Here is a 330143-nt window from a genome sequence, read left to right on the forward strand (position 1 = left end):
CAGCTCACTTCGAGGAAAAAACCCTTATATATCAAGCCTTTTTCTCAATAGTTTACCTTTTCTTCCGCAATGACATCCCGAAAACGTATGACTTGGCTCATTTGAAACAACCGCAGGAAGCCATTAAAGACCTGAAGCTGTTCCGCCTGTCATGGGTCATCTTAGGCGTGCTGTTAGCAGGCTACCTCTTCAGTGAAGCTTTCGGCATCCCAGTCTCAATCGTTGCAGGTGTTGCGGCTCTGATCTTCTTGCTCGCAGCTCGCCAAAGCCAAGCCATCGAGACGATGCGCATTGTAAAAGATGCTCCCTGGACGGTCGTGATCTTCTCGATTGGCATGTACGTTGTGGTTTACGGACTCCGCAACGTGGGTCTAACAGATCTTCTGGCAGTGGTTGTTCAAGCTGCTGCTGACCGCGGATTGTTCGCCGCCACGATCGGAATGGGATTCTTGTCCGCAGCTTTGTCTTCCATCATGAACAATATGCCGACCGTGATGATCAATGCTTTAGCGATCGATGGGATCACCACGACTGGCATCATCAAAGAAACTTTGATTTATGCGAATGTCATCGGGTCCGACTTAGGGCCGAAGATCACCCCGATCGGCTCACTCGCAACCTTGTTGTGGCTGCACGTCTTGTCCCGCAAAGGTGTTGTGATCACCTGGGGGCAATATTTCCGAACTGGTATTGTGTTGACCATTCCGACGCTCTTCATCACGCTCATCGGTTTATACTTCTGGTTGACTCTCATTCAGTAAAGGTAGGGGATCATATGTCAACTTCTAAGAAAACCATCTATTTTCTTTGTACGGGGAACTCTTGCCGCAGCCAGATTGCAGAAGGTTTTGGAAAGAAATATCTGGGTGACAGATACGAGGTTCGCAGCGCAGGCATCGAGGCACATGGTCTGAACCCGAATGCTGTCAAAACGATGGCAGAGAAAGGGATCGATATCTCGAACCAGACTTCGGACACCATCGATCCAGAAGTAGTCAAACGATCAGCTTTCCTGATCACTCTTTGCGGCGATGCCAGTGATAAGTGCCCGATCACGCCTCCGAATGTGACCCGGTTCCATTGGGGCTTTGACGATCCAGCCAAGGCAACAGGAACGGAAGCAGAAAAATGGGCCGTCTTCCAACGCGTACGTGACGAGATTGAGGAACGCATCATCCGATTTGCTAAACATGGTGAATAACGATAGGAAAAGGCCCTCGCCATGAGGACCTTTTTTGATCTTATGAATCAGTGTTGAGCAATTTCTCCATCGCCACGACATCTACAAACTTGCCTTCGAGTACTCCTTGGTTATGAAATACTCCCACCTCACGAAAGCCAGCCTTGCGATAAAGACCTTGGCCAAGACCATTGAAAGGGAAGGTGAAAAGAACGAGTTTATGAAATTCGTTTTCTTGAGCTGTCTGCTCAAGTTCCTGTAACAGCTTTTGTCCGATTCCACGACCACGATGTTCCCGATCGATATATACAGAGAGATCACCAACTCCTCTGTATGCGGTACGGCTATTGTATGGGTTTACTGACGCCCACCCAACAACTATACCTTTCACCTCGGCAACTAGAACAAAGTAACGTCCTTGCCTAGTTTCAAACCAGGATTCCATGTACGCTAAATCCTTCGGTTGGATTTCCAGAGTCGCGATACGATCTTCGATTCCTTGGTTATAGATTACAAGGATTGATTTCAAGTCGGTTACTCGGGCTTTGCGAATGAGTATCAAAGTGGCCACCTCAATCATGGAAGTATAAATTTTCAACTTAATTTTATACAGAGCTATCAAATTTGCTCAATGCTTTCGCTTCTTACAAGCTGTTATTTCACCAAACAGTTCGCCCCGTTATTCGCAAGCAATGATGTTCAGCACTTTGCTCATCTCGATCCGATCCACTCCTTCTGCTGTCTGCAGAAAGAGCCCACCGTTTCTCGTCGAAGGCACGCCGATCAGCACTCGGTCTTCCAGCGGGTGAAACAGGGAGACAGCGACTGGCAGCTGATATTCTAAAGCTTCTTGCAGCACATACTCCATCTCGCTCCAAGCGTCTTCAGACACGACCGGCATCTTTCTTCTCCTCGCCGCCACCGCCTCGCGCTTCATCACCTCCCGATGCTCGGGCAGCACCAACCGCATCGCTTCAAAAATGTTGCCATCCACAATTCGCATCCGAAATCCCCCTTTACATGTAGTGACCGCCGATTTTCTTGCTCCGCTCAAGCAGTTGCCCCGCCTGTTTCAAGCTGGCCGCGCGCATGATGCTCGTTTCGCCAAACTTCGTCTTGATCTCATCTACCGTGCGGGTCAACTCCCTCTGCTTCGTCAGATCTTCAAACAGATCTAACTGCAGCGTGTTCGAGTGGCGCAGCAGTTCGAGCGAGACGGTGACCGCCCGCACCCCGCTCTTATCCCACCAGCGGTCGAAAAGCCACATCAGGTGGGGATATAAATCTTTCGGTTGATCGGTGAGCGCGGTCAGCGTCTTCGCTTTGGAGAAGCCGCCTTTCAGCTTTTCATAGGTGAGGCAGAGCCCGATCCGCCGCCCTTTCTGCCCTTGATCTCTCGTGCGACGACACACTTCATCCAAAAGCTCGCGGATCACGACTGCCACCTCGTCGCGCTTGTAAAAATCTCGCGGCAGTGTCGTCCGGTGCGAGATCCCCTTGTGCGGCGCGTCGTACGAATCAGGGTTGATCAGCGAGTGATCCTGTCCGTGGCTCCAGCGATGAATCACGATCCCCCACACGCCAAACTTGTGCTGCAAATCATAGAGCGGAATCTGCGCGACATCCCCGATCGTCCTCGCCCCAAAGAAATCATGGAGCACCTGCGCCCGCTTCTTCAGCCCCCACATCTCGAAAACGGAGAGCGGGTGCAGTTTTGTCTCGATGTCCTCTTCTGTCCACCAGACAACGCCAGAAGGGTCTTTTTTGGCCAGCTTGTTCGTCATTTTGGCCAGCCACTTGTTCGGGGCAAGGCCGATGCGACACCTGATCCGAAACAGATCCCAGATCGTCCCTTTCAGCTCTTGTGCCGCAGCCACTGGGTCGGTGAACAGTTGGGAAGGATAAGGAAAAGCAAAAAACGCCTCATCGACCGAAAACTGTTCATAGAGCGGAAACATGTCTTGCACCACCTGTTGGATGCGGGCGCTCGTTTCCAAATACAGTTGCATCCGCGGTTTGACCACGACCAAGCGGTTGGCGATCCCGAGCGCCTCGCCAAGGCGCATCGCATTTTCGACCCCTTGCGCTTTTGCTGTCGGCGTCGCCGCCAGAATGATCCCCGACCTCCGCTCCGGGTCTCCTGCCACGACGAGCGGTGGATCGCTCAAGCTGTCTTGCTCCCTCCGGTGGCACGCATATTCGGGACGCGCGGCCACTTCACAAGAAGCGTAAAAACTTTGCATGTCGATCAGGCCATAGATCAGCTTCATTGCCGCTCAGCTCCCAGATGGTAGCACCCCAGAATGCCCTGTTGCTCCGCATCGAGCATCGGTCGCATGAAGTACACTTTGCGCCGATACTCGTTCTCTGTAAACAGGACAAAAATATCGTGATCTCGCTCTTCTCGTTCCAACAGAAGCAAGTTCCTTTCGCGAAGTTCACTTCTCAAGTTTTTCGTTTCGTCCCGTAGCTGCTCTTCTAACTTCTCGAGGAGAATCACCTTGTGAATCAGAGTGATCGAGCACATCTTTCTCCACCACCTCGAACATATGTTCTGTATTCTTTAAAGTATACTCGAACACTCAAGCGTTATGCAAAGCAAAAATGTACCATATCGACAGATATGGTACAGTGGAATTTATATATGATCAGTTCCATATTTAACATCACTTTAAGCGACCTTTGACCCGAAGCTGTTGGAAATCCACGCCCTGCACATTTTCATGACGCTGATCATCATGGAAGAGAAACACGCCGAGCAGATAGCAACCGGCCATCGCCAGCAGCGCCACACCGTCCACCCATTGGCCATAGAAGCCGACCAAGTTCATCGGATGTGAGAACATCGACAGCCAACCGGAAAAAAAGAGGAGCAGATGGGTGTCCCAGGCGGCGCCGTTCCCCCATTTGTACAAGAGGAACAGAGCGGCCGGGCCGTGGACGAAGCTCATGTACAGGAGCGCATCCGCAAGCGGTCGATCGTGGGAAAAAAAGCGCGCTTGATAGTAGCCGACCATCCCCATCGAAAGCGCCAAGGCGGTGCCGAGCACGATCGTGGACACGTCGAGCACGACCATCGCCAAAGCGGAGGTGCCGAGGAACGTCCAGATCAGAAAGGGCACCAGCAAGATCTTTATTAAGATAAACAGGATGATCACAACCTGAGCGGTCACCGTGTGATAAAACAGTTTCAGATTTCTCACGCGAAAGCCCCCTTGCGTGGCACTTGTTCACCTTCATTCTATTCGGCGCTTGGCCACAAAAGACGTACAATCTTTGCGCGCTGCTGCTGATCATCGAGAAATCGCTTTCAAACAAAAAAAGACCTGCTCCCGAACTGGAGCAGGCAAACTATGATAGGAGTGGAGAGAAACCAGAACTAAAGCTTCTTGGCAACATCATACTCGACCCCATAGAGGTTGTCAAGCAATTATCTGATATTTTGCACTAGTTCGGCAAAACCAGGAAACGACACGTCGACCGACTCCCAGTCGCAAATGGTCACCGGGCTGTCTGCCGCGAGTGCCGCGACCGCCATCGCCATCGCGATGCGGTGGTCATGGTGCGTCTGCACCACCGCGCCGCCTCGCAGCTTGGTGCGACCGACGATGCGAAGGCCATCCTCCAGCTCTTCCACCTGCGCGCCAAACTTGCGCAGTTCGGCGGCGGTGGTGGCGATACGGTTGGACTCTTTGACCTTCAGTTCCTTCGCATCGCGAATCTCCGTCACGCCTTCCGCCTGCGTGGCGGCCACGGCGAGCACTGGAATCTCATCGATCAGGCGAGGGATCAGCGTGCCGCACACGGTGATCCCTCGCAATGCTCCCGCTTGCACGCGGAGATCGGCGATCGGTTCGCCGCCCGAGAGGCGCTCGTTCGACAGCTCGATGTTCGCCCCCATCTCGCGCAACACCTCCAAGATGCCGGCGCGCGTCGGGTTGATGCCCACACCGCGCAGCGTCAGATCGGAGCCTGGCAAGATCGCAGCGGCGACCAGCAGAAAAGCGGCCGACGAGAGATCGCCTGGCACTTCGATCTCGGTCGCAACGAGCGATGAGCCGCCGCGGACGGCGGTGTAGCCATCCTCTTCGACAACCGGAACGCCAAAAGCTCGCAACATCCGCTCCGTGTGGTCACGAGACTGCTCCGGCTCTTTGACGCCTGTCGTGCCGTCCGCAAACAGGCCAGCCAAAAGGATCGCCGACTTGACTTGCGCGCTGCCGACCGGTGAAACGTATTTCATGCCTTGCAGCCCGCCACCGCGCACCGACAGCGGAGCGAGCTTGCCGCCCGCTCTGCCATCGATCTTTGCGCCCATCTCCTGAAGCGGGTTGGTGACACGCCCCATCGGGCGACGTCTGATCGATTCATCTCCCGTCAGCGTGCTGTGAAAAGGCTGACCTGCCAAAATGCCGAGGATCAGGCGTGCGGTCGTGCCCGAATTGCCGACATCGAGCACATCGTCAGGCTCGCGCAACCCGTGCAATCCAACTCCGTTCACCCGCAGCTCTGTCGCCGATACCTGCTCCACCTGTACGCCCATCTTGCGAAAACAATCGATCGTGCTCAAACAGTCCGCGCCTGGCAAAAAGCCGCGCACAGAAGTCACGCCCTCTGCCAACGCCCCAAACATCACCGCCCGGTGCGAGATCGACTTATCCCCCGGAATTGTCACGGCGCCTCGCACTCGCTCCGCCGGTTGAATCACCATATCCATCGTCTGTTGCCTCCTCTGTCCTTCCTGTCGAAAAACGAAACAACTTTTGAAAGGCGCTCCATCTCAGCTCGATCTTTCAGCTCATCTCTGCTCAAAAGCGGCAACGTTTCTTCATCTCTTATCTTACCATTCCTATCGGTTGCTCACCATCGATCGTCGTTCTTTTTTGAATCGTTGATCGTCAAAAAGCGAGCCCGTCCTTTTCCGCCCAAACAGCGGCGACCTGCACGAGCGTGCCGCTCTGTTCCACCTCACACGTGGAGCTGAACACCTGCAGATCTTCCTGCAACGCGCACAGATGCAGTTCGCTGTACAATGACGCAGCTTGCGAGATGCGATTGCGAGTGTGCACTTGTAACATTTTCGTCATACCTACTTTCTCCCGATTCAAGCTGACCTGTTCCAATTGGTATATGCTTGAAATGAGAGAGGGGCTGATTTCATGCACATAGAATTGTCTCAAAATTGGAACTTAGATGACATCTTCTCCGGCGGCAAGGACTCAAAAGAGCTTGCCGAAGAACTTGCCAGCCTGCATGACCTGCTGTCCGAGACGGTCGTTGTCTATCAAGATTCGACTCAGCTGAAAGCATTGATTATAAGCTTGCAGGAGCTGGGCAGTCGATTGACCGAGTGTGACATGTTTGTGTACTGCCTGTCCTATGAGCACCGTGGGGATGCCCAGGTGCAGGCACTGCAAGGCAAAGTCGCCAAATTGCGTGCCTTGCATCAGGCGCTGATGATCCGATTGGAGCAGCAATTGGCTTTGGTGCCGCAGCGCGAATGGGAAGATCTGTTGCTCGATGGGGAGCTCACTTCGATCGGGCTTTATTTGGATGAGCGCCGCGAGCGGGTAAACGTGCGCTTGAGCGGAGAACAGGAACTGCTGGTCAACGAGCTGTCGGCCGACGGGTATCACGCGTGGGCGGGCTTGTATCGCGCGCTGCAAAATCGACTTCGCGTGCCGTTCGAGCTGGACGGTGAGCAGCAGGAACTGTCGACAGGCCAGATCTGGGGGATGCTCAGCCATAAAGACCGCGATGTGCGCATGCGCATGTTAAATGCGCTGGAAGAGAAGCTGAAAGGAGAAGAAGAGCTGTTCGCAGCAGCGCTCAACCACCTGGCCGGTTTCCGCCTCGCGCTGTACGGCAGACGAGGCTGGGACTCGGTGCTGCAGGAGCCGCTCTTTCACAACCGGCTCTCGCAAGCGACGCTCGATGCGATGTTCAAAGCGGTGGAGCAAAATCGCCATCGCCTGACGCCCTTTTTGCAGCGCAAGGGGGAGTTGCTCGGCTTGGAGGATCTGATCATGCCAGACAGCGGCGCCCCGTTTTCTGCCGCAACGTCAGACATTCCGTTCGATCAGGCTGCCGCGTTGATCGTCGAGCAGTTCGGCGCCTTCTCGCCGCAGATGGCCGATTTTGCGAAAGCCTGTTTTCAAAGCGGGTGGGTAGAAGCGGAAAGCAGACCGGATAAAGGCGCAGGCGGCTTTTGCACCCCGTTTTTCCGCCGCCGCCAGTCGCGCGTGTACATGAACTATCGCGGGCGAGCGTCAGACATGCTCGTGCTCGCACATGAGCTAGGTCACGGCTACCACAACGACGTGCTGAACGGGCTGCCCGCTTTTGCCCAGGACTATCCGATGTCGCTGGCGGAGACGGCGTCCACCTTTGCCGAGCTGATCGTGATGGATGCGGCGATCGAACGAGCGGAGTCACAGGAGATTCAAGCTGCGATGTTAGCCGACAAGCTCGGACGAGGGATCATGTTGGTGCTCGGCGTGTACGGCGCGTATCGATTTGAGCGCACTTTTTATGAAGAGCGGAAAAAGGGCATCGTGCAGGCAGCCCGGCTGTCGGAGCTGATGGTCGAGTCGCAGCGCCACGCGCATGACGGGGTGTACGACCGCTATCATCCCTACCAATGGATTTTGCAGCCCCACTTCTATATGACAGACAACCCGTTTTACAATTTCCCCTACACGTTTGGCTATCTGTTTTCGATGGGGCTTTATGCGCAGGCGAAAAAGACGGGCGCGAGCGATTTTGACCAAAAGTATCGGCAGTTGCTCCGCGATACGGGCAGCATGACGGCCGAACGAGTCGCACAGACACATCTTGGCGTCGACTTGACACAGACAGAATTTTGGCAAGCGGCGATCGAACTGATGGTAGCAGATGTGGAGCGATTTTTGCGACTTACGAAGTAGTAAAAGGTCAGCCAGCCCTGCTGGTTGACCTTTTACGCGCTTCCCGCTCATCATCGCCCGATCCGCTTCAAGAACGCAAGCGCATTCCCCCCTGTTGGGCTGGCAAGGATCGAACCGCTCATCTACGCAGTCGGTGATCAGAGTGGCCTCCGCTTGCATGAGTTCATTTCAATACTTGCTTGCCAAGCTGACGATTTCGTTCACCTGTCCGGTTCGATCAACGCAATTTCAGCTTACCCGAGTGCAGGAGGTTGACGTCTACCTCGATCGGTCCGAGCATATCTTCTCTCACTTTGCTCTTCACTTGATGAAACGTGCGCTTCCATAGCTCATTTTGTTGGTGATACACATACCCTTCCCAACCCAGCACATCAATCCCTCGCTGGAGACCGTTCGTGAAGGTGGCGCGCACCTCTTCTGCTATTTTGCGATCCACCAGCGACTTCAAAGGAGTTTCCGAAATGTGATCCGCTTTCTCTCCCACGTAGATCCTTGCCTTGATTCGGTAGTGCAAGACCGGCTTGCCTCCCTGATCAGAAACGTGCGTGCGGACCGTGAGCTTCTCCACCGAGAGCACCGCCAGCACCTTCCCTTTTTCGTCGCGGATCAGCAAGGGCGAGCGCACCGTTTCGTTCGTCGTCCAGCGATATCCCTCGATTTCCTTGTCGGTCAGCACCCCGACGTATTTGGTCTGATGTATGGCGAGCGCTCCTTTGATCTCAAGAAGCGGATGCGCCTTCTTCCCTTCTTTCCAAGAGCTGCGATTGATCGTGAGCATTGGCACGAGCAGCGTATCGGCTGGGCTCCAATACCGCATGACAAAATCCTTCATCGTGATCGGTGGAATTTTGGAATGCTGCTGATAGATATCCATCGGTTCATGAAGAAGCGAGAGCAGCGGAGAGAGATTAAACAGAGGAGTCGCAGTCAGCAGTTCCTGCAGGTCCGCTTTCGTACCGTACACCCACGGCGTATAGCGAAACTCCCGAAAGCGATTCACCGAATCGAGCAAAGAGGTCACGCCTTGCCTAAATGCTCTTTCTGACAGCACGATCACCGTCGTGTGGCTGAGCGACAAACGCTCCTGCGCGCTATCGTATAGCTCGTTCATCGCCAGATCCACCGTGGCGCCATCCCCTTTTCCGATCCAGACCGGCATCTCTTGCTGTGGCTTTCCCGACTCCTGTTTGGCAACCGTTGAAAAATCTAACAACTGCGCATAAACCCTGTACGTTCCCTGCTCATAATCCACGCCGAGCGCCGTCACATAATGAATATCCTGTACCACCTTCTGATCCCAGCAGCCCGTCATCTGCAGCGAGAGCAGGATCACCAGCAGCAGACGCAAGACTGCTGCCCTCATCCTTTGTTGCCTCCTTTACGCTGTTGCTCCGAAACGAAGGCGGGATGGTCTTTCGCATAGCGGCGAGGCTTCTTTAACGCAGCGGAGATCAGCTGTTTCGGTTGGAGCGGCGCAAACGGCGATAAATACGGGACACCGTAGGAATGCAAGCAACAGAGATAGAGAATGATGCCAAAAACTGCAATAAAAAAGCCGAAGAACCCGACAAACGCCGCAAAGCCCATGACGATGAATCGCAACAGAGTGACCGTCCCGTTCAGCGATGGATTGACCAAAGTAAACGTGGCAACCGCTGAGAGAGCCGAGATGACGAGCATGCTCGGCGAGGTCAGACCTGCGCGAATCGCCGCATCGCCGACGATCAATCCACCGACGACAGCCACCGTTTGACCGATCACCGAAGGCAACCGCATCCCTGCCTCACGAAACAACTCAAACATCAACTGCATGAAAAATGCCTCAAACACAGTGGACATTGGCAACCCAAGCCTGGAGAGAGTTACCGTTGCGAGCATGGGCATCGGCAATTGTTCAGGATGATATGCAGCTAGCGCGATCCAAAAGCCTGGCACAAAGATTGACATCGCAAGCCCGACATATCGCAAAAAGCGCCCTAGTGCGGCAATGAAATACGGATTGTACTCATCCTCTGGCGATTTCAATTGCAGCGCCAGCGTTGCCGGCGCGATGACACCGCTCGGCACTCCATCCATCATCACGATAAAACGGCCATTGGCGAGACAAAACATGGCATAGTCAGGACGCGTTGTCGTTTCCACCAACGGGAACCACGACTCAGAATAACCGCCCAACGCCTCTTCCAAGAATCCGATCGAGCTCACATCGGTCCGAATCGCGATGAGCCTCTTGCGCGCTTCCTCGATGATTTCCGGCTTGGCAAGGTTTTTCATGTACAGCAAAGCGACCTCCGTTTGCGAGAGATCGCCGATCGTCATCTTTTCACAGCACAGCTTGTTGGTGCGCAATCGCTTGCGAACCAGTGCAACATTGGTGGTCAGGTCCTCTGTGAACCCGTCTTTCGCTCCCTTGATCGTCACTTCCATGTTCGACTCTTCAGGTTGACGCTTCGGTGGGTTAGAAATGTCCAGCGCATAGAGCGCACCATCGTCACAGATCAAAAGCTGGCCGGCAAACACTCGTTTGATCGCTTGCTCCGCCCTGTCATCCCCATTTAACAAAATGAGGTTCAGCGCCTGAAAATGATGCTCGATGCGCGGCAGAACGAACTCGTGCAGCTGTTGGCTGTCCAGCAGCCCGGTGCAATAGAGGAGGAGAACACTTCGCTCTCCCGTCGGAAAGCGAACGGATACCACATCATCACAATCTTTGAATATGTTGAGCAACATGGTCTCATGATCTCTCACGCTCATTCGCTCCTTCGATCTTTCTCGGAAGAAATGTCAGTCCACAAACAACCAGCGATGCTACGCCCAGCGTCGTAACCACGATTGGAAAATAGAAGGTAGCCAGCCCTTCAAAAAACCGGATGTCGCTCAGTGGAATCAGGGCACAGACGATCAGCAGGACGGTGACTCCAAGCAACCAATAGGTTCGGAGCTTCTGGCGGCGGACACCTAGCAGCTCGATCGTCAGAAAATTGAGGAGCGAGATGCGGATGAACGAGCCGGACAACCACTGATAGATAGACATGAAGTCGAGATGTTCCACCTGTTTCCCAACGCGGACGAGGCGCCATTGCTCATAGGCGGGATAGCGCTGTCTAGTCGCTTCGGTCGGGCCAAACTCGGAGATCGCCCCCATCAGCGGACCGAGCGTCAAAATCAAAAAGACAAGAATCAGCAAGAGCAGGTGCATCCATTTGATTTTCGTTTGAACATGATGCTGGAACAGGTTGAGCAAGAAAAGTTCGATGAATCCGCCGATCACAAACGGAATCCCCCGCCATACCGGTCCAAAGCCATTTTCGAGGATCGGCGTCACCATGCCATAGTGTTTGTTGGGAAGATTGGCCGTCATGACGAACAGCCCCAAGAGGATGACCAGCGGAGCGATAATACCTGCCGAGAACGCGATCGCCTGAATGCCGATTCGAGAAGCCCAGAAACACAGACCTGCGAGCATGATCACAACGACAAGCGGAGGGGTGAAAGGAAGATAGGACGTCACAGTCCAAGTCACCGTATCTTTAACTGTGACCGCATTGATGGCGAACAGGCAGATCACAAGCGGAATGGTGATCAGATAGCTCACCGTCCGACCATACCGCTTCCTCAACCAATCGGGCAGCATCTGTTGGTCGGTTCGTCGCGCGATCAGATAGACCACCGGACTCCATAGAAGGATGATGCCGGTCCCCCCCAGCACGCTCAGCCACGAATCACGGCCGCTCTCGCTCAGCAGGACCGGGATCAAGATCACATGGTTCAGCAACCCCACCATCAGGATCATCATCAACGAAACGTTGAGCATCCTAAGTCCTTTTACCTGTTGTTCCAAGTCTGTATGACCTCCGTCATGAGGATTACGCATTCATATTTTTCCCAGACATTCCATATCGATGCGCGTGTGCCGTCGACATTCGCAAAAGCCCCGTCGTGACCCGCCGACCAGTTCCCAAAACTTCGTACAAATTGAAAAGTCCCACCATTCGCGAAATCATGTGTCCTGTTTTTTGCCCTCCATTTTTGCCAATAGAAAAAGCACCCGAGTTGGGTGCTCTTGAATGACAACATCTCTTAGCAGTCGCTGTAGGTTGCTTTCCAGTAAGTAGAATGCACAGTGAAATATTGCAGTCGCAGGGTTCCGCCACCATATGGCATCGTGTTCGGGACGTAATCCCACTCATCAAAATAAAGTGTGTATGTTTTGGTCGTGCATTCGGTTGAAATACTTTTCCCTGTTACATCCGTTTGCGCAGGAGTAGCAGCAGCAGTTGAGACCATAAAGCAAGTTGCCGAGAGTGCGGTTGCAAGAGCAAGTGCGACCTTCTTTTTCATTTTCAAAACCTCCAGTTCATTTATATGTTCAAATATATCTTATCAATAAATATGTTACTGTGTTTTCTTACTCTTTCATGATGGCAAAGAATAGGCTCATTTTTACATGGTTCTGCAGTCTAAACGCCTGACTCTTATTCATTTATGAATATCTGCCCTGATCATCGAGCTACATAATCACAATCGTATTGCACACCTTCACGCACGTTGATTCAAAACTATATATAATATAATAAAAATCATTACAGGAGGTATTGAGGTGAAAAAACTGGTCACAGGTGCTGTGGCGGTCGCACTCGCTTCAGTAACACTCGCCACATCATCGGCAGGTGCAGTGTCGATGACAGATGTATCTCCTCAATCACCACCTCAGAATTTCTGCGAAGAATCGCTCCTTTACTTTGAGTCCAGTCCGCCCTATTCGGTTGAGTATGCGGATAAGACTTGGATACTGGTTCCAGACCGCGCTCCCGAATTTGGCTACTGGCTCTATCGAGACGCTGCCTGCTATTAGAAATATCTGAAACGATCCACCTTGTTTCGTTCGAAGAAGCTAAAAGTCGAGAATTTTAGGAATATAAAACAAAAGACCGCCTGCCTCGATCCTCACGATCAGCAAGCGGTCTTTTCATCATGTGTTGCTTCTGGTATCAAACCCTAGTAGCAAACGGAGGACTGCTGGTCGCGAGGCAGCCGACAGAAGCACCTCACCGATCACCACGTCCGTTGGCAAAATGCCAGGGCCGTTTCTTCAACCATCGCCGCTTTTACCCATCGTCCCCCTAACCGTCGATTCCCTATGTGCTCTGCTTATGCGGATACAGAGGTGCTTTCAAGGAGGCTGCAAACTCGATCAACTCTCGCTTCCGCTCCTCGACGCCCACCGCATCGCCCGCTGCCAACGCATCGGCGATGGCAGCCGACCGTTGGACGATCGCAGAGCCTACGACCACGCCGTCTGCAAATTGACCGATGGTAGCAGCCTGCTCCGGCTTGCCCACGCCAAAGCCGACCACGACGGGCAGAGACGTCTGCGCCTGCACGCTGGCCACAAATTCGGCCAATCCATCGCTCAGCGACTCGCGGACACCGGTGACACCAAGCGCGGCGACACAATAGATAAAACCTTGTCCTGCCGCCGCGATCTTGGTGATTCGCTCCTGAGAGGTGGTCGAGACGAGCGGAATGAGATCGACGCCTGTCGCGCGGCCACAAGCGAGCGCCTCTTCACTTTCCTCCAAGGGCAGGTCTGGGATGATCACCCCGTTTGCGCCCGCCTCTTTCGCCGCTTGGAAAAACGAGCTGACACCCCACTGGAAGACCGGGTTGGCGTAGGTGAAGAGGACGAGCGAAGCGCCTACCTTCGGACGCACGCGGCGCACCAGTTCGAACACATCGGGCATGCGCGTGCCGTTGCGCAACGCGCGGAGTGAGCCCGCCTGAATCGTCGGGCCGTCTGCCAACGGATCGCTATACGGAACCCCGATCTCGATGATGTCCGCCCCTGCTCGGTCGAGTTCGACGATCAGCTCTTCGGTGATCGCAATGCTCGGGTCACCCGCTGTCAGAAACGGAATGAACGCTTTTTCCCCCGTCTGTTTCAATCGAGAAAACGTGTCGGCGATGCGCGTCATGCTTCAATCCCTCCTAACATCTGCGCCACCTGTTGCACATCTTTATCCCCGCGCCCGGAGAGCGAGATGACGAGCAGATGGTCGCTTGGCAACTGCGGCGCCAGTTTGATCGCCTGAGCGATCGCATGGGAAGATTCGAGCGCTGGAATGATGCCTTCGACGCGAGACAGCAGTTGAAACGCGTCGAGCGCCTCTTGATCGGTGATCGGCAGGTAGGTCGCACGCCCCGTGTCGGCGAGATGCGCATGTTCTGGCCCGATGCCCGGATAATCAAGACCGGCGGAGATCGAGTGTGCCGGTTGAACTTGGCCATACTCATCTTGCAACAGGTAGGTCAGCGAGCCGTGAATGATGCCGGCGCGCCCTTTGGTGATCGTCGCCGCATGCCGGTCGGTGTCCACGCCTTCACCAGCCGCCTCCACGCCGATCAAGCGCACGCTCTCCTCCTGCAAAAACGGATAAAAGATCCCCATCGCGTTTGAACCCCCGCCGACACAAGCGATGATCGTATCGGGCAGACGCCCTTCTTCCGCCAGGATCTGCTCGCGAACCTCATCGCCGATAATGCGCTGAAAGTCGCGCACCATCATCGGATAGGGATGGGGACCGACCACCGAGCCGATGATATAAAACGTGTCTTCCACATGTTCGACCCAGTGGCGAATCGCTTCGTTGGTCGCATCTTTCAGCGTGCGGGTGCCCGACTTGGCCGGGATCACCTCCGCCCCCAGCAACCGCATGCGAAACACATTGAGCTTTTGCCGCTCCATATCCTCTTCGCCCATGAACACGGTGCAGGCGAGTCCGAGCAGGGCGGAGACGGTCGCCGTCGCCACGCCGTGCTGACCTGCTCCGGTCTCGGCGATCACCCGCTTTTTCCCCGTCTTCTTCGCGAGCAGCCCATGCGCGAGGCAGTTGTTGATCTTGTGCGCACCCGTGTGGTTAAGATCTTCCCGCTTCAGGTAGATCTTCGCTCCGCCGAGATGTTGGGTCAGATTTTCCGCATAGTAAAGCGATGTTGGGCGACCCGAATACTTGTGCAGATAGGAGCTCAACTCGCGCTTGAAGTCAGGATCGTTTTTGTAGTGAGAAAAATCGCGCTCCAACTGCTGCAAAGCGTTCATCAGCGTCTCTGGAACGAACTTCCCACCAAACTTGCCAAACCGTCCTCTGATGTCTGGATTGATCGAAGTCATCGTTGTTCCCTCACTCTCTGTACAAAAGATGCGATCTTTTCTGGGTCTTTGACACCGACCGTCTCCACGCCGGATGACACGTCAACTCCGTCCGGGCGATACGTTTGAATCAGTTCCAAAACGTTGTCCGTGTGCAACCCACCTGCCACAAACAGCGGAGTCGCTTCTGCGTAGGAGCGCAACCGCGGAATCTCTTCCCAAGCGAACGAACGTCCGCTTCCGCCCCGCTCATTGTCGAGCAGGAGCGCGTCGATCTTGCCGACATAGGCGCCAAGCGCTTCGTCCCGCTCGTCACCACAGACGCTCCAAGACTTCCAGACGGCAAGCCCCGTCGTCGCTTGCAACTGCTGGCAAAACTCCGGGGTCTGATCCCCGTGCAGCTGCAAGACGTTCAATCCGGCCACCTCGGCGATCCGCCTGATCTCGTCTGCCGTCTCGTCGACAAACACGCCGACTCGTTGCGCAGCGGCTGGTAAGCCCGCCGCCAGCTCGCTCGCCAGCTCTGGCGTCACCTGCCGCTTGCTCGGCGCAAAGACGAAGCCGACATATCGGACAGCCAAGCGGCTCAATTGGTCGATCGTCTCATGCAACTGCACCCCGCACACTTTCACCTCGATCATCTGCTCACCTCGCTCGGCGCCCGCCCGAGCAGCCGGTCGACCGCAGGTGCGATCTGCGGGTCGCGCATCAGCGTTTCGCCGACGAGGATCGCCGCCGCCCCTGCCGACTTGACTTGCAACACATCCTCATAGGTGACGATGCCGCTCTCGCTGACGAGCAGCGTGCCTGCGGGCACCTGTGCAGCCAAGCGAGCGGTCGTGCCGAGGTCGACCGAAAAGTCGCGCAGATCGCGATTGTTGATGCCGATCAATGTAGCGCCTGCCGTAAGCGCTCGCCCAAGCTCCGCCTCATCGTGCACTTCGGTCAGCACATCGAGATCGAGCGACCGCGCCAAGTCCAAATATTCCCGCATCTGGTCGGTCGAAAGGATCGCAGCGATCAGCAGGATGCAATCGGCGCCGAGCAGACGCGCTTCGTAAATCTGCTTCTCATCGATGAGAAAGTCTTTGCGCAACAAGGGCAGCTCCACCGTTTCCCGCACCGAACGCAGGTAGTCAGCATGACCTTGAAAAAATTGTTTGTCGGTCAGCACAGACAGGCAGCTCGCGCCCGACTTTGCATAGAGGGAAGCGATTTTTGCTGGGTCGAAGTCGGCGCGGATGATCCCTTTGGAGGGGGACGCTTTTTTGACTTCTGCGATCAGCGCGATCGGGGAGTCGGCGCTGCGAAGCGCTTTTTCAAAACCTCGCGTCTCCGGCAGTGCTGCGATCTCCGCTTCGGCTTTCGTTCGGGAAAACGAACGCGCCAATTCGGCCACTTCTTCCCGCTTCACAGCGACGATCTTGTCGAGAATCATCTACGCCAACTCCCTTTCTGCACCCATGCTTTTTGACGCTTGCACCAGCAGGTGCAACCGATCGAGCGCCCGACCGCTGTCGATCGCTTCCTGCGCCAGCTGCACACCTTGCTCGATCGAATGGGCCATGCCTGCCACATAGAGCGTCGCTGCCGCATTCAGCACCGCGATATCGCGGGCGCCTCCCCGCTTCCCCTGCAAAATCTGCAACAAGATCGCGGCGTTCTCCTGCGCGTCACCGCCGCGAATCTCCTCGATCGAGCAGCGTGCCAAGCCGACCTCTTCCGGCGTCAGCGCAAACACGCGCACCACCTTGCCCTGCCGAACCTCGGCGATCTTGCTCGCGCCGGTGACGGTGATCTCGTCGAGCCCATCCTCACCATGCACGACCAAAGCGTGCTCTGCGCCGAGGTCAGCCAGCGCATAGGCCATCTTCTCCACAAGGTCTGCGCCAAACGTTCCGATCACCTGTCGCTTCGTTCCTGCCGGGTTGGTCAGCGGGCCGAGCACGTTGAACACCGTGCGAAATCCGAGCTCTCGGCGCGGGCCGATCGCATGTTTCATCGCCGGATGGTACAGCTGCGCGAACAGAAAGACCAACCCCACCTGCTCCAAACAAGCGGCCGCCTGCTCCGGCAGCAGGTCGATGCTGACGCCGAGCGCCTGCAAAACGTCGGCGCTCCCCGAGCGGGAGGAAACGGATCGATTGCCATGCTTGGCGATCTTCACCCCTGCTGCTGACGCAATAAACGATGCGGTGGTCGAGATGTTAAACGTTTCCGCACCGTCCCCGCCTGTGCCGCACGTATCGACCAGCCCGGTCAAGCCGGATGGAACGGGCGTCACAAACGAGCGCATCGCCGCAGCAAAACCGGTGATCTCCTCGACCGTCTCACCGCGCATGCGCAGCGCGGTCAAGAGCGCTGCGATCTGTGAGCCGGTCGCCTCTCCCGCCATGATCTGCCGCATCGTCGTCTCTGCCAACTCCCTATCTAACGTGTTGCCTCCGATCACCGTTTGAAGTGCACGTTTGATCATCTACACTCACTCCTCTCAAGCTCATCTCTGCTCATCTTGTTGCTGCCGATTGAACTGCTGTGTGAAACATCAAAAAGGCCAGAGCACAAACGCTCTGACCGTAAAGGGCAAGGAAAAATACGAAGATGGATACACCCATCCCGTACATATGAACTCCTCTCCACTCGGCTCGCCTGTGCTCCACCTAACTCTGCTCACTGACACACTACTTCGTTCAATCGCTCACATTCACTCGTCTGGAACCACTCGGTTCCCAACCTGCTCACTCTGTCTCAAACGCTTCTACTCAAAACTGGCTCTTACTTAACTATTTAACATAATACATCGCCCGATGGATGACCGTCAACCCTTTTGCTCAGCTTTGCTTCAGATCGGGCCGCAACCCGACCGCATCGCGCAAGTAGATATGGCGGATCTCCTCTTGCCGCATCTCGGTGTTGACATGCAGCAGCAACCGAATGCACTTGGGCAAAGAGCCTGGCACGGGCACCTCCAGCGCACACATCAGCGGGATGACCTCCCACCCCGCCATCGCGCGAACAGCCTGCGCGGGAAATGTGGCGTCCAGATCGGGTGTCACCGTAATAAAGCAGGAGGCGATCTGCTCCACCGTCAGACCGTTTTCCTTCATGATCGCAAGCAGCAATTCTCGGGTCGCCAGATGTATGCTTTCCGTCTCGTTGTGTTCGACCGTGATGGCTCCGCGAATTCCGCGCACGATCAGCCTCATGCCTCAGCTCTCCCTTCTGTCTTCAATCACGTCGCGCACCAGTTTCTCCGGCACATCCTTGACGATCTCCACCTTGCCGATCGCACGCATTAGCACAAACGTCAGCGTGCCACCTGTCGCTTTCTTATCCCTTTTGATCGAACTGAGCAGCTCGTCCGCATCCAGATCGCGCGGAATCTGTGTCGGCAGTCCGGCAGCTTTCACCACCGAGGCGATCGCTTCTGCCGCATCTGGCGTGCAGAGCCCCATCTTCACCGACAGCTCAGCCGCGCAGATCATGCCGATCGCGATCGCCTCCCCGTGGCGCAGTCGCCCATATCCGGCAAGGCTTTCCACCGCATGTCCGATCGTATGCCCGAAGTTTAAGATCGCCCGCACCCCGTGCTCGCGCTCGTCAGCAGACACCACCTCCGCTTTGATGCGGCAGGAGCGCGCGAGCAGTTCGGCCATCACCTGCGGATCGTTTGCCAAGATCTGCTCCGTGCGAGCCTCGATCCACGCGAACAGCTCCGCATCGCGGATGATGCCATGCTTGATCGCCTCCGCATATCCGGAGCGCATCTCGCGCAGCGGGAGCGTCGAAAGCGCGTCGATATCATAGATCACCGCGAGCGGCTGATGAAAGGCGCCGATGATGTTCTTCGCGGAGGACAGGTTGACAGCAACTTTGCCCCCGACTGCGCTATCATGTGCAAGCAGCGTGGTCGGCAACTGCACAAACGGGATGCCGCGCATGTAGGTCGCCGCCAGAAAGCCGGCAAAATCGCCGACCACACCTCCGCCGAGCGCAAGCACGACCGAGCGGCGATCGAGCCCTGCTTCATAGGCGAATTCGAACGCCCTCTCTGCCAGCTCCAACCGCTTCGACGCCTCTCCAGCTGGGATGACGAACAGTTCCGCCTCATAGCCGGCCGCCTGCAAAGAAGCGAGCAGCGGGGTCAGATGCCCGGCCGCTCGTACCTGCTCATCTGTCACGATCAGATGACGAGAGGAGCGGTTCACGCTGAGCTCAAGCAAAAGTTGACCCGTCTGTCCCAACAACCCTGTGCCGATCAAAATCTCATATCGGCTGTGTCCCGTATCGACTCGCTCCCGTATCATCGCTCACCGATCGCCTGGAGGTAGCTTTTGTAGTTGCGCTCGATCTCTTCGATCGAGTCGCCGCCGAACTTTTCCAAGAACGATTGTCCGATCGTCCACGCGACCATCGCTTCCCCGACGACAGCAGCAGCGGGAACCGCGCAGACGTCGGAGCGCTCGATCGTCGCACGATACGGCTCTTTCGTGCGCATATCGACCGATTCGAGCGGCTTGTAAAGCGTGGGGATCGGCTTCATCGCCGCCCGCACGACCACAGGCTGCCCGTTGGTCACACCGCCTTCGAGCCCTCCCGCATGGTTGGTGCGACGCTGATAAGCGCCCTGGCTGTATCCGATCTCGTCATGGACGTGCGATCCAGGGGTGCGCGCCGCATCGAAACCGATGCCGATCTCCACCCCTTTGATCGCTTGAATGCTCATCAGCGCCTGTGCGAGCCGCCCGTCCAGCTTGCGGTCAGGGTGTGAATAGGAGCCGAGCCCGATCGGCGCTCCGGTGACGATGATCTCAAAGACCCCGCCGAGCGTATCTCCTGCCGCTTTCGCCGCGTCGATCTGCTCGATGATTCGCTTTTCCACCTCAGGATCGGCGACGCGCACCTCTGAGCGCTCCGCACGCTCGGCGATCTCGGCGATCGTGCCCTCAAACTTTTCCACCCGCACCGAGCCCAGCTCGACCACATGTCCATACACTTCGATTCCGAAGTGGCGAAGCAGCAGGCGGGCGACCGATCCGACGGCGACCATCGTCGCCGTGTTGCGCGCGCTCGCCCGCTCCAAAACGTTGCGAATATCTTCTTGATTGTATTTTAAAGCGCCTGCGAGGTCAGCATGCCCAGGTCGCGGCTTGGTGATCTCCACGACACTGCTCGGCGCCTGACCTGTGATCGCCATCTTCTCCGACCAGTTGCGCCAGTCTTTGTTCTGAATCGTCATTGCGACGGGCGTTCCCATCGTCTTATCAAAGCGCACACCGCTCAAGATCTCAACTCGATCTGACTCGATCTTCATCCGTCCCCCGCGTCCATATCCCTGCTGGCGGCGCCACAGCTGATGATTGATAAACTCAAGATCGAGTGGCAGATTGCTCGGCAACCCTTCGATGATCGCCGTCAATGCAGGTCCGTGCGATTCCCCGGCCGTCAGATACCTCAACATGCTAAAAAACTCCTCTCTGTTCTCAGCTCCATAAGTTGATCCAAACGCTTGCAAAAATGCGAAAGTCAGCAACATTATACCAAGAGAAAGCGCCCTTGCACAGGGCAAAGAGCGCATGTTCGATCTCAGGTGATCCAGTCTCGACTGCTGGTGATGTCGGTGATCCACCCGACTTTGCCGCTGGGGAATTTGATCTGTTGGCGCAATTCGGGGGCGTTGCCAAAATTCATCAAAATGCCTTCGATCACATGGGGGCCAGTCGTCTTGACGGTGGACAGCTTGATGTTTTCAGGGTCGTCACCCCAATGCATCTCCATAAAATCGGATCGCTTGGATGACTTCTCATAGTTTCCCAGAGCGGTCTGCAAGTATTCCTGGATGAACCAACCGTTTGGAGCGCTGGCGATCACATTGTTGTTAAAGGAGTGGTTGGGGTCGCTCTCGATTCGCGAGATGAGCGCTTGGATCAATTGCGCCTGGTTCTGCCTGCTTGGGTTCTGCACCCCCTGCACTTCGCGCTCCACCACCGTATCGTCGATCAACGGCCCGATTCGCGGCATCTCCCGAATCGTGTACAGGTCGTCCAATGGAGATACGGCTTCCAGATCGACATCGAGATAGACCCCGCCGAGTTGTTCTAAGATCGACAAGCGCCCGAGGTCGGAAGCGGCCCCGTAGTTGGTCCAACCAAGCCTCGTCTCCCAGTTGTACCATTTCTGCACTTCGACAGGCATCCCCGATGTGATGTCTAACACTTTAACCCCTGTTTTTCTGAGTGCCGCAATGTCTCGAAACGCCTCTTGAATGCGCTCGTTGGCTCGCTTGGTGATCGATTCGAGCAACTTTTGCTCATCCGTTTTGAGGAACCGAGCATATCCACCCCGCTGCTTGATCTTCTCGTCCATGAGCGCATACAACATGTTCATGCTGTAATCGCTCACAGGCTGATACCCGATCAAAGGATCCTCTTCACCTTTTGTCCGCTTGTAAGCATCTGACCAACCGCTTTGCGGCGCAACCGCATGCTCGATCGTGCCAGTTTGCTGCCGATCTCGCTCTCTCACGAGCTCCGGCTGCATGCCTTCCTTGGGAAGAATATTTAATTGAACCAGCTCTTTTTTGAAGCTTCTGATCGTATTGGATGTCAATAAACTCGGATCGATCCAGACGATCGTCTTCCAGCCATTCCCCGAATTGAGCCCATGCCACTGGTTGATTTTGTTCATTCTCGACTCCCCGATCGGCCCGCCCAACCAGACGAAATGAATCAGCTTCGGCACTTCGCTTCTCGGAACTTCTGTCCGCGAAACACCCTCTTGAGCTTCTGCCTCCTCATCGCTCACCTCTGCCCGTTCCTGTTCAGATTTTCGAAAGGCGTCCAACGCTTCAACCAAAGAGGCAATCTGTTTGCCCTTCGGATCTTCCGCTACCGTTTCCCGCATCTCCGCTTCCTCGACCATCTCCTCGACCAGATGGTCGAGGTTGGCAAATCGACGGTTTTGAAAATCAAAGCGAGTCAACACCTGATCGATGCTCACGCCCAGTTGAGCAGATCTGCTGTCGAGCAGCTTGAGCAGCAGACTGTGCTTCCTGACTTCTATTGCCAGATCGGACAAGGTATCGCGTGAATATTCTTTGTCCTCATCCTCGATTCGAATCGAGCGCTGAACAACTTCTGCCGAACGGGACGCCACCTGAGGGCCCGCCTGCTGTCTCAGCCCTGACAGCATTCGGGTCGTCGCCCGATTGCCGTACACTTGCTGCATCTGGAGCAGTTCGCGTGCGGAAAAAGAGCCGGCACCGCTTCGCATCCGCTGCAGCGGTTCTGCCCGTCCCTGTTCGCTCGTTTGTGCGGTCTTTGATTTTTCTTGACCTCCCGATTCGTTTGTTTGAGGTGCGGGTTGCTTCCACATTTGCATCGCAATTTCCCTCGCCTTCATCGTCAAATCGAGCTCAATCCCTCCTGAACTGTGTGCGACGCTGCGTTCAGGTATTCAGCAATACGCTATCCCGCTATGCTTCACGCTCAAGAAGAAGCGCAGACGATCATACAGTCCATAGAGGTATTTTACTATGAATGATTTGTTGGATAAATAAAATCCAAGAAATTTCATTCTTTGTGATTTTTACTTACCAACATCAAAAAAGTCCCGGTGTTGCCACCGGGACGTAAAACTGCTTGCAAGGTAAGTAGGATTGACGGCTGTCTTACAGCGCTGACGAGCAGAGTGGCACTTGTACGATTTTCTCTACGAAAGGCGGAGCTTGTCAAAATCCGCCCTAAAGCGATCTTTTCTTGATGGAACATCCCGCTCACACGTATCGGTTGCGCCCAGCGCCCAGACCAATCACCGCCAGCAGCGCCCCGCTGACCACCAGCGTCAGCAGCGGAAGCCACCAGGAATGCGTCAGATCGAACAGCGTGCCGATCAGAATCGGACCGATCGCAGCGAGCAGATAGCCGATCGACTGCGCCATCCCCGACAATTCGGCCGCTTGTCGCACGTTTGCGGCGCGCATCACGATCAGGGTGAGCGCCAAGCTGATCCCTGCTCCTTGTCCAGTTCCGAGCAGCACCAGCCACAGATAGATCCAATCGTTCGTCTCGTCAAGAAGCAGTCCGGTGAATCCGAACACGAAGAGCACCCCGACGATCATCGCCAACGCTCGCTGATTGGCGAATCGAGCAGCGAGCATCGGCGTGAGGATCGTCGCCGGCAAGCTGATAAACTGTACGATCGAAAGCATCCAACCGGCTGCCGATACGCTCATTCCGTTGTTTTGCAAAATCTCTGGCAGCCAAGCTACGGAGCAGTAGAAGGCGAATGATTGCAACCCCATGAACAGGGTGACTTGCCAAGCCAAAGGCGAACGCCACAGCTGCCCGCCAGACGATTGCGCCTGCTGCTGACCGACTGCTCTGCTTGCAGAGCGCAGTTGGGGTAGCCAGACGATCACCGCGAGGATTGCCAAAGCGCTCCAAGTCGCCAGCGCACCTTGCCAACTCAGGTTCAGCCCCTGCGTCAGCGGGATGCTGACGCCCGAAGCGATCGCAGCGCTGATCGACAGAGCGGTAGAATACACGCTGGTCATCATCCCGACCTTCTTGGGAAACTTCTCCTTGATCAGCCCAGGCAGGAGAACGTTGCCGATCGCAATCCCCAGCCCGAGCAAAATGGTTCCTCCATAAAGAGCGATTGACGAGCCTGTCGACCGCCAGAACAGCCCAGCGATCAGAATGATCAACCCGGCAAACAGCGACCGCTCATTGCCAAAGCGAGCACCTAAGCGCGGAGCCAGCGGAGAAAAGAGTGCAAACGCGAGCAGCGGTAGAGTTGTCAGCAGGCCCGCCATGCCGTTCGATAAGCCCATGTCTGCTTTGATCGAGCCGATCAGCGGTCCGACCGCTGTAAGCGCCGGGCGCAAGTTGGCGGCGATCAGAACAATCCCCGCGATGAGCAGCATGATGCGAAGCTTGTTGTATTGGGATTCTGTATGTGCTGTCATGATGTGATTCTCCTATCTCTCCTGTCGAACCCATGCGTCCTGCGAAGCTTGCACCAGCTTGCTCGCCGCCTCTTCAGCGGCGATCGCATCTTGAGCTGCGATCGCATCCACCAGCGCATGATGAGCAGCTCGATGATTTTCTGCCCACTCCGCATCGCCGACCGTGCTGCTGATCGACATCCGCAAGGATTCGGACATATGCTTGTACAGATCGATCAACACGCTGTTATGAGTTGCGGTTGCGATCATGATGTGAAACTCAAAGTCGGCCTCCACGAAAGAGTCGGTGTGCTGATCTTCCCTGTCTCTTTCGGCCAGACAGGAGCGAATGGCACGAAGATCTTCTTCCGTTCGCCGCATCGCTGCCAATCGAGCGATCTCACGCTCCAGACAGTGCCGAGCTTCCAGCGTTTCTGCTACGGTCGAACGCTCCAGACGACGAAGCATCGCCGCTTCGAACTGATTGGCACGGCGAACATAGGTGCCATCCCCTTGTCTTGCTTCGAGCATTCCGGTGTGAATCAAAGCTTGTACCGCTTCCCGAATCGTATTGCGACTCACGCCCAGCTGATTCACCAACTCCGGCTCGGCAGGGATTCGCGCCCCGATCTGCCATTTGCCCGTCTCGATAAATGATTCGAGCTGTTCAACGACCTGCTTTACCAGCGAAGATCGCACAGCGCGTTGTAGCGTCATCTTAACTCCTCCAAACATCGGATGATTGGACTACTTAGCACTCTATCACAGGAATCGTGTCTACACAAGTGCTTTTCCCTTGCCAATCGAATCTGATTCTGCTCGATTTGCTGAAGAACATAGTGTCACCCCTTTACTGTGCTCATAAAAATGACGTTAACATGACGTTCTACTCACGCGAATGACTTTCTTTCCAAACAAAAAACCCCCGTTCTTCAGAACGGGGGGTCGATCGGTTGTGCTCACCGAGTGGGACTGAGCAGACAGCTCGCCAATCGGGCGTGACAGCAATTAGAGAGAATAGGATTGCAACGCTTTGACAGCGAGGTCGATCGTCGCGTTCACATCGCGCAGATCGATCATCTCCGACCCAGTCACCGCATAGCGTACCGGAATCGAAAGACCGCCTGACGGAATGCCCGCTTCGATGCGCAGGAGTGCGCCGATATCGGACGGGCTGCTCGGGTTGACTTCCAACTGGTAGGGAACTCCGGCCGCTTCCGCCTGTTCGATCAGAAAATGTTTGATTCTTGGCGGTACGATCGAATTGCTGTCCATAATTTTGACAGACGTCCCTTTGCCAAGCTCGATCATCTGCGCGTGATCCGTATTGACGCTGTCGATCACCAGCGCAAAGTCTGGCTTGAGCGAATAGCCAGCCGTCTGCACACCGCGCGACCCAACGCCATGCTGTACGGAGAAGATGACCGAAACGTCATGCTCCGACGTGCCCAGCTTCTTCAGCACTTCGACAGCCGCCGCACAGCCTGCGCGGTTGTCGAGCGCTTTGCCGACCAGACGGTTTTCTGCCAGCTCAAAGGAGCTTTGCGAGATGACGCAAGAGTCTCCTACTTTGACGCGCGCTTCCGCTTCCACCTTCGTCTCCACGCCGAGATCGATGAACAGGTTCATCGTCGTCACATCGCTCGCATCTTTCGCTTCGGTGCCGACAACGCCAACCGTGCCGTTCGGAAACATCACGCGCTGTCCGACAAAGAACGCCGGTTCGATCGGCCCGATGCCGCCGACGCGCAAACGTCCACCCTCTTCGATGTGCACGATCATCAGACCTTGCTCATCCATATGGGCGACCAGTGCGAGATGCTTCTTGTCCTGCCCGTTGCCTTTTTTGGTCGCGATCAGGTTGCCGACCACATCTTCGCGCACCTCGTCCGCATAGTCTGCCACCGCTTCTTTGAGCAGCGCGCGCACCAAATCTTCATTGCCGGACGGGCCACAAGCTTCAGCCAGTCGAACGATCAAATCTTTCATGCCCGAAATCCTCCTTGTTCAACCCGGCGGAGAAACTGTTCCACCAGCGCGATTGTCTGTTCGTAATCATCAAGGCTAATCAGCTGCGAAGGCGCGTGAATGTAGCGGGTAGCCACCGAGATGACGCCCGACAACACCCCTTCTTTCGTCAGATGAATTCGCCCTGCATCGTTGCCGCCCGCCACCGTCTTGCGAATCTGGTACGGGATGCCGCTCTCATCCGCAACCTGGATCATCTCCTGTAAAAATTTGCGGTTGTGAATCGATCCGCTATCCATGATCGACAGAGCGGGTCCGCCGCCACAGATCGTCGCCTGACCATGTCCAGGCGATCCGGGCGACTCTGAGGAGATCGTGCCTTCCAGCACCAAGGCCACATCCGGATTGATCCGGTAGGCTGCCGGACCTGCGCCGCGCAGACCTATCTCTTCTTGCACGGTGAACGCGTACACCACCGGGATGTCAAACTTCTTCTTGATCGTCTCGACCATCACCGCACAGCCGACGCGGTCGTCGAACGACTTCGATTTGGCGCGACGGTATCCGATCTCTTCGTACTTCGTCGCAAATACTGCCACATCGCCCGGCTGCACATAGCGAAGCGCCTCTTCGCGGGTGGAAGCTCCGATGTCGATGCGCAACGATTCCAGACCGACCGGCTTGGTGCGCTCTCCCGGCGCTTGGTGGTGCGGCGGCTTCGAGCCGATCACGCCAGGAATCTTGTTCGCTCCGATCACCACCGGTTTCGACAGGAGCACTCGATCGTCGATTCCCCCGATGTGGCGAAACTTGATCAGGCCGTTGGCATCGATCTGGGTGATGAACAAACTCACCTCGTCCATATGTGCGCAGAGCATCACTTTTGGCCCCGGACGAGTGCCGTCCACTTCGGCGAAGAGGTTGCCCATCGCGTCTGTGTACACGCGATCCGCATGATCTTTGATCTCTTCGTAGATCACCTGACGAATTTCATCCTCATACCCGGACGGGCCCATCGCTTCGGTCAGTCTTTTAAGTAGCAACTCAATCCCTCCACATACTGAGCGTCAATTCCGGCAATGAAGTGGGCGAGCAGCTTCCCGACATTTTCGATGTCCGAGTAGCAGACCGTCTCCACCGAAGTGTGCATGTAGCGAAGCGGAATCGAGACGAGCCCTGTCGGCACGCTTGCCCGCTGCACCTGCATCACCCATGCGTCCGTGCCGGTGTCATCTTCCAAAAATTCGAACGAATGCGCCATCTCCAAGCGCTTTGCCGTCTCTTCCAAGCCTTTGGTGATCTTGCGATGAATGTTGGGGCCGACGCCGATCGCAGGCCCTGAGCCGAGCGGAAACGAAGCGTCAGACGGAGAGCCTGGCATGTCGCCAAACGTCACGTCGATCGCGATGCCCAGATCGGGCTGCACCCCATAGGTCGCCTGGCCCGCACCGCCGCGCCCGCGCTCCTCCTGCACGGAGCCGACCACGTAGACATCGACATTGTGCTCCAGCTTTTGCAGCTCGGCCAAGCATTCGAGCACCGAGGCGACGCTCGCCCGGTTGTCGAGCGATTTCCCAGCGATGCGATCATATTGCAGCTCGATCGGCTCGCGGCGGATCGTCACCGGATCTCCGATGCGCACCTTCTCCCGCACCATCTCCTCCGGCATGGCGATGTCGATGAACAGCTCTTCGAGCGGCCATGCTTTCCCCCGGTCTTCCTTCGACGTCAGATGCGGCGGTCGCGAGCCGACGATGCCCACATAATCGCCATCTTTCGTATGTACCAACACTTCTTGCGCCACCTGCGTGCGCGGGTCGACACCGCCGAGCCTCGTCACGCGCAGAAAGCCCTGCGGCTCAATCTTGGTGACCATCAGGCCGATCTCATCCATATGAGCAGCCAGCAGGACGCTCGGGCGAGGAGCTGTTCCCTTGCCGGCGACCTTGGCGATCAGGTTGCCCGCCTGATCGATCCGGATGTCGTCAGTGAAGTGGGTGAGCGCTTCCCGCAACTGAGCTGCGATGCGATCCTCATATCCAGGAACCCCCCACTCGGCCATCAGACCTTTCATCGTTTCACGGATGTTGAACTGATTCAAGATTTCATCCCCTTTTTTTCAAACTCCAACATCGAGTCACAGCACACGATCATGAAAAAAAGAACGGTCAAGACACGCCTGTCTGCCGTTCAGGTACGCTATTCACAACCGCCCTATCGCTTCTGCTCCTTCGAACGCAGCGGAGCGATCAACAGGAGCGAAAGGCGGGAACTGCGAGCAAACAAATACTCGCCGATCAGCGCAGACAGCACGGTCGAGACCATGCTGATCTCGACGACTGACGCCTCTGCCCAAACTCGCTCCAGAAAGGTCAATGTCAAGAACAACCCTACGGCCATCCCCGCCGCCATTGCACAGGTATAGCCAGCGAGAAAAAGCCATGCCTGTTTAAACAGACGGGCGCGCATCTGCAATCGAACTCCCCACGTGTACAGCAAGTACACCACAGCTGCGATCAACAAGAACTTCAGCACGATGCGCTCATCCTTTCATTGCCTCATTTGGCAGTGACGACTTGACTTATCTTCATTCTATCAATCACAGAATAGAAGGTCAAATTGCGTAAAAGGCGCTCCGTTTGCGCATACTAGCTCAAACGCACAGATAAGGGAAGTGTTTTCCATGAAAATGACGATTTCAGAAGCGATCAACTATTTGGAAGCGAAAGGGTTTCTGGTCAAAGGGTACGGAATGCCAGAATCTGAGTTGACCGATGCTCGCACCGCTTCCGAACAGTATCGCGTTCTCCAAGGCGATTTTGACACCGGAATGATCCTCCCGCGCCAACTGGTCGAAGTTGCGCAACGGATCAAGGGTATTTAATGTAGGACTTCCATTTTTTATCCGTTCCGCTACAATAAAGATAGTGTTGATACTGGGTAGCAGGAGGAATCGGAACGTGTCCCGCATTTCATTTGTACCGGGGGTTGCAGGCTCGCCTTTCCAAAAGACGATCGCGCAGAACAAAGCGGTGAACGCCGGATTTAAGCAACTGTCCGGAGCGAACTTTTTCTCGCTCGATCCGGAGTTGTTTGAGCTGGTTCGCCTCCGCGTGGCTGCGAACAACGGATGTGAATACTGAAGCCGTTCGCGCGATGCTGCTCTGGATGAGCAGAAAAGACAGGTGGCGATCTTAGCAGAACAGACGGCCAATTTCAGCCCGCGAGAACAGGTGGCGCTCGCCTATGTCGACCAGATGATGGCCTATCACGGCGTCATCCCCGATGAGCTGATGAGCCAAGTCAAAGCGCATTTCAGCGAGGATGAACTGGTCGCCCTGACCTTTCACATCGGCCTGATGAATGCGGCCAACTGGTTTGTGATCGCGATGGAATTGGAACAAGAGTAGCATCCGACCGCTCCGTCGATCTGGCGAGCGGTCTTTTCTTGCAAAACTTTTTTCAAAAAATCTCGTCTTTTTTGTAAGATTGTTTCCGTCCCTGGCATCTGTATGGTGAGGCTGAAAAAGGAAGGTGTCACACGTGGTAGAACATGAGGATCGCGAGCTGGTAGAACGGGCTCGCAGCGGAGATCAAGAGGCGTTCGGTGAGCTGGTGCGCCGCCATCGCGCCAAAGCGTTTGGCCTGGCGCGTTCGCTTGCACACGACCCGCATCTGGCGGACGATATCGTGCAAGACGCATTGGTGCGCGCCTTTTTGCATCTGGGGACGCTGCTCGACGGCGAGCGGTTTCTCCCGTGGCTCCAGACGATCGTTCGCAATCAGGCGCATATGAAATTGCGCCGCGGCGGGCCCTTTGGCAAAGAACGGCCGTTCTCCGCCTATGAAGCAGCATCCGATCTGGGAGCAAACACAAATTGGGGGGATCTCGACAGCATCTTGCACCACCTCGCAAAGAACGCGGCCGCAACTCGACTTGGCGATCCGCTGGAACGCGTGATGCGCTGTGAGACGCTCGATTTGATTCGAACTCTCTTGCTCTGTCTAAAACCGCGAGAACGGGAGATCTTCGAGCTGCACTTCTTTCGGCAACTGTCTCCCGCTGAGATCGCGAGCCTGTATGCGACGACCACCAATGTGATCTACACTTCCTTGCACCGCTCGAAGCAGAAGCTGCAAAAAGAGCACCTGCGTGCCAGCCTCGCACTGCTGGTGAAAACTCGAAGGGGGCACTCGAAGATGAGCAAACGAATTTTGGAAAAACCGAAGATGTACCACTATGAAGGCACTTACAACTCCGCCGTGCTGGCGATTCACAGCGCGCTCGCCTATACAGAAAAACAGGAGCTCTCCCTCGCCGAAGTGATGGCGCTCTCCACCCATGCGTTCCGCATCAATGTGAGCGACACGATCGATCCGAGCGGCCCTACCGCCTTCGATTGGAAGACCGTCTTTAGCAAAGGGCTGAACAACCTCGGCTTTCAGGCCAAGTGCGTCGGCGGCCCTACCGGTCGGGGGCCGACCGCGGAGGACACGGTGCAAGCGATCGAGCTTGTCCACGACTCGATCGACCGCGGCATCCCGCTGATCGCGTGGAACGTGGAGACGCCTGAGTTTGGGCTGATCTACGGCTATGATGATGAGAAAAAAGTGTTGCACATCTTCGATGCGGCAGCCCCTGGGAAGGAGCTCTCCTACGAAAAGCTCGGACATGGCTCCTATCCAGAACTGTTCGTGTTGGCGATCGGAGAGCGCACCGAAAGGACGCACCGCAGTGCAGACATCATCCACTTCATGCCGCAGACGGCCGAACAGGCGACCAACTATCGCCAAGCGCTCCGCCAAACGCTTGCGCTCGTCTTGAGCCACGCGCATGGCGAAGAATCGACGTTTGCCAACATGACCGGCGGGCTGGCCGCGTATGACGTGCTGATCAACGCGCTGCGCACTGGCACGGTGCACCAGTTTGGCGGCGGCTACAACATCACGGTGATCTCCGATGCCCGCAAATTTGCCGCCGAGTTTTTGATCAAGCTGAGCCGTCCGTTTCACCACTGCCTGCGGCCGAACATGGAGGAATTCCAACTGCAGCGCCTCGCCGCTCGCGCTGCTGTGCACTATGCGCAAGTGTCTGCCGCTTGGATCGGCTTGAGCCAGCTCTTTCCCTTCCCTCAGGGTGGCAACCCGACCGACCCGGCAGCGGTCGCGGAGGCGATCGCTCTGCTGCAGGAAGCGAAAGAGGCGGAAAAGAATGGAATCACCGTGCTCGAACAACTATATGGCTTGCTTGACAACATCAAAACCGAGGTGGAAGCGTAACGCTTAGAACCGGCAAGCCGACTTGACCTACGTGGCCTGATGCGAAGCGATCGTCGCTTCCTCCCGCCTCGACAGCATGGTCACCCACGAGGTCGCCGCACACCGGTACGCGGTGTTCACCCATCGCAACAAGCTGAACACCTTGGGCAGCACGTATGACCACATCTACAAGTCGTGGCTCCCGACGAGCGAACACGAGCGCGACTTTGCCGCTCCCTACCTCGAATTTTATGGCGAGCGGTTCGCGGTAGACAAAGCGGATTCGGAGCTGGAGATCTGGTTGCCGATCAAGTGACAAAAAGGCTCTCTCAAATCAATGAGGGAGCCTTTTTGTGTTCGTTGCGGTTCTGATCGCCCATCCGATCGGTTCCAATTGCACTTCCGCAACCAGCTTCGAGTACGCCCGCCAGCTCAACTTTCCTGATCGGCCCTCCCTCATTGGCTGCCTGAAGCGAGCTTGTACAGGTCAGCTTCCACAAGCGCACAAAAAAAGACTCCCGCTAAGGGAGTCTGCTTCGAAAATCTGTACGAGTAAATCAATCCCATCTGAACTTCTTGATTCCGATAAACGTACCGACGAGGAAGATTCCGAGCAGCACGAGAGTTGGCGTGATCGCCGCTTCGGTGAACAGCTTCCCCACCCAGCCCAGTTGCAGCAGATCTTTGACATAGGTCATCGGGATGAAATTCGAGATCGTCTGCATCACCTGCGGCATTTTGTCGAGCGGCATGGTCGATCCGGAGAGGAACATCATCGGATACATCGCCACCATCGAGATCGCCATCGCCGTCTGCATGCGCTTGGCGATGCTCGCGATCAGAAAGCCCATCGCGAAGAAGGAGAGCGAGCAGAGGATCATCGACAGGATAAACTCGAAGACCGAGCTGGTAAGAGTGGCATCAAACATGTACTTGGCGATCAGAATGATCTCCAGCGTGCCGACCAGAATGCAGAAGAAGCCTTTGGCGATGATCGAAGTGAACACGTAGGAAGATTTGAGCGGAGTTCCGCGCAGTCGTTTGTAGATGCCTTTCTCCCTGTCGATCACCACCTGCAGACCGATCGTGAAAAAGCCGGTGGTAAACATGACGATCGAGATCATGCCAGGAATGTACGTATCGATATAGTTGTATCCATTGTAGGTGTCATCGCCAAACATCGTGCCGAAGAAGATGAAGCTCACGGCTGGCAACAGGAAGGTGAAGAAGACGAAGAGAATCTCGCGGAAGAACAGCTTGATCTCCATCTTCGTGTGGGTGAGCATCGCAGAAAAATTCATCAGGCCAACGCTCCTTTCGTCGCCGCAGCGATCTCCACATAGACGTCATCCATCGTGCCCTGTCCGCTTGGCAGCAGCTTGATCAGATTGCTCGGCGTATCGCAGGCGACAAGTTCACCCGCGCGGATGACCGCCACGCGGTCGCAATACTTGCTCGCTTCCTCCATGTAGTGCGTGGAGAGCAGAATCGTTTTCCCCTCGCCTTTCAGCTTGAGGATGATCTCCCACAGATCGTGTCGCGCCTTCGGGTCAAGCCCAGTCGTCGGCTCATCCAAAAAGATGATCTCCGGGTCGTTGATCAGAGCGAGAGCAAGCGCGGTGCGCTGCTGCCAACCGCCCGATAGCTTTTTGACATACTGCTTCAGATATGGCTCTAAGCCGAGCAGGCGGATGATCTCTTGCGGGTCGCGCGTCTTTTTGTAGTAGGATTGGAACAGGTTGATCGCTTCGCTGACTCTGATGCGGTCATAGAGCGAAGTCTTCTGCAGTTGAATCCCGATCTTTTCCTTCAACTCCATCGGTTGCTTCTTCACATCATAGCCGAGCACCGTCACAGATCCTGACGTCGGCTCGTTAAGTCCCATCATCATCTCAAGCATCGTCGTCTTGCCAGCGCCGTTCGCGCCGATGATGCCGAGAATCTCACCCTTGTATACGTTCAACGAGATCCCACGCACAGCTTGTACCGTACCATAGGTCTTTTTGGTGTCTCGCAGTTCGATCACCGTTTGTCCCATCATGTTGTTACCTCCTTACTGATCTGCTTCAAATGCTGACTCCCGCACACTTCGCATCGCGGCTGCTTGACCAGCGGATGCAACGACGCATCGAATGTCCGCATGTCCAGATGCAACTGCCGATTGAGGGTCAGGCTGGATTCTGTCTCGATGCGTTGGGGCATGTTACCAACTGCGTTCGGGATGTCAGATGCGAGCATCCCAGCCGCGATGTCAGCAAATGTCGGCGAGATGGCAAGGGCTACCTGCGCTTCGCTTTGGACGAGGTGTTCCAAGTAGCGATCATAGGTGATCGGATTGACCAACCTGCTCCGGCGATCTGCTTCCAAACAGTGATAGCAGCCGGTCGAACCTGGCAGGAAAGTCGGCCCGACATAGACGTTCCACCCGTCGATCACGATCATCGACCAAGCGATTCCACGCTCGATTGCCGCGCGGTTCACCGCCTCATACAAAGCCGGAGCAAACACATCCTCTGCCACCAGCACCATCGTCCGGCCTTCCATCAGACGGTGTAACCCTTCGCGATCAGGCCAGTGAAAGCGATGTCCGGAAGCTCGATCTGCCCCCGCCATCCGCTGCAAGCTGTCTGCCAGCGCCTCCCCGCGAATCGCATCGTGCGCAGCGTACGCATAGGCCATCGACTGCTGGCGATCATCCGCAGTGACCGTTCGACCATCGGCGACCGCCACATGACCGACGCCAAGTTGGATCAGACCGGTGGCCAGTCGGCTGCCGATCGTCCCCGCACCCAGCACGAGGATGTTCGCCGCGCTGAGCTCCGCGCGATAAAAATGACGAGCGGTGTTGCGCGTGCCCATCAGCTCGGGCAGCCACCGCTCGGCTGCTGAGCGATCGTCTGGGATCGGGGTCGGTGATTCCACCAAAAACCCTCGCCGCAACGCCGCTACTATTTTTAAGCAATCCTCGCGTCGCTCGGGTGGAACGGCTGTCATCATCTCCTGCATCGTGCGCGTGCCATCCAATTGACCGAACACTTCCTGCATCCAAGTCTCTCCGTCATGTGCGGAGATGCGCGCGAGACTTTCGCCCCAGTGAACATGTCGCACTTGCAGTTCATGCGCTTCAGGGAAACTGAAAAAATAACCTTCTCGAATCCTAAAATAGGAATTCAACAGCAATGTCAGAAAACCCTCTTTATCCATTTACTCCCCTCCTGCTCGACCGATCGGGATCATGTACAGAGCTGCTCGATCCACGCCGTCCAGTTTCAAGAGCTCATTGGCCCGGTCGTCATAAAATCCGGCCAGCGTTACGCCTGTCATGCCGAGCGCTGTGGATACAAGCATGATGTTCTGCGCAGCATGACCCGCTTCCAGCAGTGTCAGCCGATACGAGCGCAGCCCGTATTTGTCAGACTGATGCCGAAAATCTGCGGCGAGAAAGAAATGTACGGCCGCCCGGCTGTAATCCTGCTTGATAAACCCAGGGTTGCCATTCGGGTCGGTCGACGCGGTCATGCTGGCGATCTGCTCGACGAAGTCACCCGTCTCGTGCAAGTAGAGTCGATTGAGATAGGGACAGAACCGATACAGCCCCCGCTCCATCCCGCGCACTTGGTGCACATAGAGGAAGAACTGCACCGGATAGAGCGCCCCGCCGGACGGATAGCTGCGCAGGCGCAGCTGAATCTCTTTCGTCCCGTCTGCCACCGTCTTCACAGCGTTGGTGCCCAAGGCGTATTTGAGCAGCACAATCAGCTCAGCTCGGTCGATCGGCTCGGCGAACTCCCACGAGCTTCTGCGGCGTAGCAGAACATCGCCCATCGCCTCGGTTAGCGGTGGCAGCTCTTCAAAGCGTGGAAGGTCGAAATAATCGTCTGTCGCTTCCTCCATCACATCGGGCACCGAATATTTTTCTAACGGGAGCTGAAACGACATCAGGTCGGGATCGAACTTGCTGTTCGCATGATAGACTTCCGCCAGATGAAACGGGTTCATCTTCCCGCTCCGCTTGCTTTCGAAGCGTTCCTGCACAGACGAGGTACGCCGCGAAGCGGCCAGCCAGCGCCTCTCCATCAGCGCACCTCCTCTTTCCGATCGACCTGATCGGCAGCCATCAGCCGCAGCATACAGCTCAGATAGTGCTCGTAGGACATCAGCACACCAAGCCGATTGTTGGTCATGTGGATCTGCGACACTGCAATCGAAGCGATCGCATAGCGACGGCGGCGCTCCGAATCGACCGGATCATCATCGTATGGACAGACCAGCTCCCCGCGCAACGCGATCTCTTCCAAGCGCGCGAACGCCCTTTTGAGCTGATCGACCCACTGGCGATAAAACAGAAACTCTTGATCGGAGTTGACAAATTCGACCAGCGTGCGGAAGCGCGGCTTCCAAACATCGCGCTGCCGCTCATACAGCTCCCCGATCTTGACACGCTGAGCTTCTGGCTGATCGACGAACGTCTGCCAGCTGTACATGTAACGCTCGAAAAACATCCCGACATCCTCGACCCGAACGCCGAGACAGAGCGCCGTCAGCAACATCAGATCCATCGCGATGTTCATTCGCTTCTGGTACTCGCCTCGCGTCGCCCGCAACACCTGTTCGACCAGATCGCTCGAACTGTTGAACAGATCCTCGCTGACCTCCATCGCCGCAGAACCGCCATATCGCTTAAACTCCGGCTCGTAGGGCAGGCGGACGATGCTTCCACTTCCGTACCACGGCAGGCTGTCGCGGTCGACAGCTTCACCGTCAAACTTGTGGTTGGCATAATACGCTGTGGCGCTCATCTCCGCCTGCGGCGGATTCGCTTCAATAAAGGCGACCGCCTGCTCGCGGATGTAAGCTTCCACCTGTTCGGAAGGCTGCAAGAAGCGGATGCGGATGTGCGGCCCCCCTTCCCAATAGCGCAGGAAGAACCACTCCCGACAATGCCCCTCCGCCTGCAGCTTGCGCACCGCCGGAAACAGGCAGTCGAGCAGCAGATCGTCCTGTTTTTCAAAATGGTGATAAAAGATATGAAAGCCGGCCCACTCGCGCTCCGTCTCCCCGATCATGCTGACTCCTCCCTTCTACAATCCCATGTCAAATTCCAAATATGGCGTATGGTTCTCTCCCATCACCAACTGATAGGCGAGCATCTTGGTCGTTTCTGACAGGCCGAGCATCGCTTCCGCTTCCGCATCGCGATAGCTTTTCAACGGGCGGGCAAACCAGCCGTGTGCAGCGGCGAGCAGACAGAGGTAGTGAGTGATCCGCCCGACTTTCATCTGCGAGATCTGAAACCCGCGATTGCCATGCCGCCGCAGTGCCCGCTCTGCATCGACGGTGAAGTAAAAGGCGACCGGCAGCGAGCGGAAGTTGATAAACTTCCCGTCCACCACGCTGGCACGCTCGATCAACCGCCCTGCCTCTGCCTGCACCGCCAACGGGCAAAGCGCTGGACGAGACAGGTCAAACTGATAGATGCCAGACTGCAACCCGGTCACGCGATGGGCGACCAGATACACGCCGACTTCGGAAGCGAGCTCGCTCACATCTGGATGGGCGGCCAGCTCCCGCAACAGCCCTGCCAGTTCAGCAAACTGAATCGGTCGTCCCGTAGCGGCTAAGCCGATGCTGTCATTGCCGGAGTTGCGGCTTTTGATCGCATCTACCAGGTCGGGCATCCGCCCGTGCTGCGCAGAGCATGTCAGCTCTGTGCAGGGGTCAGCCGAATGCTCATGCGCCGCTACCGAATCGAAAGCTTCCTCTTCTGTCAGCAACAGCTCTTCGCGATGGTGGAGGCGTGAAGCTTCCATCATGCTCATAAGTTCGGCGCATTGGCCGATCTCCTGTTCAAAGCGTGTCGAGACGGCCGACCGTGTCCCGATCTCCTGCGGCGCGACCCGCTCCGTCTCGACAGCTGGAGCCGCTTTCCCCTGCGGCCAAAGGACGACCACAGCGAGGGGAGCTTGCGCGTTTCCGTTCATCCTGAGCAGCTCGATCAGCTGTCGGTCGAGAAACCGCTCATGAACGGTGGTCGCATACCCCAAACGGCTGGCCAGCACGTTGAGCTGAGCGATCGCATGACCTGCTTCCAGCGTGGCAAGGTTGTACGCAAAGTCAGCATACAGGCGCGCGATGCGCCAGCAGTCTGCCCCGAGCACCAGCGCGCCTTCCGCACCGTCGAGGGACAGACCGAGCGCATCCTCCAGCGCGTCCCAGACAGGTCCCTCCTGCCGACGCTCAAGCGCATGCAGCAACGGATCGTAGCGATATGCGCCCTCCTCGCCAAGCCAGCTGCGATCTGCTGACAGAACGAACAGCTCGGTCGAATACAGGCAGCGCGCCGAAGGGGCTCCCCGATGAAAGGGGCGAACGCTTCCATATTCATAGCGAATCAGCCCTAAGGTCAGGTGCAGCAGCGTGGTCAGCTTGACCAAGGGGGAAAGGTGTTCCCCCGACCGCTCTTGATACAGGGGCTCAGCTGGGCCGAGCGAGCGCAGCGGTTGCATGCTGAGCGGAAGTCTGCCCAGATGAGGTGATGCAGTAAGAAATGATTCTGGTTCTGTGCGCAGCTTGAGCTCTTGAACCGCTTGATAGCGCAGATAGCTCGTCTGGAGCCAAAACGACCGTCCGATCGAAAGGTTGCGATTGCTCATCCTCAGCCCGCCTTATGGAAACGGATGCGGATCGAGATTGATCGCTTCCGGCGCGATCGGCTCTTTGCGATAGCCCATCGTGACCGGGGCCTGCTGGACGCGCTCCATGACGATGCGCCGATGCTGGTGCCCAAACGACATGGTCAGCATCCCCTGCACGATCACCTTGACTGCGTAGATGCCCAGCTTTTCCAGTTCGGGCGGTGTTTCGTCGACGATCAGGATGTCCTGGTGGTGATCGAGCAAGCGGTTCATCAGCTCGGTCAACTCCTCGGAGAGATCGTGCGGCGGCGTCTGCTGGTACCAGTTCGCATACACGTCGCGCACGCTCTTCACCGGTCGATCTTCGGCGAACAAAAAGTCGTAGCGCGGCAATGTGTCCGGGTGCGAGTAGAGCAGCACATGGTCTTCCATCGTCTGCACCAGCGTCGGGTCTTTGACCATCTCATCCGCCTGCTCACGCTTCGGCGGCATCGAGATCTCATAAATCGGCATCGACGTCACCACCTCGACCAGCGCGCCCATGATCGCTTTCTCCGGGTCGGCGTGCGCGCCGGCAGCCGTATAGGTTTTCACGCCCGCATCTTCTGCCGGGTTGATCAGAGTCGCCCAAATGCTCGGAATGCCGCTTTCCATCGTCGTGTCGAACAGATGCAGTTGATACCCCATCGCTTCGACCCGATCTTTGACGAGCAGAATGTTTTTGTCCTGCACGCCTTCCAGATCGAGCTCTGTCAGCTGCAGGCGGTTGTACCAAGCGACGAGAAACGCATCGCGCTCGATCACTTCCATCAGGCCATAGTAGATCGCCTCTTCCAATGACCCGCCCATCGCACAGCCGTTCGACGTCTCATAGACAAATCGATTGACCGGCGGCTGGTCTGGCATCGTCTGGCTCAAGCGATAGTAGACCATCTGCTCGGGGATCAGCACCGGTTTTTGCTGGCGCCACGAGTAGGACCAGACCCACCCGACCTGCAGATCATCATCATAGGCGTGATAGCGGAAGCCTGGCTCCTGGCGCTGCTCAGGTTCATGAATGCCCAGCTCCGGTGGATGTACCGCATGTTCGCGGAACTCCCGATAGGAGCCATAGTGCACGGTGCGCCGTCCGCGGGGAATCATGCCCGCATAGCGCTCCAGCGCTTCTAAGATCGAGGTGAATTCCGAATCGTTAAAGGTGACAGTGCGCCCGAAGCCGATCTCCGTGTGGATCTCCGTCTCTAACGGCAGCTCTGCCCCGGTGATCGGAATGAACTTCGAATAGGTCTCACGGTACAGATGATGGACAAGCCCCATCCGCCAATCGTAAAACTCGTTCCGCAAGTTCTCCCGCTTCAATTTGGCGTTCGGCAGGCGGTAGGTGCGAGGATCTGGCTTTACGCGCGGCTTGAAGCGCACCTCTGCCAACTCCGGTCTGTCGTCTGGCACGGTCGAACATTCTGAGCACTGCGGGTGCGGCAGGAAGCGGTGCATCTGCCCTTTTAGGCTGCCGTCATACCCGGCGTACATCGACTGTTGGAAGCGGAGTGCACCTCCGTTTGCGAACGACTGCAACTCCTCGGCGATCAGCTCGGCGATCAGGTCGAGGAAGGGGACGGTCCAGAGCTTCGGTGCGCTCCGGTAAGACTCGCTCATCTGCGCAGTGCTGACCGCCTTCCAGATCGGCTTGTTCGGATGCACGTTCTTCATGCGGATCTCCGCGCACCGCAGACAGCCAGGCTGCTCAGCGAACGACCAGGGGCCGAGATGCCCGCGGTCCGCATAGAGGAAGGAGCGAAGATAAGGAACTCCCTGCGACCTCGTCGCTCGCTGAATGTTCAATTCCTCATCCGGATCGCGGCGATCTGACAGGCTCAAAACTGCGCTCGGCTTGATGAGCGACAGATCGAGCGACTGGGAATTCTCCATGCGCACTAGGTCGAAATCTGATTGCAAACGCTCCGCGACCCAGTCTGCAAACACACCGCTCCCGACGATCCAGATCTGAAGTTTGCTCATCGCTTCTCCACCTCCTCCAATCTGACCTTTCCGATCAGCACGCCCATTTCGAATGGCGCCGCATCGAGCAGCCAGGGGATCGGCACGACGCGCATCCCCTGCGCGAGCAGTTGCTCTTGCACTTCGCTGTTCCACGCCTGCCAAGAGAGGGGCTCCGCTGCTGGCAAGCGCTCAGCCTGTTCGATCCGCTCAGGTAGCAGCGTCGGTTCGGCCGTTGCTGCTGCCTGCAGCTCCGGATGATTCTCCTGCAGCTGACATGCGCTCAGCGCTTGTAACAGTGCCATTTTGAGCGCTTCCTGCCAAGTGCGACCAAATCCCGACCCGATCCATTGTCGATCACACCAGACGCGAACCTGATGCGCCGAGCGAACCCCGAGATCGACAGCAAACAGACGCACCTGCAACCCGTAGCGCAGGGTCAACATCTTCAGATAGGTCTGTTCGAGACTCGCGCCCAATCGGTCGGCAGCTAGTTCCTGCAGCTGTTCCCCCCCGCGGCGCGCTCTTTCTGCCAGCGCCTGGAGCAGGCCTCGACCCTGCCACTCGTGCACATCGCGACCGTGGCTCCAAGCGGCATCCGCCGGCAATACTTCACCAGTCTGTTGCTCGTCGACCAATCGCGCATAGGCTGCCAGCGCTTCACGCGCCGCCATCTCCATCGCCTCATCGATCTGCTCGCCGCAGGTGACCACCGCCAGCGAATGCCCGTCTACCAGTCCCGGCAACCGCACGATCGCCTGCGCATGAGCAAACGGGATCTGCCAGAGATCTCCCGGATGCAGCACCTGCAGGACGCCGAGGCGCTCATCCTTGACCACCTCTAGCTCGCCCAAAAATTCGCGCAGCGGAGTCGCCGCTTGTACCTGAAGAAAGCGCTCCAGATTTTGCGCTTGCGTTCCTTGCTCCGATCGATTGCGCGGCGAGGGCCAGAGGCGGTGATGCTTCGCTTCCAATTGACGCGGGTCGATCAGCGCGACCTGATCGCGCAGGTTCCCCTCAAGACCTGCGATCGCTTGAAACGCTTCCAAAGCGGCGGTGTTGCCGATCATCAGAGAGAAGATCGGCGAATCTGCCTCCGCCGATGTTTCGGAAGTCGGGATGAAGCGGTCGAGCAGGCACTCGAAGCTCGATGTCGCCCGCTCGTCGAGCAGCGGCCCGACCACCCCGGTGCCGATCAGCTGCGTGCCGATCAAGGCTGGCAAGCTGAGCTCGCTGCAAGCGGAGGTCAACTGTTGCAGGAACGCCTCTTCGAACGAATCGCTGACATGCACGGTGAAAGGTGCCGATTCTGTCTGACCGCGCAGCCACGCACACTCGCTGCCACGCGCCACCCAGGTCACTTCGAACGATTCATCCCGCTCTTTCCATCCTGCCAAGATGCGCTTCAGCTCCTCATCGTCCGTCTCGACGATCGCCGGCGCCCTAAGCCCCATCTTGACCAGCGAGCGAACGAGCGCCCGGAAGCTCAGACCCGCTCCGGAGAGCAGCACCTGCCGCTCACGAAAGCGGCGGAACCGCTCGCGCCCGTCGTTCGATTGATCCTCCAGATAAAGGAGCGTCTGACGGTACAGCGCCAGTTCCTGTTCGCTGATCGGTACCTCACAGTCGGCGCTCGCATCGACGACCACGCCGCGCCGCACCAGCTCGTGCACCAGCGTCCGCACAAAATTCGCCTGTGCCTCTGGCAGCGGTGCGACCAGCTCATCCAGCGTTCGCTCACCGGTCAGATAGGGAAGCACCTGCTCGACCCACTGGTAGATCGTGGAACCTTTGATCACAAACTCGTTGGTCCATGTGCGAAAATAGACCCCGTCCTCGGTGGCCGCATAATGCACATGCGGTTTACATTTTGGCTTCATCTCGATCAGGTGCTCCTTCCTCTTCCGATTTTCCGAACTGTGCGACAAGCTCCTGCCAAGTGATCCCCTTCACGCGCTCAACCGCGCCGCAGAGCAGATAGCAGAGCAGGTGCTTATAGTTTGGATTGATGCCAAACAAAGGCAGATAGGTATAAAAGACGTTGATCAGCATGCGATAGGTGGCAAATTCGGGCGATTGGAAAAAGCTCTCGTTGCCCTGCTTGTTGAACAGCGTCTTGTGAAACTCGCTCATGCCCGACTCCGGGTCATCCATCTTCCAGCGATCGACCGCTTCTTGCCCGATCCGCTCGGCGATGTCTTTGTAATGGTCGGTGCTTGCGGTCAACTTGCCCTCCACCGCCTGCTGGTAGCACTCCTGAAACAGGCTGCGCAACGCTTCCGACCAGATGCGCAGCGGCCGTTCCTCACCGATGTAGACGCCGCTTGCGTCCATCTTGTCCAACACTTCGTGAAGCGTCTCCTCGACGACGCCGCCCAGCTGTTCCTCCTGCTGTTTGTAGGCGTTCAGCAGCTGTCCGCTCTTGTCCATCTGTTGAAGAAACCCTTCCACATGCGAACGGTAGGACAGGTGTCCGCGCACGATTCCGTGGTTGGGAAACTGCTCGGCGACCGCCGCCATCATCTTGATCATCCACAGGTAGCGCTTCAGTGTATTGCCGCGGGAATCTTCCATGATGTCGAGCACCGCATCGAGCGCACGCACCCAGAAGTTCTCGATCGCCGTCATCACATTGACACCGTTCACCACTTCTGAGCGAGGCACATACGGCAGCTCAGACAGGGAGTTGTCTGGCATCAGCGGCTCATACGGTCCCGGCTCCAGCTCCCAAGCGCCCAATGTTTGGCTCTGCTTGATGTACTGGGCCGGATCGAGTTCACGGCGCGAAGGATGCTGTTCCAAATAAGGGGTCAGCGCCTCGCGCACATAGGGCAGGATCGAGCCTTGAAACAGATCATCTTCCGCTTGTATGTGTAGCGCCACATGGGGCCCCAACTTCCAATGGCGGCGCAGATGCATGCGCTCCACACCGAATTTCTCGCGCAGTTCACAGATCACTGGACGAATGGCATCCAAGATCAACGCTTCTTTTTGATCTTCGTAGTAGAACACATGAATCGATTTCCACACGGCTCTCAACCCCTTCCGCCCAGCTTGGCGAGCTCGACTGTCAATTCTGATACATAAGTGCGTCCCCGCTCGCGGAAAAACATCCCATCCGCATCGGGCAGCATCTCTTCGATCTTCATACCCAGCGTGGTATCTGCGATGATCTTGCCGAACAGACGCACCAAGAGCGGGCTCTCAAAATCGATATATTGCGGTTTAAAATTGGTAAAATCGATGTTCGCCTGCTCCGAATCTCCCGACTCGAACATTTGGGCAAACGGATTTTCCGCATCTGTCATCGGCATGAAGCGAACGAAAACGCGGCTGGGCAAACCGAGCTCCATGCGCCACTTGTGCACACGGGTGAAAAATTCGCATTCGCTCTCCTTCTTCTCCCGCTCGATCAATTGGCTGCGCGGCACCATCCACTTCCGGCGGGAAACCACGACCTGTCCGTGCCGGATGCGCGGATAGACGCGAACTTCTCGCTGCCGCACTTCATCTGTCAGCGTGTGCTCATAGAAAGAGTGAAAGTTGAGCGGAAGCAGCGAGTTGGTGAACAGGTTGGTGACCATCCGCACCAGACCTGGCAGCATCAGCGGAATCAGCGTGCCGAGGAAGGCGGGCTGAACCGTTCCGACCTCCGGATGATGGAGCACCACGCGGTCGGTGTCCTTCTCATAGACCCAGGACAGATCCTGAAAGCGCACTTGCTGCGGCGCCTGTTCATCAGCCCAAGTCTTTGGCAGATCGGCAAACACCAGCTCATGCGTAGCGAGCGGTTCCCGCAGATTGGCATTAAACCCGTAGACGCCAGATATCTCGGCAAACGCGCCTGTGCCCGCAAACACCGAATTCAGGTACGCGCGCAGCTCCTGCACAAGATCCCCCTCCGCATATTCGAGGAAGCGGGTGAAAAAGGTGAGGAAGCCGTGATAAGCCTGGTTGAGCACCAACAGGTTGCGCCCGTCCGCTCGCTTCTCAAGCTGAACAAAAAAGTCATGGGACATCGGCCGGTTCATGATGCTGGTCGGAATGCGGGAAGTGAACGATTCGATATCCGCTTCGGTCAGCGCCACTTCCTCCTCCCCTGCCAACAGCCGCTCGGTGATCATGCGGCCAAACTCAACTTTTAACTCATTCAGAACGCGAACGCTTTCCACCTCGTTGGCAATCCCTAAGTCGGCATGCAGTTCCTCCGGCACCATCGCGCGGAAAAATTCCTGATTGACAGCCACGAGCGGCTGGATCAGTTCGGTCGCGCGCGCGCAGACCCCCTCTTCGCCGTACGTTTCGCGAAACACCTGCGCCAGTTTTGATTGCAAGCGATACTTCACATCGAACAGCGGCGAAAGCTGTTGCAAGCGGGCGAGATCCTGCGCCATCAGCTCCCACTCGTCAGCAGGCAGACGGGTCGGCTCGGGCAAGACAGCATCTTCATACAACAGCATCGCGAAACGCGTGCCATCCGGCTCCAGTCCGACCTCCGCATAGAGCTCCTCAAACAGCGAGGTCATGCGCGTCAGCAGATCCTTTCGCTCCTCCACACTCGCCGACTCAAACGCTGTGATCGCCGCTTGCACCTGATCGAGGCGCTTCGCGACGCTGGCTGCGATCGCGACAGGCCAGCTGGCAAGCCAGGCTTGCAGTGCGGCGAGCAGATCGGGAGTTTGGTCGGGAATCTCCGCCGTCGGTTCGAGAATCTGCAGATCGATCAGCTGGCCGAGAAACTTTTCGATCGCCTCGCGCTGGCCGAAGCCGCCCAACTCCTGCAACAGATCCTGATAGGAGAGCATCGCTCCCGGCGCCGACTGCACTTTTTCCAAGACCGTCCGAATCGAAGGATTATAATGAAGCGAGACGTGCGCCTCCGACGTGCGGAACACGCGCGGCCTGCGCTTCGGATTGTCAGTTCTGCGCATCATGCGAAACTGCCCGTTGCTCACCACCGAGGAACGATTGGCCCGGTAGGTGAGCAACGGACGAATCTCGGAGCGTTTCAGCAGTCCGTCGAAGAGGCGAAGCACAAACGTGTGGTTGATGCGCAATCTGCTTTGATAATGTTGCACAGACGCCAGTTGCAGATCGCCCGCTTGCCCCCACTCGCCCTGCCCGACCAGCGTAAACGAACTGAACGGCGAAGTTTTCGCTCCTGTGCGCGTCAACACAGTGCACAGCGCATACTCGACTTTGCGCAGGCGGGCGGTGTGCTCATCGACAGGCGTCTCGATATACTTTTTGATCTTCGTATACAGCTCTTGGCTGGTCTGCACCACACCGTTGAGAAAGTTTGTGTCTTGCGCCAACTCCTGCACCTGGATGCGGCTTTGACGCAACTCAGTCTCATAGCGTGCCTGCGCTTCCTGTTCCAATTCGCGAATCGACAGGTAGACAGACTCCCAAGCTAGCATCTCGACGATCAGATCGTTCGGGATATGTCGGTCAAACTCAGCTGGGCGTTTTTTCGGAAAACGCCCGTTGAACATGTCGCGTTTATATTTGATCAATTGGTTGCGCACCGCATCATCGACCAGATTGGGCACTTCCGCCTCGATGCGATTGACGAGCGGCTGCGTATGATCGCTCAACCAATTGGTTTGTTCCGTGATTTGATAGAGGCAATCCATAGTCTCTGGAGCTTGCCACTCAAGCAAACTTTGAAACGAGATGCCAGCGACACGCAGCATAAACCCTGGTGCGAGCTTCGTTTCGACTCCCGCACGGCTCGATACGGTGTCAGTTGTCATTTCATTCATCCGAGGTGCCTCCTTCGCTTGTAACTTTTGATCCAACCCTGATAAAGAGGGGAATGATTTCGAAAAATATGTATAATAATAAGAGTGTCATATGCAAAGTGCTCGGAGCTGATGGTATAAAGATTGGTTGACGCTGTGACAGCAACGCCAACCAATCGAATAAGGCATAAATGATTTAGCAGCTTCCGCAGCAGGAGCTGGAACCGCAAGTGGAGCAGCCAGAGCTGGAGGAAGAACCGGACGATGCAGCTGTCTCCGGCAGAGCCATCGCATCATTCAGATCCATAACTTCCAGACCCGTCACTTCGAGCGCTTTGATTTCCATCTGATTCACCTCCTTCCAATCCCCGTTCAGACAGACTGTCCGCTCATTAGCAGCTTCCGCAGCAGGAGCTGGAACCGCAAGTGGAGCAGCCGGAGCTGGAGGAAGAACCGGACGATGCAGCCGTTTCCGGCAGAGCCATCGCGTCGTTCAGATCCATCACTTCCAGACCTGTTACTTCGAGTGCTTTGATTTCCATTTGTTTCACCTCCTTTCAAATCCCCTTTCAGTCAGACTGTCCGCCCATTAGCAGCTTCCGCAGCAGGAGCTGGAGCCGCAAGTGGAGCAGCCGGAGCTGGAGGAAGAACCGGACGATGCAGCTGTCTCCGGCAGAGCCATCGCATCGTTCAGATCCATCACTTCCAGACCTGTTACTTCGAGTGCTTTGATTTCCATTTGTTTCACCTCCTTTCAAATCCCTTCTTCAGCGAACGATCCACTCATTCGCAACAAAAATAATCGGAATAGTCTGTTTATTATCGGCAGAATTTGTAAATGACTCACTCTGTCTGCTATGCAATCTGCTTCAATTCAAATTCATATCTGCATTATCGTAATGTAATTTACCTGACAATTGAATTCTATCACAATAAATATCTGTGTTCAAGGAAAATTATGATTATTTCCGCATATTTAAAACAGATTGGAATTATTATGATTACTGGCTTTTTATATCCCCCCCCCTCTGCTTGTGTACGCCCTTTCACCCATCGCATCCGGAAAGGAGCGAACCATCCCTTCCCATCTCGTCGAAATAAAAAAGAGACTCTCTAAACAGAGAGTCTCCCGTAAATCGTTCAGATTAGCGACCGACGATCGCAAAGTATTCATCGATGCCGCTGGCGAGTTCCTCCGCGAACTTCGACTGATAGGTCTCATCCTTCATCTTGGCCAGATCGGTCAGATTGGTCAGAAAACCGATCTCGATCAGCACGGCAGGAACTGTATTTTTCCGCAGCACATAGAAGTCGCTGTCCTTCACCCCGCGGTCGGCAGTGCTCATCGCTTGGAGCGTATGCTTGTGCAGCACGCTTGCCAACTGTTTGCTCTGCTCTGGAAACGGATTTACGCTGCCATCATACTTATTGGTCGAATTGTAGTACGATTCTGTTCCGTTCGTGTTGGCGTTCGAAAAGGAGTTGGCGTGTAACGACACATACAGATGCGCTTGGCTTTTCTTTGAAAAATCTACCCTTGCCTGCAGCTCTTTGACCGTGTCTGTCGCATACGGATCGACCGCCACATCGGTCTCGCGCACCATCACCACGTTGTAGCCATGCTTGAGCAGTTCATCTCTCGTCTTCAATCCGTACGCGAGCGTCAGCACCTTCTCTTGCGTGCCATCTGCCGCGATCGCTCCAGGGTCTGACCCACCATGCCCTGGGTCGAGCACGAGCGTCTTCACCCGATAGTTGTCCCAGACCCACTGGTTGTCAGCGATTTGGCGCACCGAAGAATGATCCCACAGCTTCGCATAGACCAAAGCATCTTGGAAGGTGCGGAACTCGCGCAAGAGTTTATCATACTGGTAGACGCGATACTTCGGATAATTGTCCCAAACCCACGAATTGTTCGCGACGGAGCGAACGGACGAGTGGTCCCACAGCTTCGCATATTCTACAGCGCTCTGTTGTGTCTCATATTCGCGCAACATGCGGTCATATTGATACACTCTATATTTCGGATAGTTGTCCCAGACCCAAACATTTCCTGCGATGCGGACGATCGATGCGTGATCCCACAGCTTTGCATATGCGTACGCCTGCTCATAGCCGGTGATCGTCTTCAGATAGCGACCTGACTGAAAAACATTGTATTGATTGGCAGTGTTCGTCTCAGCCGCTGCGACCGATACTGTCCCCCAGACGAGAAGTCCCGCCAAAAGAAGGCTCATGCTGTTTTTCATGGTAGTTCTTCCTCCAGATAACATTTTTCGCATAAACCTTTTTCGACACCGACCGACATCTCCCTGTTTGTCGAGGCGAAAAAGATGCATACTCATGCAAAATAGTTCGAATTGCTTAGCTGCATGTCTGCACTGGCTAGAAAGGTATCTCTGTGCGAGAGACTGTCCTATGCAAGTGATGATGGATCAGGATCTGCTTAACTCGTTGCGACTACCGCCTCGCAGAATGCAAGATTCCGAAATTTAACTATTATCTGTATACTAATACTGTACAGAACTGCACCGACGAGGAGCGATACAAGTGATTGACCCACAAGAAACGCTTGGCCAACGAATCCGCCGCCTGCGCCGTGCAAAAGGAATGACTCAGAACGAGCTGGCTGACGGCTTTGTGACCATCTCGATGATCAGTCAGGTCGAGTCGGGAAAAAACACTCCTTCGGTCGAATTGGTACAGCACATCGCGAAGAAATTGCAAGTTCCCTTGCATGCTCTGATGCGAAATGAAATCGAACAGATGGAGACCGCATGGAAGCACCAGTTGGCCAAAGTGTATCTGCTGACCAAAGAGGCGGCCGAAGCGGAGCCTCTGCTGCTCGACCTGCTCGAATTAGCAGACCTATCCCACGCTCAACAGGTTGAGCTCAACATCGATCTTGCGGAGAGCTACTACCTGCAGCAGAAGTATGATGAAGTTCTGCGCTTGCTGATGCCCATCGTGCAAGAGTTAGAAGCGCTCATCTATGAGGATGCCCGCCTGCTCGCATTGTCTCACTTGACCATCGGCAATGCGTATTACCAAAAGCAAAGCTATTCGAACGCAGGGTATCACTACCGGAGGGCATATGACCTCACGTTGAGATTTCCGGTGTTTGATCAACTCGCGGCAAGAATCGCCTATCACACGGGCATCACCTTGCAGCTTCAAGGAAATCATCAAGAAGCAGAATTCTATCTGCTAAAAGCGAATGACTTTTTTTCGCGAACCGATCATCTATATGGAGTCGCCGCTACGATGATGGCGCAAGCGATCACCTATAAAAACATACAGAAGTATCATCTCGCCTCCGAATCGCTCTCGACCGCCTACCGTATTTTTCAGGCGCTGAACCTTCAACTCGAATCGGCTAACGTCTTGCTGACAAAAGCTGCAAATATCACGGTGAACGAAGATCCGCAACTTGCGATCAACGAGCTTCAGGATTGTATCACCGCTTTTCAGGAAAACGGTCAAAAGAAAGATCTTGTAATCGCCTACTCCAAGTTGGCAGATGCACAACTTCGACTGCAACACTATCAGGATGCTCGCACGTCGCTCGATCGAGCTTCGTCACTGATCGCGGAGGACAGTTTGACCAATTCGTTAGAGTCTGCAGAATGCTACCACGTATTTGCCCGTTACTACTTTGCGAACCGAGAGTATCAGCTGGCGATCAACTATGCGCTGAAATCCTCCGAGTTCTTCGGTTCAGTCGGAATGACTTCAGACCAAGTGCTCTCGATTCAAATCGCCTATGATTCCTACCATCAGCTCGAAATGCTCGAACAAGACCAAGAAGAAACACACGAGGAGCGTTTGAAGTGAAAGATTGCTCGCAAGAAACCCTCGGTCTGCGAATCCGCCGCCTTCGCCTCGAAAAAGGGATGACGCAAGGCGAATTGGCAGACAGGTTTGTCACCATCTCGATGATCAGCCAAGTCGAATCGGGAAAGAGCATCCCCTCTGTCGAGCTCATCCAGCATCTTGCGCAGCGGTTGCAGATTTCAATGCATGAATTGATGAGCGACAAAGTCGATCAGATGGAGAGCTCGTGGCAGCATCAGTTGGCAAAAGCGTATCTGCTTGCACAGCTCGCAGCAGAAGCTGAAACAATCTTCAATCGCCTGCTGGCGAGCGAAGATCGATCACAAGCGCAACAGATCGAACTGATGATCGATCTGGCAGAGAGCCTCTACCTACAGAAGAAGAACGATCAGGCGTTACAACTGCTCCGACCTTTGCTCGCAAAGTTGGAGCAGGTCAGATATGAGGTGCAGATGTTACGGCGCATCCACTATGTGATGGGGAACGTTTTTTATCAAATTCAAAAGCTGCAGCACGCCTACTATCATTATCGAAGAGCGTACGATCTGTCTTTGAGCTACCCAAACTTTGACGAACTCGCTGCGAGAATTTCCTATCAGATCGGGATCACGTTACAGCTGCAGGATGATCACCCGGAAGCTGCCCGTTATCTGGAACGAGCCTATCAGTTCTACAGCTGCACCGATAATTGGTTTCTGCTCGCCTCTGTCCTGTTTGCGCAAGGTGTGGCTCACAAAGGATTGCAGGAGCATCAGCAGGCGAGAGATCTGATGATCCAGGCGTTAAACTTGTTTCAGGCGGCCGATCAGGTTGAGCAGGCGTATCTTGTGCGACGTACGATCGCGTTCGCCATCACCACGCAGGAGAGTCCGCATTCGGCCATTCAAGAGTTGCTGGCGTGCCTCCGCTTTGCTCAGCAGAACGACTTGCATTCGTTTTCAGCGGGCGTTTTTGCGGAAATCGCGGAAATACAGATACAGGAAGGCAACCTTGCAGACGCTCGATCCTCACTCGCTTCTGCGCAGCAGATCATCTGGGAAAACGACTTGCTCAGCACTCAGGAAGCTGCCAAATGCTACAAGATCGATGCACAGCTCCAACTGCTGGTGCAAAACTACTCGGCTGCGCTTGAAAACGCTTCAAAATCTTTAAACATCTTCACGACAAACGGTTCCCAAGCTGAACGAGTCGAATCCTTGCAGATCGCTCACAAAGCGTTTCAAGAACAATTTGATCGCCCAGAAGCGGACGCAGGAGCAATTGAATAACGGCAGTCTGTTCGCTCAAACAGAACAAAAAATCCCCAGGCGCCAAAACGTCCGGGGATTTCTCTTGCCTATCTAGCGATTGCCGTTACGCAGAGCAGGCGACGATCTTTTTCATGATCGTCTGATGCGCCGCTTCGTCGAACAGAAAGAAGTGCCCACCTTCAAACATCAGCACTTCACACGCGCCATCGGTCAGCTCTTGCCACGCGTTCATTCCCTGCTCGCTCAACATCTCATCCTGCCAACCGCCAAAGGCGGTGATCGGGCAGTCCAACTTTACTCCCTCCGCATACTGATAGGTTTCACACACTTCAAAATCTGCGCGAATCGTCGGGAGCACCAGGCGCATCAGCTCTTCGTTCTCCAAGATCTCATTTGACGTTCCGCCCATCTCTTTCAAGCTGTTGAGCAGGTCAGGATCTGACTGCTGGTGATAGGGGTTGTCAACCGTATAGGTGTGCGCGCCTGGAAATCCGGACACGAAGAGGTGTTTCGGCTCAAGGTTGTGCTTGCTTTTCAGATGGCGCGAGAGTTCGAAGCTCACGATCGCGCCCATGCTATGTCCGAAAAAGAGAAACGGCTTGTCGGTGAGATGTGGAAGCATCTCTGCGGTCACCGCCTCCAACAGCGGTGTGAGCGAGCGAAATGGCGGCTCGAACAGCCGCCCTTCCCGCCCGGGCAATTGAATCGCCACAACTTCGATCGAATCGGGCAGGTCTTTGCCAAAGCGATTGAACGCCGATCCGCCACCGCCAGAATAGTGAAAGCAGAACAGGCGCTGCTTCGCCTGCGGTTTGGAGACCGGACAGTGCAGCCATTTTGAAGATTGTAAGGTCGAAGTCATGATCGGTTGCTCTCCTTTAGCACGAGATAAGAACTTCATCGCGAGTCAACAGCGTGACTGTGCTCGGCAGTTCAGATTGGTCAGTACAGATCGCAAAGCGGTACGCTTCATCCACCTCATAGCGGCGAAAGTTCCACTGTGGTTGCGCAACGCCATGTTCGTCTTTGAGCAGGATGCGCCCAGCTTTCAAACTTTCGATATCAAAGCCAAACGAGGTCAGCGGTGTGGACAACCCGGTGCCGATCGCTTTGATGTACGCTTCTTTCAGCGTCCACAGCACATAGAAAAAGGCGTTTTGCTCTTTCCCTTCCAGACTGTACAGCTCATCGCGCTCCTCTGGACAGTAGCAATGTTTTGACACTTCCATGTCGATCTCTCGCAAGCCCTCGACATCGACGCCGAGCAGCCCCTGCTCCGCAATGCCGCCAAACACCCAGTCTCCTGAGTGCGACACATTATAATCGCCCTGCCACTGTGTAAATCCGTGCAGATAGGGCCGACCGAAGCTGGTGCGCTCGATCTGCAGATCGTGTGCACTCACCTGCAGATGTTCGGACAGCATCTTGCGAGCGAGCTTGGCTGCGAGCAGGCCGCTTTGACGATCTTCCCAGCGACGATAGCGCAGGATCCGATCTTGGTCGAACGAAGGCAATGATTGAAGGGACCGTTTCAGTTGGTCGTCGCTCAACTGGGGGCCGCGGTGCACAGCAAAAAGTTGGATCTTCGTCATATGTTGAACTCCCCATTTTCTTAATCTATATTTATTTTCATTTTAGCACAATTTTCTGTAGATGTGGAAAAAAGAGCCTGGCTGAGTTTCAACCAGACTCCTCTCCTTTAACCCCGCTTGCGAGATCCGACTCGTTCCAACCGTTTGACTTCTGGGACCGCTTCTCTTGCGGACGCTTCGATCAGCTCGGCCAGCTCCGCGACGGTCGCTTTTTCAAACAGCGCTCGCAGCGAGAGCGTCACTTCGAACTCCGCTTGAACCTGCGTGACCAGCTGAGTGGCCAGCAACGAGTGTCCGCCGATCTCGAAGAAGTTGTCATGTACGGAGACTTCCTTTGTCCGCAACAGCTTCGCCCAGAGTGCCGCCACCCGTTTTTCGGTCGGCGTGCGCGGCTCCACATGCTCGATCGACCTCGCGTCCACCTCCGGTGCTGGTAGTGCGCGGCGATCAATTTTTCCGTTGGGCGAAAGCGGAAACTGATCGAGCTGCAGATAGTGGGTCGGCACCATGTGAGCAGGAAGTCTCGCTTTGAGATAGTGGCGAAGCTCTGCTGCCGCAACTTCCTCCCCGATGTAGTAAGCGACCAGCTCTTCCCGCCAGACGGTCAGCACCGACTGGAACAGGAGCGGATGCTCGTTCAAGACAGCCTCGATCTCCCCGAGCTCGATCCGATAGCCGCGCAGTTTGATCTGATGATCGATCCGGCCGATGTACTGCACGTTACCATCTGGCAGCCAGCGCGCCAGATCTCCCGTCTTGTACAGGCGCTCGCCCGCCACAAACGGGTTGGGCATGAAGCGCTCTTCCGTCAAATCTGGCCGGTTGTAATAGCCCCGGCCGATCCCCGTTCCACCGATATACAGCTCGCCTGCGAGTCCGACCGGCTGCAGATTCATCTTGGCGTCGAGGATGTACATCCGCGTGTTCGCAATCGGACGGCCGATCGGCACGGTGCTGTACAGGCGCGGGTCATACTCCCCAGCTCGGGCTTCAAACGAGGAGGAGTCGATCGTCGTCTCCGTGATCCCATAGCAGTTGGCAATGCGAACGCGATCGCCAAAGCGGTCGAGCAAGGTCACATAGTCGTTGCTGGCAAACGCATCCGCGCCGACCAGCAGGAGTTTCAGATGGTCGAGCGGCCAGCGATTTTGCCAGATCAGCTCCATCAGGGGGACGATCAGGCCCGGTGTCGCGTCGAGCACGGTGATCTGTTCATCCTGCATCAGGCGGTACAGCGCCTGCAGGTCCAAGCGGATGTCTGACGGAACGATCACCAGCGCCCCGCCTGTCAACAGGGAGCGCATCAGATCGCCGACGAACACATCGAAGGAGAGCGACACGTACTGCAAGCTGCGCACGACATGCTGATCCAGATCGAATTCGGACCGCCAGATCTCGCTTACTTGATGCAGCGTATCGTGCTGGATCATCACGCCTTTGGGAACGCCGGTAGTGCCCGACGTGAAGATGATGTACGCCAAGTTGTGCGGCTGCACCGAACTGGACAGATTCGCAGTCGGTTCCAACTCGATTTGGCGCTTGGTCGCTTCCTCAAGCCGAATCACTCTCGTTTCGGTCGCCAGCTCAAGCTCCTGATCGGTCAGCAGCAAGGGCGGATTGCAGACGCTGAGCATCGTCGCGATCCGATCGGGTGGATAGGTCGGATCGATCGGCACATAGGCGCCACCCGCCTTCAACACGCCAAGCACCGCGACGACCATCTCGGGCGAGCGTTCGAGGCAGAGGGCGACCAGCGTCTCCGGCACGACGCCCTGTCTTTGCAGGTAATGAGCCAATCGATTCGCTCGCTCGTTCAGCTCGCGGTAGGTCAATCGCTGCTCGCCGCAGACGATCGCCTCCGCCTCTGGCGTAGCGGCAACCTGCTCTTCGAAGCGATGATGCAAGCAGATGATCGGTTCGCTCGCCCGCTCGATCTGCGTCCATTCGCCGAGCAGTTGCTGCTCCTCCCTGTCTGTCAGCATGCGGAGCGCATGAAGATCAGCATCAGGCTGTTGCACGATGCTGTCCAACAGGGTGCGGAAATGGTCGGCCAAGCGCGCGATCGTAGCCGGTGCAAACAGGTCGGTGCTGTACTCGATCGTTCCGGTCAAGCTGTCTCCCGCTTCGACCAGGGCGAGCGTCAGGTCAAATTTGGCCGTTCCGCTGTCGAGCACCTCTGGGGTCAGCGTCAGGCCTTCTACAGCAAGCGATCCGCTCGGCGCGTTTTGCAAGGTGAAGAGCACCTGAAAGAGCGGTGAAAAGCTCATCTGCCGCTTCGGCTGTAACTCTTCGACCAGCTTTTCAAACGGTACATCCTGATGCGCGTACGCATCTAGCGCCGTCTGCCGGACGCGGGCGAGCAGTTCGCGGAAGGTTGGTTCTCCCGACAGATCGGTGCGCAGGACGAGCGTGTTGACAAAGAAGCCAATCAATCGCTCGATCTCCTCTCTGCCCCGCCCTGCGATCGGCGAGCCGACGAGGAGGTCCGCTTGACCTGTGTAGCGGAAGAGCAACGTTTTGAAAGCGGCGAGCATGGTCATAAACAGAGTGGCGCCTTCCTGTTGACTCAGCAGATTGAGCTTTTCGGTCAGCCCTTTGTCGAGGGCAAACGTCAGGCTGTTTCCGCGATCTGACTGCACCGCTGGGCGCGGATAGTCGGTCGGCAATTCCAGAACGGGCAGTTCACCGCCGAGCTGTTGCTTCCAATAGTCAAGTTGGTGTTGCAAGACATCCCCTTGCAACCAGTTGCGCTGCCAAACCGAATAGTCAGCATACTGAATGGGCAACTCCTGCAAAAACGGCGCTTTCCCCGCCGCATACTCTCCGTAGAGGGTGACCATCTCCTCCACGAAGATCCCCATCGACCACTCGTCGGTGACGATATGGTGCATCGTCAGCAAGAGCAGATGATCTTCCGCAGCTGCTCGAAGCAGTTTGGCTCGAACGAGCGGGCCTGACGAAAGGTCGAACGGCGCTTGCGCCTCTTCTTCAGCGATTCTGCGCGCCTCCGCATCTGATGTCACCGCTACCACCGGCAGGTCGAGCTCCACAGCGGGTGCGATGATCTGCATCGGCTGTCCTCCCCTGTTCGCAAAGCTGGTGCGCAGCGACTCGTGGCGCGAGATCACCTCTTGGAAGCTCCGCAGCAACGCCGATTCGTTCAGCTTACCTCGCAAGCGGAGCGCCGAAGCGAGATGGTAGGTCGCAGCTCCCGGCTGAAGCTGGTCGAGAAACCACATCCGCTCTTGCGCAAAAGAGAGTGGCAGGTGTTCCTCTCTCGGCGCAGGCAGAATGGGCGTCGGCAAGTGGGAAGGCGTCTCCCCGCCTTCGATCAACCGGGCCAGCTCGGCGACGCTGGGGGCTTCGAACAGGCTTCTCAGCGGCAAATCCACAGCGAATCGGCTGTTGACGCGGGACATCACTCTCGTCGCCAAGAGCGAGTGTCCCCCTAGGTCGAAGAAGCTGTCGTGAACCCCTACCTGATCCAAGTGGAAGACCTCCCGGAAAACATCGGCCAACTCCGCCTCTACCGCTGTGCGCGGTGCTACTTTCGCTCGTTTCACCTTTGGCAGCGCCGCAACAGGTGGGAGGTGCAACGAGCGCTTTGCCGAAAACTCCGCCACCTCCGCATCGTCAAACGGATGTACGTGCTCGATCTTTTCGTCGGGCGATTCGACAACATGCGCAAGCAGGGTCTGGAAATGCTCCGCCATGCGGACGATCGTCCGCTCATCAAACAGGTCGGTGTTGTATTCGATCTGTCCCATCAGACCATCTGGACTGTCCGCCATGATCAGCTGCAGATCGAACTGTGCGGATCGTTTCTCCACGCCGACGCGGGTGATGGTGACGCCTGCCGCCTCGATCGACATTCCAGGCAGCTGCAGACCGGTCATCGGCGTGTTTTGGAGCACGAACATCGTTTGAAAGAGCGGCGTATAGCTTAGGTCTCGCTTCGGTGCCAGCTTCTCGACCAGCTTTTCGAACGGCACGTCCTGATGGGCATACGCGTCGAGGGCGGTCTGGCGAACTTGCTGCAAGAGCTCGCGATATGTCATCTCCGGCGTGACCGATGTGCGCAAGACGAGCGTGTTGACAAAAAATCCGATCAACGCTTCCAGCTCTTTCTTCTGGCGGTTGGCGATCGGGGAGCCGACGATGATGTCAGACTGTCCCGAGTACAGGTGCAGCAACGACTTGTATCCGGCGAGCAGCGTCATGTACAGCGTGGTGCCTTCCTGTTGCGCGAGCCGATGCACCTGCTCCGAAAGCGCTTTGGGCAAATGCAACGTATGGCGACTTCCCCTGTGCGTTTGGATGGCTGGCCGCGGACGATCGGTCGGCAGTTGGAGGACGGGCAGATCGCCTCGCAGCTTGTCCTGCCAATAGGAGAGCTGTGCTTGGATGCTCTCTCCGGCCAGCCAGTCGCGCTGCCAGAGCGCATAGTCGGAAAACTGGATCGACATCTCCGCGAGCGGCGAAGCTTCGTCGTGCGAATAAGCTTCGTACAGCGCTTGCAGTTCGAGGAAGAACACCCCCATCGACCAAGCGTCGGTGATGATATGGTGAAAAGCTGGCGCGACGAGATGATCTTGCTCCCCCATCTTGACCACCTTAAAGCGCATCAGCGGCGCATGTGTCAGATCGAACGGCGTGTTGGTGACCGCTTCGGCGATCCGCTCTGCCTGCGCTTCCCGCTCAGCTTGCGGCAGATCGGAAAGATCGATCACCTCCATGTTGAACGAGAAAGTCTCTGTCGGCTGTACCACCTGAATCGCTTGACCGTCCCGATCGGCAAAGGCGGTGCGCAAAATGTCGTGGCGGCAGCAGATCTCACGGAGCGCCGAAGAGAGCGCTTCGAGATCGATCGCACCTGTGACGCGCACGATCTCCGGCACATTGTGTGCCGCGTTGCCCGGCTCCAACAGTTCGAGGAACCAGAGGCGTTCCTGCGAGTAGGAGGCGATCCGCTCGCGCTCGCGAGAGCTTTGCCGGATCGGCGCAACCTGTTCGATCGAAGCGCTGTCCGTTCGACTTGCTAACAACTGCGCCATCTCGCGCACCGTCGGACCGTTGAACACATCTCGCAACGAAAGGGTCAGCTGCAGATCGGAAATGACGCGAGAAACGAGCTGGGTCGCCAGCAGCGAATGACCGCCCCGTGCAAAAAAGTGATCGTGGACGCCCACTTTTTCCACGCCCAGAACATCGCTCCAGATCGCCGTCAGCGCCCATTCGAGCGGAGTGGACGGCGGTACGTAAGACTGCGCAGCGGCGCGCGGTGCGCCCTCCGGTTCGGGCAGCGCTTTTCGATCCACTTTTCCATTTGGAGTGAGCGGCATGCTCTCCAGCAAGACATAGCTTGTCGGCACCATATAGTCGGGCAGACTGCCGCGCAGTTCGCTGCGCAGAGCGGCTGCGTCTGGCAACTCTCCACTTTCTGTCACCAGATAGGCGACCAGCGCGTTGTCGCGCACGACGACGACCGCCTCCCTGATCTCCGGTCGTTCCGCGAGATGCGTTTCGATCTCCCCGAGCTCGATGCGATGACCCCGCACCTTCACCTGGTGGTCGAGCCGGCCGAGGAATTTGACCGCTCCATCCGGCAGGTAGCAGGCCAAATCGCCCGTCTTGTAGAGGCGACCGGCACCGAACGGGTTAGCGATAAATCGCTCGGCGGTCAGCTCCGGTCTGTTCAGATAGCCGCGGGTGACCCCAAGACCTCCGATGTGCAGCTCTCCTGCCACCCCGACGGGCACCGGCTGCAGATTGTCATCCAAGATGAAGAGCTGATAGTTGGCGATCGGGCGGCCGAGCGGAATCGCGTTCAATCGATCGACATCGACCACCTCATAGCTGGTCGCCCAGACGGTCGCCTCGGTCGGACCGTACATGTTGAACAGGCGGGCTGACGTCCGCTCTTTCAATTGGCGGGCCAGCGCGAGGGGCAACGCTTCGCCGCCGAGGAGAATTTTTTGCAACCCTTCCAGCGCGGATGTGCCTGTCGGATGTAGCGTCAGCATGCTCATCAGCGACGGGGTGCATTGAAGCATCGTCGCGCCGTGTCTGACCAGCTGATTGCGGAGGGAGTGCTCGCTTTGCGAGATGCCCGCTTCGCTCACCTCTCGATCGGAGAGCAAGACCACCTTCGCCCCTCGCGTCAACGTCCAGAACAGCTCCAAGACAGAGATGTCAAAACCGATCGAGGTCACTGCCAGCATCGCATCTGCCGCCTTGCATCCGATCGCTTCATCCATTCCGGTGAAAAAGCGGACCGCGTTTCGGTGCTCGACCATCACACCTTTCGGCTTCCCCGTCGAGCCGGACGTGTAGATGATGTAGGCGAGATGCTCAGGCCGCGCTTGGCTGACCGGATTGGGCACCTGACCGCTCGACTCCTCTTGGCGCAGGATGAGGATGTCTGCGCGATGTGGAGGCAGCTGTTGATGCAGGTGCGCATTGGTTAAAATCGCTTTCGGCTGCGCGTCTTCGATCATATAGGCGATCCGCTCGTGCGGATAACTGGGGTCGAGCGGCAGATAGCCACCACCCGCTTTCAGTGTAGCGAGCAGCGCGACGATCATCTCCACCGATCGATCCATGTAGATCCCGACAAGATCGTCCGGCTCCACACCGCGTGCTTGCAGTTGAGCGGCAAGCCGATTGGCGAGATTGTTCAGCTCGCGGAACGTGCAGATCCGATCTTCAAAGACGACCGCGACCTCGTCCGGCGTGCGCTCGACCTGCTGTTCAAAAGCTTGATGGATGCAGATGTCCGCTCGATCGGGCACCTGCGTATCGTTCCAGTCGTGCAACAGCGTCTGTCGCTCAGCGGTCGAGAGCAGCGGCAGAGCTGACAACAACAGGTCTGGGTCGGCGGCGATCCCTGCGAGCAGGGTGAGAAAATGGGTGATCATCCGCGCGGCGGTGCTCCGGTCGAACAGATCGAGGTTGTACTCCCACTCCCCGATCAATCCTGCTTCCGTCTCGCGCATCGACAGGGTGATCTCATATTTTGCAGTTCCAGCATCCAACACGTGCGAGGTGAGGGTAAGCCCCTGCATCGTCAATGCCAACGGGGCATTTTGCATGATGAACATCGCTTGGAAAAAAGGAGAGTGCGCCATGTTGCGATCAGGTTGCAACTCATCGACCAACTTTTCAAACGGCATGTCTTGGTGAGCAAACGCGTCAAGCGTCGTCTGACGCACTTGCTGCAACAGCTGACGGAACGTCAGCTTGCTCTCCACGCGGCTGCGCAGCACCAGCGTGTTGATAAAAACGCCGATCAACCCTTCTACTTCGCGACGGTTGCGGTTGGCGATCGGTGAGCCGACCAGCAGATCGCTCTGTCCAGAATAGCGGGCGAGCAACGTCTTGAAAGCGGCGAGCAGTGTCATGAACAGCGTGGTTCCCGCCTCTTCGCCCAACCGTTTGATCGACTCGGTCAAGCTTTTCGGTACGAGAAAGCGTTCTGTCGCGCCGCGAAACGTCTGCTCGCTCGGTCGCGGTCGATCGGTGGGCAGCGCCAGCGGTTCGATCGAACCGCCGAGCTGCTCTTTCCAGTAGCGCAGATGCTGATCGAGCTGCGCTTGTTGCGCAGGCTCCTTTTGCCAGTGCGCAAAGTCTGCATACTGGATAGGCAGCGGGGAAAGCTCCGATCGCCCACCTGTGGAAAAAGCGGCGTAGAGCGTTGCGATCTCGCGGATCAGCACGCCGAGCGACCAACCGTCCGCGATGATGTGGTGCATGATCAACACCAGTTCGTGCTGGTCGTCCGCTTTGCGAATGGCGGTGGCTCGCAGCAGCGGGCCTGCGCTCAGATCGAACGGAAGCTGAGCAAAGGCGACGGCGATGCGCGTCGCTTCGGTCTGCCGCTCGGCCGGTGCGAGGTGACAAATGTCTTCCAGCTGAATCTCGATGGCAAGTTCGGGGGCGATTTCGACATGCGGTCGCCCACCGATCGTGTGAAACGTGGTGCGCAATGTTTCATGACGGGCGATCACTTCGTTGATGCTCCTGGTCAGAACATCCAGATCGAGCCTCCCGTTCATCTCCACTGCGACAGGAATGTTGTAGGTGGCGCCGCCTGGCGTGAGCTGTTCCATGACCCAGATGCGCTCTTGAGCAAATGATAGCAACTGTTGATCGTCCGGACGGAGTGGAATCACACTGTCTTTCTGAACGGCCTGCGCAGTCGTCAAACCACCTTTACCTTTTAAGCGTTTTTCCAGCAGCGCCAACTGCGCTGGGGTTAGATGAGCTCTTTTGTCCATCAGGCACCTCCATGAATGTAACGAGTTCTGTATGCGATCTCGCTTTCGCAGAACGAAAGCGAGTTGAACGATTTCTGAAAAATTTAATAATTAATTGTCATTGTACTACCTTCTATCTTCTCTTCTTGCTCAAATTGTCCTTCACTTGATTTGATCAATTCTCGCTTCGCAAAAAAGCCTGTTCGAGCAGAGATTCCACTCGAACAGGCTTTTTAATTTTTGTTATCTGTCTGTGATCGCATCTGCGACCGATTGCACATGCGGCTGCTGCAACATGTTGTAATGGTTCGCTTGCATCTGGATCACCTGCACTTCACCTGTGATCAGTTGCTTCCACCCATGATCTGGTGCGCCCGCCGCGTCGGAGCGGAAGAGCAACAGATCTCCACCGTAGGCGATCGGGCGGTAGGTCGTATAGGCGTCGATGTTCGCTTTAAAGACTTCCCACAATCGCTTCAAGCTGTCGAGCTCGATCGGGAAGGGCAGCTGCTGTTGCAACAGTTGAAGGGCATGATCCTCCCCCTTGATCGCCTCTTGCGGCTGCTTAAGCTCAGCGCCGCCCATCAGGTCGCCCGCAAAGGTGGCCAGCAGGGTCAGCTCGTCCGCTTGCAGCTGATAGGTCGGCAGCGGAGCGAGCGAGTCGAAGAGGGCGAGCAGCTCGATCTGTTCCCCCTGCGCCTGCAGTTGATGCGCCATCTCGAAGGCGATCGTACCCCCGAGCGACCAGGCGGCGATTCGATAAGGGCCCTGTGGTCTGACGGTGCGAATCGCCTCGATGTAGGCGGCTGCCAGCTCCTCGATGCGAGTCAGCGGTTGCTCCCCCGCTTCCAGACCGCAAGCTTGGAGGCCGTATACAGGATGCGCAGTCCCGAGACTTTCGGAAAGCGCCGTGTAGCAGAAGACGCTTCCGCCCACCGGGTGCACGCAGAAGAGCGGCGCTCGATCGCCATCCGGTTGAATCGGAATCAGCGGGTACCAGCTCTGCGTGCTCGCTCGGCGCAACGCACCTGCCAAATGCTCGATGGTGCCGCCTTCAAACAGCGTGGCGAGCGGAAGCGCTTGCTCGAACACACTTGAGATCTTCGTCATCAAGCGCACGGCGAGCAGCGAGTGCCCACCGAGTGTGAAAAAGTTATCGCGCACTCCGATATTGGTAACGCCGAGCAGCTCCTCCCAGATTTTGACCAGCTCCACCTCCAGCGAGTCGCGCGGCGCGATGTGCGTCTCCTCCGCTTCGATGCGCATCCCTACAGGAGAAGGCAGCGCACGGCGGTCGAGCTTGCGGTTCGCATTGAGCGGCATCGCCTCAAGAAAGAGAAAGAGGGAGGGCAGCATGTAGTCGGGCAGTTTGTCTTGCAGGTACCCGCGCAGCTCATCGGTCGTCGGCGCGGGCTCCGCGCGCGCGACCAGGTAGGCGACCAACCGCTTGTCACCAGCTGAAAACTCGTGCGGGACGACAGCCGCTTCCAGCACATCTTGGTGTTGGCGCAGCACGCTTTCGATCTCACCCGGCTCGATCCGATAGCCCCTGATCTTCACCTGATGATCGAGGCGACCGAGATACTCCAGATTGCCGTCCGCTCGCAAGCGCACGCGGTCGCCCGTTTTGTAATATCGCTTTCCCTCCTGCACCAAAAATCGTTCGGCGGTCAGCTCCGGACGGTTCAAGTAGCCATCCGCTAGGCACAGCCCACCGATGCACAGCTCCCCTGGGATGCCGAGCGGAACCGACCTGTTGTTCGCATCGACGATCCGGAGTGCTGCTCCATCGATCGGACGGCCGATCGGAGGGAGATTGTCCGCCTCGTGCGCAGGTAGTCGGTAGGAAGTGACGACATGCGATTCGGTCGGCCCGTAATGGTTGTACAGCGTGCAGTCGGTCAATCGGTCGAGCAGGCGACAGATCGGCCGCGTCAGTTGCAGCTGATCGCCCGCCGTGTAGATTTCGCGCAGAGCAAGATCGAGCTTGGGCAACCCTTCGGCCGCTTCGGCAAGCTGTTGAAACGCGACATATGGCAAAAACAGGCGCTCCACCTTCCACTCTGCCAAATAGGGGAGCAAGCGCATCGGATCGCGGCGCACCTCCTCCGGCACGAGGACGAGCGTGCCGCCTGAGCAGAGCGTGGAGAAAATCTCCTGCACCGATACATCAAACGTGATCGTCGCATATTGCAAGGTTCGCTGTTCGGCTGCAAACTTGGCGTCCTGCAACTGCCATTCGATCAGGTTGCAAATGGCGCGGTGGGGCATGACCACCCCTTTGGGCTGCCCCGTCGTGCCAGACGTGTACAGCACGTAGATCGGATCGGCCAGCAGATCGTCCCCGTCAGATGCGCTTCGCTTGCCTGCATCTGAAAAGAGATAGATCGACACATCGCCATGACGCATCACGCTTTCCGCTCGCTTGACCTGATCGATCTGCCCATCTGGGGAAGCGATCAGCGCACAAACGCCCGCATCATTGATCATATACTGCTGACGCTCTACAGGGTGGGCCGGATCGATCGGCACATACCCTGCTCCCGTCTGCAAGATCGCCAGGATGCTGGTGATCAGCTCAGGTGAGCGGCCTAGGCGAACGCTGACCAGATCGCCCCGTCCGATCCCCAGACTGCGCAGCCGTTCGGCGAGCGCTGTGGCGTTTTCTAGCAGGGTTGCGTAGGAGACCTGATGATCCCCGATCTGCACAGCTGCTGCGTTTGGCGTTCGGCTCGCCTGTTCTGCGAACAGCTGATGAACGCACCGCTCTCCTGCGCTTTCAGGCGATCTGCCAACGCAAAACGCGTCGAGCGCTCGCCGCTCCTCACTGTCGATCAGGTTTAACTCCGACACCTTTTGCCGCGGGTTGTCGGTCAGGCTGATCAACAGCTCACGATAATGAACGAGCATCTGGGCGACGGTCGCCTCTGCGAACAGATCGGTGCTGTAATCGAGCATGCAAGTCAAGCTCCCATTCGTATCCCCTACTGCCATCGACAGGTCGAACATCGCCGTCTCCACTTCAACAGGCAAGGGAAGCCACGTCAACTCCGGCAGTTTCATCTGCGCAAACAGTTCGGGCAGGTAGCGGAACAGCGCCTGAAAGAGCGGAGTCTGGCTCATGTTTCGCTCGACCTGCAGCTCTTCGACCAACCGTTCGAACGGAATGTCTTGGTTGGCAAACGCGTCGAGCGATACTTTTCGCACCTGCTGCAACAGCTGTTGGAACGTCTGCTCCTCTTGAAAGCGAACGCGCAGGGAGAGCGAGTTGATAAACAGCCCGATCAGTCCCTCAAGCTCGCCTCTGCTCCTCCCGGCGATCGGAGTGCCGATCGAGATGTCGTCCTGCCCCGTGTATCGATGCAGCAACACATGAAAGGCAGCGGTGAGCAGCATGAAGAGCGTGACGCCTTCCGCCTCGCACAGCGCGTGCAACTTGGCGGTCAGCTCGTCGGCGAGCGGCAGTCGCACCTGCGCTCCTCGCGACGAAAGCTTGGGCGGGCGCAGTCTGTCTGTCGCCAACTGCAAGGTTGCCGGCCGATCTCCTAACTGCTCTTTCCAATAGGTCAGCTGTTTGGCCATCAAGCTCTCTCGATCGAGCAACCACTTAGCATAATCTGCATACTGAATCGGCAGCTCCGGAAGCGGTGATCCTTTCCCTTGATAGAACGCTTCGTACAAGGCGGTCACCTCTTGCAGGAGCACGCCGAGCGACCAACCGTCTGCCACGATGTGATGCAAGGTGAGCAACATGATGTGCGCTTCCTCCGACAGTCGCAACAGCTTCACTCTGATCAGCGGGCCTTTTTCGAGGTCAAACTTCGCCTGTACCTCTTGGCGAGCATACGAGCGCCACGCTTCCTCTTCGATGTCGATCGGTCGGATCATCAGCTTCGACTCTTTGGCGATCGCTTGGTAGGGAATGCCGCCTTCCGAATGAAAGGTGGTGCGCAGCGCCTCATGTCTGCGAATGATCTCGTTTAAGCTGAGCTCCAGCACATCGTAGCGGAGGCGACCTTCCATGCGAATGATCGAAGGAACGTTATAGACGGGGTTGCCCGGCTGCAAGCGATCGAGAAACCACAGGCGGGACTGGGCGAACGACAGCTCCGCCCGCTCTGCCGGCTCACGTTTGGCGATGGTCGCGCTCGCCGGCGCTTTCGCTTCGCCGCGCAAACGCTTTTCAAGCAGTGCCCGCTTTTCGGCAGACAGGTTGGAACGTCGTTGCGTCAAGTCTGTGTTGCGGCTCATACGGTCACCTACCTCATGATTGATGAAAGCAACCCCTTGCGCATCAAGCAAGGGGCTGCAGATAAGATCAGAGACTGATCTTCACCTCGGCGAGATGTTGCTTCAATATCTCGCTCAGGTCGTTCACGTTCGGTTCTTTGATCAAAGTAAAATGGTTTCCGCCGATGCGATGGACGATCAGCTCGCCCACCAGCTGACGCCACCCGTACTCGTCCGACTCGGCGTTTTCCGCTTGAATCAGCAGCACGCGCTCGTCCGTCTGATCCGGCAGGTAGCGAGTAAAAGCTCGATAGTTGTTGCGAAAGACGTTGAACAGGCGGGTGAGCTCCTCGTAGCTGAGCTCAGGCGGCAAAACTTGATGCTCCCGCGACAGTTCCAGCAGAGCGGGAAGGCTCATCGCTGTGCTGAACGCTTCGTCCTCCGCCACCCGCTCCAACTCCAGACCGTGCTGTCCGGCGAGATCGCGAGCGAAGGAGAGCAGCAATTCTGTCTCCTCCATCTCGCGCTGGTACTCGGGCAGCGGCGCGCGCGTGTCGATCAGCGCGAGCAGTTCCACCTGCTCCCCGATCGTGCGCAGCTGACGCGCCATCTCAAAGGCGATGGTGCCGCCGAGCGACCAGCCGCCCAAGCGATAGGGACCTTCCGGCTGAACGGTGCGGATGGCGTCGAGATAGGCGATCGCCATCTCTTCGATCGTGTCGATCGGCTCGCGATCGTCGTCAAGCCCTGGCGACTGCAGCCCATAGATCGGCTGCTCGACGCCCAGCTCCCGAGCCAGATCGAGATAGCTGAACACACTGCCGCCAACCGGATGGACGAGGAAGAGCGGACGCACCGCCCCAGCTGCCAGATCGGGCTGAATGGTCACCAGCGGCGTGGCAGGAGACGCCTGCCCGCCTTGGCGCAGAAGTGCTGCCAGGCTTTCGATCGTGCCCTGTTGGAACAGCGCCGATAAGGGCAACTTCTGCCCGAGGCGCTTTTCGATCTGTGCGATCATCCGCACCGCGAGGAGCGAATGTCCACCGAGCGAGAAGAAATTGTCGGTGACGCTGATCCTCGACGCGCCGAGCAGTTCGCTCCAGATGTGGGCGAGTTCCAACTCATAGCGATCTTGCGGTGCGACGAAGACGGCGCTTCGATCATAGCGCAACTCGCGGGCGGCGAGAGCGCGACGATCCAGCTTGCCATTCGGCGTGAGCGGCAGCGCCTCCAACACCTCGAAGGAAGCAGGAACCATGTAGTCGGGCAGGCTCTGCCTGAGAAATGCGCTCAGCTCTGCCGCGGTCAAGCTTCCTGTTGCTTCTTCGGTCAGGAAGGCGGCCAAGCGCTTCTCGCCCGCATCTTGACGGAGGAGTACCGCCACCTCGCGCACGGCAGGATGTTTCGACAGCGCCGCTTCGATCTCCCCGATCTCCACGCGGAACCCGCGCAGTTTCACCTGCGAGTCGATGCGGCCGACAAATTCGAGCTCCCCGCTGACCAGCCAGCGCACAGCATCGCCGGTGCGGTACAGCGTTCCCGCACCGAATGGGTTGGGAACAAACAGCTGTTCGGTCAACTCCGGTCGGTTCAGGTAGCCGAGCGCCACCCCATCACCGCCGGTGTACAGCTCGCCGACCACGCCGATCGGTACAGGCTGCATCTGTGCATCGAGCACATAGACGGACGTGTTGGCAAGCGGACGACCGATCGGCACCGTGTGTCCGACTTCGCTCGGATCGGTCATCACATGACAGGTGGTAAACGTCGTGTTTTCGGTCGGGCCATAGCCGTTGATCAAGCAGCCATCAAGATGTTCCAGCGCTTTTCGCACGTGCGCCGCAGACAGGACATCTCCCCCTGCCAGCAGTTGACGCACGCCGCGCAGCATCTCCGGATGGTGCTCGACCATGCTGTGGAACAGTCCGGCCGTCAGCCACAGCGTGGTCACCCCTCGCTGTTGGATCACCTCGCCCAACCGATCGAGCGACGCCTGTTCGGGTGGGAAGATCACCAGTTTGCCCCCGTTTAAGAGCGGTGCCCAGATCTCCAGCGTCGCCGCATCGAAGGCGATCGGCGCAAACTGCAGAAACACATCGCGGTCGGTAAATTGCGCATAGTTGGTACCGCACACCAGGCGCACGATGCCGCGATGCAGCACTTGAACGCCTTTGGGCAGCCCGGTCGAGCCGGACGTGTACATGATGTAGGCCAGGCTCTCCGCACTTGTCGCTTGCATCAGATTCTCCGCGCGCTCCGCTTCGAGCGTCCGATCGTCAACCAGCACGACTTCCGCCCGATGATCTGGCAGTCGACCTGCCAGATCGCTCTCGGTGAGCAACCATTCGATCTGCGAGTCCTCCAGCATGTGGAGCAGACGATCTTCCGGGTAGCTCGTATCGAGCGGGACGTACACCCCACCCGCTTTGAGAGTGGCGAGCATGGCGATGATCATGCCCATCGAACGCTCAAGGCTGATGCCGACCGTCTGTCCTGGCAGCAACCCGCGCGTTTGCAGGCGTCGCGCCAGACGATTGGCCGATTCGTTCAGCTGGCGATAGGTCATCTCTCGCTTGTCAAAGATCAGGGCGACCGTATCGGGCGCACGCATCACCTGTTGTTCGAACAGCTGATGCACAGCAGACTCGCGCGGGTAGTCTGACTGCGTTTTATTCCACTCGACCAGCAGTTGGTTCGCTTCGGCTGCCGAAAGCATCGGCAGTCGGCCGATCGGCCGAGTCTGATCGTCCGCGATCGCCTCCAGCAAGCGGACGAAATGGCCGCTCATCCGCTCGATGGTGGACGCTTCCCACAGATCGGCATTGTACTCGAAGTGCGCGCTCAACCCCGACTCCGTCTCGACCATCATCAGGGTCAGGTCAAACTTGGCGGTGTTGTTTTCCAGCGGCACTCCCTCAAGCTTCAGCCCTGGCACCTCAACACCTGCTCCCGGAGTGTTTTGCAGGACGAACATCGCCTGAAACAGCGGAGAGCGACCCAAGTTGCGATCCGGCTGAAGTTCGGCGACCAGCATCTCAAACGGCACATCCTGATGGGCGAACGCGTCGAGCGTCGTCCGTTTCACCTGCTGCAACAGTTCGGCGAAGCTGTGATCGCCAGACAGCGCGGTGCGCAAGACGAGCGTGTTGACAAAGAAGCCGATCAGATGTTCCACCTCTTTGCGATTGCGACCTGCGATCGGAGAGCCGATCAGAATGTCTTCCTGCCCGGTGTAGCGGAACAGCAGCGTTTGGAACGCGGTGAGCAAGGTCATGTACAGCGTTGCGCTCTCCTGTTGGCTGAGATCGCGAAGCTTTTGTGACAGCAGCTCAGACAGCTGGAACGACCACTTCGCCCCCTGTGCAGGCTTCCCGACCTGGCGAGGGCGATCGGTCGGCAATTCCAAGATCGAAAGCTCGCCGCCGAGCTGCTCTTTCCAATAGTCGAGTTGCTGCTGCATCAGCTCTTGGTGGAAATGCTGCCGCTGCCAGCGAGAGAACCCAGCATATTGCAGCGGGAGTGGAGCGAGCGGCGATGGTTCCCCTTTTTCAAATGCGGCGTACAGCGTCACCAGCTCGTTCAGGAAGACGCTCATCGACCAGCCGTCGGAGATGATGTGGTGCATCAGCAAGAGCAGCAGATGCTCCGCTTCGCCCACCTGATACACCGCCACCCGAAACAGCGGTCCGCTCGCCAGATCGAACGGGCGCTCCACCTCTAAACTTGCGGCGCGCAACGCATGCGCTTTTGGCTCCGCTTCCGCTCGCAGATCGACCACCGACAGATCGAGCAGCAGCTCCTCCTGCACCACCTGCATCGGCTCCCCTTCTTTGGACGGGAAGCTGGTGCGCAACGACTCGTGGCGGCGAACCATCTCGCCTAAGCTTTGCGCCAACACGTCCACGTTGAGCAGACCGGTCAAGCGCATCAGGGTCGAGATGTTGTAGGCGGCAGATCCTGGCTCCAACTGATCGATAAACCACAGGCGCTGTTGAGCGAACGACAGTGGCGTATCTCCCGTTTCGTCGAACACCATCTCGATCAGCTCTGCCGCATCTGATCCGCTCAGCAGATCTGCTTCCAGACGATCGGCGAGCGATTGGATGGTCGGAGCTTCGAACAGCGTTCGCAGCGGCAGTTCGACGCGGAACGTCTCGCGCACGCGGGAGGCGAGCTGTGTGGCGAGCAGCGAATGCCCGCCGATTTCAAAAAAGTTCTCGTCGCGACCGATCTGCTCACGGCCGAGCAGCCCAGTCCAGAGTTCGGCCAGCAGGAGCTCCGTGCTCGTCTGCGGCGGGAGGTACTCGCGATGCGGGAGGAGTCCTTGCTCCGGCTCAGGAAGCGCTCGGCGATCCACCTTGCCGCTGGACGTCAGCGGCAGCGCGTCGAGCTCGATGAAGTAGGCTGGCAGCATATAGTCGGGCAGCGACCCTTTCAGCCGACCGCGCAGTTCCTCAGCTGACACAGTTGCTGGCTCCACCGCGACGTAGTAGGCGACCAGGCGCTTCGTCCCGAGCTTGTCGGTGTGCGGCACGACCACCGCCTCCTGCACCTGTTCGTGCAGGCTGAGCGCCGCTTCGATCTCGCCGAGCTCGATGCGGAAGCCGCGCAGCTTGACCTGATGATCGATCCGACCGAGGTACTCGATGTTACCGTCGGCGAGCCAGCGCACCAAGTCGCCCGATCGATAGAGCCGGGCCGTCCGATCGCTGGTGAAAGGATGCGCGACGAAGCTCTCCTCCGTCAGCTCAGGTCGATTGTGGTAGCCGCGGGCAAGCCCCTGACCGCCGATATACAGCTCGCCAGCCACGCCGATCGGAACAGGCTGTTTGAACGAATCGAGCACATAGACCTGACAGTTGCCGATCGGTCGACCGATATCTGGCAGGCGGGACAGGTTCGGGTTGATCGAAAGCGTCGCCTCGATCGATGCTTCTGTCGGTCCGTAGGCGTTGATAAAGGTGCGCCCATCTGCCGACCATCGCTCCGCAACCTCGGTGGAGCAAGCTTCTCCGGCGGAGAGGATGGTGTGCAGCGTAGGGAGATTCTGCTCCGGCAAGAGCGTCAACACGGCGGGCGTCAGGATCACATCGGTCACGCGATGCTGACGAATCAGTTCCGCAAGCCCTGCTCCTGGCAGCAACTGCTCTTGGCTGGCCAACACCAAGCTTCCCCCGGCGATCAGCGGCGTGAAGATCTCCATCACCGAGGCGTCGAACGACAGCGAGGCGAACTGAAGCATCCGGCTGTCTGTGTCGATCTGGAAGATTCCCACCTGGTAGCAGATCGTGTTGCAGACACCTCGATGCGGCACCAGCACCCCTTTCGGTCTGCCGGTCGAGCCTGATGTATAGATCACATAGGCGAGATTCTCCGTCTCCACCTCTGCGTTCAGGTTGTCGGCACTCTCTTTTGCGATCTGTAAGCGCTCCTCATCCACCGCCAGCACGGTCGAACGATGCTCCGGCAGCGAAGCGAGATGCTTCTGCAACGTCAGCAGCACCTCCGCCCCCGCATCGCCCAGCATATAGGCGAGTCGCTCTGACGGAGCGGCAGGGTCGAGCGGAACATAGGCGCCGCCCGCTTTGAGCACAGCCATGATCCCGATGATCATCTCCATCGAGCGCTCCATCACGATGCCTACACGTTGCTCGCGTTCCACACCGATTCGCTGTAAGATGCGCGCCAGTTGGTTCGCCTTCTCGTTCAGCACGCGATAGGTCAGCTCCTGCTCGCCGAAGATCAGCGCCGTCTGGTCTGGCGTTCGCTCCACCTGCGCTTCAAACAGTCGATGCAGGCAAGCATCGTTTGGCAGAGCGACTTCCGTTTGATTCCACTCGACGAGCAATGTCTGCTCTTCTGCGGGCGACATCAGCGGCAGCTGACCGATCAATGCGCTCGGGTCGGCTGTGATCGCTTCGAGCAGGTTGGAGAAGTGTGTCGCCATCCGCTCGATCGTGCTCGCTTCAAACAGGTCGGTGCGGTATTCGAGAACGCCGCCGATGCCCGATTCCCCTTCCATCATCATCAAGGTCAGGTCGAACTTGGCAGACGTGCGCGACACGTCGACCGACGTCAGCGTCACATCCTGCAGCGCAAATTCGGAAGTCGGTGCATTCTGGAGCAAAAAGGTCACTTGGCACAGCGGGCTTCTGCTCATGTCCCGCTCGATTCCCAGCTGATCGATCAGCATCTCAAACGGCAGATCCTGATGGGCAAAACCGCCGAGCGCCGTCTCCTTCACCCGTTGCAGCAGTTCGCGGAAGCTCGGATTGCCAGACAGATCGGTGCGCAGAGCGAGCGTGTTGACAAAAAATCCGATCAACGGCTCGATCTCCGCCCGATTGCGCCCGGCGATCGGTGCGCCGAGCACAAGATCATCCTGTCCGCTGTAGCGCGACAACAGTGTTGAAAAGGCGGCGAGCAACGTCATGTACAGCGTCACCCCTTCCGCTTGAGAGAGGGTGTTCAACCGCTCGCTGAGCGCTTCGCTCAGCACAAACTTGACCGAGTCGCCGCGGAACGTCTGCTGGGCGGGTCGCGGACGATCGGTCGGCAGCTGCAGGACGGGGATCTCACCTGCAAATCGCTCTTTCCAGTAGCTCAGCAGCTGTTCGAGCCGCTCCCCTTGCAGCTGTTCGCGCTGCCAGACAGAGTAGTCCGCATATTGGATGGCAAGCTCGGGCAGCGGCGATGCTTCCCCGCGCTCAAAAGCAGCGCAAAGGGTCATCAGCTCGCGGGTGAACACGCCCATCGACCAGCCGTCGGAGATGATATGGTGCATCGTGAACAGGAAGAGATGCTCCTGCTCGCTCACCTTGACCAGCTTGGTACGCAACAGCGCGTCCTCGGTCAGATCGAACGGCATGTTGATTTCCGCTTCGATCAGCTCCGCGATCTTCGACGATCGATCCGCATCGGATAACAACATCAGGTCGATCACCGGCAAAGCGTGAACTCGCTCCGCCTGGATCACCTGCACCGCCTGCCCGTTCACCGTCTGGAAATTGGTGCGCAGCGATTCGTGGCGGCGGACGATCTCTTGCAGCGTGCGCTGCAACAATGCTGCATCGAACAGCCCTTCGATTCGCATCACGAGCGGGATGTTGTACGCGACGCTCAGCGGGTCGAGCTGGTCGAGGAACCAAAGTCGCTGCTGCGCGAAGGACAACGGCAGCTGACCCGCTCGATCGACAGGTCGGATCGCCGTCGTCCGATTGAGAGTTCCGGCGTCTCGCTCCACGCACTCTGCAAGCGCAGCGACGGTCGGACGCTCAAACAGCAGGCGAAGCGGCAGCTCCCGTTGCAGTCGCTGGCGAATGCGCGAGATCAGCTGTGTCGCCATCAGCGAATGACCGCCTCGCGAGAAGAAATTGTCGTGCACGCCGACTCGCTCTACGCCGAGCACCTCAGCGAACAGGCCGGCGATCAGCGATTCGATCTCGGTGCGAGGCTCCACATAGGTGGCGGTCGATCCGCTTCCCCGCTCCGGTTTCGGCAGCGCTTTGCGATCGACTTTTCCGTTGGCCAAGCGCGGCAGGGAGTCGAGGAACTGGTAAGAGGTCGGCACCATCGCCGCAAGCAAGCGCTGCTCCAGATAGGAGCGCAACTCTTCTGCGCTCGCCTCTACCCCCTGTTTGCACACGACATAGGCGGCGAGCGCCGTCTGACCGCGCTCATCCTTCCAGTCGATCACCGCACACGCATCGACCGCATCGTGGCCGAGCAGGGTCGAGGACACTTCGTGCAGTTGAATCCTTACGCCCCGCACCTTCACCTGATCGTCCATCCGCCCCAAGATCTCCAAGCTGCCGTCTGGCAGATAGCGCCCTTTGTCGCCAGTCAGGTACAACAGGTCGGAGCTGTCGTGCGGGCGGTGCGGATTTTGCACAAACTTTTTCTGCTCCTGCGGCGCATTGATGTAGCCGAGCGAGCGATATGGGGTGCGCAGAACGATCTCCCCCTGCTCGCCGATTCCGCAGACCGCAAACGATTCGTTCAAAACGAGCGCCTGCGTCTGCGGGAAGGGAACCCCCGCAGGTTGAATCCCAGCTGCCGGCACCTTCGGCACGATGTAATAGCATTTGACCATCGTCGTCTCGGTTGGGCCGTACAGGTTGATGATCTCGCCCATCTTCGGGAACGCAGTGCGCAGACGGTTCACCAACACATCGCTCAAAGGCTCGCCGGCGAGGAACAGATAGCGCAACGAAGGAAGGCTGATGCTGGACGGCGGTTCGCTCGCCCACGCTTGCGCCACAGATGGAACGGTGTGCAACAGCGTGATTCGCTCCCGCTCAAGCCACGGTAAGATCACATCGCCGCCGAGATCGTCTGTTACCTCTGGCAAGCAGAGGGTCGCTCCGCTCGTCAGCGGCAGAAACACATCGCGCAGTACGGCGTCAAACGACAGGTGAATCAGCTGCGCCACGCGGTCGTCCGGGCCGATCTGGAACGTATCTCGCTGCCAGGCGAGGAAGTGGTTCAACCCTTTGTGACAGCCCAAAACTCCTTTTGGCACACCTGTCGTCCCCGATGTGAAGAACAGGTAGGCCGGGTCATCCGGCTGAAGTTCAGGCAGCTCGACCGTCAGATCTGCGACCCGATCTTCTGCGATACCGCGCTCCGGATCGATCCGAATGATGTCAAACGCACCGAACATCACCTGCCATTCGGCGCTCATCTGCTCATCGCTCACGTACAGCAGATGCGTCGCTTTCGATTGCTCGACCATCACCTGCTGACGGCTGAGCGGCAGGTGCAGATCTATCGGCACCAGAACGCCCCCGCTCTTCAGCACGCCGAGCATGGCGGTGACGAAGCCGAAATTGCGCGTGCCGACCACCGCGACCGACGATTTGCTCGTCACGCCGCTTGCGACCAGCGCCCGCGCCAACTCTTCCGCTCGCCGTTGCAAGCTTGCGTACGACCACTGGCGCTCACCTTGCGAGACGGCCGCCCGCTCTGGCGAGCGATGCGCCCAATCGGCGACGAGCTCTGCGACTGGCGGATAGACCAGCTCGACGATCTCCGCCTGCGGATCGGGCAGCAGCTCGCTTCCGGCTGCTGTGATCAGCGAGAACCGTTTCAGCTCGCGATCAGGATCTTCCACCACCTGCTCCAGCAGGAGGCAGAACTGCTCCATGAACAGCTCCATCCGCTCGTTCGTGAAGCGTCCCGCCTGGTAGACGAGGCTCAAGCGGAACTGTTCCTCGTTTTCCGAGATGTACAGCGTCATCAAAAATTTGGACGCCGGATCTTCGTTTGCTGTGAGCGGTGCGAGGACGAGGTTGGGCAGGGTCAGCTCCGCATCTGGCGTATTCACAAAATTGACCATCACATCGAAGATCGGGTTGCGGTGCAGATCGCGCTCCGGCTGAATCTCTTCGACGATCTTCTCAAACGGCACCTCTTGATGCGCATACGCCTCCAACGTCGTCTCGCGCACGCGATCCAACAGATCGCGGAAGCTGCTCGCCTCTGCGAGATCGGTGCGCAGCGCCAGCGTGTTCAGCAGGATGCCGATCAGCCCTTCTGTCTCCACCAAGTTACGCCCGGCGACCGGCGTGCCGACGATCAGATCCTCTTGCCCGCTCAGGCGGCTGAGCAATGTCTTAAAGGCGGCGAGCAGCGTCATAAACGGAGTCGTGCCTGCCTGCTGACCCAGCTGTTTCAAACTGCGGGTCAAGCCCTTGGAGAGTACGACCGTCCGCTTGCCGCTCCGTCCATCCTGCTCTGCCGTTACAAGATCGGTCGGCAGCTCAAGCACCGGAAGCTCGCCTGCGAGCTTCGCTTTCCAATATCCGATCTGCTCCTCTAGCGTCTCGCCCTGCATCCAGTTGCGCTGCCAGATCGCATAGTCGGCAAACTGAACTGGCAGCTCCTTGAGCGGCGAGGGCTGGCCTTGCGCGAAGGCGTGGTACAGCGCGGCAAACTCTTCGACGAGCACGCTCGTCGACCATCCGTCGGAGATGATGTGGTGCATGTTGAGCAGCAGGGCATGCTGCTCATCGCCAAGCTTGACCAAAGTCGCGCGCAGCAGCGGGCCTCGCTGCAGGTCGAACGGCTCTCGCGCATCTTGAAGCACCAGCCGTCCCAACGTTTCTTCGCGATCTGCTTCCGCCGATAGATCGAGCAGATCCAAGTTGAAATCGAGCGCGGCGGCGATCACCTGCACCGCCTGCTCCTCCACCAGTTGGAAGGTGGTGCGCAAAGATTCATGGCGGCAGATGATCTCGTCAAAACTGCGCCGCACCGCCTCCACATCGAGCGAACCGTGCAACCGGAAGGCCATCGGGATGTTGTACGCATTGCTTCCCGGCGCGAGCTGATCGAGGAACCAAAGCCGCTGTTGCGCATACGAGAGCGGGATCAGCTCAGGGCGCTGCGCTTTGCGAAGCGGCGGCAGTCGCACTTCTGTCGCGCGCTGCTCATCGCCGCCCAGCAGTTTGGCAAGACCTGCGACCGTCGGGTGGTCAAACAGCGCTCGCAGTGGCAGCTCCGCTTGAAACACCTCCCGAATCCGCGAGATCAGCCGCGCTCCGAGCAGCGAGTGTCCGCCCAGCTCGAAGAAATGATCGAACGCGCCGACCTGTTCCACTTCGAGCAGCTCTGAAAACAGCTGGGCCAGCTTCTCTTCCACCTCTCCTCGCGGCGCCACATACTCGATCTCCAGATCGGGGCGGCCCTCCGGCTCTGGAAGCGAGCGCTCATCCAGCTTGCCGTTAGCGGTGAGCGGAAACGATTCGAGCACGACATACGCGCTCGGCTGCATGTAGTCGGGCAGGCGGTCGCGCACAAACTGACGCAGCTCTCCCAAGTCCACCGGCTGCGCAGGATCGAGCACGAGGTAGGCGACGAGGCGCTTCAAACCTGACACCGCATCTCGCACCAGCACGGCCGGTTTCACGACGGCCGGATGCTGTGCGAGCACCGCCTCGATCTCGCCAAGCTCGATGCGAAACCCGCGGATTTTGACTTGGTTGTCGATGCGACCTACATATTCGAGCGTACCATCGGCGAGCCATCGCACCGAGTCGCCCGTCTTGTACAGGCGCTCCCCCGCGACGAACGGACTGGCTACAAATTTCTCATCGGTCAGATCGTTCCGGTTTAAATATCCGAGCGCCAGCCCGACGCCGCCGACGTGCAGTTCTCCCGTCACCCCGATCGGCACCGGCTGCATCTGCTCATCGAGCACGTAGGCGGTCGTCTTGGCGATCGGGCGGCCGATCGGGACGATCGCCCCGATCTGATCGGCCGTCGTGAGCAACTGAGCGGTCGCGACGGTCGTCACCTCTGTCGGTCCGTAGAGGTTGAGCACCGGACAGCCCAGCTGTTCGAGTACCTGTCTGGCATGATGGGCAGACATCGCTTCACCGCCCGATCCGAGCAAGCGAAGACCGCGCAACCCTTCGAGGTACACGTCGACCATCTGTTGGAACAGACCAGCCGTCAGGAACAGCACCGTCACGCCGTGCGCCTGAATCGCCTGTCCGATCTCTTCTGCAGAAGCTTTAAAGGGTGGGAACACGACCAGCTTCGCGCCGTTCAGCAAAGCCCCCCAGATCTCCAGAGTTGACGCATCGAAGGAGATCGGCGCATATTGCAGCGCCACATCGTCAGACGAGTAGGGCAGTGCAGCTGTCGGTCCATAGACCAACCGCACGATCCCGCTGTGCGGAATCAAAACCCCTTTGGGCATGCCGGTCGAGCCTGATGTGTACATCACATACGCCAACGAATCCGGCGCATAGGCAGACGACAAGTTCTCACCGCTTTCCGCTGCGATCTCTTCGGTGAGCGCATCGATGCTCATCGTCTGCGCCGAGTGCGGCGGAAGTTTTTCCGCGAGGTGCGCCTGTGTGAGGATCACGCCGACCTGCGTGTCGTCGAGCATGTGGCGCAAGCGCTCAGCCGGATAGGTCACATCGATCGGCACATAGGCGCCACCCGCTTTCAGGATCGCCAGCACCCCGACGATCATCTCGATCGAGCGCTCCATCGCAAGCCCCACCAGCGACCCGTTCGTCACCCCTCTGTTTTGCAGGCAGCGAGCGACGCGGTTGGCTTGTTGGTTCAACTGTCCGTAGGACAGCGTCTGCTCGCCAAAGACGAGCGCGACCCGCTCGGGTGATGTTTCCGCCTGTCGCTCAAACAGCTGATGCACCGAAAGCTCAGGCAGCTCCACGTTCGTCCGATTCCACTCGTACAGCATCTGCTGCCGCTCGCGCTCGGTCAGCAGCGGCAACGAGCGCAACTTCGCCTCGGGACGTTCCACCACCAGTTCAAGCAGATGCACAAAATGGTCGACCATCCGCTGTGCGGTCGCCTGGTCAAACAGATCCGCATTGTAGGACAGCGTGCCGTACAGCTCGCTTTCCCCTTCGCCGATGTTCATCGTCAGGTCGAACTTCGCCTGCTCGCTCGAAAGCTCCACCTGCTGGAAAGTCATCCCTTCCACTTCCAAGCTGCCCAGCGGGGTGTTTTGCAGGGCGAACATCACTTGGAACAGCGGCGAGTGGCTCATGTTGCGCTCCGGCTGAAGCTCGGCCACCAGCATTTCAAACGGCATCTCCTGATGGGCGTACGCTTCCAGCGTCGTCCCCTTGACCTGCCGCAACAGGTCAGAAAAGCTCAGATCGCCCGACAGGTCGGTCCGCATGACCAGCGTGTTGACAAAAAAGCCGATCAGCGCTTCAAGCTGCGCGCGGTTGCGCCCGGCGATCGGCGTGCCGACCGAGATGTCGTCCTGCCCGCTGTAACGGCTGAGCAGGATGTTAAACGCGCTGAGCAACGTCATGTACAGTGTCGCCCCTTCGCGCCTGCCCAACTCGACCAACCTGTTTCTCATCTGATGATCGAGCATAAACGTGACGATGTCGCCGCGATGCGTCTGCACCGCGGGACGCGGACGATCGGTCGGCAGCTGTAAAACGCTGCGCTCCCCGCCGAGCTTTTGCTTCCAATAAGCTAACTGCTGCTCAAGCACTTCGCCTTGCAAGCGTTCGCGCTGCCAGTACGCATAGTCCGCATATTGGATCGACAGCTCCGGAAGCGGAGAGGGCTGCCCTTTGGAAAACGCATCGTACAGAACCCCGAACTCGCTGATAAACACGCCCATCGACCAGCCGTCGGAGATGATGTGATGCATCGTCAGCAAGAGCACATGATCTTCCGCCCCCGCCTTCAGCAGCTGCAGACGCACCAGCGGCCCTTTCGCCAAGTCAAAAGCGTGCGCCTGCTCCGCTTCGGCCAAGCGGTAGATCTCCGCCTCCACATCGGCAAAGCCGCGCAGATCGAGCAGCGGGAGCGGGCGGAACTCCGGCTCTTCGATCACTTGCATCGGCTCGCCGTCGATCTCTTTAAACACGGTGCGCAGCGATTCATGGCGACAGATCATCTCATGAAAAGCTTGTTCAAGCGCCCGCACATCCAGCTTGCCGATCATCCTCACTGTCGTCGGAATGTTGTACAGCGAAGTGCCAGGGTCCATCTGATCGACCAGCCACAACCGCTGCTGCGCAAAAGAAAGCGGCATCTGGACGACCTCATCCAGCTCATCTGCTCCCTCCGCTTGGTCGGGAAGCTTTCGCCACGCTTCCTCGTCCATCTGCACACAGTCGCTCAACTTCTCCGCCAATTCGGCGACGGTCGGCGCCGCGAACAGGGTGGCCACCGGCACTTCCACCTTCAACTCGGCCATGATCAGCGACAGCAGACGGGTCGCCAACAGCGAATGACCGCCCAGCTCGAAAAAGTTGTCCTCTACGCCCACCTGTGGCAAGTTGAGCACTTTAGCATACAGTTCGGCCAGCGCTTGCTCAAGCGGCGTTCTCGGTGGCAGATACTCCGCTTGCAGTCCTGCACGATCTCCTTCCGGTGTCGGCAGCGCTTTGCGATCGACCTTGCGCGACGCATTGAGCGGCAGTTGGTCGAGGAACATCAAGTAGGAAGGCAACATATACCCAGGCAAAACGTCGGAGAGGTAGCTGCGCAGCCCTTCTTTCGTGACTTCCATCCCCTGGCGGAAGACCACATAGGCGACCAAGCTCTTTTCCCCTGGCACGACTTCCCGGGCGAGCACAGCCGCCGCTTGCACATGCGGATGTTGGAGAAGCGCGCTTTCCACTTCGCCAAGCTCGACGCGAAAGCCGCGAATTTTCACCTGATCGTCGACGCGGCCTAAAAACTCGACCTCTCCCGTTGCCGACCAGCGAACCAGGTCGCCCGTCCTGTACAGACGACCGAAGCGATGCGTGACAAACCGCTCGCGAGTCAGCTCCTCACGCCCAGCGTACCCGCGCGCAACGCTCAACCCGCCGATGTACAGTTCGCCCGGCACGCCGATCAGCTGGAGACTCCCTTTTTGATCCAAGATGAACAGCTCCGCATTGTGGATCGGACGGCCGATCGGCGGAAAGCTCAGATCTCCGGTCACCTCATGTGCGCTCACCACGTGCGTTTCGGTCGGGCCGTACTGATTGAACAGCTGGCAGCCCGCCCCGTGGCCGATCAGATGGGAGATCGCAGGTGTCAACTGCAGCTGATCGCCCGCTGTGTAGATCTCGCGCAGCGCGAGCGTTTCCTCTTCCAGCGCTCGAAACGATTCGGCGATCTGTTGAAGCGCGACAGATGGCAAGAACATCCGCTCGACTCGCTGCTCCCGCAAAAAGCGCACAAGTCGCAGCGCATCTTGGCGCACCTCCTCGGCGAGCAACACGAGCGTACCGCCCGAGCACAATGCGCTGAACAGCTCTTGGAAAAACACGTCGAACGTTGCGGCCGCATACTGCAGCGTGCGCTGTTCTGGCAAAAAGCGGCCATCTCCAAGCTGCCAACCGATCAGGTTGGCGAGCGGCAGGTGGTGCATCAAGACCCCTTTCGGCACGCCTGTCGTTCCCGATGTGTACAGAAGATACGCTTCCGCTTCCAGCGATGCTTCATCACCTGCGCTGCGCACAGCAGACGCTGTCGGCTCTCCTTCGAGGAAGAGCACCGTCAAGCCTTGATGCGGGAGCTGGTCGAGCGACGACCTTTGCGTCACCAAAACGGAGATGCCCGCATCTGCCAGCACGAAGGACAGCCGCTCCTGCGGATGCGTTTTGTCGAGCGGGACGCAGCATCCACCCGCTTTGAGCACGGCGAGGATGGCGACGATCAGCTCCGGCGAGCGCTCCAAGCACAGGCCGACGCGCGATCCGCTGCTCACACCGCTCTGCACAAGTTCGGCCGCCCAACGATCGGCCAACCGATCGAGCTGACGGTAGGAAAGCGTCTGCCCATCGCCGAGCACAGCCAGCGCATCTGGCGTGTGAAGCGCCTGTCGTTCGAACAGCTGGTGTACGCACAGCTCTTCCAGCGCCACCTGTTGACCGCTTCCCCAAGCGAGCAACTTTGCGACATCCGCATCTGTCAGCAGATCGATCTCGCTCACCTTCTGCTCCGCATTATGCACCACTTGCTCGATCAACCGTTCCCAATTGTGCAGCAGTCTGCGAACCGTTTGCTCCTCAAACAGATCGGTGCTGTATTCAAGTGTGCAGAGGATCCCGTCCTCCCACTCTTCCGCATCGAGGAGCAGATCGAATTTTGCCGTCTTGCTCTCGATCGGGAGCACCGACAGCTGAGCGCCTGGCAGCTCGGCCGTCCGCTTCGGCGTGTTTTGCAGTACAAACATCGTCTGAAAGATCGGGGAGTGGCTCAGATTGCGCGCGACGCGCAGCTCCTCGACCAGCCTTTCAAACGGAACATCCTGATGCGCATAGGCGTCGAGCGCCGTCTTGCGCGCGCGGGCGAGCAGTTCGCGGAACGTCGGATCGCCCGACAGGTCGGCACGCATCGCCAGCGTGTTGGTGAAAAAGCCGATCAGCCCTTCCACCTCAGCCTGGGCACGCCCTGCGATCGGGGAGCCGATGATGAAGTCCTCCTGCCCTGAATGGCGGAAGAGCAACGCTTGGAAAGTTGCCAACAGCGTCATGTACAGCGTCGCTCCATCGCGTTTCCCCAGCTTTTTCAGCCCGTTGGTCAGCTCTTTGGACAGCCTGAAATCGATGCCGGCACCGCGGTAGGATTGCACGACAGGCCGCGGGCGGTCGGCTGCAAGCTGCAGAACGGGCAGCTCGCCTGCGAGCTGCTTTTTCCAATAGCCGACCTGCTCGTCCAGCACTTCCCCTTGCAACCAGTACCGCTGCCATTCTGCATAATCGAAATATTGCACAGGCAGCGCGGGCAAGGTGGACGCCTCCCCGCGCACAAACAGTTCATACAGCGTGGAGAGCTCCTCGATAAACACGCCGAGCGACCAACCGTCGGAGATGATATGATGCATGACCACCACCAGCAGATGTTCCACTGCAGTGAGCTTGAGCAAGCCGGTGCGGAGCAGCAGATCTTGTGACAGATCGAACGCGCGCTCCACCTCCGCCTGCACCAATCCGCGGGCGGTTCGCTCCCGCACCTCATCGGGCAGATGCGTCAGATCGAGCAGCGGCATCGCCAGATAGGGTTGCTCAGCGATCACCTGCATCGGTTCGCCGTCGACGGTGACAAACGTGGTGCTGAGCGCTTTGTGGCGCTTGACGATCTCGCGGAAGCTCTTCGCCAGCGCCTCCAGCTGAAGATCGCCAGCAAAGCGAACGGCCGTCGAGATGTGATACGCCGACTTTTCGGTCATCAGGCGATCGAGAAACCACAACCGCTGCTGGCTGAAGGAGAGCTGGTAGGGACTTGTTCGCTTGGTCGGCAGGATCGGTGGCATTGTCCGCGCCCCCCGCTTCAAGCGGCCGATCTGCGGTTGCGCCGTCTCTTCGCGCTTCGCTTGCTGTTCGCTTTCGATCAGCGAAGCGAGCCCTTCCACCGTCGAGGCGGAGACGAACAGTTCGCGCATTGGCAGCTCTACCCCGAGCTCCGTCCGAATTTTGGTCAGCAGCCGCGTGGCCAGCAGCGAATGTCCGCCCAAGTCAAAAAAGTCGTCCAGCAGGCCGACTTGCGATACATCGAGCAGCTCTGAAAAGAGCGCTGCCACCCGCTCCTCGATCGGTGTGCGCGGTGCGACATACTCGCTTCTCACCTCGGCGAACAGCTCATCGGGAGCTGGGAGTGCGCGGCGGTCCACTTTTCCGTTCGCGGTGAGCGGCAGCGCGTCGAGCAGGACGAACGTCTGAGGCACCATATACTCTGGCAGACGCTCTTGCAAAAACGCCCGCACTTCCTGCCTGATCGCATCCGCTTCCGCCTCGCCGCTCTGCACAGCGTAGGCGACCAAACGCTTCTCGCCGCGCGCATCCTGATGCAAGATCACCGCCGCTTCGCGAATCGCTTCGTGCTCCTGCAAGGTCGCTTCGATCTCACCCAGCTCGATGCGGAACCCGCGCAGCTTCACCTGATTGTCAATCCGTCCTAAAAACTCCAGATTGCCGTCATTGCGCCAACGCGCCAAGTCGCCCGTCTTGTACAGATAGGCATCCGGATCGCTTGCAAACGGGTCTTCCACAAATCGTTCCACCGTCAGTTCGGGCAGGTTCCAATAGCCGAGCGCCAGCCCATCGCCACCTGTGCACAGCTCGCCCGGAACGCCGGGCGGAAGCGGTTGCATCCGCTCATCCAACACATAGACGGTCGTGTTGGCGACCGGAACTCCGATCGGCACCCCCGCTTCGATGTCGGCGATGCTTTTGACCTCATAGGTGGTCGTAAACGTTGTGTTTTCGGTCGGGCCATACACGTTGATCAGGCGACAGGTCAACCCTGCTAACACTTTCTTCGCATGCGCCACCGACATCACATCACCGCCGGTCAGCAGTTGGCGCAGTCCGCGCAGCGCTTCCAGATTGCTGTCGATCATCTGGTTGAACAGACCGCTGGTCAGAAGCAGAGTGGTCACCCCTCGCTCCACCACCACGCGACCCAGCTCTTCGAGCGAGGCCTGGTAAGGAGGGAACATGACCAATCTGCCCCCGCTGAGCAGAGCGCCCCAAATCTCAAATGTTGAACCATCAAACGCGACGGGCGCATATTGCAAAAACACTTCCCGCTCGGTCAGATCCGCATAGTTGACCCCTTTGATCAGGCGCACGATGCCGCGGTGCAACACGCAGACGCCCTTCGGTTTGCCGGTGGAGCCGGACGTGTACATCATGTAGGCGATCGCGTCGCTCGTCACCAGCTCCTCAAGATCGCTCGCAGCAGAAGCGGCCAACTCCGCAGCTGCCAGATCGACAGCCAGCACATTGCCCGTTCGCAGGGTCAATCTGTCCTGCAGGTGGGCTTGCGTGAGCAAGACTGCCGCTTGCGAATCATCCAGCATGTAGCCGAGGCGTTCCACCGGATAGCTCACGTCGAGCGGCACATAAGCAGCACCCGCTTTGAGCACAGCTAAAAACGACACGATCAGCTCGATCGACCGCTCCATGTACACGCCGACAAACTGCCCTGTCGCCCCCATCGCCACCAGTTTTCGGGCCAATCGGTTCGCCTGTTCATTCAATTCGCGGTAGGTCAGGCTGATCTCAGCAAATTCGAGCGCCACCGCATCTGGCGTCCGCTTGGCCTGCGCTTCGAACACCCGGTGCACCGCATCTTGCCGTGGGTATTCGCTCGTCGTATCATTCCACGCCACCATCATCTGCACGCGCTCATGTTCATCGAGCAGGCGCAGCTCTCCCACCCGTTCGTTCGGACGGCTGACGATCGATTCCAGCAGATTGACAAAATGTCGCATCATTCGCTCGATCGTCTCCCGCTCAAACAGGTCGGTGCTGTATTCAAACTGAAGCGACAGCGCCTCGGCGCGCTCGACGAAGGCGACGGTCAGGTCGAACATCGCCGCATTCGATCTGCGATCCAGCGGCTGCCAAGCTAATTCTGCGCGATGAAACTCCGTATCTAACACCCCGCGCACTGCGAACATCACCTGAAACAGCGGCGACTGCGAAACGTTGCGCTCCACCTGCAGCTCTTCGACCAGCTTCTCAAACGGCAGATCCTGATTGGCAAACGCGTCCAGGCAGGTTTTGCGCACCTGTTGCAACACGTCGCAGAATCCTGGATCGCCGAGAAGATCGGCCCGCATCGTCAGCGTGTTCACGAACAGGCCGATCAGCCCTTCGATCTCGCCGCGGTTGCGTCCGGCCACCGGAGTCCCGACGCGGATGTCCGTCTCGCCCGTATAGCGGTGTAAAAACACCTGAAAAGCGGTGAGCAACGCCATAAAAAGCGTCACGCCCTCCTGTTCGCAGAGCGCGCGGATCTTGGTGACCAGCTCTTGCGAAAGGTAGAGCGAGCAAATCGATCCCTGAAAGGTCGGCTGAGCAGGACGCGGCTTATCGATCGGCAGCTCCAGCGGTTTCACCTGTTCGCCGAGCTGTCCCTTCCAATAGTCCAACTGCTTGGCCATCACCCCTTGCATCTGTTCACGCTGCCAAAGCGAGTAATCCGCATATTGCACCGGCAGCTCAGGCAGCGGTGAGCGCTCACCCGCTGCAAACGATTCGTACAGCGCCGCGATCTCACCGACCGTCACGCCGAGCGACCATCCGTCCGCCACGAGGTGATGGAAGGTCAACAGCACCCGATATTCCTGTTCGCGCAGCTTTAGCGCGCGGGCGCGCAACAAAGGGCCTTGCTTCAGATCGAACGCAAGTCCTGCCTCCTCTGCTGTCAGCCGGTCCGCTTCCGCTTCCCGCGCCGCCTCCTGCAGATCGGTCAGATCATGAACCACAAAAGGCACTTCCACCGCGTCTTTTACGATCTGGCAAGGCTCATCGTTCACCGTCGCAAACGTCGTGCGGAGCACTTCGTGGCGACAGATCAATTCATTTAAACTTTTCTCTAACGCTTCAAGATCTAATGGTCCTTCAATGCGCAGGACATTCGGGATGTTGTACACCGCCGTCCCCGGAAAAAATTGCTCAAGGAACCACATTCTCTCCTGAGCGAATGACATGGGGATCGGACCTGCTCCTGATCGCTTTGGAATCCCTGCAAAAGACTCTTTTGCCAGCTCCCCGCGAATTCGCTTGGCGAGCAGCGCACGCCTATCTGCGGAGAGGTCCGATCTTCTAAACTGATCCATCGTATCGTAACACCTCCAGTGAAGAGACGAGCAATAAGTATAAAATATTTGATTCCTAAGTGACAATTACGACATGTAGCTCGTACATCCCTCTATCAAACTTGAATATATTAAATCAAAATGTAAATGAAAAGGCTTACTTGGAAACTACTTCAGCTAGAGGAAAAAACTACAGTCGGAGAACCTCCACGAGAACGACACAAAAGCTTTAGAAACCACGTACATATAGATAGCGGTTCTTGTTGGCGGGCTCGAGCAAAAAAAATGACGAGCAGGGTATTTTCCTCTCGTTTCCCGCCAACAATATACCTCTACTTCCTTCTTGTGATGAGCACATGACCTGTGGCGCGGGTCGTGTGCTTTTCTTTTTTTACGAGGTGTCATTCACCCTTTTGGCAACTGCTGATCGATGCTTCGATCGCGAGCTGCATGATGATCGATTCAAAATGTGCTATACTTCAGAATTAATCGATTTTTGGAGGGGTTCACTTGGACAAAAAACGAGTCTTCACCGGATCGCCTTGGGAGCCGGCCGTCGGCTACTGTCGAGCGATCCGCATCGGCAATCGCATCGAAGTGGCTGGCACGACCGCGATGAAGGACGGGGAAGTGGTCGGCGTCGGAAATGCGTACGAGCAGACAAAATTTATCCTGCAAACGATCGAACAGGCACTCCATCAGTTGAATGCTGACCTCTCCGCTGTGGTGAGAACCAGAATGTTTGTCACCGATATTTCGCAATGGGAGGAGATCGGAAAAGCGCACGGTGAATTTTTTCGCGACATTCAACCGGTTGCGACGATGGTGGAAGTGAAAACGTTGATCGATCCGCAGCTGTTGGTCGAAATCGAAGTGGAAGCGATCGCCGATTGATCACTGCCATCCGCCTGACAAAACCCCCATTTGCTCAAATGGGGGTTTTGTCAGGTTTAGAGCTTGAATGCGCCGATCTTTCCTTCTGGGTGCTCTGCGACCTGCTCGACCAGATGCAGCCAACCGTCCGCCATCCGCTGCACCGTTTCAGGCAGAAACAGGTCAGGGCTGTACTCCAAAAAGCATTCCAGACCCCATTCCCGCTCGACCAGCCCGATCGTCAGGTCATATTTGACAGTCCCCGCATCGAGCAGATCATATTGAATGGAGAGCCCTGGTAGCTCAAGCGGCGCCTCATCCTGTTCCACATAGACAAACATCGCTTGAAACAGCGCGTTGCGGCTGGGATCGCGCGGCAGGTCAAACGCTTCTGCGAGCAGCCGAAACGGCAGTTCCTGATGAGCGAACGCTTCCAGTGAGGTCTTGCGCACCCTCGCCAGCAGTTCGCGAAAACTGATCTCGCTCGGCACACTGGTTCGAAGCACTGCGCTCGTCATAAAATAGCCGATCACGCCTTGCATCTCTTGGCGACTTCGATTGGCGATCGGCGTTCCGACGATGATGTCCGCCTGACCGCTCAGCCGATGCAAAAGCGCTTTGTAGACGGCGAGCAACACCATAAAATCGGTCGCCCCTTCCCGCTTTCCCAACGCCCGGAGTCGCTCCAACTGTTGGCTGGGAAGGTCGAAAAACACTCGCGCACCCTCGCGAGGCGGCGTCCGCCTCCGCGGAAAGTCTGTCGGCAGGTGCAACGCGCATTCGGCTCCAGCCAGCTTCCCCCGCCAATACTCCATCGAGCGCTCCAAAACGGCCCCCGTCAAATACCCCCGCTGCCATTCTGCATAATCTGCGTACTGCAGAGGTGGCTCGATCAACTGCGCTTGCCCGCCAGTTACCAGCGCACGATAATGTGTCGACAGCTCAGCAAACGCGATCGAGAATGACACCCGATCGGTCACCAGATGGTGCACCGTCAGCACCAGTCGGTGCTCCTCATCGTTCAATCGAATCAATCGAACGCGCAACAGCGGCCCTTTCACCAGATCGAAGGGACGCTTTACTTCCGCTTCGATCTCCTTTTGTGCGACCGCTTCGCGCTCGCGCTTCGGAACTGACCTGAGATCGGTCAACCCCATCTTCAATTCGAAGCTTCCGAGCACCACCTGCACAACGCATCCCTCGCGCTCCTGAAACACGGTGCGCCACGCTTCATGGCGGCTGACGATCGCTCCGATCGCCTGCTCCATCGCCACAGCATCGAGCCTTCCTGTCAGCCGAATCGCTCCATAGACATTAAAAGTTGGCAGAAGCGGCTCCCGCTGATGCAACTGCCACATCCGCTCCTGATCGTAGGACAGCCGACTGTGTTCTCGGTGCCCGCGGCGAGGGATCGCCTCCTCCCGCCGCTTTTCTTCGAGCGTCCTGCTTTGTTGCATCAGCGTCTGCTCAAACAATGCTCGCTGCTCTGGCGACAGCGCAGCCAGCCTTTCTTGCACGCTTTTCATCCTTGCTCCCCCATCCCCAATATGCGGTCCTGCAACAAACTCGATGATCATCCTGTCGACCGACTTAACCCGGTCGCTTCCACCCGCGATCGAACAGCCGCTCTGTTGAACCTGTTGAACGGCTGCATCTCCCAGTTCCCCCACTGAGCACTCTGTCTTGCATCGCGCTCGCAAACGGCGATCTCACCGCCAGTTCATCGAGCGCACCATCGTCACCATCGCCCGCACAGAGCGAAAACGTTCGGTACCCTGCCGAAATCGTGTTCGCTCTATCCGTTGGTCAATTTGGCTTGAATCTCTTCTGCTGACAGCGCTTCGATCTCTTGGAGCATTCGCTCCAGCTCTTCAAGCTCCGTTTGCCCCATCTGTTGCTCGACGATGCGGTTGGACAGCGCTTCTACGGTCGGCGACTCGAACAGAACGCTCATCGGCACCTCAAGACGAAACGCGCTCCGCAGCCGTGCCACCAGCTGTGCGCCGAGCAGCGAATTGCCGCCGAGCTCAAAAAAATGATCCTGCACCGAAACTCGCTCCAGGCCAAACAGCTCCTGCCACAATTCGGCTACCGTCCGCTCCACCGCATTGCGCGGCGAGAGGAAGGGGCGCGATCGCTCGACCTGTCCCCCGCTCTCTTTGGTGATCGTCTCCAAATAGACGGACGTGTGGAAAAAGGACAGCGCCTCCAGGGCCGACTGAAAATCTTGCGTCGACACGATCACTTGCGAAATCCCGCTCCCCAAAATGCGCTCAAACGACTCGCATCCCTCCGCTGCCGTCAAACCGTAACGCAGCTGCAACTCCTGCAGATGCGCTTGCAGCTGAGGGTGGATCATCGTCTGCGCCGCCTGCCACGCATCGAACTGCCAACCGCTCCAACTGATGACGAATGAATTGGTTTCACTGCGCACAAAGGCGTCCAAAAAGGCGTTGCCCGCCGCATTGTCCACCTGCCCAAATCCGCCCGTAAAGGAGATCGTGCGCGAAAAGAGGGCAAAAAAGTCGAGCGGACGATCTGCGAACAGCTTTTGTAAGACGCGGGTGCCGACAAGCTTCGGCCGCAAGACGCGCTCCACCATCTCCCGCGTCTTCCATTGAATCAAGCCGGAGCCGATCACATCTTCCGCATGGATCACGCCGTGAACCTCTCCCAAACGGGCGCGCACCTCTGTCAGCACGTCGCTCATCTGTTGCTCATCGGCCACATCGGCGTGAAAGAACAGATGCTCCCCCTCGATCTGCGGACGCTCCGCTTCTGGCGGTGCGATCAGGACGAGCTTTGCCTGCACGCTGTCAGCCAAGTATTGCGCAAACGCTCTGCCCACTTCCTGTCCGGCACCGGTGAGCAGATAGACGCCGTTTTGACGCAGGCGCATCGTTTGCCCGCGCCCGGTCAGGCGAGCTTTTTCAAACGAGGGGACATAGCGGTATTTCCCGCGATAGGCGACGATCGGCTCGCTGGCAGCCGGCGCCGTACACTCTTCGATCAGCTGTTCGATCTGGCGCTCCTCCCCCTCCTTGAGCAGCAGATCGATCGACCGGCAGATCAGGTGCGGATATTCTTGGGGAATGACTTTGATCGGACCGAGCAGAGTCGCCCGCTCCGGCACGACCACCTCGTCATCTGTCACATCTTGCAGCGATGCGGTCACCGCAAACAGGCGACAGGTCTGTCCCGGTTTCAGCTCACCGAGCGTTTGCGCAACAGACAGTAGCGAATACAATCCTAAATCCTGTAGATCGCCGCCCGTCTCCTCCCCGGTCAAACTCCACAGCTGAACGATGTGTGAAGGATCGACGCGACGCAACAGTTGATCATAATCTGCCCGTAGCTGCGGGTTCAGTGTAAAATGACCGTCCCCGATCTCCGCAAATTGAGCGCCGGGCGAAACGGTGTATGCGGTAGCTCCGCGTGCCCGCAATCGCTGAACCAGCCGTTCGCCCAGACCCCGCGAATCGAGGAACACCAACCATTCGGTCGCCGTTTCCACCTCCAAGATCGGCGCCGACCGCTTCCAGGCGGGCAGATAAAACCAATCGCTCAGATCGGGAAGCTTGCTTTCGGTGCGAAACGGTTTTTTCGCAGCTGTCTGCAGATGGAACCGCCTTCGCTCAAACGGATAGGTCGGCAGCGCCACGCGCCGTCTGCTTTCCCCCGCGTACATGCTCGGCGCATGCAGCTTCACTCCTTGCAGCAACAACTGCCCAGCTGTGTGCAGCAAAAAGGCGACATCAGATCCTGCTTCCTCCCGATGTCGCGTCGAAGCGTAGACCGGTCTTCCCGCCCCTTTGAGCAACGCGCTTAACGACCGTCCCGGGCCGACCTCCAAAAAGAGGCAGTCAGGTTGTTTGAGCACTTCCGCAACGTTCAGATCGAACCTTACCGTCTCGCGCAAATGTCGCACATAGTAGCGAGGATCGACCGCTTCCTCCGCTGTGATCCACGTCCCGGACAGGTTGGACAGGTAGGGCTGTTGCGGCGCGCGCAACGTCACCTTGGCGACCGCTTCTGCAAACGGTGCGAGCATCGGCTCCATCATCGCCGAATGGAAGGCGTGCGAAGTCGCGAGGCGGCGCGAGCTGATCCCAGCGTCCACCAAAAAAGCTTCCAGCTTTTCCACCGCAGCGAGCGTCCCGGCGACCACCGTCGAAGCTGGGCCGTTAACGCTTGCGATCGCTAGGCGCTCTCGCTGAGCAGACTCTTGTACATCGGACCACAGCTCAGCGAGCAGCCGCTCAACCTCGTCCGCACCGAGCGCGACCGCAAGCATCGCACCAGGCGGCATCCCCTGCATCAATCGCCCGCGCAAGACGACCAGTTCGAGCGCATCTTCGAGCGACATCACGCCTGCGAGCACCGCCGCCACATACTCGCCGATGCTGTGTCCGATCATCGCGTCTGGCCGCACCCCCCAGGCTGCCCACAGCTTGGTCAGCGCATAGGAAAAGGCGAACAGCGCGGGCTGCGCATATTCGGTCTGCTCGATCGACCGCTCCGAAAAAATGGAGCGCAGATCAGCACCTAGAGATGGCGCGATCAACTGCGCCAACGAATCGATCTCCTGACGAAACGCGGGAATGCGCGCATACAATTCCCGCCCCATGTCCACATATTGCGCTCCCTGCCCGGAGAAGAGAAACACGACGAACGGGGGCGCACTCTCCTCGACCGCCGACCGGTGCGTCTGCTCGCGAAGTTTGGCCACCGCATCTTCCACGTTTTCACAGACGACTGCCAGACGGTGTGGATGCAGCGTTCGTCCCACCTGCAGCGTATAGGCGACATCTGACAGATTGATCGCTTTGCGCTCCGCCAGATAGTCGGCCAATTGCTCAGCAGCTGCTGACAAGGCTGTCTCCGTCTTGGCGGACAACACCAACAAGTTCTGTTCGTTCATCCGATCAGAAGGCTCCTGCTGCGGTGCTTCCTCCAAGATCAGATGAGCGTTCGTCCCCCCCAGGCCAAAAGAGCTCACGCCCGCCCGACGCGCCGGCACCCCGTCCCACGCTCGCAGGCTCGTGTTCAAATAGAACGGGGAGCTCGCAAAATCGATCTGCGGGTTGGGCTCAGCAACGTGGAGCGTCGGCGGCAAAGCACGGTGCTGCAAGGAGAGCACCGTCTTGATCAACCCGGCCACACCGGCAGCCGCATCGAGATGACCGATGTTCGTCTTGACCGATCCGATCGCGCAGTATCCAGTTTGCTCAGCGCCAAAAGCGCGAAACGCTTGCGTCAGCGCTGCCAGCTCGATCGGATCGCCGAGCGGCGTTCCCGTCCCGTGCGCTTCCACATAGGAGATCGTCTCCGCCTCCACGCCTGACACAGCCAGCGCCTCCTGGATCACCGCCGCCTGCCGCTCCACGCTCGGCGCCGTGTAGCCGACCTTCTGCGAGCCATCGTTGTTGATCGCCGATCCGCGGATGACCGCATAGATGCGATCCCCGTCGGCAAGCGCTTCATCCAGCCGCTTGAGCAACACGACCCCTGCCCCGTTGCCGACAACCGTCCCCTGTCCGCTGGCGTCAAAGGCACGACAGCTTCCGTCGGGGGACAAGATCCCACCTTCCTGATAGAGATAGCCCGTCGTCTGCGGCTCTTTGATCGCCACGCCGCCGGCCAGCGCCATGTCGCACTCGTATGTCAACAGGCTCTGGCATGCCAGATGAACAGCAACCAGAGAGGTCGAACAGGCGGTCTGCACCGTAAGCGCTGGCCCGCGGAGGTTGAGCTTGTAGGCGACGCGAGTCGCCAGATGATCCGGGTCGTTTCCGATCAGCGCCTGATAGTTGCCGACCGTCTCCACCCGCTCTGGATTGGCGTACAGGTGGTTGATATAGGTGTTCCTGCCTGCGCCGCCAAACACCCCCACATCGCTCGGGTAAGTTTTCGGATCGTATCCCGCATCTTCGAACGCTTGGTGCGCACACTCCAGAAACAGTCGGTGTTGCGGATCGGTCACTTCCGCCTCTGCAGCGACCATATCGAAAAACGCCGCGTCAAACAGATCGGCATCCTCCACCACCGCACCGCGCTTGACATAGGAAGGATCGCACAAAAGCGCCGGGTCCACACCCGCCGCTTTTAGCTCCTCCTCAGTCAGGGAACGGATCGATTCCGCTCCCTGACACAATGCCTGCCAAAACTCATCAAGATCTTTCGCGCCGGGAAACCGTCCCGCCATCCCGATGATCGCAATTCCTTGTAAAGACTCTCTTGCTGTCAACGTCACTTCCTCCTGTCTTTTCGGAACTGTTTCTGTTTGCTCAGCGCCTCCTTCTTGCGGCTTGCCTTGTCGCGCAGCTGCTCGACTTGAATCTGCGGCTTCGCCTCCTCATCTCCTCCTTGCAAATAGCCTGACAGCGCCTCGATCGTCGGGTGTTTGAACATCTCGACGATCGAAAACGTGCGGACGAGCTTCACCTGAATCTGATCGTGCGCCTTGGCCAGGGACAATGAGTGGCCGCCGAGGTCAAAAAAGTTGTCATAGATGCCCACCTGCTCGATGCCGAGCGCCTCTTGCCAGACGGCTGCCAGCGTCCGCTGCAACTCATTTTTCGGCGCAGCATACTGGGTTGCCACATCCCGACGGCCGCTCTCCGGAGCTGGCAGCGCCCGTCTGTCCACCTTGCCGTTTCCGGTGAGCGGGAACGACTCTAACCGCACAAACGCCGACGGGATCATATACTCGGGCAGGCGACCTTGCAGATGTGCCCGCAGATCACCGCCTGTCAGCTCCGTCTCGCCAACTGCATAGGCGACAAGTCGCTTTTCGCCCGGCTCGTCCTCGCGGGCCAAGACGAGCGCTTGACGAACAGCCGGATGAGCTTCCAGCGCTGCCTCGATCTCTCCGAGCTCGATGCGGAAGCCGCGCACCTTCACCTGATGGTCGATCCGACCCAGATAGTGCAGCTGTCCATCGCGCATGCGCCGCGCCAGGTCGCCCGATCTGTACAGCCGACCCGAACCGAACGGATTCTCGACAAATCGTTCTGCGGTCAGCTCCTCGCGGTTCAGATAGCCTCGCGCCAAACCTGCACCGCCCACATACATCTCGCCCGGCACGCCGATCGGCACCGGTTGTTGCTGCTCGTCGAGCAGATAGACCTGCAGATCGGGAATCGGGATGCCGATCACGCTTCCTGTCGCCGAGCGCACATCTTCGATCGACAAAGAGCGATAGGTGACGTGGACGGTCGTCTCGGTGATTCCGTACATGTTGATCAGCTTCGGTCGCTCGTCCCCGTGTCGCTCATACCAGGGCAGCAAGCTCTGCAGGTCGAGCGCCTCGCCGCCGAAGATCACATAGCGCAGGGCCAAGTCTTGGGCGACGCCTCGCTTCTCCTCCGCAGTGATCAGCTGTCTGAACGCGGACGGCGTTTGGTTGAGCACCGTCACCCGCTCGCTGATCAGCAGCTCGTAAAATGATTGCGGATCGCGGCTCACCCCATAGGGGACGATGACCAGTTTGCCACCGTACAGGAGCGCACCCCAGATCTCCCAGACCGAAAAGTCGAACGCGTAGGAGTGGAAGAGCGTCCAGACATCCGCTTCCGAAAAGCCAAACCAGTGCTCGGTCGCATCCATCAGGCGCACGACGTTGCGATGTGGAATCAAGACCCCTTTTGGATTCCCCGTCGATCCGGACGTATAGATCACATAGGCGAGGCTGTCTGCCGCAATGCTTGCGGGGAGGTTTTCGGCGCTCTCCAACGCGATCTCGCTCCAGTCGCGATCGAGCGCGATCACCTTCGTCTGATGCTCGGGCAAGGTGGAGAGATACATTTCCTGCGTGAGCAAAACATGCGCCTTCGCATCTTCCAACACATAGGCGATCCGCTCAGCCGGATAGGTCGGATCGAGCGGTACATAGGCGCCGCCCGCCTTGAGAATGCCGAGCAGACCGACGATCGTCTCCAGCGACCGATCGACGCACAGCGCCACCTTCACTTCTTCACCGACGCCATGCTTTTGCAGATGGTGCGCCAATCGGTTGGCGCGCTGATTGAGCTCCGCATAGGTCAGCATCTGCTCCTCAAACACGACCGCCACCCGATGCGGCGTTCGTTCCACCTGCTGTTCAAAGCGCTGATGCAAGCTGAGCTCTGAGCGGTGCTCGGCAACGAGATCGTTCCAGCCGAACAGCACCTGCTCACGCTCGGCCGGAGTCAAAAGCGGCAGCTCGGCGACGGAGCGATCCGGCTCAGCAGTCAGCCCGCCGAGCAGCACTTCCAGATGGCCTGCCATCCGCTCGATCGTGTCAGCATCGAACAGGTCGCAGTTATATTCAAAAGAGGCGAACAGTTTTCCGTCATGCTCAGCCATCGTCAGCGTCAGATCGAACTGCGCGACCTGCTGTTCGAGCGGATAGCCTGCAAAGGAGAGCGCACCGTCCATGCTGACTTTCGCTTCGTGGACGGCCAGCGCGTTCAATCCCGCTTCGTCCAAGTGTGATCGCTGCAACACGAACATCGCCTGGAACAGCGGCGGATAGCTCAGATCGCGCTTCGGTGCCAATTTTTCAACCAGCAGCGGCAGCGGATACTCCTGATGATCGAGCGCGTTCAGCACAGTCCCCCTCATCTGGTGCAAAAATTGGGCAAAGGTAGGTCTGTCTGCCAAATCTCCCCGCATGACCACCGGATTGACAAAATAGCCGACCGTCTCCGCATGTTTTGCGCTGCTTCTCCCCGCTGTCGGCGAGCCGACCAGAATGTCGTCCTGTCCTGTATAGCGATGTAAGAGCACTTGATACGCGGCGAGCAGCGTCGTGTAGATCGTAGCCCCGTTGGAAAGCGCCAGATCTTTTAACCGATCGGTCAGCTCGGTCGGAATGACAAAGCTGTGCGCCGCCCCGCGATAGGTCTGGACGGGCGGTCGCGGACGATCGGTCGGCAAGTTCAGCACTGGGAGTGTACCTCCCAACTGTTTTTTCCAATAGTCGAACAGCGCCGCTCCCTTCGCCCCGGCCAGCAGGTCTGCCTGACGCGCCGCATGCTCGCGATAGCTTAGATCAGATGATGCGACCTCGATCCGCTCTCCGCTCAAGATCTGCGCATACAGGCTGCGCAACTGTTGTACCATCACGGCGAGCGACCAGAAATCCACGATGATGTGGTGCATCGACAAGAGCAGCAGGTGCTCCTGCTCGGATCGCTTCAGCAGATAGACGCGCATCAGCGAATCCTCTTTCAGATCGAAGGGGCGATGTGCATAGCTGGTCAAACGCTCCTTCAGCTCCGCTTCGCTCAGCGCAGAAGCGTCTTCCACCACAAAGTACAACACATGGTTTTCCTGCGCCTTTTGCGCCAGTTCACCATCCTGCAGGACAAAGTTCGTCCGCAGTTGCGGATGCTTGCTCAACAGAACTTCGAAAGCGCGCTTTAAGGCTGCCACATCCAGCTTGCCCGGGATGCGCACCGCGCGCGAGATGTTGTAGGCGGACGATTCTGGCGCCAACCGCTGCATAAACCACATCGCCTTTTGCCCATAGGAGAGCTCGGCTGACGACGCCGCCAGTTCGGCAGACGGCCGATCGACCGTCGTGGCCGAAGCGCCCGCCTCCTCCGCGCTTTCGATCTGGGCGAGCACTTCGGCCGCAAGCTCCGCGAGGCTTGGACCGTCGAGCAATCTTGTGAGTGGAAGCTCGACGCCGAAGCTCGCTTCCACCTCATGCTTCAACTCGACCGCCATCAGCGAATCGAGACCGACCGCGTTGAGCGATCGCTCGATCGACAGCTGTGCAGATGAGACTTTTAACACCCGCGACGCCTGTTCGAGCAGGTGAGCTGCGAGCACCGCTTGGCGCTCACCTGCCGCCTTGCTGAGCAGATCCTCACGCGTGAGAGCGTTGCTGTCCGCCGAGCTGATCGCCGCTCCCTCCTGCACACCGTCGATCTCGCTTTGCAGCAGAACGTCCAGCCCTCCGTGCAAGTATCGCTCTTTGCAGAGATGGCGCTGGATTTTGCCAGACGATGTCTTGGGGATGCTCGCCGGTTTGATCAGCACCACCGCATGCACCTGCAGCTCATGATGCTTCGCCACCGCCTGCCGGATCGCCTCGCTCACCTCAACCAGATTCGACTTGCGATGCGCCCGCTCGATCTCCTGCACGATGACGAGCCGCTCTTCTCCGTCGATGTCGACCGCCACCGCAGCCCCAACTCCTGCCGCGACAGCCGGATGACACTCGCCGACCGTAAACTCGATGTCTTGCGGGTAGTGGTTGCGACCGCGGATGATGATCAGATCCTTCAGACGCCCCGTCACATAGAGCTCCCCGTCCTTGACGAAGCCAAGGTCGCCGGTGCGCAGAAACGGACCTGCACCCTCCCCGTCGAGATAGGCGCCAAACGTCTCCTGCGTCTGCTCCGGACGATTCCAGTACCCTTTGGCCACGCTCGGCCCAGACACCCAGATCTCGCCCACCTCATCATCCGCACAGGAGGTCGTCGTCACAGGATTGACGATGGCGATCTGTTGCTGGCACAGCGCAACACGCCCGCTGCTGACCAGCGTTCGGGTCGTATCCTGCTCTTGGTCGATCGCGATCACCCGGTTCTGTTCGAGCGCCTCCCCGTCAAACTTGGAGATGATCGGCAGCTCCTGCTTGAGACCGCCGACGACGAACAGCGTTCCTTCCGCCAGCCCATAGCAAGGATAGAACGCCTCTTTGCGAAATCCGACTCCCGCAAAATAGTTGGCAAACCGCTCCAACGTCTCATGCCGAACCGGTTCTGCTCCGGTAAACGCGTTCTCCCAGCTGCTGAGATCGAGCGTCTCCCGCTGCTCTTCCGTGATCTTTTGCACGCACAGCTCATAGGCGAAGTTCGGCCCGCCGCCCAGAGTCGCCCCTTTGCGGGAGATCGCCTCCAACCAGCGCAGCGGTTTCGTGATAAAGGAGACGGGAGCCATCAGCGACATGTGATAGCCACCATAGAGCGGCTGCAAAATACCGCCGATCAGCCCCATGTCATGATAAGGCGGCAACCAGACCACACCTTCAGACCGATCGTCGATGCCAAACCGCTCATGGATCAAGGAAAGATTGTGCAACAGATTGCGGTGGGACAGCATCACGCCTTTCGGAGCGGAAGTCGATCCGGACGTGTATTGCAAGAAGGCGAGCGACTCTTGGTCGATCGCCGGCTCGACCCACAAGTTCGAGCGATATGCTGGGATGTCATCGGTGACCACCCATGCCAAGCTCTGCAAGCCTGGCGTATCTGAAAACCGCTTTTCAATGCCAAGCAGGATCGCCGATGAGGTCAGCGCAAACTTTGCTTGTGCATCGCTCGCGACCGCCTGCAGACGATCCAAGTTACCATTCTGACGAGGTGGATAGGCGGGAACCGCCTGCACGCCTCCATATAGACAGCCAAAAAAGGCGATCAAATATTCGATTCCAGGTTGGTACAACAGCAGCGCTCGTTCCCCAGTCGCCCCCATCTCTTGCAGGGTTGCGCCCAGCGCACGCGCTTTGCGATCCAACTCCTGATAGGTGAGCGCAAGTTCCGCACCATCCTCAAGCATAAACGTATAAGCTGACCGCTCCGGTTGCTCAAAAGCCCGTAGTCGTAACAAATCTACAAGTGTGTGAATCATCGTCGATGTATCTGTCATCGTCTCGGTCCCTCCGCCCTAGCACTCAATCTATAACCTAATCTACAAATTTAATAATTCAACTTCTGTAACTCAACACCTTCTTCTCACTGAGCAATTGAAGGCGTTACCGACTGTTCGATCGATCGAATCGGCAAAAGCGGTCGGCCGAACAAAAAAAGTGACCTGCGCTCAGCCGTTTCAATCCGGCTGGCGCAAAGTCACTCTCCTAGACGATCGTTCAAATGCTCGATTACTTTTTGCGCTTCTTATCCAACAGCTTGGAGATTGTCGAACTCTCCTCCTGCTGAGGCGGCTGCTTAGGAGCGGTCTGCTTGGCGGCTGGTGCGCTCGGTTGCGTCTGGTGAGGCGGTGCGCTGTGCTGGGACTTGCGCTCCGTCGCAGATTCTGCCTTTCGCTTCAGCCCTTGCATCGAACTGCTCTGCGCGCTCTGCTGCTCGCGCCTTTTCACGACCTGTTCCCCCTTGATCTTCCGCCTCGCCTCGCGCCAAGCTTGCAGGCGAGCGGTCGAGAGGCTCAGACGGCGAAGCGCCACATCGAGCGGCCAGAGGCAGGCGGCGAGCAGCAGCAACCAATAGGAGAGATCGCGCGCTTGCCATCTGGGCGGCAGGTCGTCCTTCCATACTTCTGCAGGATCGCTCAGCACTCGACCCCCGCCCGCCTCGGCGATCGCCGCCAAGATCTCCTGTCCGTTTTTCGGGAGGTCGTACTCAGGCGAATAGGAGACGGAGATCCCGGAGGATGCTGCCTGCTGAACATTTCCTTCCCGCTCCTCGACGACAGACAGCAGATAGGTGCCAGGGCGGTCGGCGCGAAATTGGCCCACATACTCTCCCGGCGCTTTTAACAGCAGGGGAATCTCCTGTTTCGTCGCATCCGAGTAGACCACTTCCCCCTTGAGCACGCCGCCCTCTGCCAGCTGTTTTTTCAACCGGACAGACAGTTCGCCCTGCCCGCCTGAGATGGCGGCGCGCATGTCGAACGCGTCTGTACGGTACTGGGGCAACAGCCAGGTCATCAGCTGGTTCCAAAAGGCGCTCGATCCGTCCCATCCAGACCATTCGTTCGACCAGACCCCTTTGGCGTCAGATGTCCACGCGACTGCGCGACCCAGCCCGTACTGCCAGCGCGCGAGCACCGGCTCGCCCTTCAGGTTGGCGAGCACCACATCGGCCGTCTCCTTTTCGGTCGTGGCGATGTGCGCGTTGATCTGTGGCAACCCTTTAGCAAACAGCGGAGCCAGCTCTTTCGCCCGCCCGATCTGCGGCGTGAACGGATTGTCTTCGATGTACGTCTTTCCTGCCAGCGCCGTCTCCTTGGAGAAGATCATCGGCACGCTGTTGCTGTCGACCGCCGAGTAGAAGCGGCCTTTCGCCTTTTCAGCAAGCCCTTCCAGCAGCTTCTGATCCGCATCCTGACCGACGGCGACAGTCGACATCGTGATCCCTTTTTCTTTCATTTTGGCGGTCAACCCGTCATAATCGCCCTCCGGCGATTGACCGTCGGTAAGCAGGATGATGTGCTTGCGCTTCGTCTCGATCTCCTGCAGCTTGTTAAACGCCTCTTCCACTGCCGGATAGATCGAGGTGCCACCCTCCGCTCCGATTCCGGAGATCTTGTCTTGCAACGCCTTCGGATTATCCACCTTGGTCGGCTCCACCACCCACCAGTTGGTCGAGTCGAAAGCGAGCACCCCGAGCGTATCCTTCGCCTTCAGCATGGCTGTTGAGCGGCGGGCCGCTTCTTTTGCCAACTCGATCTTGTCGGGCGCCATCGACCCTGAGCGGTCGATGACCAACATCAGGCCCAGCGAGGGGATCTCCTGCTGGTTGCGCAGATCCATGTAGACAGGCAGCGCTTTTTCGATCGGCGTATCAAAATAACCGCCGAGGCCGAAAGAGTCCTCTCCTCCCGTCATCATCAGCCCGACGCCAAAATCGCGAACGGCGCTCTCGATCTGCTTTTGCACCGACTCGGCCAGGTCGACTCCCGACACGTTGGCCAGGACGATCACCGAGTAGCGTCGCAGATCTTCCAGCGTTTTCGGCATGGTCTGTGCGGTCGCCGTCTGATAGGGAAACTGCCCGGCGCGCAGCGCTTCGATCAGCCACTTGGCATCGCCTTGCGCTCCTTCCACGATCAGCGCGGCCGACTTGCCCAGCACATCGCCATATGCGTACGCGGTGTTGTTCACCGCTTCCGTATCCGCATCAGGCAAGATCTCCACCCGATAGCGATGAAAGCCCGGTTCGGTCGCCTTCAGGGGGATCGACAGTCGATTCTCCCCTTTTTGCACTTGCATCTGCGTCTTGGCGATCGGCCGATTGTCTTCGAACACTTGCAGAGTCGCCCCGGTGAGGACGGTGCTCTCCACGACTGCAGTGAGCGCAAACGACTCCCCTTCATAGAGCGTGGCAGGCACGGTGGCGTTCTTCACCAACACCTCTGTGCCCACATCGCGCGCAAGGTGAGCAACATCGACTTGGATGCCGCGCTCCTTGAGATATCGGGCTTCGCGAACGCCATCGCCCAAATTTTGCTCCCCGTCGGAGAGCAGGACGACGCGCGGCTTGTAACCGCTGTCGACCAGACCCTGCGCCAATCGAAGCCCTGCGGCGAGGTCGGTAAAGTTCTTGTTTTTTACCCCGCCAATTTCGAGCGCTGTGTTCGAGTCGAGGCTGAGCGGATATTCGACCGCCGGTCGCTCCCCGGTGCCGAGGATCGCAAACGCATCCTGCTCCGCTTTCGATCGGATCGCCTCTTGCATAAAGGAGACCGCACTTTTCGGCGACGTGACGCTCTTCGACTCATCGACGACAAAGATCACTTCCTGCTGATCGACCGGTGCTTTGAGCATCAACCCAGCCACCGAGAGGATCAGCAGCAGAAATATCAGCGAGCGCAAGGTGGCGACCGATCGTTTGCGCAGACCGATCAATCGCCGCTCTGTGCGATACCACCAGCCGATCGCAACTGCTGCCGGAAGCAGCAACAACAACCACCAAGGGTGCATCAGATCAAATCCCACGCTTGTACACCCCCCATTCCACAAACAGCAGAAGCAGCGCGAACATCGCCAGGTAGCGCCAGATCTCAAACATCCCGCTCGCCGCCCGCTCGGCAGTGCCCTGCTCGTCACCACCGCTCGTCGGCAGCGCCACCTGTTGCACATCGAGCTTCGATTCAGATACCGGCAAGGTCACCGCCAGCAGCTTTTCCTCTTCGCTCGCCTTTCCGGCAAAGCGGTACAAACCGGGCGCTTGCGGTCTGAACCCCTGCTCGATCATCTCTTTCCCCACTTCCAACTTGTTTCCGGTCGGGTCGGTGATCATCCACCCCTGCTCTCTGATCGGTGGCAGCAGAGCAACGCGCTCTCCAGCTGTCACCTGACCGAGCGAAGCACCCGCAGTTGGCATCAGGTACTCCTTTAACTGCTTGATCATGATCGGAAAGGCGGGGAGCAACGGCAGATCTGACTGGTGCAGGTCGAACGACAGCACCGCCACGCGCCTGCCTTCATTCTCGCCTGCCAACAGCATCGGCGAATCTCCGCTCTTGGCGATCGTCTGCAGCCAAGCGGGCGCCTTGATCTCGCGCACCGCTTTCAGATGCGCCTGACCCAAGTCGAGATGCTGAAGCAGCGGTGAGTCTGGCTGAACCGCCTGAAACTTGCCCGCTTCGAGCAGATCTCCCGCCTGCAGCACGCCCTCGCCCTGTGGAGGGTTGACGAGCAGCACCGCACCGGCAGGCCATCGCTTGGGCATGACTCCATCGTAAACGTACAGCGAAGCGTCTTCAGGAGGCGTGTCCGCATCCGTCCCCCGCTCGACCGTCACGCCGCCGATGCCCAGCGCTTTTTCCAAAAACACATTGCCCGCCGTCGTCAGCCAGACCTTTTTCGCTTGGCTGACCTGGGGCAGCACGACCGCCGAATCATCGATCGCCAATGCGTCCGTCCCTTGCAACCTGACGCGATAGTGCGGCTGTGCTGGCAGATGCGACCAAGTGAGCGTCGCCTGCCCGCCCGCCGCCACCTGCACCTGTTTGGCGTCGAGCGGCTCTCCCGACGCATCGAGAACCTCCACGTCGAGCGTGGCCGCCTCCGCGCCATCGTTTCTCACCGTCGCCACCAGTTGCCCCTGCGTGCCGGTCACCTGCCCGGCCGCATGGTAGATGCCGAAGTTTTGGCCTGCCGTCTGCGCTTCCAGCTTCGGCTTGCGGCCAAACGTGGGAAACAGCGCAGGATCGATTCCCCAATTGCCATCCGAAAAAATTCGCACATCGCTCTCCGGCTCTTGGACGGAGAGCGCAGCGGCGAGCGACAGCGCGCCTTCGTAGTCCGCCTTGCCATACTCTTGCACCGCCTGCAACAGCGCTTGCTCAAGCTCCCCCTGATCGCTGCTGGAGACGAGCACGCGCGGCTCCTGTCCCATCGCGATCAGCGTCATCCGCTGCTGCACCGACTTCTGCTGGATCAGCTCTCCCACCTGTCGCTTGCTCGCTTCCAGCCGGGTGTCCGACTCTCCTTTTGCTGCCATCGACGGGGAGAGATCGAGCACGACGATCGTGTGATCGGCGACCGGCCCCTGCCCGAACAGCGCCGGGCGCGCCAACGCGAGCGCCAGGAGCAGCGCGAGCAGAAGCTGCAGCAGCAAGAGCAGATTGCGCCGCAGCTTCTGCCACGGACGATGGGCCTCCATCTCCCGCAGCACCTGCCCCCAGAGGAGCGTGCTCGGCACCGTCACCTGCTCATACGTCCGCTTCAGCAGATAGAGGATCAGGATCGCCGGGAGCGCGGCGAGAAAGGACAGCATCCAAGGTGCGATCCAACTCATCGTCCGATCACCCCCGTCCGCAACAGCTGGCCAAACATCACCTCTTCTAACCTCTCCTCCGCCCGCACCAACAGGTGATGCATTCCGCGCCGACGGCAGAATTCGCCCAGCTGTTGCGCATAGGTCGCCACCGCTTCCCTGTACTGCTTCAGGACGTAAGGAGACACCGCTACATCGAGCCCTTTTCCGCTCTCGCTGTCGACCAGATGCAAGTCACCCGCGTAGGCAGGATCGATCTCCTCAGCCGAAAGAATCTGCACGACGACCACCGAATGTCCCGCTCCTTGCAACCGCTTTAACGCTTCCTCATACCCATCGCCGAACAGAAAATCGGACAGGATGACCACTAGACCCGATTCGGTCGGCATCCCTGAGCGCAAAAGCCAGCTGAGCGACCCTTCGGTGCCTGACCCGAGCGCTTGCGCCTGTTGCAAGGTGGAGAACAGGCGGTTGGCAGACTGCTTACTCATCAGCCTGTTTGATCTGCTGAGCATGCGATCTGCAAACAGGAGCGCCTCCACGCGATCCGCTTCGGCGAGCGCCAGATAGCCGAGCGCCGCCGCAACCTGCTGTGCCTGTTGCAGCTTGCCATTGAAATCCATCGAGCGCGAAGCATCGATCATCAGATAGAGCAGCACATCGCGCTCGTCAAAAAACGTTTTTAAAAAGAGCCGCCCCAGCCGCGCATAGGCCCGCCAATCGAGATGGCGCAGGTCGTCGCCTGGCAGATAAGGGCGATATTCGGCAAACTCCACCGATGAGCCGAGTTGCTTCGAACGCCTCGCCCCACCCCGGTGGCTGGGCATATTCCGCACCTGCAAGCGCAGCCGCTCCAGGCGGGCGAGAAACGCAGGCGTCAGAAACGGATCGCTCATAAGCCCACTCTCGACAACAGCAGTTCGATCAACCGTTCCACCGTGTACTGATCGGCTGCCGCTTCATAGTTCATCCCGATCCGGTGGCGCAGGGCGGGGATCGCCACCTCGCGAATATCTTCGCTCGACACGTTTAAGCGCCCATGCAAGAACGCCCGCGCCTTCGCGACCTTTACGATCGCCTGAGCAGCGCGAGGGCCAGCTCCATATCGCACATAGCGGCGAACCTCCTCTGGCGCACCGTCCTGATCGGGTTGGGAGAGGAAGATCAGCTCCACCACCTGGTTGATCAGCTCCGGCGTGATCAGCATCTCCCGCACCGTCTCCTGCACGCGCAAGATCTCATCGCCGCCGATGATCGAGGCGAGCGACTCCTTGCCCGCACCGGTGGTCAGCTGAACGATCTGCTGCAGTTCGTCACGGGTGGGAAAGGGCACATGTATCTTTAACAAAAAGCGGTCGAGCTGCGCTTCGGGCAACGGATAGGTGCCTTCTAGCTCAAGCGGGTTTTGCGTGGCGAGGACGAAAAATGGCTGTGGCAGCTGGCGGGTCTTGCCCCCGACGGTGACCGCCGCCTCCTGCATCGCTTCCAACAGAGCGGATTGCGTCTTCGGCGTCGCTCGGTTGATCTCATCGGCGAGGACGAGGTTGCCGTGGATCGGACCGTGCTGAAAGACGAACTTCATGCCCTCGCCCGGCTCTTCGCGCAGGATCTCCGTCCCGACGATGTCGGCTGGCATCAGGTCTGGTGTGAACTGAATCCTCGAATATTTCATCTCCATCACATCTGCCATCGTCCGCACCAGCAACGTCTTGCCCAGCCCTGGCACACCTTCAAGCAGCGCATGTCCCCCTGCGAGGATACAGTACAGCACCTGCTCGACCACAACTTCCTGTCCGATCACCTTTCGGGCGATCCCGGCTCGGACCTCGTTCATCAGATCCCGATAGGTTTGCAACTGCTCAATCATGCTTTCGATAACCTCCTACGGAGCGATCTCCGAAAAATAATCGCGCACCAGTTCCTGTTCGCTGAGCGGCAAGGAACTGCGATCAACGCTCTCTCGCGCATAGTCCGCATATTCGCGGTATACCTCCTGGTAAGGGCGGACGACACCTGGCGTCACCTGACCGCTGCCGGAGACCATCTCACCTTGTCCCTGATGCTTGGGGCCGCTTGCATCGCTTCCCTGCTCGCCTACACCGAACTGGCCGGCAGGGACCATGATCGACTCGCGACCTCCCGCACCGGTGCCCCATCCCGAACCACCAGCACCTGCGCCATTTCCGCCTTGCCCACTGCCGCTTCCGTTTCCATTACCGTTTCCATTACCGTTTCCATTACCGTTTCCATTACCGTTTCCATTACCGTTTCCATTTCCGTTACCATTTCCGTTACCATTTCCGTTGCCATTCCCGCTTCCATTACCGTTACTATTTCCGTTGCCCGAGCTGTTTCCGCTCTGCCCGTCTGAGGAGGGATCGCCGGAAGAATCGTCAGGTTGCCCCGTGTTTCCCGCGTCGGCGTAAACGCCGCCCGGTGTCCCTCCCGCTTGGGCGAGCGATGCTCCGAGCTGCTGCAGACCGGCAGTCTGCGTGGAGGTCGAACCGTTCAACAGGTTGCCGAGCGACGCGACCATGTTTTGCATCTGTTGCACGTTCCCCTGCTGCATCTGCTGCGCTGCCGACTGCAGCGCCTGTTTCAATTGCTGGCTGGACGCTTGCCCAGCAGCGCTGGCCAGCGCATTAGCCAACTGGCTGCGCTGTTCGTCTGTCAGGTTGGCGAGCTGCTCCTTCATCTCCTCAAGCGCCTTTTGCACCGCCTGCTGATCGCCATTCTTCATCGCTTCGGCCAGCTTTTTTGACGCTTCCGCCTGTGCGAGCGCATCTGAAACTTTCGCCAGATCCTTTTGTCTGGCTGCGATCTCATCCTCGATCGACTTGACCTTCAGCTGCGCCTTTGCCAGAGCGCGCTCAAGATCCTCTTTTGTCTGCGCCTCTTTCAACTCTTCGAGCAGCTTCTGCTCCGCCTCTTTTAGCTTGGCGAGATCCGCTTCGCTCAGCTGCGCCTTCTTCGCTTCTTCGAGCGCTTTCTTCACTTCATCCGCAGCTTTTTCCGCCTCATCTTGCACCTGCTTGCGCTCGATGGCGATCCGATTTTGCGGATTGTCCCACACGGTGAGCGCGACGGCGAACAGGGCGAAGGCGCACAGCGCGATCGTCGCTTTGCGCGGCACATCGTACCTGACCATCTGCGGAGTTTGCTCGCGCAGTGTGAGCAGCATGCTCACCGCTTCTCGGCGCTGTAGCTCGGCGACAGCAGACGTCTCCTCTGCGAAGTGCAGCGCCGTGCTCACCCGATCCTGCAGCTTGTAGCGATCGACCACCCGCGCCGCCTGCTGGATGGAGGGCGGCTTCAGCCAGCTGTAGACCGCGCCGGCCAGCAGGCCGAGCAGGACCAAGCTGCCCGCCCACAGCTCGTTATGCAGGATAGGAACGAAACGGGCGATCAGGAGCAGCAAACATGCTGCTCCTAGACCGCCGAATAAACCAAAGCCTGCCTGATAGATCGTTTGCCGAATCCACAACCGACGGCGCACCGGATGAAGTCCGGTGATCAGTTCGCGCGGAATCATGGGCTGACCTCCTGTTGCTGTTCTGTTGTTTGCTGCTCACTTCTGCGACGCTTGACCGGCGTCAACAACCGGACGCTGAGCCACATCAACAGGGTGGAGCTGGACAGATAGACCAGTGAGAAATAGAGCCACGGAGGCATGATCAGCGGGTTGCTCGACGCGCCGAACATATAGCCGTCCGGCTCGAAGATCTGCCACACGTTGTAGACCGGATTGAGCGCCATGATGTACATCAAGCTCGGTCGTTGAGCGTACACACCGGTCAACGCGTTCATAAACATGTTGATCATCTCCCCCAGCACTGCTGTTCCGCCGAGCAGGAAGAGCATGACCATATAGGAGACGACGACCGCAATGCCCGTCCGCTTAAACCAGGTCGAACAGAACAGCCCGATCATGCCGAAGGAGATGATCACGACCAAGTAAAAGGCGAACATGGCGAGCAGTTTGATCGGCGCCACGCCCCCGTGCAGGAGGACGATCGCGTAGAGCGGCAGCGTGGAGAACAGGACGAGCCAGATAAATGCCATCGACGAGATCAGCTTGGATAGCAGAATCTTAAATGGTGACAGATGCGTGGTCAGCAAGATGTTTAATGTCTGGCGCTCCCGCTCTCCAGAGATCGCACCTGCCGTCAGCCCTGGCGCGACAAACGCGAGCAAGATCAGCTGAATAATCGCCACGGCGAGAAAGATATATTTGTTCTCGCCCGGACGAACGACAGACGAGATGTTGTTGACGAAGATAAACGCCATCGTCAAGCCGCCGAGAATCGCCAGATACAGACAGATCAGCACCACCGTCTTCGGCGTTCTCATCCGCGACCGAAACTCGCGGAGCAAGATCGGATTTGTCACAAATTCGAGCGACATCAACTTTTGGATCATGATCCCACCCCTTTCGTCACCGTCAGGAACACCTCTTCCAAATTCCCCGCCTCTTCCGCATAGGACAGCACCGGATAGCCGCCGCTGACCAAGGAGGCGAGCAGCGTGACCTGACCGTTATCATCGCCCGTATAGGTGACCAACAGCGCATTTCCTTCGATGTCAACATTGGTGACGAGCTCCGACTGCTCAAGCAGGTATCCGGCCTCTTCGATGCGATCCAAGAGGCGGATGCGCAGCACGCGGTGACCGGCAACCTGCGCAGCGATCTGATCGACCGGTGCGAGCGCGATCATCTTTCCTTGCTCGATGATGCCGATCGTATCGCACATCTCCGCAAGCTCTGGCAGGATGTGCGAGGAGATCAGGATCGTCTTTCCCATCCCCCGCAGCGCCTTCAAAATCTCTTTCATCTCGATCCGCGCCCGCGGGTCGAGGCCGGACGCCGGTTCATCCAAGATCAATACTTCTGGATCGTGGATCAGACAGCGAGCAAGGCCGAGCCGCTGCTTCATCCCGCGGGAAAGCGTATCGACAAAAGCGTCCGCCTTGCCGGAGAGGTTGACCAACTCCAACAGGTCTTTGATCAGCGCGGATCGATTTTCCTTGGGCACCTTATAGGCTCCCGCGTAAAATTCCAAATACTCCACCGCGGTCAAGCTGTCGTACACGCCAAAGAAGTCGGGCATGTAGCCGATCAGCTGGCGAACTTTGGCAGGTTCCTCGACCACATCATATCCACCGACATACGCGTGTCCTGCTGTCGGTTCAAGCAAGGTGGCCAACACGGACATCGTCGTCGATTTCCCCGCACCGTTTGGACCGACAAAGCCGAAACAAGATCCCTTCTCGATGTGCATGCTCAGATCATCGACCGCTTTGTAATTGCCATATCGTTTCGTGAGACCGACTGTGCGGATCATTGCGACACCTTTCCTTCCATGCCCATGCTCGGTAACTGCGAGAGCCCGCCAGGCTGCCACGAAGTGCTGCCAAGCTTCAGCAACAGCTTGCCTTCAGGAGAGAGGTATTTCTGCAAGGCAGCACCTGAAAGCTCTTTTTGCTGTTCTGCACTCGGCTGTTCCCAAACTTTCGTTTGCCAGTTGTAATATTGCTTGTCAAACAGAGCGAATGCCCTGTTGTCCAGATCGATCTGCGCCTTCGTCACCTGCACGTTGGCAGTTCGCTTCAGATCGTATTCTAAGAGGATGCTTCCCGCCTCCAGCACCACTTCATAAGGATTGATGCCAACTTTGCCCTCCGTCCCGGAGATTCTCGGCTGAACCGTACCGAGTGGCCAGTTCAACTGTCCGCCTCTCGGTTGCAAAGCGAACGATTGTTTGATGAGATTGTAGGTCGTTTCACGCGGCTCTTTCCCGTCAACCACAAACAGATCAAGTGGCGTTGAAGAAAATCCAAACAGCGTCACTTGTCCTTCCCCCGTCTCAGTCGGGTACAAGATCGCTTCCATAAGGGCGCCGCGCCGCTCCTCTTCCAGGTCGGGACCAAATGGGCCATATTGGCGAGGGAAGATTTGATTTCGCAAATTCTGCATCATCGGCATTCCGATCGAAGGAGCCGAGTACTGATAGGTGACCTCGATGTTCTTGCTCTCGCCAGCCGGCAGATCATCGATCATGAACGGCTGTGTTCCGATCAGCAAAAACGCCTGCTCAAGATCCATCTTCGATCGGTTGACCAGCGTTCCGGTCAGCTTGCCATCCGCATCAATCGTCAGATCTGCTTCGATCTGACCGAGCCCATTGATCGTCGCCGTCAACTCCGCCTCCCGGGAGGAGAAAAATTCAACATTTTGATAGAGGAGCGCCTGCTGCCCGACATCCTGCTGCATCTGGGCGCGGGCGTTCGCAGAAGCACCATAACTGCGCTTTGAATCGAACGGTGCGATGCGCGAGCCGTCGATCTTCAGATCGACCTTGTAGTCGCCGCCGTTCGGCATGACAAACGAGGCGATCGAGTTCAGCTCTGCCGAATCCTCGCTGTTCACGTTGATCACTCCGAGCGACTGGGTGATCGGCCCTGTCCCCCGCTCAAGCGACCCCAGTCCATAGATCCCGACAGCAAACGCGAGCGAGGTGAGCGGGATCAATCCCCACGCCCATTCGCTCTTCCGCTTGCGCCGCAAGATCAGGTAGAGGAGCGGGCCTGCGATCAGCACATAGCCGGTAAACGTGAGCGCCATCCCTTTTAGCGATGGCACCAAATCTGGAAATGAGGAGGCGAGGTTGGCCAGCTGCTGCAATTGATAGTAGCCGTTATCGCCCCTTTCGATCGATCCGTTCATCTCGCGCTGTGCAAGAACGTTCACCCACAGCTCGTCGTTTCCCGACCACGAAGCGAGCGGTTCCACGCTGAGGTCATAAGCTGCATAAAACACCCTGCCCGCGCCTACCTGCTGCCAGGCGAGCAGCGGCATATCTCCCGCTTTGGCGATCGAATTCGCCCCTGCCTTCAAGGAGCCTGTCGTCACGGTGAGCACGCTTTCGGTCGGCTTCTGACCGGACACCTTTTCCAGATCGGACAGATCGCTCACCTCACCGATGCCCGACACGGTGACCGGCGAGAGATCGGCAAACAGCCCCGCTCCGCCCGCAAACTGCGCACCGCCGGAGAGCAGCAGGTTGCCGCCGCTTTGCACCCATGACTTGATCGCTTCGATCTGCTCGGCGCTGAGCTTTTCTTTCGGTGCATGGTTGATCGCCAGCACGTCGAGCGATTTCAGCAGATCTGATTTCTCCGGCAGATTGGTGCCGTCCAACTGGCGAACGAGCACTTTCTCACCGATGCCAGGCCCTGCCGTCTTGGTAAAAAAGTTCAGATCGGCCTCCTTCGCCGAGATCGCACCGATCAGCAGCGCGTCGCGAATCGGCGTGGTCGCCTGCGGGCTGATCGTCGTCTCCACGCGGCCGCTCTCATCGAGCAAGCGCACATCGAGCTCTTGATTCAGGTAGTCGGCTGGCACTTCGATCAGCACCTGTTTGGTCGTTCCTTTTGGCAGCACAACCTGCTTCGTATATGATCCATAATAGCTAGACATTTGGTGATTGTTGTTGTTTTTTTCTGAAATCTCTACGTTTCCTTTAAAGTCGGAGCCGTTGTTTTCCAGCGTCACTTGGACGAGCGTCCATGTCTGTGCCTTGAACGATCCTTCAAAGCCGACAGAAACGCCCATCTTCACCTGATCTGCTGCCGATGCGACAGATGCTCCGCCACCGATCAGGCACACTGCTGTCAGCGCCGCAACTGCCAAGCGCCACCTGCGATTCCCTTTTCTCATCTCATACCTCGCATATTTTACAAGATTTAGAATTTATTTTGAGGGTACCACGCTTTGCTATAGATGGCAAACGAAAAATGTCATCCGCTCCAGAGCAGATGACATTTAGGCGATCTCCAAAAGTTTATTTTTCATCGCGACGAGCGCGAGCATCAAAAACAACAGCGAGGCGGTAAGAAAAATATAGTGCGGCTCCACATACTCGCCGCTCAGTCCGCCGAGCAACAGCCCGATCGGAGCAGAAACTTTCGCCAGCATCGACGTCGTGCCCGCCACCCTGCCCAGCAGGTGGTTGGGCGTCACCTCCTGGCGGATCGTATGCGTGTGGATGTTGGAGAAGGTCAGCGCTGCACCGAGGATGAACAGACCGCCGGCCAGCATCAGCCAGTGCGCCGAGAAGAACAGCACCGCCTGTCCGATCGAGGCGACGAGCACCGATCCGACCAACAATTTCCCGCGCCGTCCCCACTTCATGCTCGGCTTGGCGAGGAACGTTGAGCAGAGGCTGCCGAGCGCAGACGCGGATAACACCATGCCGAGCGAGCCCGTTTCCAGCTTCAGCACGTCGAGCGCGTAGAACACGATCACCGCTCCGGCGAACGTCGTCACAAAATTGACGCCGAGGACGAGCAGCGTGATCGTGAACAGCTCCCGCGTCAACAGCAGCTGTTGCCACCCTTCGCGAATCTCCTCGCGAATCGTCGTCTTGCGCCCGTCGGCAGGCTTCGGCCGTTCCACCTGCGGCAATCGCATCAGGCTGGTGAACAGGAAGAGCATCGTAAAGCCTGCGACGGTGATCAGCAGTCCATATCGATAGTTCATCATCAAGAGCATCGCACCTGCGACGGTCGGCCCGATCGCGTTGATCATCGTGTTCAGAAAGTTGATCGTCGCGTTGGCCGATACGAATTGCTCGCGCTCCATCAGCAAGGGGATGATGCTGTTATAGGAATTTTGAAACACATAGCCGAACGTCGTCAGCCAAAAGCCGAGCAGATACAGCACCCAGACTTCTTTCACCCCCGATGACAAAAAGGCGAACAGCAGCATCAGGATCGCAATCTGTAGGCCGACCGCCCCGAGCATCAGCCGCTTGCGATCAAAGCGATCGACGATCACCCCGACCAGCATGCCGAACAGCACGTAGGGCAACATGTTCATCACCGCCATCGAGCTCATCGCGAGCGTCGAGTGCGAGAGGTCGTAGATCATCAGCGGCAGCCCGAGCGTGTAGATGTGAAAGGTAAGCCCGGAGAAGCAGGTTCCGATCCACAGATATAAAAATTGACGGTTGCGCCACAGCGGTTTTGGCTTGTCTGCCGCCGCGTGGGTGAGCGGCATGTTCATCCCGCTCACGCCTCGCTCCCCGTCGCACAGTGTTCGGCGATCGCGCGGTCCAGCTCAATCAGCTCTTCTCTCGTCTCCAGCCCGAAACAGCTTGCCACAAACCAGCCGACCGGCGTGCGAACGACCATCTTCCCCTTGAGACGAATCCAGCGGTAAGCACCAGGATCGCCGCTCGGCACCGGAATCAGGTGGGCGAGGATACGAAACTTATAGCGGGCGAGCACCGGGAAGAACTTCTCCGAAAAGCGCACCAGCTTCAACCGCTTGCGTCTGACCGTCCAGTTGGTAAATTTGTTGCGGTACAGGTTGAGCACTTGCAACAGGAGCGCTGTGAAGACACCATCCTGATCCACATTGTACGGAATGTAATGGTAGAAGTGCTTCCGCAAACGCTCATGTTTGGCAAACAATCTATTGGAGAAACCCTCAAGCATAAACTCGGGGATGTTCGCTTTCTGACCTGAGACCTGCTCGTAGTATTGAATCAATTGATAAAATTCCATGTCCAAATGATGGCGTTTCAGACGTGCGTGCAATTTGTGATAATCAAGTTCGGGTTGGGCCAGCAGAAGATGAAGATCGACCGCATCGCGAAGGCGAATCAGCTTGTTGCCCACCGACTCCCCGGTGAGGATCAAGATCATATCTTCTGGCGACGGGACCGGAACATCGACACCGTTGATGTCGATCAGCCGCGATTCCCCCCAGAAATCTCCGCTCAGCCAGCTCACCTCACCCATGACAAACGAGCCGACGCTCACTTCCAATTCGATCATGCAGTTGTCCAGCTGTTTGAAAAACCCGCCGACCCCGACCACCTCATCGTTTAAGATGCCGAAAGACGGCGTCATCTGGTAGTCAAACCCAAGCTCCATCACCAGCGAGATCAGCTTCCAAAACTCATCCAGGTCTGGCACCACCAGGTCGTAGTCGCCCATCTGCCGTGGACAGCCTTCCGGATAAAGGGTTTTCACCGCGTTTCCCTTGATGTAGATAAAGCGAATGCCGTTCTCTGACAGCGCTTTTACCACATCTGTAAACGCTTCATCCTGAAGCGTGCGCGTGCGCATCCGCTCGGTGTACTCCTCGTGCAGCCCCATCGATTCTTCCAACTGCAAGATCGGCACCATCATCTTGTTTTCATCTGCGATCGGTTTGACCGCTTCTTGCACTTCCTCAAACGCTCGGATCAAGCTCGGATCTTTCTTATCGGGGCTCAGCGCCAGACGATACAAAAAAGGAAGCAACTGTTGCACCTTGTCTCACTCCTTTAGCCGCTCAAAATCAGGAGAAAGGAGAGGAATCGTTCCTCTCCTTTCGATGGATCAAAAAAGCATTACTTGCGGATGTCGACAAACTCTACTTGCGGCAGAACGAGCTCTTTGCGGATGTCAACGAACGGAACAGTTTCCGAGTGCAGGTTGCGTTGCATGTCATTCACCTCCTATAAAAGTATCGAAGCGATTCACCCGCATTATTTCTTGCGGATATCAACGTACTCAACCGGATGCAGTACGAACCCTTTGCGGAGGTCAACGTACGGTACAGTTTCCATAACGATGTTGCGTTCCATGTGTATTCACCTCCTTCACAGTGATAAAAAGAAGTTGTCTGTCCGCGTTACTTCTTGCGGATGTCGACATACTCAACCGGATGCAGCACAAAACCTTTGCGGATGTCGATGAACTGAACCGGCTCTTGGTAGTAGTTGCGTTCCATCGTACACACCTCCTCTCCCATTTGGTTCTTAGCTCCGAACTATTTGCGGATATCGACGAAGTCCGGGCGTTCCATCACGAGGCCACGAACATCGATAAATTCAACCGGCTCTACGCTGCGGTTACGGGTCATTGCTTTCACCTCCTCTCAAGCGGGATCACAAAGCGCCATTACTTCTTGCGAATGTCGATGAAGCTCGGCACTTCCATCACGATCTTGCGAATGTCAATAAAATCGACAGGCTCGACTTTGCGATTGCGGATCATGTTCGGGCACCTCCCCTCTTCAGAGACAGTCGTAACCAAAACTCTTACTGTTCGCGAACGTCAATGAACGGCAACGGACGTACTACGTAGCTTTTTTCCATCGTTCGCACCTCCTCTTAGATCCAGATGGAACGGAAATGAAACGGTTTTACTAGCTTGAAAAAGTTTTCCGTTTACTCTATTATATAAATAATCAGAAAATAATCAAGATAAGTGGATAAGTTTTTTTAGTAGGGTTGATTGATGAATTATCCACTTGTAAACTATGATTACAGATGAAATTTCTTGAAAGGTGGGAACAGAAATGAATCCTAGAAAAAGATTGCGCACGATGATTGAGCAGCCTGATCACATCATTCAAGCGGTGGGGGCACACAACGCATTGGGCGCCAAGCTGGTGGAACAAAACGGTTTTGATGCGGTGTGGGCGAGCGGTTTTGAAATCTCGACCGCCCATGCAAAACCGGATGCCAACATTTTAACTATGTTTGAATTTCTTGAAGCGGCTCGGCAGATGGCCGATGCTACTCATCTGCCGATCATCGCAGACTGCGACACCGGCTTTGGGAATGTGAACAACGTCATTCGCATGGTGCGCGATTATGAAAAGGCTGGCATCGCAGCCGTCTGCATTGAAGATAAAGTGTTTCCGAAGATGAACTCTTTCATCCCAGGCTATCAGTCGCTCGCTCCGAAGGACGAGTTTGCCGCCAAGATTCGTGCGGCGAAAGACACGCAGCACGATCCTGATTTTGTGGTCATCGCTCGCGTCGAATCGCTGATTGCCGGACATGGTATGGAAGAGACATTGGCGCGCGCGTCCGCCTATGAAGAGGCAGGTGCCGACCTGATCCTCATCCATTCGAAGCAAAAAGACCCGCGTGAAATATTCGAATTTTGCCGCCATTGGAACTCGAACACGCCGCTGGTGATCGTTCCGACCACCTATCCGAGCATCACGCTCCCGGAGATGGTCGAACACAACATCAAAGTGGTGATCTATGCGAATCAAGCGCTGCGGGCAGCTGTCAAAGCGATGAACCACGTGCTGTCCCTGCTCAAATCTTCCGGTTCCCTGCTCGCCATTCAGGATGATTTGAGCCCGATGGATCAACTGTTTGAAATTCAAGGCATGAAAGAGATGATTCAACAGGAGGAGCGGTATCGCAAGCAAGAGGTGAGATAGCGGTCTGCAGTGCGCAGTTCGCGCCGCTGAAAATCAGTTCTGCGGTTTGACGATCAGGCTGACCGCAATCGATCGCGATCCGAAAGGAGTGTTGAAGCATGAACCCGTTTTTGGTGATTGAAGGTGTGGATGGAACGGGCAAAAGCACCGTCTGCGCAGCACTGGAGCAAGATCAAGGGGCTGCTTTTTATAAAGGAATGTCTCCCGAATGGCGAGATTTCAGAGATTTTGTCGATGAGGATGCGGATGACTTCAGCCGCTTGCTCTACTATTTTGCATCGGTCACCTATACGTCAGGAAAGGTCAAGCAGTCACAGGAGACGCTGCCCGTCATCTGTCATCGCTATTTTGCCACCTACTTAGCGATCTTTTCGCTGAATACAAAAACCCCGCTTTCCCAGCTGAAAGAAGCTTTTGCTCCGGTTCGTGCGCGCATGGTCACACCAGATCTGACCATCCTGCTGACAGCAGACCACGAAGAGCTAAAACGGCGCCTGCTCGCTCGGGTGCATGAGCTGAAAGCGACCGACATGCGCGTCGTCAACTCGGTCGAATACACGCTCAACTTTGAGCTCGCCCTGCGCGAAGTGCTAAGTTGGGATGGGGAGTATGCGGTGCTCAACACCACGGGCAAAACGCCGGATGAGGTCATCGCCGAGGCGCGTCAACTCTGCGAACAACACATTCAGAACTGGAAACCGGTCTCTCACGAGGTGCGCTGATCGTTCGATACCGCTCGATCAGCGCAGCGTCGAACAGTCACTGCCGAGTGTAACCCCCGTGTTGCCAACAACAAAAGAGAGCGAGCGCATCTGTCCAGATGCGCTCGCTCTCTTTTCCTTCTCCTTCGATCGGTGATCAGCAGTTACACTTTCAGATGCAGAAAATTCAGTTCTATATCGAATAAATATCAAACATGTTACTCTTGATCAAATCGTTTTATATGAGTAATTATTGTGATATGATTAGATGGTAATTTCCCACCCTCATTCAGAGAGGAGATGTTGCAAGTGGAAAATTTGACACGCCAACTTGACCAAATGCCGTACGATTATCAACCATCTCTCCAAGAGGTCATTCAGGATGAATCGATCTCCCGTCTGCAAAGCGTCATCGAAGGGCGCACCGGCTTTGATCTGCCTGCAGGCACGACACGACTCGTATTGCACATGTTTCCAGAAAGCGCGTTTGTTGACCCGAAGGAGTATGACATCCATCCATTGGCACCCCTTTCCTCACCCGAGTGCATCACCGAGAATGATATCTACAGCATCACCTCCTACATCAAGATTCCACACACGCGAAACACGCTCTCTTATACCCAGTTCTTTCAAGATGGCTTTCTTGAGGCTGTCGATTGTTCCCCTCTATCCGATTCACAATTCGTCCAGCAGATCGTTCAATATCTGGAGGCGTTCCAAGCGATTGGCATTGACCTCCCCGTTCATATACGTCTTTATCACATCGATGAGCACAACCAAGCATTCCAACTCGCTCCACTCCTCACCACCAGCGAAGAAAACACCAGAGAGCGGTTGGAACAACTGCTCGCATCGAAACAGAAAGAGCCTCTCGATTGAGAGGCTCTTTGCTTTTGCTAGACTTCAAGCGTTCCTTTCCAGTCATACTCCAAGCCGGTTCTAAAGTTTTCATCGCAAACATAGAAGTACAGCTGCGCAATTTTGTCTGCCGGATTTTGACGAATGACCTCTAAGAACGCTTCGCGCGCATCGTAAAAGCGACCTTGCTGATACTTGATGATCGCCGATTCGAACAATTCCTTCGTCTTTTGCTTCAAGCGGCACTGCTCTTCACCGTCCGCCTCAAAGATATCGTAGAGCTCGATCGGCTCGGTCATCTTCTCCTTGATCAGGAGCAAGCCGAGGCTGCGCGCTCGATACTTGTCGCGATCTTCGATCATCACCCAGACGCGCGCGGGCAAGAGGATGGTCGCACCCAGCTTGTCCGAAATCTCCTCAAACACCATCGTCACCTGCACGCTGTCTGAGATCACGCTGACCTCCAGGCGCTCCTCCGCCCCGATGATGCCGAGCATCAACGGACCGTGTTGAATGCCGATGCCCACCTCGATGCGCGCCTTTCCCCGCTCGATGCGACGAACGTTGTACGACTCGATCGATCGCTTCATCTCCACCGCCGCCTGCACAGCCTCGCTCGGGCTGTCGGGGAACACCGCCAAGATCCCATGATCCATATACTTGCTCACATTGCCGTTGTTGTGGTCGACGACCGGTGAGATCACATGGAGAAAGCGGTTGATAAAGTTGAAGTTGTCCTCCGTCTTGTCCTTCATGTCCTCCATAAACTGATGGAAATCGCGAATGTTGACGACGAGGATGCTCATCTCCAGCTCCACCTGATCGCCCAGCTCAACATGGCGAATGTCAGGTTTGCCCAAGTAGTCCAAAAACTTTTCCGGAACAAAATGTCGATAGCCATCGCGGAATTCGCGCAGCTCGATCACTTTTCGCTCCACTTGGGTCGACATGTCGTTGAAGCTGTGTCCCAGCGCCGCCACCTCGTCTTGCGAGTTGACTGCGACACGAGTCCCCCAGCGCCCTTTGGCGATCTGATTGGCGCTGTTGCTCAAGTTGCGGATCGAGGTGAGCAAGATGATCGTCACCGTCAGCACGACGAGCAGGATCAGAACCGCAAACACGGTCAATTTTTGCAGCGTGCCATACCAGTAGCTATCCATGCGCAGTTCGAAGCCATGCATGTTGAACCCCGCTTCATAGACGCCGATCACCTTCGACTTGTCCGCGTTGAACAGCGGTCCGAGCGCGAAGAGCCAAGTCCCGTTTTCATCTTCCGATTGGCAGGTCAGGTACTCTTGATGCTCCAGCGCTCTGTTGTAATCAAAATCGGCGCCGATCTTCCGCAATTGTCCAGTGGATGGGTCGCTGACCATACAGGCGGAGATCGCCGTGTCATCGACCGCCACTTCGAACGAATCGAACATGCGGAGATCGTTGTCATCTTCCACCACTTCGTACAGCCGGCCATCTTTGTATTTATACACCATCATGTAGAACTTGCCATAATGATCGCGGAAGTTCAGTTTCGCCTTGATCGCTTGATAGGCTTCGCTCATATAGTCCTGCGGCGAATTGATGCGGATCAGCTGCTCCGGGTCGACCAGATTTTGACCATCGTGCGCCACATAGATCAGTGAACGCCTGACCTCGTCCTCGATGTCTGCTCGAAAATCCTTTTGAACCAGATAGGAGAGCAGAAGCATCGACAGCGAGATCAACGGAATCATGATGAACAGTTGCTTATAGATCAGCGAGCGGGGCATGATGTCGACATAGAGAATCTTCAGGATGAAAAGCAGCAGGAGCGCCGCCACAGCTGCGCCGATCCAGACCAAATACTGACGAAACTTGGTGCTGCTCGAATAGCTCAACGGGACGAATTCTTTCGTTGGCGTGTAGAGCACCGCATGTTGATCGATCGTCACCAGCAAGTTCCCGCTCTCCGTCACGCCTAAGCTCTTGATCGGGAATTCGGGTCGCTCCTCCTCGTCATTGAGCTGCTGAGCGAGTGCGGAGGCAACCTCTTTCTGCGTAAACACCGTCTCGACCTTTGCAGGATCGAGCAGGGAGAAGCGCTTCACACTCTCGCCGTATTGATCGAGGAAATAGACGTCCGTCCCCAGCAGCTTCACATCTTCCGCATACGTTCCGATCTGCCCTGTTCGATTCTGCGGATACAACCGTTCTGACGCTCGATAGATCTCACCCTTTTTCGTGGTGTAGATCAACTCTTTCGATTTGACACCGACAATATCTGAGACGGTCGTATCAAGCGGGAGATGCGCGCTGGTCACCTTGCTGAAGCGATTGAACTCCGGGTCCCATTCATTCAGGTCGAGCTCAGCTTCAGACTCTTGTGTGATCAGAAACAGCTTACCCGCCTTGTACTGCAAAGCGAGGATCGTGCCACCGCGCAGCGAGGAGCGCTCCGTCACCGAGTACGGACGAGAGAAGCCGACCCAGTCCGAATCGAGCTCACCATCCGCATCGTATCGAACGATCGCCTCATGCTTGAGTGTCAGGGCGTTGATGTCCATCACCCGCACCACAGCGTACAAGCCCCCGTCTTCAGCGGGCAACACCTGATCAAACGTGACAAACGACAAGTTCTCGTCTGTCATCGCCACCTCTTTCGTGTTCAGGCTGGCAAACTCGGAGACGGGCGGCGCTTCGATCTTATACTTGAGCGTGCCGTCCAGACCCAATTTGACAATCGACTGCTTTGCTTCGCTGATGATGTAAAAATTGTCATTCGCGTCTGATGTGATTCGATATGCATTTTTTATCGGAACCAACGAGTCGAACGATGGTTTCGCGAGATACAGCGAGTTTTGATAGGTTACGAACCCGATCGTCGAGATCAAGAGCAACAGGATGAGGAGCCGGATAAGATTTCGTCTCATCGGCTGATACCCCCTTTGATCTCAACCGTCTGGGTCGGGCCATCCCAAGCGACGTCAAGCCCGAGCGCTTCCATGACAAATCGCAGCGGCACGACGGTGCGACCGGCGATGAGACGAGGCGGGGTATCGAGCTTCACTTCACGCCCGTCGACCAGCGCCGTCTTCGCTCCGATCTTGCAGTAGACGGTCGTCCCCTCTTTGGTGATCGTGACGCTCTGCTCCTCTTGGTTCCATTTGACTGCCGAACCGAACGACTCGGAGATCGGCCGGATGTGAATCAGAGTGCGATCCTCCAGGATGAGCGGCGGCATCATAAACTTGATGTCCACCCGCTTGGCGATCAGATGATCGACCGGAAGCACCGTCGCTTTCGGCTGCTCGCTCTGAATCTGTTTTTGCAAGCTCTGCAGCAGCTCAAGCTCTTCAGGCGTATATTTTTGCTTTTCGATCTGCTGGATGCGCTGGATCGCCTCCTTGTGCAGCTCCTGAAGCGAGGCGCTTTTCACTCCGCCCGTCTCCAACTGCACTTCCTTCTGCTTCTGCTCCGCTCGCTCTTTCTCTACAAACAGCTTTTCTTTCTGCGCGCCGAGCAGTTTGCCCTCAAGCACCGTCAACTCCTGATTCAACAAGACCGCCTCTTCTGACGTCGCCCGTTTTAGTTTGTCGATCAGCTTCAGCTTCGCCTCCTCGATCTGGAAGATCAGATCGACGAGCGCTTGCTCCTCAGCAGTAAGCTCCGCCTCCGCCTGCACCAGGGGGATCAACAGCTGATCTGCCAGCTCTGCCGCACCTTTCGCTTTCGCCGCTGCGATCTCCGCTTTGATGCGGGCGACCTGCGCGTGAAGCGCTGTGACACGCCCCTCTTTCCTCGCGGTCTGAATTTCTTGGACACGGGCAGCCATCGTGTTGAGCTTGGCGAGCAACAGGGCGGCCAGCTCTTTTTGCGCAAGTTTCTCCGCGCTTTGAAACCCGACCTCGATCAGCTTGCTCTCCGCTTGCAGCTGTTTCTTTTCCTCAGCCAACGATGCTTCCTTCACCTCGGCGATCTTGCCCTTCAGCGTTTCGATCTCCTCCGCGCTGCTCGCCTCCCGCAGGCGCTTTTCCAGCGCTGTGACCTGAAGCGTGAGCAATGCATGCTGAAACAGCTTGGTGGTCTTGTCCACCTCGTCGAGCTTTTCCAACAGCTCTTTTGCTCGCTTGCTCTGCGATGTGTTGATCGCCTCGTTTAGATCTTGCGCCAGCTGCATGCTACCTGCGATCGCCTTCTCCAGTTCGGTCGCAAGGACAGCCTTTTTAAAGGCGAGCAGATCATCCTCCGCTTTCTGCCGCTGCGCCAACAGCTTTTTCACAGCTGCCAGATCGCCGCTGTTTTTCGCCGCCTGCAATTCGGCTTCCACCTGTGCCAGATCTGCCTCCAGCTTTTTCTGCAGATCCGCTTGCGCACCTTTGACCGCGCTTTCCAACAGCTTTTCCGGGTTGGCGAGCTTATCGAGCTCTTCGGCCGCCCCGTCGCTATCGCCAGCTTTTAGCGCTTGAAGAAAATCGACCTGCGCTTTTAAGGAGGCCGCCTTGATCGAGAGCTGCAGGGCGAGCGTGTCATCCTTCGCTTCGACCGCCTTCTTGTTGTCCTCCTCCGCTTTGCTCTGCAACTCCTTGAGCTCGGCGATCTGCCTGTCCAGCTCAACTGGTGTTTCCAACCATTCGATCTTCTGTTTGCCCGACTCCATCCGCACCCAGATCGTCACCTTCAGCTTGTCGATCTCCGCATTGGTGACCGGCGATCCGCTCGGGTTGAGGATCGCCGAGAGATCAAACCCGTTTTTGATGTTGAACCAAGTTCCAGCGGCAAATTCGGACTTGTAAAACATGCCCTGGTCCGACTGGTCGCTGCTCGACTTGGCTGCATCGAGCACAGGCTTTGTCAGCGCCTCTTTCTGAATCAGATACGTACCGATCAAAAGATGTCCACTCGCCACTTTGGACGCTGTCGGTCGCTCTGCTGCTGTCGCTTTCGGCGCGGCGAACAACCCTGAGCTGCACAGTGAAAGGGCGAGCAACAAAGCGACAAACTTACTGCTTCGTTTCTTCGTCATGGCGATTCTCCTTTATTTCTTGATCAACGTTCCGCTTGGAGCATACCCCTCCAAGAGCGCTTCTTCTCCCTTTGTATCGCCTTTGTAGAACACGATGTACAGGTCGCTGATGTCGCTGAAGACGATGTTTAAATGCAACACCTCTCCTTTGATCGGCATGCGCTCTCCGATCTGCTTGCCAGACTTTTTGGAGTGAAGCGAATAGTGCGTCACTTCACTTCCCTCTTTTAGATCGACGAGCGAAAGCTTGCTGGTCATCCCTTCTGCAGCTGGTGTCAGTTTCCAGCCTCCGAGCGAGCGATCATCGCGGGGCGGTTGGATCAGCGGATCCAACCCGCTGTCTACCTGATATGGAAGGATGCCGTTTCGGGTGACGACGCCGCCAGACGTATCCAAGTTCAACTTCGACAGCGTCATTCGATAGGCGAGGTAGGTGGCGGTCACCACTTCGCCCGCCTGCGCTTCTAACGCTTTGATCGCATCGAGCTCCTCCTGCTTGAGCAGTCCGAAGCGATGCTTCTGTTCCGCATCTTTGGTGGCGACGCGCGCCTTATCTTGCGCTTTCATCGCTTGGATGTGCGTCTCTTCCGCCTGTTTGACCGCAAGATAGGTCGTTTTGATCTTGGCGGCGAGCTTCTGCCGCGCATCGTTCTCTTTTAAGCGCGCTTTGTCAGATTCGAGCATCGCGATCGGCAAAGAGTTCTGAATGTCTTCAAAGTAGCGCAAGCCCTCATACTCTCCTTGCAGCTCTTTTTTCGGCACCTGTTTCAGAAACGGGAGCGAAAAGACGAGAATCCACGTTTTGCCGCGCCACTTCTGTTCGATGCTCTCGGCCAACTCGTTGTATTTGATCATAAAGGAGGCGTAATCAGGTTCCTTGGTCGGGGAATAGGTCGATTCGAGGATTTGCATCGCTTCTTGTCCAAACTTGTTGGTGTACAGTTGGCGAACGAGGCTGACTTTCGATTCGGCCAGTCGGCGCGCCTCCGTCTCCTTCCACAGCTCAAGATCTTCTCGCTCGGCAAGGGCGATCAGCTGCCAGAGCGAGCTTTGGTTGAGCAGCGCATATTGGCGCGGCACGTCAAACGAAAACGGGCCATCCAGATCGAGGCTGACCTTCAGTCCGAGTTCGTTGCGGCTGCTCTTAAAGGCGAGCTCTGCCACCATCAGCCCAGAGCGCGCCACCTCCGCCTCCGCTTTGGCCGCCTCGACATCCTCCCGCTTGGCATACCCGTAGAGCGCCTTGTTCGACAGATCAACCGCTTTTGCTTCCGCCTTCTTCAACGTCATCTGCGCCTTTTGGACAGACAGCTGTGCTTGATATGCGTTTATGTAAAGCTGCTCGATCTCCAGGGCGAGCGACCGCTTTTTGTTTTCGATCTCGCGCTCTGCCTTTTTCACTTCAAACTGCGCGAGCGGAATCTTCGTTCCGAGGTCGATGTCGCGGCTTAAACTGTGTTCTTTCGCATGTTTGCTCGCATCTTTCTCCGCCTGGCTGTTTACCGCTTGATACGCTTGAATCAACTCATATTGCTTTTTTTGCAGGTTGCTCGTGACATCCTTCAGCTCGGGGCTCGTTTTGATCCCGCGTTCCACCAGCTCTTGGATCGACAGCGATGGCGCTGCATAGACGACCGCTGTGGGCTGGATGACAGGCAGAGCGCTCTGCACGGTCAGCATACAAACGGTGAGAAAAGAAACTGCAGCAGTTTTCCGTCCTAGGTTTAAAATTTGAAGGCCCCCTCCCACAATATGAACTACAATTTCAATCTTACTACATACCGCTATCATTTCGCATCTAAATTTACAACAATAAAGAGATAATTTATGGTACATTTAGAGGAGGAATTGAAAAGGGGAGACTGCGATGGGGTTTGTGGTATGCGGAGGAGCACAGATGCAGTGTAGCTTTGGCGCCTCGCCGAGCGCGCTGATGGTGCTTCCGATCAATAAAGTGTTGACTTCAATGCCGATTGCAAACATCATGGACAACAAACCGATGGTTAACGTTCTGCCGTTTGGCATGTGCAAATCGCTGGCCAATCCGACCGTCGCGGCGGCGACCGCCGCCAACAAAGGAGTGCTGACGCAGATGCCCTGCATCCCGGTGACCACCGCACCGTGGGCGCCAGGCAGTCCGACGGTGCAGGTGGCGAACATGCCGGCCTTAAATAACAGTTCTAAGCTGATGTGCAACTGGGGTGGCGTGATTTCGATCACCCAGCCTGGCCAACAGACGATACAGGTGCCCTGATGAAAATGCTGTTACAATTATCCAATCAGATCATCAAGCCGGTGGTGACGCCATTCATCGCCAAAGTGCAAAAATGGATCGCTGCGATCCGCGATCTGCCCAAAGCGGCCCAAGCCAAGTTTGAAGCGACGCTTCAATCGAAAGAGAAGTCGCTGAAGGACTACGTCCGCTTCGGCAGCCTCTATGTGTCGAAACGGCTGATCTTGATCATCCTCCTCCTGACTATCGCCTTGTCCATTCTGGCTTACTATTTCCTCTGTGTGAATCCACCAGCCTTCTTGCGCGAGCTGCTCGGGCGCAACGTGTTTGTCGAGAACTCCAAGGAAGTGGACGCCTACTCTGGCTACGGCAAGGTGGTCGACGAACATGGCGTTCTGCTCTACGAAGGGGATTTGCAAAAGGGCAAGTATTCGGGCAATGGCATCATCTACAACGGTGCGGGCAACATTCTGTACAAAGGTGAGATGAAAGACGGCAAGATGCACGGGAGCGGCGAAAAGTACAACGGAATGGGACAGCTGTTGTACAAGGGCAGCTTTGTGGACAACGTGTACGAAGGCGAAGGCAAAACCTACTATTCAAACGGCGCCATTCGCTACTCGGGCGCCTTTAAACAAGGCAAGATGACCGGAGATGGCACGCTGTACTACCAATCGGGCAAGCTGATGTACAAAGGTCTGTTCGTCGAAGATAAGTATGCGGGCAAAGGCACCGAATACTTCATGACCGGAAAAGTCAAATATGATGGCCTCTTCCTCAACCACCAGTACGATGGCGAGGGAAAACTATTTGAGGAGAGCGGCAACAAAGTATATGAAGGCATGTTTTCGTCCGGCCGCTATCAGGGAGCTGGGAAACTGTACGCGCTGTCGGGCAAACTGCTCTACGACGGCAATTTTAAAGAGGGGCTCTACAGCGGCGAGGGCAAAGAGTTCTACAGCAACGGACTTGTCAAATATGCAGGTCAGTTTGCGGCTGGCAAGTATCAGGGCGAAGGCAAGCTGACGGCGGAGAAGGGCAAGCCGATCTATGTCGGCGCCTTTGTCGCAGGCAAGTATGACGGCGCTGGGGAACTGTTCAATGCGGACGGCGTCTTGCGCTACAAAGGTCAGTTTCAGTCAGGACGGGAGCATGGGCTTGGTGAGCGATACAACCCAAAAGGTTTCATCGTATTCAAAGGGCCGTTTCAGTACGGTCATCCGTTCTATCCCGGGTTCCTCGGCCTCGCACCGCAGAAGGTGGAAGAGCTGCTGGGCAAGCCGACAGATGTCCGCATCTCCGAGCAAGGCGTCAAGGCGCTGGAGCTCGTCTATGCGGGAGAGAGCATGCTGTTTCGGGCGGAGCTCGACCCGACCAACCTCGATCCCGACCCGGAAAAGCAGAAAGAGGCGAAAGTCACCTCGGTGCAACTATGGGGAGCGGAGCAGTTGGCCGAGCTGCAGCAGATGCTGGATGAAATGAAGAAAGCTGCCAAAGATGCAGCTTCCGATCCAAGTGGCACCTCTGGCCAATCGGGCGGCAAGACGGGCGATGCGCCCAAGGATGATGAGCCTGCCCCCCCACCGCTTAAAGTGGTGCGCGAGTCTGGCAATGTGACGCTCTATCAGATCGGCGACTATTGGTACTACTGCTCGTATAACGGCTCAACGATCGCGCGCGCAGAGATCACCTACGCGCTGTAGCTCGAAAAGCGATCAAAACGCCACGCAGAGCTAACCGAATGCTCTGCCCAATCCAAAAAATAAACCCCAAAAACCATGTTGTCCACGGTTTTTGGGGTTTTTCATTTCGATCGCTGCCGCTCATTCTTCTTCGAGCTTCAGGCTGGCCGCTTGCCTGCCGCGCAGGTCAGCTTCCTGTTCGAGAGAAGGATCGTCATTGACAGCAAGCCCGTTGATCGAGCTGGTCGGCTGTACGCGACCCTGTCGCTGTTGGACGACATGTGCGAGCTCATGGCCGAGCAGCTCTTGACCAGATTGGCTGTGCGGTTCGAACTTCCCTTGGGCAAAGTGGATGTCGTTGCCCTGCGCGTAGGCGAGCGCACCCACATCGGAAGCGCGGCTGCCCTCATGGATCTTCACATCGGAAAAATCGGCCTGAAACGCTTGCTCCATCTTCATCTGCACATCTTCCGGCATCCTGTTTGCGCCGGCGCTCTGCATTTGCATGGGAGCGGAGCGCTTCATCTGCAACTCCTCTTCCTCCGGCATCCGCTGAGCAGGGTCCTGCTTCAACTGCAGCTCCTCTTCCTCTTCGAGCGGGGACCTCTGCGCCGCTTTTCGCTGAATCTGACCGCTCAAGTAGCGGGTCGTCGCTTGGTTGCCAAAAGAGCGTTGCATCTGCAGCAACGTGTTTTGCATCGGCGTTCCAGAGGTTGCTCGCGCGTTGTTTTTCTGCTGACTGACAGAGGTGGAATTCGCATTGCCCTTCGCCTTTCCTTGCATCTGTCTTGCCAAGGTCAACCCCTCCTATACGTCATCTTCTTCTGAAGAAGCAGCTTCTGAGCGGAACGGCCGAGCGGAGGCGGCGCTTCCTTCCGGAGCTTGGATCGCCCACCAGCGGATGCACACTTTGCTCATCTCAGTCGCCCCGTAGATCTTCAAGCCGATCCGAAAGGTGCCCTTTTTCGGGTAGACGAGCACGCCCACCGAATGCTTGGGCAGATAGGATTCATAATCGCTATCGAAAAACACGTCCTGATCTCCGTAGTAGACCACATCCCCTTGGTTTAGCAGCGAATCGCACTCCTCGACACCAACTTGAACCAATACATCGCCCGTACCAAGTCCATGCTCGATCTCTTCCGAGTAGAAGATGCGCTCCCCCTTGGAAAACGGGTTGATGCCGGTGCGATGCCCACCGGAGAGCATCAGCTCCGTCGAGCCGACCGCCGTCTTGAAAGGAGCGTTTTTCCCCGCGGCGTTTTTGCTCCCCGACGCCCGCTTTCCTTCCGGCAGACCAAGCTTGAAGTAAAACTCCTGCTTGATCGGGTCATACTGCACATCAAACTTCGGCTGTTCATCGGCGGGCAGCTTCTCAGCCTCCGCCTGCACGCGAAAGTGTGGATGCGCGGATAGCTGATGTTCGACGCTTGCCGCCTGCTGATCGAGACCGAGATTGGTCAACAGCGAGTGGTTGTAGATATGATCGCCAAACGGCACCGTCTCGATATGGTCGATCATAAATGCGGCGCCCGCCTGCTGAAGATAGATCTTTGCCAGGTACAGGCAGGAGTCAGAATCTGCCTCCAGCGCCTTGTCGAGCGAGCGAGCGTAATACTCTTCCAAGATGCGATCGCGGAAGCTGCTCGCCCCGATCTCGATGTTTTGAATGCTCGGCAGGTTGGCTAACACCTGCTCGTTGCCGATCTCGATCTTCGAGTTGTCGCGCAGGATGGCGACCGTCGCATCATGGCTTGCCGAATCATGCGCCCGCAGTTGATAGGTAAACTCAAAGCGCGTCTCTTTCGCTCCCTGTGGAATCTCGCAGGTGACCTTGTTGCCCGCCAGCGGATCACACCCTGCGGTCATCAGTTCAAACTCCAACAGCAGCCGCTGTGTCTGCAACGCTCGCTCGACGATGACCTTCGCTTCGAACACCCCACCCGCCTGCACATAGCGCGGGACTTCATGCAAGATGTGCACGCCACCGCCTTGGAACAGTTCGGACGTCGTGAACGCCAAGTTGTGATGTTCAAACTTGGAAAGGCCGGGCGCCTCTTCGCGAACGAACACTTTGTACCCTTCGAACATGCGGTTGTACTCGTTCACCTCGTCCTTTCGCACAGACGTGTTGGCGATCGAATGCACCGGCTCTTTGCCCTTCTCGTCATAGGCGATGCAGAGGTAGATCTGCTTGGTGTATTCGCCGTTGTTGACAAAGCCCGGCACGACGGAAAGATTGTAGGTCATCGGATCGGAGACGACGATCTCGCGGCCGAGGTGGTCAAGACCTACCCCCGCCTGTAGCGAGAACGACCGCTCATCCACCTTGACAACCTGCAGTCCAGCGACGACGCCGGTGCCGAACAGCAGGCGGTTGAGCAGGCGCCGCTTGTCATTAAAATAGGTCTGCTCCGATTCAAAATCACGAACGGTGAGCAGTTTGCCATAAAAGTAGCGGTTGCGTTCAAATGGAAAAAATCGTGATTTTTGCATATCCAAACTCCTTTTTCTCCCGATTTATTCTAAATTGGAATCGAGTTCCAAGCGTGTATGCAGACCGATCCTGTTGTCGCGATCGATGTCGATCAGCACCGTGTTGTTCGGCATCGAAGCCTGATCATCGAGCACGAGCAACCTCGGCTCGGACAAGAACGTGTTGATGCCGAGATAAGAGTGCGTGCCGAGGTAGATGCGCGGTTCCAGCACGACCAACTGCGCTTCTGAGAAGGCTGGCTTTTCTTCGTCGATGATCTTTTGCAAGATTTTCCGCTCTTCATCACTCTTGACCACATGTGGTTTGATCAGCACGCAGAATCGATAGGGGTCGAGGCCGTACAGCTGTTCCATGTAATCTTTGATATCCGCTTTTTCCAGCAGATACTTGTATTGAAAATATTCGATGATATACGGCTTCTCCCCCGTAAAGATCTCGATCATCTCCTGAATCCCCGCCCGAGTCCCGCGCTTTTTGTACAGTTCGGTGCTCTGCTTCATCAGCCTGCGCACTTGATCGCTGCTCCAGCGGTCGTCGACAGAGATTCCCACCCAGGTCGCCAGCCAGCGCAAAAGATCGCCTGACGACGAATCGACATCAAAAAATCGGGACATGTGATCGATCGTCTCTTCCATCTCTTCGAAAAAAGTGCCGTACAGCGAAAGATAGCGCTCTAAAAAGTCACGGCTCACAGGATCTTGCTGATACACGCTCGGCAGGTAGTTCAGATAGGAGTTGCGCGGGAAGTACACCCGCAGTTTACGCAGCAGTGGTGAGAGGCGATCATTGCCCCTCCACTCGATCTTAAGCCAGATGTAGCGCCCCTTCGCCTGCAGCAGCGCGTCTTGTGGATTGACCAGCGGACGGGAAAAGACCCGATCGAGCTGCACAAGCTTGGTTTCCAGCGAGATCTCTCGGTCCTGCAGGTACTGGTCGAGTTGAATGCGCTGCCCGTCGAGCATCAGCTCTTTCTGATCTGCCGAGAAGTAGGAAATGCGCAATTGCGTCTCATCGGGAAGCTCTCGCTCGACGGTGATCTTGTGCCAGACCGTCTCCGCTTCTGTGCTGTCAAACGCTTGCGTGAAGTAGATTCCCTTCAGCGCGCCCTGACCATCCCCCAGCGGCTTGGTGCGCAATTTCTGCTCCAAGACGGTGATCAGATTCTCCTCTTGGTTCCACACGTACATTTTGCTGGCATAGCCCACCAGCAGTTTTTTCGCCTGTCCCCGGTAGCCGAGCACCGCGTCCACATAGCGGCCATCCGCCTGATAATGGTGCACAAAGCGGTTGTCCTCCCAAGCTTGTTCGATCGAGTGGTCATCGCCGATATAGAGCGATCCGAACGGATCGACGCCGAGGCCGGACGGTGAACCGATCACCTTGACCGGGAGGGTCGCTTCATGGCCCCCGCTCTGCGCAAAGGTGAAGACCGCGCGCTCGGCCGTGTTCAGAATGTATAGCTTCCCACCCGAACCGACGGTGAAGAAGAGACTTTCTTGCAAGCTGAGCAGCGAAGTCTCCTGTTTGATCAGCAGCGAGCGGTGCTGGTACAACCGCTGCGGTCGACCTCCCGAATCGATCTTCAAAACGCCGTAATAGCTGTTTTCGGTGGCGTGCAGCCCGGTCGCTCGCTGAACAGGGTCGAACACGAACAGCACATACGCATCGCCGTGGCGATCGGTCGTGATCGCGAGCGGATGGACGGGGATGCCGCTGTACTCGTTGAGCCTCCAGACCGCCTGGCCAGTGTCCGGTGAGTAGGCGACCAGCCGGTTTTCGCCTTCCAGCTGGGAGACGAGCAAGTGGGTTCCGACCTCTGTCAGCTTCGCCCGTGCGGAAAATTGCCCATGACCGCCTGGCAAGATCAGATCCGCATAATGGTTTTCATAGTCGTATAGAAAAACGTTTGCCTGCCGATCGAGCAGATACAGCTTCTCATTCTCGCCGAGCGCGAAGTCTTCCAATTGCTGAAGCCCTTCGATCAGGTCCAGCCGCACCGTCTGATAGAAGCCAAAGCGCTCCGTCTGCTCGATCAGCACACCCTGCTCGGTGACGGTCAGGTTGTGCAAAGCTCCTTTTTTCCAATCCGCTTGGCGATTTAAGGAAAAAAAGGTCGTGTCATCATACAACGGGAATCACCTCCATTTCGCTCGCACCTCACACATCCGCCCGCGAGATCAGTTCGATCTGATGGCGACCGGAGTAGACCAATCCATGAGGCGGCAAGAGAATATCCCCTGAGGGGTCTTTTTGGACGCCGACCCCTTCTGCCTCAAACCAGAGCGTTTGGATGTATTCCACACCGGCCATCTGGTTGATGATGCCGTAGATGTCCCCTTTGTAGACGGGACGCCCGAACTCCCACCCTTTGGTCGGGTCGGAGTTGTCGAGCACATCGAGAAAGTGTTGCAGCGAATCATTGATTCGTGCGCCGAGATTTTTCGTGTCAGGATCGATGACGATCACCGCATGCACCGTGATCTTGACATACTCGGGAGGCACGACGTGCACCTCTGTCGTCAGCAGGCGGTGCTGGTCGAGATGATGTTGCACCGTGCTGAGAAATCCGGCGCTCGGCTTCGGTTTCTTATCTTCGCCGTACGGGACGACGACGACTGTGACCTCGCCGGGAGCTTTTTGCTGCGGATAGTCGCGCAAGCCGACCCGATAGAGCGGGATCGCCTTGGCGCGTGCGACGCGAAGCCCAGGGGTCGCCAGCGCGAGTTGCTCAAAATCATCGCTCGTCACGCCTCTGGTCGTCATCATCAGCTCGCGTCGCAAGCGATCTTTTGCTTCGTCCAGCGTTTCGCGCTCAGCGCCTCCGCGAGCAAAATCATGGTTGATCACCGTGAGCTTGCCGAACAGTTCCGGCCGCGCAAACGAGTTGATCAGCAGGCGCTGCACGTTGCCGCGCTCCCCCCCGCCCACTTGTAGGGCGAGCAACCTGATGTTGTCATCATCAGAGACGTCTGGAATCTGTCCGTTCTCGCTGTTTCCGAAGACGATCTCGCCAGTGCTCTGGTCGAACACATAGTGACGATCATCCGGCCCGGAACGTTCAAAATCGTCCACCTGTGTCCAGTCCTGCCAAAGCCATTCCGGAGCGTCGAGCAGCTTGATGCCAACTTGCAACTGCAACGACTTTGGCAGAACGGGCGTCTGGGCCAATTGGAAGCGCTGTCCGGGCAGACCGTTGCTTCGACCGATCCACATGTGCGCGGCAAAATCTTTCTCATAGGCGATCACGCGAATCGTCCCCTTGCCTTTCGGTGGAATGCGCCCATGTTCTCCATTGCCAAAGCGCAGGTAGAACACCTGCTGGTCTATATTGCGATAGAGGATACAGCTGCGGTCATCCGGCTTTCGTGCAGTCAGGTCATCGACCTCGTCCCAGATGCGCCAATCGCCTGTCGCCTCCTCTTGCACTTGGATTTCCACCTCGCCAAAATAGGGCAGATAGCCATCGATCACATGCTGTTGATCCATCTCGCCTGTGCCGTCGATCGACAGCACGGTGCTCTTCGTTTCGCGGTGTACTGCGCGCACCGTGTTCAACAATATTTTCTCAACTTTCGGCGGGATTTCGTATCCAGGCTCCTCCAGCACGGCACAGATCCAAAAGCGCGCTTTGTCATTTGCCGGATGGATGCGCATCGGGCTCATCAGATTGGGCACGGTGAAGGTGAGGCTCCCGCTCTTGGACAGATGCAGCGTGCTGTCGCGCTCGATCCGCAGCGGCAAGAGTCGCGGCGATCGATTTTCGCCAGCCTCGTCAGCGCCTGAGTAAAACCACGAGACCTTGGCGGGAGGAATCTGCCCCCCTTCGATCTCCTCGCTCGGGTTGGCCTGCACCTGATAATTTTCGAACAGATCGAACGTCAGCGTGATCTCTCGCTTCGCCGGAAGCTCGCGATCAAAGGCGAGAAAGAGGCGATTCCCCCGCTTGGCCCGCGCTCCAAACGCGTAGTAGCCGACATTGTTGTTCTCGTTGGCAACCGTGTGATCGGAGATCTCCGCTTTTGCGCTGACCAGCACGCGATCGATCTTTGCAGGCAAGAGCAAAAGCGGTTCGACCGTTTCGAACGGCTCATTCAAGCCGCGCAGTTTGCTGCCGCGGGGCAGCAGGTAGGGCACCTGCACATTTCCGAACGACACGTCGACTCGCGCATAGCTCGCCTGTTTGGGCACGACTCCTAACATGCGCAAAAATTTCAGTTCATTTTTTACGGTCACCCTGTTTAGATAATATTGTTGCATCTCGGTGAGATAGGAAAATAGCTCGACCATCGTGATGCCAGGGTCGTGCGCATTCTCATCGGTCCACTGCGGGCTCAGCTTCGGGATCATCTTGCGCGCAGAGTCGACGATCTCTTCAAATAGGCGGTCATCTAGGTTTGGCAACGGGAGCATAGGTTCACCACCTTTTTCCATCTGTTTTGTTGGTTAGTCAAGCAGTTCGACGCCGATCTGATGCTTGCCGTTGATCACGATGCCATGTTGAATCTGCATCGCTTCCTCAAACGTCAGTTCGGTGCGCTTTCTGTCCGCCAGCTTGTGCACGGTCAACGACAACTTCTTCACATGGTTGACGCCTGTGACCGCTTTGAGCAGGCCGTAGAAGACAGATGCGTGGATCTGTTGTCCGATCTCCCACCCTTTGCCGTCATAGTTGCCTTGATACGGATTGAGAAAGCTGCTCAAGCTCTGAACCGCTTCGAGCTCAGCGGGCACGACCTCATCCATCGACATGACGACCAGTTGAGCGAAGATCGAGATTTCCAAGTAGACCGGCTCGATGACCACGATGCGGCTGACCATCGCGATCGTGCTGGCTGAGCGCTCGACGAGGTACTCCTCCACCCGACGCTTCAGCTGCGGGAAGAACGGCCTGCCATTCTCACCACCGCTCGGGAGGATCGCCAGCGTCACACAGCCGTTTTCTCTTTCCAGGTTGGCGTTGTAACCGGGCAGGCACTTCACCTTGGCGATGTCGTGGTATGCCTGACGAGCCAACCATTCATAATCGAGCGCTGTGATCGCTCGATCGCGATGGCGCACCTTGTGCGGCCCCCGCTGCAGCGTCGTCTTCAGCGGCTCGATATCACTGCCCCCGCCAGCAGGAGTTGGGTTGAACACGCCGGCGATAAACGCGATCGTCTGCTGCAGAGATTTGATTTGCCCCGCTTCCACATTGCCGCGTCGGCCGACAATCTTTTTATAGTGCACCATCACCGGCTCAGGACCGCTTGCGGACAGCGCTCTGCCATGTACCCCATCGCCGAAGCGCAACACCCCGGTCGATCGATCGAGCACATAGTGACGATCTTCCGAGCCTGAATGATCAAACTGTTCCACCGGCTCGTATCTGATCCACAGTTGCAAGATCTGCCCACCGGAATCGCGCAAGATTTCGGTGCGCGTGCTGTCTGAGCTGAGCAGTGCGTCCAGTTCAAGCTCGCTGAGCTGGCCGGTCTCATCCACCCAGACCTCCTCCGAAAAGATCGGCGGCCCCTCCAGCACAAAGCGAACTTCGGTGTCGCTGACCTGCTCTTTCTTCGGCACTTCGCGGCGGATGCTCTGCTGTTGAATCGCCTTTGTCGTGTTCGGAAAGATGCCGGCGAGCAGCGGGCGCTTTCGTTCGGTCACCGCCTTGCGCTCGATCTGTTGGTCGCGCTGAAGCGCTCGGAGCCAGAACAGATCGCGGGTGAACAGCGAATGGCGAACAAAGTCGGACGGCCCGACAAATTGCACCGTGCCGCTGCGGGTGAAGCCGAGCGTCTCGTCGATCGTCTTGATCGGCTTCCACATCGGCCCAGCCGGACCTTGACACAAATACTCCCAATCGATCAGCGAGAGCTCCGAAGTCTGATCGGGGATGCCGAGCAGAGAGAAGTACAGCTGGATCGGCCCTTTGCGCGGCGCTTCGTCAAAGCCCAGATAGAAGGCGGGAAAGCGGCTGTCAATGCCCACAAAGGGGGCAAACAGCACGTTGCGCTCAGCGATCGCTAACGTCCGATCGAGCACTTCCATGTTGTTTTCGGTCAGACAGCGCTCAACTGGAAATCCTTGATTGGGAAAATAGCAGTATTGCAGGCGCAGATTGGCCAGCTTTGGCGTGAGATAGATCGGGTTGTTCGCATACAGGTTTTCCACCTGCAACACGCGAGCGCGAATCCAGCGCGCTTGATGTCCGTTGACCCACGTTTCAGACATATCGGCCGGACAGATGAACTGCATCACCATCTCCTTGCCCGCTTCGCTTATGCGGTAGAAGATCTCCTCATACTCTTGGTTGTGGAACAGCCGCACCCAGCTATTCCCGTTCCAATACTCCCAGATCACTTGCCGCACAGACGTTTCCAGCACTTTCGGCTTCTCAAAATCGCTTTCCTTCATGATCGGCTTCCAATCGATTTTCTGCTCGTCTTCTGGCAAGAGGCGATGGAGCACCGATTGGAGGTGAAACGTCATCGTGATCGTGCTTTCCTTCTTCGAGAACGCTTCCTGACTGCCGATATAGAACAGAGCGAACGGTGCGAAATATTCCCCAAACGGGTAGCAGTCGGCCGCATCCACCTGGATGTCATTGAAGAACAGCAGCTCAGGCTCAATCCCCCCTCGCCCTTCCACATCGAGATAGTTGGTCTTGGCGTGCAGGGAATCGATCAAAAACGGCGACTCCTGCGAGGTGACACGATCTAACATCTGCGGCTTGATCTTGCAGCGAATCCAGCGATTTTCCTGGCCTTGCAGCTCGCGGCGGGCGACCTCCCCCGCTCGGCTCTTGGTCAGCGCAAGGCGGTTGCCCTTCGCAGACACCGCATCGAACGGCTCCCAACCGCTCGGGCTCGAATAGGCCCATTCGAGGGTGTTCAGATCGGCGAGCCGCTCCCCATACGTCTGCTCCAGATAGCGCGCTTTCGAATGATAAAAATCCAGCTCGATCACCGCGGTCTCGCCGATCAAAAGCAGGTCTTGGTGCCCGAGATACAGACAGTGCGACTGAAGGTTTTCCCCCTGCTCGCAATCGAAGAGGACTGCTGGGCGCTCCCGTCTTGGTTCGATGCGGACGATGCGATCGAGGTCGCTCGACGTCAAAATCGTCTCCACGAGCTTGGAAGGGGTGACCAGCAGCGGGCTGGCCGTCTCAAACGGGATCGGTTCTCCACCATCAGATGCTTCGGCGAGCAGCTCGGTGCCAGCCGGAACCAACACCGAGTGCGGCGTTCCTTCGCTCATCGAAAATGTCACGTAGCCGCTAGCGGGGCTGGCTGGGAGTTGAGAAAGTCCGGTCAAGTTGAGAAAGGCGATCAAGTTTTTCATCGGGACGCGGTTTAACCGCTCCACATTCTGCAGGTACATGTCCGCAAAGATCGAGAACAAAGCGGCTCCCGCATCCGGGTCATTCGGGGAGAATCTCCACTCCGGCGTATAAAAGGGAACCATATCTTTCATCCGCTGTATCAGATCTTGTAGCGTGCGTTCATCGATGCGGGGTGGCAACATGCTCTCCCCTCCTTCCGCTTGTTCAACTATTTCGTCCCTTCATGCATGTAGAACGGATAGACCTGGTTGTACAGGTTGTTGGTCGTGCGCACCATGTAGGAGACGCTGATGCTCAGCTTGCCCATATCGATATCGTCCTCGGTGATCTTCACTTCCACCTCATGCACGCGAGGCTCCCATTGCATGATCGCCTCTTCCACCGCAGCCTCCATCAAGGAGAGCGTGGTCGTATCGGTCGTTTCGAACACGAAGTCGTGAATGCCGCAGCCGAAGTCGGGCCGCATCACCCGCTCCCCTTTGGCCGTCCAGACGATGATGCGAACCGCTTCGGCAATGTCGTCCTCGTACTCCGACATGACGATGCGCCCAGTGGTTTGATCGACTTCGACGGGGAACTTCCAGCCACGCCCGAGAAAGCTTTTTCCCATCAGTTCCACCCTCTCAGTTGATTTTGACCATCGTGCCTTTGATCGTCACCATCGCGCTCGACTCTAGCGTCAGGTTACCCGTCGCCTTCAGGCCCATCATCCCAGATGCTTCGAGGTTGACCTGTGCCGACTTGACCGAGATCGACTTGGCGCTCTCGATCTGGATCTCCCCTTGCGCAGTCAGCGTGATCGTCGCATTGGCACCGCCCGAACTTTTGATCGTGATCTTGCCGGAGTCTCCGCCGTTGATCACGATCGAGTTCTTCCCTTTTCCATCCGCGACGGTGAGCGTATCCGCTTTGTCATCGAGGATCACCTGGTGCGATTTTGACGTTTTGATCTCGATCTTGCCCTCTTTGTCAGTGTCGTCGAACGTGATCTCATGACCTGCGCGAGAGACGATGCGCCGCAGATTGTTTTTCTCCGCATCATATTTTGGCGGCTTGTCTTTCGGATTCCACAGCGCTCCGATCACGTACGGCTCCGCCATATCGCCGTTGTGAAAGGCGACCAGCACCTCGTCGTCCACCTCGGGGACAAAGACTGAACCGCGCTCTTTGCCAGCCATCATGCAGGCGACATATGCCCATTCGGTCACCTCTTCCCCCTCGCGGATCGGAATGGTCAACTTGACCCGCCCTAAGTTTTCCGGGTCTTTGTTGTCGGTGACGAGCGCGCGGACCACGCCGTGAATATAGTTACGCGATTCATGATTGGATGGTGCTTGTGCCCATGAGTTGATCATACTGCATTCCCCGCTACTTCAAATGTGGTGAGATAGCCCGACTTGTTCATTCGGTGCGTCACGCTCCGCAGATACATCGGCTGTGAGAAGCGCGCGCCCACCCCGGTCAGCTTCAGAAAGCGCCCCGCGATCAGCTCGGGCAGCCCGATCGATTCGCCGCTGCCTGAGATCAGTCGCATCGATGCTTCAAGCGCCTGTGCGTCGGCGATCGTCTGCAGTTCGCTCTGATCGGACAGGTTGGTATGCGTGTACTGAATCTTGTTCTGTGCGGCAAACTTGCCGAGCAGATCCTGTCCGGTCGAAGTGTTCGAATTGACCGGTTTGATCGGCTTCGATTCTGCTTGCAGCTTCTTTTTCTCCTTCGGATCATAGCCGGTGACGATAAACTTCTTGATCTGATGGTCGAGTTTCATCGATGTTTGAAACGAGCGCAAGTTCTTCCCGAAGACGAGCGTCATGATCGGCGTCGTTTTTTGGAACGGTTTGCGAAAATATACATCCTTGCCGAGCACAAAAAATTCGAAGTACGTCTCTTGCGCAAGCTTTTTGATCAGGGTGTAATCGTCCTGTCCTTGACGGTCGATCTTCAGCTTCACCTTGTTGGTCGATTCGATGTTCGATGTGGACAGCGCATATTTCTGCACGATCTCTTTGACCACGTCGCTGTTCATCTTCTGCTCCCACGAGTTGGCCGTCTTCTCGCCCTTGCCCTTCATCATCACATAGGAGTAATCCATGCCGGTGACAGTCATCGTCGGCGTCCCGTCCGCTGGATAATTGTAGGAGACGTTGGTGATGATGCCGTAGAACAGCGTTTCCAGCTTGTCGACATAGCCCATCTTGATTTCGACCGTGTTGCCGAGCGTGAAAATGTTCTGCCAATCGAATTCGCGCGAGACCCAGTTGTAGGCGTTGTTGATCGTAAAGGAGAAATTGTTCGCCTTCTCAACGCTTTGGGTGACCGAGACGGTGGTCACAGCCGCTCCTTGCTTGACGACATCCTGCCCACCGACGTCGATCAGGAAAGCAGGTGCAAAGAAGTTGCCATATTTTTGTTCGAGCTTATCAAATTCGTAGGTCTTGGTGTCCAGCTTGATCTTCGGTGGCATGCTTCATCACTCCAATCGCGGGATGGTCAAAGTGCGTCCAGCTTCGAGCTTTCTTGGATTGTCAATGCCGTTCGCCTTGGCGATCTCTCGCCACTTGCCAGGATCTTCGTACTCCTCGTTGGCGATCATCCACAGCTGATCCCCTTGGCGGAGCAGCTTCTGCTTGGTGCGATCTGCCGATTGGCGCGGGATTTGCTGATATTGCTCCTTGACCCCGTAGACCGCTTTAAAGGTCACGTTCAACGTCGCCCGCACCGGATTCCCCTTGTTGGAAAACATCGTGAACTTCTGGTTGAGCTTTTCGATGATGCCTTGAAATTTGAGCGAGCCCCAGACGAATTTGACCAGCGGCGGCGCATGCAGATCTTTGTCGACTTCCAGCAGTCCGGCGATCTTCTTGGTGTAGTCGCGCACGTCCGCATCTGCACTCTCCCCGTAACAGTCGAGAAAAAGCTCCATGCTGAGCGTGGGCGTCTGTCCGGACACAAACTGGGCGATCGGCATGGAAAGACCGGGGATGGTGTGCCAAGCGAACTGGTTGCCATGATCGAGCGAATAGTTGTTCGGGTTAAACAGCACTTTGATCTTCGTGCCCTTGTTCCCACCGTTTAGCACTTCGATGATCGCTTTGGTTGTCATGATGATCGGCCCTTCCTTTCCTGTGGATGCTCGCGCCTATAAGCCGCGAATGGAACGTTCAAATTCGATTTTCTTTTCGAGCTCCTGGTAGAGGTGATCGACGAGCGATTCCAAGTCGATGTTGGCGAGCAGGTTGCCCTGCTTTAGCTCTTGCTCTTCGAACGCTGGCTGCACCGGTTCTGACTGCTGAATCGCAGTTGTCACCTGCTCTGCGGACGGCGGTTTGCGATACTCGATGTTCGCCTGATCATCTGCGGTGAAGCTGTTCTGGCTCGTCCAGGTCGAACGATGCAGGGTGAACGGAAGTTCCTCCTCGTATCCGGTGAAGCTGTCGGCACGCTGAATCGCTCTGCGCTCGGCGTCCGCTCCGCCACGCGGTGCATCGATCGGCGAATCGCCGCTGAGGAAAGGGCGTACACCTTTTCCCGCCTGATCCGCATGCTGTCTTCTGATCAGCAAGGGCTCATAGGTGCGATCGGCCATTCCGTGCACGCTTCGCTCTGCGATCATGCGCTCAGGAGCATGACGATCAACACCGGCGCGCTTTTGCAACTGCCCGCTGTTTGTAAGATCAGCGCTGCGAATCGCGGAGGTCATATCGGTCATGAGCGTCATGCTCTTCACTCGGTGCAGGGAAGTCCGATCAGCACTGGCCAACTTCGTGATCCGATCGGTCCAGAGCGCGATCTCCTTCGCTTCCTGTCGACCCGCATGCTCAACAATCCCTAATGTAGACAGCCGATTGACCAAATCTGAGGCTCTGATCAGCCCCTGCTGAGCGCCGAAATGATCCGCATTTTGACGCTGAGGAGACCGATCTTGCAGAACGGATGTCCCCGCCGTCTGGCGCCTGCCGAATCGATCTGCGATCTGGATCATCGAACTGGACAGAAGCGCCTTGCTCCGCTCTCGCTCGCGAGACGCTCGATCCGCCGCGCCTCGCCTGTCCATCAGATCGCTCGACCGCTCAGCACGCCTCGCTTGAGGTAGGTCTGCTCGATTCACTGCGACGAGTTGGTCGCTCCAGTCTCCCGTTTGCAGAGCTTTTGTTGCTTGCAGTAGCCCTGCTCGATTTACTGCGACGAGCTTATCGTTCCAGTCGCCCACTTGCAGAGCTTTTGTCGCTTGCAGTAGCCCTGTTCGATTTACTGCGACGAGCTGGTTGCTCCAGTCTCCCGCTTGCAGAGCTTTCATCACTTGCTGAAGCCCTACTAGATTCACTGAGACGAGTTGGTCGCTCCAGTCTCCCGCTTGCAGAGCTTTCATCACTTGCTGAAGCCCTGCTCGATTCACTGAGACGAACTTGTCGCGCCAGTCTCCCGCTTGCAGAGTTTTCATCACTTGCTGTAGCACTGCTCGATTCACTGCGACGAGTTGGTCGCTCCAGTCTCCCGTTTGCAGAGCTTTCATCACTTGCTGAAGCCCTGCTCGATTCACTGAGACGAGTTGGTCGCTCCAGTCTCCCGCTTGCAGAGCTTTCATCGCTTGCTGAAGCCCTGCTCGATTCACTGAGACGAGTTGGTCGCTCCAGTCGCCCGTTTGCAGAGCTTTCATCGCTTGCTGAAGCCCTGCTCGATTCACAGCGGCGAACTTGTCGCTCCAGTCTCCCGATTGCCCGGCTTTTGTCGCTTGCAGTCGCCCTGCTCGATTCACAGCGACGAGTTGGTCGTTCCAGTCTCCCGATTGCAGAGCTTTCATCGCTTGCTGAAGCTCTGCTCGATCCACCTCGCCGACGATGGCCTGCCAATCGGTCAACAAGGTGGTGCTCGTCATCTGGCGAGATAGGAAATCGTTGATCTGCTCGGTGATCGCTGTCGACAGGTTGGTGCTTCGCAACAGCTTTTCTGCCCCGCCGGAGGCGGTGACAGCCGCATCGATCAGTTTGAAGGCTTCTGCTCGCTCTGGAGACATCGGCCGCTCAGCTTTCGAAGCGAGCGATCTTTCTGCCAGATGACGCAACTCGCTTTGGTTTGCCGATTGAACATCGGTTGCGAGTGTGATGGATGTGCGACGAAGCTCGTGGATCAGCTGGGTCACCCGCTCCACCTGCTCAGCGTTGAGCGCATGTAAGATCTCGGTCACGTCCTGAACCGTCTTGATCGATGTGGAGTTGATCAAGCGGGTCACCGTCGTGACATCAGCATCGCGCAACGCGCCGGTCAGCCTGTCGATCTGCTTTGCCTCGAAGCTGGCGAACACCGCGAGCAGCTTCGCCGCATTCCCGATCTGAGCGGGATCAAATCCTCTTAGGCGAGCAAAAGATTCGCTGGAGGAGGTGCGAAGGTCATAGATCAACTTCGTCGCCTCGATCAGCTCTTGAAACGAAACGGCAGGTGCTAACGCGGTGGGCTCGATTCTGCTGGAAGCAAACGGCCTCGCCGCATACATCCTGCTGATCTGTCGAGCTGCTGTCGCGATCTCCGCCGACCCGATCCGGCTTTCCGCATGAAACGCGTTCAGCCTTGCGATCGCAGACCTCGCGCCGATTCCATCGATCGCGTGCCGCGAGTCGGCTATATTTTCAACTTGCATCCAATCTGCTCTTCGCTCCTGATCGCTCATTTCCAGCAAGCGAAGGAGTTGAGAGCTTCGAGCGGTGTTCCGCTCGCTCAGCCGATCGATGATCTCGATCGATTTCATAAAATCTGTATAGGAAGATGTGGTGATCAGCTTCGTCACCTTTGCAACATCTGTTGATGACAGCGTGGAGATCAGGTTTACCGCTTGGTTCACCTGTCTGACCGATAAGTTGCTGATCAGTTTCGTGATGTCGTGCACATCTGTTGCGACCAGCTCGGCGATAAACTCACTCACCTGAGACAATTCTTTCATCGAAAGCAACTCGATCGAATCGGTTGCCTTGTTCCAGTCTGTATGCGTGAGCGTTTCGATCAGGTTCATCGCCTTGGTGACGTTCGTCGTTGTACATGTATGGATCAGCTTGGTCATCTCACTGACTTCTGCTGACTGAAGCGCTTCGATCAAGTGCGTCGCGCTTTTGATTTCACTTCGGTTCAGTTGGCTGATCAAATTGGCCGCATCCTCGATGTCGGCAGTTTGAATCGTTTCGATCAGCTTGGTCGCATTTGCAAGGCTCTGCGTGTCGAGCCTTTTGATCAGGTTCGAAACTTTCGATCTATCTGTCGCGATCAGTTTGTCGATCATCTCGACGGTGCTCGCAAACTCGGTCGATTGCAAGCTGTCAAACACAGTTGTGGTGCGGATCAAAGCGTCCGCGCCCAATTGTTCCAGCGCATCGGTCAGTCGACCGACTTGGGTCGCTCGCAATTCGGCGAGCAGCGCGGTGATGCGATGCACAGCAGTTGGTGAAAACTCCTGCAGCTGCTGAAGCACGTTCTTCGCATCGAGAATTCCCTCTATGGAAGGAGATGCGACCTGCTTGTCTGCAAAGACGATGTCGGCGCTCAAAAAATCTTCCGCCTGATCGGTTGCAACGAGCATGTTGACGACGTTCGTCACTTGATTCTGATCAACATCGGTTACTACATCGATCAGATTCGCAGTTGTGGTCAACTCGTTCGAAACGAGCATGTCGACCCAACTGCGCAGTTTGATCATGTCGGTCACAACCTGCGCACCTGACCACCCGCTGTGAGCTTGGTGATCCACGCGGCTGATCGCATCGATCCAGCCGCTCGCTCGGTTGAAGTCGACCGAACGGATCGTGTGCAGCAGTTCGCTCGTCCTCTGCAAGCCAGAACCTGATCGACCGTCTGCCAGTTGCGTGGCAGTGGAGAGGTCAACCTTGTCCAACGTTTGGGCAAGCGAGCGCAACTCGCCGATCTCAAGCGCTTGTGGCGCTTGTGGCGCTTGTGCAGAAAGCGTATGAAGCAATTGGGTAAGATGAGTGCGATCTATCGTTTTCAGCGTGGTGATCAGTCTGTCTAGGCCAGATAAATCTGCTGTGCGCAGTTCATCGATCAGGTGATGAGCTTCGCCGAGCGATGTCGTGCGCAGCTCAGAGATCAGTCGACTCAGCCGGACGAGGTCTGCCCGGTCAACCGATCGGACCAGTTGGCTCACCTTGACTACATCTGTCGTCTGAAGCGCCACCAGCAGTCGGTCGAGCGAAGTGCGATCCACCGCGGAGAGCTCTTTCAGCAACAGCTTGATGCTCGTATGATCATGCTCCTGCAACGAATGCACCAGCGAAGGGATTTCTGCCAGTTCGCTGCTGCTGACCTGTTGGATCACCCGTTTCAATCCGATCAATGGCGTCATGCTGTATCGATCGATCAACCGACCTACCTGCATGAGATTGTGCAGGCCAAACTCATCTGCCAGGTGACGCACGCGGATCAGATCAGCCTCTTCGATCTGTTCGAATTCAATCCGTTCGGGTTGACGGCGCACTGCTGTGCGATCAACCGCATCGAGGCCGCCAAGCGACCGTTCGAGTCGTTCAGCCTCCACAAAATCAAGATCAAATCCTGTCTGCAACCGACTGCGACGAAGCTCCTCCAGCACCTGCTGGTTGAGCATCAGGTGCAGATAGTGACGCTTGTCGACCAGTTTGCGAGACTGCGACGGTTGATGGCCGAGCAGATCGGTGATGGTGAGATGACTTGCCTGCCGTCTGTGCAGGCGAATCTGGTTGGTGAGATAGGTTGCAAAGGGACGAAGGTCGGTCAGATGTGGATGCTGCCGCTTCACCGCCTGCAAAACATCAAGAACTGGACGCTCCCACGCGAGACCTTGATCTGCCGCAGTGCGCAGATGCTGAAGCGTCGCTTCGCTTCGACTCGAACCGGTGTCTCGGCTCAAATCGATCTGTTCGACATGCTGCAGATGCGCATCGACAGCTGGTATCGCTTGCCGAGTGTCGCTCAGATGAGCAGGATTGGGCATGCCAAACGGAACTTGTGCCGCTCGACCTTGCAGCGATGTCTGTTGCAGCAGCGCTTGCAGCGTCCGCTTGACCTCGATCAGCCGTGAGCGGTGCTCCGCTCTGTCAACCATGCTGCGCGCAGATCGCCGATCCAGCGTCACCTGCCGCATCACTTCCTGTTTGAGCACACGAAATTGATTGATGATGTGCGTTTTGAGCGTGTGCAAGTGAATCGCACCGCTTCCAGGAAGCGCCCTGACCGCTTGGTTGGTCGCGCTGATCTGCCGCTCTACCTGTTCGATCTCCACGCGCAACTGAGCCGCAAGCTCTTTTAGCTCTTCGCGATCTCCGTCGCTCTCCAAAAGCTCCAGCTCGCGAAACACCAAGCGCAACAAGTCCAAATATTGATCGTGGGAAAAACCGTACTTGCCCAAGATAGATTGTGCAAAGCTAGAGGATAGCGAGCCGATCGGCCGGATATGCGGTTCAAACGGTGGAAGCACGTTCATCGCTGTCACTTTCCTTTAATAAACTTCAATCCCTGATGCACCAATTCGATCGTCTCGATCGCCAAGCTGCTCTGTGTCGCGTTCAGATCGGGTCCCGACCATTTGACCGGGTACGCATCGACGAATGTCCAGCGGCAAAGCTCATGATCCTTTTTGTCGTACATGATCACCGCACCGCTCTGTTTCTGAATCTTGCCATCCCTTGTATTCAGAAACCATTTCCACAGCTCATCACCGTTGCTCACGCCTCGCTTTAACACGAGCGGCGGATACTTGGCATGCTTCGGAAAACGGTAGGTAAATATATTGACGCCGCCTTCTTTGTACTCCTCATACTCAATCTCTGCCTGTAAACCGGTCACTTCGCTAAAACCGGCCACTTGGATCCCATCCAGTTCGACTTTGAACCGAAACCCGGCGACAACGTTACGCGGTTTGATCTGGGCCATCTGAAGTCACCTCTTCTGCCTCGACATTAGAAGATATCAAAAGGATTATCACTTGGCTTTTCCCCGTTTAAATTGCGGTTGATGCGCGAGATCTCGTCACACCACCTGCGTCGCTCCCGATGCTCCATCGACATGATCTCATCATGAGGCCAATGAAAATAATAGGCGATAAAACCGACTTCCTCATAGATCTTGTCGACAGGATATAAGGTTATGCTCCGCTCAGCTCCGGAAGAAAAGCCATTTCCACCTCAAACTCGTGATCGCATTTTGGGCAAGCTGTCTTCACCTGCACCCCATCTCCTTCGTTGATCTGACGGTAGAAGTCTTGCAGATAGGCCAGATCGGAGGTGAAAAACCGCTCGACGGTGCGCGTGTCGATCGCGCTCAGTTCACCGAGGCGCGAGATGACGCGAGAGAGCAGGATGATCGAAAGATAGCCGGGATTCGATTGAACGCGCGGATCGCGCATCGGCAAAATCTCGTCGGCAGCTGTTGCCAAGCGCATCACACCGCGCTTGTGGAGGTTTCCTTCCTCGTCCACATATCCTTTAGGAAGAATAAATTCGTATTCGGTCTTGAATGCCATCGTCGCTTCCCCCTCCATCATGTGGAAGAACAAGGAGATCGAACATCCCCTTGTTCCCCAAAATACTGATCGTTACAACAACAACTATTTGGTTCGCTTCATGCCTTCGTGCGCGATCTCCAGCGACTCGATCGCTACTTCTGATGCGGTCGCATTCAGATCTGGGCCGGAGTATTTCATCGGCCAGGCGTTGATGATCTGAAACGCCGCAGCATCAGCACCTTTTTCATCCATCACGGTGATCGTGATCGATTTGCGAACGATCTCGCCTTTTTCTATATATTGGAAAATCCAGTTGAACAGTTCCATGTTGTCGGTCATGCCGCGCTTGAGCGTGATGTTGCCATATTTGGACAGGCCAGGCAGTTTGCGCGGGGTGGTCACTTCAGTTCCTTCGCGGTACTCCACCACGTCGACAGATGCATCATAACCGGACACTTCGCTGAAGCCGGCCGAAACGATGCCATCATATTCCACTTTATATCGAAACTTGCGGTATGGGTCTTTACGGTCAGACATACCTCTACCCCTTTCTTACGAAATTAGTTATCGCTTGTTTTTTGCGTAAAGCGGAAGATGACAAACTCGGCCGGTTTGACTGGCGCGATGCCCACTTCACAGATCAGGCGACCGTTGTCGATATCATCCTGTGTCATCGTCGTGCGACCGATGTTGATGTAGAAGCCTTCTGCTGGGCTTGCACCTTGCAGTGCGCCAGAGCGCCACACTCCGGTCAAGAACACGTCGAGCGTGCGCTGAACGCGCGCCCAGAGCGGCTCGTCGTTCGGTTCAAAGACCACCCAGTTCGTGCCGCGCAAGACAGATTGCTCGACGAAGATGAACAGGCGACGCACGTTGATGTACTTCCACAGGCCGTTGCTGGAGAGCGTGCGTGCCCCCCAAACGCGAATGCCCTGTCCGGTGAAAGAGCGAATCAGGTTGACGCCGATCGGGTTGAGCGACGCTTGCTCCATGTTGTTGTACTGGCAGTACAGCCCGGTGCAGTTGCGCACCACTTCGTTGGCCGGCGCTTTGTGCACCCCGCGCGTGTTGTCGGAGCGGGAGATGATCCCGACGACCGAGCCTGATGGCGGGATGTAGTTGCTGCGCTTCTCCAGCGGATCGAACACTTGCAACCACGGACCGTACAGCGCAGCATACGAGCTGTCAAAATAGTTGCGGTGCTCCGCAACCTTATCGACGCGCGTCGTCTCTTTCGGCAGGTCGAGGATCGCAAAGCGGCTCTTTTGATTTTCACAGTGCGCGACGAGGTTCAGCTGGACGTTCGGATCTGTGACGCCAGGAACCGCCATGACCGCCACTTCGTCGTTGTCGACAAATGCGGCCACACCGGTGCGCTTGCCCGGACCGTTGTCGATGCCGTTAAAGTCGGACGCGACCATCGCGCGCGGGTTGCCGTCTGCGCCTTTCGCCAAGGTGATGTCGAAAGTGCTTCCATCATCAAGACGTCCGGAGATGATTTGAAACGGGGTGAGAACTTCCTCAGAAGCAACGCGTGTGCGGAACAGGTCGGTCACCTGAATCAGGTTCGATTTGCCCAGCACATTGACCACATAGTACGGGCTCTCGATGTTGAAGGAGAGGTTTTCGAACTTCTCCGCCTGATCGCCGTAGTACGCTTCGAGGGAGAACTCGCAAGTTTGGATCGTCTTTTTCGGGATCATGTCGGTGTCGACCACGTCGCCTTCCAGCGGTTCGGCCAAGGTGATCACATCATCTTTTGCGAAGACGATCCTGTTGTATTGCTTGTTGCCCTCCGCGTCAGCATAGACGATCACATCACCGGCAAAAAAGCCGTCTGCGCTCTTCAGTCGATATTTTGGTTCTTCGTCTTCGAGCACCTCGACGATCTTGGTCTTCGCCTTGTTGTTGCTGCTGATGATCACGCGGATCTGGTTGCCCCACGCGCCTTGGTTCTTCGCCTCGATTTGCAGCGGCAAAGTCTCCAGGTTCTCCTCAGTCGCGTTGGTCGCTGCCACCGCATCGGCCGGAACGACGCGCATCACGAAGCAGCGCCCTCCGCCATTTAAGAAAAAGTGTTCGACCGCATAAGCCAAGTAGCGGAAATCTCCGTATTGGTTTTCGGACAGGTAGCCTCCGTAGAGTCGACGAAAATCGTTGAAGCTGGTGACGAGCTGCGGCACTCCGACAGTCGGCCCGCGCTGTGCACAGCCGATAAATCCTGCCGTGCTGGTGCTGACGCCTTCCATCGGCACTGAGCCGCTGTCAAACTCTTCCACATAAACTCCAGGCGTTTTGTACTCTGGCATCGAAGCCCGGTTTCAAAAATACGGTTGAAGCCTGTGTATTTTTGAATCCGGTCCCTCCTCTCTGTTTGGATTTGATCTATAAGTCAACTTGAGAAATCGTCAAGTTTGACCGCACGAAGATTGAACAGTTTGCCCTCTTCCACGCTCACCTCCTTGCGGAATTCACGCTCACCATCAGCGATCGTCAACAGCACATCAAACCTCTGGCTCTTGCAGTTGCCAAACGCGATCGCAATTTCGCCGCGCGAATCGCTCTTCGTCTCCACACAGGGCAGCAGCGAGGTGCCGCGCGGGTGGGTCTCGGTGAGAGGTCGAGTCAGCTTACAGGTGCGGGAACCCTCGACAACCGCTGCGATCGAACAGCTCTCCTGCCCGAGCGCATAGCGTTCACCGACGCGCACCCGCCCGTTTAGGCGAGCCAAAGCGATCTCCGTCTCGCCCGCCGCCAGTTCAGCTGAAAGTTTCGCCTTCATGCAAGATTCAGAAAAAGCGATCGCTCGAACGCTCACATCGGGCCTCGTTTCCCCCCGCTCGTCCCGCAGCGAAGCGCGGATCAGCGTGGTCTCCTCCGGAAAGGGATAGCTTGGCTTCGGCGTTAAAGGAACGATCACCACCGGGTAGAGCGGGTCCAAGCTCTCAAGCGAAGCCTCGATCTGCACATCAAAATAATGCTCGCACTTCACCTGCGCCCAAAAGGAGCCACCGGTCAGGTGCTGAAAGACGAACATGCCGTTTTGCTTCTGCAGCGGCTGTTGCAACACGCCCTCAAGCTTTACAGCCAGCTTGCCGAGCGGGATGCCTGCGGTAAAGCTGTCGATCAGATGAAAGACCAGCAAGCGCTTTCCCTGTTCCATCACATGTCCTCGACCTTGTCGCTGCGCTCGACGATGCGCCCGATCGGCTTGTTCTTGCCCGAATCGATGTAGACGGGGCCAGCCATGAAGTTGAATGACAGCTTGTACGGCTGATTGGGGAACAGGGTGATCGCCGTGTGCAGGTTGATCGGCTCGCGCATGACGATCTTAAACTCTTCATTCGAATCGGAGAGCGCTCCCTGCAGCGCCGAACCTTTGAGCCAGGAATTGTCATGCAGAACCTGTAGAGCTCGTCCCATGATCCGCTGCTCATCGATCGCCCTCGTCTGCAGATCGGCGCTCGAATGAGCGGTGATCAGATAGTGCAGGTCGACCGCCATCGGCGGGTCCTGCACAGACGGACCGTTGTCGATCATATAGGACTGCTGCGCCATTCCGTTTTGCTCGATCTGGTAAAGAAACAGGGAGAGGACAAAATCCCCTTTGTCGGCCGGAGCGACCAACCCGATCATCTCCGGTTGCGGGATCGGGTCGGGTGTCATGTGCGTCCGCAACAGGTGGACGAGCGTTCTGCCAACATCTGCGATCACCGTAAAATCTGCCATGCTCTCGCTCCTATCCGCCTAAATAGTCTTGGAACTCGTCGAGCTCCTGCTTGAGCAGCAGTTTGCCCGTCTTGCCAAGTTCGTGCTTGATCGCCCGAATGATCTGCATCATTCCAACCGGACTTCCAGCTTCGACCGCCAAAAAGGCGGCCGACATCACGATATTTTTAATATTGCCGCCAGCAAATTGGAATTTGTCGGCGAGATATCTGAAATCGAGATCGTCTGCCAGCGGCGTCTCCTGCGGAAACATGCCTCGCCAGATCAGCTCCCGATAGTCAGCATCAGGAAATGGAAACTTGATCACATAATTGATCCGTCGCATAAACGCTTCATCCATGTTCTGCTGAAAGTTGGAAGCGAGAATCGTGATGCCCTCATACTCTTCCATCTTCTGCAGCAGATAGGCGGTCTCGACGTTCGCATATTTATCATGGGAATCTTTCACTTCGGATCGCTTGCCAAACAGGGCGTCCGCCTCATCGAAAAACAGGATCGCGCTGGAAAGCTGCGCTTCCGAAAAGATCTCCTGCAAGTTCTTTTCGGTCTCTCCGATATATTTGGAGATCACCTGCGACAGATCGATCTTATAGATTTCCAGATTGAGCTCTTTGGCGATCACTTCGGCCGACATCGTCTTCCCCGTGCCGGGAGGGCCGGCGAACAGCATCGACAAACCTTTCCCGTAGGACAGCTTGCGGTCAAAGCCCCACTCGCCAAAGACGACCGATCGATATTTCATCTGATTGCACGCGTTTCTCAAGTTGTCCTTTTGCTCGTTTGGCAGGATCAGCTGATCGAACGTATAGCGCGGGGTGATGCGCACCGCCTTCTTTTCCAGATTGTGTTGCACCTGGGCGTAGCAAGCTCGGTGCAGTGCGGTGAGATCGATCGGCGCCGCCACATCCGTCTGCCAGTGCGCATTGCTCTTCGCTGCTGCCATCGCATGCTCGATCTGGCCGATCGTAAAGCGGAACTTGCCCGCCACCGCCCACCAGTCGAGATCTTCGGCCACCTGATAAGCGTTGCTCAGCCGCTCCCAGACCTGTCTGCGCACAAGATCGTGCGGAACTTGCAGGGCGATTTCGATAAAGATGCGATTTTGGCGCAGCTCCGGTGCTTTCCACGGTCGCTCCGAAAGCAAAAAGGAGATCCCACGAAAGCGCTCTAGCGCCTCCCGAAGCCAGAAGATGTGCTTGCGAACAGCGGAGTCCTCCCCTTCCAGCAACAGGTGGACACCCGAAAAGCCGAGCGCTGCACGCTGAATCTTCGCTTCTCGCACGGCGCGCAACAGCACGTCTGGCAGCGATCGCCCTTCCTGCAACACTTGGCGCAGGTTGACCAGCAACCACCGTTTTCGCAGGTGCTGACACAGATGGCGAACTTGCAGCTTTTTGCCCGAGCCAGGGTTGCCGGTGATCAGGAAAAGCTGCTGCTGCTCCGCCAAGCTCGTGTCGACAAATCGCCGCAACTGCTCCTGCACCTCCGACTCCCAGACCAGCGGCTGTAACTCCACTTCTGGTTCGAAGCGCTCCACACAGCTCCCCAGCTCATCGTCACGATCTCCAAGATGGAGCAAAAAGCGACTGATGCGAGGGTCGAGGCGCATCTTTTTGGCCAACAGTGTCGAAGGAGAGCCTTCCTCTTCTGCGAGAAAAAAGTAGGTGGATAGCGTTCCGCTCGGTGAGAGGCGTTCGATGAGTTGCATCATCTCATGCGGGGTGGAGGTCAACAGCTTGAGCGCAAGGTCGACCGTCGGGCTCTTGCAGGTCACATCGTCCTGCAGATAGGCGTAAAGCTTTTCATACTTGCGATGCACCTCGACAGCGAGGCAGATCAGCAAGCACTGCTGATCGATCGGAGTCAGTTCAAACAGGTCTGCCAAATAGGAGAATGGTAAAAAGACACCATCTGCCATACTTTGTTCGACACGGGATGCGATCTGGCGCTCCAGACTGTACAGCGCGATCAGCGCGTCATCATCCCGCTCCTCATCTTGATATGTAAAAACAGGCTCCTCAAGCAACCGATACACTTCCTGTTCGGACACGACGAGCCCTTTAAATGGGTCCATCAGATCTTCTGCAGGTGCAGCGGCCGCCTGTTGCTGATCCAACAGCTGACCGATCTTTAGATCCAGCCATTGCAACAGATCGGCAAGGTGCTCAAGTCCGTTTTCATATCCCCTCTCGTGTGCCATTGTGCCCCCTTTTTAATGACAAAAAGCGACATAAATCTATTTCATCCTTATTTTATACCATTTCAAAATGTATATCTACCTAATTATGTGATGGTAAAAGAAAAAACTTTACAGAGCTATTAATCTGTTGCTTTCTTTTAGTAAATGGTTGAACGACTCAGATCCTTACAATGTCACCAGATGAAAAACGCTTGGAGAACAGGTTGTCCTCCAAGCGTCGATCACACCATTAAAGCCATCTCTCGTACTGCCTGCGAATCAGGTCGGGAAACAGTCTGGTCTTCTGCATGATAAACGGGCACATCAGGTTATACTTTTTGATCTTTTCATTGATCGGCAGAACTGCCGTTTCTAGGTCGATCGTCTTGCCACTGTCGATTTGGTCAAGAAGCTGTTTGATCTCGTCGCGAATTTTGTGTTGAAGTTCCAACCACGGTGGCAGGACTTTGGCGTTCTTTAAGATCGAATTCATCACGCCGTTCTCCCCTTGGTTCGTCTGCTCGATCACCAACGGCTTGCCTTTGTATTTGTTGTTGTCCAGACCGCCATTTTTCTGAAAATCGTCGAACGCCTCGTCGAGCCAACTGCTATATTGCATTTCCGAATAACGAGATTCCTCAGAATGTTCACGCACTTCAGCTGGTACAAATTTCGCTCCGTCTTTTGACATCTTCCCTTCCTCCTCTACGACCTGTCTCTACACCTCCAGTATATGTTAATTCCCGTTTGGAGTAGGGGCTTAACCGCGATCAAATTTGACACTTTCGCGTCATTTTTTCAGCAGCACCATCCACTCTTCGATTTCCAGCGATTTGACGCGCCCGCCTTCCGCCACCACACGAAACTGATCTTGCCAAGCTGCATCCCCCGCCAAGATAAACGCTTCCGTCTCCCGCATCTGCTCGTCTGTACAGGACATCCGCTCCATCCAAGGCAGGAAAGAAAACGACTTGCGCCGCACTCGACTGCGCACCTCGACAAAACCTGCCTGCTGGAACAGCGCCTGCCATTCCTCGATGCTCAAGCAGCGCACATGGCTTGGGTCGCGCAGTTTTTCAATCCGATTCCGCCAGGCGCTAAGCTTTGCATCTGTTGGCACGACATTGTCGATCATCAAAAGCTGGCCGCCTGGCACAAGCACTCTGGCTGCCTCTTCGACGAACGCCTGCGGATTGGGGAAGTGATGCGGTGCGATCCGGCAGGTGACCAGATCGAACGCGCCTTCCAAAAAGGGCAGCCGTTCCGCATCTCCGCGCACGAACAGCACATTCTCACACCCGGCTGCTCGCAGATGCGCAGAAGCAGCTCGGAGCATCTCCGCGGTCAAATCGGTTGCCACCACCTGTTGCACATGCGGGGATAGCGCTTTGCTCACATGTCCGCCACCTGTCGCGATGTCGAGTGCTCTGTCGCTCGCCTTTGGTTGAAGCCATTGAATCAACAGCTCCAGATCGTCCCCTTTTGCGTGTGATTCGCTCGCCACATAGTTGGCCGCATTCTTCCCAAATTGGCTTTGCACAGCCGCCTTTGCCTCATCTTCATGTTTCATCGCTCACACACCTCCTGTCCCTATTCTATCGCCGAACTGCTACCAGCAGATATTCTATTTTGATAAGTATTAATCGAAAATATCGATAACTAATCACGAAAAAGCTTCCTCTTGCGGAGCAGAACAGGAAATCGCGGCAGAGTCGTCTTTTTCAAGGCGACACGGCCGCGATTTGCTTGTCCTCATAGTTCGATCAAAGTTGCTGCGCTTCGAATCTCCGTTGCAAAATCGTCTGTCACCCACTCCTTCACATATCCGAGCGGATTGCAGACGATCTGCTTGCCGTTTCGCTCTTCTACACCGTGTCGCCAATGCTTGTGCCCAAAGATCACATATTCGATGTTCTCATATTGATCGAGCTGTTCGCCAAGCTTTGTCGACCCCATAAAAGGTCTGATCATGTTCCACACTTTGCCCATCGGATGTTCAGGTCGCTGTGAGAGCGGTGCATAGTCGACATAGGGAATAAAATGGTTTGCAAACACGATTCGCTTCCCTCGCAACTGTTCGAACTGCTTGCGCAGCTTGTCCAGCATCCTGTCGGTCAACTCTTCATCCTCCATGCCCCATCGCGCCATGACGCTGTCCTTCCAAATCATGCTCTTGTCCTTGACGATCTCCGCCCGCGTCTTCTGCGTCAGACCGAACGAATAGTCGTACCAGCCCATATCGCCAACCAGCACCCACTCATCTGTCAACGCCAGCGGCTTGTCGATCAGCGAGGATGGATGCGCTCGCAACCGCTCGTACTGCTGCCACGAATCGCCATCCTTGCTCGCCGCCCAGATCGAATGATTTCCCGGCACATAGGACAGCGGAACGCCAGATCGCTCTTGGATCTCCTCAATATATCGAATGCATCGCTCCGCCCCTCCTGCCATATCCCCCGCCACAATCACTCGATCTGGAGCGATTCGCTTGATGCAATCGGCGATCTCTCCTGTCAAATCCCTTTTTAGCTCAGCGCTGTTATAGTCCACATGCAAGTCAGAAAACGATAGGATCTTCAAATCGGTGCCTCCCAGACGTTCAAATATATTCATTCATTATATATTGCATTTTCCGTCAATTCCACTCAGCTTAAGTCCGTAGGGGAACAAGGCATTTTTCAACCTGCTCGTATCCTTTGTTTTCTTACTTTATCTGCGAGTGTGTTAGAAATCGTTTGGGCGGCAAAATTTCTGCCAGTCTCGGGGGACAGAGCGAGCGCTGCGGCAAGATGTCGGCGATACTTCTCATATCAATCGGCAAGCTTTTGGAGAGATTTGGGCAGCAAAAAGACCTCGATCATGAGAACGAGGTCTTTTTGCATCCTATTAATCTATATTCATCTACGAATAGTAGAAATCACGAAAACGCCCCACCGTTTCGAGCGGCCAGGCGTCGATCCAGCTCTTCTGTAGCTCTGCATTTTGAAGATGTTCGCCGATTTCGATTGTGCCGAGAAAGAGAGCCAGTCTCGCGGGGAGACCGACTCTCTTTCTGTTCACATCGCTATCTCGGCTCAAGCAGATAAGAAAATGGTTGCTCAAAAATGGCTACCACCCGCTCCCGTATCATCATGTCTCCCACCGCTTCGTCAGACAGACAGTGCTTGACGTCCCGCAACATGTTCTCATACAGTGCAGGCTCCATCCAGCGGTTGTTGTTCAACACATCAGCAATCTCTTCTGCGATCTCCAACAGCTCGGTCTGCGCAGAGCAGTTCTGACTTGGCAAGCCCTGCTGCAAAAAACCACGAGTCTCTGCGATTCGAAAAAGCAGCTCTCGAAAACGCCACCTTCGTTTGTTCTGTTCACGAAGCTCCCGGTTTGGCTCCGGTAGCTTTTCACAGGAAAAGAGCTGCGACGATGTCGACCAACTGTCCGAGTGAAGCGACTCTTCCAGCTTTGCCAAAGCGAACGTCTCAACGGGCAACAATTCAGCAACTTCGCGAAACGCGGGCAGGCGATTGCGCTCACACGCTTCTTTCCCCCAGCCGGCGTGTCCGTGCTGATTGTTGATCAGATCTGCATAGTGCGGGGCGATCAATTCCACCTCCCGATCTGACAGCTGATGGGCGGACAGAATCGCCTGTTTGATCCGATTCTCTGGGATCAAGAAGTCGTCTTCCCCAAATTGAATGTTGCGCTTCAGATACAGGGCGAGCGATTGCGGAGTCACTCCCTCCACATCACCGCGAAACACGCTCATCCGAAAGTCGGCCGCCTCCTGAAACACCGCTACCGTTCCGAAACCGTCATCGATCAGGTTCAAGTCCTCCTGCACCGCCATCAATTCCCCGAGCACCACATTTTCTAAACAGGTGATCGCAGCCTCCATATTCACAAATGCACTGCGGTCTTCATCTGGCGTTCCAATCACTCTCGCATACAGGTCGGAAAAGAGCAGCACGTGTGACATCTCGTGGAAATAATGGACGAACGGAAAGCGAATCACTTCACCCGCTTGGTGCCACCTGCCCATCTGATAGATGCGTCCATGTTCGGGGCGGAAGATCGTCGGTCGATCTGCCTTTAGGTCGATGACCAACTCCAAGCCAGCATTGTAACTGTGTACCCAAACGGCGCGATAGGTCGGAGAAAGCAGCAGTGCCAGCGAGTGATTGGTCACTTGCACCGGAATGTTGAAAAACTCTCCATTCACTTCAGGATGCAATGTCAAGTAAGTCATGCCGACAGACAGCGCTTGATACAGCTCAAACTCCCCTTCTTTAGCAGCATCGAGGCAATAGCGCTGCAGTGCTTCTAAAGTCTCGATCAACAAGTCCATCTCGCAAGGGTAATCGGACAAGAACCTTGCAAAACCCGCTTCAAACTCGTCCGGTTCCACATTCAAGAACACGTTAAGACCGTCTACCCACAAGTCTGAGCCGGGTCGCGACTCCAACCAGCCTTCCGATTCCACCGTGAGCGCGAGCAACTCCTCGTATCGCTTTCGCATCAGTGTATGATCCACTTTTGTGCTCACCCTTTCTCGTAAATATGACAAAGGCACCCGTGATGGGTGCCTTTCGATCTTGGCACTAACTTAGCAGTTACCGCTGTCACGAATGAATGGGTGAATCTTCCCTTTCATATCCACCACTTTTGCATTCTTGGACAGGTTTACCTTTTTGATCGTTTTCATTTGTTGGCACCTCCGAATGTTTGTAGTAGATGTAGTGAGAAAAATCCCCACGACATAATTTTATAATATTATAATAATTTTACTTTGTCAAATATAATAGAAGGTGATCATTTCCACCTGTTCGATAGTTTTCCATCAAAAAATCGGTTTGTTCCTCCTGACAAGCCGCGCCACACATCGACATTTTAGCGCTCTCACAGCAGGTGCTAAACTTCAGTCCGATAAACGGCTTCAATTGTTACTCATCTGTTTACAAAAATGTTACTCTATCGTATAATTAAATTGTTGCTTCGGCAACCCATTTTATCTCACAAGAGGAAGAGGAGCTTTCCCAGCAGATGCTGGTGGGCTCCTCTTCTTCATGGTCAATATTTCTTGCATCGCTCGATAACATGCCGCATGTGAGCAAGAAAACAGCAGAGCGACCCGATCTGGTCAGCGTTCGCCCTCCCGATCAGGTCGCTCTTTTTCAATCGAAGCGATCCGTATATTTCTCACGCACGTCCAAAATCTCATCGAGTCTTTCGAGAAAGAGGTCGACGAGCTGTGGATCAAAATGCTCGCCGCGCTCCTGCTGGAACAGTTGAACAATCTGTTCGATCTCCCACGCCTTTTTATAAGGGCGATCGCTGGCGAGCGCATCGAACACGTCTGCGATCGCCGTGATGCGACCGTAGAGATGGATCTGCTCACCTCGCAAACCGTGCGGATATCCCGTTCCGTTCCATTTTTCATGATGTTCGACCGCGATGATCGCAGCCGCTTTCAAGATCCGCCGCTTCGAGTTGTTCAGCAGGTTGTAGCCGATGATCGTGTGCGTTTTCATCTGTTCATATTCTTCGGCGGTCAGCTTGCCCGGCTTGTTCAAAATCGAGTCGGGGATCGCCACCTTGCCGATATCGTGCATCGGGGATGCCGTTTTGATCAGCTCGGCCTCTTCGTCAGTCAGTCCGTAGCGACGAGCGAGCAGATAGGAATACTCGGCCACTCGCTTGACATGATTCCCCGTCTCCTTCGACCTCGTCTCCCCCACTTCACCCATGACGAAGATGATTTCCTTTTGCGTTTCTTCGATCTCGTGAGCGAGCCAGGCAGACTCCAGCGATTTGCCAGAATAGTACGCGGCGAGCGTCAAGTGTTCCAGATCTTTTTGCGTAAACTTTCCTGCGGCCGTCATCTTGTTGATCGCCTGATACGCTCCGATCACGTTGCCCTCGTTGTCCCGAATCGGGATCACCAACAGCGACCGCGTGCGGTAACCTGTCTGCAGATCGACCTCCTGATTGAACCGCGCGTCCTGATAGGCGTCATCGATGATGATCGGCTGGCCGGTCCGAATCGTGTGTCCGACGATCCCCGAGTCGATCGGAATGCAGATCGGGCTCACATCGTGCGCCACCGATGTCCGCAGTTCCTTTCGCTCTTCGTCCAAGAGCCACAGGGTGCAGCGATCGGCAAGGATCATCTCACGCCCCATGTCGGCCATCAGCATCAAGATATGGTCAAGACGCTTTTCTGCCGTAATCTTCGCGATGTAGTCGAAGATGATCTTCAGCATCGTTTCGGAATTTAATTCTTCCCGCACCTTTGGAAGTAGCTCTTGCACGCTCGATCACACCTTATTTTTCACGTCTGCGGGGATCGCTCCCCCTCTCTAGTCTACCACAGAGAGGATCAACCTGAAAAGTTACACTTAAAAATCTCTTGATGATTCATTTAAATCGAACGATCAGACATACTTGTCGATCAGGAAGAGCGCCAGCAGGTGCATCACATTGTCAACCACAATGTACAGCCAAGCGGCAGGGCGCTCCAGGTTGATCCTGTTCACATACCAGTACACAAACCCGGTGCGATCGAGCAGATAATGCGACCCGAACACCAGAATCGCATGCGTCCAGTCCCACCAGCCGGTGCAGAGCAACACGCAGAACGTCCAGATCGCGCAGTGCAAGTTGCAGGCCAGCTCCCCTTTGAGCGTCTTTTCCTTTTTGTGATGCACCATCCAGTCGTTTTGCAGAAGGTAATCCCCGATCAGATGACCGACCAGCCATTCCATGCGCTAGCCCTCCGTCGCCATCGAGCGAAGTGCGAGATAGGTCCAGAGCGCAGCCAGCGAATCGAAGAGTCCCACGAAGATCGCGATCGTCGGAAAGGAGTCGGTCAGCACAAACAGGACGCAGAAGGCAAAGATGAGCGGGCGGGTGAACACCGACCACCACATGAAATCCCGCTGCTCTTTGCGGGCCGCCAGAAAATAGTAGACCGCCAGGAAAAAGGCCATCATGCCAGAGAAGCGGATGAAGACTGACGCATCCCCCGGCTCTCCGATTCCGATCAGCTCGATCACCGTGTTTGGAGCGATCAGACAACTCAAGCTGATGCACAACAGGTAGATTCCAAAAACGAACATGCTTTTTGCGGCGCTGGTCATGTTTTCGCTCCCTCGTTGGTCCAATATTCGTCATATCCATACTGCAAACAATGCAGGCATCGATCGACATACACCTGTGCGCATTCGTCGAGGGGATTCTCTTGCAGGCAAGCTTCGAAACACGCCTTGGCCGAGACGAAGTCCTGCTCTTGGTAATGACGGTACCCTTGCTCAAACAGCTCCTTCGTGCGCAGTTTTCCCGCTCGCACTTCTGGCAGGTCCGCATCGAACACTTCATAGACGGAGACCGCGACCGACTTTCCTTTCACCTTGACCCGGTCGATGATCCGGATCGAATATCGACCGGAATCTTGCAAGCGTGACAGCGTCTGCTCGCTGATCAACAACTGCACCCGATATCGCTTGGTCAGCCCTTCTACACGCGATGCGAGGTTGACCGCATCGGAGATGACGGTCGAATCCATCCGATTGTCGCCGCCAAGCGTGCCCAGCATCAGCTTGCCACTGTTGATGCCGATGCCGAGCCTGATCTGCTCTTGCCCATTTTTGGAGCGCTCCTCGTTGAGCAGACGAAGCCGCCCCAGCATGGACAGCGCTGCCTGCACCGCATCATCCGCCCCCTGATCGAACAAAGACATGATCGAGTCGCCAATATATTTGTCGACAAAACCGCGGTTGTCGGTGATCGCAGGCTCCATCCGGCTTAAAAACTCGTTGAGAAACTGGAAGTTCTCTTCTGGCGACATCCGCTCCGACAAGGTGGTAAACGAGCGAATGTCAGAAAACAGCACCGACATCTCCGTCTGCACATGATCGCCCAACCGCACATCGATGATGCTTTTCTTCTCCAAGAAGCGCAGGAATTGGTGAGGCACGAAGCGGCCATAAGCCCGATTCAGCTCCACCTGTTGGTTGTACAGCTTCGCATTGTCGATCGAGACGGCGATCTGCGAGGACAGCAAGCTCATCATTTCCAGCCGCGCTTCGGTAAACGCATGCGTGGTCAGGTTGTTTTCCAAGTAGAGAGCGCCGACGAGCTTGCCTTGATTCAGGATCGGCAGGCAGAGCACCGATTTCGGCTTTTTCTGCAAAATGTACGGATCTTTGGCGAAGATTCCTGCGGACGCCGCGTCGTGCAGCACGACAGCCTCGCGCATTCGCCGCACATATTGGATCACCGTCGGCGCCACACTCAGGCTGTTCCGATAGGGAATCGCTTGCAGGACACACACCTGATCGTCGACCGTCGTCTTCTCCGCCTCGATCAGCAGATCCCCCGCTTGCTCGATCAGGAGCACGCCCTTCTCTGCGCCCGCATTTTCGACGGCGATGTGGATCATCGTCGCCAGCAGTTTGTCCAGCACGATCTCACCGGAGATCGCACGCGCCGCCTTCATGACGGTGAGCAGGTCGATCTTCTCGCCAGAACTCGCTCCGGTCGTGCTGATGCCCGTTCCTGTCGCCGCCAGTTCAAGGCTTGCTTCGCTCTCTAAGCGCGTTGCCAACAGATAGGGATAGGTCTGTTCCAACTGCCTGACCTTGGCGACCGCCCCCCAGCGGAGATAGCCATAGACCGCTTCTGCCATGTACGTTTTGGCAACTTTGTGCTTAGCCAGTTTGAGATAGAACTTCGCCGCACACTCATTGGCGAGCGCCGCGTTGTTCGGGAAGCTGTGCTCATGCGCCGATTCGATCGCCCGGTCATAGAGCTGCATCGCTCTGTACTCGTTCCCGACCAGCCTCGCCATCTCCGCTTCGACCAGCAGGCGTTTGTGCTCGTTGTTCTGTGCTGCAAACTTCGCCCATTTCTTCAGCTTGTCTCTGTTTTTCTTCAGCTGCTTCCAATATGCTTTTTGCTCCTCCTTGGAGACAGCATGGTAGTTGGCAGCCAGCGCTAGCGAATAGTAAAAATAATGTTCCGGCACGTGCGGTTGCGACATCGAGGCGAGGATGATCGCTTCGCCTTCTCTCGCCATCTGCACAGCCAGGTCAGGTTGTTCATTCAGATAATAGAGCTTCGTTTTGACGAAATAATACCAGTTGAGGAAGTGCAATCGTTTGTCCCACTTCAATTGCTCAAGGTACTCTTCTTCTTGGAAATCATCATCCGACAGGTCGGTCAGCGAGGCTGTCTTCCCGAGCAAACATTGGACGAGCGCTTTTAAAATCAGATAGTTGATGCCGTGGTCGCGAACTTTGACCCGCTTGGCAAACTCCAGGTAGTTTCGCGCATCGCGCTCAATCTCCTGAAGCGGTTCACCGCAGAGGATCATGCAGTTGACCATCTGCATGACAGCGAAGAAAGATTGGATCAAGTCTCCCGAGTCGATCGACGTCTGATGCGTCATCCTGAACAGATCTGCACACTCGCGCAGATGGTCTTTCCAATGCTTGGCGAGCAGGGCGAACGAAAAGTCGCTCTTGTGCTTGACGTTCGCAAAATATTTGTCGTTGACCTGTGTCGCCAACCTGCCATATTGATAACCCGTTTCGATATCTCCGAGCACCGTGCCCAAGATGACCCCATACCCGCCGAAGGCGATGCTCGACGCGATCGAATTGCCGCGCTTGGCCGTCATGTTCAACACTTTCAAGTTGAGCAGAGAGAACTGCTGCGGGTTGATAAAATAAAAGGCGACCGCGATGTTAAAAATTTGCAACATCGCCTCTTCGTGGTACGGGTCCTCGACGAGCGGAAGTTCTAACAGCTCCTCCAGCTTGCGGTTGCGCAAGTTCCACTTCGCCTTCAGTGTCTCCCAGACGAACGTGCCAAGTCCCGCATCGTCTGACAGTTTGATCCCGAGCAGACGGATGCTCATCAGACCGAGCTTGATCGCTTCTTCGTACTCCCCGATGTTGATCAACAGGACCGTTTTGATGTTGTAGACGCGCACTTTTTCCAGCTTGGTCTTCGCTTTGGCGAGAATCAGGTCGAACAGCTTTTCTGCGAGCCGGAAATTACCGCAGAGGTACTCGACTTCGGAGCGCTCCAAATACAGCTGCATCGTCAGGTCATACTGCGCTTCCCAAGCGTCCTCGGCCAGCAGTTCGACCGCCTGGGTCAGATATTTCAAGGCGGGGTCGTAGGCGGTCGATGCTTTGGCGCGCAGTCCAGCGGTCAGGTTCAGACGAATGAGCTGCATCGTCTCCTCTGCCGACTCGATCAACTCCGCGCCAGCATTCAGGTGATTGACCATATCGAACAGGCGATCTTCAAACTCCAGATTGCCGGTGCGCGACAGCATCAAGCGGCCGATCTCCAAATGCACGCGGGTGCGATTCTCCTCGCTCAACAGCGCGTAGGCAGCTTGCTGCACTCTGTCGTGAAGGAATTTGAACGAGGCGTTCACATCATCTCGATCACTCTCTTCCCCGATGTTGTACAGCAGTTTGTAGTCAGCTCCGATCGGAACGAGAAATCCTTCCTGCAGCGCGGGCCAAAGCTCGTCTGCCACCTCGCTGATGCTCTGACCTACCGAGAGCGCCAACATCTGCAGATCGAAGCTGTTCCCGATACAGGCGGCAGTCTGCAACATCAGCTGCGTGTTTTCGTTCAGCCCTCTGATCTTTTGCACCATGAATTCGACCACGTTGTCGGTGATCTCCATGTTGGCGATGTTCGCCACCTTCCAATTCCATCGCCCTGCTGCCGCCTCCCACTGGATCAGCTGTTTCGCATGGAGCGCCTGCAGAAATTGATGCGTGAAAAAGGGATTGCCGTTCGTCTTTTGCAACAGGAGCTGGGCGAGGGAGGCGACGCGATCTGCGGAGCAGCTGAGCGTGTCTGCCAGCAATTCTTTCATCTGATACAGGTTGAGCGGTTGCAACCTGATCGGCAAAATCGGTCGCCGCTTCTGGCGCAAGCTCCCCACCATTCGCGTCAGCCGATGGGACTGGTCCACCTCATTGTCGCGGTACGCGCCGATGAACAGCAGGTGGCCGGTCACCATATCGCTCATCAAATATTCGATCAGCGTGAGCGAAGCAGGGTCTGCCCACTGCAGGTCATCAAGAAAGAGCACGACAGGGTGTTCCGGCTGGCAAAACACGTGAAGCAGCTTCTGCATCGTGAGCTGGAAGCGATTTTGCGTCTCTTCGTTGGGTAGCTTTTGCACGTCCGGCTGCTTGCCGATGATCAGCTCCAACTCGGGAATCACATCGGTGATCACCTGACCGTTTGGAGCGACTGCGAGCGAGATCTTTTCTCCCCAATTCAAAATGTCCTCTTCGCTCTGGGTCAACAGTTGGTTGATCAGGTCTTTCATCGAGCGAATGAACGCATGATAGGGGATGTGTCGCTTATACTGATCGAATTTCCCAGTGATGAAAAAACCGTTCTTTTGAACGACTGTCGAGTGGACTTCGTGCACGAAGAACGACTTCCCGATGCCGGGAAAGCCGGACACGAGCAGCAGTTCGCTCGCCCCCTGCACAACTCGCTGAAACGTCGCGTGCATCTGCGAGATGTCCTGCTCTCTGCCGTACAACTTCTCAGGAATCCGAAAGATCTCCGATTGATCGTGCTCCCCGAGCGGAAACTCCCCGATCGTGCCCTCTTCCTGCAAGTGCCGAAGACAAGCTTCTAAATCTGCCTTGATCCCGTAGGCGCTCTGGTAGCGCGCTTCCGCATTTTTGGCCAGACAGCGCATGATCAGATCGGAGATCACCTTCGGAATCTCTCGATTGCGAACATGCGGCGGCTGCGGTTGTTTGGCGATGTGACCATGGATCAGCTCGACCGGGTCTTGCGCCTGGAAGGGCGCCTGCCCGACCAGCATCTCATAGAAGGTGACGCCGAGCGAATAAAAGTCGGTTCGATAGTCGGTCACCCGATTCATGCGCCCCGTCTGCTCGGGGGACATGTAGGCCAGCGTGCCTTCGAGCAAGTTCGGATTGATCATCTCCGTCTTTTCACTGACCAACATCGAGGCGATCGAAAAATCGGTCAATTTCACAATGCCCTTTTCGGGTGAAACGATGATGTTGTGCGGCTTGATGTCTTTGTGGACGATCTGCTGTCGGTGAAGAAAGCTGAGCGTGTCTGCCAGCGAGATCGCAATCTGCAGAAACTCCAACAGGTCGATCCGCTTTTTTTGCAGATGATGGTAGAGCGACTCTCCGCCAAAATCCTCGACGATCATCACCACGCCGTTATCTCTCGGCTCTAGTGCGATCGGACGGACGATCCCCTCCCAATCGAGACTTTTGGCGATCTCAAACTCTCGCTTCCAGCGGTAGACGTCCTGCAAAGGGGGGTATTCTGTTTTCATCGCTTTTATGATGACGGTCTCCCCTGTTGATTCGCAGAGGCCGCGATAGATGACCGATTTGTTGCCCTCAGCGATCTGACCGAGGACACGGTAGCCGGCGATAGCAAACATAGCGGCTCATCCCTCTCTTTTTGACAAACTCAGAAGTTAAAAGATGCTGAGGACAGTCTTGCCGTCCCACGGCAACCCTTGATCGAAGCGCTCTTGGTCATGTTTTTGCCAGAGCGCGAAAAGCTTGTGCTCATACATCTTGAACAGCTTGCACGGCTCTGCGCTCGATTTCGCATCTGCGAGGATCGCATTGACAGCGCGCCGCGCCGCTTCGTTCGCACCTTCCATCGTCGCGAGGTCGGTCTTGGTGCGAACATAGTCGGAAGCGAGATAGAAGTTCGGAATACCGGTCGCCGCATCGGGTCGCTGTGTCCAAGTGCCCACCTTGTTGATCAACAGCGGCTCCAGGTTGATCTTATCCCGCGGATTGATAAAGCAGATGTTCGGATCGAGAAACCATTCCTGAATCATATCGTCGCGCAACAGTATCTCATCTCCGTGGTTGAGGCTCTTTTTCAGCTGTGCCCAGACCTCGTTTCTGATCTGCAGCTTGTCGCACTCCATCGCCGTCAAGCCGTTCAGCCCTGGCATATTCCAGTCGGAGATATCGACAGACAGGATGTCGACCACTTGGCCATCCCCATACTGCGACAGATCGAAGTCTGGCCAGAACTGCGCTTGTGAGACAGACGTCAGCGCCCATTCTGAATCCATGTAGAGCACATGTCCCTCGATGATCGGTGCCGGCTCGGTCAGAAAGAACTGAATGCCGGTCATCCAATCGACAGACAGGGCGAGCTGCTTCAGGTAGTAGAGGGATGGATCGAGCAGCAGCATCTCATCGGTGAGCAGGCTCGCCATCACTTCGACCGGCAGAGCGGAAATAAAATAGTCGCCCGTCACTTCGTACTCGACGCCATTTTCCAGAATCGTCGCGCCGCAGATGCGCCCATCTGCGCAGGAGATGCTCTTCACCTCCGCTTCGAGACGATAATCGACCCCTTGCTCGCGCAGATAGCGCAACCACGGATCGATCCAAACATCGTTGGTCGGACCATTTAAGACCCGATCGTTCTGCATGCCCGGCGTGATCATGTCGAGGAGCAATTCGGCTCCGACATTGCCGACCGTCTTGGTGCTCGCCTCGTGCGCTTTCGCCGCCACCAGGGTGCGAGTCAGCGCGGTAAACAGCTTTTTATAAGCGTCTGAGTGCTTTTCCGCTTCAATAAAATCCCACCACGGGATCTGCTCATACTCGTGCACTTTTCGATCATAGCAAGAGGTGACGATCTGCCAAAGCTTCGATGCGGCGACTTCCATCTCCTCGGCCGACAGATCGAGATCAGCTTTGAACATCGACTTGATCAGATCGGTCACATCGTCGAGCGAGTTGGGAAAGTTGGCGACAAACTCGGTCAACGGATAATGATAGCGCGCCAGCCCCATCCGCTCCGCATGTATGAGGTTGTCAAACACGGTCTTCTCTTCTCCATCCGGAGCTGTATAGGGAATGCGTTTCATCGTATCGGTCACATGCTGATAAAAACCGGGAAAAAAGCGGAACCCGTGCTCGCCGGGCAAATCTTTTCTACCCGCCTGACCTGTGTTCGGCACCGGAATGCTGCGCGCTTTCCCACCTGGGATATTTTTATATTCCAAGACTACAACATCGAATCCGCGTTCGATCAGTTCGTGCGCCGCGCTCATTCCGGCGACACCGCCACCCAAGATGACAACTTTTTCATTTGTTGATTGCTTCATAGAATGGAATGATCCCCCTTCGTACACTTATGGAAGAGTCCTAATTTCCCCATTCTATTTATATCATCTATCCGCTCGATTTTAAATAATAATTTTGTTGTCTTAAGTGGAAGGTTGTTAGAAGTTGTTGAAAGGTCGGTTCAAAACTCTTTTCGGTTTTAGCTTCACAGTGCCGTCTTGGAGGAAAACAGACCGCTGGCGCACGAGCGCATCATCGGCACATCGTATTAAATGAGGTCACAGCGAAGAAGAGGGGGGGAGAGCAAGTTGAATCTGCGGGTTCTTTGCGGAAATGACGTGACCAGGGTCGGATCGCTTGCGATGAACTTGGCATCCATCGCAACGACCGATCTTGCGCTCAGCCGACAAGTGCGACCTGCTTCTCGCTGTCGTCACTGCACTTTAGGCATCGCCTGTTTCTTCTGCACGCCAGCGCTGCAATTGATGCAACAAGACCTCCCGCTCATTTTTCGCGGGATCGCGCAGGACGAGCTGTGCCAACCGCTGAAGCCAGCGACCGAGCGCAGGGCCGGCGGGAATCCCTGCGCGGATCAGGTCTTGGCCGGTGACTGCAAGGTCTTGGAGATTCCAGAGCGGCTGTTGCTGACGATGATGATCGACTCGTTCGCTCCACGCCTGCAAGCGATTCGCGTCCTGTGAGACCGCGTGGATCAGACAGCGACGCCAGACCGCTCGATGTCCGTACTCGAAAAAGAGCTGTCTGAACTGAAGATCGCTCCAAGCGGCGGGCGAACCGGACGATTGCATGGAGATCTGTTCGTGCAACTCGCGCTTCAACGAGGACGACAGCTTGAGACCTTGCATGTTTTTCTCCATGCGCGGCTGATCGAGCCCGATGGCAGAATAGAGTAAGAACGTGCGCAGCGCGAGGTCAGCCGGAGCTCGCCCTGCCCAGTCGGCAGCCCGTTGCCAGAGCGTACGATCGGCCGGTGGGCGAAAGAAGATGTAGCGCAGCGTATCTGTCTGCAGCAGCAGACGAATTGCCAGATCTGGATGTGTGAGCAACATTTTGTGCCACTCCTCGCGAATGCGCTCGCGAGAGATCGCTTGCAGGCTGCTCGCTTCCTCGGCGATCGCCTGAAGCGTCCGCTCTTCAATCTCAAATCGGAGCTGAGCAGCAAAGCGGATCGCCCGCAAGATGCGCAGCGCATCTTCCTCAAATCGGCGGCGCGGATCGCCGACCGCCCTGATCCGCTGCTGCTCCAAGTCGCGCTGCCCGCCAAACGGATCGTGCAAGATGCCATCTCGCCCGAGCGCCATCGCGTTGATCGTCAAGTCGCGCCTCGCCAAATCTTCGACCAGCGAGCGCACGAACTGCACTTCGCTCGGCCTCCGCCCATCGGTGTACTCGCCATCCGTTCGAAACGTGGTCACCTCATATTGAAGGCTGCCGACCAGCACCGAGATCGTCCCATGTCGAATCCCGGTGGGCACCGTCTGCGCAAACAGACTCTGCACCTCCTCTGGACGAGCAGATGTGGTGATGTCATAATCGACGATCTGTCGAGCGAGCAGTCGATCGCGCACGCATCCGCCGACCAGATAGGCTTGATGACCTGCCGCTTCCAGCGTTTCGATCACTTGCCAAGCGCATTTTTCCGCCCGATCCATCCTGTCACCGCCCTTCCAAACTCCTGCAACGATCAGCAACCATCCGTTCGTCCACCAAGCATCGCGCCCAACAGATTCGCGCTCGCGTTGCTCAGTCGCTAGCGGTTGGTCGCTCGCCACGCAAAATCGCCGCGATCGAGCGCTTTGATCAACACCTCAGCAGTGCCCATGTTGGTGGCGACCGGAATGTCGTGGACATCGCAGAGCCTGAGCAAAGCCAAGATGTCCGGCTCATGCGGTTGCGCCATCAGCGGGTCGCGAAAGAAGATCACCAGATCCATGCGATCCTCGGCGATCATGGCGCCGATCTGCTGATCACCGCCGAGCGGACCGGACAAAAAGCGATGCACCTGAAGTCCGGTCGCCTCGTGGATGCGCATGCCGGTCGTGCCGGTGGCAAACAAGCTCGCTTTGGCGAAGATGTGCTGATAGGCGATCACAAAGTTGATCAACGTCTCTTTCTTGCGGTCATGTGCGATCAGCGCGATGTTCATCAGACGTCCCTCCGTCATTAGAAAAGCAGATTCTCCAGTCCGTAGACCATGCCTTCATATTTCATCACTTCTTTGCATGACATCACCACACCCGGCATGAACGATTCACGGTTGATCGAGTCGTGGCGAATCGTCAGCGTCTGCCCGAGCCCGCCGAAGATCACCTGCTGGTGGGCGACATAGCCGGGCAGTCGCACGCTGTGCACGCGCATCCCCTCATAATCGCCGCCGCGCGACCCTGCGATGCTCTCATGCTCGTCCGGGTGTCCTTGCCCCATTTTCTCCCGCTCTTTGGCGATCAATTCCAGCGTCTTGATCGCCGTGCCCGATGGAGCATCCAGCTTTTGATCGTGATGCATCTCAATGATCTCAACGTGTGGGAGAAAGCGGGCAGCTTCTGCCGCAAAGCGCATCATCAAGATCGCCCCGATCGCAAAGTTTGGCGCGATCACCCCGCCGATCCCCCGCTCTTTGCACGACTCGTCCCAAGCTGCAATCTCCTCTGGCGTCATTCCGGTCGTTCCGACCACCGGGCGCACGCCATATTGAATCGCCGTGTCGATGTTGCCTTTGATCACCGCCGGATTGGTAAAGTCGACCATGACGTCCGCCTTCGTCTCAAGCAGGGTCTTGTCGAGATCGTTGGAAAACTGCAAGCCCCCCGTCTCCACGCCGGTCACCTCCGCGACGAGCACACCGTTTAAGCTGCGATCGACTGCGCCGACCAGCTCAAGCTCCGGATCGTTTAACACCGCTTTTACCGTCTCTCGTCCCATGCGGCCTTTCGCACCGACGACCACCACGCGAATTCTATCTGCCATCTTTCGTTCCTCCTTGCATCCTCACTCTGCGTCGATCCGCGTCCAGCGGTTCGCATCTCGCGTATTGAACTTGTGAATGACCGCCTTGTGCGCCTCTTCCAAGTCGATGCCGAGCGAGTTTGCCAGGCAGGTGATCACAAACATCATGTCGCCGAGCTCAAGCGCGATCGAGCCTTCCGCTTCCTCTTGCTTCTTCGGCTTCTCACCGTGGCTATGGTTGACTTCCCGCGCCAACTCCCCGAGCTCCTCCGTCAGCCGCACGACGAGCGTCATCGGATGGAAATACCCCTCTTTAAATTGCGAGATATACTTGTCCACATCTTGTTGCATCTCTTTGATCGTCATATCTGCCATTCGCGCAGCCACCTCCATGCATCTTTTGTCTAGAGTACCATAACTTGCTGAACGAGACGAATTTTCAAGCGGGCGCGTCCATATGTATGGATAAGGGTAGTCCGTAATCTGTGAACGAAAAAGGAGATGAGGCTCTCAATGTCCACAGCGCCGAAGCGTTCGTTAACGACGATCTTGGCCACCGTGGTCGTCTTTCTCACCTTGTCCCTGGTCTTGTACCCGCAGGAAGGGTTTAAAGCCGGGGTAGACGGGTTGAAGCTTTTCTGGGACGTTGTATTCCCGTCCCTCTTGCCGTTTTTCATCCTCTCTGAACTGCTGCTCGGCATCGGGGTCGTACATGCGCTCGGCGTCTTGCTCGAACCGCTGATGCGCCCGCTGTTCTCCGTGCCAGGCGTCGGCGCTTTCGCCCTCTCGATGGGACTTGCCGCCGGGTATCCGATGGATGCGGTCATCACGTCCAAATTTCGCAAGAACAAGCTGTGCACCCGCATCGAAGGTGAACGAATGCTCGCTTTCACCAACACGGCCGATCCACTCTTTATGTTCGGAGCTGTCGCGGTGGGGATGTTCCATTCGCCACAGCTTGGGATGCTGCTGGCCATTGCCCATTACATATCGGCGTTTTTGGTCGGCCTGCTGTTCAAGTTTTATGGCGTTCGCACAGAGCGCCGCTTTCGGGAAGATGACATCGTCCAGGAGACCCGAGTAAAAGGCAACATCTTCAAGCGTGCATTTGGCGAGATGATGCGCGCTCGCGAAGAAGACGGCCGCTCCTTTGGCAAACTGCTCGGCGATTCGGTCAACGACTCGATGAAGACGCTGTTAATGATCCTTGGATTTATCATCTTCTTCGCCGTCCTGTTCAAAGTGCTGACCCTCTCCGGCATCGTTCCGTTCCTCGCACTTCCGATCGAGGCGCTGTTCCGCATGATCGGGCTCGATGTGAACCTTGTGCAATCGTTTGTCGCGGGGATCTTTGAGATCGATATCGGTTCGGCGATGGCGGCGCAGACTTCCGCTCCGCTGATCGAACAGGTGATCATCGTCTCCTTCATCATCGCTTGGTCGGGCCTCTCCGTGCACGCGCAGGTCGCCTCGGTGCTGACCGGCACAGATATTCGCATGACGCCGTACATGTTCGCCCGCCTCTTGCACGCCGTGCTGGCAGGCGCTTTCACCCTCATCTTCTATAACATGGGATGGGGTCAGTCGGCAACCGAAGTCTTTGCCCCGATGCTGCCGATGATGGCTGCTGTGGCAGACCCGAGCCAACAGCACTGGTTCCTCTCGCTGATCGTGCTGAAAAACTGGTTGCTCCTCTTTGGCGGCGTCGTGGTGCTCGCGCTTCTGTTTCACTTCTTCAAAATCGCTCGCTTCGTCGCTTGGAGCTCTCGTTCCAACAGGCGATGAAGGTTGCATAGCAAAACGGATCAGGACATTTCGTCCTAATCCGTTTTTGTTTGTGCTTTCAGCGCTTAAAATAACAACTCGCGAACCACCATAAACTGCTGAGTTGGATCAGTATCTTTATCCACATGAGATTGAATATTATAACCGTCGAACATAGCTATGATTGTTACAGCAAGTACAGAAATGGGAAGTTTAGGCCGAATAAGTTTTCTCGTTTCAAGATCAAGTAATAGCTGTTCAATCACTTGCCGCCAGTTAATATACATCTGGGTTAGTCCAGCCTGAACTTTTTCCGACCGATTACTGTTCGCGATAAATTCGATAAACATCGGTACCCAATATTGATCGAGTGCCATTTGAAAAATGTATTGAAAAATTTCGTAAAGCAATTGTTCTACATTTTGAGCTTCAACGGGATCTTCCCCCAAAAAGTGAGTGATTCTTTGATGCTGTTCAATCATTCTCTCTTCCATGATAAGAAGAAATATTTCTTCCTTGTTGCTAAAGTGGGAGTAATAGGCGCCTTTTGAATAACCGGCTGCTTGTGTGATATCGTTTACACTCGTTACTGCATATCCCTTCTGTGCGAACAACTCAAACGCAGCTTTCTTTAATTTTTCTATGGTTTGCGCGGTCTTGATTTCATGTTTTGTTACCATATTACTTCCCCCTTTCTTGCCACAGCCAACTATTTTGCAACTCTTTTTTTGACCTCATAAATTACGATACTGATCATTAAGAGCAAGATTAACACGAGTAGCCAAGCAGCATAAGAGTTCTCGAGTGCGTAGAGGATTTTCTCCCACTCACTTGCCTCCGGCTTAATATTCATATACGAGCTACCGTAGATCCCAACGATAAAAAAACAGATTGCTCCAGGAATTGCCATAAAGAGTAACAACAGTACTGAAGCTCTAGTTTTCAAACTAATCCCCCCAAATTGAGTTATTGAGAATTAGGCAAAGGAGTGCTAAAAAACGCTCCATTGCCTAATTCTATTATTACTGCCAAGTTCCAATAGTGTTGTATACGCGTGTAAAGTGCGTTGTGTCATTATACAAGGTTTGGGGTGTCACCATCCCACCAACCGAATTAATCGTGATCCCCGCTCCGTAGTAAAATGACTGCCATACAAACTTACTGCAGTACGTGAGGGTTTTGTCGTAAAGGTTTGCAGTGATGAAATAGTTAATCGTATGTCGATCCACTTCAGATTGAGCCCAGTTTGCAGCAGAAGTACCGCCAGACTTTGGACGAAGTACGGCGTAACGGCTTAATGAAGTCCAAGTCGACAAGTTTTTATTTTGCAAACCCCCATCCCCATTCGGCCATGCTTCTGCAGTTTTACCGTTATAGACAATTGCAGCATGACCATAGTTAAAGTCCTTCAGACGATTAATATCTGTTACAAGTACATCACCATTCAGGAAATTGAATGCTCCTCCCTCACCCGGGATTACTTCTTCTGCAGGACCCGCTGCCATAACACTCGATGCAAAAATACTAGTCATTGCTACTGTCATCATTACAGCCGTAAAAAGTTTCACCCAACAGCACCTCGTTTGCTTTTATAAATTCCAACCGGTCGGTATGTAAAATATACCTATACCTTTTACAATTGTCAACATATGTAATCCAAGAAAATATGTATATAGGTAATTGATATTTCACAGTATTACTAGACCTTCTATTATCACCCAGGAATTGTCGAATACTTTATGCCAATAGATTGTCGGGAAAACTTGCACGATCACAGGTTAACAAATAATCAGATCGATTTGATTTCCAAAATAACCCTCCTTTCACAGCCAATCCTTCAAAATAGCCATGTGAGAAAAAGTTGACGAAATACTTTCTCTTCACCATCAATAACCACATAACTGAATCCAACAAAAAAAGACCGCAATTAGCTATTTTGAGAGGCATTACGGTCCAAGTCATATAGCAGTTAAGATTGTTTTACTATTCTGCAAACGAAAGGTTTTTCGCCTGTCTTCGACCCGAGATTAAAACTTGAAGAAATAGTTCGTGAACAGCTGATCGAGCAGGATCAGACCGCCGAGCAACCAGACGTACCAAGCGAAGGCGCGCAACCCGCGGCGCACGATCAGCGCGACCATGTAGCGGATGGCAAAGAAGCCGGCGATCGCAGCTGCCAACATCCCTGCGACCTCGGCGATGCCGATCGTCGTGCCTGCAGCCATCGCATCAGACAGATCGAACACCACCGCCCCCAAGATGACGGGGATCGACATCAGGAACGAATATTTGGCGGCAAACTCGCGGTCCAGTCCACGAAACAGTGCGCCCATGATCGTGAGTCCGGAGCGCGAGAGTGCGGGCATGATCGCCACCCCTTGCAAAGTGCCGATCAGCAGTGCGTCCGCATAGCCCATCTCCCCCTCCCGTTTGAAACCCTGTCTCGCCGCGTCTGCCCACCAGATCACTGCGCCGGTGATCACAAACTCCGCGCCCAAAGTCGAGCCGGACGCAAACACCGCATCAAAATAATCTTTGAACAGAAAGCCGATCACCGCAGTTGGCAGCGCCCCCACCAGCAGCAAGCGTCCCATCTTGCCGAGCGGATTGCGCAAGATCTGTGCGATATCGCGCCAAAAGACGGCGAACACGGCGATCAGTGTGCCCAGATGCAACAGGATATCGAACGTCAAAGCTCCCTCTTCCAGATGCAACACTCGTTGAAACAAGACGAGATGACCTGAGCTTGAGATCGGCAAGAATTCGGTCACGCCTTGGATGATGCCAAGAAAGATCGCCTCCCATAACGTCAATTCACCTTTCCCTCCCCTTTTCTTGTCCTGTATATCACCTATGCTTGTACGATCGGTTGCATGAATCGACGTTTTAAATAATATGGTTGCTAGTAGGGGGGATAAGCTATGAATGGAACCGATCTTCGACTTTCACTACAGATCGCCTTCACCTACATCGGGACGGTCGTGGGCGCTGGATTCGCTTCCGGTCAGGAGATCTTGCAATTTTTCACCCTGCTCGGACCGATGGCCTACCCTGCCATCCTCCTGGCCGTCATCATGTTCGCATGGGTCGGCGTCCGGGTGCTCCTGCTCGGTCATAAACTGCGCGCCCGCTCGTATCGCGAGATGACCTTTTATCTGTTTGGCAGTCGGTTTGCGATGATCATCGACACGGCGATGATGGTCATGCTCTTTTTCGTCACTGTCGCCATGCTGGCCGGCGTGGGGGCGCTGTTCAAGGAGCAGTTGCAGCTGTCCTTTCAGGTCGGCGTGCTCTTGACGATGCTGCTGACCTTTCTGACGATCTTGCGCGGCATGAAAGGGATCATGGCTGCCAACACGATCATCGTGCCGGTGATGCTGTTCGTCGTGCTGACCATCTTTGTGCAGAGCTTTTTGCAAACTGAACATCCTCCACAGACGATCGCACCTGCTGACAATGCGAAGCAGTTCGCCTGGATCCTCTCCGCCATCACCTACGCAGCGCTCAACCTGGGACTTGCCGTCTCTGTGCTCGTGCCGCTCGGCGGCGAGATTCGAAGCAAGCGAGCGTTAAAGCTCGGAGGTCTGCTCGGTGCGCTCGGGCTCGGCGTGATGCTGCTCTGCTCCCAATACGCGATGTCGACCCGCATGCCGCTGATCGCCGAATATGAGGTGCCGATGGGCTTTTTGTCCTCAACGTTCTCACCGCTGATGCAAGGCGTGTTTGTAGCAGCGCTCTGGGGCGAGATCTACTCGACGCTGATCGCCAACGTCTTCGGCTTGAGCTCACAGCTGACCAGCCCACAAAACAAGATGCACGGCTCGCTGATCACCGTCGTGATCTTGACCGCCGCTTTCTTTGTCGCTCAGATCGGCTTTTCGACGATCGTCCATTATCTGTACCCGGTGTTTGGCTATGTCAGCTTCCTCCTGCTGCTCCTGCTGCTCTGGCCAAGGCGGGAAGCTGCCAAATGATCTGCTGGCAGCGGGCGCGACGATGCTGCTCCTTCGCCATTCCTTGCCAGTAGGAGAACAAACCAGAACAAAGACCCCGTGTTTCGACGGGGTCTTCAGGAGCAAGTGCATGTGGATGGAGCTGAGGGAACTGATGATCGAGCCGCAGTGCGACGCCAACGCTTCGTCGAACGCTCCACGCACAACGTCACGGTTGATAGGTCGTTTTCGTCTTAAAGTCGTCTCCATCTTGATAGCCTTCCGCATTGCTCACTTGCGCCTTCACTCGATTGACATGAGCTTTGCCGATCTGCACGAACAGCGGGGCGCTTGCCGCGTTGATTCTTCTGACCATCGCCGCTTCTCGGAACGGATTGCCTTCGTTGAGCGCTTGTACTTGGTCGAGCACATCCCCGTCCACCTTGTGACCCTTGTTCATTTTTACGAGGGGATGATCGAAAAACAGTTTGGCCATCCCACCTCTCGTGTCATCCGCCGCGACGAGCTTATAGAGCTCTTTGATCACCCCGCCGAGCAGGTCCTCGATCGCAAAAATTTGATCTTGAGACAGCGCGGATGATCCTTTCTTCTGTCCCACGATGTCGCGCAGATCGCCAAATGCTGTGAGATGATCCGCAACGACGGACGCCACATTCACATACAGCGTCTCACGCTCGCTGCGCTGCTGCTTTTTCAAAAGAGGAAGACCAATTTGGAAATAGTTGAATAGAATTTTGAATGGCTCTGCACACTCGACTGCAGAAACAAAATCTTGTTGAATAAGCTTTAAATCTTTCGAAGCTCGGAATTTTTGATTGATGATCGCCAGCTGGGTGATGCTGTACGCATTGTAGTCCTCAAGAGCTAAGTCCTTCCCTGCCGTCAGATCCCCCATCTCCTCTTCCAGAGGAGCATCTGCCGGCTTTTTATTCTGATTATATGCAGTGACGACAGAGGCATCATCGATGTTTTTGATCCCCTCCCGCATTCTCTTCACATTTGGCCAAGGGGCGGTCTCCCGATCGAATTTTCCATCGCCATGCGTCTCTCCGATAATATGTTTTTTATCTGGCAACATGCGAACCGCCTGTCCACCGTTGTAAGTGACAAGATCCGCTTGAGTGGAAATCCAATACTTCTCCTGAGAATTGGTCATCGCCTTCAACTTTGCGCTCGGAACAATTTGTAATCCGGAGAGATCCGCCTCCGAGTCGAATCGGGTTCCTGCGTCATCTTCAAATTTGCCTTGCGCTACAGCACTGCCAGTCGGCTGCAATTGCGACTGGAGAAACTGAAGTGTCGCACGGTTCCCCAACCGCTTTTGCATCTGCATGATCATGTTCGAGCTGTGGATGGTCGGTGATCGATTCGGTTGTCCGACCGAGTCCGCTTGTTGACTCGATCGAAGGAACTGCTTGGTCGGAAAGCGCATCATCGTATCCTCCCCGTTAATCATCTCTATCATTATTTCAAAACAACAAAACATGTCAATCGAACACCTTTACTATGTCGAAAGTTCCGACTGCACCGATATCGTTTACTCGCGCGTCAACATGAAAAAAGCTCACCGCTGAGCGATGAGCGTAACGGGAGCGCCTTCCCTTTCAGAACGGCAGATCCAAAACTGTAGACAGAATGTAATGGGAAATAGAAGAAAGTCTTGATACAATTGTATTTAGCAAATTGCCATGTTATTCTATATTGGCGTGTTGTCAAGGGAAGGCAGGTGCTTGGGGCATACATTATGATTAAAGAAACCGTCTTAGAGATTGTGACAACTTATGGATACTTCGGTCTCTTTCTCTCGCTGGTATTGGGCATCGTTGGCTTGCCGATCCCTGACGAGATCTTGATGACCTACTGCGGCTACCTAATCTCTCAAGGTATGATGAACTACACAATCACTCTACTGACCGCGATCTCAGGTAGCATCGTGGGGATTTCTACCTCCTACTGGCTTGGGCATCGCTTCGGTCTACCCCTTGTCGAAAAGTATGGCCGTCGCTTCGGCATCAACGAGAAGCGCCTCGATGTTGTCAACCGATGGTACAACCGCTTTGGCAAATTTGTTCTGGTCGTCGGATACTTTATTCCGGGCATCCGTCATGTGACCGCTTTTGCAGCCGGATTGTCGAAGATGCCCTTCAAATCGTTCGCCATCTATGCATACAGCGGCGGTGTGATCTGGTCGCTCACATTTATCACCCTGGGGAACATGCTGGGCGTACATTGGACGAAGGTGACCTCGCTCACTCACCAATTTGTATTCTGGATTGTCGGTGCCGCCGTCATCATCGCTCTCGTCTACGGAATTGTGTATTGGCGCAAGCGCCGCCGTAACAAACGTTGAGCCTACATATGCTGTAGACAGCCTTCCCCAGCGGGAAGGCTGTCTTTTTTTACCTATAGCAGATCGTGGATGCTCGCCACCAGATTGTTGAGCGCATGGAGCCAGATCGGTGCCCAAAGCGTGCCGGTGATCCGGTAGAGCATGCTAAACAGCACTCCCATGATGAAGATCGGCAAAAACAACACCGGATCGGCGTGAATCAGCGAAAAGAGCAAGGCCGATCCGACCACTCCGACCGAAGCGCCCCACCTGGCGGTCAGGACGGACTGCAGCACGCCGCGAAAGAGCAACTCCTCGCCAAGCGGCGCGATCACAGCGGTCGAAAGCAGCGGAAGCATCGACATCATCATCCCGAACGCCTTCGCATCGAGCAGCTCTTGTGAGATGTGTTTCTCACGATACGAATCGGTGTCGATCCCCACCCACTCGGAGAGCGAGTTGGTCAACAGCGACATCGTATAGACGAATACGAAAAACATCAGCACATAGCCGGCCATCTTCCAAGAGAGCATCGGCCGCTTGAGCCCGATCTCCGACAATCCCTTTCGAAAGTAGATCGGAATGACCAAGATGGCTGCAATCTGCATCGAGACGCCCCCGAGCGAGCTCGCGCCAGGCGACGTGCGAAACCATTCGGGAATCAGCGAAGATCCGCCGAAATAATAGAAAAACACGCCGCCAAAAAACAGCAGTCCGACCCACCCGAGCGAGACGAACAGGTCGCGCAATGTCAGCTTGCTTCGCCCCTGCTCGTCTCGCTTTCGAACCCGCTTCTTCGCCAGAAACCCACCGACAAAGGCGATCACCCCGAACAGAACAAACAGCAAGGCCAAGATCGACCAGACGGGCGCGATCTTTTCTGACTGCAGCACCAACTGCCATTTGCCATGTTCACCGCGGATGAATGTCATCGACGAGAGCGTGAGCAGGATGTCTTGGAAAAACGCCCAGATCAGCAAAATCGCTCCCGTCATCTGGACTTTTCGTGCAAAGTTTCGCTTCATCACTGCCCTCCTTGTTTTCCTATGATACGAAAATTACGTCTATTTCTTTTTTCCTTGTGGGATACTTGAGTGGTAGGTACACTAGATCATGTATGATCGCTTAGAATTGGATAGAAAGGCGGATTCGACATGCAACGTTATGCTCTTGAGTATTTCGGCATTCTTGTCGGTGCCTTCGTATTTACCTTTGGATTGAATAACTTTCTGATCGCAAATGGGCTCGCAGAAGGCGGCTTTGTCGGCATTTCGATCCTCGGCTATTATCTGTTTAACATCCCGGTCGGCTTTACGTTCCTCATCCTGAACATTCCGCTCTTTTTGATCGGCTGGAAGCGATTCGGTCGCGACTTTTTGCTCAAGACGATCTTCGGTGTCGTCTCGGTCTCGATGTTTGCAGAGCTGACCAAAGACCTGTTCTTGATGGGGGTGGAAGATAAAATTCTCGCCGCGCTCTATGGCGGCGTCTTCTCGGGGATCGGGCTTGGCATCATCTTCCGCTTTGGCGCTACGACCGGTGGAGCCGATATTATCGCGCGCTTAGCCAAACATTACTTCGGCCTGAGCATCGGTCGGACGCTGTTCTTGATCGACCTGTTGGTGATCACTGTGGTCGCCTTCATCATCGGCAAAGATGTGGCCATGTACTCGTTGATCGCCCTGTTCGTCTCGGCGCGCGTCATCGACATGGTCATCGAAGGGGTTTCCACTTCCCGCGCCATGTTCATCATCTCCGACCAGAGCACGCAGATCGCCGAGGAGATTCACAAGCAGTTGGAGCGGGGCACGACTCTCTTAAACGGGGTCGGCGGCTATACGGGCCGCGACAAGCAAGTGCTGTACGTTGTCGTTTCCCGCGAGGAGATCACCCGCGTTCACGATCTCTGCCGCATGATCGACCCGCAATCCTTTATCGTCGTCAACGACGTTCACGATGTGCTCGGCGAAGGGTTTAACCCGCTCAAACAGACGAAAAACTAGGAGTCCTGCGGATTCCTAGTTTTTCTTTTTGCGAAACATCCGCCAACCAAAAGCTGCGAGCAACAGAGCTCCTGCCGTTCCATACATCACCGGATCGAGCGTCAGATGCAGCACGGGCAGAAACGGCGCTTCCTCGGCGCTCTGGCGATTGGCTGTCACATGGCCAAGCGCAGCCTTGTACGAACCGAGCGCGTCGAGCACGCCCTGTTTGTCTGTCACCTGCTCCCCCGCAAGTTGTGACTCGACGAAGCGATGGGCGGAGAGCAGCGTGTTCAGATCGCTCGGATTCCCATGCACTTGCAGAGCCAGCCAGATCTGATCCCTTTCTTGGCGCAGCTTGGTCAGCGTCGCGCGCGCCGACTTTTGCTCCTGCTTGGCGACCGCTTCGATCAGCTTATCCAATTGGTTCTCCATCGAACGCGCAACGGGCAACCATGCTGGTGCGGTCGGATAGGCCAGCGAGTCGAAGGCGACCGTCAACCGATGCATCCTGTATTCGGCGACCGCTTGCTCCGGGCCTTTGACAGCTGCAAACATCTGCTTCAAGGCGAGCAGCTCGGTCGTGATCGCCTGCTGCCCTTCAATTCGCTGCACGATGTTGCGCGGATCGAGCCGCGTGTACATGTCAGACAATGCTTCAAGCGCAGGTAGCACTTTGGCTGGGTTTTCCCCTTGTTTGACCATATTCTCAACTTTGACGCTCTCTTGATAGAGGGTGATCGGGTTCACCAGTTCTGCAGCCTGCACGGGCGAGACGCGAAAGACGAGAAGAAAGAGGACGAACATCCAAGTCAAGCGCCTACACATAAAAATCGCCTCCCACCACATCTATATGGAGGGAGGCAAAAAATTAGACATGCTTGTTCCGGAGAATTTTCGGACGCAACACAGCGGTCAGCAGCAATGTAGCGATGCTCAAGATCGGGGTCCAGAACATCACATCTGCAAAAAAGCGATCGTCCTGCAGATAGGGATGGATGCGATACACATAGTCGACAAAATCATTGTACAACAGCCAGATCGCACCCACCCAAAGCAAGCGCCAGTCAAACTTGTAGGCGAAGTTATAGAGGATGACTTCCACTGCCATCGCGCCGTGCGACACCACCAGCATCCAATTTTGCGGTTCGATCGAGCCATCTGCTGCTCCATATGTAAAGATGACGCCACACGCCCAAATGCCATACTTGATGTTGGTCACCATCGCCAGCATTTCGAGCAGTGGGGACGAGCGCCCGATCAGCCAGAGCAGCACGACAAGGGTGAACAGGCTGGATGATGTCGGGCTGTCTGGCACAAAGAAAGTCCAATACCAAGGCGTAGCGGCCAATTGATCTGCATACCAATAGAATCCATAGATTGAGCCGAGCAGATTGCAGATGAAGAGCAACCACAAAAAGGGTCTGCTCATCAGCTGAGCTCGAACCGTTTGGAGCATAGGTCAGGTACCTCCTGAGCAAAAAGCCGACCCAGTTGCCCGGGTCGGCTTCGCCGTTATTTTTGCTTTTGCTTGGAAAGCCATGCTGCCACTTCTTTGATCTTCTCTTTGTCGGAGAGACCACCGCCCGGAGGCATGCCTGGTGGGAAGCCTTTGGTGATGACTTCTTCCAGTTGTGCGGCATCATACTTGTTACCAACGCCCAGCAGGTACGGACCTACCGCGCCTTTCATATCCTGACCGTGACAACCTGCGCAAGACTGCTTGAACACAGCTGCACCAGCATCGCCTTCATCGACGATCGCGGTGTCAGTCGGCATGTCCGACTTGTCGACCGGCTTCGGAGCGTTTGCCAGCGCATCTTCGTGCTGGACTTCTGCTTCATAAGTCATCCAGATCATCAACAGCAAGGTCAACACCATCGCGGTGGTTGCGACCGGACGCTTGAACGGATGACGAGCTTTGCTGTTGTCCAACCACGGCGCGAGGATCAACAGACCGGATGCGATACCAGGAATTACGACAGTACCCATCCAGACCATGTCGCCCGGGAAGTATTTCAGCAATTGGTACAGGAACAGGAAGTACCAGTCCGGCATCGGGATGAAGCCCGACGGGTTCGGATCGGCAACATCTGTCAGATGTACCGGGTTGAAGATGATCCAAAGGATAAAGGCGACCAAGAACAAAGAACCAACGATCCATTCTTTCAGAAGAAAGTTTGGAAAGAACGGTTCCGTTCCAAGCGGCTTCTTCTTATCTTTTTCTTTAAAGCGCGGCGTGCCAGGAATGCGGTCGCGAAAATGATCGTGAGCCATTCTTTTTAACCTCCTTCTCAGTTAACAGTTGAGCTGTACCCGCATCGGCCCTACAGAGGACCTGCGATGCCTGATTTGCGGATCATGATGAAGTGCAAGCCCAACAGCCCGAGAAGAGCAGCTGGCAGGAAGAAAACGTGAATTGCAAAGAAACGAGTCAGCGTCAGTGCGCCGAGGATGTCGCCGCCGATCAGCAAGGTCTTGATGTAAGGACCCACGAACGGAACGGTCTCTGCGATCTGTGCACCAACGGCGGTCGCCCAGTATGCTTTTTGGTCCCACGGCAACAGGTAGCCAGTAAAACCAAAGGCCATGACGACGAAGAAAATCAATACGCCGACAACCCAGTTCAGTTCGCGCGGTGCCTTATATGCACCGGTGAAGAACACGCGGAGCATGTGCAGGAACATCATGATGATGACCAATGAGGCTCCCCAGAAGTGCATGCCGCGAACGATGTTGCCAAGCAATACTTCATCCGTGATGTATTGTACGGAACGATAAGCGTTAACAATATCAGGAACATAGTACATAGCGAGGAACATACCGGACAGAATCTGAGTAACGATGATCAGGAACGTCAGACCGCCAAAGCAGTAGACGAACGCAGACATCTTGTTGGCCGGGTTGACGTGAGCCGGTACATCATGGTCTGCTACGTCACGCCAGATCGGGGTGATGTTCAGACGCTCGTCAATCCAGTCATATGTTTTCTTAAACATCTGTAAAACTCACCTACCTTCAACGTCAGTTACGCTTTGCGCTGATTGAGCTTAGAGCTCACCATGACTTTGCCGCCCTCAACTTTTACATCGAACAGGTCGAGCGGACGAGTCGGCGGTTTGGTCGGGTCTTGTACGCCGTGAATCGTATAGCGACCGCCATGGCATGGGCAGTGGAACCACCATTTGCCGTCTTTCGCCGGGATCGGGTTCCCGCTCGAATCGAGCTCACCAGCTACTTGGCAACCCAAGTGGGTGCAGACTGGAGACATCGCCAAGATCTTGCCTTGTTCGTCCTTGATCATCCACGCGGTGTACTTCGCGTTCTCTTCGACCCAGCCGTCTTTGCGATGAACCTTGAACTCGATCAGCGTCGGCAGATCCGATTTGATATCGCTTTCCTTTAAGCCGGAATCAACAAAAGTGCCGGCGCCGGTGCGAGTGAGCGGATCAAGGGTGAACGGAATCAGAGGCGCTGCAATCGTAGCTGCCATAAACGCGCCAGTGCCCCCCAATGCGTACGTGAGGAACTGACGGCGGGAGAGTCCTTCTTTCCCCTGGTTCTTTTGATCACTCATTGTTCTAACCTCCCTACCGTTGACAAAAAATCGTGCCAGTCATCTTGCTAGCATACCGAACCTTCTCAAATCTTATCTATCTGCTTGGAGGATAAGTTTGGTATGGGAAAATGACCCGTACTATCTTCGCTTCAATCTTACATTCTGGTCTATACAGTGTCAAGCAAGCATGTGCAACTTTTCTCAAGGCGTGAGCGCAGGGATTTTCGCTTATCTTTTCCTTTTCTTAGCGATGTCAAACACCATAATCCCCGTCTTGCTTAGCCTCTTGTAAATGTCTTGCTTTTCTGGCTGAGAATGCGGTCGCGAGCGAAGGTCACACTGGAGCGGGAAAGCTTCAAAAATGTCACAAAAAGTTACGAGTTCCTCGCCCACATTTTGGTAATCTCTTGGTGCAACCGATCTCCGATCAGCTGCAGCAGCCTCGCTCCCTTTTCCTCGGTCGCAGCTGCCGCATTCCCCGAGAATCCTTCCGGGTAGAGCGATTGACCCATCCCCTGGAAGCGAGCTCGCGTATCAACTTCGATCTCATGGTTCCCGGCCAGGGATAGATCGACCGTGTTCGGTGCGATCGCGAGCACCAGCGATGTCTCATCCTCACCGCCGTGGCCGACTCCGGGCGCGATCTCTTGGATCTCCTCGCGATAGTCCAGCCAATAGTTGCTGACCAGCACATCGAGCTTGAGCTCGGTCAAGCGCATCGCCACCTCTTGCAGTGCCGCGCTGTTGCCTCCGTGCCCGTTTAACAGCACCACATGCTTGAGGTCGAAGCGGGCGAACGAGGCGACGACCGCGTGGACATAATCGGCGAGGATTCGCCCCGGCACATCGATCGTGCCTGGGAAATCCTTAAGCACAGCGCAGTGGCCGTACGGGATGGCAGGCGCGGTCCAGATACGCCCGGACAGCTTGCCTTCCAGATAGTCGGCGATCTGCTGCGGGATCAGGACATCGGTGCCGAGCGGCGCGTGAGGGCCATGCGCTTCGATCGCGCCGATCGGAAGGATCAATGTATCGATGTAGGGCTTGTACGCTTCAAAATTTTTCATATGTACATCTGTAAGTCTCATGGAAACGACTCCCTCCTTTCCAGTATGGAATTCCCCTCCCCCTATTATGTACAAAAAAAAGAACTGAGCTCAAGTGCCCAGTTCCGACTCTTCGCGAAGTTTGTTTGACAATTCGACAAAAGCGTTCTTGTCACCGCGATCGAGCGCCGCATCGATCTGCTCCTTCAAGTTCCCCACCCGATACGATTTGATGGCGAAGTCGAGCACCATCTCCGCCTGCAGCGACACCAGAGCGTCGATCGTCTCTTTCGCATCGTCCAACGGGTTCTGCTCCAAGACGGACGCATACTCGGGGGAAGTGGTGCGGTCTTTGAAAAACAGACCGATATAGATTTCCTCGCTTCGGTTGTTGTGAATGTCAAGAAACGCCTTTTCCACATCGGAAGTCACGCGCTTATTCTTATAGAACTTAAAAGGCGTCATCTGCACGCACTTTGTCGAGATCAAGATCGTCTTCGGAAGGTTGCGGAAGTTATCAATGAAGTGAACGCGCTCAAGCATTTGATCGGACGAGGCAATGTATTGCAAGAGCCACTCTGCCTCACGGTTTTGCAGATCATACTTTTCGATAAACCATTTGATAAAGGTTTTCTTTTCAGCAATCGTTATGACTTCTCCCATCGCCGTTCCCTCCTTCACTGTGCTCTTCACAACCACCCCTGGAGGTCAGTCTAGTTCGAAATGTTGTGAATTTTCTCAATGTATTATATTCGGCAATCCGGAGATGTTTTCCTTTTTTCTGCAAAGAATTTGAACTTGTACGCGACCCCACTCTAGTTGTGAACAACTCCTATGCATCCATTCTATAGGTTTTCAGGATTGTCTGTGAAGGGGAAATTAGAGGAAACAAAAAGCGGACCTGTCAAGGCCCGCCCTCCTCACATCTCGCCGATCTGCGCAGCCCGACCCCATTGTTCGATCATGCGCTCCACATTGCCAGGCACCATACTGTCAGACTCTTCCCGCAGAAAATCGAGCACCGTCCGATCGGTCCAGCCGATCTCAAACGCGCGCTGCACGCTCTTCTGCGTGATCCTGTGCACGCGCATCACATCGATGCGAATCAGATCGGCAACCTCGTCCAGCTCCCAAGCGATCCGCTCATACGACTCCACCGGCACCAGCAGATCGAAGTTCGGTTGCACGATGATCGGCACTTTGCTCGCCTGTTCACCCGGCTCTGGCTCCTGCTCGACCACCATCGCCTCTTCGAGCAAAGCACCCCTGCCAAACGCGGTCAGCCGGATCACCTCCGTCCCGCACGCCAGCTGCCCGTAAGCGAGCAGTCCGAGGTGTACGAGCATCTGATAGATGCGCTTTTCCATGATCGCAGCTGCCCGCTCATAGTAGTAGTCGCGCACATACGGGGCGAGCAGTTCATTCATCGACGCCAGATGCACCCAGTCCGCTTTGGTCGTCTGGGCAATCGTTGCGATGCAGAGCTTGAGCTGCGGGATCGGACGCCTGTACAAGATCCTCCAGTAGCGAAAGAGATCTTCCGCTCGCGCCTGTTCGCTCTGCAGCGCCCACTCCTGCGCATTCGCTGTCAAGAGCAGCTCCCCCTCTGCCGTCTCCGCGATCAGCCGATGGGCGAAGCAATAGTCGTAGATCAGCGCGAAGCGATCCGGATAGTCGTGGAAGCGACGTCCATATCCGAAGCGCCACACCACTTTGCCGAGCGGTTCTTCGTTGATCTCAAAGAGCGAGAGCAGCTGCTGCAGCGTTCGCTTCATGATCGTTCCGTCTTTTGTGATCCGAATCGAATGCTTCCCCACAAAGTTGAGAAAGGCGATCAGGTCGCGCTGCAGCGCAAAGTTTTCATCGCGATAGACGATCGGTTCCTGATCGGCGATCTTCACCCTGCGCTTTAAAATTTGGGCGAGATAGTCGCACATCGTGCGCCGCAGATCGTCGGGGATGTAATAGAACTGCCGTCCTCCTTTTGAGTTCAGCAGGTAGATCCATCCATCAGCGAGCAGGCGCTGCATCCGCTCTTGACCGTCTTGCAGGCTGCCCGTTCGACAGATCATCGCCAACACATCTTCACGAGAGAACGTTTTGCGCCGATCGAGCATCAGATGAGAAACAGCTTCTCGGTACTCGCCCGCCTCCTGTCGGGAGAACGCCTCTTCGATAAATTTCCGGTTGTTAAAGTGCGCCATGATCTCTTGCATCAGCGAATTTTTGGAGCTCAAAGAGCAGTCTAAGCTATATCGTTTCGCAATCTTGCGCAGCGTGTCGATGCTGGATGAATTTAAGCACTCAGACAATCTCATCGATCTGATCCCCCATTTCTCACCATTTGGCAAGGCATATCTCTTCCGCATCGAGCAGTCGATAGGAATAGCCCTGCTCGGTCAAAAATAGCTGGCGGCGATCGGCCATCTCGCAGTCGACCGTCCCTCTGGTGACCACGGTGTAAAAGTGCGATTCGGAGCGGTCGCTGTTCGGTCGCAAGATCCTGCCGATGCGCTGCGCTTCCTCTTGACGGGAGCCAAACGTGCCGGAGATCTGAATCGCGACGTTCGCATCTGGTAGATCGAGCGCGACGTTCGCCACTTTTGAGACGATCAGCACAGAGGATTGCCCCTCGCGAAAACGTCGAAACTGCTCCTCGCGCGCTTCGAGCTTCGTCCTTCCGGTCACGACAGGAACGCCGAGCCTGGTGGCCAGATCGTGGAGCTGCTCCAAATACTGCCCGATGATCAACACGCGATCGCCTCGATGCTTTTGCAGCAAGCTGAGGATCACCTCAACTTTCGCTGGGTTGAGCGAGGCGAGGCGATATTTTTGCCGCTTGGCAGCCAGTTCGTATCGCGCTTGCCACTCGCCGGACATCTTCACCTGCACCTCATAACATCTGGCCTGTGCGAGATAGCCGTCCGCCTCCATCGCCTTCCAGGGCACTTCATATCGCTTCGGCCCGATCATCGCAAACACGTCGTGCTCCGCTCCATCCTCGCGCACTAAGGTCGCGGTCAGCCCGAGCCGCCTCGTGCTCTGAACATCGGCGGTCAGGCGAAAGATCGGAGCGGGCAGCAGATGGACTTCATCATAGATGATCAACCCCCAGCCGCAGCCGTTCAGCTGTGCGAAGTGCGGATGTTCTTCTCCTTTGCGATAGGTGAGCATCTGGTAGGTGGTGACCGTGATCGGACGAACGTCCTTCTTCTCTGCCGTGTACTCCCCGACTTGGTCAGGGCTTACGTTCGTCTTGTCGAGCAGTTCCCTGATCCACTGTCGAGCGGCCAACACGTTTGGCGTCAGCACCAGCGTGTTCGTTTGCAGCTTGGCGATCACGCCGATGCCGACCACCGTCTTGCCAGCACCGCAGGGTAGCACGATCACGCCGCTCCCCTCGCCGATCCCTCCGGCAGAAAACGATTCGATCGCCTCCTGCTGATAGCTCCGAAGCAAAAACGCATTTCCTGTGAGCGTTTTCTTTCGCAGCGCGATCGACAGCCGCTCGCCCTGCACATGCCCGATGCGATCGAGCACAGGGTATCCATAGCTTGCCAGCAGTCGCTTGACCGACCCGCGGGCGCTTTCTTTGATCTGGAGTTCGACCCGCCGCTTGCCGCTCAGGTGCGCCGCCATCCCGGGCAAGTGTCGAATCGCCGCCAACAGGTCGCGATCTCCCTGCAGGATGTGGCAGCCGTCCCCCGGAATCAGGATCAGCGACCCGTATTTGTTCATCTCCGCGAGCACCATCTGTTGCAAGGCGAGCGGGAGTGAATAGCGGCTGTGCTCATGCAAAACGGACAGCACCCCCTCGGGGGACTGCCCGACAGAGGCGGCCTGCCAAAGCGAGAGAGCGCCGATGCGGTAGGTATGAAAATGTTCTGGGCTTTTGACAAGGTCTGCAAAATGCAACAATTGATCTCGCACCTGCTGATAGCGCGGGTGTGCGACCTCTAAGAGAATCGTCCCATCCGATTGAACGATCAACGGTTTTCGGAGCGTCTCCGAGCTCGACATCGCTGTCATCCCCTTCCATCCTGCCTACAGTTTTTCCGTTTTGCCCACAAAAAAACCCCCGCATTCGGAGGCTCGCATCATCATCTCTGCTCACTTGACCACATAAAACCGAAAAGAATAAATTTTCTCAATTATTTGTCATCAATGGCTATACAGCAGAATTATTCTATCATATAATTTTGGTAGATTTAGACTTTGCACGGGGAGTGAAAATGTGAATGATCCAGTATCGCTTCGACATTGATGCCAATCGGATCTATGCGGAATATGCAGCAGGAGTTCTCTCCACTCATCACGCACACAGTCTGGAACGGTTGTTGCCGCTGACCAAGCCTAGCTTTACCGTCTTAGTCGATCTCTCAGAGCTCACTCCTGAACACTTGACCCATCTGGTCGAAGACCACCTGTTGATGGCGAAGCACGGAGTGAGGCGCTGTGCCTTCCTTGCCTCCGACTCTTGCACGCTCGGCATTTTGATGAAGAAACTGCGCAAGCGGGGCACCTATCAGATCGAGCGCGGCTATTTCACAAGAACTGATGATGCGCTGGCGTTTTTAATGGAAGAAAAAGTGGAGTGCGCCTTCTGAGCGCACTCCACTTCTTTCGAATACGAAGAACTTTCGATTAAAAGAACATTCGCCTGATCCGCTCGGCAAAATTGAGGACGTCGCGCTCTCCCTCGTTCGCCTTGTACCATTTGCGGATCGTTTCCAACAGCCAGGACGGAACTGTCATTCCCGGTTTATAGAGGTCGAGGTAGTAATCGTAATACGCTTTTTTCAGGGTTGTCCACCGCTTGCATTCGCCCATCTTTCGATAGTCGGACAGATCGACCAGATAGCCGCGACCTTCGTGGACGAGGACGTTTTTCACATGGATGTCGGCAGGATTCAGCCCGCAGCTCCGCGCATAGCGGATCGCCTCATCCACATCTATTATCACCTGCTCAGGAATGAAGATTCCTTGCAGCAAGCAGTCGTAGAGGTTGGTGCCCTCCCGATATTCGATGAGCAAATAGCGCTCGCCATGTCCAAAGTAGCGCGGAAAAAATGGTGAGTCCCCGAGCTGTTCATAGATGGCCGCTTCGTGGGCTGCAATCCCCGCGTGGCTGTCTGCAAACACTTTGACCGCAAGATCTGGCACGTCTTTCGGCTGAAAGACGGCAGCCGTGTTGCCGACTCCGATGCAGCGCCAATGGGCTGGATGCTCCCGCACCTCCACCGGATCGCGTGAATTCACCGAGCGCACGCGCACCGCATCCACAAGAGATTGCACATCTTTTATCAAGGGGACTCCCCTCCGTTTTGAGTAAGGTTACCCGCTCATTTGCGCCGCAGGATGCAGGGTACACCATAACCGATGCTGCCCGGTTTGGACATCCTCTCCATATACGCAGCCCCGCGCGCACAGACCGATGGGCATTTTAAACAAGTATCGACGGTGACGATCTGCATCTGCAAACGCTTCTGTGCCATCTCCACCGCTTTCTTCTTCGAGCCTTTTTTGCCTGCCATCGCTCATTCCCCCAGCGCGATCAAGTCGCAAATCTGGGATATTGTATGCGGGCATTCGCACAGGTGTCACGCGATGTTCTGAAGAGCGCTCACACCAGTTGCACAGATCTGTTTAACGGCCGACAACCTGTCCGATCTTCTCGCCCATCCGCACGCTCGCCTCGTTCTGGAGCTGATCGGACAGGACGACCTGGCCCGGTTCGAACAGCAGAATGATCGTCGAGCCGAACTCAAATCGAGCGACCTCCTCACCTTTTGCGTAGCGAGGGCCATCGGTCAGCTCTTTTTGCTCCAAGCGGCCGCCCTTGATGTTCGTGCCTGCCAGCTCGTCATATTCGACTTTGACCGAGCCGACGATCGTCGCCCCCACTTTGACCAGCGCGACCTCGCCAGCCTCGGTGTCAAAATAGGTGATCAGACGCTCGTTTTTCGCAAACAGCCCGTTGACTGCGCGCACGCCGAAAGGGTTGACCGGAAACAGGGTGCCCGGCACGTAGGTCGAGCCGTTCACCGCGCCGTCCAGCGGCATGTGGATGCGATGGTAATCGGTCGGCGAGAGATAGACGGTCAGGAACGTTCCACCCCGATAGCGCTCCGCGCGCTTTCGATCACCGCCGAGCAGCTCTTCGACCGTGAAAAACACACCTTTCGCCTGTACCAAGTTGCCATCCTCGATCGCTCCGAGCTGCGCAACTTTGCCATCGACCGGGGAGATGATGCTGCCTGCCGACCGATCGATCGGCCGCGCCTCTTCTTTGAGGCGTCTGATGAAGAACTCCACCAAACTCGGGTATTCTTCCCACCGCTTCTCCACCTCGTGCAGGTTGATGTTAAATTTGCGGATGTAATACGGAATAAAAAGCCGACTGAAGCCGCTGCCGGCAAATCGGCCCGCCAGACGGGATACGGTGTTTTTCGGAAGCAGGTTCATTAGGAACAGCTGTAGACGATCGCTCATTCAAGTCCTCCAAGGAAGCAGTAATATCGAAAAAAGTTCATTCCTCTATATTACTCATCAGAGGGGGGGTTCGTCAAAAGCTCAAGCGAAGGTCATCATGCCCTGTAAGATCTGCACCGCCGTCCCGCCGACGCGCACGGTGCGCGGGGAGTTGGGCTCGCCATCGACTTCCACGCTCAAAAAGCTCGGACGGCCGATCTCAAACCCTTGCTCGACCAGCAGCTGCAACCGTTCCCCTTTTGGCACCAGCACGCCGTGGCGCAGGAGGAAAGCGCCGAGCGCCCCGTTTGCAGTCCCGGTGGCCGGGTCTTCCGCGATGCCGACAGCAGGCGAAAAATCGCGCGTGTGCAGATGTGAGGATTCCTCGATCGTATCGAAGGAATAGCAGTGTGTCGAAGCGACGCCGATCGACCGGTTCTGGGCGGCGATCCGGCTCGTCTGCGGCTTCATTCGCTTGAACGCTTCCACCGTCTTGATCGGAACAAACAGATCCCATACGCCCGTATAGGCCAAGCCGATGGGCAGGTCGGAGTCGATATCCCCCTCTTCCAGTCCGATCATCTGCGCAGCCTCTCGCCTGGAGAGATCGCACTCGCGAAACTGCGGGGGAGCTTGCGTCATCAGCGCCCGAATCTGACCAGCCTCCGATCGGCTCAACATCACAGGCAACAGGCCGACGTTCGTCTCCTGCACCACCGTGAGGGGGAGGTCGGTGCCAAACCGATTTTCCATCCCGAGCGCGATGAACGTCGAGATGGTGGCGTGACCGCAGAGGTCGATCTCTTCAGACGGGGTAAAAAAGCGCACGCGCAGATCGGCGCCCGGCGTGTCGGTCGAACAGACAAACGCAGTTTCGGAACAGTTCATCTCGCGGGCGATCTTCTGCATCTGATCTGGAGTCAGCCCGTCCGCCTCTGGAACCACTCCGGCCGGATTGCCGCCAAACGGGATGTGTGTAAAAGCGTCCATCTGATAGATGCGAACCTGTGTCGTCATGAAAATGTTCCTCCATTGTTTTCGCTGAGATTCTATTCTGTAAAATTCGCTCTCCCGCCTGCGTTCCCCTTCCCATTCTTGGAAAAAGGAAACACCCCGTCAGCTGACAGGGTGTGCGGCAAGGTATTTGCAATAGGCGAGCAGACGGCGCAACGATTTGGCGCGAATCGTCGGCTCATCAAATTTCATCGGCTTGGCGTTCGCTTCAAAAAAGTAGAGACTGCCGTCGCTTGCGACGCCGATGTCCATCGACATCTCCCCCGTGTGACCTGCACCTGCGCTTTTTTGTTCGATCGTCGCGGCGATCGCCAGCGCCATCCGCCTCACGCTCTGCTCGATTCGACCAGCGCGAGCCTTGCCGAAGGCGGTGGATAACACCTGATCAGCATTCTCGATCTGTCCGCCGTTTGGAACGTGTGTGGTGATGCCGTCCGCATCGGCGATGCGCGCGCCGATGCCGGTAACGTCCCACATCCCCCGACCATCCTTTTGCAGCAGCAGTCGCAGATCGAACGGTCGCCCCCCGTAGGAAGCTAGGCGGACGCCCTGTTGAATCAGGCTGGGACGACCGCCGAGCGCTCGGTAGGAGAGCTCAGCCGCCTCATGGCGTGAGGATGCGCGAGCAGATGTACGAGCTCCCTTTTTTTGCATCGTCACCCGATACCCTTTTCCTTCGGTGCGAATCTGAACGATGCCCTCTCCCGCCTTCCCGTCGACCGGTTTGAGGTAGACGAGGTGCTGCTTTTTCAGCATCTGCGAGATCTGAGCTTCCTTTTGCAACAGTTCAGAAGCGGGCAGGTAGCGCGATGTCTCCCGCTCGCTCTCCAGCCACCTGTGAATTTCCGCCTTGTTATAGAAGCGCTCGTTAAACAGAGGAATCTCCCGTTTGGCCAGCCACTTTTTGACCTTGATCACCTCTGACCGTCGCTCCGCCTCCCGATCGGGAACGCGGTTATAGACCACATCTGGCAGGGGAAGCGTCGCTCGCCGCCACGGCGCCAGTCGATCACCCGTGTAGAGGAAGCAATCCATCTTCCTGCGCGACTGAAGCCCTGCAGGCGTGCTGACGACGACGGTGAGACCCAGACGATCACCCGCTCTGCAGATGTCGCGAAAATTGGCTCTGTTCCCGCGAAACGAATCGCTGTTCTTCTTGGCCGAAGTCAGGATGCAGATGATCGGTCGTCGCACTCGCTTCCCGACATCCTTCTCGCCGACAGCGGGCAGCAGTCTGTCATCGGTCGATCGTGAGCTCGCGTTTGCCTGAGCGAGCAGCGTGAGTTGCCCGCCGCTGTCAGCGCGCCTCCCGATAGGCGCGCCGCTTTTGCTGTCCATGCTCGCTCCCCCCTCTCGCCAGCGGAAACTTGACCAGCTGTGTCGCATATTCGAGCAGCAGTCGCGAGGACCGCTTACCCGACTCGATCAGATCGGGATGTCGAAAGATCGCACGACCCGGTTTGGCGTTCGTTTCGAACACCCAAACATGGCCCTCCCGATCCAATCCGACATCGAGGCCAAGCTCCCCGGTCTCCCCTTTCAACAACCCCTGGATCACATCGGCGACGAGGATGGAGACGTCGATCATTTTGGCGCGCATCTGCTCGGCACGCTCACCGTACCATCTGCGGAGCACTTTGTTGCCCGCCACCACTTTTCCGCCATTGTGGACGTGAGTGGTGATCGCCCCCACTCCGGCCACCTTCGCCCCGATCCCAGCCGCCTCCCACCGTCCGTCCGCATTTTTGTGCAGATGAACGCGAAAGTCTGTCTTGCGGCCTTGATACTCCATCAACCGAATTCCTTGTTGCATCATATAGGTGCTCTGTGGGTTTCCACGCTTTTTGACAAATTGATACACATCGTCCGCCGTCATGAAACGCCGGCTGACATGGCGTTTCTCCCGCTTGCAACGGACAAGATATCCTTGATGGCTTCGCTCAACCTGATAGATCCCGACCCCGAGACTGCCTCCTGTCGGCTTCAAAAACACCGAGCGATGAGCCTTGCAAAAGCGCTCCAGCGCGATCGGTGATCGCATGATATCTGTCGCCGGGACGTACTGCCTAGAGTGCTCGTTGCTCGCCAGCCAGCGGTACATCTCATTTTTGTTGAGAAAGCGCTCATTGAACAGCGGGACTTTTTTGCTCGCAAACAGCTGTTTGCATCTCTTCACATGGTGAAGCGTTTCTGCGCGGCGGTGTGGGACGCGATTGTACACAACTTCCGGCAGTGGGAAGGAGGCGAACGACCATGCTTCCTGCCCGGGTGCTCCACTCAAGGTCACACCTTTCACCATGCCGGAAGCAAAATTGACATCTGTGGCATTAAACACATAGCAGAGGACGTTCAACTCGCGGGAAGCGCGAATAAAATCGCCAAGCAGCGCAGTGCGGCCACCGATTGGCTTTTTCAGATCGCGCCTGACGCCGGTGGTCATGATGCCGATGATCGGGCCGATCCGAACTCCCTCGCCCTTTGAATAGACGACCTGGCCTGCCAATCCCTGCTGCTGCAAGTCGATCCTCCCGCCCGGCCAGTTCAAGCAGGCCGCGCGTTCGCTCTGTCCCCCTTGTTGCACCGTGGCGATTCCTTTTACCGAACCGCAGATGAGCGGTACGTTCGCACCAGCTCGCAACCCCCAGCCGTTCAGCAGCTTGCGGGATGCGGTGAGAATGAGGGAAGATCCGGGTTGTTTCACTCATACCCCTCCCCTTGGATCATGATTCTGTATTGTATGACCGGATAGACAACTGGGTTCCTCTCCTCAGCAGGCCTTGGGCCTTTGTCGCCGGCCGGTCGCGGATCGGCGGTCGACACCAGAAACACAAAGGCGGTCAGGCACCTCCTGAAGAGGTCACCTGACCGCCTGCTGATTCACGCGCCCGCGAATTCCGCTGTTCACCGAACGCTGAAGCACCGGTTGTTGCAAGTTCCAAGTCTGTCTAAAGTCGGACGATTCATCCCAATCGATCCCCTGCCGCACCATGCTCGGAATGATCATCAGCGAATTTTTGCATTGCGCGTAGGTCGAAGTCGCTTCGATCTGCTGCCAGACTCGCTCGAAGTAGGGAAGCAGTTCCGCCTTATTTCCGCTGTAGAATTGGCGCTGCATGCTCGGTTTGGAAAACAGATCGGCATCCAAGCTACGATGATGCATCACGACCAGATAGGAGAGGAACACCACCGCTTCGGCGATCTCCGGAGATACGAGCCACGAGCCTGGCGTACGGTATTCGAACCCACCGTGATCTTTAAAGCGGACATCGCCCAAAAAGCCATACTTCGGACGGCGTTTGGCGGCCGTTTGGCTCGCTTCGATCATCATGATCGGAAATCCGACATAATGATCTAACGCTTTGACGAGCCGTGAAGAGAAAGACAGGTCGGAGAAGTGAACGTGCCCACCGATCGGGAATCTTGGAAACGGCATGCTTCCGGCGACCCATTGCACATGTTTCGCCTTGATCAGCCCCGCCGCCTCTTCGAGCGTTCGCCTGATGTTTGTCATCAGCTCGCCCGGTGAGCGCGCTGGGTTCGGACGGATCTCGGCGAGAGGAAAGCGTTCGCCATCCAGATTCAAACTTCTGTCGTCACAGCCGACGATCCCCTTGCGCGGCAAATACTTCGAGGCGAGCACCATCTTCCCGCGCGGGGAACGCAGCATAAACTCCAAGTCGGTGCCGATCAGAAAGGGATGAGGGTTTCTTCCATGCAGATGAAATTCTCGCTCCTCCGCACGGTCGCGCGTGATGAACGCTTCGAGGGCATCTTCAAACAGGTCGAGGATGCGCCCCTGCAACCTCGGCGTCGCGGTGACATCGAGACAGATCGTGCGGTCTGCCGAGGTGATGCCGATCGAGACCATGCCGAAGTCAAGCCCCAGCGCATGGAGCGAACGCAGCGCCAAACGCACCGCCCGCTCCGCATACACGTCTTCATCAAACGGAACTTCCCTAAATTTGTTCTGCACATGTGAAACATGACCGTCAAGCCAGAGCGATTTGCTATCGGCACGAAACAGGCCGAGCGGATGCAGGTCGAAGATCGGGATTCGATAATAGCGCACAACTCTCACTCGCTTGCCAGAATCGAGCATCACCTCTCTGACAACGTCAGGTCGCTTTTCATGATTTGATGAAATCGCAGGCGAATAGACGCCGTTCTGCTTTAAAATTCGCAGCATTCTCGTTCGACCGATCGAGTTTTCAATCGCTTGCCGAGAATTGAGCGTCCAAGCGGCGACGCTGTCATCTCCCGCCAAACTCCCCCAGCGAATCATCACATCTTGACTGGCCACCGGGTTTACACTTTCTACGCCTATGCACTCTTTTACGCGCCTAAGCAAGCGTTTGGCGGAGACTTGCCCAGAATGCAACAGCACGTAACCCATCGCCATGTCTCCTTTCCGAATTTATCTATTGAGGGCTGTTTCGCAAAGGTACTTCGCATATTGAACGGGGCGCTGAAAAGCGAGCTGGGCAAGGTCGCGCCACTCCCCATCTTCTGTGTTCGGCTTTTTCCACGGCTTCGCATTCACTTCGATCACCCAGATCCTTCCCTCCTCATCCAATCCGAGGTCGAGGCCTAACTCTCCGACCGTTCCGATGCCCCCCTGTTCGATCGCCAACGGAATCGCCTCTGCTACCTCGCGCAGTTGTCGGATGATCTTGCGCACAAGAATTCCATCATACATGTCTTGCAGCAGTTGCTTTACCGCGAGCGCATCTCCTCCCGACGAGAGATTAGAGGTGATTTGCCCATGTTGGGCAATCCGGCAGAACATCTTGGTCCGCTGCCAACTGCCCGTTCCATCTTTTTGCAACAGGATGCGAATATCGAACGGACGCCCTTGCCAGTTTTTCAGCCGCAGCGTGCGTTGGATCATGTATGGGCCTTTCTTCAGGCGCACTTGAAACTTCTTCAGAAACACAGAAACAGAACCTGAATACTCTTGGCGCAGGCTGCCATCCTTTTTCTTGATCTGATAAAAAACTCTGCCATCCGGACGTCGTCGTGCCCGGATGATCCCGATTCCAAGCGAGCCATGCACCGGTTTCAGATAGACGTCCGAATACTGATAGAGAAACGGTGCAGACTGTTCGACCGACTCGAAGCGAATCGCATCTGGCATATATGCGGCGGTGCGCCGATCATTTTTCAACCACCGTTGAACTTGCCATTTGTCAAAATATCCAGGATTAAAATACCGGGAAGCGACCAGCCTCATCAACCGTTCGCGCGCCTGTGCTACCTCGCTTTTGTTGATGTAGGTGCGCGAGATGATCTGATCGTAGACCACGTCTGGTAACGGCAGGCGTTTGTTGGCCCATCTCGTCTCGTCCTCCAAGCGGTAGCCGAGCACCGTTTGACTCTCCCAGTCGATCCCCGCCACGGAGAACACATACCCGTACATCTGCAGAGAGTGAGCCGATTGGAGCAGATTGCGAAACACTTTTTGCTGTGATCCGCAGACCTGATCACCATCCGTCTTCAGATTCGCCAAGATGCCAAACAGGTAGCCGAATCCTATCTGCTCGCCATTTCTGTACAAGGAGAGCTGCTCTCCAACTGGCAGATGCAAGGCGTGGATCAAATCGGAGCTGACTCTGACGACGTCAGGCTCTGGTCGGTCAGAGCTGCGGAGCCTGACGGAAGCATTCTTTTGGCCGAAAGCGAGCGTATAGGAGCCTGGTGTGAGATTGAACTCTTTCATCTGGGCGCGCGGCAAGACGATCGTCCCGCCGTGCTTGAGAGAAGAGGGTTCGATTCGAATCGGTTTCGAACTCGCCATCCCCCGTCCCTCCTCTCATCAGAAATGCTGCACTTCCGCTGAACCGGCGGCCAACCTAGGTCGGTGGTGCGAACCCTGTCGTGTACTTAGCATATTCAAGGTTCCGCTGAAGTGACAATGCACGTACTTCCGAAGATGTTTGCTTGAGCATCTGCCGACCTGGGCGAGGATTGATTTCGATCATGTACACATCCCCTCGCTTCGTCACGCCAAAATCGATGCCGAGCTCTCCGATGCGACCCGCTTTCTCCTCGATCTGCCGAGCGATCAAAAGGCTCGCTTCATCGAGCTTGTCGAGCACCTGTCGCAGCGATTTCTCCTCGTCAAAACCGTTCTGTCGGAGCAAGTCGGGAGCGTGCACCGCTCTGCCCCCCGTGTGCAGGTTGGTCGTGATCGCATCGAAGTTGCCCACTCGCGCGACACGAGCGGTGATCTCCCAGCGATTCTGCCCATCCTTTTGAATCAGCCAGCGAAAATCGACCGGACCACCCCCGCGATCGGTGAGCAGCTCGATTCCCTGCTGGACGAGAAATGATCGCCTGCCGCAAAACCGCTTGCGCAAAAACGATCTCCATTTCTCACCAGACCGCTTCAGCTGATGCGTGAGTGTACGTTTGTGCTTGGTGTACTGAATGCGGACATGCTGAGCCTTTAGGCTGAGCCGGTAGATGCTGTAGCCTTGCGTGCCATAGCACGGCTTGACATAGACGATGCGATGGCGCGCGAGCAGTTCCTCGACATCTTCCGGACTTCTGACCAATCTCGTCTCCGGCAAAAAGCGTCTGGTCGCATCCTGTTGCATCAGCGTGCGATGCACCTCCCACTTGTGCCCAGTCGCCATGCTGAACGTGCCGCAGGGAACCCGCTGCCCGATCTGCCCTAGATCAAAGCGAATGCGCTCTCGCCAGCGCAGCGGCTTGCCCATGATCTTCGGCAGGATCAGATCGGGCAGCGGGCGTTTCGTCCGCACCCAGCTCTGCTTGCCCTCCTTGTCCTTGTATGCATAGCAGCGAGCGACGCCCGCCTTCCAATCGATTTCGCCGGGCAGAAAGACGTAGAGCGCGACGCCTTCAAGAGCTGCGATCTTCGTCATATCCTGCAGCAGCGACGTCATCTCGCCAAACAGATTGCCCGGCTCATCGGACGGCAGCGCATAGACGCCAACAAACGGACCGAAATGCAACTCTCCTTCCACCGCTCGAACCGATACGGCGCCGAGCGGCAACAGCAACGCTCTGCGCACCGCCACCGTCATCTGCACATCCTGTCTGCTCTGATAAGATACGCGGACGGTCACTCTGCGATTTCCCGCTCGCAGGACCATCTCTTCTCGCCCTTGCTCTTTGCGCAGATAGGCTTGCCACTTTTTCGGCAGGGTGACAATCAATTCGTCGCGCCCACGCCAGGCGGTGATCTCACAGGTTCCCAGTACGATGTCGCTCATCATGTCCTTTCCCCTTCCACGTGCCCTGCTCTCGGTGATATACAGTATGCGCCAGGCGGGAAGGGCGTTTCTGCAAAAAGAAAAGGCTGAGGGCAGCCCTCAGCCTTAATCTTCAAAATCATCATCATCTTCGAAGACCTCATCCTCGATGTCCTCGTCGTCCTTATCGTGCGGCTGATCGACGGTGAGCACCCACACTTTCGTCTCGCCGACAATCTCGGTCGCCAGCTCTTTTTCGACGCGCACCAAAATTTCATTTCCGCTGTCGACAACGGTCGCGTCAAGGCAGTTCGGCTGTTGCAGCACTTGTACGCTGACCTTGACATGGTCGCGGGAGCAGTATGGATCAAGCTCGCGAAGCGGAATCATCTCCGTATAGGTAACGGTGTCTTTCGCAACCGCCGTCTCACTGTTGCCGTGGTACGAATACCAGACGTTCACATCAAAACGACCGTGTACTTCCACAGCATCGCCGACCAATTCCGCTTCATAGGAGTGATTCATCACCCAGCAACCCCCGATGGTCGTCGGACGGTTCGCGGGATGAATCGTATAGGTGGTCTGCGAATACTTGCTTCCGGAGCCACAGACCGCATTGGTGATGATCTCCCGCGCTCGATAGTCTTTTTCTGTTCGTACCATCTAGTTACCTCCTCTTTCAGTTCAGGTGCTTGCAGGCCAACGGATGGCAAGACGTAGTGCTCATTCGATGCGGGAAAATTGCCATCAATTCTCATCGATCGCTCCTGCATACCTGCTGTTTGACATGGGGTCATCTGTCCCTATATCCTATGGAGCGGATAGGCGATGTGTGCAGGTAGAATCGCCCATCCTGACCAGACGTTTACCCTTCTACTTTAGTTGTATTCGCCCGCCTGAAAATCTTGACACTTGACAAAACTTGAGCCTGTTCGCTAGGGTTAGTGCAGAACTTTTGGCTCGAATTTTCGAGGCTTGTAGAGGAGGGTCATGATGACGATTCCTGTATATCTATTGACAGGCTTTCTCGGCAGTGGCAAGACCACCCTGCTGAAGACGCTCTTGCTCGCGGTGAAGGAAAAAGGAAACCGACCCGCGGTGCTGATGAACGAGTTTGGCAAGGCGAGCGTCGACACGCTGCTGATCCAAGGTGCAGCCGTGCCGACTGTCGATCTGATCGAAGGCTGTGTGTGCTGTACGGTGCGCGGGAGCTTGACAGCTGCGATGATGCAGCTGGTGCAGGAACACCGCCCCGATGTGATCTTTTTGGAAGCGACGGGCGTCGCCTTGCCGCTTGAGATCGTCGACAGCTTGCTCGACCCGCCGGTAAAGGATCATGTGCAGTTAAAAGGCATCTTTGCCTGCGTGGACGCGACGCGCTTCCCGCTGCAGCTCCCCCCTCCGTTTGAGCAGACCCCGCTGCAGCTCACGATGGTGCAACAGGTGCGGCATGCGGATGTCCTGCTGGTCACCAAAGCGGACCTGACGGCGCCAGACCGCCGCTTTGCGCTCGAAAGCGCTTTGCGTCAACACAATCAAAACGCACCGCTCGTTCGCGTGCTGCACGGAGAAGCGGATGCGGAGATGTTGCTCAGCGTTCGCGCGCATCATTTGAAGCGCGCCTTGCCAACTCGCTTGGTGCGAAAAAGCGCATCGCAAAAAGGGAAGCATGCGCTTCAAGCGCGTGAAAAGACCAGCTTTGGCGGGCTGCAGACGCTCCATTATGAGTTTAGGTCCAGCGTCGATGTGGAGCGTTTTTATCAGTTTTTATATCGGCTTCCCGAGAGCGTAGCGCGCGCAAAAGGCTTTTTCCGCGATGCGGAAAGCGGCCAGATGCAGCTGTTCCATTTCACCCCGCACGCGCCGATGATCGCCGCTGCGGATGGCGAGATGCCCGCGTTCGCCGTGCTGATCGGTGAGGAGTTGGCCGAGCAAGAACTGGTGAAGCAGCTTCAGGCGTGCGAAGTCAAAAAACCCCCGCAATCATGATCGATTGCGGGGGTTCTCTTTAGGAAAGGATCGACCAGACGAGGCGGTCATCAGGAGCAAGCCACTCGACGCGAGCGTTCAGGATGCTGTCCGTCTCAAGAAAATGTTGAAGGAAATCCTTGTGATAGTCGGGGATGTCAGCATTTGATCGATAGCTGGCAAGATCGACCCATGACGGGATAAGAATGTCCGGTTCATTCTGCTTTAGATCACCGCAGACATCGCGGGTGACAAAATAGAAGCAAACGGAGTGGTAACCCGGGCGATGACCGATAAAAGTGACCACCCCGCGCAGTTTGAGATCGCGAACTTCCAGACCGGTCTCTTCCCACATTTCGCGCGCGCAAGCATCTTCTAACGTCTCGCAGAGTTCGACATGACCGCCTGGCGGAATCAGCTTCTGGAACGTTGCTTGGTGCGGGTTGTTGATCTTTTTGATCAGCGCGACCCGATCGTCACGTATCGCGATGCAGGAGACTTGTACTTTTACGCTCAACGTCCGCCCTCCTCCGCTCTCTGATCGGCATCGATGATCGAACGGATAAAATCACAGGCGACAGTCGCGTATTCTTTCGTCGATGCAAATTCGGAGCGTTCAGGCACTCGTTCTGCCGACCGCTCGCGGATGAACTGCGTTTCGCGCAACAGCGGATGCCATCTAGGCTCTGCCGAACGGAGCGCATCGTGCAAGGCGGCCAGTTTGGAGATGACCTCCCGCTCTCTGAGCGTATAGGTGATCCGGCATAGCGTGAGCACAGCATCGGCCGTCTCCATCCGCATCAACCGTTCAGGCACCGCGTCCAGATCGAGCTGTTCCATCTCCCGTATCCGACGTGACCAGTAACCGTTCAGGTTGTACGACATCGTGGCAAGCAGATCTTCCTCTGTCACCTGAAAGGGAAGCGTAGCCGATTCTGGACCGGTTATGTTGATCGCGCGATGTTTCAACAGCCACCAGGTGACATTGTTGATGTCCCAATATCCAGCGCTGTGAAATACTCCCTCGTGCGCATAACAATAGGGGCGCATCTCCTCATTTTGACGACCTAGATCTGACAGACAGACGTACATGCCATCCATCTTCGCAGCGAGGTGATGCTGCGCATGTAAGCTGGTATGGAGCTCGGCAAGCTCCCCCCGTTCCTCCTCATTCAGCTCGCGGGTGAGAACGGTGAGAAAGTCGATGTCGCTGGTCTGCTCCTCATACGCACCGAGCGAGAGCGAGCCGATCAGGTAGATGCCGTGCACATCGTCTGCGAACGAAGTGCGAGCGAGCAGTTGCCCGTATGTGTCCAAAAGCGGTTGCAGGTTACTTGGGATTCGTTGCGTCATTTCAGGCTCCCCTCCAGTTTCAGCGTGCTTCAATTCTACCAAATGAAACGCAATTCAAGGCGCTTTCAAACTCCGCCGATTCGCTCCCCCTCTCGCCAACGAGTTGCATGAGCGCGCACGATGCGCAAAAACTCCCGGCGAGCAGGGGAAAGCCATCTGTTTTTATGGTAGATGATCTGAGTCGTCACGCGATCTTCCATCCCATTCCAAGCAAGGGCGGCGAGCTTTCCTTCGCCCAGCTCAGACTCCACGCTGATCAACGGTAAAAATGATATGCCCAAGCCGGCCATCACACAGTTTTTGATCGCTTCGATGTTCCAAAATTCGAGCGACGAAGCGGGGATCACCCCATGACGATGCAGGTGATGCTCAAACTGGGCTCGATAGCTGCAACCTGGTTCGGTGTGCAAGATCGATTCTGCTGCCAGATCTTCCGGCTCGACCCGCTTTTTTCTTGTCAGCAGATGATCTGACGGCGCGATCAATCGCATCGGCTCCTCGATCAGCTCCTCGCGGTGCAAATCGCTCACATCTTCTGCACGCTCCAACAGGAAGGCAAAATCGAGCTGGCCGTGTCTCACCTGTTGCCGCAGCTCGAAACAGAGACCGGGCCGCAAGGTGATCTTGACCTGCGGATAGAGCTTGCGGTACTCCCGCATGATCTGCGGCAGACGATAGGCGGCAAGCGACTCTGGCGCGCCCACGATCAGCGTCCCCTGCGGTTGCGCCTCCATCTGCACCGCCTCTTTCGCAGCATCATGCATGCGCACCATCTCCGCTGCAAAAGGCAACAGCCGCTCTCCCCCATCGGTCAACACGATCTTCTTCCCCAACCGATCGAACAATGGCGTCCCCAGCTCCTCCTCCAGCGTCTGAATCTGAACCGTCACGCTCGACTGTGCATACCCGAGCAATTCTGCCGCTTTGGTGAAGCCCCGAACTTCAGCCACCACCAAAAACGTCTTCAGCTGCCGCAGTTCCAAGAGGTTCCCTCCTTTCGAGGTGAATTGCCCTTTCATGTCCACGATTGTACACGATCTTCCCTCAACCATCCATCGCAAAATACGATCCACTCCATCAATTCCATTCATTTTACTGATTCCAGACCGATCTGTTACGCTCGATGCAAACAGCTGATAGGAAATGGAGTTTTGAAGATGGAGAAATCAAATCGTTTGCAGGCGACGATCAGACTCCCCCAAGCGGTCGCTTTGTATGTCGGAGCGGTGCTCGGTTCGGGCGTGCTGCTCGTACCTGGCTTGGCTGCTGAGATCGCAGGGCCTGCCTCTTTGCTCGCTTGGGGATTGATGACGTTGCTCGTCCTCCCGATGGGCCTTTCGATGGGCCTGCTCGCCGCAAAGTTTCCGAGCGCAGGCGGCGTTTCGCATTTTGTCAGCAAAGCGTTTGGCGACAGGGCGGGCGCGGTCATCGGTTGGTTTTTCTTGATGTCCGTACCGATCGGTGCGCCGATCGCCGCCCTCACAGGAGCAGGCTACCTCACCACCGCATTGGGCGTTGGCGAAGAGATTCGCCTGCTGATCGCCATCCTGATGTTGATCGCCGGACTCCTGACCAATCTGCTCGGCATGAAGGTAGCGGGCGGTGTGCAAGTCGGCGTGGTCGCGGCGATCATCTCCATCCTCCTGCTCGCCATCGCCGGAGCAGCTCCTAACGTTGAGGCGGAGCACTTTACACCGTTTCTCCCCAACGGGTGGATCAGCGTCGGGCAAGCGGCCGCCATCCTGTTCTGGTGCTTTATCGGCTGGGAAGCAGTGTCACACCTTTCGGAGGAGTTTGTCGATCCGGAGCGAGAAGCGATCAAAGGTGTGACGATCGCAGCGGTCATCGTCGGCATCTTGTATTTTCTAACGGCGCTCGCCACCGTCGGCACGCATGCCTACGGGGCGGCAGGCGTCTCCGAAGCGTCGCTCGTGTTGGTGATCGAACGGATCTTAGGTCGAAGCGGCGTCTATCTCGCCGGCTTTACCGGCGTGTTCATCTGCACGGCGACGATCATCGCCTATGTCGGGGCGATCTCCCGCCTCGCCTATTCGCTCGCCCAAAAAGGGGATGCCCCGAAAGCGCTCGGGATGCGGTCAAAGAAACACGGCACTCCGCTCGGAGGGCTGATCTTCCTCGCCCTTTGCTTTGTGCTGGTGCTGACTTTATACGCCACCAAGACCGTCTCGTTGCACACTCTGATCCAGTTTCCGAATGCGACGTTTATCCTGACCTATCTAGGCGGCTGTGCGGCAGGTATCCGTCTCCTGAAGGGCAACAGGTGGGGAGTTCGCCTCTCTTGGCTGAGCTTCCTCCTGACGGCGCTGGTCTTCCCGTTTGTCGGTTGGGCGGTGCTCTACCCGCTCTTGATCGTCGCCGTGCTCTGGCTGGTCGATGCACGAAAGTCGGCCAAGCAAAAACGAACGACCAGCTGAGCTCTGAGCTGACACACGCTACATGCACTCGATCGATCGCGAAGCTGCAACAGCATCTATAAACAAAACCGAGCGCGAGAAGATCTCTTCTCGCGCTCGGTTTTATTGTTCGCCTCAACCGACAGGATGTTTTTCTTTTCGCTCCAACATGCGCTCATAAGCGACAGCCAGACCGCTCTGCTCGTTCAACTCGATCACACCGCAGGTCTTCACTTCCGGGCAACCCACGTTTTGCATATAGCAAGGCATGTTCAGATCGCCAAACAGGAGCGGTGCCACTTTGATCAGTTGGTTCACCTCTTGGCGGCGGATCAGCCTGATCTCCTCTTGCGCGCGCAGGCACAATCGCTTCATCGAATGATGTCGCCACGCCCATGCGTTTCGCGTATCGGTGTAGGTCGTCGCGATGCCGACCGGCAACACGGAGCGAGCTTTCTCCCCTTCGAGGATCTGCTCATCGGTCAGCTTGCTGTAGAGCTCGATCGCCTTCTCGTGCACATACTGCCACTGTTTCAATTCCTCTTCTCGGCCGGCGAGCAGCAGCTCCTTCGGCGTATAGTAGACCAGACTTCCATCGTCCGCTCGACAATAGCGCAGGCTGCGCTCATCAAATGAAGCGTGTCGAGCACGCAGATCCTGCCGTGCCACAAAGATCGGCACCTTTTTCACAAAGGAGAATACATTGTGCTCCAAAACTGTATTGTGCCCCGAATCCCGACAGTGCTCCACCACGCGTGCCGCCACTTTCGAACCGGGCTTGTACAGATCGGTGTCATAGCATAAGCTCGCCACATTCGCAGCAAACCAATCGGCATCTTCTGTCCACTGCACCAAGACCGAAGCAAGCATCGGCAACGCCTTGGACAGTTTAAGCGCCGTTGGGTACTCAACCCCTTTATAAGCAAAACGTACCGTCACGTCGTTCTCCTCCCCGCATCTCCCAGAAGTCTAGTCGCTGACATTCAGTTTCACATGAGTCGACTCAGTTCCCTGATCTCGCTTTACCCGGATATGGGCGACCCAAGTTCCGGACATCGGAAACGCTCCCTCTCCTTTATACATGCCAGGTGCGTTTTCCTGCATCTTCACCTCATTGTCCCCATGATCCATCTCCTGCATCTCCAGATGAAGCGAGACGCTCGCCTTTTCAACCGGTTGTCCATTTTCAGTCAAGCTGACCTGAAAGGTGGTCGGTCGATCAGCTTGCGGGACTTCTGGCACCGTCTTCACCTCGACGGAAATTCCTGCTTTGACCGCCATCTGCCCACTGTCAGCACGTCCACATCCGTAAGCCGATCCGAGCAACAGGCAAAGAATCAAAATTCCTATTCGTAGTCGCATCGAAAAAACCTCTTTCATCTTAACAAAAAGATTCCACCTGAGAAACGCATTCCTCACTGGAATCCTTTACCATACTGAGCTACATTATTCGTCGATCAAGCTCTGCTTGTACGTTTCTCGCACAGGCCAAGCGGCAACTTCTCCCCGTTTGGAAAGGTGCGAAACCCAGTTCGAAACAGCTTTGCAGCCGTTGTCTCCTCAAGGTGATGGGCAAGTTGGCAAGATAAGCAGAAATACATGATGATGGTGCGCCCCCTTTTTCCGACAAAAAACGACATTATACATTATAGACGGATGGGCACCGAGGAAAGTTTCACCTCTGCTAAAATTATTTTTTGACGGGTACCCTACAAAACGAGTACAGACGAAAGGTGGGGTTCGATGACCAACCATAAGGACATCTTCCGAAACAAAGTCGACTTTGCCAACGAAGAGTTCGCCACCGAGCTGTACAAGCCCAAAGGGATTCCACGCCCACGGGAGTACAAGTCGCAAAAGGGTCAGTACAACAGACACGAGTTTACGCACAAAGCGCTGAAGCGCCAAATGCATGACAAGCTCGGCTGGGAGAACTAGCTGCCCGCTTGCCGCTTGATGAAAGACCCGCGCACCTGTCAGGGAGCGCGGGTCTTTTCCTCAGGCTCACACGATGTCGTAGACGTCCCCTTGTTTGGCGATCAGCACATCCCGACCAAACTCCGCTGCCGCCTCTTGCTGTAACAGAGAACGGTCATACTCAGGATAAAAATGGGTCAGGCACAGCTGTTTCACCCCGACGCGCTTGCCGATCTCCCCCACTTCTTTCGCCGTGAGATGTCCGATCTCCGCAGGGCCTTTATCCTGCTCCAACCAAGACGCTTCACAGAGAAAAAAGTCGGCCCCTGCTGCCAACTGCTCCAAGCTCGGGGAAGGGCCAGAATCGCCGGAGAAGACAAAGCGTTTGCCCGCATGCTCGGCCGACACTGCCAAACAGGGAATCGCATGATTCGTATCTGCGAACGTAAATTTCATTCCGCACAGTTCGAGCGTCGAATCTTTGCTGAGCGGTACAGCAGCTACATGTCCATCCAGCCCTACTTTTTCAAATTCGATCGCCGGGGCACCGTTCGCATACACGGTGATCGGCTCTTGGCGCAACCCCTGCAGACGATGAATCATCACCGCATACTGCAACACGTTCAGATCGCTGATATGGTCTGCATGATGATGCGTGATGATCACCGCATCAAGATCTGCTACGCGAATGTGCTTGGTCAACTCGGCCAGCACACCGCTTCCGCAGTCGATCAGCACATTTCCCTGATCGGTAGAGAGCAAAAAGCCGGTCGTCGCTCCACCTGGAGCAGGATATGGGCCCGTTTCGCCCAGGACACGCAATTTCATCGTTTACACCCCTTCACTTACTGTCAACGCATCTGCTGCGTTGATCGTACCAAGCTCGTCCGCCAAACGTTCCAATCGACCGACCGCTTGGAGGAGGTCGACCGCATCGATTTTGAGCATCTCCGTTCGATAGGTCCGCAGCTTGTGCTCGTACTTTGGATCATAATAGTTCTGCAACAATTGTGCGCAGAGCTGCTCGTACTGCTTCGCTTCGAGCAGCTCTTCAAACAGATCGCTCTGATCGCGAGACACTCGCCGCTTGATCGAGCTCAGCGCTTCCCGAAATTGTTCGATCATCTTGTCTTCATCGCCGAGCACATAGTCTTCCACCAAGCGAGCAACCCGCTCCTGAAGCGGAGCTTCGATCAGCACATGGTACCCGTTGCGCTTGTCCGCTTCCAGCCAATCGGGCAGCACCGCCCGACCGATGCGCTTGCTTTCCGCCTCCAGAAACACGGGGCGAGCGTGTTCGAGCGCTCGCAGTTCTTCCCAAAGCATCGCATCGAACGTCTTCTGGTTGTGCGCTTCCCCTAGCCCGATTCTGCCAAACACAGACCCGCGATGGTTGGCCATCCGCTCCAGATCGAGCACCTGATGCCCACTCTCTTTCAGCATCGCCAGCAACCTCGTCTTGCCTACGCCGGTGTTGCCATGCAAGACGATCACTCGACTCTTGATGCCCGCATATTCGCTTAGCTCGTTCATCACCAGCTGGCGATAGGCGCGATACCCACCTTTGAGCCGGACGATCGGATATTTTAACAAGGACATGAACGTGCATGCTGCGTAGCTTCTCATGCCGCCACGCCAACAGAAGATCACCAGCTCGCCGCGATCCATCAGCGCTTCCATCTGTTCGACGATCTGCGGAATTTTCGGAGAGACGGTCAACATGGCCAATCGCCTCGCCGCCGCAGGACTTTGTTGTTTGTACACCGTTCCGATCATCGCCCGCTCTTCGTCAGTAAAGAGCGGAACATTCACACTGCCCGGGATCGTTCCTTCATGAAATTCTTTTGGGGAGCGCACATCGATCAACACCCGCCCCGCCGCTTCATGGAGCCGATCTACTGATATCTCCTGAAATGCCATACCTGCTCTCCCATCACTTTCCTACATGTTCTGAATACGACTTCACAGGCTCACGGTCAGATTGTGGTGCCTGCCATCTCGGTTCTTCATGGACTTCCACAACTTCGACCTCATCACCGTTGTGCAGCCCGGCTGCGTTCGCCTCATCCGTATCAAGATGAAAATCGAGACGGTAGGAGCGGCTCACCCTGGCCACGACATGATTGAAGATCAGGCCTCGCTCACCCTGAGCCTGCAGATCAAGCTCATCTCCGTTATGAACTCCAAACTTTCTGGCGTCCTCCTCGGAAAAATGCACATGTCTTGCTGCGACGATCACGCCCTCTTGTAGTTCCAGATACCCTTTGGGGCCGATCAGCAGCAAACCTGTGCTGCCTTCGATGTGACCCGATTCGCGGACAGGCGGATCAACGCCAAGCTTCACCGCGTCTGTCTTCGAGATTTCAACTTGGGTGTGCGGACGCACCGGACCTAAGATTCGCACTCGCTCGATCGTGGCGCGCGGGCCCTTTAGGTCGACCGTCTCCTCGGCCGCATACTGACCGGGTTGGGACAGCTCTTTTTTCGGATGCAGGGTAGCCCCTTGACCAAAGAGCGTCTCCAGATCCGCTTGGCTCACATGAACATGTCGCGCCGAAACGCCTACGGGAATATTCATCCAGATCTCCCCCTCATTATAGCGAAGTCCAGTCTAGGCGACAATTTCAAACGTAGTCTGCCCCGTCCGTCCGCTTCACAATCAAAAAGGCCACCTGCAATCGCAGGTGACCTTGGTCGAACCGAGCAGCTTATGACCACCCTTTATAGGTGGCATGTTTTTGCAATGCCTCTACCACATCGTACGACACGTGTACCGATCCTAACTCACCGCGATGCTCCGCACCCGCTCCATGAAAATCGGAGCCGCCCGTCACCAACAGCCCGTGCTGGCTCGCCAGCTGTTCATAATGGTCGCGCTTCTCCAGCGGGTGGTCAGGATGATGCGCTTCCAGCCCGACCAATCCGAGCGGCACCAGCGTATCGAACAGATAGTCCTTGCCGACCAGCCCTGGGTGTGCGACAACTGGGCTGCCCCCAGCCTGCACGATCAGGCGCACCGCATCTTCCGGCGTCACTTTTAACCGCGGGACATAGCCGAGTTTTCCCGCACCTAAATACCGATCAAACGCTTCCGGAAGGTCTTGGACATACCCTTTGCGGATCAGAACGCGAGCGATATGCGGACGCCCGACCGCACCCTGCGCTTCGGCAAGCACTTCCTCTTTGGTGATTGCAATTCCGCCTTCTTGAAGGCGAGCGATCATCTTGTCGAGGCGATTCAGTCGATCCTCTCTCATTCGATCGGTCAGCGCGATCAATTCCTCATCGGTCGGATCATAATAATAGCCGAGCACATGCACTTCCTTTCCTTCGAACGTCGTGCTGAGCTCAATGCCTGGCACCACTTCAACGCCAAACTCCTTCCCGGCTGCGATCGCTTCCAGCAGACCATTTGTCGTATCATGATCGGTGATGGCGACAGCGCGTAGCCCATTTCTCTTGGCCAGCGCGACCAGTTCGCGCGGCGAGAACGTACCATCGCTTGCTGTTGTATGTGCATGAAGATCCGCTTTTTGCATGTCGATCTACTCCTTCAAGATACTGTCGATCACTCGCTTAAAGTTTCCGCCCATGATCTTCTTCATAACCGCTTCCCCATACGTTTTCAACAGGCGCTCCTGGAAGTTGGGGAGATCTCCACCGTGGCGCAAATCGGTCAGTGTGCGCTCAATGCCATCAAAATCAGAACCGATGCCGAGATGGTCTTCACCGCCCAGTTCGAGCACATGATCGACATGGCGCATCAGGTCGTCGATCGACACAGTGCCAACACCCACAAACATCGGCACAAAGGTGATGCCGACCAGACCGCCCGTCTTAAACAGAGCGCGCAGCTGATCATCTGTCAGGTTGCGCGGATGGTCGTGAATCTTTCTCGCGTTCGCATGTGAGGCGATCACCGGCGCTTGGGCGATCTCGATCAGGTCCCAAAAGCCTTTCTGACCGAGGTGAGCGACATCGACGATCATGCCCAGTCGATTCATCTCCCGCACCACTTCGCGCCCAAAGTCGGTCAGCCCGCGATCCACCCGTTCACCACAGCCGTCCGCGATGCAGTTGCCCTGATTCCACGTCATGCCCATCGCGCGCACTCCGAGCCGGTACATGGTGTGCAAGATTCTCAGATCGGACTGGATGCAATCGCCACCTTCGATCGATAACAGGCCCGATCGATATCCGGCAGCCATGTTTCGCTCCAGATCGCCTTTTTTCAAGACCGGTCGAATCTTTCCGCCGCCCACCACTTCCGCATTGAATTGTTCGATCATGCTCAGATGCATTTTCAGCTGTTCGGCTGGCGAATATTTCGGCTCAGCGAACAGCACAAAAAACTGCAGGTCGATGCCCGCTTGCACGATCCGGTCATAGTTCAGATGCAGGTTGCTCTTGTCTTCATAAAAACGCAACCCTTCCTTCTCCATACGATACAATATATCCGCATGACCATCGATGATTAACGTCTTCTCGTCGCTCATGTGCGTCATCCCCTTTTGCCTAGTGTAAGATGTGCTTCGCGTTCGAATATGAAAAAACCTGCTTATCGCGTAGATAAACAGGATGCAGATAAAGTTATGAGTAGCATATAAGTTCTCTCTTACCTCGGTTCGACAATCAGTTTGATTGCGGTTCGCTCTTCGCCATCAATGATGATATCAGTAAAAGCGGGGATGCAGATGAGGTCTACTCCGCTCGGTGCCACAAACCCCCGTGCAATCGCCACAGCCTTCACAGCCTGATTGAGTGCGCCCGCCCCGATCGCTTGAATCTCAGCATTGCCCCGCTCGCGAAGGACTCCTGCCAATGCTCCAGCTACAGAATTAGGGTTGGATTTTGCTGAAACTTTTAATACATCCACTTCAAGTACCTCCTTTAGAATGGATCGTTAGGTTAGGACACTTTATCTATATTCGCGCAGGGCAAAATAATTCCTTCTGAAAAACGTGAAATTTTCTCAAAATTCCACCATAGATCATTAAAGGAAGGTAGAAGTGTTGTTTTAATTTAATTTAAAAATCCATTTGTCTGCCACGGGCGATTTGGAGTGATCGAAATTCGTTCAATCGACACCGCGCGACCCCTACTGTCTGTTTCAATAAATACGCCATGCAGTTGTGCTTCTCCTTGCGGAACTTCAAATCGAGTCGGCATCTGCGACAAAAATTTCTGGATCACCCCGTCCTTGTGGAAACCGATGATCGAGTCGTATGGCCCACACATTCCCACGTCGGTCAAAAACGCTGTGCCGCCGGGGAGAATCCGCTCGTCTGCCGTCTGCACATGCGTGTGTGTGCCGATGACTGCCGACACCCGTCCGGACAGATAGGTCGCCAGCGCGACCTTCTCTGCTGTCGCCTCAGCGTGCATGTCGAGGAAGATATGAGCAGTCTGATCTCCGATCTCTGCCAAAATGCGATCTGCTGTGCGAAACGGATCATCATAATCGCCCATAAATGATCGCCCGAGCAAGTTGATGATCGCGATCTGTCCATCGCCCGCCCGACACAGCGTGTAGCCTTGACCAGGCGTCCCCTGCGGGTAGTTGGCCGGTCGGACGATCCGACGGTCTGTGCTGATCAACTGCATCGATTCCCTTTGGTCAAACGTGTGATTCCCCAGCGTGATGATGTCTACTTCCACGTCAAACAGCGATTCTGCCAGCCGTTCTGTGATCCCCCGCCCATTGGGCGCGATGTTTTCCCCGTTCGCAATCGTCAGGTCCGGTCGAAAATGGGTGATCAGTTTGGGCATCCACTGCTCCACCATCTGCTTGCCTGGATGACCGACAATATCTCCTAAAAACAAAATGCGCACAGCCTCTATCCTCCGATCTAGTTCAAACCAAGTTGACCGGTCGCAATGTCCCGTCCTACTTATTGTACACGAATACTTTCCCGCCATCACGATAGGCGATGATCGAATCTTCCTTTCGCAACGTTTCTTTCTCGCCTAAAATGCTGGCGATGATCTCCTCCTGTGCATCCAATTCTGCTTCCTGAAGCGGAAGCAGATCTTCGCCGACCATCCCACCATAATATTCTCTTACCAACTGCATATACAAGGAAAGCTCCGGCAGGTGCAGCGCTTCTACCTGCTGTTCATAGGTCAGAATCGTCACCCCGTCCAAAAACGAATGATCGATTTTCCCAAGCGTTGAGAATCCAGGATCCAGATCTCGACAGACAGCAAAATAGTCCGCGCAATATGCTGCGAACGTTCCACAGTTCTCCTTTGTCGATTCGCCTTTCAAAAGGACGGTCAGCGTGAGCATGCCGCTTTTCGAATTTAAACTGAGTGAGGAAAGCTCCGGATACCTGATCAGCATCGAGACCAACAAGTTCGTTCCTGGCGTTTCCTTCATTCGAAGCTTGGCCAAACGTATCAACACCTTCAATCTAAAATTCTACCTCAGTCCTATTCGCTTCCCTGCTACGATTTCCTTTAGGTAAATCTTGATCAAAAAAATAAAGTAGCCAAATGGCTACTTTATTTTGCGTATTCGACGGCTCGGGTCTCCCGGATGACCGTAACTTTGATTTGTCCAGGGTAATCGAGTTCATTCTCGATTCGTTTGGAAATCTCTCTTGCAACGCGTACCGATTCTGCGTCGTCAATCTGCTCAGGTTTGACAATGATCCGAACTTCACGTCCAGCCTGAATGGCATATGACTTTTCTACGCCGTCAAAAGACTCGGCGATCTCTTCCAATTTTTCAAGACGCTTGATGTAGATATCAAGCGTTTCACGACGCGCACCTGGACGTGCAGCAGACAATGCGTCAGCCGCTGCGACCAGCATCGAGATTGGCGAGGTAAACTCAATATCGCCATGATGCGCTCCAATTGCGTTGATCACAATCGGGTGTTCCTTGTACTTCTTCGCAAGTTCTACCCCGATTTCAACATGCGAGCCTTCCACCTCATGAGTGATCGCTTTGCCGATGTCATGGATCAAACCAGCTCGCTTCGCAAGTTGTACATCTAGCCCCAACTCTGCAGCCATCAGACCTGCGAGGTGGGAAACTTCAATCGAGTGTTTGAGAACGTTCTGACCGTAGCTTGTACGATACTTAAGACGGCCCAGAACTTTGATCAGATCGGGGTGAATTCCATGAACTCCCGTCTCGAAGGTCGCTTGCTCACCTTCTTCACGGATGCGCTCGTCGATCTCACGGCGAGCCTTTTCCACCATTTCCTCGATGCGGGCCGGGTGGATACGCCCGTCAGCAACCAACTTCTCTAATGCGACCCGTGCGATCTCTCGGCGTACTGGATCAAAACCGGAGAGAATGACAGCCTCTGGCGTGTCGTCGATGATCAGATCGATGCCTGTCAGCGTCTCCAGCGCACGGATGTTTCGGCCTTCCCGGCCGATGATGCGACCTTTCATCTCATCGTTCGGCAGTGCGACGACGGAGACGGTCGTTTCGGCGACATGGTCGGCAGCGCAACGCTGGATCGAGGTTGCGATGATTTCCTTCGCCTTCTTTTCAGCCTCTTCTTTCGCTTGCTGTTCAATCTCTTTCATCATGATTGCCGCTTCGTGACGGCACTCATTTTCCACATTGGTGAGGATCAATTGACGAGCATCTTCGCGGGTCAGACCAGAAATGCGCTCCAATTCTGCAACCTGTTCGCGAAGCAACGCTTCTGCTCGCTCTTTGGTCTCCTCGATCATACGTTCTTTATTCGATAAGACGTCCCCACGCTTTTCGATCGATTCTGTTTTGCGATCGAGCGTCTCCTCTTTTTGCAAAAGGCGGCGTTCGAGACGTTGAATCTCGTTACGGCGTTCACGGGTGTCCTTTTCAGCTTCGGAACGTAGCTTGTGTACTTCTTCTTTCGCCTCTAAAATTGCTTCCTTCTTCTTCGCCTCGGCTTCCTTCGCTGCAGTGTCCAGAATCTGTTCTGCACGCAATTCCGCAGCAGCTAACTTGCCCTCTGCGATGTTGCGGCGAATCAGATACCCTCCAACGAGACCTACGGCCAAGAAGATCACCGATAACAAGATCGGGAGTAAGGAATCCATGGTGGCGCCTCCTTGCTCAGTCAATATAGGATCTAAGCATGTCAGACGCAAACCCGGTATGCGAAGCTACTGTCAACTGAGACCGAATAAGCTGTTTATACGCAAGATTAATTCTATCCTCTGTGTCAATCATTGTCAAGATTGGCGAGGGATATGAAACGCTTTAGCGCTTCCTTGATCACAGTGGTGGTGAAGCCGCGCCGCGCCAGATATTGCGCCAGCTTTCTCCGCTCTTCGAATGAAATCTCAGCCGTATTTCGACCCCTTTTTTTCTGCAGCAGCCGCAGTGCGCCTTCCACTTCCAAGTCGTCATCGCAGATCTCCTCGATCGCTTCGGCGATCTGATCGGATGAGACCCCCTTCTGCTTCAGCTCCCAGCGCAGCATCATCTTGCCGCGCGGGCGACTCCGCATCCTGCTCTCGACCCACTGTCTGGCAAACTGATCGTCGTCCAGATATTTGTATTCGACCAGCCACTCCAAAGTCTGCCGCACCAACTCTGCGTCGAACAGCTCCTTGCCGGACAGATAGTCGTGCATCTCCTTTTGCGAGCGGTGCCGATAGGACAGATAGTTGACGGCGAGATCTTTCGCCTTGTAGAGCATCTCGTCCCGCCACATCGCCTGCAGCAGTTCGACCGTCACTTCCTGTCCCTTTTTCACGCGGTGCTGCAGCACCACTTCCCGACGCAATCCCATCAAAAATTGGTCGTCGACAAACAGGTTGAGACGATCTGGACTTGCCTTCTGCACAGAAAGGGCGGTCACATGACCGCCCCGAAATTCCGGTTGCCCTTGCTTTTTATCTTGCATCCAAATCGCCTTACAGTTCCAGATCGAGCAGATCGCCGTTCGCTTCCTGATCTGCGATCTCTTCTGCCGAAGCTTTGAACTCTTGAGCGACCGCTTTGCCCACTTGGTAGTGTTCGCGAATCTGCCCGTCGATCTTGTTGGCGATCTCAGGGTGGTCTTTCAAGAATTGCTTCGCATTCTCTCGACCTTGACCGAGGCGTTCGCCTTCGTAGGAGTACCAAGCGCCCGACTTGTTGACGATGTCGAGGTCTGTGCCCATGTCGACGAGCGTGCCCTCGCGGGAGATGCCCTCACCGAACATCAGATCGACCTCCGCTTGCTTGAACGGTGGCGCCACCTTGTTCTTGACCACCTTGATCTTGGTGCGGCTGCCGACCATGTCGTTGCCCTGCTTGAGCACTTCTGCGCGGCGCACTTCCAGACGCACCGTCGAGTAGAACTTGAGCGCCCGGCCGCCGGTGGTCGTCTCCGGATTGCCGAACATGACGCCGACCTTCTCACGAATCTGGTTGATGAAGATCGCGATCGTTTTCGACTTGTTGATCGCACCTGCGAGCTTGCGCAGCGCCTGCGACATCAATCTCGCCTGCAAACCGACATGAGAGTCACCCATCTCGCCTTCGATCTCAGCTTTCGGAACGAGCGCCGCGACCGAGTCGACGACGATGATGTCGACCGCACCGGAGCGCACGAGCGCCTCGGCGATCTCAAGCGCCTGCTCCCCCGTGTCCGGCTGAGCGATCAGCAGGTCGTCGATGTTGACACCGAGCTTTTGCGCGTAAACCGGATCGAGCGCATGCTCTGCGTCGATGAAAGCAGCTTGGCCGCCCATGCGTTGCACCTCTGCGACCGCATGCAGGGTGACGGTCGTCTTACCGGAGGACTCAGGGCCGTATACTTCGATGATTCGACCGCGCGGGAACCCGCCGACACCAAGTGCAATATCAACCGCCAAAGAGCCAGTAGAGACAGTTTCCACGTTGTAGCTGGAAGCTGCTTCCCCAAGTCGCATGACAGAACCTTTTCCGAACTGTTTCTCAATCTGGCGCAACGCCATATCCAAAGCAGCTTTACGATCGGTAGACAATGGTTACACTCCCCTTATTCTATTCCTCTCACAAATCTGATGATTCGTGGTTGATTCTCCAATCCCTGTTTTCATTGTACTGCATCTGCCGAGAAAAAGCAAACGTTTGTTCTCGTCGATTTCGAAAAAATCAGTCCCCGCTCGAACAGGGACTGATGAGTTCTGCTATCGTTTCACTCGCTCGCGCGGACGAGCCGGCTCAAGGTTGATTCGCGAGCCGTTCAACCGCGACTTGCGCAGCGCTTCAAAGACGAAAGGAGCAGACTCTTCCTGCACCTCGACGAACGTAAACTTCTCGAAGACGTCGATCTTGCCGATCGCCCCGCCTGGGATGCCCGCTTCTTCGGAGATCAGCTTGACCAGATCGCTCGGGCCGACCTTGGCGCTGCGACCGATGTTGATAAAGAAGCGCACCATGCCGGGCGCACCGCCCGTCTCGCCAAAGTTGTAATCGGCGTCCTGCGCCTCGAAGTCTTCCCCGCTCGCCAGCTTCAGCGCCGCAGCTGCCAGATCGAGCGGATCGAACTCATCGACCAGCCCTGAGAGGATCGCCCGATAGGAGGCCAGCTTCCCATCCTGAATCGTGCGCACCAAGCGATCGCGCCAGATCTCCGTCTGCCGCTCCGCCACGTCGGCGAGAGACGGCACCTCCTTGGAGACAAGCTTCGCCTTAGTCACCTTCTCGATCATCTTCAGCAGCTTGAACTCAGCAGGCGTGACCAGCGTGATCGCCAAGCCTCGCTTGCCTGCTCGTCCGGTGCGACCGATCCGATGCACATACGACTCCGGGTCTTGCGGGATGTCAAAGTTGATCACGTGCGTGACGTTTTCAACATCGATCCCCCTCGCTGCCACGTCTGTTGCGATCAGCAGTTGAATCTCCGTGTGTCTGAACTTGCGCATCACGCGATCGCGTTGCGCTTGCGACAGGTCGCCATGCAATCCATCGGCCAGATATCCCCGGCTGATCAGCGCGTCTGTCAGCTCATCCACCCCACGCTTGGTGCGGCAGAAGATGATGCCGAGCTCCACCTCTTCCGAATCGATGATGCGGGAGATGCTCTCAAGCTTCGTTCGCTCCAGCACCTTGTAATACACCTGCTCGATCAGCGGCACGGTCACCTCGCCGCGGTTGATCGTCACGTTCTCCGGCTCCTTCATGTAGCGCTTCGACAAGCTCTTGACCTCTGGCGGCATCGTCGCCGAGAAGAGCAGCGTCTGGCGATCGGCCGGCGTCGCCTTCAAGATCGCCTCGATGTCCTCGATAAAGCCCATGTCGAGCATCTCATCCGCCTCGTCGAGCACCAGCGTCTTCAGCTTGTCGAGCTTCAGCGTCCCCCGCCGCAGATGATCCAAGATCCGCCCTGGCGTGCCGATGACGATCTGCACGCCCTGCTGCAGCGCTCGAATCTGCGAGCCGATCGATTGCCCGCCGTAGATCGGCAGCGTGCGCGTGCGCTTGTACTTGGCGATCTTGCGGAGCTCGCCCGCCACCTGAATCGCCAGCTCCCGAGTCGGCGTCAAGATCAGCGCTTGCACATGCTTGCTAGCGCCCGCCATCTCAAGCAGCGGAATGCCGAACGCCGCCGTCTTGCCCGTTCCGGTCTGCGCTTGGCCGATCACGTCGCTTCCGGTGAGAACGACCGGAATGCATTGCGCTTGAATCGGAGATGGTTCTTCAAATCCCATGTCGCTGATCGCCTGTTGAATCTTTTTGTTCAGGTTCAGTTCAAGAAATGTTGTCATTTTCGTATGATCACCTTTCGTTCTGAAGACGTTGAATCAAGCTGTGCAGAGCCGTCTTGGCCGCTCGCAAGCGGATCTGCGTGCGATCCCCATGCTTCCAGCGGTGTTGATTGACCGTCGTCCCGTCCGGGCCTGCAACGGCGATGTAGACCAGACCGACCGGCTTCTCATCCGTGCCGCCACCCGGTCCTGCGATCCCCGTCACCGATATCGCCCAATCGGTTCCTGCCGCCTGGCGCGCTCCGTCCGCCATCTGTACAGCGCACTCGGCAGAGACCGCACCATGCGCGCTCAGCACCGCTTCTTCCACACCTAAGACACTCCGCTTCACGCTGTTGTGGTAGGTCACCAAACTGCCGTAAAAGAAATCGGAGCAACCTGACAGATCGGTGATCATCTTGCCGATCAAGCCGCCTGTGCAGCTTTCAGCAGCTGCGAGCGTCTGCCCCTGCGCGCGAAGCAGTTGGCCAACTTTTACTTCGAGCGACTCGTCATCGATGCCGTAGATGTACGGGCCGATGCGGTCGCGAATCGACTTCTCGATCGGCACGATCAACGCTTGCGCCTCCTGCTCGGAGGCGGCGCTCGCTGTCAGGCGAATCTTCACTTCCCCTTCCGATGCGTACGGCGCTACCGTCGGATTGCTCTGCGTGCGGATGATGTCAGCGATCCGCTCTTCCATCGCCGACTCGCCGATGCCAAACAGGCGTAAAAATCGCGAAGCGAAGACGACTTCATTCGCCCCCTGCAGTCGCTTTAAGATCGTCTGCACCTGCTCCTCATACATCGGGCGCATCTCTGTCGGCGGCCCGGGCAGCAGGAAGAGGTGTAACCCGTCATGCTCCAGATACATGCCAGGAGCGGTTCCTCGCGGGTTGTGCAGCACTGCTGCCCCCTCGATCACCATCGCCTGCTGCTTGTTGTTCTCCGGCATCTCAAGTCCACGATATGTATAAAAGCTTCGAATATATTCGACGATCTCGTCTGAAGTTCTCAAGCTTCTGCCAACAAACGAAGCGACCGCCTCTCGCGTCAGATCATCTTCTGTCGGACCCAGCCCACCGGTCAAAATCACCACGTTCGCTCCGCGGTCTTTCGCCGTTTGCAAAGCTGCCGTCGCTCGGTCGAAGTTGTCGCCGACCACCGTGTGGTGGTAGACGCCGACCCCGATCTCCGCCAGTCGTTGCGACAGATACTGAGCGTTGGTGTTGGCGATCTGCCCCATCAGCAGCTCGGTGCCGACCGCGAGTATCTCTGCTCTCATATCGTCTCAGTCCTTCCTCATGGAATTGACAAAGAAAACAAGTAGCCAAGGGAAAGATCCTCTCGGCTACCAGCAACACAACCTCATTCTTGAATCGCCTGCTTGTTTTTTACAAAGTAGTCGATACCCGACCAGACGGTGACGATGACCATCGCATAGACCATCCACTGATCAAAGGGGAAATCGAGCGTGGAGAAGGGAAAATTGTTGAGAATCAAGGCGACGATTGCGACGATCTGCAAGGTCGTCTTCCACTTTGCCAGCTTGGATGCTGCGATGACCGTGCCGTTCGCAGCGGCGACGAGGCGAAGGCCAGTCACCGCAAACTCGCGGGAGATGATGAGAATCGCCACCCATGCGTCCAGTCGAACCAGCTCGACCAGCGAGATCAGCACGGCAGACACGAGCAGCTTATCTGCCAAGGGATCGAGAAACTTTCCAAAATCGGTCACCATCTTGCGGCTGCGAGCGATGTAGCCGTCCAGCCCGTCGGTCACCGCCGCGATGATGAAGATCAGCGCGGCGATCAGGTCGGACCAGCTCGCCTGATGACCGAACAGCGTAAACTTTCCCAGATCAAGGCGTACCAAGAGGAAAAACATGACGATCGGTACTAATGAAATCCTGACTAATGTAATGCGGTTAGCCAGATTGAATTTCAATCAGACCGCCTCCCCCGAGAGGTCGAAATCATAAGCGTGAGTGATGCGAACTTGGATCATATCGCCGACCGACGCATCGCTGTTCGCCACAAAGACGAGACCATCAATATCCTTCGCATCGTATTGCGTGCGCCCCACGCGAATCGTTTCGTCTTCTTCATCATATTTCTCAACCAGCACATCGAGCACTCGACCTACGTGGCGAGCCTGGCGCTCTGCCGCCACTTCGCGACACACTTCCATCAGGATGTTCGAGCGGCGTTCCTTCACTTCGTCGGGGACTTGCTGACCAAATTCTGCGGAAGGGGTACCCTCCTCAGGCGAATAGGTAAAGACGCCCACATGATCGAATGCGAGCTCGCGAACAAAGCTGCAGAGGTTATCAAAATCTTCATCCGTCTCGCCGGGGAACCCGACGATAAACGAGGTGCGAAGCGCAACGTTCGGCACGCGATCGCGAATCTTTTGTACCAGCTTCTTGACGCCGGCCTGATGTCCCGGGCGCTGCATCGCCTTCAGAATGTGATTTTCCGAATGCTGCAGCGGCATGTCGATATACTTCGCCACCTTGCCGAAGCGCGCCATCGCATCGATCACATCATCGGTGAAGAATCCTGGGTAGGCGTAATGCAGGCGAATCCATTGCAAGCCTTCCACCGCATCGAGCGCTCCGAGCAGATCGGCCAGACGGCGCTGCTTGTAGATGTCGATGCCATAGTCGGTCGAATCCTGCGCGATCAAAACGATCTCTTTGACACCCTGTGCGACCAACTGCTCCGCCTCGCTGACGATCGACTCGATCGGCCGCGAGCGAAACTTGCCGCGCATCTTCGGAATGATGCAGAACGTGCAGGAATGGTTGCACCCTTCCGCGATCTTGATATAGGCAGAGGAACCGCCCGTCGTATGCACGCGCGGGGTCGATTCATCATAAAGGTAGATCGGATTCTCCGCGGAAAAATAGCGCGGACGATTGCCGGTCTGCGACTCTTCGATCAATTCGTCGATGCGAATCAGATCCTGAGTCCCGACGATGCCGTCGATCTCAGGAATTTCGGTCATCAGCTCATCCTGATAGCGCTGTGCCATGCAACCTGCTACCAACACAGACTTTACATGGGCCGTCTCTTTTAACTGAGCCATGGTCAAAATCGTCTCGACCGACTCCGCCTTCGCATTGTCGATAAAGCCGCAGGTGTTGACCACGACCACGTCTGCCTGCTCAGGAGAATCGACGATCTGATACTCCTTGCCTTTGACAATGCCCATCATAACTTCCGAATCTACGAGATTTTTTTCACAACCAAGCGTCACAAAATGCACTTTTTGTACTGTTTTTTCGGTCACGTTGCCTATCCTCCAAAGCCTAAGCGAAGCTTGGCATTCTGCCATAAGTATAAACGAAGGGACAAATGGTGTCAAAATGATAGGAAGAAGACTCCGCCCTTGTGCGGAGTCTTCCAAATCGGCGCTACCAACGGTTAGCGGTAATTGGTAAATTGCAGATCGAGCGGTATATCAGACCCTTTGAGCAGCTGAATGACCGCCTGCAGGTCGTCGCGGCTCTTGCCGGAGACGCGAACCGCATCCCCTTGCACAGACGCTTGTACCTTGATCTTGGAGTCCTTGATCAGCTTCACGACCTTCTTCGCGTTGTCCTGATCGATCCCCTGCTTGATCTTCACCGTTTGGCGAACGGTCGCCGCTGCTGCCGGCTCCACCTTGCCGTAGTCGAGCGATTTCAGGGAGATGCCGCGCTTGATCACCTTGCTCTCCAAAATGTCGACGACGCTTCTCAGCTTCCCCTCATCGTCAGAGGCGAGCAGAATCTCCTCCCCCTTCAGCTCGATCGAGCTTTTGCTTCCTTTAAAATCAAAGCGGGAGGTCATCTCCTTGTTCGCTTGGTTGACCGCGTTGTCCATCTCTTGCAAGTCCACTTTTGACACCACGTCAAAAGATGCATCTTTCGCCATATGTAAGTACCTCCTGTCACGAGCTTGATTCCGTTACAAGTATAACACAAAAGTTCACACGCGGGCGGAAAGAGCTCCCAGACAAAAATCGACTTCCCGCTTTTAAATTCGAGAAGTCGATGGTAGAATAGGTACATTCGCTAAAGGAACACACGTTCGTTTCGGTTCACAGGGAGAAACAGCGTTGGTCACTCGCCGCCAGAACTACGATTTCAGGTTGAACAGGTACGTATAGCCGCGCAAGAACGGCTCGATCTGCACCGCCTGGTCGTTGATCTTGATCGTGATAAACTTCGACTTCCCCGTCAAGAGCGAGATCGATTGGTTCGCTTTCCAAGTGCGCGTTTCGCCCGCTTTGACGATGCCCGATTCCAATACTTTTCCGTCCGCTTTCACTTCGAGCCAGCAATCGGAAGTGGTGGCGAGCACCATCGTCATCGAATCGGTGCCGGTCACTTGATAGGTCGTCTGATTGGCCGCCTTTTGCGCCTCCTGCACAGCAGTCGTCTGCTTCGGCGGTTCAGGCTCAGGGTCGGGAGCAGGCGTTGGCGTCTCCACCTGTTGCGGCTTCTCGACCGACTGCGTCTCTGCCGGGTCTTTGCTAACCCCTTTTTCCTCCAGGTTCACCAAGACGGCATACACGGCCGCAGCGACCACGAGGATGCCGACCACCATCGCCACCTGCGGCAACAGGCGGGTGTTGAACGAACCGACCTTGCCGATGTTTCGATCCTTCCGCTTGACGCGCACAGGTTCCACCTGCTCGTCATCTTTGTCGACCGCCAGACCGTATTGTTCGAGCATCGCTTGGCCATCGACCCCGAGGTAGTCGCAGTAGCTTTTGATAAAGCCGCGCGCATAGACGATGCCAGGCATCACCGACAGCTCGCCAGCTTCGATCGCTTCCAGATAGCGGGTGCGGATTTTGGTCGCCTGTTGGATCTGTTCCAACGTATATCCTTTTTGCTCACGAATTCTTTTGAGCTCAGCTCCGAGTTCCTGCACGTTGATACCTCCTTCGAGTCTTTGCTGCCTTCTTCCTTAACTGATATCGAAGGATGAAAATCCGGTCTGAATCATTTGGTAGGTGATCTCTTCGTCCGGAGAGTTCCGAAGCTCGATGATCCGATCAAAATGTTCCCAACCAAATTCTGTCTCCCGAACAAAGATATCAGGGTGTTCGATCACCTTAGGGGCTGGCAAGCGCATAATTTCCCGGACGAGCGAGTGGTGCTGCTCGTTCGAGCGAAGCGTGGAGACGATCCCGTCGATCAGGTAGACCATGTTGTCTGTCGCCCGCTCATCCTCTTCCAGCCGATAGCGAATCGTCTGGCGGAGCAACGTGGAGGAGACGAACGACCAGCGCTTGTTCGCATACACGCTCGCCGCTACGATCGATTCCGTTTTTCCCACGCGCGGCATTCCCCTGATCCCGATCACTTGATTTCCTTCTTTTTTTAGTAATTCCCCCAAAAAATCCACAAGAATTCCAAGTTGATCCCTGGTAAATTTATACGTCTTGACGTTCTCGGTCGATTCGCGATGGATAAACATGCCGTGACGCAAGGCGAGGCGATCGATCAACGTCGGTTGACGGAGCGCGGTGACGGTGATGTTCTCCACTTTGCGCAACATCGAGCGCAGGGCGGAGATCTTTTGGCGGTCGTCCGTCTGCAGGAGAAAGCCGCGATTTTTGTCCTCAACTCCATTGACCGTCATGATGTTGATCGAAAGCATCCCGAGCAGAGAGGCGATGTCCCCGAGCAAACCAGGTCTGTCCCTATGGATGTGATATTCCAAATACCAATCCTCCAACACCGTTCATCCCCTTTGGCGATCAGTTCGAGCGGTTCGACTACCGCCCCACGCTTACATAATCATCAGGCTTGATCGAGCCTGTGCGAATTCGCTCCTCGATCAGTTCGAGCAACACGCCGATCTGCCGGTCGGGAAACAGAGCGGGCGCGGTGACCTTGTAGGTCTGCTTTCCCGTGAGCGCGACCTTCTGTTGACCTGACCACTTGCCAGATGCGAGCAGTTCGGCCTCTTGGCGGAGGGCAGCCTCATACAGCGATGCTGGCTGGGCCCCTACCCGCTCCTGCAGCGGCACGTTCGCCCTGCTCTCGTCGGTGCGAATGATCACCTGATTTTTTTGCTTGAGCTTTTCCCAAGCTTTGTCGGACGGAAGGTCGAGCAACACGATAGCCAGTCCGCTCAGAGCGGGCTTGCCCTGCTCTGAGCCGTTCTGACCGACGCGACCTGCCGTCTCCCCCTCAGGTTCCTTCTGCGTAAGCGCTGCCATCTGAAGCTGCAGCGGCACGTCCTTACGACCAGCGTAATGCATTCCGGCAACGAGCATCTTCCAGTCCTCGTCATCCGCTTTGCGCAGCTCGTTCACCAACACGGTAAACGGCTCTTTTGAAGCGCGATTCGCTTCTGCCGCCAGATAGCCCGCCAAAAAGAGCATCTTCTTACGGTCATGCACGAGATGGCGGACATTGCTCAGCTTGGGCTCTGAAGAATCGCCGAGCACAGAAAAGCGAAGCTCCGGATGCTTTTGCGCTAACTCGTCAAAGGACGGCACTTTGCTCTCAAACAGCATGAGATCAAGTCCGGTGCGCTCCGCAAGCGCTGTCAGGTCGAGATCTTCTGCTGGGTAAACCACTTCAGCAGACAGCCCGCGCTGACTCGCCACCTCGGCGACCAAGCGCTCCGCTTCCTGCTTTTCTGCTTCGCTCGTCGCAGATGAGACAACAGAGAGTGACCATTTCATAGAACTTGGTTCCATATCTTCGAACGATGGTTTATGACAACCGCTGACGAACACAGCGAGCAAACTGCCGAGCAATAAAAACTTGTGAATCTTTCCTTTCAACATGAGAACGCTCCTGCCTGTAAATTGCCTGAGATGCGAAAAAAAGGGACTCTCTGCTAGTATAGCACAGAGTAGGAGCTGGTTTCGAGCATGTCTGATCGCTTTGTGAATTTTTCCAGACGTATCCTGATCGGATGGCGGGCAAGCTGAAGAATGTCTAGCTCACAAAAGGAGGTGGCTTATGAACTCGACAGAAGCCACAAGGCATCTGCTGCCACCCAGCTCCAAATGGCTGCTTTCGATCAACACCCTTTTTGCGGGAGCCAGCGCCCTCTCCAACACATTTTTAAACGTCTACCTGTGGAAATTCCTGCAGGATGTCGAACAGATCGCCACCTACAACTTTTGCATCTTCTTCTTCACCGCCATCGGCTACGCGACAGCCGGATGGATCGCCAAAAAGAGCGACCGCTTGTACACGTTGCGTGCCAGCGTCGCCATCCTCGCCCTGTTCTACATCCTGATGATCTCGCTCGGCGCAAAAGCGGTGAACATGTACGCGTTGCTCGGCGCTTTGCAAGGGGTGGGAACCGGCTTCTTTTGGCTGTCGTACAACGTGCTGGTCTTCGAGGTGACTGAGCCGGAAACGCGAGATGCGTACAACGGGGCGAACGGATTTCTGTTCGCGATCGCGACGATGGCAGCCCCGCTGCTCGCTGGGCGCATCCTCTCAACGCTGCCACAGCGAGGGTACACGATCATCTTTGCCGTCTCCGGCGCCCTGTTTCTCACCGCCGTCCTGTTCACCTGGCGACTTCGGCGAAATGCGAGTCCGCCCTCTTACGATTTGTACTCCGGTTTCTCACCAAAAGAACATCGAAATCTGTGGCGAAAGATGTTATCGATGTCGTTTTCCATGGGATTTCGCGAAGGGACGCTCGCTTTCTTGCCCTTTTTGCTCGTCTTCTTGGTGACACAAAATGAATTGACCGCCTCACGCTACCTCCTCTTCACGGCGGGAGGCTCGTTGGTCGCCTACTACATCGTCAAGCGATTTTTGACCAACTCCAGGCGGATGTTCTTCGTGACCACCGCAGCGATCATGCTTGGGCTATCGGTGGTGTTGCTCCTATTTGAAGTGAACAAATTCTCCCTGTTTGTCTTCGGGATCGCCAATTCATTGTTCACACCGTTGCTCGTCATCCCCTACTCCTGTCTCACCTATGATGTGATGGGGAAGTTGCCAGAGGCAGCTCACCGCAAAGTCGAATATATTGTAATTCGGGAAACGGTGGTCAACTCTGGCCGTTGCCTTTCCATCCTGGCGATGATCATGCTCCAAGAGTTGGTCTCCGCAACGCTTGCCTTGCAATTGACCTTCCTGATGGTCGGGCTGTCTCCCCTCGTCGCCCTGTTCTTTTTCCGCAGGACGGAGACATCGTTTCAAACTCGCTTTTCCTCACCGCTGCGCGGATCGGGTTGAAACTTCGCCATTCGAAGTTTCAACCTTACTTTTTCTTGCGCGCAAATACCATCACCAAGCCAAATGTGAGAATTCCCACAAGCACAAACGCTAAGGCCATAAAAAAATCCATGCGACTTCCCCCTCTGTTTCAATCCTCTCATTGTACCAAAAAAACACTTCAGGAACGGAAGCGCCTGAAGATCGATCTTGATCGCAATCTTTTTCTGATGTTGAATATCTATAGAGTAATGACTCTACGGGAAAAAGAAAAGGGGGAGATGACAGTTGGCACAAGAATTTCATCGAACGGAGTACACTTCCGACCAAGCACTCTTTCAACTAGATTTCTATTTAAAAGTTCTCAATCTTCCCTTTTCGCTCAAGGACCTCTACCGAAAAGCGTATGAAAAGCGGCTTGGCCCGCACTACAGCGACGATTGGCTGGACGACCTCGAACACGACCCTGACGTGCAGGAGGCGATGAGCGAGCCGTTCACCACCAAGACGATCATCGAGACGCTGATGAAGAACGGTCACGAATCGATCGTGCGGGCTCTGTTGCGGGAAACAAGAATGCTCGGCATCACCTTTACGCACGCCTATATCGTCGGGATGGAAAAATGGAAATAAAGAACCGCCTTCTTTGCGAGGAGAAGGCGGTTCTTCATTCGATCAGCGTCTTTTCTTCCGTCTGTAGCTCATCAGATAATACAGCAGTCCGACAGCCGCGATGATCGTCAGTACCCAAATCCAATTGGCTGTGAACCAAAGTGAGGGTGGCATCTTCGTTTCACTCCTTTCCAGCGTGGTGGAGGATGTCCCATTTTCCGGCGCTATTCCAGATGTTTAGACAGCTCTTCCACAAAGCTTTTGAGAATCTCTTCTGTGCCAGGACCAAAGTCGGCATCGAGCTGCTCGTACTCCTTTAGGTCATTTTGCAAGACGTCGACGATCCGCTTGACATCATCGACAGGTAGCTCATAAAGATTGATCATTTTAAAGCTATCGGAGCGCACCGCCCAACACCTCCTCAAAACAACTTCCTTTACCTCTAGGATGACCGAAAAAAAGGAAACCATCCCATGCATAAGAGCAAGGATGGCAAGGAAAGGTATTGGATACAAGGAGGTGATACGATGGCACGCAATTCGAATCAAGTGCTGGTCAACGGTGCAGATCGCGCACTTGAGCGCATGAAATACGAGATTGCTACCGAGTTTGGCGTAAACCTCGGCGGCGACACTCCTTCGCGTCTGAACGGTTCGGTCGGCGGTGAGATGACGAAGCGCCTCGTCGCATTTGCTGAACAGTCCCTCTCTGGGCACCGCTAGCTTTTCCAGCCCATACATAGGGATGACAGCAGAAAAGCGACCTCATCCACTGAGGTCGCTTTCATCATTCTTAGCCTCTTCTCATCCGATAGCTCCGCCACGACCCTTACGGAATCGCCTCACAATCGCGGAAGCTCTCCCACACGTACACGAAACCTTCACAGCCGCTCTCCGCATCTTGCACCCATACCCGCTCGTACAGGTTGTCCGGATGATGAGGCCCGAAATACTCCTCCAGCTCATCCAATCTGGCGAGCCCCGCTTCTGTCACAGTGAACCATTCTCCGGCGATTCGCTCGCCGATCGGGTCGAGAACGAGTGCCGGATATCGGCCGGCGTCAGCATCGCACAGCCTGCCGCATACATGACCAGGTTGGACATGTAAAAGATGTGGGCTCACAATATGGTGGTTGCTCTCGCCGACGAGCAGCGTGCCGTAGACGAAAACTTTATGCGTGCGCTTGTGGTCCATCATCTGCCCAGTTCCGGCCAGATATCTCCGACCTTCAGCCCCAGCAACTTGGCGAGCTTCTGCGCGATGTGCGGCTTCGGCAGATGCTGATTTTGCAGCAAGAACTCAAGCGCAAGCGTAGAGACGCCCGTCTCTTCCGAAACTTTTTGCAAGTTTAAATTCTTCTCTTTCAACAGTTGCTCAAACGTTTGCTTTCCGTTCATCGTTTGGAATCTCCTTCAAGCTCTCAAAACTCGATCTATTGTATCACACTTCCAACACTTTTTCGATGAACAGGTCGGTGTGTTTCTGAAGGTCAAGATAGTCTTCCTCTGTCCGCAACAGCGGTCGGGTCGGACGATCTTGCGGGATCAACACCACTTTGCCCGATACTCCGTTGTTGAGCTCCACGATGTTTCCGACGAAGAAGCTTGCCATCCGCTGAACGAACACGCGCACGATCAGCGGATCGAGCGCTCCGTACGAGCTGCTTTCCAGTTCGTCCAGCACCCGATAATAGGAGGCGGCGTCGCGATAAACCCGCCGCGAGGTCATCGCGCTAAACACATCGGCAACCGATACGATGCGAGAATACAGATCGATCTCCGCCTGCTCTAAGCCGCGTGGATAGCCGCTCCCGTCCAGACGCTCATGGTGATTGAGCGCCGTTTGCGCCACCGTCTCCTTCACGCCCGAATTGCGGAGCAGCTTGTAACCGTATTTCGTATGCTTCTTGATATGCTCATACTCTTCTGGGCTCAGACGACCTGGCTTTTGCAGCACGTCCTGCCTGACCTGGCTCTTCCCGATATCATGCAAGGTGCCGGCCAGCAGCAGATCGTCGCACTCCTCTTTCGACAGCGAAAGCCATTCGCCGATCTTCATGCTCAGCAGTCCAACGCCCAGCGAATGTTGAAACGTGTACTCATCAAGAGTGCGAAGATTTCGAATTAACTTCAGAAAGTTCGTCTCTTCCTGACAGGCGTCCAAAAAGCGGCTCAACACTTCTGGCGCAAGTGAAATATCTAACTGTTTGGCAACCGATGCTTGGGCGAACAGGTCCTCGACAAACAGAGCTGCCACCTCGTACGTCTCTCCGATCGCCTCGCTGATCAAAGGCGGCACGAAAGGCTCCTTTTCCCGAACCCACACTTCACTGATGCCCAACTGCTTGAGTCGATTTAACTGCGGAGTTGTAAGTGCCGTTCCGCGCGGCAAGACCAGATGTCCCCGCTCGTTCAAGATGTCGCGGGCCAAGACAAGCTCACTCTGCCACTCTGTTGTCTGCAAGATGCGCTCGTTTGTCGACATTCCTGCTTCACCCCCAGGTCCCCACTGAATTGTTTACGTGATTTTAGTTTATCAAATTATACCATCGCATCCAATCGTTGACCAGCAAAAAGAAAAGGACGGAGTATTCTCCATCCTTCATTCGATGCGACAGCGCTTAACACGCTTATCGACTGCCATTCTCATATGATTTGCCGAGGCTGTGCGGTGCTTCTGCGCGCCCGACAACCCCCGCGAGCGCGAGGATGGTCAACAGATAGGGCAGCATGTTCAAAAACTCGCTCGGCACATAGGCGGTGAGGCCCAATACTTGACCGGAGACCGACAAGGCGGTCGCAAAGCCGAAAAACAAAGCGGCTCCCATCGCGCCGACCGGATGCCACTTGCCGAAGATCATCGCCGCAAGCGCCATAAAACCATGACCGGAGACGGTCGCATGTTGGAAGTTCGACGAGATCGCGACAGACAGAGCGCTGCCGCCCATGCCTGCGAGCGCCCCGGAGATCATCACCGCCATGTAGCGCATACGACGGACGTTTACGCCCAGCGTGTCTGCCGCGCGGGGATGCTCGCCCACTGCGCGCAGACGCAGGCCGAACGGCGTTTTGTACAGCACGTAGTAGGAGACCCCCACCAAGATCAGCGCCACGTAGGAGATGCCGTACAGGTTGAAAATCCCCGGACCGATGATCGGAATCTCGTGCAAGCCTGGAATCGCAATCTTAGTGAACACGTTTTGCACGGTCGTGGTTTGACCTGCTCCTTCGAACAGCTTCTTCACCAGAAACAGGGCAAAACCTGCTGCCAAGAAGTTCAGCGCAACGCCGCTGACTACCTGGTTTGCGTTAAAATTGATCGAAGCGATCGCGTGTGGAAGCGAGAAGAGAATCCCTGCTACCATCGCAGCCAACATCCCGAGCCACGGAGCGAGCCAGCCCGGCACCCCGAGCGTCTCTCCCGTCCAGATCGTGACGACAGCTGCTGCAAACGCCCCGATGACCATCAGTCCCTCAAGCGCGATGTTGATGACGCCCGAACGCTCGGAGAACACGCCGCCAAGCGCCGCCAAGATCAGCGGCGTAGCGAAGATGATCGAGCCGTTCAAGATCGTGATCAGCATATCTGCAACGTTCATTAGCTCTGCACCTCCTCACGACGACGGCGGCGGAACACACCGAGCAAGCGGTAGATGATCGCAGAGGCCGCCACGAAGTAGATGACCATCGAGATGACGATTTGGATCGACTCGGTCGGAATTCCCTCGACGCGCTGCATGTTGTCCGCTCCGAAGGAGAACCCGCCAAACAGCAGTGCGCCCAGCACGACGCCAAACGGGTTGTTCGCCCCGATCAGCGCTACGGCGATGCCGTCAAAACCGATGCCGGTAAACCCTGCGGAGATCACCATATAGCCGTAGACGCCGAGCGTCTCAACCGCACCGCCCGCACCTGCGAGCATGCCGGAGATCACCATCGAGAGCACGATGTTTTTCGAAACGTTCATCCCCGCATATTCGGAAGCGTGCGGGTTGAAGCCAACAGAGCGCAGTTCATAGCCGACAGTCGTCTTCCAGAGCAACCAGTACATCAGCAAGGTGAACAGCAAGGCGATGATCAGCCCCCAGTTCAGCCTCGCACCATCAAAGATGCTGGAAAAGAAATCGGAGGTGAGCGAAGCGGACGGTTGGATGTCCTCCGTGCCTTCCGATTGCCCTTTCAAAAACGTACGAATCACATAGTTAGAACTAAACAGTGCAACATAGTTAAGCATGATCGTCGTGATGACTTCGTGCACGCCGAGCTTCGCTTTCAGCCAGCCGGCGAGACCGGCGTATAACCCTGCTGCGACCATCGCGACGAGCACTGCCACGATCGCATGGATCACAGGCGGCAGGTTCCACGAGATGCCCACCCATGCGGCTGCGAGCTGTCCGACGATAAATTGACCTTCCACCCCGATGTTAAACAGGCCGGTGCGAAAAGCGAATGCGACAGCGAGACCGGCAAAGATCAGCGGAGTGACAGCGCGCAGCGTTTCACCGAGATAGTAAGCGTTGCCAAAGATCCCCTGAAACACCAGCTCGTAGCCGCGAATCGGATTGAAACCCATCGCCAGCATGACCAATGCGCCGACGAGCATCCCGAGGATGACGGCGAGCACAGGAACGAGAATCGCGTTCCATTTTGAGTTCACAGAGTTCATGTCTGCGCCCCCCTCCTCTCTTTTCCTCCACCAGCCATCAACAACCCCAGCTCATCATGATCGGTCTCTTTCGGATCGACGACTCCGACGATCTGCCCTTCATAGATGACGGCGATGCGGTCGCTCACGTTTAAGATCTCGTCAAGTTCGAGCGACAGGAGCAACACAGCTTTCCCCGCGTCCCGCTGCTCGATCAGTTTTTGATGAATGAATTCGATAGCGCCGACATCAAGTCCACGCGTCGGCTGAGCTGCGATCAGCAGGTCTGGGTTGCGATCCACTTCCCGCGCGATGATCCCCTTCTGCTGGTTGCCGCCGGAGAGCGCGCGCGCCTCGGTGAATTCGCTCGGTGTGCGCACGTCAAATTGTTGGATCAACTTGCGCGCATATTCGTAGATGGCGTTGTAGCGAAGCACGCCCGCTTTGGCGAACGGCGACTTGTAGTACGTTTGCAACACCATGTTCTCCCCGATCGAATAGTCGAGAACAAGACCTCGCTTGTGCCGATCCTCAGGGATGTGACCGACGCCCGATTCGATGATCTCGCGAGGACGGCGATTTTGAATCTGTTTGCCGTTTAACAGGATCGAGCCCGACTTGATCTTGCGCAGTCCTGTGATCGCTTCGATCAGTTCGGACTGCCCGTTTCCATCGATCCCGGCGATGCCCAGGATTTCTCCTGCCCGCACTTCCAAGCTCAAGCCCTTCAGCGCATCGACACCACGGTTGCTGGCCACAACCACATCGTTCACTTCCAAGACAGCCTGTTTCGGCTCTGCCTGCGTTTTCTGCACCTCGAAGGTGACATGGCGCCCGACCATCTTCGCCGCCAGCTCGTCCACATTGGTGCTCTCGATCGACACGGTGTCGATGTACTTGCCGCGTCTGATGATCGTGCAGCGGTCTGCCGCCATCATGATCTCTTTCAGCTTGTGGGTGATGAAGATGATCGACTTGCCTTCCGCCACCAAGTTGTGCATAATTTCCAGCAGCTCGTTGATCTCCTGCGGGGTGAGCACTGCGGTCGGCTCATCGAAGATGATGATCTCCGCGCCGCGGTAAAGCGTTTTCAAAATCTCGACGCGCTGTTGCATCCCGACCGAGATCTCGGAGATCTTCGCACGCGGATCGACCTTTAATCCATATCGGTCGGACAGATCTTGCACCTCTTGCTCCGCCTTTTTGATGTCGATCTTCACGCCTTTTCTCGGCTCAGCGCCGAGGACGATATTTTCGGTGACCGTAAACTTGTCGACGAGCATGAAGTGCTGATGCACCATGCCGATGCCAAGCTGATTCGCCATGTTCGGGTCTGTGATCTGCACCTTTTGCTCGCGGATGCGAATCTCGCCCTCATCCGGCTGGTACAGACCGAAAAGGATGTTCATCAAAGTTGATTTCCCCGCGCCGTTCTCCCCGAGCAACGCGTGGATCTCCCCTTTTTCTACCACTAGATTGATCGCGTCATTCGCAGTAAACCCTGCGAATCGCTTCGTGATCCCTAGCATCTCAACAACTGCCGGCACAGCATTCCCTCCCCATGATAGAGGTCGAATCCAAAAACAAGGCCAGTGTGTAAGCACTAGCCTTGTTGGTCGGAGCTATTCTTGGTGCTTCTTACTTGAAGTTTTTAAACTCGTCTGCAGTCGCCGGAACTTTGATCTTGCCATCGATGATTTGTTGTTTGTAATCATCCATCAGCTTGATCACATCTTCTGGCGTGTTTTTCTTGGTGGTCGGTGCGTAGTTGACGCCATCGTCTTTCAGACCGTACACGATGTTCTTGCCGCCTTCATACTTGCCGTCTTTCAGTTCTTTCGATACTTGGAAGATCGCGTGGTCAACACGTTTTACCATCGAGGACAGCGTGTTGTCCGGTGCGAGGTCAGACTGGTCGCGGTCAACACCGATTACCCAGTTGCCTTTGCCGCGCTCTTTCGCTTCTGCGAACACGCCATCGCCAGTCAGGCCAGACGCGTGGAAGATGATGTCAGCGCCTTGTTGGTAAAGTTGAGATGCCAGCAGCTTCCCTTTGTCCGGCTTGTCAAATGCGTCCGCATAAACGGCGATCACTTCTGCGTCCGGCTTCACCGTCTTCACGCCCGCTTTGAAGCCGTACTCAAACTTCTCGATCAGGGCAAACTTTACGCCACCCACGAAGCCAACTTTGCCCGTTTTGGACATTTTTGCTGCGAGTACGCCCATCAGGAAGGAGCCTTCTTGTTCGTTAAACGTTACTGCCGTCACGTTTTTCGGAATGTCACCGCCGAGGTCGGAGTCGATGATCCCGATCTTCGCATCCGGGTTGTCGAGCGCAACTTTCTTGATGTCTTTTTCCATCAAGAAGCCGATGCCCCAGGTCATGTCAACGCCTTTGTCTTTCACAAACGCGTTCAGGTTCGGCGTATATTCTTCCGCACGTTTCGATTCGGTTACTTTCGGCGTGACGCCGAGTTCGTTTTTCGCTTGGGTCAAGCCTTCCCAAGCTGCTTGGTTGAAGGAGTTGTCATGCACGCCGCCGACGTCGGTAACCATCGCGATGGTCATCTTCTTGCCGCCGTCTGCCGCGCCTTCCCCTTCTTTCTTGCTGTCTGTGCCGCAACCTGCCAGCAAGGCAGCTGCCAGCACGCCGGTCAGCGCAAGGCTCATAAACTTATTCGCTTTCATTTCGTAGATTCCCTCACTCTCATAAGATCGAAATGGTGTAGACAGATCTTTCGGTATGTACTGATACTAGCTTCTCCAACTTTCCCGACGAACTTGCGCAGTTATTCTTTCGGTCTGCGCCGCAAGACGTGAAAGTGGAACGTATCGGTACGAAAGTAGTTGGCCGAAAGCAACACAGGGCTGTCGCTCGCATCATAGTGCATCTGCTCAAGCAATAGCAATGCTTGGCCATCTTTTACATCAAGCGCCGGAAACACTTCCGGATGCCAAGCGATCGGCTTGATCACCGTCCTCGCATACGCGATCGACCGACCGGCCGCTTCCAAGTGTTCAAAGAGCGATCCATCAAACCCGTGCAGCCCTCGCGGCAAAATCGACTTGGGTACACGGTCTTCGCAGTACACCACCGGATCACCGTTGGCGGTGCGAATGCGATGAATCAGATACAGTTCAACCGGCACTGAGAAACCGAAGCTTTCCTGATCCTCTTGGGTCGTAAGCTCTTCTCCGACCGTAAACCCGATCGTCCCAGGCTTGCGACCAGCTCTTTCGATCCACTCGGTGACAGAGAACAATTGCTCGATGCCCGCTTGCACCAGAGAGCGTTCCGCGATAAACGTACCGATGCCATGTCGCCGAACGACCGCACCTTCCTCCTCCAACACGCGAAGCGCTTCGCGCAGCGTGGCTCGGCTCACTCCAAACATCTTGGCGAGCTCGAACTCGGAAGGAAGCCTCGTCCCGGGTGGCCATTCACCACTTCCTGACATCTCTTTGATGCGATCGATGACCAGCATGTACAAAGGACGTGTGTCTGGTCGTAGTAGATTCACGTTTACCTCCCTGGATAGTCAGATGTCTGACACCAATCCCTATTCTACATATTTCATATGAGATACGCTAGCGATATTTTACCTTAACGTCAAAAAAAATAAACTCTACGTACAAAAACTCCCCCTTTTCGACGATTTCAGTCAAACAAACGCCTCGGAGATCACTCCGAGGCGGACTGTTGCATCATGGCCCATTGGTCACGAGTAATTTTCACTTCGCGCGGCTTGCTCCCTTCGAACGGTCCGACAAAGCCGCGATCTTCCATCTGGTCGACGAGGCGGGCCGCTCTCGCATAGCCAACTTTTAACTTGCGCTGCAGCAGTGAGACGGACGCCTGTTGATTCTCGACGATCAGCGTGACCGCATCGTAGAACAGATCGTCCAGCTCCTCATCGGCAGCTCCGTTCCCATCATCGCCCTGAATCGTGTTCAGGTCGACCGTGTAGTTCGCCTCCCCTTGTGACTTCGCGTAGGAAACGACGCGCTCCACCTCTCCGTCGGAGAGAAAAGCTCCCTGCACGCGCACCGGTTTGGAAGCTCCGACCGGCAAGTAGAGCATATCGCCACGCCCGAGCAGCTTCTCCGCTCCGCCAGAGTCGAGAATGGTGCGCGAGTCGACCTGCGAGGAGACGGCAAACGCGATGCGCGAAGGAATGTTCGCTTTGATCACGCCGGTGATCACATCGACAGAGGGGCGCTGCGTGGCGATGATCATATGAATCCCGGCAGCCCGAGCCATCTGCGCGAGCCGACAGATCGCATCTTCCACATCGCCAGGCGCGACCATCATCAGATCGGCCAGCTCGTCGACGATGACGACAATATAGGGCAGCGCCTGTGCACCCTTCTCGCTCATCAGCGCGTTAAAACCATCGATGTTGCGACATCCCGTCTTGGAGAACAGCTCGTAGCGGTGCTCCATCTCGGCGACCACTTTTTTCAGCGCATAGGCGGCGCGGCGCGGGTCGGTCACCACTGGCGCCATCAGGTGCGGAATTCCGTTGTAGACGTTCAGCTCCACCATCTTCGGGTCGACCATGATGAACTTGACTTCAGATGGCTTCGCTTTGTAGAGAATCGATGTGATGATCCCGTTGATGCAGACCGATTTGCCTGAGCCTGTCGCACCGGCGACCAACAGGTGCGGCATCTTGGCGAGATTGCCGACGATCGGAAGCCCCGAGATATCTCGACCGAGCGCAATCGTCATCTTCGAGTCATTCCCAGAAAACTCGCTCGCTTCTAGCACCTCACGCTGGGTGACGACCGCCACCTCTGTGTTCGGCACCTCGATGCCGATCGCCGATTTGCCCGGAATCGGCGCTTCGATGCGGATGTCTTTCGCCGCCAGCGCGAGCGCGATGTCGTCCGACAGATTGACGATCTTCGATACTTTGACGCCGACAGCAGGCTGTACTTCATACTGCGTGACAGCCGGCCCGATCTGCGCGTTGACCACTTTGACCGAAACGCCAAAGCTTTCGAACGTCTGCTCCAATTTGCGCGCGTTCGCCTTGACCCCTGCGATGCCCATCCCCTTCTGTCCAGCCTTTTGGGGATCGAGCAACGTGAGCGGCGGCAGCTCATAAAGATCTTCCTGCGCCGGCTGAAAGTCGGGCTTCCCGTCGATCTGATCTTCTTGCTTCGCCACCCCTTTGAGCGGGAATTCTGGCAGCTGGTGTGGCGCATCGATCGGTGCGGTGGATGGTTTGACCGGAAACTGAATCTTGATCTGGCCCGAATTGTTGCCCTGCACAAACTTCGGTACGTCCAGCTCATCGTCTGGGCCCTGCTCGCTCGCTTCAGGTTGCTGTTCGAGCGCCACTTGGTCGGCAAACGAACGCACCGTAAACGGCATATCCTCACGCTCTTGCTCCTGCTGCTCGGTCGATCGCTGCTGTTCGGCGTTCGCCAGGTTCGCGGGGGGAGCGAGCTCAGTCATCGCAGCCAGCTCGTCTTCCTCCAGCTCCCATAGCGACGCGCTGTCGCCCGACGCGCCTTTTGCTTCCGCTCGGCTCTTCCTTTCCTGTTTGGCCTTCCCGCGCTTTTCCCAGAGCAGGCTCCACCATTCGCTCAGCGACTCAAAGAGACTCGCCATCCGCGTCGACATCTTGTCGCGGCCGTTGCCAAGCATCGTGACAAGCGACTTTTTCGTCAGCAGGATCACCGCCATGATGCTCGCCATCACCAGCACAAACAGGGTGCCTGCCGTGTCGAACAAAAAGTGTGTGATCGAGAAGATCAGAAAACCGGTCAGCCCACCACCTGCTGACGGCCGTGGAATCGGCTCCCCATTTTTCGTCGGGACGACCGAATTGTAGTCTGACTGCGCAGAGATCCGATCCATCGTCACGTCAAACAGATCGGGTTGCGTGTTGGGATGACCCCGCGTGATCGTATCGTACAGATTCATGTGCGACCAAGTGACCATCACCAGCAGAAAGACGATCAATCCCCACTGCCTTGCGGTCATCTTCAGGCGCTGCCGTCTGATCATCAGGTAGACGGCCACATAGATCAGATACCATTCGAGCAGCCAATCCCAGTTGCCGCCGAGCAGGATGAACAGATAGTCGACCGTCTTGCCCACCCAGCCCTGTGCGGCCAATCCGAGCATCGCCAACGCGATCAAGGAAAGGCCGATCAGCTCAAACTTGAGAAACTGCTTTGTCTGTTCAATTTTCCCAGTGCCTTTAGCACCTGTTCCTTTCCGTTTCGCTCTCGCCATGCTTTCGCTCCGTTCTTGCCAAACTCTTGTTCTATGAAAGCTTCTCCTTTTCTCGGACATTTCCTTCAGCCAAAGTTAAAAAAGCCACTTCCTCAAGGGGGAAGCGGCAAGCTGATGCTACTGCATGGTGCTCGGTGCCAAACAGACTGTCTGACCGGGCTGATAGTTCGGATTGAGATAGTGAGACGGATCGGGGCACAGCAGGCGAATCACTCTGCCATATCCCGGTTGTTCAGCAACCGGCTCCACCAGCATCTTCACCCCGTTGACCTCCGCTTCCATCCAATTGTATTGCTGCTTATCAAAATGTTCGAGGATCTGCTCCTCTGGTATGACCGACCAGAGCATCATTGCAACACCTCACTGCCGTTTTTGCTTTTTGCAGAAGCGATCATCTCGTTCAGCTTGCGAATCGCCTGCGCCAAACCGCCGATCTCATCGATCAGCCCGTATTTGACCGCATCCGGCCCAACAACTGTGGTGCCGATATCGCGCGCCAGCTCGCCCGTCTTCAACATCAGTTCCCGAAATTTATCTTCGGTCACCTGCGAGTGAGCGGTCACAAAGCGGATCACCCGCTCCTGCATCTTTTCCAAGTATTCGAATGATTGTGGCACGCCGATGACAAGGCCGGTCAACCGAATCGGGTGGATGGTCATCGTCGCAGTGTCGGCGATAAAGCTATAATCGGATGCGACCGCAATCGGCACCCCGATCGAATGTCCGCCTCCAAGCACCAACGTGACGGTCGGTTTGGACAAGGTGGAGATCATCTCCGCCAGTGCAAGACCTGCCTCCACGTCACCTCCCACCGTGTTCAGAACGATGAGCACCCCTTCGACCGATTGATTTTGCTCCACCGCGACCAGTTGCGGAATCAGATGCTCATATTTGGTGGTCTTGTTCTGCGGGGGGAGCACAACATGCCCCTCCACCTGCCCGATCACACTGATGCAGTAGATGTTCGACTGGTCGGTGGAAGGGACGTTTGTCGTGCCCAGCGCCTCAATATTGTCGACCGGCCCACGGCTTGGCATATCGAGCGGCAATCCTGGTGGTGGTGAAGTCGGTTGCACGCCAGGCGGTGTGGGGGGATTTATCGTGGGGGGCATATCCATGCGCCCGTTTCTCCATTCTTGCATCATACCACTCTCCTCTAAGTTCTCAGCAGTAGTATGAGACATAACCCGTCAACGTATGCAGATTCTGTGAACGCAAAAAAGCCTTGGCTTCTCGCGAAACCAAGGCTTTTGGTGCTGCTATACTTCCATGATGATCGGCAGGATCATCGGTCTTCTGCGCGTCTGTTCGTAGAGGAAGCGGGACAGTGCATCGCGCACGCCCGTCTTCAGCGAAGACCACTCGTTTACATTTTCGGCGACCATCCGCTGCAGTGTCGCGGTGACGATACGGTTGGCTTCGTCCAGCAGCTGTTCCGACTCGCGGACATAGACGAAACCGCGAGAGATGATGTCTGGACCGGACAGGATGTTTCCTTCCGCTTTCGAAAGCGTGACGACCACGACGAGAATCCCGTCTTGCGAGAGCAGTTTGCGATCGCGAAGCACGATATTGCCCACATCGCCAACGCCAAGCCCGTCGATGAGCACGGTGCCCGCCGGAACTTTCGAACCCATGCGAGCGCGACCGTTTTGGAACTCGATCTGATCGCCGATGTCGACGATGAAGCAGTTCTCTTCTTCAACGCCGGTGCCAACAGCCAGTTCCACGTGCTTTTTCAGCATCCGATACTCACCGTGCACCGGGATGAAGTATTTGGGTTGCACGAGATTGAGCATCAGCTTGAGCTCCTCTTGCGAACCGTGACCGGAGACGTGAACCCCAGAGACTTGCTGATAGATCACGTTGGCACCAATGCGGAACAGTTGGTCGATCGTGCGGGAGATAAACTTCTCGTTACCAGGGATCGGCGACGATGCGATGATCACCGTATCGCCCGGCAGGATCTCCACTTTGCGATGCGTCGCCCGCGCCATGCGGGTCAGGGCGGACATCGCCTCCCCCTGCGAACCGGTCGACAGCACGACGATCTTGTCTGCTGGGAGCTTGTTGACCTCATCCGGGTCGATCAGAGTGCCCTTCTGCACTTGCAGATAGCCGAGCTCCATCGCGATGTTGATGTTGTTGACCATGCTGCGTCCGACAACAGCCACCTTGCGCCCGAAGCGCTCGGCAGCGGTGAACACCTGTTGAATCCGGTGCAGGTTGGACGCGAACGTCGCGAGGATGATGCGGCGCTCCGCTTGACGGAACGTATCGTCGATCGTCACGCCGACCACGCGCTCCGACATCGTGTAGCCGGGACGCTCCGAGTTGGTCGAGTCGGAAAGCAAGGCGAGGACGCCTTTTTGTCCCCATTCGGCCAACATGTGGAAGTCAGCTTTGCGGTTGTCGACAGGGGTGAAGTCAAACTTAAAGTCACCCGTGTGAATCACGACGCCTTCCGGTGTGTCGATCGCAAAACCGACCGTGTCCGGAATCGAGTGGTTGTTGTAGAACGGGGTGACAGTAAACACGCCCGCCTTGATGTTGTTCTTGTTGGTAACGGTGATCAGCTTGGTGACCTCAAGCAGATTGTGCTCACGAAGCTTGCCTTCGATCAGCCCGAGCGTCAGTCTGGTCCCGTAGACCGGCACGTTGATATGCTTCAAGAAATAAGGAAGACCGCCGATATGGTCTTCGTGGCCGTGTGTGATAAAGATCCCGCGGATCTTGTTCTTGTTCTCGATCAGATAGGTGATGTCCGGGATGACAATATCGATCCCAAGCATCTCCTCTTCCGGGAACTTCAGGCCGGCATCCACCACGATGATGTCGTTGCCATACACATAAGCCGTCATATTCTTGCCGATTTCCCCAACGCCGCCCAACGGGATGATCGACAATTTGTTGTTGTTCTTGCTCAAAACTACACCTCCAAAATATACCGATTCATTCGCTTGTCCCAGTTCGTGTCGCCGAAAACCCGTACCAGTCACTTGGTAAATATTATACATGAACAATTACCTCGTTACAAGAGAGCCATTGTCGGTAGTATTGCCGCCAAAAAGTTAGCTTACACGCGCGGCTATTCCTTCGATTTTGACCGATCTTCACGCTTGGGAGAGGGCATTTGTCCTGGCGGAACGCGAACGATGTTTTGCTTGGCGACAAGCCGAGGGCGCAGGTTCATCGCCCACCATGGCGCGCGCAGGAGCACGTCGCGCAAGTTGCTGATCATCAGGGGCGCAAGGGGCGTCAGGTATGGAACGCCAAACGACCGCAGGCTCGTCGTATGAATCAGAATTGCGAGCAGGCCGAGCGTGATGCCATACAGTCCGAAAGTGCCGGCCAACACAATCATCGGAAAGCGCAGCATTCGAATGGCGATGGCGAGGTTGAAGCCTGGGATGGTAAATGATGCGATGCCTGTGATCGAAACGACGATCACCATCGGCGCGGACACGATGCCCGCTTGCACCGCCGCCTGTCCGATGACCAATGCGCCAACGATCGACACCGCCTGCCCGATCGGCTTGGGCAGCCGAACACCCGCTTCGCGCAGAGCTTCGAAGGTGACTTCCATGATCAGCGCTTCGATCAGCGCAGGAAAAGGGCTTTCCTCGCGAGCCGATGCGATCGATAGCAAAAGGTTGGTTGGCAACATCTGCTGATGAAACGTGGTGATCGCCACATAGATGGAGGGCAAGAGCAAAGCGATGAACAAAAAGACGATCCGCACCCACCGAATCAGCGAAGTGAACAGAAACCGCTCGTAGTAGTCTTCATCCGCATGCAACGCTCCCCAGATCGTCACAGGTACGATCAGGACGAACGGAGTGCCGTCCACAAAGACTGCCACCCTCCCCTCCAACAGGTTGGCTGCCACCACATCGGGCCGTTCTGTGTTCTTGACTTGCGGGAACGGTGAGAATGGGACATCTTCGATAAACTCTTCGATATACCCCGATTCGAGCACCCCGTCGATCACAATCCGCTCGATTCGTTTCTTCACCTCTTCGACGATCAATTCGTCTGCGATTCCCTCGATGAAGGCGACTGCGAGATCCGTCTGTGTCAACTCCCCTACGCAGAGCGATTCGATCTTGAGGCGCGGAGTGCGTATTTTCCGACGCAGCATTCCCGTATTGGTGCGAATGTTTTCGGTAAATCCTTCCCGCGGCCCGCGAATGACCGTCTCCGATACGGGCTCCTCGATGCTGCGCTTCTCCCACCCTTTCATATCGAGCAACAGCGCCTCTCGCTCGCCCTGTAAGGCGAACCCCACCTCCCCTTTCAGCAGCCCTTTAACCAGTTCTCGCAGGCTGGAGACGGAGCGCATCTGCGCGGCGGGAAGCAGGCGTTCCTGCAAAAGAGCTCCTGCACCACCCTTCCCTCCGTCTGGTGACGCAAACAAGAGCGGTTTGAGCACGACCGACTCTAACTGGTTGCGATCGACCAGTCCATCGATATAGACCAGAAGCCCTTTCTGTGAACCGAACAGTTCCACTTCTCGATAAAGCGCGTCCGAACAGTTGGCAAATACGTTCCGCAGCAATGACTCGATCTCTGCGAGCTCTTCCGGAATCGTCCTTTCCGGCACCTCGGATAACGGTTCCTCCTCTATCTGACTCCGCTTGGAATTCATCACGGCCCCCCTATTCTGTGGGAAGTCAATCGGTACCTTTACTTTAGCCAATTGAAATGGAAGACTATGCAGACGATTACATAATGCTGGAATTCGAAGAGCAAACTACCTGCAATTCGTATCAACAGTTGCTGGGAAGGAGTGAATTCCGATGTGGTCGAGAGGTCTGCTCGTCGTTCTGCTCCTCCTTTCCCCGCTCGGTGTTAGCGGATGTTGGGATCGCATCGAGATGAATGACCTCGCTTGGGTGATGGCCACCGGGATCGATGAGGCTGAGGATGGAAAGATTCGCATGACGTTGCAGATCGCCACTCCAGCGAACGGCAGCTCCGACTCTCCGAAGGGCAAAAGCGATCAATTTATCGTGCAATCGGCAGTCGGCAAAAACCTACACGATGCCCAACAAAAAATCGAAAATCGCATGTCCCGCCAACTGTATGAGGGCCATCGTCGCATCATCCTGATCGGCGAAGATCTGGCCAAGCGCGGGATCAAAAACATTCTTGACCAGTATTCCCGCGATCCGCTCAGCCGACTGCGCAGCTACATCTTGGTCGCAAAAGACAAGCGAGCACAAGAGATGCTTCAGCTCAAGTACCCGTTTGAAAAAGCGCCTGCAGAAGCGATTCGAGAGATGGCGCTTTCCAATAATGGTCTGGGCGTCACTTTGCGCGATTTCTTGATCAGCGCTACCTCGCTCGATATCTCACCCGTGATGGGAGTGATCGAAGCGGAGGGCGGAAAAAACATGCATCTGGCTGGCACCGCGATCTTTCAGAATTTCCAACTTTGCGGCTATCTGGATGAGAAGGAGACGCGACAGCTGCTCTGGTTGCGCGGCGAGATGGCCAATCGACTGTTTACTTCCTCGATCCCGAACAAGGGGGAAGTGGCGATCGAGATGACCGCTTTGCAGCAGAAGCTAGAAGCGATGCCTGAGGAATCGCCGATCAAATTTGATGTGAAGTTGAAAGTGCGCGCGATGGTGCATGAAAACGACACCCCCTTCAATCTGTTATCACCTCCAAATATTGCGCTGATCGAACAATCGATCGCCAAAGACATGGAGGGTCAGATCGCCAAGACGATCGCACAGGTGCAACAGAAATACAAAGCGGACGTGTTCGGTTTTGGACAAGAGCTCCACCGCCATCATCCTCGCGCTTGGAGAGCACATCGTGATCGCTGGGAGGAACTCTTTCCCACCGCCGAGATCAACGTATCTGTACAAATCGATTTGGAGCGCACCGGTCTGTCAGGCCCTCCGTTGCAGCTCGATGAAAGCGAGGTGCTCTGACTTGTCCTGGTTTAATGTTTTTCTCTATCTGCTCTTCGTCGCCTGTGCCTCTCTTTTCCAAATCAAGCGCCTGAAACGAAAGGAAATGAAGAAAGAGCTTGCCGTCTACAGCCTGTTGATCAGCCTCGCAGCTGTGATCGGCGCGCTGCTGATCGGAGGCTCCGAACTGCCCAGCCCTTCTCAACCGCTTCAAGAAGTTTTTTCTCCGCTCGGACGCTTGCTCTTTCAAAAATGAACCGATGAGGAGGAACGGATGAAAACGCAAGTCGAGAAAATATCTGGTAGCGGGCTCTTCGCTCTGCTGTTCATGTTTTTAGTCGGGAGCGCCATCATCTTGCCACGAGGGTCGGTGGCAGGGCACGACAATTGGCTCTCCCATCTGCTGGCCATCATCGCAGGCCTCGGCGCGACGATGCTCATCGTTTCCCTGTATCAAAAGCATCCGGGGCTCTCTTTCATCGAGATCGCCGAAACGCAGCTCGGCAATCTAGCGGGCCGACTGATCGGACTGCTGTACGCCTGGTATGCTTTGCACCTCGGGGCGCTCGTGATGCGCAATTTGGAAGAGTTGACCCTGACGGTCGTCTTGCCGAAAACTCCGCCATTGATGGTCAAGGCAACGTTGTTTCTCCTCTTGATTTGGATCGTGTACGAGGGAATCGAAGTGATCTGCCGCTGTGCACAAGCGATCATGTTTTTGGTCATCCTGTTGCTTTGCATCTCCTATCTCCTGCAAGCGTCCGATATGAATATCGATTTTTTTCTTCCGCTTCTCGACCGGGGATGGTCGCCAGTGCTGGAAGGGGCGTTGCAGATCTTTTCCTTCCCATTTGGTGAGGCGGTGCTGTTTGCGATGATCTTCCCGTACCTGCAGAAGTCGAAAGATGCCTCTCCTGCTGTGCGCTGGGCCATATTGATCGCCGGCTTCGTACTGCTCGCCGATACGGTGCGCAATGTGCTCGTCTTCAGCGAGTTGAGCGATCGGCTGCAGTTTCCGTCCTTCTTGGCATTCTCTTACATCTCGGTCGCCGATTTTTTGGAACGACTAGAACCGCTCGCGTTCGTCGTCTGGATGCTCTGCGGCTTTTTAAAGATCAGCGTCTGCCTGTTCGTCTGCAGCGATGCGCTCAGCCGCACTTTGAAGAGCAACTCTTCCCGCACCTTTCTGTTCCCCCTCGGGTTGTTGTTGGCATGGCTGTCACAGCTCCACTATCGCAATCAAGCAGAGATGTACCTGTTTAAAAATGAGGTGTGGCCGTACTATTCGCTCCCGTTTCAACTGCTGATCCCCTTGACTTTGCTCCTCGTATCGATCAACAAAAAGAGCCGTTCGACCTGAAGACCCTCCAAGTTCATCGCACTTGGAAGATCCTCAATCGAACGGCTCTTCTCGATCTTGCTACCCTTTGATCGATCGCAGTCGCTTGCCGACCTCTTCGACCAGTTCTGGCTCAGCTGCAACCAACGGCAGGCGCACACCTCCGACTGGAATGCCGCTCATGTTCAGCGCCTCTTTGACCAACGTCGGATTGGTCGACAGGAACAGCCCTTGGAAGATCGGAAGCAGTTTCGCATGAAGTGCTGACGCCTCTTCCACTCGCCCTGCTACAAACGCGTGGATCATCTCCGTCATCTCGCTGCCGACGACGTGCGACGCGACCGAGACGATGCCATACGCACCGATCGACAGCATCGGCAGCGTCAGATAGTCATCGCCGCTGTACACTTTAAAATCTTGCGGCGCAGCAGATGTGATCTCCGAAATCTGATTGAAATCGCCGCTCGACTCTTTGGTCGCCACGATGTTGTCAATCTCAGCGAGTCGCAACGTGGTGTCTGACGTCATGTTCACCCCGGTCCGCCCCGGAATGTTATAGAGAATGCACGGAATCTTTACCGATTCGGCGATCGCTTTGAAATGTTGATACATGCCTTCTTGCGATGGCTTGTTGTAATAGGGGACGACGAGCAAAAGTCCGTCCACGCCTGCCGCCTCCGCCGCTTGGGAAAGCGAAACGGATGCTTGCGTGCTGTTGCTCGACGTTCCGGCGACCACTTTGACGCGACCTGCCGCACGCTCGACCACATATTTGAACAGAGCGAGCTTTTCCTCGTGCGTTAACGTCGGCGATTCTCCCGTCGTGCCTGAGACGACGAGCGTCGTTGTGCCCGTCGAGATCAGATGCTCGATCAGCGTGTCCAATCGACCGTAGTCGATGTTTAGGTTGTCATCAAACGGAGTGACCATCGCGGTAAGAAGCCTTCCAAAATCCACTGCCACTGTCTCCACACCATCCTTGTTGTTTACTTCATCATCTGTTGTCTCTCAAAGAACGTGCAGTTCGAATTTATGGTGCAACGCGCGAACTGCACGCGCCATATCCTCGCCACGCACCAAGCACCAGATCGTCGTATGCGAATCGGCAGACTGCAGGATCTCGATCCCTTCGCTGGTCAGCGCATCGAGAATCAAGGCCATCACGCCCGGCACGCCCGCAATCCCAGCACCGACGACCGACACTTTCGCACAAGCGCGGGTGACGGTCGGCTCATACCCGAGCTCTTGCAGCACGCCGAGCGCTTTGCTCGTATCGTTGTCCGAAACGGTATATGCCACCCCGCGCTCGTTGACGTTGATAAAATCGACAGAGATACCGCTGACCGACATCGCCTGAAACACTTTTAACTGCATATCTTGCATGTTCGGTTTGGCAAACACTTTGATCTGCGTGACGTTCGCCGTCTGCGTAATTCCGGTCACCAGCCGATCGCGAAGTTCCCCTTCGATCCGATCCGACTCGGTGTGCGAAGTGACCAGCGTTCCCTCATCTTTCGAAGTCGTCGCTCGCACGCGGATCGGGATGTTTTTCTGCATCGCGATCTCGACCGCCCGCGGATGGATCACCTTCGCCCCTTGATAGGCGAGGTTGCAGATTTCCGAGTAGGTCACCGTGCGCAACCGTCGCGCATCGTCCACGATTCGCGGATCTGCCGTCATGATGCCTTCAACATCTGTGAAGATGTCGACCACTTCCGCATCGAGCGCCACCGCGAGCGCAGTTGCGGAAGTGTCGCTGCCGCCGCGCCCGAGCGTCGTCGTTTCGTTTTCCTTCGTCCATCCTTGAAAGCCTGTGACGATCACCACTCGATCCTGCTCCAACTCCTGCAGAATTCGCTTCGGGTTGATCGTCAGGATCTGAGCGCGGGAAAAATCATCGTTGGTCGTGATCCCCGCCTGACCGCCATTTAACACGGTCGCCTCAACGCCCTGAGAGCGCAGCTGCGCTGCGAACAGCACACCGGAGATCAACTCTCCGCAAGACATCAACAGATCGACTTCACGACGGGAAGTTCGGTCCTGCTCCTCGATCAGGGAGAGCAGCGTGTCTGTCGCATATGGATCGCCTTTGCGCCCCATCGCCGAGACGACGACCACCACGCGATACCCGAGCGCTCTCGCCTCTAGTATATGTTCGATCGCCTTTTCTCTGATCTCTCGGGAAGCAACCGATGTGCCACCAAATTTCTGAACGAGTATCCGCATATGTTCCCCTTCTGCCTACTTGGATTTCACCATGTATTCGGCGATCTGGACAGCATTCCAGGCAGCACCTTTTAGCACGTTGTCAGAGACCACCCACAGGTTGAGACCGCGCGGATGGTACAGATCACGGCGAATGCGACCCACGTACACATCGTTTGTTCCTTCTGCCATCGCAGGCATCGGGTACTCCTGTTCTTTCAGGTTGTCGATCACCTTGATGCCGGGCGCCTGTTCGAGCAATTGGCGCACCTCTTCGAGGTCGAACGATTTTTCCGTCTCCACGTACACAGCTTCAGCATGGCCGTAGAGCACCGGGATGCGCACAGCGGTCGGGGTCACCTGAATCTCTTGATCGCCGAAGATCTTGTGCGTCTCATTGACCATCTTCATCTCTTCTTTCGAAAAGCCGTTCTCCTCGAACACATCGATCTGCGGAACGGCGTTAAAAGCCATCTGATGCTTTTTCGGCTGAGAGCCGACCGGAAGATGTTTGCCGACCACCTCTTCGCCGTTCAAAACTGCACGCGTCTGATCGAGCAGGTCATCGACGCCTTTTTGTCCCGCGCCGGAGACCGCCTGATAGGTCGAGACGATGATCCGCTCGATGCCGTACGCGTCGTAGAGCGGCTTGAGCGCAACGACCATCTGAATGGTCGAGCAGTTCGGATTGGCGATGATGCCGCGGTGTTGGGAGATCATGTGCGGGTTGACCTCAGGTACGATCAAAGGCACTTCTGGCACCATGCGAAACGCGCTGGTGTTGTCGATGACGACCGCACCGCGCTCCACCGCTTCCGGCGCCAGTTTTTCCGAGATGGAACCGCCTGCCGAAAAGAGCGCAAAATCGATCCCTTCAAACGATTCTGGGCGAGCTTCCTGCACCGTGTATGTCTGACCTTTGAAGGTCACTTGTTGTCCAACAGAACGAGGAGAGGCGAGCAGGCGAAGTTCGCCGACCGGAAAATCTCTCTTCTCCAGAGTCTCAATCATCTTCTGGCCGACTGCGCCTGTGGCTCCAACCACTGCAACATTGTATCGTTCTTTTTTTACCATTTCGATCGTCCAACTCCTCGTCATGTTAGCTTATCCGTTTATTTTTGCAAATCGCGCCATTTCTCCACGATCATCGGCTGGATTTGTACCTTCCGCAGGGCATGCTCGATCGTCGGGAGGATCAGCTCATTGCGCGCGACCAGCGAATTGATTTTTTTCCACGGGTCATCCTGACCAAAAGGAACGAAGAAGATGTTCTTCGTTGCCAAGAGCTTACCGATGTTTGTCGCGTTCAACCCCAAGCCATCGTTGGTTGAGATCGAGACGACGACAGGTCGGTCGTTGCGAAGCGTAGACTTGGTCGCCATCAGCACAGGCGATTCGTTCATCGCATTGGCGAGCTTGGCGAGCGAATTGCCCGTGCAGGGTGCGATCAGCATGCAATCGAGCAGCTTGGAGGGGCCGAGCGGCTCCGCCTCTGGGATTGTCTTGATCGCTTTCTCGCCTGTGATTCGCTCGATCGTCGCCACCCATTCGTCCGCCTCTGCAAAGCGGGTGCTGGTGGACTGAACGGTATACGAAAGCACAGGAATCACGCGGGCGCCCGTCTCGACCAACGCTTCCATCGCCGGCTGAACTTCTTCGTAGGTGCAATGTGATCCGGTGAGACCAAAGCCGATTGTTTTCCCTTTCCAATCCATAACGGATACCTCCAGGTTACGCGTGTTCCCAAAGAATCCGACAGAGCGTACGTGCTAAGATCTGCCCTGCTGTCTTTGGAGCAACGATCCCCGGCAGGCCTGGAGCAAGCATAGCTTTTATTCCCCGTTTTTCTGCATAGCGAAAATCGGTTCCACCCGGCTTGGAAGCGATATCGACGATCACACAGGTCTTCGGCACCCGCGTCAACACTTCTGCCGTCAACACCGGATAGGGGATCGTGTTGAAGATCAACTCCGAATCTCCTACCGCCTTATGAATCTCTGACATCGCATAAGGTCTGAGCCCCATCTCTTGAATGCGAGCGAGATCCGATTCTTTACGAGCGCACACCGATACGTTCGCCCCGATGCCAGCGAGCATCCGAGCGAGCGTGATCCCGCAGCGGCCAAAACCGAGCACCACAGAGCGTGAGCCGTGCAGGGTGATGTCGGTGTGCTCCATCGCCATCTGAATCGCCCCTTCCGCAGAAGGGACCGAATTATGGATGGCCACCTCATCGAGCTCCATCAGCTTGATCAGTCGCAAGCCATGTTGCTGACACACCTCAGACAATCGTTTCCTCGCGATGCCGGTAAACACGAGCGGGCGCTTCGGCAGAGTCTGAAAATGCACCTCTTCCAGCACCAGATCTTGTGAAGAATAGCGCGACTCCACATGGCCCGCATCATCCATCCCGGTCACAGGAAGCACGATCGCATCTACATCGCGAAATACGTCTGGGGCGAGATCCGCCTTCACCGTATCTGCAAGGGGCGTATCAAGTTGGTCGAAGCCGATCAAGACGATGCTCGCATCGAGTTCGATCGCATACTTGATCACTTCTATGATTCGAGCGTCGCCGCCGACGAATGCCAGTTTGATCCCTGTCAGCATGCTCCGGTAACCCCTTTCACAACATTTTACGCGAAACGAATAAAAAAACAAGGTACATCGACGCTTCTCCCGATGACTGCGCCGCATAGAAAACGGGGAATCTCCACACCGCGGGTCGCTACAGGTGAGATATCCTATGCGCTGGGCTAGTTTCTTGTTCCATATTGTACAACGCCATAGTTCGCCTCCTGAGCGGAGTCGAGCAAGATCATATCGGGGCCGATCTTGTGAATGGCCGCCCAGGGGATGACCGCCTGATCCCGCTTCTTACCAAAAGAAAAACCGCCTTGCGTGATCACGATCGAATGAATGACCCCGCTCTCCTCATCGATAAACAGATCGGCCGATCCGAGCAATCCCACTCGCGTACCGGAGCGCACATCGATCAACTCTTTGCCTGCCAACTCGCTTAGCTTCATCAGAAACATCCCTCCTGTGCCTGTTGTTACCTCTTATGCTGCAAAAAATAGAAAAAGCACCTGATTTCCTCAGGTGCTTTCCTCGATCGGCATTCAAGCTGCGATCACTTTTCTCCTGGTGCCCGCAGATCGTCCAGCGGTCCGACAGCAGACAGCGCATACTGACCGCTCAGAATCGCCTCGGCCGTCGCTTTGACTTCCTCAAGCGATACGTTCTTAATCTTGTTGACCAGATCGTCGAGCGTGATATGGCGACCGAGCAGCTCATTCTTGCCGAGCCTCGACATGCGAGAAGAGGTGCTCTCCAAGGACAGCATCAGCGATCCTTTCACCTGTTCTTTCGCCTTGTTCAGCTCTTCTGCTGTGATTCCTCGCTGCGCGATGTTGGCCAACACCTCTTCGCACAGATCGAGCACAAGCTGAGCGCGCTCCGGTGCGGTGCCGACATACAGGCCGAACATGCCGATGTCTTTGTACGCAGTATGGTAGCTATAGATCGAATAGGCCAGACCGCGCTCCTCGCGAATCTCCTGGAACAGGCGGGACGAAGAGGAGCCGCCCAACACGTTGTTGAACAGGATGACCGGATAGATTCGCGGATCATCATAAGCGACGCCAGGTGCGCCGAGCACGATGTGCGCCTGCTCGGTCTGCTTCTGCCTGATCGCCTTGCCCGTATGGAAGATCGCCCGCTCATCCTGACGCACGATGCGAGACTGCTTCAGATGTCCGAACAGCTGGTTGGCAAGCGCCACCGCCCGATCGCGATCCACATTGCCGGCGATGGCGATCACAATGTTGTCTGTCGTATAGTTGCTTTCCATATATCGGAAGAGATCTTGTGGCTGGAAGCTGTTCAAGTTCGCTTCAGTCCCCAAGATGTTATAGCCGAGGGGGTGCTTTTGAAAAATCACCTCTGCGATCATATCGTGCACAAGATCGTCGGGTGCGTCCTCGTACATCTTGATCTCTTCGATGACGACGCGGCGCTCCTTGGCCAATTCTTCCTCTACAAATTGGGAATTGAGCACCATATCGCCGAGCGTCTCCAGCGCCAGGCTGAAATGTTCATCCAACACTTTTGCGTAATAGCATGTGTATTCCTTCGAAGTGAACGCATTGACCTGACCGCCGATGCTGTCGAACAGTTCTGCGATCTGGCGTGCGCTCAATTTCTCCGTTCCTTTAAACATCATGTGTTCGATAAAATGGGTCACGCCGTTGTTCTGCAGATTTTCATCGCGCGAACCGGCCCCCACCCATATCCCAAGCGATACTGAACGCACCGATGGAATCTCCTCAATGACCACTCGGATCCCGTTTTGGAGCACTTCACGATAAATCAAGAACATCCTCCTCTTGTCAACGAGCGACGCTTTCTTATCATTTGCCACAAACTCGAACTGAGTCAGGTTTACTATAACAAAAAAGTAGTTTCTCTGCCATACCGAAACGCATTAAAGCGATGGGAGTGGTCGCTTTTCATCGAGCAGTTCAGTAACGGTGACCAGTTGGTAGCCCTTTTTCACCAAGCTCGGTATTATCGTACGAAGCGCATCGCGAGTTGGTTCGGTCGGGTGCATCAACACCAGCGTCCCGTTCTCCGCGCGAGACAGGACTCGGCTCACAATTGTGGAGGCGGAGGGGCGCTTCCAATCGACCGTGTCGAGCGACCAAAGGATCGTCTGCATCCCCAACTGATGTGCAGTTTTCACCGTGTTGTCGCCATACGCACCTGACGGGGGTGCGAACAGCTTCGGCTTGTGCCCGATCGCCGCTTCGATCACCGCATTCGTTCGGGTGATCTGGCTGCTCTGCTCCGCAACGCTCAGCCTTGACATATCGGGATGCGAGTACGCATGATTGCCGATCTCATGTCCCGCATCCGCAATCTTTTTCGCTTCCTCCGCGTTTTTTTTCGTCCAGCTGCCGTCGAGAAAAAAGGTTGCCTTCACGCCCTGCTCCTGCAAGATTTTCAACATCTCTGGCAGGTATTCGGTGCCCCACGCGACGTTGATCATCAGCGCGATCTGCTTTTTTTCTGGATTGCCCTTGTAGATCGGCACCGGCCCGAGATCTTGCAAGTGCACGCGCGGCGGGATCTGTTTGGCGATGATCTCGATCCTCTCCCCACCCGCTTGCTTGGCCCGCTCGTAGGTCGCTTCCACATCCACCTGCACCCCGTTCAGTCCGGGAATCCCCCGCCAGACGCGATCGTTCTTCGCGTCGATCGGCATCGTGTCATATTGCTTGGCCAAAAGTTCGATACGCTGCTTCAGCGATTCATCCTGCGTGCCCGCCATCGCCGCAACGACAGACATTCGATCCGGTTCACTTTGTATGGACAGCCCGGCTGCCAAAAACAAAAAGGCCGCCGTTCCGAGCAACAGGCGGCGTTTGGTCAGTGTCAAAAAGAAAAATGTACGTTTCACGCTTAAAGCACCTCCGCTTGCAATGTAGAAATCGTATGAGCTTGGTATCCTGCATCTCGGATCTGTCCGATCAGTTCGGTCAGTCCTTTTGCGGTGATCTCGTCCGCGCGGAGCCTGATGATCTCACCTGGGGAGAGTGCGGCTTTGAGCGCGCTCCAAGCGGCTGCTGTCGTCTCTTCCGCAACTGGCGCTGCGTCGATCGACCAAGCGATCAGCTGTTCATGCCGAGTTCGAATCTCCTTCGCAATCTGCCTGCTCGTCTCACCATGTGGCGCGCGAAACAGCTTTTCCTCGGGCAGCTGAGCGTCCGCCCACGCTTGATCTGTCTTCCACAATTCCTCTCGGAGCTCTTCTAGGCTTAGCTGTGACGCATCTCGATCGCTGTATAAGCTTCGTCCGACCTCATGCCCGTCACGAACGATCGCCCGAGCTAGGCTGCGATGTCTTTGAATCCATTCGCCGGTCAGAAAAAATGTCGCTTTCGCTTTCTCTTCGCGAAGTTGAAGCAAGATCTGCGCCACCTGATCCTCATCGTTCCGCACATCGAAAGTGAGTGCCACCACTTTTTGATCGACGCGAAATGTCTGCACGGGGATGGCGAGCCCCTTCAAATCGCGGACATACGTGTTGATCGCCAGCGTATCTGAGATTCCAGAAAACAGCAGCAGGCAGACTGCACCGGCGACGAGCAGTTTGCCAGTTTGTGATTTGCTTCGTGCAACGGTCCTTTTCTTCATACGGTTGTCCTCCTGCCCTTGTGATCAGTGTATGCAAAATGGGAAAGGACTAGACGAAAAAAAGGGAACAGAGCGGGTGCTCTGTTCCCTTCGTTTTTCATTAGGTGTTAGGTGCGCGGACGCGCCGGGCGATCACCGCGATCGCGGTTGCGATCTCCCCCACGGTCTCCACCGCGGCTCGGACCGCCAGTTCGCTCACGAGCAGCCTTCACTTGACGCTGAATCTCTTCCAGCGGCGTCGGCGGCTCGCCACGCAGTTCGCGCAACGCTTCGCGGTGCGAAAGGTTGATCCGGCCTTGCGAATCGACCTCGGTGACTTTGACCATCAGCTTGTCCCCGACATTGCAGACATCTTCTGTCTTCGCCACGCGCTCTTCGCCCAGCTGGGAGATGTGAACAAGACCGTCTTTGCCAGGCAGAAGTTCAACAAACGCACCGTACTTCTCGACGCGAGTGACCGTGCCGTTGTACGTTTGGCCCGCTTCGACTTCGACGACAATGTTTTCGATCATCTCTTTTGCTCGGTAGCCAGCTTGTGCGTCGATCGCGGCGATGAAGACGCGACCGTCCTGTTCGATGTCGATCTTTACACCGGTCTCATCGATGATCTTGTTGATCACGCGACCGCCCGGCCCGATCACATCGCGAATCTTGTCCGGATTGATGCGCATCGTGATGATGCGCGGCGCGTATGGCGAAAGCTCCGGACGCGGCTCGCTGATCGCTGCCATCATTTTCTCCATGATGTGTGCACGACCACGGTTGGCCTGTTCCAGCGCTTGCTCCAGCACCGCACGGTTGATCCCTTTGATCTTGATGTCCATCTGCAGGGCGGTGATTCCTTCGCTGGTACCCGCCACTTTGAAGTCCATGTCGCCTAAGTGATCTTCCATGCCTTGAATGTCGGTCAGTACGACCATCTTGTCCCCATCTGCTACCAGCCCCATCGCGATGCCTGCGACCGGCGCTTTGATCGGAACACCCGCATCCATCAGCGCGAGCACAGAGCCGCAGATCGACGCTTGCGAAGAGGAGCCGTTCGACTCAAGCACCTCAGAGACGAGACGAATCGTGTACGGGAACTCTTCTTCAGACGGGATGATCGGTTCGATCGCCCGCTCCCCGAGCGCCCCATGGCCGATATCACGGCGGGAAGGTGCGCGCAGCGGTCTCGCTTCACCGACTGAGAACGGCGGGAAGTTGTAATGGTGCATGAAGCGCTTTTCTTCCTCAAGCCCGAGACCGTCGATCGTCTGCGCATCTCCGAGCGCTCCGAGCGTACAGACGGACAGCGCTTGTGTCTGACCGCGCGTGAAGAGACCGGAGCCGTGAACGCGCGGCAAGATCGCAACCTCGGTCGAGACGGGGCGCACTTCGTCGATCGCGCGTCCATCTGGACGGATTCCGTCGTGGACGATCGAGTAGCGAACCTGCTCTTTGACGATGTCGTACAGCACTTCGTTGATGTCAGATGCGTGCTCTGCATACCCTTCTTCGCCCAATTCTTCGAGCAAAGCGGTCCGCACCGTCTCCTTCACAGCGGAGATGTTGTTCTCACGCTCATGTTTGTCAAACGTGCGGATCGCTTCTTTCAGCTGAGCGGTCGCCATCGATCTGACCTTTTGGTCGATCTCCGCATCGACCTCGTGCAAGCTCACTTCCATCTTCACCGGATTGAGCTCGGCGATGATGCCCTCTTGGAAAGCGATCAGCTCTTTGATCGCATCATGGCCGAACATGATCGCTTCGATCATATCCTGTTCCGAGACGAACTTCGCGCCCGCTTCCACCATGTTGATCGCCTCTTTAGTACCTGCGACCACGAGGTGAAGGTCAGATTGCTCCATCTGCTCGACAGTCGGGTTGATCACCAGCTCGCCAGCCACGCGACCGACGATCACACCGGCGATCGGCCCTTCAAACGGAACATCGGAGATCATCAGCGCTACCGATGTTCCGACCATCGCCGCCATCTCCGGTGCGCAGTCCTGATCGACCGACATGACGATGTCGACGATCTGGATGTCGTTGCGGAATCCTTCGGGGAACAACGGGCGAACCGGACGGTCGATCAAGCGCGAGGCCAAGATCGCTTTTTCGGACGGGCGGCCTTCACGCTTGATAAAGCCTCCCGGAATTTTACCAGCTGCGTACAAACGCTCCTCGTAGTTGACGGTGAGCGGGAAAAAGTCGAGATCTTTCGGTTCTTTCGATGCTGTAACCGTACACAGGACAACCGTATCACCATAGCGAACCATGACAGCACCGTTCGCCTGCTTGGCAAGCTTGCCCGTTTCGATGGTGAGCGTGCGGCCGCCAAGTGTTGTTGTAAACGTTCTATGCATAGAAGAAAAACTGCCTCCTTTTGGCATATTGCCCAATATCCTATGTATTCAATGAATAAGAGATAGGTGGCAATTGTAACCACAATCCCTAAATAATTCGCACCTGTGGACAGTATTTCCTTCTTCGTAAGATAAAAATCATGATCATACAAAGAAGAAGCGGGAAAAGAATTCCCCGCTTCTTTGTTCTGCTTACTTGCGCAGACCGAGCTTTGCGATGATTTCGCGGTAACGGTTAACGTCCTTGTTACGCAGGTAGTTCAACAGGTTACGGCGATGACCAACCATTTTCAGCAGGCCACGACGGGAATGATGATCCTTCTTGTGCGTGCGCAGGTGGTCGTTCAGGTAGTTGATCTTGTTGGTGAGGATCGCGATTTGTACTTCCGGAGATCCGGTATCGGTCTCGTGTACTTTAAAATCCTCGATCAATTTGTTCTTTGCGTCTTGAGACAATGCCATCTCAATACACCTCCATTAATTTATCCCCAAGGCCCAGAATGTCGTCGGTGTGCTCGAACAATCCGCGCTCATGGTTGCAATGTTATTTGCCGATTACAGTGATGACAAGTCTTCCCTGCGCGATATCTTTCGCCACAATATCAAACGCCCGACCGCCCGAGGACACAAACCCACGAAAGCGCGTCGCCTCCGGAACATATCCTGGGATCAGACGTGCAGCCTTCGCGATATCCTCGATCCGAATCCCCCGTTGCCGTTCTTCGAACAACCGTTGTCTGGCGTGATCGGTGACGATGACCCGCATGATCAGTTGTACTCAAACGAGAGTTGGCGGTCATCGTCCATCTCCGTGTACAAGGAGAAGAGCGAATCTTGAAATGCGAGCAGAAATGCGTCTGGCATGCCGCTCTTGCGGTAGAACTTCACAAGGTCTCGGTTCAACCGCTTGAACTCATCGCTGATGCAGATGAGAGCGACCTCACGACACAATTCCATCAGACGTATGTCACGTTCATCGACATGTGGACTTCTCACAGCACATCCATCCCCTCGCTCACGAACAGAATAGCGCCGGAGTCGAGTCTCATAGAATGACAGTAAGAACCACTAAAGTAGTATATCATAGGAGGACATGAACCACAATACCAGCACTTGTGCTGTAAATGTATGCAAACTGACTAGTACGATATGCCGGCAAATGCAGCCAAGCGCACCTGTGCTTCCTGCACGTCCGCCTTGATCTGTTGGATCAGCTCTTCGACCGAGAAGAACTTCTTCTCATCGCGCAGATAATCGAGGAGTTCCAGCCTCACCCTCTGGTCGTACAGATCGCCTTCGAAGTTGAGCAGATGTACTTCGAGCGTACGGCGATGAGAGTCGTGGAACGTCGGCTTGGTGCCGATGTTGAGCACGCCCGCATACCAGGCATCCTCAGCTAAGACCCGCACCAGATAGACTCCGTTTCGCGGCAACATATAGGGCTCACACGACCCCAAGTTCGCCGTCGGGAAGCCGAGCAAGCGACCGCGCTTGTCCCCATGTTCCACGATCCCTTCGATCGAATAGGGACGCCCCAACAACTCCTGTACGAGCCGCACATCGCTGTAGGACAGCTTCTCACGGATCAAGGTGGAGGACACTTTTTCCCCGTAGCGACTGACAGCACCTACGATTTCCACATCGATGCCGATCTGCTCCGCCAGATGTTTCAGCTGCGACGTGTCAGACTTGCCGCCGCGCCCAAACGCATAATCGAATCCGACGACCACCGATTGCGGGTGCAACCGATCCAAGAAGCGGAACACAAAATCTTCTGCTGTGAGCGCTGCAAACTCCAGGGTAAAGTGCACGACATAGACGATGTCGACACCGAACTCCTGCATCACGCGCATCTTTTCCTCAAAAGGGGTCAGCAGATGTGCGAAACCGCCTTTGCCCAACACTTGGCGGGGATGCGGATGAAAGGTCAGCACACTGCTGGGCACACCAGCGCTCGCTGCCAACTCCTTTGCCCGCCGAATCAGTTGCTGATGACCGATATGTATCCCGTCAAAATTCCCGAGGGCCATGACGCTTGGCAGATACTCCACCGAATCTCCAGCCAGAAGATCGTTGATGTGAATGATCTCCATGAGGTTCACCCCTACTCTTTAAACACCTTTTCCGGCTTCGTGTTCATCTCTGTGCCCGCAATCTCCACCACGCGGTACAACGCAAGCAGCGTTCCACCTCTGCTCTCGATCCGCAGGAGATCCCCGACGCTCACCCCTGGAATCAGATGTTTGATGGTCAGCTCTCGCCCGTTGTTGACACGCCTTTCCAGCACCTCAGGAATGATGTGCTTCGGCAGATGCGGCAGCGCAGACTGCATCGGGAGGATCTGCTGTCCGATCGATCCGTTGGCCACAGCAGCTTCGATCTGCTCAAAAGTCAGCGCTTGCGACAGGTCAAACGGCCCCGATTTTGTGCGAACGAGGCTGGACATATGCGCGGGCACGCCGAGCTTCTGCCCGAGATCATGGCAGAGCGTGCGCACATAAGTGCCCTTGGAGCACTCGACGACAAATCGAACCTTCGGTCGAGGTAGGTCAAGTTCCACCGCTTCGATCTCAAGGCTGTAGATCGTCACTTCCCGCGGCGGAATCTCCACGTCCTCTCCCTTGCGCGCCAGATCATACGCGCGCTTCCCCTCGATCTTGATCGCCGAATATGCGGGCGGACGCTGCAAGATCGGGCCGACAAACGAGTCGAACGCCTCGCGCACCTGCGCTTCAGACAGCGACACTTCTTCCACCATCTCGACAGGCTCACCCGATGCGTCCTGCGTTGTGGTCGAAACGCCGAATGTCACTTCTCCACGATATGCTTTCGACTGTTCGAGCAGATACTCGGCGACGCGGGTAGCCATGCCGATGCAGATCGGCAACACACCTTGCACATCTGGGTCGAGCGTGCCGGTATGACCGATCTTCTTGATTCCGAGGATGCGCCGTGCCCGTCCAACAACTCCGTGGGAAGTCATTCCGGCCGGTTTGTTGATGACCAGGATGCCGTTCATTCCTTCTCCTCCAGATGTGCTGTGTTTGAACGAACCGCTTCTCCGACACGAGCGAGCACCTTTTCCTGAACGGCCGAAAGCTCGCCTTCCAGCGTACAGCCTGCTGCCCGCGCATGTCCGCCTCCGCCGAATTCGAGCGCGATCGCGCCGACATCGACCACATATTTCGATCGAAAGCTGACTTTTATCCGGCCTGGACTGGACTCGCGAAAGGAGATCCCCACCTCTACCCCTTCGACGTTGCGCGGATAGTTGACCAATCCTTCGACATCCTCATCACAGCCGCCAGCCGTGTCGACCATCTGACGGGTGATCGTCACCCAAGCGATCTGCCCGCTGTCATCGCGCCCGAGCGTATCAAGCGCCGCGCGAATCAGCAACAGCTGCGGCCAACTGATCGTCTCCATCACACGATCGACGATCTTGTAAGGGGAGACGCCTTTGGTCAGCAGATTGGCTGCGATCAGCAGCACCTCTTCGGACGTGTTCGAATAGCGAAAGCCGCCGGTGTCGGTCATCAAACCGGTGTACAGGCAGGTGGCGGTGTCCAAGTCGATCTCCATCTGCAGCTGGTAGGCGATCTTGAAGACGATCTGACAGGTTGCAGCCGCCTCCAGATCGACCAGGTTTTCCGTGCCGAACTTGTCGTTGGTCACATGGTGATCGACGTTTAGCAAATGTGCGCTCTCGGCGATCAGCGATGCGGAGCGACCTAAGCGCTTCCGATCCCCGCAGTCGAACGAGATCACCCGATCGAACTTGCCTGCGACCTGCTCTGGCAGTTGAAAGCGATCTGCCAGCGGCAGGAACATAAACTTATCCGGGATCGGATCATCGTTGACCAGAGTGACCGTCTTGCCCAGCTTTTGCAAAAGATGAGCAGCAGCCAAAACGGAGCCGAGCGCATCGCCGTCCGGTTTTTCATGGACGAGCAAGAGCAAGTCATCATGAGCCTGAAAAAAGTCTGCCGCCGTCTTATAGTCCTGATTTAGCTTCAGGTTGAGACTCATCTTGCGTTTCACCCTCTTTGATCTCCCGCAACACTTTTGTGATGCGAGTCGAGTAATCAAGCGAAGTGTCCAGTTTAAAGTGCAGCTCCGGCGTGCGGCGCAAACGAACGCGACGACCCACTTCTGCCCGGATGAAACCTGCCGCCTTCTGCAAGGCATCCATCGTCGCTTTGCGCTGCTCCTCATTCCCCATCACAGAGACGAAGATCGTCGCATGTTGCAGATCTCCCGATGCCTCGACTTCGGTGATCGTCACAAATCCGACGCGCGGGTCTTTGACCTCGGTGCGCACGATGTCGACGATCTCCTTTTTCAGTTGCTCTCCAACGCGACTCACTCGTAGTTTTGCCATTCTGATTCACCTCATTTTGAACGAATTAAGCTCTCTGGATAGATGACGGAGTTGCGCTCCGCATTCCGCCCAAGCAATGATTGGCGGCGCGAAACCCAACTCCTGTCGACTTACACGATTTTCACTTGCTCCATCTGGAAGGCTTCGACCACGTCGCCCTCTTTGATGTCGTTAAACTTCTCGATGGTCACACCGCACTCGAAGCCGGTCGCCACCTCTTTCGCATCATCTTTGAAGCGCTTGAGCGAATCGAACGCACCTTCGAAGATGACGATGCCATCGCGAATCACGCGAAGCTCTGCGTTGCGCACCAGTTTGCCATCGGTGACATAACAGCCGGCGATCGTGCCGACCTTCGAAACTTTAAACGTCTGACGAACTTCAGCACGTCCGAGCACAACCTCTTTGTACTCGGGGTCGAGCATCCCTTTGAGCGCCGCTTCGACCTCTTCGATCGCGTTGTAGATGACGCGGTAGAGGCGAACATCGACCTTCTCCGACTCGGCCATCTTCTCCGCTTGCGGTTGAGGACGAACGTTGAAGCCGATGACGATCGCGTTGGAGGCAGTCGCCAGCAGAATGTCAGATTCGTTGATCGCACCTGCACCCTGATGCACGACGCGAACGCGAACTCCTTCTACCTCGATCTTTTCCAGCGAGCCGCGCAACGCTTCGACAGAACCCTGCACGTCCGCTTTCAGGATCACGTTCAGCTCTTTGATCTCGCCTTCTTTGATCTGTTTGAACAGATCGTCCAACGTCACGCGAGATTGTGCGCCCATCGCTTCTTGGCGTGCCTTGCTCACGCGCTTGTCGACCAGCTTGCTCGCTTTGCGCTCATCGTCGTAGACGACAAACGGATCGCCAGCGCTCGGAACATCGGAGAGACCCAAAATCTCAACCGGCATCGCAGGTCCTGCTTCTTTGATCCGACGACCGCGGTCGTTGATCATCGCCCGCACCTTGCCATAGGTCGTGCCAGCAACCACGATATCGCCGACGCGCAAGGTGCCGTTTTGAACGAGCACGGTCGCAACCGGGCCGCGCCCTTTGTCCAGCTCAGCTTCGATCACCGTGCCGCGCGGACGACCATCAGGGTTGGCTTTCAGCTCCTGCACTTCAGCCACCAGCAAGACCATCTCCAGAATATCTTCCAGACCTTCGCGCTTCAGCGCGGAAACGGGAACGAAGATCGTTTCGCCGCCCCACTCTTCTGCGACCAGGCCGTATTCGGTCAGCTCCTGCTTCACGCGATCAGGGTTGGACTGCTCTTTGTCGATCTTGTTGACAGCGACGATGATCGGAACGTTCGCCGCTTTCGCATGGTTGATCGCTTCGACAGTCTGTGGCATGACGCCATCATCTGCTGCGACGACGAGGATCGTGATGTCGGTCACCTGTGCGCCGCGAGCGCGCATCGTGGTGAACGCAGCATGGCCCGGCGTGTCGAGGAAGGTGATCTTCTTGCCTTTGATCTCCACCTGATACGCACCGATATGCTGGGTGATCCCGCCCGCTTCCGATGCGGTCACATTGGTCTGGCGAATCGCATCGAGCAGGGTGGTCTTCCCGTGGTCGACGTGACCCATGATCGTGACGATCGGCGAACGCTCGCTCAGATCTTCTGGGTTCTCTTCCTCAACCAGCATGTCGACCGCTTCTTCGTCGACCGGCTCCTTGATCTCGACTTCGATCCCATAGTCTTCCGCGACCAGAGACATCGCATCCGTCTCGATCTCGTTGTTGATCGTCGCCATGATCCCGAGGAAGAGCAGTTTTTTGATGATCTCCGACGGCTCGCGCTTGATCAGCTTTGCAAAATCCTTGACGGTCAACGCTTCGGTCAGCTCGATCTTTTGCGGCAGTTCCGGCTGCTTCGGCGCCGGGCGATAACCGCCCTGCTGATGATTCCCACCGCGATTGCCACCGCGGTTGTTGTTCCCGCCACGATTGTTGTTGCCACCGCGGTTGTTGTTGTTTCCTCCACGGTTGTTGTTGTTCCCGCCACGGTTGTTGCTGCCACCGCGGTTGTTGTTGTTCCCGCCGCGATTGTTGTTGTTGCTCGCGGGCCGGTTGCCAGTATTGGTCGTGCCAGTTGTGCCGCCGGTGCTCGGCTTCGCGCCAGCAGGCTTGTTCACAACCGGTTTTTTCGGAATGCGCTGGTTGCGCGGCTGGGAGGCCACGCGATCATCTACGAGATTATCGTAGTCTTTATCGGTCTCAGGTTTCGCCTGAGGAGACTGTGCCGACGTGTTCCCCTTTGCGTTTTCATTTGCCATATATCCCTGATTTCTCCGTTCTCCATTTTGGTTTTGAGCGACTTGCGCCCCTTTTTGTTGTTCCGCTTTCGCCTTGACATCTTTAAAATGTTGCTCCACCTTGCTGATCATCTCCTGATCCATGACGCTCATATGATTGTTCACAGCCACATTCACGCGGTTGAGGATGGTGATGATCTCTTTGCTCGACATATTCTGCTGCTTGGCGTATTCATAGACCCGCAATTTACTCAATGCGCTTCACCCCCGATAGTTTCCCCGGTCAATTGCATAATCCGGTGTGCGAAGCCGCGGTTCGTGATGACTAAAATCGCATTTTGTGCTTTCCCAACCGCGTGTCCAAGGCTCTCTTTGCTTCCGAGTTCCACGAGGGGAACTCCGTAGCTTTTGCATTTGTCCACATATTTTTTCTTGGCGTTCGCACCCGTATCGCATGCAATGATCGCTAGGGCTGCTTTACCGGAACGCACACTGGTCATGCAGGCATCATTTCCTGTTGTCAGAGCGCCCGCTCGCATCGCCAGTCCCAACAGATTATAGATCGGCTGTTCATTCATCCGGGCCTACCTCGTCCACCATGGCAAGATCTTTTGCCAACGTGTCGTAGATCTCTTCGGAAACTGATGTTTTCAGCGAGCGCTCCAGCGCCTTCTTCTTGCGTGCCGGCGATAAGCATTCCACCTTGCGGCAGATGTAGGAGCCTCGACCCGGCTTCTTGCCTGTCGGGTCGAGCTCCACCGTATTTTGCGTCTGATTAAACACGATGCGTATCAGCTCTCGCTTGGGCTTCATCTCTTGACAGCCCACGCACTTGCGAAGAGGGATCTTTTTCTGCAAGCTTGATCCCCTCCTTTTCCCTAGTCGCGCGCTTCTTCTTCCACTTCGGAAGCTTCTGCGTCATAATGTGTCGCCGAATCCTCCGCGAAGTGTTCATCGTCAGAAGAAGCAGCGCCCTGCGGCAACACATCGCCGTCTTCGCCAGCCTGTGTTTCGCTCTTGATGTCGATCTTCCAGGAGGTCAGCTTCGCAGCGAGTCGAGCATTTTGACCTTCCTTGCCGATCGCAAGCGACAGCTGGTAGTCTGGCACGATCACGCGCGCCACCTTGTTCTCCTCATCGATATCGACAGAGACGACCTTCGAAGGAGACAGCGCATTCGCAACAAACTCTTTCGGATCTTCGCTCCATTTGACGATGTCGATCTTCTCGCCTTTCAGCTCGCCGACGATCGCTTGCACGCGCATGCCGCGCGGGCCGACGCAGGAACCGACCGGATCGACTTCCGGGTTGCGAGAGAAGACGGCGATCTTCGAACGGTAGCCCGCTTCGCGAGCGACCGATTTCAACTCGACCACGCCTTCGTAGATCTCGGGAACCTCCAGCTCAAACAGCCGTTTGAGCAGGCCAGGGTGGGTGCGGGAGAGCATGATCTGCGGCCCCTTGGTCGTCTTCTCCACCTTGGTGATGTATGCCTTCACCCGATCGTTGTGCGTAAACTTCTCTGTCGGCATCACTTCGGTCAGCGGCAACACCGCTTCCACCTTGCCGAGATCCACGTAATAAAAACGGTTGTCCTGACGTTGCACAACACCGGTCACAATGTCATACTCGCGGTCAACGAACGTATTGTAGATCATGCCGCGCTCCGCTTCGCGGATGCGCTGGGTGACGACCTGCTTCGCAGTCTGTGCTGCGATGCGACCGAAGTCGCGCGGGGTGACCTCGATCTCTGCGATGTCGCCGATCTGAAAACCGGGGTCGATCTGTTCAGCAGCATCGAGCGAGATCTCAAGGCGCGGGTCGGTCGGCTCCTCGACGATCGTCTTGCGCGCGTATACTTTGACCAGACCGGTGTGACGGCTGACGTCGACTCGCACATTTTGAGCAGAGTTGAAGTTGCGCTTATAACCGGAGATCAGCGCAGCCTCGATCGCTTCGATCAGCAGGTCTTTGGAGATTCCCTTTTCACGCTCGATCTGCTCTAATGCATCAATAAACTCAGTATTCATAAGAATGGTCTCTCCTCCTTGCGAGAATGGCCGTTAAAACGTGACAGCCAGCCGGGCGGAAGCGATCAGCTCAAGCTTCAGCTCCTTGGCCGCTTTTGCCTCGCGCACAGTCAATCGCTCACCGTCGTACGCTTCCAGCACACCCTCGAACGTTTTCTGTCCATCAATCGGTTCATACGTTGTTATGTAAACATGTTTGCCGACCGCCCGCTCGTAATCGGCAGGCTTCTTCAAAGGTCTCTCCGCCCCTGGGCTCGAAACCTCTAAGAAATAGCTGGTCGGAATCGGATCTACTTCATCCAGCATGTCAGACAGCTTTTCGCTAACACGGCCGCAGTCGTCAATGTCCACGCCCTCCGGCTTGTCGATAAATACGCGCAGGAACCAGTTGGCACCTTCTTTTTTATACTCAACGTCGACAAGTTCGAGACCTTCACCCTCGACGATCGGGGTTGCGAGTTCTTCAACGATCTCCGTTACTTTGCGCTTCGTCATTCTATCCCTCCTTCAAAATCAGAGCAGATGTGCGTGTGTGAGAAATAGTATTTCCAAAGAGTGTACCTCGCGAAACACCCAGATAAACCGAAAGAGTGGGTCGCCCCACTCTTGTCGAATACCGTATTCCACATGATTGCCATACAAATTATAGCATGAACGGTGGTCTCACGCAAGACTAGAACAGGGAGAGCTGGTTGCTTTCCGGCAGTCCCTGCAAGCATCCGTGCGCTTCGAGCAGCTCGATCACCGTCTTGGAAACGCGAGACTTTTCCTGCAGGTCCTGAACGGAGAGGAACTCCCCCAACTTCGCCGCTTCTGCGATCGACTTGGCGGCCGACTCGCCGCATCCGGCGAGCGCTCCGAACGGAGGGCGCAGCCCGTTCTCTTCCTTGACGACGGTGAACTTGGTCGGCTCTGAGCGATAGAGGTCGAGCGGCAGGAATTTATAGCCGCGCGCCGTCATCTCACAGGCCATCTCCAACACCGTATGCAGCGCCTTCTCCTTCGGTGCTGCCTGGAAGCCTTTCGCTTCGATCTCTTCGATCTTCGCGACGATCGCATCATACCCTTTCCCCATCACTTCGAGATCGAAATCATCGGCGCGGACAGAGAAGTAGGTCGCATAGAATTCGAGCGGATGGTGCACCTTAAAATAGGCGATGCGCACCGCCATCAGCACGTATGCGGTAGCATGTGCCTTCGGGAACATGTATTTGATCTGCTTGCACGACCAAATGTACCAATCGGGCACTTTGTGCTTCTTCATCTCCTCTTCCATCTCTGCGGTCAGACCCTTCCCTTTTCGAACGCTCTCCATGATCTTGAAGGCGAATGATGGTTCAAGTCCTGCGTAGATCAGGTAGACCATGATGTCATCCCGACACCCGATCACATCTTTCAGCTTGCAAACGCCTTTTTGAATCAAGCTCTGCGCGTTGTTCAACCAGACGTCCGTCCCGTGGGACAGGCCGGAGATCTGCAGCAGTTCGGAGAAGGTGCTCGGCTTGGTGTCTTCGAGCATCTGCCGCACAAACTTCGTCCCGAACTCAGGGATGCCGAACGTGCCCGTCTTCGAGCGGATGCGCTCTGGCGTGACCGGATTGCTCGGATCGATCGTCAGCGCTTCCGTCCCTGCGAACAGCGACATGACCTGCGGATCATCTGTGGGAATCTTTTTCGGATCGAGTCCTGTCAAGTCTTGGAGCATCCGAATGACCGTCGGGTCATCGTGCCCGAGGATGTCGAGCTTCAGCAGGTTGTCATGGATGGAGTGAAAATCGAAGTGAGACGTCTTCCACTCTGCGTTCTTGTCATCGGCCGGAAACTGAATCGGACAGAAATCGTACACATCCATATATTCTGGAACGACGAGGATACCGCCCGGATGTTGTCCGGTCGTGCGCTTGATGCCCGTACAGCCGTGCACCAGCCTCGTCATCTCCGCGTTGCGCAGATTCCAGCCCTTCTCCTCCGCATATTTCTTCACGTAGCCGAACGCTGTCTTCTCCGCCACCGTCGCGATCGTACCTGCCCGGTACACATAATCCTCCCCGAACAACACCTTCGTGTAGCCGTGTGCTCGCGCTTGATATTCGCCCGAGAAGTTCAAGTCGATATCTGGCACCTTGTCCCCTTTGAAGCCGAGGAACGTCTCAAACGGAATGTCATGCCCGTCCTTTTCATACGCATGTCCGCAGCTGGAGCAGTTTTTATCCGGCAGGTCGAAGCCGGAGCCGACCGAACCGTCTGCGATAAATTCGCTGTGTTTACAGGATGGGCAGCGGTAGTGCGGAGGCAGCGGGTTGACCTCTGTGATGTCTGACATCGTGGCGACGAGCGAGGAGCCGACAGAACCCCGCGACCCGACGAGATAGCCATCGTCGAGCGATTTTTTGACGATCTTGTGCGAGATCAGATAGATGACTGCAAACCCGTGTTTAATGATCGAGTTCAGCTCTTTTTCCAATCGCTCCTCTACGATCGCCGGCAACTGGTTCCCATACAGGCTGTGCGCCTTTTCATAGCACATGTTGCGCATCTCGTCTTCCGCACCCTCGATCTTCGGCGTGTAGAGCTGATCTGGGATCGGGGAGACATCTTCGATCATGTCGGCAACCCGGTTGGTGTTGGTGACGACCACCTCTTCGGCAAGCTCTGGGCCGAGATAGTCGAACGCTTCCAACATCTCGTCTGTCGTCATGAAGTACAGCGGAGGTTGATCTCCTGCGTTCGCATCGTTTTGCGATTGCAAGAACACGTCTCGATAGATCGAGTCCTCCGGGTTGAGAAAGTGAACATCGCCCGTGGCGACGACCGGCTTGCCCATCTCCTTCCCGGCTTGAATGATCATCCGGTGGTACTCTTTGATCGACTCAAGCGAGGAGATCGACTCATTGCGCAGTAGCGGCTTGTAGTGCAGGAGCGGCTGAATTTCCAGATAGTCGTAAAACTCTGCCACTTCCTTCAATTCCTCTGGCGTCTTCCCGCGCAAGATCGAATCGAACACTTCCCCTTGCTGGCAGGCTGAGCCGATCAGCAAGCCTTCGCGATGCTTGGTGATCAAGCTTCTCGGCACTCGCGGGACGCGGAAAAAATATTTGGTGTGCGACTCGGAGATGATCTTGTACAAATTCTTCAGCCCGACCTTGTTTTGCACGAGGATCGTCGCATGGAAAGGGCGAACGCGGCTGTAATCGACCTGCCCATCGTTTTGATTCAGTTGGGACAGCGTCGCATACCCTTTGTCCGCCATGTCTTTCAACATGAATTGATAGATTTTGGCCAGCGCCACCGTATCATCGAGCGCGCGGTGCGCATTGACCAGATCGACATCGAACTTTTTGGCGATCGTCCCCAGGCGGTAGTTTCGTTCATGCGGGTAGATCTTGCGCGCGAGGGGCAGGGTGTCGAGCACAATATTCTGCCACGGCTCCATGCCAACCCGCTTGGCACATGCTTTCAAAAACCCGAGGTCGAACTCCGCATTGTGCGCGACCAGCACCGCATCTCCGACGAACGCTTTAAAATCGGGCAGCACCTCATGCAGTTTGCGCTTGCCCTTCACCATGTCGTTGGTGATGCGAGTCAGCTCGGTGATCTTGGCGGAGATCTGCACTTCCGGGTCGACCAGCTCCGTCCACTCCTCGATGATCTCTCGCCCGCGCATCTTGACAGCTGCGATCTCGATGATCGTGTTTTCCGCCGCGTTCAGACCTGTCGTCTCTGTGTCGAACACAACCCATTCTGTCGTTTCGTCGATGGAGAGATCGGTGCCATCCTTTAGCTGGTAGACGATCGCAGCACCGTCATCCACCACGTACGCTTCCACGCCGAGCAGACATTTCATATTGTTTTTCTTCGCTACGCTGTAAGCTTCCGGGAATGACTGCACAACACCGTGATCGGTGACCGCGATCGCCGTATGGCCCCATTTGGCCGCTTGGCCGTACAGGTCTTTCACAGGTGCGATGCCGTCGAGCGAGGACATCGGAGTGTGCAGATGCAGTTCCACCCGCTTTTTTTCACGGGTGTCCCTTCTCGTCGGAATCGGCTGCTCCGCCAGGTCTTGAATCATCAGCACGAGCTCTTTGGCAAACGTGTCAAACTGCACCGTGCCGCGGACTTTCAAGTACATGCCGTCCTTGAGCAGCTTGAGCACCTCCAACTGCTTATCCCCTTTGGCAAACGTCTTGCAGGAGATCGAGTCGGAGTTGTCGGTGATGTGAAAGGTGAACAGCGTGCGCCCTGAGGCGAGGTCGCGCGTCTCCACCGCGAAAATCCGCCCGAGCACCGTCACGCGGCGCATCTCATCTTGGATTTCCTTCAGGCGGGTTGGCTGATCATCGATCGGATAGCCGAGCTCCACCTTCTCCGGCGGTGCACCCTCTGCACCTTTGCTCCCTTTCAGCGCTTCTTGACGCTTCTCCTCTTCAGCAGCGACAGCCGCCTTCTGTCCCTCCAGACGATCCTGCTCTTCCACGAGCGTGCGGAAGCTTTCCAGCGCCTCGGTGCGCTTCGTTTCATCTGTGAAGAGCTGGACGATCAGCGGCAGGCTGAGATGTTCGTTCAACCATTGGGCGAGCTGTTCATCATACCGCTTCTGTCGCACGCGGTTGAGCACCACATCTGATGTCACCGGCACGCGGATTGAGCGACCGTCGAGCAGCAGCCGGTTCGCTTCTTTCAACTCCCCTTTGAGGGACATGTCGTCCCCGAGCACCTGGTCGACCGCGAACGACCAGTATTCGCGCGCCAGCTCTAACGGATCAAACTCGCCCGCTCCGTATTCGAATCGCAGTTGCGCAGTTTTGGCCACATTCGAAAAATAGGCGCGAAACGCATCTTGCACGCGCGCGTAGACGGCGACGGGCACTCTGCTCGGCAATTGAATCGATGCCTTTACCGATCGCTCCTGCCGATTGACGATCGCACGTCCTGCCATCTCTCCCCGGGCAAGCTCTTGCAAAACCGCTTCCTCTTGAATCCCTAAACGTTCGCAAAAAAAAGAGAGACTTTGCCCATTCACATCCACAAGACTCATAATGGGAAAACCCCCTCTCGTTATCAACATGTAGCAAGCAAAATGAAGCAAGCAAGCGCTAGCGGATCAACACTCGCATGATATCCCAGTACATCCTCATCCGCGCCTTGAAGCCGGAGAGCAGTCCGAGCTTCTCCTCTTTCATCTGGTGGGTCAGCCGATCGAGCTCCACTGCGGCCACCTTGAGACCGGACTGGCGAACATGGCGGTTCAGCGCCACCTCTACCCCATATCGAGCGCTTTCGATCAGCGGCAAGGATGTGAGCACTTCCCGTCGCAGCACACGCTGCCCTGTCAACGCAGGGGCCACGCGCTGTGCCCAATCTGTGGCCAGTCGTCCGGTGCCAAACAGGCCGAGCGACATCGCCGCATCGCCGTAAACGACAGGTTCGATCAGACTTCGCAGATGTACCTCGCGAAGTCCGATCAAATCTGCATCCAAGAGCATCACGTACGGATGGCGAGCTTGTTGCACGCCCGCCCAGATCGCAGCTCCTTTACCGCGATTCTGCTCAAAGCGGATCGATTCGACCGGGTACGATCTGATTTTATCATAAGTCCCGTCGAACGATCCGTCATCGACCACAACAATTTGTTGGAAATCGGGCATCTTCACAACAACATCGAGCACGCGTTCGATGTTGTTCACCTCATTGTAAGCAGGGATGATCAAGGTAAGCAGGGGGATCACTCCTCTAGCGGAAGTACCCTATCTCTCCTCCCCCTCGCTTCCGCCTCCTCACTGACCGAGCACGAGGCCGGTCACTTCTTCGAACGCTTTCTCGACAGACAGCTCGACCGACTCGCCCGTCTTGCGCACTTTAAATTCGACGATGCCTTCGCTCGCACGCTTGCCGACGGTGATGCGCAGCGGCAGGCCGATCAGATCCGAATCTTTGAACTTGACGCCCGGGCGCTCGTCGCGATCGTCGAGCAGCACATCGATGCCCTGCGCCTGCAGGCGGCGGTACAGATTTTCGGCGATCGCTACCTGCTCCGCATCCTTCACGTTGACCGGAATCACATGCACGTGGAACGGCGCGACTGCGATCGGCCAGATGATGCCGCTCTCATCGTTGTTTTGCTCGATGATCGCTGCCAAGCAGCGAGAGATGCCGATGCCGTAACAGCCCATGATCATCTCTTGCGATTTTTGGTTTTCATCCAGATAGGTCGCCCCGATCTTCGCCGAGTATTTTGTCCCCAGCTTAAAGATGTGACCGCATTCGATGCCGCGATGGAACTCCAGCGACCCTTCTGCGCAGTTCGGGCATCGATCGCCTTCGATCACGTTGCGGATATCAGCCACTTGATCGGGCGTGTAGTCGCGGCCGATCACCACGTTGGTGATGTGATAGTCGCGCTCGTTCGCTCCGGTGATCCCCGCTGTGACCTGTGCCGCTTCGCGGTCGACGATGATCTTGACACCGGTGAGGCCGACCGGACCGATAAAGCCGACCGGAGCGTTCAACGTTCTTTCGATCGTCGTGTCGTTTGCCAGCTCAAGGGTGGTAGCGGCGACGAGGTCTTTCAACTTGGTCTCATTGACATCATGATCGCCGCGCACAACCGCAACCACCGGCTCTCCATCTGCCAGATACACGATCGTCTTCAAGAAGCGAGAAGCTTCCAAGCTGAGCGATTCGACCAGTTGGTCGATCGTCTTGATGTCCTGCGTGTGCAGCTTTTCAGTTGCAGCGATTTCTTCAGAAGGTTGCAGCCCTGCAGCTTCATGTCCAGCCGCTTCCGCCTTTTCGAGGTTGGCCGCGTACTCGCAGTGCGAGCAAACTGCGATCGTGTCCTCCCCGACCTCTGCCATCGCCATGAACTCGTGGTTTTCACCCTCGCCGCCAATCGCGCCCGCGTTCGCTTCAACCGGGCGGAAGAACAGCCCGAGGCGGGTGAAGATGTTGTTGTACGCTTCATACATCGCCTTGTAGGTGACGTCCAAGTCGTCCCAAGAGGTATGGAACGAATACGCATCTTTCATCACAAACTCGCGCGCTCTCATCACGCCGAAGCGAGGACGGCGCTCGTCCCGATACTTTGTCTGAATTTGGAAGAGGTTGATCGGGAGCTTCTTGTAGGAGGAGACCTCCTGTTTGACCAACGTCGTGATCACTTCCTCATGCGTCGGCCCGAGCACGAAGTCGCGATCGTGGCGGTCGTGCAAGCGCACCAATTCAGGGCCGTAATCATCCCATCGCCCCGTCTGATGCCACAGCTCTGCCGGCTGCAAGGCGGAGAAGAGCAGCTCCTGTGCACCTGCGCGCTCCATCTCCTCCCGAACGATCTGCTCCGCTTTTTTCAATACGCGCAAACCGAGTGGCAAGTATGTATAGATCCCCGAGGCGAGTTGGCGGATCAGCCCCGCGCGCAACATCAGTCGGTGGCTGGTTATTTCCGCTTCTTTCGGCACTTCCCGCAATGTGGGCAAAATCATCTTGTTCTGGCGCATCTTATGTTCCTCCAAGTCTTGATAACATGATTCTTTATTGTAAGGTATTTCGTACCAAAACACAAAGTGAAATCTACCTGTGGAGCCTTTTGTAGCCCGCCTTTTCCCCTCTGCCATCGGTCAAAAAATCCCCGGACGCCAAAGTCCGGGGATTGGAACAACTTCGCTTATTTGGCTGTGATGCCACCGTCACAGACGATCGCGCTTCCTGTCATCGAGGACGATTCATCAGAGGCGAGAAACAGGTTGACATCGGCGATCTCCTCCGGGCGGATGACCCGGCCGATCGGCTGCACCTCTTCGATCGCCGCTTCGAGCACAGCGCGCCCTCCGAACAGGTCGTGGTGCGCATCGTTGATCGTGGTGTCCACCCAGCCAGGGCAGACGCAGTTGACTCTGATATTATCCTTCGCAAAGTCGAGCGCCATCTGCTTGGTCAGCATCAGGATGCCGCCTTTTGACGCGACATACGCGCTGAGCATCGGCTCGGCGACAAACGAGTTGGCCGATCCGGTGTTGATGATCGAACCGCCGCCGCACTTGATCATTTCTGGAATGCCGTATTTGGCGGTGAGAAACATCGACTTGACGTTCACAGCAAACGTCAAATCCCAAATCGACTCGTCCAGATCGACCACCGATCCAGGAATGTTGATCCCTGCGACATTGCAGATCACATGCAGAGCGCCGTACGTTTGGACGGCGTGTTGAATCAGCGCTTGTACATCGGAAGACTTGGCGATGTCCGCTTGGAAGAAGTCGCAGTCGAATCCCTCGTCGCGGATCTCCTGCGCGACAGCCGATCCTTTGTCCAACAGATCGGTCAGCACCACCTTCGCCCCTTCTCGCGCATACTTGCGGGCTGTGGCTGCGCCGATTCCTTGCGCTGCACCTGTGACGATCGCCACTTTATTTGCGAGCCTCATTCGCTCCTCCTCCTCTTCTTGATCTCTCTCATCTCGGTTTACACATCTCGCAGCGCGGGCGGCACCTCTTTGTAGCGATTCGATTTGAAATATCCGATGATCACCCCGATCACAACCCATGAGAACCCGAGCGCATAGGTCATCGCGTCAAACCCCAACCAGACGAAGAGCAAAATGCCAAATCCGATCAGCGGAAACAGCAGGTAGCTGAGGATCGCTTTCCACCCTCGCTCCTTCTTTCGAAAGAAGAAGTGGTAGATCACGGCGAGGTGCAGCACCATAAACGAGGTCAGCGCCCCAAAATTGACGTACATGATCAACGTCTTCACCTCGACAGATACTGCAATCACGATCGAGAGTAGAGCAACAAAACAGGTTGCGTTCGCTGGCGTTTGAAACTTCGGATGGATTCTGCCCAAAAAGTTGGAGAACGGCAACAGCTTGTCTCTGCCCATCGAATACAAGACGCGCGAAACGGCCGCCTGAACTGTCAAGGCGTTGGCGATGCCCACCGCAGCGACGCCCACCATGATCCAGATGTAATAGAGGAAGTCGCCGCCGACGATGCGCGTGATGTCGAAGAAAGCGAGATCTGGATGCAGGTTCGAATAATCGGGCTGCACCAGCGCCGCCAAAAAGGATTGCACGATGAACAGCACACCGATCAGAACCAGCGCGGTGATGGTCGCTCTGCCGACCGTCTTTTGCGGGCTTTTCACCTCTTCTGACAAGGTGGAGATCGAGTCAAAGCCTAAAAATCCAAGCACGGCGATCGAAGTTGCTGTCGCCAAAAACCCGAGGTCGACCTTCCCTGGCTGATAGAGCGGATCGACAGAAAATCCACCAACGCCGCCTCCATCGAGAAATACGTACTTGATCGCAAACCAGATGAAGAGTAAGACGACAAAAAGTTCAACGATCAGGAAGAGGATGTTCGTCTTCGCGGCCAGCGAGACCCCTCTGACGTTGATATATGTGTTTACTAACAAAAAGATAAGTACCCAGACAAGAGTGGGAACGGCAGGAAACACCCCAGCGATCCAAATGCTTGCAAAAGAATAAAGCAATGCTGGAACGAGGATATAGTCGATGATGATCAACCACCCCGTCACAAATCCGATGTGCGGATTCAATCCGCGCTGCACGAACGAGTACACAGACCCGGCAAACGGAAATTCTCTGCTCATCTTGCTATAGGACAGCGCCGTGAACAGCATGGCGACGATCCCGACCAGATAGACGAGCGGTGCCATGCCAAAACTGCTCGGAGCGATCATTCCATAGACTTGGGTGGGCGCGATCGGAAGCATGGTGATCAACCCGAAGATGACAAGATCTTTAAACGTAAGCGTTCGCTTGAGCTCCTGTTTGTAACCAAAGTTTGTGCCCGATTGCATGTCTAGCTGTGCCATTGGAAAACACCTCTTCCGCAAAGGATTTTTGGATACCCCCCCACAATGGAGTATTCAATGTGCTTCCACCTCCTTCCGGAATAATTGATTTAATCAAAATCTTCGAAATACAGTATAGTTGCTACCTCAAAACTAGTTCAATTCTAATATTCATTCATTATACATTAATATTCAAGCGTTGTAACTACTTATATGAGTAATTTCTCAGGAACTAAATTTCTGTTGCCAATTTGTTTCTATTCCTCATTATTTTCCCTTATCTTCTTTGGGTTCTTCGCTTACAATCGTCTTCACACTTGCTTCCTTACTGTACGGCCGATCGATGAGTTTACTTTTTGCCCGCTCTTGAACCAAGTCCTAATTGAGCGTTTTATCAGACTCATTAATTAATCGAGTATTTCTTATTTACTTTACTTCTGAGGCAATCTTTTTCGATCTCCAACTGTTTTTGACGCCCCCTTCGCCTCTCCATACGCTCCCAAACATTCTCGAAACCCTTGTGGTGACATCCTGCTCACTCCTTCGATCAGGGCATGCTGGCGAATGATCTGGCAACAAAAAAAGCGCTCAGACCGTTAGGTCTGAACGCTTTTCCTTGCCCGTTTATTTGAGCGAGCCGGTCAGCTCATACTGCTTTGCCAGCGCGTCAATCTCTTTTTTCAGTTCCTCTACCATCGTCGCTTCTGGGATCTTGCGGACGATCTCCCCGTGGCGGAACAGCAGCCCTTCCCCACGCGAGCCTGCAATCCCGATATCAGCTTCCCGCGCTTCGCCTGGGCCATTGACGGCACAACCGAGAACTGCGACTTTGATCGGCGCCTTGATTGTTGAGACGTAGTTCTCGATCTCATTGGCAATCGAGATCAGGTCGATCTCGATCCTGCCGCAAGTTGGGCAGGAGATCAGCGTGACCGCGTTCGATGCGAGCCCATAGCATTTCAGCAGTTCGCGCCCGACTTTGATCTCTTCCACCGGATCGGCGGACAGCGATACGCGCATCGTAGAGCCGATGCCCTTGGCCAGCAGCGCCCCCAGCCCGGCTGCACTTTTCACAGTTCCGGAGAAGATCGTACCCGCCTCGGTGATCCCGAGATGCAGCGGATAGTTGAAGCGCTCAGCCGCCAACGTATAGGCATCGATCGCCAGCGGTACATCGGACGCCTTCATCGAGATGATGATATCTTCAAAGCCGAGATCCTCAAGAATGCCCACATGAAGCTCGGCGCTTTCCAGCATCCCTTGCGCCGTTGGGTATCCATATTTATCCAATATGTGCTTTTCCAAGGAGCCGGCGTTCACCCCGATGCGGATCGGCACGCCTCGCTCTTTGCAAGCCTTGACAACCTCTTCGACCTTCTCGCGCTTGCCGATGTTCCCCGGATTGATCCGCACTTTGTCGATTCCATTTTCCACCGCTTTGACGGCCAGCTTATAGTCAAAGTGAATGTCAGCAACAAGCGGAATCGAAATCTGGCGTTTGATCTCTTTGATCGCTTCTGCCGCCTCCATGTTGTTTACGGTGACGCGCACGATCTGACATCCCGCATCTTCCAGCCGCTTGATCTGCTCGACGGTAGCTTTCACGTCGGCCGTCTTCGTCATGGTCATCGATTGCAACACAACAGAATCCGAACCGCCGATCGTCACATCGCCGACCTGAACCGGACGGGTCTTGGAACGATGAATCAACATACTTTCACTCTCCCATTTCATTGTCGTGGTGCCTTCGAGAGATCCTAAGTCAATTGTACCAGCAACCGCTCGATTCGTACACGCACCTCGTCTGGCAGAACGCCTTGCAGAGCCCGATACAACAGGTCAGGTCGCGCAAGCCCACTTTTTTGAAAGTGCGATTCGATCAGTTCTGCCCGTTGCGCTTTCTGCGGATAGAGCTGATAGGTCACATACCAGTCCTCAAGCGAAGACAGTGGAATCTCCAGATCGCCGAGCGCTACAGTTCCTGAGATCGAATCTGTATCGAACACCTGCTCGTACACGCCTTGCAAGTGCTCGATTCGGTAGCCAGCGATCAGATCGACGTCCACCCCTGACAGGCGATGCTGTGAAAAGTGTCGAGAACAGAACGGCGCCTTCGCTTGGCTCACTTCGCCAACTCCCAGCTCCCGCATCAGGCGCAGAGCACGCTCTGCCGATCGCATGGAGACGAGCAGATCCAAGTCGCGAGCCGAATCGACGATCTTATGCGCGAGGAGCAGGCGTGAACCGCCTACTCCCCATGTGATCCCCGCCTCTGTGAAAGCGGAAGCGATCTGAAACAGCGCTCGATCTAGGCTGTTGTTCAGCATCATCTCATCTCCAGCGCCCGAATCACTTCACGCGCCGTCTCGCGCGCCCATGCGTCCGCTTCCAACACCTGGTCGAGGCTCGGGTAGGAGGTCAGCTTGTGGCGATCCATCACGCGCTCAACCGTCTTCTCGATATCGAGAAACCCGATCTTTCCTGCGCGAAACATCTCGTTTGCCACCTCGTTGGCCGCATTGAGGACCGTTGGCATCGAGCCGCCAGCTCGCCCCGCTTCGAAGCATATCCGCAAAAGGGGGAAGCGATCAAAGTCAGGTTCCACAAAGTGTAGCTTTCCAACTTCTAGCAGCCGAAGTCGCTTATATTGCCCGGGCAATCGATGCGGATACCCGAGCGCATATTGAATGGGGATGCGCATGTCGGGCGAGCCGAGCTGCGCCATCACCGAGCCGTCGACAAACTCAACCAGCGAGTGGATGATGCTCTCAGGATGAACCAACACGTCGATTCGCTCATACGGCATATCGAACAGCCAATGCGCCTCGATCACTTCCAACCCTTTGTTCATCAGAGTCGCTGAGTCGATGGTGATCTTGGCACCCATCGCCCAGTTCGGATGATTTAAAGCTCCTGCTACCGTTGCGACCGCCATCTCCTCGCGCGTCTTGTCGCGGAACGATCCGCCAGAAGCGGTGATCAGCAAGCGGTCGACATCGACGGAGCGCTCACGGTGCAAGCATTGGTAGATCGCCGAATGCTCGCTATCGACCGGCAGGATATGGCATCCTTTCGAACGCGCGAGATCCATGACCAGATGGCCGGCAGCGACCAGCGTCTCTTTGTTTGCTAGCGCGATATGCTTGCCCGCTTCCAGCGCTTTTATCGTCGGCAACAGTCCGACCGCACCAACCACCGCCGTCACCACGATCTCCACATCAGGATGGGTGGCAGCGGCGATCAAGCCTTCTTGGCCGACCATCACATTCACGCGATCGCCAAAGCGATCGCGCACAAGAGCACGTCCAGCCTCGTCTGCGACGCTGACCAGCTCTGGATTAAACTGTTCGATCTGCTCGATCAGCAGATCGGTGTTGCGCCCTGCTGCCAAACATGCGACCCGAAACTCTTCCGGGTGCGCTGCGACAACCTCTAAAGTCATCGTGCCGACCGAACCGGTCGAACCTAACAATGATATCTTTCGAGACATTCAGTCACCTCAGATCTGGTGCATTCCCGCTACTATATGATCCCAAGCATCCAGTAATACGCCAGGGGAGCGCTGAAGATCAGCGAGTCAAACCGATCGAGCACGCCGCCATGACCTGGCAAGAGCGTCCCAGAATCTTTGACGTCAAGCGATCGCTTCAAACCCGATTCGACAAAGTCCCCTAGCTGTCCAACAACAGAAAGCACAGCAGACATCAACAGCCACGGCCAGAGCGGCAGTTCGTACATCGCGGCAAACACGATGCCGACGAGCATCGCACCAACCACGCCGCCGACCGAACCAGACACCGTCTTGTTCGGTGAGATGGCCGGCCAGATCTTCGGTCCTTTCAGCGCGCGCCCGACAAAATAGGCGAACGAATCGCTCGACCACATCAAAAGCAACAGGAACAGGAAGTAGCGCAGACCAAGCCCGTCGTCGATGCGCAACATGATCGCGCATTGAAACGCGAGGCCGACATAAAGCGTCCCCGCAAACAGATAGGTCATATCTTGAAAGGTGTAGCGATTCCTGCTCACCACACTGATCGTCAGAAAGCTGAACAGGACGAGGATGAGCCAAAAAATCGAAATCGAGTCGGGGGCCGCAGAAAGCGCCCATGACTCGCGCCATAGCGGGTGTGTGGCCAGGCCAAGCGTCACGAGGTATCCAAGCAAGGCCGGGGCGGAAAACGTGCCAAAACCGCGCATTTTCACCAGCTCGCGAAATGCCAAGCCGGCGAGCAGCGCAAGAACTAACTGAAACGGCACTCCGCCATACCAGACAATGCCTAAGAGTAGGGTCCCACCGATCACGCCGGTCAGGACTCGTTGGTATAACATGAGCTTCCTCCTCTATTTGAGTCCACCGAACCGCCGACCCCGCCCTTGAAACTCGCGGATCGCATGGAAGAAATCTTCCCGTTTAAAGTCGGGCCAAAACATGTCGGTAAACCAAAACTCTGTGTAGGCCGACTGCCAGAGCAGAAAGTTTGACAAGCGCACTTCTCCCGATGTGCGAATCAACAGGTCAGGATCGGGAAGCCCGTCGGTCAACAGCGAGCGCTCCATCACCTGCTCGTCGATCTCGTCCACCGCAAGCGTGCCGTCCACCACATCTTGCGCAATCTTTTTCACAGCGTGAAGTATCTCAGAACGACTGCCATAGTTGAGCGCGATGTTCAAGATCAGACCGGTGTTGTCCTTCGTCTTTCGCTCCGCATCCTGCACTACTTTCCGAGTGTGCTCAGGAAGTCGATCGATGTAGCCGAGAATGCGAATCTGGCAGTTTCTTTTCATCAGCGTTTCCAGTTCTAAGCGCAAAAACTCTTCTGGCAACCGCATCAAGAAATCGACCTCATCGGTGGGTCGCTTCCAGTTTTCTGTTGAGAACGCATATAGTGTCAAGACCTTGACCCCGATGTCGTCAGCAGCTGTGGTGATCTCTTTTACAGCCTGCATCCCCGCTCGGTGGCCGGCGATGCGCGGCAAGCCACGCCTTTTGGCCCAACGTCCGTTCCCATCCATGATGATGGCTACGTGGTTTGGCACGCTGTCCATAACGATCCCATGTTCATCTTTCATTTCTGTCGGCGCTTTCTGAAAAAAGCGAATGAGTCGTCGTAGCATACAGGATGTCCCCCACGTCAAAAATACCCCCCTCTTGCCAAGGGGGGCGACGGTTTTATACTTCCATGATTTCCTGCTCTTTCGATGCAAGCAACTTGTCAATTTCCCCGATGTAACGATCTGTTTCCTTCTGGACTTTCTCCTGCGTGCGACGGCTCTCATCTTCGGAGATGTCGCCGCTTTTCTCCAGCTTCTTCAGTTCGTCATTTATGTCGCGGCGAATGTTGCGGATCGCAACGCGCCCTTCTTCTGACATCTTCTTCACTTGCTTAACCAAGTCAAGTCGACGCTGCTCGGTCAACTGCGGAATCGCGATGCGGATCACCGATCCATCATTGGTCGGAGTCAACCCCAGATCAGCCTTGGTGATCGCTTTTTCGATGTCTGACAACGTTCCTTTGTCCCACGGCTGGATAACCAGCATGCGCGGCTCCGGTGCAGAAACGTTTGCTACCTGGTTGATCGGCATTACGCTGCCGTAATATTCGACTTGTACACGGTCCAAAAGCGCCGGCGTAGCACGGCCGGCACGCACGGTCGCAAACTCGCGCTTGACGCTCCCGATCCCTTTTTCCATGCGATCATTCATGCTTTTCAACAATTCATTGACCATCTACTATTCACCCCTCAACAATTGTTCCGATCTCTTCGCCGAGGATCGCTCGTTTGATATTGCCTTCTTCCGATAGGTTGAACACAACGATCGGAATCTTGTTATCCATACACAGTGTGATCGCCGTCGTGTCCATGACACCGAGCCCTTTGTTCAGCACATCCATATAGGTGAGCTTTTGAAACTTAGACGCGGTCGCCACTTTTTTCGGGTCAGCATCATATACGCCATCCACATTGTTTTTCGCCATGAGGATGACTTCTGCTTCGATCTCCGCAGCCCGCAGCGCTGCTGTTGTGTCTGTTGAGAAATAAGGGTTGCCTGTACCAGCAGCAAAAATGACGACACGATTTTTTTCTAAGTGCCGGATCGCCCGGCGTCTTATGTATGGTTCAGCCACTTGACGCATTTCAATGGATGTCTGTACACGTGTGTCCACACCGACGTTTTCGAGTGCATCTTGCAGGGCGAGCGCATTGAGCACAGTCGCCAGCATCCCCATGTAGTCTGCCGTCGCACGATCCATACCTTGCTTGCTTCCAGCGACGCCACGCCAAATGTTGCCACCGCCTACAACGACCGCTACCTGTGCACCCAGTTCGACAATATCGCGAATCTGATGAGCTACCGAGGAGATGACGCCTGCTGTGATCCCATATCCGGCCTCACCAGCAAGTGCCTCACCGCTTAATTTGAGAATGACACGCTTATATTTTGGCAGAAGCATTGCCTATCCTCCAATACAGTAGTTTCTACGTGATGTATCCATTTCCTGCCTTGGCTTGAAAAAAGGGAACACGGAAAGTGTTCCCTTCGGTCGCCCTAAAATTGCACCTTACTTCTTCACTTGGCTCATAACTTCTTCTACGAAGTTATCAACCTTCTTCTCAAGACCTTCACCCATCTCCCAGCGAACGAAGCGGCGGATGTTGATGTTCTCACCGATTTTGGAGATCTTTTCTTTTACGATCGTCTCGATCGTCTTATCCGGATCTTTGACGAACTCTTGCTCAAGCAGGCAGTTCTCTTTGAAGTACTTTTGAACGCGGCCTTCGACCATCTTGTCAACGATGTTCGCCGGCTTGCCTTCGTTGAGAGCTTGTGCGCGCAGAATTTCTTTCTCGTGCTCGATCACTTCTGGCGAAACTTCTTCGCGGGACAGATATGTAGGCTTCGCAGCCGCGATGTGCATCGCGATGTCGCGCACGAAGGATTTGAAGTCTTCGTTTTTCGCTACAAAGTCAGTTTCGCAGTTGATCTCAAGCAGTACGCCGATCTTGCCGCCAGCGTGGATGTAAGATTCCACGAGGCCTTCCGCAGCGATCCGGCCAGATTTTTTCGCAGCTGCTGCCAGACCTTTTTCACGCAGGAAGTCGATCGCTTTTTCCATATCTCCGTTGGTTTCAACAAGAGCTTTTTTACAGTCCATCATGCCTGCGCCAGTTTTTTCGCGCAATTCTTTTACGAGGTTTGCAGAAATGGTCATGTCATTTCCCTCCTTGATTGTATCATACCCATGATTAGAAGAGTGTTTTCCTAAATCGAGTAGGTAAAAAGGGTGGTTAGGGCAAAACACCCTAAGGCCACCCTCTCAAAGACTACTCGTTGATGTTATCTTCGCCTTGACGACCTTCCAGGATCGCGTCAGCAATCTTGCCGGTGAGCAGTTTCACCGCGCGGATTGCATCGTCGTTGCCCGGAATTACGTAGTCGATCTCGTCCGGATCGCAGTTGGTGTCAACGATCGCAACGATCGGGATGCCCAGTTTGCGCGCTTCAGCAACCGCGATGCGCTCTTTGCGCGGGTCGATGATGAACAGCGCGCCCGGGAGACCCTTCATGTCCTTGATACCGCCCAAGAACTTCTCAAGACGCTCCATTTCCTTCTTCAGAATGATAACTTCTTTCTTCGGAAGTACTTCAAAAGTGCCGTCTTGCTCCATTTGCTCAAGCTTTTTCAGACGGTTGATACGCTTTTGAATGGTGGAGAAGTTGGTCAGCGTGCCGCCCAGCCAACGTTGGTTCACGAAGAACTGGCCTGCGCGCTCCGCTTCTTCCTTCACAGAGTCTTGAGCTTGCTTCTTGGTGCCGACAAAGAGAAGGTCTTTGCCCTCAGCAGCCAGATCGCGTACAAAGTTGTACGCTTCTTCAACCTTCTTTACAGTCTTTTGAAGGTCGATGATGTAGATGCCGTTACGTTCGGTGAAGATGTAGCGAGACATTTTCGGGTTCCAACGACGGGTCTGATGACCGAAGTGGACGCCTGCCTCAAGCAGTTGCTTCATGCTGATGATCGCCATGATCGTCAGCCTCCTCTCAAAATGGTTTTTTCCTCCGCCGCCGTCAATCCGTTTCGACACTCACCCCGCGGGCCAGCACCTTCGAAACAGTCAGGCAGACGTGTGTTGTGTTTTCACACCGAGAATTAATATAGCACACGTTACATTCATGTGCAAGAGATTCCAGCCATTTCGCTAATGTCTTGGCGATTTTTTTGCTCGGATCGCACGCTCTCGATCGACGTTGCAGGCAACGACCCACCAACATAAAAATAGGCTGAGCGAATTCGAATTCGCTCAGCCTATTTTTACATAACAAAATCCGCCTCAGTTTGAAGGCGGTGTCGCAATCGCTTTTAGCACATCTTTCGGGTTGGAGTTTTTCTTCAATTCATATGCGCCGGAGCGAATCGGATTGGACCATTCTCCGCGGGAAGCGATAAACCCATTGCCATCTGAGATCACGCCTGCCGCCTGCAGAAGGATGGCGACATCTGTCGTGCCCATGCCTGGCTGAATATAGACGAACACGCTGTCAGAAGCGCCCTGTTGCGCCTGCGCTTCCTTCTGCTGTGCTGCCTGCTGCTGCGCTCCTTTTTCCTCTGCCGATGTGAGCTGTTGCTGGTACTCCTCTTTCTTCAGCACGACCAGCCCTGCTTGTTCGGCCTCCGCTCGCCAATCTGAGCTTGGCGGCGCTTGCACCGTCTGCTGCGAGCCTGCTGCCTGATCGGCCAGCCATTCACCGCCCGCGCCGATGATCAGCGTGGCTGCGATCATGCCGGTGCCCAGACCGAGAAAGAACTTCCGAGCGTCCATCAGTCTTCACCCCGCTTGGCGAGCTCGATGACGAGCATGATCTCCCCGATTCCGATCCCCGTCTCCCTCGCGATCTGTTCAGGAGTATAGCCATGTCGCGCGAAATCGAGCACAGGAGCATATTTATCATTCGCTGTGAAAGCCGGTCGCTCTTGGCCTTCTGTGCGCGACGACGATGTCGCAGCCAAGGGGGGAACAACAGCTTGCAAGTGCGGAACTCCCTGCGCAGGCACCGCTTTAGCGCCAGCCGATGCTGCGAGCATCGCCTCCAGCTCTTCTACGCGAGCTTCCAAGCTGCGAATCGAATCCTCTCGCTCAGCCGCCCGCTGTTTTTGTTCGATCGAAAGCTGTGTGAATTTCTCCAGCAGTGTATGATGGTCACGCTCAAGATCGTTCATGAAGCTTTCGATCAGCTCTTTCATTTCCTGATCAGCCACGACTTGCGAGTTCGCAGGCGGCTGCGTTTGCGGAAGCGGCATTTGTTTGGTGCGGGTGAGCGCGAATAAGACGAGCGCGACGCCGATCAGTGCTACGTAAAGATAGAGTTGATTCATCAGGTACCGTCCTCGCTCTCCTTACAACTTGATGTCCAAGCGATGCCCCTTATACGGATGGGGAGCTGCTTCCTCTCGTTCCGGTTCTGGGTGCCCGTGGCCTTGCTTGCGCTCTCGCCTCTGCTTGCCTTCCTGCCCATCTTGGAGCTCTGCGCGCGCGTTCTCCTCAGATGCGATCACCGTCTGTTCTGCACGCTCTGTTCGGTCTGCTAACGATTCCGAGTTCATTGCGCCTGCCAAAGTGGATTGGTGTTGCTGGTTTTGCATAAGCCTGCTGTGTTCGACCGTTCTTGGCACCGCGACTTGCAATTCCACCGCTTTGAGCGACATGATCGCACCTCCTGGCTATGAAGTGACAGAACTGGACGTCAATTCACCATCTGTGATCTTATAGGCGACCGGGCCGACACGAGAATCTCGCACATAGGCGACCTGTGTGCCGAGCGTCAACTTGACACCGCCGTAAACCACATCGATGCAAAGCACTTTTGCACGTCTGGTATCCAAAAGAATCGCTTCGATCTCCGAACGGCGGAACATCAGCTCTTCTTCCTCGTTCAAGTAGTGTTCATAGGTCACAGAGAGATTTTTGCGCATCGCAGCTTTATCCGGAGGAAGCTGGTTGCTGATGCCCGCCATATTGTCGAGCAGCACTAACGCTTTTTTTGTTTTGTCCATGTTCTGTTGCAGATCTTTCATTCGTTGATGCAATTCCTGCATCTCCGACCGCAACTGCGGATGCACCCCGACTTCCACCTCGGTAGGAGTCGCCATCGGAGAGCCGAGCGTGCGCGTGCGAACCTCTTCGCCTGCTCGCACCATCCCGCCGACGATCACCGACTTTTGCGCCTCCATGAAGATGTTGCGTCCGGCCGAGATCGTGCAGTGCATGATCGAGTCGCGCACGATCACATCGACGCCCGCGTCGACGACTCCGCCTTGCATAAAGCGCGCTCTGACCGTTCCGCCCGCCTTGATCATGCCTTTGCCGCGCGCCTGAACGCCGCCGCGAATGATCACATCTCCGCCCGCTTCCAGCACAGCGCTCTCCACGTTGCCCGCGATCTCAATGTCACCTGCCGCCACGATCTTAAAGCCAGACAAGACGTTGCCGCGAATGGACACACTCCCCAGGAATTCGATGTTTCCTACAGAAAAGTCGACATCGCTGTTCACCTCAAACACGTCGAAGATGTTGATCTTCACATCGCGCGGCGTGTAGGAAACATGTCCATCTTTATCTGCGATCAATTGCAGTCCATCTGCGCTGATCACCGTGTTCTTCCCCTGTGGCAAACGGAAGTCACGCCCCGGTTTGGCCATGATCGGCGCTCCGTTGACCCCAACGCCTTGCACACCTTCTGTCGCAGGCTTTTTCGTCGCTACGACCTGCCCTTTGTGCACAGTGCGCACAACCCCGAGATCAAAAAAATCGACTCGACCATCTTCCAACTTGCGCGGAACATGCATCTGGTCTTCGAGCAGAACATCGATGATCGCGTTTTCTCCGTGCCGAGGTGCTTGACCTGTTGCCACTTTCGTTCGAAAGCCGATATAGCCGCGCGGATTCATCACAATCTGTTGGCAGGCAACCATGTCGATCCCGAATGTGACACCATTGTGACGTAAGAATTCTACCAAGCCTTGATAGGTTAATTGCGGGAAGCTCTGTTCTTGAATCAGTGCGTCGCTCATGGTCAAATAGGCTGTCAAACCACCATCCACGGTGACATGGCAGTTCTTGAGCCAAAAGCTGGTCTCATCTTGTTTGTTCTCCATGATATACCCCCCACCTTCAGAATCCTTCTCTTCTAGGATCTCAACTCAAGCTTGAGGCGACTCAAAGCCCCACGCAGCCGGTAAATCGCCTTGGTGTGCAGTTGGGAAACGCGCGAGCCAGACAAACCCAAAACCTCAGCAATATCTTTAAATGAAAAATCCTCATAGTAGTGCAGGAGGATGACCATCCGCTCTTTCTCTGGCAGTCGTTCCAGCACTTTGGTCAACACGTCCTGCACCATCGACCGCTCGATCGATGTCTCCGGCAGTGGCGCATTCGGATCGATGATCGCATCGGAGACTAACACATCGTTTCCGCTCTCATCGCTGCGCAAGACGTTGTCCAAGGAGACGAGCGGTGAAACGGACAGTTCGTGAAGCGCCTGTCGAAACTCGGGCAGCGGCATGTTCAACCGCTCCGCCACCTCTTCGTCCAGCGCTGAGCGGAGCAGCTCGTGCTCAAGCGTCGCGTACGCCGCTTCGATCTCCTTCGCTTTCGAACGCAGAGAGCGCGGCACCCAGTCTAAGCTGCGCAGCCCGTCCAGCACCGCCCCGCGAATGCGCCAGGTGGCAAATGTGGCGAACTCATAGCCTCTCGCCCGATCGAAGCGCTCGATCGCCTCGATCAGCCCGAGCGTTCCCATCGAGATCAGGTCATCAAAGTTGATGGCAGCATGCCATCCGCTCGACATCTTATAAACGACTTTGTGTACCAGTGGAAGATGAGCGACAACGAGAGCATCGCGCGCCTGTTTGTCTTGATCATGCTGCCAACGAGTCCATAGAAGCTCAGTTTGCTCCATGTGTTGCAGTTGCTTCATCTCCACCACCACCTATCAGTTTAATTCTTTAAGATGTCGCAGTGCCTCCGCCATATTGCGAGCTTCCTCCTCGGTGGGAGAGCGCTTGGTCAGCGCATGATGCAACGGCACGAAGCTTTCCTTCAGTTCCTCCTCTTGCTCTCTGTCTGCAGACCGTTCACTCGCCTCCTGCTGGCGAGCGACCTGTTCTGTCGGTGCCTGTTCGGGCAGCAAAAGGTCGATATGCTGCCCGAGCACCTCATCCTTTTTCAACTCCCCAACAAAGAGGCGCAGGACGAGTTTGCAGAGATAGCCGAGCAAAAAGAGTCCGAACAGCCCGATCAGACCACGCGTCATGCTGGTCAGCATCGAGTTCCCTGCGATAAGAGACAATCCTGTTGCGAGAATAAAACCAAACACGCCAAGGCCAACTTGAAGTCCAAGATGCTTCATCAGATCGTCGTTACTCCTTGTTTTGCTGTCCTGATTAGAAGTGATCCGTCAACGCCGCTCAACTCGATGGTGCGGCCGCAATTGCCGCCCGTATCTTCCGCAGTGATCCGAATGGTGAACGCCGATAGAGCCTGTTTGACAGCTTCCACGTTGCGTGGGCCGATGCGCATCAGGTCGCTTTGACCTGCAAACGTAAACATCTGCGCCCCGCCCGCAAGCTTTGCCACGATCCGCCTTTTATTGGCGCCGATCTGCTCCATCATCTGAATTAACATCGGCACTGCCGTATTGGCATACTTTGCTCGATTTTTTTCCTCTGCGCTGGTCGCAGTTGGCAACATGATGTGGGCAAGCCCAGCAACCTTCGCATACGGATCATACAGTGCGATTCCCACGCAAGACCCGAGCCCAGTCGTGCGCAACGAATCTGGAGAGGATGCTGTACCGACGTCGGCCATTCCCACTCTGATCACGTTCATACGCTCGCCACCCCTAAAGACTCAAACAATAAATTGACAGAACCTGGGTCAGGGAGCAGGAAGAAGTGTCCATGGATCTCCAGATCCCCTTGTCGAAACTCTGTATCGACCACAAGAGCATAGTCTGATACAGGACCTAGCTGAATCAGACCGATGCTCAGAATCGCCCCCGCCATATCGACCGAGATCGCAGGAGGGGTCGGCTGCATATCCTTTTTGGTAAAATCGGCGAGCGAGGAGAGGTAAGAGCCGGCCAAAATGTTGCCGATCTCTTGCAAGGCGGAGATCTCCATCTCCGTGAACTCCTCCTGATCGCCCGATCCGTAAGAACCGACGAGGCCAGAAACCAACCGTTTGGCGCTCTCCTGATGCAAGAGGAAGAAGATGCTGCTCGGCAACTCGCCCTCCACGCGGAGGAAGATGCCGATCACAACCTGTTCTGCACCACCGACAACATCTGCGATCTCATCAAACCCGACCACGCAGACGCGAGGGACGTTCATGTGGATCTCAGATTGGAGCAGTTTGGACAGGGAAGTTGCCGCATGACCTGCGCCGATGTTCCCCACCTCACGCAAGCAACTCAGTTGGATTTCTCCGAGATTTCGGATATCCTCCATCATCGCTTTAGCGCTCCATCATCGACATCGCTTGGATCTCCTCGTTGCTGAGCACCTTGTCCAGATTGAGCATGATCAGCAGGCGGTTATCCAGCTTGGCAACGCCGCGCAGATAGGAAGCTTTGATTCCACCCACGACTGCCGGCGGCTGTTCGATCGAGTTGACCGGAATGTCGATCACATCGTTCGCCGCATCGACGATCAAGCCCACTTCCATGTCCTCTACCGCAACGATGATGATGCGGGTCGATTCGGTGTACTCCTCTTTGCCCAAGGAAAAGCGAGTTTTCAGATCGATGACCGGGGTTACCACACCGCGCAGGTTGATAACGCCTTTCACAAAATCTGGTGTGCGCGGCACGCGGGTGATATTCTGCATCTTTTCGATGGAACGAACTTGAGCAACTTCAACCCCGTACTCTTCATCCACCAGGCTGAAAATGATAACTTTACTCTCTTCTACAATGTCTTTGCGCTCCAACATGTCGTTTCCCCTCCTTATTGAATCAAAGCGTTGCAATCCATGATCAGAGCCACTTGACCATCGCCCAAGATGGTCGCGCCGGAGATGGCGAACACGGTGCCGGTCAGATATTTCCCGAGCGACTTGAGCACCACTTCCTGCTGGCCAATGAAGAAGTCGACCGAAAGAGCGGCCATCTTTTCACCTTTGCGCACGATCACGACGTTCACCTCGTCCACTTCGCTCTCAACCGAGCGCGGCACCGAGAACACCCGCTCCAGATCGAGCAGCGGAACTACCTTGCCACGGAAATCGATCACATCTTGGCGATGCACACGCTTGATGTCCGACTTCTTGATGATCGCCGTCTCGATGATCGAGGAGAGCGGAATCGCATATTTCTCGTCTGCAATCTGAACGAGCATCGCTTGAATGATCGACAGCGTGAGCGGCAGTTGGATGGAAAACTTCGTCCCTTGGCCGAGGGCAGACTGCACGACGACCCGACCGCCGAGCGATTCGATCTTGGTCTTGACCACATCGAGGCCTACACCGCGACCGGAGATGTCCGAAATCTTATCGGCCATCGAGAAACCGGAGTGGAACAGCAGGTCGAACACCTGAATGTCGGGCATCGTCTCTGCGCTCAGCGGATCGATCAAGCCTTTGTCGATCGCTTTCTTCAGCACGCGCTCCCGATTGATCCCATTGCCGTCGTCGGTGATCTCGATGAACACATGGTTGCCCGATTGGAAAGCGACCAGTTCGACGCGACCCGTATCGCTCTTGCCTTGCTCCTTGCGGACGGAAGGCATCTCGACACCGTGGTCGATCGAGTTGCGCAACAGATGCACCAGCGGATCGCCGATCTCGTCGATCACCGTGCGATCGAGCTCCGTCTCCTGACCGCGGATGATAAAGTCGACCTTCTTGCCCAGCTCGCGCGCCAGATCTCGAATCATGCGCGGGAAGCGGTTGAAGACGGTGTCGACCGGCACCATGCGGATCGTCATGACCAAATTTTGCAGGTCGGTGGAGATGCGGCTCATATGTTCGACCGTCTCAATCAGATCGGAGTTTCCGATCTCTTTAGAGATCTGTTCAAGACGCGTGCGGTCGATGACCAGTTCGGAGAACAGGTTGATCAGCACGTCGAGGCGATCGATGTCGACGCGAACCGATTTGCCGATGTGCGCCTTTTTGTTGTCTGCTGCCGCTTGCGCTTTCGATGGGTCGATCTGCGCGCTCTGCTTCACAGGTGCTGGCGCTTTGGCAGCAGCCACTTCCACCTTGGCCGCTTGCTCTTCTTCCTGCTCCTGATGATGCTCCACCTGCACTTGCGTCACTTGGACGTCCGCCACTTCGGAGATGTTCATCCCGAGGGCGCGCAGGCTGTCCTGATCCTTTTTGGTGACCAGCACGATCATGAAGTCTTTTTCAAACTTTTCTTCTTCCAGATCCTCGACGCTCGGCTCTGATTTGATGATCTCTCCCGCTCGCTCATACGCATCGAAAACCATGTAGGCGCGCGCTGCCCGCATGATGCATTTTTCGTTGAGCGTGACGATGATCTTGTACGAATTAAACCCGCTCTCCTGCGATTGGCGGAGAATGGTCGATTCATACTCGTTGAAGTTCACGCCGTCCGCCGTCGTCTCTCCCCCTGCCGTCTCCGCTTCGACGATCGGTGCTTGAGCGGAGGAAGCTGGCTTGCCAGATACGAGCGCTTTCAATTTTTCGACGGTCAGCTCAATATCGACAGAGCTGTCGTTGCCCACTTCGATAATCTGCGTCAGCTGCCCCTCCAAGAGGTCGACACAGCTGAACAAAACGTCCATCACATCGCCGTTGACAGCCAAGATGCCATTGCGCATCAGATCGAGACCGTTTTCCATCTCATGGGTCAGATGCGCCATCTTTTCAAAGCCCATCGTCGCCGCCATCCCTTTAAGGGTGTGGGCGGAGCGAAACACAACGTTTACGATGTCGAGCGACTGAGGTGACTGCTCTAAAGCCAGCAGGTTTTCATTGATAGCTTGCAGATGCTCTTTTGATTCTTCAATGAACATATCAAGATATTGATTCATGTCCATTTCAAGACACCTCCTAGCGTTTCCACGGTTTTCTTAGCTCGTCCGCAATGCGATCCAAGGGAACGACTCTGTCCACACAGCCTTTGGCAATCGCGGAACGCGGCATTCCAAACACTACACATGACTCCTGCGCCTCAGCGATCGTTCGGCCGCCTCGCTCCTTGATCTTCACCATCGCGTTCGATCCGTCAGCGCCCATCCCGGTCAGGATCGCTGCGGTGATGCGAACATCGCGCAGATCGGCAACCGAATCGAACAGGACGTCGACAGCTGGACGATGCCCGCCGACAGACGGCTCCTGTGAGAGCTCCGCCCGATAGGTCTGCGGACCATGTTCTACAATTCGCATGTGAAAATCACCTGGAGCGATGTAGACATGACCTTCCTCCAACATCTGACCGTGCTCCGCTTCATGAACTCGCACCTGGCACAGGTGGTCAAGGCGTGTCGCCAGCGATTTGGTGAACCCAGGCGGCATATGCTGCACGATGACGACAGCTGCTGGCAGCTCTGCCGGCAGATGGGACAACACCACTTGCAAGGCCCGAGGACCGCCGGTGGACGTGCCAATCGCAATGATCTCCTCTACGCGCTTCTCGGAGCGCATCGGTTTGGGAGGTGTAGGAATCGGCTTTTGCAAAGGCCGATAGTAGGTCGTGCTCCGAACCACTTGATCTTTTTTGGCTGCAGCTTTGACTTTTGCGATCAGCTCTTCTCCAACTTTGCGCAGGTCGAGCGAGATCGACCCGGAAGGCTTCCCAACAAAGTCAAATGCACCAAGCTCCAGCGCCTTGATCGTCGCCTCTGCTCCATCTTGCGTGAGCGAGGAGAGCATGATCGTCGGCAATTTGTATCTCCGCCAGATCATCGGCAATGCTTCCAAGCCGTTTAAGATCGGCATCTCAATGTCTAAGGTGAGCACATCAGGCTTTAAATGAGGTATGAGTTCGAGAGCTTCCAGTCCATTTTTTGCTGCTCCAACCACCATGATCTCAGGTTCTGATTGGAAGATATCACTGATAATGCGACGCATCAGAGCTGAATCGTCACAGACGAGAACTTTGATCGGGCTCATCCTGTCAATCATCCCTCAATTCTGGGTACTATTGAAACAGTCGAACCATTCGATGCAAAAACTGTTTCATTCCTTTATTCGATCGTTTTCGGGTGCGTTCACCCTTTACTTGCGCTTGCACCACATCTTCGATGCATCGTGAAGCCAGGCCGTGCGGGTAGGCGAGCAGAAACGGCTTTTGCCGCCTGACCGATTTGGTGACATTCGGGTCGTCGAGCAGCACGCAGAATGTGGAGAGCTCCACACCTAAAAACCGCTCGGCTACCAGCCGCACCTTCTCAGCCGTCTCCTTCCCTTCCGCCATCGACTGCGCGCGATTGATCACCAGCTGTAAGCGCGTGTTCGGCTCGCGGTTCACCACCATCTTGATCAGCGCATACGCATCTGTTATCGCTGTAGGTTCTGGCGTCAATACCACGTACACATCGTCAGAGGCGAGGATCAATTGCAGCATTTGTGCGTTTAACCCCGCACCTGTGTCGATCAGCACATAGTCGGCAACCCCCTGTAGCGCACCAAGCTGCTCCAAGAGGTAGTCACACTGCTCAGGTTGGATGTCGATCAGCTCTTGAAAACCAGAACCGCCCGCGATCAATTTGATATCGTGCGGCCCCGTCTCAAGGATCTCATCGAGCGTTGCTCGCTTTTGAATCAGATCGGCCAACGTCTTCTGAGGTTTGATCCCCATCAGGACATCGATGTTGGCAAAGCCGACATCAGCATCGAGTATGACGACCTGTTTGCCATGTTTAGCCAATCCAAGCGCGTAATTCAATGTAAAATTGGATTTGCCAACTCCGCCTTTGCCACTGGTGATGATGATCACGCGGGTGTCTTTTTCATGCGGTTCGTGGCGGGACTTTGCGACCAGGGAACGCAGATGCTCAGCTTGGTCACTCATGTGTTACTTCTCCTGTTAGCAATATCGCCAAACTTTCCGTCGAGATCGCTTCGATGTCTTCCGGGACATTCTGCCCGGTCGTCATATAGGAAAGCGGCTTTTGAAATTGGGTGACCAGATTGTAGACCGCCCCAAACGTCCTCGTCTCATCCGACTTGGTGAACAGAAACTTGTCCGCTCGCACCTGAGCAAAATTGCTGACGATCGCCTCAAGATCGGCCGCTTTTGTCGTCAGCGAGAGCACGAGGTACGTTTCGTCCGGTTGAATCTCCTCAAGGTACGCGTTCAATTGCTGAACGTTTAGAAGATTTTGGTAGTTTCGTCCAGCCGTATCGATCAAGATCAGATCGAAGTCGGAAAATGCGCCCATCGCCCGCTTGATATCCTCAGGTGCGTAGCACACTTGGAGCGGGATGCCCAAGATGTTTGCGTATGTGCGGAGCTGTTCGACAGCGGCGATTCGATACGTGTCGGTCGTGATCAATCCGACCTTTTTGCCTTTTGTCAACACCTGTTCTGCCGCCAACTTGGCGATCGTCGTCGTCTTGCCGACGCCCGTTGGGCCAATAAACGCAACCACTCTTGTTTTTAAGGCAATTTGAGACGGAGGACTATAGCGATCTAAATCCTCTCTAATAAAATTTGTCAAAACTCCTCGAAATTCCTGCTCGCTCACCTCATGAACCTGAGCAAAATTCCGAATTCCGCGTTCAATTAACCGATCGACCGATTGCTCGGAGATATCCTGTTGAATCAACTGTTTGCGGACGTTGATCACCGAATCAGGAACGAGCTGTTGCGGTGAGGTATGCAGCAGGTTGCGAAACATGGTGCGAAGCTCTTGAACCTCTCGCAACACTTGCTCCTCCGCCTGCACAGACGGAGCTTGCGCAACGCCCTGCTTGCTCAAGGGAGGGATGGCGCTACCAGCGTCCGCAGCCAAGACTGCCTCCGCACCTTGCTGACCGAGTGCAGGGATGGCAGAGGCTGCCTCTCCCTGCTTCTGCAGCAGCTGACCGAGCGATGCTGCGCTTCTCTCGTTGCGCACAGCAGCAGGGGCAGCGCTCTCTGGCCGCTCTTGGGTAGGTGGTTGATTCTGAGCAGCTTGACCCATCTGAAGCTGATAGGCGTTCGTAGCTGTCGGGCGGGGTTTGAACGGTTGTGGCTGTGGCGCGCTCGGTGCGCTCTGCTCCTCATTGGCAGCTGCCACCACTTCGATATGCGTCTTCGGGAACAGTCCGAAAAAACCGCGCTTTTGCACTTTTTTCGTCGAGAGAATGACAGCGTCTTTCCCGAGGTCTTCGCGAATCATCGCCACAGCTTCTGGCATTTCTTTGACAAGATAGCGCTTCACTAGCATTACAGGTTCACCACCCCTCCACTTTGCACTTCAACTGTCGCATCCAGCTCATTGAAGGACAGCACCGTCACATCTGGCAACACGCGCTCGATCAGCTTGCGCACATGCATTCTGATGTTTGGCGAAGTGATCAGGATCGGCGAATGACCCAGCGCTACCAAGTGTTGCACCTGTTCTGCCAACCGCTGATAGATCTGCTGAGAGACGCGCGGGTCGAGCGCAAGATACGCTCCATGTTCGGAGTTTTGAATGTTGTCCACCACCATCTTCTCAATCGCCGGAGCCAGCGTGATCACCTGAACCGGTCCATTCGCCGTGCGATACTGGTTGGTGATCTGGCGCGCTAACGCCTGACGAACATACTCGGTTAAAATGTCTGGGTCTTTTGAGTAATGGCAGTAGTCGGCCAACGTCTCGACGATCGTCACGAGATCGCGGATCGAAATCTTTTCGCGCAGCAGGTTGACCAACACCTTTTGCACTTCGCCGATCGACAGTTGAGCAGGAAGCACCTCTTCGACCAGCGCCGGGTAGTTTTCACGCAGCGAGTCGATCAGCTGCTTCGTCTCTTGACGTCCGAGCAGTTCGCACGCATGCGTGCGGATCACCTCGGTCAGATGCGTGGCGACCACAGAGGGCGGATCGACGACCGTGTATCCAGAAAACTCTGCCTGTTCGCGCATGTTCTCTGCGATCCACAGCGCCGGCAGTCCGAACGCCGGCTCTTTGGTCGGGATTCCGACGACCGCTTCATCCTCGACGCCCGGGCTCATCGCCAGATAGTGGTCGAGCAAAAGCTCACCGCGCGCCACTTCATTGCCTTTGATCTTGATCACATACTCATTCGGGCGCAGTTGGATGTTGTCTCGAATCCGAATGACCGGCACGATCAGTCCCATCTCGATCGCGCACTGTCTGCGGATCATGATCACCCGATCCAACAGGTCGCCACCTTGGTTGACATCTGCCAGCGGGATCAGCGCATAGCCGAATTCGAACTCGATCGGGTCAACATGGATCAAGGAGAGCACGCTCTCCGGAGAGCGAACTTCATCCTGCCTGACCTCTTCTTCCCGCTCTACTTCGCGCAGCTCTTCGATCTGCATCGTTCGCTGCATCTGAATTCCGCCAAAGACGAGCAGTCCGGCGATCGGCCAGGTGCTCAGCACGCCGATCGGAGTGAACAGTCCGAGCATCGCGATCACAGCGCCGACGATGAACAGCATGCGCGGGTAGGCGAGCAACTGCTTGAAGATATCGTCGCTCAAGTTGCCATCCGATGCAGCCCTCGTGACGACAAGACCGGTCGCCGTCGAGATCAAAAGCGCTGGAATCTGGGTGACAAGACCATCGCCGACCGAAAGGATCGTATAGGTCTGCATCGCTTCGGCAGCAGATTCGCCGCGCATCGCAACCCCGATGATAAAGCCTGCGACGATGTTGATCACCACGATGATGATACTTGCGATCGCATCCCCTTTGACAAACTTGGAGGCACCGTCCATCGCTCCGTAAAAGTCCGCTTCGCGCTCGATCTTCTGGCGCTTGTCCTTCGCTTCTTTTTCGGTGATCAGCCCAGCGTTCAAGTCAGCATCGATCGAGATCTGCTTGCCCGGCATCGCATCGAGCGTAAAGCGGGCCGCTACTTCTGCAACGCGCTCCGAACCTTTGGTAATAACGATAAACTGAATGATCACAAGGATTAAAAACACGATGATCCCGACGACCGCATTGCCGCCGATAACGAATGTTCCGAACGTATGGATGACGTTACCCGCCTCCCCTTGTGAGAGGATCGCACGGGTTGAGGAAACGTTCAACGAGAGTCGAAACATCGTGGTCAACAGCAACAGAGAGGGGAAGATCGCAAACTGTAGCGGTTCTTTTGTGTTCATCGCGACGAGCAGAACGGTCAGCGCGATGCTTAGATTGATGATGATCAGAAAGTCAAGTAAAGCTGTCGGCAGAGGAATGACCATCATAATGACAATTCCGATAACTGCGCCGATGACGCCAAAATCTTTTAGCTTCAAACGGGTCACTCCTTCCCTTAGACTTTACCTTTCAAGCGGTAGACGTAGGCGAGCACCTCTGCGACCGCTTGGAAAAGCTCTCCAGGAACTGTCTCGCCGATCTCGACCGTCTTGTACAGCGTCTGTGCGAGCGGCCTGTTCTCCACGGTCACGACGTTCGCTTCTTGGGCAACCTTTTTAATCCGCTGTGCCACCTCATCGATGCCCTTCGCGACAACTTGGGGAGCTTCCATCTTCTCCGCATCGTACTTGATCGCGATGGCAAAGTGAGTCGGGTTGGTGATGACAACATCCGCTTGCGGAACATCTGCCATCATCCTGCGCATCGCCATCTGTCGCTGGCGCTCCTTGATCTTCCCTTTGACCTCCGGGCTCCCCTCCGTCTGCTTGTACTCCTCTTTGACTTCCTGTTTTGACATCCGCAGGTTCTTTTCAAAATCGAACCGCTGATAGAACAGGTCAAAGATGGCGAGCACGAGGATGGCGACCCCGACTTTCCAAAAGATCGAAAAGGCGATGCTTCCAACGACGCGAAGCATGTCTAGCACTTCCATCGACCCGAGCTGTGTCACTCGCTTCCAATCGCTCGACAACTCCAGGTACACGATGACCGAAACGATCGTCATCTTTAAAAGCGATTTGACCAACTCGACCAGAGACCGCATCGAAAACATGCGCTTAAAGCCCTTGATCGGGTCAATTTTTTTGAGGTCGGGCACAAGAGGCTTGGTGGTGAACAGCGAACCGACTTGGAAATAGGCGACAAAACCGCCGATGACCATGACAGCGCCGGCGATTGGCAGCACGAGCTTCGCCACCGTCACCGTGAGGCTGAGAAAAAGCTGAGCGATCGTCTGTTCGGTCAGGTGAACGGTAAACCCGTTGGTCAGCTGAAGTCGAAGCAGATCGATCAGCTCTTCGAGAAACGTGCCGGACAACAGCTTGACGCAAAGCAATCCAACGAGCAGCACGATCGCCTGGCCGAACTCCTGACTTTTTGCAACCTGCCCTTTCTGTCTGGCATCCTGCTTCTTCTTCGGAGTGGCTTTTTCCGTCTTTTCACCGGCGAACAGCTGAAGGTTCAGACGAATCATGACGCGACGCCTCCCACAACTCGCAGCAGCGTGTCCAGTTGGCCGTACATCGTGTGGAACAGCCCGCGAAGCAGATAGACGAATGCGGGCATCGCGATGACGATCATCGCAGACCCGATCAGAATCTTGGCAGGCATCCCGATGACAAACACGTTCATCTGCGGAACTGCTCGCGACAGGATGGCGAGGCCCAAGTCGGTCAGGAACAGCGCAGCCACGATCGGGATCGCAATCTTAAAGCCGAGCAGAAACATCATCGTAAACGTTGCCATCAGGACGGAGAGCAGGTTGTCCGAGAGTGTAAACGCGCCGAGCGGCAAAAATTCATAGCTTTGCAACAGCGCTGCCAGCAACCCATGATGCCCATCCAGCCCTAAGAACAGCAAGATCGCGAGCGCATATTTGAATTGCCCGGTGATCGGAGCAGAAGCTCCTGTCAGCGGATCGAAAACGTTTGCCATCACAAAGCCGATCTGCATGTCGATAAACATGCCGCCCACCTGTATCGCCGCAAAGATAAAGGCGGCCACCATCGCGAGGGCGACCCCTACCATAAACTCCTTGAGGATGATCAGCAAGAGCTCAGCAAATCCCATGCCCGCATAGAGCTGACCTGCTTCTGATACGGCGAGCGCTGGTGTGAGCAACAGCGCGAGCACCAATGCCAGACCGATTTTCACCTGCATCGGAATGTTCCGCGCGCCGAAGAACGGAGTCAAAAAGAAGAAACTTGAAACCCGAACTAAGACAAGGGTGAACACTTCTACATAGTTAACGACAATACCTAACATGTAGATGCCACCCCTTCTATCCGATAAACGAGTTTAGATTTCCAAAGATGTTTCTCGTGAAGTCTAAAATTAATGACAGCATCCACGGTCCAAACACGATCATCGCGACAAAGATGGCGATCAGCTTGGGGATGAACTGCAACGATTGCTCTTGAATCTGAGTGGTCGCTTGAAAGACAGAGACCACCAAACCGACGAGAAGCCCGATGCCTAGCAGCGGGGCGCACATCTTGAGCAGAGTCAAGATCGCGCTTTGTCCAAGTGAGATGATAAAGTCCGCGCTCACTCCCAATCAACCTTTCCATTCACTGGTATCCGATCAAAAGTGACTTCACAACGAGGTACCAACCATCGACCAAGACAAACAGCAAGATTTTAAACGGCATGGAGATCATAACAGGTGGCAGCATCATCATCCCCATCGACATCAGCACGCTGGCAACCACCATATCGATGATCAGAAAAGGAATGAAGATCATAAATCCGATCTGAAACGCGGTTTTAAGCTCAGAGATCGTAAAGGCGGGGACGAGCGTGGAGATCGGTATCTCCTCGACAGATTCCGGCATCGGTTGATCGCGGAAATCTAAAAACAGCCGCAAATCCTGTTCACGAGTCTGTTTCGCCATGAAATGCTTCAGTGGAATTGCCGCTTGTTCCAATGCTTCTGCCTGCGGAAGCGAACCATTTAGATACGGTTGCAAAGCTTGATCATTGATTTGCTGTAAGGTTGGATACATGACAAAAAGAGTCATAAATAAGGCGAGACCGATCAGCACTTGTGTCGGTGGCATCTGCTGCAACGCCAGCGCGTTACGAACGAATGACAGCACGATCACGATCCGCGTAAAACAGGTCATCAAGATCAAGATCGACGGTGCGAGCGACAGCACGGTCAGCATCATGATGATCTGAATGCTCGTGGAGACCGCTTCCGGATTGTCCGAGGTGGACACACCGATGTCGATGCCTGGGATGACGATGTTCTGTTGCGCATGAGCAGGCTGATCGCCTAGCACAAGCGTAAACAGCGCGACAATGAGCAGGAGGAGAACTTGAATTCTTTTCATCTGTCTTCATCCTCCGAGCGCATCGACGACCGATGCTGTTGCTTCTTGAGCGAATCGATCTTCTCTCTGAGCGCAGCATCGAATGTGAGGTCCGATTCGTGAAGTTCTTCCGCCATCGGTTTTTGCTTCTTGCGCAGCCGGCTCATCAGATCACCGAAGCTAAGGACTCCGGCGTTCCCACCGCTCTGCTGCTCCGACGATTCCTTCATCTGCTTGACCGCTTCCGCATCTTCAATCGTATCGAGCAGCGTGACATCATCGCCCACGCCCAGCACATAGACCTTGTCATGCAAGGCGATCACATGCACAGAGCGATTGGTGGTGAGCGAATGAGCGCCGAGCGATTGAACCGCATTTCCGCGTGTGAGATTGGTGCGCGTGGAGAGAAATCGAATGAGCAGATAGATGATGGCAATAATAATCCCGAGTGCAAACAACAGCTGCAGGATTGACCATATCATCGAACCGCCATCGGCAGCAGCCCCTTGGAAATTGGTGGCCGGGGCATCTTTCTTCAACAGGTTCTCCACGCTTTCACCATCTGCCAACACGCGAGGGGGGGACGACAACCAGACAGCGCCCGCAACAACAGACCAAGCAACAAGACTACGTAGTTTTGGTCGCATGACCCCACCCTTTCTCAATTGTTGACGCAAGGGATCGATCAGCTCAGCGTTTTTTTGATCGCTTCGACGACGCGATCCGCTTGGAACGGTTTGACGATAAAGTCTTTTGCACCCGCTTGAATGGCATCGATTACCATCGCTTGCTGCCCCATCGCAGAACACATGATGATCTTGGCGTTCGGATCGAAGCCACGGATTTCCTTTAGCGCGTGAATGCCATCCATCTCCGGCATGGTGATATCCATCGTCACCAGATCTGGGCGCAGTTCTTTGTATTTCTCTACCGCTTGCACCCCGTCTTGTGCTTCCCCTACAACGGTATATCCGTTTTTCGTAAGAATCTCTTTGATCATCATTCGCATAAATGCAGCATCGTCTACGATAAGGATTTTATGAGACATCTTTTGGTTCCCCCTAATTACTGTAATTTACGAACTCGCTCAGACGGACTGATGATGTCAGTTACCCGAACACCAAAGTTTTCGTCAATGACCACGACTTCTCCTTTTGCCACCAACTTATTATTTACCATGATGTCTACCGGATCACCTGCTAGCTTATCCAACTGAACGATCGAACCTGGAACAAGCTCCAAGATGTCTTTGATCAACTTCTTGGTGCGCCCCAACTCCACGGTGATCGTAAGCGGTACATCGAGCAGGAGGTCGAGGTTGCTCGGCTGGCTGCCTGTGCCTGCCGTCGCGTCGAACGAAGCAAATTGAACCGGCTGGACGTTTACGCTCGGCTGCTGTCGCGGCGCTGCCATCGTCGCCGCTGCCTCCGCATGTGCGTACCCTTGTGGCGGATATGCGTACTGTTGCGGATAGGGCGGATATGGAGCTGGCGGATACTCCGCATAGACCGGCTGTTGCGGCGGATAGCTCGGAGCGACCTGTGGCGCAGGTGCTGCCTGCATCGCGTGCGGTACAACCTCTGACTGTGACATCACCGGAGGAGCAGGTTGAGCGGCTGGCTCCATGTGAACCGGTGCAGGAGCAGGTGCAGGAGCGGGTGCAGGCTCCGGATCGGATTCGCCGATTCCACCCGTCAGTTTGTTGATCATATCTTTCGCAAACGAGATCGGAACCAGTTGCATGATATGTGAATCGATCAAGTCACCGACGATCAAACGGAATGAAATTTTGATCAGAACCTCATCTTTCGGGAACAGGCTGACCGATTCTTTTTTATCAAAATCCATCACATCTACATCGGGAGGTGTGATGTTTACCAACATGTCGAAAATTGTCGACATCGAAGTGGACGCAGAGCCCATCATCTGGTTCATCGCTTCGGCCACCGCAGAGAGGTGCAGTTCATTCAGCTCAGCCGGCGCAGATTTGCCATCGCCGCCCATCATCAGATCTGCGATCACCTGCGCATCTTCCACGCGGATCGCGAGGACGTTTGCCCCGATGAAACCATCCGTGTATTCGACTTTGATCGCAACGTGCGGCAGCGGGAAATCGTGGCTCAACTGGTCGCGTGCGACCAATGAAACTTTCGGTGTCGTGATGTCCACCTTTTGACGCAAGAGGGTGGAAAGCGCTGTTGCCGCTGTGCCAAACGAGATATTTCCGACCTCGCCTAGCGCATCCACTTCAAATTCTGAAAGGTAGTTCCCAATGTTTAGATCATTCGAGCCCACGCTGTCTCCGTCATTCGTGCTGAGGAGGGCATCGATTTCCTGCTGCGACAAGACATCTTTATTCATCAGCGCCCACTCCTTCGTCATCCTCTATTGCTTGCGTAATCTGCACGGCCACTTTGCCGCGCGCCGTTCCCGGCTGCCCGACAAATTTGACGCGGTTGCCGATTCGAAGCTGAACCTTGGCATTGATATCCTGATCCAAGGTGATCACATCCCCGACGTTAAGCGAAAGAAACTCGCCGATTGAGATCGAGGAATTACCAAGCTCTGCAGTCAGCGGCACGTCAGTATTGCCGAGGCTCTGACGGATGGCTTCCCAATCCTCGCTGTAGTCTTTGGATGTCTTCATGCTGCCCATCCAGTAGTGGGCCGAAAGATTGGGAACGATCGGCTCCAACACGACATGGGGCATGCAGATGTTGATCATCCCTGTCGTCTCTCCGATCTTCGTCGAAAGGGAGACGACCGCCACCGTTTCGTTCGGTGAGACGAGCTGTAAGAACTGCGGGTTGACTTCCAGATGATCGACTGCCGCATCGAGGTCGGCAACCTGCTTCCAAGCTTCCTGGAAATTGTCGAGCGCCCTTCCGAACACCCGCTCCATGATCGTCATCTCAATCTCGGTCAGGTCGCGCAGCTCATCCGCCCCTTGACCTGGCCCACCGAGCAGTCGGTCCAACATCGCGTAGGCGATGTTCGGGTTGACTTCCATGACGAATTTGCCCTCTAATGGCGCACAGTTGAACACATTCAAGATCGTCATCTTCGAGATGGATCGAATGAATTCTTCATAAGGCAATTGATCGACAGACACGACCGAAATGTGTACAAAAGTGCGTAGTTGAGCAGAAAAATATGTGGTCAGCAAGCGTGCGAAGTTTTCATAGATCCGCGTGATGCTGCGGATATGATCTTTGGAAAATCGCATCGCACGCTTAAAGTCGTATACTTTGATCTTGCGGTCAGTGTCTTCTTTTCGAATTTCCTCCGCTGTTAATTCACCAGATGAGAGCGCAGATAACAGCGCATCAATTTCACCTTGCGACAAGACCTCAGCCATCTGTCATCACCTCCTTTTTGTAACGGGTTGTGCTATTGCACGACGATGTCGGAGATGTAGACGTCGGTGACTTTTCCCTCGAGCATCACTTTGTTCATCGCTTCAACCAACCGAACTTTCAGCTTTTGATAGCCGTCCGCCTTTTCAATATCAGCTTGTGTGGTCGTGTGCAAGGTCGAGTTGATGATGTCCTTGATCTGCGCTTTTCTCTGCTCGATTTCTTTCATCGCGGCCTTGCTGTCACTCTGAATGGCGATCGTAGCTTGAATCAGCGCATCGCCAGCCAAGTTGGTGGTCATCTTGCCGATCTCATACTGGCTGTCCAACAGTTCTTTCGCAGACGGTACAACTTCCTCTTGCCCAGCTGCCGGAAGGAACGTCTTGTAAGCGACGATCCCGACGATGCCGAGCAATGCCACTGCGATGATCAGAATGAGTACAATATTGAGCGTCTTATTTCGAAACATCGGTACCCTCCGCGTTCAATTGCCGGGCTTGTACAGAGACAAGCCCGACGTTTCGGTAATAGGATTCCACCATCTGGAGCACTTCCGAGATCGGTTCAGCGACGACAAATTTTTTCCCGGTGATCAGTGTGATCACCGTATCGGGAGTTGCTTCCACAGACTCGATCAGCGTCGCGTTCAGATAGACTGTGGAATGATTGAACCTGGTGACCCGGATCATATGCTCACCTCACCTCTGAAATTAACCGCGCTTGAGGTTGACAACTTCTTGCAAGATTTCATCAGAAGTGGTGATGATGCGGGAGTTTGCTTGGAAGCCGCGCTGTGCGACGATCATCTCTGCAAACTCATTGGTGAGATCCACGTTGGACATCTCCAGCGCCCCGACTTGGAGCAGACCGGTACCCGTTGCCGGATCGCCAGGTGCTGCCAGCACAGGTTCGCCGGAGTTCGGAGAAGTTCTGTACAGCGATCCGCCAACTTTTTCGAGGCCGGACGGATTGCCAAACTTGGTCAGGCCGATCGGGCCGAGCGTCGTCGCTTGGCCTGCACCGTCGACGACGGTCAGCACGCCTTTGCTATCGAAGGAGAACGATTTGACGGCAGACATATCGTCCACTTGGATCGGTGCGCCGCCGCTGTCAGCCACTTTCCAACCATCCGCATTCACCAGATACCCATCTTGGTCAAAATAGAAGTTGCCAGAGCGCGTGTAAAACATCTCGTTGTTCTCATTGACGACGGTGAAGAAACCTTCGCCGGTGATCGCAAAATCGAGCATGCGATTGGTCACCTGCGGCGCCCCGTTGTTCATGATCGTATCGATCGCCGAGATCGTCGAACCGAGGCCGATCTGCTGCGGGTTGGTCCCGCCGAACATATCGTTCGGTGCGCCTGCGCCTGCAATCGTTTGGCTGATGATGTCTTTGAACATGACGCGACCAGCTTTAAAGCCGGCGGTGTTGACGTTTGCGATGTTGTTGCCGATCACATCGAGTTTTGTTTGAAACCCTCTCATACCGGAAATACCTGAGTACATGGAACGAAGCATCGAAGAGTCCCTCCTTATGTTTGGAGCCGCATCGGTCGGTCAGCGGCCTCGGGCATCCACATCGTGGTCCAGCCCACTACGCAAAAACTGCGCTGTCAATCTTTGTGAAGACATGATCGTTCATGTGTGCAGAATCGACCGCCGTGATCACCGTTCTGTTTTTGATCGAGATCACATAGGCGGTGTCTTTGTACATCACCAGCGATTCCCGTCCGCCTTTTGCAGCCACCTTGTCGACCGCATCTCCCAGCCGATTGAGATCATCCTGCGAAAGTCTGATGTTGCGAACTCGCAAGCGCTCAAGGGCATGAGCGGAAAAGGTAACCCCTTGCTGCTTCGCAAGGCTCTTGCTCAATTCCTCTTGAAATGAAGTTCCCCCTGTACTGCCTGGCCTCACCTTGCGCGATGCGATCTCGCGGTCGAGAGCGATCGGATTCGACACAGGCCGCAGGAGCCAATTTTGGCTCACGTTCCCCACCCCCTGCTCGAAGGTTACTCAGCTTTTATCGTTTCGATTGCAGCCAGGTCAACTAATTCTTCGCCCACTTGCACTTTCACGACGCCTTCCACCATTTTGACAGCTGCCACTACCCCTGTGACCGCCTTCCCATCAGCCCCCGGATAGGAAACTGTTTTGCCAAGCATCGACGACCCGAGCGACACCGCGCTCATCTGCACCACCAAAAGGTTGGCAGTAGCAACTTTGTTCATCTGCTCCAGCGAAGAAAACTGCGCCATCTGCGCGATGAACTCTCGGTCTTGCATCGGTTGCGTCGGATCTTGATTCGCCAGCTGTGCGAAGAGGATTTTCAGAAATGCATCCTGATCGAGCTCTCGCTTGATCTCTCGGTCAGGGCGCGATTCATAGCGGTGCGAGTTGTCGATTTGAATTGGATTCGCCACTTTGCCAACTCCTTCTCTCTACGCGGTAACGTCGATGCTGTCAGGCTCGATGATCATCTGATCTTCGATCGCTGACACATCGCTCAGCGTGAACGTGTCAACTGTCGCCTTGCGCGATTGTCCACCCTGTTGCTCGCGTGCATTTTGCCCCGATCCTCTGTGCTCTGGCAACCCCGAGCCCAGATTGGATTGGCCGTTTGCAGAGGACTGCACCTCGATGCGGTCATACTGAATCCCCTGTGCCTGCAATTGCAGCTTCAGCCCTGCGAGCGCGGAGTCGAGCATCCCCCTCGATGCTGAAGAGTCGGCGATCAGCTGAACTGAGATCTGTTTATTGATCGATTGGATGCGCACTTCCACCTCACCGAGCCCTTGCGGCTCCAGGATGATGCGGAATTCATGACGACCTGGTGACTCGATCAGCGAAGCTCGTTTGACCAACATGCTCGACAGTTCAGAGCGCAGTTGATCGGCGCGCATCGTGACGACCGGCTCCAACTTTACAGTTCGCTCCGGAAGCTTCAGATACGCTTGAAGATCGAACCCGGCAGCTGGCGGCAGATTGTCCGCCTGTTTCACCTGCACCCCTTCGGTCGCCTGCTTGGCCGATGCGCCACCTGCTGTGCCCTCTTCGGTCAGCATCGCCGAAGCGGCCAGCTTCCCGCCTTCTGGCATCGCCGCACCTAGCAGCGCTTTGTCAGCATCGCTTTTCACTCCCGCTCCAAGCAGGAAGCTTTGCAGCGTGTGCAGCGACATCGTCGCCTGCAGTTTCCCAAGTGCGCTGTTCGTCATGCCCGTCCAGCCTATGTCGAGCGGTGCCAAACCGCCCTGCTCAGCTTTGCCCGTCAGCACCGCTTCGATTTGGACCGATTGCATCAGCGTTTGCAGCAGGATTGCCGTCTTGCTTTCTGGTGTCGCCAGTTGCGGTTGTGCGAGCAGCGTCTGCATCATCTTGCCGAGCGCCGCGTTAAACTCTGGCATCAGCTTGGGATTGGCGGTGAGCGTCTCAAGCGGGTTGCCCTGCGGATTCTCAAGCAGAGCGGTCAAGAGCTCAGAGGACACACCAAACTTTTGCAAGACTTGCGCCAGATCGGCATTGTCGAGCGGGAGGTCGTTCAACAAGAGCGGTGCTGCCATGCCATTCGCCAAGGCAGCCAGCGCGGCCAACAGACCTTCCTGATCGCTTTTCTGCGTTTCACCCGCTTGCTGAGCTGCACCAGCAGCTTGTAAGAGCAGGTTGAAAGCGCCAGCGCCATCCCCTTTGCCAGCGGCGGCAAACGCCTTGGCTCCAGCAGATGCGGTCGGTGCAACACCCATGTTACCCACTTGCAGTTCCATCATTTTCACCTCCTTTCGCAAACTATTGACTCATCATCTTCGCGGCGATCGCAGGTTCCATCTTCTCTAAAATTGCAGCTTGCGCTTTCGAGCTCATCTTGCTCAGGAACTGCTTCGCTTCTGTCACCGATAGCTGGCTTAAAACGAGCGCCGCCTTCGCTGGCGACATGTTCGCATAGACATCCGCTTGCGTTTGCAATGGATCTTTCTGCCCAACAGAGCCCTTCTTATCCAGCTCGGCGATCTGTTTCTTCAGCGCAGCGATCTCGCCATCCTTCTTCTTCATGTCAGAATCTGCCTGCTGCTTTTCATTTTCCAACGCGGTGATCTGATCCTGAAGCTCTTGGATCTTCGCTTTGTTCGCTGTTGCTTCCTGCTCTTGCGGATCGGCCTCGCCCTCCTCTGCCGGAAGCAGGCTGGAGATCACAGGAATCTCGCGAGCCGCACTGGCGATCTTCCCTGTCACATCGACCCCGAGAAACTGGAGGATGATACCCGACAAAAGAGCGGTCAGCAGAAGCGGGAGGATGATGATGTAAAACAACCATTCGACTTTACTGTAGCGATGTTCCGCTTCCATGATGCCTCGCTTCACCTCCCTTTGCGACGACGCAACACAGCAGCCGCCTCATCCAGCGCCTCCTGCGCCAGCTTGTCCTGATGCGCCCGCACTTCCAGTCGACGTCTCTCTTGCAGTTTCGTCCACATCTGCTCGTCGAGAAAGCGATCCTGTAACGCTTCGTGCTTGTCCTCACAGTCCACCTTCTGCTTGGCGATCACTTCTGCCTGCTGTCGCATCAGGCGGTTTTGAGCATTCATGAAGAGAATCCATGCGTGCAGTTGATCGGTGGAGATCTTCTGCTCGGTGGCACGGTGCATCTCCTGATGTGCCACATCGTGCTGGTCGACCATCGTGTAGAGCTTGTCGTACTCATCATCCAGCTTCCGCTTCGACTGGGCGTACTCCCAAGTCGCTTGCTGCGTAATGCGATTTTTCAGCGTGGTGATCTTCTGTAGAGAAGCCAGGGAAACTGTCATACCTCGATCCCTCCGAACGTCTCAATCAGTGCGTTTCGAGCGCTTTCTAAGTCGCTGTGCTCATGAACATCTTGCGCCGTAAAGCGCTGAATCGCTGGTTGATGCATGATCGCCTTGTCGATCTGCACGTTGTTGCCGCGCTGGTAGGCGCCGATGTTGATCAGGTCTTCAGAATCTTTGTAGATGGAGCTAAGTTTTTTAACGACTCCTGCGGCGCCCTTATGTTCAGGCGACACCAGGTCGTTCATCACGCGGGAGACGCTCGCCAGCACATCGATCGAAGGAAAGTGCCCACGGTTGGCAATCTGACGAGAGAGCACGATATGTCCATCCAGAATTCCTCGCGCAGCATCGGCGATCGGCTCGTTCATGTCATCCCCGTCGACCAACACCGTGTAAAAGGCGGTGATCGTTCCTGTCTCGCCTGTGCCTGCCCGCTCCAAGAGCTTGGGCAGCGTCGCGAAGACGGAAGGCGTGTACCCGCGGGTGGTCGGAGGCTCTCCGATCGCCAAGCCCACCTCACGCTGCGCCATCGCAAATCGAGTGACCGAGTCCATCATCAGCACGACATCCTGCCCATGATCGCGGAAATATTCGGCGATCGCGGTGGCGACCAGCGCTCCTTTGATTCGCACCAGCGGCGGTTGATCTGATGTCGCGACGACGAGCACGGAGCGCGAGAGCCCCTCTTCGCCTAAGTCCTTTTCGATAAATTCTCGGACTTCGCGTCCCCGCTCCCCGATCAGCGCGATCACATTGATATCTGCCGATGTGTTGCGCGCGATCATCCCGAGCAGCGTGCTCTTGCCGACGCCAGAGCCTGCGAACAGGCCGACGCGCTGTCCTCTCCCCACGGTGAGCAATCCATCGATGCAGCGCACACCGACCGAGAGCGGCTCCTCGATCCGCTTTCTCGTCAGCGGATGAGGAGGTTGGCGCATCGCGCTATACGTGTTCGGACTGTCGAGCGGTCCCTTCCCATCGATCGGTTGCCCCAGCCCGTCCAGAATGCGACCGAGCAGATGTGGCCCAACCGGAATCTGCAAGGAGTTCCCTGTGGCGACCACATCGTGACCAGGCCCGATCGACCCCAGATCGGAAAGCGGCATCAGCAGCACGTTGTTCTCACGAAAGCCGACCACTTCTGCCAGAATCGGTTCCACGCCGGGCGATTCGATCTGGCAGACATCTCCGACGGTGGCCACCGGCCCTCTCGACTCGATGGTCAGCCCGATCACCTTGGTCACTTTGCCATTGACCTTGATCGTGCGAATGCGATTCAACCGACCGAGATACTTTTCGAGCTTTTCCTGACTGCTCATGGCTCAAGGCTTGCAGCGACATCCTGCAACGCCTTTCTCACCTCTTCCAATTGGGTGTCGATGCGCGCGTCAATATTGCCAAAAGCGGTGCAGACCACACAGCCGCCAGCCTCGACGCTGCCGTCCTTGATGATCAACAGCTCCGTCTGTCCAGGCACCGCTTTGCGCAATCGCTCACGGCTTTGCTGCACGATCTCGTGGTCATCCGGGTGCACATGGACTTCGACTTTGCCCCCGTCATGAATCTCTTCGAGAGCGGCCCGCACCACCTCGATGACAACCGATCGGTCCGCGCTGCTCTCGCGAAGCATGACCTTCTTGGCCACCTCAAGGGCGAGGTCGACGATCATCGGCTCCGCTTCGTACAGATAGCGGCGGCGCTCTTCCACAGCGGACAGGTATTGCTCCTGTGCCGCCTGCAAGGTCGCTGCATATTCTGCTGCTGCCTGTGCTGCCCCTTGAGCAAATCCTTCCTCATACCCGACCTGCTTGGCCGCTTCCACCTCGGCATGCAAGGTCTGTTGCACCTGTTGCCGCTCGCGGTCGAGCAACCCTGCCGCCTCCGCATTCGCCTGTTCGACGATGCGTTGCGCCCTTTCGTGCGCCGAAGCGACAATCCCCGCCGCTTCCTGTTCGGCAGCTTGGCGCAAGATGTCCAACTCGCTGAGATCGGGCGCTTCCACCGGCTCTTGCGCGATCGGATGCACCTCTAACCGGTACGCTTGCTGAGTAAACGACGCTTGCTGTGCTTTGAGCAATTTAGACAATTACATCGTCTCCCCCACCGCGAGCAATCACGATCTCGCCGCTCTCTTCCAGTCGGCGGATGATGCCCACGATGCGTTGTTGTGCTTCCTCGACATCGCGCAGTCGCACAGGGCCCATAAACTCCATATCTTGGCGGAACGTTTCCACCATCCGCTTCGACATGTTGCGGAAGATGACTTCCTGCACCTCTTCGCTGGACACTTTGAGCGACAGCGCCAGATCGTTCGTGTCCACATCGCGGATCACGCGCTGAATCGCGCGGTTGTCGAGCGAGACGATGTCTTCGAAGACGAACATCCGCTTTTTGATCTCTTCGGCCAACTCTGGGTCTTGGAGCTCCAACGATTCGAGAATCGTCTTCTCCGTCGAGCGATCGACGCCGTTGAGAACCTGCACGATCGCATCGATACCGCCGCCGCTGGAAAAGTCGTGCATCGCCATCTGCGACAGTTTGTTTTCGAGCACGCGCTCCACTTGGTTGATCACTTCTGGCGAGGTGCGATCCATGATCGCGATGCGCCGAGCGATGTCCGCCTGATGCTCTTGCGGCAAGGCGGAGAGAATCATCGAAGATTGAATCGGATCAAGATAGGCGAGCACGAGCGCGATCGTCTGCGGGTGCTCATTTTGGATAAAGTTTAGGATTTGATTCGGATCGGCTTTGCGGGCAAAATCGAAGGGACGAACTTGTAGAGAAGCGGTCAGACGGTTGATGATATCGATCGCTTTTTGCGAACCGAGCGCCTTTTCCAACACATCTTTTGCATACTCGATCCCACCCTGCGAGATATACTCCTGCGCTTGTGCGATCGAATGGAACTCATCGAGCACATCCTCTTTTTGTTCGTACTCGATCTTTCGCACGTTCGCGATCTCCAGTGTCAATTGCTCGATCTCGTCCTCGCGCAGATGCTTGAATACTTTCGAAGCGATTTCTGGCCCAAGTGAGACGAGCAGAACGGCCGCCTTTTGACGCCCGGTAAGTTTTTGTTGCATGCGCGCCACAAGCAGTCACTCCTACTCTTCTACCAACCAGGTACGCAACAGGTTGACAAATTCTTCCGGTTTTTGGTTTGCAAGTTTCTCCAGCTGCTTCTTCATCTTTTGCGATTCCGATTCTTCCATCGCCACCGCGACCTCTCGGGTGGTCGGCGCTTCGAGCACCGGCACATCGGTCTGCTTGCGACGACGAGTCAGCGCATAAGCGCCACCGCCGAGCAGGACGAGTGCTGCAGCCAGCGCCCCCAGGAACCACGGCTGTTGATAGAACGAATCAGATGCGAACGGATTTTCCGGAGCGACGAACGCTTGTCCGGTGACGGTGATCACGTCGTTTGCTGTGCCGTCGTTCTTGCGACCGATCGAAGTGGAGACAAAGTTGGTGATCTCGTCTTTCTTCGCCTGCGTCAAATTCGGATCGTTCAACAACACCGACACTGTATAAGCTCCCACGCGGTAGAGCGATGTCTCACCGTTTTCCACATAGGTGTTCCACTCGTAGTTGGTCGTATTATCCTTTTTCGAAGAGGACTGATTGCCCTGCGTGCCAGCCGGATATTGCTGCTGGTTGTTGTTGTTTTGCTGTTGTCCGGCCGCTCCGCCACCCTGCGTGCCTTCCGTCTCTTCGCTCACTTCTCGGTTGGAGATCACTCCACCGCTTGTGGAACCTTCGATCGGAGGGGTCAGCTTCTTGTCTGTCCACGTCTTCTGATCAAAATCAACATCTGCATGAACAACAACCGCAACATTGTTCAGACCGACAATCCGCTCCAGCGCATTACGAATCTTTTTAGTAGCTTCTTGTTCGACTTGAATTTGGATCTGTTGTTGTTTGCTCAGTTTCCCATCTGTTCCCACACCAGCTAACGCCTCTCCTTGGTCATCGACCAAGCGGGTGCCATTTTGGTCGACGATCGCCACATTTTGCGGCAGCAGACCTTGAACCGAATGTGCGACCAGCTGCTGAATCCCACCGATCTGATCGGTGGTCAACGCGACTCCAGGCGCTAGTGAGAGCAGGACGGACGCTTTCGCATCCTGCTTCGCTTGCGAGACAAAAAGCTTCTTCTCAGCCTGTACGACGCTGACCTTCGCTTCTTGCACGCCCTTGATCGTCTGAATCGCGTTGGCGATATTGCCTTCTGTTGCCTGTTGGTAGCGGACATCGAACTCTTTTTCCGTCATCCCCAGACCAGATTGATCAAAGACCGAATATCCCGGCGTCGCAGATTGTGGAAGTCCGTCCATCGCCAGTTTCATCCGCGCCTCATGCTGGTACTTCTCCGGCACGGAGATCGTATCGCTCCCCACTTGGTTGGGGATCTTTAGCTCGTCGAGCTTACTCGAAAGCTCGCCTAAGCTGGCAGGCGTTTGATTCGCGAATACCACTACATAGTTCGGGCGAAGTGCGAACCAAGAGAGAAGGGATACTGTGAGTATAAAGAAGACGCCAACAAGGAGAAGGTTCCGCCGTTGTCTCTTTTCTAACTGCTTCCAATATCCTGTGAGTTTTTCGAATAATTGCTTAAGCTTGTGGTTCACAATTTCACCTCGTCGTCACTTACTCCCCACACTGTTGCTCACGCAATCCCCTATACTTGCATTCGCATTACCTCTTGGTATGCCTCCATCGCTTTGTTGCGAACCTGCACCATCAACTGAAAGGATACCGATGCTTTTTCTGCTGCGATCATCACCGTGTGCAGATCGGTCTCCTGTCCGCTGGCCAGCAGTTCGGTCAGCTGGTCTGCCTGTTTCTGCTGGTTGTTAACCCCTTCGATCGCTCGATTTAAAAAATCAGAAAAAGATGGACCTTCCGACCTATTTACCCCTTGCCCCTGCAGGGCTTTTGTCGGATTGAGCCCGGTTACTTGCAACGCATTGTTAATCCCTTCGATCATCTGGAGCTGCTCCTTTCTTATCGACCGATCTCAAGCGCTTTTAACGCTTGGGACTTGGCCGCGTTGATCGCAGTGACGTTCGCTTCGTAGCTGCGGGTCGCGGAGATCATGTCGACCATCTCGCGAGCGATGTCAACGTTCGGCATTCGCACATAGCCGTACATCGGATCGCCCGGCTCTTTCACCGCATCGGGATGGCTCGGATCGAAGACGAGCTTGAACGGCGTTTCATCCTTGACGATCCCGGTGACGCGCACGCCCTGCCCAGATGCTTGTCCCATCTCCTGCGCCAGAACGTTTTGAAACGAGGTCGCTGTGCGCTCTCCCATCGTGACGATCTGTCGTCGATACGGCTCTCCGTTGACGCCGCGCGTCGTGTTGGCGTTGGCGATATTTCCGGCGACGACATCGAGGCGCAGGCGCTGTGCTGTCAGACCTGAAGCGCTGATGTTGATACTATCGAATACTCCCATGCTTATCGCTTCCCTTCACTGATCGCATACTTGAGCGTTGCAAACTTGCCGTTGATCCGCTGTGCCAATGCGTTGTAGAGAATTTGATTTTCTGCGAGGTTGGTCATCTCGACGTCGATATCCACATTGTTGCCATCAAGGCGCATCGTCGTGGAAGTATCGGTGACCGTCTCAGGCTTCACCTCAGAGATCCGATTGGTCCCGATCGCAATGTGTCGCTCGTCTGTTCGACGACCGCTCATCGCAGTTCCTGCCAACACTTGCTGCAGCGTATGTTCAAATGATACATCGCTGCGGTTGAAGTTCGGTGTGTCAATATTCGCAAGATTGTTTGAGATCACTTTCTGTCGCAGGCTAGCGGCATCAAGCGATCGCTCTAGCAATGAGATAGCTCGATTGTTGATAAACGACATACGATCACCCTTATGTTTTGATAGGTATGTATATCTTTCTTCGCGATGTTCGAAAATCCTGCATGATTCGACAACTCAAATTCAAACTGACATTCACCATTTTATAACTATTACTTATATCTTACTAGGGACTTTCGCCCTGACTCGACATTTTTCACACACCCTTCACAGGGACAAAAAAAAGACGCGGTCACGTCCGCGTCCTGTCGATCATCTTGACTTCATATCTTCTAACAGCGGGAGCAGTTTGGGGTTCAAGATCTTGATGTGCGTGCCTTTCATCCCCAATGAACGCGCTTCGACTACGCCTGCGCTCTCCAATTTGCGCAGTGCGTTGACGATCACCGAACGCGTGATCCCCACGCGATCTGCGATGCGAGAGGCGACCAGCAGTCCTTCGCGCCCATTCAGCTCGGCAAAGATGTGGTCGACCGCCTCCAGTTCCGAGTAGGACAGCGATCCGACCGCCATCTGCACAATCGTCCGCTCTCGCCCTTCCTGAAGCTTTTTTTGTGAGGTGGCGCGCACCAGCTCAAGCCCGATCAAGGAAGCGCCATACTCGGCGAGCACGAGGTCTTCCTCTGTCATCGGACCTTTTTGCCTGGTCAGCAACAGCGTCCCCATCCGATCCCCCTGACCGCGGATCGGCACGATTGAGAGGTACGCGCGCTCCTCTGTCAAGCCAGTGCAAAACGGGGTGTTCTCCTGGATATTGGTGCGTGTAAACTCATGGCTGTACAGCTTGGCGACAAAATCATCCGGCAGGCAGACGCATCCATCCGCAGCCTTGGGCAGCTGCGAGATGTCGATCAGCTCAGCTAACGCATGGCCGAGCAGCCTGCCTTTGTCGTCCACCAAAAAAACGTTGGCGAGGATGATATCGCGCAAGCTTGCGGTCAGCTCTTCATAGCCGACGCGCATGCCATCTGCACGTTGCAACAATCGATTCATAACCCGCGTTTTGCTCAATAGTTCCATATCAGCCTGGTACCCTCCTGAGGTAAATTCCTACAGGATATAGTGGCTGAGATCCTTGTTCTTCACGATGCCTTCCAGTTTCTCCGCTACATATGCAGGCGTGATGACAATCTTTTCGAGCAGCACGTCTGACGCTTCGAAGGAGAGGTCTTCCAACAGCTTCTCCAGCAGAGTGTGCAGTCGCCGCGCTCCGATGTTATCCGTCTCCGCGTTGACCGTGGTGGCCAGCTCAGCGAGCTTCTCGATCGATTCTGGCGTGAACTCGACCTTGATCCCTTCCGTCTCCAGCAATGCGATGTACTGCTTGATCAGCGCATTTCTCGGCTCGGTCAAAATGCGTTGGAAATCTTCCGCAGTCAAGCTGGTCAGCTCGACCCGGATCGGAAACCGACCTTGGAGCTCGGGGATCAGATCGCTCGGCTTGGAGATGTGGAACGCGCCTGCCGCCATGAAGAGAATGTAATCGGTTTTGACCGGGCCGTACTTGGTCATCACCGTCGATCCTTCGACGATCGGCAGAATGTCGCGCTGCACCCCTTCTCTGGATACGTCAGGACCTCCTTGACGCTCCTTGCCAGCGATCTTGTCGATCTCGTCGATGAAGATGATGCCAGACTGTTCGGCGCGGTGGACAGATTCGGTCGTCACTTCATCCATGTCGATCAGCTTTTGCGCCTCTTCTTGGGCGAGCAGTTTGCGCGCTTCACGAATCGGCACTTTGCGCTTCTTCCGACGCTTGGGCAACATGCTGCCCAGCATCTCCTGGATGTTGTTCATCCCCATTCCTTCCATGCCAGCTCCACCGCCGAGCAGGTCCAACATGCCCGGGGTAGTATCCTCAACTTCGATCTCGATGACCTGGTCTTCCAGATCGCCGCTCTGCAGCCGCTTTCGGGCTTCGCTTCGTTGCTTTCGGATCTCAAACGAATCCTGTGGATTTTCGTCTTGTTGTGTACCAGCATTGCCACTAAACAGCATTTCAAACGGATTTTTGAAATTTTTGTTTTTCGCAGAGTCTGGAACGAGCAGATTGACGAGGCGATCTTCCGCCATATCCTTCGCCTTTTCCTCGACAGCAGCCATCTTTTCCACTTTGACGATGCGAATCGCCGTCTCGACCAGATCGCGAATCATCGACTCGACATCGCGGCCGACATAGCCTACTTCGGTGAACTTGGTCGCTTCCACCTTGATGAACGGCGCCCCGACCAGTTTGGCCAACCGGCGCGCGATCTCCGTCTTGCCGACGCCCGTCGGACCGATCATCAGAATGTTCTTCGGCGTGACCTCTTCGATCATATCTGCGGGCAACAGCGAGCGGCGATAGCGGTTGCGCAGCGCGACAGCAACCGCCTTTTTCGCCTTGCTTTGACCGACGATATATTTGTCGAGCTCTTCAACGATTCGCTTTGGGGTCAGCTCTTTCATGTTTTGCATCTCTCGTTCCCCCTCCTCTAGCCGATCTCTTCGACGATAATATTGTGGTTGGTGTACACGCAGATGTCGGCCGCGATCTTCAATGCGTTCTCCGCAACCTCGCGGGCGGAGAGCTCTGTGTGTTGGTAGAGCGCACGCCCTGCCGCCAGAGCGAAGTTCCCGCCAGAGCCGATCGCGATGATGTCGTCATCCGGCTCGATCACCTCACCATTTCCGGAGACGAGCAACAGGTGATCCCGATTCATGATGATCAACATCGCTTCCAAGTTTCTCATCATCTTGTCGGTGCGCCATTCTTTGGCCAGCTCGACCGCCGAACGCTGCAGGTTACCATGATACTCTTCCAGCTTGCCCTCAAACTTTTCAAACAGGGTGAACGCATCGGCGACCGATCCGGCAAACCCCGCGACAACTTCGCCGCGAAAGAGACGTCTCACTTTTTTCGCACCGTTTTTCATCACCATGTTTTGGCCGAACGTGACCTGCCCGTCGCCAGCCATCGCCGCTTTTCCGTTGCGGCGGCAGGCGAAGATCGTCGTGGAATGAAATTGGCTTTGACTCATCGTTCCGTCCCCTCTCGTCATGCCCGCGGATGGGCCATTGTGTAAACACGCTCCAGATGTTCGCGAGTCGTGTGTGTGTAGATCTGGGTGCTGGACAGGCTGACATGCCCGAGCAGCTCTTGCACGACGCGCAAATCTGCTCCGTTGTCGAGCAGATGGGTTGCAAACGTGTGTCGCAACGTGTGCGGGGAGACCTTTTGCATCCCCGCTAGCTGGACGACATATTTGTCCAAAATGCGCCGCACGCTCCGATCGGACAACCTCGTCCCGCGATGGTTGAGAAAGAGGGGATTGCCATCTCCTTCCCCCTGCTTGCGGAGCACCGGCCATGCGTCTTGCAAATAGCGTTCCAGCGCATCGATCGCCTGCTGCCCGAGCAAGACGTAGCGCTCTTTCGCGCCCTTGCCGTAAACGAGCGCCGCGCCTACCTCCAGATCGAGGTCGGCGATGTCCAGCCCCACGCATTCGCCGACCCGCACGCCAGACGCATACAGCAGCTCCAGCAGCGCCTTGTCGCGCAGCCCGAGCGGCGTCGAGAGGTCTGGCGCGCCCATCAACCGCTCGACAGCATCGATGTACAAAAAGTTGGGCAACCGCCGCTCCAGCTTTGGCAGATGCACACCTTTTGCCGGGTTCTGCTCGACAAGTCCTTCGCGGCGCAAGAATTCAAAAAACGAGCGGAGGGCCGAAATCTTGCGCGCGATCGTCTTTTTCTCCCGGTCGCGCGCCATGCGACCGACAAACGTGCGAACGTCCACATGTCCGATCTGGTCAAACGAGGAGCGCCCTTCTCGCCGCATAAACTCGATAAACTGTTCCAGGTCGGAGAAATAATGGTCGAGGGTGTGGTCAGAAACTCTTTTCTCCACCGCAAGATACTGCATGTACAAATCCACCAGATGATCGATCACCGGTGAATCGGCATGTTTTTGCTCCATCGCTCTCCCCACCTTTTTCTGCAACCCTATGTGAACGCGATTCGATTTAGACCCGAGCTGACCGCATGCGGCAGCCGGTTCGCCTTCCCCGCTTTGCGATCATCGCGCCGTTTCGCTCAGAGCTGATGTTCCGTTTGAAAAGCTTGCAGGCTCTCCAGCGCACGGTCTGCAATCATTTGATTTTTTTCCTGCTTGTTGCGGATCTTTTTCGCAAGCGGTGGCAACAGTCCGAACGTCGCGTTCATCGGCTGGAAGTTTTTCGCGCTGGTGTGCGTGATGTAATAGGCGAGCGATCCGATCGCCGTATCGCGCGGGAAGACCAGCGGCTCCTGCCCATCGAGGAGGCGGCAGGCGTTGATCCCGGCGATCAGACCGGCAGCTGCCGATTCGACATACCCTTCCACACCGGTGATCTGGCCTGCGAAGAACAGGCTGTTGCGCTGCTTGGTCTGGTAGGTCTGTTGCAGGAAGTTGGGTGAGTTGATGTACGTGTTGCGGTGCATGACACCATAGCGCACGATCTCCGCGTTCTCAAGACCCGGGATCATCTGGAAGATGCGGCTCTGCTCGCCCCACTTCAGGTGCGTCTGGAAGCCGACCATGTTGTACAGCGTCGCGGAGGCGTTATCTTGGCGAAGCTGGACGACCGCATACGGCTCTTTGCCAGTGCGCGGATCGGGCAGGCCCACCGGTTTGAGCGGGCCGAACAGCATGGTCTGACGGCCGCGGGTCGCCATCACTTCAACCGGCATACAGCCTTCGAAGAAGACCTCTTTTTCAAACTCTTTGAGCGGCACGACCTCCGCGCTGACCAACGCATCGTAAAAGCGATCGAACTCCTCGCGAGACATCGGGCAGTTGATATAGGCCGCTTCCCCTTTGTCGTAGCGAGACGCGATGTACACCTTGTCAAAGTCGATCGACTCTTTGTTGATGATCGGAGCGGCCGCATCGTAGAAGTACAGATACTCCTCTCCGGTCAAGTTCAGGATCGCCCGCGAGAGATCAGGAGAGGTGAGCGGACCGCTCGCGATGATGACGATGCCCTCTTGCGGAATCTCGGTAAGCTCTTCGCGGATGACGTTGATGTTCGGATGCTCCTGCACGCGGCGAGTCACCTCTGCAGAAAACGTATCGCGGTCGACCGCGAGCGCTCCGCCAGCCGGAACGGCCGTTTTGTCAGCCGAGCTGATGATCACCGAATCGAGGCGGCGCATCTCCTCTTTGAGCAGGCCGACCGCGTTGGTCAGGCTTGCTCCGCGCAAGGAATTCGAGCAGACAAGCTCAGCAAAATTGTCCGTTTTATGCGCATCGGTTGCACGAACGGGGCGCATTTCATACAGGTTGACGCGGTGGCCGCGCTTGGCGATCTGCCAAGCTGCCTCCGTACCTGCTAGCCCTGCCCCGATGACTGTGATTGGTTGTGTCATGCTGTCAGCTCCCTTCAGTGCCGATAAAAAGACAGGGGCAAACTACCCCTGTCTGCCCTCTGTGGTCACTTCTTCCTTATGACTGCATTCCGAACCGGAACACTGGATGACTTCTTTCCCTTCGCCTTTGCCGGTGCGCTTTGTGATCAAAGGTTCACCACATTCTGGACAGGCTCGGCCGGTCGGGCGATCCCAGATGATAAAATCGCACTCGGGATAGCGATCACAGCCGAAGAACACGCGCCTGCGCTTTCCTTTTCGCTCGACAAGTTGACCTTCCTTACACTTCGGGCAAGCGACGCCGATCTCCTTTAAGATCGGCTTGGTGTTGCGACAGTCGGGAAAGCCTGGACAGGCGAGAAACTTGCCGTAGCGCCCATGTTTGAACACCATCAGCTTCCCACACTTCTCGCAAGGGACATCGGAGACTTCCTCTTGAAGCTCTACGTGCTTCATCTCTTCCTCTGCCACGCGCAGATGCTTTTCAAAGTCGCCGTAGAACTCGCCGAGCACCTTCACCCAGTCGATGTCTCCGTCCTCCACTTCATCGAGCTCCTGCTCGATGGTGGAGGTGAAATCGACATCGATGATCTGCGGAAAGAACTCCTCCATCATCTCATGGACGATCTCGCCGAGCTCGGTCGGGAAAAAGCGCTTTTCTTCCAGCAGCACATACCCGCGCTTCTGAATCGTCTCCAGAGTCGGCGCGTAGGTGGAAGGACGACCGATCCCGATCTCTTCCATCGTCTTGACCAAGCGCGCTTCTGTAAAGCGGGGCGGCGGCTGAGTGAAATGCTGCTTCGGCTCCACCTCTGGCGTATTCAGCTGCTGTCCCTCGACCATCGGCGGGAGAAATTTCTCCTCATCCTCTTTCCCCTCATCATTTCCTTCAATATACAAGGTCATGAAGCCTGGGAACTTGATCTTCGAACCGGTCGCACGGAATTTCGCATCGCCGACCGCAATGTCGACCGTCATCGTGTCGAGTACAGCGGATGACATCTGGGAAGCGACAAAGCGATCCCAGATCAACTTGTACAAGCGGAACTGATCGCGGCTGAGAAACTCTTTCACCTTGTCGGGGTGGCGCAACACGGAGGTCGGCCGAACCGCCTCATGCGCCTCTTGGGCGCCTTTCGACTTGGTCGAATAGTTGCGCGGCTCAGGTGGAGAGTAGTCGGAACCGTACTGATCGATTATGTATTCTTTCGCTTCTTCCTGTGCAATCGTCGAAATGCGCACAGAGTCGGTACGCATGTAGGTGATCAGACCGACGGTGCCTTCCCCGCCGATATCGATCCCCTCATAGAGCTGCTGCGCGAGCGACATCGTTTTGGAGGCGCGAAAGTTCAGCTTGCGAGCTGCCTCCTGCTGCAGGGTGGAGGTGGTGAAGGGCGCTGATGGATTGCGCTTGCGCTCGGTCATCTTGACCGACTGGACGGTCCAGCTCTTCCCGGCGATCATCTTTTCGATCTCCTGAACCTCGCCCTCCCCTCTCAGTTCTCTTTTTTCCTCTCCGAAACCGTGGAATTTTGCTTCGAACTTGCTTTTGTCGATTTTGAAATGCGCGGTAAGCGTCCAATATTCTTCCGGCTCAAAGGCGCGAATCTCGTTTTCTCGATCGATGATCAAGCGTACCGCGACCGATTGGACGCGGCCCGCTGAAAGCCCTTTCTTCACTTTCTTCCATAGAAGTGGGCTGATCTGATAACCGACGAGGCGATCCAAAATTCGGCGCGCCTGTTGTGCGTTGACCAAGTTCATGTTGATCGAGCGCGGATGTTTAAACGCTTCTTTTACCGCATCCTTGGTGATCTCGTTGAACACGACGCGACATGGGCCGTCTGTGTCCACATTAAGGATGTGGGCGAGATGCCACGCGATCGCTTCCCCTTCGCGATCAGGGTCGGCCGCCAGATAGACGGCCTTCGCCTTTTTGCGGGCGTCTCGCAGTTCTTTCAAAATGTCGCCTTTTCCACGTATTGTTATGTATTTCGGAGAGAAGTCGTCTTCCACATCGACGCCGAGCTGCGACTTCGGCAAGTCTCGCACGTGGCCCATCGACGCTTTAACCACATATTTTTTACCGAGATACTTGCCGATCGTCTTCGCTTTGGCGGGAGACTCGACAATCACCAGATAGTCGGACACGACCCTCTCCCCCTTTCTTTATGTAATAGAATGCGTTTTCATTTGAAACTCGGGATGCTATGTACCAATATATATCACCTGTTTGCTTTTTGTCACGACCTATCGCGATTTTTTTAGGCGAACTCCTGCCATAGTAATATCCAATCCCGGGTGTGCTCAAACCAAGTTTTCAGAGAAAATCGAAGATCGAATCCCCTCGCTTCCCGCATCCTGCAACACTTTGCCCGACCGATCGATCGCATTCCTTCAATAATAAGCAGGTCGGGCATCGGACGCTCCTTTTCGCCTCGATGCCCTGTGCCCACAGTATCGGAAATCTCGTGCGATCATCAGTCCCGCAGCCAAAAGCGGTTGCCCGGCAGCGCGACGATGCACCCTTGCAACTGCAAGCGAAGCAAGGTCGTGTGTAAAGCTCCCGGAGGAAGACCGGTGCAGGCTAGCAGCTGATCGAGATGCTTCTCTCGTTCATCAAAAGCGCGCAAGAGAAGCTGAGCATCTCGATCGAGCGGGGGCAGGGACGTTTTTTCTGTAGGTGTTGGTTGCGGGGTGAGCCGGTAGTCTTCGAGGATGTCAGCAGCGGTGATGACCAGCTTAGCTCCTTGCTGGATCAAGCGGTTGGTGCCAGCGCTCGATCGAGCGGTGATCTGCCCTGGTATCGCGTATACATCTCGGCCTTGTTCGAGCGCTTGATCTGCGGTGATCAACGATCCGCTTTTCTCCCCCGCTTCCACCACCAGCGTCCCGCTGGCCAGACCTGCGATGATGCGGTTGCGAATCGGAAAGTTTTGCGGCAAAGCGTGCGTCTGTGGAGCCCATTCAGAGATGACCGCCCCGCCGCCGCCTGCAATCTCTTGCGCCAGTCGAACGTTTTCTCGCGGATAGATCTGCGACAGCCCGCTGCCGAGCACAGCGATCGTCCGCCCCTTCGCTTGCAACGTCGCTTGATGAGCGATCGTATCGATGCCTCTCGCCAAACCTGAGACGATCGTCATGCCGCCTGCGACCAGTGCGAAGATCAACTTTTCGGTCACAGCTCGCCCGTAGGTGGTCGATGTCCGCGAACCGACCACAGCAAGCGCCTGATCGCCTGTAGGAGGAAGCGTGCCGATGATGAACAGGCCGGCTGGCGGATCGTAGATCGACAGCAGAGCGGCAGGGTACTCCGCATCCGCTTGGGAGATGTAGCAGATTCCAGCCGTCTTCAGCTCGCTCCGCAAGCGAATGGGGTCAAAAGTCGCGCGGGCAAGCGAGAGCGAATGCGCCATCCGCTTGCGAACGCCTGCGCCACGCTGCATCTCCGCCGCATCCGCCTCCCAGACCAACCGCCAGTCACCAAAATGGTCGATCAATCTTCGAATCGAAACAGCGCCGACACCTGGCGTCATCGAAAGCCAAAGCAAAATGTCCTGATCGCGCATGAGGCTCCTCCTCTTCAGGTCTGTTCAGATAAAAAAGAGAGACTCACGGGGAGTCTCTCTTGCTGATCGCATCGAAATGTGCGATGGAGCGTATGATGAAAAGTTCTTACTTCACAGTCACTTTATCGAGCATGCCTTTTTCCTTGAGCAGTTCGACCATCGTCGAGCCCAGATCGGACGGGGTCGGAGCTACGCGGATGCCCGCAGCTTCCATCGCTGCGATCTTTTCAGCCGCAGTGCCTTTGCCGCCGGAGATGATCGCACCAGCATGGCCCATGCGCTTGCCAGGAGGTGCGGTTGCGCCTGCGATGAAGCCGACGACCGGCTTGGTGCAGTTCGCCTTGATCCACTCTGCCGCTTCCTCTTCCGCCGTCCCGCCGATTTCGCCGATCATGATGATCGCGTCAGTATCTGGGTCGTTTTGGAACAGCTCCAAGACGTCGATAAAGTTGGTGCCGTTGACCGGGTCGCCACCGATGCCGACCGCAGTCGATTGACCGATGTTTTGGGTGGTCAATTGGTAGACCGCTTCATAGGTCAAAGTACCGGAGCGAGAAACGACGCCCACGCGCCCCGGAGTGTGGATGTAACCTGGCATGATGCCGATCTTGCATTCGCCCGGCGTGATGACGCCTGGGCAGTTCGGGCCGATCAGTCGAGTGCGCTTGCCTTCCATGTAACGGCGCACTTTGACCATGTCGATCACCGGGATGCCTTCGGTGATGCAGATGACAAGATCGAGATCTGCGTCGACCGCTTCCATGATCGAGTCTGCCGCATATGCTGGCGGAACGTAGACGACCGAAACGTTTGCGCCGGTCGCTTCTTTCGCTTCCACGACCGTGTTGAAGATCGGAATGCCTTCGATTTCGGTGCCGCCCTTGCCCGGGGTTACACCTGCAACCATGTTCGTGCCGTATTCAACCGCTTGTTGAGTATGAAAAAGGCCTGTTTTACCCGTGATGCCTTGGGTCATGACCTTCGTATCCTTGTTGATCAAGATAGACATTAGGTTATCCTCCTTCGCTCGTTATTACTTCACCAGTGCGACGATCTTCTGTGCAGCGTCAGCCAAGCTGTCTGCCGCTACGATGTTCAGACCGGAATCGTTCAGCATCTTTTTGCCCAACTCGACGTTCGTGCCTTCAAGGCGCACGACGAGCGGGTGTTTGAGGCCGAGCTCTTTCGCAGCTGCGATTACCCCTTCTGCGATCGTGTCACACCTCATGATACCGCCGAAGATGTTGACCAAGATCCCTTTGACGTTCTCGTCAGACAGGATGATCTTGAACGCTTCCGTCACCTTCTCCTTGGTCGCGCCGCCCCCAACGTCGAGGAAGTTCGCCGGTGTGCCGCCAAAGTGTTGGATGGTATCCATCGTCGCCATCGCGAGACCTGCACCGTTTACCATGCAACCGATGTTGCCATCGAGCGCGATGTAGGTCAGGTCAAACTTGGACGCTTCGATCTCTTTCGGATCTTCTTCATCGAGGTCGCGCAGTTCCGAGATGTCAGCATGGCGGTACAGCGCGTTGGAGTCGAAGTTCAGCTTCGCATCCAGCGCGACCACGCGGCCATCGCCGGTGACGACGAGCGGGTTGATCTCTGCGATCGAGCAGTCGTTGTCAACAAACGCGTTGTACAGTGCGGTCATGAACTTCACCGCTTGGTTGACCAGCTCTTTCGGAATGTTGATCGCGAATGCGAGCTTTTTCGCTTGGAACGGAGCGAGGCCGATAGCCGGGTCGATCGCTTCTTTGAAGATCTTCTCCGGAGTTGCTGCTGCCACTTCCTCGATCTCGGTGCCGCCCTCTTCGGACGCCATCATCACGACGCGCTGCGTCGCGCGGTCGACGACCAGGCCGATGTAGTACTCTTTTTTGATGTCGGACAGCTCTTCGATCAAGAGACGCTTGACCACTTTGCCTTCCGGACCGGTTTGGTGGGTGACGAGAGTCATGCCCAGGATCTGCTCTGCGTATGTACGAACTTCGTCCACGCTCTTGCCGAGCTTAACGCCGCCTGCTTTGCCACGGCCGCCCGCGTGGATCTGTGCTTTCACTACAGCTTTGCCGCCCAACTCTTGAGCGATCTCCACTGCTTCATCTACCGTAAAGGCCACGCGGCCGTTCGGAACCGCGACGCCATACTTTTTCAAGACAGCTTTGCCTTGATACTCATGGATGTTCATTCCGCTTCCTCCTCCACTCGTTTCGTGAAAAATGGTACAATGCCAACACTTTATATTCGACTTGACTCGATGCAATCCTGCAAGAAACGACATGTAATGACAATTTCTTATCGGTATTTCTGTTCGCTTTCGAACTGCACTTTTCGCTGGCACGGATCACAGATAAACGTGGCACTGCCAGCTTTGGCGGCTTGTAACTGCTCGATGGACGATGCTTCTGCCTGATGAGTCGTGCCACAAAGCGAACAGCGGAGCGTATACTCTTGATTCATCTGACGACACCCCTTTGAATGGATTCAGATGATGGTAGTATGCTGCTTCCTCACCTTTGAAATGCCTGTACGGTGTACTAGTTCAGTTTCTTGACCGGCTTGTCGATCAGGCCAGACTTGTCGCTCGACCATTCATGCTGATCCATGATGTCGAGAATGCGGGCGATCACGTCTGCGATCGTATCACGACCGTACAATTCGTCCCCCAATTCCTTTTCCATCGCGTCAATCTGTTCGGTGACAAACTGCTCGTCGAGGTACAGCTCATCCACGACCTTTTTGATCACCATCGCGCGAACGGCAGCTTTATCCATCCGCTAAGCCCCCCTTCCACACTCATCCTTCACTATTATATCCATCAAGTTTCAACTAGACAAACGTTCCGACATTGTCTTAATTTTCTCATCATTTCCGCCTCTTCTTGTCGATGCGAGGCGCACGATCAGATCGAACCGCTTGCCTTCCGAAATGCGTCGCGATCCGTTCGAAACGGCCTTTCCACGACCGCGAATCCTCCTGCCGCGAGCTTGCGCATCTGTTATTGTTCACTCGGCTCGATCACCTTCTCCATGTGCAAAGTCTCGATCCGCTCCCCTGCGCGCTCGACTAGCTCTTCGTAAAAGATGCGATAGCCTTGCCCTCGATACAATTCAATATTTCGCGGCAGCTCCGCACGAACTTTGCACCAGAGCCGTCGCTGTCCCTGCTCCTCCGCAAAGCGTTCCAGCCATGCGAGCATCCGCTTGGCAATTCCTCGACCTTGCCACTCGCGGGCAACGGCGACTCGGGAGAAATACAAGCCGTCTTGTTGCACTGAAAATCGAACACAGCCAACCCTTTCCCCCTGTGATGCTGCACAAAGCACCACCTGCATGTTCTGCTGGTCGAGCGCCGCTCGCACCTCTGCTGCCGTCTCTTGAAGAGCTGAGGAGGGCATCGGCAAACTTTTGTATGTGCTGAAAGCATCTTGCGTCAGCGCGTGGATCAACTCTGCATCTTCCAGTCGTCCAAACTGTATCGTGTACTCACTCATCGGTCGTCTCCTCCAATTGTGCGTTGAAAATCGAGCATGCTTAGGCAGCTATATACAAAAAATATTGCCAGTTCGTATACAATGATAGAGAGGTTGTTATCGGTACGTCAGAGAGGGGAAACCAAACATGAATGTGACAGACGCAATTCTCACCCGCCGCAACATCAAGCGGTTCAAACCGGACCCGATTGCGATCGAGCGAGTGGTCGCTTGGCTGGAACTCGCGTCGTTCGCGCCGAATCACCGGCTGGCTGAGCCGTGGGAAATTCTTTTCATCGGACCGCAGACGCGGGAAAAATTGCAGCACAAGACCGATTTTGGCGGCGCTCCACTGCTTCTCGCCGTGGTGGCAACGCCTGCGAAGACGGCGATCGACCGCGACGAGCACGTGGAAGCGGTCGCTTGCTTCATCCAAAACCTGATGCTCGCAGCGCACGCAGAAGGAGTCGGTACCGGTTGGTCTTCGATCGGAGCCTCCCCGCGGGTTCAGGAACTGTTTGGGCTGCTCCCCGGATACGAGGTGATCGGTGTCCTGCCGATCGGCTATCCGGCAGAGGTGCCAGAGCCGAAGCCGCGAACTTCGATCGAACAAAAGATCACCCACCTGCCCTAACCGCTGCTGGATCGACGGTTGCGGACATTTACTAAATCCCCACAAACGAGCAGACACCCGAGCCGAATGACGGTCAGGTGTCTGTTCGCTTACTTTTTGATCTCGTTGATCGCACCATAGGTGAGGTCGGGCGCATCGGTCAGCTCGTACCATCTGCTTTGAAACTCAAAGCGGTCTTCATAGACGCTGATGCTCGCCTTCTCAGCGCTCACATCGAGGATGAAAGAAACGATCGGCACCGTGTTCTTCACCAGGCGACCTTCCTCGGGTGTCAGCTCTTTGCCCTGCTTTAACACAGCGACGAGGCTGTTCGCTTTCGCTTTCGCCTCCTCGCCCTCAAACTTCCACGTTTTCGGCAGGTCCGACCCCGCTTTTGTCGTCATGACCAACTTGGAAGTCTGCAACAGGTCTTCAAATTGCAACTTCGATTCGCTTTTTTCTTGATGTGCAGGCTTTTGCGGTTCGGCAGTCTGCGGGGCACATCCGCTCAACATCAGCCCGCAGACGATTCCCGCTGTGATCCATCTTCTCATCGAGGCTTCCTCCGTTTCACCATCACGCTCCACTCTCAGCAGGCGCTTTGGCATCCGGCTTTGGCTGCCTGTCTTTGACAGCAAATTTCAGCCAGAGCGCATTACACAACATTGTACATGTTGCGATGATAAAGAGCGAGCCAAACCCGTATTTCCCCCCGATAAATCCGCCGACGTTCGGCCCGCAGAGATTCCCCAGAAACATGGCGGACGTGTTGTAGCCAAACATCCGTCCCTGCACCTCAAGCGGCACCCGCGAGCGAATCAGCGAATTCACCTGCGGAAGCAGACCGCCGATGCACATGCCAAGTCCGAATCGGCAGATCATCAGCTGCCACGGCGCGGTGACGAACGCTTGGGGCAGATACATCAGACCTGCGCCACACATCGCCAAGAGCAATACTTTTTTGTAGCCGACCCGATCGCCCAAGCGACCGAGACGTGGGGAGAAGATGATGTTGGCGATCCCCGTGCAGGCGGTGATCATGCCGGCGATCAGCGCGACGCTCTCCGACCCTGGCACCAGCTGTGACACGTAGAGCGACATCATCGGATCGACCATCATCGACGAGAAGGTGATCAAAAAGGACACGACGAGCATCGGCCAGATCAGCTTGAGATGACCGACCATCTCAAAGCGCCTGCGCTCGCTCTTCGCTCCCTTGCTGGCAGGAGCAGGCTTTTGAAAGTTCTCTTTTACAAACACTGTCACGATGACAGTCGCGATGACCAGCATGCCCGCTGTGAACCAAAACACGCTGCGGAAACCTAAGAAGTTTGCCAGCACCCCACCGATCAGCGGCCCGATGATCTGCCCGGAAACAGCGCCTGTCTGCAAGGTTCCGAGCGCGTAGCCGACATGCTCCTTCGGCGTGTTGGTCGCCATCAGCGCGACAGCCGCCGGGATAAACCCTGAGATGACACCCATCGCCAGCCGCAGGTAGAACAGATGATCGACCGACGTGACGAATCCCATCAGCGCCATGACGATCGCCATGCCTACCGCACTTCGTATCAACATCACCCTTCGCCCTGTTCGGTCAGAAAGCGCTCCCCAGATCGGCGCGAAGATCGCCGAGGTCATAAACGTACCGGAGAAAACGAGCCCGGCCCACCGCGTCAGCTCCTGCGGATCGGTGACTCCGAGATCCTCGATGTACAGCGGCAAAAACGGCATGACCAAGCTCATTCCTGCCATCACTGTAAAGTTGGCAAACCATAGCACCACAAGGTTGCGCTTCCAAAGTTGCATGGACTTTCCTTCTTTCTATGTTGTACAATCACTTCAAGGTACACACGTGTATTCAGGAGGGATGATTCTCATGTCACATGAGGCGTTTCAAGTTCGAGTGTACGGTCTTGTCGGTCGCGAACTTGACTTGGAATATTCTGACTTTACCAGTGGAAAGCTAGGTCCACACCTTGATGTTAATCCTATTGTATCAACCTTCTCAGGAATTGCGACTCCTGTTTCTTCGCTTCTCGAAATAATACAGCCGTTGGCGGAAAGCACACACGCCATCTTTCACGCTAGCGACGATTTTCAAGCAATCCTTCCGATCGAGCAGCTCGAAAACGCGCTGTTGCTCTTTTCTCAAGAGGACAAGCCATTAAAAAAGGGATTTCCGGTGCGACTTTTGGTGCCGGACGGCCACAGCGACTGTCTAAATGTCAAATCGGTGGTCAGCATCAACTTCATCCGCTCCGAACCGCATCAAAAAGCGGAGTTTGGATTTGCGAACACCGTCTCCCCCGACGATCTTGCGCGCAACTGATCGTGTGCACATATCCTGTTTAGAGGAAACGGGGCAGATCGAATGATAAAACCCCCGCAGAGATGGGGGTTTTATGGTACCCTAAAACATATCGTACAAGACCGATCTCAGATTAGGAGGGACGCACATGTCCAAGAGTACGCTCTGCTGTGGTCTGTCGATGATCGCCATCATGAGAAGCGTCTACTCCGACGGTGGAGTATTGATTCACGACGTGCCCTTGCTCTGCTGCCCTACCTGTCATCGCAGCCACCTCGCTCCGGAGCTTGAGCTCGACTTTATCATGTTGGCTCATCATGCCGAAACGGATGGTGTGAAAGTCGCCTCGCTGCAAGAGGCGATCGGAAGTGAAAAGATCGAGCAGGTGCTTCACACCTATCCCGAAGATGAGCGACATCGCAGCGGTCGCCGCGTTCTGCCTGAACAGATCGACTCGTTGCTCGACATGATCAACCTTGCCAAATCGCTCGACGACCAAAAGTGGCAGGCAGAATTGGTCGAGCAGCTCAAGCGTTTTACCGCGTGGTCGCACGCGCGCCAGCCCTAGTGGTCGAGCACAGTAAACTCACCGCAGATCTGACCGTCCTGATAGGTTTTCAAAAGGTGTTTATAAGTGATCATGTCGGACGCTTTTAGAAACTCGTCAAATTCACCTTCCGACATTTTGCACTCCATCACCACGCTGTTTTTGGGAAAAAAGCGATCCAACGTTTTTTCATGCTGCATCTTGGCATATTGGTCATGATACAGCTTTACTTGAATCATCAAGATGTCCCCCTTCTGCTCCAAGATGCCTTTAGGATATGTAAAGTGGAAACATGCTAAACGCCCCCATCGTCTGATCACGAATGGGGGCGTTTAGATTGGTTTCTTACTGTCAACGGCGTCCATGACTCTCTCCTTGTTCGTCATTAGAAGTATCCTCGCATGACTCACAACGGTTCTTAGATCGGCGGATTTCGTCTCCCTCGAAGAAACCTCCGCACTCGAGGCACACGTACTCCAACCCTTTTCACCTCCTGTTTCTCAAATCCCTACTTCTCTTATTATAGACGATTCTGCAGAAAAGATCAGTAAAACGCGATGAGATTCATAATTTGTTTGGAATCATTTTTCCAACGCGTCTTTTGACCTTAGATTTATTCTATGCATTTCCAACCGAATATGAACCCAAAAACTCAAACTTTTCGCGAAGACGTCCCTGTTTTCGCTGGGGGAGGACTGTTCATGTATGCTCAATTGACCGGGATCGCCTTGTACGGGTTGCAGGGCGTGATCGTGCTGGTGGAGGTCGATCTTTCCAACGGGCTGCCCAGCTTCGATCTCGTCGGACTTCCCGACAGTTCGGTGCGCGAGGCAAAAGATCGCGTGCGTGCCGCCCTGCGCAACAGCGGGTTTGACTTCCCCATGCAGCGCATCACAGCCAATCTGGCTCCGGCGGCCTTGCGCAAGGAAGGCGCAGGCTTCGACCTGTGCTTGGCGCTCGGCATCTTGGCGGCTGCAGGAGTGCTTCCGACACCATTGCCGGAGGGGATGGCGGCAGTCGGTGAACTGGCGCTCGACGGTGCGCTCCGCCCGGTGAAAGGAATGTTATCGCTCGCTCTCGCCGCCAAGGAGCAGGGGTTGCACCTGTTGCTGACCGCTTCCGAAAATGCACAAGAAGCGGCGCTCGTCGAAGGTCTGACCGTCTATCCGGTCGGCTCGCTGCGCGAGGCGGTCGAGTTTCTCAGCGGCCGCTTGCAGATCGCTCCCGCTGTCGCACGCGCGACAGACGCCGCGAACGATCATGCGGAATTCCATGAGGATTTCTCCGAGATCAGAGGGCAACCGCATGTGAAGCGAGCGTTAGAAATCGCAGCTGCCGGTGGGCACAATGTGCTCTTGATCGGCCCGCCCGGCAGCGGGAAGACGATGCTTGCGCGCAGATTGCCAACCATCTTGCCACCGCTCACCCGAGCGGAGTCGTTGCAGGTGACGCAGGTGTACAGCGCTTCTGGACTGCTCGCATCAGCTGGGCAGTTGATGAGCAGACGTCCCTTTCGCTCCCCGCACCATACGATCTCAGTCGGTGGCATGATCGGCGGTGGCACGATTCCCAAGCCGGGAGAGGTGACGCTTGCACACGGCGGTGTCCTGTTTTTGGACGAGTTGCCAGAGTTTAAAAAGTCTGTGCTCGAAATGTTGCGCCAGCCTTTGGAGGATGCGAGAGTGACGATCGCGAGAACACAGGCGACCTACACCTTTCCCAGCCGCTTTTTGCTAGCGGCGGCGATGAACCCCTGCCCTTGTGGCTATTACGGATCAGACTACCGCCCCTGCACCTGCACGCCACTGCAGATCGCCCGCTATCGTAGCAAGATCTCCGGCCCGCTGCTCGACCGAATCGATCTTCATCTTGAAGTTCCGCGCATCCAATACCACGATCTGCTCAGCTCCTCCAGCGAAGAAACTTCCGAACAGATCGGGAGGCGCGTCTCCGCTGCTCGCTCGCTTCAACAGACTCGCTTGTTCGACCGCCCCGCTCCCTGGAACGCGGCGATGACCCCGCGGGAGATTCGCCTGCACTGCCCGCTCACCTCAGAAGCAGCATCCTTGTTGCAAGACACGTTTGAGCAGTTGGGGTTGTCCGCCCGTGCTCATGATCGGATCTTAAAAGTCGCTCGGACGATCGCCGACCTGGAAGGACGGGAACAGATCGACATTCCGCATCTTGCCGAAGCGGTTCAGTACCGCAGCTTGGATCGCAAATATTTTGGGGAGTGACGGAAGATGGGCGTAAGGATTATAATCATATAAAAATTGATTCGATTCACGAAAAAGGAGCGATGAACAGTGGGGGCAATCAGTGTACGCAACCAATCATGGTAAGTAAAGGTTGAGAGTCTTTTCTTCAGCTGCGGGTGACTTGATCTGTGAGGATCAGATATCGCCTGCTTCCTCACATCCGCATACAGGTCGGTCACACTTGCAGCGCCTTGACATGATTGGAGGACGCTGAAATGAACCTGTTTTCGTGGGATCGAAATTTGTGGATGCGGGTCGTGGCAGAAGGATTTGTACAGACCGTTTTTTGGATGTTCTTTCCGTTTGTCGCCATCTACTTTAGTGAAGTGTATAGCAAAGAGACGGCAGGGGTGTTGCTCGGACTTCCTACCATCGCTTCCATCTTTGCAACGTTGCTCGGGGGACATCTCGCCGATCGAGCAGGGCGGCGAAAAACGATGTACGCGGGAATCTTTGCGCAGTCGGCGATGTTCTTCCTGTTCTTGCTCACCGATCGCATCTGGTTGCAATGGATCGCCTTTGTGGGGATCTCTTGCTCCTACTCGCTGTACCTGCCAGCTGCGACGGCGATGATCGCCGATTTGACTTCTGAAAGAGAGCGGCGTCACGTTTTTGCCGGCGTGCAAACCGCCTTTAATATCGGGGTGGTCGCAGGTCCGTTGCTCGGATCGTTTCTTTTCGCTCAAAACCTTTCGTTGCTGCTGCTCATCTGTGGCGGTGTGCTTTTTCTTTACGGGTTGACCATCCTGTTGTTCTTTCGCGAGACAACTCCCGCTTCTACACGGAAAGAGTTGGCACTTGAAACGAGCAAAAATGGGGGGCCGAACATCTTGTCCGGTCTCAAACAGATGCTGTCAGATCGCCCCTTCACCCTTTATTTGCTCGCTTGTGTGCTGATCGCGATCGTATTCATGCAGACCACTTTGTATCTGGCCGTCTATCTAACCGAACTCATGCCCGCTGGTGCGAACGTGTATGGCTGGATGTTAGGTTGGAATGGCTTGCTCGTCATCCTGTTTTCGATGCGAGTTGCCAAGTGGTTTAAATCGATCAGTGATCGCAACGCACTGTTGCTGTCATGCCTGTTGCACGGCGTTGGTTTGTTTTCGATGGCATTCACTTCGAACCTCTGGCTGTTGCTTCTGTGCATGACCCTGTTTTGCTTGGGAGAGATGATTCGCCTGCCCATCCAACAAAGCCTGATCAGCAAATACGCGCCCGAAGAGAAGCGCGGTCTGTACATGGGTGGCTACACCTTGCATTTTTCAATAGCTCGGCTCGTTGCGCCGCTCACGATCATGCTGTCTGGCATGATCTCGCCACTCGGTGTGTTCAGCCTCTTGCTCTTCTGCGCACTGCTGAGCGCTTTTACTTTCTGGCGGCTCTTCCGTCATCTGCCCGCTTC

278 protein-coding genes are annotated in these 330143 nt (G+C 55.8%); 36 read left to right on the forward strand and 242 right to left on the reverse strand.

Annotated features, from left to right (window positions below; all coding sequences use genetic code 11):
- Together ACFSOY_RS14155 and arsC are read left to right on the forward strand one after the other, a co-directional pair.
- Positions 1 to 761: ArsB/NhaD family transporter (locus ACFSOY_RS14155; RefSeq protein ID WP_386047658.1), on the forward strand; the 761-nt coding region annotated here is incomplete at its 5' end.
- Between the two features lie 14 nt (positions 762 to 775).
- Positions 776 to 1201 carry an arsenate reductase (thioredoxin) gene (gene arsC / locus ACFSOY_RS14160; protein WP_386047660.1) on the forward strand — a complete coding sequence of 142 codons (426 nt, stop codon included), beginning with the start codon at positions 776 to 778 and terminating at the stop codon, positions 1199 to 1201.
- Between the two features lie 40 nt (positions 1202 to 1241).
- Here arsC and ACFSOY_RS14165 read toward each other — a convergent pair whose 3' ends face one another.
- From ACFSOY_RS14165 to ACFSOY_RS14195, 7 genes are all read right to left on the reverse strand, one after another.
- Positions 1242 to 1760, reverse strand: coding sequence for an arsinothricin resistance N-acetyltransferase ArsN1 family A (locus tag ACFSOY_RS14165; protein ID WP_386048344.1), 519 nt, complete (start codon positions 1758 to 1760; stop codon positions 1242 to 1244).
- A gap of 99 nt (positions 1761 to 1859) precedes the next feature.
- Positions 1860 to 2183: a YolD-like family protein gene (locus ACFSOY_RS14170; RefSeq protein WP_386047662.1), complete on the reverse strand. Its 324-nt coding sequence runs from the start codon at positions 2181 to 2183 to the stop codon at positions 1860 to 1862.
- 13 nt (positions 2184 to 2196) lie between these two features.
- Positions 2197 to 3450 (reverse strand): DNA polymerase IV, encoded by a 1254-nt coding sequence (locus tag ACFSOY_RS14175; RefSeq protein ID WP_386047664.1) that lies wholly within the window; start codon positions 3448 to 3450, stop codon positions 2197 to 2199.
- Positions 3447 to 3707, reverse strand: a complete 261-nt coding sequence (locus tag ACFSOY_RS21265; RefSeq protein ID WP_465336548.1) for a YhjD family protein — start codon at positions 3705 to 3707, stop codon at positions 3447 to 3449. Before ACFSOY_RS21265 ends, ACFSOY_RS14175 begins: the two co-directional genes overlap by 4 nt.
- Positions 3708 to 3846: 139 nt before the next feature.
- Positions 3847 to 4383, reverse strand: coding sequence for a hypothetical protein (locus ACFSOY_RS14185; RefSeq protein WP_386047668.1), 537 nt, complete (start codon positions 4381 to 4383; stop codon positions 3847 to 3849).
- A gap of 227 nt (positions 4384 to 4610) precedes the next feature.
- Entirely contained in the window at positions 4611 to 5891 is a 1281-nt protein-coding gene (gene aroA, locus ACFSOY_RS14190; RefSeq protein WP_386048346.1) for a 3-phosphoshikimate 1-carboxyvinyltransferase, read from the reverse strand.
- Between the two features lie 187 nt (positions 5892 to 6078).
- Positions 6079 to 6267, reverse strand: coding sequence for a hypothetical protein (locus ACFSOY_RS14195; protein WP_386047670.1), 189 nt, complete (start codon positions 6265 to 6267; stop codon positions 6079 to 6081).
- Between the two features lie 72 nt (positions 6268 to 6339).
- Between ACFSOY_RS14195 and ACFSOY_RS14200 the strand changes: the two genes are divergently transcribed.
- Positions 6340 to 8106 (forward strand): M3 family oligoendopeptidase, encoded by a 1767-nt coding sequence (locus tag ACFSOY_RS14200; protein ID WP_386047672.1) that lies wholly within the window; start codon positions 6340 to 6342, stop codon positions 8104 to 8106.
- Between the two features lie 217 nt (positions 8107 to 8323).
- Here ACFSOY_RS14200 and ACFSOY_RS14205 read toward each other — a convergent pair whose 3' ends face one another.
- From ACFSOY_RS14205 to ACFSOY_RS14220, 4 genes are all read right to left on the reverse strand, one after another.
- Positions 8324 to 9469, reverse strand: a complete 1146-nt coding sequence (locus ACFSOY_RS14205) for a Ger(x)C family spore germination protein (RefSeq protein ID WP_386047674.1) — start codon at positions 9467 to 9469, stop codon at positions 8324 to 8326.
- Positions 9466 to 10854 carry a spore germination protein gene (locus tag ACFSOY_RS14210; protein ID WP_386047675.1) on the reverse strand — a complete coding sequence of 463 codons (1389 nt, stop codon included), beginning with the start codon at positions 10852 to 10854 and terminating at the stop codon, positions 9466 to 9468. Before ACFSOY_RS14210 ends, ACFSOY_RS14205 begins: the two co-directional genes overlap by 4 nt.
- Positions 10841 to 11947, reverse strand: a complete 1107-nt coding sequence (locus tag ACFSOY_RS14215) for a GerAB/ArcD/ProY family transporter (RefSeq protein ID WP_386047677.1) — start codon at positions 11945 to 11947, stop codon at positions 10841 to 10843. The genes ACFSOY_RS14210 and ACFSOY_RS14215 overlap by 14 nt, the downstream gene beginning before the upstream one ends.
- Before the next feature lie 239 nt (positions 11948 to 12186).
- Positions 12187 to 12447 carry a hypothetical protein gene (locus ACFSOY_RS14220; protein ID WP_386047679.1) on the reverse strand — a complete coding sequence of 87 codons (261 nt, stop codon included), beginning with the start codon at positions 12445 to 12447 and terminating at the stop codon, positions 12187 to 12189.
- Between the two features lie 259 nt (positions 12448 to 12706).
- Here ACFSOY_RS14220 and ACFSOY_RS14225 point away from each other — a divergent pair, with 259 nt between their 5' ends.
- A complete protein-coding gene (locus tag ACFSOY_RS14225; protein ID WP_386047681.1) occupies positions 12707 to 12961 on the forward strand; it encodes a hypothetical protein in 255 nt (84 codons plus the stop codon).
- A gap of 283 nt (positions 12962 to 13244) precedes the next feature.
- Here the strand turns inward: ACFSOY_RS14225 and trpA are convergent, their stop codons facing one another.
- From trpA to ACFSOY_RS14300, 15 genes are all read right to left on the reverse strand, one after another.
- Entirely contained in the window at positions 13245 to 14081 is an 837-nt protein-coding gene (trpA, locus tag ACFSOY_RS14230) for a tryptophan synthase subunit alpha (RefSeq protein ID WP_386047683.1), read from the reverse strand.
- Positions 14078 to 15277, reverse strand: a complete 1200-nt coding sequence (trpB, locus tag ACFSOY_RS14235) for a tryptophan synthase subunit beta (protein ID WP_386047685.1) — start codon at positions 15275 to 15277, stop codon at positions 14078 to 14080. Before trpB ends, trpA begins: the two co-directional genes overlap by 4 nt.
- Positions 15274 to 15897, reverse strand: coding sequence for a phosphoribosylanthranilate isomerase (locus tag ACFSOY_RS14240; protein WP_386047686.1), 624 nt, complete (start codon positions 15895 to 15897; stop codon positions 15274 to 15276). Before ACFSOY_RS14240 ends, trpB begins: the two co-directional genes overlap by 4 nt.
- Positions 15894 to 16694, reverse strand: coding sequence for an indole-3-glycerol phosphate synthase TrpC (trpC, locus tag ACFSOY_RS14245; protein ID WP_386047688.1), 801 nt, complete (start codon positions 16692 to 16694; stop codon positions 15894 to 15896). The genes ACFSOY_RS14240 and trpC overlap by 4 nt, the downstream gene beginning before the upstream one ends.
- Positions 16695 to 17732 (reverse strand): anthranilate phosphoribosyltransferase, encoded by a 1038-nt coding sequence (trpD, locus tag ACFSOY_RS14250; RefSeq protein WP_386047690.1) that lies wholly within the window; start codon positions 17730 to 17732, stop codon positions 16695 to 16697. It lies immediately after the preceding gene.
- A gap of 355 nt (positions 17733 to 18087) precedes the next feature.
- On the reverse strand, positions 18088 to 18456 hold the full coding sequence (gene aroH / locus ACFSOY_RS14255) for a chorismate mutase (protein WP_386048348.1): 369 nt from the start codon (positions 18454 to 18456) through the stop codon (positions 18088 to 18090).
- Between the two features lie 9 nt (positions 18457 to 18465).
- The gene (gene aroB, locus ACFSOY_RS14260; protein WP_386047692.1) at positions 18466 to 19563 is read right to left on the reverse strand and encodes a 3-dehydroquinate synthase; all 1098 of its coding nucleotides are present in this window, start codon (positions 19561 to 19563) and stop codon (positions 18466 to 18468) included.
- A complete protein-coding gene (aroC, locus tag ACFSOY_RS14265; protein WP_386047694.1) occupies positions 19560 to 20717 on the reverse strand; it encodes a chorismate synthase in 1158 nt (385 codons plus the stop codon). Before aroC ends, aroB begins: the two co-directional genes overlap by 4 nt.
- A gap of 125 nt (positions 20718 to 20842) precedes the next feature.
- A complete protein-coding gene (locus tag ACFSOY_RS14270; RefSeq protein ID WP_386047696.1) occupies positions 20843 to 22636 on the reverse strand; it encodes a TcdA/TcdB catalytic glycosyltransferase domain-containing protein in 1794 nt (597 codons plus the stop codon).
- 394 nt (positions 22637 to 23030) lie between these two features.
- A complete protein-coding gene (locus ACFSOY_RS14275) occupies positions 23031 to 24224 on the reverse strand; it encodes a CynX/NimT family MFS transporter (protein WP_386047698.1) in 1194 nt (397 codons plus the stop codon).
- A gap of 12 nt (positions 24225 to 24236) precedes the next feature.
- The gene (locus ACFSOY_RS14280; RefSeq protein ID WP_386047700.1) at positions 24237 to 24920 is read right to left on the reverse strand and encodes a FadR/GntR family transcriptional regulator; all 684 of its coding nucleotides are present in this window, start codon (positions 24918 to 24920) and stop codon (positions 24237 to 24239) included.
- 291 nt (positions 24921 to 25211) lie between these two features.
- A complete protein-coding gene (locus ACFSOY_RS14285; RefSeq protein ID WP_386047702.1) occupies positions 25212 to 26192 on the reverse strand; it encodes a M42 family metallopeptidase in 981 nt (326 codons plus the stop codon).
- Positions 26189 to 27214 carry a M42 family metallopeptidase gene (locus ACFSOY_RS14290; protein ID WP_386047704.1) on the reverse strand — a complete coding sequence of 342 codons (1026 nt, stop codon included), beginning with the start codon at positions 27212 to 27214 and terminating at the stop codon, positions 26189 to 26191. The genes ACFSOY_RS14285 and ACFSOY_RS14290 overlap by 4 nt, the downstream gene beginning before the upstream one ends.
- A complete protein-coding gene (locus ACFSOY_RS14295; RefSeq protein ID WP_386047705.1) occupies positions 27196 to 28272 on the reverse strand; it encodes a M42 family metallopeptidase in 1077 nt (358 codons plus the stop codon). Before ACFSOY_RS14295 ends, ACFSOY_RS14290 begins: the two co-directional genes overlap by 19 nt.
- A gap of 113 nt (positions 28273 to 28385) precedes the next feature.
- On the reverse strand, positions 28386 to 28706 hold the full coding sequence (locus ACFSOY_RS14300; RefSeq protein ID WP_386047706.1) for a hypothetical protein: 321 nt from the start codon (positions 28704 to 28706) through the stop codon (positions 28386 to 28388).
- A gap of 148 nt (positions 28707 to 28854) precedes the next feature.
- On the opposite strand from ACFSOY_RS14300, the gene ACFSOY_RS14305 reads away from it, so the two are divergent.
- The 5 genes from ACFSOY_RS14305 (at position 28855) to ACFSOY_RS14325 (ending at position 31746) form a co-directional block, all read left to right on the forward strand.
- Positions 28855 to 29055: a hypothetical protein gene (locus tag ACFSOY_RS14305; RefSeq protein ID WP_386047708.1), complete on the forward strand. Its 201-nt coding sequence runs from the start codon at positions 28855 to 28857 to the stop codon at positions 29053 to 29055.
- Between the two features lie 76 nt (positions 29056 to 29131).
- Positions 29132 to 29314: a carboxymuconolactone decarboxylase family protein gene (locus ACFSOY_RS14310; RefSeq protein WP_386047710.1), complete on the forward strand. Its 183-nt coding sequence runs from the start codon at positions 29132 to 29134 to the stop codon at positions 29312 to 29314.
- A 42-nt stretch (positions 29315 to 29356) separates the two neighbouring features.
- Positions 29357 to 29581, forward strand: coding sequence for a carboxymuconolactone decarboxylase family protein (locus ACFSOY_RS14315; protein ID WP_386047712.1), 225 nt, complete (start codon positions 29357 to 29359; stop codon positions 29579 to 29581).
- Positions 29582 to 29714: 133 nt separating this feature from the next.
- Positions 29715 to 31451 carry an RNA polymerase sigma factor gene (locus ACFSOY_RS14320; protein ID WP_386047714.1) on the forward strand — a complete coding sequence of 579 codons (1737 nt, stop codon included), beginning with the start codon at positions 29715 to 29717 and terminating at the stop codon, positions 31449 to 31451.
- 76 nt (positions 31452 to 31527) lie between these two features.
- Positions 31528 to 31746, forward strand: a complete 219-nt coding sequence (locus tag ACFSOY_RS14325; RefSeq protein ID WP_465336560.1) for a GyrI-like domain-containing protein — start codon at positions 31528 to 31530, stop codon at positions 31744 to 31746.
- A 241-nt stretch (positions 31747 to 31987) separates the two neighbouring features.
- Here ACFSOY_RS14325 and ACFSOY_RS14330 read toward each other — a convergent pair whose 3' ends face one another.
- From ACFSOY_RS14330 to ACFSOY_RS14395, 14 genes are all read right to left on the reverse strand, one after another.
- A complete protein-coding gene (locus tag ACFSOY_RS14330; protein ID WP_386047715.1) occupies positions 31988 to 32731 on the reverse strand; it encodes an ABC transporter permease in 744 nt (247 codons plus the stop codon).
- On the reverse strand, positions 32731 to 33471 hold the full coding sequence (locus tag ACFSOY_RS14335) for an ABC transporter ATP-binding protein (protein WP_386047717.1): 741 nt from the start codon (positions 33469 to 33471) through the stop codon (positions 32731 to 32733). The genes ACFSOY_RS14330 and ACFSOY_RS14335 overlap by 1 nt, the downstream gene beginning before the upstream one ends.
- Positions 33468 to 34634, reverse strand: a complete 1167-nt coding sequence (locus tag ACFSOY_RS14340; RefSeq protein ID WP_386047719.1) for a TOMM precursor leader peptide-binding protein — start codon at positions 34632 to 34634, stop codon at positions 33468 to 33470. The genes ACFSOY_RS14335 and ACFSOY_RS14340 overlap by 4 nt, the downstream gene beginning before the upstream one ends.
- Positions 34635 to 35507, reverse strand: coding sequence for a SagB family peptide dehydrogenase (locus ACFSOY_RS14345; RefSeq protein WP_386047721.1), 873 nt, complete (start codon positions 35505 to 35507; stop codon positions 34635 to 34637).
- Positions 35507 to 36496 (reverse strand): lantibiotic dehydratase C-terminal domain-containing protein, encoded by a 990-nt coding sequence (locus ACFSOY_RS14350; RefSeq protein WP_386047723.1) that lies wholly within the window; start codon positions 36494 to 36496, stop codon positions 35507 to 35509. The genes ACFSOY_RS14345 and ACFSOY_RS14350 overlap by 1 nt, the downstream gene beginning before the upstream one ends.
- Before the next feature lie 15 nt (positions 36497 to 36511).
- Complete coding sequence (locus ACFSOY_RS14355; RefSeq protein WP_386047725.1) at positions 36512 to 38083, reverse strand: nitroreductase family protein; 1572 nt, start codon at positions 38081 to 38083, stop codon at positions 36512 to 36514.
- A 12-nt stretch (positions 38084 to 38095) separates the two neighbouring features.
- Positions 38096 to 40084: a TOMM precursor leader peptide-binding protein gene (locus ACFSOY_RS14360; RefSeq protein ID WP_386047726.1), complete on the reverse strand. Its 1989-nt coding sequence runs from the start codon at positions 40082 to 40084 to the stop codon at positions 38096 to 38098.
- Complete coding sequence (locus tag ACFSOY_RS14365) at positions 40081 to 41943, reverse strand: hypothetical protein (protein WP_386047727.1); 1863 nt, start codon at positions 41941 to 41943, stop codon at positions 40081 to 40083. Before ACFSOY_RS14365 ends, ACFSOY_RS14360 begins: the two co-directional genes overlap by 4 nt.
- Entirely contained in the window at positions 41927 to 43093 is a 1167-nt protein-coding gene (locus ACFSOY_RS14370; RefSeq protein WP_386047729.1) for a lantibiotic dehydratase C-terminal domain-containing protein, read from the reverse strand. The genes ACFSOY_RS14365 and ACFSOY_RS14370 overlap by 17 nt, the downstream gene beginning before the upstream one ends.
- A gap of 5 nt (positions 43094 to 43098) precedes the next feature.
- Entirely contained in the window at positions 43099 to 45828 is a 2730-nt protein-coding gene (locus tag ACFSOY_RS14375; RefSeq protein WP_386047731.1) for a lantibiotic dehydratase, read from the reverse strand.
- 175 nt (positions 45829 to 46003) lie between these two features.
- Complete coding sequence (locus tag ACFSOY_RS14380) at positions 46004 to 46153, reverse strand: thiazolylpeptide-type bacteriocin (RefSeq protein WP_087458043.1); 150 nt, start codon at positions 46151 to 46153, stop codon at positions 46004 to 46006.
- A gap of 46 nt (positions 46154 to 46199) precedes the next feature.
- A complete protein-coding gene (locus ACFSOY_RS14385) occupies positions 46200 to 46349 on the reverse strand; it encodes a thiazolylpeptide-type bacteriocin (RefSeq protein ID WP_087458043.1) in 150 nt (49 codons plus the stop codon).
- Between the two features lie 47 nt (positions 46350 to 46396).
- The gene (locus tag ACFSOY_RS14390; protein ID WP_087458043.1) at positions 46397 to 46546 is read right to left on the reverse strand and encodes a thiazolylpeptide-type bacteriocin; all 150 of its coding nucleotides are present in this window, start codon (positions 46544 to 46546) and stop codon (positions 46397 to 46399) included.
- 406 nt (positions 46547 to 46952) lie between these two features.
- A complete protein-coding gene (locus ACFSOY_RS14395; protein ID WP_386047733.1) occupies positions 46953 to 48056 on the reverse strand; it encodes an N-acetylmuramoyl-L-alanine amidase family protein in 1104 nt (367 codons plus the stop codon).
- Positions 48057 to 48357: 301 nt separating this feature from the next.
- Between ACFSOY_RS14395 and ACFSOY_RS14400 the strand changes: the two genes are divergently transcribed.
- On the forward strand, positions 48358 to 49641 hold the full coding sequence (locus ACFSOY_RS14400) for a helix-turn-helix domain-containing protein (protein WP_386047735.1): 1284 nt from the start codon (positions 48358 to 48360) through the stop codon (positions 49639 to 49641).
- Positions 49638 to 50909, forward strand: coding sequence for a helix-turn-helix domain-containing protein (locus ACFSOY_RS14405; protein ID WP_386047736.1), 1272 nt, complete (start codon positions 49638 to 49640; stop codon positions 50907 to 50909). Before ACFSOY_RS14400 ends, ACFSOY_RS14405 begins: the two co-directional genes overlap by 4 nt.
- A gap of 85 nt (positions 50910 to 50994) precedes the next feature.
- Here the strand turns inward: ACFSOY_RS14405 and ACFSOY_RS14410 are convergent, their stop codons facing one another.
- The 5 genes from ACFSOY_RS14410 to ACFSOY_RS14430 all read right to left on the reverse strand — a co-directional run bounded on the left by ACFSOY_RS14410 (position 50995) and on the right by ACFSOY_RS14430 (position 85042).
- The gene (locus tag ACFSOY_RS14410) at positions 50995 to 51753 is read right to left on the reverse strand and encodes a thioesterase II family protein (protein ID WP_386047738.1); all 759 of its coding nucleotides are present in this window, start codon (positions 51751 to 51753) and stop codon (positions 50995 to 50997) included.
- A gap of 16 nt (positions 51754 to 51769) precedes the next feature.
- The gene (locus ACFSOY_RS14415) at positions 51770 to 52483 is read right to left on the reverse strand and encodes a 4'-phosphopantetheinyl transferase family protein (RefSeq protein ID WP_386047739.1); all 714 of its coding nucleotides are present in this window, start codon (positions 52481 to 52483) and stop codon (positions 51770 to 51772) included.
- Positions 52484 to 52590: 107 nt separating this feature from the next.
- Positions 52591 to 60759 carry an amino acid adenylation domain-containing protein gene (locus ACFSOY_RS14420; RefSeq protein WP_386047741.1) on the reverse strand — a complete coding sequence of 2723 codons (8169 nt, stop codon included), beginning with the start codon at positions 60757 to 60759 and terminating at the stop codon, positions 52591 to 52593.
- Positions 60760 to 60981: 222 nt separating this feature from the next.
- Complete coding sequence (locus tag ACFSOY_RS14425; protein ID WP_386047743.1) at positions 60982 to 64989, reverse strand: non-ribosomal peptide synthetase; 4008 nt, start codon at positions 64987 to 64989, stop codon at positions 60982 to 60984.
- Positions 64990 to 65056: 67 nt separating this feature from the next.
- Positions 65057 to 85042: a non-ribosomal peptide synthase/polyketide synthase gene (locus tag ACFSOY_RS14430; RefSeq protein WP_386047745.1), complete on the reverse strand. Its 19986-nt coding sequence runs from the start codon at positions 85040 to 85042 to the stop codon at positions 65057 to 65059.
- A 489-nt stretch (positions 85043 to 85531) separates the two neighbouring features.
- On the opposite strand from ACFSOY_RS14430, the gene ACFSOY_RS14435 reads away from it, so the two are divergent.
- Positions 85532 to 85915: a RidA family protein gene (locus ACFSOY_RS14435; protein WP_386047747.1), complete on the forward strand. Its 384-nt coding sequence runs from the start codon at positions 85532 to 85534 to the stop codon at positions 85913 to 85915.
- Between the two features lie 56 nt (positions 85916 to 85971).
- On the opposite strand, the gene ACFSOY_RS14440 is transcribed toward ACFSOY_RS14435, so the two are convergent.
- From ACFSOY_RS14440 to ACFSOY_RS14500, 13 genes are all read right to left on the reverse strand, one after another.
- A complete protein-coding gene (locus ACFSOY_RS14440) occupies positions 85972 to 87420 on the reverse strand; it encodes a condensation domain-containing protein (protein WP_386047749.1) in 1449 nt (482 codons plus the stop codon).
- A 269-nt stretch (positions 87421 to 87689) separates the two neighbouring features.
- Positions 87690 to 92141: a type I polyketide synthase gene (locus ACFSOY_RS14445; RefSeq protein ID WP_386047751.1), complete on the reverse strand. Its 4452-nt coding sequence runs from the start codon at positions 92139 to 92141 to the stop codon at positions 87690 to 87692.
- A 2-nt stretch (positions 92142 to 92143) separates the two neighbouring features.
- The gene (locus ACFSOY_RS14450; protein WP_386047752.1) at positions 92144 to 97537 is read right to left on the reverse strand and encodes an amino acid adenylation domain-containing protein; all 5394 of its coding nucleotides are present in this window, start codon (positions 97535 to 97537) and stop codon (positions 92144 to 92146) included.
- 232 nt (positions 97538 to 97769) lie between these two features.
- Positions 97770 to 100565, reverse strand: coding sequence for a VWA domain-containing protein (locus ACFSOY_RS14455; protein WP_386047754.1), 2796 nt, complete (start codon positions 100563 to 100565; stop codon positions 97770 to 97772).
- Positions 100555 to 102372: a BatA domain-containing protein gene (locus ACFSOY_RS14460; RefSeq protein WP_386047756.1), complete on the reverse strand. Its 1818-nt coding sequence runs from the start codon at positions 102370 to 102372 to the stop codon at positions 100555 to 100557. Before ACFSOY_RS14460 ends, ACFSOY_RS14455 begins: the two co-directional genes overlap by 11 nt.
- A complete protein-coding gene (locus tag ACFSOY_RS14465) occupies positions 102369 to 103247 on the reverse strand; it encodes a DUF58 domain-containing protein (RefSeq protein WP_386047758.1) in 879 nt (292 codons plus the stop codon). The genes ACFSOY_RS14460 and ACFSOY_RS14465 overlap by 4 nt, the downstream gene beginning before the upstream one ends.
- A complete protein-coding gene (locus ACFSOY_RS14470; RefSeq protein ID WP_386047760.1) occupies positions 103244 to 104218 on the reverse strand; it encodes an AAA family ATPase in 975 nt (324 codons plus the stop codon). The genes ACFSOY_RS14465 and ACFSOY_RS14470 overlap by 4 nt, the downstream gene beginning before the upstream one ends.
- A 15-nt stretch (positions 104219 to 104233) precedes the next feature.
- Positions 104234 to 105883, reverse strand: coding sequence for a hypothetical protein (locus ACFSOY_RS14475; protein ID WP_386047762.1), 1650 nt, complete (start codon positions 105881 to 105883; stop codon positions 104234 to 104236).
- Entirely contained in the window at positions 105880 to 106770 is an 891-nt protein-coding gene (locus ACFSOY_RS14480; protein ID WP_386047763.1) for an ABC transporter permease, read from the reverse strand. The genes ACFSOY_RS14475 and ACFSOY_RS14480 overlap by 4 nt, the downstream gene beginning before the upstream one ends.
- Complete coding sequence (locus ACFSOY_RS14485) at positions 106767 to 107693, reverse strand: ABC transporter ATP-binding protein (protein ID WP_386047765.1); 927 nt, start codon at positions 107691 to 107693, stop codon at positions 106767 to 106769. The genes ACFSOY_RS14480 and ACFSOY_RS14485 overlap by 4 nt, the downstream gene beginning before the upstream one ends.
- The gene (locus ACFSOY_RS14490; RefSeq protein WP_386047767.1) at positions 107690 to 110068 is read right to left on the reverse strand and encodes a DUF7408 domain-containing protein; all 2379 of its coding nucleotides are present in this window, start codon (positions 110066 to 110068) and stop codon (positions 107690 to 107692) included. Before ACFSOY_RS14490 ends, ACFSOY_RS14485 begins: the two co-directional genes overlap by 4 nt.
- A gap of 105 nt (positions 110069 to 110173) precedes the next feature.
- The gene (locus ACFSOY_RS14495) at positions 110174 to 111415 is read right to left on the reverse strand and encodes an MFS transporter (RefSeq protein ID WP_386048351.1); all 1242 of its coding nucleotides are present in this window, start codon (positions 111413 to 111415) and stop codon (positions 110174 to 110176) included.
- A gap of 5 nt (positions 111416 to 111420) precedes the next feature.
- On the reverse strand, positions 111421 to 112671 hold the full coding sequence (locus ACFSOY_RS14500) for a nucleotidyltransferase family protein (protein ID WP_386047769.1): 1251 nt from the start codon (positions 112669 to 112671) through the stop codon (positions 111421 to 111423).
- 1033 nt (positions 112672 to 113704) lie between these two features.
- On the opposite strand from ACFSOY_RS14500, the gene ACFSOY_RS14505 reads away from it, so the two are divergent.
- The 3 genes from ACFSOY_RS14505 to ACFSOY_RS14515 all read left to right on the forward strand — a co-directional run bounded on the left by ACFSOY_RS14505 (position 113705) and on the right by ACFSOY_RS14515 (position 116166).
- Positions 113705 to 114586, forward strand: coding sequence for an isocitrate lyase/phosphoenolpyruvate mutase family protein (locus ACFSOY_RS14505; protein WP_386047771.1), 882 nt, complete (start codon positions 113705 to 113707; stop codon positions 114584 to 114586).
- Between the two features lie 98 nt (positions 114587 to 114684).
- A complete protein-coding gene (locus ACFSOY_RS14510; protein WP_386047773.1) occupies positions 114685 to 115308 on the forward strand; it encodes a nucleoside/nucleotide kinase family protein in 624 nt (207 codons plus the stop codon).
- A gap of 288 nt (positions 115309 to 115596) precedes the next feature.
- Complete coding sequence (locus ACFSOY_RS14515; RefSeq protein WP_386047775.1) at positions 115597 to 116166, forward strand: hypothetical protein; 570 nt, start codon at positions 115597 to 115599, stop codon at positions 116164 to 116166.
- 17 nt (positions 116167 to 116183) lie between these two features.
- On the opposite strand, the gene ACFSOY_RS14520 is transcribed toward ACFSOY_RS14515, so the two are convergent.
- The 3 genes from ACFSOY_RS14520 to ACFSOY_RS14530 are packed head-to-tail and all read right to left on the reverse strand — an operon-like array spanning position 116184 to position 122812.
- Entirely contained in the window at positions 116184 to 119048 is a 2865-nt protein-coding gene (locus ACFSOY_RS14520; RefSeq protein ID WP_386047777.1) for an adenylate/guanylate cyclase domain-containing protein, read from the reverse strand.
- Positions 119045 to 121141, reverse strand: a complete 2097-nt coding sequence (locus ACFSOY_RS14525; protein ID WP_386047779.1) for a stalk domain-containing protein — start codon at positions 121139 to 121141, stop codon at positions 119045 to 119047. Before ACFSOY_RS14525 ends, ACFSOY_RS14520 begins: the two co-directional genes overlap by 4 nt.
- A gap of 12 nt (positions 121142 to 121153) precedes the next feature.
- Complete coding sequence (locus ACFSOY_RS14530) at positions 121154 to 122812, reverse strand: TolC family protein (protein ID WP_386047781.1); 1659 nt, start codon at positions 122810 to 122812, stop codon at positions 121154 to 121156.
- 196 nt (positions 122813 to 123008) lie between these two features.
- Here ACFSOY_RS14530 and ACFSOY_RS14535 point away from each other — a divergent pair, with 196 nt between their 5' ends.
- Positions 123009 to 123395, forward strand: coding sequence for a DUF4280 domain-containing protein (locus ACFSOY_RS14535; RefSeq protein WP_386047782.1), 387 nt, complete (start codon positions 123009 to 123011; stop codon positions 123393 to 123395).
- Positions 123396 to 123400: 5 nt separating this feature from the next.
- Positions 123401 to 125077 carry an MORN repeat-containing protein gene (locus ACFSOY_RS14540; RefSeq protein WP_386047784.1) on the forward strand — a complete coding sequence of 559 codons (1677 nt, stop codon included), beginning with the start codon at positions 123401 to 123403 and terminating at the stop codon, positions 125075 to 125077.
- 120 nt (positions 125078 to 125197) lie between these two features.
- Here ACFSOY_RS14540 and ACFSOY_RS14545 read toward each other — a convergent pair whose 3' ends face one another.
- The 31 genes from ACFSOY_RS14545 to ACFSOY_RS14695 all read right to left on the reverse strand — a co-directional run bounded on the left by ACFSOY_RS14545 (position 125198) and on the right by ACFSOY_RS14695 (position 167743).
- Entirely contained in the window at positions 125198 to 125851 is a 654-nt protein-coding gene (locus ACFSOY_RS14545) for an eCIS core domain-containing protein (protein ID WP_386047786.1), read from the reverse strand.
- 12 nt (positions 125852 to 125863) lie between these two features.
- Positions 125864 to 127552 carry a hypothetical protein gene (locus ACFSOY_RS14550; RefSeq protein ID WP_386047788.1) on the reverse strand — a complete coding sequence of 563 codons (1689 nt, stop codon included), beginning with the start codon at positions 127550 to 127552 and terminating at the stop codon, positions 125864 to 125866.
- Between the two features lie 24 nt (positions 127553 to 127576).
- Entirely contained in the window at positions 127577 to 129682 is a 2106-nt protein-coding gene (locus ACFSOY_RS14555) for a phage tail protein (protein WP_386047790.1), read from the reverse strand.
- Positions 129683 to 129710: 28 nt separating this feature from the next.
- Positions 129711 to 131963, reverse strand: a complete 2253-nt coding sequence (locus tag ACFSOY_RS14560; RefSeq protein WP_386047792.1) for a putative baseplate assembly protein — start codon at positions 131961 to 131963, stop codon at positions 129711 to 129713.
- 33 nt (positions 131964 to 131996) lie between these two features.
- A complete protein-coding gene (locus tag ACFSOY_RS14565; protein WP_386047794.1) occupies positions 131997 to 135059 on the reverse strand; it encodes a baseplate J/gp47 family protein in 3063 nt (1020 codons plus the stop codon).
- Positions 135060 to 135085: 26 nt separating this feature from the next.
- On the reverse strand, positions 135086 to 135487 hold the full coding sequence (locus ACFSOY_RS14570) for a GPW/gp25 family protein (RefSeq protein WP_386047795.1): 402 nt from the start codon (positions 135485 to 135487) through the stop codon (positions 135086 to 135088).
- Between the two features lie 13 nt (positions 135488 to 135500).
- On the reverse strand, positions 135501 to 136232 hold the full coding sequence (locus ACFSOY_RS14575; protein WP_386047797.1) for a phage baseplate assembly protein V: 732 nt from the start codon (positions 136230 to 136232) through the stop codon (positions 135501 to 135503).
- Positions 136229 to 137341: a phage late control D family protein gene (locus ACFSOY_RS14580; protein WP_386047799.1), complete on the reverse strand. Its 1113-nt coding sequence runs from the start codon at positions 137339 to 137341 to the stop codon at positions 136229 to 136231. Before ACFSOY_RS14580 ends, ACFSOY_RS14575 begins: the two co-directional genes overlap by 4 nt.
- A gap of 6 nt (positions 137342 to 137347) precedes the next feature.
- Positions 137348 to 137980 carry a CIS tube protein gene (locus tag ACFSOY_RS14585; RefSeq protein ID WP_386047800.1) on the reverse strand — a complete coding sequence of 211 codons (633 nt, stop codon included), beginning with the start codon at positions 137978 to 137980 and terminating at the stop codon, positions 137348 to 137350.
- 36 nt (positions 137981 to 138016) lie between these two features.
- Positions 138017 to 143338: a hypothetical protein gene (locus tag ACFSOY_RS14590; protein WP_386047802.1), complete on the reverse strand. Its 5322-nt coding sequence runs from the start codon at positions 143336 to 143338 to the stop codon at positions 138017 to 138019.
- Positions 143339 to 143343: 5 nt separating this feature from the next.
- Complete coding sequence (locus tag ACFSOY_RS14595) at positions 143344 to 143787, reverse strand: phage tail protein (RefSeq protein WP_386047804.1); 444 nt, start codon at positions 143785 to 143787, stop codon at positions 143344 to 143346.
- A gap of 26 nt (positions 143788 to 143813) precedes the next feature.
- Positions 143814 to 144002 carry a DUF6760 family protein gene (locus ACFSOY_RS14600; RefSeq protein WP_386048353.1) on the reverse strand — a complete coding sequence of 63 codons (189 nt, stop codon included), beginning with the start codon at positions 144000 to 144002 and terminating at the stop codon, positions 143814 to 143816.
- The gene (locus ACFSOY_RS14605) at positions 143999 to 144376 is read right to left on the reverse strand and encodes a phage tail assembly protein (RefSeq protein ID WP_386047806.1); all 378 of its coding nucleotides are present in this window, start codon (positions 144374 to 144376) and stop codon (positions 143999 to 144001) included. Before ACFSOY_RS14605 ends, ACFSOY_RS14600 begins: the two co-directional genes overlap by 4 nt.
- Before the next feature lie 84 nt (positions 144377 to 144460).
- Positions 144461 to 144895 carry a phage tail protein gene (locus tag ACFSOY_RS14610; RefSeq protein WP_386047808.1) on the reverse strand — a complete coding sequence of 145 codons (435 nt, stop codon included), beginning with the start codon at positions 144893 to 144895 and terminating at the stop codon, positions 144461 to 144463.
- Between the two features lie 23 nt (positions 144896 to 144918).
- A complete protein-coding gene (locus ACFSOY_RS14615) occupies positions 144919 to 146667 on the reverse strand; it encodes a phage tail sheath family protein (protein WP_386047810.1) in 1749 nt (582 codons plus the stop codon).
- An 83-nt stretch (positions 146668 to 146750) separates the two neighbouring features.
- Complete coding sequence (locus ACFSOY_RS14620) at positions 146751 to 147521, reverse strand: hypothetical protein (protein WP_386047812.1); 771 nt, start codon at positions 147519 to 147521, stop codon at positions 146751 to 146753.
- Positions 147521 to 148087, reverse strand: a complete 567-nt coding sequence (locus ACFSOY_RS14625) for a Pvc16 family protein (protein WP_386047814.1) — start codon at positions 148085 to 148087, stop codon at positions 147521 to 147523. The genes ACFSOY_RS14620 and ACFSOY_RS14625 overlap by 1 nt, the downstream gene beginning before the upstream one ends.
- A gap of 10 nt (positions 148088 to 148097) precedes the next feature.
- Positions 148098 to 150287 (reverse strand): AAA family ATPase, encoded by a 2190-nt coding sequence (locus ACFSOY_RS14630; RefSeq protein WP_386047816.1) that lies wholly within the window; start codon positions 150285 to 150287, stop codon positions 148098 to 148100.
- A 229-nt stretch (positions 150288 to 150516) separates the two neighbouring features.
- Complete coding sequence (locus ACFSOY_RS14635) at positions 150517 to 150957, reverse strand: DnaJ family domain-containing protein (RefSeq protein WP_386047818.1); 441 nt, start codon at positions 150955 to 150957, stop codon at positions 150517 to 150519.
- A 99-nt stretch (positions 150958 to 151056) separates the two neighbouring features.
- Positions 151057 to 151836, reverse strand: a complete 780-nt coding sequence (locus ACFSOY_RS14640) for a class I SAM-dependent methyltransferase (RefSeq protein ID WP_386047820.1) — start codon at positions 151834 to 151836, stop codon at positions 151057 to 151059.
- 182 nt (positions 151837 to 152018) lie between these two features.
- Complete coding sequence (locus ACFSOY_RS14645) at positions 152019 to 152846, reverse strand: metallophosphoesterase family protein (protein ID WP_386047821.1); 828 nt, start codon at positions 152844 to 152846, stop codon at positions 152019 to 152021.
- Positions 152847 to 153330: 484 nt separating this feature from the next.
- Positions 153331 to 154779 (reverse strand): hypothetical protein, encoded by a 1449-nt coding sequence (locus ACFSOY_RS14650; protein ID WP_386047823.1) that lies wholly within the window; start codon positions 154777 to 154779, stop codon positions 153331 to 153333.
- Positions 154780 to 155434: 655 nt separating this feature from the next.
- Positions 155435 to 156571, reverse strand: a complete 1137-nt coding sequence (locus tag ACFSOY_RS14655) for an HD-GYP domain-containing protein (protein ID WP_386047825.1) — start codon at positions 156569 to 156571, stop codon at positions 155435 to 155437.
- A gap of 123 nt (positions 156572 to 156694) precedes the next feature.
- Positions 156695 to 157024 (reverse strand): DUF3307 domain-containing protein, encoded by a 330-nt coding sequence (locus ACFSOY_RS14660; protein ID WP_386047827.1) that lies wholly within the window; start codon positions 157022 to 157024, stop codon positions 156695 to 156697.
- A 3-nt stretch (positions 157025 to 157027) separates the two neighbouring features.
- On the reverse strand, positions 157028 to 157399 hold the full coding sequence (locus ACFSOY_RS14665; RefSeq protein ID WP_386047829.1) for a hypothetical protein: 372 nt from the start codon (positions 157397 to 157399) through the stop codon (positions 157028 to 157030).
- Positions 157396 to 162741 carry a protein kinase domain-containing protein gene (locus ACFSOY_RS14670; protein WP_386047831.1) on the reverse strand — a complete coding sequence of 1782 codons (5346 nt, stop codon included), beginning with the start codon at positions 162739 to 162741 and terminating at the stop codon, positions 157396 to 157398. The genes ACFSOY_RS14665 and ACFSOY_RS14670 overlap by 4 nt, the downstream gene beginning before the upstream one ends.
- A 36-nt stretch (positions 162742 to 162777) precedes the next feature.
- Positions 162778 to 164442, reverse strand: a complete 1665-nt coding sequence (locus tag ACFSOY_RS14675) for a hydroxysqualene dehydroxylase (RefSeq protein WP_386047833.1) — start codon at positions 164440 to 164442, stop codon at positions 162778 to 162780.
- A gap of 402 nt (positions 164443 to 164844) precedes the next feature.
- A complete protein-coding gene (locus ACFSOY_RS14680) occupies positions 164845 to 166194 on the reverse strand; it encodes a CCA tRNA nucleotidyltransferase (RefSeq protein WP_386047834.1) in 1350 nt (449 codons plus the stop codon).
- Positions 166173 to 166568, reverse strand: coding sequence for a methylglyoxal synthase (mgsA, locus tag ACFSOY_RS14685; RefSeq protein WP_386047836.1), 396 nt, complete (start codon positions 166566 to 166568; stop codon positions 166173 to 166175). The genes ACFSOY_RS14680 and mgsA overlap by 22 nt, the downstream gene beginning before the upstream one ends.
- Before the next feature lie 17 nt (positions 166569 to 166585).
- Positions 166586 to 167389, reverse strand: a complete 804-nt coding sequence (gene dapB, locus ACFSOY_RS14690; RefSeq protein WP_386047838.1) for a 4-hydroxy-tetrahydrodipicolinate reductase — start codon at positions 167387 to 167389, stop codon at positions 166586 to 166588.
- A gap of 21 nt (positions 167390 to 167410) precedes the next feature.
- Positions 167411 to 167743 (reverse strand): nucleotide pyrophosphohydrolase, encoded by a 333-nt coding sequence (locus ACFSOY_RS14695; RefSeq protein ID WP_386047840.1) that lies wholly within the window; start codon positions 167741 to 167743, stop codon positions 167411 to 167413.
- 138 nt (positions 167744 to 167881) lie between these two features.
- Here ACFSOY_RS14695 and ylbJ point away from each other — a divergent pair, with 138 nt between their 5' ends.
- Positions 167882 to 169153: a sporulation integral membrane protein YlbJ gene (gene ylbJ / locus ACFSOY_RS14700; RefSeq protein WP_386047842.1), complete on the forward strand. Its 1272-nt coding sequence runs from the start codon at positions 167882 to 167884 to the stop codon at positions 169151 to 169153.
- A gap of 65 nt (positions 169154 to 169218) precedes the next feature.
- Here ylbJ and ACFSOY_RS14705 read toward each other — a convergent pair whose 3' ends face one another.
- From ACFSOY_RS14705 to ACFSOY_RS14715, 3 genes are all read right to left on the reverse strand, one after another.
- Positions 169219 to 169812, reverse strand: coding sequence for a TetR/AcrR family transcriptional regulator (locus ACFSOY_RS14705; protein ID WP_386047843.1), 594 nt, complete (start codon positions 169810 to 169812; stop codon positions 169219 to 169221).
- Positions 169813 to 170154: 342 nt separating this feature from the next.
- Positions 170155 to 170700 (reverse strand): hypothetical protein, encoded by a 546-nt coding sequence (locus ACFSOY_RS14710; protein WP_386047845.1) that lies wholly within the window; start codon positions 170698 to 170700, stop codon positions 170155 to 170157.
- A gap of 459 nt (positions 170701 to 171159) precedes the next feature.
- Positions 171160 to 171945, reverse strand: coding sequence for an undecaprenyl-diphosphate phosphatase (locus ACFSOY_RS14715; RefSeq protein ID WP_386047847.1), 786 nt, complete (start codon positions 171943 to 171945; stop codon positions 171160 to 171162).
- 108 nt (positions 171946 to 172053) lie between these two features.
- On the opposite strand from ACFSOY_RS14715, the gene ACFSOY_RS14720 reads away from it, so the two are divergent.
- Positions 172054 to 173106, forward strand: a complete 1053-nt coding sequence (locus ACFSOY_RS14720; protein WP_386047849.1) for a YkvI family membrane protein — start codon at positions 172054 to 172056, stop codon at positions 173104 to 173106.
- Between the two features lie 187 nt (positions 173107 to 173293).
- Here the strand turns inward: ACFSOY_RS14720 and ACFSOY_RS14725 are convergent, their stop codons facing one another.
- On the reverse strand, positions 173294 to 174520 hold the full coding sequence (locus ACFSOY_RS14725; RefSeq protein ID WP_386047851.1) for a hypothetical protein: 1227 nt from the start codon (positions 174518 to 174520) through the stop codon (positions 173294 to 173296).
- 309 nt (positions 174521 to 174829) lie between these two features.
- On the opposite strand from ACFSOY_RS14725, the gene ACFSOY_RS14730 reads away from it, so the two are divergent.
- Positions 174830 to 175435, forward strand: a complete 606-nt coding sequence (locus ACFSOY_RS14730) for a DedA family protein (RefSeq protein ID WP_386047852.1) — start codon at positions 174830 to 174832, stop codon at positions 175433 to 175435.
- Between the two features lie 53 nt (positions 175436 to 175488).
- Here ACFSOY_RS14730 and ACFSOY_RS14735 read toward each other — a convergent pair whose 3' ends face one another.
- Positions 175489 to 176439, reverse strand: a complete 951-nt coding sequence (locus ACFSOY_RS14735; protein WP_386047853.1) for a CPBP family intramembrane glutamic endopeptidase — start codon at positions 176437 to 176439, stop codon at positions 175489 to 175491.
- 129 nt (positions 176440 to 176568) lie between these two features.
- On the opposite strand from ACFSOY_RS14735, the gene ACFSOY_RS14740 reads away from it, so the two are divergent.
- Complete coding sequence (locus tag ACFSOY_RS14740) at positions 176569 to 177417, forward strand: YitT family protein (RefSeq protein ID WP_386047855.1); 849 nt, start codon at positions 176569 to 176571, stop codon at positions 177415 to 177417.
- Between the two features lie 15 nt (positions 177418 to 177432).
- Here the strand turns inward: ACFSOY_RS14740 and ACFSOY_RS14745 are convergent, their stop codons facing one another.
- From ACFSOY_RS14745 to ACFSOY_RS14785, 9 genes are all read right to left on the reverse strand, one after another.
- Positions 177433 to 178224 carry a sporulation protein YpjB gene (locus ACFSOY_RS14745; protein ID WP_386047857.1) on the reverse strand — a complete coding sequence of 264 codons (792 nt, stop codon included), beginning with the start codon at positions 178222 to 178224 and terminating at the stop codon, positions 177433 to 177435.
- A 43-nt stretch (positions 178225 to 178267) separates the two neighbouring features.
- Complete coding sequence (locus ACFSOY_RS14750; RefSeq protein ID WP_386047859.1) at positions 178268 to 178855, reverse strand: DUF1405 domain-containing protein; 588 nt, start codon at positions 178853 to 178855, stop codon at positions 178268 to 178270.
- Positions 178856 to 178911: 56 nt separating this feature from the next.
- On the reverse strand, positions 178912 to 179673 hold the full coding sequence (locus tag ACFSOY_RS14755) for a menaquinol-cytochrome c reductase cytochrome b/c subunit (RefSeq protein ID WP_386047861.1): 762 nt from the start codon (positions 179671 to 179673) through the stop codon (positions 178912 to 178914).
- A gap of 50 nt (positions 179674 to 179723) precedes the next feature.
- The gene (gene qcrB, locus ACFSOY_RS14760; protein ID WP_386047863.1) at positions 179724 to 180395 is read right to left on the reverse strand and encodes a menaquinol-cytochrome c reductase cytochrome b subunit; all 672 of its coding nucleotides are present in this window, start codon (positions 180393 to 180395) and stop codon (positions 179724 to 179726) included.
- Positions 180396 to 180424: 29 nt separating this feature from the next.
- Positions 180425 to 180973, reverse strand: coding sequence for a ubiquinol-cytochrome c reductase iron-sulfur subunit (locus ACFSOY_RS14765; RefSeq protein ID WP_386047865.1), 549 nt, complete (start codon positions 180971 to 180973; stop codon positions 180425 to 180427).
- A gap of 356 nt (positions 180974 to 181329) precedes the next feature.
- Positions 181330 to 182043 (reverse strand): creatininase family protein, encoded by a 714-nt coding sequence (locus ACFSOY_RS14770; RefSeq protein ID WP_386047867.1) that lies wholly within the window; start codon positions 182041 to 182043, stop codon positions 181330 to 181332.
- Positions 182044 to 182112: 69 nt separating this feature from the next.
- Complete coding sequence (locus ACFSOY_RS14775) at positions 182113 to 182664, reverse strand: ReoY family proteolytic degradation factor (RefSeq protein WP_386047869.1); 552 nt, start codon at positions 182662 to 182664, stop codon at positions 182113 to 182115.
- A 257-nt stretch (positions 182665 to 182921) separates the two neighbouring features.
- Entirely contained in the window at positions 182922 to 184319 is a 1398-nt protein-coding gene (locus ACFSOY_RS14780) for a helicase-associated domain-containing protein (protein WP_386047871.1), read from the reverse strand.
- Positions 184320 to 184338: 19 nt separating this feature from the next.
- Positions 184339 to 186030 carry a DNA repair helicase XPB gene (locus ACFSOY_RS14785; protein ID WP_386047872.1) on the reverse strand — a complete coding sequence of 564 codons (1692 nt, stop codon included), beginning with the start codon at positions 186028 to 186030 and terminating at the stop codon, positions 184339 to 184341.
- Positions 186031 to 186239: 209 nt separating this feature from the next.
- Between ACFSOY_RS14785 and ACFSOY_RS14790 the strand changes: the two genes are divergently transcribed.
- Positions 186240 to 186608, forward strand: a complete 369-nt coding sequence (locus ACFSOY_RS14790) for a hypothetical protein (protein ID WP_386047874.1) — start codon at positions 186240 to 186242, stop codon at positions 186606 to 186608.
- Between the two features lie 37 nt (positions 186609 to 186645).
- On the opposite strand, the gene ACFSOY_RS14795 is transcribed toward ACFSOY_RS14790, so the two are convergent.
- The 10 genes from ACFSOY_RS14795 to cotE form a co-directional block, all read right to left on the reverse strand.
- Positions 186646 to 187308, reverse strand: a complete 663-nt coding sequence (locus tag ACFSOY_RS14795; protein WP_386047875.1) for a serine/threonine protein kinase — start codon at positions 187306 to 187308, stop codon at positions 186646 to 186648.
- A 35-nt stretch (positions 187309 to 187343) separates the two neighbouring features.
- Positions 187344 to 187535, reverse strand: coding sequence for a hypothetical protein (locus ACFSOY_RS14800; RefSeq protein ID WP_386047877.1), 192 nt, complete (start codon positions 187533 to 187535; stop codon positions 187344 to 187346).
- Positions 187536 to 187647: 112 nt separating this feature from the next.
- The gene (gene asd / locus ACFSOY_RS14805; RefSeq protein WP_386047879.1) at positions 187648 to 188493 is read right to left on the reverse strand and encodes an archaetidylserine decarboxylase; all 846 of its coding nucleotides are present in this window, start codon (positions 188491 to 188493) and stop codon (positions 187648 to 187650) included.
- 81 nt (positions 188494 to 188574) lie between these two features.
- Positions 188575 to 189489 carry a PhzF family phenazine biosynthesis protein gene (locus ACFSOY_RS14810; protein WP_386047880.1) on the reverse strand — a complete coding sequence of 305 codons (915 nt, stop codon included), beginning with the start codon at positions 189487 to 189489 and terminating at the stop codon, positions 188575 to 188577.
- Positions 189490 to 189588: 99 nt separating this feature from the next.
- Positions 189589 to 190824: a YheC/YheD family endospore coat-associated protein gene (locus ACFSOY_RS14815; RefSeq protein ID WP_386047882.1), complete on the reverse strand. Its 1236-nt coding sequence runs from the start codon at positions 190822 to 190824 to the stop codon at positions 189589 to 189591.
- Positions 190784 to 192187: a YheC/YheD family endospore coat-associated protein gene (locus ACFSOY_RS14820; protein WP_386047883.1), complete on the reverse strand. Its 1404-nt coding sequence runs from the start codon at positions 192185 to 192187 to the stop codon at positions 190784 to 190786. The genes ACFSOY_RS14815 and ACFSOY_RS14820 overlap by 41 nt, the downstream gene beginning before the upstream one ends.
- Positions 192188 to 192343: 156 nt before the next feature.
- Positions 192344 to 193879 (reverse strand): putative amidoligase domain-containing protein, encoded by a 1536-nt coding sequence (locus tag ACFSOY_RS14825; protein WP_386047885.1) that lies wholly within the window; start codon positions 193877 to 193879, stop codon positions 192344 to 192346.
- 21 nt (positions 193880 to 193900) lie between these two features.
- Entirely contained in the window at positions 193901 to 195280 is a 1380-nt protein-coding gene (locus ACFSOY_RS14830) for a YheC/YheD family endospore coat-associated protein (protein WP_386047887.1), read from the reverse strand.
- A 55-nt stretch (positions 195281 to 195335) separates the two neighbouring features.
- The gene (locus ACFSOY_RS14835) at positions 195336 to 196724 is read right to left on the reverse strand and encodes a YheC/YheD family endospore coat-associated protein (protein WP_386047889.1); all 1389 of its coding nucleotides are present in this window, start codon (positions 196722 to 196724) and stop codon (positions 195336 to 195338) included.
- A 105-nt stretch (positions 196725 to 196829) separates the two neighbouring features.
- A complete protein-coding gene (cotE, locus tag ACFSOY_RS14840; protein ID WP_386047891.1) occupies positions 196830 to 197366 on the reverse strand; it encodes an outer spore coat protein CotE in 537 nt (178 codons plus the stop codon).
- A gap of 330 nt (positions 197367 to 197696) precedes the next feature.
- Here cotE and ACFSOY_RS14845 point away from each other — a divergent pair, with 330 nt between their 5' ends.
- The gene (locus ACFSOY_RS14845) at positions 197697 to 198692 is read left to right on the forward strand and encodes a CobW family GTP-binding protein (protein ID WP_386047893.1); all 996 of its coding nucleotides are present in this window, start codon (positions 197697 to 197699) and stop codon (positions 198690 to 198692) included.
- A 19-nt stretch (positions 198693 to 198711) separates the two neighbouring features.
- Here ACFSOY_RS14845 and ACFSOY_RS14850 read toward each other — a convergent pair whose 3' ends face one another.
- The 3 genes from ACFSOY_RS14850 to ACFSOY_RS14860 all read right to left on the reverse strand — a co-directional run bounded on the left by ACFSOY_RS14850 (position 198712) and on the right by ACFSOY_RS14860 (position 201007).
- The gene (locus ACFSOY_RS14850) at positions 198712 to 199188 is read right to left on the reverse strand and encodes an NUDIX domain-containing protein (protein ID WP_386047895.1); all 477 of its coding nucleotides are present in this window, start codon (positions 199186 to 199188) and stop codon (positions 198712 to 198714) included.
- Positions 199185 to 200024, reverse strand: coding sequence for an aminoglycoside adenylyltransferase domain-containing protein (locus ACFSOY_RS14855; RefSeq protein WP_386047897.1), 840 nt, complete (start codon positions 200022 to 200024; stop codon positions 199185 to 199187). Before ACFSOY_RS14855 ends, ACFSOY_RS14850 begins: the two co-directional genes overlap by 4 nt.
- 65 nt (positions 200025 to 200089) lie before the next feature.
- Positions 200090 to 201007, reverse strand: a complete 918-nt coding sequence (locus ACFSOY_RS14860; RefSeq protein ID WP_386047899.1) for a LysR family transcriptional regulator — start codon at positions 201005 to 201007, stop codon at positions 200090 to 200092.
- Positions 201008 to 201181: 174 nt separating this feature from the next.
- Here ACFSOY_RS14860 and ACFSOY_RS14865 point away from each other — a divergent pair, with 174 nt between their 5' ends.
- Positions 201182 to 202459 (forward strand): amino acid permease, encoded by a 1278-nt coding sequence (locus ACFSOY_RS14865; RefSeq protein ID WP_386047901.1) that lies wholly within the window; start codon positions 201182 to 201184, stop codon positions 202457 to 202459.
- 114 nt (positions 202460 to 202573) lie between these two features.
- On the opposite strand, the gene thyX is transcribed toward ACFSOY_RS14865, so the two are convergent.
- Together thyX and ACFSOY_RS14875 are read right to left on the reverse strand one after the other, a co-directional pair.
- Positions 202574 to 203377, reverse strand: a complete 804-nt coding sequence (gene thyX / locus ACFSOY_RS14870; RefSeq protein ID WP_386047903.1) for an FAD-dependent thymidylate synthase — start codon at positions 203375 to 203377, stop codon at positions 202574 to 202576.
- A 30-nt stretch (positions 203378 to 203407) separates the two neighbouring features.
- Positions 203408 to 203800, reverse strand: coding sequence for a FixH family protein (locus ACFSOY_RS14875; protein WP_386047905.1), 393 nt, complete (start codon positions 203798 to 203800; stop codon positions 203408 to 203410).
- Between the two features lie 381 nt (positions 203801 to 204181).
- Between ACFSOY_RS14875 and ACFSOY_RS14880 the strand changes: the two genes are divergently transcribed.
- Positions 204182 to 204376 carry a hypothetical protein gene (locus ACFSOY_RS14880; protein ID WP_386047907.1) on the forward strand — a complete coding sequence of 65 codons (195 nt, stop codon included), beginning with the start codon at positions 204182 to 204184 and terminating at the stop codon, positions 204374 to 204376.
- 66 nt (positions 204377 to 204442) lie between these two features.
- On the opposite strand, the gene ACFSOY_RS14885 is transcribed toward ACFSOY_RS14880, so the two are convergent.
- From ACFSOY_RS14885 to ACFSOY_RS14975, 19 genes are all read right to left on the reverse strand, one after another.
- On the reverse strand, positions 204443 to 205183 hold the full coding sequence (locus ACFSOY_RS14885; protein WP_386047909.1) for an MBL fold metallo-hydrolase: 741 nt from the start codon (positions 205181 to 205183) through the stop codon (positions 204443 to 204445).
- A gap of 3 nt (positions 205184 to 205186) precedes the next feature.
- Positions 205187 to 206275, reverse strand: coding sequence for a tRNA 2-selenouridine(34) synthase MnmH (gene mnmH, locus ACFSOY_RS14890; RefSeq protein ID WP_386047910.1), 1089 nt, complete (start codon positions 206273 to 206275; stop codon positions 205187 to 205189).
- A 13-nt stretch (positions 206276 to 206288) separates the two neighbouring features.
- Positions 206289 to 206933, reverse strand: coding sequence for a phosphate propanoyltransferase (pduL, locus tag ACFSOY_RS14895; RefSeq protein ID WP_386047912.1), 645 nt, complete (start codon positions 206931 to 206933; stop codon positions 206289 to 206291).
- Between the two features lie 130 nt (positions 206934 to 207063).
- Positions 207064 to 207894 carry a PHP domain-containing protein gene (locus ACFSOY_RS14900; protein ID WP_386047913.1) on the reverse strand — a complete coding sequence of 277 codons (831 nt, stop codon included), beginning with the start codon at positions 207892 to 207894 and terminating at the stop codon, positions 207064 to 207066.
- 6 nt (positions 207895 to 207900) lie between these two features.
- On the reverse strand, positions 207901 to 208851 hold the full coding sequence (locus tag ACFSOY_RS14905; RefSeq protein ID WP_386047915.1) for a dipeptidase: 951 nt from the start codon (positions 208849 to 208851) through the stop codon (positions 207901 to 207903).
- 119 nt (positions 208852 to 208970) lie between these two features.
- The gene (gene spoVS, locus ACFSOY_RS14910; RefSeq protein WP_087457906.1) at positions 208971 to 209231 is read right to left on the reverse strand and encodes a stage V sporulation protein SpoVS; all 261 of its coding nucleotides are present in this window, start codon (positions 209229 to 209231) and stop codon (positions 208971 to 208973) included.
- Between the two features lie 146 nt (positions 209232 to 209377).
- Complete coding sequence (locus ACFSOY_RS14915; RefSeq protein ID WP_386047918.1) at positions 209378 to 210187, reverse strand: TIGR00282 family metallophosphoesterase; 810 nt, start codon at positions 210185 to 210187, stop codon at positions 209378 to 209380.
- A gap of 55 nt (positions 210188 to 210242) precedes the next feature.
- Positions 210243 to 210749 (reverse strand): hypothetical protein, encoded by a 507-nt coding sequence (locus tag ACFSOY_RS14920; protein WP_386047920.1) that lies wholly within the window; start codon positions 210747 to 210749, stop codon positions 210243 to 210245.
- Between the two features lie 110 nt (positions 210750 to 210859).
- A complete protein-coding gene (gene rny / locus ACFSOY_RS14925) occupies positions 210860 to 212401 on the reverse strand; it encodes a ribonuclease Y (protein ID WP_386047922.1) in 1542 nt (513 codons plus the stop codon).
- Between the two features lie 125 nt (positions 212402 to 212526).
- The gene (locus tag ACFSOY_RS14930; RefSeq protein WP_386047924.1) at positions 212527 to 213213 is read right to left on the reverse strand and encodes a regulatory protein RecX; all 687 of its coding nucleotides are present in this window, start codon (positions 213211 to 213213) and stop codon (positions 212527 to 212529) included.
- 10 nt (positions 213214 to 213223) lie between these two features.
- A complete protein-coding gene (recA, locus tag ACFSOY_RS14935; protein ID WP_386048355.1) occupies positions 213224 to 214270 on the reverse strand; it encodes a recombinase RecA in 1047 nt (348 codons plus the stop codon).
- Between the two features lie 195 nt (positions 214271 to 214465).
- Positions 214466 to 216046, reverse strand: a complete 1581-nt coding sequence (locus ACFSOY_RS14940) for a DEAD/DEAH box helicase (protein WP_386047926.1) — start codon at positions 216044 to 216046, stop codon at positions 214466 to 214468.
- Between the two features lie 10 nt (positions 216047 to 216056).
- Complete coding sequence (locus tag ACFSOY_RS14945; protein ID WP_386047928.1) at positions 216057 to 217310, reverse strand: competence/damage-inducible protein A; 1254 nt, start codon at positions 217308 to 217310, stop codon at positions 216057 to 216059.
- 83 nt (positions 217311 to 217393) lie between these two features.
- On the reverse strand, positions 217394 to 217972 hold the full coding sequence (gene pgsA / locus ACFSOY_RS14950; protein ID WP_386047930.1) for a CDP-diacylglycerol--glycerol-3-phosphate 3-phosphatidyltransferase: 579 nt from the start codon (positions 217970 to 217972) through the stop codon (positions 217394 to 217396).
- The gene (gene rimO / locus ACFSOY_RS14955; protein ID WP_386047932.1) at positions 217973 to 219319 is read right to left on the reverse strand and encodes a 30S ribosomal protein S12 methylthiotransferase RimO; all 1347 of its coding nucleotides are present in this window, start codon (positions 219317 to 219319) and stop codon (positions 217973 to 217975) included.
- 134 nt (positions 219320 to 219453) lie between these two features.
- Entirely contained in the window at positions 219454 to 219945 is a 492-nt protein-coding gene (locus ACFSOY_RS14960; protein ID WP_386047933.1) for a YajQ family cyclic di-GMP-binding protein, read from the reverse strand.
- Between the two features lie 204 nt (positions 219946 to 220149).
- Complete coding sequence (locus ACFSOY_RS14965; RefSeq protein WP_386047935.1) at positions 220150 to 220950, reverse strand: helix-turn-helix domain-containing protein; 801 nt, start codon at positions 220948 to 220950, stop codon at positions 220150 to 220152.
- A 36-nt stretch (positions 220951 to 220986) separates the two neighbouring features.
- Positions 220987 to 221760, reverse strand: coding sequence for a DUF3388 domain-containing protein (locus tag ACFSOY_RS14970; protein ID WP_386048357.1), 774 nt, complete (start codon positions 221758 to 221760; stop codon positions 220987 to 220989).
- 40 nt (positions 221761 to 221800) lie between these two features.
- Positions 221801 to 222823 (reverse strand): type 1 periplasmic-binding domain-containing protein, encoded by a 1023-nt coding sequence (locus ACFSOY_RS14975; RefSeq protein WP_386047937.1) that lies wholly within the window; start codon positions 222821 to 222823, stop codon positions 221801 to 221803.
- A 178-nt stretch (positions 222824 to 223001) separates the two neighbouring features.
- On the opposite strand from ACFSOY_RS14975, the gene ACFSOY_RS14980 reads away from it, so the two are divergent.
- Both ACFSOY_RS14980 and ACFSOY_RS14985 read left to right on the forward strand, forming a co-directional pair.
- The gene (locus ACFSOY_RS14980) at positions 223002 to 224243 is read left to right on the forward strand and encodes an MFS transporter (protein ID WP_386047939.1); all 1242 of its coding nucleotides are present in this window, start codon (positions 223002 to 223004) and stop codon (positions 224241 to 224243) included.
- Positions 224244 to 224510: 267 nt separating this feature from the next.
- A complete protein-coding gene (locus ACFSOY_RS14985; protein ID WP_386047941.1) occupies positions 224511 to 224855 on the forward strand; it encodes a hypothetical protein in 345 nt (114 codons plus the stop codon).
- A gap of 203 nt (positions 224856 to 225058) precedes the next feature.
- On the opposite strand, the gene ACFSOY_RS14990 is transcribed toward ACFSOY_RS14985, so the two are convergent.
- A complete protein-coding gene (locus ACFSOY_RS14990; protein ID WP_386047943.1) occupies positions 225059 to 225241 on the reverse strand; it encodes a hypothetical protein in 183 nt (60 codons plus the stop codon).
- 120 nt (positions 225242 to 225361) lie between these two features.
- Here ACFSOY_RS14990 and ACFSOY_RS14995 point away from each other — a divergent pair, with 120 nt between their 5' ends.
- Positions 225362 to 225556, forward strand: coding sequence for a small, acid-soluble spore protein, alpha/beta type (locus tag ACFSOY_RS14995; RefSeq protein ID WP_386047945.1), 195 nt, complete (start codon positions 225362 to 225364; stop codon positions 225554 to 225556).
- Between the two features lie 106 nt (positions 225557 to 225662).
- Here ACFSOY_RS14995 and ACFSOY_RS15000 read toward each other — a convergent pair whose 3' ends face one another.
- The 13 genes from ACFSOY_RS15000 to ACFSOY_RS15060 form a co-directional block, all read right to left on the reverse strand.
- A complete protein-coding gene (locus ACFSOY_RS15000; protein WP_386047947.1) occupies positions 225663 to 226031 on the reverse strand; it encodes a gamma-glutamylcyclotransferase family protein in 369 nt (122 codons plus the stop codon).
- Entirely contained in the window at positions 226028 to 226231 is a 204-nt protein-coding gene (locus ACFSOY_RS15005; protein WP_386047949.1) for a helix-turn-helix domain-containing protein, read from the reverse strand. Before ACFSOY_RS15005 ends, ACFSOY_RS15000 begins: the two co-directional genes overlap by 4 nt.
- A gap of 43 nt (positions 226232 to 226274) precedes the next feature.
- Positions 226275 to 227318: an HD-GYP domain-containing protein gene (locus ACFSOY_RS15010; protein ID WP_386047951.1), complete on the reverse strand. Its 1044-nt coding sequence runs from the start codon at positions 227316 to 227318 to the stop codon at positions 226275 to 226277.
- A gap of 145 nt (positions 227319 to 227463) precedes the next feature.
- On the reverse strand, positions 227464 to 228432 hold the full coding sequence (locus ACFSOY_RS15015) for an ABC transporter permease (protein WP_386047953.1): 969 nt from the start codon (positions 228430 to 228432) through the stop codon (positions 227464 to 227466).
- Entirely contained in the window at positions 228432 to 229499 is a 1068-nt protein-coding gene (locus tag ACFSOY_RS15020) for an ABC transporter permease (RefSeq protein WP_386047955.1), read from the reverse strand. The genes ACFSOY_RS15015 and ACFSOY_RS15020 overlap by 1 nt, the downstream gene beginning before the upstream one ends.
- Entirely contained in the window at positions 229496 to 231025 is a 1530-nt protein-coding gene (locus ACFSOY_RS15025; RefSeq protein ID WP_386047956.1) for an ABC transporter ATP-binding protein, read from the reverse strand. The genes ACFSOY_RS15020 and ACFSOY_RS15025 overlap by 4 nt, the downstream gene beginning before the upstream one ends.
- 91 nt (positions 231026 to 231116) lie before the next feature.
- Positions 231117 to 232166: a BMP family lipoprotein gene (locus ACFSOY_RS15030; RefSeq protein ID WP_386047958.1), complete on the reverse strand. Its 1050-nt coding sequence runs from the start codon at positions 232164 to 232166 to the stop codon at positions 231117 to 231119.
- A 101-nt stretch (positions 232167 to 232267) separates the two neighbouring features.
- A complete protein-coding gene (locus tag ACFSOY_RS15035) occupies positions 232268 to 232963 on the reverse strand; it encodes a GntR family transcriptional regulator (protein ID WP_386048359.1) in 696 nt (231 codons plus the stop codon).
- Between the two features lie 197 nt (positions 232964 to 233160).
- Positions 233161 to 235728: a DNA translocase FtsK gene (locus tag ACFSOY_RS15040; RefSeq protein ID WP_386047960.1), complete on the reverse strand. Its 2568-nt coding sequence runs from the start codon at positions 235726 to 235728 to the stop codon at positions 233161 to 233163.
- A 117-nt stretch (positions 235729 to 235845) separates the two neighbouring features.
- Positions 235846 to 236079, reverse strand: coding sequence for a YlzJ-like family protein (locus tag ACFSOY_RS15045; RefSeq protein ID WP_386047962.1), 234 nt, complete (start codon positions 236077 to 236079; stop codon positions 235846 to 235848).
- Positions 236076 to 236873, reverse strand: coding sequence for a ClpP family protease (locus ACFSOY_RS15050; RefSeq protein ID WP_386047964.1), 798 nt, complete (start codon positions 236871 to 236873; stop codon positions 236076 to 236078). The genes ACFSOY_RS15045 and ACFSOY_RS15050 overlap by 4 nt, the downstream gene beginning before the upstream one ends.
- Positions 236874 to 236987: 114 nt before the next feature.
- Positions 236988 to 238655, reverse strand: coding sequence for a ribonuclease J (locus tag ACFSOY_RS15055; RefSeq protein ID WP_386047966.1), 1668 nt, complete (start codon positions 238653 to 238655; stop codon positions 236988 to 236990).
- A 161-nt stretch (positions 238656 to 238816) separates the two neighbouring features.
- Complete coding sequence (locus ACFSOY_RS15060; RefSeq protein WP_386047968.1) at positions 238817 to 240376, reverse strand: spore germination protein; 1560 nt, start codon at positions 240374 to 240376, stop codon at positions 238817 to 238819.
- A 151-nt stretch (positions 240377 to 240527) separates the two neighbouring features.
- Here ACFSOY_RS15060 and ACFSOY_RS15065 point away from each other — a divergent pair, with 151 nt between their 5' ends.
- Genes ACFSOY_RS15065 through ACFSOY_RS15075 form a run of 3 tightly spaced genes read left to right on the forward strand, consistent with a single transcriptional unit; the run spans position 240528 to position 243012 of the window.
- Positions 240528 to 241673 (forward strand): Ger(x)C family spore germination protein, encoded by a 1146-nt coding sequence (locus ACFSOY_RS15065; RefSeq protein ID WP_386047970.1) that lies wholly within the window; start codon positions 240528 to 240530, stop codon positions 241671 to 241673.
- Position 241674: 1 nt separating this feature from the next.
- Positions 241675 to 241908 (forward strand): hypothetical protein, encoded by a 234-nt coding sequence (locus tag ACFSOY_RS15070; RefSeq protein WP_386047972.1) that lies wholly within the window; start codon positions 241675 to 241677, stop codon positions 241906 to 241908.
- 18 nt (positions 241909 to 241926) lie between these two features.
- Positions 241927 to 243012: a GerAB/ArcD/ProY family transporter gene (locus ACFSOY_RS15075; RefSeq protein WP_386047974.1), complete on the forward strand. Its 1086-nt coding sequence runs from the start codon at positions 241927 to 241929 to the stop codon at positions 243010 to 243012.
- Between the two features lie 60 nt (positions 243013 to 243072).
- Here the strand turns inward: ACFSOY_RS15075 and dapA are convergent, their stop codons facing one another.
- The 85 genes from dapA to ACFSOY_RS15500 form a co-directional block, all read right to left on the reverse strand.
- Positions 243073 to 243948: a 4-hydroxy-tetrahydrodipicolinate synthase gene (gene dapA / locus ACFSOY_RS15080; RefSeq protein WP_386048361.1), complete on the reverse strand. Its 876-nt coding sequence runs from the start codon at positions 243946 to 243948 to the stop codon at positions 243073 to 243075.
- A gap of 51 nt (positions 243949 to 243999) precedes the next feature.
- The gene (gene dapG, locus ACFSOY_RS15085; RefSeq protein ID WP_386047976.1) at positions 244000 to 245217 is read right to left on the reverse strand and encodes an aspartate kinase; all 1218 of its coding nucleotides are present in this window, start codon (positions 245215 to 245217) and stop codon (positions 244000 to 244002) included.
- Positions 245218 to 245232: 15 nt separating this feature from the next.
- Positions 245233 to 246270, reverse strand: a complete 1038-nt coding sequence (locus ACFSOY_RS15090; RefSeq protein ID WP_386047978.1) for an aspartate-semialdehyde dehydrogenase — start codon at positions 246268 to 246270, stop codon at positions 245233 to 245235.
- Positions 246271 to 246308: 38 nt separating this feature from the next.
- Entirely contained in the window at positions 246309 to 246911 is a 603-nt protein-coding gene (locus ACFSOY_RS15095; RefSeq protein WP_386047980.1) for a dipicolinate synthase subunit B, read from the reverse strand.
- Positions 246912 to 246927: 16 nt separating this feature from the next.
- Positions 246928 to 247806 (reverse strand): dipicolinate synthase subunit DpsA, encoded by an 879-nt coding sequence (dpsA, locus tag ACFSOY_RS15100; RefSeq protein ID WP_386047982.1) that lies wholly within the window; start codon positions 247804 to 247806, stop codon positions 246928 to 246930.
- 146 nt (positions 247807 to 247952) lie between these two features.
- The gene (locus tag ACFSOY_RS15105; RefSeq protein ID WP_386047984.1) at positions 247953 to 248225 is read right to left on the reverse strand and encodes a YlmC/YmxH family sporulation protein; all 273 of its coding nucleotides are present in this window, start codon (positions 248223 to 248225) and stop codon (positions 247953 to 247955) included.
- Positions 248226 to 248329: 104 nt separating this feature from the next.
- Positions 248330 to 249571, reverse strand: a complete 1242-nt coding sequence (locus ACFSOY_RS15110; RefSeq protein WP_386047986.1) for a M16 family metallopeptidase — start codon at positions 249569 to 249571, stop codon at positions 248330 to 248332.
- A 111-nt stretch (positions 249572 to 249682) separates the two neighbouring features.
- Positions 249683 to 250657 (reverse strand): polysaccharide deacetylase family protein, encoded by a 975-nt coding sequence (locus tag ACFSOY_RS15115; protein WP_386047988.1) that lies wholly within the window; start codon positions 250655 to 250657, stop codon positions 249683 to 249685.
- Between the two features lie 2 nt (positions 250658 to 250659).
- Positions 250660 to 251394, reverse strand: a complete 735-nt coding sequence (locus ACFSOY_RS15120) for a polysaccharide deacetylase family protein (protein WP_386047990.1) — start codon at positions 251392 to 251394, stop codon at positions 250660 to 250662.
- A gap of 107 nt (positions 251395 to 251501) precedes the next feature.
- Positions 251502 to 253739, reverse strand: coding sequence for a polyribonucleotide nucleotidyltransferase (gene pnp / locus ACFSOY_RS15125; protein ID WP_386047992.1), 2238 nt, complete (start codon positions 253737 to 253739; stop codon positions 251502 to 251504).
- Positions 253740 to 253931: 192 nt separating this feature from the next.
- A complete protein-coding gene (rpsO, locus tag ACFSOY_RS15130) occupies positions 253932 to 254201 on the reverse strand; it encodes a 30S ribosomal protein S15 (RefSeq protein ID WP_386047993.1) in 270 nt (89 codons plus the stop codon).
- Positions 254202 to 254283: 82 nt separating this feature from the next.
- On the reverse strand, positions 254284 to 254505 hold the full coding sequence (locus ACFSOY_RS15135) for a hypothetical protein (RefSeq protein WP_386047995.1): 222 nt from the start codon (positions 254503 to 254505) through the stop codon (positions 254284 to 254286).
- A 2-nt stretch (positions 254506 to 254507) separates the two neighbouring features.
- Positions 254508 to 254696, reverse strand: coding sequence for a hypothetical protein (locus ACFSOY_RS15140; protein ID WP_386047997.1), 189 nt, complete (start codon positions 254694 to 254696; stop codon positions 254508 to 254510).
- Positions 254697 to 254878: 182 nt separating this feature from the next.
- Positions 254879 to 255832: a bifunctional riboflavin kinase/FAD synthetase gene (locus ACFSOY_RS15145; RefSeq protein WP_386047999.1), complete on the reverse strand. Its 954-nt coding sequence runs from the start codon at positions 255830 to 255832 to the stop codon at positions 254879 to 254881.
- Between the two features lie 11 nt (positions 255833 to 255843).
- Entirely contained in the window at positions 255844 to 256758 is a 915-nt protein-coding gene (truB, locus tag ACFSOY_RS15150; protein ID WP_386048001.1) for a tRNA pseudouridine(55) synthase TruB, read from the reverse strand.
- On the reverse strand, positions 256755 to 257780 hold the full coding sequence (locus tag ACFSOY_RS15155) for a DHH family phosphoesterase (RefSeq protein WP_386048002.1): 1026 nt from the start codon (positions 257778 to 257780) through the stop codon (positions 256755 to 256757). Before ACFSOY_RS15155 ends, truB begins: the two co-directional genes overlap by 4 nt.
- Positions 257734 to 258120 (reverse strand): 30S ribosome-binding factor RbfA, encoded by a 387-nt coding sequence (gene rbfA / locus ACFSOY_RS15160; RefSeq protein WP_386048004.1) that lies wholly within the window; start codon positions 258118 to 258120, stop codon positions 257734 to 257736. The genes ACFSOY_RS15155 and rbfA overlap by 47 nt, the downstream gene beginning before the upstream one ends.
- 110 nt (positions 258121 to 258230) lie before the next feature.
- The gene (infB, locus tag ACFSOY_RS15165; protein WP_386048362.1) at positions 258231 to 260591 is read right to left on the reverse strand and encodes a translation initiation factor IF-2; all 2361 of its coding nucleotides are present in this window, start codon (positions 260589 to 260591) and stop codon (positions 258231 to 258233) included.
- 38 nt (positions 260592 to 260629) lie between these two features.
- Positions 260630 to 260956 (reverse strand): L7Ae/L30e/S12e/Gadd45 family ribosomal protein, encoded by a 327-nt coding sequence (locus tag ACFSOY_RS15170; protein WP_386048005.1) that lies wholly within the window; start codon positions 260954 to 260956, stop codon positions 260630 to 260632.
- Complete coding sequence (gene rnpM, locus ACFSOY_RS15175; RefSeq protein ID WP_386048007.1) at positions 260949 to 261236, reverse strand: RNase P modulator RnpM; 288 nt, start codon at positions 261234 to 261236, stop codon at positions 260949 to 260951. The genes ACFSOY_RS15170 and rnpM overlap by 8 nt, the downstream gene beginning before the upstream one ends.
- A 20-nt stretch (positions 261237 to 261256) precedes the next feature.
- Positions 261257 to 262408 carry a transcription termination factor NusA gene (gene nusA / locus ACFSOY_RS15180; RefSeq protein WP_386048009.1) on the reverse strand — a complete coding sequence of 384 codons (1152 nt, stop codon included), beginning with the start codon at positions 262406 to 262408 and terminating at the stop codon, positions 261257 to 261259.
- A 33-nt stretch (positions 262409 to 262441) separates the two neighbouring features.
- Positions 262442 to 262903 (reverse strand): ribosome maturation factor RimP, encoded by a 462-nt coding sequence (gene rimP / locus ACFSOY_RS15185; RefSeq protein ID WP_386048010.1) that lies wholly within the window; start codon positions 262901 to 262903, stop codon positions 262442 to 262444.
- A 178-nt stretch (positions 262904 to 263081) separates the two neighbouring features.
- The gene (locus ACFSOY_RS15190) at positions 263082 to 267446 is read right to left on the reverse strand and encodes a PolC-type DNA polymerase III (RefSeq protein WP_386048012.1); all 4365 of its coding nucleotides are present in this window, start codon (positions 267444 to 267446) and stop codon (positions 263082 to 263084) included.
- A 58-nt stretch (positions 267447 to 267504) separates the two neighbouring features.
- Complete coding sequence (locus tag ACFSOY_RS15195) at positions 267505 to 268137, reverse strand: glycosyltransferase family 2 protein (protein WP_386048014.1); 633 nt, start codon at positions 268135 to 268137, stop codon at positions 267505 to 267507.
- Positions 268138 to 268185: 48 nt separating this feature from the next.
- Positions 268186 to 269904 (reverse strand): proline--tRNA ligase, encoded by a 1719-nt coding sequence (locus tag ACFSOY_RS15200; protein WP_386048016.1) that lies wholly within the window; start codon positions 269902 to 269904, stop codon positions 268186 to 268188.
- Positions 269905 to 270071: 167 nt separating this feature from the next.
- On the reverse strand, positions 270072 to 270830 hold the full coding sequence (locus ACFSOY_RS15205; RefSeq protein ID WP_386048018.1) for an SDR family NAD(P)-dependent oxidoreductase: 759 nt from the start codon (positions 270828 to 270830) through the stop codon (positions 270072 to 270074).
- A gap of 38 nt (positions 270831 to 270868) precedes the next feature.
- A complete protein-coding gene (locus ACFSOY_RS15210) occupies positions 270869 to 272242 on the reverse strand; it encodes an APC family permease (RefSeq protein WP_386048020.1) in 1374 nt (457 codons plus the stop codon).
- 603 nt (positions 272243 to 272845) lie between these two features.
- Complete coding sequence (gene ispG, locus ACFSOY_RS15215) at positions 272846 to 273934, reverse strand: flavodoxin-dependent (E)-4-hydroxy-3-methylbut-2-enyl-diphosphate synthase (RefSeq protein WP_386048021.1); 1089 nt, start codon at positions 273932 to 273934, stop codon at positions 272846 to 272848.
- Positions 273935 to 273978: 44 nt separating this feature from the next.
- A complete protein-coding gene (locus ACFSOY_RS15220) occupies positions 273979 to 274548 on the reverse strand; it encodes a nucleotidyltransferase domain-containing protein (RefSeq protein WP_386048023.1) in 570 nt (189 codons plus the stop codon).
- Positions 274548 to 275711: a 1-deoxy-D-xylulose-5-phosphate reductoisomerase gene (locus ACFSOY_RS15225; protein WP_386048025.1), complete on the reverse strand. Its 1164-nt coding sequence runs from the start codon at positions 275709 to 275711 to the stop codon at positions 274548 to 274550. The genes ACFSOY_RS15220 and ACFSOY_RS15225 overlap by 1 nt, the downstream gene beginning before the upstream one ends.
- A gap of 32 nt (positions 275712 to 275743) precedes the next feature.
- The gene (locus ACFSOY_RS15230) at positions 275744 to 276553 is read right to left on the reverse strand and encodes a phosphatidate cytidylyltransferase (RefSeq protein ID WP_386048027.1); all 810 of its coding nucleotides are present in this window, start codon (positions 276551 to 276553) and stop codon (positions 275744 to 275746) included.
- Positions 276554 to 276565: 12 nt separating this feature from the next.
- The gene (locus ACFSOY_RS15235; RefSeq protein WP_386048028.1) at positions 276566 to 277339 is read right to left on the reverse strand and encodes an isoprenyl transferase; all 774 of its coding nucleotides are present in this window, start codon (positions 277337 to 277339) and stop codon (positions 276566 to 276568) included.
- A gap of 55 nt (positions 277340 to 277394) precedes the next feature.
- Positions 277395 to 277952, reverse strand: a complete 558-nt coding sequence (gene frr / locus ACFSOY_RS15240; RefSeq protein ID WP_386048030.1) for a ribosome recycling factor — start codon at positions 277950 to 277952, stop codon at positions 277395 to 277397.
- Between the two features lie 7 nt (positions 277953 to 277959).
- Positions 277960 to 278679, reverse strand: coding sequence for a UMP kinase (gene pyrH / locus ACFSOY_RS15245; RefSeq protein ID WP_386048032.1), 720 nt, complete (start codon positions 278677 to 278679; stop codon positions 277960 to 277962).
- A gap of 108 nt (positions 278680 to 278787) precedes the next feature.
- Positions 278788 to 279438, reverse strand: a complete 651-nt coding sequence (gene tsf, locus ACFSOY_RS15250) for a translation elongation factor Ts (protein WP_386048364.1) — start codon at positions 279436 to 279438, stop codon at positions 278788 to 278790.
- Between the two features lie 112 nt (positions 279439 to 279550).
- On the reverse strand, positions 279551 to 280252 hold the full coding sequence (gene rpsB / locus ACFSOY_RS15255; RefSeq protein ID WP_386048034.1) for a 30S ribosomal protein S2: 702 nt from the start codon (positions 280250 to 280252) through the stop codon (positions 279551 to 279553).
- Between the two features lie 306 nt (positions 280253 to 280558).
- Entirely contained in the window at positions 280559 to 281047 is a 489-nt protein-coding gene (locus ACFSOY_RS15260) for an MltG/YceG/YrrL family protein (protein ID WP_386048036.1), read from the reverse strand.
- Complete coding sequence (locus ACFSOY_RS15265; protein WP_386048038.1) at positions 281047 to 281601, reverse strand: DUF6115 domain-containing protein; 555 nt, start codon at positions 281599 to 281601, stop codon at positions 281047 to 281049. Before ACFSOY_RS15265 ends, ACFSOY_RS15260 begins: the two co-directional genes overlap by 1 nt.
- A 21-nt stretch (positions 281602 to 281622) precedes the next feature.
- Positions 281623 to 281931, reverse strand: a complete 309-nt coding sequence (locus ACFSOY_RS15270) for a hypothetical protein (RefSeq protein ID WP_386048040.1) — start codon at positions 281929 to 281931, stop codon at positions 281623 to 281625.
- A 15-nt stretch (positions 281932 to 281946) separates the two neighbouring features.
- Positions 281947 to 283380, reverse strand: coding sequence for a DUF342 domain-containing protein (locus tag ACFSOY_RS15275; RefSeq protein WP_386048042.1), 1434 nt, complete (start codon positions 283378 to 283380; stop codon positions 281947 to 281949).
- A 32-nt stretch (positions 283381 to 283412) separates the two neighbouring features.
- Entirely contained in the window at positions 283413 to 284201 is a 789-nt protein-coding gene (locus ACFSOY_RS15280; protein WP_386048044.1) for a sigma-70 family RNA polymerase sigma factor, read from the reverse strand.
- A 15-nt stretch (positions 284202 to 284216) separates the two neighbouring features.
- The gene (locus tag ACFSOY_RS15285; RefSeq protein WP_386048046.1) at positions 284217 to 284633 is read right to left on the reverse strand and encodes a hypothetical protein; all 417 of its coding nucleotides are present in this window, start codon (positions 284631 to 284633) and stop codon (positions 284217 to 284219) included.
- Entirely contained in the window at positions 284633 to 285112 is a 480-nt protein-coding gene (locus ACFSOY_RS15290; RefSeq protein WP_386048048.1) for a chemotaxis protein CheD, read from the reverse strand. Before ACFSOY_RS15290 ends, ACFSOY_RS15285 begins: the two co-directional genes overlap by 1 nt.
- Positions 285109 to 285732, reverse strand: coding sequence for a chemotaxis protein CheC (locus tag ACFSOY_RS15295; RefSeq protein WP_386048366.1), 624 nt, complete (start codon positions 285730 to 285732; stop codon positions 285109 to 285111). The genes ACFSOY_RS15290 and ACFSOY_RS15295 overlap by 4 nt, the downstream gene beginning before the upstream one ends.
- 7 nt (positions 285733 to 285739) lie before the next feature.
- On the reverse strand, positions 285740 to 286216 hold the full coding sequence (locus ACFSOY_RS15300; RefSeq protein WP_386048049.1) for a chemotaxis protein CheW: 477 nt from the start codon (positions 286214 to 286216) through the stop codon (positions 285740 to 285742).
- Positions 286217 to 286230: 14 nt separating this feature from the next.
- On the reverse strand, positions 286231 to 288288 hold the full coding sequence (locus ACFSOY_RS15305; protein ID WP_386048051.1) for a chemotaxis protein CheW: 2058 nt from the start codon (positions 288286 to 288288) through the stop codon (positions 286231 to 286233).
- A gap of 13 nt (positions 288289 to 288301) precedes the next feature.
- Positions 288302 to 289363 (reverse strand): protein-glutamate methylesterase/protein-glutamine glutaminase, encoded by a 1062-nt coding sequence (locus ACFSOY_RS15310; RefSeq protein ID WP_386048053.1) that lies wholly within the window; start codon positions 289361 to 289363, stop codon positions 288302 to 288304.
- Between the two features lie 28 nt (positions 289364 to 289391).
- A complete protein-coding gene (locus tag ACFSOY_RS15315) occupies positions 289392 to 290264 on the reverse strand; it encodes a MinD/ParA family protein (protein WP_386048055.1) in 873 nt (290 codons plus the stop codon).
- Positions 290257 to 291624 carry a flagellar biosynthesis protein FlhF gene (gene flhF, locus ACFSOY_RS15320; protein ID WP_386048056.1) on the reverse strand — a complete coding sequence of 456 codons (1368 nt, stop codon included), beginning with the start codon at positions 291622 to 291624 and terminating at the stop codon, positions 290257 to 290259. The genes ACFSOY_RS15315 and flhF overlap by 8 nt, the downstream gene beginning before the upstream one ends.
- Positions 291624 to 293657, reverse strand: a complete 2034-nt coding sequence (flhA, locus tag ACFSOY_RS15325) for a flagellar biosynthesis protein FlhA (protein WP_386048058.1) — start codon at positions 293655 to 293657, stop codon at positions 291624 to 291626. The genes flhF and flhA overlap by 1 nt, the downstream gene beginning before the upstream one ends.
- Before the next feature lie 17 nt (positions 293658 to 293674).
- On the reverse strand, positions 293675 to 294751 hold the full coding sequence (gene flhB / locus ACFSOY_RS15330; RefSeq protein ID WP_386048060.1) for a flagellar biosynthesis protein FlhB: 1077 nt from the start codon (positions 294749 to 294751) through the stop codon (positions 293675 to 293677).
- The gene (fliR, locus tag ACFSOY_RS15335; protein WP_386048062.1) at positions 294748 to 295542 is read right to left on the reverse strand and encodes a flagellar biosynthetic protein FliR; all 795 of its coding nucleotides are present in this window, start codon (positions 295540 to 295542) and stop codon (positions 294748 to 294750) included. Before fliR ends, flhB begins: the two co-directional genes overlap by 4 nt.
- 16 nt (positions 295543 to 295558) lie before the next feature.
- Complete coding sequence (gene fliQ, locus ACFSOY_RS15340) at positions 295559 to 295828, reverse strand: flagellar biosynthesis protein FliQ (RefSeq protein WP_386048063.1); 270 nt, start codon at positions 295826 to 295828, stop codon at positions 295559 to 295561.
- 19 nt (positions 295829 to 295847) lie between these two features.
- Complete coding sequence (gene fliP, locus ACFSOY_RS15345; RefSeq protein ID WP_386048067.1) at positions 295848 to 296612, reverse strand: flagellar type III secretion system pore protein FliP; 765 nt, start codon at positions 296610 to 296612, stop codon at positions 295848 to 295850.
- A complete protein-coding gene (locus ACFSOY_RS15350; RefSeq protein ID WP_386048069.1) occupies positions 296609 to 297130 on the reverse strand; it encodes a flagellar biosynthetic protein FliO in 522 nt (173 codons plus the stop codon). Before ACFSOY_RS15350 ends, fliP begins: the two co-directional genes overlap by 4 nt.
- 146 nt (positions 297131 to 297276) lie before the next feature.
- Complete coding sequence (locus ACFSOY_RS15355) at positions 297277 to 297639, reverse strand: response regulator (protein WP_087457825.1); 363 nt, start codon at positions 297637 to 297639, stop codon at positions 297277 to 297279.
- Between the two features lie 17 nt (positions 297640 to 297656).
- Positions 297657 to 298952 carry a flagellar motor switch phosphatase FliY gene (gene fliY, locus ACFSOY_RS15360; RefSeq protein ID WP_386048072.1) on the reverse strand — a complete coding sequence of 432 codons (1296 nt, stop codon included), beginning with the start codon at positions 298950 to 298952 and terminating at the stop codon, positions 297657 to 297659.
- Positions 298945 to 299949, reverse strand: a complete 1005-nt coding sequence (fliM, locus tag ACFSOY_RS15365; protein ID WP_386048074.1) for a flagellar motor switch protein FliM — start codon at positions 299947 to 299949, stop codon at positions 298945 to 298947. Before fliM ends, fliY begins: the two co-directional genes overlap by 8 nt.
- 32 nt (positions 299950 to 299981) lie before the next feature.
- Positions 299982 to 300416 (reverse strand): flagellar basal body-associated FliL family protein, encoded by a 435-nt coding sequence (locus ACFSOY_RS15370; protein WP_386048076.1) that lies wholly within the window; start codon positions 300414 to 300416, stop codon positions 299982 to 299984.
- Positions 300403 to 300636 (reverse strand): flagellar FlbD family protein, encoded by a 234-nt coding sequence (locus ACFSOY_RS15375; protein ID WP_386048078.1) that lies wholly within the window; start codon positions 300634 to 300636, stop codon positions 300403 to 300405. The genes ACFSOY_RS15370 and ACFSOY_RS15375 overlap by 14 nt, the downstream gene beginning before the upstream one ends.
- Before the next feature lie 21 nt (positions 300637 to 300657).
- Positions 300658 to 301467: a flagellar basal body rod protein FlgG gene (gene flgG / locus ACFSOY_RS15380; protein WP_386048080.1), complete on the reverse strand. Its 810-nt coding sequence runs from the start codon at positions 301465 to 301467 to the stop codon at positions 300658 to 300660.
- 76 nt (positions 301468 to 301543) lie between these two features.
- Complete coding sequence (locus ACFSOY_RS15385) at positions 301544 to 301936, reverse strand: TIGR02530 family flagellar biosynthesis protein (protein ID WP_386048082.1); 393 nt, start codon at positions 301934 to 301936, stop codon at positions 301544 to 301546.
- Positions 301937 to 301959: 23 nt separating this feature from the next.
- Positions 301960 to 302370 carry a flagellar hook capping FlgD N-terminal domain-containing protein gene (locus ACFSOY_RS15390; protein WP_386048084.1) on the reverse strand — a complete coding sequence of 137 codons (411 nt, stop codon included), beginning with the start codon at positions 302368 to 302370 and terminating at the stop codon, positions 301960 to 301962.
- A gap of 18 nt (positions 302371 to 302388) precedes the next feature.
- Positions 302389 to 303708, reverse strand: coding sequence for a flagellar hook-length control protein FliK (locus tag ACFSOY_RS15395; RefSeq protein WP_386048086.1), 1320 nt, complete (start codon positions 303706 to 303708; stop codon positions 302389 to 302391).
- A 22-nt stretch (positions 303709 to 303730) separates the two neighbouring features.
- A complete protein-coding gene (locus tag ACFSOY_RS15400) occupies positions 303731 to 304288 on the reverse strand; it encodes a MotE family protein (RefSeq protein WP_386048088.1) in 558 nt (185 codons plus the stop codon).
- Positions 304289 to 304299: 11 nt separating this feature from the next.
- Positions 304300 to 304746: a flagellar export protein FliJ gene (locus ACFSOY_RS15405; protein ID WP_386048089.1), complete on the reverse strand. Its 447-nt coding sequence runs from the start codon at positions 304744 to 304746 to the stop codon at positions 304300 to 304302.
- Entirely contained in the window at positions 304743 to 306068 is a 1326-nt protein-coding gene (gene fliI, locus ACFSOY_RS15410) for a flagellar protein export ATPase FliI (protein ID WP_386048090.1), read from the reverse strand. Before fliI ends, ACFSOY_RS15405 begins: the two co-directional genes overlap by 4 nt.
- Entirely contained in the window at positions 306065 to 306835 is a 771-nt protein-coding gene (gene fliH, locus ACFSOY_RS15415) for a flagellar assembly protein FliH (RefSeq protein WP_386048092.1), read from the reverse strand. The genes fliI and fliH overlap by 4 nt, the downstream gene beginning before the upstream one ends.
- A complete protein-coding gene (fliG, locus tag ACFSOY_RS15420; RefSeq protein WP_386048368.1) occupies positions 306828 to 307832 on the reverse strand; it encodes a flagellar motor switch protein FliG in 1005 nt (334 codons plus the stop codon). Before fliG ends, fliH begins: the two co-directional genes overlap by 8 nt.
- A gap of 21 nt (positions 307833 to 307853) precedes the next feature.
- A complete protein-coding gene (gene fliF / locus ACFSOY_RS15425) occupies positions 307854 to 309377 on the reverse strand; it encodes a flagellar basal-body MS-ring/collar protein FliF (RefSeq protein WP_386048094.1) in 1524 nt (507 codons plus the stop codon).
- A gap of 50 nt (positions 309378 to 309427) precedes the next feature.
- Positions 309428 to 309736, reverse strand: a complete 309-nt coding sequence (gene fliE, locus ACFSOY_RS15430; RefSeq protein WP_386048096.1) for a flagellar hook-basal body complex protein FliE — start codon at positions 309734 to 309736, stop codon at positions 309428 to 309430.
- Positions 309737 to 309753: 17 nt separating this feature from the next.
- Positions 309754 to 310209 (reverse strand): flagellar basal body rod protein FlgC, encoded by a 456-nt coding sequence (flgC, locus tag ACFSOY_RS15435; RefSeq protein ID WP_386048097.1) that lies wholly within the window; start codon positions 310207 to 310209, stop codon positions 309754 to 309756.
- Positions 310210 to 310211: 2 nt separating this feature from the next.
- Positions 310212 to 310622, reverse strand: a complete 411-nt coding sequence (flgB, locus tag ACFSOY_RS15440; RefSeq protein WP_386048099.1) for a flagellar basal body rod protein FlgB — start codon at positions 310620 to 310622, stop codon at positions 310212 to 310214.
- A gap of 210 nt (positions 310623 to 310832) precedes the next feature.
- The gene (codY, locus tag ACFSOY_RS15445; RefSeq protein ID WP_386048101.1) at positions 310833 to 311600 is read right to left on the reverse strand and encodes a GTP-sensing pleiotropic transcriptional regulator CodY; all 768 of its coding nucleotides are present in this window, start codon (positions 311598 to 311600) and stop codon (positions 310833 to 310835) included.
- Between the two features lie 30 nt (positions 311601 to 311630).
- A complete protein-coding gene (hslU, locus tag ACFSOY_RS15450; protein WP_386048103.1) occupies positions 311631 to 313037 on the reverse strand; it encodes an ATP-dependent protease ATPase subunit HslU in 1407 nt (468 codons plus the stop codon).
- A gap of 17 nt (positions 313038 to 313054) precedes the next feature.
- Positions 313055 to 313600 (reverse strand): ATP-dependent protease subunit HslV, encoded by a 546-nt coding sequence (gene hslV / locus ACFSOY_RS15455; RefSeq protein ID WP_386048104.1) that lies wholly within the window; start codon positions 313598 to 313600, stop codon positions 313055 to 313057.
- Between the two features lie 17 nt (positions 313601 to 313617).
- Positions 313618 to 314538, reverse strand: a complete 921-nt coding sequence (xerC, locus tag ACFSOY_RS15460) for a tyrosine recombinase XerC (protein WP_386048106.1) — start codon at positions 314536 to 314538, stop codon at positions 313618 to 313620.
- A 116-nt stretch (positions 314539 to 314654) separates the two neighbouring features.
- Complete coding sequence (gene trmFO, locus ACFSOY_RS15465) at positions 314655 to 315968, reverse strand: FADH(2)-oxidizing methylenetetrahydrofolate--tRNA-(uracil(54)-C(5))-methyltransferase TrmFO (RefSeq protein ID WP_386048108.1); 1314 nt, start codon at positions 315966 to 315968, stop codon at positions 314655 to 314657.
- A 42-nt stretch (positions 315969 to 316010) separates the two neighbouring features.
- Positions 316011 to 318119 carry a type I DNA topoisomerase gene (topA, locus tag ACFSOY_RS15470; protein WP_386048110.1) on the reverse strand — a complete coding sequence of 703 codons (2109 nt, stop codon included), beginning with the start codon at positions 318117 to 318119 and terminating at the stop codon, positions 316011 to 316013.
- A 329-nt stretch (positions 318120 to 318448) separates the two neighbouring features.
- Positions 318449 to 319537, reverse strand: a complete 1089-nt coding sequence (gene dprA, locus ACFSOY_RS15475) for a DNA-processing protein DprA (protein ID WP_386048112.1) — start codon at positions 319535 to 319537, stop codon at positions 318449 to 318451.
- A gap of 106 nt (positions 319538 to 319643) precedes the next feature.
- Positions 319644 to 320546 carry a succinate--CoA ligase subunit alpha gene (gene sucD / locus ACFSOY_RS15480; RefSeq protein ID WP_386048114.1) on the reverse strand — a complete coding sequence of 301 codons (903 nt, stop codon included), beginning with the start codon at positions 320544 to 320546 and terminating at the stop codon, positions 319644 to 319646.
- A gap of 24 nt (positions 320547 to 320570) precedes the next feature.
- On the reverse strand, positions 320571 to 321728 hold the full coding sequence (gene sucC, locus ACFSOY_RS15485; RefSeq protein ID WP_386048116.1) for an ADP-forming succinate--CoA ligase subunit beta: 1158 nt from the start codon (positions 321726 to 321728) through the stop codon (positions 320571 to 320573).
- A gap of 107 nt (positions 321729 to 321835) precedes the next feature.
- Positions 321836 to 322000, reverse strand: coding sequence for a hypothetical protein (locus ACFSOY_RS15490; RefSeq protein ID WP_386048117.1), 165 nt, complete (start codon positions 321998 to 322000; stop codon positions 321836 to 321838).
- A 77-nt stretch (positions 322001 to 322077) separates the two neighbouring features.
- On the reverse strand, positions 322078 to 322314 hold the full coding sequence (locus ACFSOY_RS15495; RefSeq protein ID WP_386048119.1) for a hypothetical protein: 237 nt from the start codon (positions 322312 to 322314) through the stop codon (positions 322078 to 322080).
- A 224-nt stretch (positions 322315 to 322538) separates the two neighbouring features.
- Positions 322539 to 323033, reverse strand: a complete 495-nt coding sequence (locus ACFSOY_RS15500; protein WP_386048120.1) for a GNAT family N-acetyltransferase — start codon at positions 323031 to 323033, stop codon at positions 322539 to 322541.
- Positions 323034 to 323160: 127 nt separating this feature from the next.
- Here ACFSOY_RS15500 and ACFSOY_RS15505 point away from each other — a divergent pair, with 127 nt between their 5' ends.
- Positions 323161 to 323646: a nitroreductase family protein gene (locus tag ACFSOY_RS15505; RefSeq protein WP_386048122.1), complete on the forward strand. Its 486-nt coding sequence runs from the start codon at positions 323161 to 323163 to the stop codon at positions 323644 to 323646.
- Between the two features lie 89 nt (positions 323647 to 323735).
- Here the strand turns inward: ACFSOY_RS15505 and ACFSOY_RS15510 are convergent, their stop codons facing one another.
- Both ACFSOY_RS15510 and ACFSOY_RS15515 read right to left on the reverse strand, forming a co-directional pair.
- Positions 323736 to 324179 carry a hypothetical protein gene (locus tag ACFSOY_RS15510; protein WP_386048124.1) on the reverse strand — a complete coding sequence of 148 codons (444 nt, stop codon included), beginning with the start codon at positions 324177 to 324179 and terminating at the stop codon, positions 323736 to 323738.
- Between the two features lie 22 nt (positions 324180 to 324201).
- The gene (locus ACFSOY_RS15515) at positions 324202 to 325431 is read right to left on the reverse strand and encodes a multidrug efflux MFS transporter (protein ID WP_386048126.1); all 1230 of its coding nucleotides are present in this window, start codon (positions 325429 to 325431) and stop codon (positions 324202 to 324204) included.
- A gap of 70 nt (positions 325432 to 325501) precedes the next feature.
- On the opposite strand from ACFSOY_RS15515, the gene ACFSOY_RS15520 reads away from it, so the two are divergent.
- Both ACFSOY_RS15520 and ACFSOY_RS15525 read left to right on the forward strand, forming a co-directional pair.
- Positions 325502 to 325954 carry a molybdopterin-dependent oxidoreductase gene (locus ACFSOY_RS15520; protein WP_386048128.1) on the forward strand — a complete coding sequence of 151 codons (453 nt, stop codon included), beginning with the start codon at positions 325502 to 325504 and terminating at the stop codon, positions 325952 to 325954.
- Between the two features lie 127 nt (positions 325955 to 326081).
- On the forward strand, positions 326082 to 326501 hold the full coding sequence (locus ACFSOY_RS15525; RefSeq protein ID WP_386048129.1) for a hypothetical protein: 420 nt from the start codon (positions 326082 to 326084) through the stop codon (positions 326499 to 326501).
- Here ACFSOY_RS15525 and ACFSOY_RS15530 read toward each other — a convergent pair.
- The gene (locus ACFSOY_RS15530; RefSeq protein ID WP_386048131.1) at positions 326498 to 326719 is read right to left on the reverse strand and encodes a hypothetical protein; all 222 of its coding nucleotides are present in this window, start codon (positions 326717 to 326719) and stop codon (positions 326498 to 326500) included. The two genes, ACFSOY_RS15525 and ACFSOY_RS15530, sit on opposite strands and share 4 nt — an antisense overlap.
- A 462-nt stretch (positions 326720 to 327181) precedes the next feature.
- On the opposite strand from ACFSOY_RS15530, the gene ACFSOY_RS15535 reads away from it, so the two are divergent.
- Together ACFSOY_RS15535 and ACFSOY_RS15540 are read left to right on the forward strand one after the other, a co-directional pair.
- On the forward strand, positions 327182 to 328717 hold the full coding sequence (locus ACFSOY_RS15535; RefSeq protein ID WP_386048133.1) for a YifB family Mg chelatase-like AAA ATPase: 1536 nt from the start codon (positions 327182 to 327184) through the stop codon (positions 328715 to 328717).
- Positions 328718 to 328953: 236 nt separating this feature from the next.
- Positions 328954 to 330143: MDR family MFS transporter (locus ACFSOY_RS15540; RefSeq protein ID WP_386048134.1), on the forward strand; the 1190-nt coding region annotated here is incomplete at its 3' end.

The sequence above is a fragment of the Tumebacillus lipolyticus genome (assembly GCF_042682745.1).
Lineage (GTDB): Bacteria > Bacillota > Bacilli > Tumebacillales > Tumebacillaceae > Tumebacillus_A > Tumebacillus_A lipolyticus.

What these genes read in the sequence shown, in the direction of transcription:
- ACFSOY_RS14620 (WP_386047812.1), bottom strand. Translation starts at nt 147,521, where the DNA reads ATGGAACAGGGAAAGCGCTTGCTGGTCTTTCATCTGATCGACAGCTTT.
- ACFSOY_RS14375 (WP_386047731.1), bottom strand. Translation starts at nt 45,828, where the DNA reads ATGAATGAAATGACAACTGACACCGTATCGAGCCGTGCGGGAGTCGAA.
- ACFSOY_RS21265 (WP_465336548.1), bottom strand. Translation starts at nt 3,707, where the DNA reads ATGTGCTCGATCACTCTGATTCACAAGGTGATTCTCCTCGAGAAGTTA.
- ACFSOY_RS15205 (WP_386048018.1), bottom strand. Translation starts at nt 270,830, where the DNA reads ATGAGGCTCGCAAATAAAGTGGCGATCGTCACAGGTGCAGCGCAAGGA.
- ACFSOY_RS15290 (WP_386048048.1), bottom strand. Translation starts at nt 285,112, where the DNA reads ATGAACGTGATCAGAGTGGGAATGGCCGACGTCGGTACAGCATCCTCT.
- ACFSOY_RS15515 (WP_386048126.1), bottom strand. Translation starts at nt 325,431, where the DNA reads ATGCAACTTTGGAAGCGCAACCTTGTGGTGCTATGGTTTGCCAACTTT.
- ACFSOY_RS15535 (WP_386048133.1), top strand. Translation starts at nt 327,182, where the DNA reads ATGTATGCTCAATTGACCGGGATCGCCTTGTACGGGTTGCAGGGCGTG.
- ACFSOY_RS15010 (WP_386047951.1), bottom strand. Translation starts at nt 227,318, where the DNA reads ATGTCGACAAACGAGCGCATCTTGCAGACAACAGAGTGGCAGAGTGAG.
- ACFSOY_RS14825 (WP_386047885.1), bottom strand. Translation starts at nt 193,879, where the DNA reads ATGGGTTACGTGCTGTTGCATTCTGGGCAAGTCTCCGCCAAACGCTTG.
- ACFSOY_RS15120 (WP_386047990.1), bottom strand. Translation starts at nt 251,394, where the DNA reads ATGAAGAAAAGGACCGTTGCACGAAGCAAATCACAAACTGGCAAACTG.
- infB (WP_386048362.1), bottom strand. Translation starts at nt 260,591, where the DNA reads ATGTCGAGCAAAGAGATCATCACCATCCTCAACCGCGTGAATGTGGCT.
- ACFSOY_RS14590 (WP_386047802.1), bottom strand. Translation starts at nt 143,338, where the DNA reads ATGAACGTGCTTCCACCGTTTGAACCGCATATCCGGCCGATCGGCTCG.
- ACFSOY_RS14340 (WP_386047719.1), bottom strand. Translation starts at nt 34,634, where the DNA reads ATGGATAAAGAGGGTTTTCTGACATTGCTGTTGAATTCCTATTTTAGG.
- fliG (WP_386048368.1), bottom strand. Translation starts at nt 307,832, where the DNA reads ATGCAACAAAAACTTACCGGGCGTCAAAAGGCGGCCGTTCTGCTCGTC.
- ACFSOY_RS14470 (WP_386047760.1), bottom strand. Translation starts at nt 104,218, where the DNA reads ATGATTGAGCAGTTGCAAACCTATCGGGATCTGATGAACGAGGTCCGA.
- ACFSOY_RS14410 (WP_386047738.1), bottom strand. Translation starts at nt 51,753, where the DNA reads ATGACTTCGACCTTACAATCTTCAAAATGGCTGCACTGTCCGGTCTCC.
- fliE (WP_386048096.1), bottom strand. Translation starts at nt 309,736, where the DNA reads ATGATCGAAGGGATTAACAATGCGTTGCAAGTAACCGGGCTCAATCCG.
- mgsA (WP_386047836.1), bottom strand. Translation starts at nt 166,568, where the DNA reads ATGAACATCGCGCTGATCGCACATGACCGCAAGAAAGAGACGTTGATC.
- ACFSOY_RS15400 (WP_386048088.1), bottom strand. Translation starts at nt 304,288, where the DNA reads ATGGAAGCGGAACATCGCTACAGTAAAGTCGAATGGTTGTTTTACATC.
- ylbJ (WP_386047842.1), top strand. Translation starts at nt 167,882, where the DNA reads ATGTCCACAGCGCCGAAGCGTTCGTTAACGACGATCTTGGCCACCGTG.
- ACFSOY_RS14740 (WP_386047855.1), top strand. Translation starts at nt 176,569, where the DNA reads ATGCAACGTTATGCTCTTGAGTATTTCGGCATTCTTGTCGGTGCCTTC.
- ACFSOY_RS14430 (WP_386047745.1), bottom strand. Translation starts at nt 85,042, where the DNA reads ATGGATCAGTTTAGAAGATCGGACCTCTCCGCAGATAGGCGTGCGCTG.
- ACFSOY_RS14335 (WP_386047717.1), bottom strand. Translation starts at nt 33,471, where the DNA reads ATGATGGGACAAACGGTGATCGAACTGCGAGACACCAAAAAGACCTAT.
- aroB (WP_386047692.1), bottom strand. Translation starts at nt 19,563, where the DNA reads ATGATACGGGAGCGAGTCGATACGGGACACAGCCGATATGAGATTTTG.
- ACFSOY_RS14475 (WP_386047762.1), bottom strand. Translation starts at nt 105,883, where the DNA reads ATGATTCCGCGCGAACTGATCACCGGACTTCATCCGGTGCGCCGTCGG.
- trpC (WP_386047688.1), bottom strand. Translation starts at nt 16,694, where the DNA reads ATGATTCTCGACAAGATCGTCGCTGTGAAGCGGGAAGAAGTGGCCGAA.
- ACFSOY_RS15305 (WP_386048051.1), bottom strand. Translation starts at nt 288,288, where the DNA reads ATGGACATGAATCAATATCTTGATATGTTCATTGAAGAATCAAAAGAG.
- ACFSOY_RS14800 (WP_386047877.1), bottom strand. Translation starts at nt 187,535, where the DNA reads ATGGCAGGCAAAAAAGGCTCGAAGAAGAAAGCGGTGGAGATGGCACAG.
- ACFSOY_RS14790 (WP_386047874.1), top strand. Translation starts at nt 186,240, where the DNA reads ATGATCCAGTATCGCTTCGACATTGATGCCAATCGGATCTATGCGGAA.
- ACFSOY_RS14975 (WP_386047937.1), bottom strand. Translation starts at nt 222,823, where the DNA reads ATGTTGAAAGGAAAGATTCACAAGTTTTTATTGCTCGGCAGTTTGCTC.
- cotE (WP_386047891.1), bottom strand. Translation starts at nt 197,366, where the DNA reads ATGGTACGAACAGAAAAAGACTATCGAGCGCGGGAGATCATCACCAAT.
- ACFSOY_RS14735 (WP_386047853.1), bottom strand. Translation starts at nt 176,439, where the DNA reads ATGAAGCGAAACTTTGCACGAAAAGTCCAGATGACGGGAGCGATTTTG.
- aroC (WP_386047694.1), bottom strand. Translation starts at nt 20,717, where the DNA reads ATGTTGAGGTATCTGACGGCCGGGGAATCGCACGGACCTGCATTGACG.
- ACFSOY_RS14560 (WP_386047792.1), bottom strand. Translation starts at nt 131,963, where the DNA reads ATGCTCCCGTTGCCAAACCTAGATGACCGCCTATTTGAAGAGATCGTC.
- ACFSOY_RS14490 (WP_386047767.1), bottom strand. Translation starts at nt 110,068, where the DNA reads ATGAGAAAAGGGAATCGCAGGTGGCGCTTGGCAGTTGCGGCGCTGACA.
- ACFSOY_RS15105 (WP_386047984.1), bottom strand. Translation starts at nt 248,225, where the DNA reads ATGAAGCTAAGCGAGTTGGCAGGCAAAGAGTTGATCGATGTGCGCTCC.
- ACFSOY_RS14325 (WP_465336560.1), top strand. Translation starts at nt 31,528, where the DNA reads ATGGTCACCCACGAGGTCGCCGCACACCGGTACGCGGTGTTCACCCAT.
- recA (WP_386048355.1), bottom strand. Translation starts at nt 214,270, where the DNA reads ATGGCGTTGCGCCAGATTGAGAAACAGTTCGGAAAAGGTTCTGTCATG.
- ACFSOY_RS14780 (WP_386047871.1), bottom strand. Translation starts at nt 184,319, where the DNA reads ATGAGATTGTCTGAGTGCTTAAATTCATCCAGCATCGACACGCTGCGC.
- ACFSOY_RS14275 (WP_386047698.1), bottom strand. Translation starts at nt 24,224, where the DNA reads ATGACAGCACATACAGAATCCCAATACAACAAGCTTCGCATCATGCTG.
- ACFSOY_RS14415 (WP_386047739.1), bottom strand. Translation starts at nt 52,483, where the DNA reads ATGACGAAGATCCAACTTTTTGCTGTGCACCGCGGCCCCCAGTTGAGC.
- ACFSOY_RS14525 (WP_386047779.1), bottom strand. Translation starts at nt 121,141, where the DNA reads ATGACGAAGAAACGAAGCAGTAAGTTTGTCGCTTTGTTGCTCGCCCTT.
- ACFSOY_RS15095 (WP_386047980.1), bottom strand. Translation starts at nt 246,911, where the DNA reads ATGGATTGGAAAGGGAAAACAATCGGCTTTGGTCTCACCGGATCACAT.
- ACFSOY_RS14535 (WP_386047782.1), top strand. Translation starts at nt 123,009, where the DNA reads ATGGGGTTTGTGGTATGCGGAGGAGCACAGATGCAGTGTAGCTTTGGC.
- ACFSOY_RS14385 (WP_087458043.1), bottom strand. Translation starts at nt 46,349, where the DNA reads ATGGAAATCAAAGCACTCGAAGTAACAGGTCTGGAAGTGATGGATCTG.
- ACFSOY_RS14170 (WP_386047662.1), bottom strand. Translation starts at nt 2,183, where the DNA reads ATGCGAATTGTGGATGGCAACATTTTTGAAGCGATGCGGTTGGTGCTG.
- flhF (WP_386048056.1), bottom strand. Translation starts at nt 291,624, where the DNA reads ATGCTAGTGAAGCGCTATCTTGTCAAAGAAATGCCAGAAGCTGTGGCG.
- ACFSOY_RS15510 (WP_386048124.1), bottom strand. Translation starts at nt 324,179, where the DNA reads ATGAGAAGATGGATCACAGCGGGAATCGTCTGCGGGCTGATGTTGAGC.
- ACFSOY_RS15075 (WP_386047974.1), top strand. Translation starts at nt 241,927, where the DNA reads ATGAAAACGCAAGTCGAGAAAATATCTGGTAGCGGGCTCTTCGCTCTG.
- ACFSOY_RS14440 (WP_386047749.1), bottom strand. Translation starts at nt 87,420, where the DNA reads ATGAAAAGCGTGCAAGAAAGGCTGGCTGCGCTGTCGCCAGAGCAGCGA.
- ACFSOY_RS15230 (WP_386048027.1), bottom strand. Translation starts at nt 276,553, where the DNA reads ATGTTATACCAACGAGTCCTGACCGGCGTGATCGGTGGGACCCTACTC.
- ACFSOY_RS14650 (WP_386047823.1), bottom strand. Translation starts at nt 154,779, where the DNA reads ATGCGAAAGCGATACGAGGAGTTGCTCGCGCTCACGGTGGAATCGGAA.
- xerC (WP_386048106.1), bottom strand. Translation starts at nt 314,538, where the DNA reads ATGGAGCAAAAACATGCCGATTCACCGGTGATCGATCATCTGGTGGAT.
- ACFSOY_RS15395 (WP_386048086.1), bottom strand. Translation starts at nt 303,708, where the DNA reads ATGGAACTGCAAGTGGGTAACATGGGTGTTGCACCGACCGCATCTGCT.
- ACFSOY_RS15060 (WP_386047968.1), bottom strand. Translation starts at nt 240,376, where the DNA reads ATGAATTCCAAGCGGAGTCAGATAGAGGAGGAACCGTTATCCGAGGTG.
- ACFSOY_RS15145 (WP_386047999.1), bottom strand. Translation starts at nt 255,832, where the DNA reads ATGGAGATCATTCACATCAACGATCTTCTGGCTGGAGATTCGGTGGAG.
- truB (WP_386048001.1), bottom strand. Translation starts at nt 256,758, where the DNA reads ATGAACGGCATCCTGGTCATCAACAAACCGGCCGGAATGACTTCCCAC.
- flhB (WP_386048060.1), bottom strand. Translation starts at nt 294,751, where the DNA reads ATGATTCGTCTGAACCTTCAGCTGTTCGCCGGTGAAAAGACGGAAAAA.
- nusA (WP_386048009.1), bottom strand. Translation starts at nt 262,408, where the DNA reads ATGAATACTGAGTTTATTGATGCATTAGAGCAGATCGAGCGTGAAAAG.
- ACFSOY_RS14845 (WP_386047893.1), top strand. Translation starts at nt 197,697, where the DNA reads ATGACGATTCCTGTATATCTATTGACAGGCTTTCTCGGCAGTGGCAAG.
- ACFSOY_RS15490 (WP_386048117.1), bottom strand. Translation starts at nt 322,000, where the DNA reads ATGAATCAAGAGTATACGCTCCGCTGTTCGCTTTGTGGCACGACTCAT.
- dapG (WP_386047976.1), bottom strand. Translation starts at nt 245,217, where the DNA reads ATGCGGATACTCGTTCAGAAATTTGGTGGCACATCGGTTGCTTCCCGA.
- ACFSOY_RS15090 (WP_386047978.1), bottom strand. Translation starts at nt 246,270, where the DNA reads ATGGTAAAAAAAGAACGATACAATGTTGCAGTGGTTGGAGCCACAGGC.
- rny (WP_386047922.1), bottom strand. Translation starts at nt 212,401, where the DNA reads ATGGATTCCTTACTCCCGATCTTGTTATCGGTGATCTTCTTGGCCGTA.
- ACFSOY_RS14765 (WP_386047865.1), bottom strand. Translation starts at nt 180,973, where the DNA reads ATGAGTGATCAAAAGAACCAGGGGAAAGAAGGACTCTCCCGCCGTCAG.
- ACFSOY_RS14580 (WP_386047799.1), bottom strand. Translation starts at nt 137,341, where the DNA reads ATGCCACCGAAGATCAAGCTGGACACCAAGACCTACGAATTTGATAAG.
- ACFSOY_RS14615 (WP_386047810.1), bottom strand. Translation starts at nt 146,667, where the DNA reads ATGCCAGAGTACAAAACGCCTGGAGTTTATGTGGAAGAGTTTGACAGC.
- ACFSOY_RS14585 (WP_386047800.1), bottom strand. Translation starts at nt 137,980, where the DNA reads ATGACAACCAAAGCGATCATCGAAGTGCTAAACGGTGGGAACAAGGGC.
- ACFSOY_RS14355 (WP_386047725.1), bottom strand. Translation starts at nt 38,083, where the DNA reads ATGAGCAATCGCAACCTTTCGATCGGACGGTCGTTTTGGCTCCAGACG.
- ACFSOY_RS14345 (WP_386047721.1), bottom strand. Translation starts at nt 35,507, where the DNA reads ATGGAGAGGCGCTGGCTGGCCGCTTCGCGGCGTACCTCGTCTGTGCAG.
- ACFSOY_RS15015 (WP_386047953.1), bottom strand. Translation starts at nt 228,432, where the DNA reads ATGAACGTTGCAGATATGCTGATCACGATCTTGAACGGCTCGATCATC.
- ACFSOY_RS14930 (WP_386047924.1), bottom strand. Translation starts at nt 213,213, where the DNA reads ATGCAAGATAAAAAGCAAGGGCAACCGGAATTTCGGGGCGGTCATGTG.
- codY (WP_386048101.1), bottom strand. Translation starts at nt 311,600, where the DNA reads ATGGAACTATTGAGCAAAACGCGGGTTATGAATCGATTGTTGCAACGT.
- ACFSOY_RS15520 (WP_386048128.1), top strand. Translation starts at nt 325,502, where the DNA reads ATGTCACATGAGGCGTTTCAAGTTCGAGTGTACGGTCTTGTCGGTCGC.
- ACFSOY_RS14865 (WP_386047901.1), top strand. Translation starts at nt 201,182, where the DNA reads ATGGAGAAATCAAATCGTTTGCAGGCGACGATCAGACTCCCCCAAGCG.
- hslV (WP_386048104.1), bottom strand. Translation starts at nt 313,600, where the DNA reads ATGAGTCAAAGCCAATTTCATTCCACGACGATCTTCGCCTGCCGCCGC.
- ACFSOY_RS14330 (WP_386047715.1), bottom strand. Translation starts at nt 32,731, where the DNA reads ATGAATTTTTCTGCGATGCTCACCCACACGAAGATGGAGATCAAGCTG.
- sucD (WP_386048114.1), bottom strand. Translation starts at nt 320,546, where the DNA reads ATGTCTATCTTGATCAACAAGGATACGAAGGTCATGACCCAAGGCATC.
- pnp (WP_386047992.1), bottom strand. Translation starts at nt 253,739, where the DNA reads ATGCATAGAACGTTTACAACAACACTTGGCGGCCGCACGCTCACCATC.
- trmFO (WP_386048108.1), bottom strand. Translation starts at nt 315,968, where the DNA reads ATGACACAACCAATCACAGTCATCGGGGCAGGGCTAGCAGGTACGGAG.
- ACFSOY_RS14695 (WP_386047840.1), bottom strand. Translation starts at nt 167,743, where the DNA reads ATGGCAGATATGACGATCAAAGAGATGCAACAAGATGTGGACAAGTAT.
- ACFSOY_RS15505 (WP_386048122.1), top strand. Translation starts at nt 323,161, where the DNA reads ATGAATGTGACAGACGCAATTCTCACCCGCCGCAACATCAAGCGGTTC.
- ACFSOY_RS14980 (WP_386047939.1), top strand. Translation starts at nt 223,002, where the DNA reads ATGAACTCGACAGAAGCCACAAGGCATCTGCTGCCACCCAGCTCCAAA.
- mnmH (WP_386047910.1), bottom strand. Translation starts at nt 206,275, where the DNA reads ATGGCATTTCAGGAGATATCAGTAGATCGGCTCCATGAAGCGGCGGGG.
- ACFSOY_RS15265 (WP_386048038.1), bottom strand. Translation starts at nt 281,601, where the DNA reads ATGAATCAACTCTATCTTTACGTAGCACTGATCGGCGTCGCGCTCGTC.
- aroA (WP_386048346.1), bottom strand. Translation starts at nt 5,891, where the DNA reads ATGGTGATTCAACCGGCGGAGCGAGTGCGAGGCGCCGTGACAATTCCG.
- ACFSOY_RS15280 (WP_386048044.1), bottom strand. Translation starts at nt 284,201, where the DNA reads ATGAAGCAACTGCAACACATGGAGCAAACTGAGCTTCTATGGACTCGT.
- ACFSOY_RS14900 (WP_386047913.1), bottom strand. Translation starts at nt 207,894, where the DNA reads ATGCAAAAAGCGGATCTTCATGCACATACAACAGCAAGCGATGGTACG.
- ACFSOY_RS14610 (WP_386047808.1), bottom strand. Translation starts at nt 144,895, where the DNA reads ATGTCTGACCGTAAAGACCCATACCGCAAGTTTCGATATAAAGTGGAA.
- ACFSOY_RS14595 (WP_386047804.1), bottom strand. Translation starts at nt 143,787, where the DNA reads ATGGCCCAGATCAAACCGCGTAACGTTGTCGCCGGGTTTCGGTTCAAA.
- ACFSOY_RS14635 (WP_386047818.1), bottom strand. Translation starts at nt 150,957, where the DNA reads ATGTCAAAAGACGGAGCGAAATTTGTACCAGCTGAAGTGCGTGAACAT.
- flgG (WP_386048080.1), bottom strand. Translation starts at nt 301,467, where the DNA reads ATGCTTCGTTCCATGTACTCAGGTATTTCCGGTATGAGAGGGTTTCAA.
- hslU (WP_386048103.1), bottom strand. Translation starts at nt 313,037, where the DNA reads ATGCAAAACATGAAAGAGCTGACCCCAAAGCGAATCGTTGAAGAGCTC.
- tsf (WP_386048364.1), bottom strand. Translation starts at nt 279,438, where the DNA reads ATGACCATTTCTGCAAACCTCGTAAAAGAATTGCGCGAAAAAACTGGC.
- ACFSOY_RS15500 (WP_386048120.1), bottom strand. Translation starts at nt 323,033, where the DNA reads ATGAGTGAGTACACGATACAGTTTGGACGACTGGAAGATGCAGAGTTG.
- ACFSOY_RS15525 (WP_386048129.1), top strand. Translation starts at nt 326,082, where the DNA reads ATGTCCAAGAGTACGCTCTGCTGTGGTCTGTCGATGATCGCCATCATG.
- ACFSOY_RS15220 (WP_386048023.1), bottom strand. Translation starts at nt 274,548, where the DNA reads ATGCTGAACAACAGCCTAGATCGAGCGCTGTTTCAGATCGCTTCCGCT.
- ACFSOY_RS14605 (WP_386047806.1), bottom strand. Translation starts at nt 144,376, where the DNA reads ATGGCATTCAAGACCGAATACGAATTTATTCTTCCTAAAGGATATGTG.
- ACFSOY_RS14550 (WP_386047788.1), bottom strand. Translation starts at nt 127,552, where the DNA reads ATGCAAAAATCACGATTTTTTCCATTTGAACGCAACCGCTACTTTTAT.
- ACFSOY_RS15065 (WP_386047970.1), top strand. Translation starts at nt 240,528, where the DNA reads ATGTGGTCGAGAGGTCTGCTCGTCGTTCTGCTCCTCCTTTCCCCGCTC.
- ACFSOY_RS14660 (WP_386047827.1), bottom strand. Translation starts at nt 157,024, where the DNA reads ATGGAATGGCTGGTCGGTCATCTGATCGGGGATTACCTTCTGCAAAAC.
- ACFSOY_RS15140 (WP_386047997.1), bottom strand. Translation starts at nt 254,696, where the DNA reads ATGGAATTGTGTCGTGAGGTCGCTCTCATCTGCATCAGCGATGAGTTC.
- ACFSOY_RS14835 (WP_386047889.1), bottom strand. Translation starts at nt 196,724, where the DNA reads ATGAGCGACATCGTACTGGGAACCTGTGAGATCACCGCCTGGCGTGGG.
- sucC (WP_386048116.1), bottom strand. Translation starts at nt 321,728, where the DNA reads ATGAACATCCATGAGTATCAAGGCAAAGCTGTCTTGAAAAAGTATGGC.
- ACFSOY_RS14480 (WP_386047763.1), bottom strand. Translation starts at nt 106,770, where the DNA reads ATGATCCAAAAGTTGATGTCGCTCGAATTTGTGACAAATCCGATCTTG.
- rimP (WP_386048010.1), bottom strand. Translation starts at nt 262,903, where the DNA reads ATGACGAAGCGCAAAGTAACGGAGATCGTTGAAGAACTCGCAACCCCG.
- ACFSOY_RS14775 (WP_386047869.1), bottom strand. Translation starts at nt 182,664, where the DNA reads ATGGGAGAAGTCATAACGATTGCTGAAAAGAAAACCTTTATCAAATGG.
- ACFSOY_RS14830 (WP_386047887.1), bottom strand. Translation starts at nt 195,280, where the DNA reads ATGGCGAGTTCGAAACCGATTCGAATCGAACCCTCTTCTCTCAAGCAC.
- ACFSOY_RS14540 (WP_386047784.1), top strand. Translation starts at nt 123,401, where the DNA reads ATGCTGTTACAATTATCCAATCAGATCATCAAGCCGGTGGTGACGCCA.
- ACFSOY_RS14960 (WP_386047933.1), bottom strand. Translation starts at nt 219,945, where the DNA reads ATGGCGAAAGATGCATCTTTTGACGTGGTGTCAAAAGTGGACTTGCAA.
- ACFSOY_RS14485 (WP_386047765.1), bottom strand. Translation starts at nt 107,693, where the DNA reads ATGATCCGCACAGTCGGTCTCACGAAACGATATGGCAATTACAAAGCG.
- ACFSOY_RS14165 (WP_386048344.1), bottom strand. Translation starts at nt 1,760, where the DNA reads ATGATTGAGGTGGCCACTTTGATACTCATTCGCAAAGCCCGAGTAACC.
- fliI (WP_386048090.1), bottom strand. Translation starts at nt 306,068, where the DNA reads ATGAGCAGTCAGGAAAAGCTCGAAAAGTATCTCGGTCGGTTGAATCGC.
- dapB (WP_386047838.1), bottom strand. Translation starts at nt 167,389, where the DNA reads ATGGCAGATAGAATTCGCGTGGTGGTCGTCGGTGCGAAAGGCCGCATG.
- trpB (WP_386047685.1), bottom strand. Translation starts at nt 15,277, where the DNA reads ATGACTTCGATCAATCCAGACATCAGAGGACGGTTTGGCAAGTTTGGT.
- ACFSOY_RS14425 (WP_386047743.1), bottom strand. Translation starts at nt 64,989, where the DNA reads ATGAGCCGCAACACAGACTTGACGCAACGACGTTCCAACCTGTCTGCC.
- ACFSOY_RS14810 (WP_386047880.1), bottom strand. Translation starts at nt 189,489, where the DNA reads ATGACGACACAGGTTCGCATCTATCAGATGGACGCTTTTACACACATC.
- ACFSOY_RS15135 (WP_386047995.1), bottom strand. Translation starts at nt 254,505, where the DNA reads ATGCGGGTCATCGTCACCGATCACGCCAGACAACGGTTGTTCGAAGAA.
- arsC (WP_386047660.1), top strand. Translation starts at nt 776, where the DNA reads ATGTCAACTTCTAAGAAAACCATCTATTTTCTTTGTACGGGGAACTCT.
- ACFSOY_RS14575 (WP_386047797.1), bottom strand. Translation starts at nt 136,232, where the DNA reads ATGATCAACTCATGGGCACAAGCACCATCCAATCATGAATCGCGTAAC.
- ACFSOY_RS14220 (WP_386047679.1), bottom strand. Translation starts at nt 12,447, where the DNA reads ATGAAAAAGAAGGTCGCACTTGCTCTTGCAACCGCACTCTCGGCAACT.
- ACFSOY_RS14350 (WP_386047723.1), bottom strand. Translation starts at nt 36,496, where the DNA reads ATGATCGGGGAGACGGAGCGCGAGTGGGCCGGCTTTCATATCTTTTAT.
- ACFSOY_RS14630 (WP_386047816.1), bottom strand. Translation starts at nt 150,287, where the DNA reads ATGGCACACGAGAGGGGATATGAAAACGGACTTGAGCACCTTGCCGAT.
- ACFSOY_RS14360 (WP_386047726.1), bottom strand. Translation starts at nt 40,084, where the DNA reads ATGAGCAAACTTCAGATCTGGATCGTCGGGAGCGGTGTGTTTGCAGAC.
- ACFSOY_RS14625 (WP_386047814.1), bottom strand. Translation starts at nt 148,087, where the DNA reads ATGGCAGATTTTACGGTGATCGCAGATGTTGGCAGAACGCTCGTCCAC.
- ACFSOY_RS14365 (WP_386047727.1), bottom strand. Translation starts at nt 41,943, where the DNA reads ATGAAGCCAAAATGTAAACCGCATGTGCATTATGCGGCCACCGAGGAC.
- ACFSOY_RS15275 (WP_386048042.1), bottom strand. Translation starts at nt 283,380, where the DNA reads ATGGAGAACAAACAAGATGAGACCAGCTTTTGGCTCAAGAACTGCCAT.
- ACFSOY_RS14510 (WP_386047773.1), top strand. Translation starts at nt 114,685, where the DNA reads ATGAACCCGTTTTTGGTGATTGAAGGTGTGGATGGAACGGGCAAAAGC.
- flgC (WP_386048097.1), bottom strand. Translation starts at nt 310,209, where the DNA reads ATGGGAGTATTCGATAGTATCAACATCAGCGCTTCAGGTCTGACAGCA.
- ACFSOY_RS15270 (WP_386048040.1), bottom strand. Translation starts at nt 281,931, where the DNA reads ATGTCGCTCAAAGCGGTGGAATTGCAAGTCGCGGTGCCAAGAACGGTC.
- ACFSOY_RS14940 (WP_386047926.1), bottom strand. Translation starts at nt 216,046, where the DNA reads ATGACAACATTTCTTGAACTGAACCTGAACAAAAAGATTCAACAGGCG.
- ACFSOY_RS15315 (WP_386048055.1), bottom strand. Translation starts at nt 290,264, where the DNA reads ATGAGTGACCAAGCTGAGCATCTGCGTTCCCTGGTCGCAAAGTCCCGC.
- flgB (WP_386048099.1), bottom strand. Translation starts at nt 310,622, where the DNA reads ATGTCGTTTATCAACAATCGAGCTATCTCATTGCTAGAGCGATCGCTT.
- ACFSOY_RS15495 (WP_386048119.1), bottom strand. Translation starts at nt 322,314, where the DNA reads ATGGATAAAGCTGCCGTTCGCGCGATGGTGATCAAAAAGGTCGTGGAT.
- ACFSOY_RS14495 (WP_386048351.1), bottom strand. Translation starts at nt 111,415, where the DNA reads ATGAACATGCCGCTCACCCACGCGGCGGCAGACAAGCCAAAACCGCTG.
- ACFSOY_RS14280 (WP_386047700.1), bottom strand. Translation starts at nt 24,920, where the DNA reads ATGACGCTACAACGCGCTGTGCGATCTTCGCTGGTAAAGCAGGTCGTT.
- ACFSOY_RS14285 (WP_386047702.1), bottom strand. Translation starts at nt 26,192, where the DNA reads ATGAAAGATTTGATCGTTCGACTGGCTGAAGCTTGTGGCCCGTCCGGC.
- ACFSOY_RS14815 (WP_386047882.1), bottom strand. Translation starts at nt 190,824, where the DNA reads ATGGACAGCAAAAGCGGCGCGCCTATCGGGAGGCGCGCTGACAGCGGC.
- ACFSOY_RS15310 (WP_386048053.1), bottom strand. Translation starts at nt 289,363, where the DNA reads ATGAGCCCGATCAAAGTTCTCGTCTGTGACGATTCAGCTCTGATGCGT.
- ACFSOY_RS14270 (WP_386047696.1), bottom strand. Translation starts at nt 22,636, where the DNA reads ATGCAAATGTGGAAGCAACCCGCACCTCAAACAAACGAATCGGGAGGT.
- ACFSOY_RS14380 (WP_087458043.1), bottom strand. Translation starts at nt 46,153, where the DNA reads ATGGAAATCAAAGCGCTCGAAGTGACGGGTCTGGAAGTTATGGATCTG.
- ACFSOY_RS14205 (WP_386047674.1), bottom strand. Translation starts at nt 9,469, where the DNA reads ATGAGGGCAGCAGTCTTGCGTCTGCTGCTGGTGATCCTGCTCTCGCTG.
- ACFSOY_RS15530 (WP_386048131.1), bottom strand. Translation starts at nt 326,719, where the DNA reads ATGATTCAAGTAAAGCTGTATCATGACCAATATGCCAAGATGCAGCAT.
- ACFSOY_RS15190 (WP_386048012.1), bottom strand. Translation starts at nt 267,446, where the DNA reads ATGAGTCTTGTGGATGTGAATGGGCAAAGTCTCTCTTTTTTTTGCGAA.
- ACFSOY_RS14880 (WP_386047907.1), top strand. Translation starts at nt 204,182, where the DNA reads ATGACCAACCATAAGGACATCTTCCGAAACAAAGTCGACTTTGCCAAC.
- dpsA (WP_386047982.1), bottom strand. Translation starts at nt 247,806, where the DNA reads ATGCTGACAGGGATCAAACTGGCATTCGTCGGCGGCGACGCTCGAATC.
- ACFSOY_RS15260 (WP_386048036.1), bottom strand. Translation starts at nt 281,047, where the DNA reads ATGGACGCTCGGAAGTTCTTTCTCGGTCTGGGCACCGGCATGATCGCA.
- ACFSOY_RS14875 (WP_386047905.1), bottom strand. Translation starts at nt 203,800, where the DNA reads ATGCGACTACGAATAGGAATTTTGATTCTTTGCCTGTTGCTCGGATCG.
- ACFSOY_RS15035 (WP_386048359.1), bottom strand. Translation starts at nt 232,963, where the DNA reads ATGCTGGTCATCGATCGCATCAAAGAGATGTCAGGAAGTGGTGAATGG.
- ACFSOY_RS14420 (WP_386047741.1), bottom strand. Translation starts at nt 60,759, where the DNA reads ATGGACAAAAGAGCTCATCTAACCCCAGCGCAGTTGGCGCTGCTGGAA.
- asd (WP_386047879.1), bottom strand. Translation starts at nt 188,493, where the DNA reads ATGAGCGATCGTCTACAGCTGTTCCTAATGAACCTGCTTCCGAAAAAC.
- ACFSOY_RS14725 (WP_386047851.1), bottom strand. Translation starts at nt 174,520, where the DNA reads ATGATGCGCTTTCCGACCAAGCAGTTCCTTCGATCGAGTCAACAAGCG.
- ACFSOY_RS15040 (WP_386047960.1), bottom strand. Translation starts at nt 235,728, where the DNA reads ATGGCGAGAGCGAAACGGAAAGGAACAGGTGCTAAAGGCACTGGGAAA.
- ACFSOY_RS14565 (WP_386047794.1), bottom strand. Translation starts at nt 135,059, where the DNA reads ATGTTGCCACCCCGCATCGATGAACGCACGCTACAAGATCTGATACAG.
- ACFSOY_RS14995 (WP_386047945.1), top strand. Translation starts at nt 225,362, where the DNA reads ATGGCACGCAATTCGAATCAAGTGCTGGTCAACGGTGCAGATCGCGCA.
- qcrB (WP_386047863.1), bottom strand. Translation starts at nt 180,395, where the DNA reads ATGTTTAAGAAAACATATGACTGGATTGACGAGCGTCTGAACATCACC.
- ACFSOY_RS15170 (WP_386048005.1), bottom strand. Translation starts at nt 260,956, where the DNA reads ATGAATGAACAGCCGATCTATAATCTGTTGGGACTGGCGATGCGAGCG.
- ACFSOY_RS14785 (WP_386047872.1), bottom strand. Translation starts at nt 186,030, where the DNA reads ATGACAGCGATGTCGAGCTCGGAGACGCTCCGAAAACCGTTGATCGTT.
- ACFSOY_RS15210 (WP_386048020.1), bottom strand. Translation starts at nt 272,242, where the DNA reads ATGGCACAGCTAGACATGCAATCGGGCACAAACTTTGGTTACAAACAG.
- rpsB (WP_386048034.1), bottom strand. Translation starts at nt 280,252, where the DNA reads ATGGCGATCATCAGCATGAAGCAACTGCTTGAGGCAGGCGTCCACTTC.
- ACFSOY_RS14505 (WP_386047771.1), top strand. Translation starts at nt 113,705, where the DNA reads ATGAATCCTAGAAAAAGATTGCGCACGATGATTGAGCAGCCTGATCAC.
- fliP (WP_386048067.1), bottom strand. Translation starts at nt 296,612, where the DNA reads ATGAAAAGAATTCAAGTTCTCCTCCTGCTCATTGTCGCGCTGTTTACG.
- ACFSOY_RS14750 (WP_386047859.1), bottom strand. Translation starts at nt 178,855, where the DNA reads ATGCTCCAAACGGTTCGAGCTCAGCTGATGAGCAGACCCTTTTTGTGG.
- ACFSOY_RS14450 (WP_386047752.1), bottom strand. Translation starts at nt 97,537, where the DNA reads ATGACAGATACATCGACGATGATTCACACACTTGTAGATTTGTTACGA.
- ACFSOY_RS14670 (WP_386047831.1), bottom strand. Translation starts at nt 162,741, where the DNA reads ATGTTTGCTATCGCCGGCTACCGTGTCCTCGGTCAGATCGCTGAGGGC.
- ACFSOY_RS15030 (WP_386047958.1), bottom strand. Translation starts at nt 232,166, where the DNA reads ATGAAAGCGAATAAGTTTATGAGCCTTGCGCTGACCGGCGTGCTGGCA.
- ACFSOY_RS15000 (WP_386047947.1), bottom strand. Translation starts at nt 226,031, where the DNA reads ATGATGGACCACAAGCGCACGCATAAAGTTTTCGTCTACGGCACGCTG.
- ACFSOY_RS14665 (WP_386047829.1), bottom strand. Translation starts at nt 157,399, where the DNA reads ATGACCAGCGCCGCAAAAAGCATGTTCGTTTTTGGAATCTACCTGTTG.
- ACFSOY_RS14705 (WP_386047843.1), bottom strand. Translation starts at nt 169,812, where the DNA reads ATGGTAACAAAACATGAAATCAAGACCGCGCAAACCATAGAAAAATTA.
- ACFSOY_RS14905 (WP_386047915.1), bottom strand. Translation starts at nt 208,851, where the DNA reads ATGAGCGACGAGAAGACGTTAATCATCGATGGTCATGCGGATATATTG.
- ACFSOY_RS15045 (WP_386047962.1), bottom strand. Translation starts at nt 236,079, where the DNA reads ATGATGCTCTGGTCGGTCATACCAGAGGAGCAGATCCTCGAACATTTT.
- ACFSOY_RS15405 (WP_386048089.1), bottom strand. Translation starts at nt 304,746, where the DNA reads ATGACAGTTTCCCTGGCTTCTCTACAGAAGATCACCACGCTGAAAAAT.
- ACFSOY_RS15355 (WP_087457825.1), bottom strand. Translation starts at nt 297,639, where the DNA reads ATGTCTCATAAAATCCTTATCGTAGACGATGCTGCATTTATGCGAATG.
- pduL (WP_386047912.1), bottom strand. Translation starts at nt 206,933, where the DNA reads ATGAATATTCCCGTAGGCGTTTCGGCGCGACATGTTCATGTGAGCCAA.
- ACFSOY_RS14755 (WP_386047861.1), bottom strand. Translation starts at nt 179,673, where the DNA reads ATGGCTCACGATCATTTTCGCGACCGCATTCCTGGCACGCCGCGCTTT.
- ACFSOY_RS14305 (WP_386047708.1), top strand. Translation starts at nt 28,855, where the DNA reads ATGAAAATGACGATTTCAGAAGCGATCAACTATTTGGAAGCGAAAGGG.
- ACFSOY_RS14770 (WP_386047867.1), bottom strand. Translation starts at nt 182,043, where the DNA reads ATGAGACTTACAGATGTACATATGAAAAATTTTGAAGCGTACAAGCCC.
- ACFSOY_RS15020 (WP_386047955.1), bottom strand. Translation starts at nt 229,499, where the DNA reads ATGAACTCTGTGAACTCAAAATGGAACGCGATTCTCGTTCCTGTGCTC.
- rpsO (WP_386047993.1), bottom strand. Translation starts at nt 254,201, where the DNA reads ATGGCATTGTCTCAAGACGCAAAGAACAAATTGATCGAGGATTTTAAA.
- ispG (WP_386048021.1), bottom strand. Translation starts at nt 273,934, where the DNA reads ATGTTGATTCATCGTTCCAAGACCCGTCCGGTTCAGGTCGGCGATGTG.
- ACFSOY_RS14460 (WP_386047756.1), bottom strand. Translation starts at nt 102,372, where the DNA reads ATGAGTTGGATCGCACCTTGGATGCTGTCCTTTCTCGCCGCGCTCCCG.
- ACFSOY_RS15200 (WP_386048016.1), bottom strand. Translation starts at nt 269,904, where the DNA reads ATGCGCCAGAACAAGATGATTTTGCCCACATTGCGGGAAGTGCCGAAA.
- trpD (WP_386047690.1), bottom strand. Translation starts at nt 17,732, where the DNA reads ATGATCAAACGTGCACTTCAAACGGTGATCGGAGGCAACACGTTAGAT.
- ACFSOY_RS15375 (WP_386048078.1), bottom strand. Translation starts at nt 300,636, where the DNA reads ATGATCCGGGTCACCAGGTTCAATCATTCCACAGTCTATCTGAACGCG.
- ACFSOY_RS14885 (WP_386047909.1), bottom strand. Translation starts at nt 205,183, where the DNA reads ATGAAATTGCGTGTCCTGGGCGAAACGGGCCCATATCCTGCTCCAGGT.
- ACFSOY_RS14745 (WP_386047857.1), bottom strand. Translation starts at nt 178,224, where the DNA reads ATGTGTAGGCGCTTGACTTGGATGTTCGTCCTCTTTCTTCTCGTCTTT.
- pyrH (WP_386048032.1), bottom strand. Translation starts at nt 278,679, where the DNA reads ATGCTTCTGCCAAAATATAAGCGTGTCATTCTCAAATTAAGCGGTGAG.
- ACFSOY_RS15235 (WP_386048028.1), bottom strand. Translation starts at nt 277,339, where the DNA reads ATGCTACGACGACTCATTCGCTTTTTTCAGAAAGCGCCGACAGAAATG.
- ACFSOY_RS14640 (WP_386047820.1), bottom strand. Translation starts at nt 151,836, where the DNA reads ATGAAACATGAAGATGAGGCAAAGGCGGCTGTGCAAAGCCAATTTGGG.
- ACFSOY_RS14730 (WP_386047852.1), top strand. Translation starts at nt 174,830, where the DNA reads ATGATTAAAGAAACCGTCTTAGAGATTGTGACAACTTATGGATACTTC.
- fliR (WP_386048062.1), bottom strand. Translation starts at nt 295,542, where the DNA reads ATGTTAGGTATTGTCGTTAACTATGTAGAAGTGTTCACCCTTGTCTTA.
- fliY (WP_386048072.1), bottom strand. Translation starts at nt 298,952, where the DNA reads ATGAATAAAGATGTCTTGTCGCAGCAGGAAATCGATGCCCTCCTCAGC.
- ACFSOY_RS14720 (WP_386047849.1), top strand. Translation starts at nt 172,054, where the DNA reads ATGAATGGAACCGATCTTCGACTTTCACTACAGATCGCCTTCACCTAC.
- ACFSOY_RS14465 (WP_386047758.1), bottom strand. Translation starts at nt 103,247, where the DNA reads ATGAGCGATCCGTTTCTGACGCCTGCGTTTCTCGCCCGCCTGGAGCGG.
- ACFSOY_RS14675 (WP_386047833.1), bottom strand. Translation starts at nt 164,442, where the DNA reads ATGAAGCAATCAACAAATGAAAAAGTTGTCATCTTGGGTGGCGGTGTC.
- ACFSOY_RS14395 (WP_386047733.1), bottom strand. Translation starts at nt 48,056, where the DNA reads ATGAAAAACAGCATGAGCCTTCTTTTGGCGGGACTTCTCGTCTGGGGG.
- ACFSOY_RS14390 (WP_087458043.1), bottom strand. Translation starts at nt 46,546, where the DNA reads ATGGAAATCAAAGCACTCGAAGTAACAGGTCTGGAAGTGATGGATCTG.
- dprA (WP_386048112.1), bottom strand. Translation starts at nt 319,537, where the DNA reads ATGCGCGATCAGGACATTTTGCTTTGGCTTTCGATGACGCCAGGTGTC.
- ACFSOY_RS14240 (WP_386047686.1), bottom strand. Translation starts at nt 15,897, where the DNA reads ATGATCGAGGTGAAAGTGTGCGGGGTGCAGTTGCATGAGACGATCGAC.
- ACFSOY_RS14195 (WP_386047670.1), bottom strand. Translation starts at nt 6,267, where the DNA reads ATGACGAAAATGTTACAAGTGCACACTCGCAATCGCATCTCGCAAGCT.
- ACFSOY_RS15370 (WP_386048076.1), bottom strand. Translation starts at nt 300,416, where the DNA reads ATGTTTCGAAATAAGACGCTCAATATTGTACTCATTCTGATCATCGCA.
- ACFSOY_RS14570 (WP_386047795.1), bottom strand. Translation starts at nt 135,487, where the DNA reads ATGGGAAAAAGCTTTCTCGGGCGTGGCTGGAAGTTCCCCGTCGAAGTC.
- ACFSOY_RS14175 (WP_386047664.1), bottom strand. Translation starts at nt 3,450, where the DNA reads ATGAAGCTGATCTATGGCCTGATCGACATGCAAAGTTTTTACGCTTCT.
- rbfA (WP_386048004.1), bottom strand. Translation starts at nt 258,120, where the DNA reads ATGGCAAAACTACGAGTGAGTCGCGTTGGAGAGCAACTGAAAAAGGAG.
- ACFSOY_RS14855 (WP_386047897.1), bottom strand. Translation starts at nt 200,024, where the DNA reads ATGACGCAACGAATCCCAAGTAACCTGCAACCGCTTTTGGACACATAC.
- ACFSOY_RS15300 (WP_386048049.1), bottom strand. Translation starts at nt 286,216, where the DNA reads ATGTTGGAGCGCAAAGACATTGTAGAAGAGAGTAAAGTTATCATTTTC.
- ACFSOY_RS14520 (WP_386047777.1), bottom strand. Translation starts at nt 119,048, where the DNA reads ATGAGACGAAATCTTATCCGGCTCCTCATCCTGTTGCTCTTGATCTCG.
- frr (WP_386048030.1), bottom strand. Translation starts at nt 277,952, where the DNA reads ATGGTCAATGAATTGTTGAAAAGCATGAATGATCGCATGGAAAAAGGG.
- ACFSOY_RS14945 (WP_386047928.1), bottom strand. Translation starts at nt 217,310, where the DNA reads ATGAGAGCAGAGATACTCGCGGTCGGCACCGAGCTGCTGATGGGGCAG.
- ACFSOY_RS15005 (WP_386047949.1), bottom strand. Translation starts at nt 226,231, where the DNA reads ATGAACGGAAAGCAAACGTTTGAGCAACTGTTGAAAGAGAAGAATTTA.
- ACFSOY_RS15285 (WP_386048046.1), bottom strand. Translation starts at nt 284,633, where the DNA reads ATGAAGCATCTTGGACTTCAAGTTGGCCTTGGCGTGTTTGGTTTTATT.
- fliM (WP_386048074.1), bottom strand. Translation starts at nt 299,949, where the DNA reads ATGGCTGAGGTCTTGTCGCAAGGTGAAATTGATGCGCTGTTATCTGCG.
- ACFSOY_RS15225 (WP_386048025.1), bottom strand. Translation starts at nt 275,711, where the DNA reads ATGTCTCGAAAGATATCATTGTTAGGTTCGACCGGTTCGGTCGGCACG.
- ACFSOY_RS14200 (WP_386047672.1), top strand. Translation starts at nt 6,340, where the DNA reads ATGCACATAGAATTGTCTCAAAATTGGAACTTAGATGACATCTTCTCC.
- trpA (WP_386047683.1), bottom strand. Translation starts at nt 14,081, where the DNA reads ATGACGCGCATCGCCGACACGTTTTCTCGATTGAAACAGACGGGGGAA.
- ACFSOY_RS15295 (WP_386048366.1), bottom strand. Translation starts at nt 285,732, where the DNA reads ATGGAGGATATCCGAAATCTCGGAGAAATCCAACTGAGTTGCTTGCGT.
- ACFSOY_RS15050 (WP_386047964.1), bottom strand. Translation starts at nt 236,873, where the DNA reads ATGATGCAAGAATGGAGAAACGGGCGCATGGATATGCCCCCCACGATA.